We start from the raw sequence: 461,373 nt of genomic DNA on the forward strand, positions 1-461,373 counted from the left end.
AATTCTATTTGGGATAAAGGACTGTCCACATTTAGTATCGCGACGTCTTCCATACCTCCCTTTTGGCTTGGTATTTTGTTCATCTATATCTTTGCTGTGAGTCTAGGGATTCTTCCTTCTTCTGGTTCGGGCGATGTAGGTGGTAATGGCGGCATGGTAGATAAAATTCGTCATCTCATGATGCCCGCTAGCGTGATGATTGTAACGCATGTAGGGATTTATGCACGTTTTCTACAGGAAAGTATTAAGAGAGAAAATGGCCAGTACTATGTGAAGGTAGCACGCGCAAATGGTGTAATAAAGAGATCCATTCGAAACGGAATCGTGCGTAACGCTTCTATTCCTTACTTGAATTACATCGCTATGACTATTCCGTCGTTCTTTGGTGGTTCTATTATTGTGGAATCATTATTTGCGTGGTCTGGAATTGGGCAATTGACGGTCAAAGCAGTCGTGACAAAGGATTTCCCTTTATTAATGGGCAGCATTATGGTGACAGGTATCCTGGTCGTCATTACGCTATTTATTGTCGATCTCATTATGTACGCTATCGATCCGAAGCTACGTAAAGGAGGCATCCGGTAAATGAAGTTACGGAAAGCACTTTTGTTTTGGTATAGCCTTCTTGGATTGATTGTATTTTTGACAGTGTTTTCAACTATATTCGCCCCCTACAGTCCGAATGAAATGAACATGGATGAAATATATAGTGCCCCGAGTAATGATCATTGGTTAGGAACAGACCATTTAGGCCGGGACGTTTTTTCACGTTTACTGGAAGGTGGAAAAGTGACACTCGTTGTAGCAAGTGGTTCGGTTATTTTGTCGCTATTCATTGGAATTGTGTATGGTGGGATTAGTGGCTATTTTGGTGGCGTGATTGATACCGTCATGATGCGGCTATTGGAAGCACTGATTACGATTCCCGCACTAATTATTATTTTAGTGTTTCAGGTAATCGTTCAAGGCGGAATGTGGAGCATGGCACTGCTCATTGGATTGACAGGATGGCTTGTGACCGCAAGAATTGTGCGTTCAGAATTCATTCGTCTAAAAGAAGAAGAGTTTGTTAAAACTGCCAACATGTTAGGGACGCCTGTTTGGAACATACTATGGGGTCATTTGCTACGCAACAGCATACCCGCTATTTTTGTCGTGACGCTATTTAATTTTGCTGGCGCGATCTTTATGGAAGTGTCACTTAGTTTTCTCGGTATCGGTATCCCACCGACGATTCCTTCTTGGGGGAATATGTTATACTACGCGCAAAACGATATTTTAATTGGTGCTTGGTGGATTGGATTATTTCCAGGCATTATGATTTTCTTGACTATCCTCGCCATTAATTTTATCGGAGAGGCGTGGAAAAATCCGGAGCGGAGGCGGATCAATGATTGAAGTACGAGACCTATCTATTCATATAAAAGGTAAGCACATTACGCATCACATTGATTTCACAATACCGCGTGGAAACATCACATCGCTGATTGGAGAAAGTGGCAGTGGAAAGAGCATGACGGTATCCGCATTGCTTGGTATGTTGCCGGACGACGCGAAAGTCAGCGGATCTATCATGTACGAAGGTCGAAACTTATTGGATGCGTCCGATCAGGAGATGGAAGGCGTGAGGAAGCAGGATATTTTCACGATATTCCAAGACGCATTAAATAGTTTTAATCCGTCTGTGAAAATGGGGCGTCAACTCTATGCATTTTCAGGGGAACGAGTAGGAGACTCAGTACCTGTATTTAATGAAAAAATGCATGTGATTTTAGAAAAGTTGGGACTATCTTGGGAAGTGGTCGAGCAATTTCCTTTTCAATTATCAGGTGGGATGTTGCAAAGGTGTATGATTGCGTGCGCATTTTATGTGGAACCTGCTCTACTCATCGCAGACGAGCCTACATCCGCACTCGATATGGTGCTTCAAAAAGAATTCATCCAATTGCTAATTCGTCTGAATGAAGAACGAGGGACGACGATTTTTCTCATTACCCATGACCTGGATATCGTCGCTGAAGCCGCTCATGAAATGGTCGTTATGCAGCAAGGAAGCATTGTGGAAACGGGAAAGGTGGAAACGATTTTTTCGCATCCCCGACATGCCTATACGAAGCGATTGTTAGAGAGTAGATTTTAGGAGTGGGTGACAAATGTTAGCTGTATCAAATGTTTCAAAAAGTTACAACAACGGAAACCAGACGAAAAAAGCGTTGAATGGCATGGATCTGACTGTACATAAAGGGGAAGTTGTAGGTTTAGTAGGAGAAAGTGGTTGTGGAAAAAGTACGCTCGCACGTGTCGTAATGCAACTTGAATCAGCTGATAGTGGTCTAATTACATTCAACGGTAAACCAGTCACACGAAAAACCCGAAAATCATTTTATCAAGCGACCCAATTGATTTTTCAAAATGCATCAGCCGCGCTAAATCCTTCCTGGACGGTGCGTAAAATATTGCTCGAGCCTCTTCGCACGATGAAAGGAGATCGTGATGCACTTATTCGGCAAATGCTTGGAAGAGTAAAACTATCGGAATCGCATTTACATAAATATCCTTCAGAATTGAGTGGCGGGGAACGGCAACGTGTCAACTTGCTTCGCTCGCTTTTAGTTGAACCCGATTTGCTCATTTGTGATGAAATCATTTCCAATTTGGATCGATTAATTCAAAGGGAAATCATTGATTTGCTTCTAGAACTGAATCGGGAAATGGGTATGTCGATTTTATTCATTGCGCATGATCTGCAGGCCGTCATGTATGCATGTGATCGAATATATGTAATTAAGGATGGACGAGTGGTGGACGAAAGTGTGAAAACAAATGGAGTATTTCACTTTTCACAGTCGTATGCAAGACAACTATTTTACTCTGTACTAGGGAATCGAATGAGGGAGTAGAGAGATTTCGTCGTTTTTCTGCAGAAATGGATTATAAATGGTGTGCATGCTATTCTCTATGGCTTAGAAAATTTGAAAAGACTGTCCGAACCATAATTTGGTTGGACAGTCTTTATTTTTGTTTGATTATGAGAAGTCAAAGTTGTCAGGATCGGGTCCGATTCGATAATCTTGATTTAATTTATCGATTCGTTCCATATCTTCTGATGTTAGTTCGAAGTTAAATACATCCGCATTTTCAGCAATGCGGTGGGCTTTCGTTGATTTGGGTATGGTCACTACACCATTTTGCAAATCCCAACGCAAAATTACTTGGGCAACGGATTTCTTGTAGTGATCCGCAATTTCTTGTAATTCTTCATTGCCCAGTAGCTTACCTTGCATGAGAGGTGACCACGCTTCGAGTTGGATATCGTGTTTTCGGCAGAATGCTTGTACTTCTTTTTGTGATAAACGGGGATGGTACTCGACCTGATTTACCATCGGCTTGATTTTTGCATTTTTCATTAATTCTTCTAGATGATGCGGCTGAAAATTACTTACGCCGATCGCTTTAGCTTTTCCTTCTTCGTACAAGGTTTCCAGTGCGCGCCACGCCTCTACAAACTTTCCTTCTACAGGCCAGTGAATGAGGTATAGATCCAAGTAATCGAGACCAAGTTTCGTTATACTCTCGTCAAAAGCGGCAAGTGTTTTTTCATAACCAAGGTCGCTATTCCATACCTTCGATGTGATGAATAATTCTTTCCGATCCACTTGAGCTGCTTGTATACCTTTACCTACGCTACTTTCGTTGCGGTAAATCGCTGCTGTATCGATACTGCGGTAACCGTACTCAATTGCAGATTTTACAACGTTTACGAGCTCTGAACCTTCTTTTACTTTAAATACTCCGAGACCAAGCCAGGGCATTTCAACCCCGTTAGATAGTGTAGTTGTTGATTGCAAATTTTTCATATGATTTCTTCCTCCATTCATAGTAATTACTAAACGTGCAGTCTACTCGTTACATCACCTCCTTCAGTGCATGTATGGTTACGTGGTCTTTACGTTCCAATAAACGGGCAATGCCTGTTAAGATCGCTGCGACCATTACCATGCTTGCACCAATCCATGGTGTATGAATAATACCGATCGAATCCGTCACCACGCCACCAAGGTACGAACCAATGGCGATTCCGGCATTAAAAGCGGCAATATTTATAGCAGAGGCTACGTCGATCGCACGTGGAATGAATCGTTCCGCTAAGATTACGACATATACTTGTAGTCCTGGAACATTCATAAATGCAAATATACCCATCAATATAATGGTGATTAATCCAGCCACTTTAAATGGTGCAGTGAATGTCAATATGAATAAGATAACGGCTTGAACGATAAACATATAAAATAAAGCATGAATGGGATTTTTATTGGCCAGTTTTCCACCCATCATGTTTCCTATTGCGATGGCGATTCCATAGACGAGCAAGATCATGACAACTGTACTTTGCTTAAATCCTGTCACTTCCTGGAGTAAAGGAGACAAATAGGTGAACACAACAAACGTTCCGCCATAACCTAGTGCTGTAATAGTAAATACTAGTAGTAAACGGCCATTTGTCAAAAGTTTCGTTTGATCACTCAATGTAGTCGGTGCGCTCTGTCGTAAGTTTGAAGGAATTAAGAGACTGTTCGAAACAAGCCCAATTACACCTATAATTACAATTAAGACAAAAGCAGAACGCCATCCTACATGTTGACCGATGAATGTGCCAAAAGGAACTCCAGTAATCGTCGCAACTGTTAATCCGGTAAACATGATGGAAATAGCACTTGCTCTACGATTCTCTGGCACTAAATCTGCGGCGATTGTTGCACCGATAGACATGAACACGCCGTGTGAAAAGGCGGAAATAATTCGTGCAAACAGTAATACGCTCAGACTGGTTGCGGCTACAGCTATACTGTTTCCAATGATAAATATGACCATGATCCAGATTAAAACGGTCTTACGAGGTAATCTAGAAGTTAGACTGGTGAGAATTGGCGCTCCGATCATCACCCCTATAGCATATAAGGAAATAGTCAATCCGGCCAGTGAAACTGAAATATCTAAATCTTGAGCAATGAGTGGTAATAGTCCGACACTCACAAATTCGGTAGTACCTATCGCAAATGCACTGATAGCTAATGCAAGCAATGCAAATGTACTGCGTTTTTTATCTATTGACATTTTCTAACGTCCCTCCTAACAATAAGTTGCATGCAAATTTCATGGCATCAATACCTATGATGTAGTGAAATCCACTTGCAAATGTTAGTATGAAGTATAGAAAACTAAAAGAGAAGTACGCACTTTAAAGTAATGTAGGCACCTTTTAGTACCTATCCAAAGCGGAGGCGAATGAAATGAGCAAGAAATATAATATTAGTGTGGAAGCAACATTGGAAGTAATAGGTGGTAAGTGGAAGTGTGTCATACTATGTCATTTGACTCATGGTAGAAAGCGGACAAGTGAATTAAAAAGATTAATGCCAAACATTACGCAAAAGATGTTAACTCAACAATTACGTGAATTGGAAGCGGACGGAGTTATAAATAGAATTGTCTATAATCAAGTGCCGCCTAAAGTTGAATATGAATTGAGTGAATATGGCCAAAGTTTAGAAGCTATTTTAAGCGCGCTTTGTGCTTGGGGAGATGTACATATTACAAAAGTTTACGGGGATAAATCCAAAGTACTTGCGGAAAGTGTGTTAAATGAATAATATTGCATTCAACTTACTATAGAGAGGAGGAGTTATTTAATGAAATTGATTAACCAATATATAGACCAAACATTTGTATCAACTGATCAAGTTCTCGAGGATGTCCTGTTCTCAATCCAAGAAAATGATATGCGTTCGATCTCAGTTTCTCCTGCGTCGGGCAAAGCTTTGACGATGCTCGTTTCATTGACTGGCGCAAAAAATATTCTTGAAATTGGTGCGCTTGGCGGATATAGCGGTATATGTCTGGCGAGAGGATTTAGCAAGGAAGGGCATTTGACTTCACTGGAATTAGAGGAATCATTCGCAAAGTTAGCAAATGCTAATTTAACGAAGGCGGGCTTTGGCGACCAAGTGACGTATAAAACCGGACCTGCTTTAGACAGCTTGGAAACATTGAAAGCAGAAGGAAAAACGTTTGATTTCTTTTTCATTGATGCGGATAAAGAGAATTACCGAAACTATTTAGACAGCTGTTTAGAGCTAGCTGAGCCGAATGCGGTGATCGTAGCTGATAACGTGTTGGCGGGCGGTTCAGTAGCAGACTCGTCCATACAGGGGAAACAATATACAGAAAATATGCGGGAATTCAATGAATACACAGCACGGCATCCTCGTTTGATGTCAGTATTGTTGCCGGTTGGTGATGGATTAACGGTATCACAAGTTAAACCGCAGCGTGCATAAAATTCGTTGACAAATCGTCGTTCCGCTTGGAAGTGGTGTAACACCCGAAAATCTAAGTGAAACAAAGCCAAACTATACGTTTAGGGTTATAGAAAGGGTGTATGGAATGAATGATTATTTAGTAAAAGCAGTAGCTTATCAAAATCAAGTACGCGCGTACGCAGTGAATTCAACTACAACAGTGGCGGAAGCACAGCGGCGGCATGCGGCCAGGCCGACAGCTGTAGACGCCCTCGGACGTTCAATGACAGCTGGTGTAATTCTTGGCGCTATGTTAAAGGGCGAGGAAAAAGTATCGGTTAAAATTAATGGTGGCGGACCACTCGGTACCATTATTGTGGATTCCAACGCGAAAGGTGAAGTTCGTGGATATGTCTCGAATCCCCAAATCGACTTTGAAATGAACAAAGTGGGAAAAGCTGTCGGAATGAATGGCTTGCTAACAGTCTCAAAAGACGTGGGGCTGATGCATCCTTTCGTAGGGCAAATCCCTCTCATTTCCGGGGAAATCGGAGAAGACTATACATCGTATCTATCTAGATCTGAACAAACGGCATCTGCTGTCCGACTAGGTGTGTTAGTAAATTCTGATTATACCGTAAAGGCTGCGGGTGGTTTTATAATTCAACTCATGCCGGGCGCGGATGAGGACGTAATGAGTATGATTGAAGAACGAATAAAAGTAATTGCGCCATTGTCTTCCATGATCGCAGAAGGAAGTACACCCGAACAAATACTTGAGCACGTTTTAGGATCGGAAAATGTCACAGTGTTAGAAAGTATGCCCGTTCAATTTCAGTGTCAATGTTCTGTGGACCGGATCTCCAATGCAATTATCAGCTTAGGAAGCGAAGAGATTCAAGATATGATTGAGACCGATGGACATGCCGAAGCGAATTGCCATTTCTGCAATGAATCCTATTACTTCGATACTGAACATCTTGAAGCACTGAAAAAGATAGCTTTATAAATTGATGAATAATGAGTACCTGTGTAAGAAAAGGACATGTTTGCGTAGTCATTCATGAACATTCTTATACGGGTGCTTTTTAGATTGAGTTTGTTGAATAGGGTGCCAGGTCCCCACACCAATCTGAAGCAATTCTGAATGGGTTGCGGTTTGTTTGGGAAACTGGTATTTTATTCAACATGTATATTGACAATTCTGAAAGTTGGATATAATGTATAATAAAAGCTCTTGTATGGTACATGCAAGTGAAATAAAAGTTATGTTTATAAGAAAGGATGAAAGGCTAATGACAGAAAAAATACAAAATACACTTTCATAGGTACTTGTCGTCATTGGACTGGTATGGGATTAGTAACGAAATTAGTGCGAAGTTAGGAGGAGGTAATTGATTTTGCGTGGAAACATAGGAGCTTTAATCAGCTAAATAAGGTTAAATGAAAAAGAGTTGCAACAATGGATAGTTAATCGCCAAGCAGCTCTTTTTTGGATTTTAGAAATGGTTTATGGGGGGATACAGAGATGTTTCGTTTGAACTTAAGAAAAAAAATCATGTTAATTTCTTTTCTGTTTTTATGTATACCCGCACTTCTTGTTGGTATCGTCAGCTATCAATTGTCTATAGACAGTCTAAACGAATCTGGAAAATTGATGTTGAAAAATAGTGTTAAGCAAACAATAGAAGTAATAAAAGTGATAGACCAAGAGGTGCAAAAAGGAAATATTAGCCTTGAAGATGCACAAGAATATGTGAAAGTATCTGTTTTAGGGGAAAAGTCAGCAGACGGAACGCGTCCAATTAATAAAAATATAGACTTGGGGGAAAACGGCTACTTTTATATTATTGACGAACAAGGGAATCAAGTTGCAGATCCGTATTTGGAAGGAACAAACACTTGGGATTATCAAGACCACAATGGGGAATATTTCTTTCGAAAAATGATTAACAATGTGCAAGCCAAAGGATCAATTTATATGGACACGATGTGGGAGCTTCCTGACGAACCCGGACACATGGCACTAAACGTTAGTTATGCTGAGCTTGAACCGACTTGGGGATGGATTTTGAGTACAAATAGTTTTTATCAGGATTTTAATAAAAGAGCAAACGCAATTGTACACTCCCTTGCCATTACACTCACCTTATCACTAGTTCTTGGCGTAATCATTATTTATTTTTTCTCGCGAAGCATTTCCAATCCATTGATGGCACTTGCAAGCCAAGCCAAAGAAGTAGCGGACGGAAATCTTGCGGTGGATGTGCTGAAGGTAAGAAATAAGGATGAAATTGGTGCCCTCGTACAAGACTTTCAACAAATGATTCATAATGTCCGCCAGTTGATTACACAAATTACTGTTACATCGAACGAAGTAGCATCGTCTGCGGAACAACTAACGGCAAATACAGAACAAAATACAGAAGCGACTGAACATATTGTGACCGCAATCCAGGAAGTTGACCTTGGCTCGAATAAACAGACAGAGAGTGCGGATGAAGTTGTACAGATGATGATTAGGATGGATGTAGAACTACAAGGAATTGCGACCAATTGCTTGGACGTTTCGGAAGCGGCTCAAAACTCATCAATCGAGGCGGAGGAAGGGAATGCTTTATTGCAACACCTTATAGGTCAAATGAATGTGATTCGCAAGACAGTCAAGGAGTCTAATTCATCGATTGAAAAATTAAAAGTTCACTCCGAGAAAATAGGATCGATCGTGGAAGTAATGGGGAAAATCGCTAAGCAGACAAACCTGTTAGCTTTGAACGCCGCGATTGAAGCGGCGAGGGCTGGTGACCATGGGAAAGGGTTTGCCGTTGTCGCCAATGAAGTACGGATACTTGCGGACCAATCGACTCATTCAGCACAGCATATTACTAACTTAGTTTCGGAAATCCAAAACGAAACAGACAATTCTGTCGTAGGTATGAATGGAGTAAATGATGAAGTAGATAGTGGAATTCTGATTGTCAATGACACGGAACAAAAGTTTCAAACCATTTACCATTCATTAAACCAGGTTGCCAACCAAATTCAAGGAGTAGCAACCACAACACAACAAATGTCAGCAAGTAGCCAGATAGTCACGGTTTCAGTAAAAGATATGAGTCAAATCGCTAGGGATTCTGCTCACCATTCCCGTAGCGTGGCAGCGTCTAGTGAAGAACAGCTTGCTTCTATGGAGGAGATCGCTTCTTCAGCCTTTTCTTTGTCCCACGTAGCAGAAGAACTACAAAAATTAGTTTCGGAGTTTAACGTGAAATGAATAAAGTGTGATGAAACACTTTGCTAGAATGATTTTTCAGCAGTGATCTGATGCTTCATGAATGGTGAATAGGTTTCCATAAAATTCAAAGATATGGAACGGAGAGGGAAACAACGCGGACCATTAGGGGATTCGCGTTGTTTTTGTATCTATAATATGTCACATAATGAAGCGTCCGCCAAAAGACTAACAATAAATAGATGAAACTATCGCATTCAATTAATAATTATGAAACAAACAATTATATTATTATGCTGAACAAAAGAAAATTTTGACAGATCAAAAAAATATAAATATATATTGACAATTCCGAATTTAAAATATAATCTATATTACAAGCTCTTGTATGGTACATGCAACATGAATAACATCATATCTTCCATAAAGAAAGCGCTGCCAAATTTTAGTGAAAGGAAGTTTAGTTGTGACACAGTGATGAAGTGTTAGTAGAAATATTGTGAAATAGGAGGAGGATTATGACGAAAAGTTATTGGAAATTTATTCGCGAAAAGGTTGATTGGCCTGTTTTCTTATTTAGTGGAGGCGTACTGGTAGTATTCGTGTTATTTTCACTCTTTAAAGTGGACACTGTCAGTAGCTTTGTGAATAAAGGTTTTGATCTTTCCATTCGTTACTTCGGTGCGTATTGGCAATTTCTTATGATGGCTACTTTTGTTGTTGGGGCAGTGTTAGCTGTATCAAAGTACGGAAAAGTTCGTCTTGGTGATGCAAAGAAACCTGAAATGACGTATTTCAAATGGGTAGCCGTGATTCTGACGACAGGTCTTGGAGCCGGCGGAGTCTTTTGGGCAGCAGCAGAGCCTATGTACTATTTTCTAGATGTGCCTCCAATGCATAAAGGGATTGCAGCTAGCACAGAGGATGCGATAGGTCCAGCCTTAGCTCAAAGTTATATGTCATGGGGTTTTACTGCATGGTCCGTCTATGGCGCAATTAGTGCGATTATTTTAATTTACGCACATAAACATAAAGGCATGCCGTTGAAACCTAGAACTCTTCTATATCCAATATTGAAGGAAAGAGTGTTAACGAGTAAGTGGGGAACAGCTGCTGATGTATTTTGTATTATAGGCGCTGCGGCGGGTACGATTGGTCCGATTGGTTTTCTTGGATTACAAGTCAGCTATGGCGTCAGTGCAATCTTCGGTATACCGGATACGTTTTTAACGCAACTCTCTATTATTGTACTATTGACAGGCGTGGTGCTAGTATCGACGCTTACAGGTATCGAAAAAGGAATTCAATTTTTAAGTAAGTTGAACGTAAATTTGGTCGTAGTGATTGCCGCCTTTTTGTTATTGCTAGGTCCTGGTTTATTTATAATCAATTCATTCATGTCTTCCTACGGGACGTATATTAGTGAATTTATAAATATTAGTACGTTCCGAAGTGATGAAGCATGGCTTGGTGGTTGGTTACTCTTTTTCTTTGGCTGGTTTATAGGTTTTGGCCCACTGGTAGCATTATTCGTGGCGAGGATATCCAACGGCAGAAAAATCCGTGAAATATTTGTAGTGGTTGCTGTAATAGCACCAATAACTACGAATTTTTGGTTTACGGTTCTAGGTGGAACAGGCATTTTCTATGAGCTGAAAAATGTAGGATCCGTTAGTGGACCGTTGACGGAAGGTGGATTGCCTAGCGCGATCATCGCAATCGCGGGACAAATGCCGTTAGGAAGTATCATGCCTTCTGTTTTCTTAATTTTAACTACGTTATTCGTGGTGACGACCGTAGATTCAATGTCTTATTCAATCTCAATGGCCGTGACGGGAGACGGGAATCCACCAAAAGTCGTTCGTGTATTTTGGGCCGTGATTATGTCTACTATTGCAACGATTCTCATTAAAATCGGTGGTGGAGGAATTGGGGCATTGCAGTCATTTGTTGTAATAGCAGCAGTTCCAGTATCCATTCTTTTACTTCCAGTCGTGTGGTATGCACCGAAAGTAGCCAGAGAACTTGCGATTGAACAAGGAATTATCGAAGAGGAGCTAGATATGATCCCGGTGAAAGAAGTCGCGGCAGATAGAGAAATGTAATTTAAAAATAGACTAGTAAATTAAATTATCAAAATACTCGTTGACATTTGAATAATTAGATAATATACTCATCTCATAGCTTGTATGGTACATGGTAGATTGATATTTCGAAATAGGATGAACTACCAACGTACATGAATCATAGAGAGGTGATTACGATAATACAGAAAATACAAACTGTCAGTATTACCGCACAAGTAACGAATGCCATACGGGAGGCAGTCATTTCTGGGGAATATGAACCAGGAAAACAATTGTCGGAGGCTGCTTTATCACAAGACTACGAGGTTAGTAGAACGCCTATAAGAGAAGCACTGAAACAACTGGAAAGAGAAGGGCTTGTGGAGATCATTCCACGTGTAGGTACTTGTGTAAGAAAACCAACGGAACAAGAACTTGATGAGCTTTTCACTGTAAAAGAAGCGTTAGAAGGTTTTGCAGCGGGACTCTTAGCAGAGACTCAGAACCCGGTCGCGATCAAACAACTTGAAGTAGCCGTTGCATTAATGGAAGTAGCCGCTCAGAATAACGATACAAAATTATACGCGGAAGCAAATGAACAGTTCCATGCAGCGATATTGGCAGGTGCGGACAATTCTAAATTAAGCTATTTATTGAACTTGATGCTGAATCAAATACCCTACCAACGCTATGTCCAAATAAGTATCAATAATCCTGAACGTTTAAAAAAATCGCTGAAGGAACACCAAGGTATATTAGATGCAATTTTGACAGGAAGACGTGAAAAAGCTGAAAACACAATGAGACGTCACGTCGAAGCAAGTGCTAAAGGATTGAAAACGGGGATTGCCAAAAAAATGAGTGCGAGCTCAATTAACTAGGAGGAGAAACATTATGAAATTTGGAATATTTGCAAACCTATCAGGTCCAGGACGTCACGATGAGTATTACAAAGTATTGGACGAAGCGCGTGAGCAAGCGATTTATTGTGATGAAAACGGTTACGATTCTATTTGGTACACGGAACACCATTTTGGCCATGAGGGTAATGAGTTAATCTCAAACCCGCTTATGATGGGGGCAGATATTGCAGCTCGTACAAAAAATATTCGAATCGGCCAAGCCGCAAACGTTGCGACTTTCTGGCATCCACTACGTTTAGCAGAAGATATTGCGATGCTTGATCAGTTGAGTAAAGGTCGAGTAGAAGTAGGGTTGGCTCGTGGCTTGTACGGTCGAGAAGCAGCTAACTTAAACCCCCTAGCAGATCCGAAAAATAACGATCAAAACAGAGCATTATTTGAAGAGACACTGGAAGTTATGAAAAAAGCGTGGTCTAATCGTTTCTTCTCTCACAAAGGTGAATTCTTTAAATTCCCTGCAGATGGCTTGAAGTGGAAGCATCCGATGAGCCCAGCTACTCCAGAATTCATGGATATGGAAAAAGGCGAAATCAGCAAAATATCGCTAATGCCGAATACGTATGAAAACCGTATGCCGAATATTTGGCAAACAATTGATTCACCTCGTTCAATTGAAATTGCAGCTGAAACAGGAATTAACGGAATTTTCTGGATGCCAACTGTAAAAGAATTAAAGCAACGGTTTGAGTTATACCGTGGAAAAGCTTCTGAAGCGAGAGGCATCGATGTGCCACTTGGTGAAGGAATTGCACTTGTACGTGATGTCTATGTGGCGGAGACGATGGAAGAAGCTCGCGCGGATTTCAAAGAGGCTGTATTGAACACGTACCGCTGGATCTGTCACTGGAGAGGTCTCAGTAATTTGCTCGATCCAGGTGAAGAGCTGAAAGAAGGTCAAGAACTGGACTTTGATTTCCTGTTTTCTAGAAACATGTTGGTTGGAACGCCAGAATATGTTGCAGAAAAGATTCAGGAACTCCAAGAAGAACTGAATCTACAAAACTTGCTATTATGGACAAATCACAGCACATTGCCACATGAAAAAGTGATGAAAAGTTTAAAGTTATTTACAGAAGAAGTTATGCCAAAATTCGCAAAAACAAAATTGGAGGTAGTTTAATATGTTAGAAGTTCGCAAAGTATATACTGCAATAGAGGAAACACGCATGGAAGGTGGCAAACAATTAGATGCACCGATCAAAATGATCACCACGATGTTGGTTATGAAAAATCCCTGGGTTGAAAGAGGATTTGTAGAAGATCTCATGCCGGAAATTAATGAATATGCTCCTGAAATTGGAGAAATTTTAGTAGATGAATTATTTAAGCATATTGATTCCGCAGACGACGTGGAAGCATTCGGTAAGGCTGCGGTGGTGGGTGTTGACGGTGAAATGGAACATGCATCAGCATTCATCCATACATTGAAATTCGGTAATAAATTCCGCGATGCAGTAGGAGGCAAAAGTATCTTGCCATTTACGAACAAACGCGGAGGTGCAGGAACTCCCGTACTGATTCCAATGGTACATAAAAATGAAGACTCCAAGCGTTCTCATTTCTTGACATTCGAAGCGATGATTCCAGATGCTCCGCGTGCAAATGAAATCGTAGTTGCGATCAGTGTGTCGACAGCTGGCCGTCCATTCCCAAGAACAGGTGACCGTCATCAAGATATGGTTGAGATGGGTCTTGCCTAATGTCAAACATTACGTATGATCAAGAAACCACTTTATATGAAGAAAAAGGAGTGGGAGAACCGCTAATTTTCATTCACGGTGTCGGTCTAGATCATGCAATGTGGCAACAACAAGTGAATCGTTTGTCTGCTAATTATCGCGTAATTACGTATGACATGCTAGGACACGGGGGATCATCGCATCCACCCGGTCCCTATTCACTATCACAGTTTGTCGTGCAATTAGCCACACTTGTGAACGAGTTAAAACTGACAAACGTACATTTAGTTGGTTTCTCCATGGGAGCAATGGTTGCGCAGTCATTTGCCGCTAAGTTTCCGGATAAAATTAGAACCTTGACCATTATGAATTCGGTCGCCAACAGAACACCCGAGCAGAGAAAAGCGATTGCTGCGAGAGTTGAAAAAGTGAAAGAATTAGGACCACAAACTACTATCGAGCCTGCAATTCAGCGTTGGTTCAATCAAGAGTTTCAGGAAAAGAATCAACAGCTGATCAATGAAGTAAGACACCGCCTCGAAACAAATAATGCTGACGGGTACATGGCGTCCTATACGTTATTTGCAACGGCGGATGAAGAAGTTTGGCAGCAGCTGGAAGATATTACAGTTCCCTCGCTCGTCATTACAGGCGAATATGATGTGGGTTCAACACCGAAAATGTCGCGCCAAATACATGAAAAACTATTGAATTCTGAGTTGTTGATTGTTCCGGATACGAGACATATGTTACCCGTCGAAAAACCGGAGATCGTAAATCAGGCGATTCATTCATTTATCCAAAAGCATGTCTATTGAATGAAAGGAGTGTGCCAAGATGTCATTAAAAAGATATAAAATGTATATCAACGGTGAGTGGATCGAATCGGAAAGCGGTAAATATTTCCCTAGCTATAATCCCGCAACGGGTGAGGCTTGGTGTGAAGTAGCGGAAGGCACCGAAGAAGATGTGAATCGTGCAGTGCAAGCAGCACACGAAGCTTTTCAACATTCAGAATGGGCTGAGATGACCTACACAGAACGTGGTAAACTCGTTCATAAACTGGGTGAGTTGATTTCGCAAAATATTGAAGAACTGGCAGAATTCGAAACGAAGGATAATGGGAAGTTACTTCGGGAAATGCGTGGGCAACTCACTTATTTACCCGAATTTTTCTACTACTACGCGGGGTTGGCGGATAAGATCCACGGCCAAACCATGCCGATAGACAAAAAGGATATATTTGCCTTCACGACGAGGGAGCCTTTAGGCGTAGTGGCAGCGATCACACCATGGAATTCACCGTTATACTTAACTACGATCAAATTGGCTCCAGCTTTAGTGGCGGGGAATACTATTGTCATCAAGCCGTCTGAAATGACATCCGCGTCACTGCTGGAGCTGATGAAATATGTGGAAGAAGCAGGATTTCCAAAAGGCGTAGTCAATGTTGTCACCGGTTTTGGAATGCCAGTCGGCAATACGTTGACAGCTCATCCGCTCGTAAGAAGAGTAGCCTTTACAGGGGGCAGCGAATCAGCACGTCATGTCGTCAGGAATACAGCAGAAAACTTTGCGCAAGTATCTCTTGAACTTGGTGGAAAATCGCCTAACATCGTATTTGAAGATGCCGATCCTGAAAGCGCTGCAATGGGTATCATTGCTGGAATTTTCGGAGCATCCGGTCAAAGTTGTGTAGCGGGTTCCCGCGCATTGCTTCACGTAGACATTTACGATCAAGTGCTTGACAAACTGGTGGAGCGCGTCAAACGAATTAAAATAGGAGATCCGCTCCTTGACGAGACTGAAATGGGTCCGCTTGCTACGGAGGCACAACTTGAACGAGTGAAGGAATATGTGGGTATTGGTAAAGCGGAAGGCGGCAAGGTTGTCATCGGTGGGAAGACTCCAGAAAATACGGAAACAGGTTGGTATTTTGAACCGACAATTATAGAACTGACTGATCATAATGCCCGGATAGTTCAAGAAGAGATTTTCGGTCCCGTGCTCAGCATCATCCCATTTAAAGATGAGGAAGAAGCGATTGCTTTGGCCAATGATACGGAATATGCCCTGGCCACAGGAATTTGGACTCGAGATGTCGCAAGAGCCCACCGTGTAGCAAAAGCCGTTCACGCTGGTATCATATGGGTGAATACATACAGAAGTATTTCTCCACTTATGCCAATCGGAGGTTCCGGACTAAGCGGTCACGGAAGAGAAAGTGGTTTCGATGCGATTTATGAATATACACAAAGCAAAGCGGTTTGGATCAACACATCCAGCGAGCCTATGCCAGATCCATTCATCATGCGATAAGTCGAAGCGGGCCAGTAATATATATAGAGAGGAGCAACCATTATGCATGTTGAAACAGCGATTCATTTGACGGATATAGCATTCGTGCGTCTCTGCAGTGATCGATTTGGGGTGAATAAAGGTGTCTACAACACAATTGATACGTTTTTCTATGATCGAGGATTTGAAGATATAGTGGAAAGACGTAAAAATGTGTTGGTCTTTCTTGAATATATTAAGCGAACTGGCAATGGCGAGGAGCAGCGTGTTAAATTCGGAAGTGGCGGGTTAAGCCTTAAAATCGAAGAATATTTACAAGAAGAACACAAAATCATTCAAATCATGAAGTATCAATCCAATATAGCCACCACTAGCAGAAAGCAGGTAAACTAGATGATGATGAATAAATCGCTAGCATGCTTAAAAACGCAACACTTACTAATTAATGGTGAATGGGTGGAAACGAAAGAGTACACGGATTTGCATTCCCCGTATTCAGGTGAAGTGATTGCCCATATTGCTAAAGCGACAAAACATGAAACAGATCAAGCAATCGAAACAGCTCTGCAGACGCGTAGAGTGATGGCGAAAATGCCTGCTTATCAACGAGCAGAAATTTTGGAAAATTTAGTTTCCTTATTACATGAGCGTTCTGAAGAAGCCGCTGAAATTATTGCCATGGAAGCTGCAAAACCCATTGCAACAGCAAGAGGTGAAGTACTTCGTACAATCGAGACGTATAAATTTGCAGCGGAAGAAGCTAAGCGTATTTACGGAGAAACTCTCCCGCTCGATGCGGCGCGGGGCGGGGTGAATCGTCTGGCCTACACTGTACGAGAACCACTCGGTGTAATTGGCGCTATCACACCATTCAATTTTCCGATGAACTTAGTAGCGCATAAAATCGGTCCTGCAATTGCCACCGGAAATACGATTGTTTTGAAACCAGCTGCACAAACACCATTATCCTCCTATTTTATTGCGGAATTATTAATGGAAGCTGGATTACCGGCAGGGGCGCTTAACGTTATCACAGGCGATGGCCAGGAAATTGGAGATCAAATTGTTACGGATGATCGAGTGAAAATGATTACATTTACAGGCAGTCCAGCAGTCGGCATTGGAATCAAAAATAAAGCTGGATTAAAGCGGGTAACTCTTGAGCTAGGTTCGAATGCAGCAGTGATTATCGATCAAGGTGTGGATCTTGACCAAGTCGTTTCTCGCTGCGTGTCAGGTGCATTCTCCTTCCAGGGGCAGGTCTGTATTTCACTCCAACGCGTTTATATCCACGAGGAGCTATACGATGAATTCGTTTCGAAAATCGTAGAAGAAACGGAAAAGCTCGTAATGGGTGATCCGTTGTGCGAAGACACTGAAGTATCGGCTTTGATTTCTTCAAAAGACGTAGAGCGTACACTAAGTTGGATCGACGAAGCCAAAAACCAAGGTGCAAACGTAGTTACAGGTGGAGAAGTACAAGGGAATATACTCTACCCTACTATTTTGACGGAAGCAGGATCACATCTGAAAGTTTCTTGCAATGAAGTATTCGCACCCATCCTAGTCATAGATAAAGTGAAGTCAGTAGAGGAAGCGATCGAGCAAGTGAACGATTCGCGTTTTGGTCTTCAAGCAGGAATCTATACAAATGACATCAACACGGCACTATATGCAGCGGATGAATTGTATGTAGGAGGCGTCATGATCAACGACATTCCAACATTCCGAGTGGATAACATGCCGTATGGAGGCGTCAAGGAAAGCGGAAATGGAAGAGAAGGATTGAAATATGCGATCGAAGAAATGACAGAAATGAAACTAGTCGTTTGGAATCGCAACTAGGAGGCAAGGTTATGGCTTACTACACGGCATTTTTACACATGATTCAGCCTGAAAAAAATGCAGAAGTCCTGCCGCGACATATCGAGTACTTGGATAGGCTCGATGAACAGGGGAAAATCTTCGCCCGAGGTCCTTTTGCCGATCAATCAGGAGGATTAATTATTTATCGAGCGGATTCATTTGAAGAAGCACAACAATTGGCGGAGGCTGATCCCCATGTAATAGAAAAAGTTCGTCGACTTGAGCTTAAAAAGTGGAATCCCATTATTAGTGAATTATAAAAGTGGGCTGGCTTTGCAATATAAATAAAAGAAGTGAGATTTTTTCAATTAGCTTGTATGGTACATGGTAAATGACGAACGAAAGGAGTGCATCAATTGAATAGTCAGAATCAAGCATTACTCTTAATAGACCTACAGAATGAAGGTGGTACGTCCGCTGTTCCAGGAATGGATGAAATCATTAAAAAAACAGCCAATGTAATCAAAGTATGTAGGCAAAAAAACATACCCATCATTTATACGCGCCATATCAATAGAGGCGATGGAATTGGACTGGCAAACTTAGAACCTGTTGATCAGAATGGGAAGCCGCTTTACTACAATACGAATACCGATTCGATTGATATCATCGAAGAGTTAAAAAATCAACCTGGCGATATCATTGTGGATAAGTACCGATACAGTGGTTTTCATGAATCCAGTTTAGACTTGATGTTGAAAAGCTTAAATATAAAGAACTTAATTGTAGGTGGGGTTCTAACAGATGTCTGTGTCCTTTCGACTGTGATGGATGCTTACTATCGTGATTATCAGATCAATTTAGTGAAGGATATTTGCGGTACCACAACAGTTGGTGCACATATGGCAGCAGTCTGTATGATGGGTAATTGGGTTTACGATATAAGTATTTTTGATGCGGATCAAATTTGCAATAAATTATTGGGGGAACCTTATCACGCTTGGGAATCTAGTATGCCGGATGAATTACAATTTACCCCGGATAATTTAAGAGAAGTGTATAACAAGTTAACAGCTAACTGTACTGTATGAACAAATTATGCCTCACGTTATGGTGCCCGAATTTCACCGAGCCGTTTAAGCTCAGCCGGAAATGTAGAACTTTTAACATTCAGGTAAATCGTTAAAAAAGGGGGAAGATTATGAAGTCTATCGACACAGTAAAGGCCGAGGTAGGCGTAACGCTAGAGGCAGACGCTCTAACACAGCAAAACAACCAACTAGATGCTACTACGGAAGAACATTACGCGACTGTAGAAGTCCCTATGAGTCAAAGAAATATTGGTTTTTTTGACATGGTGGCGATTTGGGTTGGGGCCAACTCAAATAATGCCTCTTGGTATGTAGGAGGAACAGTAGCTGGAATGGCGTTTGCAGGGGCGATTGGTGTCACGTTGATTTCCAATCCTATCGCCTATCTAATATTAGCACTCGTTGGATATATGGGTTTTAAGGTAGGGACCTCTACCATGGCTTTGACCAGACCCGCTTTCGGTGTGAGAGGAAGTCTTCTCCCGACGGTACTAAACACCATTGTATTTCTTGGATGGGCAGTAGTTAACACATTTATCGCTGTGATCTCCATGAGTTTTATTTTAAAAGACTTATTTGGTTGGTCAGCGTACGGTGAGCCGGGAAGTGTAGGACCGATGATAGCTGGTATCGTTTTCATGAGTTTGTTGAACTTTGTGGCGGTATCGCTAGGGAGAAATTCCATTAAAATTGTTGAAAGAATTGGTATGGTATTGGTTCTCGTGTTAGGTATTTGGATTACTGTTGTCGTATTAAAAACGCATCCATTGTCCGCCATCATGAATTGGAGTGCGCCAGCAGATTCGGTTGTACCAGTTGGAAAAGCTGTAGATATTATGGCTGCGTTCAGTTTGGCATGGGTGTTGGGAATTGCTGAATTTACAAGGTATACACGATCAGCAAAAACAGCGACTGTCGCTCCGCTCGTAGGCGCATATCTTTCCTTATTATGGTTTGCATTTATCGGAATCATTGCCACAATCGGTGCAGCGCTAAGCACGGGAATTTATGATCCGGAAAATTCGGACCCTAGTTCTATTGTAACTAATCTTGGTCTCGGATCATTTGCATTAATTCTCATCGTAGTAGCGTGTGTGACAACCAATGTTGTAAACTTGATGGCGGCAGGGATTTCCATCACAAATGTGACGAAAAAGATCAAGCCTTTGCACTCCATTTGGATGGTAACGATCTTAGCAGGTTTTCTAATGCTAATACCATTATTCCTAGCTAGTTTCTTGGATACATTTATGGGCTTCTTAGAATATATCGGTATGGTTTTAAGTGCATTGCTTGGAATATTGGTAGCTGACTATTTCATTGTGAGGAAGCGCTCATATGATGTCAGGGAATTCGAGAAAACAGGAGGAGAATACTGGTATTACAAAGGCGTGAATCTAAAAGCCGTGGCTGTTTGGGCTTTTGGTGTAGTTTTCTTCCTAGTAGTCAGTAACACAGAATTTCTCAATAATTCAGTAGGCGCTGTGTATCCAACCATTCTTGTTACGGCAGTGCTTTATAGTCTCATATCTTTGACAGGTAAGAAACCACGTTTAACATAAGAAAAATTGATAAATAATTTAGATTGAAAAGGAGAGATATATTATGGGGAATATTGAAAAACAAGATCTTTTTAAGCAAATCATGGGGAATTATCCGACGGGGGTTACCATCCTGACTACAACGAAAGAAGATGGAACGCCTGTAGGGTTAACAGTTAACTCATTCGCTTCTGTTTCATTAGATCCACTCATGGTGCTATGGTCAATCGATCATAAAGTATCTTCATTGGAAGCGTTCACAAAAGGTGGGAAATTTGCAGTTCACGTATTGGCGGGCGAGCAACAAGAGCTATGCAAAACATTTGCAAGCAAAGTGGAAGACCGTTTCGCTAATTGCCAATGGGAGCTTTCTGAAAATGGGCTACCAATTATTGAAGGAGCCTTTGGAGTATTTGAATGTAAGACATTCCAAACTATTGAAGCGGGCGATCATACCATCTTAATTGGTGAAGTATTGGATTTACAGGCTGACACAACAAAAGAACCGATGTTGTATCACCGCAGATGCTTCGGCTCAGTTCCTCCTGTATTTTATGAGCCGGTTCACTCGCCTTCTTAATAAGGATGTAAATAAAAAACCAAGACTTTTTCCGAAAAGTTTCTTGGTTTTTTATTATGGTATCCGATTTTTCAGGTTCTATCGGAGCTTCGTACACAGTGATTATAGAGTCAAAAAAGTACCTGCGCTACAAATCCAACATGAATAAGAAATGATTCATGAATGTTTCGTACGCAGGTACTTTTGTTATTGAGCAATTTGCGTGTTCTTTTTCTGTGAAAACCCACCGAGGAATAATTTTCCGTGTGGCATACATTTTTGTATGATGATTGAAACGAAGATGGGAATAAACAAACCGAAGGCCGTGAAGCCGACAATCCCATACGTAAAGTAATCATTTAATAAAATATCCGTGAAGATGTGTAAATACATGATCGTTAAGGAATGCTTTTCGATTTTCTGTAGCCAATTTAACGATAACTTGGCTACTATGAGTTGGAACGCACCGACTAACACCAGTGTGAAAGAAAGCGGGATGATCAAGTCTAAAAAGAAATGGTCATAGCGTAAAAATTTCATGCTCAAGTGATAGTCAATGACGTGATAGTTGTCTAAAGATATGGCTGTGAGACTAATAAGCAACCCCGTAACTAACCACTTTTTCGGAATGTTCATCCAAAAATTCTTCAAATAATAGCCGAGTGAAAAATAGACGACTGCCATAAGCGCAACATCGATGTTCCAAATCATTGGGATCGTTTGCGCTGCAGTAGATGGAGCACCGCCAATGACACGCATCGCGAACAAGCTTTCAAGGTGGGCAACACTATAAAAAACAGCTAAAATTATGAGTTGTTTTGTACGGCTAAAGTATTTTGTCATCCATAAGAAGAACAAGTATGTAAAGAATAGAGTCGTAACAAACCAGAAAACACCATAGGCACCACGTACAAAACGTCCTCCAACAATAATGGTCCATATATCATGGACGTACCATGACCAATCGAAATTCCCCGAACCAATCTCTATCCCATAACGAATCAGTGTAATACTTACTAGGAAAAACAAATAGGGGACAATCAACTGCATAAATCGTTTTTGAATCGATTGTTTCATGAAGCCTTTCTCGATGACAGGCTTAAAAAACAAACCGCTTAAAATGAAGAAGGCTGGCATGTGAAACCAGTAGATATATTTAACGAGTGGGAAATCCAACTGCCCAGGATAATGTCCAATCACGACGAGAATCATCAAAAAACCTTTGGTGACATCTACCCAAGATAAACGTTTTTTATTCATAATTCGGCTCCTTCAGAAAACTATCGTATTTCCATTGTACAGCTTTTCGACATCGTAGAAGAGAATGTAACAAAAATGACTTGAGAATGTAAGCTAGATGGAAATACATAGGTGTATTTTAATGATTTATTACGATTGACTGAATAGTATGTATATACTGACGTACTGCTGAAGAAAGGGCCTGCGCTAGAAACCACGTGAAGTATACTTCTGACGTGAATTTCAAACGCAGATGCTCTTTCATCTCTCTTGTTCTTGTGCAAATTCCATAAACATCCGTAATTTCATTGCTGCTTTTCCATAGACGGTTTCTTTATCATAATCTCCTTGTTCATTTGGATGTCCTGCGGGTATACCCGTTAAAATTTCTATACCTTCTCCAATCGTTCGCACTTTATATATATGGAACTGTCCATCGCGAACGGATTCAATGACTTCATCATTCAACATCAAGTTTTTCACATTTTGATGGGGGATGAGTACGCCTTGTTTGCCTGTTAGTCCTTTATTTTTACATACATTATAAAAGCCTTCAATTTTCTCATTTACGCCGCCGATCGGCTGGATTTCGCCGTTTTGATTGACCGATCCAGTGACAGCTAATCCTTGATGGATGGGAATTTCCGCCAGACTTGAGAGAATGGCATACAATTCTGTGCTGGATGCGCTATCACCATCCACACCACCATAAGATTGTTCAAAAGCGATATGTGCAGTCAAGACCAACGGATACTTTTGGGCGAACTTTTGCCCTAAATATCCTCCCAATATATACACGCCTTTGTTATGTGTATTTCCGCTCATCTGGCTTTCTCTTTCAATATTAACAAAACCTTTCTTACCCATAAACGTGGTAGCCGTAATGCGTGATGGTTTGCCGAAATGATATTGCCCTAAATCATAGACGGCCAGGCCATTAACTTGTCCGATTTTCTCTCCTGTCGTATCAATCAGTATACTTCCTTCATCAATACTCGCTTGAATTTTCTCTTCATATAAATTCGATCGATATCTCTTTTCCTGAATGGCTTTTTCGATATGTTTGGCCGTAACTAGGTCGTCTCCCATGATGCCTGCCCATGCATCCGCTTCATAAAGTAATTCTACTTGTAAATTAAAACGAGTGGATAATTTGTGTTGATCGCCAGCGACACGCGAACTGTATTCAATAATTTTTGCGACAGCTGAAGAGTCAAAATGTCGAAGTCCATATTTTTTGCCATGTGTATGAATGAAACTAACCAACCCTGCAATATTCTCTTGGTTGTATTTCATTTCCACATCAAAGTCTACGCGAATTTTAAACAGTTTACGGAAATCTTCATCGTGATGATAAAGTGCTTGATAAATGTCCATGTTCCCAATAATAATCACTTTTACGTCAAGTTGAATCGGATCTGGATTTACTGAAGCGGTAGCAATGACGCTGGCATGTTCACCTATATTCTCAATTTGTAATTTATGAATTAATAATGCTCTCTTTAAACCTTCCCACGCTTGGCTTTTCGAAAAAATATCTTTCGCTTGGATCAGAAGATACCCTCCGTTTGCATTATGCAAATAGCCAGGTTTTATTTTAGTAAAATCCGTGCTCATGACACCCATTCGATTTTCATATTCCACCTTGCCCATTAGGTTATAAAAAGTCGGGTTATCTGCAGAAATAACGGGCATGCCTGTAGTTTCACTGTGATCGACGAGTACATTTATCGTATATTTTTTTAATGCTTGATTTTCGTCATTGAACAGATTGCCTAGTTGTTTGTCTTCTTTTGTAGTTGGAGTGGATAAAAAAATTTGGAAATTATTCTTGAGATCTTTTCGAACCGCTTTTATATAATGCATCACTTCAGGACAGTCTTTGTAGATCTTTTTTACTTCATCAATATGAAAATCGATTGTCGTAATGGCTGTTTGATGATCAAAGCCTGCCAATGATTTCTTCAAATCTTGTTCAAAACGGAGGATAGATTCTGTCGCTTCAAATATAATTTCTTGTAATTTGACAGAGTTACTTTCAATAGCTGCCCGTTGTTCTTCAGTTAATTTCTTATATGCTTCCTCGCTTATAGGATTTCCGTCTTCACCCATCGGTATTGTCGCGACCGTGGAATCAGACTGTTTTAGTAGAAAGCCGTTCTCAGCAGCTATTTCATTCGTACGTTTATACACTTGATCAACTTGGTCTTTATATTTCCGAATGATCGATGAACGGTTCTTGAGTCGGTTTTCTTCGTTAAAAGCTGTGGGAATATCAACTTGTAAATCTTTCAACAAGTCTTCCATGGACTTTTGAAGTTGTTTTCCCAATCCTACGGGGAGTTTTAGTACTTTTGGTTTGTACTCGTCCTCAAAGTTATTTACGTAACACCAGTCAAATAGGGTAGCTTCTTTCTCTGAAAAGTCATGAACGACTGTATTGACAAAAGATGTTTTCCCGACTCCCTCTATTCCCGCGACGTATAAATTATATCCGGGTTTATTTACGTGTAGGCCAAAGTTCATCACGGAGCGTGCACGTTGTTGTCCGACGATATTTGTAAGCTTTTCTACTTGTTCAGTTGAATCAAATGGAAATGTAGAGTAGTCTACGATCTTTTTTAATTGTTCAGGTCGCAACTCCGCTTTGGATTTATTAAATGAATCATGGTAATTTGCCAATTAAACTCACCTCACTCATTATTTTAACCTTACTCAGTACATACCCTTAATGAAGGCGGTACACGCAGTAATCAGATAAAAACTTTTGTGTAGAGAATAATAGGTGGAAAATGCGATTGAAAATCGCCTAGCCTGACAAAAACTTACGTTCATTGCGCTATATATGAAAAAGCTAAGTAGGGAAGTCAGACGGAACCGATCTTTCTAGAGACGTGTCCATACCGAAAAGCACCTTGACCTCTTAATGGGAGGAAGGTGCTTTCATTTTAGAACGCTTATTCATCAATCAATATACCGCTACCCAGCCCTCAGGTGTAACGAAAATCCGAAGAGCCACTACTTGGCGATCCTCTGCCAATGTGAAATAATGACGAATGTTTTCTGGTACAGAAATTAAATCACCTGGATCTAGATGTACTTCAAAAAAGCGCTGATCTCTTCCTTGAATAACGAATACACCATGACCACTGACGATAAAACGAACTTCGTCATCGGTATGATGATGCTCCCGTTCGAAGTTCTTCAACATTTCCTCGATATTCGGTGTGTCTTTAGATAACGAGATGACATCTGCCGCTTTGTAGCCACGTCGTTCCGAAATTGCATCAATATTTGATTTAAACGCGTGAAGAATTTCTTCTTTTTCAGAATCCGTCAGATTGAATTTTTCACGGAGATGTGTAGGTAATTGGTCAATCGGCCAGTGTTCATAAATCACTTCTTGTTGGGTGAGGAATTGGGCAACTTCCTGTTGTCCTTCAATCACTTCGTTCGACCCTTGAATCGTAATCGTTGCCATAGTAGTAGTCGCTCCTATCTATTTTAAATTATACATGTGCTTTCACGATGTCGATACAGTCGGTAAATACTTCAAAGCGCGAATACGGAATGTCCAGTTTGTCACAAGTTTCTGCTAGGAAGTCCCTTGCAATAACTACATCAGCCGATTTTGCGGCTTCAAAGTCTGTTACCGAATCACCGATGACAATGCGTGTCTGTTGCTGGTCTGATAGCTTACGCATGATAGACGGTTTACAGCAACCACAATCTTGCTTCGTGCAGTGCGCATCACAAGCATGCGGATAATGAATCCTAATTCGTTCTTCGTCAAATGTCGCTTCATTACAATAAATATGATCAAAAGGTCCAAAAGGCTCCAGCACAGGATGAACGAAGAAATCGATTCCGCCACTGACAATATAGAGTGGAATATTCTGTTCTCTCGTAAACTGTACAAACTCGCTGAATCCTTCTCTGATTTCCGCATCCCGTAAGACGAAAGAAATGATATCCTTTTGTAGCGAACTCGGAATGAACGAAAACAGTTGCCTGACCCCATCTTGGATCGAGATGTTTTGTTGTAAAATATCATCTGTTATCTCTTTCCAGCCAGGCACTGCGAATTCTTTCATAATGCTCATAATATTATCTTTTTTCGTAATCGTCCCATCAAAATCACAGAAAATTACTACGTTACTCATCGTTCACCCTCCACTTCACTTAACGTCAATCGTGCCCCATTGATCCAATGCGAGCCGCAATGGGCTGGATGTTTTTGCAGCTTCTTGTAATGGAATTTGATAAACACTTGCATCGATTGCTGCGCGGAAAGCTTGTGCACCAGGTGTTGGACCATCTGGGTGCCCAAAAATCCCGCCTCCCGCATTGATGACCAAGTTGTCACCGAAGTCTTCAAGCAACTGTGGGACCATTCCCGGATGAATTCCAGCGGAAGGCACTGCAAACGTTCGCTCAAATCCATTATCTTTTATTAACTCCTCATTAATCCCCAGTGCATCTTCGCGTGAAATCGCCACATTGCCATATGGACTCGGGAAGAGCGAAAGGTCACCACCAACGAGACGCGTCAACTTTCCAACAAGCAAAGGATAGGAAAATCCACTGCCAGCTTGACCTGCGAGCACACCGGATAATGCGGAGTGGGCGAGGATCGGTAATCCGATATTATCATTTTCCCGTAGTGATTGTAGCGTATCCAGACCATAGCTATGCACATTGAATAATAAAGCGCTTGCGCCTAGTTCAGTTGCGCGTTCTGCTTTTTCATGCAGTTCATGGGATCTCCCTGATAAATTGACGGCATATAAAGCGTGTGCGCCTGTTTTCTCGTAATGATGCGTGAGAATGTCTTTAGCAGTAGTTACCCGTTGATAAAACGGCGTTAATTCATTTTCGAACAGAATTTCATCGTCCTTGATCAAATCGATACCACCAGCTAATAACTCTTGGAGTTGAGTGGAGAAAAAGGATAAATCCCGTCCCATCACTCCTTTGAAGATCGCTTTCAATAGCGGGCGATCGTAGACACCGATCTTTTCTCGAATACCATTGACACCAAAGCGTGGGCCAGGGAATTGTGCGAGTAATGAATTGTCAAACTGCAAATCAATCAGTTCATACCCTTCGAAAAAGGATAATTTTCCGTAGACCGTAGTAAAGATTGCCGGTAGGTCCGCTGAAAAGTTAGCTGACGGATAAAAAATCGTCACTGTATCTTTCTGCTCGCCTTTGACAACAGATACCAATTCTCCTTTATGATGTTTCAATTGTTGCTGCTCAATATGGGGAATATCGGTCCATGAACCAATCGTTAATCCAAGAGCATGTTGTTCTGCAATTTTTTCCTGATTTGGATGAGTGGGGAATAAATAGGTTGCTGTAACGCCCATCAAACTGCCTCCTCTTACTATTTATCTAGTTGCTTGAAACCAATGACTCAATTGTTCTAGAGAATGAATATGTTTACGTTCCATAATCATATATTTACCTAGCGATAAGACTTCTTTTCTAGCCGCCATGCGCAAGTCTTCATCTTGTTCTGTATTCATGTCTGGAATTTGTGCAATACTGATTGCTCGTCGTACTAGTTCGCATCCCGCATAGCCAATGATATCAGTAAAGAGTTCTTCCATAATTATCGTGTAAAATCCATCGACTTTCGTATAACGTTCATGTGTACTGGTCTGCCATAGGTTAGAAAATGTTTCCGCAAATGCATACCAAGTTTCTTTCGCTTGCTCAAAACGCTTTTCTTTATAGTTGGGGAAGGCAATCCCGTTCAAAAATAGGTTCGCGATGAATTGTCCAAGGTCAAAGCCAAAAGGACCGAAAAGCGCAAACTCCGTATCGAAAATCACTGTTCGGTTATCTCCTGTGAAAATTGCGCCGCTATGCAAATCGCCGTGAATAAGGCCATCCGCTTTTGTCATGAATTTATGTTTCAGTTGAGCTACCTCAAGTAATAAGCGCTGGTCTTGACTAAGAAATTTTACTTCGTTGCGCATACCAGTCTCACACTCATTGGTCTCGTGGTCACTATAGGGCCAATCAAACACCAATTGCTCAGTCAACTGTCGCATTCCAGGGTTTGCCAATCGTGCTTGTAGCTCTTTTTTGATTGGTGAGGGCATATAGAAATCAGATGTTTTAAACAGCACCTCGGCAGTCATTTTGCCAATGTCTGTCGCAAAGCGAGCGGACTCACTTCCATTGATTAATGCAGTTCGACCCACTTCAAGTGGAAGCATGTCTTCCATCACAACGATCGCCATCACTTCATCCAAATGTAAGACGGCAGGCACGCTTTTCGGAAGGATTTCTTCGTATACCTTCATCACTTCCGCTTCAACACGTACGCGGTCAAGTGGTAAAGGCATCGATTCGCCAACAACGCGTGCGTATGGAACTGCTTGCTTAAAAATGATGGACCTATATTCATTTTGTAGTCTATATACGTGATTGATCTTGCCATCACTTACTTCGATAACATTTATGTCCCCAGGTTCAGGAAAAAGACCTAGATTTCTCACATACTGTTTGATCTCTTCGATTTCTAAAAAACGATATGTAGTATAGTTCTGTTCATTGACAAATACGTCCATCCATACGACCTCCTGTAATATAAAAAAAGACCAATCCATTAACGGACAGGTCTGTTACAAACAAATGTCTCTCTCATTATTTGGTAAATGTAGCCTGTATGCCGAGTTCTCTAGTTGTTTTATATACCATAAATCCTACTAAACATGTAGAAATTATCACACGAATCAAATAGTTTGTCAATTAACTTTAAAAGTATTCGGATTAGTTGTAGTATTATGCTATTGAAGATGTGAAGATAGGAGCTTGTTTACATATGATAAAACGACAGCCTCGCTTTCGACGAGAGGATATATTGGAAAATATACGAACAGAAGAATTCGATGTACTTGTAATTGGAGGCGGCGTGACGGGAGCGGGTATAGCGCTGGATGCAGCGAGCCGAGGACTACAAACAGTGTTAGTGGAAATGCAGGACTTTGCGGCAGGAACATCTAGTCGCTCGACGAAAATGATTCATGGGGGATTACGTTATTTAAAGAACTTGGAGTTCAAAATCGTTTCACAAACTGGACAAGAACGTGCGGTAGTGTATGAAAATGGACCACATGTGACGACTCCTACATGGTTGTTGTTGCCCATTTATAAAGGAGGGACGTTCGGTAAATTTAGCAGTTCAATTGGTTTACGGGTCTATGATACATTAGCCAAAGTAAAGAAATCAGAACGTAAAAGCATGTTATCAAAAAAGCAGACACTTCGTGATGAACCAAAGTTGAATCCAACAGGTCTCCTCGGTGCAGGGAAATTCGTAGAGTATCGATCAGACGATGCACGTTTAACGATTGAAGTGATTAAAGAAGCTGTTCAGTATGGGGCATCGGTTTTAAATTATACAAAAGTAACGAAATTCGTTTATCATGACGGCAAAGTGGCGGGTGTTGAAACAATTGATCAACTAACGGGAAAATCCCGAATGATTTTCGCAAAAAAAGTGATCAATGCAGCTGGTCCATGGGTTAATGAAGTCCGTCACAAAGACGCAGAGCCTGATCAAAAACAACTTCATTTAACTAAAGGCGTTCATTTGGTCTTTGATCAACGGGTCTTTCCTTTAGAACAAACGATTTATTTTGACACACCGGACGGGCGCATGGTGTTGGCGATTCCGCGCAACGGTAAAACATACATAGGAACAACCGATACAGATTATCAAGGAAGTTTGACGGAGCCGCAGATTACACAGGCAGATAAAGACTATTTGCTAAACGCCATTCATTTTGTTTTTCCAAAACTGGAGATTAGCGAAGAACAAATTGAATCGGGTTGGGCAGGTCTAAGACCACTTATACAAGAAGAAGGAAAGAGTGTTTCGGAGATATCCCGAAAAGATGAAATTTGGGTCTCGGATTCCGGTTTATTAACGATTGCTGGCGGAAAGTTAACAGGGTATCGCAAAATGGCGGAAATGATTGTCGATCGTATCGCTGCAGATCTAAAAACGTCATATGGCAAAAAAGTTCCGTCTTGCCGTACAAAAAAGCTACCTATTTCAGGCGGTCATGTAGGTGGTTCTAAAGGGTTTGAAGCCTTCGTTCAGAGAAAAGTGAAAGAAGGGATGAGCCTAGGATTATCCGAGCAAACAGCTTATGCACTCGTCACCCATTATGGATCAAACGTCGATGAGTTATTCGGCGTCATCCAAAACGGAAAGGCTGATGCACGAAAAGCCAATTTACCGATTGAAATTTACGCACAAGCGTGGTATTCCATTTCAAAAGAATTCGTTTGTACACCTGTAGATTTTTTCTGGAGACGAACAGGCGCATTACTCTTTGACATCGACTGGGTCAATCAATGGCAAGAGCCCATCATTGATTTCCTAGCTGTTCAACTTGGCTGGTCAAATGCCGTGAAGAAAAAAATGATCGAAGAGTTAGAGCGTAGTAAACAATTGTGTAAGGGAACACTAATCGAAGAAAAAATACAATCATAAGTCTGCAACCTCTGCCAGATTGGAACGGTAGAGGTTGTTTATTTTTTTGTTCGATTGCCTATTATATGAAGGAAATAAAAAATCATCATTTTTAAAAATTTACAGTATGTTTTTTAAAAATCTGCTCATTCTATTGTCAGAAGGAGGTGGACAACATGCCAAACAACAGTAACTCAAACCAACTATTAGTGCCAGGCGTACAACAGGCGATCAACCAGATGAAGGAAGAGATCGCAAACGAATTCGGTGTAAACCTTGGACCAGACTCCACATCGCGTGCCAACGGATCCGTCGGCGGAGAAATTACAAAGCGATTAGTGCGTCAGGCTCAATCTCAAATGAACGGTTATACGAAGTAATCGGTTCTATTACCCAGATTAGCATGTGAAAAATCAATGTCACTATACGCTTTGATTTCTCCAAAACGAAAAGACGACGATTCATTCGAATGTGAATGGATTGTCGTCTTTTTTGTGATGATAAAGACAATTTGACATTACAATAAATAGTCGGAAGAGATACGCTTGAACTTAAAAAAGAATAGAAAACATGCTACATTTCCATGAGAGCGATCATGAAACGTTACACAGTTGAAACTACATAAAATGATGAATAGGGTTGAATAATAATACTGGTATACCGTCATCTGTAAACAGGTTAACTATTCAGATAATGATGTACTAAATATAAAACTATTGAGGATGCCCAAATGAAACGCTGGATACGGTTTGTAGTCGTTGTCCCGTTTGTTCTTTCTTCCGATACTACACCGAAGGTCATGAACAGTATTCCAGGTATTGCAAAAAAACACATGGCTTACTAGCCACTGGAAAAATGAAAATCACAATGAGACCTGCTCACCAAGAGTAAGAGAATTTTCTATTTTTGCGTATTTTCTCTTCTTCATATAATCTTCAGAAACATCCGCTACCATTCAGAGGACTTCTCCTTCATAATGAATAGTATAGGCAGGTGTATAAATGAAGAAATTACTACTAGTATTACTCATCTGTGTGGGAATCTATGCAGTCGTTACTCAATGGAAAGATGTGCAACGGATAGATGACAATTGGAGTGCATCTTCTGAGGCTATGATTCTTTTGAATGCAGATACAGGTGAGGTGTTGTATGAGAAAAACAGCAAAAAGTCCTTACCGATTGCTAGCATGACCAAATTAATGACGCAATATATCGTGTTGAACACGATCAAAAATGGCACGATTTCCTGGGAAACTATCTATCAGCCAAGTCCCACCGTTCTAAATATGGCACAGTTTGCGAGTGCTGCGAAATTAGGCATGCAGGCCAATGAAAGCTACACAGTTCGGGAGTTATTCACTGCGATGACGATCATTTCAGCGAATGATGCGGCACTTGCTTTGGCTGAAATGGTCGGTGGAACGGAAGAGGAGTTCGTTGCCATGATGAATGAACAAGCGCGTGCGTTTAAACTAAAGAAAACGGTTTTCTTTAATCCACATGGCTTGGATGGCGATTATTTAGGTAGAGGTGAGGGGAAAAACAACTTGGCTTCCGCTAAAGACCTGGCAATCATTGCGGATCGACTCATTCAAACGCATCCTGAAGTACTGGAATTTACTAGTATGACGCACTTCATCTCTAAACAAGGAGTAAAGATGTGGAATACGAATCTTCTGTTGCCTGGTATGCGTATGCAAATGAATGGCGTGGATGGATTAAAGACTGGATATACGGATGCTGCTGGTTCTTGTTTTACAGGAAGTGGGGTGTTCAATGGAGAACGCGTAATTTCTGTATTAATTGGAGTGGAAGAAGTAGACGGCGATACAACAGAACCGCGTTTTACTGTGACACGGGAAATGGTGGAGCGCTATGCGAAGTGATGGTTCACTACGATCTGTTTATGGATGCAAAGATGGCCATGACTACCGATTGGATAATAGAATGAAGAACACCAAACGATAATTCGAGCAAGACTGCACTAGAAACAATCATGGTTTCTAGTGCAGTCTTGTTTTATAAATCTTGTAGTTATTGCTGGATACTACTCATGCCCACTAAATCTTCCGTCACCGCCTGTATTCCTGCCTTCATCAGTTTCACCATTTCCGTTAACTGTTCAGTTGAAGTAGCGAGAGGTGGCATCAGGACAATGACATCACCGAGCGGCCTAGTCAGTAAACCGAGCTCTCTCATTTTTAGCGTAGCGCGGTAAGCGACACGGCTTTCTAGTGGGAAGGATTCTTTAGTGTGCTTGTCTTTGACGATTTCAATTCCGCACATCAAGCCACATTGTCTAACATCTCCCACATGCGGAAGTTGCTGAATATCCACTAGTAATTCTTTAAGTAACGCAGCTTTTTCCTCTGCTTTCTTTACTAGTTGCTCTTTCTCAAAAATCTCCAAGTTCGCTAATGCCACTGCACATCCCAGCTGGTTCCCCGTGTAGGAATGTCCGTGGAAGAATGTTTTCATTTCCTCATATTCTCCGTAAAATGCATTGTAAATTTCTTCGGTCGCGAATGTAGCCGCAACTGGCAAATAGCCTCCTGTAAGTCCTTTAGCTATAGTCATTAGGTCGGGCTCTATTTCTTCATGCTCGACAGCGAACATTTTCCCAGTACGTCCGAAACCAGTGGCTACTTCGTCGACAATCAGTAATACGTTAAATTCCTTGCATAATTTTTCAACGCCCTTTAAATAACCTGCTGGCATCGTATTCATTCCGCCAGCTCCTTGAATCATCGGCTCAAGCACCATTCCGGCGATTTCTTCATGGCGTTCTTCAAATAGCAAGCGCAGTTGACGTAGGCTTTCATCTCGCACGGTATTCGCATCACCTGAAGGGTGGCGGTAAACTAACGGGAACGGAATGACGAGCGCATCAAATAAAAGGGAGGTATAGACTTTGTGATACAGTTCAATAGACCCGACACTCATCGTACCGACCGTATCGCCATGATACCCATTGCTGACGGTTACAAAACGTGTTTTTTTCTCGAAACCTTTATTCTGCCAATACTGATACGCCATCTTAACCGCTATTTCAACTGACGTCGCGCCGCTATCGGAGTAAAATACACGCGTCAATTTTTCGGGTGCTAATTGCACTAATTTCTCCGCCAATAGAATCGAAGGTATATTTGCAGCACCGAGTAACGTTGAATGCGCAATGGACTGTAGTTGTGTTTGAATCGCCTCGTCTAGCTCCTTTTTCCGGTGGCCGTGTACATTTAGCCACAAAGAGGAATAGCCGTCCAAATACGTTTTGCCATGTATATCCGTAACGGTCACACCTTCTCCACTGGCGATGATCAGCGGATCTTTCTCGTAATCCGACATCTGTGTAAACGGTAGCCACATATATTGCTTACTTTTCTCGAGCAACTGATTTGCTTCCACTTGGTAACGCCTCCTCTAAAATTGTATAATCCCACTCTTCGTAGCATGTCTTTTTCTTTTCCGAATCGATCAATGTTTCTTGAATGTCTGTTTGATAGGGAATGACCCCAATCACTGGAACACCGCTCATCCTATAGATCATTTCCACATTATCTTGGATGATGTTGGGGGAGTCTTGCGCCAAATCATTGAATAAAAGCCCTGCGATGCGAATGCCTCTTGCTTTCATTGCTTCAATTGAAAGGAGTGTATGGTTTATCGTCCCCACTCCTGCTCGTGCCACTACTACAACAGGAGCCTGCAGTTCCTCCATCCAGTCGATCATGCAATAGCCTTCAGAAGTGAACGGAACATAGAGCCCTCCAGCTCCTTCTATTACAATTCCGTCATTACTACTGCAAAGTTTCTTCACGGATTGAGTCAATTTGTCTGTATCAATTTGTACATTTTCCAACCTAGCTGCTAAATGAGGCGAGCAAGGCGTAGTGAATAAATAGTCGGGATGTAGTTGCTCTCTACCAGACGCTAGCCCATACGTCATACTATCTGGCGCCGCAATGCGTTCATTGTGTATAACTGCTCCCGTTTGGACTGGTTTAAATGGTATGAAATGCCGACCGTTTTTAGATAAAAAATCACTGAGTAACACAGTGGCTACGGTTTTTCCTACATCGGTATCTGTTCCGGTAATGAATAATATCGACACATTGTACGCTCCTTTTAAAAATATGTGTTAACTAAGTTCTGAATTATGTTAACATATATTTGTAAAGACAACAATAGAAAGTAGGAGGATCAGAAAATGAAACCAAAGGAAATTGTGTTATGCGCATTATTTGCAGCATTGATGGGGGTGGGAGCGAACATTGCACCACTGTTAACGATCGGAGGTGTGCCAGTCACACTTCAATTACTATTCGCTATATTGGCAGGGGGATTACTAGGCAGTCGATTGGGCGCCTGGTCTATGTTTGCTTATTTATTTATTGGGTTGGCAGGCGCGCCGATATTTGCCCAATTTAAGGGAGGCCTCGGCAGTTTCCTCAGCCCGACGTTCGGTTACATTATTTCTTTCATCTTTGTAGCGTATATCGTAGGCAAATTCTTCGAGCGTAAACCGTCGTGGATCAGTTACGCGGGGGCAGGTTTTCTTGCAATAGCGGGTAACTACATAATCGGCACAAATTATATGTATTTTGCCTATGCTTACTGGGTAGAAGCGCCTGCAGGCTTCAGTTACGTACTTGCATGGTCTTGGATGGTTGCTTATTTACCACTGGATATCGGGGTGACGATTCTGTCTATCGTATTGATTCCTAGACTTCAGAAAGCTACCAAATACCAGCCTCTAGGCAAGCGTTTAGCATAAAAAATATACCTGTGTAAGAACGATTGAACAGTTCTCACGCAGGTATATTTGTACATTACACTATCAAAAATCCACCACTCACACTAATGCACTCTCCATTCACAAAGCTCGAGTCATCTGAAGAAAAGAATGCTACAACCGAAGCTACTTCCGCGGGGTCACCCATACGACCAGCAGGCGTTAACATCGTCGCCATTTTCTTCACGTCTTGTGGCAAATCCTTCGTCATATCCGTATTAATCTGACCTGGCGCAACCGCATTGACCGTAATCTGCTTCCCACCGTTTTCTTTAGCTAATGTTCTCGTTAATCCAAGCACACCGGCTTTCGACGCGCTGTAATTTGCCTGTCCCATATTGCCCCAACTGGAAGATGAAGAGACATTGACAATTTTGCCGTACTGTTGCTTTCGCATCTGTGGAATGACTGCTTGGCACGTATAGAACATGCTGTTGAGATTGACGTCCATGACTGAATGCCACTGCTCGGGCGTCATTTTATGGAAAAATGAATCTCTCGTTATACCTGCGTTGTTAATCAATATATCAATCTTGCCGAACTTCCCGTAAATAGTAGAGAATGTTTTCGTCACATCTTCCGGATCGGCCACGTTGCACTTCATTGCGAAAACCTTTTCACCTGAAGCATCTAATGCAGAAGCTGTTGTTTTCAACTTTTCAAAGTTTACGTCTAAAATAATCACCGAAGCACCATCCCGATGTAAACGCTCCGCTATCTTTTCTCCGATTCCTTGTGCTGCGCCCGTTACGACTGCAATTTTATCCACTAATTTTCCCATCACTCACACTCCTAATTATTTTCATAGAATAGTAAGATAATTTTATCATAAATGAATGGCTATTCATATAGGGAAGTAGTAGCTTAGGATTATAGCAGTAAATAGACGATTTCGATATCCACCAATTCAATCACGTGAAATAATTTCTACTATCCTTTACTATTAAAAACAGTACGACATAAAACACGCAACTAAACGAAAGGCGGAGATAATCAAATGAACGCTTATGATGAGTACATGCGCGGGATCGTTACACCAATGCGCGAAGAACTAACAACTGTTGGGTTTACGGAACTCACAACGGCTGAAGAAGTCGATAATACGCTAAAAGACTTGGAAGGTTCAGCCGTTATTGTGATCAACTCTGTGTGTGGCTGTGCAGCAGGTTTGGCACGTCCCGCAGTACGCGAGGCAATAGAAGAAGTAAAACCGGATCACTTGTTTACAGTATTTGCTGGACAAGATAAGGAAGCGACAGAAACTTTCCGTTCGTACTTCCCGGAAATTCCACCAAGCTCGCCGTCCATTGCGATCTGGAATCAAGGTAAAGTTGTATACTTTATTCCACGTGAACAAATCGAGAATTTCCAAAAAGATCAAATTAAAGATCATCTAGTCGACGTCTTAACTCAAGTAGTCGCTCAGTGAACGTGATTATTACGACAGCAGGACGACCTGATGAACATTCCGCTACACTGGTGCAGCAAGCAGCGGACGCGTTACAGGCGCCTGTCGTCGAACGAAAAAAGCGGTCCATTCCTACACTGCAGAATATCTATCAAGCAGATGTTCTAGTGGCGGGGAAGGACCGCTATTCGTTTTACCCAAAAGGGAGCGACGAACCGTTTTTCTTTCATCCGAACTCTGCGACTTATCGCTTGAAACGCATACTAAAAGGCGAAATAGATCCACTTGTGGCGGTAGCCGATCTACAGCCTGGAGACTCATTCCTCGACTGCACACTGGGACTCGGGTCCGACGCGATCATCGCATCCAGCACTGTGGGAGAAAAAGGATTAGTTGAAGGAATCGAAGGGGACCCAATCGTCGCGTTTCTCACAAAGGTTGGTTTACACAACTTCCCCATCGACTTTCCATTACTACAGGATGCGATGAGTCGGATTCAAGTAATTCACTCGGAAGCTATAGATTTCCTGAAAACCTGTGATACGAACTCACGCGACGTCGTATTCCTTGACCCGATGTTCACGACACCGATCGAAGAGTCCTCAAACTTTGAAGTGCTACGTGCAATCGGTGTAACTGATACTGTCTCAAAACAATGGGTAGAAGAAGCTTTGCGCGTATGCAGACACCGAGTCGTTTTGAAAGACCATTACCAATCTCCGCTGTTTGAACGCTTTGGCTTTATTCAGCAAATTCGCCCGTATACGAAAGTCCATTATGGCGTGCTTGAGAAATGAATTGGGCTTTGGCGCGGTTAGGAGATGCAATGGCGCGGTATTCTGTTGGAATAGCGCGGTGTTAGGTCATCATAGCGCGGTTATCTGCTACTTTGGCGCGGTATTCATGACTTTTAGCGCGGTCCCACGACTGAATAGCGCGATACGCTCACTTTTTAGCGCGGTCACTTCATTTTCAGACATGGGCAACTTCCATAGAAAAAAGACTGTGTGGCATTTAAAAGCCATACAGTCTTTTTTTGTTTTTACATAACGCCAGCCGCATCGAGGCTAGACGGCGTTCTTCGCTTTTGGATTAGTGCGTGAAATTAAGGGAGCTCAAGTACAAAGTCAATACAAGCATACCAATACCTAATAGTAAGTTAACATCCATTGTTGCGACCTCCTTTATATGTAGCGCGTTGATTGACATCCGCTTAACTTGCAATCAAAGAACATTTTGTGAAAATGATGATTGAAGTTTGACTTTATTGTACAATGAAATAGTGAAAGATGAAACCTTTTGTGACGCTTTTCGTATGAGTTATGTAGATGTTTGACGGAATGTTGAAGGAGTGATGAAAATGAAGCAATGGTTACAGCGGCTGATGATCGCATCTGTCGCCGTGTTGACACTGGGCGTCATTACACCCAATCATGAAATTTGGACAAACTTTCAAGACAAGCATGAACCGAATGAATCCGGTACCCGCGCAGAAGGTATGGAGTATTCCCTTGAGCTAAATGAGACTAGAAATGACTTACTGACACTCGATAGTTACACTGAAGAACAGCAATTGGTCGCACACGCACTTCTATTAACGTATGAAAAGTTTGGACAGCGTATCGGCCCCGTTATCCAGAATGAATTCGATAACGAGATTTTCCCACGAATTGAAGCAGTAATCCAAACGACCGTACATAATGCAGCAGATCGTCGTCTTGCCATAACCGAGCAACCTTCAGGCGATTATGCGGAAAAGATTTTCCATGTCTACGACAAGACGGCGAATCAAGATCTTATCAAATTCCACGTGCGGACAGAAAAGCGACCGGGTGACGGCTACTTCTATAATTTCCATTACCATATAGCGGATGATGGCTTTGTCGCCCACCACACAGTCGGTGATATTTTCTGGTCTAAGAACACACCACCGAAATGGCTAACCTAAAATTTATTGAACACTCGTCATGATGACGGGTGTTTTTTTCCTCTACACGTTGATGTGACAGTGATGGTACACGCCGATGAGATAAACAAAAAATAACTGGTTGAATGGTTTTGCGGTCTCAACGTCTTAGCTTGATGATGAAACGTGAAAAAAGAGGTCTTTTTTTTGCCCCCCTTTAATCATCTTTCTATTCATTTTGAATTTTTCTCCATTTTTTTAATTTGTTTACTTAATTGATCAATTTGCTTTTGCATTTTCTCCATTTCTTCAGATCGCTGGTCTTCTGAATCTTGTTGGTTTGCTTTGTCCTGTTTTGCTTTTTCTAGTTCTTGAAGTGCGATACCTGCGGCGATGGTCGAAATAGCATCCCCCAATGTAGCAAGTGCGGTCCCGAACAATGCAAGCTTGGCAGCAAATACTTCAGGGGAGTCTGTATTTTGCCCAAACTGTTGGTTGTTTGAGTTGTACATGAACACGCCTCCTTTTTCAACACTAGCTATGATTTAAAAAATATAAGAACCAAACGGCATGGTTTTGTTCATCTGCTGATGCTTGAGTAAAAGAAGACCTAACGATCGGGATTTGCGTTTCACGTGCAGCGGTATGATAAAAGTCAACTGTCGTTTGCTCATCCATAAAAGATGATTTTACGCCACTCATATAATCTTTCCCACAGCCTTCTGTGATGTTAAGTGCGGGTTCCTTACCGGTCAATTGGAAATAGAGAGACCAAAAGGTTTGATAATGCCTAATTTCGTCATTTCTAATTTCTAGTATTTTATCTTTAATCTCTTGAGTTGGCGCTTGATTAGCTAAAATTTCATAGCAATATATAGCATGATATTCTCCATTAATAGCTTTTAATAAATTATTAATGGTTTGTGTATTGGTATTCCTGTATTCGTGACTAGTGCTTAGCAATGAACTCACTCCTTTCATAATAAACAGCATTCCTATATATTTTATGTTCGGTTTTCAAATGAGTGAATGAAAAAAGGTCACTGAAATAGTTCAGCGACCTCATACACTCACCATGTAGTGTACTGGCAGTGTAGGTAAGTAGTACGATCCATAAACGTAGTAAATTTTGGATGGAGAGTCAAATTAAAATGGATGTACTTCCCAAATAATAGTTCAGATGAACACTTTACCGTCCACTTTAATGCAGCATACTCTTCGTGTATACGCTATAAGTAAAGGCACCATTTGAACAGAATATATAGCTATACGACGAGGATTCTATATCGGTTACAAACACACGACCGAAATGGCTGTTTACTCAGCCCTTTCGTGGTATGTTTTGTTGTCTTAATGTTATAATGAAAATAATTTCAGATGAGGGAGCTTGAAGCATGAAGCAATATTTAGATCTATGTCAACATATTCTGGATACAGGAACGAAAAAGGGAGATCGTACGGGTACGGGGACATACAGTGTCTTCGGTTATCAGATGCGTTTTGATTTGGCGCAAGGATTTCCTTTGTTAACGACAAAAAAGACGGCGTTTCGTTTGATTGTCTCAGAATTACTGTGGTTTATTAAAGGAGATACCAATATTCGAACGTTGATACAGGAACGTAATGGAATTTGGGATGAATGGGCATTTGAACGGTATGTAAAAAGTGCGGCATATACAGGACCGGATATGACGGACTTTGGTCGCCGTGTACTACAAGATGAAGAATTCGCGGTTATCTACAAAGCCGAACTCGCTACATTTAAAGAGAAAATCTTGGCTGATGAAGAATTTGCGAAACAGCACGGTGATCTAGGCCCCGTATACGGCAAGCAATGGCGAGCATGGGACAGCGAGAACGGTGTCATCGATCAGCTCGCACAAGTAATCGACAGCATCAAACAGTATCCTGACTCGCGTCGCCACATCGTCACAGCGTGGAACCCGGCAGAAGTCGACGACATGGCTTTACCACCATGCCACTTACTGTTTCAGTTTTACGTAGCGGATGGCAAGTTATCATGCCAGCTCTACCAACGCAGTGCGGACGTCTTTCTAGGCGTACCGTTCAATATCGCGTCCTATGCATTACTCATTCATTTAATTGCACATGAATGTGGTTTAGAAGTAGGCGAATTCGTCCATACATTAGGAGATGCACACTTGTATCAGAACCATATCGATCAAGTACACGAGCAATTGGCGAGAGAGCCGAAAGAATTACCGACAGTACATGTGAATTACGCAGGTCGCTCAATCTTTGATTTGACGGTAGAGGATATTTCCATTGAAGGTTACGATCCACATCCGAGAATTAAAGCACCGATTGCAGTATAAGGAGGAAACTGTATGATTTCATTAGTAGTGGCACATGATCTTGGCCGAGTCATCGGTAAGGACAATGAGATGCCATGGTATATTCCGGAAGAACTACAATATTTCAAGGAAAAAACGATGGGCAAGGCGATGGTTATGGGACGCAAAACGTTCGAATCCATAGGCCGTCCATTAAAAGGTAGATTGAATATCGTCGTCACGCGCAATACAAATTACAAATCGGACGGGGTAACGGTCGTTCACGATATGGACAGCGCCGTGAAACTTGGCAGGGATTATGCGGACGAAGTGATGGTCATTGGGGGTGCGGAAATTTTCAAGATGTCGATGGAAGATGGTGCGGACAGATTGTATGTTACCGTCATCGAGAAACATTACCCAGGTGACACGTTCTTCCCCGCATACGAGGAAGATTACGTAATGACTAGCAAGTCTGAGCCGCATTATGCAGAAGACGGCACCGCTTATACGTACCAAATTTGGGATAAAAAATAACGTTCCTCTCTATACATAGAGAAGAACGCTAAAGAACATCGATGCGCTGCCTGCCATAACGAATAAGTGCCAAATTGCGTGATTGTACGGTACACGGCGTGCCATGAAGAAGTACGCACCTGCTGTATAGAACAATCCACCGATTACGAGCAACCATATGCCCTGTGGCGGCAGCGCGTTATATAGTGGTTTAATCGCTAACACGATCAGCCACCCCATCATAAGATAGAGGGCAAGGGATAGTTTGGCGAAGCGGTGAATATAAAAGATCTTGAATAAGATGCCGAACAAGGACAATCCCCAGATGACGCCGAATAATGTCCAGCCGAGTGCACCTTGTAAGGTAATGAGCAAAAACGGCGTATACGTTCCGGCAATCAATACATAGATGGCGGAATGATCAAGAATCGCGAAAAACGATTTCAATTTGACTGGCATACTATGTAGTAGCGTACTCGCGAGAAATAGTAACAACATAGACACGCCAAAGATCGTGAAGCTCACTATGGCAATTCCAGTGCCTTGTTTCACACCTTTTAAGATCAGCAAGACTAGTGCAGGGATACAGAGTAAGAACCCGATGGCATGTGTGATCGCGTTCCAACGTTCTTCCTGCATATTCTTGTAATCGAATGACTCTTCCATTGTTATCGCACCTCCCGCAACACACTATACCAAATACAACGAAAAAATCGCAATAGCTACACCCGAAGGAGATAGAAATCATGAAAAAAATTCATATCGTCACGGATTCCACTGCAGCACTAACGGATGAACTGATTGCTCAATACAATATCCATGTCGTACCTTTAACGCTGACCATCAATGATACGTCGTATATTGACGGCGTAGAAATCCAACCGGAAGAATTTCTCGACATGATGCGCGACGCAAAAGAATTGCCAAAAAGCTCACAGCCGGCTGTTGGCGTATTCCAGAACCTTTATGACGAACTGGGAGCGGATGGCTCACAAATTATCTCCATCCATATGACGGGTGGAATGAGTGGGACAGTGAAATCCGCGGAGACGGCAGCTCATGCGTCAAGTGCAGATGTTACCGTCATCGACTCCATGTATATATCACACGCACTTTCTTTCCAAGTGATCGAGGCATGCCGACTGGCCGAAGAAGGCAAGACGGTAGCAGAGATTGTGGAGGAACTTGATAGTGTACGTAAACGTTCCTCTTTATATGTCGTCGTGGATGTACTTGATAATATGGTGAAAGGCGGACGTATCGGTAAAGGGAAAGCGATGTTCGGCTCTCTCATGAATATCAAGCCTATCGCATCACTGAAGGATGGGGTGTATACGCCAGTCGCGAAGGTACGTAGCCATAAACAAGTAGTCTCTTATTTGTTTGATGAGTTTAAGAAAGAAACAGCAGGGAAAGTAATTCGTAGTGTCGGGATTGCGCATGCAAACGGCCTTGCGATGGCGGAACCACTAAAAAATAAGATTGAAGAGATGGGCATTCACGTGATGCTGTCATTTACGACACCAATCGTCAGTACCCATACCGGAGAAGGCGCGATCGGATTCATGTATTACACGGAGTGATATTAACTACAAAGGATATGACATTATGAGAAGAATGCTAGTGCTAAGTCTCGTCTTCTCCTTGTTCTTAGCAGGATGCCAGGTCCCATTCAGCAAAAAAGAGACGACGCTTGCGGAACGTGAAACCGTTGCGTTCGAACCGTTCATTGTGCCGGAAACATTTATCCCTAAACGCGTAAACGTATTAGGGCTAGGTGACTCATTAACACAAGGAGTCGGAGATGAACGGAAAGAAGGCGGATATTTCGGCCGTTTGACGTCGGACATGGAACAATGGAAAGGCATTATGGAAGTGGACGCTGTGAATTTAGCGAAACGCGGACGGCGTAGCGACCAGTTTTTAAAGCAATTGCAAGATGAAGACGTGCAAGAAGCGGTCATTCAGGCAGATTATATCGTCTTTACGATCGGTGGCAATGACATCATGAAAGTGGTCAGAGGGAATCTCATGCAAATGAAAATGTCTGATTTCTATAAGGCGCTTGGTAAATTCGAAACGAGAATTGAAGAATTGTTCGAAATTCTGCGCCTCTATAACCCGGATGCCCCAATCATCGTCGCAGGCCTCTACAATCCGTTCTCCGTCGTAACAGACGAAGTACAGGAGTTTGAAGACATTATCGCAGACTGGAACCGCTCGATTGAAGAACAAGTGGAACAAGATGGTATGGCCTGCTTTGTTCCGGTAAAAGATTTATTTGATTCGAATGAAAACCTGGTTTATCACACAGACTTCTTCCATCCGAACAGTAAGGGGTATGATTTGATGGAAGAGCGTTTTGTAAGTGAAATTAAAGGCTGTTCAGCGGTTGACCTGGAAGTGGAGTGAAGTACAGAATGAATATTTGGAAAGTAGCATTTTTCAGCCTGGCGGGAATCGTGGTGGCGGCGCTTGTAGGACTCATAATCCTCATCAGTGGTGCCACCGCTTCACCGCCTCTTCCGAAAGATCAAGCGGTCAAAGAGGAAGGCTATACGATGGCACTGAAAACAACTAAAGTGAATTTTGAAGGAATTGCGAATACGTACATCCGAAAAGCCGTAAAAGGTACGTTGCCAGTAGAAATAAAAATGCGCGACGATGTATTGTTGACGTCCGAACTCACGGTATTCTCGCATACCTTACCGCTCGCGATGCATTTTGACCCAGTCGTACGAAAAGATGGAAACTTAATTCTTAAACAATCGTCTATGGAATTAGGACAGTTGAATATACCCCCTTCTACGGTACTGAAATTACTGAAGAGTTCCGTAGAGCTTCCATCCTGGATGGTCGTGCGACCGAAAGAAGAGGAAATATTCATTGATTTAAAGGATTTGCCACTCTCGGGTGACGTCCAAGTGAAGGCAAAAGAAGTGAATTTAGCGCAAGATGAGATTATATTGGAAGTATTGATACCAAAAAACTAAGGGGGCAACGACTATGGCAATACAATACGCAACTTTCGCAGGCGGGTGCTTCTGGTGTATGGTAAAGCCATTCGACCAGTACGATGGAGTACATTCGGTTACGAGTGGCTATACTGGCGGACATACTGTCAATCCAACTTACAAAGAAGTTTGTACCAATACAACCGGTCACCGGGAAGCTGTAGAGATTGAATTCGACGATCGTGTCATTCGTTACGAAGAATTATTGAATATTTTCTGGCAAGTGATAGACCCTACCGACGCGGGGGGTCAGTTCCATGACCGTGGTGAATCGTATAAGTCAGCAATCTACACACACTCGGACGAGCAACGGCAAGCGGCAGAACGTTCGAAGCAAGCTTTGCAAGATAGCGGCAAGTTTAGCGCACCCATCGTGACGGATATCTTCCCAGCGGACGTGTTCTATCCCGCTGAAGAATATCACCAGCGGTATTACGAGAAGAACCCAGACCATTATGCACGTTACACTGTCGGATCAGGACGCGCAGGATTTATCGAAAAGAATTGGGGGAATCGTTCATGAAAAAAGACTTACGTACTGAATTGACAGAGATGCAGTATCATGTGACGCAAGAAAATGGTACAGAACCACCATTTCGTAATGAATATGACGCACACTTTGAAGACGGAATCTATGTAGACATCGTGTCAGGTAAGCCGTTATTTAGTTCAAATGATAAATACGATGCAGGTTGTGGATGGCCAAGCTTTACGAAACCAATCGAAGCTGTGGAAGTTACTGAGCATTTTGATACAACTCACGGCATGCGCCGCACAGAAGTACGCAGTAAGACAGCGGATTCTCACTTAGGACATGTCTTCCCAGACGGACCAGCAGAGCAAGGCGGCTTGCGTTATTGCATCAACTCCGCTGCATTACGTTTCGTTCCGGTGCGTGATCTAGAAAAGGAAGGCTATGAAGAATACAAGGGGTTATTTGAGTGAAGGAAGGTGACGACGATGGATCGATCCTTTTACCATTTCGCGCTACGTTACCGTGGCGGTGATCAAGACGATGAAAAGGCGTTGTTTGCAGATAGGATGTTTCGCGACGCCGGTTTCCCGAAAGATGAAGAGGATTTCGATTCATTGTCTCGTTACGTAGAGGACATGGCGGATGATCATTTACGTTCTACTACGTTTGATGAAATATACGCTATCTATCAAGAACTTTGCAGCAGGTAAATGGCGAGGGTTTCATTGCATCTCGCCATTATTCACTGTATGATAAAAACAAATTAGTGAAATGAGGCTGAAAAAAGATGAGTATACATATTGATGCAAAACCAGGCGATATCGCAGAAACGGTTCTACTTCCAGGAGATCCATTGCGTGCGAAATATATCGCGGAAACATTTTTAGAAGACGTCGTACAGTACAACGAAGTGCGAAACATGTTTGGCTTTACAGGAACATACAAAGGCAAACGTATTTCCGTACAAGGTACAGGCATGGGTGTACCGTCTATTTCTATCTATGTAACAGAGTTAATGCAAGAATTTGGCGTTCAGAAATTGATCCGTGTTGGAACATGTGGCGCGATTCAAAAAGACGTGAAAGTGCGTGACGTCATCCTGGCACAAGGTGCAACGACCAACTCCTCATTAAACGATGTAACATTCGGTCCGATTCGCTTTGCACCGATTGCGAACTTTGATTTATTGACGAAAGCGTACAATGCCGGAAAAGAAAAAGGCTTGCATTTACAAGTCGGAAACGTCTACACAGAAGACTTCTTCTATAATGAAGACGCACAGCATGAAAAATTAGCGCGTCATGGTGTTTTGGCCGTGGAAATGGAAGCAGCGGCACTCTATACGCTAGCCGCTCGTTATGGCCGACAAGCACTCGCTGTTCTGACAGTAAGTGACCACATCCTAACAGGCGAAATTACTACTCCTGAAGAGCGTCAAACGACATTTAATGAAATGATCGAAGTCGCGCTAGACGCAGCAATTGCCGAATAATAGAATAGATAGAAACCTACAAAAGACCGCTCTTGGCAGCGGTCTTTTGCAGGGATATGGAAGGTAGGGAAGACAATGAACGAAAACGATTCGCATGAGAACGGGAAATCCGAAACGGAAGCGCCGAAACCTACTCGCTATATTCGGCTCAAACCGTTTTCTCTGATCATGCTCATTTTTTTCCTTGTGCTGGCGACAGCCGCCGTTACCGTCGTTGCACTGACAGTCGGAGACGAAAAAGTAGTAGAAGTCGTCAAACCGAATCAAGTAGGTATGGAACGAAAAGAGTTCAAGAAACTGTATGAGGCATATGATCAACTGAAAGAAAGTTATTATGACGACGTAGACGATCAAGTCGTCATTGACGGCGCGATCAACGGAATGGTTGATTCATTAGGCGATCCGTACTCTGATTATCTAAATGAAAAAGAAGCCAAGCAATTGAATGAAAGCATATCTTCAAGTTTTGAAGGAATTGGTGCAGAAATTCAAGAGTCAAACGGCTATATTAGTATTGTTTCACCGATCAAAAACTCTCCTGCTGAAAAAGCTGGCTTGTTACCGAATGATACCGTACTGTCGGTAGACGGGGAAAGTATACAAGGTTTGTCTTCATCAGAAGCGGTATTGCTGATCCGTGGAGAAAAAGGGTCGACGGTAACATTATCTGTACGACGTGGTAAGAACTCTGATCCGTTTGACGTGAAGATCGTTCGTGACGTGATTCCGATCAATACAGTCTATGCAGAAATGCTCGACGACAACATCGCACATATTAACATCACATCGTTCTCGGAACATACGTATGAAGAATTACTCGAAGCGCTAAATGAAATGACCGATAAAGGGATGGAAGGCGTATTGATTGACGTGCGTCAAAATCCAGGTGGCATCTTAAGCGGGGCAATCGATATTTCCGACTTGTTCGTCCCGAACGGCAAGGTGTTATTCCAAACTGAAGAAAAAGGCAAGGCACCGGAAGCGTATCCTTCGTCTAACGGACAAAAAGTAACGGTTCCAGTCGCATTGATCGTAGATGAAGGCAGTGCGTCTGCTTCTGAGATCTTAGCGGGTGCGTTAAAAGAATCTGCAGGCATTCCGATCGTCGGTGTCAAGACATTCGGTAAAGGGACGGTTCAAACACCTACTCAATTACCGGACGGCTCCAACTTGAAATTGACGACAGCGAAATGGTTAACACCGGACGGCAATTGGATCCATAAAAAAGGGATTGAACCCGATATTGTAGTACCATACCCTTCCTATGCATCACTGCCTTTCCTCGATTCATCTGAAAAGATGGACGTAGGTCTCGTTTCTCCTTCTGTACAAGCTGCGGAAGAGATGTTAGAAGCAGTAGGCTATGATCCAGGAGAAACAGATGGTCTCTATGACGAGGATACAGCAGAAGCTGTTAAAACGTTGCAGAAAGATCTATCGCTGGAGCAGACAGGCATCTTGACTGGTGATACAACGGTTGGCTTAATGCAGAAATTACGGGACAAGATGAAAGAAGATGACCCGCAATTACTGAAAGCGAAAGAAGTCGTGTTAAAAGAAATCAATTCATAATCAAAGATCCACGCGTCCAGCAATCGTTGGGCGCGTGTTCTCTATGGAAAAGGATGATAGTCAAATGATAGATGTATATTTACTCAGCGGCTTTCTCGGAAGCGGTAAGACATCGTTACTCGTAAATTTGGTCGACCACGTAAAGGAATCTGGTAGACAACCCGCTGTATTAATGAATGAATTTGGGGAACTGAATATCGACAGTCAAATCGTTGAGGAGGCGGGAGAAGTTCCGTTAAAAGAATTACTAAATGGCTGTATATGTTGTACAGGTGCGGAATCTACGGAAGCCCAATTACAAGGTTTGCTAGCGGATTATCCGGAAATTGACGTGTTGTTCATTGAAACAACGGGTGCGGCTCACCCCGTAGAAGCGTTAGACGCTGTCTACTCACCGTTGTTCGCGGAGATGCTAGACGTCAAGGGAATCGTTACTGTAGTCGATGCGAAGCGCTGGATCGACCGTGACAAGCTGTCGCCGCGGATTCAGTCTTTATTCCTCGAACAAGTCCGCCACGCACACTTCATGGTACTCAATAAAACGGATTTGCTGACAGATACTCAATTGGCCTTCGTGACGATGCAAGTGACACAATTTAATAGTTACGCACCGCTCGTGCAGACAGTGAACGCGAAAGTCGACTTCCACTATGTCGAGAAAATGGTCAAAGCGGCGGTACCGAAACAGCCGGTCTCTACAGGGGGTGGTTTGCCACTTGAATCGAAAGTGTTGTCGTTTGATACACCGATCAACCAAGAACATTTTGAAGACTGGGTGCGGACATTACCGGATAGCGTCTATCGCATGAAAGGCTATATCCAATTAGAAGGTTCCCGGTACGCCCATTTATTCCAATATGCGTATGGTATGGTCAACTGGATACCGGAATATATGCAATTGCCTTCCAAGTTGGTGATCATCGGGGAGCAACTTACTGACATCGAATACTCGCCCAAAAACTAGTTGTCAATAGCGATCTATTGTTAATAGTGTTCTCCATTGGATAAGGTTGCCAATTAAATCACTCTTAAACTCTCATTCCATAGCTTTGTAGAGTTCATTGGACAAATTGGTAGGAATGACCAGAATCTCTCCTATTCTTTTACGTTATGCTAGGTCACGTAGAAAAGGAGGGACCAAGATGAAAAAACCTTTATCACTCATCTTATTAAGCTCAGCTATTTTATTGCCGACTCATGCAGCAGAGGCAAGCACGACAAATCAGGTGCAAACAAAGACGTATAATTGTGCCGTCGCAAATCAGCAGGTGTACCCGTATTACTGGAGTAACTATCAGAAGCCACAACAACCGAGCAAACCGGTAGCACAACCAACACCACAACAACCAACTCAACCAAACGAAGCAGTGAAAAAGCCACAAACAGACAAGCCGACACAGCAACAAACAGCGAATGTGTCCGCTACAGAGCAAGCCGTACTCGATTTGACGAATGCGGAACGTACGAAGGCAGGACTCAAGCCGTTGCAGATCGATGCAGCCTTGCAGAAATCCGCAAAGCAGAAATCAGCGGATATGGCAACAAACAACTATTTCTCTCATACGAGTCCGACATACGGTTCACCGTTTGATCAAATGAAGCAAAACGGCGTTACATACCGTTCGGCAGCCGAGAATATCGCGATGGGGCAGCGTAGCGCGCAAGATGTCGTAACAGCTTGGATGAATTCAGCTGGACACCGTCAGAATATCTTGACGCCTAGCTTCACGCATATCGGTATTGGGTATGATGCGAACGGCCACTATTGGACGCAGCAGTTTATACAGAAATAAAAATTTGAAGGTCAATGGAGTTATTTCCATTGATCTTTTTTTAATGTAGGGAGTGTGAGAATTTGTTTTTTTCGTAGTGTGAGTTCGAGATATGGATCAAGATTACTAGAGAAGCTTTGGGAATAGAGCGGTTACGGAGTAGTATAGAGCGCTTGACGTAAAGTATGAGCGCTTTTGGATCCTGATAGAGCGGATACGCATGAACCATGAGCGCCTGGACGAATGAATGAGCGAAACTCGCACGGTTCTCACTAGTTCTCCGTAATTACAATGTATACTACAACGAAAAAGACCAATGGAATAAAAACTCCATCGGTCTCTTATTATTTAGTCATGATTCAACTTCACGATACTTATTCTGTATATAACGTAATCTAAACGAAAGAATCACTGCACCCACTGCCAAACCGACAATGAGGCCAACCCAGTAGCCATATGCGCCGAGTTCGCTATAGCGTGCAAGTACGAATCCAGTAGGCAACCCAATGAGCCAGAACGACACGACGCCGACTAGGAACGTCATCGTTACGTCTTTATAACCACGCAATGCACCTTGGATCGGCGCTTGCACAGCATCCGATAACTGGAATAGTGCAGCGTAGAGGAAGAAATGCACGGCCAGTGTAATAATTGCTGTGTCCGTCGTATACATAGAAGCAATCGACTCACGAAACATCAGTAAAATGAATATGGATAAGAAACTAAATGCAACCGCGAACGCTATGCCGAGATATGTATATTCCCGTGCATCTTTAGCTTTTTTCGCACCAATCGACTGCCCGACTAATATTGTTGTACCCATTGAGACGCTCAACGGCACCATATACAGGAGAGACGTGAAATTAAGCGCAATCTGGTGAGCCGAGATAACTTGTGCGGTATAGCTGCTCATCAATAATGTCACAACGGAGAAGATACTCGTCTCGACAAAAATGGATAGACCGATCGGCACACCGATAAGTAAAATTTCTTTCCATTTGCGCAAAGAGATTCTTTGCCAACTACTAAACAGCGTATATTCCTTAAAGTGGCGAGATGACCAGGCGATGAGCACCGCGATGATGAACACGAGCCAGTACGTAAAGCCGGATGCATATCCTGCACCCGCACCACCCAGTTCGGGAAAACCGAAATTACCGAAAATCAATAGATAGTTCAATACAATATTGATCGGTGCGGATAACAGAATGATGAACATGGAAACACGGGTTGCGCCAAGTGCGTCAAAGAATGAGCGTAATACAGTATAGGCCATGAGTGGAACTAATCCGATGCTCATACCGGTCAAGTAGGCGGATGCTACTTCAATAACCGGCAAATCTAGCGGCATTCTCGTAATGGCGGGTAACACGACCCAATGGATCAATACGAAAATGATTGCCGAAAGAGCGAGAGATACGTATAATGCTTGCTGGACAGTAGGACGGACATCCTTTTTATTCTTCGCACCGATTTGCTGTGCGATAATAGGGGTAAGGCCCATCAGAATTCCAGAAAGGCCGGTATAGACCGGTATCCAGAAGGAACTGCCGATGGTCACGCCCGCTAAGTGAAACGTATCATAGCGTCCCGTCATGAGGATATCGAAAAACGACATCAAATAAAGTGCGACTTGCGTGATGACAATGGGAATCATAATCTTAATGAAAATAGATGTTTTTTGTTGCAAAGGTTTCGTTGCAGTAGTCATAGTTTTGATTTCCTCTACTAATTTTTTTCACTTTGACTATTGTAGCATGAAATATAGTAGACAACGCATAAGGAAGGATGGAATGAATGAAGCAACCGGTAGTCGTATTAACAGGTGGCGGTACAGCAGGACACGTATCCGTCAATCAGGCGTTAATTCCCGTTTTTTTGGGTAAAGGGTATAGTGTGCATTATATTGGCTCGCACGAAGGAATCGAAAAGGAACTGATCGCGGATGGCCATCCCGAAGTGGTATATCATGCAATTCAAAGTGGAAAGTTACGGCGCTATTTCTCGCTAAAGAATTTTACGGATCCATTCCGTGTGGGGGCCGGGACACTACAGGCGCTCTCTATACTTCGCAAAGTGAAACCGGAAATTATTTTCTCTAAAGGTGGGTTCGTTTCAGTGCCCGTCGTAATGGCAGCTAAGCTTGCGAACGTGCCGGTCGTCGTACATGAGTCGGACGTCACGCCAGGTCTTGCAAATAAATTGGCATTGCCGTTTGCTTCGCAAATATTTACGGTCTTCGAACAGACATTGCAGTACGTGCCTGAAGCGAAATCGATGTGTACGGGTCCGATCATTCGTCCCAAGCTATTTATGGGCAGTCGGCAAGAAGGCTTGCGCAAGACGGGACTGAATTCCGAAAAACCGGTATTCATTATTATGGGAGGCAGTCAAGGCTCCACCGTGTTGAATGAAGCGGTGCGCAAGGAATTACCCGCGTTACTTGAGAAATATCAGCTCATTCATTTATGTGGTAAAGGGAATGTGGTGGAAGGACTTTCAGTGGCGGGGTACGTACAGTATGAATATGTGACCGATGCATTGCCTGATCTGCTTGCAGCTGCTGATTATGCAGTCTCGCGTGCGGGTTCAAATGCAATATTCGAATTATTGGCGATCCATAAACCGATGTTGCTCGTTCCGCTTGCAGCGTCAAAAAGCCGTGGTGATCAAATATTGAACGCGGAGTACTTCGCTTCTAAAGGGCTGGCATTGCAAATAGAAGAAGAACAATTCGAAGTGCAGTCCGTTATAGACCAATTTGATGAACTTGTGAAGGAAAAAGCTCGATTGTTGTCGAATATTGAAAAGTCGACAGAACCGAAGACACCTGAAAAGATGGCGGAATTGATTTTGTCGTTCCAAAAATGAGAATGTACGCGGAGTACTTGACTGACGTCGTTTTCTGCAATTTTCAATGGATTTCCAAGTACTTTGCAGAAAACTACGCATATTAGGATTAATCCCTTTCAGTTCTAATGTTTGCGTGCTATTATTGTATAGAAGTAGTGAAAATAAACACAACAAGCCAATAGGCAAATGTGGAGGTTATATTACATGTCGAACAATGTGGATTCCCATCGTTCCCCGTATTCTAATTTTTCGGGTCCAAACCTTGGGTATGTAATGGAAATGTACGATCTGTTTAAAACAGATCAAGACGCAGTAGATCCTGATTTAGCAGAGCTATTCAGGAATTTTGGTGCGCCTCAGATGGATGAGTCAGGTCAAGAGGCAGTCGTAGCGCAAGGTTCTCAAACGGATTTGCGTAAAGTTCTTGCCGTTTATTCTTTACTTGAAGCTATTCGTTCTTATGGGCATCTTGCAGCAGACATTTACCCATTAAACGATCGACCTAAAGATACGTCCCGTCTTGAACTGTCATATCATGGATTGACAGAAAGCGATCTGGTCGGATTGCCAGCAACTTTGTTCTTGAAAAATGTTCCAGCGACAGTTGAAAACGGATTAGATGCAATGAATTACTTGAAGTCTCTTTATACGGGCTCCATTGCATATGAATTTTCTCATTTGATCGATGAAACAGAGCGTAACTGGATTCAATCAAAAATTGAAAACGGTGACGTACAGTCAAAAATGCAAGGAGACGAGAAAAAACAACTTCTTAAGCGTTTGACGGAAATTGAAGGTTTCGAAAAATTCATTCACCGTACATTTGTTGGAGCAAAACGTTTCTCTATCGAAGGAGTGGATACATTAGTTGTCTTAATCGATGAATTAATGCGTCGTTCCGAAGAAGCGAAAATGGAAAAAGTGCTAATCGGCATGGCTCACCGTGGACGTCTGAATGTATTAACGCACAACTTAAATAAACCATACGAAATGATGTTTGCAGAATTCGCTGGCGTACCGGCTTCACCGTTCTTGCCAAAAGACGGATCTCTTGAAGTAACTCGCGGTTGGTTCGGCGACGTGAAATACCATATGGGCGCACTTCATAAAGGGAAATCTGGGATGAATCGCTTCCTTGCGTACAACCCGTCTCACTTAGAAGTGGTAAACCCAGTGATTACTGGTCAGACTCGTGCTGCACAAGAAAACACGGATAACCCAGGTATTCCACAACAAGATACAAATAAAGCGTACGCGATTTTAGTACACGGCGATGCTGCTTTCCCAGGACAAGGTATCGTTCCGGAATCATTCAACTACTCTCGCGTTCGCGGTTTCAGAACAGGCGGATCGGTTCACGTCATCGCCAATAACACGATTGGCTTCACGACGGAATATTATGATTCCCGTTCTACACACTATGCATCTGATCCAGCAAAAGGCTTTGAAGTGCCTGTATTCCACGTGAATGCAGATCACCCAGAAGAAGTACTAGCTGTTGCACAATTGGCATTCGAATATCGCCAAGCGTTCGGTAAAGACGTTCTAATCGACTTGATTGGTTACCGTCGTTATGGGCACAATGAAATGGATGAGCCACTAGTGACGAATCCAGTGATGTACCACGAAATCCATAAACACCCAACAGTTCGTGAAATTTACGGACAGCGTCTAGTAGAGCAAAATCTCTTGACAGACGAAGAAGTGAAGGAAATGGATAAGTCGGTTATTGCCACTATGCAAGAAGCGTACGATCACGTAAAAGAACAATCAGCAGACGCACCTGAAGTTTCCAATGAAACTCCAGAAGTAGTACTAGCCGGACTTCCACGTGACCTCGAAACAGGGGTAGCGGAAGAACGACTTCGCCAAATGAACGATGAGCTATTGACGTATCCAGCTGAATTTACGGTCTTCAACAAATTGGATAAAATCTTGAAGCGTCGCCTGGAGCCGTTTAAAGGTAAAGGGAAAATCGACTGGGCACATGCTGAGCAATTGGCATTCGGTTCAATCATTCAAGACGGTAAGCCAATCCGTATGTCTGGACAAGATATCCAACGCGGTACATTTGCACAGCGTCACTTAGTCTTACATGATGAAAAAACAGGTGAAGAACTTGTTCCATTGCATCATATCAGTGGATCTAATGCATCATTCGTGGCGTATAACAGCCCATTGTCTGAAGCAGGAATCGTAGGATATGAATTCGGTTATAACTTGGAAGAAGACAAAACGATGTCGATCTGGGAAGCGCAATACGGAGACTTCTCCAACATGGCACAAGTCATGTTCGACCAGTTCGTATCTTCAAGTTATTCGAAGTGGGGTCAGCAATCCGGCCTAGTGCTATTGTTGCCACACGCATTCGAAGGACAAGGTCCAGAACACTCCAGTTCACGTATTGAGCGTTACCTACAGCTGTGTGGGGAAAACAACTGGACGGTTGCGAATATCTCCAGTGCAGCAAACTACTTCCACGTATTGCGTCGTCAGTCGAAGATTCTCGGCAGCGAAGCAGAACGTCCGTTAGTGATTGCTACACCTAAGTCATTACTTCGTCACCCACTCGTTGGAGCAGACGTTGAAGACTTGACGGAAGGTCACTTCAAGACTGTTCTTGAACAACCTGGCACAGGAACAAAACCTGGAAAAGTGAAAAAGATCTTGTTTGCAAGCGGGAAGATGGCAATTGACCTAGCTGAGAAGATCAAAGACGGCAAAGGATTTGACTACTTGCACGTTGTACGTGTAGAGCAGCTATATCCATTCCCATCCGACAAAATTAAAGAAATCGTTGCACGATACCCGAAAGCGAAAGATTTAGTATGGGTACAAGAAGAGCCGAAGAACATGGGTACATGGTCGTTCGCTTATCCATACCTAGAAAAATTAGCTGACGGTAAGGACATTTCTTATGTAGGACGTATTAAGCGTTCAAGTCCTTCTGAAGGTGACGGTGCTTCTCATAAAAAAGAACAAAATCGTATCATTGAAGAAGCCTTGAAAAAGTGATATAACGAGTACGTAAGCTTTACCATTACATGTAAAACTACTTATACAAAGTAGCTTAGCCGTTAGAAAAACGGTATACCTACGAGGAGGAATTTATTGTGGCAGAGATCAGAGTACCTGAACTAGCAGAATCAATTACAGAAGGTACAATTGCAAAATGGTTAAAACAACCCGGTGAAAACGTAGATAAAGGTGAATTCATCGTTGAATTGGAAACAGATAAAGTGAACGTCGAAGTCATTTCGGAAGAAGCAGGCGTGTTATCCGAACTATTGGCTGCAGAAGGCGACACAGTTGAAGTTGGCCAAGTAATCGCGATTGTAGGTGAAGGTTCAGGTGCACCGGCACAACAAGCTCCACAAGCAACACCAGCACCAGCACAAAAAGAAGAAACTCCAGCTCCAGCAGCGGCTGCAACGGAAGAAACTTCTTCTTCAGACCGCACTATTGCAAGCCCAGCAGCACGCAAGCTTGCTCGTGAAAAAGGTATCAATCTTGCAGACGTATCACCTGTTGATCCAATGGGTCGCGTCCGCGCGCAAGATGTATCTGCTCACAACAACGCTCCAGCACCTAAAGCTCCTGCGGCACCAGCTGCTAAAGCAGAAGCAAAGGATGACGGCCGTATTACGCGTCAGAAAATGACTCGTCGTCGTCAAACGATCGCTAAGCGTTTGCTTGAAGTAAGACAATCCACAGCAATGTTGACGACTTTCAATGAAATCGATATGTCGAAAATGATGGAACTTCGTTCACGCAAAAAAGATCAGTTCTTCGAGCAAAACGATGTACGTCTAGGCTTCATGTCATTCTTCACGAAAGCAGTCGTAGCAGCATTGAAGAAATATCCATATGTTAACTCTGAAATCGATGGCGATGAAATTCTGTTGAAGAACTACTTCGATATCGGTATCGCGGTATCTACTGACGGTGGACTAGTTGTACCAAACGTAGTCGATGCAGACCGTAAGAGCTTTGCTGAAATCGAAGCGTCTATCGGAGAACTTGCGAAAAAAGCCCGCGACAATAAGTTGACAATGGCTGATATGACAGGCGGTTCATTCACAATTACAAACGGTGGAGTATTTGGTTCACTATTGTCTACTCCAATCCTAAACGGTACACAAGTAGGAATCTTGGGTATGCATACAATTCAGAAGCGTCCAGTAGCTATTGGGGACAATATTGAAATTCGCCCAATGATGTATGTTGCACTTTCTTACGATCACCGTGTAATTGATGGTAAAGATTCAGTAGGATTCTTGAAGATGGTTAAAGAGTTGCTTGAAAACCCTGAAGACCTTCTACTAGGTTCTTAATTAACACACACCAAGTGACCCGCTAATCAGCGGGTCGCTTTTATTTAGGGAAGGAGAGATTTTATGTCATATTTACAATGGTTGGATGAACCTACGTTGAAGACGGTGACGTGTACCCATACCGATGCAGCGAAGTATTTGGTAAGTAATATGCTGACAGTGGGGAAGACCTATGAAGTGAAGAATGAAACGGAAGAGTTTATCTTTGTGGTAGACAATTCAGGCAAGGTCGGCGGATATTATAAGACGTATTTTGAGTGATTGGTGAATAAAATAGTAGGGTATTACAAGACGATTCTTCATTGAATCGTCTTTTTTTATGTGGGAGAGTGATAGGGGTGAGCAGGATGGAATCATTGAACAACTGTTTGTTGTGGTTTGAAGATTTTTCGTGGATAACTAGTGTGAACAATGCGGGTTTCGCTCATTCATTCGTCTAAGCTCTCTATTACGGCTTGTATTCGCTCAATCGTCTTAGCTAACCGCTCAATCAGGTTCCGGGGACGCTCATAGCCTGCAGCGTTGCCATCGGTCTTGACCTTATATAACGAAAAGGGAAGTGGAACAGTCTATCACTCGAATAGTGTCCCAATCTCTAACGGTCCCATTTAGGAAGAAGAATCCCTATCGTGTCTCCAACATTTCCACCAACAAAAAACCGTCTCTCTTATGAGGGACGGTTTTGTGACTCTTCATATACAGCGAGTAAACGGGTCTTAAGTTCTTGTTCCATTCTAGCGATCTCGGTCTCAGCAGCTTTGCGTTTTGCGCGTCCATCTGCTTGGATCAGCAAGGTTTCTTCAATCGTCTGAATCAAGTTCTCCTGTGTCGTTTTCAATGTATCAATTTCAATAATACCTTTTTCATTCTCTTTGGCTGTTTCGATACTATTTACTTTCAACATCTCGGAGTTACGAAGCAACAAATCATTCGTTGTCTTCGTGACAAGCTTTTGTGACTCCACAGCCTTTTGCTGACGGTTTAGTGTTAGAGCAATCGCAATCTGGTTCTTCCACAGGGGAATCGCTGTCATGATAGATGCCTGGATTTTCTCAGCTAACGTTTGGTTCGTTTGTTGGATCATACGAATCTGTGGCGCACTCTGAATGGTAATTTGACGGGATAGTTGCAAGTCGTACAAGCGTTTTTCTAAACGGTCCACAAATTGTGCCATATCGTTAACTTCTTGAACCATCATTTGATCATCTGATTGCTGTGCTTTTTTATGCAGTTCTGGAATGATTGTACTATTGATTTCATCAATCTTTAATTCCGCAGCGGCAATATAGACATTCAATGCTTGAAAGTAGGTTTTGTTTTGTTCATACAAATTGTCTAACATGCGAACGTCTTCCATTAAACCACGTTTGGAATGCTCCAGTTGAACGCTTATTTTATCGACTTGTGTGCCAAGTTTTTCGTATTTCGTCATGATTTCTTTGATCGGGCGAGTAGCCTTGTTGAATAAACGGCTAAGACCTGATTTCTTTTTATCTGATAGATCATTTGTATCGATTTCAGATAGTTTGGCCATTAATTCATTCAATACATCACCGACAGGTCCGATATCTTTGCCTTGGACGTGATCGAGCATTTTGTGAGAGAAGTTGGATAGTTCATTTTGTGCATTGGCACCGTAGGAAATGACGGCCTCGTAATTACCGACAGGAATCTGTGAAGCCAATTGACGTGCTTTATCTTGCTCCTCGGGTGTTAATCGGTCAATCAATTTAGCGGGTGCCGCTGTGTCGGACAGCGAATTCTCCATTTCTTTTGGAAGCAGGCTAGCATCCATATCGAATGGATTACCAAGCAAGTCGTCCACCGATTTTTCTTGTAGTACGTTTTTATCTGTCATTAGAATGTTCCCCTTTCGATTGAAGCAACGGTTTGTCTCTTTTGAGTGTAATATCGACGTAATCAATTTCCATTCGAAGCTGTTCTAAATCAGTTGATACGGCGTTACGTAGATCTCGTTCCATTTCGAGACTCAAATCAGATAATGTTTCGCGGGTATGTTGTAATGCGACTTTGATATCTTGGTCTTTTAATGGTTGATTAACGAGTAGGCTGTACTTCGATGTTAATTCTACGACGGAATCAAGATGAGCGTAGAAAAAGCTTTCGACTTGATAAAATTTTCTCGGGTTGGACTGGACAATCTTAATGATTCGTCGAGCCATTGAAGACATATCGTATACTTGTCTGAATGCTTGGATTGAACGGACTTGTCCGTACATATTTCCGAGCTGTTTTAGCTTTCGTTTAGATTCATTCAGTTGTTGTTCAATATGTTTATATTCAGAGCGTGCCATCCCGAATTTTTTTAATGTAGAGCGTAACTGCAGTTCTTTAATCGCTACGTTGCCTCCTGCATACAGTGCGATCCCGATTGCGGAGCCTATGAAAAAGTTCATGCTTGTACCGCCAATTAGGATTACCCATGTTAGGAAGCTAGTCGGAGCCATTAGTGCATGTCGTGTGAAGAAGTTTTTTATATTATTCATGATGTTTTAGGCCGCCTTCCATTCTGACTCTATATAATACTTACGGATTAACGACGAAAAGGTTTCATTTATCGTGCAGACAGTAAGGTTACTGGAGCCTACCTCAATTATAGCCGAAAATGGTCGAAAACTCATATATTACGCAACAAGAATCAATTTACTTTGATTAGCGAGTTGAATTTGCTAGAATGAATATCATTCCTGCATTGCGCAAGGTAAAGGAGTGCTTACTGAATGTATGAAGTGGTATACATGAAGGCGGACTTTGAGCCGTGGTGGATGTTTGAAGAGTGGAGAGACTACTGTGTCTCATCCAAAACATTTACGAATAAAATTGATACAGAAGCATATGTTAAAGAACTGATCGCGAAGATGGAACCGTGTTTTGAACATTATGAAATACGCAAAGGCTGCTTCCATGCATTTTGGTCCACATCTGAAAAATACTATTGCAATGGTTGTGAAGGAGATTTGCAGTTGTATCACGGAATCATCGTGTTGTTAGACGGGGAACCAAACATATCGTGAGAACATTCAGTAAATGCGCTTTTTATTAATTGACAAAGAAGCCCAATATGTTATACTAAACGTAAGTAAATTAATTGAACGACCGTATGCTAAGTGATTCACCTATTACAAAAGGGATCGGCGACGTCGGCAACTTTTGTAATACGTGAATTTTTTTGTATGCTAAGGTTCGTGTATTAAAGTATTTATATTTTTTTGGAGGTAATCGAATGAAACAAGGTACAGTGAAATGGTTTAACTCAGAAAAGGGCTTCGGTTTTATCGAAGTTGACGGAGAAGAAGACATCTTTGTACACTTCTCAGCAATCCAAGGCGACGGATTCAAATCTCTTGACGAAGGTCAACAGGTTGAATTTGAAGTTGTCGAAGGAAACCGTGGTCTACAAGCAGCTAACGTTGTTAAAATCTAAACCACTAGAAAAGGCGCCCATTGCGGCGCCTTTTCGTTTGCAGTAAATTACGGTTGTGTCACCGTTTCTAGACTCGATGTAACGACAAATTCATCTTCGCCTTCCATCGACATCATCGATTCACGTTTAACTTCCCCAAAATCCTTCACGAGATAGATCCTGTTCACAAAGTCTTTTCCTACTTGCTCGATCACGACCGCATCTTCAAATTGCTGATAGGGGGTTTCCACTGAAGCATTCATCTCCACAATCTTCCAGTCATCAAAAGTTGTACCTACTTCAATAGGGCCTTTCAAATAGGTTCGGATCGGCTTCATGGACTCTAGCTCTTCCGTCGGTGGAACTGCAGCGTCCAATTCAATATGTTCTTCCTGCAATACTTGGATTTCATCTCCATTGAGTTTATACACTTTTTGAACGAATGCACCACCGTTGTTTTCATGAATTACGACATAGTCTTGCGCAGGTCTTGCAACGGTGATGTCTAGCTCAGCAAATTCATTGCCGACACCTTTATAATGCGCGCTTGAACCGTCCGGGAGAAAGTAATCAAGTAAGGCTACATTGGTCAGATTCGCATCCTTGTTGTCATGTTGTTCTGACGCATCACCGTTCTTTCCTTCTTGATTTGTCTTAGAAGCGTCAGTCTACCGTCAATGGACGTAGCAGGCTTGTTTGAGCATCCGACGAGCACGAGAAGCAATGCAATCGTTAGAAACCATAGATTGCGTTTCATAATGAAAAACCTCCTTTTACTTTGTGTTATTCCCTTACTGGTGGAAGCTATTCATGTGGAATAAAAAAAGTAGGGGAAACGATACGTAAATTACTCCGATGCGTGTAGCTGGCTACTCAAACATCTTGTCCAATTAATTCACTATCTAACCAGTAAATTATTTTAGTAGGGAAGTCTATTTTTCTTCTAACCACATTTTAAGATTAGAAAAATCAAAACTCGAAATATACGATTTTTTTAAGAATAACCAAACAACTCCATCTATAAACATATTGAATAGTTCTAGTAAAACCTGGTTCCAAATAATCCTTCTTGCTACAATAATCCTCGCATCTCATTTTTTGGTATACTATAGATAGCACACGTACAGTAATTAAGGAGGGGAAGAGCAATGAAGAGTACATTTGTAATTCGTCAGAGAGCCTTTTTAAAGCTCTACATGCTCAATAAGGCGGAAGAAGGGAACTTGTATGGCTTACAAATATTAGATGACCTTTTAGATCATTTCAGAGATCTTGGTTATCGACCGACTAAGTCTGAAGTATACAAGTCTCTACATGATCTACTTAACGATGGTCTTATCGTTAGACATCCGGTCCATAAGCAGGGGACGGAGATGCAGACACTTTATATCTACCGCATAGGTGACCAGGAAAAAGTAAAAGCCTACAAAGATACAATAAAGTTTGAGATTGACCGATCGATCTCTTTACTTAATAGAGCACTGCAAGACAATTATTCGCAAAAGAGAAAGTGAAAAGGCATTGGCGTTGACCGTTGTTTTTACGATTCAATAGTGTACATTACATACATGTATGACTTGTTAACGTCAAACGCAAAAAACTCCCCTAGAAGCAATACTTCCAGGGGAGTTTTTATATCAACTAAACATTAAGCTTTTTGACCTTTCCATTCCAAATACTCGTCATATGTCATCATCTTATCAAAGATTGTTCCATCATCATTGATTTCGATTACACGATTAGCAATTGTTTGGATGAACTGATGGTCATGAGACGTGAAGATCATCGCGCCTTTAAACGCGATCAAACCATTGTTCAATGCTTGGATAGATTCCAAGTCCAAGTGGTTTGTTGGCTCATCAAGAAGAAGAACGTTTGCGCTTGTCAGCATCATTTTTGATAACATACAGCGAACTTTTTCTCCACCTGATAAGACATTCGGCTTTTTCTTCACTTCTTCACCTGAGAACAACATACGTCCAAGGAATCCGCGCAAGAATGTTTCCGTTTCATCTTCAGGAGAGTATTGACGTAGCCAATCAACTAATGTCGGCTCGGATCCTTCGAAATATTTCGAGTTATCCATAGGGAAGTAGGCACGAGTTGTCGTCACACCCCATTTGATAGCTCCTGTATCGGGCTCTGTTTCCTCAGCTAGCATATCGAGCAAAGCAGATTTTGCAAGTGGGTTACCGATCAACACCACTTTATCCTCTTTATTAAGTGTAAAGGTGGCATCTTTGATAAACGTTTTACCATCCACCGTTTTTGTGACATCTTTAATCGTCAACACATCGTTACCGATTTCACGGCCTATTGTAAAGTTCACGAAAGGATAACGGCGTGAAGATGGTTTGATATCATCTAGTTCGATTTTTTCCAATGTCTTTTTACGGGATGTGGCTTGTTTAGATTTCGATGCGTTGGCACTGAAACGTGCGATAAACGCTTGCAATTCTTTTACTTTTTCCTCTTTTTTCTTGTTTGATTCTTGAGATAGTTTCAAAGCCAATTGACTTGACTCATACCAGAAGTCATAGTTACCCGCGTAGATCTGAATTTTACTGAAGTCGAGATCAGCGATGTGTGTACATACTTTATTCAAGAAATGACGGTCGTGGGATACAACTACGACAGTGTTCTCAAAGTTAATCAAGAATTCTTCAAGCCATTGAATAGCTTTTAGATCCAAGTTGTTTGTCGGCTCATCAAGCAGTAATACGTCAGGTTTGCCGAATAAAGCTTGTGCAAGCAATACTTTTACTTTGCTTGATCCGTCAAGCTCTGCCATCGTAACGTGATGCATACTTTCCGGAACACCAAGACCTTGAAGGAGTACAGAAGCTTCAGATTCCGCTTCCCATCCGTTCATCTCAGCGAATTCACCTTCAAGTTCAGCTGCACGCATGCCGTCTTCGTCGGAGAAGTCTTCCTTCATATAAATCGCGTCTTTTTCTTTCATGACTTCATATAGCTCTTTATGACCCATGATGACTAGATCCATCACGACGAACTCTTCATACTCGAAGTGGTTCTGTTTCAGGACAGCCAAACGTTCATCTTTTCCAAGAATAACATTACCTGTTTGAGGTTCAAGTTCACCTGATATAATTTTAAGAAATGTTGATTTACCAGCGCCATTCGCTCCAATTAATCCATAGCAATTGCCTGGATTGAACTGTATATTGACATCTTCGAATAGCTTGCGGTCGCCAAAGCGAAGACTTAAATTACTAACTGCTAACATAAATAATATCCTCCTAATTTCACAATGTTCCTAGTATACATTAAAATTACGTGAAATGGAATGTTTGAACTAGTACTGTTTACAATTTCATTTTACGATATAATGACGATAGGTATTAGTTACGTATCACATGCAAAAGGAGTCTTTGTCTTGCGCTCTAAAACTACCCAAGGTCTATTATTATTAGCGATCTTTATAGTCGCGCTCAACTTACGGCCAGCGATTACGTCAATTGGACCGATGCTAGATATCATCCGTGATGATTTGTTGTTGTCGAACACCGAAGTGAGTCTCCTGACTGTTATTCCGGTTATCTGTATGGGCGTCTTCGCCATGCTGGCGCCCATACTGAATCAGGCAATTGGCTTGAACAAAACGATGTACTTGATGTTGTTGTTACTTGCTGTAGCAACTGCCATGCGTTTTTTTGTCACTTCGTTCAGTGTATTATTACTGACCGCTTTCATTGCAGGTGTGGCGATTGCTGTCATTGGACCGTTATTGTCGGCATTGATCAAGCAATACTTCCCGATGCATGTTGCTGTAGTCGTTGGAATTTATTCATTCGGTATGGGAATGGGGGCAACGCTGAGCACAGGATTGACAGGTGTTTTTTACGAAAAAGCTCATTCCTATGGATTCGCACTTGCAGTTTGGGCTATAATTGCGATTTTTGGCATCATTGCGTGGGCTGTCACCGCGGCGTATCCAATCGAAGTGAAGCAAGTGACAAAGCAACACGTGCAAAAAGGGAAGAATCCTTGGCGCAATAAACAGGCATGGAGCTTCCTAATTTTCTTTGGTTTACAAGCAGCATTATTCTTTTCCGTTTTGGCGTATCTCGTTCCTATTGCGGTGTCGAACGGCATGACGCTTCTACAAGCGGGCGCATTGCTCAGTGGGATGACGATCGTGCAAATTTTTATGAATATCGGTTTTACTCTAATTTTACAGAAGTTGACAAGCAGAACACCGGCACTTATCGGCATTCTGTTGCTTGGTATTTTCTCGATCGGGTTGATGTGGACAGCAGAGCCATTGTGGTTTGCGATCGGCGTTGTCATCATGGGAATTCCGCTTGGTGGATTATTCCCAATCTGTTTGCTACTGCCGATGGACGCGACCGATACGGCAGAAGAAACCAATTCATGGACTGCGATGATGCAAACAGGTGGGTTCATCATCGGTGGAATCTTACCATTACTAATCGCTTTGTTATATGACTACACCGAAAATCATTACGTGACATTGTTCGTATTTCTTGTTTTATTTGTGGCTATGCTAGTGCTAGCGTTGCAAATAGGTCGATCCGCCAAGCAAAGCTCGTGACTGGACGCAACCCGTTGTGAACAGAAACGTCCTCATAACAGGATACACACGGATAATGGAGGAATGAATGCCACATGGACGAACACTTCGACGAACAACAGCCACAACGTAGAAAAAAGAAGCGTAAATTACGCGTGGGCAGAGTTTTTATGACTCTACTATTGCTTTTCACCGTAACGATATCAGCGTATAGTTACTTTCAATATAAACAAGGGAAGGCCATGACGGCAGGGAGTAAGATGAATCCGGGGGAGTTTCAGGGCGATTTATTAAGTCCAGAAGATCCGACGACGGAAAATTATTTATTGCTCGGCGTCGACAATGATGGTTCCGGAAAATATCGTACCGACACGATGATGGTGTTGTCCTGGGATCAAACCGCTGGAACCGCGCATTTAATTTCATTCATGCGTGATATTTACGCACAAATTCCAGGGTACCAGTCGTACAAGCTTAATACGGCGTACTATTTAGGGGGAGTCCAAACTGCGAAAGAAACGATTTCAGGGATGTTTAATATTCCGATCCATCACTACGCAGTCGTCGATTTCGACAATTTCGAATCAATTATGGATATTGCATTTCCAAATGGCCTTGAAATGAATGTACAGAATGAAATGTCCGAGAAAATCGGTGTTACGTTAAAACCAGGCGTACAGCGGTTAAACGGTAAAGAGCTACTCGGGTATGCACGATTTCGCGCAGATGACGAGGGCGACTTTGGTCGAGTCAATCGCCAGCAAGAAGTAATTCAGGCCATGAAAGACGAGCTGTTTAGTGTGTCAACTGTTTTGCAAGCTCCAAAACTAGCCGGTGCACTCGATAACTTCATTGAAACAGATTTAACTTCGAAAGACGAGCTGACTAAAGTGCTGACAGTTATCGCAAAACGAAAACTAGATCTGCAAACATTACGTATTCCAGTAGAGGGCAGTTATTCCTTTACTTCATATAGTCATGCAGGTTCTGTCATTGAAATTAATCTAGATAAAAATAGAGAAGCGATCCGTTCGTTTTTAACTACACCTTGACGGATCGAATAAAAGGGGAGTGAGGCGTTGAGGCAGCCACCAAAAAAGTCTTCTTTACGAGATTTCTGGTCTATTCGTTCGACATCACCCATCGTCGGATTTCTCGGTGGTCAATCTACATTGTTTGTATTGCTTTGTCTATTGTTCATTGGATTAATCATCTTGGTCTTCACTCAAGTTTCATTTATTTTCTATCCGATTCAAGTATTTTTCTCAACTGTCGTTTTACCGGTCGTACTTGCGACGATTTTATACTACTTAATGCGCCCGATCCTTCGCTTTCTGGTGGAACGTTTGCGCATACCACGCGTCTATGGCATTTTAATCATCTTGCTGGCCGCCGCTGGTTTATTGACATTAGTGATTTTCTTAGTGTTACCGTTCCTTCGTTTGCAGACGATCAATTTATTCGAGGAATTTCCAACGTATTTCAAACAGTTGATCTTAGATACGGACCACTTTTTACGGAACTCTATTTTCGGCTCTGTCTATCAAGGGTTTAACTTTAATGTCAATACGTTCCTCGATTCCGGCTTTGAGAGCATCGGGAAGTTCTTCACAGAGACGATAGGCGGTATCGCATCCGGCGTGACATCATTCGTTTCCGCACTTACTGGAATCATCTTGAGTATCGTCACCGTGCCGCTCATTCTATTTTATCTACTGAAGGATGGCGAGAAGTTACCACAGATGATTTTACGCATGTTGCCTCCACGTCTGCGTGACGATGCATCGATCATCTTCCGTGATGCGGATAGACAAATCAGTGCGTATATTCAAGGGCAGATTTTAGTTGCGATTGCGATTGGGATCATGGTATCGATTGGCTTCCTGATCATTAAAATGAAGTATGCGTTGCTGCTTGGGGTACTTGCGATGTTCACGAGTATCGTGCCGTATCTTGGGCCGGTGATTGCGATCACGCCTGCCGCTATTATTGCGATGGTCACGTCGCCATTCATGCTTGTGAAGCTCGCGATTGTGTGGACGATTGTGCAAGTGATCGAAGGCAAATTTATTTCGCCTCAGATCATGGGGAAATCACTGCATATTCATCCGATCACGATTATCTTTGTCTTACTTACGGCAGGCTCGCTGTTCGGCGTTGCTGGAGTGATTCTCGGGATTCCGGCATATGCGCTGCTGAAAGTGGTAGCCACTCATGTGTTTTATTTGTTCACGTTGAGATATAACCGCTTTGAGACGCAAGAAGAAATGTATTATGAAACAGATTCGATTGAAGAGTATTATGAGAACGATAGAGTGTAACCCGCCTTAATGAAGGTGGGTTACTTTTTTTGAAAGGATAATGCGAGATTTCATTGGAATGATCATCTGATAGGGTACTATCCGTTGTTTTTTCGTTTAAATGTTCAGAGATTTAGAGGCTATTGAGCATTAGTGATGTCCGCACGGAAGTTGATGAACGGTCACTTTTGCTATACCGTTTCATACAAAATAGTCCCAGTCTTCGTCAAGTCATAACCACCAATCGCAGCCAGTTTTTCTTTGAACGAGGCTGAGTTTAGTGTTTCCACTATGAGCCCACGCAACTGTTCATTTTCAGGCGTTTTAATCAACACTAAGTCATACTGCTCTTGAATCAATGGAATGAAGTCCACGTTGATTAATTGGGCAGTTTTTTCGATTCCGACTCCTACATCTGCTTGACCAGATGAGATGCGTGCCGCTACGGCCATATGATTTAGTTCCTCGTCGTCATAACCGGTGATAGAACAAGTTGTGATTCCTGCTAGACGAAGCTGCTCATCCAGCAAAACTCGAGCCCCCGAGCCTTTCTCACGGTTTACAAGGCGGACACCTGACTGTCCAAGGTCTGACCAATTCTGTAGATTCTTCGGGTTATCTTTTTGTACATACAGCCCCGCCTTCCTGCCGAGCAAATTAATTACCATATAAGAGCGTCCAGTAAGTAGACGTTTAATATATGGCACATTATATTCATCTGTTTCTCCGTCAAATAAATGAGTACTGACAATGTCGGCTTGTCCTTGATACATCTTGATCAAACTATTCAAGCTGCCAGAGAAGGAGCGCAGTGGTCGAAAGAGTCCGGATTCTTCTATGTGACTGGCCAGGATGTCTAAGCTCAAATCCTGTCCACTGATGATGATTTGCTTGTCAGTTACAGATTCTGGCGCTGTGACTTGTGGAATCATCGAATTTGAAGACACTGGCGTTGATTCACCCCCGCTTTTCAGTCGTTCTTTATACGCTGTTAAATCTACAGCATCCACACGCATTTGACGTCCTACGCGATAGGCTCTAATTTCTCCTTTTTTAATAATGTCATACACTGTTAATTTCGAGACTTTCAATAATTGGGCGATTTCATCGGTGGTATAGGAAATATCATGTTCTAGATTTGTCATGTCTCAACCCTCCAACAATAGTACATCTATCTTCCAACATTTCATCACCAATTGCAAAATTGACAAGTTTTACAATGCATACTATGATAATTTTAAACATAACTAGTTATGTTTAGGTATATCTAGTTATACTTTATAAAGCGGCAGGGGGTAGTATATAATGAGACGATTCTTACTTTCTACATTGTCTATTCTACTGACGATATTTCTGATAGGATGTTCAAATGCGAATGAAACTGAAAAAACAGGCGCTGTAGATCAGGAAAAACCCGATGTTGAACTAGTAGTTTCTGCTGCGGCAAGCTTGACAGATGCCTTGGTAGAGTTAAAAAGGCCTTTTGAAGAAGCGCATAAAGGGATTACCGTAACATACAATTTTGGAAGCTCCGGGAAATTGGCAACGACTATTGAAAATGGTGCCCCGTCTGACGTATTCTTGTCTGCCAGTTCAAACGATATGAACGACATGGAAGATAAAGATTTAATCCTCAATGAGTCAAGAAAAAATTTCGCAAAAAATGCACTCGTATTAATTACACAAAAAGATTCCGATAGTGCGATTTCTTCATTTGAAGACTTGAATACAGCGACCCTGGATCATGTCGCAGTGGGCGAGCCGGGATCGGTTCCGGTTGGTCGCTATACGAAAGAAACATTCGACAGCTTGGATCTATGGGAACCTTTGCAGGACAAATTAGTTCTTGGCTCAGACGTACGGCAAGTGCTGACACATGTGGAAATGGGTAACGCAGATTATGGTGTCGTGTATTCAAGTGATGCATTCGTTTCAAATGATGTGAAAGTATTGGCAGAAGCTGAAGCCGACTGGCATGAGCCGATTGTATACCCTGGTGCTGTCGTTGCTGAATCTAAATATCAGGAAGCCGCGCAGCAATTCCTTGATTATTTGACAGGTGACGTAGGAAAAAAAACGTTGCAGAAGTTCGGATTTAAGTAAATGAAAGGAGGGGAGAGGTGTGCTAGATATGGATTACTCCCCTTTATTATTATCTTTGAAAGTAGCTGCTATCTCCACTTTCGTTGTGTTTGTAGCAGGTGTATTCATTGCGTATGTACTTGCGAAGCGTGATTTTTTTGGAAAAAGCATAGTGGAAGCCTTATTTTTATTGCCGCTCGTGTTACCACCGACCGTTGTCGGCTTTGGTTTACTTATTTTATTCGGCAAAAAGGGCTGGATCGGCAGTTGGTTGCTTGAATGGTTCGATTTTCAGATTGTTTTTACATGGATTGGCGCTGTTATCGCTTCGATTGTCGTGTCATTTCCGTTAATGTATCAAAGTGCAGCGGCCGCATTTGAAAGTCTTGATGAACGATTATCAAATGCTGCGCGTACAATGGGTGCTTCTGAATGGCGAGTATTTTGGTTCATTGTATTTCCACTTGCTTGGCCTGGATTACTGGCAGGATTGGTGCTTTCATTCGCAAGAGGTCTTGGTGAATTTGGTGCTACGTTAATGCTTGCGGGATACATACCGGGTAGAACGGACACGATTCCGATGGCGATTTATTTCGCGGTAGAGTCGGGACAAATGGAAAAAGCGACGTTTTGGGTCGTCATGATCAGTACATTCGGCTTTAGTTTGATTTTATGGGTAAATTGGTGGAGCAAGCGCAATATTAGACGGTTTACTAAATCTTGAGTCGAAGGGGGATTTGACATGCTACATGTAGAAATCACTAAACAACTCGCACATTTTGAGATGAACATTCATTTAGAAATGTGCAATGAAATCATGGTGTTAGTCGGTCCATCCGGCTCAGGTAAAACAACGATTCTGGACAATATTGCAGGGCTCGCACACCCAGACCACGGCTTAATTCTTTCGAATGAATGCACATTTTTTACAACCGGTGAAAAACCGGTGCCCGCTCGTGATCGAAAAGTCGGGTATTTATTCCAAGACTATGCGTTGTTTCCACATATGACAGTGGAGAAGAATATTTGGTTTGGCGTGAGAAACAGCGAACGAAAAGAAAGTCATGAAATGATTCGCCAATTGCTGGAAGTACTAGGGATTAAGCATTTGTTGCAAAAGTATCCCCACCAGATTTCAGGCGGAGAAAAACAACGTGTAGCATTGGCGAGAGCACTTGCCACACAACCTTCCGTGTTATTGCTGGATGAACCGTTATCGGCCCTCGATAAAGAAACACGGAAACAGTGTCAAGATGAACTTTTACGTTTACATGACATGTGGAAAATTCCGTTCATTATTGTGACGCATGATCACGCCGAGGCAGAACGCCTCGGCGATCGTATTATTTACCTTGAACAAGGACAAATAACGGATGAAAAGCGGAAAAGATCTGTAGTGTCAACGTATTAAAACGTAAAAAGCTTCGATTTCATAATCAGAGCTTTTTTATTTTTGTGTAATCAAAATAGAACAGCTATAATTCATAATAACCGACAGCGACAGAAATGGATGCATCAAGTAGATAGGAGCTAAAATCATGGGCAAGCAATTGAATGACCGGAAAGCACAACATATTCAAATCGTGCTGGATGAACATGTGACGGGAAATGCGATCACAACAGGTTTGGAGCAGTATGAATTTCTACATAATGCCTTACCTGAATTAGCATTTGACAAAATTAATATGGAGCAAAACTTTCTACATAAATCATGTAAAACACCTTTTTTAGTCAGTTCGATGACGGGTGGTGCGGATTTTGCGGAAACGATTAACCGGAATCTCGCACTTGCTGCGGAACAAAGAGGCTGGGCACTGGCGTTAGGTTCGACACGCGCTTTAATAGAAAGTAAAGCATTCCGTCCTTCATTTGCATTACGAAAATACGCTCCAACAGCCCCTATTATCGCGAATTTAGGTGCAGTGCAGTTAAATTATGGATTTTCTGCTGATGAATGTCGTCAAATCATCGAATATACGGATGCAGATGCGTTAGTTTTGCATGTAAATGTTTTACAAGAAGTCATCCAACCTGAAGGAAATACAAATTTTAGTAATTTAGTATCTAAAATCGAGAAATTATGCAATGAATTATCAGTTCCGGTCGGTATTAAAGAAGTTGGATGGGGAATTGATGGGCAAACTGCCAAGAAACTTCTAGATATCGGTGTGTCATTCATTGACGTAGCCGGGGCAGGAGGGACATCTTGGAGTCAAGTGGAGAAATACCGTACAACCACAATCAAACAGCAAGCAGCGGCAGCGTTTAGTGAATGGGGAATTCGTACAACAGATTCATTACAACTAGTCGAGCCTTATATGCATGATAAATTACTGATTGCAAGCGGTGGACTTCATACAGGCGTCGATGCTGCAAAATGTATTGCGCTCGGTGCAGATTTTGTCGGTTTTGGTCGCGCGATTTTAGAAGAAGCTACTCAATCTGCTGAGAGTGTTATCCAAACAATGGAAGTTCGCGAATTAGAATTACGTATGGCGATGTTTGCAACAGGTTCTGCAAATATCCAGGCGTTACAACAAACGGATCGATTACAAAAGATGAACTCGTGAATATATTATTTGCGAGTTTTCGTTAAATTAGGAGGAATAGCCAATGTGGAAATTAGTGGGCGGAAAAATGATTCAAACTACAGATGAAACGCGGATTAAATTCCGTACGAATATCAGTAAGGAAATTTTAAAGAAATTAGAAGAATTATCGGAAGAACTTGATACATATAGCAATTATTTATTGGAAAATGGTTTATGGAACGTGTTAGCTACAGGTGTGATTGAATACGATAAGAATCTACGACCGACAGATCGAATCCAATATAAAACGACGTACGATCAAGAGTTATTAGAATCCGTTAAGAAGTTCGCAAAAGATCATAAGCTATTTATTAATGATGTTATTGAGTACAGTGTGGAACATATCGACTTTGATAACATTAAGACTAAAGATCATAAAAATCGCTTAGAAAGCTAGGGCGAGAAGGATACTTGGTGAATAGAATATGTATAGATTGTAGAACGCCCCGAACATAATATAAATTATAGGAAGTAACGTATCAATGGAAAGTATACTTGTGATATTGAGATATGAACGATTTTTAAGACGAATTTTACACTCGACTTATTATAATTATTTAGCATGTTCACATTAAGCTTTACGATGTTTTGATGTTAGTTTTTCATCGACATATATTATTTTATATGGATTTCTTGCACAAAACTTTGCAAGCCGCTTTACAATGTTAACAATGCATTTTACTATCTTAACTCGACATGTCATGTATTCATTGATTGTATGCTCTATGCAACGCCTGGTCTGTTAACTTAATACTTTATATAACTTATGATAAGTTAATCCATCATCATATACTTTGCACGCTGATCATTCTACTATCAAAAATCTAGTGGCCCCTTCTCTTCCAATTAATTTCATGCATTCCAGGATTTCTACTTGATTACTTTACGTGCAGTAGTTGATGGTTGCTAGATAGTATGGTGCGAAGAATATTGAATGCATAGGGATTATTCGGAACCATGTTCAATAAGAACATATAACGCATATAGTTTTCCATAGCTTATAAATACGAGCCTCGCTTAGTATATCACTTTGTGGCGCTTGTATGTTCGTACTTTAGATTTAGTTGATTGCAGACATTTACTTAATTCAATATTTTGCTTGCACATTACGTAATTAACGCCACGGTTTGCACAATCATTGTGACGTAAACTTGCTACTTATCCAATCGATCATTGTGCATCGTTTTTCACGCTCTCGAATTCCCTTCCCTAATTGCTGCTCGTAGGTTTGTATAGCATGCCAAATGATACGGGGCGATGAATAGTATGTTAAGAAGGATTATTTGGAACCAGGTTTCTTAAGAATATAAAATGAGTTAGTTATTGCGATTGCACATATAAAAATGCAAAGCTCGACAAAAAATGAGCTTTGCTTAGTATAACACTATTTTAGCGTCTGTATGTTCGGTTTCAAATAATTAATTACGTATTTTAGTTCACCTGACACGTAGTATGTCATTCCGACTTACGTTATCCAATCTTTCATCTTTTTATAGATGTTTTGCGACGGTAACGCTCCACCTCGTTCAATATTGCTTATATAGGATGTCGAAATATTCAATTCATCGGATACTTGTTTCAGTGTTAAATCACGATTGATGCGGCATTTTTTAAAATCACTACCGATGTTCTTGCAAATTTCTTCTTTAGTTTGCGTTAAGGTAAAATTGTTTGGCGACTGTATTGATTTCTTTCTCTCGATCGGCTCGTAATAGCTAACAATCTCGTCAGGTGGCGCGATGATGATCGTAGCATTCAACCAGACACGTAACCAGCCTTTCTTCGACATGCTGTCTTCATTCCATTGATTGTATTGCCAAAATGTAATTACGCCTTCTTCCTCCAATAAGTCAAGGGCTTTCTCCAGGCGGTCCCGAATACGTGAAGGTGCTTGTGAATCTATTGGGATACCAATTTTCTCGAGTAATGTACTGATTTTATGCGGCTGCAAGTAGCTCGCTTTTCGTGCCTGTGTACGCCAACGCCAGCTTACATAACGGATGAGTTTTTTCTCCCATTTCCGTTGATATGGATTGAATTCAATCGCTTGATTCGGTAATAACTTTACTTGTCTGGCAGCGCCTTGCAAGAAAGGATCAAAAACTTCCCCAATTGTCACATATAGACGTTCGGGTAGTGACTTTTCATTTAATTCGCATGGACTGCCGTCTTCATTCGTAAAAATGAACGCACGTCCTTGCATCTTCTTGTTGACAGGTTTGCCTTGTTCATATACTAAAACCGACTCAAGTTCCATCCATAGTGACTGTATGATGGAAAGCGCTTTCAACACTTGGATACGTTGTTGTTTTTCATAGCCACCACGCCTCCCTGTTCCTCCGAGCTTTGGCTTCAGTCCACGGATTGTCAGTAGATCATCGAAGCGAATTTCTACGCGGTCACCTACTTGCGCCAAATACATATGACATAAAGAATCCAATACGTCCACATCAACTTCCGATAACGATTCGACATCGTTACGCAGTTGATTCATACGACTTGCTGTTCGCTCCTCTTCACGCGGAAGTAGCTGCAAAGAACCTGCTAATCTTGGGCCTTGTGTAGTTGCTCGTGGCCATTGATCGGGTTCGCAGACAAAGTGCTGGTTAGAAATCGCTTCCGTGATGAATTGATAGATGGCATTGCTCATGACGACAAGATTATTTGTTTTTGCTGTTGATTCGATAGGCTGATGTACAGAAATCTGCTCGCTGACTCCGAGTAATTGATTGATTTGCTCCATTGAATTTTTTTCTGATTCAAACACCGCAAGTATTTCGGAAACCATTTTTTCGATGTACACGTTGACGTCAGCGGTGAATGTATTCAGAAAACTATCGTTGGAAACAAAACTTACCCTCATTTCTTCGAGAAATAATACATTCAACGCTTCTCTATCAAGAGCATTTAAAGAATTATAGCCATGCCTTTTAAGCATCTCACTGACGGCATGGTTCATTAAATACGTCCTGTACCACGTGCTGAATACATTCCAAGAATTCTCATCATTTAGACGAGTATGTGCATGTACCATTTTATCGTATTTAGCATGTAATTTATTTATGATTTCCCATTTGAGTGTTGGCTTATTCATAAGCAACGGTGTCAGATGACCTTCATAGGTGCTAAAAAATTTAGCGATCATGAACTCTGTCGCTTTCGAGAGCACTTCGCGTCTTGCATCCACACGAATCTTGAAAAACAAATCAATATTGTCCTCGTAGTCTTGCTGACGGACAATGTATGTCTCGTTTTTCCCCCTCGGAAAAATACGGTTGGCATCCACTTTTTTTCGTACGTTTTCAGATGGGAAATTAATTAAGTAGTTATAGTCAAAGAAGTTGGGCTGGCGATCATGTATAATAATCACTTGGAATGGGTCAATTTTATTTGCAATGGCTTGATGATGGGTCAGTTCATAGTTCATGTCATTCAACAGTAAATCGTGATTAATCAAACAGAGTCCCCTCCGATAAACCGTAAGTTCAGAATAGTATAACATGGATTTCCAAGATTCACTATTTACTTTTGGTTCAGTAGAAGGGATAGGTATTAAAGATTAGAACGCAAAAACAGCTTACAAAGTCCGGTGATCGAACTTTTTAAGCTGTTTTATGAATGCCTACTAATTAAGATACTAATGCGCCTTGCAATTTAAGTTCTTCGATGAATAAAGGAAGTACTTCGAACAAGTCGCCGACGATGCCGTAATCTGCCATTTTAAAGATATTTGCTTCTTCATCACTGTTGATTGCGACAATTACTTTGGAGTTCGACATGCCTGCCATATGCTGGATCGCTCCTGAAATACCTACCGCGATATAGAGATCGGGCGTTACTACTTTTCCGGTTTGACCGATTTGTAGCGAGTAATCGCAATAATCGGCATCACAGGCTCCCCTAGAAGCCCCTACAGCGCCGCCTAACAAGTCTGCCAGCTCATACAATGCATTGAACCCTTCAGCGCTCTTAACACCCCGTCCGCCAGCGATAACGATTTTCGCTTCCGATAAATCTACGCCTTCCGTTTTCTTGCGGATCACTTCTTTGACGATCGTACGCAAGTCTTTGACATCCACTTCTTTTGCTGTGATGTCGCCTGTCCGGCTAGCGTCAGGCTCCAATGCGGAAATATTATTCGGACGGATCGTGGCGAATAGCAGTCCTTCGCCTTTCATTACTTTCTTTTCAAACGCTTTACCGGAGTAAATTGGTCTAGTGAAAATGACTTGATCATCTTCTTTTTCGATAGCCACCGCATCCGAGATCAATCCAAGTTCCAAGCGACTTGCGATTTTTGGCGTCACGTCTTTACCGACTGACGTATGGCCCATGATCATGCCGGATGGCTTTTCGTCTTGCATCACTTCCATGATCACCTGTCCGTAGCCTTCCGATGTATAATTGCTCAAGTTTGCATGAGAGACGGTAATGACACGGTTAGCACCATAGTGAATCATTTCTTCAGCCGGTTGCTGCAAGTCCCCATCACCTAGTACCAATGCCAGAATTTCTGCGTTAGCATTTAGTTGTTTTGCCGCTGCAATCGTTTCATAACTTACTTTACGAAGAACCCCTTGCTGCAATTCCCCGATTACTAGTATTTTTTCACTCATAATAAAACTCCTTTCGTCTTGTAGATTGCTTAGATTACTTTCGCTTCATTGGACAATAAGCCGACTAGTTCTTTGACTTGCTCTCCTGTTTCACCTACCAAAATGCGTCCTGCTTGCTTTTTAGGTGGTAAGAAAATAGAAATCGTTGCCGTTTTTGCTTCCACATCGTCTTCATCGAGATCTAGATCATCTAGTTCAAGTTGCTCCAGCGGCTTTTTCTTCGCCTTCATGATACCTGGAAGTGACGTGTATCTCGGCTCATTCAGTCCTTGCTGGCACGTTACGAGCACCGGCAAGGAGACTTCAATTTTCTCGAGATCCCCTTCGACGTCTTTATCAATTTTCGCTGTGCCGTCTTCCATATCCAGCTTGACGATCGTCGTAATGAATGGCATATTTAGACGCTCTGCAAGACGAGGTCCTACTTGTCCGCTTGCTTCGTCAATTGCCACATTCCCTGCGAGAATCAAATCCACTTCTTTTCCTTCAAAAAATGCTTCAAGAATTTTCGCGGTCGTGAATTGATCTCCTTCATTCAGGTCGTCACTCGTATTGATGAGTACCGCGTCATCTGCACCCATCGCAAGTGCAATACGCAATTGCTTCTCCGAGTCCTCATCACCAATCGTCACAACCGTTACCGTTCCGCCGTGCTTGTCGCGTTGCTGGATTGCTTCTTCGACTGCGTATTCGTCGTATGGATTAATAATGAACTCCGCACCGCTTTCGTCAATACGACCGCCTGACACGGAAATCGCTTCCTCCGTGTCAAATGTTTTTTTCAATAAGACATAAATATTCATATAAAAGACTCCTCTCTATACTTTGCATCACAATTCATTTGATTTCTTCAGTTTGTAACGCTTTCGGCACAACGTTCGTATCGATTAAATCGTCTTCACTCGTGTGGATTCCAGGAATCGCTCGAGGAATCAACGGTAAAAATAGCAATGCGATGACGATGAAGCCCATTATTACCCACGATGTATTCACTATTGCTCCTACATTATTACCGCTTGCAGAGAAGATCGAGAAAGCAACGAGAGCTAATGATGCGCCCATTCTCTGTGCAAGGTTTTCAATTACTGTATTCGTAAAAGTCACAACATTCATTCGTTCCGTTGAAGCTTTGGATACAACGAGACCTTTCACTACGGGTGTTTGGAAACCTACACCGATACCGACCAGACTCATAGCAATGAACAAATACGTAAATGATGTGGTAAGTGTCACGAAATTTAACATGATGATTCCTGAAGAAAAGATGAGAATTCCCGATCCTATAATCAATCGTGCTGACAGCTTTTTCATAATTCTTCCGCTTACATAGGCTGCGACGGAGGTGCCAAGGAATACGGCCATCTGCAGGAAACCTACCGTTGTAGCGGCTTTTCCTTGTACGCTTTGTACGAAGAATGTTAATAAGTACATCACACCCGAGTAACCAAGGAAGATGAACACCGCAATCGTCGTCGGTACCCAGAAGTTTCGATTCGCAACGTACTCTAAATCAAGCAACGGTGCTTTTTGTTTTTTCTCTACAAAGATCAAGATGATCAGCGCAGTAACGAAGACTAGCAATGATGGAATCCACATTCCAGATTCAATTCCGAAGCTGTTAATGAAGGTTGGAATCGTCAGCAAACCGAGCAATAAAGCGATGACAAAAATCAATCCGAGAACATCCAGCTTCTTACGTGCTTGTACTTTGACATGTGGAACAAAAGCAAAGAGTGTAATGCCTAAACCACCTAGAACAGCAGTGAATATAAAGCTCGCTTGCCAGTTCGCCGTGTCGACGATCATACCGCTAATAACCGGACCGAAGACTGCACCAATTGTGATGAACGCCGCAAACGTTCCAATCGCTTTCGCGCGTTGCGTCCCGACCATGAATTTACCCGCATAGGCAATTCCCGATGGTGCAATCGCCGCGCCCGAAATACCTTTAAAAAATAAACCGAGAACGAGCACCCAGAAAGAAAACGAGAAGGCTACGAGCAATGATCCGATAACCATGAACATACCGCCAATTAGGATGACGATCTTCAATCCGAACGAATCTCCAATCCATCCAAGTAATGGCTGGAATCCTGTCAAACCAACAGCCAGACCCAGTTGCATCCACACTGCGTATCCCGGCGTCAGATTAAATTCCGCCAGCATATGCGGGTATGCGGGAAGATGGGTTGCTAAACTTAACATAATAAAGAATGCTCCGAAACTTATGAATAAAAAACCCCTATTAATCGATTGATCTTTCAATGCCGCTTCATTCATGTAGTGGCCTCCCTTTATCGATAGTGTCATAGTTTTTACAAGCTTTATTCATTATGTCAAATCTAGTTGTGGTTTAATGTGAAGATCTGCAGAAGGAGGTTTCGATATGCTTGGCGCAAAACCGAAGCTCTCCTGCCACAGATCAGACGTTATGGACTGTTTACCGGATATTGATGACACAAGCTTTTTCTACTGTATAATCCAGAATCGAGTCTGTACCGTAACCGCTCTCTTTAACGCCGCTAAACGGAAGATCTGCACCTACTCTAGCGTACGTATTGACCCAGACATTACCTGCTTGAAGCTTATCAATCATACGATGTGCAAGACTGAGATTTTGTGTCCATACGCCCGCCGCCAGACCGAAGTTCGTGTCATTCGCGATTTGAACGGCTTCATCTTCCGTATCGAACGGAATAGCGACCGCCACAGGACCGAAAATTTCTTCACGAGCTAGCTTTGAACTGTTATCAGCTACTTTAACGAGCGTAGGCTGCACCCAGTACCCGTCCGCAAATTCTGGTTGCCCCGGTAGAACAGCTTCTCCACCGTATTTTCCTCCGAAGACAACTTCATACTCCTCTTTGGATGCCTCATCGATAAAACCGCATACCGACTGAAATTGCGCTTCATTCGCGATAGGCCCCATAGTGTTGCTAGTATCCAGAGTATCACCGTGTTTGACAAATTCATTGTCCGTCATCAACTCTTTTAAACGCCCAATCACTTCGTCGTAAATGGAGCGCTGGATTAACATACGTGAACCTGCCACACAAATCTGGCCGGAGTTCGGTGTGAAGATGCCGTTGATCAATCCGTGTACCGCTTGATCAATATCCGCATCTTCAAAGACGATATTCGGAGATTTTCCACCTAGTTCAAAGATCAACGACTTTGGTGAATGCGCAGTCGCTTTTGTGATACGCTCTGCTGTCGCTTTGGATCCTGTCAAACTCACTTTATTTACTTCTTTATGAGAGACGAGGTAATCCCCGATTTCACGACCCGCACCCGAAATGACATTCAGTACGCCAGGCGGTAAGATTTGTGAAATCAACTCGCCATATCGCAATGAACCGACCGCTGCACTCTCAGACGGTTTAATGATGACCGTATTCCCTGCCGCTAGCGCATAGGCAGCCTTAATTGTGAAAGTGAACAAAGGTGCGTTCCAAGGTAAGATTCCGACTACTACTCCGTATGGCTTACGTGAAGTGAAACCAAAATCCCCTGTGCCCATCTGCACCGTACGACCTTGTGCACCGACGAGAGATGCCGCTCCTGCTGCGTCATACCAGACCTGCTTTAATACTTCCGCCAAATACTGATACTCATCTAGTACCCAGCCGTTATTACGCGTTTCAAGTTCAAGCAACTCCGCAGCATACTCGGGAATCATATCCCCGATCTTGCGCATATAGTCGCCGCGTGTACGGGCTGGTAGATTCGCCCAGTCATCGAATGCTGCGCGTGCTGCCTGAATGATCCGTTCCGCGTCTTCTTTTTTACTGGAAGGAATAGTCGCCCATACTTCTGCTGTAGATGGATCGATACTATTTGATACAGCCCCGTCTTGCGCCTGTACGATCTTGCCGTTGATGATATTGCCGTAAGTCGTCAATTTGGATTTCTCGGATACGTTCGTCATATGTTTTCCTCCTTCAAATTACCAGCCTAGTGAAGCGACTACTTTTTCTTGATAGAAAGGGGTGGAACCTAAATACTGATCATAATAGCGAGCGCGTTTTACAAATAGATGACAATCGATTTCTTCCGTGATTCCGATGCCGCCGTGGATTTGGATATTATGTGCCGAGACTTCGATGAATTTCTCCGTCGCATATGTACGGGCGCTGTAAATGGCCGCTTGTCGATCGAACTCCTCCGTATCTACTACCCAGTTGGCATAATGGCTCAGTGAACGGGCAATCTCCAAATGTACTTTCATGTTGACGATACTGTGTTTGATCGCCTGGAAACGTCCGATCGCTTGGCCGAACTGCTCCCGAATCTTCGCATATTCCGTCGCCATATGGACAACACTTTCCATTGCGCCGACAATGTATGAACTAAGTGCGGCATTGAAGTACAACAGACCTTCTTGAAGTTGCGTCCATCCCTTGTCTACTTCACCTATAATTTGATCATCTTTGATGACTAGATGATTGAATTCAATCTTCGCTACATGTTTTGATTCGTCAAAGGAAGATTGTTTCTCGATGTTCATCCCTTCTGTCTTGTCAATCAACACAAGAGACAATCCGTCTTCTTGATCCTCTTGATTGGTGCGTACCAATAGGAGGAATGCATCTGCAAGTTCCGCTTCCGGTACAAGCGTCTTCGTGCCGTTTAGCACATACTGTCCGTCCTGTTGTACTAATGCACATTGGATACCTGCTGGGGAGAAGTCGTTGAAAGGCTCCAATGCTGCGAATGAAACCAGTTTTTCTCCTGAGGCAATCGCTGGCAGATATTGTTGCTTCTGCTCCTCTGTTGCGTATTTCTTGAGTGTCGGTACTACCAACGCGGAAGTTTCCATGAACAAGCCAGGTACTAGTGAACGTCCCATCTCTTCGAATGTCGGAACGAGATCGAGTGCATCCAAGTCCATGCCGTCGTATTCTTCAGGAATGTTGATGCCGCTGCATCCAAGTTCAGCTAATATCGTGTACACTTTCTTCAGGTTTTCCGGATTATTGTCAATCATTTCTCGAGCTAGTTGTGTACCGCCGAATGTATCCAACATTTTGCGGATATGTCCACGGAACATTTCTTGCTCTTCTGTTAATGAAAAGTCCATATTTCATCCCTCCAAATCTATTAACGTCCCATGTCTTTCGGCAATCCTAGTACGCGCTCACCAATCGTATTGCGCTGTACTTCACTCGTACCGCCACCAATTGTCTGTCCGAATGAGGCGAGGAATACATGTTGCCACTTCGGATCCGCTACGGCATCTTTATCAAATAGCACGCCTTGATGTCCTTGAATCTCCACGGCAAATGCAGAGAGTGCCTGGTTCAATTCGGTTACTACCAATTTATCGATGGATGTTTCCGCTCCTGGTTGACCGTTTTTGATTGTAGTGGTCAAGTTTTTATAGTAATTCAATAGCGATCCACGCACGCGGGCATAGAAATTCGCCAATTTTTGTCTGACTACAGGATTTTCAATCAATGGTTTACCATTTACTTTATATTGCTGTGCCAGTTCCACTGTATCGTTGAATTGCTTTTCAAGAGTGAAGAGTTCCGCACCGATCCCCGTACGCTCATGGAGCATCAAAGCAATCAATACATGCCAGCCTGCGTCTACTTGTCCGACGATATCTGCATCGGTCGCGACAGCGTCTGTCATATACACTTCGTTAAAGTCCTTATGTCCATCCATCTGGACGATCGGAAGCGTTTCGACTCCTGGTTGATGCATATCCATCATGAATACCGTAATTCCACGGTGCTTCTTTTCCGGGTGCGTACTCGTTCTCGTCAACAAGAAGCATTTATCCGCCACGTGGCCAAAACTTGTCCAGACTTTCTGTCCATTGATGAGCCAGCGATCGCCGTCTTTTACCGCACGTGTTTTAAGGCCCGTTAAATCCGACCCTGCGCCTGGTTCTGAATAACCTTGGCACCATATTTCTTCGCCTGTTAAGATTTTTTTCAAATATTTCTCTCTTTGTTCATCCGTTCCGATATCGATCAATGTAGGACCTACCATATGGATCCCGATATAGTTGATGAGTGGCGGCGCTTTAACACGTACCATTTCTTGGTGGTAGATAATTTCTTCCATCAAGCTGGCGTTGCGACCGCCATATTCTTTCGGCCAGGCGATGGCTGCCCATCCGGCTTCATACAATTTATTTTGCCATGCACGTAACACACGGGAGTATTCATCCAGGTCTTCCGGCAAGTCGCGCTTGCCTTCTAGCCAGCCTTCAGGAAGATTGGCTTCAAGCCATGTTCGAAGTTCAGTTCTAAATTTTTCTTCTTTTTTCGTGAAAGAGAAATCCATACTTGCTCATCCTTTCTATCTTGTCTATCGATCAGTTCGTAGCTGGAATCCACTGGGGCAATGCACGATCTTCCGTAATATCCACCCATGTCATTTGGATCGGCATACCGATTTCCAAATCTTTTTCTTCGCAATTCAAGATGTTGCCCATGATTTTCACTTCCGGCACTTTGTCAAGCTGTGCGAGTGCGATAATCGTCGGTAACTCATCCTGGAAACCTGGTAAGAATGGACGGTAGGAAACCACGTACGAATAGACTGTGGCTTTAATATAATCGCCGAACTGTTCCCAGCTGACGTTTTCACTTCCGCATTTTGCGCACGTAGGGCCCGGCGGTTGTGAGTACGCAGTACAGTCATCACATTTTTGCAGAGCTAGTTGGTGTTGGTCCGCTGCATCCCAGTACGGAGCATTATCTAGATCCTTTAATGGAATGGGTTTTTGGTAAGCAGTCTTTGCTTGTGTCATAGTGATTCCTCCTAGTTTCGTAAGATCATGGCGCCTGCGATATCCGGTCCAGCCCAGCCTGTACAAATACCGATCTTGCAATCTTCTACTTGGCGGTCGGTTCCTTCGTAGTCATGACGTAGCTGTCTGACAATTTCAATGGCATTGTTCATTCCGTGTGTGTAACCTTCGGATAGCATGCCGCCCGCTGTATTGGTTGGCAGTTTACCGCCGATCTTCAAGTTACCTTCTGCAACGAAATCTCCCACTTCTCCACGTTTCGCAAATCCGTATGCTTCAAGCTGACGCATAACAACCCAGCTAAAACAGTCATAGATGGAGGCAACATCGATATCGTCAGGTGTCACACCCGCGTTTTCATAAAGCTCCTCCGCTACGTAATCAGAAGCAACTTGGTCGATATCGTTCCAGTAATGCGCGTGCGGATGACATTGTCTTGCCGCCATCCCCATGATATAGACCGGTTTCGACGCACAGTCTTTCGCTTTTTCAGCAGACGTTACGATGATCGCATTTCCTTCATCGAGTTCCAGGCACGAATCATGAATATTGAATGGAGAACTGATATCCGGTGTAGCGAGATAGTTTTCCATCGTTAACGGTTTACCATGCAGGAATGCTTTTGGATTTCGTTGCGCATGTTCATAGAAGCTCAAGCACACATGTCCGAGATGTTCTTTCGTAATGCCCGTCTCATGCATATGACGTGTCGCATACATGCCGAACCATTGCGATGGGCTTGCCGATCCGTACGGAATCACGAAGCTTCCGCCTGCGAGCGCTCCTTGTAGCATATCGGGATCATATCCACGACCTACACGAGTTCCCGAGCTACCATTCATGGAACGATAGATCAATACTGTGTTCAGCTGGCCTGCTTCAATGAGCGCCACTGCATCCGCAATGAGCATTTCCGTACTCGCTCCGCCACCCTGAATATCCTTGACGTATTTTGGTCGTACACCAAGATAAGTTGCCAGTTGATGAGAAGTACAGGAGTCCCCTTCGTTATAGTTCATGAATCCGTCAATATCCGTCGGTTTCAAGCCTGCATCTTTGATTGCTGCTCTTGCAGCGTCGAGTGCCAAATGCAGAGGCGTTATTCCCGATTTTCTTGAGCGTTCGCTCTCTCCTACGCCTACAATGGCATAGCGGTCCTTAATAGTTCCCATAGATATATTCCCCCTATTTCACGTCTGTTTATGTCAGTTGTAAGATCGCGCTGCCTGATCCAACCACTTCGCCCGACACTTTCTCGGCCGTCAAATCTAGTGCGATCCATCGCTTGCCCTCTTCTTCATATGTTCGTTTGACTATACCCGTGCAGCGTATTTCATCGCCCGGTACCGTCACTTTGCCGAAACGCATCTTAAAATTTGCGACGCGTGCTTTCTTGCCAGCAATTTTCATCACATACTCCCCAAGGAAACCCATTACGAGCATACCGTGCGCTATAACACCATCCATTCCGATTTTCTTCGCAAACCCATCGTCCAGATGCAACGGATTAAAATCCCCGGAAGCACCTGCATATTGTGCTAGCTGCACTTTCGTAATTGGTGGCTTCACCATCGGTTCAAGTTTCTGATCCACGGTCCATTCTTCCAACACCCAATCTTTGATCATATGAAGTCCCTCCCATTAGTTTCTCGCTGCGCGATAGACGATATTCATTCGACTAATACAGACCAGTTCGCCTGCTTCGTCTTTCATTTCTGTATCGAGCTTCAGGAACTGCATCTTGCCGCTCTTTCCTTCTTTGTCATACAGATCGCTTACTTTGATCTGGCAACGTAGTTGATCTCCTATGCGGATCGGTTTGTAGTAGAGGAATTCTTGCTCACCATGCAACATCCGCCGGTAGTCAAGTTGTAAGGGCATTTCGACTTTGCCGTCGTTCATCGCAATCGGGAATGTCGGCGGGACAATTAGCCCCTCGTATGCCGACTCCTTCGCATACCTGTCATCTGTATAGAGTGGATTGTCGTCTCCGATGGCAGTGGCGAATTGGCCAACATGCCGACTTTCTACTTCAAACACGTATTCATCGCTCGTTAAGCCTACAACGCTTTTATCCAAGTCCATTTTCCATCCTCCTCTCATTTCGTGATGATCAATGCATCTGCCGCAACAATTCCGTCTTCGTAAACGATAAACGGGTTAATGTCTATTTCCTGAATGATATCCGAGTAGTCTTCAATTAATCTGGAAACTTTCAGTAACACGTCGATGATTGCTTCTTGATCGACGGGCTTTTTATTGCGTACGCCTTGTAGGATTTGATAGCCCTTCAAGCTTTCCATCATATCGATAGTATCTTGTCTTGTAATCGGTGCGACACGGAATGATACATCTTTGAAGACTTCTACAAAGACACCGCCGAGACCAAACATAATGACAGGACCGAATGTCGGATCACTCGTTACACCAACGATGACTTCCACGCCTTGCGGCAACATTTCCTGGATGGATATGCCGTGAAGGTCCGCTGTCGGGCAATGTTCTTTTGCACTGCCGTAGATTTCCTTGAAAGCATGGCGTACTTCCTGCCCGTTCTGGACATTCAGCCGAATACCGTTGACTTCCGTCTTATGCAGAATATCAGGCGAATCGATTTTCATGACAACCGGATACCCCATGTTATTCGCAGCTTGTACTGCAGCATCCTCCGTCTCCGCAGTGATTCGCTTCGCTGTGCGAATACCGTATGCGGAGAGGATTTCGCTCGACTGTGATTCGCTCAACGTTTGATTGGCGGGTAACAGGTGCCGGATGTTCGATACGTCCAGTTCTGCTCTTGCAGGCTCATCGCTGATTTTATGCGCCTTTCTATACGCCTCTGCATAATCCACTAATTTTGCCAACGAGCGGATAGGATTCATGTCACCGAGAATGAAAGGAATGCCATTGTCCTCGAGATACTGGACACCTTTTGGAATCGACATGCCTTTTAGCGGAAAGTTCGATATCATCACGAACTTATCTGAGTTCTTGCAGATCTCGACGAATTCCTGAAGGAGCGGTGTGTTTTCATCCCAGTGAATAGGGAACTCAGGAAATAAGATGATGTCCGTATCGGGATCATTGACGAGTACTTTTAATGGTGCGAGATACAATTCCGGATTGGTGATTGATGCGGCTGCCGTTAAATCAACCGGGTTGGAAGCGCTTGCAAAACTGGGAATGTTTTTCTCAATTTCTTTTCGCACTTTATCGCTTAGCGCATGGATGTTTAATCCGTACGACTCACAACGATCTGCTTCGTTGATTCCTCTGCCACCTGAACTCGTAACGATCACGGTATTTTTGCCTGTCGGGAGTTTATTGGCCAAGAATAATTTGGAGAATGAAAGAATATCATCGTAATCGTCTGCACGCACAATGCCGGCTTGCTTGAAAAATCCGTCATACACTTTATCAGCACCCGCCAATGAGCCGGTATGTGATGCCGCTGCACGACTGCCCGCGCTGCTTCGTCCGGACTTCATGATGACGATCGGTTTATTGATTTGAAGTGCGAATTTCGCTAGTTTCCGTAACTTCGCTGCGTTTTTCTCGCCTTCCAAATAGCCGCTTGCTACTTTTGTTTTTGGGTCCTGCAACATATATTCAATGACGTCAGAGAAACTTACATCGACTTCATTGCCGACACTGACGAAGTAATTAAACGTCAATCCATGTTGAGCTGCCGCAATATACGTCAACACGCCAAACGCGCCACTTTGCGTAACAAATCCCACTTCACGTTTCTTGCCAAGCGGCACATTCGTGAGTCCAGGAGAGAATGTCCCCATCAAGCCATTTGTTGTATTGAGAAGACCTACACAGTTTGGTCCGATCAATCGCATATCGTATTGATCAGCGATTTCTTTCAGGCGGTTTTGTGCAATCATTCCTTCTTCGCCGATCTCCGAGTAGCCGGATGCAAAGACAATCGCCGCCTTGACACCGCTTTCACCACAATCGATCAAACATTTCTCTACTTGATGAATGCCGACACAGAGAATAGCCAAATCGACTGGTTCCGGCGTATCGGCTACGCTTGCGTAACAAGGTAATTCCCCAATCTCTTTCGATGTAGGATGGATGGGGTAGATCTCGCCTTCAAAACCTGCGTCTAATAGCGCTTTCAATTGCAAGTAACCTATTTTATTCGTGTTTTCCGAAGCGCCTAGTACGGCTACTCTTTTCGGGTTGAATAAGGGATCGAGCTCAATAGTCGATGGTAATACTTCATTCATCATTTTCATCATCTCTTCACCTCTACGCTTTCTTATCATCTATTTCTACTTACTTGCTTGAGTAGAATCATAGCAAATGGGGCTTTCCTTTAACTTTTCTTTTTTGCGTTAAATAATTAATGTTATTAGGAATGGAATGAGTAAACGAACAGACGCTCATCGCTTGATGTGTAAGCGCTTTTTATATGTATCATTTTCTGACTAGTCGAGATAGACCCGACTTTTGTGCAAGATGGCCTCGACTTTAAAGAGAGATGAGCGCTTTTTCTGTGGAAGTCCGGGGTGATGGTGCATCGTTTGTGAAAGGTTTTTTGGGATCTGTAACGCAAAAAAGCGTCCCATGAAGTTATGTAACTTCATGGGACGCTTTCTAATTCGTTATTGACTATCCTTCTTCACTGTCACTACTTGCACGATCTGTCCGTCTTTCGCTTCGTCCACTACAGAACTTCCTGTGGACTGGCGATTAGTATTTTTTATCGACATCGGCTCAACCTCTATCTTTAGACCTTTAGATGTGTGAATCACGAACTCTTCATCGTCTTTCACAAGCTTCATATCTACCACTCGATATGGATTGGATTTGAGTTCTTTAATGATTGTGACACCTCGTAGTGCTCTAGAGCTTGTCTCGAATTCTGAAATGTTCATCCTTTTGACAGTTCCACGCTGTGTCGCTACAAATACATTACGTGCTTGCTCTGTAATCACTTCAAATGCCACCAACTCGTCCCCGGCTTTGAGATTAATTCCCTTGACGCCGCCTGTACGTATACCGGTAATCGCGAGCTCTGACAAGGCAAATCGAAGTGAATAGGCTTGTTTACTTACCAATAATACGTCTTCTTTACCCGTTATAACCCGTGCCCCCACCAATCGATCGTCTTTTTTGACGTTCATTGCTTTGAATGTACGGTTAAAACGTTGCACTTGGAAGTCGGTCAGTTTCGAAATTTTCACATTCCCATTAGATGAAGCAGTCAAAATACAGCTATTTTCATCAAATTTTTCAAGGGCGATTACGTCTACCAGCTCTTCACCTGGTTCTAGTCCGCAAATACTGGATAGATGCTGCCCTAAATCACGCCAGCGGATCTCTGGCAGCTCGTGGACCGGTTGGTAGATGTAATTACCGAATGATGTGAACAACAGCAAGTGATGCTGTGTATTCAGTGCAGATTCGATTAGATTATAATCGTGTTCCCTCATTTCTTGACCTTTGCCACCCGAAGCGGAATACGAACGCATGCTGGTGCGTTTGACATAGCCGCCTTTTGTGACGGATACCATGACTTCTTCGCTAGGAATCAGGATATCGAGATCCACTTTCAGTTCCTCAATTTTTTCTTCAATTACGGAACGGCGTGGTTCGGAAAATTGCTTGCGGATGGCTTTGATTTCTTTCACCAAAACAGATTTCAATTTAGCTTCGCTTGCAAGAACCGCTTCTAACTCTTCGATCAAGTCACGTAGTTCTTGTTCCTCACGTTTTAATTCTGTTATATCTGTATTCGTCAATCGGTATAGTTGCAATGAAACGATGGCTTCTGCTTGAACTTCAGTGAATTCATAGGCATTGACCAAGTTCAATTTCGCATCTTTCTTATCTTTTGACGCGCGAATGGTCTTAATGACTTCATCGAGGATCGATAAAGCTTTTATTAAGCCGTCTACGATATGTAATCGTTCCTTCGCTTTACGGATATCGAAGGTAGAACGTCGTGTAATGACCTCTTTTTGATGATCAATATACGCGTCCAGAAGCATCGGAAGAGACATTAACATCGGACGTCTGCCCGCAATCGCAATCATATTGAAGTTGTACGTGATCTGTAAATCTGTATGCTTCAATAAAAACTGCATGATGGCTGTGCCGTCGATTTCTTTCTTTAACTCCACGACGATGCGCATTCCTGTACGGTCGGATTCATCACGAATTTCCGCAATACCGTCTAAACGACGGTCATGGCGCAGTTCATCCATCTTCTTCACTAAATTGGCTTTATTGACGTCATAGGGGATTTCCGTAATGACAATTTGAGATTTACCTGCTTTTAACTGCTCAATTTCCCACAACGCGCGGATAATGAAACGCCCTTTACCTGTCTTATAGGCAGTACGGATACCGTCTGTTCCTTGAATAATCGCACCTGTCGGGAAATCGGGCCCAGGAATGACTGTCATTAGCTCATCCACGCTGACATTCGGCTTTTTCAAGCGCATCAACACGGCATCAATCACTTCATGCAGTGCGTGAGGCGGAATATCGGTCGCATACCCTGCAGAGATACCCGTAGAACCATTCACTAGCAAATTCGGGAAACGTCCAGGTAAAACGGTTGGTTCAAGTTCTGTATCGTCAAAGTTGAATGCAAAATCGACTGTTTCTTTGCGGATATCGCGCAACATCTCACTCGCGATAGCAGACAGTCGTGCTTCGGTGTAACGCATTGCGGCCGCGGAGTCTCCATCGACCGAACCATTATTTCCTTGCATATCTATCATTTCATGACGCAGTTTCCATGATTGGCTCATCCGGACCATCGCATCGTAGACGGACGTATCACCGTGCGGGTGATAGTTACCGATTACGTTACCGACAGTTTTTGCGGATTTACGGAACGCTTTTTCATGTGTATTGCCTTCATGGAACATCGCATACAAAATACGACGTTGTACAGGTTTTAATCCGTCCCGTGCATCTGGAATTGCACGGTCTTGGATAATATATTTACTATAACGCCCAAAACGGTCACCAATTACTTCTTCCAAGGGCAGATCTTGAAACGTTTCTGACTGTGTCATTCCGTATCCCCCTCAACATGTATATATGCATTATCTAAAATATTATGTTCTTCAATCAAGCCGAAATCGACATTCTCTTCAATCCATTTACGCCGTGGTTCGACTTTATCACCCATCAACGTGGTCACGCGACGCTCAGATTTCGCTCCATCTTCAATCGTCACACGAATCAACGTTCGTGTCGATGGATCCATCGTCGTTTCCCATAATTGATCCGCGTTCATCTCCCCAAGACCTTTGTAGCGTTGAAGCATATAGCCTTTTCCAACTTTTTCGATAGCTTCCTCTAGATCATCATCCGTCCACGCATAAGCCAGCTTCTCATTTTTACCGGCACCTTTAAATACTTTGAATAAAGGCGGCAGTGCGATATACACTTTACCTGCTTCAATTAACGGCTTCATATAGCGATAGAAGAATGTCAATAGCAGCACTTGAATGTGCGCACCATCGGTATCGGCATCGGTCATAATAATCACTTTGTCGTACGCAGCATCTTCAATTTGGAAATCAGCACCCACTCCACCACCGACTGCATGGATGATCGTGTTGATTTCTTCATTTTTCATAATGTCTTCGAGTTTCGCTTTTTCGGTATTGATGACTTTACCACGAAGCGGCAAAATCGCTTGGAACGTACGATCACGTCCCTGCTTTGCTGAACCGCCAGCGGAATCACCTTCAACTAGATACAACTCATTCTTCGCAGCATTACGTGATTGTGCAGGGGATAATTTACCGGATAACAATGTATCGGATTTCTTGCGTTTCTTGCCTGAACGCGCATCTTCACGCGCTTTTCGTGCGGCTTCACGTGCTTGTTGTGCACGGATTGCTTTACGGACAAGATTTGCGCTCAGTTCCGCATTTTCTTCAAGGAAATACAGCATTTTTTGCGAAATGACGGCATCTGTCACCGTTCGTGCTTCACTCGTGCCGAGTTTACCTTTCGTTTGGCCTTCAAACTGCAAGATTTCTTCCGGGATCCGTACGGAAACGATCGCCGCAATCCCTTCACGGATATCCGAGCCATCGAGATTTTTATCTTTTTCTTTCAATAAACCCGCTTTACGTGCATATTCATTCACCACACGTGTCATCGCAGCTTTCGCACCGGTTTCGTGCGTCCCTCCGTCTTTAGTTCGGACGTTGTTAACGAAGGAAAGAATCGTTTCAGCATAACCGTCGCTGAACTGGAACGCAAATTCGACTTCAATGCCGTCGACTTCACCTTCGAGATACGCTACGTCATGTAAAACTTCTTTTTCTTCATTCAAATAGGCGACAAACGCTTCAATACCTGATTCGTAATGAAAGATATCTTGCTTATCTGTAGTTTCTTCTTTTAGCGTAATCTTTAAACCTTTCAATAGAAAAGCGGACTCACGCAATCTTTCTGCCAGTGTGTCATATTGATATTTAATTGTTGAGAAGATCGTCGTATCTGGTTTGAAATGGATCATGGTTCCTGTCTCTCGAGTTTTACCGATTTCTTCAAGCGTTGTAGCCGGTTTACCGCCATGCTCAAAGCGTTGGTGAAATTTCTTGCCTTCTCGATGGATCGTCACTTCTAGCCACTCGGACAATGCATTGACAACGGATGCTCCTACACCGTGTAAGCCACCACTCGTTTTGTAACCGCCTTGCCCAAACTTTCCGCCCGCGTGCAAGACTGTCATAATTACTTCAGCAGTTGGTTTCCCTGACTCATGCTTCCCGGTCGGCATACCACGTCCGTAGTCTCGTACGCTGACACTGCCGTCTTTATGGATTGTGACGTCAATTTCATGACCGAAGCCAGCTAATGCTTCATCCACCGAGTTATCCACTATTTCGTAGACCAAGTGATGCAGACCTCTCGTGTCGGTCGAACCGATGTACATTCCCGGCCTCTTCCGTACCGCTTCCAAGCCCTCTAAAATTTGAATGGAACTATCATCATACGTATTTTGTATTTTCTGTTTCGTCAAAATGAAACCCCCGTCAAACAAATGTTCTGTTATTTTAATCATACATCTTCTGATAAACCTTGTCAAATCAACGTTTTGTTTCAGCTCAACCTATTGTATAGAAGAAATGTACGGAATGCAACGAGCAAACCATGACAACACACCGAACGATTTATGCGGAAATTCCTTTTTCCGGCTGTTCTACATCTTCCTCTAGAATTCTATTATTGTCCAGAACTTATGCATCTGCTACACTAATAATAAAATAGTTTATCATGCATAAAGGGGTTCACTATGGAAAATTACGTTATCATTCTGGCTGCTTATTTACTTGGCTCCATCCCTTCCGCTCTGTGGATCGGCAAGCTTTTTTATGGAATGGATGTTAGACAGCATGGCAGTGGAAACATGGGTGCGACGAATACATTTCGGGTACTCGGAAAAAAAGCTGGCATCGTCGTCACACTGCTAGACATCTTCAAAGGAACGGCGGCTGTCTTATTGCCGTTATTGCCAGTATTCCACGATACAGCGATTCATCCATTGATTCTTGGAGTCGTCGCCGTACTTGGACACATCTTCCCTATTTTTGCAGGTCTAAGAGGCGGAAAAGCCGTTGCGACTTCTGGTGGAGTATTACTCGGTTATAATTGGCCCATTTTCTTATTAGTCGTCATTACGTTTTTAATTGCGTTAAAATTGACAAAGATGGTATCGTTAACATCCATCATCGTGTCTGTCATGGGACCACTCTACTGTCTCATTTATTACTTTATGGGTGGCGATCTGTATTTATTTTTAGTCGTCGCACTGATGGGCCTTTTCATTTTTTATCGCCATCGTGACAATATTAGTCGGATTAAGAATGGATCTGAACCGAAAGTGAAATGGCTATAGATTTTTCCACGGGAAAGGATGTATGGAGCATGAATATTCACCTATCCGAACAAGCCATTCATTGGTTTGAAGAAGAAATGGAAGTCGCTACAGGCGATTATGTCAAGTTTTTTGCGCGTTATGGCGGATCCAGTCCATTACATGAAGGTTTTTCCATAGGTATTACAAAAGAAGAACCAGACGAGCTGGCAGTCGAAAACGTCGTGAACGGCGTGCATTATTACATAGAAGAACGAGATCTTTGGTTCTTCGATGGACATGACTTGCATATTGATGCCGATTCGGCAACGGAAGAATTATCTTTTGACTATGAAGTAGCGTAAATTACAAATAAAATGGTAAGCATCACTCCTATAAAGAGTGATGCTTACCATTTTTTAATCGGTGTAATTGATGTAATTGCCCTTCTTGCCTCAAAATTTCTACTTGATGTTCCCCAAGTAAATCGAAATGCGGATATTTTTCGCGTGCGTGGATCCATTCCGGCTGTAAACCGTATGTATTTCCCCACTTTATGAGCTTTTCGACATCACTGCATCCCGCTTTTGTGACAGTATTGACTGTCGGAAACCGGTCATCTAACCAATAATGTGTCAAAAACGCAATTTCCTCACGCTGTACTGCATTTTTCCACTCCTTTAATTGCTGTCGATCGATTCCAAATGCCATCAGCCTTCGCCTCGCTGAATTTTCGTATATGTTGCATCCCATTCCGGATGAATTTTGCGCAAGGATACTGGTCGGAAGTTCTCTTTTTTCACTACTACGTGCTCAGAAACACCGGTGGCGGCAATCGATCCGTCTGCATGCAGGATTTCATAGCCATAGACCGTACGTAGCTTGCCGTGCGACTCGACCCACGTTTTGACAGTAATGGTCTCACCGTATGTAATCGACGTCTTATACTTCACTGACAGCTCGGTTACAGGCGCCAAGTAGCCGTCGCGCTCAAGCTGTGCATATTCGTATCCGAGGTCTTTGATCAGCGTAGTGCGGCCGATTTCCATCCAAATTAAGTAGTTGGCATGGTAAACGACGCCCATCTGATCGGTTTCTGCGTATCGCACTTCGATTTCTTTTTCACTCGTAAACATGTGATCACCTCATGCTCTAGTATAGCGAACGGGAAAGTGAATTGCTTGTGATAGACATTATGGGAGTGGAAAATGTAGGTGGAGACGTGGAGACATGAGCGGATATAGCTTACGTATGAGCCGATACGGACCGTGCTAGAGCGGTGGTCTCGTATCATAGAGCGCTTGGCGGTATCCATAGAGCGGACACGCATGAACTATGAGCGCTTATTCGAATGAATGAGCGCCGACGCGATGGTTTTCACTATATCCCCGCTAGTCAAACTGTAAAACGCGAAAAAAGATGCCCGGCTTAGCCGAGCATCCTTCCTTATTTCTATATTACTTTGCTGCTAATTTATTACGTAGAACCATTTGAAGGATTCCGCCGTGACGGTAGTAGTCTACTTCAACTTCAGAGTCGAAACGAGCTAGTACTTCAAATTCAGTTTCCTTGCCGTCTGGAGCTTTCGCTGTAACTTTAAGGATTGAACGTGGTTTTACGCCTTCAGCGATATTCACACAGATTTCTTCTTCACCAGTTAAGCCTAGAGATTCAACGTTTTCACCATTGATGAATTGAAGTGGAAGTACACCCATCATCACTAGGTTAGAACGGTGAATACGCTCGAAGCTTTCTACGATAACTGTTTTGATGCCAAGCAAGTTTGTACCTTTTGCTGCCCAGTCACGTGAAGAACCCATTCCGTAGTCTTTACCACCAAGGATAGCTAGACCTGTACCGTCTTCTTGATACTTCATAGCTGCATCATAGATCGGCATAACTTCTTTGTTTGGCCAGTACGTAGTGAATCCACCTTCAGTGCCAGCTGCAATTTGGTTACGAATACGAATGTTCGCAAACGTTCCGCGCATCATGACTTCGTGGTTACCACGACGTGAACCGTAAGAGTTGAAGTTACGTGGCTCTACGCCATTTTCACGCAAGTAGAGACCAGCAGGTGTATTCAAACCGATAGCTCCTGCAGGTGAAATGTGGTCAGTCGTGATAGAATCACCGAACTTACCGATTACACGCAAGCCGTTAAGCGGTTCGATATCACCTGGTTCTTTCGAAAGGTTTTCGAAGAACGGTGGGTTTTGGATATACGTTGAAGACTCATCGAAATCGTATAGTGAATCGTCAGTCGTTTCAATTGCATTCCATGCTTCGTTTTCAGTGAATACGCGAGCATATTCTTTACGGAACAATTCAGGTGTAACTGTAGCGTTCAATACATCGTTAACTTCTTGTGTAGAAGGCCAGATGTCTTTGAAGAATACGTCGTTACCATCTTTATCCGTTCCGATTGCATCTTTTGCAAAGTCAATGTTCACTGTTCCAGCTAGTGCATATGCTACAACTAGTGGAGGTGAAGCCAAGTAGTTTGCTTTCACAAATGGGTGTACGCGGCCTTCAAAGTTACGGTTACCTGATAGGACAGATGTAACTAGAAGATCTTTGTCACCGATTGTTTTTTCGATTTCCGGAAGCAATGGACCAGAGTTACCGATACATGTAGTACATCCGTAACCTACAGTGTTGAATCCGATTTGATCCAAGTAATCAGTTAGACCTGATTCGTTCAAGTAGCCTGTTACGACTTTTGAACCTGGCGCCAATGAAGTTTTAACGTATGCAGGAGGTGTAAGTCCTTTTTCAACAGCCTTCTTCGCAACCAATCCAGCCGCTAACATAACGTAAGGGTTAGATGTGTTTGTACAAGAAGTGATAGCTGCGATCGCAACGTCACCCGTTTTCAGCTCAACTTTACGTCCGTCTTCGAACTTAATTGTGCCTTTTTTCTCAAGCTCTTTTGGTGTTAAACCAAAGCCTTGTGTTCCTTCTGGAGCTACAACTGCGTCTTTGAACGACTGTTGCATTTCAGTCAATGGAATCAAGTCTTGTGGACGTTTAGGACCTGAAAGGTTTGCAGCGATGTCGCTAAGGTTGATTTCTACAACTTTAGTGAATGTCGGCTCTTCCTTTTCAGGAGTGAAGAACATATCGTTTTCGATCAAGTATTGCTTAACTACTGCAATGTGCTCTTCGTCGCGGCCTGTTAAGCGCATATAGTTAAGTGACTCTTCGTCAACCGGGAAGAATCCACAAGTAGCACCATATTCAGGCGCCATGTTTGCGATTGTCGCACGGTCAGCAAGTGGCAATTTAGAAACGCCAGGGCCGAAGAACTCAACAAATTTACCTACAACGCCTTGTGCACGAAGGATTTGCGTTACTTTAAGCGCTAAGTCCGTTGCAGTTGTACCGTCTGGAAGATCGCCAACCAATTTTACACCGATAACTTCTGGAATCGGGAAATATGAAGGTTGTCCAAGCATTCCTGCTTCTGCTTCGATACCACCAACACCCCATCCAAGTACGCCGATACCGTTGATCATTGTTGTATGGGAGTCCGTTCCAACTAATGTATCTGGGTATGTTTCGAATGATCCATCTTCGTTTTCAACCGCGTGAACAACGTTTGCTAGATATTCAAGGTTTACTTGGTGAACGATACCCGTTGCAGGTGGTACTGCACGGTAGTTATCGTATGCTTTTTGTGCCCAGCTCAAGAACTGGTAACGCTCAGCATTACGTTCGAATTCAAGTTCCATGTTCAGTTGTAGAGCCTCTGGCGTACCATAGCTATCTACTTGTACAGAGTGGTCAATTACTAGATCCACTGGAATTTCAGGATTGATCTCGTTTGGATCTCCACCTAGTTCGTTCATTGCAGAACGCAATGAAGCCAAGTCTACTACGACAGGAACTCCTGTGAAGTCTTGTAGAATTACACGTGAAGGTTTGAATGGAACTTCAGCGTCTGCGTTTTGTACAGTGCCCCATTTAGCCAAATCTTCTACATGGTCGTCCTTGATCACGTATCCGTCGTGTTGACGAAGTACGGATTCTAGTAATACTCTTACAGAATAAGGAAGTTTTGATACTTTTGTTAGTCCTGCTTCTTCTAAAGCTTTCAAACGGTAGTAGTTATACGTCTTGTCGTTTACTTTGAAAGACTGACGGCTATTATGCAAGTTGCTTTTTGCCATTTTATGTTTCCTCCCTTTATGTACTGAAAGACGAAAAGTGCACATCTTTCCTCTACTCCATCTTAGTATAGCAAAGAACAATAGTAAAATACATATACATTATAGGTATACATAAGAAAAGCTTATGACTAATCGAAATATCATTAAGAATTCTCAATTAGTCGTTTCTATTCTCAAATAGCGTCACTTTCTCTCGTAAAAATGCCGTTTATGACATTTACTGTATATCCATTTCAAAAAGTGTTACATAATTATTTTAACTATTTCATGTTTTATCGTAAACCCTGTATGATAAGGAATCCAGCCGTGTCTTTACATATGTTTAGACACTGAGCCGCCACTATGAGAAAATAAAGAAAAGGAGAGGTTTTGTATGAAGAAAGCATTACTCGTTGTAGATTATACAGTAGATTTTGTAGCAAGGGACGGTGCATTGACTTGCGGTGATCCAGGTATCGCGCTTGAGCAGTATATTGTGGAGCAAACAACGGAGTATGTACAACACCAATTGCCAGTATTCGTCATTAATGACGTGCATGAAAAAAATGATCCGTACCATCCGGAAAGCAAACTATTCCCTCCTCACAACATTCGAGGCACAGAAGGCAGAAATCTTTATGGGAAACTGCATGATCTCTATACCGAACATAAACAAGAAATTATTTGGATGGATAAAACACGCTACAGTGCATTTGCCGGAACAGATCTCGCTATCCAATTGCGCGCACGCGGTATTACGGAAATCCATCTTATGGGTGTATGCACGGATATTTGCATCTTACATACTGCAGTCGATGCGTACAACCTTGGCTACACGATTGTTGTTCATGAAGGCGGCGTCGCAAGTTTCAACGCTGCAGGCCACGACTGGGCTCTCTCTCACTTCCAAAACACATTGGGCGCAACCGTGATAGCGAAATAAAGTCAGACAAAAGTTCAGCAGGCATTTGACCTGTCTGAACTTTTTTATCGAAAAATGTTTGAGGTATTAAAAAGATGGTAATACCAATACTAAGCAAGAGCTACATAACATAATGAAAAGGAGATGAGCAACATGAGCTTTTTATGGTTCTTAATTATCGGAGGTATCATTGGTTGGCTAGCTGGACTTATTGTAGGTAGAGATATTCCCGGCGGTATCATTGGTAACATCATTGCAGGTATTGTAGGTGCATGGATTGGTGGTGCACTATTAGGCGAATGGGGTCCACAGATCTCTAGTTTCTATTTCGTACCCGCGTTAATCGGTGCGATTGTACTTGTATTCATTGTTAGCTTGATTATGAAGAGTATGCGCAGAGCTTCATAATACTAAACATCAAAACGTGAAGTGGCCCATTCGAGGCGCTTCACGTTTTTTGTAGACGAAATTCTGCCCATTCTTTCGACTACGCGCTCATACTTTACGTCAACCGCTCTACCCGTCAGCTTCTTGAACTTCCTCCTCCCACTTTACATCAATCAAAAAAACGCGGAGCCACCAGATTCGGTGGACTCCACGTTTCATTTCTTCACTTGCTTCTCTGTTGCCTTGCGTTGCTCCTCAAACTCATTGTAATACCACAACATCTTCTACATATTGATCGCTATGATTATAAGTGAAAACAGCCTTCGGTATATCACCGTCTGCTGCACCGCTATCCGATAGATAGTGAGCGGCGCTGAAGATGGCATCTTCTATATCAAATGGGTCCGCTATTCCGTCACCGTTTGCATCGACACCGTAACCACCGTATTGCTTAATCACCGCTGGATCAATCTTATCGCGTTCAGGAATATCTCCTTTGCCCAATTCCTTGCAACCGGGATAATCCCAGCCTACGAACGTACATGGCATGAACTGCATCGGTCCTTCTGCTCCAACTGGTGAGACGTCAGCTTTCATTGTAGAGAACCTGGTCTCAATGCGGTGATGCGCTGCAAGCAATGTCCACGGAATATTGTATTCTTTTGCTGCCTCAATATAGATTGGAATAAATTCCTGTGGGACGGCTTCTCCAGTTTTTCGGTCTTGAATATGAAATAACGCCGTAGCCGTTTCTTTAATTGTGTCGTGTTTTCCGAAATTCACCCAAAGAATGGCGGAAATCGTAAAGAGCGTGACAGCAACAGGTACTAATAAAACCAAAAAAGCGACCATAACTCGTCCCGATCGACTGAGCCTCTTTTTCTTTAATTTCTTCATTGCCTCATCCCTTCAGTTGATTACTTGCCTTCTTTGATGAGTGCTTTCATGTCTTTTACGATTGTATCATATTGCACGTCTTCGTTCCCACCATATAATTTTACGACTTCATTGTTCTGATTCACCAAGCCGAATGAAACGCCATGGATGACTTGATCATCATTCGGGATTTGCTTCACTAACTGTTTAAACGATGAAGCAGCTAATTTTTCAATGGTCTTCATATCGTAACCTGTCAGCATCTGCCATTTACTTTCATCGGGCGCGCTAAACATGTCGAGATACTTCCCAAGTTCTTCTGGTGTATCCACATCCGGGTCTACACTGAATGACACGATATTGTAATCCTCGATGTTATTGTCAATCAATTTTTCCTGCAACGTGACCATATTGCTCATCATCGGCGGACAAACGGTTGTACATTTCGTGAATACAAACTGCGCTAGCCATACAGAGCCTTTCAAGTCTCCATCGGTTACGGTTTCATTGTGTTGGTTGGTGAATTCAAATGAATCCACTTTATATTTATGATCGGGCTTAAAACCGCCACCACACGCACTCAATATCAGCACGAAAATAAGTGTTAACGGTACCAAAAGCTTTTTATACATTTTCGATTCCTCCACCTTTTAATAGTCACTTTATCATAACGAAAGTTCACCAGTCATACAAGGTGAAGGCAGCCTCCATTTTGGCTAAATCTTGTCGGAATCATGAAGTTCCTATGAAGTCATCTGTTTTTGATGTCTGAGAGAACGCCATGAATCGCCTCTAGCTTCACTTCCAAACGATGCAGTAGATAAAACGATACGAAAATCGGAAATCCGACATCTTGTATGAGCTGTAGCCAGTGCTCCATTGTTCACTCCTCCTCTCTGTCATTCGATGAAAAAGCCGGCTTCCAGTACGTGACTGAAAACCGGCTGTAACTTATCGACTGACGATGTTTCGTGTATCACGTGCAACGATTCGTGCACCTTTGATCGTGGCGAGTGGAGATTCTTCGATGAGGAAAATATTGCTTTGGATCACTTGCTGCATGACCGCTTCGACTTGACCTTGCGTAATGTCTTCATCAGGTTCATCCACCGTTAATGTGACCGGCTTATTCGCCGCGGTTAAAAATGTTAATTCCAATACTTTTGCCATGTGCGCTCTCCTCCTGTACGATTTTAGTTATGAAGATCTTCTGTTACGACTTTCTCGAGCTGAATGAATGGGTAGCTTGATAATGAAGCAAGTTGTGTCAAAGCGGTGTACATATTTGCTGGTGTTGCGTCGTCATTGATGAATTTGTACGTTTTAATCTTGCGGATGAAGAGACCTTTCTCGTTAACACCTGCATTAAAGTGGATCTTCGCCGTAGCCTGATTGAATTCTAGTGTTGCTGCCATGTGTATCACCTCCTTTCATCCGCTATATAGACGAAAAAAGTGAAAAGGATACTTTGTTAGTGAAATATTTCTCAATTGCTTTTATAATGAAGGGTAGAATGGAAGAGGTGAAAAAACCGTGCCAGACCTATTTATGTGGTTTATTATATTTTGGGGTATTGTGATGATCGGCTTATTCGCTATCGGTGGATTCTTCATGTTCCGGAAGTTCCTGAAAGTATTGCCGAAAGAAGACGGAAAATCGACGCTAGATTGGGAAGAGCATTACGTCAATGAGTCGTTGCATTTATGGAATGACGAGGCGAAAAGCATGCTCAACGAACTCGTTACGCCTGTGCCGGAGTTGTTCCGCGACGTGGCGAAGCAGAAGATCGGTGCCAAAATCGGTGAGATTGCGTTAGAAGATCGTGCCAAAACTATTGAATTTGATCATATTATCAAGGGTTATATTCTTGCTACGCCAAAGCGCGACCATAACTTCTTGCGCAAGAAACTCAAGCAGATGGAAATTGATGTTCAGCCATATGAGCATTTGTTTACGTGAATAAAGAAACAGGATGTCCCTATTGATGGGGCATCCTGTTTTTGTGTGGTTTTAAGTTCATACGGTACGAGCAGTGAAAGGCAAGAGTGACATCACGGGATTTCCACTCCAGCTGGGGGACGCTTTCTGGAGGGCGCGGCCCGAGCCAAGTGAACAGCGAAGGGTTCGCTTTGCCGTATTTCTGTGTACTTTGCAGAAATTAAGGCATCTGTCCGGGGTCTCGAACTCGCGCTGATCCTCCCAGAATCGCCCCCAGCTTCCGTGGAAATCCTACGTAGAAAGTGAAATGAAATGGATCATTCACTAGCGATAGTATGTGAATGATTGTAATCTTTGAACGTAGTGAAGTTCAAGTTCAATTCTAGTTGTAACTACCAGATTGATTACAACAATAGCTTCAATGCACAACAAGAATGTCTCTCACTCACTTTGCAGGGATTGGAGCGAAAGCCGTAACGAAGAACGGCTTTTGCGAGTAAAAGCGAAGCGTTAGGAGCACATCTTTGCACTTGAAGGCGCCCCCTCCAGAACGCGTCCGCCTAGAGCGCAAATCCCCTCCCGTATCCCCTGCCAGCCCTTACTTTTCATTTCTAGACATAAAAATAGAAGCCGTCACAAGGACGACTCCTTCCCTACCCTACTCTTCTCAAGCATCTTATACTTCACTAACATTCCGACCCGCCACGGCAAGATCATCGAAAACGCGAGGATGAAAAACATGCCGCCAAGCTCACCGACGTCGATTGTGTTACTGAGCACGATCTTTCCGACCAGGCGAATCACCAATAACCCGAACAGGATCAGTAAAAACACCTTCGACTTCTTCAAATAAATCCCGTCATCTTTAATCTCAAACTTCGTCGTATAAATCAAAAACGTGGAAAATATCAAGCCGACCAAACCGGCTTCTACCACTTGCGTCCATGGCACCTGGAACTCGTCGAACAAGAACATCAACATCCCAGACGACATAAACAATGGCGGTAAGATAATCTTCTTCGCCTGAATCGGCTTATTCGACGCCTTCGCCCGCATCGTGTAAACGAATGTCGTCATCACGACGAAAACTACCGTCGAAGCGATGATTAAGTAAATGGAAGGAATACTTGTGAAGACGTAATCTATCAGTTCTTGTATCTTATGCATCTATGTTCCCCCACTGCACGAGCTCATCGAGGCGTTTTTTCAGATCATTCATTGGAACAATCCGCGCGAAACGCGTCAACTCTTTCTGTTCATTAAATAATAAGACGACTGGTGCAGTAAAGAGTGACAACTGTCCAGCTATTTCTGGAACTTCCGCTGCGTTCACACGGTAGAAGTCGAATGGATAATCGCTTTCGAGTGCCGCCACCTGCGGATACAATCCTTCGCAGACGGAGCAATTATTCGTTTTCACAAACAACAAGAACTGCGGTGTCTCATTCAATACATGCTGCCACTCGTCAAAAGAAGTAATTTCTTTCATCCTACACCTCTTTTCTGCTTACCCGCTTACATTAAAAGCCTTGGAAGTCGCCAAAGATTGGGCTAAGCCAACTTGTGAAATAGACCATTCCGTTAAAGAACAGTATGATACCGAATGCAATCATCAAGTAGCCGCCTACTTTCGTAATCGTCATACTGTGCTTGCGGATCCAACCAATTCGAGTGATGAAGAAAGACAAGAAGAAGAATGGAATCGCGAAACCAAGTACATAAAGCATCATATACAACATACTAGATGCCGGATTCGTCGCAGCAAGATAGATGATGGCACCAATGATCGGTCCCATACACGGCTGCCATCCAGCGGAAAACGCTAGACCGATCAGCGCCGTACCGAAGTAACCCGCGGGACGATTTTTAAATTGTAGCTTCTTCTCTTTCATTAGAAATTCTGGTTTAAATAATCCAATCGTCATCAGTCCGAAGATGATGATGAAAATCGCACCTAGCTGACGAATCAAATCTTGATATTGCAAGAAGATCGATCCAATTAAGGACGTACTGAATCCTAAAATAATAAATACGATCGAGAATCCGAGTAAGAAGAACAGCGTGTGCAACATGCCAGCACGGTTCATTCCTTTTTTCTTATCTCCGAGTTCATCCAGTGACATGCCGGTAATATACGATATAAAGGCCGGGTATAGTGGTAATACGCATGGAGAAATAAAACTCAGGAAACCTGCTCCAAACGCAAAGAAAATATTAACATCCGTCCCCAACAAAATTCCTCCTTTAACAGTAGGACAAGTAGAATGCCGGCAAGCGCCAACATTCCCACTCTATCGTACCAAACAAGAGGCTAGATTACGCTTCATTTGATTGTGAAATCTTTTTGACAATCACGCAATCTTACTCTTGTGTCCCGTTTTGCAATTCATACATCGTGTAGTACAAGCCTTTTTGCGCAAGCAACTCTGCGTGTGTCCCGCGTTCGACGATTTCGCCGTGGTGGAGTACGAGAATTAATTCGGCATCAGCGATCGTACTTAGACGGTGAGCAATTGCAATCGTTGTACGGCCTTCGCGCATCTTCTCTAGACTCTTCTGGATCGCCACTTCCGTTTCCGTGTCAATATTTGCAGTTGCTTCGTCGAGCACGAGCACTTTCGGATTCATCGCAATGGTCCGTGCGAAAGCGATCAACTGACGCTGTCCACTGGATAACGTCGAACCGCGTTCTGTCACTTTCTGTTCATAACCGTTTGGCAACTCTTCAATAAATTGATCGGCTTGAACGAACTCTGCAGCTTCCCGCACATCTTCATCCGTCAACTCTTCATTATGGAGACGGATGTTGCTCGCGATATCACCGTAAAACATGAACGGATCTTGCAAGACGAGTCCTACTTTTTTCCGCAATTCTTCTATTGGATACTCTTTTAGCGATACCCCATCAATGAAAATGTCGCCGCGCTCGTATTCATAAAAACGCATGAATAGATTGATAATTGAACTCTTTCCGCTTCCTGTATGACCGACCAGTGCGACCGTTTCACCTGCATTCGCAGTAAAGGAAATATTTTTGAGTACATCCTGTTTACCGTCATAACTGAACGTCACATTACGGAATTCAATCGTACCTTCTGTAATGTGCTGAGTAGATACTGCTGTTTGCTTTGGTTCAATTTCCGGATTATCGATTAACGCGAATACTCGAGACGCCGAGACGATCGCTTGCTGGAACATCGACAAACGTTGCATCACTTGGTTGATCGGCTGGAATAGACGTCTTAGCAACGTAGTGAACGCATAAATAATCCCGACATCCACGACCGACGTAAACGATGCCGTTCCGAAATAGCTAAGTACCGCAACGATGGATCCGGCATACAGCAAGTCGATAAATGGTCCAAGCATCAAGCTATCAAAACGAATATTTCGCAGGCCGACGCGGTAATGTCCTTCATTGACTTCAATAAACTCGTCAGACAAGCGCTTCTCTTGGCGGAACGCTTGAATCATATCCATACCAGATAATGACTCGGAGATTTTCGCGTTCAACTGACTGAGCCGTTCGCGGATATCTTGATAGAAGTCTGCACTGTAATAGCGATAGACCGATACGAGAATCAGGAATAGCGGCAACAGGATCAATGTATAAAGCGCAAGTTTCCCGTCAAGCGTAAAGAGCGCAATATAGACGCCGACAATTCCGAAGATCGCCTGCATGAACGTAACCGCCACACTGACGAACATCTCTTTGATGGATTCCGTATCATTCGTTACACGTGAAACGATTCCGCCAGCAGGTGTCTGATCGAAATACCGTAGTCCAAGCTTCTGGACTTTCGAGAACGCATCAATCCGAATTTGCTGGATGATCGCAAGTGCAAATTCCTGGAACCGCAATGTTTGGAAATACGACCCGACAATGTTGACGAGTTGTAGTCCGATGTAAATCAGTGCAATGGTCCATACTTCTTTCGCCGGGAAGTTTAGTGGTACGACATAGTCATCGAGGAATCGCTGGATTACTAGTGGCCCAAGAATCGTCGATGTCACCGTCAACAGCAATAATAAAATCGCAATCAATGCACTTTTTTTCATTGGTAAGACGTATTTCGCTAGCCGCATGAACGTTTTGAACTGATCTCTGGCGGACATCTTCTGTTTGTTATTCATCTGCGCCGCCTCCTTGCTCTACGATCGACTCTAGCTGTTGCAAATCGTACATTTCTTTATACATACCGTTTTGCGCCATTAAGCTATCGTGATCGCCAATTTCAACGACTTCGCCTTCATCAAGAACAATAATTTGATGCGCGTGCTGAATGGCACTTAAGCGGTGCGACGTAATAATGGTCGTCTTACCCGTTCTTTCTTCTTTCAATGAACGAAGAATCGCTTCTTCCGTCCGGGCATCTACTGCGGACAATGAATCATCCAGCAACAATAGCTCCGGATCCATTAGCAACGCACGTGCAATGGACACACGCTGACGCTGTCCACCGGATAACGATACGCCACGTTCTCCAACCAGCGTTTCATACCCTTTTTCAAACGTCAGAATATCATCGTGAATATGCGCGGACTTCGCAGCCGCCACAATTTTCACGGGATCAATCTTCGGGTTCGTAAAGGCAATATTTTCACCGAGCGTCGTCGAGAACAAGAAATGGTCTTGCGGCACATAACCGATTGCCTGGCGCAAACATTCCTTCTTATAGCGCGTAATCGGAATACCACCATACGTAATTGTTCCCGTATATCCTTCGAATTCTCGCATTAATAGCTTGAGAATTGCTGTTTTCCCTGCGCCCGTCTTGCCGATCACGCCAAGTGTTTCACCTTGCTTGACCGTAAAGTGTAAATTACGCAGTGATGCTCGTTTATCGTCTGGGAACTTGAACGTGTCGATATCAAAGACGATATCTCCGTGCGGTAATTGACTCACCGCATTCGGACGATCTTGAATTCCCGGTTCAACCGAAAGTAAATCCTGGATTCGGCTGTAGGATGCATTTCCCCGTTCGACAATGTTGAACAAGAAGCCAATAGCTAGCATCGGCCATGTTAACAGTCCTAAATAGGAAGTGAACGCCACCAAATCTCCAATTGACAACTCCCCTGATAAAATAAAGCGTGTACCGAAATAAAAGGATAGAATATAGGAGATCGCAAAAACTCCCGCAATCGTCGGATCAAACAACGCATCCACTTTCGCCACACGCATATTCTCCTTGACGACTTGTTCTGAACGTTTCGTGAACGACTCGACATCTTCTTTTTGCTGACCAAACGTCTTCAGCACTTTAATTCCTGAAATACTCTCCTGTGCTTTGTCGTTCAAATCGGAGAATGCTTCCTGCGCTACACGGAATCGATTACGTAATAATCGTCCGTAATAACTCGTCAGGAAAATCATCACCGGAATCGGCACAAGGGCGATCAGCGTTAACTTCCAACTAATCGAAAACGCCATCATCAAGATGACGAAACCACCTGTTGAAATCGAATCGAAGAGTGTCAGAATTCCTGATCCCGCCGTTTGTTGCACCGCATTGATGTCATTCGTTGCATGCGCCATTAAATCTCCGACACGTCGTCGCTGATAAAATGAAGGCGACATGCGCGTGAAGTGCGTAAACAGACGCTCTCTCATGACGCGTGCAAGGTATACCGATGAGCCAAAAATCATCACGCGCCAAATATAGCGCAAGACATACATCAATACGCCCGTCACCACGAGAATAATCATCCAGCGCATCAGCATCTCCGCAGTCAATTCATCTTTCGCCACCGCATCGACAATATAGCCGATAATTTTCGGCGGTGCCAGTTGCAGTAACGCGACAATCATCAGGGCCGTGATCCCTATGCTGTATTGTTTTTTTCTCTCAGAAAAAAACCAGCGTAAATCCAGTAATACTTTCACTGGCTTTCCTCCTTTGTTCTGCACCACTTCTCTTGCAGTATTTTTTATAGTGCTGGCTATTTGATTCTAGCAAAACTTCTAGGTTATCGAAAGTTACGGAACTGGGATATTTCAGTATTTGAAATACATCCTCTCTATACTAGCGGGATCGTCCGACTGGATTCGACTTGTTTTCATTTATAATGTCCACCGATTAATTGATTTCGTCTATACGCCGTACCACCTGGCGTAACGGACACTGCGCGAAGAATAGCAGCCGATCCATACTTCATGCGAATTTCATCCATCACATGACCGATTTGTTGTTGCTTCCAATTCATTGGTTCAAATAAACTGAGCTGGAAGCTACTATCATCTTCGAGATTCGACAAGTTGACGGAAATATGGCGTAACGGACGTCCGTCATGGAACGTTTCAAACAACTCTAAACAGACGCGATAAATCGCCATCGTTTCATTCGTCGCTTCCGGCAATGTTTTTTGACGATTGAACCCGCCACCGAGTACGTGCTTTGAATAACCAAACGACAATGTGATGGTGCGTCCTTTCTTTTTCGCAAGCCGCGCACGCATTGCGGTATCCTCACACATCTCAAGCATGACGGCCAATACTTCGTCAGTCTTCGTATAATCGCGCAACAACGTTTGGCCTTTGCCATAACTCACTTGCCCTTCGATTAACACGGAGCCAAGGTCGGAATAATCGATGCCATGCGCATGATAATAGAGTTGATTGCCCATCACACCGAACTTCTTCTCCAAACTCTCAAGCGGGGTGTGCGCGAGATCACCAACTGAATAAACGCCCATGTCTTCAAGCGTTCTCTCCACTCGCTTGCCAATTCCCCACATTTTACGAAGCGGGGCAACAGGCCATAATTTCTTCGGCACATCTTCATACGTCCAGTGCGCAATCCCTGTTTTTTTCGCCTCGAGATCTAGCGCGAGCTTCGACAACAACATATTCGGCCCGACTCCGCACGCTGAACGCAACTCGAATTGCCGGTACAACTCATCCTGAATGCGGAAAATCAACGTCTCAAGAGGACCCCATAGTCTTTCCGTGCCCGTAAAGTCGACAAAACTTTCATCAATACTGTATACATGGATCGCTTCTTTTGGTACATAGCGGTTCAACAATTTCGTCAATTCCATTGACACATCGATATAAAATTGCATTTTCGGTTCAATTAAACGAATGCTTGGGTCGTCCGGCACCTCATACAGACGCATGCCTGTCGTAACTCCAAAGCGTTTTTTCAGTGGCGGTGAGGCAGCCAGTACGACACCGCCTTTTCTCTCAATATTGCCGACAATCGCGATCGGCACTTCCATTACGTCGAGTCCTTCCATGGCTGCAGCACAGCTCGCGTAGAAGCTGCGCATATCAAGACACGCAATTTTTCTATTCGGTAATGGTTTCATATGGCATTCACCTCTCGAAAGAACAAGTGTTCCTATGAGTAGTATACCCCCATTTATCGTGTTCAAGCAATGGAAATTCGCGGGTACCATGGATAGTTGTGGTGAATATATCGACTAGACGAAAATATCCCGAAAATCAGAGTGTGACCTCTCACTTTCGGGATATACTATTTCGGTATATCATTATAATATAGTAATTATTTACAGGGAAATATCTTCAGGTGGTTGGCCTGATTTATTCATCAAGCGAATCGCTTCAGGTTCAATTTTCAAAATAACCAAATTCGGATCTTCAGGACCATCAAACCACGCTTTCATATGATCATTCCAAATTTTCTTTTTCAAGCTTTCGTCATCAGAAATCGTTACACGGCCGGAATACTCAACGTATGCGTCACCGAATCCTTCCCCGTCATACCCAAGAAGAATATGCGTGTACGGATTATCTTCAAGTTCATCTACCTTTTCCGTTTTTCTATTAGTAGGTGTATACAAAGTCAACCCATCACTCATAAATGTCATATACCGGCTATACGGTTTGTTGTTGTCCACCGTTGCCATCGTTCCTACCATACTTTCATCCAAAATTTTCTGTACTGTGTCTTTTGCAGTCATGTACTTCCGCTCCTTTCGCGATTACTCCTAGTCTTCCCACCGCCACCATTTCTAAACCTAAAACGATTCGAGCAAGCCACTCATTTCAGCCAATACTGACTACCATTACGGGTCTGACCGAAATAACCGTATTCAATTAAATAATTTCGAAGTGTAATGAAATCTTCATGAATTTCCGAAAGCCGATCATTCATCTCATGTTTACTGTACGAAATATCTCCGTCAAAGCGCTTACTAATTTCCTGGACAATAATTCGTCGCTGTTTTTCCGTCGCCGGCATCTCTTTTAACTGGCCATCGGTTCCGTCAGGGAAAAATGTTTGCAGTATTGCTTGCTGTTCTTCCTCCACCACTGAATACCCATCGTGAAATAATTGAGACGCTTTATGCGGCGGGATAAACGCCTGCGCGTACGACTCACGTTCTTTCAATAACTCCATCATCGCAAGAAACACTTTCGCCTGACGTTCTTTTTCTTTTAACGCAAAGCGATGATGCCGGACGGTCGTCGCACTGCCAATCTCCAGTTCTTCCTGTACATCCTTATCACTTTTCCCTTGATAGAATAAACGCAACAGATCACCTTGATGATCCGTAATCCCTGACCATTTCTTATCGAGTTCAAGCAAATACGCAAACACCGACTGATGCGAATGTTCGATATGCACATGCATAAATCGCTCCGCTTCATACAACGCATTTTCGTACGGATAAATCACACCTTTTTCGATTTGTTTACCGCATAGTAAACAATCATACGATGTGGAATCTTCTATATACCCTTGCTTTAATTCCGTTAGTGAAGCATCCCAGAACGTTTTCGTAAACTCCATATGTCCCACACTCCCGTTACTTATTTAAGCATGACAAACGAATTGATCTTTTGTTTGTTGACTACCTTCTATACTACCTTGTGTATTCACCGACTTCAATAGCATAACAAACAATACCTCATTTTGTTTGCTGATTCATTTGCAATACGTTTCATACAGTCGCCAAACAATATCGCACGTGATACACTCATTTCATACCTATACAAACGGGGTGACATAATGTGTTTACTGGCATTTCAATTGCAAAGCCATCCGAAGTATCAGCTCGTCATGATGGCGAACCGAGACGAAGCTTACGCACGCCCGACAGCACGAGCAAACTTTTGGAGCGATCATCCAGATATTTTAGCAGGACGTGATCTCGAACAAATGGGCACGTGGCTCGGCATCAATACACAAGGGAAAGTCGCTGCACTAACCAATTATCGTGACTTCACGCTACCGCAAACCGGCAAACTCTCACGCGGTCACATTGTATCTTCCTATCTACAATCCAGTCTGTCTGCACAAGATTTCATGGAGCAACTGCATACAAATCGAGAAGATTATGCAGGCTGTAATGTACTGGCTGGATCCGCCAAGGAAATGTTTTATTACTCAAACATCGAGCAATCCATCCAACATCTACCGAACAGCACACATGGACTGAGTAATGCCTTGCTCAATACACCGTGGCCGAAAGTGGATAAAACAAAAGCTTTGCTGGCAGATTACTTGCAACAAACGGAGACGATAGATCCGGATAGATTATTTGGCATGATGCAACGAGCGGAACCATTTCCGATTGAACAACTACCGGATACCGGCGTAGGTGAAGATCTCGAGCGCTTACTGTCTTCGATATTTATCGCATCAAAAGACTACGGCACACGTTGCACGACTGTACTGACCATAGACAGAGAAGATCGTGTAGAATTCGAAGAGCGCACATACAAAAAAGGCGTCTTTACCGCTACTCAAAAATTCTCTTTTCGCATCGAAAAACCGGCTCACTCCTAAAAGAGTACAGCCGGTTTTATTCTGTTTTTCATGCATTATTTTCATATAACTATTATAACATGTCCATATATTTTTTGAATTCAGCCAAAGCTTTTTCACGGTCTCCCGTACTGAATAAACGCTTTTGATTAGCACCGATAATACGATAATGTCCACCTGCGGTATGCTGTTGCAATTGATATTGCTGCCATTGCCCGATTTCCGTCCACCAATTAATTGACGCACTGGCGGCTGTTTGTCGTGAATGAATCTCTTCATGTACTGCTATTTCAGCTAACTCAATCGGGTCTTCTCCCATGACCGAGCGCAACAAAGCACTCTCGCGAAATAGCGCACAAACCACTACCGCTGTTGCCCAACCAATTTCTTGGCGGCCTTTCTCTAGCTGTACTAAAGTCTTCTTTGAAATGCCTATAATCTCCGCCATTTGATCTTGCGTATACTCCATTTCTGTTCGAATTAACTTCAAGCGAGGTGACACTAAGTCAATGACTGTCTGCTTATTCAACGTTTTATTCCACCTTTACATTTAAAGTGTATATTTACACATTTAATCACTTTGGTTACTTTACGTGTAATATAACTACCTTTTGTGTGTTTTGTCTTCATTCGTGTAAAACAGCTTTTTTCTCTATAAGCAGTGTATCACAACTAGTATCACTAGATAAATCCCCATAGAAAAAACCTGCAGAACCGAAGTTCAACAGGTTGTGTATAGCATATTAAATAGTTCTGGTAGAATCCCAATTCGTAATATCTTCTTCTAGCGGAATTTGTGCAGCTCGAGCTTTTACCGCAGCGTTGAAGAACAAGGCTACTAGGAAGATCGAGATGACAATTGCTCCGATTATGGATACATTCATCGGTAAGCCGAATCCAATGGCGGCATTCAGTATATACGTCGTCGTAGCCATCAGCATGAATGTTCCGGGTATGAGTGCGACCCAGTAGTTCTTACCGGCAATGAAGAGATACATTGCGCCTACAAATAATGCAATGACCGCTGTGGACTGATTCGCCCAAGAGAAGTAACGCCATAGAATGTTGAAGTCTACTTGAGTCAATGCAATCGAAATAGCGAACATCGGAATCGCGATCCATAGACGGCTCATGATTTTCGCTTGCGGATACTTGATATAGTCCGCAACAATCATGCGTGCACTACGGAATGCCGTGTCGCCTGATGTGATCGGTAAGATGATGACACCAATCACGGCAAGTGTTCCACCGATAGCACCTAGCATCGTGACAGATACTTCACTAACAATAACCGCCGGTCCACCAGCCGCAAGCAATTCACTCAATGTCACACCGTTAAACAACGCCATACCAGCCGCTGCCCAAATCATCGCGATAATTGCTTCTGCAATCATCATGCCGTAGAAAATTTTGCGACCTTGGTTTTCATTCTTCGTTGTCCGGGAAATAATTGGAGACTGTGTCGCATGGAAACCAGAAAGCGCTCCACATGATATCGTTAAGAATAATAACGGGAAGATCGGAATATTATCAGGATGTAAGTTCGCAAATGTCAATTCAGGAATCGGAACACCTTTGATGACCATCATGCCGCCGATACCGACTGCACTGATCACAAGTAGCGCACCGAAGATTGGATAGAAACGACCGATGATTTTATCGATCGGTAATAGTGTCGCCAAAATATAATAAAGGAAAATAAGAGCAACGATGACTCCCATTGCCATCCAACCATTCATGAGGTTGTACAGCAATCCTGCTGGTGCGGAAACGAATACCGTACCGACCAAGACGAGTAATAATAACGCAAACGCATTGACAATATGTTTCATCGCTTTGCCGAGGAATTTTCCTGCCAGTTCAGGCAAGTGTGCACCGCGGTTTCGGATCGAAATCATACCTGTCAGATAATCATGTACAGCGCCTGCGAAAATCGCACCGACGACAATCCAAACAAATGCGACTGGGCCATATAACGCGCCCATAATCGGTCCGAAAATCGGGCCAACTCCTGCGATATTTAGTAATTGAATCAATGAGTTCTTGTTTGTGCTCATCGGCACGTAATCGACTCCGTCCGCGCTCGTATACGCCGGCGTAGGACGCTCTTCTTTAACGCCAAACATTTTGACAATATACTTACCATACGTAAAGTAACCAACTATTAATAATACGATAGAAAGTAAAAATGTAATCATTGCTTTTTCCCTCCCTAGTGTTGATAACGCTTACATCAACTATAATAGAAAGATGTCCGAACTATGACAAAATCTCGTAACATGTCAAAATCGCGAGGTAAGATGCACTCCGAGAGATTAACATGTTACGAGATTTTTTTATCCTTCGAGGCGCTGCCGTAATTCTTTGACATAATTTCGGCTAACTGACAATTTCTCCGGACGCTGATCCACTTCTAACTGATACGCTCCATTGAACCAAGGCGTCAAGCTACTGACATGTACGAGGTTCACGAGAATACTTTTATGGATGCGGAAGAACGATGAATAGGTCAATTTGTTCTCGAGATCTTTCAATGTCATGCGCGTTTCATAATCACGCGTAGGCGTAACGATCTTCGTCCAGTTTTCTTCTCGGTGGACATAAAGAATATCGCTGACCGGGATATAGTGGATTTCGCCTTCCGTTTCGACGGGCAATCGATCCATTCGTTTCGGTGATGTGTCGAGTTGCGTCCGATGTAGCAACTCTTTTACACGTGCAATCGTCTGCCGCAATTGCTCTTCATCATACGGTTTCAGCAAATAATCCATCGCATGGACACGGAACGCTTCTGCCGCGAATTGCGGATAAGCAGTCGCAAAGACGATTAGCGGTACTTTTTTCAATGCGCCTAGCGTCTTGGCGACTTCCATTCCATCCACTTTCGGCATCTCGATATCAAGGAACACGACATCAGGCTGTAGCTGCATTGCCTTGATAATCGCGGACTCCCCTGAATCCGCTTCTCCGATTACCTTCACCCCTTCAAATCGTCCAAGCAAATACATCATTTCTTCGCGCGCGTACCTTTCATCATCTACGACTAATACGCGAATCGTTTCTGTCATATCCGTTCACCTCCGATTTCGGAATCTGGAATGAAATCTTCGTTCCTTCATTCGGTGTACTTTCTATTGTGAGTCTTGAATTTTTATCGAACGTCATCTGTAGGCGTCGGTTAACGTTATAGAGACCGAGCCCGGTACCTTTTTTAGATTGGATTTGCTCTCGTCCAAGTATAGCGAGCCGCTCCGGAACAATTCCCTCACCGTTGTCTTCTACCATAATATGAATGGCATCGCCTATTTCATGTATTGAAATGTGGACCATTGCATTTGCGTCCAAATCCTTAATACCGTGCGTCATCGCGTTTTCAACGATCGGTTGCAACGTCAATGGCGGAATCTTCTCCTGCAGAACGTTCGGATCCACGTCGATACAAATCTTCAACTTATCAATGAAACGTGCTTCTTCTATCATCAAATACGCTTTGACGTGCGCAAGTTCTTGCTGTAACGTCACCATCTTCACCGTCGTACCTTCAAGATTCTGACGCAAGAAGAATGACAGCGACGACAGCAGTTTACGCGCTTCATCCGGATTTGTTCGTATCAATGAAAGGATAATATTCATCGAGTTAAACAAGAAATGTGGACTGATTTGTGACTGTAACGCCTGGATTTCTGCTTCTTTCGCTAGTTGATAGGCATGATCCGCTTCGGCAATTTCAAGTTGATTGCTTAGTAATTCAGCGAGTCCCGCTATTAATTCAATCGTGACATCGGTAATCGCTGTACGTGAAGGATAAAATAGCTTCAATGTTCCAATGGTTTCACCGCGCGTTTTCAGTGGTGCAATGACGACGGCACCTGATGCAGATACCCCCGGATGATCAAGGGTGACAGAATCCGTGACAATGAGCCGACCTTCCCGGATCACTTGACGCGTAATATCGGTCTGGATCGGGCCTTGCATCATCGTACCCCCGGATCCGACATACGCGAGAATATCCGTTTTATCCGTCATCGCGACAGCACCTGGCTTCAACTCATCTAACAGAATACCGCACACCGCCTGAGCTGTTTCCTTTCGCATACCTGTCCGTAAATAGCCGAGCGTCTGATCCGCGATACGCAATGTTTTCTGCGCTTGCAACGCGGTCACTTTTTCCTGATCACTGATGACGTTATACGCAATGAGCATGAATAACGCAGCACCCATACCGTTTGCCAAAATCATCGGCACGCCAATCGTTTGAACCAATGCGAACGCTTTCTCAAACGGCTCTGCCAAGACAACTATGAGCACCATTTGCAACGCTTCCGCAGCTGCACCAATCGTGAATGCCAAAAGCGGACGAATAGGCTTGCCTTTCTTATAGAAGTAACCTGCAAGAACACCTGAAATTATAGTGGATATTCCGCACGAAATAGCCGTGAATCCACCTAAAGACATCCGGTGTATCCCAGCGATGAGCCCGGCACCAATCCCAAGTCGATATCCACCAAGCAATCCTGCGACGACTACCCCGATCACACGGGAATTCGCAATCGCCTCATCGGTAGTGAGTTGCCATGACATATTTTCAAAATGAAACGTCTGCATATCCAGTGCTACACCGAAATACGTTCCGAAAATCCCAAACAATGCAAAAAAGAGTATCGCCGTCAGCTCTTGCCGACGGTCCAATACATCTTGATGGATCATATGTTGGAAAAACCGAAAACGAGTCAGAAGGAAAGCGACCGCCACAATCATTCCGACCCGTTCAAACATAATGATCAGTAAATCGAGCATCGCCATCCTCCATTCATTTGATTAACAAAAACTACTTTTTAATCGCCTTGTTCACAACCGCTACGACTTCCATACGTGACATCTTTTCGCGTCCTTCTTTAAGCGCATCGAGTGTACTATGCGCAAGTGCCAACGGAATATTACAGAAGTTCAAAATGGTCTTCGTATGGATGTCTTCAATATACGCATCAGCGAGGGCCAAATTCTCTTCAGCATACGCAAACATTTCCGGCAACTTCCAGTCATTCGGGAAGAAGTTCACATCACGCACCGCGTCTTCCTTGTAGTTACGAAGAATGTTAACAGACTGCAAGCCACGGCCAAAGCCAATGGCTAAGTCACGATCCGTCTCCGTGCCATCATACCAGCGCCAAATATCTGCAAGCATAACGCCAACGAGTCCCGCAACATAGTACGTATAATCATCAAGATCCTCACGCGTCTCAATCACCCAGTCCTTGCCTGCCCACTTCGCCATGCCACGGCCCATGATCGCAGTCGATTCGAGTACTTTAGTACGTGCCGTGTCTGGACAGAACTCTACCCAGTCAGCTAAGCGCAACGTCACTTCAGGCAACTGATCCCGGTAGGGTGCGAATAACTCGTCCAGTGCAGACGCCATCGATTCACCTGTTGCAATCGTGCGGTCCAGTATATCACTTACTTTGTTTAGTAAGTCCATGACGATATGTACGTCCAGTTGTTCATGGTCTTCAATTTCGTCGATTGCGCGCATACACAAGTACGCAGACGCAACGGCTTCTCTAACGTTTGGTTCAAGTAATTTAATTGGTATGTAGAATGTACGGCTTGTCTCTTTTAGGACTTTCATTGCTTCTTTTTGTAGTTTCGCTTCAGTTTTCATGTAAGGTTCCCTCCATCAATCTTCGCACAGGTAATAATTATAAAGAATGTGTTTATTATAGCATTGATTGTATTGGGGGTGCGACTGGAAAGGTGTTGGAGGTGGTAAACTAGTTGCGAAATATATTTACCAAGTTCCGAAAATGATACACTTATATACAGATACTATATAACGTGTTGCGCCATAATGGAATTCGAATGGAATACTAAATGGGCGCCAGACTAAGACGATCCACTGAATTATCTTTCCCGTCAAGAAAAGGGACACCAATCCATATGCGAATTGGGTCCCCGGATATTGTGTATTTATTGTTTTCTCTTGTCTGTTCTATCTACTGAAATTAAATCAAGTTTTCCTTTTCAACAACTCTGCTGGACTCTTTCCTGCTACGGTCAATCGTAATTTCAACCGTCTGCTCTTTCGGCTTGTCAAATGGTGCACCATCATAAATATGGACACCATCTAATTCACCCTGACGTACCCATTTCATAAATGACATAATCATTAATAACATAATGAAAACGAGCGGTAATGCCGTGATAATGGAAAGTGTCTGTAAAGCCTCCAAGCCGTCACCATACATGAGAACGATTGAGATGCTTGTTAGAACGATTCCCCAGAATACACGATACCAACGTGCTGGCTCCTCGCCTTCTTTCAAATTAATAGACGCTACGTCTGATAACGTATAAGCAGCCGAGTTAACAGTTGTCGCCAAGAAAATGGCGGCAACCAGTAAATACAGCACCATGACGACTCCGCCTAGCGGAAGCTCATTCAAGATAGCTAATATAGCGGCAGGTGCACCTTCATTTTGTAAGATATCGAGTACGGGAACAATATTATTTAGTTGGAAGTACATACCCGTGTTTCCGAAGATCGCAAAGGCCAACCAACAGCCCAATGTTCCGCCTACTAACTGCCCTAGTATTAAACCTTTAATCGTACGACCTTTCGAAATACGAGCAGCGAACATACCTGTGAATGGAGCATACGAGAACCACCATCCCCAATAGAAAATTGTCCAAGCGTCACTGAATCCTGATTTCCCCACCGGATCTGTGTACAGGCTCATTCTAAAGAAGTTTTGGAATAGAACACCGACACTGTCCGTAAAGCTCGCAATAATAAACATGGTTGGACCAAAGATGAAGATGAAAATCGCAATCGCGATATATAAGTAAAGATTCCAGTCGCTTAAAAGCTTCAATCCTTTTTTCAGCCCGAAATAAAGACAGATACAGAAAAAGATCATCAATGTAACGACAATCACCAAATTAAGCGTAAGCGTTTTCTCTACACCAAAGAGTGAATGGACTCCTTCAGCGAGCAAGGGGGTACCAAGTGCTAAGGATGTTCCAATACCACCGATCAGACCGAACATGAAGCATACGTCAATTATTTTCCCAAGTAAACCATCCGCTTTGTCCCCGATGATTCCACGGCACGCTGTACTCAATCGATAGGATTTTTGGCCTTTGACATATACTGCATATGCGATTGGGATGGAAGGAACGCAATAGATAGCCCACGCAGAGAATCCCCAGTGAAACATTCCATATGTAGAGGCGAAACTTGCTGCTTCCACGGTTTCTGCCGCCATGCCGTATGGAGGACTGGAATAGTAGTAAGCCCATTCAATAATTCCCCAATACATGATACCCGAACCGATTCCAGCAGTGAAAATTAATGCCAGCCAGCTAAATGTTGAAAACTCTGGCTTCGTATTACCTAATCTAATTTTGCCCAACTTGCCAAAAGCCAACCAAAGCAAGAAGCCAAATATCCCTAAACAAACCCATAAGTACATGGGACCGAAGTTTGTTGTGATGGAATGAAGGACGGTATTTAAAAACGTAGTCCCTTTGACGGGATTTATTAAAATAGGAACAGTCAACGCCGCAATCAAGGATAAAGCAATCGCCAATATCTTTTTATCAATGGTCTCAAATCTCATGTATACACTCCCTTAGTCTTCTATGATTCATTCTCATTTTACTTCATATAGAGTCATTATTAAAGAAAACTATCGGTGTAGAAAATACACCGATAAGTTATCTTAAACGCGTGATCTACTAGATTTCTCAAATAAGGCAGTCAAGCGATCACCTACACCCGATGTTGAGGAGCTTCCTGCATATCGGGTGTGAGAACTTTATTCTATACGAGAAGTTGTTCAATAGCATCTATAACTTTTTTGCCGTATTGCTCATAACCGAAATGATCGAGCAGTTGACTGGCTGACCAGATCGTCGCCAACGGATTACCATTTCTTTTCCTGCAATATCCGGCGCCGATCCGTGGACCAGTTCGAACATTGTTCTATCAAGAAATTTATTTATTAAGCGCCTCTAGAACCATTTCATGGAATTGAACGATTGCTTGTTCAGATTGAGAGTAGCGGCCTTTTTCGAATGCACTTGATTTGAATCCTACTTGTTCCAATTCAACTAATTCGATGTCTTCAAAGCGAACTTGCTCCGCGAATGTCATCAAGTCTTTCTCTTCTTGAGACAATTTGTCTAGGCTGTCTTCTTTAAAATAGTACGTATAAACGATTTCAGTATTTTCATGATCGATTGGTACCAATTGAATCGTGGCCATATTAGCGGGTCCCGGATAAATGGTAAGCATCAAGTTCGGCCATAACCAGAAGAATGAGCCGCCTTGCATTTCCGCCACATCCAGATTCACTTCTCCGTATTGCTTATCAGGTTTTACCATTGTGCCTTGAAGTGAATAGTTCTCACATGTAATGATCTGATAATTATCCATATCCAATGTATCAATGAAGCTCGGGTGTGCCACGTGGCAATGATCACATTCCAAGTAGTTTTCAACAAAGGCTTTCCAATTCGCTTTGATATGACGAGATTTACGATGTGTGAATTGCAAACCACTCAGAAATTCGAACTTACTTAAACGGTCAAAGAAGTCTCCGTATGATTCTGCCAATGGTTTTGCGTTGTCATCCAGGTTAACGAAAATTAAAGATTCGATTACTTCCATTCTGACAGAACGCAGGCAAGCATCTTGTACACAAGCCGCATCTTCTTCACTTCGGAAGTTAGGTGCTTTATTTAATTTGCCGTCTGTTTTGAATGTCCAGCCATGGTACGAACATTGTAAAATTTTCTTCTTGCCTGATTCAGTTTTTTCAAGTTTTGTTGCTCTGTGTGGACAAACATTATAGAATGCACGAAGGACATCATCAGTTCCACGAATAATGATAATCGGATCGTCGCCAATTTCAGCAGTGAAAAATGCACCTTTCTTCTCTACTTGGCTCACATGACCGACCAATTGCCAGCTCTTTGCGAAAATCATTTCCTTTTCTTTCCCCAATACGCTTGGGTCTGTAAATAAATTATAAGGCATCGTTCTTTCGAATGTTCTTTCTGTAGCGTTCTGCACTTTGTTATATGCCATTTCTCATTCCCCCTTTAGGTTTCTTATATTTTAGCTAGCTTTAATTCTCTGACACGCGAATGGTGTTTCTGCCAATTTGATAGAGTGGCTCGGACATCATTTAAAAGCATCCTCCAAGTCTTCAATCAAATCTTCAAGTGCTTCAGTGACTTCTTCGTTGTCATCCAGCAAAGCAAATGCGAAGCTGTCAGCTGTATGATCCAATCCGTCCGGTGCGACTAGGTTACATGCTCCAAACGCGATGCAAATATTTCACTCCACCATGGTAAATGGCGCCATTCTCCTGCTCTTGCTCTGAAAATCAAAATAATCAGTTATCTCTGAACGTCACTTTTTTTGGAGTTTCTTCCTTATCTCCCATAAGGCTAGTGCTATGCATAGGTTGCATTTTCGCTGTTGGATCGATATACACCTTGGCACTGCTTACGGAAACGGGTGCTTCTCCAAAACCAGATGCAATCAGCTTTACTTTTGTAGTCAATTTGAAAACGCCTTCATTTTCTTTCTTGACTTGTTTCACCGTTTCACCCAAGTAGATGGTAGTTTTAAATTGATTCATCTGTTCAACCAGATGATCCACCAGCTCCTGAGCCCTCACCTTAGGGAAACCAGCAATATCTTACATATATTTTTCAGGATACAGTGCTGCAAGCTACGGCAGGCTCTCAATGACTTTTACGGACAGTTGCCGATGTCCTGTATAAAACGCTGTAAATAAACCGACCGGACCGCCTCCAATAATTGTAATGTCGCTAACCTCGGCTGTTCTACCCAGTTCATACCTCCTAATAACTACTTTATATACAGCGATTTGGTACGAAGCAATTAGGGAATTACCTCATTTATGCCTCATCACAAAATCTCCCCAAATATTAATGCAATTATTATGCCAACTATTAAAATATCAATAGGAATAAGGTCTCTGTCGTTTTATTTTCATAATGTTGTTACAATTCATTCAAATTCGAGTCGGAATTGACTCAAAAAATACGTGGTATTTTCAAAATTGACTCAGATCAAACAGCAGAAAGGTGATTAAAATGCCTGAAAACAAAGAGCATGAAAAATGGACTTATCCGTGGAATCTCTGCTTAAAATACTGGAATACTCGTCTGATGAAACCTATATGTTGAACGGTGAAACGAGGATTGTCTACGTCAACCGGAACTACGAATAGCATTACGGAGTAAAGAAAGATGATGTGATTGGCAGATACACTGATGATTTTTTAACGAGGGTTACTGGACGCCTTCTGATGTTCCGCTCGCCATAAAGGAGAAGATCCCCGTTTCGATGCGCCAGCAGACAAAGATCGGCGCTGACTTGTTGACTAGGGCTTTCCCTATACTGAATTCAAAAAACAAGATCGTATCATTAGTTAACCTATACTTCGCAGCAAATTCTTTAATCAGCATAGATCATTAAGGTGTACTTTGAGGTCAAGTAATTTGCTAATTCGAACGAATGACAAACTAAAAAAGACTGGATGCGTGAACATCCAGTCCATTATAACTGTCAACAGTTGGAAGAGCGTGTGGCCTATAGTAATTTTTTCAAAAGAGCAGTCACCTTAACCTCAATGGTGAACGGTTACTTTTTTTGATGAAAATTAGGATGAAAGCCAGGCATGCAATTATTCTCTTCTTAACTCAGTTTAACGTATTTTGAACTGCTTAATCAGTTCATTTAGACTCGCCGCACTTTCTTCCAGGGACCTTGCACTGCCGGATACTTCATTCATAGAACTGCTGGATTGTTGTGCAGTTGCCGATACCTGCTCAACACCTGCCACTGATTCTTCAGAAGCAGCCGCTATATTTTCAATCGAATCATTAATAGACCTTGTGTTGTCTAACACTTGATATAGAGTGGAGGACATGCCTTCAATTTGAGTACCCACCGCTCGAATAGTTTCTTGAAGAACTTTAAATGTATCCCCAGTAGTTTGGATTTGGCTCGATCCTTCATTCACTAGGCCATACCCTTCATCCAGTGATCTGGCGACATGATTGGATTCCGTTTGAATGTCCGTGACAATTGTGGTAATTTCGGAAATAGAATTACCGACCTGTTCTGCAAGTTTTCTAACTTCATTGGCTACAACTGCAAATCCTTTTCCTTGTTCCCCCGCACGTGCCGCCTCGATTGCTGCGTTCAATGCCAGTAAATTCGTTTGTTCCGCAATTTCTTCGATCACTTTAACCAGCTTAGTAATTTCGTTCGTCTTGTTAGTTAATCCTTTTACCGTAAAGAGTGAACGTTCCATCTTTTCATTGATCTGATTCATTTTCCGAATGGATTCTTCCATATTTTCATTTCCGTTATCCGTCATCTTGAGCATGACGTTCGATTGATTTTTTACATCTTCCCCTTTCTCCGCAACTTTTGTAATTTCTTTAGTAAACTGACTCATCTGTTCGTTCAGTGATGAAGATGAATCCGCCTGAACCTCTGCTCCGTTGGTCAACTCGATCATTGTGGTCGCGATTTGCTGACTGCCTGCTGTTACCTCATCCGCATATTGTGTAAGTTCTTCACTTTCGCCCGTCACATCATTTGATACAAGGATGACCTCTTCAACCAAATGCCTGAGTGAATTTTTCATATCATGAATACTTGTCGAAATCGTCCCAATCTCATCTTTTCTAGCCAAGTATTTCGCGTCAATTTCTTCAGTAAAGTCACCGTGCGCAATCGTTTGTAAACTTTGCGCCGACTTAATAATCGGTGTGGTAATGTACCTTGCACTAAGTGTATTCAATACTAGGATCAAAACGAGTACTATCAAGGAAATGAATATAATTGTTTTAATCATCTCTTTTGCTCCGGCTGTCAATTCTTCCTCTGACATAAATGAAGCTAAAATCCAATCTGTATTCGCTACTTTATACGGAGAAACCAAGTATTTCTTATCTTTAATAGTTGCATAGAAAGGTTCCAATTCTTTTGATGAAATCTCTATTAACCCTTCAATGTCCACTTCATCCATGCTTTTGAAGTTATTTTCAGGATTATTTCCATCCGCCATAATAATTCCTGTATCATGTACAATCATGGAAAACCCTGTATTACCTTGTTTCATTTCATTTAACATGTCACTTACAACGGACTGCTGAACATCAATTCCCAACGTCCCCAATACTGCGCCATTCTGATCCGTTAAAGTGCGCACATTACTAGTCACCATGGCATTTGCAATTGAGTCTAAATAGGGAGCAGTCCTGGCGATCTTTCCATTGCCTTCTTCAGCTGCTTGATACCATCCTCTATTTCTTGGATCATACTGTTCGTTTACCTTTGTTTCAGGCCACTGCAAATAGGCTCCATCTTTTGTTGCAAGATATACATACAGCGTCTCTGGATGGGTTTCTCCATACAACTTAAACACATCATAAATCTGTTGTTCTATTCCGCCATTTTTAGATGGCGTCATTTGTACCTCTTGAGGATTGTCTTTGTAGGTTGTAATTGAAGCATCTATTTGCTTTACTAATGGATTCTGTACCATCATTTGAATGTCTCGGTCTATTTGACTATAAAAAATGTCTATTGACTTCTCAACGACCTTCATTTGTTCCTTTGAATTATCCAGAAAATCTGTTTTTGCTTGCCTCGTAATTTGATAGCTGATGATCCCACCGACCAGCAATAAAGTAATTACAATTCCAATAGCTGAAGTAATGATAAACTGTGCTTGTATGCCTCTAAATTTTTTTAACAATTGCTATGCCTCCACTCCGCGTGTTCGTATTGTGAAAAAGAGATGTAAGTTTAATTTAACGGGAGTAAGGACTCGATTCTAAAGACCTAATACAGAGCGAATAAAAAAGTACGTGGAAAAATCAGAACAATTTTCCCACTACTACTAGTTACTCTTCTGACAATAGCCAAATTATGGTGACTTGAAGGAACATTAGACTTTCCTTTATATCTCGTAATAAACAAACTTTTCAATATCGAATTATACCAAATATACCCACAATTACAAGTACTTAAAAAAGTCACCCGTGTTGATACATTCTCGATTGGTTCTCCCGCAGGTACCTTATTCACCAACTCCCAACTACCTCCAAAACCGACACGCCGCTTTTGGGACGTTTGGCGTACAACTACGCTAGGAAGTATAGACGTCATTCTACAATACCAACGAATGAGTCAGAATTGTAATGGTAACCAAAGATGATTAAGTATTTTAAAAATGGGTAAGTTTTAAAAACGGAGAGGATTGCATATGATGAGAGCGGTTACGTATCAAGGCGCGAAAGACATTAAAGTGAAAAAGGTAGACGCCCCACGTATTGAAAAGCCGGATGATATCATCGTCAAAATTACTTCTACAGCCATTTGCGGGTCGGATTTGCACATTTATACGGGGGCATTGCCGGCTCATAAAGACTACGTAATCGGGCATGAGCCTATGGGTATTGTCGTAGAAACTGGAGCCGAAGTGACGAAAGTAAAGAAAGGCGACCGTGTCATCATCCCCTTTAATGTCTCATGCGGCGAATGTTTCTTTTGTCAGCATGAATTAGAGAGCCAGTGTGACAATTCGAACCCAAACCCTGAAGTGGACACGGGCGGTTATTTCGGTTTTACCGAGCGCTACGGGAATTACCCAGGCGGTCAGGCCGAGTATATACGCGTACCATACGGAAACTTCATTCCGTTCGTCATTCCTGAAAGCTGTGAACTGCCGGATGAATCCTTGTTATTTCTATCCGATATTCTTCCAACAGCTTACTGGAGCGTGGAGCATGCGGGTGTAAAAAAGGGAGACACCGTTATTGTCCTTGGCTCGGGACCTGTCGGATTATTGACGCAGAAGTTTGCCTGGATGAAAGGGGCGGAACGGGTCATCGCCATCGATCATGTACCCTACCGACTGCAGCACGCGAAGAATACGAATAACGTGGAAATATTTAATTTCGATGAAGTAGATGAAATTGGGCAACAAATGAAAGAGCTGACAAAAGGCGGTGCGGACGTTGTCATTGACTGCGTCGGAATGGACGGGAAGAAAAACATTCTCGAGAAAGTCGGACAGAAAATGAAAGTTCAGGGCGGTACACTGAGCGCCATCGAAATTGCTTATCAGTCTGTCCGGAAATTCGGCACGATTCAGCTGACGGGTGTATATGGATCGCTTTACAATATGTTCCCGCTTGGTTTCATATTTGAACGCAATGTCAATATGCGAATGGGTCAAGCACCGGTCGTGCATTATATGCCGATGCTGTTCGACAAAATCACGAATGGAGAAATCGATCCAACCGATATCATCACCCATATCTTGCCACTTGAAGACGCTTCTAAGGCATATGATACATTTTATCAACACGAAGATGAATGCATCAAGGTCATCTTGAAACCATAAGACCAGTAGAACCTGTTCACCGAATACTATCGGGGAACGGGTTTTTTAAAAAAGCAATACCCTACCCCTGCTTATCTGAATATAAGAATGATTATTTTAAAACATAGACACTTTCCACAAATGTTTGACGGGATGTGATCGACGATAGATCAACGTACACAAGCGATATGCGCATGTTCAGTTGATCACTTTCAAGCAAAATGATTCTAAATCATTTTCTATCATTCGAAAAAGCATATATTTTTTTTACAGTTTCATTCGGTATATAACCTGCTAAATCCAGCAGTTCATCTACATCTGTTTCTAGTTCTTCTGCCAATGTACAAACTACTTCTCGTGTAGGCATATATATGCCTTTTTCCAAAGAATCAATGAAGGAGTAGCTGAGGTTCACGCGCTCTGCTAAATAACGTAAAGACATCTGTGCTTGTTTGCGTAATAAGTGCAAGTGATTTCCAAAATCATTCAAATAAATCGCCACCTTATCTAATGATAAATTATGTAAAAAAACATCTGTAATTCTTATATATCCTTCATAATAATAAGTGAAATAATTTCCAATCTTACAGTGCAGTACAAAAGACTTTGATTACTAACATCTAACAAAAATACAATTAACATAATGTGAATAAGTGCATTTTATTGAGTACAAAGTAACAAGGATAAGTGATCAGACCTAAACATAATTAACTACATATTCAATATACACGATTTTTACTCAGAATACTATTAGCGATATCCCTAATTGTCATCTCCAATACTTATCCTATCCGTCTTAATTATTGGATGAATGAAAACAGTTCATATCGTGGAAGTTTCAGGACTTGTGTTATACAGCTTTTACCTATACATTGGAAAGGCGCCTACTCCCTATCCTGCGATGGGGTCAAGAGTAGACGTCTTTTCAATGTATAGGTTGGGAAGTATCATTCACTACACATCTGCTAAGTGATCTTTTTCTGATTGATTTTTTCCCTATCGATTGTCATCACGCCTTCATTCGTCAATTCCAAAAAGTTACACAACGTAAAGTAGTAAAACAATTAGTAGATCAAACAGAAATTAGCCGGCAACGGGACGGACAGAGTAGTTGGCGATTAGAAATAAACACTATACTCTGTTCAGCTCACGAAATGCCCTCGCTACAAACGATAAATCTTCCTCAAACATCGGCGCGAGATTTGGACGACGTCTTGCTGCAAGGGGATGATACGCAACTGCAGTTTTAAATCCCCTCACTTCATGCCATTCTCCACGCAAGCCTTTGACATCCACTTCAGGATTTTGAAAAAATGATTGAACTGCTACATTGCCTAAACAGACGACAAGGGAAGGTTGTTGTTGTTCTAATTGAACTTCTAGATGACGAATGCAAATTGATCGCACTTTTTCTTTTTCATATTTACGAAGGGGCCGTCGTTTCAGTATGTATGTCACGTACAGCAACTCTTCCTCTAAACCCACAGTCGATAGGGTCTGTCTTAAAGTTTGGCGCGTTCCGCAAACCATTCGATTCCCTTCACGATCTTCTAGTGCGCCCGGATTATCAAGAATGATCATGATCGACGCTTTCGGATTTCCTTCTCCCCAAACCATACGAGAACCTTGGTTATATAGCCCACACTCTTGGCAAGCTTGCTGACTTTTTGGCGTCGGATCTTCACGCCAACTTTCTGAACAACTAGAATTCATCTTATTCACGCTCCTGGGTTTTCAGCATTCCCTTTCTACATGCATACATACCTTGATTCATTGACATGTCCAGTCATTGGGAATGCACGTTGAATAGAACGCTGTCGTGCGGAGCGTTTGATGAAAATCTTACTATTGCAGGGATGACAGAGGAAGATGATTCATCCTACCTACACATTTTTCTGGAACAACCTCTATGAACTGTACTTCTGACAATGACTTAACATTTTTGTGTCCAGGATATTGACATAAATCCAATACCACGAATAGTTTCAAATTACTTGAAATCATTTATACAAACTAAAAAGACGTCTACACCCAACCTTTTAAAGGTCAAGAGTAGACGTCTTTTCAATTTACATCACATCATAACGCGTATTATTGTAGTTCTAATTCCGCTTTCATCTCTTGTACGCGCTCTAACGATAACCCCGTTGTTTCAACCTCGATTTCTACATCTAGTTTTTTCAGTAGAAGATTACGTGCTATATGTTCTTTTTCACCTATTTTTCCCTTCTCTATTCCCATTCCCTGCCTTCCTAGCCTTCTCTTCTCGCCACTTCGCTTCATTTACCGCTGCTTCCTGATCTAGAACTTGTTTTAAGCGAACTTCATAGGCAAATCGTCCGTCTGAATCCAAACTCATTTCATTCCAACTTGTAAATGCCTCTTGCAAATGTTTGTCTGTCATCGCAATCGCCTCCAGTTCTTTGTAAATATCTTCATAAATATGTTGTTTTCTTAGGTCTACGATACTTAACAAAAGCAATCAGCGAACCAATACATCATTCCACGGATCCAACTTTTCATCATACCAATGTGCAAGCAACTTAGGTATTTCAATGAATAAGAGGTACTGGGTCCTGTAACGATTTATCATCGTTTGGTGGACCTGGTACCTTATATTTATCATCGCGATGTTCCTAACATCTTCTGTAAAGCGTTTACACACAGTACAACGTAAAATCAAGACTTATTTGGGATAAATGAAAACTGTTGGCATCACACTTATGATGGTATACTATATGACATCTAGAAGTGTTAACTAAATGGGAGGTATGCATGATGAATTCACAGGAGAAATTAGAAGATATCCGTAAAACCGTTAGACTTACTGCACCGCTAGAAAAAGTATGGCAAGCTGTTTCTACGTCAGAAGGTATGGCGGCGTGGTGGATGCCAAATTCCCTTCAACCAATTGAAGGTCAAGAATTTGTACTTCATACAGGGCAATACGGGGACTCCCTTTGCAAAGTAACAGAACTTGATCCACCTACCCGTTTGGGCTTTGATTGGGGTAAAGATTGGCATGTTTTCATTGAATTAAAGAAGTTGAGCGATGAGGAAACGGAGCTTACATTAATACATGCTGGCTGGGACGCAAATAAAGTGACGGAATTTGAACAACCACACGCAGTTATTCGTGGATTTATGGACAGTGGTTGGGAACGGATTGTCAAAGAGAAACTTCCTACCGTACTACAGGGGTAAGTGTTGTGAATCCATCTAAGCAAGTTAGAAGGTCGGACGTGAAAACCGGTATATGCGAAGTCTGAACTATTGAGAGAAATCTACGATTCGCCATAAGTGGAACCGAGAGTATGAAATGTACATCTCTCGGTCTCTTTATTTTATAAGTATGCTTTCACAATATCTTCACATATATATGATAGGTCAAGAATCCCCAAGCTATAGCCAAATTACATACCGCGGTGACAATTTTATAGCTATTTAATCAATTGCCTTAACTCATCTGTCATTTGTTCAACTAACTCTGGTCTCCCATGAAATTGTGCGGGAGTATTTTGGAAGAGCTCAATTAGCCAATTGCCATCTTTGTTTACTGCAACTAGAATTTGGTGAGCGTTTACTGTGGGTTCAATATCTGTTTTTCCAGGAGGAATCATACCTGCAATGGCTTGCACGATTGCCGTATCAGCTCCTATTGCAAGAACATCTTTCACTTTGGTCACAAAAGGAGCAGTGGGATGGTTTTTAAAGATCGATGCGAGATGCGATAAGATCTCCTCCCGTCCGATCAGCTTACTGCCATCGAAACCAATTTGAATTCCGGATCCTGTGAATAGTTCGGCCATTCCTTTTGCATCACGTTTGTTCCACGCTTCTATCAGCCTCCGATAAAGACTAGTGACTTCATCTACTTTAAAGATATTCATGCAGTACGCTCCCCTCTGTATAGAAGATCTTCCCCTTGTTAATTGGCACGTGCTCTCCACTTAATTATACGTTCACTTATAAACCCCATTACCATACCGACAACAATAGGAAGCAGTGAAATTTCAGTATGTGACAGTGAAAGTTTAAATAGTAGAATTTCTATATTTGCTATAAAGCCTAGTAAATATAGGAATATCATCGTTCCAAATGAAACCAGTAACGGAATCCAAAAGGAATTATTCATATCGTCACCTCCCAAGCTTTTTAATGGGCTGTACGTGATGCTTCTATCTGATCATCGTATTTCAATCCGTTATGTTGAGAATTACATTCGCTTTGTTTTCTCATACTTCGTAGTATAAAGTATATCATTTTTCCGGCGAACTATCTAACTACTCTGTCATTAAGGTATTGGACACAGCAAAATTGAATGGTTCATAGCGATCGAACAAGTGGATAGGAGATGGACCATTCAAAGAAAACACCTATATACGGCAGAAACGCTTTTACATCCACTGTAGCGTTTGCTGCCTATATAGGTGCTCTTTTTTCTATATTTAGTGAATTAAGGGTTTACCCAGTTCATCAATAAGGCTCTGCTTCATGGCCTTTTTCCGCTGCATCTTTCACAGCCTGTTTAGAACTAGGCGTGCCTTGTCCAAATTTCGATTGACCGGCTTCACGACCTGGGAAGTTAGATTCTGCCGCCACTCCTTCTAATTCTTTCATTTTCTGTTCTATACCCTCTTCTACAAGACGCCCGTATTCAAAATTTGCTTGCGTGAAGTGGTCGATCATCGCTTTTTGTATGCGTACATCACACACGGCTAGCGCTTCTGAAAGGTTCTTGATTAATTCCTCTCGTTCCCATTTCTCAAACTGTCGGAACGTCTCGCCTGCCTGACCATAATTATTTGGTCGATCAATCGGTGCGCTCATCGCCGCTGCATTATACGTAGGTCGATGCGAGGCCGGCTTTCCCCTTTTGCTTCTTGAAATCCACCGAGCATAGATGGTTCATAATTGATATGTGGATTTTCTCCCGACTCGTAGGCGTCACGATTATCCATTTGACCACGTTGCTGGTTTGTCCGAACTTCTTTTTTTGGTGCATTTACAGGTAACTGGAGATAATTCGTACCAATACGATAACGTTGTGTATCGGAATACGAGAATGTGCGGCCTTGAAGCATTTTATCGTCTGAAAAATCCATTCCATCTACAAGCACTCCAGTACCAAAAGCCGCTTGCTCTATATCCATATGGAAATCATCGGGGTTCCGATCCAATACCATTTTCCCTACAGGCAACCAAGGAAACTGTTCTTCGGGCCAAAGCTTTGTATCATCAAGCGGATCAAAATCCAGTTCTGGGTGGTATCCATCTTCCATAATTTGCACGAAAAGCTCCCATTCGGGATACTCTTTACGTTCGATGGCTTCAGATAAATCTTGCGTCGCGTGGGCAACATTTTTTGCCTGAATGGCATCGGCATCTTCCTGCGTTAAATTACGGATGCCTTGCTTTGGCTCCCAATGATACTTTACTAGAACCGCTTCTCCTTTGTCATTAACCCACTTGTATGTATTCACACCAGAGCCTTGCATGTGACGATACGTTGCGGGAATTCCCCATGGCGAGAACAAAAACGTGATCATATGAATGGATTCTGGCGACCTAGAGACAAAGTCAAACATGCGTTGTGGATGCGGTATATTTGAAGCAGGGTCCGCTTTGAATGCGTGAATCATATCAGGAAACTTCATCGCATCCCGAATGAAAAATATTTTCAAGTTATTCCCTACTAAATCCCAGTTGCCATCTTCTGTATACATCTTAACCGCAAATCCTCGTGGATCTCGTGCAGTCTCAGGCGAATCCTTAGCTCCAGCTACAGTGGAAAAACGCGCGACAAGAGGCGTTCTTTTTCCAGCACCCGAAAACACTTTGGCACGTGTGTACTTTTCAACGGGTTCATTACCCACTTTCCCATATGTTTCAAAATAGCCAAACGCACCCGATCCTCTTGCATGGACCACTCGTTCAGGTATTTCCTCGCGATCAAAATGAGAGATTTTTTCAATGAAGTGATAATTCTCAAGCGTAGCAGGGCCACGGTCGCCAATTGTCCTGATATTTTGATTATCATGTACAGGATGACCTTGGCGCGTCGTTAGAATTTCCCGATCTTCCATTTGAGATTCGTTCTGTTTATGTTGTTTCTTTTCCACGATATTCCTCCTCGACAAAGTGCATTCCATTTCTACCGACAGTATGACCACAACAAAGAAAAGATAAACACGTATAGTGCGACGGGAAATCGGTTCAATTGCTATGATAGGAGTGAAGTATAGTGGGTTTCTTATGTATGTTGGAATTTCAATGTTTCCCGGGAAATTCCATATGTATGGAATGGATGGGAGCAGAAAAGCTAGTGGATCCAAAAACAGAGGCACCAGGGCACAGAACATTTTACAAATGTTCGGTGACCTAGTACCTCTTGTTCACTTTGAATGGAAATTTTTTATTGTTCTTATACGTCCACCATTTCCAGAAATTGTAGTGTACGTTCATTTGTCGAACGATTGAAAAACGTATCGGGATCAGAATCCTCAATAATGATTCCTTCGTCTAACATAATCACTCGGTCTGCCACGTTTTTTGCAAACTTCATTTCGTGTGTCACAACAATCATCGTCATTCCTTCCTCTGCTAAGTTTTGCATGACTTGCAACACTTCCCCAACCAGTTCAGGGTCTAAAGCGGAGGTCGGTTCGTCGAATAACAATACTTTTGGTTGCATGGCAAGCGCTCGAGCGATTGCCACGCGTTGTTTTTGACCACCAGATAATTTATTGGGATAGACTTCGGCTTTTTCGGATAATCCAACCTTTTGCAATATCTCGTGTGCCATCTTCTTCACTTGGACTTTATCCATTTTTTTCACCATCAAAGGCGCTTCCATTACATTCTCTAAAACCGTTTTGTGTGGGAATAAATTAAAGTGTTGAAATACCATTCCAACTTCTGCACGAATCTTGGCTAAGTTGTCTTTCTTTTGATTTACTTGCTTTCCATCAATCGTGATCACGCCTTCGTTCGTCAATTCCAAAAAATTTAAACACCGTAAAAAAGTACTTTTTCCCGATCCACTGACCCCTATGAGGACGACTACTTCTCCACGGTGTACTTCCATATTAATACCATTCAACACGTTCAAATCTCCAAATGATTTATGAATATTTTCTGCTTTAATCATCGTATCCGCCCCCATTATTTATCCACATCCAATTTGTTCTCATACCATTTTAATAGAGCACTGAAAATCAGAACGAGAATGAGATAATAAAGACCTACTACGAGAAACGTTTCAAATTGTTTGAAATTAGATGCGGCTACTCGATTGGCCAAACCAAATAATTCAGATACACCAATCACATAGACTAAAGATGAATCTTTCAACGTAATGATGAATTGGTTTCCGAGCGGTGGAATCGCACGTCGTAAAGCTTGCGGGAATACGATCCTTCTCATCGTCAATGAACTATTCATACCTAGTGCAAGACTGGCCTCTCGTTGACCTTTGTCAATTCCTTGTATAGATCCACGGAAAATTTCCGCAATATATGCACCGTTATGGACTCCTAAAGCAATCGCACCTGCCCAAAAGTTATCTAACACGATGATCGATGTGATACCGAAGTAGAGAAACATAATCTGAACGATTAACGGTGTCCCTCGAATTAGCGTGATGTATATATTCGCAATCGTCTGCAGTATTTTCGAATGGGAAATTTTCATAAGGGCGAAAATGATACCTAACACCGTTCCGATTACGATAGCAATTGCTGTAATTTCGATGGTTAGGAGACCAGCTTGTAAAAATCCTTTGTACGTATTTTTGAATACGTCATAAAATGTTAGGTAAAACTCAGGCACCGGCACACCAACTTTCTAAAAAATAGGTAGCGTTTATATTATTCCAACAACTCGACACCTTCTAAGTCAATATCAAGTAAATTGCGACCGAACCATTTATCTGAGATTTCCTCATACGTCCCATCATCAATCATTTCTTGTAATGCTTGATCAAGCGCTTTTGTTAATTCAGGATTTTCTTTATTTACGGCGATGGAAGGTTGTTCTACCCACATCGGCTTGTCGACCTCTTTGACTTCAAATCCATTATCGATCGCTTCATACCCAACGATGTCCGCTGTAATGACTGCATCTAAGCGACCTTTAACCGTTAAATCTTTTAATGCTACTACATCACTGCTGTAATACTGAATATTGTCCGATAATTCTTTTGCAGGCTCTTCATATGTGGACTGAGCTACTACGCCAATTTTCTTTCCGTCCAAATCTTCCGGAGATGTAATTTCGTCGTTATTCTTTGCTACGAAAATCATTCCTCCCGAATAATAGTAAGGCTCGGTGAAGTCCGCTTGCTTTGCCCGTTCTTTTGTATAAGCCATAGAACCAATAATTGCGTCAAACTTATTTCCCACTAGACCTTGTAAAATTGTTTCGAATGGATTTGTAACGGGGTTCGCTTCAAGTCCCATTTTCTCCGCAAGTGCATTTCCGATCTCTATATCAAAGCCCGTAAGTTTACCGTCATCTTCAAAACTAAACGGTTTATACACTCCACTTGCAGCGAAAGTGAATTTTCCTTCATTAACTAATTTATAGCTTTGATCTCCGGTGTTCTCTGATGTCTTATCGTCTTTGTTACCACAAGCAGCTAGTACGAACACCGATGCAGTTAGTAGTACGATCATCATGATAAATTTCCTCATTTTCCAACACTCCCTTTTAGTTAACCATATCCCTAACTTTCGCACTTCACTTTCCTCACACTTGAAACCGCTTACAACAAATGTCGTTTTGGTATGGTAGAATAATTCTTTTATTTTCCCTCTTCTTTTCATCGTGACTCATTACCTTCTAAACTCCAATAGAAATTACCGTATAACCGAAGTGAATTTCCAATCCTTCACACGCTTTCACCACTTTCTAACTAGTAAGTTATTTACTATTAAACCATGATACCATAGAAAAGAGTGAAAATTAATTTAATATTCTCTCTATATTTACTAATTTGAAATAATTTAACTAGATCCAATGTATAGGCGGTACACTAATAAAGCTACGAGAATAAACTTTCAAAAAGCACTTAATCGTTCATGTTGATCCTATCTTTTTTATTCTCTTTCTTCATGGCCTTAAATATGTTCTTTAACTTTCTTATTCTCGTTTTTCATCTGCTTCTTCTCTCTTCTATCTTGTAACTTCTTTTCCATTTCATCATCCAAGGACTCAGTATCTTTTACAGCATTTTCACCAAACCAGTCAATTACCTTAATTTTTGCTAGTTGTTTTGTATCTGCGTCAATATATGTAGCCACCACTAGCAAAGCCCCCACGACGATCGCCAAATCATCGGAATACCCCACGACAGGTGTGAAATCTGGTATAACGTCTAACGGTAGAATGAAGTAGCCTAAAGCGCCTAAAATAGTAGATTTTACTTTCTTCGGAACTGTTGGCTTTTTAAAAGTATAGAACAGTAATAGCGTTCCATACGCTAATTTAACACCCGCTTGTTTTCCGAAATTAAGAATTTTATCCCAAAACTTTTTTTCGGAGAAATGCTTGGAATAGTCTTCATTATGATGAACCAAGATATTACCCACCTTCTTTTGTATTTTGAGTTTGTATATCAAGTAATTTTCATTCTCTCGCAACCTCTGCAACTCAACACGTTGGGTTGGTCTTCGTCTTATGTATACCCCCCAGACTAGAAATTGTAACCCGAGATTTTCGATAAAAATTCTACTTGAAACATATGCTGAAAATCTCTCGTTTTCCTACATAATGATAGCTCACTAAATAATCCATACTAGTTCTTATACAACAATCTACTGCATTCTTTATGCTATGATACGTATAATACATAGCGATTTACGGAGGAATCCCCATGAAAAAAGTTGCAATTATTCAAGATTTGTCTTCATTCGGTAAATGCTCACTCACTGCCGCGATTCCTGTGCTTTCCGTGATGGGCGTGCAAGCATGCCCATTGCCTACTGCGGTTTTGTCTGCGCAAACGGGATATCCAAGCTATTACTGTCATGATCTAACGAACGCCATGCCGCTCTACACGGAGGAGTGGAAGAAGCTTCATGTCTCCTTTGACGGTATTCATACCGGATATATTACGGGCAAAGAACAAATTCGCCAGATCCTCACATTTCTAGAGAGTTTTTATACGGATCGAACGCTATTACTCGTTGATCCGGTACTGGGTGATAATGGAATAGCGTATGATAATTTTGACGAAGAACTTCTTGAACAAATGAAGGTTTTGGTCGCGCGTGCGGATATTATTACGCCGAACCTTACCGAATGCTGTTTGTTGACCGGTTATAGTTATGACACATTGCACCGCTGCATAGACGAACGAGATTACCTGAAGATCGTAGAGGATTTAGGTAAGCTTCTTCAACAAGCAACCGGCGCGGAAATTATCATTACAGGCATACAGCCACCAAGCCGGCAATTTACTATTGGCAATATGTATATTAACGACACGGACACACTTTTCACTACGGTGCCGTTCAATAATAAAAGCTATTCAGGCACTGGTGATTTATTTGCATCGGTACTGATGGGTAGCCGACTTCGTGGTGTGGGCATGGAACAGGCAATCGCGCTTGCCAAAGAATTCTTGCTCGCTGCCATAGAAGATACGGCTTTAGGCGATACACCATTAGAGGCGGGAGTGAATTTTGAAAAGTATTTGCGGATGTTGTTGTGAGGAGTACATACTAAAAAGCACGAGATCTACGAAACTACTTCGTGGATCTCGTGCTTTTTTGCAAATTTCGTTAGTTCAATTTCATTAGCACACAGAATCATTGGATTTTGGTACGGTTAATCCAAACAAAGGGCGGAGATACAATGCCAAGAACGTTCCGGCTAGTGCGAGAATCCCCCAAATATATCCGTGCAAGCTAAATGAGGCAATGCCGCCGAAGTAAGCACCGATATTACAGCCGAAAGCAAGGCGTGCGCCATAGCCCATCATCAGACCACCTATGACGGATGCTGCAAAATTGCCTACTGTCACGCGTGTGAATTTGAATAAACCGCCAGCTGCTGAAGCGATGAATGCACCGATAATCACTCCAAGATTCAACACAGTAGTAGAATCAGTGAAAATGGATGCTTCTAGCGCGGCTGCGTTGGCGCCTTGCCAATACCCCCAGCTCGCTACATCAAAGCCAAGTACAGAAGCAATTTTGGATCCCCATAACGCAAAAGCAGAAGTAATGCCCCAAGGCGTTCCACGCGTTAGTAACGTTAACGCGTTCAGCACCGCTAATACAATCGCAGCTGCAAACAATGGCCAAGATCCACGGAAAATCCGTTTCCATCCTCTTTCAGTAGGAAGAGCCGCCATTTTCGGCGCTTTTTTCTTTTTCTCGATAATCAACGTGATCCACGCAATGAATCCAAATAACGCAATCGATACAAGCCAAGCGCCACCATATCCTAAGCCAGTGGAAGTAGCCAATGAAACCGGAGCGAATGCAGGCATTTCTTCCGTCCAGAATGGTAAGTGGTATGCGCCAATTGTTGTACCGATGATGAAGAACGCTAGCGTTACAAACATCACAGTACGTCCGCCACCTATCGCATACAGCGTACCAGAAGCACACCCGCCGCCAAGCTGCATGCCAATTCCAAAGACAAAGGCGCCTACGATGAGGCTAACGCCTACAGGCGAAACATAGCCGGCGACCGGACCGCCAAAAAATGTCGTGCCATAAGCTAAGATCGGTGCAAATAATGTTACCGCTAGTGCCAGCATCAGCATATGCGATCGCATCGCTTGGCCATTTCCAACTGACGCCATGCGTCGAAATGCAGACGTAAAGCCAAAGCGTGCATGAAAGAGAGTAAAACCAAGCAATAACCCAATGCCGAGAAGCATCGATTGGGAAATATGCTGGGTGGCTAGCAAATAAGCAAATAATACGACCGCCACAAGTACTGCACCCGCAATCAGTAGTTTCTGCGGTGGATTTAATAGCAGCTCATCTCGTTCCACAGGACTTTTCACGTCGTGGATGGGCTGTACTTTTATAGTAGTCATTCCATAACACCCTTTTCCTATTAATTTAGTTGGTATATGAACTCATAGTAGTATTCTCGGATTTGAAAGTCAACCAGTTGAGCTTATTACCATACTTTTATAGGTTTGCAGACGTAAAAATCCTCAACCCTATGACAAGGATTGAGGATTTTCCAATGAATTACTTTCCTGTACATCTTCTTGCGGTGTAGCACGATACACGATAAACGACAGCACAACTGCCACAAGCGACATAGCGAATGCGATAAAGTACACAAGTTCCACACCGGCTACGAGAGCCAGATCAGCAGTTAATGCGTCTTCAGGCGTCGTGGATTTCTTTAGGAAGTGCAATTGTCTAGCATTCATAATACTAATAAATACCGACACACCAATGGCTCCAGCAACAGGTTGTAGCGTCGACATAACTGCCGTGCCGTGCGGATATAAACGTTTCGGCAACTGATTCAGTCCATTCGTCTCAGCTGGCATCATAATCGCAGATACACTGAGCATTAACAAGATATAACTCGTGACCACCACCCATATAGGTGTATCGAGTGTCAATCGGCTCATCATGAACATCGTCCCGCTGAGCACAATCGTAGCGGGTATCATCAGCACACGTGGTCCGAATTTATCAAATAATGACCCCATAAATGGAGACATAACCCCATTTAAAATACTGCCTGGCAGTAGGATCAAACCTGCTGTCGCTGCGCTAAGAGCGAGTGGTCCTTGCATATAGATGGGTAAAATAATTTCAGAAGCGAACATCGCCATAATAATAATCAGGAACAGAAAGACCGAGTGCGTGAACATCGGATAACGAAACACACGCATATCCATGACGGGCTCTTTTAACTTAAGTTGTCTTACAGCAAAAAGCGCGATTCCGATCACACCGACACCGATCAACGACAATACGCGAGGACTTGCAAATCCATCAGCGCTTTCACCGACCGAACTAAATCCATAGACGAGTGAACCGAAACCAATTGATGAATATACCAATGAAATATAATCGATTTTTGGTTTTGTGACTTCTGTAATATTGATCAAGTATTTATAACCGAATCCAATAGAAAATAAGGCGAATGGAATGACGAGGATGAATAAATAGCGCCATCCGAGATATTCCACGATCACTCCTGATAACGTGGGCCCAATCGCTGGTGCGAACATAATGACGAGTCCAATGATTCCCATAATCTTACCACGTCTATGCGGTGGATAAATGAGTAGGAAAACGTTGAAAATGATTGGCATCAATAATCCTGTTCCCACAGCCTGAATCAGTCGACCTGTTAATAGAATCGGAAATGTCGTAGCACTTGCTGCCACGATCGTTCCTATCGTGAAGACGGTCATCGTACCGAGAAATAATTGCCTCGTCGTGAACCATTGTATAAGTAAGGCCGAGATCGGGATGACGACTGCCATGACCAGCATGAAGCCTGTGGCCATCCATTGTACGGTCGGTAACGTAATGGAAAACTGATCCATCAGTGTAATGAGTGCGATGTTCAATAATGTTTCATTCAAAATGGCGAAAAATGCACCGATGATGAGAGCCAACATAATTGGCAGTACTTTGCTATTTGGGTTATCCGCCAAGTATTCGTATTTCTGTTCTTCCATCTCAAAACCTCTTTCGTTGATCACGTGAATTCGGCAGCATAGTTACCGTTCTTTTACTCTTATCATGCTTTTTTATGGACGGTGTGTCAAACATTCAGAATCCAAAATGATGATCTTTTTTAAAAAGAGTTATTTTTCCACTACGCTCGCTAGATTACCTAAATCTTCACCCTGACTAAAATCCAGTTCAGTAGAATGCAGCACGTAGTTTTGCGTAGTTTGTATAGGTTTCGCCGGTTGTTCATTCAAATAGTTTTCAAAGTTCGTCGGGTTGAATAACGTCGACGGACGCAAGTATGCACGGTATTCAGGATGATGATTCCACTGGGATACTTTACGATCAATCACTCGTATGAAATCCTCCCTTGTATAGCCCTCTTTCACTCTTGCATGAATAAATTTCTTAGTAGCTGCAGATGTAGCTTTAAATTGCTTACCGGTTTGTTCATTCAAATAAGCAATAACAACATGCGTATCGTCGAGAGGCTTCTCGACACAATCTTTATTCTTTAGTTCTTTAAGTTCTTTAAGTTCTTTGGTTATTGGCCGTCCCATATTGGTACAGTCCTTCGTTTCGCTTTGGTACGACACAGCGTTTCGAAATGAAACGTCCGTTGTATCAGATTGAAACATCGCATGATCTATTTCCAGTTCACTTTTTTCGGGGACAGCTTCTGCAACCGGTGTTTCATCTTGAATAGACAAGGCCGGTAGTTTGGTGTAGTCAATCCGATACCATTTCGTCTTATCTATTTTCATCTTGTTGTATTCAGAAGTCGAAATAAGGTATCCTTGTTTCTCCAAATTATAAATCGTGCGTTTGATCGTCATTCGTGATAAGAACGAAAATTCTTCCAACCATTGATCATACGTTTTACACACCCATAGATGGCCATCACGCATATTTTTTGAAATGAGTGAACGGAAATGCAATTGTTGCAAAAATAACGCCTCATTTAACCCGACTAAATGTACTAGAGACGGTAGTAATTGTAATGGCTGTTCATTGAGTAATAACTTCATACTGAATTCCTCCTCAATTGCGTGTAAGTGATAGCAATTCACCACTTCACTTACTATATAGAGGGCTTTTTGGATAAGGATACTCATTTTGAAAATAATTTCGATCTACAAAACTGCACGAAAAGAGCGGAAGCATAGAGCCTCCACTCACCTGTAATAGACATTAGTTCACGTTCAAAAGTTCTTCTCTCGCTGGTTGTAGCAGAAATATCGCATTTGACTCACAGACTTCGTAATCCACGAGATACATCTTTTCTCCGAAGTTCTGTCGCATAGAACGAATATAACCGGACTTCTCCAACTTTCGAATTGCTCGAATAATCGTAGCCATTGACCAGAAACTCATCACGTCATGCCACTCTTTATACGATCTCCTCACCCACTGCGTTCCTTCTACCGTATCATGAGGACCGAAAGACAGCTCATGGATTTGTTGCAGGAACATCGATTCATTAATTCCGATCTGTGCCGCCGTGTGTGGATGAAATTGCAGAAATGGTTCATGGATCATTTGCATGATGGTATCCCCCTACTAACTAGTTGTAAGTGGCAGCTATTTGCCTCTTCACTAGCTATATAGAGATCTTTTTGAATAAGGATACGCCTTTTTAAAAATAATTTACTTGATGAGACGCCTGAAACTCATTGTCGTGAGAAATGTCGGTCGTTTACAAGTTGATGGTCATCGTCTACGCGATGAGAAATCGCCATTCATTATTCGGGATTCACTTGAAGTTCTACTGTGATTGTAATATCATCGCCTACTAATACGCCACCTGTTTCTAGCGCTTGGTTCCAAGTTAAACCATATTCTTTTCTAGAAATTTTTATCCCCGCCTCAAAACCCACTACATCTACACCCCATGGGTTTTTTCCAGCTCCTGTACGCGTTACGTTAAACGTAGTTTTCTTCGTAATATCTTTAACTTTCAAGTCCCCTGTTACATCATATTCATCTTCTCCTGTTTTCACAATTTCAGTCGAATCAAATGTGATATGTGGATACTGTTCTACATTAAAAAAGTCAGCTGAACGAAGGTGGTTGTCACGATCTTCATTATGTGTATTGATAGTGTTCACATCAATCTCAAAGTGGATTTTCGCATTGGTTAAATTGTCAAGATCCCCAGTAACTGAACCTTCAATTCCAGTAAAACTACCTCTCACATTGGATACCATCATATGTCTCACTGAAAAACCTACATTTGAGTGCGCTGCATCTACATTCCATTTTGTCATGTTAAAACTCTCCTTTTTTATGTGTTAAAACCATCGTATAGTGCATTGATCTCGAATTACATACAATTAATTGGTTTGTATCCGAAATTATTACCATTTTGGTCATGCGTTTTATTAATATGGTCATTATAAAGATCTATATACCAGTACATTATTTGCGTATGGTATTTAATGCAATGGTCCAAGGGATTACTTGGTCTAACATTTGCTCTACTGAAGCAGCTTGCACTGCAGCTGGTTTGAAATCCGTGCCATTTTCGAAATCTGTAAATAAGGATAGTGCAGGATGAACACGAACGTGCGCTATGGATAATTCACTTAAAATACCACGTAAATGTTCTGCCGCACGAGCTCCGCCAACTGAACCATATGACACGATACCTGCTGCTTTGTTGTTCCACTCTACGCGAAGGTAGTCTAATGCATTTTTAAGTGCAGCTGAAATGGAATGATTGTACTCTTGAACGATGAATACAAATCCATCCTGTTTCGCGATAATTTCTGACCAAGCTGCTGCGCCTGATGCATCTCCACCTGATTCACCTAAAAGGGGTAATGCATAATCTGCGATATCGATAACCGTGTAATTAGCATCCCCGCGTTGATCTGCTAATTCCTTTACCCATGCTCCGACTTGTGGACTTACGCGTCCCTCGCGTGTTGATCCTAAAATAATACCTATGTTTGATTTTGTCATAGTTATTTCCTCCTCTTGTTTTGTTTTAAAAAACGTACTAAAAAAACCCATTTTACTTCCTACTCCTCACAAATACTTTTTATTGATTGTAGGTACGCTTCCTACTGTATCGAATGGTTTCATTGATGATTCCATTTTTATAGGTATTCCATCCAAGAGAGATTTTAACCAAAAATCTCTGCAAGCCCATTTTTCAACCACAACATTTCACATAGGAAAACACACTTTTTTCCGCCTTGTTTGTTACAGCTGTAACATGATCGTGTATGATAAGGTTCAAAATACCTCCTATTATTGAACTGAATTAATTTAATACTAATTCGAGACATTATCATAAAAAAATGAAATTGTATGAATCTAAACTTCAACCAAAGTTATAACTAATTAACTTATCTCGAATTCGTAGTAAATATATCACGAGTCTATTTCAGTTGTCAACACTTTAATTTTTTTACTGTACGACGGCCGTTAGCTCTTTACTCCACTAATCGTTCCGTCCATAGACATCGGTGCATTCATCTCAACAAAAAACAACACGAGGGTCGAGTCTAAATTCGCGGTGATAGATGGAAGATCATGGAGCAAATTCGTTACGGCTTCTTGTTTGCCTATCGTAAGATGTTGCATCGTAATCTCTCCATTCATTACATATAGAAAAGGCGTTAGCCCGGTATATGTTGGAATATCTAGCACTTCACCCGCTTTCGGATGCGCGTCTAATATATAGACTTGTTGCCTGACGTACAGTGGCGACTTGCTTCCTTCAGGTCCCACTAAGACATACCAATCTTTTTGATTTATCGATTTTTCATGAAATTGAATAGCCGGTGGAAGGTCCGTTTCATTCGGTCGAACGAAGATTTGAAGCATTTCTACTTCATCTTCTTTCACTTTTTCTTCATGCCAAAAGCCTGCTCCTGCATTCATCATCATGAGTGTCCCCCGTGCAATAGCTGTTTCAAAACCCGCAGAATCTTTGTGATGCATGACGCCTGAGCTAATGTAACTTAAAATTTCATCATTTACGTGTTGATGCATTCTAATCGTAAGACCTTTTTTCATGACGGCATGATCAATGATAGCTAATGGTCCAAACGCCGTGTCCTTCTTTTCATCCTGAAGAATGTTGCCTGGTTGAACCCGTGTAATGGTAAATGGTCCAGTAAACGGCTTTGAATGACTACTTGCTGCAAGTTTTTGTAACAAAAAAACGCCTCCTTTCTATACCCATACTTCCAGTGATTTATTTTACGGGACCTTTGTTAATCGCGGTAAGTGTAGAATTGACTGCAAATATTTTGGCATTAACGTCTGTAATCCCAAAGCTAGCCAATCTTTTCGTGTGCATTTCCACATACTTTTCAGCAGATTCCTTTGTTTCGAAATTGTAAATTCCACCTGCTTCATTCGTTTCAGGATTTTCCGTCCAAATTTTCCAAATGAATCCTTCTTCCTCATTAATACTCGTTGCTAAATCGGCAAATGCTTCTGCCATTTCATCCCCGAATGGTCCATTCATTGTAAAATCGACTTGTACTACGTATGTCATGTTCATTCTCCTTTTGATTCAGTAGTTGTAAAATAGATTTCTCCTAGAATTTCTATTGCTTGATAACGTTTTGATGAAAGTTCTTTTTCTACATATGAAGCAATATCTGATTGTTCAACATCATACATGACTTCAATTTCTTTTGAAAAAAGCAGTCTTTCTTTTTCAAGTACGCTAGAAAGTGCTGGTTGTTGCTTTGGTTGTAATACTTCTACATCTAACACTTTTTTTAATCCGTCAACGTACGTTTCAAGTGGACGTCCGCCTACAATTTTCACGCCTTTATTGTCCGCATTGATCATAATGATGCTTGGGAAACCAGTAGCGCCTAAACTTCTAGCTAGCGCAAAATCTCCATTTAATAGTTGTTGTCCGATTGGTTGTTCGGCTTCATCGATGATAGCTTCCCCATCAAGGCCAAGTGTATTGACGATTTCAATCATTACAGAACGTTCCGAAATATTTTGATTGAATACAAAAAGTTCTTCTCTTGTACGTCGTAAATAATCAGATGCCATAGCATCATTATAATTTTTTTGAATGATTTTAAAAACTCGGGATGGTGGATAAGATGATTGAACTGGATCATCGATCATGACACTGCCATCAATCGGCATTCTTGCATGTTCTCCAACTTCTCTCCAGTGACCCGCGACGTCAGCAGGCTTATAAATGCCGTTTGCGGGATCGATTGGCCCGTCATGCCATTTTTCTAATAAACCGCCCATGACGGTGTGCATGTTGAAGTAACTACCGTACTGTTCTACAAAACGTCTTAGAACAGGTTCAATCGCCCAACAATGTGAACATATAGGATCCGTCACATAGTACAGATTAATCTTTTTTGCCGACTGGTTAAAGTCGATTATCTCCATCTCTTCATTTCCGGCATCTCCACATACACCTGTTTCCATGTCACATATCATTTTATTATTGTTTTTCAATGTCTGATTCCCCTTTTCAACTGTCTCATCCGCTTGATACTTGCGATTCACTCCCACTACTACAGAGCATTCACATTACAGTGAGTTCCTATTGCTTCACGTGTTAATCATTTGCTTACCACTAAATTCTATACCATAATGAAATGAATCAACACCAATGGAACCTTGAATATGTCGCTTATACAACACATCGAAGATATTGTATAAAAAGTAGGAGGGAAATCTATATGAATCAGCTAAAGACAGATCCACGAATTCAACGCACTCGTAAATTAATTATGGATTCTTTTATGGAACTTTCGCGTAAAAAAGAGTTTAAAGAGATTACCATTACAGATATTGCGGCTGAAGCGATGATTAATCGTGCCACGTTCTATTATCACTTTGAAGACATCTACGATTTATTGGAAAAAGTATTATCTGAAGTATTACTAGTTAATTTGGATTGTAGCAATTATCAACATAATGAATTAACTGAAGAAGCCATAACTAGTATTTTTGTAGCCATTACGAACTTCCAAAAATCCTTATCGAATCGTTGTCATAGAGGATATGAAGATACCATTGCCCGGATTATTAGAGAACAGCTTGAAATCATTTTTTATCAATTACTTTCACCACAACAGCATTCCGAAAAAGATGAAGGGTTGAGAATTATAGCTATCATATTGAGCTCTGGCATGTACGGAGCTTCTGTAGACTGGATGAGAAATAGTCACAAGATCACGCCAGAAGAATTTATTCAATTAGCTATACCTCATTTACTCCCTGCTCATCATATTGGGTCTCCAGACAACTAAATATACCTGTCGATGGTCTGAATAGGTATAGATAATAGGTTGTACACCTACATTCGATAGATGCTCCGGAACGAAAGACACTCACTAGGCCACATACCAATAAAACACTGCCTTTCCTCTTCTTGGATCAAGGAATTCTCTTTAAAAAAATAACGTGCTATGGTAATATTCGGAATATAGTAAAAGGTATTGACCTTTCTAATAGTTGTCTGTTAAATTGTATTGTAGTATATAATATTCAGTGACGAGAAAGAGTACGGTATGAAGTTCGTTCCCCAGAGAGTCGACATGTGGTGAGAGTCGATGAACAGAGCATATCCGAAAATCATCTCTAAGATGCAAAGTTGAAAATAGTAAATTTTGCCGGATTTCCAACGTTACATGGAAAACATATAATCGTAAGATGAATTAGAATGAAACGTTTTTATCGTTTACGAAGCTTTTGGAACATGGGTGGTACCGCGAGTAAAAACTCGTCCCTATTTAGGGGGCGAGTTTTTTCTGCGCAAAAATAAAGGAGAGAAAATGGTATATGAACAGAGCACCGGATTGATCAAAACTATCGTATGTAATGAAAAGTGTTAGATGAATTCAACCACGTTGGGTACATAATCGACACAATTCACATTATATTTTGCGAAGTCTTACTATTCTAAATGCAATTACACATATATTATGTACTTTCATTTTACTCTACACACAAAAACATCAGGAGGTATTATAGTGAGTAAAAAAAACATACTATTCACGGGATTCATGCTCTTCTCTTTATTCTTTGGAGCTGGAAATCTGATTTTCCCACCATTTCTTGGCTTGGAATCAGGGACTAACTTTGCACCCGCCATTGTAGGCTTCCTCATCACGGGCGTTCTACTACCGTTCATGGCTATTCTTGCGATTGCCTTGTCTGATAACGGGCTATTGTCTATGGGTAGCCGCGTACATAAAGTGTTCGGAATGATTTTTGCGATCATCATCTATATGTCGATTGGAGCATTTTATGGTATTCCAAGAGCATCCAATGTTGCGTATGAGTTAGGATTTAAACAGATAGTGGAAGTGAATGGCAACTTACCGTTGCTTATATTCTCTCTAGTATTTTTCGGTATAACCTACTACATCAGCTTAAATCCTAAAAAAATCGTCGATCGCATCGGCCAGTTTTTAACACCTATTCTACTGTTGGTTTTAGGCGTGCTCGTTGTCCAAGCGTTTATCAAATTTGATAACATATCTGCAGCTCCAGCAGAAGATTATGCATCAACTCCATTTGTTAATGGATTCTTAGAAGGTTACTTCACGATGGATGCCGTTGCAGCGCTAGCGTTTGGGATTGTCGTGATCAATGCGCTCAAAGATAAAGGTTCGAGGTCGAAGTCGGAACTTGTTAAAGGAACGTTGGGTGCCGGCTTCATCGCTAGTATCGGATTGGCCGTCGTGTATTTCTCACTCGGATGGATTGGTAAAGTCATTCCAAAAGAACAAACATTTGGAAATGGTGCGGAAGTATTAACTGCAGCCGCAAGCATGTTATTCCCAAGTGGCGGAGGACTTCTCTTTGGTATCATCGTCATACTAGCCTGTTTAACGACATGTGTCGGTCTAATTAATGCTTGTTCAAGGTTCTTTAATGAAATATATCCGAAGTTCAGTTACCAAGCCTATGTCGCGATTTTTGTATTATTCGCCTTGGTAGTATCTAATTTAGGATTGAATGCTATATTAGCTTTGGCCATACCTTTATTAGTATTTATTTATCCGATCTCGATTGTACTAGTCATTCTTTCCTTATCCCAACATGTTGTGGGTGGCGGGAAGATGATGTATCGGCTTTCTATATTTATCACATTCGTTTTTGCGTTATACGAAGTATTCGCTAGCACGGGGTACAGTTCTGATCGCGTTACCGAGTGGCTGAACGTTATTCCGTTTTTCGAACATGGACTCGGCTGGGCAGTACCAGCGTTGGTCGCAGCAGTGGCTGGTTATATACTAGATAAGTTCGGCAAACAAGGAAATAAGTAAAACAACTAGAAAATCCCGCTTCTTTTATAAAAGGAGCGGGATTTTTTTCTTCGGGGTTACTTCCGTACTATATTTGTCAATTCAACAAACTCTTCCACGTCTTTAGCCACTAGCGTAATGCCAGCTGCCCAGAAATCTTCTTTCGTCACATCTACATCCAGGTGTTTTTTCGCGAGGTCTTCTACTGTCATAGATCCAGTATCACGTAATAAGGCAATATACTTTTCTTCAAACCCTTCAGGTTGTTTCAAGTATTCTGCGTAGATCCCTAAGCTGAACAAGTAGCCAAATGTGTACGGGAAGTTATAAAACGGCACGCTATCGATAAAGAAGTGCAACTTAGCTGCCCAGAAATGCGGATGATAAGAAGATAAACTAGCACCAAATGCTTCTTTTTGTGCGTCTACCATCAATTCATTCAAGCGATTTTCTGATACTATGCCTTTCGCGCGTTCCGTGTAAAACTGATCTTCAAATAGGAAGCGAGCACGAATATTTAAAAACATTGCGGTGGCACCTTCTAATTTATTCGCTAACAGAGAGATTTTCTCTTCATCGGATACAGCATTTTTCACCGTAGCATCGGCAATAATCGTTTCCGCGAACGTACTCGCTGTTTCTGCGACATTCATCGCATAATTACGGTTCAATGTCGGTAAATCTTTCATTACGTGACTATGAAAAGCATGCCCTAATTCATGTGCCAATGTACTTGTATCACTTGGTGAACCTGTGAATGTCATGAAAATACGTGACTCTTCAAATTCAGGCAAGCTGGTGCAATAACCACCTGGTCGTTTGTTTGCGCGATCTTCCGCTTCCACCCAACGGTTTTCCAATGCATGTTTCGTAAAGTCGGTTAATTTCGGACCAAATGAAGCGAAATGTTTAATAATAAAATCACAGGCGTCGTCATATGTGAAGCGTGTCGGCTTTGTTTCACCGACTGCAACTGGAGCCGCCACGTCTTGCCAACCAAGCTGATCCATTCCCAATAAATCCGCTTTTTGTCCCAAATAATCAATGAATGTTTGTTTCTGCGCATCCACTGCTGACCACATCGCAGTTAGCGTTTCTTTAGACATCCGGTTATATTCAAGCGGCTCTTCTAAATGGCCTTCTCTCCCGTGAGCATCTTGTAACGTTAAGCGATAGCCCGCTAAATGATTCAAAATGTCTGCAAAGATCGGTCCATTCGCAGACCAAGTCTTTTCCCAATTCTCAAAAAGCGCTGCACGCACTTCTGCATCAGGATCGGCGTACATTTTGTTCATCGCTTGCCCGATCGATAAGTCTGTGGTTTTCCCGTCCTTATCTGTAAACGGAACGGTCATCGTGGAGCCCACTGTATTGTATAGATCACTCCACGCGGCGAGACCGTCTTTATTTAGTTTAGCAATCAGTTTTTCTTCCGCTTCAGATAATAACCGTTTACCTTCATCACGTATTTCATTTAATGAGAAACGGATGACCTGTAAAGTATCGTCTTCAAGAAGTTTATTCCAGTTTTCATCCGAAAGAGCTACCAATTTTTTCGTAAAGATTGTGGAGAGTTGCTGGATTTCACTGCTTAGTTCCATCACTTGGCCTATGACAACGCTTGCATATGGATCATCCATGAAGGCGTCACGCCACATATTGATAAATGTACCCACTTGGCCTAAGCCTTTACCAATTACTTCTTGCTTGTTTAATAATCCCTGCAAAGTAGAAGCATCATTAGCCGGATCACTGTTCCAAGCGTTTAACTGATCTACATAAAGAGCAATATCTTCTTTGACAGCCGAAAGTTTAGTTTGTACTTCCTCAGAATGCGTTCCACCTGCAAAAATACTCTCTAGATCCCACGTGTTGTTATATTTCAATGTATGTCACTCCCCTTATCTATCACTACTGTACACTTGTTTCTAAAATAAGACCGTTTTATAAGCTGAGTCCATTATATACCAATTCATCAGACGATGTTGTCATTTTTCTTGATTTCAACTGCGCATTCTTCATGAACCATATTTAGTTAATAAGTCAGCTGGTATATGACAATAATCCGTTGGGCATTTAGCTAATCTGTCTTGATGTTCATCTGCACTCTTCACATAGTTTGTAAGGGGCAATACTTCCACAACTATACGGTCCACATCACTTCTCTTCGTAATAAACGCTCTCGCTTCTTCCAAGTGTTCAAGGTTTTCACTGTAGACGCCCGTTCTGTATTTCTCACCAACGTCTGCTCCTTGTTTATTCACACTATACGGATCAATGATTTCGAATAAATAGTCCATTAAGTCCGAAATAGTTACGACGGCAGGATCAAATCCTGTTTTTACACATTCAGCATACCCATCATACTCACCTTCAAGTGAATGAAGTGTTCCATTCGCTCTCCCTGCCTCCGTAAACGTTACGCCAGGTAAGGTTTTGATAAACGCTTGTACACCCCACAAACAGCCACCGGCAATGTATACCACGTCCATATGGACACTCCTCTCATATATAACTAGTGATCCGTTATATTCGTGTTTTTGAAATCCTTCCGTGCGTCGCTTGATACCTTTTCAATTCCCTGACACTCGGCATCAACAGACGCGTGTTCAAAAATATGCTTTTAAGTAGAGTAACCGTGTTATAACAATCACCTACGTGAAGCGACTCTGAATTCGTATGTTCATTCCGATATCCTACCGATAGATTGACACTCTGTATACCCGCGGCCGCCCAGATCCGCGTATCGCTACTGCCGCCTGGCGTACATTTCCATTCCCCCGCGTCACTGATTACTGCAATTTCTTCAATAGCAATTCCGAAAGATTTTGTACAAAAATATTCCATTCCTGCGCATGACGTTACGATATCTCCACTGCCTCTTCGATCCAACACAAAAGCCGCATCGACATTTTCAAGAAATGCGGAATCGACTTCAGACGCTCCAATAAGTCCAGTCTCCTCTTCTACAGTCAAGATATATTTTACCGTACCTGTAAAGCGACTTGTATGAAGATATTTGGAAATTTGAAGCAATATCGCAATTCCGGCACGATCATCTGCCCCTAAAATCCCTTCACTGCTGCTCCACACCCCATCCGTTTTTAAGATTTGACGTCCCGGAATGAGTTCACGGACAATATCCAGATGTGCATTTACTAAAATAACTCGACCTTTTCCTGATCCATACGTTTTTTCCGCAAGCAGATTTCCAAATGAATCCGTACGCATTGTATCTACGAATGGTCTAAGTTTCGTTGCGACATGTTGACGAATCTCCCCTTCATTCCCACTCTTACCCGGCACATTCAGCAATTGCTCTAGCTCAATTTGAAATAAGCGTTCTTCGATTGAGTCACCGCTTGTGAGCCACGCTTTATCTATCGTAGACAATTGTTCCGCTAGATCTAGCAAATTCTCTTTAGGAGTTAAAATCTGTAACGTATCCCGCTGAGTATTCTCACGGCACATTCTACACGCAATTCCTAATGCTCGTAACCACTCCATGAGAAGTGTTGCACCTTCGCCTTTTTGTACGTCAAGCGAAGGGTTTCGTTTACTATGACCATCACATGAGTATTCTGTTTGAATGCCCAATCGATTGACTTGGCGAATGAATCCGCTCATAAACGTATCCAACTGGTATATATTCAGTTGACGATTTTCAGTATACATTCCACACATTTCTGTCCTGCCTCTATACTTCGCATTTACTACGGGCAACCATTGCTCTTCTTCGAGGGGAGCACTTTCTACTGTCAGAAGTCTACGTTCTTCATCATAGTCGAATAATACATTCGCTTTAGCAAGACATGAAGTTAAAAACTTCATGTTCTCATCTGTTTCTTTGTGTGCACGAAAATGTTTATCCTCACTCCAACCTTTACCGATTAAAGGCTCCAAGTCCCAACCATGACGTACCCACAAGCGATTCCAAGTCATTTTCATTTTCATATACAACAGCTCCTCTTTAAGTGATAACTAAAGTATATGAAATACCTGGTGACAGGCCTGTCATTGACCGCCTTCTGCATATTCTATAAGCATGAAAAGGATTTCTGTAGATCGATAGTAGTAGGAAGTATCTTGTCCATTTAATGGCTTGGCAACCATCCCTATAACGTCTAGCGGAAGTTTCAAATTCCTCAGTTTCTCACGAAGTCGGGAAATGCTTTTCACATATCTCTCAATCTTGATATCACCTGATTGCACACTGAATAAATCCGAGAGGTCCGTTTTGGCCAAAGGCACAGTTTCACTTGAATTCAACATCAGCTTACGAAGAAGTTCAGCATTCAAGATAGTTAGTTTAACTGCTGATCCGCCATATCGGACCCAGATCTCTCTACCTGTCATATCAAGAATGAGCGCATCCTTAGTTGCGTCATCAATCAATTCCTCATACTCTTCCCACGATGCTCCACGCTGTCCCTCGCTATCGGTAATCTGAAATGCGTGTTGTGCCAGGTAACTCGAATTTGCATCTATCAGCTTATATAACGGAGAGAGTGTTAATTGATCGATTTTCGTCTGTTCTACATCATTATGTATTGAAATTTTTTGACTTTGTTGTTGTGCTTCGGCTGCAAGATATAACGCACTATTACTCAAATACAGCAACGCATGATAACTTTGCTGATTCGACAAACTCATTTTATGTTGAGGTTTCAACCGTTGATATTCCACTGCATGTTGAAAGTGGAAAAGTGCGCTTTTATACGCTTGCTGTTTATATGCTATAAAGCCAAGACGATAATGAGCTAGCGGAATCGTTTGATCGTATCGAAGCGCTTGTTTCAGTGTGCTCTTTGCTGATATCTCGTCTTTACGATACTCTGTTTTTAAATACGTTCCATACTTTACAAGATGCTCCTTGAGATCGCTTTCAATTTTGACGATACTCAGTGCATAATCGCTCTCTGGATCGGACTTAATTACGCGAAGCAATGCAGTTTCAATTGAAATAATGGAATGCAGTAAAAAATCCTTTCCATCATCGCGCTGATCTACAAGCACCTCTAACTGATCGAGTAATTCTTCAACCGGTAATGATTCTAGTTTTTTCATATACAAAGTCTCCTTCTTAAAACGACTGTCAATACTCTTTTATCCACATAATGAACAACTTCCCTCTAATTGGTTCTTTTATATACTATAGATAAATTTTAGCAAATAAAAAAAGACCCTACAAGTAGGGTCTTTTCCAAGCTGTTATTAAGCTTTTTGAACGTTTGTAGCTTGTAGGCCACGTTGTCCTTGTTCGATTTCAAATGTTACACTTTGACCTTCGTCTAAAGATTTGAAACCGTCGCCTTGGATTGCTGAGAAGTGTACGAATACGTCTTCTCCTGCTTCGCGCTCGATGAAACCGAAACCTTTTTCTGCGTTAAACCATTTCACTGTACCTTGTTCCATAATTAATTGCCTCCTAGTGTGGATCTCCACACAATGATGTTACTATACTTGCTCAAAACTTTAGACGAAAAACAAAATATATTTCCATGAAATATATTCTCGATCTGAAAAAGAACAAAGATAATACTCTTTAAATATAACAGACAGTAAATAAAAAAGCAACCCTAATGTTTAGTACTTAAAATAAACCTTTGTAGTTCTTCTTTTTTATATCTAAAAGCACGCTTAGTTTCACTATTTAGCAGACTTTTAAAATGACTATAACCATTTGGTTGCTCATGTACGATCTTTTGCAGATATGGTTACGTCCTAGCTACTAGGAAAATTAATTCCAATACGCTTTTCCATACGAATATCAGTCCGCATTTCCCCATCATAATACGTGAAGTTTTCTATACGTCCAATTTCTTGATACCCTAACTTCTCATAAAGCTTCAAAGCAGGTATATTAAATTCAAACACGCCTAGCTCGATTCGTTGAAGACCATGCTTTCTAACTTGCTCTTCTAAGTACGCTAAAGCGATAAAACCAATTCCTTTCCCACGGCATTCAGCCTCGCCAATGGAAATACTGATCCATGCCGTCCCTGTTTCTTTTCTAAATAAATGCTCAGGGTCCACCGTATAGCTCATTTCCCCGATCAGCTTATTTTCCAAATAGATCAGGAATATATGTTGGTATTTTAAACGACGGCGCACATCTTCAATAGTCAAAACCTTTTCTCGTTCCAATTCTTCTTTACTTGGATTAGGTTGAGACAATGACTTTAAATTCACATCGTTCCCCCATCGATTGAGCGTATTCACAAGAATGGATGTTGGTTCGGTTAATGGCATGAATGCAATATTCATTGACAACCCCTCCTAATTTCTACGTTTTGTCATTTGATGAACATGTTTAACAAGTAAGCTTCGAGCACTACCAGTATAATATAACAATATGAAGGCATTCCACGAAATAGCAAACCTGTTATAATAGAAGAAACACGTAGATAGACGAGGAGCGGACACGTTGAGGTTGAATCAATATATTAGTTCTTCGGGATTCTGTTCCAGAAGACAAGCAGAGCGCTATATTACGGCTGAAAAAGTTCTAGTTAATGGCAACATCGCATCGCATGTGTATTTTGTTGAAGATCATGATCAGGTTGAAGTGGACGGGCACCCCATCACGCACATCGCACCAGACATATATATGATACTTAATAAACCAAGCGGGATTACTTGTACAGCTTCGCCTACTATTGCCGGTAATATTATCGACTTCGTATCCTACCCTGAACGTATATTTCCTGTTGGACGTTTGGATAAAGAAACAGAAGGTCTACTTTTATTAACCAATGATGGAAGTATTGTAAATGAGTTAATGAAAGACGAAAACCATCAGGAAAAAGAGTATGTGGTGACGGTCGATAAAAAAATAACGAATACCTTTATAGAAGACTTATCCAACGGGGTAGATATTTATAATCCGAGAACGAAAAGCTATACGACGACTAACTCTTGCACCGTAACTCCGCTCGACGACTTCACGTTTCGTATTACGTTAACTCAAGGATTGAATCGACAAATCCGCAGAATGTGCAGACGGTTTCAATATACTGTGACGCACTTGCAAAGAGTTCGAATTAAGCATATTAAGCTTGGATCATTGGAACGGGGTCAGTGGCGTTATTTGACTGAAGAAGAGATAGCGGGGTTGAAACGATGACTCTTATAGAGTGTTGAAATTCATCTGTTTCATTAATGTAAAATTTTTTTATCAATGACTAACAGTAATAATAAGCTTGAAATGGAACTCTTAAAAAAATAGCCTGACCACGCGAATGCGCTGTCAGGCTATTTCATCATTATTTATTTCACACTGTTATTAACCAATTCCTTCACAGGTAGAAATAACTCACCCGTTTCCAAATACGTCACCGTTAGCTGATCGCCTTCTTCTACATAAATCGAAAGAGGTTCAACTTCCGATGAAACAAGGAAGTTTCGACCGTCTTTTGCGAGAATTGAAACGAGTGTAAAATCACCGACGCGTTCTTTAAACACGCGCATGGCTGTAATCGTTGCTTTTGCTTCTTCTGCATTGGAACTTCCATCTACTGTACTGCCGCCACGTTGAAGTGCCGTTTTATACAATTTCAACGCTTCATTTGGTGAATTCGCAAATACCGAGATTTCGGGATTCGCAGCGGAAACAATGAAGTAATTTTGCAAGAATCCATTTGAATCAAGTACCGGCGTCAACCAGCTGGCTTCACCGTAGAAGTTATACAAGACAGGCATTTCCCCGTTCCATTTCTTTTCGATAAACTTCTTTTCAATGATCTGGAGCGCACCTTGTGAATCCATGTAGGACTCTTCCAAATCCCCCGTGTAATACGTCGCTTTCCCTGTTCGACCATCTGTTAATGCATAGCCAAGCATCGAGTCTACTCCTTCTTTTGGACTGGTGAAATCTGTGAAGTAATACATATGTCCATTCGCATCAAAGATCGGGCTAACATTGGCTTCTGTCCCTTCGTCCGAAGGGATCTTAACATCTTTTTTGCCAACTAGTGAATTCCAAAAACCATGGATATACTTACCGAAATAACTATTTTGAAGACTTACCGCTTCAGGTGAAACGGCTCCGTTAATAAATTCAGGAACATCTTGTAACGCATATTTCTTCGTAGCGCCCGTTTCAGGATTCAACATAACAATTCCTTTGGCGTTAAACCCGTTACGTGCTGAAATGAATTCTCCATACGTGCGAATATAATGCGGCTTCCCTTCATCATCAATTTCTAGTTGAACATCTCCGTAAAAGATTAAATCTGGCATTTCCATACGCATTTTACGATACACTTTTTTATGGAAGTACGAAGACGTCGTATACGCCATTTCTGTTTTAATGAATTTCGGGTTATCTGATGAATCCGTTGCACTCATCGTGAAATAACCAGGTGTCGTTTTACCGTTAAACCATTTGAAAAATCCTGAAAACTCAACAGGCGCAATATAGACAAATTGGTCATTCACTTTTTGAATTTGTAAATGTCCCAGTTCATAATAGCTCGTATCCGGTACTTGACCAAACGCTTTTTTCATTTTATTACGTGCAAACTTGGGTGGTACACTGGCTGGCGTTTTCGATTCATCAAACGCTGTAATTTCAACTTTCTGCGTCATCGCAACGGTTTCATACTTTTTATTCGCGTTGAAAAGAGGTGCACTTAACACATACACGCCAATGAGTAACGCTGCCAATGATACAACCATTTTGATTTTACGCTCTATACCTTGAGAAACCACTGCTCCTAAAATAGCAACAACTAGTAGCAATGCCCAAAGCGAGGTCCAATTACGGTCTAAATTTGTCACGTAATAAAATAGGAATACGCCAATCATACTGATCACCGTAAGTGTCCCGAAAGCGACCCACCGGTTAAACGATAACGGTTCTTTTCTGTTATTTACAGAGAGGAACGGAACGATAATAGCACTCGCAACAACCCCTACAAGTAATGAAAATAGTAATAAACTCAACATACCCAACACTCTTTTCCAGTTACAAGATTTTGTTTCATACTACATATACGGATAAGGTAGGAAATCGTTTCATATTTAATTCAACTAAAAACAGGATATGTAGTGTGTAATGATCAAACAGCCCGATTAAAGCGTAGTACTGTCAAGTTAATCCGGCAGTAACGTGGTACAAAAGTGAAGTGTAAACAAATCATCTAGAAGTTTTTGGTACAATGACATGAAGTTATTAAAAAGATGATCGTTGTTCGACAGGTGGGCCAGATTCAAAAAGGAGATGTTCAAATGTTAAAACGAACTTTATATTGCGCTACTTGCGATCGAGAAATTCTAGATGGTGAAGAAATCTATGCAAAGATGAAAGCTCCAAAGAATAGCATGATGGTCGAAATTAAAGCGTATTTGAAAAAAAGAAAGTACTATTTTTTGTTCGAATTGCATGGATAAAGATAGTGCAAATAAACACTCTTTATAAATACCCGATTTTTTGGAGGACGAACTAGATGATAACCAAAGCGGAAATAATAGACCAACCCTATTCAGGCCAATACCAAGAGAAAATTTATGATGTTGCCAGTCCATGGAATTCAAAAAGTTGGACATGGGTAAAATTTGAGAATGAGGATTTTAATGAATGGTGTGGTGAATTAAGAGGCGCGCCGCGTGCTGTTGCATTATCGAAGAAATATAACACGGTTCTAGTTCTCACTTCAGATTATCTATTTCAACTGGATCGTCTTAGTGGAGAAGTAATCGAATATGAGTCCCAACATCGATATCAAAGTTTAACTGTAACTCCATCCGGGGAATTCATAATAGCTGGTGATTATACTATTGAAAAGATAGAAGCTAATTTAAGGGATAAAATACTTTTGGAAAGTCCAATAGAAATGATCGATATGATTACATTTACTGGTTGGGTCAATAATACGTTATCCATCACATGTAAAGAGGTAATGAATTGGGACAATACTTTTTTGTTAGAACTTGATGGGGACACACTAGAATTAACTATAAAAGACTTTATATAATACCCTGTTTGCGTTTGTACTTTTTTTACTCAAGTAAGGGGGTGCCTTTCCAAAGAATGGCCCCCCCTTACTTGAGTAAAAGCATACTATAAACTGACCTTTTTTTATAATTTCCATTTCATCCTTGCATATATAACAAGCATCAAAAAGTTTGCGGCCGCACTAATTGTCGTACCATAAGCAATTGCGGAAGCACCTAATGAGTTCATCATCAGATAGATAACTCCTACATTGATGCCAAGGACACTAATTACACTAAATAATACCGGCGCTATTGAGTTGGCTTTTGCATAGTAGAATCGAGTGATAAAAGTATTCGCAGCGAGAAAAAACATCGACAGCGAAAATGCACGGAATATCGGTACCGTAAGCAAGACCGATTCTCTTGTAAATTCTTTACGCTCAAAGACAAGACTGATAAGCGGTTCAGCAAAGAAATAAGCGATAGCTGTTGCTGGTACGAGTAGGGCGAATAAATAAAGTAATCCTTTTTTATAAAGAGTTCGGATTATCTCAATGTTACCCTCCCCTTCTTTTTTACTAAGGAGAGGATAAATTACGGTCGTTACTGCAGTCATCAAGATGGCCTGAGGAAGCCCAGTCGACTTCGAAGCAATGTTAACCGCGGTAGTCACACCTTCACCAAACCAGTTAGACACAATCCTATGAATAAGAATATAGAATTGTAACGAAGCTCCACCGAATAATATCGGCAAAGCGATCACCCATAACTTCTTAACATCTTCAGACATCCCGAAAGATAGTTTTAATGAATACAGTTTTGATTTTCGAAGTCCTACATAAAGAAATGCACCCATTAACAGAGCGCTGCATAATGCACCTATTCCATATGATTCGGGACCGAAATAACCTGTTAGCAAGACAGCAATCCCGACGAAAGCTACATTATATAAAAGAACTGCAAAACTGGATAGGTTGTATTTACCGTTTACATTTAGCACACCGCTCATCCACGTCGATAAGACAAGGATAATTGCAGATGGCATCATCCAAAGGTATAGGTTGCGTAATAATGCATATTCTTCTGCATTCCGATTTTTGAAAAAGAGTTTCAAAGTGGGATCTACAAAGATGATTAATGTAACGGTGACGAAAACTGAAGTCATAAGAACAGTCGTAAGTGACTTCCGAACATACATCTTTTTATCTGATCTCGTTGAATGATACACGGATATAAACGCAGTCGTTAATCCACCGCCAACAACAAGATAAATAAAGTTTGGAATTGAATATGCGGTTGCAATAGCATCAGCTGTATTCGACGCACCATACTCATTCGTTATAGCTATCTCTCTAATAAAACCAAATAACCTGGCCAGTATATTGATAATCGCAACGGCCCCAATAATTTTCATCATTTTACTCATTGATATAATCTGACCCTTCTACACAGACCGAAATACAAAAGTAATTCCGAGTGTTTTATCAAATGAAGACTATGCAACATTTTTTCGAACAACTATTTAATAAATTATATCAGAATTATCTTACATGAGATGCTTTACCCTTCAAAATGGTAAAAGGATATTGGACAGACGATGGTATCACTCTGTATTCTACAGATAATTAAATGAAAATAGATAAGATATTAACGAATATAATAATGAACTTTATGGAGCTAGTATAGATGTATGGACAAAAGTTAGTTAAGTCTCTATCTTAATAAATAGAGAGGACGTGTCCGGAATGAAAGAAAAACGTTATAACCAGGAATTCAAACAAACAATCGTCGAACTCTACAGGTCTGGAACATCCGTGAGTGATCCCAGCCACGAATATGGTGTATCTGAAGTAACAATCTATAAATGGATCAAAGCTCATTCCCCAATTGCAATGGAGGCGGTTTAACTCCTGCTGAAATTGCAGAGATTCAAAAGGAAAACCTTCGCCTTCAACAGGATGTCGAAATCCTAAAAAAGGCTATGACCATATTCGCGAAAAAGTGACCGACCAAGAGATTATCGACCATATCGAACAGGAAAAGGAGAACCATCCGGTTCAAGTTTTATGTGACGTGCTAGACATGCCAAGAAGTACATATTATCAATCCTTCCATAAATTGCAATCAACGCACGCAATGGAGAACGAGGCAATTTTAGCGCGCATAAAAATCATTCAAGCGGAGAGTAAAGGCCGCTTCGGTGCGCCTAAAATCCATCAGTTTCTCAAAAAGGAATGCTTCAATGTCAGTTTGAAACGTGTTCAGCGCATCATGAAAGCAGAGGGAATCCGATCTATCATCACGAAGAAATATCGTCCAGCTTCATCGGTAAGCCAAATAGAAGAGCGTGACAACCTATTGGAACAGGATTTTGAAACCACTACAATCAATAAGAAATGGGTTGCGGATATCACATATATCCACACGCTGAAAAATGGTTGGTGCTACCCAGCTTCTGTCCTTGACTTACACACGAAGAAAATTGTCGGTTATTCTTTTTCCAAGTCCATGACAACCGAACTTGTCTTACAAGCATTAACGAAAGCAATTGAGGTCCAACAGCCTGAAGAGGGCCTGATTCTTCACACCGATTTAGGTAGCCAATATACAAGCGAAGACTTTGAAAAAGCAGTAGAAGCAGCGAAAACCGAACACTCCTTCAGTCGAAAAGGCTGCCCTTATGACAACGCCTGCATCGAGTCATTTCATGCCACATTAAAAAAGGAAGAAGTCTATCAAACGACCTATATAGACTTTGAAGCAGCACAAATTGCCCTCTTTCAGTACATTGAATCCTGGTACAATAGAAAACGGATTCATGGGGCGATTGATTACTTAACACCGCAACAAATAGAGGATCTGTGCAGACAGGTAGCTGCATGATCGGAGGATGATATTAGGACTTCGATTCACCCTACCTACACATTTTTCGGGAACGACATCCATGGACTGTTGTACTTCCTGTATCCGTTAATGGATGACGTTTCTGACAACGACTTAACATTTTTGTGTCCAGGATATTGACATAGATCCACCCCTATAATTTAGGCATCCTATTTACTCCTCAAAGTGGTAATATTGGTTAATGAAGATGTGCTATTTTATTCTATATAACATACGCTTCAGCTTTCATAAATATATTTTGTATTGCATAGATATTATTTAAAAACGATATAACCAGATAATGTTAAAGTGAGGTATTTGCTTTGTTAAAAAAATATTAAAGAACATTTTCAAATCTAGTATGCCAACAAATCTTGAACCTATAGGAGACACTACGTTTCAGAACGACAAAGAGTTCCACATACGGAAAAGTGGTGAATATTATCAGAAGGCAAGAGACTACTTTGAAAATGACGATATTGTAACTTCCATTAAATGGATAACAAAAAGTAATGAACACTTAGTAAAAAGTTTTGCGAAGGATAAAAAAGAAATTGAAGTTGCCTCTAACTTTTTTGGTTTGAATTATGATGGATATAAGGCTGCAAAAGAAATTATTATCCCATTAGATAAAATTGATAAAGAGGATGTAGATTTGATCCATAGAGAAGTTTGTTGGTATACATTAAATGGTATAAATGCAAATTATGTTTTAATGGCTTTTTTGATGTTTAAAGATTATGGATGGAATGAATTTGACGATGAAATGATACGTGTTAAAGCGTCTAATAATCCCGAACAATACGAACTTCATTATTTTATAAAAATTGAATTTAATAAACGAATAAACCATGAAGAATATAAAGAAAAGTTTTATTCACTATCACTTGATGCTAGAGTACTTCTAACTTCCTATAACGCAATAGGTAGAAAAAGGAACTTAAAAAAAGGGAAAGATATAGAATCTTTTTATTATAATAGGGGTGCTATAGAACTTGAACGCGCTGGATATATTCATTCTACGGAAACTGGACTTACTATCGAATTTCCTGTAAAAGAAAAGAAACAAGTAATGTTCGAGAAAAAGAAATTAGAAATTTTGATGCGACACCTGAGTACTACAGCATACTGGAATAGAGAATATAAAAAAGGGAAATCTGATTTTAAGAACAGAGAGTTTTCTAGTTCTGTATTTTTAGTTAACGGTACAGGTGGATCAACTCTTTGTAAAATTGAAGCTATCAGAGTAAAGAATGCAAAAAGAGGGGATATATTAAGGCACAGTATTGGATGTAAGTGTACAGTTATGACTTATCGTAATCCAGATCGTTTATCCGAAAGTCAGAAAGTTAAATACGGATTATAATTATCCTTTATAAAACAAGTAGTTCATTGGTTTTTTCTGCCAAATAAACCATTTTATTTTAGTGTGCATGTAGTAAGTATCTCTCATTTTTCGTTCGTCTTTTTCGATTTATCGTAAAGTACCCCACAACCTAATCACTTTCTGTGGCGGTACTTATACGTTGCTGCATTTAACTGGTAACTTACAATCCGCCACGTATATAAGCTATTCCTACTTTTGACTAAGCAGAACTTTAGTTTACATTTGATTACTTGCTATCAATTAAAATTCCAAACCTCCAAATCAACAGTGAATTTAGAACTTATATTAGCAGAGTTACAACAGTTATTGAATACGCGTTAATTCATCAGCAAATAAGCCATCTAATACTTTTGTTTTTCAGCCTCAAAGGTTACTACAGAGTTACATAACAAAGAGTCCCTATTCTAAAAAAAGGGACTCTTTGTTGTGTAATTGCGTTTTTTACAAGTGAACTGAACAGGGTACTTCTATATGGAGGGATTTTAACTTATTGTACTTAGATATAAGTCGAGAGAGTCTTCTACTTCATGTTCTACCAATGCTATGAAATCTTTATAATCTTCTGTTGTATGCGCTTTATCAAGTGCATCATAATAAGCCAATCGATTTTCCACCTTAATAACGACTGGAGGAAACCCCTCTTTCATGAGTTCTAAATTAAGCAACAGTCTTGAGGTACGCCCATTTCCATCAATAAAGGGATGGATGCCAACAAAAATAGCATGCAACATAGCCCCACGCTCTACAGGATGAAGATCGACGCCTTCGTTACGATACCAATTCATCATTTGATCCATTTTTTCTTGAATCAGATAATGTGCAGGCGGTCTATGTGTAGCTCCAGCAATAAAGACTTGTTCTTGACGGTATACACCTGCATACTCATCATGAATTCCTTTCAGAACTAGACGATGTAAATTTTTTATTTGCCATTCTGAAAGTGTTTCTTTCATTTGGACAATTTCTTCGACATACGTAATAGCGTCACGATGATTGATTACCTCTAAATGTTCTCTTAGTGTTTTACCACCAATCGTAATCCCTTCAAGAACCACTTTCGTTTCGTTCATAGTTAATGTATTTCCTTCAATGGCATTCGAATTGTATGTCCACTCTAGAAATAACTTTTCTCGTAAACTTTTTAACGTATATTTAGGCAAGGGACGAGCAGCATCTAATTGTGACTTTTTTTCATTTACGACTTTAAACACATCAGTAACCTCCTAATTACACATATAGAGCATTTCTATTATTGTACTGTATATCGGAAAAATTCTACACTGAAATCAACCCTTCATAAAAAGTATGGTTAACTAAGACTATTTCAAGATAAGTAAAATTTTATTTTTCAAAAGGCGCTGACATTCCATTACCGGAACGTCAGCGCCTATATTTCTTCTAGTATATGTTTACATATCTCATGTGCAGTAAGAAGCATATGGATGAAGTCTAATTTCGGTTGACCATACGACAACTTCCACAAGATTCACAATTCCTCAGCAGAAGCCTCTTCCAGACATAGACTTTTTAAAACAGGCTTCGCTTCCAATGCCGTCACATCTACATCTACCGCATGTGAATTCATTCGAATCGATAGTAAGAACGCCAAAGCGAGTAGTACACTGCACATAATTAGCGCGAGTGGGATCTGCTGGAAACGGTCGATGATCCAGCCACCGATGCCCGGCCCGAGCAACTGTCCTACTGCAAAGAAGAACGTTACATAGCCTAGTGCAACAGGTGCGTACGTCGGATGAACTTGTTCTGTAGATAACGCTTGGCAGAGCGACAGCATTCCGACAATTGTCGCCCCCCAGAGGAATTGACTGACGATGAGTCCAATATATACTGGGAAAATAACAGGAATGAGAAGTGAAACTGCACCAATTCCAAGTGTCGCAAGCAATGCAGATTTTCGTCCGATACGATCAGAAACTCCACCCCATAAAGGTCCACTGAAAATTGTCATGATTCCACTGATCGCCATAATCTGTCCTGCCTGGAACTTCGTCAGTCCTACTTCGAGAATATAGCTGAACAAGAAGCTTTGCGGTACTAAATATGCGAATCCGACAAGTCCATAGATGAATGCGACACGAAGTACACGTTTATTGAAGTACACTTTCATCCAGAATGAACGTTTCTGCGTTTCCTTAGGGAGTAACGGAATCGGTGGATCACGCAAAATAATCATCGCAATCACAATAGATACGATCGACACAGCGCCATAGAAGAACCATAGATAGCGCCAGCCCAAATCACCGAACCATGTGGTGAAAAATGGAATTAATGCGCCTGAAATTAGCGTTCCTAATCCCATGCCACTGACAAGAAATCCGATAAGCATGCCGCGCTTTCTCGGAAACCAGCCGACGAGTATCGTAATGAGCGGTGTATAAGTGAAGGCGGTCCCAATTCCGAGCAATAGCATAGCGAAAAGTGTCCAGCCATAGCCTGCGATGAACGATAACATAAATAGTCCGAATGAAACGAGTCCCGTTCCAAAAATCACGAGCTTTTTTGCCCCGTATTTAGTCACCAGCAATCCTACAAAGATCACCATCATCAAATAGCCAATCGATACCGTCGTTGCGAGCAGTCCAGCTTGTTTATAAGACATTACGAGGTTCTCTTTCATGAAAGGCATAATAATTCCATACGACATCCGTCCAAAGCCAAGAGAACTGACCGTGACGGCGACGCTGGCAAATGCGTATTTCCAAATGTTTTGTTCGTGTTCTTTAGCTAACATACGAATCTCACCCTTTCCTCCGTTCATAATGAAATTCACTGTGAAAGAATCCACTCAGAATGGCGTCAGGGTGTCTTATCTTAGTAGTCTTGGCAACATGTCTGAGATATGTAATTTATGTCTAATATGTGAACCCTATCATGTCCACTATAGCATTCATGATAGAATATTCCAACTTCTTTATTTGAAATTTATTCTAGTTTACATAATAATATTACTTTTAACTCGAGGTGAAAAAGTGTGGGATGGAACTGTTGATCGACGTTCCAGGTGGACGCTTTCCTATTGGCCAGCGACGTATGGAGTCCAGTAACACCACATATTTTTTCTCTCCCATTTCAAAAAGCGCCGTCGCCACAAGTCGTATTGTTACGACCTCTAGCAACAGCGCTCTACACGTCTTCTTACTTCTTATAGAAAAATGACTTCCCGATAGTTTCTACTACGCTAGGTGCTAACGCATACAGCCTGCTTGTCAGACCTGTAATTTTTGGTAAATTCACTTCGCGTCTAGGTCGTTCGATGGTTTCCATAACAGCACGCACCACCGTATCCACCGTCAACAACTGGCTACCCATAGCTTGTTTGTAGCCGCCTGTGACATCCGCGAGTTCGATAAACGGTGTATCAATCGGCCCTGGATGGATAACGGATACATCGACGTCATAGGGCGCGACTTCCATACGTACGGCATTCGTGTAGCCAATTAGCGCGTGTTTCGTTGCGGCATAGACCGATGTTTTTGGCGTTGCTACTTTCCCTGCCTGTGAACCGATATAGACGAGATGTCCATGCTTGCGTTTGATCATTGCAGGTACTACACGCGCGGTTAGTTGCATCGGCACGAGTACATTTGTCTCGAGCATGGCGGACATGTCTTCATCGGTCGTCTCATGGGCCAGGTGGAACTTCCCTACTCCAGCAGAAAATACGATGAGGTCAGGTGTTCCAATGCTAGAAACTAGCCAATCGAGCTGCTTGGTGTCTCGAAGATCTGCACAGTATCCTTCAACCCCAAATACGCGTAACTCTTCTAACACCTTCGCATTGCGACCTGTCGCAATCACACGATAATCGTTTAACTTCGCCAAACGTTTTGCTAGTTCAAACCCAATTCCACTCGTCGCTCCTGTGATCAGCACGCATTTAGAGTCGGACATAATGATGAACTCCTGCTGAATCAGCCATTTCAGAAATTAATTCTGCCGCCACTAGATAATCTAGCTGCCCAATCGTTTCAGACAGCGTCAGTCCCAACTCTTTTTCATAAACAGCTGGGAATAATAGTTTCGTTACGTCAAAGACCGTTTTCGATTCATCTAACATAGCGAGTACTTTCATGGCGCGGTCGTGCTGCTTCGCCAAGCGTTCAGTTATTAGTTCATGAGCATTGGTAATCTCTCCGCCATGACCTCCGTACACGAGTGATACCGGTAAATCCAACAAACGTTTTAGTGATGCATTGTATTGAAGCAATGACTTCGGACGTCCGTGCTCTTTCTTAAACGGTGGCTCTATTAATGGATTGGATGACACTTTCTCGAGCAACAAATCGCCACCGATCAGAATGCCTTCCCTTTCATTGAATAACGATAAATGACTTTGCGCGTGACCTAAAGACTCTTGGATTTTCCAGCCTGGATGTCCCGGAAGATCGTCACCTTCATACATCATGCGATCGACGGGACGCCCTCCCATTAAATCGACTGATCGACGGAAGCGCTTCACCCATTTCATATATTGCTCCGGCACGCCTTCTTCTATTAATGATTGTTCATAGAAACGATCATGACGATCCATAAACTCTGCATCGCGTGTTAGCCAGTAGTTTAAATACGGATGACCAAGAATTTCCGCGCGATCAAACATCTCAACCAATCCGCAGTGATCGGGATGGTGATGCGTGACGAAAACTTGCTCTATATCATGGAATGTATAGCCCATTTCTTTTAATTTCATCTGCAACACTTCACGCGCTTCTGGCGTTTTTGTTGCCGCGTCTACCAACGTTAGCGTGTCGCCTTTAAGTAAAAAGCAATTCACGTCACCTACCGCAAATGGCGTAGGCGTACTCATTTTTGTGATCATCTTCTGTTCCCCCTATTAAATGAATGACTGTTCAGTCTATTGTACTCCTTATTTCCATGTGCGTCACGTCTTGATTGTTCATTTACCGAAAGATATTTCGCACAAAATGAAACCATTTTGTCTATTCTTCGTATGGTATACTACAAGAAATTACATGATGTACATAATGATGTCGAGTTGGAGGGATGACAATGGGATTTTTTAATATGTTCAAGAACCAATTTATCGAAGTAATCGAATGGCAAGCACAGGATGCCAACACGTTAGTTTATCAATTTCCCGTGCATAATAATGAAATTAAAATGGGTGCAGAGCTGACGGTCAGGGAGTCGCAAGTCGCGGTCTTCGTCAATGAAGGAGAAATTGCGGATGTGTTTGGACCAGGACGTCATATTTTGTATACGCAGAATATGCCCATCCTGACGAAGTTGAAGTCATGGAAATACGGCTTTGATTCACCATTTAAAGCGGAAGTATATTTCATTAATACGAAGCAATTCATCAATCAAAAATGGGGCACATCGAACCCCATTATGATGCGTGACCCAGATTTCGGTATGATCCGCCTTCGTGGTTACGGAATTTATTCGTATCGCGTGTCGGATCCTACAGTATTTTTGCGGGAACTATTTGGAACGAACAGTTCATATGACACGAATTCCGTTGAAGGTCATCTAAAGAAAATGATCATTTCTGGATTATCCGATTTATTCGCAGAATCTCAAATACCTGCGCTTGATCTGTCGATGCATTACGACGAATTAAGCGAAAAAGGCAAAGAGAAGATGATGTCTCGTTTTGCTGCATTTGGTTTCGAGATCACATCACTCTATATCGAGAATTTGTCACTACCAAAAGAAGTAGAAGAAGCGATGGACAAACGTACCTCTATGGGCGTGCTCGGCAATATGCAACAATATCAGCAATATCAGGTGGCTGAAGCGATGCGCGATGCAGCACAGAACGAAGGTGGCATGGCGGGCGCAGGTGTCGGGATGGGGGCTGGTATGGGTATGGGTCAAGTCATGGCAAATGCGATGAATCAGAACCAACAGCAGCAACCCCAACCACAAGTTGCAACAAAATCCTGTCCACATTGTCAGGCCACGATCAACGCCGATGCCAAGTTCTGCGGTCAATGCGGAAAATCAGTTGAAACGGATAAAGTACCATGCGTTAAATGTGAAACTATGATTCCAAAAGACGCGAAGTTCTGCAGTCACTGCGGTACATCTCAAGTCACCGAGAAAAAATGTCCTGCTTGCTCACATGCCAATCTGCCGGGTGCGAAATTCTGCGCAGAATGTGGTGAGATGTTAGACGAAAAGTGAGGGATGGACGTTGACTTCATTTGATGAACAACACACAGTTGTAGAAGATACTGAAAATATCAAATGCCCTTCTTGTGGCGCCAACACAGAATATCATCCGGAAACACGCGGCTTAAAATGTCCTTTTTGTAGTCACGAAATGCCGATCGAAGCAACGTTCGACCATCATGTGGAACTGAATTTCAAGGAAGCGGGAAATAATCTTCAACATCTATGGAATGAAGAGAAACGTGTTTTTTCCTGCAGCAGTTGTGGAGCTGAATCCGTACTAGACGCACATATCGTCGCGGATTTCTGTTCGTTTTGCGGATCTTCTCACATATCGGTTACGAATCACGATGCCGGTATACAACCGGGGTTATTGATTCCGTTTCAAGTTTCCGAGGAACAGGCGCAAACGAAGTTCAAGGACTGGATCAAAGGGCACTTCTTCGCACCGAACGCATTGAAGAAAAATTATCGAATGAATAAAATATCCGGCGCCTATTTGCCTTACTGGACGTATGATAGTCAGACACAGTCACACTATGTCGTACGTGTCGGGAATTACTATTATGTCACCGAAACACGGACGGTCTATGAGGATGGTAAGGCGAGACAAGTGACCGAGCAAGTGCAAAAAATCCGTTGGCATCAGGAAAGCGGTAATTATCGTGAATTTTTTGATGATATTCTTATCAAAGCGTCCAGCACAGTCGATCCAAAATTGTTGCAGAAAGTACAGCCTTTCCAATTAACGAGTCTTACCGATTATAAAGTGGAATATATGTCTGGCTTCCTTGCTGAGCGCTATTCTGTTTCATTACAACAAGGATTTGAGCAGGCAAAAGACGTGATGACTAGAGGAATCGTCAACGGGATCGAAGGCAGCGTAGCCGGAGATATCGTACAAGTAGTCAATGTTTCGACAGATTATACCGAAATTACATACAAACATATTTTATTGCCGATTTGGATTTCCTCTTTTTATTTCAAGGAAAAAGTTTATCAATTCATCGTCAATGGACAAACGGGAAAAGTGTCCGGGAATTATCCGGTGAGCGCGATGAAGATCGTTTCGTTGGTCATTTCGATTCTGATCGTTTTATTCATCATCTATTTATTCGTCGGCAGCTAGCGGTAGTTTGACATTTCATTTAGTACGTGACATAATCATGGAAATAGTATGAAACGGGCATTGAGGAAGATCAGTAGACGGGTGACGGATAGCAGAGAGCATGGCCGAGGCTGCAAGTCATGTATCCCACTCCCCTTCGAACCTCCTTCCGAGCTGTCGTGGAAACACGACCGTACCTTCTGCGATAAAGAAGACTTGAAGTTGTGCTGTCGTAAACAGCAAATTTAGGTGGCACCGCGGAAACCGAGCGTTTTCGTCCTGAAACATAGGACGGGAGCGTTTTTTTATTTGGGGAGGATGTTAGACATGGAAAAGATTTTATTTGTAGGCGCCGGTCAAATGGCAGAAGCAATTATTGCAGGGATTATTAAAAAACGAGTCATATATGAAGACAATGTCTATGTCATGAATCGTTCAGATGCTGAACGTTTAGATGAACTAGAGTCGCGTTACGGTATTACGAAAGTATGTGAAGACCGAGATTTCATTAAAAAAGTCGACTTAGTAGTGCTCGCAACAAAGCCGAAAGATGTAGAGAACGTGATGGATGATATTGCACCTTACCTTGGGGAAAATACGACGGTTCTCTCCGTCATCGCAGGGATTTCCATCGATACATTTGAGAGTGGCCTCGGCAAACGTCCGATTGCACGCTCGATGCCGAATACATCTGCGACAATTGGAAAATCAGCTAGTGGGATTGCGTTTAATGATGCGGTTTCAGAAAGAATGCAACAATCCATTTTGAGCTTACTGAGTGCAATCGGTATTGTTAAAGTCGTCGAAGAAGATGATTTGCATGCGGTCACAGCCCTTTCAGGTAGCGGCCCTGCGTATATCTACTATTTAGTGGAGGCAATGGAAGAAGCTGCGGTAGCGCGAGGCCTAGATGCAGCGGCTGCACGTGAATTGATCGTTCAAACAATCTACGGTGCTGCATCGATGTTGAAGAAAACGGGCGAAGAGCCTAGTATATTACGGGAAAATGTAACGAGCCCTGGCGGCACGACAGCAGCCGGTTTGCGATCGCTAGAAGACCACAACTTCAAGACCATTATTTCGGACTGCTTGATCAGTGCGGAAAACCGTTCACGTCAATTGGGCACTGTGAAATAATATAAGAATTCGACGCTCGGGGAAAATGATTTCCCCGAGCGTCTTTTTTAATGAGCGGAACACGGATCGTTATGAGCGAATACGCGGCAACATAGAGCCCCTCGTTCCATTTAACACATTTACATTAATCAAAAAAAGGCCTATCACAAAAAGTCACTGGCATGGCGACTTCTTGGATAGCCTTTTAATTGTTCGCAAGCTTTATTAATTCTCCGTGTTTCCACTGATAACGCGTAAAATCATCTGCAATCGAAATCGCCTCAAATACTTCGGTACCTTCAGCTAAGAATGCCAGCATTTCACTTGGCATGAAACGCGCGCTTATATGGTTGGCTATAAGGTTTTTCGCATTCGCTTCTTTCGCAATAGTTGCTGCTTCGACAATTGTTGAATGACCGAATTCTTTTGCGCCTGCTGCATACTCATCCGTAAACGTCGCTTCATGGATCAAAATATCAGCGTCTTGTGCCAGTTCAACCGAAGCTTGGCAGTACGATGTATCTCCAATGACCGTAATGACGAAGCCTTTTTTCTTATCTGTCGTAACATCTTGACTGTAGACTGTCTGCCCATTCTCGAGCTCTACGTCAAAACCGTCTTTCAAGCGCTGCAACAGCGGGCCTTTCGGAACGCCTTGTTCCATCGCTTTGTCGATCAATAATGTACCTGGTAACTCTTTCTGTTCAATACGGAAGCCAAAACTTTGAATGACGTGTTGGACTTCTTTGGCATAGACTTTGAATTCATCTGTCTCGAGAATCATACCATCGTGGATTTCATGCACATTCAACTTGTAAGGCAAGTACGTTCCCGTCAATTTATAGGTGTGCTGTAGCCACTCTTTCAATCCCGCGGGACCGTAAATATCAACTGGATCATCCCCACCTAAAAATGCTCGTGAGCTGAGAAATCCCGGTAATCCGAAAATATGGTCGCCATGCAAATGTGTAATGAAGATTTTCGTAATCTTCTTCGGCTTGATCGAGCTGTGTAGCAATTGATGCTGTGTCGCTTCGCCACAATCAAATAGCCAGTTTTCCTTATTTTCATCTGTCAAATCCAGAACGAGTGCGGATGTATTGCGCTGTTTTGACGGCATCCCTGCACCTGTCCCAAGAAATTCTATATCCACATCCATTGCCTCCTGCCTATTTCTTCGTACATCCTTTTTTAATAATACCATCTCCGAAACGCTGCGTCAGACTCGACATCAATTGATCCATTTCGTATTCCTTTTGTTGCTGCTCAAAATTATCGAATGTCAGTTGCTTAACCATTTCAGATCGTTCTATGACATTCGCCGCTGTAATGCCTAGCAAGCGAATGGGCTCGTAGTCCCAATGTTGCTGGAATAATTGAATGGCTACTTCTGTAATATCTTCCTCAAGATAGATGGCTTGTTGGAGCGTTCTACTTCTTGTGGTATTTTGCCAGTCGGCATAGCGCATTTGAATACTGATAGTCATTCCGGCTAACCGTTTCGTTTCCAGTCGTCCCGCTACTCGTTTCGCAAGCCGTTCAAAAATCGGAATACAATCTTCTAGTTCTGTTAGATCAACAGGCAACGTAGTAGAACTACCGATGCTTTTACGTTCTTCCGCACTTTCGGGATCAACGGGTCGTGTATCGATCCCGTTTGCCCGTTGTTTAAGGCGTAAACCATTTTTACCAAGTAGCGCTTCCAACGTGATTTTTTCGGCAGTAGCCAAGTCACCTATCGTTTTAATAGCTTTACTATGCAATTTCTCTTCCGTCCGTTTGCCGATGCCATGCATTTCAATGACTGGTAATGGCCACAACATGTTCGGCACTTCTCGTTTACGTAAAATGGTAATGCCCATTGGTTTTTTAAAATCAGATGCTGTTTTCGCAAGGAACTTATTCGGTGCAATTCCAATCGAACAAGGTAGATCCAGTTCTGCTAAAATTCGCATTTGAATTTCTTGTGCCAAGTCATACGCACGTGTCAATCCACCAATATCGGTCGTATCGATATACGCTTCATCAATGGAAACAGGTTCGACCCATTCGGTATAGCTTCGCAAAATATCAAAAACCGAATTTGACATTTGTCTGTATAAGTCATGCCTTGGCGGAACGATCGTTAAATCCGGACAAAGTCGTTTAGCTTCTCCTACCGTCATCGTCGTGTAAACGCCAAATGCCCTTGCCTCATATGAACAGGTTACGAGAATTCCTCTGCGTTCTTTCGGGTTGCCCGCGACCGCCAGAGGGATTCCTTTTAATGAAGGATTCGCAGCTTGTTCAACTGAGGCAAAGAAGCTGTTCATATCAAGATGCATAATGACTCGTGGATTAGAGATGATCGGACCCGTCATATCAACACCTATCTTTCCCAGGAAATAATTATGTAATAGGAAAAAGCGGCAAACCGACTTCTGTCTGCCACTCTTTCCATTTTATCAAATATATGTTCTGTTTGCCTACTAATTTGATTGCTGTTGTTCTTTCATATAACTAGAGATTTCATCCATGCCGTGGAGTGAATCCGTCATGATATTGGGATCGATGACAGTCACTACACGGTCCTCTAGATTGGCTACTGTTACAAAATAAGGCGTTTTGGAATACGCTTTTAATGCAGTAGATGTTAACCGATCTTCTGGCAATTCAAGGATCTCTTTTGCATCTAGCACGAGTAAACCAACTTCCAACTGATCCGTTTTCACGACCACTACATGGGATTCAACATCGCGTGGTGTCGCCTGATGATAAAGAATCTGACTTAAATCCAGAATAGGCACTAGTTCGCCACGGGATTTCATCAGCCCAAGTAAATACGTTGGAAGGTGAGGTATCGGTGTGACATAGTCCAGTTTCTCAATGGATATCACCGATTCTACTGGAAGTGCATATTCTTCATTGCCTGTCCGCACAATCACAGTTTGCATAGTTATACCTTCTTTCAAGGCTCTTTGTTGAGACTGTTACACTGTGTGGATTGCCTGACCGACAATCTCAAGTACTAATTCCGTCAGTTTTTCCAGCTCTTTTACCGGCATGCGTTCGTTTTTCGTATGAATCTCTTCATATCCAACAGACAATGTCACAGTAGGAACGCCCATACCGTTGAAGACGTTGCCGTCACTTCCGCCGCCGCTTGTCATGATCTTCGGCTCACGTCCTACGTTGCGGATGGACTTCATCGCGACTTGCACGACTTCTTCGTCATCTCCAATTGAGAAACCAGGATACATGAGTTCTGTTGTCGTCTCAGCTTTGCCACCTAAAGATTTAGATGTCGTGGCAAATTTCTCGACCATTAAATCGATTTGTTTCTTCATTTTATCTGGATTGATCGAACGAACTTCCGATAAAATGAAAGCCTCTTCACAAACGATATTCGTTGCTTTTCCACCTTCAAAACGGCCGATATTTGCAGTCGTCTCTTCATCTATTCGGCCAAGTTTCATGCCCGCAATAGATTTAGCAGCGAGTGAGATCGCAGAAATTCCTGTTTCAGGAGCAACACCAGCGTGAGCTGTTTTTCCATAGATTGTCGTCCATAATTTCGACTGATAAGGAGCAGCTGTAACAATACCGCCTACTTCTCCGTCACTATCGATCGCGAAGCCATACTTCGCTTGTAGGTAGTCAGGATTCATCGCTTTCGCGCCTACTAATCCGCTTTCTTCACCAGCTGTAATAATAAACTGGATCGGACCATGCGGCTTGTCTGACTCTTGGATCACTTTCGCCATCTCGAGTAAAGCGGCAATTCCTGCTTTATCGTCTGCACCTAAAATCGTCGTACCGTCACTGTAGATATATCCATCTTCTTTGACGATTGGCTGAATGGATCGTCCTGGAACTACCGTATCCATATGACATGTGAAGAAGATCGGATCCGCGTCAGCCACTGTACTTGGCAAGTTGGCAATTAAATTGCCCGCTCCATGTCCTGTCTTTTCCGCTGTATCATCTTCCGTTACGTCAAAACCCAGTTCCTGCAATTTTTTCGTAAGAATATCTGCAATATTTCGTTCGTTTTTAGTTTCAGAATCAATTTTTACTAACTCCAAAAATTCTTGAAGTAATCGTTGTGTATTCAAGATGAAAGACTCCTTTGATTATAGAGGTATGTTGCCGTGCTTTTTCTTCGGACGATCTTCGTGCTTATTGCGCATCATTTCAAGTCCTTGAAGCAATTTAATACGCGTTTCGCGTGGGTCAATGACATCGTCGATCATGCCGTGTGAAGCGGCAACGTATGGATTCGCAAACTTTTCACGGTATTCTTCGATTTTTGCTGTACGAGTTGCTTCCGGATTTTCACTGCTTGCGATATCGCGCGCGAAGATGATGTTCGCCGCACCTTCAGCACCCATTACGGCTACTTCTGCGTTTGGCCAAGCGAAGACTAAGTCTGCACCGATTGATTTAGAGTTCAGGGCTACGTATGCGCCACCGAAAGCTTTACGCAAGATCAAAGTGATTTTTGGCACAGTTGCTTCCGAGTATGCATACAAAATCTTCGCTCCGTGTCGAATGATTCCGCCATGCTCTTGTTTGATTCCTGGGAAGAATCCTGTAACATCTTCAAATGTGATCAATGGAATATTGAATGAGTCACATGTACGTATGAAACGTGCAATTTTATCAGAAGAGTTAATGTCTAGTCCACCCGCCATTACTTTTGGCTGGTTACAAACAAATCCAACTGTCTCACCTTTCATGCGTGCATAGCCAACTACCGCGTTCTTTGCGAATTCAGGCTGAATTTCGAAGAATGATCCTTCATCCACTACTTGCTCCAATACTTTTCGTACGTCATAAGGACGAATTGTTTCGTAAGGTACTGTATCCGCCAAATCTGGACGATAATCATCTTGTTCTTCAAATGGCTGAACAGGTGTCTTTTCTGTGTTATTCTGTGGCAAATATGTCAATAATTCGCGTGTTTTTTCTAATACTTCTTCTTCACTTGCCCCACGGAGATGCGCGTTACCACTAATCGTGTTGTGAACTTTCGCGCCACCCAAATCTTCGGAAGTAATTTTCTCTCCTGTAACCGTTTCAATCACTTTTGGTCCTGTGATGAACATCTGACTCGTTTTATCCGTCATAATGACGAAATCTGTGATCGCTGGCGAATACACCGCGCCACCTGCACAAGGCCCGAGGATAACAGAAATTTGTGGAATAACTCCGGAATAGATCGCGTTACGGTAGAAAATTTCACCGTATCCGTCGAGAGATAATACACCTTCCTGGATACGTGCGCCACCCGAATCGTTAAGACCGATGAATGGTGCACCGTTTTTCGCAGCCAAATCCATTACATTGGCAATTTTCATTGCGTGCATTTCACCTAGTGCTCCACCAAATACCGTGAAGTCTTGGGAGAATAGATAGATAGGGCGTCCGTGGATTTTACCGTAACCTGTTACGACACCGTCGCCAGGTCCTTCTAGCTTGTCCATGCCGAAATCACGTGTACGATGAACAACGAATGGATTCAACTCTACGAAAGTACCTTCATCAAGTAGTATGTCAATACGTTCACGTGCTGTAAGTTTACCTTTTTCGTGTTGCTTCATGATTCGCTCATCGCCGCCACCCAACTCGATTTCGCGTTTCTTATCATAAAGTTCATTAATTTTATCGTAAATGTTCATCTAGTATTCCCCCTTAGTCTTTTCACATAATTCATAGAGCACGCCGTATGATGATTTTGGATGCAGAAATGCCACTTCTGCTCCGCCAGCACCTGGTTTAGGTTGATCTGAAAGTAGTTGAACGCCCTTCTCTTCCAATTCCTTCATTCTTGAACGAATATCCGTTACACCAAAAGCGATATGGTGAACCCCTTCACCGCGTTTTTCAATAAACTTCGCAATGGGACTTGTCTCCGTCATCGGTTCAAGTAACTCGATCTTGACGTTATGTGCATCAATGAACGCCACTTTAACCCCTTGGCTAGCAACTTCTTCAATAGCAATGACTGTCAATCCGAGTGTATCTATGTAATAATTAACTGATTCATCTATACTTTTTACAGCAATCCCTATATGATCTACCTTATTCATAGCACATTCCCCTTTTACTACGATTCTACTATAAGAACACATACCAGCCATTCCAGTTGTGAAAATCCTTATTTCTGTTAAAATAGAATCAAACCAATTCCAACGCGTAAGGAGCTTTGCTGCATGAGTAATAAAAAAATTCAAAAAACAGTTGTCTACTTGATGATCGTCGCCATGATCGCATCTACTATGGTCATGGGTCTCAGCATGTTCTTATAATGTAAATGACAGTTCGCATAGGAAAATATGCGAACTGTTTTTTATTGCCTTCGAGCTACATGCGCCAGTCTCTCGGATCGCTTCAGTCCTGATTCAAAAGGCAAGTTCGGCCTTTTGCTTCAGGACCTCCAGCGTCTGTCGAGACTAGACGGCGCATTCCGCTTTAGTTTATTACAGTTCTTCGCAGTGCTCTTCAAATTGTTCCTGAAGATTCACGACAACTGACATCGGGTCATGTCCTTCGATTTCAAAACGTCCTACTTCACCGATCAGTTTGCCGTCTTTTAGCAAAGCGAATGATGGAGAAGATGGAATGTGATCTTCACCGAAGTGCATACGTGCTTGTGCAGTTGCTTCTTTGTCTTGTCCAGCAAATACCGTTACCAAGTGGTCCGGACGCTTGTCATAATGTACTGCGTGTGCAGCTGCTGGACGAGCGATTCCGCCAGCGCATCCACAAACGGAGTTAACCATGACTAATGTCGTACCAGGTTGCTTGAATGCTTCCTCTACGTCCTCAGGTGTTTTCAACTGCTTGTAGCCGCTCGCTTCCATTTCGGATCTCGCTTGGTTCGTCATATCGTTCATGTAAAAATCAAAGTTCATAGTCATTTTACAATATCTCCTCTCTCATACTCTATAATTGTGATGGCCTCTTCAGTTTCGCTTTAACACTTCCCTGATACTAATTAGACTATCCTCTTCAATCATAGCATATCCCTACAGGAATTAAGAAGAAAACAATCGGTCAATTGCTCCAGTTACAGTTAAATGACCGTCGAGCAATTCTTCCTCAAGTGCCTTCACTTGCGTTTTTCGTCCTTGCTCCGAGAAAAATGAATCAATCAAGTGATCACGGATCATCGCATGGAACCAATCGCGTGTCTGATGCTGACGTCTTGTGTCCCAATGATTCTTATCTTTCATTTCTTTCTCAAACTCCAAAACCGTTTCCCATACCGCTTCCAAGCCGGTCTTTTCTATAGAAGAAACCGGTTGTACTCTGGACGTCCATTCAGGCGAAGCAGGTTGCAGCATATGCATAATTCGTGTATATTCACGCACCGTTTTCTTGACTAGCGGTTTATTAGCACCGTCATTCTTATGCACGACAATACCATCCGTCAGTTCCATGATGCCCTTTTTCATTCCTTGTAGTTCGTCACCAGCACCAGTCAGCACTAGCAATAAGAAATAATCGACCATTCCACGTACAATCGTTTCGCCTTGGCCAACCCCTACGGTTTCAATCAAAATGACATCGTATCCCGCCGCTTCACAAAGCAGCATCGTTTCGCGAGATTTCTTATGCACACCACCGAGTGTACCGGCTGACGGAGAAGGGCGGATAAAAGCATTCTTATGCCGTGCCAACTCCTCCATACGCGTCTTGTCACCTAAAATACTCCCGCCAGTCAGCGTTGAACTCGGGTCAATTGCGAGTACCGCCACTTTATGACCCATATCCGCTAGCATTAGACCGAACGCCTCGATGAATGTACTTTTTCCAGCACCCGGAACGCCTGTAATACCTATTCGGATACAGTTCCCCGTTTTCGGCAGAAGGCTAGTCAACACTTCCTGACCGACCTTCTTATCGCTAGGCTTTGTACTTTCAAGCAACGTTATACCACGTGCTAAATACAAGCGAGAACCATTTTCTATTTCCTGTTGCAATACATCCAAGTATTTATGAGATGGATCTTTTTTAACAAAGCGTTTACGTGAAGAGGCAACAAATCCATCATGTGTGGATTCTATTCCGCGCATCACATGCATGGCTGATTCATCTCGTCCGTTTTGTTTTTCTGTCAATCCGTCACTTCCTCATAGCCGAGCTGTCGGTAAATTTCCTCAATGACTTTTTGTGCCGCCACTGGAATGACTGTACCCGGGCCAAAGATTGCAGCTGCACCATTCTTGCGCAAGAAATCATAATCCTGTGCAGGAATCACGCCACCTACAACGACTAAAATATCTTCACGATTGATTTTCTTTAGTTCTTCACGCAATGTGGGTACCAATGTTTTATGACCTGCCGCCAGTGAACTTACCCCAATGACGTGCACATCATTTTCCGCCGCCTGCAAAGCTGTCTCTTCAGGTGTCTGGAATAAAGGACCGATATCCACGTCGAAGCCCAAGTCAGCGAATGAAGATGCGATAACTTTCGCTCCACGGTCATGTCCGTCCTGACCCATCTTCGCAACTAAAATACGTGGACGACGCCCTTCATTTTCCAAGAACTCATCTGTCATATCTTTCACTTCTTGGATCTCTTCTTCATTTGAGAAGTTTGAGCTATATACACCACTCACTGAACGGATCACCGCCTTATGTCTACCAGATACTGATTCAATCGCATCCGAAATCTCACCGATTGTTGCGCGCGCTCTTGCGGCGTCAACTGCTAATGCAAGAAGATTTCCTTCACCACTCTTAGCCGCTTCCGTGATCGCTATCAGCGTCGCCTGAACTTTATTCTCATCACGCTTGTCCTTCATATCGTTGATGCGGTCAATTTGCTTCTGACGTACCAACGTGTTGTCGATATCCAGAATATCAATCGCATCTTCGGTATCCAAACGATACTTATTGACGCCGACAATCGTTTCCGCTTTCGAATCGATTTTCGCCTGGCGCTTAGCCGCAGCCTCTTCAATTTTCATTTTCGGTAAGCCTGTTTCAATCGCTTCTGCCATGCCACCAAGTGACTCAATTTCACCGATTAATTCCCATGCTTTCTCCATTAACTCTTCTGTTAATTTTTCCACATAGTATGAACCGCCCCAAGGGTCAATTACTTTTGTCATCATCGTCTCTTCTTGTAAGAACAATTGTGTATTCCGTGCAATACGAGCCGAGAAATCGGTCGGTAACGCGATGGCTTCATCCAATGCGTTGGTGTGTAGTGATTGCGTGTGACCCATGGATGATGCATTTGCTTCAACTAATGTGCGGGTTACGTTGTTAAATGGATCTTGCTCCGTCAAACTCCAGCCTGACGTTTGGGAGTGCGTACGTAATGCGAGTGTCTTTGGGTTCTTCGGTTCAAACGATTGCATCATCTGCGCCCAGATCTTCCGTGCCGCCCTCATTTTCGCTATTTCCATATAGTAGTTCATACCGATCGCCCAGAAGAAGGACAACCGAGGTGCGAATGAATCGATATCGATACCCGCCTTCAAACCTGTACGAACATATTCCAAGCCGTCTGCAAGTGTATACGCAAGCTCGATATCCGCAGTGGCTCCCGCCTCTTGCATATGGTAACCTGAGATCGAAATCGAGTTGAATTTCGGCATATTCTCGGACGTATACGAGAAAATATCCGCAATGATTCGCATGGACATCGCCGGTGGGAAGATATACGTGTTCCGAACCATATACTCTTTCAAAATATCATTCTGTATCGTACCAGAAAGTTTCTCAGGATGTACACCAGACTCTTCAGCCGCTACGATATAAAATGCCATGATTGGCAATACCGCGCCGTTCATTGTCATCGATACCGACATTTGATCGAGAGGAATACCCGCGAATAAAATCTTCATATCTTCAATGGAGTCGATCGCAACCCCCGCTTTACCTACGTCACCTGTTACACGAGGATGATCAGAGTCATAACCGCGGTGAGTCGCAAGGTCGAACGCTACTGAAAGTCCTTTTTGTCCCATCGCCAAATTCCGTCGGTAAAATGCGTTACTCTCTTCTGCTGTAGAAAATCCAGCATACTGACGAACTGTCCAAGGACGCGCTACGTACATCGTCGGATACGGTCCACGCGTGTTCGGCGCGATGCCTGGGAAGTCTTTCAAATGCTCCGTGTTTTCAATATCTTTTGCTGTATAGATGGGCGCTACATCGATTCCTTCATTCGTTAAAAAATTCACTTTTGACGATGTTTGCTGTGAGAGTTCATTGAGTGATTGCTCTATATTCACTTTACGGAAATCAGGTTTACTCAACGGAACGGCCTCCTTTAGTCTGCATAATAATAGTATTCAGCTTGTCAATCTTATCCTGTCCTGCGAAAATGAAACCATTCAATCCATTGGCAAGCCACTGATCTGCTGTTTCTGATGGATATTTACCCGCTGTATCGATTGGACAATTCCCTTTATAGGAAGCCAAGAAGTTTGTAACGACTTCTTCAGTATCCGCAGCCGATGCACAAATTACTGCATAATCAGGCTGTTGTTCCTCGATCCAACTGAGCGCTTGATCGTTTGACTCGAAAGAAGGACTCCATATCGCTTCGATACCGCCAACTGCCAAGAATCCACTGACGAAATCCGCACGAGGTTTATAGTCTTTCAATGCACCAAAGTTAAGCAAAACCGTTTTCGGCAACTCTTCTTGTTGTTTGGAACGAATATTTTCAAAAGGCTCCGACAAGCGTTTGGATACAGTCACGGTTGATTCATTCGCATAATTCACTTCTGTCAATTCCGCATAGACATTCGTGCCGATCAACGTCTTCTTACCCGTTGCCATTTCTTTCTGACGCTGCGCATACAGTTTGCTTAATTCGCCAGATTGCAAAAATGCTTGATAACCGCCATTCTCATCAATCTCTAAGAACTTCTCCCATGATTTACGAATTAAATCTGCCGTCAATGATTCGATGAAGTATGAACCGCCTGCGGGATCTAGAACTTGATCGATATGCGTTTCTTCCTTTAAAATCAATTGAATATTTCGCGCGTAACGATTCGAGCTTGGAGACGTTCCAGTCAATACATCATGCGGTAGTACAGTCAGCCAATCCGCTCCGCCTAAAATAGCTGAGAATGCCGCGTTGCCGCCACGTAGTAAGTTTACATACGGATCAAGTTTTGAGTATGAACGCAGTGAAGTAATCCCTACCAAAGGCACTTGCTTCGCGTTTTCCACGCCATATGCTTCATTGAATAATTTCCATAATACACGAAACGCACGGAACTTCGCGATTTCCATGAAGAAGTGTGTATCAGCAGCAAATCGTGCATAAAAGTTGTTTGTAAATTCTTCAAACGAAGTGGCTTCTTCCGCCAGTTCGGCCGCGATCGAAAGTGATAGCGCGAGTTCAGTTACCGCGTCCGCCCCTTCATGATGCGCTGTCCATAAATCGGCACCCTTTGTACGAACTCCTGGAAATCCTTCAAGTACTAATGGAACCGCACTGATACAAATTCCTGTAACGTCTTTGCGTTTTGTTTCTTCTATATACGTAAAGGCTTGTAAAATCGGATCATCGCTTTGCACTTCTGTGAATAAAATTGGATAGCGCGTAATCAGTTCAGCTACTTGCTTAATGTCCTCTTCAGCCCAGACTAAAGGCTTCAATCCGTTATAAGCAATCGCTTCATTCCCCCGTGCCAAAGATTCTTTCATCTGCTCTACGAACTGTTCCCCATTTGTTGCACTAACAGGTTGTGCGACAGTCCAGCCGAATGCAGGCTTTGTGACGCGTGAAATTTCCAATTGGTCCAGATCCTCTTTGGTGTAAAGAGGTTTGAGTTCAATACCCTCAATTGTTTTTGTGTACAACGAGTCAAAAGGTTTTCCTTTTAGAGATAAAACAGCCGCTTCTTTCCATTCAGTAAAGTTTGGGGCTGTAAATGTAAATGTTTTCATGTTATGTATAGGCATAATGGTGCTCCTTCCCCTTTTTAAAACCATTAATAATTCTAGTGTACCGTAGAGTACGTTATGAAGGAAGAGGAAAATCAGAAGTTTCCGTCTAGTTTCATTATAAGAATACGAATTTATGACGTTTATACGTGAGTGTAGATTTTAGCTTAGTGAGCTGGTAATGAGGAAAGGGCAATCAATATCCGATTGCCCTTTCGTTTGTGCTCATTAATCCGTGTACGTGATCATACCTCTTCTGTAACCGCTCTTCACTTCCCACACGCGCTCATACCTCACATTTATCCGCTCTATACTCAACTATTTTCGCTCATAATGTTTATCTAACCGCTCATAAAGCGAAATTTCCTCACTAGATAGTACAATTGGACTGGTAACAAGCAAGCCAGCCTGAACGCATCCCGAGCCGGTGCTTCAATCCCAAACTATAAACCACTGCACGTACTTATTGCCCGTCAAAACCAAAAAACAACCTCCAAAACCAAGTTTGGAGGTTGCCGGTTCTTAATATAACGAAGTCTTATCTTTAGCCATGCCTTCCAACAACTCTTTCACACGTGCGAGGAAACGTCCACAAACGAGTCCGTCCAGCACGCGGTGATCAAGCGATAGACAGAGGTTGACCATGTCGCGTGCGGCCATCATGCCATTGTCCATAATTACTGGACGCTTGACGATCGACTCCACTTGCAAAATAGCGGCTTGCGGATAATTGATAATCCCCATCGACTGAACCGAACCAAATGAGCCAGTATTGTTCACCGTGAACGTACCACCTTGCATCTCTGTCGATTTCAGCTTACCATTGCGCACTTTTCCGGCCAACTCATGAATTTCGCGACCAATGCCTTTGATCGTTTTTTCATCTGTTCCTTTGATGACAGGGACATATAACGCATCATCCGTTGCTACCGCAATCGAGATGTTGATGTCTTTTTTCATGACAATCGTATCGCCTGCCCACATCGAGTTCATTTCTGGATATTCCTTCAAAGCTTGTGAAATGGCTTTAATAAAGAAGGCGAAATACGTCAAATTGAATCCTTCTTTTTCTTTGAATTCTTTTTTGACGCTATCACGCAACAGAACGAGTTCCGTTACGTCCACTTCAATCATCATCCAAGCGTGTGGCGCTTCAGTTACAGAACGTACCATGTTGTTCGCGATCGCTCGACGTACACTCGTTACCGGAATTTCGATATCACCGTTTTCGCGTTTCACATGTGACGAGACAGCTTGTTCAGGTGCCGCCTGTTCCGAAGGTGCCACTTGTGGTTGCGATTGTTCTTCAACCACAACGTCCTGTGATCCCTTTTGCGACTGGGCTCCGCCACTTTCAATGAATGCTTGAATGTCTTTTCGCGTAATACGTCCTTCGCGTCCCGTGCCACTTACTTGAGACAAGTCAATGCCATGTTCCTGAGACATCTTCAGCACAGCAGGAGAAAATCGGCCCGCTGCCTTACCGCCCGTTGCAGGTCGCGTCTTTGCTTTTGGTGCTTCCACTTGCTTGTCAACAGGCTTTGCAGCTGGTGTTTCTACCGTAGGTGCTGAAACGTGTACGGGTTCTTCCGCGTCGCCTTCAATTTCAATTAAACAAACCGTTTCGCCCACTTCAATCGTATCGCCTTCTTTTGCGATGATTTCTTTAATTATTCCAGAGAATGAAGACGGAACTTCCGCTGTGACTTTATCGGTTGTCACTTCCGCAAGTGAATCATATTTAGCTACCGTATCCCCGGGAGCGACGAGCCATTTTTCGATAGTTCCTTCGGTTACACTCTCACCCAGTTTCGGCATAGTAATTTTTTCAATGCCCATTTCCTTACGCCTCCTTAGTTAAAATTCCGCTAAATCCCTTGCTGCCTTTTCGATCTTTTCAGGATTCATCATAAAGAACTTTTCCATAGAAGGAGCATAAGGCATGGCAGGTACGTCGGGTCCTGCTAATCGTTTGATTGGTGCATCCAATTCAAATAAACAATTTTCTGCAATGATAGCAGAAACTTCACTCATGATGCTGCCTTCTAGGTTATCTTCTGTCACCAATAAAACTTTTCCTGTTTTCGAAGCAGCTTCAATGATCGCCTCTTTATCTAAAGGATAGACCGTACGTAGATCCAAAACATGGACAGAAATATCATCTTCAGCTAATCGTTCCGCAGCTTGCAGTGCGAAATGTACACACAAACCATACGTGATAATCGTGATATCTTCCCCATCACGCTTCACATCCGCTTTACCAATTGGCAACACGTAGTCATCGTCAGGAACTTCCCCTTTAATCAACCGATATGCGCGCTTGTGCTCAAAGAATAACACGGGATCTTCATCACGCACTGCCGCTTTTAGCAATCCTTTCGCATCGTAAGGAGTGGATGGGATGACAATTTTCAAGCCGGGAGTCGAAGCAAACATCGATTCAACTGACTGTGAATGATATAAAGCGCCGTGAACGCCACCACCAAAAGGAGCGCGAATGACGACAGGACATGAAAAATCATTATTTGAACGGTAACGGATTTTCGCCGCTTCCGATACGATTTGATTGACCGCCGGCATAATAAAATCGGCAAACTGCATTTCAGCAATCGGACGCATACCATACATCGCCGCACCAATTGCAACGCCCGCAATAGCGGACTCAGCGAGAGGCGTATCAAGCGAACGATATTCACCGAACTGATCGTATAGACCAGTTGTTGCTTTAAACACGCCACCTTTACGGCCGACATCTTCTCCAAGTACGAATACTTGGTCGTCGCGTTCCATTTCTTCTTTCATTGCCAGGTTGATAGCATCTATAAATGAACGAACGGCCATTATGCTTCGCCCCCCTTTTCTTCATAGACATAGCGCAATGCGTGCTCAGGCTTCGCGTATTCCGCCTGTTCCGCATACTCTGTTGCTTCATCGACCTGCAGTTTTACACGTTCTTCTATTTCATCGTACTTTTCATCCGTCAAGACTTTTACTTCTTTTAGATACTGAATAAATGACAATAACGGATCTTGTTTTCTTTCGTCTTCAAGCTCTTCTGCATCACGGTATTGGCGTTGATCATCATCTGAAGAGTGTGCAGTCAGTCGATAACATACCGCTTCAACTAATGTCGGACCTTCGCCGTTTCTAGCTCGGTCTGCCGCTTTTTTCACCACTTCATACACTGTCAGCGGATCTCTTCCGTCTACAGTGTAACCTGGCATACCGTAACCGATTGCACGATCAGAGACATTCTCACAGGCCATTTGTTTATCAAGAGGTACGGAGATTGCATATTTATTATTTTCCACCATAATCACTGTCGGTAATTTATGCACACCCGCAAAATTCATACCTTCATGGAAGTCTCCTTGATTGGAAGAACCTTCTCCAAGAGTTACGAACGTGATAAAATCCTCTTTATTCATTTTTGCGGCTAATGCTACGCCGACAGCATGTGGTAATTGTGTCGTAACAGGTGAAGATCCTGTCAAAATACGATTCTTGCGTTGGCCAAAGTGACCTGGCATCTGCCGACCACCGGAGTTCGGGTCATCCGCCTTGGCGAAAGCCGATAACATCAAATCTTTCGGCGTCATACCAAAATGTAAGACCACTCCCATATCACGGTAGTACGGTGCGATCCAGTCCTTTTCGTTATTCAGAGCGAATGAAGCCCCTACCTGTGCCGCCTCCTGCCCTTGACAAGAGATAACGAACGGAATCTTCCCCGCGCGGTTTAGTAACCACATTCTCTCATCTAAACGACGTGCCATCAGCATCGTCTCGTACATTTGCAACACATCTTCATCTGTCAAACCCAATTCAATATGCCGATTACTCATTCCACTTCCTCCTTTACATGTGAATGGCTAGCCCTTCAACCGCTAATGCCGCTTCACTGAACGCTTCAGATAATGTCGGGTGAGGATGAATTGCCGAGGATATTTCCCAAGGAATTGCATTCATTACCATCGCCAAGCCCGCCTCAGAAATCAGATCCGTAACGTGCGAACCCATCATATGGACACCGATAATATCATCCGTTTGCTGATCCACAATGACTTTCACGAAGCCATCTGCATGACCGTTAACTAAAGCTTTACCGTTTGCCTTGAATGGGAATTTGCCGATCTTTACGTCAAACCCTCGATCTTTTGCTTGTTGCTCGGTCACGCCAACTGCCGCAGTTTCTGGGTAAGAGTACACACAACGTGGTACTAGATCGTAATCAATGGGATCCAGCCGTTTTCCTGCTATATGTTCAATTGCATGCAATCCTTCATGTTCCGCCACATGCGCCAATTGAAGTCCGCCAATCACATCACCGATTGCATAAATATGCTGGTCTTTTGTTTGATAATGTTGATTCGTTTGAATGGAGCCCTTTTCGACTTGAATATCCGTATTTTGTAAACCGATATCATCGATAACTGGTGCGCGTCCAACAGACACCAACATCTTCTCGCTCGTGATGGACTGTTCATCATCACCCAGTCTATAAGAAATCGTGACCTCACTGTCGTTCTTTTGTAATGACTCTGTCAACACTTCCGCACCTAATATAAACTTCACACCGCGTTTTTCGAGCGCTTTATGCATAGCCATAGCTACTTCATGATCTTCAGTTGCCAATATCTGCTCCAAACGATCCAAGACTGTCACATTCACGCCGAAATCTACTAGCATAGAAGCCCACTCAATACCGATCACACCGCCGCCAATAATCGTAATCGAAGATGGAAGCGCATTCATTAATAAAGCTCCGTCAGAAGTCAGTACAGACTGTTCATCTACTTCAATTCCAGGTAATGATCTAGGTTTTGACCCAGTAGCAATTACGAGATTTTTTAGAATCAATATTTCATTCTCGTTCCCATTATCCATTTCCACGGAAATAGTTCCAGGCATTGGAGAAAAAATAGAAGCTCCTAGTATTCTACCCGTCCCACGATAGACATCAATTTTACCTTTTTTCATCAAACCTTCAATGCCTGCATGCAATTGATCCACGATTTTACCTTTACGTTTTTGTACTTGCGAGAAATCCAATGAGACGTCACCTGTATTCACGCCGAATTCATTCGCTTCTTGACGTGTTACGCGGTAGACTTCTGCACTTTTTAGCATCGCTTTACTCGGGATACACCCACTATGCAAACACGTACCGCCAAGTTTGGATTTCTCTACAATTGCTGTCGTCAAACCTAATTGAGCCGCGCGAATGGCTGCTACATATCCACCAGTTCCGCCACCTAATATCACTACGTCATATTCTTTACTCAACGTAAAGGACTCCCTTCGCTTACAGTATTGAAATAAATTTAGACAGACGAGTGTAGCGGTGGACAGCTCCCCTGCCTACCGCTATGACTCATCTGCTAGATTATTTATTTGATATAATACTTTTTTCGTTGCGCAAGAATGTACTTCTCAATGCGCCAACTCTTGCAATGCGTTCTTCTGCCAAACGGTCTGCAGCCTGGTAGGATGGAATGCCGTCTCGTTTTGAGATAGCGAAAATCTTTAGGATTGTATCGTAAATCCCTTCGACTCGCTTTAATGCACGTTCTTTATTGTAACCGATCAATTCATCCGCTACATTGATGACGCCACCCGAGTTGATCACGTAATCTGGAGCGTAGACGATGCCCATTTCATGTAAGCGATCGCCATGTTCCGGATCTTTCAATTGGTTATTAGCAGAACCCGCAATGACTTTTACTTTCAATTGTGGAATCGTTTCATCGTTGATCACCGCACCAAGAGCACATGGAGCAAAGATGTCCGCTTCTTGTGAGTAAATTGCATCCGTCGCAACAGCTGTTGCCCCGAACGCCTCCACTGCACGCTGGACTGCCGCTTCATTGATATCCGTAACAATCAATTTTGCGCCTTCTTCATGCAAGTATTCACAAAGTGTATAGGCAACATTTCCAACACCTTGAACCGCAATGGTTTTACCTGCCAATGAATCATCGCCGAATGCTTCTTTCGCAGCGGCTTTCATTCCTTTATAGATACCGAGCGCAGTAACGGGGGAAGGGTTTCCTGACGTGCCTTCTCCTGAAGAGATACCTGTAACAAAATTTGTTTCTAAATGGATTAAGTCCATATCGTATTCAGTAGTCCCCACGTCTTCCGCTGTAATATAGCGTCCGTTTAGCCCCTCTATGTAACGACCCAATGCACGGAAAAGCTCATCGTTCTTATCCGTTTTCGGATCTCCTATTATAACCGTCTTTCCGCCACCAAGATTCAGTCCTGCTGCAGCGTTCTTGTACGTCATTCCTTTAGCCAGTCTCAATGCATCTTCAATCGCATGTTCTTCGCTAGCATACGTCCACATGCGTGCGCCACCAAGTGCCGGTCCAAGTGTCGTATCATGAATTGCGATAACCGCTTTCAATCCCGATGTCTTGTCATAACAAAGCACCAGTTGCTCATAGTCGTGATCTTCCATGTACGTAAACAATTCCATAAGTATCCCTCCAGGCTAGTAAAAAATATAAAGATTCGTGCGTCTAGTTCTGATTCTAAATTTCCCACGGCAAAAATGCAAATTTGACACATTTTGGATATTACTCCGCAGCAGGTTTTGTAAACAATCTACCTATATCGTACATGATGGCAGAGTCCTTGACAATCCATGACCACACGGTAAAATTAAATTGGTAAGGGGTTGAAGGATATGATACGTCTTGCTGCGTTTATTGTACTGTTGATTCCAGGGATTGCAGCGGCCCTAGGAATAAAATTAATGCGTGATTCATTGTTCGGGCATCTTTTTTCGCCATTCCCATTCATTTGGATGCAATTTTTAGGCGGTTTCATACTATTTGCCGCAGGTCTTGGTTTCTTTGCAGGCTTTTTGTTACGCCGAGACCGCAGATCTGGACGGGCAGCTGACAGATTTAAAAAAGACTTGAAATAAAAGGGCCAAGGTACACTACCTTGATCCTTTTATTTTTTTGCGCACACGCTTCGGATAATCCGTAATCCAACCTGTCACTTCGGGGGTATTAGATAAAAAGGATTCTGCACCCGTTACGCCGTACATTCGTAATATCTTCCCACTTTCGAGCAGCTGACTCTTAAACGGATCTTTCCACAATCGCTTATGGAAATGAAAGGCATCGACTTCATATAAATCTAGATTTTGCCAATCGACCGATTTTTTTCTAAGCAATAAAGCGGTTTCCATGTTGGAGTCTAGCTCCTTTACTATACGCATCGTTTCATAATCAAATGAAGAGAGATGGACGGTAGACAACGGTTCCACATAATGCAAAATTTGCTCGAGTGCAACAACTTGCCCATATACCGTTTCCTTTATTTCGACATTCAGCGCCAAATTATGTTCAGAACAGAAAGAAACTACATCAAATAAGATAGGTATGGGGTGACCAAACATTCGTCTGTAACTGCCCTTACCTATTTTAATGTGCTGCAGTTCCTGCGATGTCAATTGATCAATGCGCTGATCAATTCCGGCGAGACGTACTAATTCATTGTCGTGAATCACAACTAATTGACCGTCGCTCGTTTGCTGCACATCCAATTCGATTCCATCTGCACCTTTTTGTACAGCCCCTAAAAAAGCGCGCATCGTATTTTCAAAATAATGTCCAGACGCGCCACGGTGAGCAAATATTTTACTATCAGACATTTAATACTCCTTCGCTCGTTAGTTCGAAAACACCTTTCGTCACGCGACTCAACATACTCGTTTTATCGCCTATTACAATATGGACGCCAGGATGTGCTTCACGCGTGATTTCAATTTTAGGCGCGCTAGCCACTTGCACAAGTTGCAATTTATTTTTGATTGTCTGATCAAGTGATACAATGTCTTGCCGTTTAACCTGCAATGTCTTTTCTAGCATATCTAACTGTCCATCCGGGAGACTCGCTTTGACGCTCGTCATCTTATCCAGCGTCTGCTCAATTTTCTTCAGTTCCGCATGCTCCGCTTTGAGCTTTTCCGCCAATCGCTGAATTTCTTCCAGCTCCATTTCTTTATTGACACCTTTGACGATCAGTTTCGTTAATCGTTCATGGCTATTGCCAACCGTTGCACATTCAATAGAAAACATCGCTTCTGCAACACCACCAATAACACGACCTTTATGTTTATCAATACAAATATGATCACCGTATAATTCAGATCCAAGTGAATAGAGGCCGATGTTGACTCGTTCCCCATAAATTTTGCAGTTATTCGCATGTTTTACAAAAACATTTTTCTTCGCCTTAATAACGGTTTCTCCTCCACCAAACACGCCGCCTTTAATATAGACATCGCCTTCTTCAGAGTAGATTTCCTTAGCGTTTGTTACACCTTCTTTTCCTTCGATAGAGATATCCCCAGTAGCATTGACCGAGAAGCCCGCCAAAACCGTTCCCATTACACGCACTGAACCATCAAACGTAATCGATCCCGTTTTCGTACCCACGTCATCCGGAATGATCAATTGCTTACCGACACTAATTGCTCCGTTCAGTTCTTCGAGTGCTCCGCCATGCAAAGCACGTAAGACGATTTTGCCATCTTCCTCAAACTCCCCGACGGATTTTCGATCATAGACCAGTTTCATATCCTCGCCCTTTTTAGCTGCTATCGGTTCACCAAAGACGTTATAGCCTTCAAACCCTTCTTTAGCAGGCGTCTTTTCACCCAACCATTCATCTTTCACAATCGGTGTCACGAAATTTAACTCATAGTGATCGACAGAGCCATCATCGCGAAGAATAGGTTTACGATCTGGCATCGCAATATACTCGACCTGTGCATCTTCCCCTTTAATAGGTTCTTTACCTACCGCAATAATTATTGGATTGCTCGGAAGATACGCCAGGCTGAATAGACTTTCTTTATCATAGCGTACTTCTCTCTGATCGAGTATTTCTTCCGCCTGCTTCAGAAACTGCTCTTTATTTGCAAGAAATTCTTCATTCGTTGCATGAATATACAATTCTACTTTCATTTTACTAGGTGATATATATACTTCGCAAGGTGCGGAATACGACCCAATTTCATGCTGACCTTCCGTTTGAAGTGCTTTCATCAGCTCTTTGAATGAATTCAGTTTCAATCTAGGAATTTTAGAAGCCAGTGCGTCAAATGATTTAAGTGGATATCCAGCTTTCTTCGTATTCATGATTACTTTATTATTTTCTTCCAGAAGTTCAAAATGTTCATTTTCAACTAACAACGAAATCCCTCCCTCTTTATTTAGTAGTATAGAAGATTGCAACACACTACAGGTAGCTCTTTTTGCGAGTACCCCACGTAAATAAGCATTTTCTCACAGCATCATTCGGTTTTTTTACCCTAGGAATCAAATATAGACTTTATACCCACGATACGATGGTTGCAGAGCTCATGCATACACCACTTCTTGAATTATGACAGTTTGGAATTAAAGCCCATTTTAGTTCGATTGCAGAATAGTGAAGTATTGAGCGGCTAAACAAACTTTATGAGCGCTTTGAGCTGAATATAGAGCGGATGCGAATGAGGTGTGAGCGCTTACAGGAAGTGAAGAGCGGTTGCAAAGAAAGTATGAGCACGTACACGAATGAATGAGACAAAACGAATTCGCGCTAAAATTATTCACCTTCCCATCTAACACTACACAACCACAACGTATCTTCCCTTACCCAAGTACAAACGAAAACCAACTAATACATCCGATTAGTTGGTTTGCATACACTCTCTATCCTTCTATTACTTCAATCAGCTCACCATATGCTCCAAACGGATCTTATCCGCAATCATCGCAATAAATTCGCTATTCGTCGGTTTGCTTTTTAAATGATGTACTGTATAGCCGAACGTCTTCGAAATCAAATCGTAATTTCCACGGTTCCACGCCACCTCAATTGCATGGCGAATTGCTCGTTCCACACGGGATGGAGTCGTATTATACTTTTTCGCAATGTCTGGGTAGAGAATCTTCGTGACCGATCCGAGCAACTCCACATCACTATAAACCATCTGAATTCCCTCGCGTAAAAACGCATAACCTTTAATATGAGCAGGTACGCCGATTTCTTTGATCATCGACGTAATCGCCGTATCGAGTACCTTCTGAGTTACAACACCTGTCTGTTGTACGGAGGATTCCTGCACGACAAATGAAGGCGTCGTATTTTTCGGTTTCCCAGCAGCTTTAAAGATTTGCCCGATTAAGCGGTCAAATTCAAACGGCTTCAACATGAAGTACGAAGCACCAAGGTTTGCGGCTTGCGACATAACGTTTTCCTGTCCGAAAGCCGTCAGCATCATGATTTGCATATCTCCCATTTTATTCGTTTCATTCAGTGTCTCTAATACTCCAATACCGTCGAGATGCGGCATAATAATATCCAACAATAAAATATCGGGACGCTCTTCTTCTAACAATGTCAAGCATACTTGCCCATTATTCGCTGTCCAAATCACTTCTATTTCATCGTGCTTCTCAAAATATGACATCATCGTTTTCACAAGTTCTTTATTATCGTCAGCAATTGCTACTTTTATATTTTCCATTACCCATTCCCCCTGATTTAAAATCGGACATCCATTTCTTTCTCCCGCTGTTTCTCTCCTATTATCGTAAGTCATATATTTGACGATTTCTACATTTACTTAATTTTTCACTCAAAATGATACTTCTGAACGATGCTTTCTACCTATTTCGACTTTATTCCCTTTTCTTTGTATCGAACACCTATACGAAAAAACAGCCTGTGCATTTTTTTAGGCACAGGCTGCTTTTTCACTTCTCATTCGTTCTCATCGTCTTTAGAAAAAGCGCGGCCCCTTTTTCTGGCTCGTCCACGAACATATGCGTAATCGCACCGACAAACTTACCGTTCTGGATTACAGGACTACCACTCATACCTTGCAGGATTCCGCCCGTCTTACTCAGCAGTTTCTGGTCAGTCAATAGGATATGGAATTGTTCTTCTTCTATCTTCGTAATTTGGATGGAGAATTTTTCTACAGTAGAACCTTCCACTGTGGTGTAAATTTCTGCGGGCCCGATCATCAATTCAAACGGCTGCATAATTTCAAGCGGTTCAGACAACACTTTATTATGAGCATTTTTCCAATGACCAAAAATTCCATACACGCTATTGATTTGAATATTTCCGAGGAATTTATTCTGATCAATAATCGAGGAGATTTTATACCCTGGAATCCCTGGAGAACTTTTCTTGATTTGACTGATTTCAGATAAATAAATCGCGCCTTTTTCAAAAGACGGAGCAGACTGCAACGTACTATCAATAATCTGGTGCCCCAGCGCACCATACGTGCCGCTTTCCGGGTCGACGTATGTCAACGTTCCTGTACCTTCCGTTCGATCCTTCAGAAAAGGCGTGACGCGCTTAATGAGCGACTTATCTGCTTCAATGGTTTCATTCTTCCCATTACGCAAAATGTCGAGTACCATCGTAGCACGATCTTTTTGTAACGCCCGTTCGAAATGAACGAGTTGCTTCGTATCCGTACCGTTCAACTGGCGAATGATATCCCCTTTTTTCAACCATTCCTGCTGACTCACCTTGACGTCACTTGTTACATAAATACCACTTAAATCCATTTGAATACCAATGGAATCACCCATCGGAATGAGCGTTTCTTCATTTGCTAATGAAATTCCAGGCACTAGGCAGAGCATCAGGACGAGTGCTAAAAGCGTTTTGAAAGATTTATTCCATCCCATGTTTCACCTCCTCAACGAAAGATACCTTTGGTATGTCCTTTCGAAGAGAAAGTATGAAAGGGTAAAATAAACAGTGTCATTTTCCATGGAAAACGTTGTGAATTCATACTTTATTTGCGGAATTCCTTTTTGCGTTGATCGGCTAAAATTAAAAGTTCTTCAGCATGTTGAAGCGTCAATGTCGTAATTTCCGCGCCCGACAGCATGCGTGATAATTCTTCCGTACGTTCTGTTTTCATCACGTCATGAATCGCCGTTGTGGTACGACCATCATGCACTTCTTTTTTGATGAGATAATGATGATCTGCCATCGCGGCCACTTGCGGTAAATGCGAAATACATAACACTTGTGAATGGCTGGAGATCATAGAAATTTTTTCTGCGATGGATTGCGCTACGCGTCCACTGACTCCGGTATCCACTTCATCGAAAATAATCGATGTAACACCTTGATGTTGAGAGAAAATCGTTTTCAACGCCAGCATCATTCGGGATAATTCGCCACCAGACGCCACTCGTACCAAAGGTTTGAGCGGTTCTCCTAAGTTTGTGGAAATCATAAATACGACTTCATCAAATCCATTGGCATCGAATTGATAAGGTTGTTTTTGGTGAATCTGTACTTTGAATGTAGCTTTTTCCATATACAACTGCTTCAACTGCTCTTCAATTCCTTTTTCAAGAGACAGTGCTGCTTTTTTTCGAATAATCGATAATTCATTCGCTTCAATTTCAAGATCTTTTACGTATTGTGCCAATAATTCTTGATTTTGATGCAATCTTTCGTCACGATTGACCAGTTGATCGAGTGCATCCGCAATTTTATCGCGATAAATCAAAATATCTTCAAGTGATTTCCCATATTTTCGTTTCAATGTCAAAAACAACGCTAATCGATCTTCGACAAATTCTAAACGCTCTGGCTGGAATTCCATGCCATCGATCATCCTTTTTAAATCATGTGAAACGTCTTGAAGCGCGTAAAATGAAGAATTAACTGTTTCAGACATCGTTTTGAGATCTTCATCAATCGAAGCTGCTTCTTCGAGATCACTCATCGAATTACCAACCCAATCAAGACCATGCGACTCTAAAGACAATGCTTCATATGAAGTATTCAAGCGATCAAATAACCGATTAAAATGTTGAAGCTTTACAAGTTCAGACTCCAATTCTTCTTCTTCACCGATCATTAAATTCGCTGCATCAATTTCTTCTAATTGGAATTTGTATAAATCGATTTTCTGCGCGATTTGTTGTTCATCTTGTGTTTTCGCCGCAATAAGTTGCTGAAGTTTTTTATATTTCTCATATAATTCGGTATATGTAGACATGGAACGTTCAATAGGTGCCCCAATAAAGAAATCTAGCAAATGAATATGTCGCTTTTCATTCATTAATTCTTGGTTTTCATGTTGTCCATGGATGTCGATCAGCAATGCGCCAATCTCACGCAATATAGCAATGGTCACGAGTTTACCATTAACGCGACAAACAGATTTCCCGCTGGCACTTATATCCCGGCGTAAAATCACGATACCTTCTTCCGTATCAATACCAAATTCAGTCAATTTCTCTGTTACATTTTCAATATTTTTATCGATGGTGAAAAGTCCTTGAAGCTCAGCTTTTTTCGCACCGTGGCGAATGAATTCCTGTGAACCACGGCCGCCAGCGAGCAGCTGAACAGCATCAATGATAATGGACTTCCCAGCACCCGTTTCGCCAGTCAGCACCGTTAGTCCATCGTCAAATGCGATTTCAAGTTGTTCAATAATAGCAAAATTTTTAATCGAAAGTTCGCTTAACAAAGAAACCTCACCTCGCTTATAGCATTGATAATAATTTATCTTTTACGTATTCTGTTTGAGATTCTTCACGACAAATGATCAAACAAGTATCGTCACCGCAAATGGTTCCAAGCATTTCATCCCAGTCCAAGTTGTCGACAAGTGATCCAACCGCTTGTGCATTACCGGGAAGCGTTTTCAACATGATAAAATGACTTGCACTGTCGATGCCAACGAACGCATCCTCAAGCATACGCTTTAATTTTTCTTCCGTATTATAGCGATGGATAGGAGGGAGACTGTATTTATAATTACCTGAAGGTGAAGGTACTTTAATCAAGTGCATTTCTTTAATATCACGCGAAACCGTCGCTTGCGTGACATCGGCTCCAGCGGCTTTTAAGCTCTCGACTAGCTGATCCTGTGTTTCTATTTCATTGTTCGTAATAATCTCTCTAATACGTAGATGTCGTTGTCCTTTATTCAATTGAATTCACTCCGATTCTGTTGAGTCCATAAACAAAATTATACTAATCATCTAAAAAACGCGCAACTCATTGCGCGTTATGTTAAATCATTATGTGCCTGTTTGACCAATTGCTTGAAATCTTCCGTAGTAAAATCAGTCATTGCTCCGTCTTCGGCTACTAAATAATACAAGAACTCAATATTGCCTTCTCCACCCGTAACAGGCGAATATGTAGCACCTTTAACGGAAAATCCTTCCGTCGCTGCCATCGCCGCGATTTTCTCCAATACTTCTAGATGTATTGCTGGATCACGGACAATACCTTTTTTACCGACTTTGTCTTTCCCAGCTTCAAATTGAGGCTTCACTAGCGCCACCACTTGTCCGCCCGGCACAATAATATTTTTAAGTGCTGGTAAAATCAAGGATAACGAAATGAATGAAACATCGATCGTCGCGACTTCCGGTAATCCTTCCGTAAATAAATCAACCGTCGCATGACGGAAATTCTGCCGCTCCATCACTGTCACTTGTTCATGCTGACGAATTTTCCAAGCAAGTTGATTATAGCCAACATCCAGTGCATAACAATGTTTGGCACCGTTTTGCAGTGCACAATCCGTGAAGCCGCCTGTGGAAGCTCCAATATCCAGGACAATCTTTTCTTTCACAGAAATAGGAAAAGACACCAACGCCTTTTCCAGTTTCAAGCCACCACGACTTACATATTTAATCGCGGGTCCTTTTACAGTCAATGGAGCATCCACTGCAATTTTTTCTCCCGCTTTTTCAATTCTTGTAGTATCGGAGTAAACAAGCCCCGCCATGATGGATCGTTTTGCTTGTTCACGGGATTCAGTCAATCCACGCTCTACCAGCAACAAATCCACTCTCTCTTTTTTCACTGATGTACTCATACTTTCGCTCTTTCTGCTGCTTGCTGAATAGCCGCTGCTGTCACTTCTGCTACGTGATCAGGTGTCATATGGACTTCGATAAGTAATTTATCGACACTACCGTGTTCAATGAATTCATCCGGAATACCGATTCTTTCAAAGATTGTGCCTGTATGACCCACTTGCTCTGCATACTCCAACACCCCACTGCCGAATCCACCAGCAAGAACAGCTTCTTCGATTGTAATGATGGGTTTGCCTTTAGCAAATAGTTCATCCAGTAAATTCGTATCCATCGGTTTAATGAAACGCGCATTCACAATCGCGACATTTTTGCCTTGTAATTTTAATTGTTCAGCAGCCGAGAAAGCCATGGGGATCGTTGTACCGAACGTCAAAATCGTTGCATCTTCACCTTCTTGCAACACTTCCCATGTGCCGATTGGAATCGTATGAAGTTCTTCATCCATCGGAACACCATATCCATTACCGCGTGGGAAACGAAGTGCAATTGGACCTTCATCGTAATCGATAGCTGTCTTCACCATGTGTTGGCCTTCATTTTCATCTTTCGGCATCATAATGACTAAGTTCGGCAAATGACGCAAGAATGCGATATCAAATACACCATGATGCGTTTCACCATCAGCCCCAACCAGTCCTGAACGATCAATACCAACAAAGACATTGAGCTTCTGGCGCGTAATATCATGCAACATTTGATCGTATGCACGTTGCAGGAATGTCGAATATATCGCGAGGAAGGGTTTCATTCCAGTTGCTGCAAGTCCCGCAGCCATAGTCGTTGCATGTTGTTCCGCAATCCCTACATCGAAGAAACGATCTGGGAATTCTGCTGCGAAAGATTCAAGTTTCGATCCTACAGGCATAGCCGGAGTGATCGCGACAATACGTCGATCAGCTCTCGCAAGCTTGCGTACCGTTTCAGAAACCAACCCACTCCAAGCAGGGCCATTAACAGGGGATTTTACAAAATCTCCCGTTTCAATCTTATAAGGTCCCGTACCGTGCCATGTACCGATTTTATCTAACTCGGCTGGGCTATAGCCTTTACCTTTTTTCGTAATCACATGAAGTAATACCGGTCCTTCCATTTTCTTTGCATATTGAAGAGAACGCTCCAATTCTACAAAATCATGGCCGTCAATCGGTCCCAAATACGTGAATCCGAGCTCCTCAAAGAAAATCCCGCTCACTACTAAATACTTCAAACTGTCTTTCACACGTTCCGCAGCCGTTGCGACTCTACCGCCTACTGCCGGGATTTTACGCAAGAGGAATTCGAGTTCGTCTTTTACATTATTATACTTGCCAGCTGTGCGTAATTTTCCGAGAATCGAGTGCAGTGCGCCAACATTTGGTGCGATAGACATTTCATTGTCATTTAGAATGACCGTGAGATTCGTTTTCTCGTGTCCAATATGGTTCAATGCTTCAAGTGCCATACCGCCCGTTAAAGCGCCATCACCAATGATCGGGATGACATAACTTTTTTCTTTTTTAATATCTCGTGCCACAGCCATTCCCATAGCCGCTGACAAAGACGTTGAACTATGGCCAGTTTCCCATACATCATGTATGCTCTCCGCCATCTTCGGGAATCCGCTCAATCCTTTATATTTTCTAAGAGTGTCAAACTCGCCAGCACGGCCTGTAAGAATTTTATGGACATATGACTGATGCCCTACATCCCATATAAACTTGTCGGTTGGGCTGTCGAAAATTTTATGCAATGCAATCGTTAATTCGACAACCCCCAGATTCGGTCCGATATGCCCGCCAGTAACCGATAAATTTTCAATTAGAAAATGACGAATATCCGCCGCCAATGATTCTAACTGCTCTTTATCGAGCTCTTTTATAAAAGATGGATTGGTAATCTTTGTTAGATCCATCATGATCACACACCTTCATCAAGTAAGTAGGTCTTTCTATTTGCTCATTCGCACTATTTCCTGTTCATTCGACCAAGTAGTTGCTGTTTGTTTTCTACATTATAACAGTAACAACGTGCGACACAAATATAACGGTTCCAAATTACATTTTTCGCTCAATAATGTAATCTGCTAACAATTGCAACATAGACTCCCCTAAGCCAATGGACTGCAACGCATGTAACGCTTCTTCATGACGTGCTTTTAATTGTTCGCGAGCCCCATCTAACCCTAGCAATGAAGGATATGTTGACTTTTCGCTTGAAGTATCACTGTTAGCTGGTTTGCCGAGCTGCTCGGTAGTTGCTGTCACGTCTAAAATATCATCTTGAATTTGGAAAGCCAATCCAATGTTGTGGGCGTATCGGCGAAGTTGCTCGCGCTGTTCATCAGTAGCCTGTGCTAGCACAGCACCCGCTTCAATACAGTATGAGAGTAATGCGCCCGTTTTATGAATATGGACTTCTTCCAATTCTGCTAAAGGCAATGATTGCTGTTCGCCTTTCATATCGAGGACTTGTCCTTTAACCATTCCTTGTGCGCCCGAAGCTTTCGCCAGTAATCCAACGAGCTCAATTGCTGCTGCGGGTGGTGTTTCCTGAAGATCTGCAAGCGCTTGGAATGCCATTGCCTGCATCGCATCGCCCGAGAGCGTCGCTACATCCTCACCGTACACTTTATGATTCGTTGGTTTTCCTCTTCTAAAATCATCATCATCCATGCATGGTAAATCATCGTGGATCAATGAATATGTATGTATCAATTCGACAGAAGACGCCACTTTTACTGCATCCACCGAATCCTTTTTCATATCAAATAAAACAGCCATAACCAATAACGGCCGTATTCGTTTGCCACCCGCGTCTACTGAATACATCATGGATTCGTGCAAAACGTTAGGAATATCGGACTTCGCCAGTTGGTTTGTCAATTCACGTTCAATTTCAGGAATCATTTCATCGACAAATGCTTGTAATTTATCATTCATTCGGCTCACCTGCTGTTGGGTCAAATGAGGATTCATTACCCTCTTGATCAATCATGCGAATCAATTGTTTTTCTGCATTTTGCAATTTCTTCTGGCAATAAGCTGAGAGCTCCATCCCTTGTTTATACAACGTAATCGTGTCATCCAAAGGTGCTTCACCAGCCTCCAACTTCTGTACAATTTCTTCTAACTGGTGCATTGCTTGCTCGAATTGCATATTTTTCTCTTCTGCCATCCTTACTCGACCTCCTTTGGAATGATTTCTTCCACTTTAGTGGAAATAGATCCGTCCGCTAATTGAAGCGTCACTAGATCTCCGCTTGCTACATCATGAATCGATTTAATCACTTCCTGATTTTTATAACCGATTGAAAAACCTCTCTCCATTACTTGTAACGGGTTCAAGGCTTGCATCATGCGCATCAGGGCTACGAAGTGTTGCTGGCGCTGTTTAATGGTGTGTTCTGCAGCACGGTTCAAACGCATTTCCAGCTGTTTCGTCTGTTGTTGTTCTAGCTGGATGCGTCGAATCGGTGTATAGTACTGAAACCCCGCATATAAACGATCGAATTTCATCTGTTTCCCCTGAACGATTGCCTCACTGCCGCGTTGCAAGCGATCTTCCAAGTTGTCGAGCTTCTCAATGAATGGTCGATATAAACGTTCCGGATATTGGAGCGGATAAGACGCTTGTGCCGTTTCTAATCGCTTATTCAACTGATTTATTAAGGTCTGGACCGCCAGATAGATCGAACGTTGCTGATTTTTCAAGTGTTGGAATAATTGAAGCTGATCCGGCACGGCCATTTCAGCTGCCGCAGTCGGTGTCGGTGCACGTAAATCCGACACAAAATCTGCAATCGTCGTATCGGTTTCATGTCCGACTGCACTAATGATCGGGATCCGACTGGAGAAAATAGCACGTGCTACGTCTTCTTCATTGAATGCCCAGAGATCTTCAATGGAGCCCCCGCCACGGCCAACAATCAATACATCGACATTCGCCATGTGATTCGCTTGTTCAATCGCTTTCACAATAGATGGAACGGCTGTGCGACCTTGTACGAGAGCTGGAAACAGATACATCTCCGCCATTGGAAATCGTCGGTTGATTGTCGAATACATGTCACGTAGCGCAGCACCTGATTCAGCTGTAATGAGGCCAATTCGTTGTGGTACTTGGGGAATAGGTTGCTTGAATCTTTCTTCAAACAATCCTTCTTGCTGAAGCTTCTTTTTCAACTGTTCAAAAGCTAGATACAGCGCTCCAATACCGTCTGGCTCCATTGTGTGTACATAGAGCTGGTATGATCCCGCTGTTTCAAACACGGTCACATCACCTGTAATCAGAACATTCATTCCGTTTTCAGGCTTAAATTGAAGTGTGTTGGAACGGGAACGGAACATAGCTGCCTGAATTCTTGTTTTATCGTCTTTTAATGTGAAATAAATATGTCCGGACGGATGAAGCTTAACGTTCGACAATTCACCTTTTACATATACGTTACGTAAATGTGGATCAGCGTCAAATTTACGTTTAACATATTTCGTTAGCGCTTGAACGGTTAAAAAAGTTTGATTGGACATGTTTCCGTCACCTGCCCTTTTATGTATAGAGAGGCGCTCCAAAAGAGCGTCTCTCGTTCAGAATTACTTATTTTCCGTACGTACCTTTAATCTTTTTTCCGCACTTTCGACAGTGTTTTTCAATAACATCGTAATCGTCATGGGACCTACTCCGCCTGGTACGGGCGTGATAGCACTTGCCTGTTTTTCTGCTGATTCATAATCAACATCTCCACATAGCTTACCGTTTTCATCACGGTTCATACCGACATCAATTACCACTGCGCCTTCTTTGATGTAATCCCCTGTAATGAATTTAGCTATACCAATTGCGACGATTAAAATATCCGCTTGTTGCGTGAATTTCTTCAAATCTTCCGTACGGGAGTGACAGTACGTCACCGTTGCATCTTTTTGCAATAGAAGTTGCCCCATCGGTTTTCCTACAATATTACTTCTACCAATAATTACGGCGTGCTTGCCTGCTATATCTACGTTGGAACGCTCAAGCAATTGCATAATACCATAGGGTGTACATGGTAAAAATGTTTCTTGACCGATCAACATTTTTCCGACATTCATCGGATGGAATCCATCGACATCTTTTTCGGGGCTAATCGCGCGGATGACTTTGTTTTCATCAATATGTTTGGGTAACGGCAATTGCACCAAAATACCATCAATCGTCTCATCCTGGTTGAGCTTCTCTACTTCATCTAGTAGATCTTCTTCCGACACAGTTTCAGGCAATTTAGTAAGCACGGATTTCATACCGGCTTCTTTGCTCGATTTCTCTTTGTTTTTTACGTACGTCTCAGATGCTGAATTTTCTCCCACTAAAATAACAGCCAGTCCAGGTTGCACTCCTTGTGTGATTAAAGAAGCGACTTCTTCTTTTAATTCATTCCGGATTTCCTGTCCTATCGCTTTACCATCAATCTTTTTACTAGACATGATTTTCCCACCAAACTTTTTTTATTTGTAATGAAAGTTTATCGAGCTCAAACTTGCTACTAGTAGAGACGTTTTCGGTTATTGGAATTTAGAAAGTACCCCATTAACAAAACGGCCTGACTTTTCGTCACCAAATGTCTTACATAACTCAATCGCTTCGTTCATAATGACCCGATTCGGGACTTCTTCGTTATGAAGGAGTTCATAGACAGCCAATCGTAATACTGTTCTTTCAATCTTTGGCAATCTGTCGATGGTCCAGTTTTCCAATTTATTTGTGATTTCACTGTCGATTTCTGTCAAGTGTTGCGCTGTGCCTCGAACTAGTTGTTCATAAAATGAATCCAGTGGTGCTTCCACAATATAACCGATCGCTTCGTCCACGTTCATCTCACTATTATCTAGCTGAAACAGTGTTTGGATTGCTTTTTCACGTGCTTCTCTTCGTTTCATAATTGTTATCTCCTCTACCGCTCATCTTCAAAACCTAATGATAGCACAAAATGCAGGAAAAGAACTAGTGCAATCAAGCGATTTTATGTCACCTGTTTACATTTCCGGTCAATAAGTTCATAAATATTTGAGCCCGCAATAATTGGTAAAGAGGAAAGCACCATGATCAGCGAGTCAGACGAACACTTTCTCATGGAGCTATGCACTGTCAATCAACCTTTCATAGTAGTTTGACATGTAATTGTAGCTAACGCATGAGGGTATGTGAGTTTCGCCCATCAATCCGTCTACGCGCTCATAGTCCATGCATATCCGCTCATTGCCCACCGAATCGCAATTCATCTAACCCTATATCTAAAACAAAAAACCGAAGACAAACCCTACTGTCTTGATTAGGGGTGTCTTCGGTTATCCGCTCATTCAATTAGACGCACTCAGTCTTCGAAATGAATGCCTGTTATGTGGACATTCACTTCATGTGTTTGAAGTGAAGTCATATTCAAAATCGCTTGGCGAATTTCGTTTTGAATCTTCGTCGCAATCGTAGGGATGGAATGGCCATACTCAATAATGCAATACACATCGATTTTTAATCCTTCGTCTACCCATTCGGTTTTCACACCTTTTCCGTACATCACTTTTCCCAACTTCTCCGCAACACCTGACGCGAAATTCCCTTGGGTAGCAATCACTCCGCTTACTTCTGACGTGGCGATACCAATGATGACTTCGAGTACTTCTGGTGCGAGTTGGACTCGTCCAAGTGCGGCATCTCCAGATGGTGTCATTCCGACAAACGATGCATTTGTTTTATCAGCCATTACACTTCTCCTCCAATTATTTCATGACGTCGTACTTTTCTAGGAACTTTGTATCAAAATCACCGGACTGGAAAATTTCGTCATCCATTAAGTTCGCGTGGAAAGGAATCGTTGTATGAACGCCTTCGACTACGAACTCGTCTAGTGCACGTTTCATCCGAGCGACCGCTTGCTCACGCGTATCCGCATGAACGATCAGCTTTGCGACCATCGAGTCGTAAAACGGCGGAATCGTATAGCCTGGGTACACTGCTGAGTCAACACGTACACCAAAGCCGCCAGGAGGTAGATACATTGTTACTTTACCAGGTGAAGGCATGAAGTTCTTTTCAGGATTTTCTGCGTTGATCCGACATTCAATAGACCAACCATTGAATTGAATATCTTCTTGTTTAAATGCTAATTCTTCTCCTGAAGCTACTTTTAGCTGTTGTTGAATCAAGTCTATTCCTGTGATCATTTCTGTTACAGGGTGTTCCACTTGAATTCGTGTATTCATCTCCATGAAATAGAACTTTTGATTGATATGATCAAAAATAAATTCTACAGTACCTGCACCGCGATAGTTACAAGCTTGAGCTGCTTTAACAGCGGCTTCACCCATTTCTGCCCGCAGTTCAGGAGTCAATGCAGGAGATGGAGCTTCCTCGACTAGTTTTTGCATACGGCGTTGAATAGAACAATCACGCTCACCTAAGTGAACCGTGTTACCGTGTTTATCCGCTAGCACTTGAACTTCTACGTGACGGAATACTTCAATATATTTCTCAATATACACACCCGGGTTACCGAATGCCGCAGCCGCTTCTTTTTGTGTGATTTTAACGCCATTTACTAGCTCATCTTCATCACGTGCTACACGAATTCCTTTACCGCCCCCACCAGCTGTTGCTTTGATGATCACGGGGAATCCAAGTTCTTTTGCAATTTCGAGTGCATGATCCGCGTCATCCACGATACCATCAGAACCGGGAACGATTGGAACTCCTGCAGACGCCATTGTATTACGCGCAACATCTTTTGTACCCATTTTAGAAATAGCCGCCGCTGTGGGTCCGATGAATTCGATATTTACTTCTTCACAAAGTTCTGCGAAGCTCGCGTTCTCCGCAAGGAAACCATAACCAGGATGGATCCCGTCACAGTCAGTTGCTTTCGCAGCACTGATGACGTTTGAGAAGTTCAGATAACTGTCAGTCGATAGACGTGGTCCGATGCAAACTGATTCGTCTGCTAGTTGCACATGTAGCGCCTCAGCATCTGCTTCAGAATAGACCGCTACTGTTTTAATACCCATTTCCTTACATGCACGAATGATTCGTACAGCAATTTCTCCACGGTTTGCAATTAATACTTTTTTCATTAGTTACTCCCCCTTAGTTTTCTCTAACAAGGAATAAAGGCTGTCCGTATTCCACAAGTTGACCGTCTTGCACTAAGATTTCAACGATTTCACCATGTACTTCTGATTCGATTTCGTTGAATAATTTCATTGCTTCTACGATACAAACGATGGATTCAGCTGTTACTTTATCACCAATTTTAACGTATGCTTCTGCGTCTGGTGATGAAGCCTGATAGTATGTTCCAACCATAGGGGAAGTGATTTTGTGTAGTGTTTCGTCAGTTGCAACCTCAGCTGCTGGAGCTGCCGGCGCTTCTGGTGCTGGTGTTGGAGCTACCGCTGCTACAGTTTCCACTGGTGCTTGAACTGGAGCCGGTGCAGCTTGTGGTGTTTGTGGCGCTTCTGTAACCGTTGTGACGGCTTGTCCACCATTCTTCTCTAGTTTAATCTTCCCTCCATCTGATTCTAATGAAAACTTCTGGATAGATGATTGATCGATAAGCTTAATAATTTCTCGGATTTCTTGAATTTTCAACATATCTGATTCTCCTAACTAAATTTTCTTGCTATCGTATACTATGATAGTCGTTTTACAGTAAATATGGAATAGCAAAGACACAAATCATCCTATTATTCTTGAAAAATACCGGTTAGTTGCAAATCTTGTGACAATTTATTCGAAAAAACGATGATGTGTTATCTAGGACCTTTAATGGGTTTACCTATAAGCGTATATTTCTAATTATATGTTGCACCTATTTCAAAAGCCTAATTTTCACTATGTAAAAAAGGAAGCCACATGGACTTCCTTTTGTCGTTATTCTTTTGTTTGTGCAAAATCCACTTTGACGGTTTGCGCGCCATCCCAACTCGACATGACATACTGTGTAATTTCATCCGCCATTTTCGGTGAATGGCTTTCATTCGATAACACCGTCACATTCACTCGATCACCATCTCCACGTACAAACACTTCCGGGTAACCAAGTGCAGCGATTTGCATCTCCATCAACGCTTCTGTCGAACTTACTTTTCGTAACGCAGCAATCTCATTAAAAATTTCATTTTTCTGTTCGGCCGTAAAGTCAGAAGACGTCATCTTCTCTGTCAACTGTTGCACTGTCTCGCTACGTTCGTTACGTACTTCCATACGCATATCTTGGAAAATATACGATTCAGCAAAGACCGGTTTCACTTCTTCCGACTTGCCTTCCTTTTCGAGTAAATTCGTTGCGTCCTTTGTTTCTTTCGTGAAGATTGCAATCCCATCAAACGGCATCGGCGCTTCCTTCTTCACGTAGTAGATTGAAATCACTGCGACTAGACTGAGTAGTGTTAAAAACCAAACTGTTCGTTTATTGGCTTTCATGTTGATTCCCCCTTTTCTTCATTTCCACGATGACGATACGATGTTCAGGCAATTGTAGGACGTTGGCTAAGAGTTGTGAAAGTCCGTTTCGTACAGCCGGATCGTCTGCCCCTTCCGCTACAACGAGCAACCCTCGCAAAGGTGATTGAGCTTTCCCATTGGATGTAGCGGAAAAATAATTGGCTAACGGGCTCTCTTCTTCTTTTTCATCGTAATGAAAATAAACTTTCACATTCCCTAGCCCTTCCATTTGTTCAAGTGTTTCTTCAAGTGTTGACAGCATGCGCTTCTCTTCTTTTTTCTGTTTCTCCCCTCCTACATTCGCCGTACTGGTGATGTATAAAACGCTACACACCATAACCATCAAACCGATCATGATCAATCGGGGTTTCCCTGTGGGCTTTTCCAAGTTCCATCACCAACTCAACGTGAATTAACTAAAATGCATTCTACATTTGCATAATATGTAGCGTCACAGTAACTTATGACTTGCGAATTGTAGAATATATTGCAAAATCCAAATACCGATGGCCACTTTACACAATGGAATAATCATTCTTTCCATTTCACGGCTCGCCAGTAACTGAATAATTAGCGCAATGACTACCAAGTTGGCCAATCCTATTAAAAATACTTCCATACATCCGCCTCATTTCCCGAACGTCATCAGTTTAATGAACGTCACAATGAAAATCGTTGTATAGATGAAAGCGAATGTCAGCAAAAATGAAATGGCGCATAAAACAAACAACGTACGACCAATATCGTCTAGTAAACCGCACACTTCCTTTTGCGAAAATGGTTCAATGATTGCCGCTGTCCATCTAAACATAAAGGCAATACATAGAATTCTAACTGCTGGCAATAGCGCGATTGTCCAGATCGATACGAGCAGCCAAATACTCATATAAGCCGTGGCGCCGGAAGAATAACGTCCGATTGATCCGAGTGTATCTGTCAACAATGAACCGATGACAGGAATGTTATTCTTGATCAGCTCTTTCAACGGCTCATTCATAGCTCCATTCATCGTCCAAGACAGCGCGCCACCCGCTGTAATAAAAATGGAATACGCTGCCACCATGGCGGAAACAAACGCAAGCAATGACGTACGCAATAAATCCGCCATTCGCGTGAAGGCAATTTCTGGTACCAATCGCGTGAAGATATCGAACAACAGCGCCGTTAATAACACCGGCAATAGGAACTTGTCTGCAAAAACGACAGCCCCTTGCGCAAATAACAACATAGCGGGTTGGAAATTCAAGACGCCAAACGTTGCACCAGAAGCCAAAATCATCGCAGCAATTAATGGATACATCCCAAGGAATAATGAAGCAATCGTATGCGTAATGACTTGGATCTGCTCAAAACTTTCCTTGGCTGGCTCAATCAGCAATACTAAAATGAGGATGAGCAACAGAAACCTCGTCCACTTTTGAAACGCCGGAAGAAAGAAATCCACAAGAGAAGCAATGAGCAACATGATGAGCAACAAGAAAAATGGTCCGATGATACCCGCGATACTTTCCTGCAGAATATTCAACATAGTTGTCTCGTCCATTCATTATTGTTAGGATTCGTTCACCAGGGAATGAACGCGTGAATTGTCTCGATCAATTGCGTGATATACGGCAGCCACAATGTCATAATGACTACTTTCATGCTGGTCTGAAACAACTGCCCGAATGCTCCGTACCCCTCATCTTTCATCTGAAGCGACAGAACTTCCGCCACATAATACAGACCTGCACTCACCACTAGTAGCGTCGCATAAGGCGACGGTAACTTTTCCGTCAACGCTAACAATGTCGATCCAAAAGGTACAAGGACCGTGAATAATACATACACTGTAACCAGTAAGAATAGCGTGGTATAAAGAATGGGATGCAAGGCAGGTGCGGCAAATGAAAGCAGAAGCAGCAAGAGATACACGACAAATAATTGAAAGAGAATTGCCATTTACATCGCCATGGATAGCCAGCTAAAGAATTCCGTAATCTCCGTAAAGAATATTCTAAGGAACATCAGCAACTCGATCGAGATGTACAGATACGCTAAAAAAAATAGGAAAAATGAGAACTCTTTCTTGCCTGTTTGCTCGAAGAACACGTGAAGTACCCCAATCACCAACCCGACGCCGGCGATGCGCAATAAGTCATTCAGTTCCATCCCGCTACGCCTCCTCCATAGTCCACTCTATGAAGTAGGCTTCTTAGATATGCAAAAGTATAAATGTATAAAGGACATTGCGGATTGAAAGAGATTAGGCGGAGTTTTTATTGGGGTGGGGATTTGCGCTCTAGGCCGACGCTTTTTTCCCATGGGCCCGCGGTGAGCCAACTAGGTCGCTAGTGCAGAGATGTGCTCCTAACGCATCGCTTATACTCGCAAAAGCCGTTCTTCGTTACCGCTCTTGCTCCCTTTAGTTGTCTCACCTGTCGGGCTGATCCATCGGGAGTCGCCGCCTGAAATGCAAAGAAATGCTCCCAACGCTTCGCTTATGCTCGCAAAAGCCGTACTTCGCTACGGCTCTCGCTTCAATCCCTAATTTTTAAGTGGAAGTCACTTATTGTTTCACATTGAAGGTTAGTTTGTATTCGAACTCATTTCCACGACAAAAAAAGATGCCCCATTACTGGGACATCCTGAATAAGTATTTACTTATGCGCGGGAAACGTATTCCGCTTCTTCTGTGTTGATGACTAACATATCACCTTGGTTAACGAAGAATGGCACTTGTACAACGACGCCAGTTTCCATCTTAGCTGGCTTCGAACCGCCACTCGCTGTGTCGCCTTTAATTCCAGGCTCTGTTTCAGCTACTTCAAGCGTAACGGTCACTGGCAAATCAACACCAAGTACTTCATCTTTATATGTGATGACGTGAACTTCCATATTCTCTTTCAAGAACTTCAGTTCATATTCAAGTTGCTTTTCAGATAGTTCGATCTGCTCGTAAGATTCGTTATCCATGAATACGTGCATATCACCGTCAGCATATAAATACTGCATTTTACGATTATCGATCTGTGCTTTTTCTACCTTTTCTCCCGCACGGAATGTCTTTTCATTCACGTTCCCTGAGCGAAGATTACGCAGTTTCGAACGAACGAACGCTGCACCTTTACCTGGTTTTACGTGTTGGAAATCCATTACGCGCCAAATGTCACCATCAACTTCAATTGTTAATCCTGTACGAAATTCGTTTACTGAAATCATTCGTATTCCTCCATTTTAACCGATTATAAAATAAGCAGTTCTTTAGTAGACTTTGTCAAACGTTCATTACCTGTTTCTGTAATTAGTATATCATCTTCAATCCGCACGCCACCTATACCAGGAAGATAGATTCCTGGTTCAACGGTTACCGCCATATTCGGTACAAGCACCGTTTTAGAACGGAATGATAAGGCTGGAGCTTCGTGAACTTCCATGCCGATCCCATGACCGGTTGAATGACCAAATGCCTCTCCATACCCTTTGGACTTGATATAGTCGCGTGTAATTGCGTCGGCTTCGATACCAGTCATGCCGGGCTTAATTTGTTCCACACCCAGTTCTTGGGCACGTAACGTAACTTCATAGATTTCACGAAGTTTAGCAGAAGGCTCACCGATCGCAACGGTTCTCGTAATATCCGAGATATACCCATTATAGAGGGCACCGTAATCCATTGTAACTAAATCACCTGTCTCAATCACTTTATCAGATGCGACCCCATGTGGTAAAGCCCCTCTTTCACCAGAAGCGACAATTATGTCAAATGAGGAGGATGTCGCACCTTGTTTCCGCATGAAAAACTCCAATTCATTGGCGATTTCTAGCTCCGTTTTACCTGCTTGGATGACCGAACATATATAAACGAATGCCGCGTCCGCGATGGCTGCTGCTTGCTTCAACACTTCGATTTCTTCCGGTGTCTTAATTAAACGTAATTTCTCTATTAAACCTGCGACAGGCACTAGTTTCGCTTTTATCTGTTCGTTATACATCTCAAACTGACTATAACTGAGATCCTCTTTTTCGAAGCCTAGTGTATCAATCTTCATTTCTTTTACTTGATTCGCAACTTCTTGGAGCATCGTGCCCGTATGCTGGACAATGCGATAGCCTTTTAGTTGGTCATTGGCTTGCTCCATATAACGGAAGTCTGTAATGAATACTGCATCATCTTGTGAAACAATTGCAGTCCCAGCAGATCCCGTGAAGTTTGTCATATAGCGACGGTTATACGGATTTGTGATGACTAATGCATCAAGTTGCTGTTCTTTTAGTAATTTTCTTAATTGCTCTATTTTCAAGATGTTCTCTCCTCTCGTTTTAACAAAAACGCTTGGAAGGCAAGATCGTAGCCCGCTGTTCCAAAACCGCACAATTGCCCTGCTGCAACAGGCGCAATGACAGACGTGTGGCGGAACTCTTCACGAGTATGTATATTTGAGATATGGACTTCAATTACCGGAACGGAAATAGAGGCGATTGCGTCACGAAGCGCAATGCTATAGTGTGTAAATGCGCCCGGATTGAAGATGATGCCATCAATTTCTCGATCCCCGGCATCATGAATCTTATTAATGAGCTCACCTTCTATATTGGATTGAAAACACGCGAGCGTGATGTCTGATTCATCCGCTAGACGCTGAATTCGACTTTCAATATCTGCAAGTGTCTCCGCCCCGTAAATATCCGGTTCTCTTTTGCCCAATCGGTTCAAGTTTGGACCATTTAAGAGTAACAGTTCCATTAAATCCCCTCCCACTCATTTTTCTTTCCTATTTTAGCACAATGCGGTAGCGGGACATACTAATACTGTTCTAGCCTATCGTTTTTTTCATGTAGACAGATGTTCCGATGACGAAACGGAAGATCATCGCAAACAAACAAGCAAACGGTATCGATATTTTTTTAATGAACTGTGTCATTGTCAAATCCACTTTGACGTGGATCATCCATTCAATGAAGAGTATTACAATTATTGTGACGATCAATGAAGATACAGTGGGTGGAATCTTAATCGTCAGACGTGCAATAAAGTACAGGATAAAAAACAGCAAGAAGCAGATGACTCCCAATATCACCCACTTAAACCAGCCAGGAAAAGTCGTAAGCATATGAAGTTTTTTTGTCCAGCCTATTGGTGACCATTTTATAAATTTGAAAACTTTTAGGAATTTCAGTGAAATGATAGATAGTACCGCAGCCACAACAGCTGTCCACACATGTGTTGATGTAATTTTCATGACAATACCTCCCATTCCAGTGTCGGGCAATTTATAACTTTTTAAACATCTCAATGGTGCAATTTCACTTTTTTTAGTACAATGGGAATATCGTTTCTTACGACAGAAAGTGTGGGTATGTTATGAGCCAACAGAAAACTCCTCCAGCATACGGAGGTCAAGCACTTATAGAAGGTGTAATGTTCGGTGGAAAGAAGGATACGGTGACAGCCATTCGCCGTAAAGATGATACGATCGAGTACTACCATGTACCGAGAGAATCGCATCCTATACGCACCAAATTAAAAAAAATCCCTTTAATTCGCGGTATTGTCGCGCTAATCGAATCGGCTGGTAATGGTTCTAAGCATTTGACGTTTGCAAGTGATCGCTACGATGTGATGCCTGGCGAAGAAGAGGAACATGCTAAAGAAGAAGAGACGTCGAAACTAGTCATGATGCTTGGAGTGGCGGCAGTCGGAGTGTTGTCGTTTATTTTTGGTAAGTTCGTCTTTACACTTGTACCCGTTTTCTTAGCGGAGTTATTTCAATCCGTGGCACCTAGCAAAACGGCACAAATTATGATCGAAAGCTTCTTTAAACTATTCTTGTTACTTACGTATATCGGATTGATTTCTATGACACCGCTGATCAAGCGAGTTTTCCAATATCACGGCGCAGAACATAAAGTCATCAATAACTACGAAAGTAATATGGAAATGACAGTAGAAAATGTACAGTCGCAATCCCGATTGCATTATCGATGTGGTAGTAGTTTCATTTTGTTCACGGTCATCGTCGGAATGTTCATCTACTTCTTAGTTCCAACCGACCCACTTTGGTTGCGCGTCCTCAATCGGATTTTGTTAATTCCGGTAGTGCTCGGCATATCATTTGAAGTATTACAGTTGACGAATGCGGTGCGCAACGTACCGGTACTTCGTTATCTAGGATACCCTGGGCTTTGGTTGCAATTATTAACAACAAAAGAGCCAGACGACAAGCAAGTAGAAGTTGCCATTGCTTCTTTCGAAAAATTATTGGAAGTGGAAGAACACGGAGTAGGTGTGTTGAATCCCCAACTAGCAGCAGAAACCGAAGAAGAGAATGAGCCAAAACCTCTTCTTTCATAAGAGTAAACAAAGAGCCTCGAATGTATTTTTTACATGTTCGAGGCTCTTATTTTTACAATAATTTTCATGAAAGTAAAAAGGGCCCTTAGCACATTCGCTAAAGGCCCTTTTTTTCTATTGTTCACTCACAATAACTGGAACTTGTTTCGATTGAATGACTTTCAGTATGTAAAACACACCAATCGCACCTGAAACTGCAATTCCTGTACCTACAGATACAGCGTAGTCAAGATGTAGACCTTCAGGAGCATACATCCAGTACGTCACGACGACAGCAGTCATGAACAGTGCAGGAATTCCTGCAATCCAATGAGTTCGCTTTTCTCTGATTAAATAAGAGGTTGCGGTCCAAAGCATGATGGCTGCTACCAGTTGATTCGTGCCGCCAACATACCGCCACAAGAACGAATAGTCGATTGTGGATAGATAGAACATCGGTACACCTAATAGCAATGTACTAGCCAAGACCACCCACTTTTTATTGGGATTCAACCACTTGGATGTCGCTTCCGTGAAAATCATACGCGCTGAACGAAGAGCTGTATCACCCGTTGTAATCGGCAAAATAATCACACCTAAAATAGCCAACATCCCACCGAACGAACCTAGTAATGTGCTCGAAATTTCGTTTACTGCACCTGCAGGGCCACCCGCAGCCAGGGCTCCTTGCAATCCTGCCGTACCACCAAAGAATGTCATACCTGCCGCAGCCCACACCATTGCGATGATACCTTCCGCAATCATTGCGCCATAAAACACTTTCCGGCCCTCCGACTCCTTTTTCATCGTTCTGGAAACAATTGGACTTTGCGTACAGTGAAAACCAGAGATAGCTCCACAAGAAATCGTTACCATCAGCAACGGCCAAATTGGCAACTCTCCAGGATGTAAGTTCTGTAAAGTTAAATTCGGGATTTTTTCAGGACCAAATAATAATGCGCCACCGATTCCAACTGCCATCACGATCAACACTACCCCAAACACTGGGTATAAACGGCCTATAATTTTATTGATCGGCAATATAGCCGCCAATACGAAGTAACCAAATATAATAATAAGTGACACGATAAATGACAGCGGTGTAATGGATGAAATAAGTTGCGCTGGACCCGCAGTAAAGGCGGCCGCCACAAGAACCATTAAAACGATTGAAATCACATTGATGAAACGTCTGGCGAAATCTCCTAAGTACTCTCCTACAATTTTAGGGAATTGAGCACCGCCGTGTTTTAGAGATAACATGCCAGAAAAGTAATCATGAACAGCTCCTGCAAAAATACTACCAAACACAATCCAAAGGAATGCGACGGGTCCATATAACGCGCCCGCAATTGCCCCGAATATTGGGCCTAAGCCTGCGATGTTCAGTAATTGGATCAACCAGCCTTTCCACCAACTCATCGGCACGTAATCCATCCCATCAGCCTGTGTATAGGCAGGCGTTTTCCTAGCATCATCAATCACAAATACCTTTTCGACCACTTTCGAATATGTTAGGTAACCAATGATTAATAAGACGATGGATGATAAAAATGTCAGCATGAAACCCCTTCTTTCTCGTCTTTTTATGTATTTGTCTGATAGGTAGTTAGAATATCAAACAATTTTCAACTTAGTATATAATAGTTTGAAAATTATATCAACATAGATTTTTGAAATAATTTAATTTTTATTATGAATATGATATTTACTTCCAAGAGAAGGCTGTTATCCCTTACCTATGAAAGCACAAAACCCCGAATGCATAAGAGCATTCGGGGTTTTGTCTAGCATTGAATTATAAACCGCACTTTAACTGTGCTTGGCAATTGGTACACGTGTTACATCCACCAATTTCTTCTACTGTACCTTGTCGGCAAACCGGGCATGTGTCGCCCACTTCTGAACCGATTGTGACGTTTGTAGAACGTAATGCTTGGATCGTATTAACGAGCACGACTTTCGGCTGTTCTGTCACTTCGACTACTTCTTCTGTATCCGGAATATTATCTTCCGCTTTCAGAGTTAGTACTTGTGCATCACGGCTACCGTCGACGTATACTGTACCGCCCTTTGCCCCGCCTTTATACAATCTCTCGTACACACTCTCGACTTGCTCCACTGTATAGCCGCGTGGTGCGTTAACAGTTTTAGAGATCGAGCTGTCGATCCAGCGCTGAATGATACACTGCACATCTGCATGCGCTTCTGGTGATAATTCCATTGAAGAAATAAACCAGTCTGGCAAGTTATTCGGATCTGCATCAGGATTAGCCTGTAAATACTCTTCTACAATCGCTGCTTTTACTTCGATGAATTTCCCTAAGCGTCCGCTGCGGTAGTATGTGAATGAGAAATAAGGTTCTAACCCAGTTGAAACTCCTACCATGGTTCCAGTGGATCCAGTTGGTGCAACTGTCAATAAATGGGAGTTTCTAATTCCATATTCCAAAATCGCTTCGCGAATATCTTCCGGCATACGCTTCATAAAGCCAGAATTAATGAAAGCATGACGTAATGCTTTCGTTTCTTCATCCGTTTTACCAATTAGGAACGGGAAACTTCCTTTTTCTTTCGCCAATTCAATCGATTCGCGGTAAGCAGTTGTCGCAATTGCTTCAAATACTTCATCCACTAATTGATTTCCTTCAGGCGAGCCGTATTCTTTTTCACAGTAGATGTGAAGATCAGCAAGCCCCATCACACCTAGACCTACACGGCGTTCGCCAAGAGCTTGTACTTTATTTTCTTCAAGGAAGTACGGTGTAGCATCGATGACGTTATCTTGCATACGCACACCAGTACGTACCGTCTCTCTCAACTTTTCAAAGTTAACCGTCTTCGTATTTTTGTCTGCCATCTCAGCAAGATTGACAGCAGCTAAATTACAGACAGAATAAGGTGCAAGTGGTTGTTCACCACACGGATTCGTTGCTACAACTTGCTGTCCGTACGCTTTCGCATTCGTGTCGTCATTTGCATTATCAATGAAGAAAATGCCTGGTTCCGCTGAATACGTGGCGCAAATATTAATTAAATCCCATAGTGCGCGGGCTTTAATCGTACGGTACACACGAACTTCGTGACCTAGACGTTCCCATTCGCGTACATCGCCAACTTCATGCCATTGTTCATTATAATACTTCATCTGTTCAGGAGAATAATTTTCGACTGCCGGGAAACGTAAGTCGTAATCCGCGTCTTCTTCTACCGCTTTCATGAAGTCATCCGTTAATGTTACGGAAATATTCGCTCCTGTCAGGAATTCTGGATTATGAACGGTGTACGTTCCGCCATCCTGAAGCTTCAGCTCAGCGTCACGGATAATCGCTGCGTTAAAACCACCTTGACCTGGGATTTGTTTATAGTTTGTGATGCCTTGATACATCGCTTCTTCTTGTGCTGTCAAAGGTTTGAAATTTAGTTTCTCATCTGCCAACTTCTTGATCATTTCGTCTTCTGTGTTTTCGATCAAATAGCGCAAAATTCGCGGATTTTGCATTTTGGAAATGATAAATTCATAAATGTCCGGGTGCCAGTTTGATAACATGATCATTTGAGCCCCACGTCTTGATCCGCCTTGCTCAACCAAATGAGTCAACTTCGCAATATCATCCAGCCATGAAACTGATCCAGATGACTTACCGTTGACACCGCGTGCCAATGTGTTGCGTGGACGCAATGTCGAACCGTTCGTTCCTACACCGCCACCACGGCTCATAATCTCCATCACTTGCTTGCGGTGATCGGAAATTCCTTCACGGGAGTCGGGTACAAAGGGCATCACATAACAGTTAAAGAACGTGACATCCGTATCCGATCCTGCGCCATACAGCACGCGACCAGCTGGAATGAAGTTCAATGCTTTCAACTGATCATAGAACATGTTATACGACTGCGTTCTTCTATCTTCCGTCTTTTCAACAGTTGCAAGCCCAGTCGCATTACGTTTCGCAATCTGCTCGTAGAACACTTCCAGCGGCTTCTCAATCACTTCAAGAGGACGTGTAATTATTCCTTTTTGTTGCTCGTCCAAATCATCGATCGATGAACGATATTCTGGCTCGATCCAGATCTCCGCTTTTCCGTTCGCTTTATCAAGTTTTGTAATATAACCTAACCCACGAGCGGGGAACTTTGGATCTTCTCTCACTGTAAGAACGACAAAATCGCCTTCTTTTAATGACTTCTTTTCCATATCTTTAAATGAATACCGATCGATCATTACTAGACGTGATACTCCGCTGTGAGTCAGCTTCATATCCTCGGTAACCGGGTGAACTTGAGGGAAATTCGCAATATCCTCATTCAGCTGTTGCTTATCGAGCATTGGTTCGCCTTGTTTTGACATCGTAACCATATAACATCCTCCTCATAACGCTCCAAACACTATATATAGTGTTTAGCTTATTAAATAATCTACTACATATTGAATAGTATATCAATCGACATGTATTTTTCAAAAACGTAAAATCGTTGATATTACGACATTTCAACAAAAAAATAAAACCAAAGTACTAATTTCATTTTTTGAAATTCCAGTCATCATTGGCATATTTCTCTTTTTCAATTTGATGGACCAAAGCAAGCTGTTCCGGTGTTAATTCAAGTGGTTCCAATGAAATGTCGAGCGACGCTTCAAATCCCTTAGAAAAGGCCTGTTTACATTCCTCTATTGAAATCTCTCGGTCCGTCAATCGGTCAATCGCAATTGCGCGATCCGGCAACGTTCTACGTACGCGTTCTTTCAAAGCGGGCGATGAATAGGTAAAAATAGATGTCAATTTATCGACATCTAAGCTCATCAAAATTGCCCCATGTTGCAAAATCACGCCTTTTTGACGTGTTTGGGCACTGCCGGCAACCTTTTTACCTTCGACGACAAGTTCATACCAGCTTGGTGCATCAAAACAAACACCGCTCTTCGGACTTCGTAATTGCGCTGTGATCTCTTGATCCGGAATCGAGAATTCTGCCTGAAGCCCTAGATTACGAAATCCTTGCAGCAATCCGCCAGAAATCACACGGTATGCTTCTGTCACCATTTCCGGCATATTTGGGTATTTCTCACTAACAATTACACTGTATGTAAGCTCATGTTCATGCAGGACACCACGTCCCCCTGTTGGTCTTCGGACAAATCCAAGCCCAAGTTCTTTCACTTTTTCCATATCGATATCTTTTTCAATACGCTGGAAGTACCCAATCGATAATGTAGCGGGTTCCCACTCATAAAAACGCAGAACCGGTCCGATTTCACCTCGGCTATGTAAGTCAAGCAGCGCTTCGTCCAGCGCCATATTGAAGGAAGGACTACATTTCCCAGAGTCTACATAATGCCACACGGCTTTTGTCATAATCTATTCTCCTTCGTGTTTATACTCCACCTATAGTATAGGAAATCGTCAATGAAAAAAACAATAACGCATTTCATTTTATCATTAGGATTGAACTGATGCCAGATAATCTTTATAATAGAGATATTGATGAAGGGGGAAGTTTTTTTGAGTTATTATATTTTGGGAGCAGCCGTGCTCGCGGTCATTTTGTATTTCGTTATAACATACATACGGGTCGGGAAGGCATTGACCAGTCTGACACAAGAAGAGTTTATTAAAGGGTATCGCAAAGCACAATTGATCGATGTGCGTGAACCAAAAGATTTCGAAGCTGGACATATTTTAGGTGCGCGTAATATTCCATTTACACAGTTCTCACAGCGCTATAAGGAAATCCGCCCCGATAAACCCATTTATCTTTATGACCAAAACACTAGCCGGACAGGCCGTGCAGCGCTGTTCTTGAAGAAAAAAGGTTGTACAGAAATCTATCAGCTACGCGGTGGATTTAAACAGTGGTCAGGTAAAATTAAAACAAAATAACATTGTAGATCCTCCTTAAAAAGGAGGATCTACTTATTTATAGGGAGAGTGTTTTAGTAATGAAACCATCTTTTTTAATTCCACTTCATTCGGCACAATACGAAAAATTGACACATTATCACAATTACGGTGTTGTAATTGAAGCGATTCTTGACACACTTCAACAACGTTCACCCGCCGATTGGCAAATCATCCAAGTCGATGAATTCGCTTCTTACACAGAAACGATGCTTCCCGAATTGATTCATCGCAAACAACTGCCTTACGAATCACTTAGTCATATCTACGCCACATTGCCGACACAAAAGATTCAGCAAGACGTATCAACTGATGCATTTTCATTACAAGGCGCTGAAACCATTGACAATCAGTTGCTATTCTTCCCAGAACATCAAATCGCCATCGCCAATATTAGCTATTATGTCGCAACAGGCTCCACTTGGTCAGAGCATACAGTATTTGCGCCATCTGCCAGTCACGTCAAAGATTTCATCGAAGTGCTGAATCAACTACAACGAGAAGCGATGAAAACGAATATTACGTATTTAGTGGATACGGAAGAAGGTATGGAAAAAAAGACGTATGGCGCTGGCACACAAATCGAGCGCAGTGACGTCCTGCTCGATGAACATTTGAAAAATGATCTATTTCGTTCTATCGATGAATTCTTCCGAGACGGTGGGGCTTTCTTTAAAGAATACGGGCTGCCATATAAAAGAGGGATCTTGCTCTACGGATCTCCGGGTAACGGCAAAACGACGCTTGTGCGTTCCATCACCGGAACAACTGACGCACCTGTCGTCTACTGGCAAATCACGGAATTCACAGGAAGTCATTCCGTACAAGAAGTGTTCACTACAGTCGAACGCCTAGCACCCGCCATCCTTGTCATTGAAGATATGGACTCCATGCCTGAACATATGAGAAGCACATTCCTGAACATTCTAGATGGCGTACATGTCCGTGACGGCCTATTCATCATTGGTACGACCAATTATCCTGAACGCATTGACCCTGCCCTCATCAACCGTGCAGGCCGATTTGACAGCACATATGAAATCAAATCCCCGACACGAGAAGTTCGTAAACTATACATGGAAAAACTGGATCGCAAAAAGATACTTTCGGAAGAACAAATTGAAATAATAGCGAAGCAGACAAAAAGCCTTTCGGTATCACAGTTGAATGAATTATATATGTCGATTGCGCTTACTTACCATTATGAGAAGAACATTCAATATGTAGAACGAATCCGCCAGTTACAGAAGCAGCACCGACAAGCTACTCGTGACGAATGGGAAACCGATTCAACAATAGGTTATTAAAACGAAAAAGAGGTTGCCTTGAATTGTTCAAGACAACCTCTTTTCCTTGGTTATGAATAATTTTACGCGGTGTCACTCAGTCTAGTTATAGATTCTGATCTCCATACAAAAAAGCGCATTACTTTCAAAGACCGCAATGGCTTGTATATGTAGTAATTATATATGATGACATGTATATAGTAGTAAGCGTCTATTATTTACAGTGATTTATACATAAAACAACAGTAGTGTCGATTCAAAGGTTTTTTATTCCCCTCATAATGCTTGAATTATCAATCATTATACACATTTCCGTCATAATCTCAAAACAATATAGTAGTCAGTCAAAATGCGACATACTTTTCATTTCGCTTTATATATGATAAGAAAGTTGCTTCTATGACGAACGAGATAACCGCCACATGACTTGAAGCGTAATATATATTACGGAGGAAGAAAATGAATAAATCTATTGAAAAAAAACTACTCATGTTAAGAATTGAAGTAAAAAGAATTATCATGTATAAGAAAGCCGAGTTCTTGGGAATCACACATCCAAGCGTGGTGAGAAGTAGCCAGCGACTGGATAGCCTATTGAACAGAGTGCAAGGAATTTATTCATAACTATTGAAGTCCCATACATAGTATCCATAATAGTTCCAAGCAAAAAAAGACAGTTCCCATTTTGGAACTGTCTTTTTGTATTGCCTACACTTTATCATTCAAGACTTCAATTAAATTCGACATTCAATATTACTTGATTTTATGGAAATCGCTAGGCTACCAATTGCGTGAAGGAAAATAATCCAATAAACATTAGTCATATTCGCTTCACTACCTTTCTATAATCCATATGTAGTGCGATGCTTAATAGTAATAATACGCCAACCATAGAGAGGGGTATCACCCATAGATTGTCTGCCGTTGTATAAAGGCCTAAAAACATTATGCCGATCGCAATAATTGGAGCCGATATATAATAAGGTTTGGCATTATAAAACCACCCATATGTGAAAAAGTGCGCCCCCGTAATAATGGCAAATATCATTATTGCTTCCTGTGGGCTTTTTAACATACTCCAAAAAAGTATCGGAAAATAGAGAATCTGTGCTAGATTCAAATATAACCCTAAACTACCTAAGGCATTATTTTTAAATTTCCAATCGGCCTTTAGTACATATGAAATACCAACTGAAAGCGGGAACATTAAACCTGTTGAAAAAAGCATCCACATATTTTTCTGAGTTATTTCTATTGACTGCATAAATATAATGGTAATAATCAACCAAATTACACTAGCAGATAGGATAAATGAGATCCCATTTCTCCCTTTAATCGATAAATCATTTTTCATCTCATATATCGTCAAAGAAATCTTCCACCTTTCCTCTTCCCTTGTAAAACAGCATCGCTAAATAATGCAATGGATATCTATAGCACATATTCCACTCTATAGTTTTTCTGTGTTTGGATAGATTTCTTTAATAAAGGCCGCAGATTGTTTTATTAATTTCCTTAATATCTCTATTTCAATATCCGCAATTTTGTTGACGTATATACAGGATTTACCTGTTGTATATTTCCCGAAATCCTTCAGTAGTTTCTCTCGCTCTTCATTTTCAAGTGTTATATATAAACTGATTTTGGCTTTTCGTGGTGAAAAACCTACGATTGGCGCATCCCCTTCATGACCAGAACTATATTTGTAATGATATTTGCCAAACCCTATAATACTAGGTCCCCACATTTTCGCTTTATACCCCGTCGTTTCGGTGAAGATATCTACTAATTTAAAAGCATCTTCACGCTTTTTAGGTTGACCAATTTCCTCAATAAATTCAATGACACTACGATCGGTTTCTTTAGTTTTTAATTCGTACATTGAATACACTCCATTCTACTATTTCGTTGAATTATGCTTAACCTATAATGATTTCTAGATCACTACTTGTCTGATCCTCCCAACTTAACTGGAATACACAATTTTTAATTCTTTTACTACTATTCTGTAAATACAACTAATCGAAAATTAGAAAAGATTATTGATTACAGCACCGGTATCGCATATTGATTTTATTAAAGGGAAATCGCACCGTCGTTCTTATGACGTTAGTATCACACATATGCCTTTGTATTATTTAAATGACCGAAAAATCAATCTCTTTTGTTGTCGCTCCCCGAATTGTTGCATCTATAAAAATATTATCTAACATGGATATAACTTCAGCTTTCATCATGTTTTATTAAAGATACCAGTTACTGTTAGCATTCTCAATCTACTTGTGAAAAGTATAAGTAACGTGTATATTTAACTATTGATAATCATAGGTGTCTTAGCTATATGTAGGTAAGTGACTTCGATTATTGCAGAGGGTTCGTAACCATCCCCTCTAAAAACAAAACTATGGAGGAATGTAGAGTGAATAAAGCAGTTGTAGTATTTAGTGGCGGACAAGATTCTACCACTTGCCTATTATGGGCAATGGAAGAATTTGATGAAGTAGAAACCGTCACGTTTTTGTATGGGCAAAGACATAAGTCGGAAGTTGATTGCGCTACAAAGATCGCGAAAGACTTAGGGGTTAAACAAAAAATCATCCAAATGGACGTTCTCAATCAGTTAACCTCGAACGCCTTGACCAGAAGCGACATGCAAATTGAAGCAGAAGAAGGAAGTGTCCCCAATACATTTGTCGAGGGACGGAATCATATATTTCTTTCATTTGCAGCAATCTATGCTAAATCAATTGGCGCGAATGCGATTATAACCGGTGTAAGCGAGACGGATTTCAGTGGATATCCGGATTGTCGTGATGCGTTTATTCGTTCTTTAAATACGACGTTGAATTTAGCAATGGACTATACATTTGATTTAATCACTCCTTTAATGTGGAAAGACAAAGCAGAAGTTTGGAAATTAGCGGATCAAATGGGTCGGCTGGAGTACGTAAGAGACAACACATTAACTTGCTATAACGGTGTGATCGCCAATGGCTGCCTAGAATGCCCCGCTTGCAAGCTGAGAAATGACGGACTAGCGAAATACTTACAAGGACAACATGCCTCATGATCCGAATTACGATTTATTTATTATCCATCATTCTTGCCAATGTAATTACAGCACGATTTGCACCACTTGAACTGGGTCCACTCATTATTCCATACGGTACTTTATTCATTGGATTAACACTTGTCATGAGAGATATGGTCCAAAATAGATTCGGTAGACATCAAACATACATATTGATTGGAGTCGCACTTTTATTATCTGCTCTTACAAGTCATTTATTAGGGGATCAACTTTGGATCGTCTTTGCAAGTACACTTAGTTTTATTGTTTCGGAAACAGCAGATACTGAAATTTACACCCGCTTTAAATTACCTTTTGTAAAAAGAGTACTATTTTCCGGTGTTGTGGCCGGCTTTTTAGACTCTAGTTTATTTGTAATTATTGGTATCGGTCCACTAGGGCTTCACTTCGTACCGTGGGAATTGGTTCCATTTGCTATACTCGGACAATGGATAGCGAAAGTGTTAATGCAGTTAATTGTTGCGGGTGGAATTAGACAAGTTGTGATGAAGCTAAATATATATGAACCAAATGTTTCAGAAGTACATTAAAAGGGGTTTGAAAAATGCTAGAAAACAGTAAAAACAACCTTACATTACTCGGCAATCAAGAGACAAAATATAACTATGAATATGATCCAGACATTTTAGAAACGTTTGAAAATCAACATCAAGACAATGATTACTTTGTTAAATTTAATATTCCTGAATTCACTAGCCTGTGTCCAATTACTGGCCAACCTGACTTTGCTACCATATATATATCCTATATTCCTGATGTGAAAATGGTAGAAAGTAAATCGTTAAAGCTTTATATGTTCAGTTTCCGAAATCATCCAGGTTTTCATGAAGATTGTGCAAATCTAATTATGAAAGATTTGATTCATTTAATGGATCCACGCTATATTGAAGTATGGGCCAAGTTCACCCCGCGTGGTGGTATCTCAATTGATCCGTATTGCAATTACGGAAAACCTGGAACGTATTTTGAACAAATGGCTAAAGAAAGACTTTTTCAACATGATTTATATCCCGAAAAGATAGATAATAGATAATTTTCCTTGCCAGGCACAGACAATCCTAAAATGTCTCCGTGCCTGGCATTTTACTATTTGTCTTAAAATAGAGCGGAACACATATAAAAACTGCCAGACAATGCAAAACATATGATATACATAGCTATACTTTACATCCTTTCCTGGCCCTTCCATTAAAATGTATGTAGTTTAATTTCGTCACATAAACTACCGGAATTTTTATCTTCGCTTACACATACGGTATAAATGGGACGTGAAGTATTCATCATCATATACCAGTAAATGGAGGGAATTTCGTGAAAGATGAATCGGCAAACGAAAATATGAATAGAAAACAGAATCGAAAAAGTCAGCAGTTGGATCAATTTAAAGTGGACAATAAAGGGAAAAAGCTTACGACCAATCAAGGAGTGAAAGTATCCAATGATGAAGAGTCATTAAAAGCAGGAGTACGTGGACCTACTTTAATGGAAGGAATCCATTTAAAAGAAAAACTCATGCACTTTGACCGTGAACGGATTCCTGAACGAGTTGTTCATGCAAGGGGATATGCAGCACATGGTGAGTTCGAGTTATACGAATCATTGAAAGACTATACAACAGCTGATTTTCTCCAGAAAGCAGGACAGAAGACACCCGTTTTCACTCGTTTTTCTAACGTAGCTGGAAATCTAGGATCGGTTGATACGGCAAGAGATGTCCGGGGTTTTGCGGTGAAGTTTTATACAGAAGAAGGTAACTACGATTTGGTCGGAAATAATTTACCTGTGTTTTTCATCCAAGACAGCATGAAATTTCCCGATCTTGTTCATGCAGTCAAACCTGAACCGGACACAGATATGCCCCAAGCAGCCTCTGCCCATGATACCTTCTGGGATTTCATAGCAAACAATCAAGAATCCGCCCATATGGTAATGTGGCAAATGTCAGACCGCACCATTCCTAGAAGTTGGCGAATGATGGAAGGCTTTGGTGTCCATACATTTCGGTTTGTTAATAGCGAAGGTAAAGCTACTTTCGTAAAATTTCATTGGAAACCGATACTGGGCGTACATTCATTAGTATGGGATGAGGCACAAAAAATCGCAGGAAAAAATGCGGACTTCCAACGTAGAGATCTATGGGACTGTATTGATAAAGGCTATTTTGCTGAATATGAATTTGGCGTCCAATTGATTGCAGAAGAAGACGAATTCATGTTCGATTTTGACATTCTCGATGCAACAAAATTGTGGCCAGAAGAGATAGTGCCTGTTAAAATCATCGGCAAAATGACGTTAAATCAAAACGTCACCAATGTCTTTGCTGAAACTGAACAAGCCGCCTTCCATCCCGGCAACGTAGTGCCAGGTATAGATTTCACTAATGATCCACTTTTACAGGGAAGACTCTTATCTTATCTCGATACTCAACTATACCGCCTCGGCGGGCCAAACTTTACAGAAATTCCGATTAATCGTGCAGTATGTCCATTCCATAACAATCAGAGAAATGGATTCAATCGTCAGCGGATTGATGTCGGCAAAGTAAGTTATCATAAAAATTCCTTGGCTGGTAATACACCCTCCACTTCCACAGCAAAAGAAGGCGGATTTGTTCACTATGCTGAAAAAGTGGAAGGTCGAATTATTCAAGCGCGAAGCGAATCATTCAAAGATCACTTTTCTCAAGCTCGACTCTTCTGGAATAGTATGTCACCACCGGAAAAACAACATATTATTAACGCGTTTAGCTTTGAGATCGGAAAAGTGAGTAGTATAAGTGTGAGACAACAAGTAGTGGATATGTTCGCAAACGTCGATCAGGAAATGGCTACACTAATCGCAAACAATGTAGGAGTGAATAAGCCAACTGGTGAACAAGTCAATGTTACAGAGTCATCCCCTGCGCTGAGCCAAGAAAATACTCCCCGCTATCCATACAGTTTGAAGGTTGGTATTCTCATTGGTAACGGATTCTCTGACGAAGAAGTGAAGTCGACAATTGAACATCTGGCAAAGTATGGAGTTTGGGCATATACGATCGGTGAGAAGCTTGGTACGGTAACAGGTAAAAACGGATTGGAGATTTATGTCAATGAAACGTTTATGACTACAGCACCCGTTTTATTCGACTCTCTCTATATAGTAGGCGGAAACGCAGCTAATCAAGCGAAGTTCAATGCCGATAGTGTCTATTTCATCAATGAGGCATTCAGACATTATAAACCGATTGGTGTTGCCAAAACCGGAAACACTGTTTTCACAGCATCTGACGCAAAAAAGGGACCGGGTATCGTACTTGGAGAAAATAACGCTACTTTTAATGATGATTTTATACTCGCTATTACACAGCAACGTTTTTGGGAACGAGATATTTACTAATATGTAAAGCAAGAAGCGTCACTCTTCATTTAGAGTGACGCTTCTTTGTATTCAAATCCATGAATATAACTTTCGAAAACACATCATGACAAAGTCACTATATTATTTCTGAAACATATGAACTCTCACTTCTTTTGCGCTAACATATACCACGCTTTTCATCGTAATGATTGTCATCGCTTTTCATTACCTGGGAAATTAAAAGACAAGACGATCCACATATTTACCTCTTTGAGTCTCCATTTTATAGGCTGATTGATAACAGAATGACCGCTAATGATGCGCCAAGTATTGGCACGATGATGATCCACAATGAATCCCCTCGATAACCACTTTTTATTCTGTACGCTATATCAATAGAACAATTTTAAAAAGTGAAAAGCTACCAGGTACCGGCTCGTCATCACGTGCCCGTATCTGGTAGCTTTATGTGTAATGTAATAAAGTATTCCATCCAAAGTCATTTTACACGTTAACGTAAAACTCCTTCAGCTTCCGGAATATTATTTATGTCAATGGCATTTAATTTGCAGAAATAGTTCAGAAATTCTTGTGCTTCTTTGATTTGCTCTTCATCCGTCTTTAACGCGATAATATCTTTTAAAATTTGAGCAGTCCAAATATTATCAAAGTAACGGAATGTACCTGAATTCCATGATGTACGTTCAGGATAGTTCTTATTTTTATAGTAATTCCAGAAAAGCATTTTCTCGGCTTCTTCTTCTGTAAGTTGAATTCTATATTCAGGGTGTGTAGGCACCAAACCGTCCTCGCCGATACTTCCAGTAAACGTATCATCAACCATGAAAAGACCCGTAATGGTTCTTTCCGTTTCCGCTTGATCTGAAGTTCTCACCGTCAGAACACCTGCACTGTTCGGACGCAAACGAGTTACTGGGTTGGGTAATCCTTTATTCTTCCCACTTTGTATGCTTCCAGTAGATATTTCCCAATCACTAAATACTTCAAACTGTCTTTCTTTATCTAACCAGAAAACAATTTGTGAGCTTTCATGAATTTTATGGTTCTTTAATATTTCCCTACGTTGCTGTTCAAGCGCCCGGATAGCCTTCTCTTCTTTACGCTTCTTTTCCAATATTTTTTCTTCTGCTCTTCGTTCCACGAAGACCTTCTCTAAAGACTCTGCCATACTTCGATTGTTTAAAGTAATAAAATTCTCGAATGCATCGGGATAGACAAATCTTTTACGGTCTTTATTGAAGTCAACGGTGATGAATGACTCCTCGTGTTCCACGATATTTCCTTCACCAAACACGTTATGAGTAATTTCTTCATTAATTAAATTCACTAGACAATCTCCTCCTATAAATTCTTTGATAACTACTTTACAGTTAATCTAATTAACGTAATCCGTGTTTTCACATATTATTTCATTGAAATACAACCACCCATTTTTCAAATTCAAAAAAATGCGCCCTTCATTCCTAACTGGAATAAGTTGCGCAGGAGTATTACATACCGTCCTGTTTACTTGTACATATACAGTATAACACATAATTCGAATTTTCTCAAATTTACGGTTGACATTGGTCATTTGTTTATCGTATAATATACAATTTTGATTTTACGAGACTATGTTTAGAACTAGTTTTATTCTTACTGGTATCCATATGTAGTCCACACGTGCCGCGAGATATCTTCATGAACCATGGGGTTTACAGCGTATAAAAATCGAATCATTATTTCTCTTCCGATGATCTATTGGTTCTTAATATTGTATTCTTCAAACACCCTGTGTATAACGGAAGAGTGACCAGAGTGCTATAGTATTTTCAATTCAAAAAGCACCGCTAACTTTCAGCGGCGCTCCATTCAATGTATTTTATTATTGTACTGTTTCTTCTACTGGTGACTGTTCTTTTATATAACGCAACACAGGCTTACGCGCTGCCTTCGTTTCATCAAGGCGTCCAATGACGGTTGTGTGTGGTGCTTCTTGAACGATTTCCGGATTCTCTTCTACTTCTTTAGCGATTTGAATCATCGCTTCGATGAAGTTATCCAATGTTTCTTTGGATTCCGTTTCTGTCGGCTCGATCATTATAGCCTCTTCTACGTTCAACGGGAAATAGATGGTTGGCGGATGATAACCAAAGTCTAGCAAACGCTTCGCCATATCGAGTGTACGTGCACCAAGTTTCTTCTGACGACGACCAGACAAAACAAATTCGTGTTTACAGTGTTGTGTATACGGAAGGTCGAAGTATGGCTCTAGACGACGCATCATATAGTTCGCATTGAGTACTGCGTATTCCGTTACAGCCTTTAAGCCGTCAGGACCCATTGAACGAATATACGTATACGCACGTAGGTAAATACCGAAGTTTCCGTAGTACGGCTTCACACGACCAATAGATTGTGGCACGTCGTAATTCAACACGAAGCGATCATCTACTTTTTGAACAACGGGTTTTGGCATGAAAGCAGCCAATTCATCTGTTACACCAACCGGACCTGAACCTGGTCCCCCACCGCCGTGAGGACCTGTGAACGTCTTGTGCAAGTTCAAGTGAACTGCATCAAAGCCCATGTCGCCGGGGCGTGCTTTGGACATAACCGCATTCAAGTTCGCACCGTCGTAATAGAGTTTTCCACCGACTTCGTGAACCACTGCCGCCATTTCTAAGATGTCTTCTTCGAAAAGACCTAGCGTATTCGGATTCGTTAACATCAACGCCGCTGTATCAGGACCTACTTTTGACTTCAAATCTTCAAGATCTACTAAGCCTTTTTCATTTGACTTCACTGTTACGGTGTCAAAGCCAGCAACCGTTGCAGAAGCTGGGTTTGTTCCGTGAGCGGAGTCTGGAACAAGTACTTTCGTGCGCTGCGTATCACCGTTCGCCTCATGGAAAGCACGGATCATCATCAATGCTGTCCACTCGCCATGCGCGCCAGCTGCAGGTTGCAATGTAACTTGTGGCATACCTGTGATTTCAGCTAAATGCTGTTGCAGATCGTATACTACTTCGAGTGCACCTTGTACAGTGGATTCGTCTTGTAGCGGGTGAACGCGTGCGAATCCTGGGAAACGAGCAACTGCTTCGTTGATTTTCGGATTGTATTTCATCGTACAAGAACCTAATGGATAGAATCCTGTATCGACGCCATGATTACGGTTAGACAACGCAGTATAGTGACGCATGATGTCCAACTCAGATACTTCAGGCAGTTCTGCGTCTTCCGTACGAATTACGCCTTGAGACAAAATGGACGAAACGTCTACTTCAGGAACATCTAATTCAGGTAAGCTATAACCGATTCGTCCGGGTTTGGATAGTTCAAAAATGAGTGATTGATTGTCCTTATGCATGGATAGCCTCCAGTTCTTGCACGTATGCATCGATTTCTTCTTTCGTACGTTGTTCTGTTACAGCGATCAGTGCGTGATTCGCCAGACTCTCATCTACGAGACTTAAATCATATCCACCAATAATTCCTTGTTCAAGTAAGCGTTTATTGACATCTTTAATAGGTGATTTACAATCCACAACGAGTTCATTGAAATGCGCAGGACCGAATTTCACTTCAAAGCCAGCTTTTTCAAATGCTTGTTTCGCATAAGCCGTTTTCGCGATATTCTGATAAGCGATTTCTTTAATTCCTTCTTTACCAAGAGCCGTCATCGCAACGGATGCCGCAAGAGCGTTCAGCGCTTGGTTCGAACAAATATTGGATGTTGCTTTGTCACGACGAATATGTTGCTCACGCGCTTGCAATGTCAGTACATATCCTCTACGTCCTTGATCATCATTCGTCTCACCAACTAAACGACCAGGAACTTTGCGCATCAACTTTTTCGTTACTGCGAAATATCCGCAATGTGGTCCACCGAATGATTCCGCGATTCCGAATGGTTGTGCATCTCCAACCGTAATATCCGCTCCAAGCGCTCCAGGTGGTGTCAATAGTCCAAGTGCAAGTGGATTTGCTGAGACGATCGATAGTGCACCATTTTCATGTGCAATATCGCTAATCGCCTTAAGGTCCTCTACCTGTCCGTAAAAGTTCGGATATTGAACAAGTACTGCTGCAGTCTCATCATCAATCATTTCTTTAAGTTTAACGATATCCGTTACACCGTTTGTATGTGGAATCGTTACCACGTCAATGTATTGCCCGTCTGCGTATGACTTCACAACTGCGCGTGATTCGTTGTGAACCGTAGCAGATACAAGTAACTTCTTACGGCGTGTATGACCTGCAGCAAGTGTCCCCGCTTCAGCAAGTGACGTGCCTCCGTCATACATGGAAGAGTTCGCTAGCTCCATGCCTGTCAATTCGCAAATCATCGTCTGAAATTCGAAAATCGCCTGTAACTCACCTTGTGAAATTTCGGGCTGGTACGGTGTATATGCCGTATAAAATTCAGAACGTGAAATGACATGATCTACAATAATTGGACGATAGTGGTCATAGACTCCTGCTCCTAGGAACGAAGCATACTCTTGAGCATTTATATTTTTCGCAGCCAAACGTCCAAGTTCTTTTAAAAGAGATGTTTCGGATTTAGCCGGTTTAATTTGATACTCCCCTTTAAATCGTACTTTCTCCGGAATATCCGAAAACAGTTCGTCAATAGAGGAAACTCCAATTGTTTCTAACATATCTTTCTGATCTTGCTCCGTCATAGGTAGATAACGATGCTTCATAATTTTTTACCCCATTTCACTTATGATCTTTTATAGAAAGGTGTTGCAATGACTTTTGCTTTCAGACGTTTCGCGCGGATTTCCACTTCCACTTCCGTGCCAAGCTCCGTGAACTCTGTAGATAGAAGCGCAAAACCGATGTTCTTTTTTAATGTAGGAGACTGCGTACCCGTTGTGACTTCGCCGATCTCCCGGTCACCCACAAACACTTTATAACCAGTACGTGGAATTCCTTTATCGATCATTTCCAGTCCCACTAGCTTACGTTCCACACCTTGTTCCTTTTGTTTTACAAGAATATCTTTACCAATGAAATTTTCTTCTTTATTCACTTTTACGACGAAACCAAGTCCTGCTTCTAATGGAGAAATATCCTCTCTCAATTCTTGACCGTAAAGAGGTAGACCTGCTTCAAAGCGCAATGTGTCTCGTGCACCAAGACCTGCAGGTACGACACCGTCTTCTTTGCCTTCCAGCAAAATCTTTGTCCACAAGTTTTGGATTGCTTCGGGTGTACCATAGATCTCAAATCCATTTTCTCCCGTATAACCAGTACGTGAAACGAGTACATTTTCTCCGCCCACTTGAACATGTTCTTTAAAACGGAAAAACTTGATTTCTTCAAGTGGCTCATCCGTCAGTTTCTGTAATACCGACTCAGCCATCGGTCCCTGCAATGCAAGTAACGCGTAATTGGAAGACTGGTTGTCAATGACGACATTGTCAATCCGTTGCTTTTCCATCCAAGCTACATCTTTTTCGATATTCGATGCATTGACTACCAATAAATAACGCGCTTCCTCTAATTTATAAATTAAAAAGTCATCGATCGTTCCACCTTGCTCATTACACATCACTGTATACTGTGCTTGGCCTATTTTCAGTTTGGAAACATCATTCGTCACAAGCTTCTGCAAATAGTCGAGTGCTCCGCCACCACTGACAAACACTTCTCCCATATGCGAGACATCAAACAAACCCGCTTTTGTCCGAACAGCTTCGTGTTCCGCTTTAATACTAGAGAACTGAACAGGTAACTCCCAGCCGCCAAAGTCGATGGTCTTACCCCCGTACTCTTTATAACTTTCAAATAACGGTGTACGTAATAATTGATTTGTCAAACTGTTTCCTCCTTTTTGTTCTGATCAAGGAACGATCAGTATGTACTTCATCAAAAAAAGGACAGGGGTCTCCTATAAAAGAGAACCCCTGTCCTTTTGCCTGAAAGCTTTACAGTTTCCATACTTTCTTCGGCCGCTGATTACTCAGCACTCTCCAGAGATGCGTCATGTATGCGTTTTGTTACCTGAGAGATTCATAACATTCGTTATTTGCTCCTTCGGCGGCGCCTAATGCGCGCTCTCCCCATACAATCATTCGCATTATTGAGTTAATTTTTTCTTCACTGATATCTTAACATTTTATATAAGTAAGCGCAATCTATTTATTAATAGCGCATAAAAGCGAATAATAGCTCAACTACAAACTAAATCATTCGCTTTTTAAATGAGTTATTGATATCTTTCAATTTGAAAGATAATATATTCTGCAATGTCCGTTAAAGATTTACCCGTTGTTTCCACAGTGAAATGGGCAGACTGTAAATACTTCGATTTGCGTTTTTTATAAAGGGCTTCTAATTCTGCCCGCGAAGATTGTTGTACAATCGGACGATTAACATCAGTCGAGATTCTTCGCCAAATATCACGGAATGATGCGTTGAGGAAAAACACGATACCCGTTTCACGCATCAGTTGAATATTCTTTTCTTTTACCGCAACACCCCCACCGGTCGCCACAATACAATACTCTTCAGGGAATTTTTCGAGAAATTCTGTTTCCAACTGTCGGAAATACAGTTCGCCGTACTGATCAAATATCTCAGGAATCGTCATTTGCATTTGTTCTGTAATTTCATGATCCATATCATAGAACGGAATACCTGTTAACGTATGTAGCCGTTTACCGATTGCGCTTTTTCCACATCCCATGAATCCTACTAAATATATCCTTTTCATTTTCATCCATCCCGTTTCATTAATTCAACTGCTTTACGCTCATAATAGGTTTCGAGCCAGTCGTATATTCTGTAGATACTATCATGCCATGAAACGAGGGAGAAAAGAAAGAGACTTACACAAATTAATAGGACAATCGCGAAAATAAATGATCCTCCCTTCTCATTCTTGATATAATCCAATGGCAAACGTCCTTTCTTTACGCACACCATCCTTCATTTCGACTGCAATTTTCAATTCGCTATCTTTCACGGTAAATTTACTGGATTTCACATTCATCAACAAGGGAACATGACCTGTTCCATCCACAACTTTGCGAAGCATTGTATCGTATTGTTGTATAGTAATCCTTCTTTTTGGGGCATGGAACGTAATGGTCGTTAGTTTTACTTCCTCCACTCTAGTTACTTCTTCCAACAATTCCTGTACTTCCAATGAAAACAACTCCCACTCTCCAAGTAGATCTCCTTGATAAGCTTTCTTCATGGGTACTTGCCAATAGAAAAATAGAATAGTAAATTGAATTAACATAGTAAAAATAAGTAAGTGAATGATACTTTCAACTAATGAATATCCTTTTTCATCCAATTGTTTCATAAACTCACACATTTTTGATTTTCGATTTGTTGTATTTCATATGTAACACAAATCTGTCTATTATTAACCGTCCAATTATAGTGAAGTTCCTCATGTGATCTGTGTCCTGTCGTTTGTCCCAACGATTTATATAAAATAGCCGCTTGATAGATGGTTTGGGCTGCAATCATTGCTTGTTTTTTCCCTGTGACAGACGAAGTGATACTGGTGGCCAATGGTAAAAGAGATGAGAAGATCACCATAATAATGACTAGTGACAACATCGCTTCAGGCCAGGACTGACCTTTCTCATTCATTGACTATCATCCTCCCTCTTTCAAACTGGAACGAGATGAATATTAGTCCTCTGCTTTGTGTAGAAAAATACATTTTTCCTGTTTTTACCATGTATCCTGTTTCAGCAAAGTCCAATCTTTTAAGCGGAGATTGTTTTGTCATACGCATGCCATCAGGAAATATCCCACTTCTTAAAGTTACCGTCCTATCCATTCTTTCCACCTTATACGTTGCTCCACTATCGCTGAATGTCAAAGCAACACTTCCTTTATGTGTCATCGCATATAACTGTGCCTCGTAAACAGCGGCAATGAATTGCTTCAGCGCATCCTCTTCGGATTCTTTTTTCAGATGTTTTTCGCTAAAAGGGAGAATGACGGCTGTCAATATCATCATAATCGATAGGACCAGCATGAGTTCCAAAAAGGTGAATCCATACTGGTTATTGAAAATACGTTTAGTTTCCGGCATTCGCAGCTTTTACTTTTCCTTCCGCATCGATCGAGATTGCATTGCCATTCGGACACGCAGGTTCAGCCGGTAAGTACCCCTCTGTAGTTAGCGATGAAATTGTAGGAATCGTTTTTTTATCCATCTTATACGCTTGTACTTGGCCTTCAACCATTTTCACATATGCTTCACAGCCCTTTTCATCTATCGATTTGGAATGCTTCGTAACATTCGGGATAGCAATTAAGATTAATACAGTAATGATTAGCAACACGATCATCATTTAAAACAGCTTTTCCTGTAGTTTTCAGTCTTCCCAAAAGCTTGATTTAAAGAGGTGTAAATCACTTTCTTTATCTATTTTCTTTGCTGTGTCTATCTGTCCGAGTATATTTCTGTGGTTTTTATGTGAGTGGACCACCGGAAAAGACCACATTCCGCAGTATTAAAATGTGGTCCCCTAAAAAAAGACCACATTTGATCAAGAACCTTCTATATAATGTACCGTTTTTCTGTTGCGTCCAAAAATTAAAACAGCCACCTTCTCAATAGAGTAGGTGGCTGTTTTAGCATCATTTTTTATTCCTCAGTTTTTCTAATAGATTTTTCACTTTTTCATGAGTGATCTGTGTTTCATCAATTAACAGTTCAATTCTGTATTGCTGTTCTTCTGAGCTGATAGAGACTATATCGCCCTCATGAAAGATTTCATCTACTTGATCGACCTGTATCAAGAGTTGATTCTCCTCTTCAGGATATTCTAAAAATACGTATATTTCTTCTTCAATTCTGTCCAGTGTGTACTTTTTACTCATCGCTCACACGCCCAGTTGTCTTTATCTCGGTCCATCTTGGATTGATATGCTGGGTGTCCTTTTGCAACTCCGTTAGGATAAACTTTACGTAACTCGGTGCAGTTTTTGAAATTGGTTTGTGTAACAGGTTTCGTGACCGGTTTAGACGGTACTGGCTTAGGTTTGACTGGTGTCGGCTTTGCTACAGGTTTAGTTGGTTTAGGCTTCGCCACTGGCTTAGATGGGTTTGCAACAGGAGTAGATCCCTTCCCACAACTATTTGCTACCGAATGTTTCACCCCATTAGTCGTCACCGTGATATTGCAGTGAATAGGTGTTTTGTAAGTCTTCGCTCCAACATTTTTCAAACGCGATTCGATAGCGGCATGTGGATGTCCGTAGCTATTGTTTTTGCCATAAGACAAGATGCCTACGCTTGGTTTCACATTGCTGATAAACGCCGCTGAACTGCTCGTGTTAGATCCGTGATGACCGTTTTTAAGGACCGTTGCTTTTACATCATATTTCTTGCGAATGTAGTCTTCAATCGTTGTGTCCGCGTCACCCATTAATAAAAAGGACACTTTGTTGTACGTCACTTTTAACACGATAGTCGCTGCATTACTATCTTTCGCTTCTTCGTCCGCATACAATACCCGCGTAATCAACTGTGGATCAAGTGCCAACTTGTCCAATTCTTTGGCAACTGTAAATTTGATATTCTTCTTGTCGATCAACGTCAGTATATTATAGTACGTTTGTGAAGTATGTACATAACCAGAGTCGATAAAGTTTGTAACCGGAAATGCATTTAATACAGCTTCTAGTCCACCAATATGGTCTGCATCTGGATGTGTCGCTACCACGTAATCCAAACGTTTAACGCCTTTTTCTTTTAAAAATGAAACAACTTTACTTCCAGCGGCCTTGGGACCGCCATCCACTAACATGTTTTTACCGTTTGGAGACTGGATTAATACTGCATCTCCCTGCCCCACATCAATAAAGTGGACCTTTAATTCTTTTGCGGCCGCATCTGTAGAGATGGGCAGTAGACTGATGGCTAGCACCATAGTCATGATAATCATTGTTAATTTCTTCATTTTAACACTCCTTTTGACATACTGATATAATCATAGTGCGCCAAAAGTATAATGTCTAGATGATTTTTCCAATTCAGACAAATAAAAAACCACTCCGTCCGGTTATGGATAGAGTCGCTTATTTTTCCTTCATTTTAGCTTTTGAAAAGTAAATATTCATTAACTCTTCAGTATGATTTCGCAACCGCACGTTGGCATAGTTTCTTCTGTCTTCATATCCGTTGTGTATAAAGACGTATTCTGTGAATATACCTTCTCTTTTACCTTGCACCAGTTTCATCTGATTTTGCCGTAAGTAATCATGCGTCTGCTTCAAGTCCAATTGGACCGTTAACATAACATCATCAATAAAATCAATATAAGGTCCAGTAAACTTTAAAGGAAGTTTTTCGATCCGCTGGCGATCACTCGACAAGATTGTCATGATCATTGGTAAGTAAATCATGTTTTCGAAATGTGGAATAGATTCAGTTGGAACCAATGCCAATTAAATCACCACTCTTTCCAATGTTTTAGCACATGCGTTCCTGTCCTTGGATTAATTATAAGGAATGTACGTTCGTTTGTAAAGAAAATAAAAAAGCAACTCTATCCATTATGAACTGGACTGAGTCGCTTTATAACTTTACTTATTACTTTTCTAAATCCGATACAACTTTCATCATTACGGACGCAAACTGCTCGCGCGTCAATCCTTCTTTCGGACGTTCTCCGTTCATATAACCTTTTTTCTCCGCCCATTCCCATCCTGTTTTATGGGATGGACTAGGTATGTTTGTTTGTTTATTCGGCACTGCTGCCACATCCTTTCCTTTTTTTAGTTTTAGTCCAAAGTGAGAAGCTAACCCGTCGGCTATAGCTTCTCCTTGAGCCTTCATTTTATCGTTATCTCGCAAAGCTATAATGTCAGTGGTGCTATCCATAAAACCGCCCTCTGTTAAAATAGCAGGCATATTTGAATCTCGTAACATTGCCAGGTTGGCTGTTTTCACTCCACGGTCACGCAATCCCATAGCTTGTACGATGCGTGGATTGATGTTTGTGGCAAGTTGTCGGGATGCCGTACTAGCTCTAGGGTACACAAATGTTTCTACTCCACCCCAGTTACCCCACTTAGCGGTGTTAGCGTTATGGTGAATGGATACCAATACGTCAGCTCTTGAACTGTTGGCTGTCCTTGTTCGAGTGCTTAGTGGTACATCTGTTTTACCTGTCGGATCGTCAAGTCTTACAACCTGTACATCCTCATAGTCTTTCAATCTTTCTTGACAAGCAAGCAATACTTTATTGTTAAACGTCCACTCTCTCTCATCTGCCGGGGATCGTTTACCTGGTGTGTATAAGCCATGACCTGCATCTAGCGCAATCTTTACCATGTCAATTCACCCTTTTATCTGTAGTATTATCCGCAATCTCAAACAAACCAGTAGCGGCAAGACCGGCAATACCGCCCGCCCATAATCTCATAGTCCAATCCAAATCAGTGAAAGGTGTAGCTGCAAAGCCTACTATCACCCCTACTACCAATGCGAACAATGGCAACAAGTGATTCAACTCATGATTTTCTGTTACCGTCTTCTTAATCAATTGCACTAGCGCCAATACGATCGGTGCTAAAATAGACGCAAACAACAATAATTCTTCCATGTCAATTCCCTCCCGCTTTTTCTATCAACCAATAAATAAAACCGCCCGATGCGGTCAAACTTAAAATAAGTTTAGTAGCAGCATCTACAACGGTTTTCCACTTCATCACTTTGTAATCATGTTTCCTTTTCTCGGCATTTGCTTCGCGTTCTTCTGCGTTTTCTTTAAAACTGACTGATGAGCGGACAATTTCATACATCTTTTCTGTGTGATCTTTAAACATGACTTGTGTATCGCGATTTTCTGTCATGATTGTGTTTTGTATTTGTGTATACTGTGAAGATAATTGCCGAAGTTGTTCACCGTGTTGAAGATCTGACTCCTTTAAAGCGGCAACCGATAACTCCACGTTGTCTAGTCGTTCTGTATGGATTCCGAAACCCAACGACAAGTCGCCAATCTGTTCGCTATGTTTTTTTACAGTCTCGTACATGCCATCACCCACCTCTGTCATTTCTCACCCCACCACACTTTTCTCTTTATAGGAAAATAAAAAGAACGCCCCGAAGGACGTCCTCACTTGAATCTTGTTTTAATGTCTATCACCTTGTCATAATCCTCAAAATTCAGATCCATGTAATTAGCAGGGTGATTGATTTCCATATTGACCACTTGGAGATCCAAACCGTTGACTTCCCATCTTGCACCCTTTTTTACGGAGTGATTTTGAGAAGCGATATGATCAAACGTTGTTTCTTTGATGATTTCGTCTTTGTATATAATGTTAACTTTCACAGACTTACCTCCTTTATGTCTGATTAATTCGACATAAATAGAGTTTGTCCTTTTTTACTCAAAATAAAAAGAACGCCCGATGTGAACGCCCTCCAATTAATTATTGAACTAAAACTTTTTGTGTTGCTCTCTCTTTACCGCACCCAACAAATGAATTCCGTTCTATCACATGTCATACAGCCATATGAATAGCTGTATAAATAAATTTAGGAGGTAATCCAATCACTAGATTAGCTGACAAGTTTAGTATTCAAGAAATAAAAGACATCCATACTAGGCTTAGCAAAATGCAAGGTTCTATTACTTTCCACGGAAACCATACTGATGATGAAGTTAAATTACTTCACACCGTTGACGGCTTATGCAGAGTTGCGGGAATCTTATGCAGTATCATTGAGCAAGACCTAAAAGGTCATATCGAAACCGCAGAGCCGCTTGATTACATTTATGCGAAGCTATCTAACCCAGAAGCATATTTAAAATCTGTTTTAAAAAGATAACAGTTTATTTGGTAAAAAAGAGGCTCTTAAATAGAGCTTTTTTTATTACGCATTATGTTCCGAATGTGAATAGATTAGATTTTTTTATGAAGACTCCTCACTTTTCATTTGACTTAAACATTTTTCAAGAAAGTGCATTGCTTCATCAGTTATTTGGATAACCGGTTTCCCCTGTAAGTACTTTGCATAAGCCTCAGCTAATCTTTTCCGATCTTTGTGATGTTTTATTTTATCGTAAGAAATCCAGGTGATTTGTTCAATAACAAAGTTGGCATCTTCTAATTGCAGGAAATTGATATAATTTCTATCTTCGACACTTAAAATATCCATGTTATGTTTAAACGAATTATACGCTTGACGTATACCAGCAATCAGTTCTCTCGATTTTTTATCTTTGTTACGAATGCGATTGTATTTATTGTAATTTCTATAGAACCAATCGTTACTATTCGTAATCCATCCAATCAATTCCATTGTAATCCGATAAACTTCGTTCGGATCCATTCCCTTTTCCCAGTTTTTCAATTCATCACTTTTCGTTCTAATAATTTTCAGGTTACGCTCTATTCTTAAATATGCATTACTCATAACATCTCCCCCTTTCGCCTATACTTCGACAAAAGGGGAATGAATTCCTCTTTACTCAGCCAGTTCTCCATACCCAAGAAGCTCCAACTGACGCTTAACTTCCGGCTGTACATGCTTTGGAACCTGAACATACGTCTTATCTCCACTCATGATAAGAGCTACATAAATCACTGCGATTGGCATATTGTCACCACCCTTCGACACTACTAAAAGTAGCCATAATAAAAACGCTTGAATGAGCTTACGCATTAGCCTCACCAGCGTTTTTCAGATAAGTCTGTACGTCCTTGCGAAGATGTGCAGGCACTTGTTTAATTGTCTTATCTCCACTCTTAACGAGTTCTGCGTAGATTGGGATGATCGGATTCATTCAGTAACACCTTCTTCCGAGTAAACCTTTTCATATAGATCTGTAATGACCAACATGACGTTTCTATTCATCTCTTGTAGGTCCATGTTTCCCTCGTACATATCTGTGACTGTTAGCATGAGGGCTTTGTTCATGTCCTCTAGCGCCTTTACTTTTTCTTCTGGCGTCATGCCTTTGAATACTTTTTCATAGTCACCGAACGTACCATCAGCTCTCCGTACTCTGCGCTGTAATGCTATTGTCATGCAAACACCCCCGTTATAAGCGTAATACCTTTCTCGCTCGCTGTGCTTGTGCGTGTCTGTGTGATTTTGAGAATAATATTCGATTTGTCTTCTGGAACGTCAAAAGTGAATTCGTCTTCTTCTATGCCATCCGATACAAATGCCGTTGCCGATTTAGTCATCGATTGGAAGTTTTCAGGCTCGCCCGCTGCTGTCATACTGATTTCAGCATCCACTACCAAGTCGCCTGTTTCACGTTCAATCCACAAGAGTACGCCTTTAGATGTACCATTCGGGGGTGTCAGCTTATACCGCGTGACTGCTGTTTTAAGAGGGATTACATTGCCCGTCTTGGTAATCGTGATAGTTTTAGTGTCAACCGCGCCAAAGTGATCGGTCGCCCGAACTGTTAACGAGTTTGCACCGATTATCAATTGTGACAGGTTAACACGGAATGAGTATTCTCCGCCCGCTCCGCCGGAAATGTACACTTCGTTAAACGCACTATTACCGATTTTATAATGGACTTTTACACCGTTTGCATCTGGATTGTTGACTGTACCCTTGATTTCGAACGAATCTGAATCAATCATGTCTGTTTTTGGCGTGATTGGGTCAACGGTTAATTTGGGTGGACGGTTTGGCACAACGTAGAATGTGCGCGTTTGCTCCGCTGATTTACCGCCCTGATCGTCCTCTACCCATACGGATAATACGTGCTGCGTACCTTCCGCGAGATTGCCCGTGACCGCCGTTGCGCCATCGTAGAGCATACCACCTTTAAAGATAAGAACCCGATTAAACGGAACCGCCGCACCTGTTGAAATTTGCGTAGAGATTGTACGTGTAGTGCCACCATTAATGCGATACTTAATCATGACGACATTACCGGAATCGGTGTCTGTTGCGGAACCGCTGACAGCGTAGGTGTCGTTTTCGTAGAGAGTGCGGTTTTCGGTTGTCAAAAGTGTTAACGTTGGATCTTCGTTTGCGACCTCCAAGACCGGATACCATCCCATAGGCGCATTGTTAGCGTTAGATCCTTCAAATCCTGCATATTCAACACCTTCGTATCCACGGGAAACCCTATAAGCGGGATGGGGGTCTACCGTTTCCTGACAAATTTGCCGACTTCCGTTACCCGCTGTGTATATAGTCTGTAAATCTTTATCAGAAAACATACCCTGTTTTCCTGTTCCAAGAGTATGTCTCCAAACAGGTAATGAACTATCCACATATTGAGGATATTTCCAACTGCCATCTAATGCTCTTTCGTGGATAGGGAGCATTAGTTTATTCCATTCCGAACCTATTGTTCCCCTATCACCAACACTTGGCGATGGGTTAGCTGTTGAGCCTTTCATAAGACGAACTTTATATTCTATTCCATCCTTAATTGCTGTTGCATCACCAAGATTTCCATATACGCATTTTTTGCCAACTAAATAATCCCAACTCAATCCAGTCCTAACAGGCAACATAGATTTATAAATAATCTTGCCGTTCAATGCGAATTTTAGCCATTTAGGATTAGGGTAGTTAACCGCGCCAGCCGTTACACCAACAGCACCTGATATTTGTGAAGAAGTAAAAAAGTCATTTCCATCGACTACGCCAAAAAAACCTCGTTCCATCGTTCCTGCTATCAAATTTTCCGCCGCCATCAAACCACCTCCGCTACATTAATTGAATAACTGCCCCAGTTACCAGCAGACAGTTTTGTGTTGCTTAAAATAGAATTACTCCGTGCAACTCCTGCGCCTTTTTTATACAGATTGACTAAAGTGGCAACTGTAATGCCAGTTTCTGAAATGCTCGCCACAATCACATCTTCTTGCTTTTCATCATCAAAAATCGTCAGGACTTCTCCAACATTGAACGGTACTTTATCGAGCTTAATAGTTGTTTCTCCTGCGCTTAAAGCAAGCTGAACTATTGCTGATTCAGTCAATCTCGTTAGTGCTTTCGCCGACTCTCCGTCCAACGGGTCGAAGAATGTTCCGTTGTTATCCTTAACTCTGCCAAGCATTTCAATCTCGATTTTCAAGCGGTCGATCTCTGATTTCGAACGGTCAATGCCGTTGTGCGCTCCAAGAATTCCATCCTCAATATTATTCATACGTTGCGCCGCAAACCGCGTGCCTTCTTGGATTACTTTTGGTTTCGGCTTGCCTGTGTATTCGTCTATGATGATGTTGCCGTCTTTGTCCTTTTCGGATTGCGTAGGATCGACGATATGGTCGCGCCACTTTGTTGGTACATATGCCATGCTCTCACTCCTTAAATTATGAAATATCAAACCGAATCAACGTGTCGAACGTCAACTTTCCGTCTTTTATTATCCCGGTACTAGACAGCATAGACATGCCGTATTGCGTTGCCATATTATCTGTAAAGTTGATGGGTCTGTAAAAATCTTTTAAGCCGTTGGGTGTCATCACCTTACCGATGACTTTCCGATACCGTAATCCATCCCATACCTCAATATCTTCTAGCATTAAATCACCTTCAGAACTATATCATTTGGTTGCAAAGGTGGAATATCACTGTCAGAGTAGGAGACATGAATCCTTCCAGCGTTAGACTTTACATATTCGCTGTCATTTGACAACTGGCTTGTCTTAGATGGAATTGTCGGTCTGTTTGTCAAGTCTTCGTAGTCGTGTGTGTGATTTTCCTGCTCTTCAATCTTAACTAAATCAATACCTGGCTTGGAACCCGAGTACGTCAGTTTATCCAGTGCGTCTTTATTTTCGTGTGTATGCAGTTGACTGCTTGAGTTTTCCAACTCGGCAAGACGCCTCTCTTGATTAGTGATATCAGAAAATTCACTGTGCGTATGATTAGCAGGCGCTTTACTTCGCATCATAGTATCTATTTCCGCAGTGCTATACTTGTCTAAATCGGTGATATCAGACTCCGTATGCTTGTGATCTGCGTCGCTTTTCAGACGCAACTTGGCATTGACTTCCTCTTGTGTATATTTGTCCAAGTCTGTAATGTCGGATTCGGTGTGAGCATGAGCCGATGGTGTATAGGTCGTCGGCTTTTCCGTAATATTGCCCCACGACAGGACGATATTTAGATTTTCAGAGTCCGCAGTCTTGATGTACTCCGCGCCGTTCCACACGTATTCTTTCCAACTCTCTCCGAGCATCACCATGACGCGTAAGCCCTCAAATGTTTCTAAGGCATCGCGCTCCTCCATCTTGTTGACAAGGCGGATCTCTTTTAGATTGGACGGCAACTGCGAAGAAGGGATAATCCCCTCTGCATTAAGCGTTGCAATGCCGTTTGGTTGGGTTTTGCTTGTTTCTATTGCTTCTACTCGCTCTCCGACCTGTTGGATGCTTTCCGCTTGCGCAGTTAAATGCTCGCCGTGAGTAGCGACTGTTGCTGGTAAATCGTCCAGCGCAACCAATTGATTCTCGATCTTATTCATGTTCTCTGCAGTGTACGGCGTACCACGCTGAATGACATTGCCTTCCGCATCTTTTAACGTGTTAACCCATTCGGTCGGTTTATAAGGCATCAGAAGCACCTCGCTCTCGTACTTGGATATCGAATTCAAACGCGATGATCAGACCATCATCTTTCTTCTCGATTGAAAACGGTTTGACCGCCCATACTTCACCTGAAGACGTTAACAGTTGCGCTTCTTCCACATATCCTTCTTCAGTTTCGAGATAGACATAGATGCGCAATGTATTATCATCTCGTTCTTTTTTGTATATCTCGTAGTTGACATATTGCCCATTAAGTTTGACTTTACTTCTGTGCGCCTTGTCTTCAAGTAACGCACTAATCCAGTCGATGACAACCGGCTTTATCACTTGTTTATCTGCCATTAAATCTCACCTTCCCCCGCGTAAATAGTGCCTGCTCGTTTATATAGGATGTCATTTGTTCGGTATTCTGCTGCCAATATGACGTTGATGTGCTCGTTTTGCGAGATGACAGAAGATGTCACGAATGTTCCGCAAATTGGATAGTTGGCGTCGAATGCGTATGATTGTGCGCGAACGCTTGTGGCGACGTCTGCTAAGATACCTGGTATATCAGCCGTGTGGAATGTATTGCATATTGGATAAACAACAGGGAAATCATAAGCATGACCTGTCACTGTGATGGTATTTCTAATCGTGCCAATAACACCAAATACCAAATGCGCCGGCTTCACTTCCTCGATTGCAGCATAAATATCGCTTGTGTCAATTTCGTTCATGCCGTCAATTGGAATAACAGCATCAAACGCGTAGTCTCTTGCTCGTTCTTCGATATGAGCATCACCATTCTGCACAAATGAATTCACTAGATTCGTTAAGTATTTAATTGTTGCCGGTGCTGCCCCTCGCAACTTCGCAATGATTCGTTCTCTGCGTTTTCTCGTCGACATACGTGGAGCAGGCGGCAGATCAAACACCCGATCCCAGTAATCCAACCCCCAAGTAGCAGTCGAAACAAACATCTGATCAAGCAAGTCCTGCGCTTCCGACCGCTTGCGTTCGATTTCCGAGGCATTACCTCGAATGATCGCATTAGCTTCTGGCGACTCCTGATAATACGGCGGGAGACTGTCGAGCATTTCTTGTTTGCGGCGCTCGATATCACTCTCTTTTGCTGTAATCATGTCAGCGACACCTCGCCCACGACCGCCACATCATCCGCTGATATGGTGATATTGTAATTACTCAATTCTGCTTCTGTACCAATTAAAATACTTCTATAATCTTTTACGCCTTCAGTTCGTAAAACAGCTCTGGCGATTTGCGAATGACGGATTTCCGTGTGCACTTCAGCCAAATACTCCACAATATTTTGTTTAACTTCTTCCTTCACATCGCCAGGTATCAGTCCTTCAGCTAATTCCAACTCGACATATACGTTGATTGGTACTTCTTTAATAGCGACAACCGTCACATCCGCTCCGATAGGTTTTTCCTTTTTGATATGCTCCGCCACCGCCAAAACTTGCTCTTCTGTAGGCGCTCGACCTTCTGAGTTGATGACCGTAACCTTGACTGTGCCAGGTCCATCCCATAACGGCGTGACGCGCGCTTGACTGATGCCAGCTATTTGCCGTGCCCATAACTCGTAATGGTAGATGTTGCCCGATGTGATAGGTTTGCGGACTTTGAGCAACACTCTCGATTTCAGTTCTTCATCGGATTCGCGATCTACACCACCCAAAAACTCAATTGGATTGGTGATGATGGCCTCTGGCAAGTCAACGCATGTCATATCGCTGTAAGCGGGGATGTTGCCATTGCCACCTGGTTCAACCGCTACTGCTTGTACAGTGACTTCGCCGCTTTCAGGCACCACGTTATACTCGACAATTTGCAAGGCAATTGGCTCACCGTCATGTTCGGTCATCACAACGGTGTCAATATTGATTTCACGCCCTGCTTTATCTGCGATGAGTAACCAACCTTTAGCTTGTTCAGCAGGTTTGCGATATTCACCGTACTCCATTGCTCGCAAGTCAACGTATTCCATCTGGGCGGTATCAATAAAGCCGTTTTCCGACACCGCTTTTAGGACGTGTTGCAGTAGCTCGAATTCTTCCGCGGGAACAGCCAACAAATCGAAAACTATCGCGCCTTCCCGCTTGTCCACATCGTCTCGAGACACTTCCAACATGTCGGACAGTATCTGGTCTTTGTCTCTATCCGTGTACATCAGATCACCACCTCTTGCGTGACATTGCCGTAAATCGTCGCAACATCAGCGTAAATAAAAACAGCGTCACCATCACGGCGCGCTGTTACGTTATTGACCGATGTGATTCGGTCGTCATATTCGATTGCTTCACGGACCATCCGTGGTATCTCTGAATGCATAAATCCTTCTGTCACATCTTGCCCGAGCAGACTGGGGAGTTCACAGCCGTAATCATCTGTATAGATGCGCCACTTACTACGCTCCGTGATGATGGCTTTTCGGATAAATTGCTTTACTGCTTCCATTTCATCAATAAAGCCTCGGATCCGACCGGTTTCAAAATCGATTTTATACGTTTTTGAAGGTTGTTCCGCATTGTCGCCGGACACCCTTTCAAGATAATCGTCTAATAGCTCGGATTCGTTGTTGGGTAGTAAGCTCATTTATAACTCACCACTCTGTCCAGTATGGTAAATTTCGCGCGTTCATTGTCGCATTCCACAATGACACGATCACCTTCTTTGAGTTCATCCGAATAGGATATTTCCGCATCCGTCAAGCTAATACTCGTCAATTGGTGTGTGTGCGGTCCCATTCCGTTTGCGGTCATTGGAGAGTTAACGACTAGCCCTGTGATATCCGCCTTGCGTTTATGAGCAGTTAGGCGCTCCAAAACATAAATATCATTCTTGTCATAGGTATTTTCATCATGATCAATATGCAACTCAATGTCGGGAGGTGCGCTAATGATCGTTCCAAACTCCATAGTAGACGATTCGTTGCGCCCAAAACCCCGAGTTGCCTGTACCCACTTGGAGTACGGATCACCTTCGTGTTTTATGCGTTTATCCGTTTGCATCACAGCACCCTCCTTATCGACATGTAGTGTTTTCCCCAATAACCTGTGGTGTACGTGTGCTCTGTACAGCCACTGTTGTGCATGCTAATGCAATAGCCTTTTCGCGTGATGACCCCGACGTGTGACACACCTTTACGATAGGTGTTCTGGAAGAATACCAAGTCGCCTGGCTTTGCTTCTGTTTTATTGACCGACTTTCCAAGTCTGACTTGCGCAGACGTTCCATGCGGCATTTTAATACCGTGTTTACCAAATACATAGCTAATAAATCCGGAACAGTCCGCCGTGCCGTTCGCCAAGTTTTTGTTGTTGAACACATAACGCAATTTACCTTTGTAGGAGTGCGCGGTTTTAAGGATTTCCGCCGCTTTGCCTTTCGCCGCCTTGTCGACACCTTTTTGTTCTTTCTTCGTATTCCATTTTTTCTTGATAGAATCCCACGTCTTGGCTTTTGCTCGTGCGTCAGGAGCACCTTTCCCTTTTTCAAGAATGGCGACTTCTACGTCACGACGGCCAAATGCAGCAGTTGCCGATTTACCTTGTATCAAGATATCAATCCGCTTGCCTTTAATTGCGCCACCTGTATCCTCCGCAAGATACATGCCGTTGTATTTCGGCATGGACGGTACTTTAATAGCAACTACACTCCCATACGGGATAACCTTCGGATCAACGGCAATCGTGCGGTTGTATGCCCATCGTGTGCTTGTTGCGGTTGTACGCGGATCACCGCTCGTATTAATACCACCCAACATCGGATCATACGCTGTCGCTACCCAACCAGTAGAATACGAAAAATCATACTCTGCGGACTTACCACTATCCGGATCGTCACCCGATTCATCCGGTGGCTCGTACTCCAGTACAGGTAAATCAAGCGTCTTGGATAGCGTTAGATCCATCACATGGACGCCACCTGCACTGTATTCATGGCTGTCAGCTAACACGAAGTACGTGCCACGAATACCCGTCAAGTTGTCTTGTACCACCACCGCCATGCCAGCCACCATATTACGGATACCAAGCACCTTGATATTCATTTCTGTTTGCGGTTTAGATAGCTCTGCAAGCAATGCGTTCGCAAGACCTGGCAATGCCGATTGGTTAGCGTCGGAATTATGCTCAACGTGCTGCATGATGCCGTATTTGTCGGTATTCTTTTTGACCACGACTTTGTACGATGATTTCTCATCACCGCCCGTGTGCAGTATTTGCGTTCTGGTATCTTCGATGGATTCCGAATAAGATGCAGAAATCAGGTTCTTTCCTTGTTCGTAGCGTAGCCACTCCTGTGCCGGTTGAACTAAATCAAGTGTTAGCTTACCTTTCACGTTATGAAGCATGTAGCGCTTGCCAGTGACCTTCTGCGTCATGGTCAGTGCTGTTATAAACACATCATAGATTGTTTTACCTCGCATGATATAACGAGGAATCTTATGCTTGGTGTCTGCTAGTTTGCCAACCGCAATACCGTAATTACCGCAAAGCATTTTGATGATCTGTGTTGCGGTCTTTTCAATAAACTTGACGTTGACCGTATTTTTGACTAGGTACTCATTGCCGTCTTTTGCAATCAAGCTGTCTCGACCGTCAGAATGGCGCTCGAAACTCCGCACTGTGCCGCGAAACACTTCCATTTCTCCGGACATGATACGAACTTCTTGACCATTGACGATGTCAAAAATACGCTGAATGCCTTTTGTTGTATTCGCGAAGTTGATGGAACACTCTCTAGCCGCTTGCGCTACATCTCCCTTGGTAGATACAGATTCAACGACTTCGGTCATTCGGTGCAAGATGCCTTTGTTAAAGTACATTACTTGGAGGTCGGGCCGATTCGAATCATAAGCTAATTTCATTTCGGCAACACCAACTTCATGCCTGTCTTAATGTTGTCAGGATTATTACCAATCACCTTTTTATTGGCATTGTGTATGTCTTTCCAACGGCTCGCATCCTTATAAACATTAAACGCGATTTTAGTAAGACTATCTCCCGATTTAACAATGTACGTACCGCTCGGTTTTGCTGTATTGCCTTTGTTAACTACTGGTGGTCTATTCGTCGGTTTCGTTGGTTTACTAGGTTTTTTCACATCTACTTTTTTACTGAGTGTGAGAAATTCATACTCTTTTAGCACGATACTGAAATAAATGTCACCTGGTTCACCCGCTTTTTCCAAGTCGTAATTGAAATCACGGACCGTGACCGCATGATTGATATTCGTACCCGTCACGATAAAACGTAGGGGACGCTTACTGTTACGCCAGCGCTCGATCCAATGGATAAATACATATGGGTCCGGTATTTTGACATAATCGCAATAGGTGGAGTTATAATGACGCGGCATAAAGGACTGAAAGGAAAACTCCTTTAGTCCTCTGTCTCCAATGATAGTAAATTCCTTGCCGTTCACAATGTCGATATCCGTATTACCAAATGGCGAAGATACATTGACAACAGGAGGGGGCACTGGGAAGCGTAGTTTCTCCGCTCCGTTGTTGTAGCTTAACCAATATTCCGGTATGGCCATTATGCGCCCCCCTCTCCTGCCGCAATAAACTTACGGACCATCTTCTCGGCTAGTCGATCCACGTCTGCTTCTTCGCGAATGACTGTACCGTTCATGTTGATCACGAAGGAACGACCATTCCCGCCGCCTTTGTTGTACGCTTTGTTTTCCTTTGCCGTAAGCACTCGTTCGCCGCGGTGTGCTCGGATTTGGTAGCCGTCTCTCGGAACATACTTGATGCCGTTATAACGCCCTTCTCCTGGATCTTGTACGCCAGGACCACTGCCAAACGCAATATTACCCGCCCAATTTGCTGCACTTTTTAATTTTCCGCCAATGTTCTTAACCCAGTCTGGAATCTTGATATTGCTTAATATGTTTGCGAAATCTTTAGCCAAGTCAGTAGCTTTGGAAATCCAAACGCCCACTCCGTCGAATCCGTCACCGAGCTTTTTCAACCACTTGCCAGATTCTTCAAGCATACTGGCAAAGTGTTTCGACATGTATTCAACGAAAGGCTTGAGTATGTTATCCCACATAACCTTTATCATCGTAAACGCTACTTTGATGAGTTCAGCAAGTAGTTTAAGAATAGGGCCTACAAGTTTCCACATCACACTGAATGCTATACCTAACCATTTGACTGCCGGGATTATAACGTTGTTAAACGCCACTATCGCGATATCACCAATCACTCCTATTGCAATACCTAGAGCTGTGAATATTGGGCTTAAAAACGACCACAACGAATCAAATACTGCAATTAAGGTATCTTTGACGAGACTAAAGGTTTTGGTTAGTGTTCCAAACTTAGGAGATATCTGTTCAACAACTTCGAAGAACTTGTCTTTCAACTGGTTAAAGGTATCTTTTATGTTTGAAAATACACCTTTGACATTCTCGGCGAACGTCGTGATCTTAGCGATCTGTTCATCCGACATGCCCATTTTCTTAGCTAGATCGATACCACCTTGATCATCACCCATAGACATTTTGAAAACCGATTGAACTAGTGTCATGGCATTCGCTATTTTGCCGCCCATCATTTCAAGGTTCTCGACCGCTACATCATATATTCCTTTCAGATTGCCGAAGGCAGTCCGCGCTTCATTCGCAAACTCATAAACCTTTTTGATTTGCTTTAAATCCAAACCTGACTCAAGCATCTTCTTGAAGCCTTCTGCCGTATCGCCATTTTGAAATGTGTCGAAAAATCCAGATATTAACCCTTGTGCGTCTTTTAGTTTTTCTCCCGCTTCACGTATGACATCAGCGAATTTTTTTATTTCGAAATACACTTCTTTGCTGATCCCCATAGACATCAACAAGGAAGCACCTTTGCCTTCGTTGCCTTGCACTAAAGAGTAAAAACCTTCGATTCCATCCTTTATTTTGTTTACGGCTTTTCTAAAAGGTTCTATCTTTTTGTAAGCTATAATAAAACCAGTCGCTAACGCACCGATGCCCACTATAATCAAACTCATTGGAGTAGCTAACAGTGTGAATAAAGCAGATAAACTTATCAATACACCAGCGCCCACAGCTAACCCACTTAGAACACCTCCGAATATCAACACTGCTTTTTCGATATTTTTGAGTAATGGTTGTATAGGCTTGGTTGCGTTGTAAGCTTTTTTCATACTTTTAGCAAATGAACCCAGATACTTATTAGCGCTCTTAAACGTTTCGCCAATTACGGGTTTTATTTGTTTGATTAAATCTTCAATCTCACCTGTACCACCCAGCGCCTTGTCTATCGCTGTAATAGAACCTGCAACGCCATTAGTGACTGCTGTTTTAATATTTTTCCAAGCGGTAGCAATACCACCCGAACCATCTAAAGCCATTTCAGCGAATCCACCAGTTTTTTTACTAAGTTCCACTAACTTTTTATTGAACTGATCGAAGGTTATATCACCATCTTTTAACGCTTTGTATAAGTCGTTTTGTGCGGACTTTCCTGCGTAACCAAACGCTTCAGCTAAATCATTTAATGCAAGCCCCATAGTTTCTTGCAAACTTGTCCAAGAATCCATGCCAACCTTTCCTGTGGCGATCATCTTTATATATTGCTCAGTACCACGGCTTGCTTTTTCAGCATCGGCTCCTGACGCAAGAAACGCATTATTTAAAGCGAGTGTAGTCTCCGTCGCTCCGTCTAAATCTTTTGTCATAACCGCAATTCGTTGCGTTGTATCGGCTACCTCCCCTAATGTAGTAGGCAAACCGTCTATTCCTTCTACTAGTCTTTTAATAGACTTTGAAGACTTCTCTGTGCTGAATCCGATCTTCTCCATGACTTTCGGAAATGCGTTGAGTGTATCGTAACGCGCTACCGCTCCATCAATGGATGATTTAAGCATATTAAAACCCTTATTGACAAGCGCTATCGCTCCTACTGCTGAACCGATTCCCACGATTGCGTTTTTCGCGTTGTTTGCCGAACTACTTATGTTACCTAAGCTACTTTTAGCTTTATTCCCTGCACTTTGCATCCTTCCAGACATTTTATCAGCGCTACTACTGACCTTATTCACGCCGGTTACCGCGACTGTGCTTGCCGTCGAAAACTTTCTCCCCATATCGCCAGAAGCTTTAGCCGCTTTGTTCGTCTGTTCCTTCACCTTGCCCAAATTCTTGCCGATTCTCTTAATCTTGTCAGAAAAATCATCTTGGAGTTTCAACCTAGCGACTAAATCAAACGCCATTGGTTACCCCCCTTTCTCTTTGCGACGTTTTTCTTCCGCTTGCTCCTCTTCGAATGCAAGCTCTTCAGACGCGTAGATCAGCATCTTGTCATCGCGTGACATTGCATGTATTTCGTGAGGAGGGATGCTATGACGTTGCCATATGCGATGCAGCATCGTCAGTTCGCCGCCCTCCCTTATCCGTTTTTTATTTCTTCGGTTGGTTCGTCTTCAAAGCCGGATAAGTCAAAGATTTCTATTGTCAACTTCATGACTTCGCCTGCGAGTAACGCTTTTTGTGTACAATCTCCCGGCGATTCTGCTCCGTAATGCGCCATCAATTCAGGGTTCGAAAAGTCTGGTTCGATACACGCTTTCGCGACTACAAGTTCACCGACTTCTTGGTCGTTTACGTGATCTTCCATTTTGCCGCCCTTGCCCGGTCGCGAATGCGTACACTCTTCTCGAATTTCCTGTATTTCTTCAGCCGTTATCGCTTTGATAACAAAGTCCACATCTTTAAATCGTTCCAATGAAATCGTCTTCTGGATATCAGTAGTCGTCCCGAGCAATGCCTCAAGAGCGGATTTCTTCTTCTTTGGCTCTTCTTGTACTTCTACTTCTTTATATTCTTCAAATTTAGCGACGTTTTCTGTCATGGTCATTCTCCTTTTTAAGTGAAATTAAAAACGCCCCGTGAAGGGCGCTTGGTTACATAGGTTTGCTATCTGTGAATACAAATGGGATTTCGTCTGTGACGTTTTCTCCTACGCTGTAACCGAGTCCTGGCGCACGTTGAAATTGCACGCCGATGATGCGTGTCATTTCTGACATTTCAGGATTATCCGGATCGGTAATTTCCGTTTGGATTTCGACAACCAACGACGGGCTGTCATCATTCATTGAATTACGGATCAACCTTTCTAGTTTGCGAGAAACGCGGTATTGCGTAAGCGTACCGTTTCGCGTGACTTTGTTCCGTTTCTGCCCAGGTGTCAATCTACCAGGCAGAGGGACCTCTTCGTATTCGGTCTCCTCGTTGATTTCAAGCGAAGTTACGTTAAACAGCCATTCCCCGTCAAAGTACGCTTTACCGTACGTTCCATTTAGAATCTTCGTGCCGTCTGCTAATGGATTCATTTAATTCCCTCCCTTATACTCCGAATGTTAAGAAGATGCGCTCCATGCTATCGACCTCTTTGCCGTCAATAACCAAGAAAACACAATCGCCTTTAGATTCGCGTTCTGGATCCATCCCCGCGTACACACCTTCATGCAATACATTGTTTAGCACCAATGTTTCGAGATACTGCATGATTGCCGCGATAAGCAGTTGCTGACCCGTTCTGTTGTTGTTGACCTTCCCGATATAGTGGTCTTTTGCCACTGCCGGAATGTCTGTCGCAATCGCTTGGCGTGCACGCATGGCGCGAATCTTGCCGGCTTGCGATGCTGTTGACTTCGTGGTGATACCTTGCTCAATTTTGACGTTGCGTCCGTCATTTGTGAGTACCAAAGAACCTGAGTTGAGCGCTTCAATCGTCTGTGCATTTGTCAGGCGCTTATTCGTGTCCGCGATTGGCATGTTTTGGTACGTGATCGACTGGTTAATTGGCGTTCCCGCAATTAGTCCTGCGATGTCCACCGCATACTCTTCAGACGGCAATTCGTTGCCCGAGCTGTCAATCGCTCCATTAATCAGATTGATGACATACTCGTCAGCTAACAGGATGGACCGAGCGTTTCCGATGTCAGGATCTTGGTCATCCTCAGCGCTACCGCCTGTAACATAAGTAAAGTGTTTTCCGTCCTTGCGATTTCTAGCGGTCCAATCCCTTGTCGATTCTTGTTCCGTGGACGTTACCGCACCCGGATACACGAATACGTTAAACGGTCGTGCTTCAAACGCTTCACGAATACCTGCGTAGTCGTAATCACTCTCTGGTATTTGTGGAGCGGGTACTGCGTACAGCAATACCTCCGCCGCTCCTCGAGCCAATGCCCGAATTGCAGGACTCGCATTTTCTTTGACTACTGCAAGGATAGCAGCCTTTTCTCCTTCGACTGTCATAAACTCGCCCGACTCGATTTCTCCGCCTGTATACTCGAAAATCGGCATACCCACAACTCCACGCGGACCTCCCACGATTTGGGCCAGTGCACGTTCAACAAAGTTGATATACAAGCCTGGTCGTTTTGGTAGGGAAATTGGATCCCATTGACCTCCATTTGCCATGTTTACATCTCTCCTTTTCTGCAATCTTTTCCGATAACGATATCGTCTCCAAAACCCGGATTAATGATAATGCCGCCGTCCGGCCCAAGCCCGGGTCCTCCTGGACGTATAATTACGCCACCAATCGGTGAGTGTACTTCCTGTACCGCCATCTGCCGCACTTGTGCATGCAACTTACCGATGGACGCATAGACCGTCTTGTCCTCAGTTAAAAAAGGACGGGACGACAAAAAGGACCCGATTCGCATATAGCGACTGGACCCTTTGATTTGCAATGAATGTATGTTTGTAAAATGCTTTTGTAATGTATCGATTTGTTGCAGTGATTCAAACTCGTTTTTCGCAAATAACAGGATGTTGAATACTCGGTCATACCGATCCACTGCACCTGTCTCGCTCTCTACATTGTCATTACCTTCCCATTGCACCACGCACAGACCAGGCTTATATACTTTCGGCAAGCTTTGACCTTTCACTTCTTCGAAAAAAGGACTCACATACTCCGCAATCGTCTGCACTTCAAGCGGGATACTCGCTGTAATGTTCGGTAGTTTTGTCATTCCGTCCACTCTCCCAGCGCCTTCTTCAATTCGTCTTCCATGATGCCTTGCCATTTATCCATATTGTCTTCAGCGGGCTTGTCCAGGAACTTCTTGATAGCGTTCGGGTTCTTATCAAGATTCAGCGATTTACCGCCCGCGTTTTCTTCGTGGATGTAATACGCATAGTTAAAGCTATCTCCACCCTTGGATGCGTGAGCGTTACCCGCAATCTCGATAAAACCATTTGCGCCTTGCCCTCGCACTTCGCCCGTGATTAGATCCTGTAGGTTACCTGTATCTTTAGGAGCGACGCGTTGCGCTTCTTCGACCCAGTCATCTTTGATACGACTCAAGCCGTTTTGCGCACCTTCGCCCATCTGTTTAGATAGTTGCTTCAATGCTGTTTCAAACGCGGATATATCCAGTTCAAACTCTTTCGCCATTTGACCACCTCACAAGTACACCGATGTGTATAGTGCTTTGCCGTTCAGTTTTCGAGCGGGCGCTATCAACTCGGGTTCGCGTTTTAGGCTACTACCGCGTTCGTTGATAAACTCAATCTTGTCGTCATAGTCGATGTTAGGCAGTCCGCGAAACATGATTTCCGCACCCACTGCCACCTCATCACCCATGCGGTTCTTGACCACTTGCGTCTTTTCGTCGACACGGCACTTGATAACCACAATGACTTCATCTCCTGCATTGCCCCAGAAATCCTCTTCGCCTGGTTTATAGACGGTCACCGTATGCGGTGTAGGAAACATTAGATCAGCCTCCCGATCGCCGCACGTGGTGTACCGACAAGGATCCCGATGACATCTGGTGAAATACCGGAACCGTCAAACGTGACAGAAATACCTTTCACCGAGTAGGACTTGACGCCTTGACGTTTGAGCATGGCGAATTCTTCACCTTCGCCCTCGAGCATGTACAGGACTTGCAAGGCTACAACGCGGTCTGTCAGCTTCTCGACAGGAAAGTTGTCTTTGAGCAATTCAAACGCGCTGAAAATCACCTTGTCTTGCTCCAATGAATCCAATGCAAAAAAGCCGTCCGTGTTGGACAGCTTCATCATGTACAGCTTTACAGTTAGATCAGTGACCATGTAGATCACCCTTTCTTATTCTTGGGTTTTTCTTCTTTAGGTTTTTCTTCAGCTTTTGCTTTCACTTCCTGTACTGCAGTCAACTTCGACCCCAGTCGCTTGGCTTGTTCATCTGTCAGTTCTACTTCTGTACCTGGAAGCACCACTTCTCCGCCGTGTAGCAGATAACTGGATGATGTATATTTAGCCATTTCCTATCCCTCCTATTAATGTAAAAAGCGCCTATATTAGACGCTTACGATCACAATGGATTGTGGACGTTGCAATGCCGGGAATACCGCTTCACCAACGTATACAGATTGCTCTGGTGGGTTTGTTTTCACAGTAGGGATTGCAAACTTACCAGGAGCGTAGTTGTTCTCAACTGTTGGCCCGATGATAGTTTTTCCAAGATCCGCGCCAATCAATACCACTTTGTTATCTGCAAGCAATTGCACTTCTTCGTCACCAATAACAATCACATCGTCATTGATTTGATAAGGCGGTAAACCAAGCGCGCTGAATGCATTTTGAATATCCGCCGTTGTCATGAGACGTTGTCCGTTGCCAGTGCCGTAAACCTGAGTGCGGATCTGTTCACTGTTTAATAGATTGGCTTCAGTAGCAGATGTCATATGCATCATAATAGGCTTGCGTCGTTGATTTTTCTTTTGATATTGCTTTACAGCCGCTTGCAAGTCCGTCAAAGGCTTTGCATCTGGTCCCGACCAAGCGGTCGTAGCATCTAACTTGTTTTCAACAGGGATACCAAAGTCTACGTTGATATGAATGTCGTTCTCTTCATCGTCATACTTCAGTTGACCTGTATAAATAGCCTGCGCGCGCATGTACTCTTCGATATCGTCTACCCCTTGGGATAGTTCGTCAGTTGAAACATACACGGTATTCACGACGGCATCAGCTTCAGCGGGCACGCGTGGACGATTGTATTGGATCAGTTGGGTTTCATCCAAACGGAATCCATGTTGAACCTTCGCAACTTGACCAAACGCACGTTCAAAGTCCTTCACGTCACGTAATGGAGCAGATGCATTCCATCCTGTAATCGATGCCGCTTTTGCATATTGTCCGTTTACGACGTTGTAAGCAAAATTAATATCAAAGCTGTTTTCTTTTGGCATAACTGATGCAAGCAAATAGTCACGCGCTGGTGGTACGTTCTGCACATACCCCGTAATCACTGGTTGCTGAAATTCTTCTAAACGTAATGGCATATTCTTCTTCCTCCCTTTTCTTAAATGTCAAAGACGATGCGGCCTTTAGTAGCCTCTTTAAACGCGTCTGTGACTCCTGTACATTTATTTTCTAACGGATGACCTGCGGCAAGTACACCGACAATTGGGTTTTGACCAGTAGTGATTGTGACATCATGTGACGTCAATCCAGCGCCCAGCTCTGTCGCTTCTGTTAGTTCTCCCCATGGCTTATATAGCCCGCTAGCTCCGTCACGGTATACCGCTGTACCCGCTTTAACGAAACCCGCTTCGAGTGCATCTGTAAATGCAGAAGCATCTAGCGTCGCTCCGCCTGTCTTGTATTCTGTGCCGACTGCATTCCGCAAGAATTCGGCTTGTCCTACAACTTTCTGTGTATATGGTTGTAAATTCATTGTGTTTCCTCCTTTTTGTGTCGCTCTAATGCTTTCAATCGACCCGCTTCATACGGATCAACATTCGGTGGCGTGTTGTGTTTGCTATTCGTCCCTGGTACATATCCAACAGGTGGTGGGGTCTGTTGCGTATCATCCGCAAACAAATACGGATCGGACACCTTGAGTCCTTCCAATTGTTCGGATAGACCAACAACCTTTCCTTCTTCACCCAACTTAATGACTTCACTGTCCAGTAATGCACGTACTGCACGAAGATTGCGCGCCTTATTCAATAGCAAAGCTTGATCCAGTTCGTAGTTCAGCTTGGTATTCGACAGCTCCGCATGATGTGCGTTTTTCGCATCCTCATTCGCTTGTTTTAAAGCGTCAATAGTCGATTGCAAATCTGCATGACCTTCTGCTTTGCCGCGTAAATCCTCAAGCTGTGTATCACGGTCGGTTAGTTGCGTCTTGTACGAATCGCGTTCCGACACTGCAGTTGCCAGTTCATCCTTCGTAGCGTTGACGACCGTTCCGTGTGACTTCATTACAGCTTCTATTTGTTCATCAGTAAGTCCAAGTGCCTTGAGTTCTTCTCTTGTCATTTTGCATATCTCCCTTTACGTTGTTTTACGAGTTTACGAACTCGATAAGGTTGCACGGTAACGCTGTGCGGGCGAATTTAATGCATAATAAAAAGCCCTGTTTATAACGTCTATTGGCTAAAGACAAATTTATTTATATTCGAAGTCGGCTGACTCTACGTTTGCAAAGTTGATGTTTCGACCGCTGACTTTTCTCCATCCGCGTTCGCCAACTTTTTCGACAATCTCTCTTACCCTGCTAGCTTCGGAACCGCGAATTTCCGTGATCGCACCACTCGTAAATCGCAAAGTTGCTAAAAGTTCTTTGAGATTGCCTTCTTCCTTTTTTCGAGCAGTTTCCATCATTCGGATATAGCGATCACCCGCAATTAGGAAGTCGCCATAACTACGTGTTTCCACCTTGCAATAAGGGTGATCTCCACCGGAATATGCTTGCGTTATACCTGACAATTCTTCTTGTTTAACGCCAATTTCATCAGCTACGGCTTGAAAAATATCTTCCACTTTACTCATTCATCTTCCCCCTCTATTGTCATGAATGTATATATTCACTTTTGGTTTTGCTTGAACAATATTGACGGCGTGAATCGTGGTGCTGAAAATCAAGGTCAAGATTAACAAGTAATACGACCACTTGGATACGGTGACTGTCTCCTTCATTTTTCAACCTCCTTCACTCGCATCATCTTCTGTAATTCTTGATACCGCTTAGACTTCGATCGCTTCATACGTTTAAAAGCCCCTAAAGTAGCAGGAGCATCATCACCCAACTTCGCCACCATGCGAGCATAGGCTTTCTTTTCGTAGTTATTCTTACGATTACTTGCTTGTTTCTTGTCATAAGCTTTCTTGATATTGTCAGGTCGTCTGTCCACATCAGGATTAAACGCTTCAGCACGTTCGATATCCGCTTGAACATACCGGTCATCCAGCGAATCCTCTTTGTACTCTTCCACATAGCACATGCAGTTCGGATGATAAGGAGGAGTGCGTTCTTCGGTTAACGGTTGGAATCTTTTATCCTTACCAGAAATAGAAAAAACCACGCCCCTGTGAGCGTAGCAGTGTCTGCATGTAGGCGTGACGCCATTGATAATGACTAAATCCTTGCCGTTATCTTCAAACCAGTCCACCCTGCCACGATTCTCCGCGTTTTGCATGTTGGTTCTGGTGACGACTTCGCTGTAGAAATCCAAGGGCAATTTCTTCCCGTCAACAGTCGTAAAGGACGTCATGCCATACTTATCAAATGTCTCCACTACCTTCGCTGTAACCTTGCGCTTTTTGGACGCACTCGCTACACCTGCCTGAAGTTCACTCTGAACCTCTGACAATGCCGTCATGATAGATTGATTTGTATTCAACTTCGCTGTACGAATAGCCGCCTTTAAATCAAGCATGATGTTGTCTGATAGCTCCGTAACCGCGTAAAGACTAGAACCTAATACCGCGCCACCTGTACCTGCTAGATACGATTGCATGACGATGGGCGGAATGACGTCTTCAATGACGATGCCGAGCTTGTCAAATAACGCGTTGATCTTGTCCATTGCCGCCTGTGCGTGTGTTTCGTCTGTCATGTTGTATGACGTGAGGATGAACAGGATTTCGTCTTTCAGCTGTCGGATGACTTTTAGGAGTTCTTCGTTCATGAGCTATCACCTTCTCGCGCTATTACTAATACTGTCCCTGATGGAGCCAGCAATGCTATTGGCTATGGCGCTTGCATCAGACTTCGGTTCATTACCTCGCGCCAACTTTTCCAAGGATCTCGCAATGCTCTTCAACGACCGGTCAATGCTTCTCGCTGTTTGGTTGTCCATTTCAATCCCTCCAAATTTCAGATTTGTCTTCTCGCACAATTTCATACCTGAAAGACTCCTGGACATCTTCTTGGTTATAATAATCATGCATGTGCTTCGTAACGCAAACCATACTGCACAAGTCGTGCTCCCTTATGCTTTCCATACTGTCGTTCCCCCAGCAGTTATGCGATGTTTGGACTTCGTAGAAATGTTCGTGCGGCGTCTGCTCAATATCTGTTTCGCACTGGTCGCAATAAACTCCTGTCTGCACTTGCTCAAACTTTTTGACTTCGCGCTTATCGTACTTACGCATTGCAATCCCTCCAAGTAGCATTTTCTTTAATTGTAAAGTATCAGAGGATTGTTTTCCTTATTCATCAATCGGCTCCATATTCTCATCCCGATTCCCATAGAAGTTCTTCAACGTCTGTTGTCCTCTCACTAAAGAGAAGCTGTCATCTGTTGAATGCTCCGCCTCTACTCTGGCAAGCTCCTCCAAAACCCAGTCATCGCTTGCCGTCGGGTTATTCCTACGAATCGTTGTCTCAAGCGATTGCGTACCATCTGTATACGCCTTGTTGTTTTCATCCACCAATTCCTTACGACTAATCGGAATCATCGACTTGATCATGACTTCTGGTTCTTCGATCTGAATGGCTGGATCTTGTTCATGCTGAATCCATAGTGCCGCTTCGAATAGCTGTTGCAAGAAGTAGATATATTCTTGTTGAATCTGCTCCGCTTTGAGCAATGAAACGAACAAGTCGTAAAACTTTGCGACGCCAGATTGTGCAGCTCCTTGTGATCCGGCAATATCCGAATAGAAATCAATCATCTTTTCAGACGTTTGCGTTTCCATGAGCATGAGCTTGACCAAGTCCTTGACCCAGCCAATGTCTCCGATTTTGGTTACATCAATCTGGATGACTTGGAGCGCGTTGCCCTTCTCGTCCATCGTTGTAACTTCTAAATCACGGCTGTCAATACGACTGTCATCGCCATATCGCTGCATAGCCTTATCCTGTAACGCCTGCATGATTTCAGCTGTCACCGCAATACGTGGCTTGCCATTACGCTCAAATGTAATAGAGTTACGCGTCAACGTCCAGTTAACCTCATCCTGCTTGCCCTCTTGATTGCGTAAGCACGATGCACCTAGCGGATTGATAAACGTCTTTTGATTCGGCCAGTAGATGATAAACGGACGACCACGCCCTTTGTACACCTTTTCCAATTCGTTCATGCCGAGAATTGCTTTCGTCTCTTCGTCAGGCAGTTGTTTCGTTTCATTACTTGCGTTTAATTCGAACAGCATGTGATTAGTGCGTAAATCCATATCGCCACTTGCATTGCGCTCCACACGTTCCCTGTACACTTGCAAGTAGTCCTTCTCGTCCTTTTCAATGCGATACACCAAGTCCACGCCCATGCCATCCTCGTGAGGGTAATAGACGTCACGCGCTTTAAACTCAATGCGTAATCCTGCATCATCGAGCCACGGCACACCCACTAGACCGCCATCGACTTGTTGCTGTACGATGTTGCCCCAGTGTTCAAATGCAAGCTTCGAGTTGTTTTCGATCTGTCGAATGACTTCCTGTTGAGCGTGAATGATGCGACTGGACTCTGAACCATCGCCAGGCCCTTCAATAAAGTCGTCCGTTTCGGCATTGACTTCTTCATTCGCAAAATCATCAGGTGAGAACGACGTTTGAATACTGCCAAGTGAACGACTCACAAGCATGGCTGGAACTTCGGGAATGAGCTTACAGATATTCGCGACAATATACGGTGTCTTGACGTTTGCCGTCTTGGGTACGCCATTAATGATGTTGTCGACGATCTCGCCATTCTCTATCAGTTCTTTTGCACGCTCGAATATCTCCGAGTGCCGGCCTTCGTATAATTTACGGTAGTAGTACACATTGCCGTGCAATTCCGTCACGGTCTTTTCATCAAACTTTTTCCATTCTAGCGGCATGTTGCCCCTCCTTTACCATGCGGATGCACTGCTGATACTTGCTTTTCGTTGTTTCATATCGTTTTCAAACGCATAGCGTGTTGCGTCGATTGTATGATTGTCCTTGTCTTCCAGTCTTGCTTTCGGGTTGCCATCCTTGTCCGTCTGATAGTCGATGTTTTCAAACTCTCGTGCAATGTTTGGCGTGCGTAGGGGATCAATGATAATAAACTCCAAATCATCCAGCCATACCTCTCCATACTCCACCGAGTCAGGGCCTTTCTTGGCTCCTGTAATACGACGGATGCCGTGTTCAAACTTCATTTCATCAATTGACTTCGGCTCCGCGCTGTCCGCTATGATATCGTGTCGGTCATAACCTTTTGATTTAATCCATGCAGCAGATTCACGGTTACTAATCTTCTGCCCATACTTTTCATCCATCGCATAGATACCATTACGTTTCTTGTCGTAATGCCAACGGACGAACGAGAAGGGGTCTGGGCCATAACCGTAGTCCATGCCCTGCCGAATGTTATCAAACGTTTTCACCATTTCATCAGTGATAGCGCCCGCTTCGACTTTTAGATTATCAAACGGCACAACACCGGAACCGACCGCTTTACCCCCATACTCCCATTCATAGCGTTGCAAACTACGTTCTTTTGCCGCTTCTGCCTCTTCAATGAATTGCTTTGAGATGAACGGGTTATCTTTATATGTTGAATGGTGAACAAGCGTGTTATCTGGTTGGAAAGAGGATTCATACTTTTTATTCACCCATGATTGTTTCCTCTTCGGTGGGTTGTACGAATAAAAGAACTTATAAAAAAGACCATCACCGAGTTCCCCACGTAATAGTGAGTTGGTAATGGTCGTTACTTCATCTTCAGTTTTAAATTCAGCCAATTCCTCTATCCATGCAAAGCCAAACGGAAAGTTAGCGGCTTTTAATGATTTGATTCGTTCCGGCTCCTGCGCTCCACGGAATACCATGTAATTGCCGCGTGGCATGTACGTGATCCGCATAGGCGATTTGTTGACCTTGAATAGATGACCGACGCCTTGCTCTGCTATCGCCCATTTGATTTGTTCGAATATGGATAGCTCTATTGTATTGTCCACTTTACGGATGCCGACCGCGTTGAGTGGGTAGCGCATGAGCAACTGGACCATAATCTGCGCAATGTCGGAAGACTTACCAGAACCTCGTCCACCTTTGCAAACAATGTTGAGGATATCTTCTGCAATAGCCGCACGCCAAACCGGATGAAAAGCTGTCGGAATGAGTTCGGAAATCTTACGCGCCATCGCTATCACCTATATCATCAATGAACGTAACAGCTCCCGTGACATCCAGTTGTTGTTTCTCCGTCCACATGGCGTAACGTTTACCTAGCATTTCTGCTGCTTTGATTCTATCTTTTGCGCTAACATCTATATCATCAATTGTCTGGGCTCCTTCGCCAATGCCACGTAATGTTTCTTCTGTTTGTTCTCCACGTAGGATAGATGTCAGGTATTCTAAAATCTCTTGTTGATCAGCCACGCGTTCAGACTTCAGTTCTTCCATGCGCTTTTTTATATATGAACTTATGCCGACATTTGCCAACAACGCATAAGATTTTCCTCTAGCATACGCTTTGCTATATCCAGCTTTCAATGCAGCTTCTTCAGCGTTGCCTAACTCAATGTAATAATCAGCAAACGCTTGCTGTTTAGGATTTAACTTCTTCACATTCAATGGCCCCACCTCATTATGTTAGTCACTTCGTTTATTTTTAGACATAGAAAAAGCACCTCCGCAGAGATGCTTTAAGTCAAAATTCCTTCAGCGCTTCTTCAACAGCCTTCTTTATTTCTGAATAATATCCTCTGTTATTTTCACTTAAACGTTGTCGTTCTTTTTCTTTTTCGATCTCTGATTCCAATTCATTAACCATAGATTCTATAATAGTTTGCGCCATACCTGAATCGGTTTTGCTTTTCGCGCTCTCTAGTACGTTCCTACGCTCGCGCAGTTCCATTTGCTTAGAAACAGCATCTTCGGCCTCTTGAGCAAAGTGTGCATGCGAATCAGTTAACTCTTGAACCAACGCAATAGTATGCTCGCGTGGTAATTGCTTCATTTCTGACATTCAACTCACCTCCCACTGACAATATTCGCCAAAGAAGGTGAATATCCTCTATTTTAATACTCGTTATGTATGGGGCTGTTGGGATGCAATTCATCGTACGAAAGCACCCCTCCTTTAATGGTTCCCCTCATATATGGCATGTTCGTATATCATGGCGTATATCATGAATCTTTTTGAATGCGGTCTGAAATCTTCTTTTTAGCACGACGTATGGACTGTTGCACCATGCTTTTACTGACTCCTAAACCTTCCGCAATATCACTCATGCTTTTCTTTTGCCCTTTATGCAATAAATAGCACTGACGCTCCCGTAGAGAGAAAGAGGAAAGGATGTCGGCAAGGATTATCTTCTCTTCTCTGGTCATAAATAAATGCTTTTTGTTTATATCGTTTTCTTCACGTAACTGCGCTTCCAAATCAGGTAACCAATCCATATTTTCATAGGATCTTTTTTGATAGACATTACTCTCTTCCGCTCCACGATAAGTCCCTGGTTGGCGTCCTGTCTCCATCCATTCTAAAGAGTATGACATGGATTCAATCATAGAATTGAATTGCTTCAAATCTTGCATATCTAGCGGATTCTTTCTGTCTAGTTGATCCGCTTTTTTTCGTAATTGTTGTCTGCCATCTGTGTACTCTTGTATCAACTGATCCGCCCAATCCAGCATGTGAAATCCTCCTCTTATCGTTGTCTGTATGCTCCGCCTCGCGCTCGTCCGTATGTCGGCATGTTTTCGCCCATCAATTCCCGCAAATCCCGCTCACTCAATCGCTCATACCGCTTCTTGCTTGTCCTAGTATCCTTTTTCTCTATCTCTCGTTTAACAGGCTGTACGAGTCCTTTTTCAATAAGCTGCTCTTGTATGCTTTTCATCCCTTCACCCCTCAACGCAGTATTTTCCGAACCGCAAAGACCGGCTTGTGATTCATCCATTGATTGCCTTTTCGTGTATTCCAATCCACTCTCCACGTGGATCTCGTATATTGATTGTGTTTGTGTCTTGCTACGTTCTTTTCGTAGTCTTTGATAAATCGCGTGCTAGCATCTACTTTTAATCTCACCAGGCACTTGAAACGACGCCATACCTCATTCGCCCACTGGACAAATGCATTGACGGCTTGCCTAACAAATTTCCCAAAGCGTTCACTTAAATCCGAAAATCTGGATGTGTTATTCGTCAAATCAACCACTCCTTTTCTGAAATAAAAAAAGAGGACAACAAATGACGCAGCGCAATGCTGCAATCAAATGTTGTCCTCTGGTTGGCCAGGGGGACTAACTTATGAATTTACCTATCAAAACTCTCTGGTATTTCCTTTACCAATTATTAGTGTTACTTTGTTCTTGTTCATATTTTTTGTTTTTCCTCATCCTCTATTTCCTGAATGCATAAATCAATCAGGTCTACTAAAATGCCATTTCTTTTTTTGTGTAAACTTAACTTCATGCTAATAAATGCTAAAAGCAAAATAGTAATGGTTGCAAATGTTAATACTTCCAAAGAGTTTATTTCAAAGAATTTCTGACCAAACAACGCTATTACTGCTGGTATAATTATTATCATAATAGTTCTTAGATACAATTCTTCTCCTGATTCTTTTAATTTTTGACTGTAAAATATTCTATACATTTTTAAGGTTGATTTATCGTTTAGAGTTTGCTTAACTAACATTCCTTTCACGTTGTCAAGGTTTTTCAAAGTACCATAACTTGTAGGCTGTCTTTTCAATGAATAAACTAGTAGTTCATCAAAGTCACTTAAATCATCCAACCAACTATATAAAGATAATTTTTTATTATATTTTGTTTTTTTACTCAACAGTTGATAAACCATTTTTAAAAGATAGGTAAAAGTAGAAATAATTAAAACATAAGCAAATAGCTCAGAAACCCACTTTGGTCCGCCTAAAAATCTTCCTATTAGCAAAAATACTATAAACAAGATAAATAAGGCCGACAAATATAGTATTACTTCCTTTATCAGTTTGCCAATCAAAACTCTTCTCCCTCTTCCCTCCGCATCCGTCTGACTTTACCTTGATGCGTAACAATCTTATACTCACCATGCTCTGGTAATTCTCGTAACTTAGCAACACCCTCCGAAATCACCACAACACAGTTCATTGGTAATGCCATTATATCAATTTCTAACCTACCTTGCCCATCAATCGACAAATTTTCCATATTCACCAGGACCCCTCCATGTGATACAATAATGTCAGCCATGACGGGAGAGATCCTGTCTTTTTTTATTTCTTATTAATTTTATAATCCAGTCCGAACTGCGTATTGATTTCATGCAAGTAAACTTCTAGTTCCAAAAGACCTCGATTGTATTCTTCTTGCCCTTGGATATAATCAAAATTAACCTTTGTTCCCTTTGTATTTGGTTTCAGCTACTTTGTTGGCCGTTCACCGTCGTTTAGCATAAACATCCAGAACTACGCTTTGGTTTTTGCGTGATCTTCTTCACTCATTTTGCTGGTCATGTTATTGAAAACCTTTTGACCGCTCACTAACTTTTTTTTTTGTTTTTCCATTACTCTTCCTCCTCAATTCCCATACAACCCAAATTTCCGCTGCTCAATCTCATCCTTCATCTCCTGATCCATAACGAGCAATGCAACGCTTCGCTTATTCGTTTTCAGCTCCCTAGCCAAGTCATTAATCGGCACACCATCACTCCACATTTCCCGAAAATGAAGTAACTCACTTTCTTTCCATGTCCACTTGATTTCAATGTCATCCAGAATTAAGATTGTCGGTTCATTTCTTGCGCTGATCATTTGACTCCCTCCTTCGCTACCCTCTGCGCATACCGCAACTGCTGAAACATGTACGGATCATCATAGTTACCGCCAGATGACAGCCAGTCCGCTATGCGTTGGTGTAAGTCTTGCACTACTGGCAGCGGTAGTTGATCTGCCAGTCTGTTGATTTCGTAGATTGGATTGATAGTCGATTCCATGTTGTACTCCTTGGTGTATATTTTCTTCGGAATGTGCATTAATCTACTTCTGCAATTTCTACTTCAACAAAGTCGAAATTCTTGTTGATGTTTGTCCATCCAAAATTACAAATAGGGTTTTCACCATATTTATCACGCATAAATTCTTCGTGCCTCTTAAACAAATCAATTTGCGTTTGCTTATCCTTATATCTCGTCGCTCTTTGTAAGTCATCAGTCAGATGATCTACTGGTTCACGATGACTTAAATACATAACTTCGCCTTCGTATTCCTCTATCGCCATTTCTGGCTTTAGTTGCAGCACCCACGCTTCTTTCATAACTCATCGCTCCTTTCTCTATACAAAATCACGATTACTTGTTAAACTATATATCCGCGTATTACTCAGGAAGTGATACGTTTATGTTGATTATCATTGAACATCTAGACTTTTACGTTTTTTTTATTGGTTTTAAATTTAATTACATCAAATTCATAGCTAAATATTTGCTCGAGAAACTTAAACGTACTGTTAAGAAAATGGTCGAAGATTTCAAAAATGAATAACTAAAAAATACATACGCGGCTACCACTCTCCTTTATCTAAAGTTGTAGCGGTAGCCAAGTAAAAGAAAATATTTTAATGTTCAATTTTCCACCGAATTGATGAAAAACAACCCACAACTCCTTGATCATGCAAGCAAAACCATACATAGCTGCAGTAAACCAACCCGCAATAGAGACTCCAATCATATAAACCGGACGTATATCCGTAATAAACATCTTCTTTAGCTTGTTTTTCACTCAATTCCCTCCAATTAAATAAAGTTAAATAATATTTAAAGAGGAGCCTAATGAAGCTGCTCTTTTTATTTCTCTCTTAAGATTCTAGAAATCATTTATTGACCTCCTGATACATATTTTGCGTCTACTGCTTCCCTCTGATAAATCCAAATACATACGCGGTAATAAAGATCAAACCGCCTGCTAGATACACTTCTGTCATTCCTTTTTCCTCGCTTGCTCTTCTATTTTTCTTTTACAGTTTTCTATCACTTTGTAAGTAGCATTTTTCGTGTCTTCGTGACCCTTGTCCCATCCCCTTACAAATCCCATACGATGCGCAAAGATTACGCTAAACGTCCAAGCCAACCCGATGATCAGCCCTGCAATCGTCATCCCCTCATTCCAACACCTTCAAATAATGCAGTGGGTAGCCCTCTTCGGCTCGTAACGGTTCACATTGACTAGCAATCACATCGTAAGGAATGGACTTCCTGCCGCCTCGCTGTGCGCCCTGCCAATACGTGCTAAGTGTCGGCATCTCCAACATGTAGTGTTCACCTCGTTCAGAAAAATACAGGAGGATGAACGTGTGAGCGCCTTGCTTCCACCAGGACATCAATGTTTCATACTGGTGAGCTGCTATGTTGGACAGGGAAAAGCTAGTTCGTGTCGATGTTTGTTTGGCATCAAAAATGACTGCTCTACCTCGGCATACACCAACAAAATCGACTAGATCACCTTTAACTACCATGCCGTTAATACGACCACCATTATTGCTAGTTATCCTTACGGGCGTAGGTACTTTCTTTACATCAGCAAAGCCTGTTGTTCGGTAGATTTTATTCGTTGCATCAATTAACTTTTCCAGTTGCATGCCGCGATTTGCATGAGTTCTACTTTTCGCCATCATCTCGCCACCTTCAACTGATACTCGATTTCCTCGTCCAACGTAATCTGCCGTTTCAAGAACTCCGCTTCCGCCTCGTCGTGTTTCCTTTTGCAGACCGGACCGAACCCGACTTGGATGCTTTCCGACGTTTTGAGCGGCTTGTTGCATCGTTTACACTTTGACATGATGTATCTCCTTCCCGTGTTATGCCGTTTTTGTTTACCGCCTTGCTAGGTGTGGAGGGCTTGGCTTTAACATCAACGCGCCAACCCTCTCTTTTCAGCTCTCTGATCTCGCGAGCATTTAAGTCACCGTGGATGTACAGCTTTTTCTTGTGATCGACCTTGAACATTGTCATTACCATTCCGACCACTCCCTCTTTCCTCCATAACTTGCTCTGCAATAGCAGAAGCAACTGCAGCCACATGGATCAATTCCGTGTACAAGTCATCCGCATCCGTCTCTTTGCTTGCGACACTACCTTGCTGAATTGCCTGGCATACCTCTCCAAACTCTTCGCCTAGAATCGCCAGCCAGTAGCCATATTCATGGCGCTGAATTCCCCACTTCCCGTTTTGTCTATGACGTTCGTTTTTTACATCCTGATTGACTACTTCCATGAGTATTTCTTCTGATTTCAATTTACTTTTCCCCCTCTTTTAGCCATCCGTTAAATTCTCGATTCGCACACTTTATGCATAAACGACTGGTACTGCAATAACTGTGTTTTTGTACCGTTTCCTTGCAACCGCAGATCCGGCATTCAATTTCATTTGATACGTAACGCGCTGCTTCTGTTGTCATGACTATCACCCTTTCAAAGTTTCATAGTCTCAAAACGGCAAATCGTCATCTGAGCCGTAAGACGGCACATCATACTCCTGTGCTTGTCCACCGTAACTACCTTGCCCTGTCTGATAGTTCAATTGAGTTATTTGTATGTCCTTGTCGATTTGACTGTTGTGGAGCATTCTGTGAGGTATTCGGTTGTTCCGAACGGTTCGATTTCGGTTCCAGGAATTGTGTACTGTCTGCTGTAACTTCGACTGTGAATACACGCTTGCCATCTTGTTCCTCGAAACTACCAGTGGTGATACGGCCGTCTACTCCTGCGAGACTACCTTTCTTCAAGTAGTTCGCTACGTTCTCCGCCTGTTTTCTCCATGCCACGCATTGGATAAAGTCCGCCTGTTGCTCTCCACCTTCAGATTTGAAGGGGCGATTGACTGCGAGAGTGAAACGGCAAACGTGTATACCAGATTGCAAAACTTTGAGTTCAGGATCTTTTGTGAGACGTCCAACTAAAACGACGCGATTTATCATTCACTTTCACCTTCTTCTGTCATTTGCACCTTGTCCCATTGGAATTCACTTAAAATATTCCACAACCTTTCAACCTTAGGCGCTCTCCACGCAGTCATTGCATAGACGTGAGCTTTAGAAGAGTAATGGTAATGATTGAGTTCAAGGTGTTTTTTCGCTTCTGCAATAGTCAAAAACATAGTATTTGGTACAATGAACTCTTCTTCCGTCATGAACACTTTGTTGAAGTGTCCATTTTCATTCAGGTTATCTTGAACGTATTCCCATAGTTCGTACAAATTATCATTTTGATCGTCATGGCTATTCAAAATCTCTTGGAGTTCAATGTCCTCTTCTACGACTTCTTCGTAATATTCTTCTAAAAACTCTTTCAAGTCTTTGAAAGTATTGAATTCTGTATAGTCGCCATCGTTATGGAAATACTGATCTTCGCCATCGTTATAATCTTCATGGCCTGGAACCCTTCTGTAATTCATGATTACCCAGTAGCGTGGTGAAGCTTGGCAGACTGTATCTTGCGTGTTCAATTCCTCCTGCAACTCTTTCAGGAATTGGATGTCATCCTTTTTCATGCCGTCATCCCCTTCCTCATAGCCATAGTCGCCTCTGCCTGTTGCAACTTGATTTCCAAAGCATCCATTTCGCACTTGATCTTCTGCCAGTCCACTTTATCTGGAAGCGGAACCGTGTAGATCCCGCTGTTGTTTGTCCATTTCATTTTGCATCCTCCTAGTAAAATAGTTCATCTCGATAGTCATGATCTGGTGTGAAGATTTCTATCACTTCTGCGTTTTCACTCATCCGAGAAACAGATCGGGCGCCAATTACTTTTTTTAATGATTCTTTGTCGAAGTTGGTTGTGTACACCGTCGACTTACCTTTTCGTAAATCAATCAGGCTGACCCATTCACCACTCGACCAAGATAATTCATCAGCCTTTCTTGTTTCGACTCCCACATCATCAATAATCACTACGTCGAATTCCGAAAACTGCTTTTCAAAACGTTCTTGTGCTACCTGATTGCCAAACATGCTCTTTAGCTTGTTGAACAACTTCTTGGATTCGATAAAGGCCACTTTCTGACCTTGATGCTTGAGCGTTCGCGCAATCGCTTTAGAAAGATGGGTCTTACCTGTTCCCGGAGTTCCAGACAAGCGTAGGTTCTTCGTCTGCCCCTCTAAAAGTTCCTTTACATAGGCTGTTGCCTTTTCCTTAGCTGCCGTCGCTTCTGGTGTCACGCCTTCAAAGTTCTTGAATCCTGCCTTGTCATCTGCATCGATGTAGTACCAATCACCATCCACTACGTCTTGGCGCTTCTGAATCAACTGAGCTCCTACGTCTTTTGCGTGAGCTAGTTTTTCGCAGTCATGGCAAATTGGCCAGACATTCTCTTGCAACCAATCTCCGTTATAGCAATACACCCACGCTTGCTTTGTGTTGCGCTCACATCTAGGGCATTTAACATTCTCCATCCGGACTTCTGATACACCTTGCACATAGTCAGGGTGTATCTTGAAAAATAGATCTTCCACCTTCCGAACTCCCAGCCGCTCGAATACCGTTTCAAATGCACTAACCAATTTAACCCCTCCTAGTAAGGTAGATCCGTGTAGTCAATTTCCTTTTTGTTCTTTTGGTGCTCTTCCACCATTCTTCTTTGTCGTTCCAATGTTTCTGGTGAAGCATCAAAGAGTGAGTGAACATTTCCTCTGGATGGATTACTATTCGCTTTACGCTTTTCATCATTCTCTACATCTTCAATAGTCTTGAAGTTTTGAGATTTCCAACTGTCGACGATTGCTCTTGCATATTTGAATTTATTATTTGCGTTAGCTTCTACTGATTTTTTAAGAGCTAGCAGAACTAACTCTGAATTGCTCTCGTCAACCAGATATCCGATTTGCTGACTAACATACGGTGAAATCAATCCAATATTTTGTTCGTAAAATTTGATGACTTCACCGAAATATTCGTCAACCATCGGCAACCCCTTGTTGTTGTCTTTAATACTTTCTTTATAGTTATCTTTAACCTTTCTTTCTTGGGTATCGTCTTGCACACTAGTACTAGTATCGTTCTGTACACTAGTGCTAGTATCATCTTGTACACTAGTATCAGTATCGACTCGCACACTAGTATCGTTCTGCACACTAGTATCATCTTGCACACTATTAAATATTGTGTATTTCTCTATTTTCCATGAGTTATAATTCTTGTTGAACATGTAAGAATTAGTTGCATTCGCTCCACCTTGTTCTATTTTTACTATCACGTTAGATTCGACTAACTTCTTCAGGGAATCATTTATTCTTGTTCTTCCTAACCCTGTATGATTCATAAGAAAAGTCAGTGATAATTGATGGGATTTCCTCTGAAATCCGTAAGTGTACCGCCAAACACACATGACTATTTTCATTTCATTTAAAGTGAATTTGTATCTTTGCACCGACTCTAAAATCTCGTTAGCTATCCTCGTAAATCCATTTTCAGTTTGTGGACTGCTCAACCACCTCACATCCTTTTTTCGTTATTTCTAAGCTACATACACTAACTTCCCAGTAGCAGCCTGTACCGCTTGTTTAAATTCGATTTCATTACTGTTTGAATCCGATAAGTGAAGTAAATGAATCTCCTGAACCTTCGATAGATCGTTAGCTTTCAAAAAGACCAATAGATTTTCCAGACTGAAATGCGACTGCATAACTCGTTCCATTAGAAATTCAGGAATAAGTCCGCTCTCTACGTTTTCTTGTAGTATCTTTTGCGAGTAATTACACTCGATCAGTAAATGTGTAAGACCCGAAAACTTGTACTTGATATAGTAGGTATCTGTTGCGAATAACAGCTTGTCACTGTCTTGATTCGCTAACAGGAAACCGAATGGCTCTGCTGCATCGTGCTGGACGTCAAACGGTAATACAGTCCACGTACCGACCCTGAATATCTCTTTGCATGTAACAGGCCGTATACGGTGATGTTGAATGCCGATAGCGTTCGCTGTGCCTTGAGACATGTAAATGTCTAATCCGCGGTCTGCAACGTCCTGTACTGCCTTGCAATGGTCTTTGTGTTCGTGTGATACCAATACGCCTGCTATATTGCTAGTTTTAAAGTTCAGCGCCTTCTGAATCGACCTGAATTTAATGCCACACTCCAGAAGGAGCGAGGAATGGCCGTCTGTAATGTGATAGCAATTCCCCGTACTACCTGTTGCGAGTGTTGTAATCTCAATCATTAGAAGCCCGGCCCATCTGACGTGACTGTTACTGGTTCAGGTTCTTTTGGTGTCGACTTCTGTGTAGTCGCCTCTTTTACAGGTTGGATGATTTCACCAGTTGTCGGTTCAACAAAATCCAATACTTCTTTGTTCGCATTTTGGTCAATTTCATGTTGTGGATTGATTTCTCGTAAAGGTTTATCATCTTCAAATTCGTTTTCTGTCGTGCGATTAATTGCTCCAATGAATAGATCACTATCATCTGAAGTGTTAATAAAGGCTTTAGATGCTCGGTTGATCACTGTTCGTTTTGCCATCTCTTGTGGGTACTTATTTTGTACTGTCTGCATAGATGATTGGGACCATGATGTTTGAATTTCCGCCATCGTCATAACCGTAAGGAACTGCACGCCATCATCACGCTCAATGATGCAATATGCACCTTGAATATCTTCTTTCTTTCCGGTAGCCGCTTGCCAATCTACTGTGTGAGACTTGAAAGCCAATTGCCCCCTGTCGTTGTACTCCACATCGAATGTCTCACCTTTCCAGATGACGTTAGCCCATACATCCTTTACACCGTTCAAGCGCTTTAGGACCGCCTGTGTGCCGTGGTATGAACGAACAAACTGCATTTTGTCACCATATACGATGAAGTAGCCTTGATTCTTCGCCACACTCAATGCCTGGATCGCCATATCTTGAAGGGAGAATGCGACACTTTCGGGTGTTGCGCTGTCCATCAAGGATGTTTTCTTCTTGAAATCTACTTCTGTAAGCTTGAAATAAGCCGCTTGTACCGCATTCACAATGGAGTAGTTTTCAGGGATGTTGATTTGATTGTTTTCAACCATTGCTTTCACTTTGTTGGCGACCTTCGTCACCAGTTCGTTTTTCTTTTCTGCTGGTTGCATTTGTTGAGTTTCTTGTAGTTGGTTTGTCATTTATTTTTCCTCCTTTATATTTGTGAATTGAACTGTGTTAAAAGCGATACCTGGCACTTCTATTAATTCGACAGCAGATGAACTGCCGCCGACGGAGATTTTTTTAACTGTATATATCTCGTCCACCTTCAAGTGTTTAGACGCACGGTCCGAATCGCTCTGTCTTCCGTTTTCAGGATATTTAAAAATAACTTTACTTCCGTCCTTCGTCTCTAATTTCATAGTCGGAAAACGCGCCTGATTCTCATCAATCATGCGACCTATTGATTCCCAGTCCATTTATGCCACCACGCTTTCTTCATTTGATTGCGTTTCAATCCGCAATCGCTTGTCAGGTTCAGATACAACTAAACTAATAAGCTGTGAGTCAGTATCTGCAATCCGCGTGACTGCTTCGGCATTGTCGACGAAAATTGGGACTCTGAAACCGTAATGATTTGATAGAGTTCGGATAATATCCAAGCCGACATTGATCTTCGCCGCATTGTTAAGTCCGGAACCATAAGGAACACCTTTATACGTCGTTTCACACACGTCAACCAGCGTTCCGTCAACTTGTTTGTGAGTTAATTTAAAGCGTGCAATCTTGAATTTACTGTTGATTTTTTCATCCAACATTTCTACTTTGATTCGAGTAAATTCTTCTATCAGGAATAATTCCTTTTCGACTTTTTCAAATTCCTTAGCGAGTTGTTCTTGCTGTTGTTCGAGTTCAGAAATACGTTTCTTGGACGCTTCCGCCTGCTCGTGTTTTGCGATCTGTCCGTTTAATTCGGAGCGTTTTGCCTTTAATGAAACTACTTCTTTCTCAATTTCTACAACAGCTTCAGTTGCATTCGCCTCGAGGGATTTGATTCCTTCCTGGACAGCAGACATCTCTGCGACCTTGTCAGTGTACTTAGGATTCGTCCGAGCGTTCTTTACTTCGTCACGTAATTCGTTCAGCTGGATTGTCAGCTTGTTGATTCCTTCTTCCTTCTTTGCAATGTCGTTTGTTAGTTGAGAAACAACTTTTTCAGTATCAGTGATTCGATTCAGCGTTTCTTCTTTGTCTGCCGCAATCGCTTTGCCTGTCGTTTGAATGCGCTCTAACTTGCCGGACTTTATGGTGTTAAACTCCGCTACCGCCTTATCTCTAGCGGCTGCCAGTTGCTCTTCTGGCAAGGCTTGTCCGCATGTTGGACACTCACACGCTTCTTTATGTTCAAACTGTTTAGCGTTCTCTGTTGCGAAGTCCTCTCGCAATGCAACTAGCTTCTTGTCAAACTCGAATATATCTGCTTGTCCTACTTTGATTTGATGGTTAGCATCATCTAACTTGCGCTGCATAATCGCTTGATTGGATTTCTCTTCTTGGATCTTAGCGGTCACCTGGTATCCTTTGTCAGTCGCTTCTGATTCCAGTTCACGTTTGACGGACTCAAGATCCATTTCAATCTGTCGTAAATCGTTCTTTTTATTCGTAACAACCGAACCGTTTTTGATGTTGTTGATTTGAGTAGATGCCGCGTCAATCTCTTTTTCTACTTTTGCGATTTCTACTTCTATAGAAGAGACATCAATACTCCCTTCCGAAAGCATGTTATTAATCTCGCTGATTCTTGTCGGAATGCTTTTAATTTCATCATTGATTTTCTTCTTTTTAGCAGCAATCACTTTTTTGTGGTCCTCGATTTTTCGACCATTCAGAATGCCGGTCAATTCTTGCAACTTTTTGTTAGCAGAAATAACTTCTTCATCAGTTAAATATCCGGTAATGTCCAAAAGCACTTCGCGTCGTTTCTCCCACTTGAATTGTTCATTGAAGTAAGTGGGTGAAGTCAAAAGCTTAAATACCTCTTCGTCAATCAATTCTTTAATTGCCTCGTTGTACTTCTTTTCTGGTGTCGGAACCTCATCGATGAAGTATTTGTTTTTGTTTCCTTTAAACGTTGCTTCAAGTGCGTTTCTCTTTTGAGTCCAATCCTCGTAATGCACTTTTTTCAATACCAACGGGTGACCATCTACCAGGAAAGTCGCTTCAACTTCGTGTTCCAAGTTGTTCATTTCTTGACCGTCAGGCGTCAGTGTTTTAAGAGAGAACTTCGTTTGGTTTTGGCTGTTTTTATTGAACAAAAGCCACAAAAATGCATCGTACAAAGACGTTTTACCTGTTTCGTTATCCCCGAAGATTGTTGCATCGTTACCGTTTACGTTGAGTTCAAATTCCTTGATCCCCTTGAAGTTCTTCAATGTGAGATTCATCAATTTAATTTCTTTCATCATTCTTCCTCCTGCCCTATATTCCATCTATCACGTAAGTAAAGTAGATGATCAATGTATTCTTCTGCATTTTGACAATCGACTATATCCAACAAAGCCGAGGGCGAACCGCTGAACAAAATACTTCTATTTTGAAAAAACTTTTCGTTTTCAATTTTTATTTTGGATTTGTTTTCGGTTGTAATAATGCTTAGCTTCCCTTCGTTCAAACATAATGAGAAGCGTTGTCTGGATGGGAACTTCACGCCTATTTGATTCACTCTATTTACAAGAAAATCTCTATCAGTTTTCGTCTCCAATACGTTCTCCTCCTTGTGATTTTCGGGATTCCGCGCTATAATAGCGCCAAGTAGTTTTATATGGAATCCCGAACTCGCTGCTCTAACAGCGGGTTTTATTTTTGTTCTTCTTCGACTTCTGCAACGGACAACTCGTGATAACAGTCGTTGCACGTTTGCGGATAGCCGACTTCACTGCCTATAAACTCACCGCAGTACTGGCAAAGCACGCCACCTATCATCATGTCTGCAAATTCACCCATTCAAATCGCCTCCTCAAAACGAATGATTTCCGCGTCTTTACGAATCGCATAGACCTTCATGTGATCGCCGTAGTTGTCATAATACGTTTGAGCCGCGGCTAACACGCTGTCCTCAAATGTCATCACGTAGACCGAATCGATTTCTTGCATAAAGACGATTTCCCACTGGTACGTTTTCATCTTCTTCGCGCTCCTTTCTAAGTTGGTGACCTGCGTCCGCCCATAGTGTGCCGATCATGAATGCAACGACTGGAAGCAAGCACGCGATCAATAACAAATGTCCGTAATCCGTCATGTCATCAACTCCCTTCTATATGATGGATGTGAATCCCATCAAGAAGACCAGGTCTACGAGTTTCCAATTCGCAGTGGAAATGATCCAATGGCTAACCAACCAACCCGAGCTTCTTGATAGGAGCCAAAGCTCCCATTCTGTGATATACTGAAAGTACATAAATTCTAGTTTTGCCGATTTGACGTTGGATCCGTCAGTCGGCTTTTTTGTGCGTAAATTGTATAGCTTGTGCATTGATTCCTTGCGCGATTAGCTTCTCTGCCAATGCGTGCGTGCTACCGTCCATGCGTTTCATGTGTTGCATAACTCTCACTTGCTTAAACATCTCTAGCAACGTCTCCGCACGAAATACCGCTTCTTCCATGTCGTCCGTCCAATTACATAACTCCAATGCTTCGATTTGGTGCATGGCCATCTTCTTTAAATCTGCCGCTCTTTCAATGTCCGCTCTACGATAATTTGTTAGTTTCATAGTGTCCTCCTAAAAAATAAGTGTGATAAATCCTGCTACCATCGTGCTGACGGTATTGATAATATCCGGCAATGTATGCAATACTTCCGTTCCGTATAGGAAGGCAATGCCCATGTCGACTGTCTGCGTCTGTACTGTCCAATCTCGGAAGATATCTAGCGCTGGGTACTTCTCGCCCCGCTCGATTTTCGATACATCTGACTGGTTGATGTTCAGCGCGAATGCCAGCTCCTCTTGTTTCAAGCCTTGACTCTTACGGCATTGCCTTAAAAATTTCCCGATTTCCATTGGCTCACCCCCTCTCAATATTCCTGATTGGAATATATGCCGTTGAAGCATATAAGCCAGTGTGGAATTTAATACTCTTGCAAGGTGTTGTATTCTAGTAATAGACCTACTCATAACCCTCGTTTTACGCTTCGTACGCAACCTCTTAATCTAGTGGAGCAAACCCCTCCGCTTCGCTAGATCACTTCATATCAATCCACCAGTCGCAATTGTTGCTGATTGTTCAGTTTCTTAATTTCTAAACGTAATGCCGTGTCTGGTGACCACTCCTGAATAAATTGCAGCGCATCCTCAAATTGCGCTTTCGGCAGTTCGCCGTACCTCGGAACCTCGAAGTAGTTTTTGAACTCTCTCCAAAACTGCGAAAATGCTTTTCTGCTAATTTCCTTATAGGCGGTAGATTTCATACCACCTAACGATTCCACAATCTTGCCACGAGCATTTTTTCCGATTCTTTGCTCTTGCGGTCCGTTGATCCGCATGTTGTCCTCTAAATAAGTGATTCGCTTATCCTGAGATGTAAGTTCACCAACTGCCATTTGCATGATTTCTAGTTGTGACATTGGTTTATAGATACCTTCCAACTCTTCGATGCGTTTGATAACTTTGAATCTAGTCATAGCATCATATTTTAAAGCTAGTTGCATAGCGCCATCTTTACCGAATGAGTAAATCGGCTGTTTCCTATTGTAGGAATCGATTCTTTCAGTCGGTCCAAATATGGACTGACCTATTTCTTCGCCTAATTCATCGATTTCTCTCCGGATGTCACGCATTACGTGCTTGTGTTCTTTCCCTACAATTTCCGCAATGTCCAAACTCGTCATTTCAATACCACTTGTCATTAATTGATTCATCCTATTTCCTCCTTTTAGTAGGCATATTGTTCCTCCATGTCGAATAGTGACAGTGGAGGAGGTGATTTACATGGACTTCGAAAAAATCAAAAGTGAAGCATTACGCGAGTTTACCGGTAATAAAGTTATTGATTTTTTAAAAGAGACAGATAATAGCAATCCGTTCAACTTGCCGCCCGACGAAGCGGAAGGTGTGGAAAACAATAAACTTATGATCCGTCTCGCTTTTGAAGCTAGTTCTATAGCAATTGAGAAGTATCACGAACAACTCTCTTTGCTGCTAAAGGAAAAAGGAATTAATCTTGACGATCTTGATTAGACTCTTTTGCAATCTCATCGCAAGCCAAGATAAACGCTAGTTCGCTTTTGCTCTTGGATTTCACTATTTCATTAGCTTCCTCGGCACTCCTGCCCGCCTCTACCAATCTCCGTACGACTTCTTCAGCTACTAAAGTGATGTCGGTCGTCGTACCAGCCGCGACCTTCACTAAATTTGAGTAGCTGTTTACCAAATCCGCTAATCCCTTCATATCGTTTGCCTTTATACTCGCCTCGCGAATGATCGCTTCTTCAACTGCTTTAATTACTTCGTGCATATTTCATCCTCCTATCCGAATCTTCTTTTTAGAAAAGCACCATGTCTTGCCCAGTAAACTAATTTGAAACCAAGCTTCTGCATATCTGATTCCCGACTCTTCATATTTAGTGATGTAATGTTTCAACACACTTCTCACCTCCTCTATAGAAGATTCCAAAAACCTAACTGCCGAAGTTATAAACCAAATCGTAATTACTCCGGTTCTTAATCCATTGCAACAACTGATCCGTTACAATCTTGGCGTGACCGAAATCATGAGTAACTGGAAAGCCTTGAATTTTTGCTGCACGGTGCACTGTTGTGTAACTCACACCCAGCAAGTCTGCAGCCTCTTGCAATGATAGTAAGATTGGTAGTTGACGTTCGCGTATAGCTTCGCCAACCGCCCGATTTACTGCTGCATTGATAAGCTCGTTTAATTCTGTTGCGTTTGTTACAATCACCTCTGACATCTTTCTCCCTCCTATCCGACTTCTTTTTGTTTCGTTTCGTTACGTTCCGTATCAAAAAAAATAGTCCAATCAAAACCCATAACTAGCGCAATAGATTTCGCGACATGCACACTAGGGTTTCTATCGCCGGCCTCAATCATAGTATAGTAGGCGCGTTCGATGTTAGAACGTTCCGCGACACTCTTCTGGGTCAAACCTTTCTCAACGCGCAACTCTTTCAACCACTTTCTCAACTTACTCACCTCCATTTGTTGCGATTCGTTACTTTTATTATAGTATCGTTATGTTACATTGTCAACTTAAATATTAAATTATGTTTCATTTCGTTACACTCTATTGTAGTAACACTATGTTACTGGCATATTAAAGGGAGTAGGAGGTTTAAATATGCTAAGTGTTAGGCTTATTTCATTAAGAAAATCCCATAAAAAAACTCAGCAAGACGTGGCTGACTATTTAGGCTTAACTCGTCCCGCTTATACAGCGTATGAACGGGGAAATAGACAACCCGATTATACAATTCTTCAAAAATTAGCAGATTACTATGATGTTTCAACTGACTACCTATTAGGGCGTTCTGATAATCCCGGAGCGAATCCAGTAGTAGTAGCCGGCGAAGAAATCAATTTAACCGCTGAAGAACTCCAACTCTTTAACGAACTAAAAAAACACCCTGTCATGTTTCACGACCTAGCGTCTGATCCGGAGAAGAAAGTGAAAGAGCTCCTGAAGATGTATAAGATGAAAAAGATGTTTTTGGAGGACGAAGAAGAACAGGGCGATGGATTTGGTGATTTGGAGGATTGAAGGCAGGTAATACCACGGTTTAACCAACCGTGTTTATTTTTACGTATACTATAGGAGTATCTCACTAAGTAGTGTGTGTGAGACAAACTAATTAGGGGGGGTTCTATGAGGGCGTTTATAGAGTTTGTGGGTGGGCTTATAGCAACAGTTGGTACGTTCGCTTTTTTTATAGGTCTCATTATGTTATGGATTGCATTTAAAAAGAATATGCCGAAAAAGAACTTAGGTATTGTAACCGGAATTGGATTTGTGTTGATGCTTATCGGAGGTTCCATACTTCCTCCTATTGAAGAGGAACAAGCCAAAGTGCCGGTGGTGACTAAAGAAGAGAATGTAGAGAAGCAAAAGATAGTCGATGCAGAAAAGGAAGAACAGCAAGCTGCAGATAAAGCGCAATTGGATAAAATGATGAAAGAGTATGAGGAAGAAGAGAAGAAAATAGCTAAAAAGAAGCGAGTGGAAAAAGAAGCTGAAAAAAATCTTCCTATAGATAAAAAATTAGTTAAAAACAACGATCATGTTGATGAAGCGGCAATTGATGATAAAGGATTTTTAACCATATCACATAACGCTACCGCTGCATGGAGCGAGAACTCCATCGTCACTACACATACCTACTGGATGTTTGAAGCTATGAACGAAGGTTTTAAAGATCCGTCTGTCAACGAAGTGGAAGCCTCCATAAAGACGAACGTTATCGACAATAAAGGTAATTCATCCCTAAAGGAAGTGGCAAGCTTTCTTTATGCAAGAGAGACATTCGAAGAGTTGAATTATGAAGGATTCTTGACTCTTGCAAGCGGTCAAGAGTGGCGAATCTATAATGAGTCAGATGTATATCAACTATATCCGGTAATCTTTAACAATATTAAAGAGGACTACAAAAATAATTTAGTAAGCGGAATATCGAAGTATCCGCTCGTTACAGACTGACAACTCATATATGGGGATTTTCTTTTCAATGTAAAAATACTTCACACAGTAAAACTTAGTTAATCAGTCTATAAAGGTCGTGAAATCTATGCAGCTAAGACACCACACCGACTACTGGGAGGAACGGGCCGACAAGGTCCTCTCCCATTTTTCATATACATATCCAGATGAAATCGATTTGTATGACATCTGTTGGCGCTACGGTATACGAGTATTGCCCTTGGACTCCCCTTCTATAGAAGGAATAGCAATTAATAAACATCTCAAGGCTTTCTCCATACCGAAGGATCATGCACGACGCGGGACCATCTTCATTAAAGAAGGATTGGACGCTATTGAAACGAAACTGCTACTTGCGGAAGAGTTTTGTCACTTGTATGCCCATCATCAAACACAATTAAGTGTAGACCAATACACCATCGGTAAGTGCGAGAACCAGGCGAAGCGTATGGCTGCTTATCTACTGATGCCAGGGCAATTCATTGATGATGTATATGCGGACGCGTATGAAGCGCCTGTGGTGATCTCCGACATTGCGGATTATTTTCTGGTGACGGATGAAGTGGCTGCTTATCGGATGGAGTTGGAGTTTCAGCATAAGGTGGATGGGTTTGTTGTGTCACGTGGGAAGTTGGGGACGTTGGAGTGGATTGGGCAGTGAAACTTAGTCATCTAGTGCCTCAAATTATAAAGAGGAATTGGAGGGTTGTGATATATGGAGGAATTGGAATACGTTAAAGAACGCTTGGACAATCAAATAAAATGGTATGACGATAAAAGTATTTCTCATCAAAAAATCTATAAACGTTGGAAAATAGCACAAATAATTATATCTGCTTCGATACCTTTTGTAGTTGGATATGTCGATATAGTTAAATTCTTAGCGATTATAGTAGGCTTGATGGGTGTTGTAATCACTTGTATAGAAGGAATATTAACTTTAGGTAAATATCATGAAAATTGGATTGAATATCGTAGTATATGCGAAACCCTAAGACACGAGAAGTATATGTATTTAACAAAGACTGGTGTTTATAGTAACGAACCTTCTTTTATAAACTTGGTAGAAAGAGTAGAGAGTGTAATATCACAAGAGAACGTGAATTGGGCAGCATTAAACTATGAAAATAACAAAACAAACGGAGGTAATTAGAGTGGCTAAAAAAGTTTTTATTAGTTATCACAGTGACACGGAGGGTACTAGACACAAAAACTTGTTAGTGGCATGGTCCAAAAACGATAATGGACACTTTGATATAAAGTTTGACGATACATCTGTCGGTGTATCAATAAAATCTGAGGATGCAAATTATATAAAGAGTGTTATTAAAAGAAAAATTACCGAAAGTAATATATTCTTGATTCTAATTGGTAAGAATACTCATTTAAGCGACTGGTGTAATTGGGAAATTGAAAAAGCTGTTGAATTAAAAAAGCGCATAGTTGCAGTCAAAATACAAAGTACGTACACAACTCCCGCTGGACTTTACGGTATAGGTACTAAATGGGCCTATTCTTTCACTTATGATTCAATAAAAAAAGCAATTGAAAGTTAATCAATTGCTTCATAAGTTTCTAAAAATATTTCAGGTTTTACAGGGTATTGCTCTCCCCTCACACCAGTAACAATCCAATCACCCTTTTCAGCTTTCATTGTACCTTCTAATGTTTCAATGAAAATTTGCTCTTCTGTACGAAAAGCGGAAACAATCACAGGTTTTTTTCTAAAGACTTTGTTATTCACGAAACATCTCTCCTTCTTATCCATGTACACTCTTAATACCCAATGTAACATAAAAGCAAAACATACAATTGATTAACTAGCCTTTTCGAAGGCTTTTCTTTAAACTAAAAAAAGAACATACATTCCCAAATGAGAGGAGTAATGAATATGTATTGTCGTAAATTAAACAACGGAAAATGGTCGTGTACCACTGACGCCACCCCTAACCCCCTTACCGGTCAGCGTAGACAAGTAACACGCCGTGGCGACACAAAGAAAGAAGCATTACAAAGAGCCCAGGTAGCTGCAGAGGAGTTATCTAAACAAAGACAACCGCAAAAAAGAATCGTTCAGGAAGTTTATGACGACTGGTTAAATATATACAGAGAAACGGTTAAAGCTTCGTCAGTAAAAGCTAGAATGGTGGCAATGCGTCCTTTTATCGAGAAGCATGGCAACCACTTGATCAGCAAGTTACAAATAAACGACATACAGAAATTCTTAGTTGAAAGGCGCGATACAGATATTTCGAAACATCATATCGCTTCGACTCGAACCGCATTGAACTTAATGTTTGAATTTGCTTGTAAAAATGATTATGTCGAAAAGAACATAGTGAAAGACACTGTAATACCCAAAGCCAATAAGAAATCACAACAACTCGTCAACTCAAAGAAAAAGTATCTCGAAAAGGATGAAATCCAACGCTTCTTATCCGGTGTAAAATCTTCTGGTAGAAGAAATGCTTATCCCTTGGCGCTTACCATGCTTTCTACTGGCTTACGTGTCGGGGAGGCATTATCACTTACCTGGGACGATATCGACTTGGAAAAGCATAGGCTGGTGGTCAACAAAACGTTGTTTGAAAAGGATTCTGATGAAGGTGGATTTGAATTAGTACCTCCGAAAACAGAAGACTCCAATCGTACTGTATCCTTTAACAAGGATCTCGCCGAAGAACTGAAGAAGATGAAGGTCCAATATAATAAAGAAAAGTTGATAGGTTTACGAGATCCTAAATCCGTGTGGTGCAATCTAGTATTTACAGGAAGAAGACAGCAACCTGTCCGAGCTGTCACGATTGGTAACGTGTTTAACAAGATATACAAAGCCTACGGTATTAATGATGTGAGTGGCACTCATATTTTACGACACACGCATATCACCATGCTTGTAGAAGCTGGTGTAGATCTTCCTGTTATTATGGAACGCGTCGGTCACTCAAATATAAATATCACCCTCGACATTTACACGCATGTCACGAAAAAAATGCAGAAACAAAGTGACGACAAAATTAATGAGTATTTCCGCCAATTTATCTAAAATCAAAATAAATGTGGTTTTTCTGTGGTTTTTTGACTTGCCAGGTCACCTATAAACCCTTGTGAGCGCCGTAGTTGCGCTCTTCCCACTCTCCAATGTTTAAGATGATCATCATTTCAATTAACGTAAAACCTTTTTCATTCTTCCGCAACATTTTTCCTCCTTTTAGATACTGTCGATCATCTTATAAACAGGTAATAAAATAGATAAATAGGATAATAAAATACAAACCGCCAGAACACCAAATAAGGCAGGCTGTAAAATCGTTATCCACTGAGTAATCTCCTCCTCCAACTGTTCACTCGTATGTTCGCTATACAGCATAAGTTCTTTCGATAAGTATCCGCTATCGGCTCCGTGTTTCGCAAAATCTGCTAGACGTGGTGAGAGTCCATTTGTTAAACGAATGGCTTCATGTAAGGATTCCCCATAAATAACGTGTTTACTTAGTTCACTCGTGATAACGGATAATATAGGATCCTCCGTCTGCTCCACTAGAACAGCTAATGCGTTTTGCATGGAAAGACCAGATTGTAATAAGCTTCCAAGCTCACTAGCGAAATCCCTAGTTTTCATTTCACAGTAGAATGTTCTGATTCGTGGGATTTTCAATATATAGTGCAAAACTTCAGAAGGAGATAATCTTCTTAACCACAAGCGAACTACAAGAAAACCGACAGCAAATAGAATAGCCATAACTAGCAAGAGGTCTGGTATCGATGAAACGAGTTTCGGTAGTAATTGGACGATTCCCCCATTATCATTCGCCCGCATTACAGTCAATGCTTCAAAATTCGGTAAGAAAAATTGCCGAAACGCGACCAATAAAATTAATAAGAAAGAAAACAATACACTTGGATATGCCAACAGTTTACGAACTTGTTTCTGCTTCTCCGTCTTTCTGTTGACACGATCCGCCACTTCTTTCAACGCGCGGATCAAGTTGCCGTCTACTTCCGCAATAACGATCGGCAACATTATACTTTTACCGAAACCTAAACTCTTCAGAATATGCGAAACACCATATCCCATCTTCAACTCTTCTTCTACTTGCAGAAGTTTTTCCTCATACTCTTTCGTGTGATAAGGCAATATCAGAATGAGTCCTTCATGAAAGGTATATCCTTCTTGTAATAACACTGACAGTCGTACTAGAAACTCCGCCGGCTTTGTTAATTTTTTATTGGAAGATGGACTAAATAATCTAATCCGTTCCATACAGCACCTTTTCATACAAAGCTTGTTGTACTTCAATTTTCTTATTAACAGGAGTCGTAAACCGTAGACCATTCACCATTGATTCCGTAGCCAATTGTAGATCTGACTCTTGCAATATTTCAAAAACTGCCGCCGCTTCTCCAGACTGTTGTATAACCAGTCGCTGAGCGGATATTGGAATTATGGTCTGTCTGAGCTCTTCCACTTGGATTCCAAGGTCTAGTAAGCGATACAAGCAACCTACCGGATCTTTCGCATGAATTGTGCTAAGAACTAAGTGTCCTGTCAACGCCGCTTCAACTGCGATTTTAGCTGTCTCGGCATCACGTATTTCACCAATCATGATGACATCGGGTGAATGACGCAAAATTGCTTTTAACCCAGCAGAATAGGAAATACCGGAACGTTCATTCACTTGAATTTGTAGCAGATGACTATGATTATTCTCTACTGGATCTTCGAGTGAAATGACATGACGCTTAAGTTCGGATACACAATGGGAAGTTAAGGAATATAATGTAGTCGTTTTACCAGAACCAGTTGGTCCGGTGACAAGAAACAGTCCTTGTTTATAAGCGGCAGCTTCAGCCAATTGTTGTGTCCATTCAGAATCGAGACATAGCTGGTTGAGCGGAACGATTTTATCGTGTTTCTGAATACGGATCGCGACACTTTCCCTCAATTGAATAGATGGAATTGTCGAGACGCGAAAAGAGAAGTTGCAGTCTAAGATAGACCGGTGGAAGGAACCACTTTGCGGACGACGTTGTTCGCTGATATCTAAAGAAGATAAGAATTTATAGAATGAAATTAACCGTCCGCCTAATGTATGAGGATACTGCCCGATTTTCGAAAAATACGAATGCTTGCGAATTGTCACGTCATATCCTTCTATCGTTGGCACAAAATGAATATCTGTCGCTTCAGAATTAATTGCTTTCTCAAGCAATTCTAAACACGTTTTTTCTATAATGTTCTTTTCAGTTTCCATAGTTCTCTCCTTTCTCCATTCGACAAAAGACCACTTTTTATCTTAGAAAGAAGTATATATGGAAATTAAATTGTTTGAAAATGCATGACATTTATGTTAATTCATTTTTCATAGTCCATATGGGGTCATAATCCATTTCTTTACGTCAATTCGATATCAAAAATCAATTTTCACATTATTTTCATAGTAGGTTCTGTTATACTGTAAGCAGCTACTATCTTAATCCATTCGGACAAGTACACTCTTTTGACACAATGTGAAATCGATTGGAGTTTACTTTTAGGCCGACGTTCTATTATAATGGATAAGAGCTTATTGTAATGTTGTGAAGGAGGGATTCTTAGATGGATAATATGTTTAAACTTTTAGGATTCTGGTCAGGTATTTTTGCGGTAATGTTCTTTGTAGGAAATATGATTCCAGCTGCTTTACTTATGGTAGCAGGCACAATCTTCTTTGTTCTACTAGGATACTTGAAGCTTTCAGAGCGTATGTATGTTTACCTATTCGGAGCATACCTGATGATCTTCATGGTTGGTTTTAGTTACTATTCTATTTTCATTCACGTACCTGGCGGAGGACACTAATCCGTACATACAAAAAACAGCTTTCTCAATGGAAAGCTGTTTTTTGTTTGCTTTATTTTGTTTAAAACCCGTGTAAGTATGGGTTTTGGTCTTTTTCTATTCCGATTGTTGTCGCAGGTCCATGTCCTGGATAGACCAACATCTCGTCGTCCAGTGACAATAATTTTTCGTGAATCGCTTCTAGCAATGTTTCCGTATCGCCACCTGGCAAGTCGGTACGGCCTACGCTTCCTTGGAACAATGTATCTCCTACGATTGCGAACCCTTCATCTTCAAAGATATAACAAACGCTTCCAGGCGAGTGTCCAGGCACATGACGTAGCTCCATCTTAAACGGACCCACTTCCAAATACTTTTCATCATGAAGTAGTACGTCAGCAGGATGACAAATCACGTCAGGTAATACGGGGTATTTAGCTGAACCGTTTAACTCGGGACTTCCAAGCCATTTCTTTTCCGCCACATGCAAATACACAGGAATATCAAAAGCAGTTCGAATCTTTTCCACCGCTCCGATATGGTCAAAGTGTGCATGCGTCAGCAAGATGGCAACTGGCTTCAAAGATAACTTTCTTAATTCCGATAGTAATACCTCTCCATCTTCACCTGGATCGAAAACTAAACAATTCTTCTCTTCGTCTTCCAATATGTAGCAATTCGTCTGAATTGGACCTAATGGACGTATATGTATCCTCATTTAACTCACCTCTAAGTCTAATATTAATGAATATGGACACAAACTTCAAATAATCGTCATTATTTAATCTCGACAAAACGATTCATTAACAGTACAATAGAGGAGGAATATCGCTTTATGGCATTCATTTTTTCAATGTTGAAAGGAGTGTCTACTCAATGAATTTATTAGTCATCATTTTTGGATTGATTGCAATTTTAGCAGTCTTTGGAACGGTCCAAGCTTTTAAAGAGCGGAATCTGTTAAGTATAGTATTCAATGTGGTAACGGTTGTAGTTATCGGAGGATTTACGATCGCTACTGTTATATATTCTGGATACCCGCCACAACTCCACAAATAAGTTCCAAAAAATAAGGACACCCTTTCATTGGGGATGTCCTTATTTTTTTGATTCGATAGTAGATAGTATTGGCGCTTCGGAGGAACGCATTCTAGCTTGCCTTTCATTCTCCACGTAAAAATAGTAACTCCCCAAATTTATTCTTGCGGCTCGATCTCCAACCACTTTACCGTCTCACCGGTCTCTATATCCATCCAAGTATCCAAACTATATCCAATGAGACACTTGTCGCCTTTGCAATCTAAGGAACCGCCTCCCTCTAGCTCTTGGCGCTTTACTTCCTTACCGTCCTGTATCTTCACTAGAAAACTAGTTGGTCTCATCTCGGTTTGATTGGTAACAGTCATCATCAATGTAGTATCATCTGAAAATACAGCGTGATCCATCACGAATGAATCATCTTCGGAAAACCAGGAATGTTTTTCTTTCCCGTTTGCATCCATTACAGTGTATCGTATCTGCTCGCCTTCAAATGATTCAATCAATACTTGATCTGAAGAGGTATGGAATTGGTTGGCGTTATTCGCGAGTATAGTCTCTTCTCCCGTAGACAGCGCTTGTTTTATTACCACTACGTCTTCCATGTACACCAACTCTTCCGCACCTAGCCAACGGGGAAACGGATCAGGTAGTTCTACCGCTACCAATGTATCGTCATTCGCGTCATAGCGCATGATTTCGTAACTCCAATCATCAGAGAAAGCGGTGATCAGTAATTGTGAAGCATCGAATTCGTTCCATTGAATTTCAAGTTCCGAGGATTCTACCGACACTTCATTTAATGGAGTACCCGCATGATCGAGTATATGTATGACAGCTTCTGTTGAGTCGTCTGCTGTTTTGACTAGCAGTTGCGAGGCAGTAGGATGAACTTGCACTTCAGAGATCGTTGCAGTGGCCGTAAATAAGGTATGTATATCACCCGTATTCAAATCAAACGACAGCAGACGGTCTTTAGCGTCTTTTTGATTGACGAATAAAATCGCCATTTCGTTCAACCAGCCTGCAACAAAACGAATATCATCTTGTGAAGCTGTAAGTTTTTCTACTGGCTCGGCTACTTTTTCTACTAGTTGTTCTTCGGTTTCAACATCTTCAGATTGCGTACATGACATTAAAAACAATGCACACACTATTGAGATAAGAATTCTTTTCACTTTTTCACTTCCTCTTCAGTTGGTTAAAAAAGAGCTGCGCGGCATAGGCAGCCGCGCAGCTCATCAATTTATTTACTTTCTTTCATTTCAGGACTGCCATCTGGTCTTTCTTTAAAGCGAAGCAAGTCACCGTTGATGATAGCATCTGAATAATTCAATTCAGTATTCGCACGCTCAATATACGGCTCACATTGCGCTTCATCTATTGCTGGTTCTCCTGTTTCGATGTCATAGCAAACTTCCTGAGCGTAAATATTTTTGTCTGTGACAAGACGGCCGTCACGGAAAATCACAAATGGTTCATGATCTGGTGAAAATAAATCGGAACCGAATTGCATATCTGCTTTCGTATCAATTCCCAGTAGGTGAAGAATAGTAGGTCGGATATCTACCTGTCCGCCAAGCTCATGCATCTTCTTACCTTCACCAGAACCTGGTATATGAATGAATAATGGAACCTTTTGAAGCTCTGCATTATCGAATGGTGTAATTTCTTTATCCATATACATACCCATTGCTTTATTGTGGTTTTCGGAAATACCATAGTGATCTCCGTACATGACGATGATCGAGTTTTCATACAAACCACTTTCCTTCAAGTCATCAAAGAACTCCTTAACCGCTTCGTCCATGTATCGAACTGTTTGGAAATACTTATTCAACGTGTTGGAGTTTGATGTGTATTCAGGAATTAATTTATCCTGCTCATCCAAATCAAATGGATGATGGTTTGTTAGTGTAATCATTCGTGTAGCAAATGGTTGCTTGATATCTTTCATCAAGTCAACTGACTGGTGGAAAAACGGAATATCTTTCATTCCCCAGTTGACTGCTTCATCTTCACCAATTGTGTAGCTATCCACATCGTAGAACTTCTGTACGTTAAGTGCTTTATACATAATATCACGGTTCCAGAAACTCTTACTGTTTGCGTGCATGACACTTGTAGCATAACCATTCTCGCCTAGACGTTCAGATAGCGAGTTATATGTGTTACCACTATGCGTGAAGAATACTGCACTACCATTACGTCCATATAATGAGTTTTCTACGATAAACTCAGAATCGGATGTCTTCCCTAACCCAGTTTGTTGATAAAAGTTGTCAAAGTAGAATGTATCTTTATCGTTTGTTAATCCATTTAAGAATGGAGTAATTTCATGTCCATCCATATCATTGTTAATAACAAAGTTTTGTAAGGATTCAAGTGAAACGATAATTACGTTCTTGCCTTTTGCAGTACCAAACATTTTCGGATCTGGTTGCGCATGGTTGGCTTTGACGTAGTTCTCAATTTCCGTCAACTCGGTACCATCAGCAAATGTACGCTGTGCATGGGATTTGGATTGAACGAATAAATCATATAGATGGTAGTTGTACGTACCAAGGTTTTTAACGAGTAATTCGCGATCAAAGCTTCTTGTCAATAACTGTGGTCGCTGTGTTTCTGCAAGCGCCAAATTGAACATCATCAATGTAGCAGCGGCGGCAAAGTACACTTTACGTCCCATTTTACTGCTTGATTCTTGAACTGGTTCTGGACCTTGCTTGAAGAACCGAATAACTACTAAAATAATCAAAACATCCGAGAAAAAGAATAGATCAAGGAAACGCAAGTTCTCGGTAATTGAAGAACTTAAATCTGCAAAGTTACTTGTCTGGAACAATAGAGGCAGTGTAATAAAGTCTGTAAAGAAACGATAGAACACAGCATTGGCAAACATGATAAAAGAAGTAATGAAACTGACCGCTAATATATATCGGTTACGTGTTTTTGTCTTTTTAATAAATAAAGCCACCCCATAAATAAACAATAGAAATGCTAGGGGATTAATTAGTAAGATAAATTGTTGCATAGCATTATCGATCTTCATATTGAAACTGGTGAAATACCCGATGTAGGTAGTCAACCAAGTTGCGATTACAGCGATAATGAGTACGGAATGCTTAGGCCATGAAAATTTTCTCATTCCATCTCTTCCTTTCGTTTCGTTTAGATACTGTTTTTTTATTGTCAGCGTATATATATACGTTTGACTGAGTGAAAAGTTTCACATAATACGAGGAATGAGTAGTTTGTATGATATCAGCTAGTTGTTAGCTGGTTTGTTCTCTTCGCAAAACAAGCAATGCTTGAATATATGTTTGTTGATCAATAAATTGATGATCATACAGTTCTTTGACTTCGGACTCCATTACTATACTGTCCTGTCTTTTATTTCCTGTATAAATGATTACACCAAACCGTTTAAGCAATTTCATCACATCATAAAATTCATTCATTCGCGTCACGAGCTTTCTGACAATCTATAATATGTTTGTCTGTGTAAATATAGGACACCGGAACGTCATGCGGCTCCTTAACTATATTATGGCGGATTTGACAGTCAAATGCCAGCGATATCGTTTCAAATGGAAAATTTATCAAATAGCGATCGTAGTAACCCCCACCGAATCCAATCCGGTAACCAGTCTCTGAATACACGACGCCGGGCACGATTTGTAAGTCAATTTCTTCTGGTTTTACAGACTCTGTTATATCTATTTTCGGTTCTCTCAAGTCCATATAGACTACTTCTGTTTGATCAAATGAATCAATCAAACGAAAATCCATTTCCCTCGTAGAGGAGATACATCGAGGAATCGCAACTCGCTTCCCGGCTTGCCAAGCGATTTCTATCAAACGACGCGTGTCCACTTCCGGAAATCTAGATAATGTGATTCCGATTGTTTCTGCATACTTAAATTCATCCGAAGCAAGAACTTTTTCTATTATACTAGCTGATTTTTGTTCGTGATCAGATGGAGTTAATTGATGTAATTGCTGTATAACCTGTTTTCGAAGATGCTGCTTTTCCACTGTACTACCTCCCGTAAGAAAAAACCAAAACCGAAGCAGGTTTTGGTTTTAATGATTATTTCGTTTCACGGTGCAAAGTTTGCTTTTTTTCACGTGAGCAATATTTCATCATTTCAATACGTTCTGGATTGTTACGCTTGTTTTTCTTAGTAATATAATTACGCTCTGCACATTCTGTACAAGCGAGTGTTACGTTTACGCGCATTACTGTCCCTCCCACTCAATAGCTATAGATATAAGTAAAACATGAGCATGATTTATACGACTAATATATTATACCATAGATTCAATCATTGTACAGCAAAAAAAATCAAATATCATTCATCATATGCTTATGGTATTATGAAGGAAATTCTAGTTATGCGGGAGGGAAACACTATGGATATCCCCTTAATATTACTCAGTATTGGTGTATTGGCTGTTATACTATCGTTTTTTATTGGAAATAAGACTCGTGCGATGGATGATGAATTGGAAGCTGTTTCGATTAGCCTTCATCAGGAAATGAGTAATCTAAAAAAAAGAGTGCGGTTGCTTGAAGAGGAATTGATGGTTGCATCCCCGACTTCCGAGCTCATTGCACCAGCACCTCAAAAAACGATACACGCAATTATAGTCAATCAAATTATCTCTCTTCACAAACAAGGCTACACGGTCCCCGAGATTGCAAAACGCGCTTCACTTAGTGAAAAGGAAGTAACGGACGTGCTATATTCCAAAGGAGTGCGGTTGTCATGATCAAGGAAATATTGCGCGCTGTAGGTATTGGTTGTTTGATAGCTGGTGGCATTCTGTATTTCGTACAACAACAAACATCCGAAGGTTCGTTGCAAAAGCAATTAGCAGATTCAAAAGAAGAAATAGCCATTCTAAAAAAAGAACTGGCGATTGCACAGACATTGTCGCGGAAAGATGCTATCCGTCAACCAGAATCTGAACAAGATACGATTCCAGAGAAAAGTGAAGCGGAGGAAATTGTCACGAAGAGCTTCACGGTTAAAGCAGGCATTACACCTGCCGAGTTATCACGTGAATTAGAAAAAGAAAAATTAATAAAAAACGCAGAAGAATTCGAATTATATATAATTGAAAATGATTACACACGAAAAATCAAAACCGGTACATACGAATTACGCTCCGATATGCGTTTTCCCGAGATTGCTAAAATCTTTTTACACTTATAATAAAAAAGACGAAAACCATTTGGTTTTCGTCTTTTTTGTATTGATCAATCCTTGTTATTTCTGTATCTTCACATCCGGAGACGCGTTGTCAGCCTGTAAACTTCTCTGTCTTTTTTGTTCAAAGAATACATCGAGTGCTTCTTTGGCTATTTCACTTGCCGTAGCGGATGGATAGCGTTTCGTATTCGTTGAAATATAGGGAATGATTACTGAATACGCAACTTCAGGTCGATCAGCAGGGGCATATCCTACATGAGACAAGTTAATTGTTGGAATAACAGGATTGGATTTATTACCCGTGTAATAGAATGATTCGGCGGTACCCGTCTTTCCGGCTCCTGTATAGGGTGCGCCCGCTAGTAAACCGGATGCAGTACCATTCGCGCCATAGTATACATAATGCATACCTTTCTTCACTTGATCGATTTCCGCTTGTGAGTTTTTCAGGTGATTTAACACTTTTATGGGTGTTTCTTCAACCAATTCTCCGAGTACTTCCCCATCTGGAGAAGGTTCACGAATTTCTTTCAAAATTTTCGGTGCTATTCGATTTCCATCAGCGGCAATGGTTGCCACATATTGCGCCATTTGCAGCGGAGTATACGTATCAAACTGGCCAATTGAGAAGTCGAGGAGCTTTCCGGGAATCGTTTCCGTACCCGTAACGCCTGTATATTCGCCAGGTAAATCAATGCCTGTTTTTACACCTAAACCAAATGCCGCAAAGTTCTCACGGAATGTATCAAATGCTTTCTTGTCGATTGGTAATCCTTGACCCGGTCGGTATGTTGCGTTTCCTAACCCCATCGCAATACGGAACATATACACGTTGGAAGAACGACCGATAGCGGAAATATCGTTTAATGCAACCCGACCATTCGGATTAAATAAGGATCGTTTGTACCTGCCGCCAATATTGATCGGTTGGTCAATTTTCACTTCACCGATTTTAACGGCTCCTTCATTATATCCTGTAAGCATGGTTGCCAATTTCACTGTAGATCCCACTTCATACGCAGAAGTAAATGTACCAAATGTGTAATCTTGTATTGCCCATCTGCCTGTCGATTCGTCTTTTACTACTTTCTTTCCGACAAGAGATAGAATTTCTCCATTGTTTGGGTCCAACATGACAAGGAATGCTGATTCCAACGCACTTGTATTCGGACCTTGTTTTAAACGCAATAATTTATTGGATACGACATCTTCAAGCGCCTTCTGCAAATTGGTGTCTGTAGTCAAGATCAGATCTTTACCAGGCTTTCCTTCTTTCACCGTTTTCGTTTCAACAACTTTTCCTGTGCGGTCTTTGACATTCTTCACAATCGTCTTTTGACCTTTCAGTAAGTCTTCGTAATACAATTCCAAATAACTTCGTCCGACGCGATCATTTCGCGAATAATCTCGCGCTAGGAAATAGTTTAAGTGAGAACGAGGAATGCCTTCTATCGGACTCGTCGTAGATCCTAGAATTGCACTATCTGATTTCTTAACTCGATCCCAGTCCGTAGTCGTATTGACGCCCGGCAGTTGATCCAATCTTTCAGACACCACAGCAAGCTCTTTATCGGTAACGCCATCGCTTTTGATGATTTGTGGGGAGTAGGCGTAACCTGCCATCATTTCTCGATAAATTGCGAGTACTTCTAAATCTTCCGCTGTTAATGTAGCTAGTTCTTCGTCCGTGATCCGGTCGCGTGTAAGCTGGTTAATCTCTCGTTGAATATCTTTCTGAGATTTATTGTCGTCTTTACTGAGCTTATTTTGTTCTTTTTTAGGTACTTTATCAGCTGCTTTTACAGGATTCAATAAAATCCAGAAATCTCGTTTATCACCTATTGTCACGCGCTTTGTATCTTGATCAATCAACTTCGCAATTTTTCTAGCAAGCGCAAGCATTTCTTTTGTTGTCGTGGAGGATGTTTTCGTATACGTGATAGCATTTTTCGCTTCATTGTCGACGAGTACTTTCCCGGTACGGTCGAAAATTCTTCCACGCGGTGTGCTCGTGTTGACCGCAATTTCCTCCGTTCGTTCAAGACTGCGTGCATAATCCTCCCCTTTGACGATTTGCATATAACCTAAACGGAATATGAGTAAGGAAAAAAGGACAAAAATCGCTACAAATAAAAAATTCATTCTAAATGCAATATGTTGACGTTGACTCGTTTTTGGCGGCTCCGTCTTTTTTTGGTTTCTCTTCAACAGGAATCTCCTTTCTCAGGAAGTTTATGTATAAGAATTATAGCATGAAAACAATAAAGAACACACATCTAGACGAACTAGATGTGTGTCAGGTTTCAATTACTTATTGTCTTGGTAACGCTTTTCAACTTCATCCCAGTTGACTACGTTCCAGAATGCAGAAATGTAGTCAGGACGGCGGTTTTGGTAGTTTAAGTAGTACGCATGCTCCCAAACGTCCAACCCTAGCAATGGTGTTTTACCATCCATATAAGGTGAGTCTTGGTTAGGAGTTGATGTGACTTCAATTTCACCGTTGTTTACAACAAGCCAAGCCCAACCTGAACCGAAGCGAGTTGTTGCAGCTTTAGCGAACTCTTCTTTGAAAGCATCAAAGCTACCGAACTTTTTGTCGATTGCTTCTGCAACTTCCCCAGTTGGGTTGCCGCCACCGTTTGGTGAAAGGATTGTCCAGAACAATGAGTGGTTAGAGTGCCCGCCACCGTTATTGCGGACTGCTGTACGCTTGTCCTCTGGAACTTTGTCCAAGTTTGCAACTAATTCGTCAACAGGCATGTTAAGAAGTTCTTCATGACCTTCTAGTGCGTTGTTCACGTTCGTTACATACGTGTTGTGGTGTTTCGTGTGATGGATGTTCATCGTTTCTTTGTCGATGTGTGGCTCCAACGCATCATATGCGTATGGTAGTTCTGGTAATGTATAAGCCATTTTCCATTCCTCCTCTAAATTATCTCTGTTTTGCCCTACCACTTCACATTATCAAAATATGAGCCAGCATTCAAAGAAAATGGACTGTTAACGGAGAAAAAATAGGAATATGACAATCATAACTACCATAATGGTACCTTTTACAGCAACGGAAGTCAGAAAACCAACAACAGAGCCGACTCCCGTGCGGAAAGCTTGTTTGATCCCGGAACGTGTAAAAACTAGTTCTGCAAGGATTGCGCCAAGAAAAGGTCCAGCTAAAATACCCACAACCGGTATGACGAATGGACCAATAAGCAGCCCAATCGTACTTCCCCACATTCCTGCCTTGCTACCACCAAAACGTTTAACACCGACGAGATTTGCGATCGTATCCGCGCCAAATAATAGCAAAACGAATAATACTTGGATTACCCAAAACAACCACGTTAACTCTTCAAATGAAACGATTGCGCCATAAAGCAGGAAGCCTACCAATAAAAACACAACAGATGGAATGACAGGATAGATCAATCCGACAAACGCGATCGCAAACATGAGAATTGCCAATGTCCAACCAATCCATAACATAGTCGTCACTCCTTTAATTCATTATGCGTGTTTGCCTAAAATGGCTTCTGCAATATTCACTGCATGGTCACCAATTCGCTCAAGGTTCGACACGATATCGACGAATACCATACCCGCTTGCGCACTACAATGTCCTTCATTCAAACGTACAATATGGTTTTTACGGAATCGACGTTCCATATTATCAATTAAATCTTCTTTCTCTGAAACAACACGCGCTAGATCTGTATCGTTTTGATCCAATGATTCAATTGCTTTTTGTACAGTTTCGATTGTCAATGTGAACATTTCTGTTAAATCTTCCAACGCATCGTCTGTCAGCTTCAGTTTATTGGTCTCACGTAAATCTATCAGCTCTATAATGTTTTCGAAATGGTCACCAATACGCTCAATATCTCGAACAGAATCCATCAATAACACATGGCGGCCGGATTCAGCCGGTGAAACGATTGCTACAGACACTTCAACTAAATAGTCTGTAATTTTGCGGTCGAGATTGTTGATGGCATCTTCAATTTGATACGCTGTTTCTGCGTGTTTTTTCTGGCCTGTCTTCAAATACTCGAATGATTCCTGAAGACCACGGACACTGAAGTCACCCATGCGAACAATTTCTTCTTTAGCTTGTCCTATTGCCACAGCTGGTGATTGTGCGATAAAACGACGATCAAGATGTTTCGGTTTATATTCGATCGTCACATCCTCACCCGGTATCATCTTAGTGACGAGATAAGCCCAAGCAGCAATGAACGGAAATTGAATGATAGTATTGGCGACGTTGAACGAACCGTGCGCAAATGCAATTTGCATTTTGCTTTCGAGGTTCAAAACACCAGCAATCCATTCGACGTACGCCGTAAATGGTATGAGCAGGATCATAAAGATGATGGTACCGACGATATTAAATAGTACATGTACAGCTGCTGCGCGTCTTGCTGCAACAGATGCACCAAGTGCCGCAAGTACCGCAGTAATTGTCGTCCCGATGTTATCACCGAAAAGAATCGGCAATGCTGCTTTCATTGTTACTAGATCTTCAGCATAGAGTCCTTGCAGGATCCCAACAGTTGCACTAGAACTTTGCACGATAAGTGTAAAGATTGTTCCCGCAACGACACCTAACAATGAATGTTCACTCATTGCGAGAGTGAAATCAGCAAATGCTTCTAATGAACGTAAAGGTTTCATTCCGTCGCTCATTAATTCAAGCCCTAAGAACAATCCTCCGAAGCCGAAGATGACTTCACCCAAGTTTTTGATTTTAGCTTTACGGACGAAGAAAATCAGGAAGGCCCCAAATGCCATGATCGGTAACGCATACGCGCCGACGTCTAGACCGATAATAAATGCAGTCACAGTTGTACCGATATTGGCGCCCATGATAACACCGATCGCCTGACGAAGTGTCATGAACCCAGCACTTACTAGACCGACTGTAATAACAGTTGTTCCAGAACTAGATTGGATTAACACGGTTACGATAATACCAACTAGAACACCCATAAATGGATTGGTTGTGAAACGGTCTAAGATTTCACGAAGTCTGTCCCCTGCAGCCTTTTGCAATCCATCCCCCATGTACTTAATTGCAAATAGGAAAATTCCTAATCCACCAAGAAATTGGAACACCACTTCCTGCCAGTTCACTTCCATTGAATTGTCAACCTCCATTAAACGTTTTATGTATGATTTCTAACTGCCCTTCACTACGTAAATGCGTCGTGAAGTTTCAACTTATTATGCAAGTTGTATACATCAATTGTAAAGTATCCGACGGCAATCTTTACATCACCTTAACAATGCAGCAATAAAATGTCATAAGAATGTCGAAATTTCTGCAAAGCAGTATGTTTTAAATAAATGGTAGACTGTATGTAGAAAGGGAGGCCGGCTCAGTGAAATTTCATCAACTCTTTAAAGCTTCATTACACGAACCGAAAAAACTTGCAGCGTTTCGCATGTTATCAATCGGTAAAGTCATTCAATACATATTTGTGTTTATTTTTCTTTACACCGGTGTATCGTTTTTACAATTTGTACTAGGTGATCATACACTGTTCCAGTCATCTCCTGAATTAGCGGAAATCGGCGAAACAATCGGCTTTTTGATCTATCCAATCGCATTTGTGCTGCAATTGGTCATTATTACGTCGTATTTATTTATTCGCATCAGTATTTTTGCTATCATAGGGGTATTGCTATTGAAACTATTGCGTCGCCGTGGTGAATTCCGTTTTATGTGGCGAACAGCAGCGATTGCCGCAACATTACCCATCTTGCTGACGATGGCATTTGAATTTGTTCCAGCCATGCAATCGTATAGCTTGTGGCTTGCATCTTTAGTCCATCTACTCTTTGTGTGGAGAGCAGCAGTCTATTATCCAAAACTCCCACGATGAATAGACTTCCTCTTGTCTGCATAGTGTAGTGCAGGAGGGATGCATGATGAGAATTTTACTGATCGCACTTGCTGTATTCTGCACAGTTCATTTTGTTCGAATGGATTTAACGGAAGGGACAATCCCTCTTGCAGCCTTTTTTGATGATGAATCGTCCTGTATAGAGGAAACTTCAAATCATTCAATTGTCATTCGAGTGGTTGAAGGTGATACAATAGAATCGTTATTTGCATTATATCCAGATTCAACACAAAACTTTCTTGAGAGGTTGGAGCAATTTTATTCCATGAACCCTCATCTCAAACGCCAACAATTTCTAGCTGGCGAACAAATTAAGTTGCCTATCGGTGAACAAGTGGAATCGGCTTGCGAAGAAGGCGAATAAGGATAATTTTATATTCCATCGAATTTCGATGGTATTTACTCATTTGAAGGAGAGAGACATAATGACTGAAATGATTCATCGTTCCAATACCCGTCCCGTAAAAGTCGGTAATTTGACTATAGGGGGAAGCAATGAGCTGTTTATGCAAAGCATGACGACGACAAAAACACATGATGTCGAAGCAACAGTTGCAGAAATTAAACGTTTGGAGGATGCAGGCTGCCAAATCGTACGTGTAGCATGTCCCGATGAGCGTGCAGCGTATTCGATTGGTGAAATCAAAAAGCAGATCAATATTCCGTTAGTAGTGGATATTCACTTTGACTATAAATTAGCATTGATTGCAATTGAACAAGGTGCAGATAAAATTCGTATCAATCCAGGCAATATCGGCCGTAAAGAAAAAGTAGAAGCTGTTGTCAACGCGGCAAAGGCGAAAGGTATACCGATTCGTATCGGTGTCAACGCAGGTTCACTCGAGAAAAAAATTCTTGAAAAGTACGGCTACCCTACAGCACAAGGTATGGTAGAAAGTGCATTGCATCATATCAAAATTCTCGAAGATTTGGATTTCCACGATATTATCGTGTCACTTAAAGCTTCTGACGTTAACTTGGCGATCGAAGCGTACAAGCTAGCGGCAGCGGCATTCGATTATCCGTTACACTTAGGTATTACAGAATCGGGTACGTTATTCGCGGGTTCGATTAAGAGTGCAGCAGGACTTGGTTCTCTTCTATCTTCAGGTATCGGTAACACGATGCGCGTATCGTTAAGTGCGGATCCGGTTCAGGAAATCAAAGTAGCGAAAGAGTTGCTGAAAGTATTCGGTTTATCGTCTAACTCTGCAACATTAATTTCTTGTCCTACATGTGGCCGTATCGAAATTGATTTAATTTCCATTGCTGATGAAGTAGAAGAATATATCTCGAACATCAAAGCGCCGTTGAAAGTAGCAGTTCTTGGCTGCGCAGTAAACGGCCCAGGTGAAGCACGTGAAGCGGATATTGGTATCGCAGGTGCTCGTGGTGAGGGATTACTCTTCATGCATGGTAAAACCGTACGTAAAGTTCCTGAAGAGACAATGGTCGAGGAATTGAAAAAAGAAATCGACATTTTGGCTGAGGAGTATTTTGAGAAGAAGAGACAAGAAGAAGCACTTGCGGCACAAGGTAGCGTTTCTGAATGAGGGATATTCGTTTCGGGATCGATATTGACGGAACGGTAACTACTCCGACAGCCCTTCTCCCCCATATCAACAAACATTTCGGTTCCAATCTGACACTCGATGATATTAAAGAGTATGATTTGACGAAGGCGTTTGATGTGGATCCTATACAGTTTGGGCAATGGTACAAGGAAACGGAAGAATTGATCTATCAGACTTCCCCTGCTCAAGAATTTGCAAAAGAAGTCTTAACGAATTGGCAGAAACAGTTCGAGTTGTTTTATATTTCGGCACGTGGTCGAAATGTACTCGAGTCTACAACGAACTGGTTTCATGAGCAACAAATACCTTATGACCACGTAGAGTTGATTGGCACCCATCATAAAATTGAGACGGCTAGGCAATTCAACGTAGATGTATTCTTCGAGGACAAGCATGACAATGCAGTTGGGATTCATGAAGAATTGGATATTCCCGTGTTCTTGTTTGATACACCTTATAACCAGGATCCAATTCCAAAAGGTGTCATACGTGTAGCGAATTGGAAACAAGCTGATCAGTACGTTAAGCAGATGTTTCACGCGACGGAAATGATAAAGAGTAAGTGATCGGAAGAGCATCGCACATTGCGGTGCTCTTTTTTCGTAGTATACTTCTATTTCTGCATCTTACCTTGATTCTCACATGTATAATAGTGTGTAGTATAAATGTAAAATAAATTGGATTGGTCTTATTATTTACTTCCATCTGAATACTATTAAATAATAAAAGGCAGTACATCATGAACATAAAATGATGTACTGCCTTTTTTTAACCTATCTAGCTATACAATTTGGACATCTACCATAAATCTCGAACTTATGCCCCTCTATTTCATAATCAGACAAATTGACTGTCACACTATCCATCGGGCAAATCGGAATTGATTTCGTCCCACCACACGTTGTACAAATGAAATGATGGTGATGATGATCCGTAGCGCATTGCATGCGAAATAGTCGCTCGCCGTTCAATTCAGTCTCATCTAAAATTCCAAGCTTTGAGAACATGGCAAGATTCCGATAAATCGTATCAAAACTAATGCCTGGATTATCCTGCTCCACAGCTACTCGGACTTCCATAGCCGTCACATACCGATCCGCTTGATCAAAAAACTGCAATAATATCTCGCGATTTCTTGTTCGTTTATAATCATATTTCAATAGAATATCCCATGCTTCATCTATTGACATAGCCTAACGCCACCTTTCCTGCTTCTCATGACCGTACTTTTTTCCAGAAAAGTACTAACAGTAAAATGAACACCGATGTAACTACAATGGTCCCACCAGGCGCGATATCTAAGTAATACGCAGAAATCAGTCCGATGACCACCGCAATTTCCCCGAATAGTATGGAATACACCAGTGCACCTTTATAACTTTTGGCTACTTGGATAGCTGCCGCCACAGGCAATGTCATCAACGAAGATACAAGCAAAATTCCAACGATTCGCATCGATGCACCAATAACTAGCGCTGTGATAATCATAAATGCTGCCTGAATGACGCGTTCATTAATTCCGGAAACTCGTGCATATTCGGGATCAAATGCCAATGAAAATAGCTCTTTATATAAGAAATAGATAAATGCGATCACCATAACAGCTATTAACATAACAATATATAAATCTTGCCGACTCACGGCGGATACTGATCCAAATAAATAACCGACTAAATCTGTGCCGAATCCTTTGGCAAGAGAAATGAATATGGCCCCAAAACCAATTCCGGCAGATAAAATAATCGGAATCGCCAGTTCCTCAAAGCTTTTATACACTCTGCGCAATCGCTCGATCAATAAAGATCCGACTACCGCAGCGCCCATTCCTAAATATACTGGATTAAGCGCTGCAAAGAACAATACTTGCTGACTTAAATAGAGACTGCCTGCAATCCCTGCAAGTGCTACGTGACTAAGCGCATCTGAAATCATCGACATCCGACGCACTACGATAAATAAGCCGAGCATGGGAGCGATTAGACCGATAATCAGCCCGGATAAAATAGCATTTTGTAAAAACTCATAAGTAAAAATAGCTTCAATCATTTTACCGGCTCCGTTTCTTTTTGATGGAGCCGACGAATAGGATGACCGTACCAACCAGACAATTCCGCCTCACTCATTTTTTCATAATCAGCATGAACGCCATGGAAATGGATAGAACGATTCAAGCATGCAATATGCGTTGCGAGCTTCGTTACGACATCGATTTCATGTGTCACGAGTAAAATCGCTATTCCGTACTCACGATTTAATTCGCTTAGCATAGAATAGAAGGATTCAACGTTCTGCCTGTCGATTCCGACTGTTGGCTCATCCATGATCAGCAAATCGGGGTGACTCACGAGGGCTCTAGCAATAAAGACACGCTGTTGCTGACCACCTGACAGATCACCTATACTTTCATCTTTACGGTCTGCCATTTTCACTATATGTAACGCATCAATGGCTTGCTGTTCATCCTCTTTATCGAATCGCTTAAACAGTCCCTTTTTGGCAGTCAAACCACTTTTTACGACTTCCAATACAGTAGCAGGGAACTTCGTCGTAAATGCGTTAGACTTTTGAGAGACGTAGCCGATTCTTTGTTGTTGGTTAAACGAATCAATCGGCCCGCCAAACAGTTCAATGGTTCCTTGTGACGGTTTTAGCAACCCTAGTATGATCTTTAACAATGTGGATTTACCCGAACCATTTGGTCCAATTAATGCCCAAAACTCCCCTTGTTTCACTTCTAGACTGACATCAGAAAGCGCAATGGAATGGTTAAATTTATGCGTTATATGCTCTAAGTTAATAATGGAATTTGTCATATACATATCCCTTCCTTTAATTCGGAATCATTCCGATTACTTTATGAATTATATAGTAAGATGCGGAGGGATACAACCAATTGAAAGGAATTGATGAAGATGGATTTACTTCAGTTAATTCAAGAAATTAAACAATTGCCCGATCAGGAAGCTGTAGATTACGCGGCAAGTTATGGTGTAGAGTTGTCTACTAAAGAAGTGCGGCAGTTACGTCCTTTGCTGGATGAAGTTTCATTCACTTGGCTATTTACAGGCATTCCATCCGCATTTATCGAAAAAGTCACTTCGGTCATTGGATATGAGAAGACGATGCTGTATTTAGAATACTATAAACTTCAATAGAAAAAGCGTTGCGGTTACGCAACGCTTAAAGCTTTTAGTTATGCAATTCTTCCAATCGAGCAGGAGTGAATTGATGTTTTTTTAACATGTCAATCTCCACAGCATACGGTGCTTTTTTACTCGCTTTATCTATTCCAATGAATGGTGTTTCCAAAATTTTCGGAACGTCTTTAAACGCTGGATGATGTACGATATAAGCTAACGGTTCGAAGCCTATATGTCCCATACCGATATTTTCGTGGCGGTCTTTTCCAGCACCACAAATGTTTTTACTGTCGTTCACATGAATGACGGAAATTCGGTCTAATCCGATAATGTCGTTAAATTGATCCAGGACACCCGTGAAGTCATTAACAATGTCATAGCCCGCATCATGGACGTGACATGTATCAAAACAAACGGATAGCCGTTCATTATACTTCACGCCGTCGATGATCTTCGCAATTTCGTCAAAACTTCTCCCACATTCTGTTCCTTTACCAGCCATCGTTTCAAGTGCAATGCGAACATTTGCGTCTTCAGATAATACTTCATTTAAGCCTTCAATAATCTTTTCGATACCTATTTCTGTTCCGGCGCCCACATGAGCTCCTGGATGAAGAACGATTTGATTGGCACCAAGTGCTTCAGTGCGCTGAATTTCCTGTTGCAAAAAGTCTACGCCTAGGCGGAATGTTTCAGGCTTCGTGGTATTCGCAAGATTGATAATATATGGTGCATGGATGACGAGATTTGATTGACCATTTGCCTCCATGCTCTGTGTACCACTTTCAATATTCAATTCTTCAATTGGTTTACGTCTCGTGTTCTGAGGTGCTCCCGTATAGATCATGAATGTATTGGCTCCATAACTTAGAGCTTCTTCACTTGAACCAAGCAACATCTTTTTACCACTCATGGATACGTGAGAACCTAGAAGGACATCATTTTGTGTCATGATTTCTTCTTTATTCTCCTTTGTCTTCTTTTAAAGTTTTCTTTTTGTTCAGCCATCTTCTTTTTGTAGCCTGGCTTTACTTTATCTGGTTTTCGAATATAGGAATCCGCTTTTTTATCAATTTCATCCACTTCACGCACGCGCTTCTTACGTGCTTGACGTTCTTTTACTTCAATCCATTCGCCATTTTTCACATCTTCATGAATGAAAGGAATTCCAAGCTTTTCAATTTGATTAATTGCATCTTCATCAGACGGTTCGTATAACGTAATTGCATGACCTTGCATGCCCGCACGTGCAGTACGTCCTACGCGGTGAACGAAGAATTCCAGATCATCTGGCAATTCAAAGTTAATGACGTGACTGACACCTGGAATATCGATTCCTCTTGCTGCTAAATCAGTTGCCACAATGTATTGATACTCTAGATCGCGTACTTTCTTCATAACACGTGTACGTTCACGAGGTGTTAAATCACCATGGATTTTCCCAGGCTTATGACCATGCTCTGCTAAATAGGTAGCTAGTTGATCGGCATTTTGCTTAGTGTTCATGAAGATAATCGCAAGATATGGCTGAAGGGCATCCATTACGTGAAGTAATTTCTTGTTTTTATCCATACTTCTAACAGGAACTAATGAATAATGCATATTCTCCGTCAACGGTTTTTTATCATCCATCCGCACATGAACAGGTGAGTTCATATACTTCGATAAGAAGGGCTTCAATTTTTCAGGAATCGTTGCAGAGAATACATACATGCTGATCTTCTCCGGCATTCTGGAAGCAAACTTATCAATGTCTTCAATGAAGCCCATGTCGAAGGCTAGGTCCGCTTCATCAATTACGAGCTGCGTGGCAGTGTGGATCGGTAATGCGCCGGTTTCCGACATATCTTGGATACGTCCTGGTGTACCGACGATGATGTGCGGTGTGCTCTTCAATCGTTCAGCAGAGCGTTTTTTATCTGTACCGCCAATCAGGATCGCACTTTTAATATCCGTTCCTTCGATTAGCTTTTTTAATTCATCATGAAGCTGAACAGCTAATTCACGTGTCGGTGCTGTAATGACCGTCTGCAGTTCATCCTGCTCCGGCTTAAGCTTTTCAACAAGTGGAATGAGAAAACTATGGGATTTCCCTGTTCCTGTATGAGCTTGCCCAATTGCACTTGTATTTTTCATGATCAACGGAATCATTTCTTTTTGAATGGGTGTTGGTTCTTCAAACCCTAATTTTTGAATGGCTTCCCTCAAAAATGGTTTGAATTGATAATCAGTAAATTTAGACATATCGTTCCTCCTCTAGATAAATCTTATTGTACCATGATTCGGTGCCATCAGTGGTTTTTTTCGCATAGGATATAGGGGAAACAACTAAAAAATTAGAAAGGAGTTCGTGATGAGATATCAATCATTTTATCCGTTCAGCAATCAGCCACCTCAGTCTAGGATGACACCTAACACTCCGCCTATTCAACAAAGGGCGCCCATGCCTTTCCCCCAAGGCATGCAAGGGAATCCCAGGGGTCCGCGGGAAATGCGTGGCAGTGCTCCGCAACAGCAAGCAGGCATGCAAGAAAACGGTCCTTCACGGGCTGAACAATATATGCAAACCGCCAATCGGTTTTTCAATACCGCCCAACAATTTGCACCATTAGTTCAGCAGTTTGCACCACTTGTCCAGAATTTACCGGCTATGTGGCGATTATATAAAGGGGTACAATCTATGCCGGACGCACCGACAGCCTCTTCCGCTCCACGTCCAAGTGGTCCGCGAACGTCTAGTCCTGTACCTCCTCAAGCCACTAATCAGCCATCTTTACCGCGAATTTTTCAACCTCCCTTCTGAACTCTTTGAATCGTTCACGAATCTCCGCTATAATGAAAGAGAAGTTAGTAGAGGAGTGGAGTGGAATAAATGAAAGTACTCAAGATATCACCAAGAGGTTATTGTTACGGTGTAGTTGATGCGATGGTCATTGCGAGGAATGCTGCGCTAGATCCTACCCTGCCGAGACCCATTTATATATTAGGCATGATCGTCCACAACAAACACGTTACAGATGCATTCGAAGAAGACGGAATTATAACGTTGGACGGCGAAAACCGCCTGGAAATTTTACGCAAAGTAGATAAGGGAACTGTAATCTACACAGCACACGGTGTTTCACCTGAAGTTCGCCAATTAGCGAAAGAAAAAGGATTGGTCGCAATCGATGCAACATGTCCTGACGTTTCCGTTACACACGACTTAATTGAAGAAAAAGTAGCTGAAGGCTATGACATTCTTTATATCGGCAAAAAGCACCATCCGGAACCCGAAGGCGCGATTGGCGTTGCCCCCGATTCTGTTCACTTAATTGAGCGTCTTGAAGATATTGATAACTTAGAGATTACCAATGACAAACTACTGGTTACAAATCAAACAACCATGAGTCAATGGGATGTTGCACATCTTATGGAAGAGTTGCAACGTAAATTCCCTCACATCGAAGTTCATCAAGAAATTTGTCTAGCTACACAAGTTCGTCAAGAAGCTGTAGCAGAACAAGCCGGCGAGGCAGAGTTGCTGATCGTTGTCGGAGATCCGAAAAGTAATAACTCCAACCGTTTAACGCAAGTATCGGTAGAAATTGCAAACACACCTTCATACCGCGTCTCAGACGTCTCAGAAATTGATCCTGCATGGTTAATGGACATTGAGACAGTAGCGGTCACGGCAGGCGCTTCTACACCTACAATAATCGTTAGAGAAGTTATAGCGTTCCTAAACGAATTTGACCAAGAAGATCCTACAACACATCATCCGGAGAGAAAGTTTAAGCTTGAAAAAATCTTGCCGAAAGTCAAGAACCCGACTCCTGTTATCCGGATCGAGCCATAAGCAACGAAAAAACCGTCGAGTTTGTGCTCGACGGTTTTATTTACGATAGGAATTGAAAAGGCTCAGTAATGACTTTCGATTCAATAAATTCAACAGGTAATTTATTTTCTTTACACAGTTCTGTCATTTTATTCGCAACGCCAGCAATCATAATTTTTTCGATATTATGACCTGGGTCTACAATGGCAAGATCGAGTGCTTGCGCGTCTTGCGCGACGTGATAATACATATCCCCTGTCACGAATACATCGGCTCCTTTTCTCTTCGCAGCCGTAATGTACTTATTTCCATCACCACCAAGAACCGCCACTTTACGAATTTTCCTCTCCGGATCACCTACGAAACGTAATGCGGGAACTTCGAATACATCTTTTACATGTTGTGCGAATTCCTTTAACGTCATCTCATTAGCGATTTGTCCGATACGCCCGATCCCTTGCTCATTCGTTTTTCGCTGCATTTTTACCAAATCAAATGCCGGTTCTTCATAAGGATGCGCGGCAAACATTGCTTTGATGACTTTAACTTGCTGACTTTCCGCAAAAACGACTTCAATTCGCTCTTCATCTACCAGCGTCGGCTCGCCTACTTCTCCGATTGCCGGATTTGCTCCCGCAACCGGTGTAAATCGTCCAATACCCTGTGTGCTAAAACTGCATGCCTGGTAATCGCCAATCGCACCCGCTCCCGCAGATGCCAATTTCTGACGCAATGCATCAGCATTTTCTAACGGGCAAAATACCGCGAGTTTCATCAAATGTTCAGAATTCGTCATATCGATCGGCTCCGTCTGCTGTATGCCAAGACGTTCCGCTAGCATATCATTGACACCACCTGCTGCAATATCCAGATTGGTATGAGCAGCGTAGACCGCAATATTATGCTTGATACATTTCTCAATCATTTTCCCTTGTGGTGTATCGGTCAAAATAGATTTAACGGGACGGAACAATGGAGGGTGGTGGGCAATCACGAGAGTTGCCCCATTTTCAATTGCCTCATCAATCACTTGTTCGTTGACGTCTAGCGTAACTAGAACTTTATCTACGGGACGATTCAATTGGCCGATGTGCAATCCAATTGGATCTCCTTCAAATGCAAGTCGCTTCGGTGACCACTTTTCAAATAGTTCAATGATCTGATATCCATTACTTTTCTTCATGTGCTAACACCTTCCTGACTAATTCTATATTTTCTTGTATATTTGCTTTTTTTTGCTTAATTTCTTCTGTTTGTTCTGCGTTATCAAGGGCTTTTATGACCCGCCGCCATTCCAGCAATTCCCGTTCCCATTTCACGCGGAACACGGTAGATAGTTTACGTCGTAAAACCGGCCCGACGAGCAAATCCGTTCTCGTGTAATCAGCCGTTCCTCTTTCTAACACTAGGACTTCATAAATTTTATTGTCTTCTTGTAGAATCTCTTCGTCTACAATAATAAATCCATTTGCTACAGCCCATTCCCGAATCGCGATCGCATGCAGATTAGGTTGTGCGATGATCCGCTGTACATGCTTCAGACGATCCTTACCCGCTTCTAGGATGGAAGTAATCAATGTTCCACCCATACCGGCAATCGTTACGGTCTCGACATGATCAGCATCTTCTATCGCTTGTAAACCATTTGCTAGACGCACTTCAATACGGTCCGCAAAACCATGAAGATCTACATTGCGCGTCGCCGCTTCAAAGGGACCTGTCACTACTTCTCCTGCGATAGCCTTACGTATCTTGCCTTTGTTCATTAAATAGCACGGAAGATAGGCATGATCACTACCAATATCCGCAAGCACAGTATGATTCGGTACAAAACTGGCCACCATCGCCAGACGTTCCGATAATTGATTGGTATTCATGGTTCCCCGCCTTTCATTCTTATCTATTGTATAATCGCTACTCATTTCGTGCAATGCAAAAGAGCCAGTAAACCAAGAGTTACTCCGGTTTACTGGCTCTTTAAATTAAGTAGACAATCAGTCTAATGATAAAATGTAATCAACCATTTCATCTATGTTCTCATCAGGAACTAGTCCAGCTGGCATTGCAGTTCCAGCAACACCGTTTTTGATTGCATCATGTGCTTGTTTTGCGTCAAGTGAGCTATTTAAAGCCGGCCCCATTCCGCCAGCCAAGCCATCGCCGTGACAACTAATACACTTCTGCTGAGCAACTGCTTCTGCATCGAATTCGCCAGTGTTTGCACTTTCTTCAGTTGTTTGCTCAGTGCCTTCTTCGTTAGCTCCAGCAATTTCCTTTTTTTGATCTAGGCCATAAAGTGACATGAAGAAAACCAGTCCAATTCCGAGCGCGAAAATTAGGAAAAATGGTACAACAGGATTTTTATTCATTGGATTACCCTCCTTCACCAGAATCTATTCTGTAAAAGATACAGTATACAATTAACATTGTACTGTATCTATAAGAAAACTGAAAGTGTTATTGGACGACTTTTCGTCTTTTGTGACAGAATCGCCATAATTCGCAATTCAGCAACCTAGTTGTCTAGCGATGACCATCCGCTGTACTTCTGAAGTACCTTCTCCAATTTCAAGAAGCTTGGCATCACGTAAATAACGTTCGACTTCGTACTCACGCATATAGCCATAGCCACCGTGTATTTGGATCGCTTCATCGGCAACTTCCATAGCAATTTCGGAAGCATATAATTTACACATCGAGGCTTCTTTTGTAAACATTCTACCTTGGTCTTTCAGCCAGGCCGCTTTATACACCATAGTCCGTGCAAGTTCGATCTTCATCGCCATATCAGCCAGTTTGAATTGTGTAATTTGGAAAGAGGATAACGTCTTTCCGAATTGCTTACGTTCTTTTGAATACTTCAAAGCCCTCTCATAAGCTGCCTGTGCAATACCTACTGCCATAGCACCGATCCCGATACGACCACCGTCAAGCGTTACAAGGAATTGCTGAAGCCCTTTTCCACTCTCGCCAAGTAGATTCTCTTCTGGAACTACTACATCTTCAAGCAATAATTCTGTTGTATTGGAAGCATGCAAGCCCATCTTTTCATAGTTATCAATAATTTTAAAGCCTTTTAAATCTGTCGGTACGATAATTGCGCTAATCTCTTTCTTGCCGTCTTCACGACCCGTCACAGCAGTCAATGCTAGGTGTTTAGCGTAGCTTGCATTGGTAATATAGACCTTTGAGCCGTTGATCGTATACTGCCCGTTAGAAAGCACAGCAGACGTCTCTGTTCCTCCAGCATCAGATCCAGCATTAGGCTCTGTCAAACCGAAAGCCCCAAAGGATTCGCCAGTACAGATCGGCGTTAGATACTTCTGCTTTTGCTCTTTTGTTCCAAATAAGTTGAGAGGTGCACCACCTAGTGAAATATGAGCGGAATACGTAATACCCGTCGATGCACATGCACGGCTCAATTCTTCCGTAACGATAGCAAAACTGATCGTGTCTGCCCCACCACCCCCGTATTTCTCGGGAAATGGTAAGCCCATCATGCCCATTTCTGAAAGCTTTTGAAAAATTTCCACCGGGAACTTTCCCGAGCGATCACGATCTACTGCACCTGGCGCTACTTCCTCATTTGAAAAATCTCTCATCAGTTTTTTCACCATTTGCTGTTCTTGAGTTAAATCAAAGTTCATCATGATCATCCTCTCTCCACTTATACCATTCTATTACACTTGTAAGCCCTTACATTCTAGTATATAGAAAAAGAACGGAATATAACAATACCTCATTACATTCCGTCCGTTTATATAGATAATAGTAAAAATGCGACTACTGTCAATAGACCTAGTGAGCCTGAAATAGTGAAGTATAGTAACTTTAATATTCTTCCAGTAAATAACCATAAACCGCAATTCAACACGAGGAGTCCGATCAATAATGTCGTGTCCCCATCAAAAAATGCAGTCCAAATCTTCAATGACATCATCAATAAAAGAAAAGCCATCGATATGTAGAGAAATGGTGCAAAACCTTTCTTACTGAATGTTTTTCCCGATACGAACGTTAGGAAAGTCATAGCCAATACAGCTGCAACAGTCAATGTGGCGACTGGATATTCCGTCAGTACAAACATAGCAACTGATGCTACACCTGCAAGCAATAGGCTAATAAGCAAAATCATAAATTGTTTGGTTCGCAACTTTCTGCGTTCCATTTGCAGTGTGGAAGATTCTTTCTCTGCCACTTCGTCGGGATCTTCTCCTTGTGCATACAAGGTTATGAGGAAATCACAATAATGCTCAGGCAGGAGTTTATTGGCTTTCCAATACCGGATTTCAGAAATGATGATCTGTTTCTTATCTATAGCCATCCTTTCTCCTCCAATAGTATCAATCTTCTTTTTTAAAATAAAGAATAAAAAGCATCGGCTATTTCCAGCCGATGCACCTATTATTCTAAGAAGTCTTTAAGTCGTTTGCTGCGTGATGGGTGGCGTAACTTTCTAAGTGCTTTTGCTTCGATCTGACGAATACGCTCACGCGTAACACCAAATACTTTGCCCACTTCTTCAAGCGTACGTGTGCGTCCATCGTCTAGACCAAAACGTAAACGTAATACATTTTCTTCACGATCTGTTAACGTATCTAAAACATCTTCAAGTTGTTCCTTTAACAATTCATACGCTGCATGGTCTGAAGGAGACTGCGCTTCTGAGTCTTCGATAAAATCACCAAGATGAGAGTCGTCTTCTTCACCAATTGGCGTTTCCAATGAAACGGGCTCTTGAGCAATCTTCAATATTTCACGAACTTTTTCTGGAGTCAAGTCCATTTCTTCTCCGATTTCTTCCGGGGACGGCTCTCGTCCTAAATCTTGGAGCAATTGACGTTGAACACGAATCAATTTATTGATCGTTTCCACCATATGCACAGGAATACGAATGGTACGTGCCTGATCCGCAATTGCGCGTGTGATTGCCTGACGGATCCACCAAGTTGCATACGTACTGAATTTAAAGCCTTTCGTATGGTCAAATTTCTCAACGGCTTTAATAAGACCCATATTCCCTTCTTGAATCAAATCTAGGAATAGCATACCGCGACCGACATAGCGTTTTGCAATACTGACAACTAAACGTAAGTTCGCTTCAGCCAATTTCTTTTTGGCATTCTCACCACGAATAATAGTAGCATCTAATGCAGGTGTCATTTCCCCTGTTTCCTCAAGCTCTGTTTCAGCAGCTAAACCATCGATAATCCGAATCGCTAATTCTACTTCTTCTTTACCTGTCAATAAATCTACTCGTCCTATTTCTTTTAAATACATACGGACTGGATCGTTGATTCTTACGCCAGGTGGTACACTTAAATCATTTAAATCAAATTGCTCTTCTTTTTCAGCCTTGGGATCAGCTTCTTCTTTTCTATCCATTTCGATTTCTTGCGCTTCAATCTGATCTAAAAACTCTTCAAATTGGTCTGGCTCCATTTCGAAGGATGCCAGTTTTTCTGTTACATCCTCTAATGTTAGTTCACCTGTTTTTTTACCTGCTTCAATAATTGCTGCTTTTGCTTCTTCAAGAGTCAATTCTACTTCTCCCGTTTGTTCTTCTTTTGTCATAGTGACTATACCTCCTTACAGAACCTTTAACGATCTCACAAGCTGGATTACTTCCGAGGCCAACTCCATTGCTTTCAGTAGGTCGTTCCTTTTTTCTGCTTCTTTAGATTCGTGCCGCTTTTGATCAATTAGACGTTTCATTTGATTTCTTTTTAAATGACGGATACAGTCATTTACTTCTTGTGTGGTATGCTCCTTTGAACGTTCAGTTAAGATGGCTTCCATGACGACTTTCTTCAGTTGCCGGTCTTCCAACATTTCTGCAAATCGCTGATAGTTTGGCAAATCATATTGTTCATAAAACGCTGCCAACTTAAAGAATATTTTGATGACATCATCTCTTACAAATAAATCTTGAAGTTCCAGTCGTTTTTCCTCGAATAGATCTGCGTCCATCAGCAGATGTGCAAGAAGTAATTGTTCCGCGCGATCTGTTTCTGCACGATTCGCCGGGACTCTCGTAACTTGTACAGTTCTGTTTTCATCAGGACTTGAATCATGCGATTGTTTCGATTGTTTCGCCTTTTTTGCAATCGACTTAGTAAATTCTTGTTCAAGTGACTCTTTTGAAGCATGTGTTTCATTGTGGAGTTGCTGGATCAATAAATCTTTCTCAATAGGAGAACAACGGTGAGCCAGTTCGTCAAATACTTCATGTACGTATTGCTTGATATCATGATCGACAGATAGATTCTTATCTCTTCTATAGTAGGCCGCTACGAAAGAAATATAGGACAACGCTTGATCAAGCACCTTTTCCGAAAATACTTCTGAACCATGCTGACTGATATAATCATCAGGATCCATTTTGTCTGGCAAAGTGGCAACGAGTACATCCATTGCGCTATCCATTAATTGGTCAGCAAATCGTTTGGCAGCCCCCCAGCCAGCTGAGTCACCATCACAGCAAATGACTATTTTTTTTGCCATTCGCTTTAATTTCACGATATGATGCGCGGATAATGCAGTACCCATAACAGCCACCGTATTTCCTATTCCGCCACGATCTGCTGCAATCGTATCCATGAAACCTTCGAATAGTACTACTTTACCCGTTTTTCGAACATTAAGACGTGCACGGTGAAAATTAAACAAAACCTTACTCTTTTCAAAGACGGGAGTTTCTGGACTATTGATATATTTAGCTTCAGAAGAAGAATCCTCCAACCTTCTGCCGGAGAATGCGATTGTTGCACCATTATCATCCTGAATCGGAAACATGATCCTTCCCCTGAAACGGTCAAAATAACCTGAGCCATCTTCTTTATGGAAACAAAGTCCTGCCGTTTCCATTTCTTGCATATCAAAACCTTGTCTCTTCAGCAGTGCCGATAAGGCATCTGACTGAACGGGAGACCATCCTATTTCATACTGTTCTATCTCATCACGCGTAAATCCTCTTTTTTCTAGATATTCTAATGCTTTTTCGCCTTCTATGGTGTTTAAGAGCAGATGGCTATAAAAATTAGCAGCCAGTGTGTAGGCTTTCAGCATTTTTTGATTAGACGAGGATTTTGACGCTTGGTTGTCTGTTTGGGAACTTTCCAACTCTAATCCCATTCGACTGCCTAGTTTGACGATGGAGTCAATGAATGATCGATTTTCCATATCCATCATGAACGTGATGGCATTACCGCTTGCGCCGCAACCAAAACAATGAAATAACTGCTTGTCTTCGGAAACAGAGAAAGACGGGCTACCTTCTTCATGGAATGGGCAAAGTCCAAACCAGTTTTTACCTCTTTTTGCTAATTGGACATATTCGCTGATCAAATCGACAATGTCAGTTCCTGAACGGATTTCCTCAATTGTTTCGTCAGATATTCTTGTCATTCTATCACCATTTCCACTCTATATACATAAATTCTAGACGTTTTCCAAAAATCCTTCTTTATCGACATTTTTTGCTATAACTATTTTCAGTATCTGCAATTATGTCACATTTATGACATGTTAGCCGAGTAGACACACACACACACAGAAAAAAGAAGACCCAACTAGTTCGTTCAGTTGGCCTTCCTTGCTGAAAATGCTTTAAGAATCGTATTGGCTGTCTCTTCTACCGCGCGATTCGTCACATCGATGACTTCACAACCGACACGTGTAGTAATTTCATTGAAATAGTCCATCTCTTGTTGAATACGTGCTATTTTCGCATAGTTTGCATCATCTTTCAAGCCTAATGCCTCCAAGCGAGATTTCCGAATCGAATTTAATTGCTCAACGGAAATACATAGGCCAAAGCACTTTGTAGGGTCAATGGAGAAAAGTTCTGATGGTGGGTCTACTTCTGGCATAAGGGGCACGTTGGCCACTTTAAAACCTTTATTCGCAAGATATTGAGATAAAGGAGTTTTGGATGTTCGCGACACACCGATTAGAACCATGTCTGCTTCCAATATACCACGCGTGTCTCTTCCGTCATCATAGCGAACTGCAAACTCGATGGCTTCGATTTTTTTGAAATAGTCATCATCTAACTTCCTGACAAGACCCGGCTCTTCAAATGGTTCTTGTTTCAATTGGTCCCCCATCTTCTCAATCAATGGACCGAGTAAGTCTACGAAAGGGACTTCCAATTCTTCACAAAGTACATATAGCTGTTCCCTCATCTGGCTTTTGACCAAAGTAAAGACAATCAACGCTTGCTGTTGCTTTGCCAAGAAAACAATTTCTTCTAATTGTGAATTCTCTTCTATATACGAAAACCTTTTTATTGAAACCGTCTCTAAATCATGACGAAACTGACTCGCAGCCGCTTTCGTCACAAGACCTGCAGTTTCCCCGACAGAATCGGAGACAATGAATAATGTGAATTTTGTCATGTAGTCACTCCTCACACATCTTGATCTTCCACTAATGAAAGAAAAGCGGCAGTAATATTTGTTTTTGTCACTCGTCCCATTACCTCAAGTCCGTTTTTACGCTCTTGAACTATAGGTAATGAATCGATTTGGCTGTCCATCATTTTTTTGGCAACGGAAATGAGTGTATCTTCTTTTTTGCAATATGTGACATTCGGCATTCTTGTCATAATGACATGCACGGGTATCTTTTCTAGTTCTGTTCTTCCGATGCTCGTTCTCAACAGATCCTTACGTGATACAACGCCTGTCAATAACGACTGCTGGTCCACTACGAATAGTGTTCCAACATCCTCTAAAAACAGTTGGCAAATCGCGTCATATACTGATAGATTTTCAGTGATGACGACTGGCCTCGATTGATAATTAGCTACAATCATATCCACCATGCCATCCGCAACGGATTTAATAGGTTTCTTACCTGAATAGAAATAACCTACACGCGGTCGTGCATCCAAAAATCCAGCCATCGTCAAGATTGCTAAATCTGGCCGGATCGTAGCGCGTGCTAAATGTAAACGTTCAGCAATTTGCTCTCCTGTAATCGGACCGTTTCCTTTGACGATGTCGAGGATTTCATTCTGACGTGTATTTAATTCCAAACATGTCACCGCCTTCAGACTTCAAAGTTGTATTTACTGTCTAATTATATATCAACACGCTCGCTATTGCGAAGAAAGGAGAAGCATGCTAAACTAATTTTGAATCAAGTAAACGAAGAACGGTCAATAAGTAGTGTATATTTTGAGCGAGCAGGGATAGTGAAAGCCTGTACCTACACGAAACGGCAGCCGGGAGTTGAAACATTCATTGTGAAAGTGGGTTGAAAAACCAATCGGGGTGGAACCGCGGGTTATCATGCACTCGTCCCCGGACATGATCTATGTCCGGAGACGTGTGCTTATTTTAATTGGAGGCGTTTAGAATGTTATCTATGGAACAAGTAGTCAATCTTTCAAAACAACGGGGATTCGTATTCCCAGGGTCTGATATTTATGGCGGTTTAGCGAACACTTGGGATTACGGTCCACTAGGTGTCGAACTGAAAAACAATATCAAGCGTGCCTGGTGGCAGAAATTCATCCAGGAATCACCTTATAACGTAGGTCTTGATTCCGCAATCCTGATGAACCCAAGAGTTTGGGAAGCATCCGGTCATATTGGAAACTTTAACGACCCGATGATTGACTGTAAAAAATGTAATACCCGTCACCGTGCAGATAAATTAATTGAGGAAGCATTGGACGCAAAGGGAATTGAAATGGTCGTTGATGGTCTACCGTTTGATAAAATGTTCGATTTGATTCAAGAACACGAAATCAAATGTCCTACATGTGGTGCGTTGGATTATACAGAAATTCGTCAATTCAACTTAATGTTCAAAACGAGCCAAGGTGTAACAGATTCCTCTGCTAACGAAATCTTCCTACGTCCTGAAACAGCACAAGGTATCTTCGTGAACTTCAAAAATGTTCAACGCTCTATGAGAAAGAAAGTACCTTTTGGTATTGCACAAGTAGGAAAAAGTTTCCGTAACGAAATCACACCGGGGAACTTCACATTCCGTACTCGTGAATTCGAACAAATGGAACTTGAATTCTTCTGTAAGCCAGGCGACGATGAGCAGTGGTATAAGTACTGGATTGACCAGTCTGAAGGATTATTATTGAAACTGGGTTTGAAGAAAGATAATATTCGTCTTCGCGAACACAATGAAGATGAGCTATCCCACTATTCTAAAGGAACTGTGGACATCGAATACAAATTCCCATTTGGCTGGGGAGAGCTATGGGGAATCGCTAACCGTACAGACTTCGACTTGAAGCGTCATATGGAATATTCAGGCGAGGACTTCCATTACCAAGATCCAATTACGAATGAAAAATACGTACCGTACTGTATCGAGCCTTCCGTTGGTGCGGACCGCGTAACGTTGGCTTTCCTATGTGACGCATTCGATACGGAGGAACTTGAAGACGGCGATACACGTACAGTTCTTCGTTTCCACCCAGCATTAGCACCAATCAAAGCAGCAGTCCTTCCATTGTCCAAAAAACTTGCGGATGATGCAGAAAAAGTATATGCAGAGCTTTCAAAGCATTTCCCAGTACAATATGATGATTCCCAATCCATCGGACGTCGTTACCGTCGTCAAGATGAAATCGGAACTCCATTCTGTATTACATTTGACTTTGATTCACTAGAAGACCAACAAGTGACTGTTCGTCACCGTGATTCTATGGAACAAGAACGCATGCCTATTGCAGACGTTACAGCATATATTCAAAAACACCTACAATTCTAATCATAGGAAAGCCCAGGAGAAGTTGGCATCAGCCTTCCTCTTCTGGGCTTTCTTTAGTTCGTTCTTTTGGTTTTTGCAATTCAGGTGTACGTTCCAATTGCTCAATGAACTTTCTGGATTTTAGATAGATTCCGGTTTGCTCCTGATAAATCGTTGATACAAGCTTCGCCATAAATGTCTTTGTCGGTTTCTTCAATGTCAGCTTACCAATCTGATCGAGCGGAACAGTATAAAACATTCGGATCAATTTAATTTGTGTAGGTGACAGCCGAATAATATAAGGATCGACGTGAAAGCATCGATGACAGAGAAAACCTATCTGCTGGAAAGAAAATGCGAATTCGCCTTCTGTAGCGCCACAACTTGCACACTCGTGAAGTATAGGGTGTATTCCAGCAACCGGCAGCATCTTCCACTGAACGAACAGTGTGATGGCTTCTGCGTCATAGCCTTCTTCCATAGCGTTAAATGACTCGTCAAGCAAACGAAATATGCTAGCATTCGGCTGTTCAGATTCCGTTAGGCGATCAAGCAACTCTACAATCAAGCCCGCATATGCAGTCGTCTCTAAATCAGAGCGAATGTGACGGACGCTGCTGATAAGCTCGCCTTGCTCAAGCGATCCCATGCCCCTGCTTGCACGAACAAGAAAATAGCCGTGCGTAAAGGTTTGAGTAATAGCCGCTAAGCGACTCGCGGGCTTTTTCGCACCTCTTGCCATCGTCGTGATCTTTCCTGCTTCTTTCGTATAGATCGTCACGATTTTATTGGATTCTCCGTAAGGGATACTTTTGATAATATAGCCTTCCAACTTATTCAGCAATACGCTCTCTCCTTTAGCAGGACAGACAGCTTAGTAGTCTTCCTCGTTAAATCCGAATTCTTTCAAACGACTTGGACGGTTACGCCAGTCTTTTTGGACTTTCACCCATAGCTCCAAATATACTTTATGTCCAAGCAACATTTCGATATCTTTTCTTGCCTTCACACCGATTTCTTTTAAGAGCTTACCACCTTTACCGATGACAATCCCTTTTTGTGAATCACGTTCCACAATGATGGTCGCGCGGATATGCGTTTTGTCAGTTACGGGGTCTTGCTCGATGCTTTCAATCGCTACCGCAATCGAGTGCGGAATTTCTTCGCGTGTAGTGTGCAACACTTTTTCACGAATCATTTCGGAAATGATGAAACGTTCTGGGTGATCCGTCACTTGCTCTGCATCATAAAATTGTGGGCCTTCTTCTAGATAACTTTCTAGCGTTTCCACCAATCGTTCAATATTATTGCCGTTTAGCGCAGAGATTGGAACTACTTCCGCAAATTTCATTTCATTTGTATACGATGTAATGATCTCGAATAATTGATCAGGATGCACAAGGTCGATTTTATTGATGACCAAAAATACAGGAGTCTTGGATTTCTCGAGCCATTCCATAATAAATCTATCACCTGTACCGATTTTTTCATCCGCATTGACCATAAACATGATGACGTCGACTTCGCTTAGCGTACTGCGTGTCACTTTCAACATGAAGTCGCCTAGGCGGTGTTTCGGTTTGTGAACACCTGGTGTATCGATGAAAATCATCTGAGATGTATCGGTTGTTACAATTCCCTGTACTTTGTTTCGTGTAGTTTGCGGCTTGTCGCTCATAATCGCAATTTTTTGACCGACCATGCGGTTGATAAATGTAGATTTCCCTACATTGGGACGTCCGATGATGGAAATAAAGCCTGACTTAAAGTTGTTCTTCTGCATAATCTAAATCCTCCTTGGAAAAAGCACCCGGCAATAGCTGGTCTACTGTTGTTTCGTGTATATCACCTTTCAAATTCGTCAAGTATACGGGCATGTTCGGTGCGCAAAATTCCGCAATGACTTGACGGCAAGAACCGCACGGCGCGATTGGACCTTCCGTATCGCCAATTACTGTGATTGACTTGAACGATGTAACACCTTCAGATACCGCTTTAAAAATAGCTGTTCTCTCTGCACAATTGGATAAACCATACGCAGAGTTTTCAATATTGCATCCACGATATATGGTACCGTCACTAGCCTCTAATGCAGCACCTACTGGAAATTTTGAATAGGGCACATAGGCCGTTTTCATCGCTTGCTTTGCTTCATTCATTAATTGTTCTACTTGCATCTACATACCATCCCTTCATTCGATCAATTTATCCAAACCATTTCGGAAAGAAAATTATACAGCCGACAATCGCGCTGGCTATGGCAAACACGAAAACTGATCCAGCTGCAATATCTTTTGCTTTTTTCGCTAGTGGATGGAATTCCGTTGTGACAAGATCCACTACATATTCCACTGCTGTATTCATCAATTCAAGCGCCATCACCCCTGCAATGACGATAAAAATGATCATCCATTCTATTTGTGACAGACCGGTGAACCAACCCGCAATCAACACGATCATTGCGGATAACCCATGAGATTTCATATTCCGACCTTGCCTAAAGCCGTCTTTAATGCCTTGCCACGCATAGAGGAATGATTTCAAGAATTTCTGCATAGACTCACTGCCGATCCAAACCGAATTCAGTTAAAATCTCTGTCTGTCTGCCGAACATCTCACGTTCTTCCTCTTCATCGAGATGATCATATCCGAGTAAATGCAAGAATCCGTGTAATGCAAGAAACCCGAGTTCCCGCTCGAACGAGTGATTATATTCAATAGCCTGACGTTTTGCTGTATCGATGGAAATCACGATATCCCCCAATACAACAGGCATATCGCTTTCTTGAACAATTGCCACTTCTCCTTCCGACAACTCTTCTAGCGCAAATGAAATAACGTCGGTTGGACGGTCTTTGCCTCTGTACTCAGCATTCACAGCTTGAATGGATTCATCATCCATAAACGTAATAGACAACTCATACAGACCTTCCATTTTCTCCATTCTTGATGCGTGAGTCAACAAATCCTTGATCAAAGCTTCCGAACTCGGTTCCACGATTTCTGTTTCATCTTCGAAATAAAAATCTATCATAGTTGCTCTGCTCCTTTACTTATCGGGATATTCAATCCGATTATGGAAGATCCCATTTAACGTTTCATTAATGGCTTGTTTCACTAGTTTAATTTCTTTTAACGACAAATCACATTCATCAAATTGATCATCTTCTAATTTCCCCCGCACAATCGCGTTGACGAGCGTGGCAATTTTTTCAGGTGTCGGTTCTTTCATAGAACGTACCGCAGCTTCCACACTGTCTGCAATCATGATCACTGCATTTTCTTTCGTTTGCGGTTTTGGACCAGGATAACGGAACTCGTCTTCATTCACATCGGGATTGGTTTCTTTCGCTTTCTGATAAAAGAATCTGACGCTACTCGTTCCATGATGCTGTCTTGCAATCGCTATAAGCTCTTTTGGCATACGATGCTTCTCCAAAATTTCCGCTCCATCCTCCGCGTGGGCTATAATCATATCACGACTTTTCTCGGGTGTCAGTGCATCATGTAGATTACGGCCATTATGTTGATTTTCAATGAAGAATCCAGGATGTATAGTCTTCCCGATATCGTGATAATAGCTGCCAACACGCGCGAGCAACCCATTGGCTCCAATTGCCTCACACGCCGCATCCGCTATATTCGCAACCATAATGCTGTGATGATATGTCCCCGGTGTCTCCACTAAGATTTTCTTTAGTAGCGGATGATTAGGATTCGAAAGCTCAACTAAACGCATATTAGAAAGCAAGTGAAAACTCGACTCGAAAAATGGTAATAACCCCATCGTCAAAGCCCCAGACAACAAACCTGATGAGATGGCTGCCACCGCATAGAAAATCAGCTCGGGTGTTGTATAACTAGTCTGTGTCATCAATAAATAAAATATGATGAACATCATGTTTGATCCCGCCACACCGAGACTTGTCTGTAAAATCGTTGAGCGTCTACCATGTTCACTTAGTAAATAAATACTCACAATCCCACCGAATAGAATATACAGCGCTACTTCCATTTGCATAATTGCGGCCAAGCCTTCTTGCATCATGATACCGGCTGTCGCAGACGTAATTATCGTCGCTAGTACTGCTGAACGCTCGTTAATTAATAGCTTGATCAGCATCGGCACGAGAGCCGTCGGAAATAAAAACGCAATGAGGACATCAAACTCACGATCGATGTAGCCGACGATTTTCATTAAAACGACGGATAGCAGGAAAATACTATAGAAAATACCTAGTGCTTTCTTTTTGAATGCCTCATCTCTTTTGGACTTGCCGAAGTGTATGGCAATCAAACCCGATACGAACAAAATAAACAAAACAATGCCGAACATCGGTTTAAGAGAAGACTGATTAGTTAGGACTCCTGAAAGCTTGAGCTGGTGATACACATCACGATCGATCAACTGTCCTTCACGTACGATGACTTGTCCTTGTAAAATACGAATGGCTTCAACTGAAGCCCGCGCATCCGTCTGATTCTTAACAGTCGATTCTTCATCGACTACCTCTGTTTCCACTACTGCCATTCGCCCGAGGGATAGCGCTACATCAAGCAAATCTCTCGGTAGTGTAGTAGTTTCACGAATTCTGCGCTCCACTTCATAGCGATGAATCGGCACTTGTTCAGCTTTAAACGGCTTCGATAACTCTCTTCCCACTACAAGTGTCAGTAATTCATGCAAATTATTTAGATCATTTTGTTCAGCCGTAAGTAGCTGCTTAAGTTGGTCATGTGTAACAGGTAAAAAAGTTTGTTCTTTTTCCAGTCCTTCCAACTTCTCTTGAAGTAACTTCATTTTAGAACTTGACGTCATGCTGGGATCTTCTGTCGCTTCGACTTTGACATCACTGACTGCAGTAAAGATGGAACCGAGGATAGCTTGGCGGTTTTTCATAACATCCTCTGAGAAACGATAGGAATTAGGTACCGCCTGTTCTGCCCGTACACGTTCAAGTTCGGTTTTTTCGATATCTTCTATTGTTTTAGGTGAACGTATAGTTTTCGGTGAAATTTCAAAAGCCGAAATTTCGTACGTTTCGTTTTGTGTACTGCCATACATTAGAATAAACAATAAGATACTGGAAAGAGAGACGACAAGAAGCAAAAGAAAGGTAAATTTCACTTTTCTTAGTTGTGAAAATAGTTCCTTTAAAGCTGTCATGCAGTTGCCTCCTTTTCGGCAAATATTCCGCACATGATTGTGTAATTATGTATATTCATCATTCAAAAAAAGCAGTCAATTAATTAGTTGACTGCTCTTTCTCATATGCATCAATGATCTTCGCTACAATCGGATGTCGGACTACGTCACCTTGTTCCAAATACATGAATTGGATATCTTGTACGTTCTTCAAAATATGTTCTGCAACATTTAGACCAGAATCTACACCACGAGGTAAATCAATTTGCGTTTTATCACCTGTGATGACCATTTTCGATCCAAAACCGAGACGTGTCAAAAACATTTTCATCTGGGCTTTCGTAGTGTTTTGCGCTTCGTCCAAAATAACGAATGCATCGTCAAGCGTTCTTCCACGCATGTACGCAAGTGGTGCAATTTCAATGACGCCACGTTCCATAAGACGTTCTGTATGTTCGGCTCCTAGCACATCGTGTAACGCGTCGTAAAGAGGGCGAAGGTACGGGTCAACTTTTTCTTTCAAATCGCCTGGAAGGAATCCTAAGCTCTCTCCTGCTTCAACAGCAGGTCGGGTCAACACAATTCGCTTTACTGAACCCGTTTTCATTGCCTGCACCGCCATCACGACAGCGAGATACGTCTTTCCTGTTCCAGCAGGTCCGATACAAAATACGAGATCTCTTGAACGAATTGCCTGGACATATTCTCTTTGTCCAATGGTCTTTGCACGAATGACTTTTCCCTTTGTATTGCGTGCAATTTCTTCATCGTATAAAGAAGAGAAATATTCAATCGTGCCGTTTTTTGCCATCTCTATTGCTGTTGCCACATCGCGTAAATTAATATTAATACCTTTACGGATCACTTTCAATAACTGCTCGAGCAATGTTTTCGCAGCTACCGCTTGTTCTTCTGCTCCACTAATCGAGATATTTTCACCTCTAGTGTGGATTGAAACTTTCAATTCCTCTTCAATTAAGTTCATGTTCTGATCGGAAATGCCAAGAAGCATAATCGCTTCGTTCGGTTCTTCAATATGAAGTTGAAGTAAATGTTCGCTCAATATTTTCAGTCTCCTTGAGTTATAGGTCGTTTTTCAGCAATGTTTTCATTAAGTAAAAATAGTATAGTCCCACTCACTTTATCATTAGTAAAGGATACATGTAAAATGTTTTCTTCTTTAATTATGCGCTCATTTGTTTTCTTTGACAATAAATCATACTTGATCAACGGCAATATGATGGTCTCTTCCATTCCTTTTTTCAAAAACACTTCCTGAATATGCGTTTCTTTCAGCTTATCCATCACAATAGGGTTTCTAAAACGTATATCTTTTATCTGCTTACCTGTCCATGGCTTTTGCCAACTGATATCCAAATTCTCTTCTCCTTGAATCGAATAACTAATCGTACGGGGTAATTCAAAATGACATTCTAACCAGTAGTCAGCAAATACTTCCCCATCTGCGCCTACTACTGCCGTTTTCTCACCTTGTTCTAAAATACCTGTTGCTAGCATATCACCTTTTTTTACGGTTTGATGAATAATACTCGCTCTTTCTCCCCTCGTTAATGCAAAGCGTGTAATGACTCCTCCTGTTTTTGCTACTAAATGGGATGGCTTTTCTTTCACTTCTTCTTTCACTTCAGTGGAAAGTGGAGCAAGCATCGGTGAAACAGTTAACGAAGTACCTGTCTTTGAGAACCGGATCCACGATAGAGAGGGTTCATCTTGCATCAGCAGTCGACGAATTTCATCTTCTTCCGGTAATTTGGATAATAAAGTAGGCGCAGTAATTCGCGCTTTCTGCATCTTAGTTTCCATTCGTTGCGCAATTTCCGGTACATCACTTTCCACTGTGATATTCCACAGAAACAACGATGCAACTAGCGGGATGACACAGACGATTAAGAACAATAAAGATGCAAATAGTCGATGCTGAACTGTATCCTGACCTCTACGCCTGATTTGTACTTTCACACGGTATTTTCTTCTATAACGACGGATAATATGAATTCCTTTTGAATCCGTCTCAAAAAACATTGCACTTCCAGAGACATACAAGCTGCTGATCTTGACATGCTCTCTTTGTAACCTACTTAGAAAAACAGAACCGTTACGAACATCTTTCACCTGAACTTCAAATCGTTTAGGACTCATGGCTGTTTCCTTCTTCAGGCGTAAAACGCACCGTCACTTCCTGCAGTTCGTCGATCGATATATGGGCGTGTTGTTCAGTCAGCATTAGAACCGTTACATCTTCTCCTTTGACAGTCATGACATAGTCATTCGTTTGAAAGGATACGGATTGTTCGCTTAATGCAAGCAAGCGATAGTTGCCAGTAATCCGCAATGAGTTGAATTCATCTAAAATAATGGATGGATGAAGTGCGAATAATTTTTTCATGAAAAAACCCCCTGTCTCATCCTATGAAAAGACAGGGGGCGGCATGATTACCGTTTTGATTTTGGTGGACCTAAAATTTCTGCATAGACAATCCCTTGCATGATCTGCTGCGGAGTTTTCGGAACCAAGTCTTCCTGCAAAATCGGTTCATCTTCTAACATGATCTTCCCTCCATGTAGTCTACCTCTGCCCGTTTGACGTTCCGGACGTGACGCAGAAGCAGACTTAGCTGGCTTTTTAGGTTCTGCATAGAAGATTTCTGACTGAGGCGCCTGCGTCTTTACAGACTGTTCAGGTTCTTTCGTTTCTTGTTGAAGATCTTGGAATTCCTTTTGAATATCTTCGAATAGGTTCCTAGATAATTCCTTCAACGAACGCGGCTTCTCCTCAGGAGTTGCATGGGTCCGCTGAGTTTCTCTCTGATTCATTTGACGTTGAGTTGGTTGTGCTGGCCATTGCTGACTTGGCGGTCGTTTCGGTTTTTGACCTGGTTTTTCTTGGTCTTTCTTTTTACCGAATAAAGATCCGAGAGCCAGCATAATGACTAAAATTATCAGTTGTTCCATTATGCATCCCCTTCCCGGGAATTCATCTCGTTATAATTAATCTTTCTTTGGTTGTTGATCCGAACCTGTTTTGCTGATAGAATCCCGCATGCTTGTATCTGCTTGGATATTTTTATAATTCATATAATCCATGATTCCGATATTTCCTGAACGCAAAGCTTCTGCCATAGCTAAAGGTACTTCGGCTTCCGCACCCACAACTTTCGAGCGCATCTCTTGAGTCTTCGCCTTCATCTCTTGTTCACTTGCAACAGCCATCGCACGACGTTCTTCCGCTTTTGCTTGGGCAATATTTTTATCTGCCATCGCTTGTTCAGTCTGAAGTTCCGCTCCGATGTTTTTACCGATATCCACGTCGGCAATATCAATCGATAGAATTTCAAACGCTGTACCTGAATCCAAACCTTTTTTCAGAACAGTTTGGGAAATCATATCCGGATTTTCCAGTACTTTTGCGTGGCTAATAGAAGAACCGATTGTCGATACGATACCTTCACCAACACGCGCAACGACAGTTTCTTCACCTGCACCACCGACTAGACGGTCGATGTTTGCACGAACTGTAATTCGAGCTTTCGCTTTCACTTCGATACCGTTCATCGCAACACCTGCGATAAATGGTGTTTCGATTACTTTCGGGTTAACGGACATTTGAACTGCTTCCAAAACGTCACGTCCTGCCAAGTCAATTGCTTGTGCTCTTTCGAAAGTCAAGTCGATGTTCGCACGTTGCGCAGCAATCAATGCATTTACAACGCGGTCTACGTTACCACCTGCCAAGTAATGGCTTTCCAACTGGTTGATTGATACTGTTAGACCCGCTTTATGTGCTTTGATTAACGGGTTAACTACCCGGCTCGGGATAACCCGACGTAAACGCATACCGACTAACGTGAAGATACTTACCCGTACGCCTGCCGCCATTGCGGAAATCCATAGCGTGACTGGCACAAATGTAAAGAATACCGCCAGTACGATGATGATAATGAAGACTGCAGCTACCAGTCCGATTGTTCCTAGTCCCATCATAAGCCTTGTTCCTCCTCTTTCTTCTCTCTTACTACAATTCTGAAACCTTCTACTGCTACGACAACTACTTGTTTACCACTCTCGATATAACGACCTTCTGATACTACATCGATTCGTTCACCGTCCAACTCGGCGACACCTGATGGATAAAGTGGTGTAATGGTTGTGGCAACTTTCTGCAACAATTCATTACGATTTTTGTTGGAGACGTAACCGCTTTCCGTATCCATCGTATCCATTAAAATGATTTTGTTCAACAGATGAAGTTTTTTACCGAAGAATTTCATAATAACCACTACTCCTATACATGCTACGGCTATCGCAATTAGCACCGAGATTGCCATGAATGCCAAGTTTGTGCCTGCCAATAAAATACTTCCTATGATAGCTAAGATTCCGAAGATCCCCGCTATCCCCCCTGCAACAAAGAATTCGGCAATTATAAGGGCGACGCCGAGCAGGAATAATAACAATGTTTCATAACCCGCAAGACCCGCTACTGTGTGTCCGTAGAAGAATAAAAACAGAGCGGTTAACCCCATGCTTCCCGGCACACCAAAGCCTGGTGAATATAATTCAACAATCAGTCCGAGACTTGCAACGGAAAGTAAAATCGGGACTACGACCGGATGGGTGATGAATCGCGCCATTTTCTCTGCAAACGTTTCCGTTGTAGAAATAACTTGCGCGCCTTCCAAATCTAGCTTCTTAAGTAACTCATCAAATGTAGCCACTGTACCTTCACTGTACTTCACTTGTTCAGCTTCGTCAGCAGTGAGAGTCAGAAGTTCTCCTTTTTGTGCACGTAAGTCTGGCAGATCGATATCGGGATTTGCCATGGCTAGTGCATATTGTGGATCACGGCCTGAGTGCTTTGCGGCATTTTTCATTTGCGCCAACCAATAACTATTGGCTTTCGTTTCCGCTGCATTTCCCGATCCATCGATGACTTGTGCAGCACCGATCGAACCGTTTGGTGTCATGTAGATTTCATCTGCATAGAGCGCAAGGAAAGCTCCCGCGGATAGCGCTCGATCGTTGATGAAAGCGATGATTTTTACATCATCAGTCGTTTTCATCAGCTTGGCAATTTGGTCAGCGGCGTCTACAAACCCTCCAGGAGTGTCTATATCCAACACAATCGTCTCTGCACCTTCAGCTTTGGCTTCTTTGAATGAACGCTGTAGGAATGCATGCAGCCCCTTTTCTACTTCTTGGTGAAGGGGTACGCGATATACTTTTGTTTCAGCTGCGTCTGAGTGTATAAAAGGCAACGCGATTGTACCGATGAATAAAATGAGCAGAAAAACTGACCTAATCATTTTAGACATTATTTTCTCACCTCTCTCTACTGCCTATTATACTTACTATTTACGTTTGAAGAAGCATTTGGTTTCATTTAATCGCAATTAAATAAAAGTATTTCTTTCTGTGTGTCATTGCTTGTTAGTATATGGATTATATATGGATAATAATGAGCAAATAGTTGAAGCCTTGTTTAAAGCTGTAGAGGATGAGGGTTGAATTAGAAGACTGAATTAGTGTCTATGAAGGGATGGAAGCTCCAGATGGCGGACGCTTTCCCATGGGCCTTCGGTGAGCCAACTGTTCGCAAGTGCAAAGATATGCTCCTAACGCTTCGCTTTTACTCGCAAAAGCCGTTCTTCGTGACGGCTCTCGCTCTCTTAGTTGCCTCACCTGATCAGGCTGATCCATCGGGAGTCACCGCCAGCTTCCGCTTTCATCCCACTCATTGAGTGGAGATACTTGGAACATTCATCGGAGCTAGTGAGTGAATTATTTTTGTGCTTAAACTTAATTAAGTTCAAGTTCAAGTTCAAGTTCAAGTTCAAAATAGATTATAAACATAACTTCAATGCACAGCAAAAAGTATCATCCATTTACATTGCAAGGGATTGGCGCGTAGGAGGGGCGACTCCCAGAGGATCAGTTCGACAGGCGAGACAACTCAGGGAGCTTGCGACTGGTTGGCTCACCGCGAACCCTCAAAAGCGTCCCCTCCGAAGTGCCAATCCCCACCCCTAGACCTTCGCCAACTACTCCTATAAATGGCTCAGTAAATTCCAGACAATAAAATAAACCGAAAATCCATGGAAGGATTTTCGGTTTATAAGAAATTACATTAGTAGGTAATATCAAAATTCAATGTAGGCAGAAATTAGAACTTGCGCTTACGTGCAGCTTCAGATTTCTTTTTACGTTTTACACTTGGCTTATCATAGAATTCACGCTTTCTACTCTCTTGTATTGTACCACTCTTGGATACAGTACGTTTGAAGCGGCGAAGAGCGTCTTCAAGTGATTCATTTTTGCGAACGACTGTCTTAGTCATATCTCTTGTCCCTCCCTCCAAACACACACTTCGAAACATAGCACTTTGCTATGTACTATAAAATTATATCGTATATTTTCTGTTTGGTCAATAAAAACTATTAGAATATCATGAGAAGTTTTATGAATTACTCTTATACCGTAATCAATAATCGGCTGATGATGATAGGCCTTGCATGATGGAAACACCTGAACTCGCACCAATGCGTGTTGCACCCGACTCCATCATACGATCTACGTCTTCCGCACTGCGCACACCGCCACTTGCCTTGACTCCAATTGCCGGTCCTACTACAGCACGCATCAGCTTCACGTCTTCTGGAGTTGCACCGCCAGTAGAGAATCCGGTCGATGTTTTGACGAAGTCCGCTCCTGCGAGCACTGCTAGTTCACATGCTGTACGTTTTTGGATATCGTCCAGCAAGGATGTTTCAATTATCACTTTTACTAAAGCCTTACCTTTTGCGGCTTCTACAACGGCTGCAATGTCATTTTGTACTTGTTCAAGCAATCCACTTTGTAATGCACCAATATTAATGACCATATCTACTTCCGTGGCCCCGTTAGCAATCGCGTCTTTTGTCTCAAACGCTTTAACTTCAGACGTGCTTGCACCTAAAGGGAAGCCAATCACAGTGCATACTTTTACTTCCGTGCTTTGAAGAGCTTCTGCAGCTGTTTTGACCCAAGTCGGATTAATACATACTGAAGCGAAAGAATATTTCTTAGCCTCTTCACATAATTCCAGTACTTGCTGTTTTGTTGCCTCTGCCTTTAACAGCGTATGATCGATATAAGCGGCATAGTTTGTAGTCAATGAAAGCGCTCCTTTTTTACGTACCGTTTTTTTCAGTATAACAAAGCTTACATTTCGTTGCACGAAAAAGACCACCCATTACAGGTGGTCCATATTAAATCGTTATTTTTTCTTCTGTAAGTACACGGACAGGTTGACCTTCACTGTAAGGATAGCCCGCTTTCGTAATTTTCACTTTTATAATTTGTCCGATCATCGTTTCGTCTGCAGGCAAGACTACTTTCAAATAATTATCTGTATAGCCTACATAGAGATCCTGATTAGTGTCGTCTTTAAAGCTTTCTTCTGGAATAACTTCGAGTACTTCGCCTTCAAAACGAGAAGCGTAATTTTTTGCTAATTGATCGTTCAATGTTAATAAACGGTGGACGCGTTCGTTTTTCACACTTTCGTCGACTTGATCTTCCATGCGAGCAGCAGGTGTGCCAGTTCTCTTCGAATAAGGGAACACATGGAGTTCCGAAAACTTATGGTCACGGATAAAGTTATAGGTTTCCATAAATTCCTCTTCCGTTTCACCCGGGAAACCTACGATGACGTCAGATGTAATAGCGAGATCCGGCAACGCTTCGTTCAGGCGCTGTAGACGATCAGAGAAAAATTCCATTGTATATTTACGGCGCATCCGTTTAAGTACAGTATCTGAACCTGACTGAATGGGGATATGCAAGTGGCGTACAATAATAGTAGAATCACGTAAAACGTCGATTACTTCATCTGTTAATTGGCTCGCTTCGATTGAACTAATACGTAGACGCTTCAATCCTTTTACCTGCTGTTCTAGGTCACGTAACAGACGAGCTAAGTTATAGCCTTTTAGATCTTCACCGTAACCACCTGTATGAATACCTGTTAAGACAATTTCAAGATAGCCTGCATCGACAAGTTGCTGTGCTTGATGAATCACTTCTTCAGGATCACGTGAGCGCATTAATCCTCTAGCCCACGGAATGATACAGAATGTACAGAAGTTATTACAACCTTCTTGTATTTTTAACGAAGCACGTGTGCGATCAGTGAATGACGGTACGTCGAGTTCTTCGTAGACACGGTTTTTCATAATGTTGCGCACCGCATTAATCGGTTGGCGCTCTTCACGGAATTGGTCGATCAGCCCAAGTAGTTTTGAACGATCTTGTGTACCTACTACAATATCCACACCTGGAATCGCCATAATTTCTGCTGGTGATGTTTGCGCATAACAACCCGTTACACAGATGACTGCGTCTGGATTTTTACGAATGGCACGACGGATCACTTGTCGGCTCTTTTTATCACCGGTATTCGTTACTGTACATGTATTAATAACATAGACATTAGAATTCTGATCAAACTCTACTCTTTCATAGTTTGCTTCTTGGAACAGTTGCCAAATAGCTTCTGTTTCATAATGATTCACTTTACAACCTAGCGTATGAAAAGCTACGGTTTTCGTAAGCTCATTGTTACTCATATTTATTTTTCATCCTTTCATTACAATCAATAAAAAACACGACTTAAACTATAATATCACAATCGTGCATAATGGGCATAACGCAACCTTACTAGAAAGAAAAAACGGTCTGCAAACTTCAAAAAAGTCCTGTTTGTTAGTCGATACGATTAGAAATTGGCGAACGTACGAACACGGCTTTCCTCGAGAGTAAAGTTAAAACTTATTAAAAAGCTACCTGAGGGTAGTCGTAAAGAATCCAATTATCAGGAATGGGAAATTGGTTAAATCCGATCCCGGTGTGGTATGAATCATGTGCAAAAACATGATTATCTCTAAGTGTGAAAAACGGGACGGTGTACTTGTCCGAGTATGGTAAAATACACAACATTAGATTGTTCTTCCTCTGGTGAGTACTTTAACCGGAATATATTATAAAGAAGAATGTATCCAAGCAAAATTAGGCTACCTGACACCCATAAAATATGGTGTCAGGTAGCCTAATCATGTGTTTTATATGTGTCTCATATCGCTATGTCAGTCTAATTTATTATACGTGTTTTATTTCTTTAATGAACTAAATAAAGAATCGTAAGCTATAACGACTTCCTGGTAATAACCGACTAACTTGTCCCAAACCGTTGATTGAATTGCTTCATCATTCTCAGCAGGAACTTCTATAGTATCATCTCTATTAGTCGCATCTTCAGCTACTTCTTCGTCCCCAGCAGGAACTTCTAAAGCGTTATCGCTAGTAGTCGCGTCTTCAGCTACTTCTTCATCCCCAACAGGAACTTCTGGTGTGTCATCGCTAGTAGTCGCATCTTCAGCTACTTCTTCATCCCCAGCAGGAACTTCTGGAGTGTCATCGCTAGTAGTCGCGTCTTCAGCTACTTCTTCATCCCCAACAGGAACTTCTGGTGTGTCATCGCTAGTAGTCGCGTCTTCAGCTACTTCTTCATCCCCAACAGGAACTTCTGGTGTGTCATTACCCTCGTCTGTTGTTTCATCCTCTACATCTTCACCTTCAATGGGAAGTGCCACAAGGTCGTCGCCTTCAGTAGGTGCTTCGATTACAATATCATCTTCAAGAGGCAAGATCCCACCAAGACGATCTTGGATGAGGTAATCATAATATTCAATTAAACTATTATAGTTCTGTATGACAGACCTATATTCATTCGCTAGATTTTCTGTTATAATCGTATCATCAGTAATTTGGTCAGTTGACGGCGTATCCCCAATGATATTCTCGTCAGCTGGCTCTTCTATTTCCTCTAATGAATCTTCTACGATTTCCGTTTCGTCTTCATCGGTTGCATCTTCATCTGCTTCCTCTTCGTCAACTGGAAGGTCAGCGTTTTCATCTTCATCAATCGAATCCTCATCTACTTCCTCTTCGTCAATTGGAAGTTCAGCGTTTTCGTCTTCATCGATCGCATCCACATCTACTTCCTCTTCGTCAACTGGAAGGTCAGCGTTTTCGTTTTCATCGATCGCATCCTCATCTGCTTCCTCTTCGTCAACTGGAAGGTCAGCGTTTTCGTCTTCATCGACCGGATCTTCATCTACTTCCTCTTCGTCAACTGGAAGGTCAGCGTTTTCGTCTTCATCGACCGGATCTTCATCTACTTCCTCTTCGTCAACTGGAAGGTCAGCGTTTTCGTCTTCATCGATCGCATCCTCATCTGTTTCCTCTTCGTCAATTGGAAGTTCAGCGTTTTCGTTTTCATCGATCGCATCCTCATCTGCTTTCTCTTCGTCAACTGGAGGTTCAGCGTTTTCGTCTTCATCGATCGCATCCTCATCTGCTTCCTCTTCGTCAATTGGAAGTTCAGCGTTTTCGTCTTCATCGACCGGATCTTCAGTTGGTACTTCACCATCTACAGGAATGTCATCTGATTCATCCTCCTCTAAAGGATCATCCGTTTCATCTTCGTCTTTTGCTTTTTCTTGCCACTTTTTACTTGCAATGGTGCGCATTATTTTTCCTTTTTCGGGTGAACCCTGAATGCTCGTTGCATAAGATGAAACTTCTTCACCATGATTTTTAAATTGTGTAACCTCACTCTTTTCATCGGCTGACGCGGCTCCTGCTCCGAATAATGCAGCAGTTACCATTGAAGTTGACATTACAAACGGCAACAATTTCTTGTTCGTGTTTTTTTCGTTTTGATTTTTTATTTCCTTAACCAATACCATCAAACTCCCTTCGATTTTTAAAAATTAAAATTTCAATTACTCTAACCGTACATTCACCATGCATTCTATTAAGTTGCTATGTACATCTACCTCCTTGAAGGCAAGACAGGTTCGTCCGAAATGATGCTCTCCGACGAATCATTTATCAATGTCCCGTCTGCATCTACAACAATAACAAAGTAAAAAAATAAGCGGATAACAATCATGTGACAAATTCCAATGGAAAAACTATCCTTTGTCATAATTGAAAAGTGTTCCCGGAGTCCTAGTTTTTCAAAGGGAAAAGATGAAAACAAGGGACCTTACTAGCAGAAGCGCTGAGGAGTCTCGTTTTACATTTCGTAAAAAAGTCGACAAAGCCTTCCATTTGTGCCGTGCGTTACTTTTTTAGTATATTTCTAGCGAGACCTTAAGGCCTAGCCAACTCTGTTACATTCAGGAATAAATGAATAAATTTTGTGACAAATCTGAAGTTTCGTGTAATATTGTACTCCAAAAGAAATCTTTCTGTAATAAAAGTAGAAAGCAAAGTAACTTCCGAGGTCAGAGAATTGAAAATATAACTTTTCACTTTTTCATAGCTAATGAGTCGCGCTTATTTCCTATTGACTTTAAGGGTATTCTTTCTTCCTAACCAAATTTTGCGTTAAGTAGACTAACTATCATTCTTTAACGTCAAACATATCAGCCAGCTTTACACGTGCTTAATCGAAAACAATTTGGCATCATGTTGTGATGAAGCGCTGTTTATAAATCTTCGAACTGGGAAGTGAGGAAACGCGTTAGTCCAGTATTTGTTGATAATGCTCAACATTTTTTAATCACCAAAGAGATGCAGCAAGCTAGCCACGTTGATCATCAAGCCTTATCGGTTATAGTCGGCCGCGAGTCATTATCTAATTTTGTTCACACGATAATTGATAATATCATTGTTTTATATAAGCGTGCGCAATCCATTACTTTTATAAAATGTATCACGCACACATTTGCGTTTAGGTCTCTTTTTCAAAGTCAATTTGCACTGACACGCTATCATTACAATGAAAAAACCACTTAAAATGGTGATTTTAAGTGGTTTTTGCCAAGCACCTTACCCTACGTTGCCACAGGGTAAGGACGCAATCATATTTAAATGTACAACCCACAGCCTAGTGTATGAATAGCAACTGAAGACATAAGTTGTTCAGTTCTTTCATTCAAATTCATAAGACATAGCGGACAATACATATAAAGGTGCTGTTTCCGTGCGTAGGATTCTAGGCCCCAACGACACGGGGAGGAAACCTGCATCTTGAAGTAAAGCGGCTTCTTCCCGCGCTAATCCGCCTTCCGGTCCAAAAACAACTACTATCGATTGTCCATGATAAACGTTTTTCAGACGGTCCGCAATCTTATGCGGCATATCACTTTTCGCATCTTCTTCATCCGCAAACAATTTGACATCAAAGGAATCTGTATACGTAATCAGTTGCTTGACGCTTTGGACGGATAAAATCTCGGGTATCTGGTTACGATGACTTTGTTCAGCGGCTTCCTTAGCAATTTTTTGCAAACGTTCGATACGTTTATCGCCTTTTTTAGCATCCCATTTGACGATGGATCGACTGGCAGCAAAAGGAATCAATCGACTCATACCGAGTTCGGTACTTTTTTGCGTTATCAAATCCAGTTTATCGCCTTTAGGCAATCCGCAGGCAATCGTTACAGCTATCGGTAACTCGTTATTTTTGTCCAGTTGTCTCTGCTGAGAAACGGTAACGATGTCTTCAGAAATACTGTCGATCATCGCTACCGAAGCTACGCCATCATAGACAGTCAGTATTTCCTGACCTGGCGTCATGCGCATTACTTTGACGATATGCTTATAATCATCCCCACCGATTGCTACTTGACGCTGCTCATTAAATGGTTGATTTAGAAAATAGCGTTGCATGATTATTCACTACCCTTACGCGCAATGATCGCTACCCAATCTTCCATGAGAACCGTTTCCAAAATCTCAAAACCTTGCGCCATCAAGTCGTTGCGCACTTCGTCCCGTTTCGCACCGATGATACCGGATGTAATAAATAATCCACCTGGTTTAACGAGTTGATATGCATCTTGGGAAAACGACATGATCACTTCCGCCAATATATTCGCAATAATCATGTCGGGCGGTTCTTCTATCGAATCGAGAAGATTACCTTTCAAGACGGTAATGCGATCATCTGCATCGTTATACGTCACATTTTCCTGTGCAGCGCGTACAGCGACTTCATCCAAGTCAAGCGCGGTAATATGTTTTGCCCCAAGTAAAGCAGCGCCGATTGCTAGGACTCCAGAACCTGTTCCTACATCCACAATCATTTGATCAGGTTGAAGGTATTTTTCCAACGCTTGTAAACAGAGGACTGTCGTAGGATGTGTACCCGTACCGAATGCCATCCCTGGATCCAATTCGATGATCAATTCATCAGATTCCACTGGTGTATACTCTTCCCATGTAGGAACAATGGTGAAACGCTTTGAGATCTTTACCGGATGGAAGTATTGTTTCCACGAGTTAGCCCAATCTTCTTCATCCACTTCTGTAATGCCTATAGTAAAGCGTCCAGGATTTAATGAAAACTGACGAAGGCTTTCAATTTCTAATTCAAGATTTTCAACTGTTTCATTGATGAAACTAGTGACAGGCAAATAAGCTTTTATAATGACACCCTCGATTGGGAAGTCATCTCTATCTAAAGCATATATTTCACCGTATTGGTCTACTCGTTCTTTTCCAGGTTCTTCGGAATCTTCAATTACGACTCCGCTCGCGCCAGCTTCATGCAAGATGTTCGCTACTGCCTCAGTTGCTTCATGTGTCGTGTGCACGGAAACTTCAGACCATTTCACAGTTAGTCAATCCTTTCATTCACCTTTAAAAGTGCGTTTGATTTTATCGAAGAATGAGCTGGAATACTCATCAGGTGATTCCCCTTCAATTGATGCAAACTCACGCAATAATTCTTTTTGTCGCTCCGTCATTTTTTTCGGAGTCGTCACTTTGACGATCACATGTTGGTCGCCTGTTCCATGACCATGTACGTTTGGAACCCCTTTGCCACGAAGGCGGAAAGTTGTACCGTTTTGTGTACCGGCTGGAATCTTCAACTTCACTTTGCCATGCACCGTTTGCACTTCGAGTTCGTCTCCTAATGATGCTTGCGGGAACGTCAAGTTCAATTCCAGTATAATATCATCCTCTTCACGAATGAAACGTTTATGTGGACGGACATTAAAGACGATGTACAAGTCTCCAGGAGGTCCTCCATTAATTCCTGCTTCACCTTGTCCACCTACCCGTAGACGTTGTCCTTGGTCTACTCCAGCCGGAATCGTTATTTTGATGACTTTGTTTTTCGTTACGCGACCTTTACCACGACATGCTTCACATTTTTCAGGAATAATTTTTCCTGTACCCTGACATGTAGGGCATGTTCTGCGGTTCACAACTTGACCAAATGGTGTGTTTTGAGCGAATGAAACCTCACCTGAACCATTACATTCCGTACATGTTTTAACGCTTGTGCCTTTTTTCGCACCCGTGCCATCACATGTATCACATTCTTCCTCGCGAGGAATATCAATTTCTGTTTCTTTACCGAAAATGGCATCCATAAAGTCGACTGTCATTGTATATTGCAAGTCATTACCTTTTTGTGGAGCATTTGGATCTCTTCTCCTTGCACTTCCACCGAAGAACGTGCTGAAAATATCCTCAAAGCCAAAGCCATCTGCACCTCCGCCGCCAAATCCACCGAAGCCTGCACCTGGCCCATTGTGACCGTATTGATCATATTCGGCCCTTTTGTTCTCATCGCTCAACACTTCAAATGCTTCTGTTACTTCTTTAAATTTTACTTCCGCATCCGCTTCTTTGTTCAAGTCTGGATGGTACTTTTTAGAAAGTGTACGGTATGCTTTGCGGATCTCTTCCTTCGTAGCGGATTTAGAAACGCCCAGCACCTCATAGTAATCTCGTTTACTCATCATTGCACCCCTCATCGCATTTTACCTGTTGTTCATTGTAACACGTTAATATCGAATTTTGTTAAGTTAACAAACGAAAAAGTCAAAGCCGGAATTTCGGACTTTGACTTTTCCGTCAATAGCTATTTTAATTTACTTATTTATTATCTTTGTCATCTTCTACTTCTTCGAAATCTGCGTCCACTACACTGTCGTCTTCTTGACCAGGTTGTGCATCGCCTTGAGCCGCTTGCGCTTCTGCAGCAGCTTGCTCATATAGTTTTACAGATAGAGCTTGTACCAATTCGTCAAGTTTTTCTTTCTTCGAACGAATTTCCTCGAGGTCTCCAGATTCATTAGCAGCTTTCAATTCTTCCAACGCCGCTTCTGCTTCTTTAACTTCCGCTTCGTCCACTTTGCCTTCTATATCTTTAAGTGTCTTTTCAGCCATAAATACTAACTGATCCGCTTCGTTGCGAAGTTCTGCTTCTTCTTTACGCTTTTTATCTTCTTCAGCGTGTGCTTCCGCATCTTTCACCATTTGATCAATTTCTTCATCGGAAAGACCTGAACTAGATTGGATCGTGATGTTCTGTTCTTTTTGTGTACCCATATCTTTCGCTTTAACATTGACGATACCGTTTTTGTCGATGTCGAATGTTACTTCGATTTGAGGAACGCCACGTGGTGCTGGTGGAATGTCCGTCAATTGGAAACGGCCTAATGTTTTATTGTCAGTTGCCATCGGACGCTCACCTTGCAATACATGGATGTCTACTGCCGGCTGGTTGTCAGCTGCTGTAGAGAACACTTGTGACTTGCTCGTAGGGATTGTCGTGTTGCGGTCAATTAGTTTTGTGAAAACAGAGCCCATTGTTTCAATACCTAATGATAGAGGTGTTACGTCAAGAAGTACAACGTCTTTTACGTCTCCAGTTAAGATTGAACCTTGAACTGCCGCACCCATCGCTACTACTTCGTCTGGGTTTACGCCTTTGAACGGCTCTTTGCCCGTTACATTTTTGATTGCTTCTTGTACTGCTGGAATACGTGTAGAACCACCAACTAAGATGACACGGTCGATGTCAGAAGCTGTTAGATCTGCGTCTTTTAGTGCTTGACGAGTTGGAATCATGGAACGTTCTACAAGGCTTGCTGTTAACTCATCGAATTTAGCGCGAGTCAATGTGATTTCCAAGTGTAGTGGTCCTGCTTCTCCAGCCGTGATGAACGGAAGAGAGATGGAAGTGGATGTTACACCAGACAAATCTTTCTTCGCTTTTTCAGCTGCATCTTTTAGACGTTGCATAGCCATTTTATCTTTCGAAAGATCAATGGAGTTTTCTTTACGGAATTCTTGTACCAAGTAATCAATGATAATGTCGTCAAAGTCATCTCCACCAAGTTTATTGTCACCTGCTGTTGAACGTACTTGGAATACTCCGTCGCCAAGTTCTAGAATGGATACGTCAAATGTACCGCCACCTAGGTCATATACTAAAATGGTTTGATCTTCATCCGTTTTATCCATACCATAAGCTAGTGCTGCTGCTGTTGGCTCGTTGATGATACGCTCTACTTCAAGACCAGCGATTGTACCAGCATCTTTTGTTGCTTGACGCTGTGCATCGTTAAAGTACGCAGGAACTGTAACAACAGCCTTCGTTACTTTTTCGCCCAAGTATTCTTCAGCATAACCCTTCATGTATTGAAGAATCATAGCAGAAACTTCTTGTGGAGAATATTCTTGGCCATCCACTTCTACTTTGTAGTCCGTACCCATATGTCTTTTAACAGACATGATCGTGTTAGGGTTTGTGATGGATTGACGTTTTGCTACTTCCCCTACTTGACGTTCGCCGTTTTTGAATGCAACTACGGACGGTGATGTTCTGTTGCCTTCAGGATTCGGAATTACTTTCGCTTCTCCGCCTTCGTATACTGCTACTACTGAGTTTGTTGTACCTAAATCAATACCGATAATTTTGCTCATGTGTAATTTTCCTCCTATAATGTGAATACTGTAATTTTTTACTCGTTTACTTTAACCATGGATGGTCGTAGTACACGTTCTTTCAGTTTATATCCTTTTTGCAGTTCTTCCAAAACAATTCCAGAATCTTTTCCTTCTTCATTGCCTGTCATTACTGCTTGATGGAAGTTTGGATCAAACTCTTGATCAAGCGCTTCGATTTCTTCCAGGCCGTCAGACTTTAAAGCTTCTAGTAATGAACGATAAACCATTTCCATCCCTGTTAAGAGGGCCTTCGTCTCTTCCTCTTTTGCTTCAACAGAAAGTGCACGTTGGAAGTTATCAAGTACGGGCAGAACATTAACCATTACATTTTGTGAACGGTATGTTTGCAACGTTTGATAGTCGAGTGAAGACCGTCTCTTAACGTTTTCCAAATCTGCCATTACGCGTAATTTCTTACCTTCTTCTTCTTCAAGAGCTTTTGTTAACTCATCGATCTTTTTCTCAAGCTCTTGTTCTAAAGTGAGCTCTTCGACGATTTCTTCAACATCTTGCTGTTCTTTCGCGTTAGTTTGCTCTTGCTCATCTTCGGAAAGATTTTCATCTAGTTGCTCTTCAAACTCTTGATTTTCTTTCACGTGTCTTGCCTCCCGTTTCCGTCTTTTCCGATTGTTAGCTGATGAAGCGCGGAAGATAAATCACTGCTTAGTATATCGAGCAATGTAATAACTCTTCCGTAATCCATCCGCTTCGGACCGATAATTGCGATGGAACCTTCCATATTCTCTCCTGCCGAGTACGTGGAAGTAATCACGCTGTAGTCTTCCATTTCAATCACATTGTTTTCAGAACCAATACGAACTTGGATCCCTTGTTCGTTTTTTTGGAAAAGCCCCATGGCAGGATTACCTTTCTCTATTAGTTCGAAAAATGATTGCATCTTCTGGAAGTCGTGAAATTCCGGTTGTTTCCACATATTCAATTTTCCGCCAAAATACAATCGTTCTTCCGGCTCCACTGCCATTGCTTGCTGCAATGAGCTGAATAGTTGTTCAGCTTGGTGAATATGTTGTTCAAATACATGCTTCGCTTCGAGTTGCAATTTTTGCTGCAACTGCACTAGCGATGTGCCGATTAGGCGTTCATTTAAAATATTTACCGTCTTCTCAATTTCCGAGGCAGTAAGACCAGGTGGCACATCAAAGATCCGATTTTCCACATGTCCGTTATCCGTTACGATAATCGCCACTGCCCGTTGTTGATCTAGTGGAACAATAGAGAATTTCTTGACGGCATGCGTAGAGGTATCAGGTCCAAGGAGGATGGACGTATAATTCGTTAAGTCAGATAGAATGGTTGCGGATTTTCGAATTAATTCTTCTGATTCTCCCACTTTCTCCTGAAACATCGTACGTAACTGCAAGCTGTCTTCCAGGCCTAAAGCTTGTGGTTGCAATAAGTGGTCCACAAAGAACCGATAGCCTTTTTCGGAAGGCACTCTTCCAGATGATGTGTGAGTCTTCTCTAAATAACCCATATCCTCCAGATCCGCCATGTCATTCCGAATCGTTGCCGAACTAAATGGCGCTTCCGGCTTTTTCGACAGTTGTCTCGATCCAACTGGTTGAGCAGACTCGATGAAATCTTTCACTGTCAATTGTAGTATGAGCAATTGTCTGTTTGTCAACATGATCATCACTCCTGTTAGCACTCATTAACCTCGAGTGCTAATACTACTCATAATTTATCAAATTCTATTTTATATGTCAACGAATCAAACTCAATCTCCCAATAAAAATTCCTGAAATACCGAATTCCCTTGAAAAACACCTTTTCTAGTTAAACGGAGATGGTCTCCATCGATTTCTAAAAGTCCTTGTTGTTGCATTTTTTCTATCGGTTTACCGAATACTTGATGAATCGGGCGTTGGAATTTCTGCTCGAATTCTTGAATCGATATTCCTTCAATGATTCGTAGACCAAGAAACATTTCTTCCTCCATCAATTCGGCGGGAGTTACTACATGCACATCCTTACGAGGTAGCTTTCCTTCCTCCAATAGATTAATGTAATGTGTCAACGGTCCGACATTCGCATAACGCTCGTTGCCAATATAACCATGGGCGCCTGCACCAATACCTGCATAGTTGGAGTTTTCCCAATAAATCAGGTTATGAAACGAAGGATGTTCAGGTTTAGCAAAATTACTGATTTCATATTGATCGCGACCTGCTGCACTCATGCGATCCATCACCATGGAGAACATCTCTGCTTCCATGTCTTCTCCTGGCAAGGGCAACTTCCCTTTGACCATTCGATTATAAAAGACGGTTTTCGGTTCTACGATCAATGAATAGGCGGAGTAATGAGGCAGATCTAGCGCCAATGCACGATCAAGTGTCTCTTCCCATTCTTTCAATGTTTGTGTCGGTAGGCTGTACATTAAATCAATGCTAATGTTTTCGAAACCGACTTTACGCGCGGCCTGAATAACGTTCTCCACGTCCTCATTAGAATGTGTTCGCCCAATTTGTTTCAGTAATCGTTCATTAAAAGTTTGCACGCCGATCGACAAGCGATTTACGCCACTTTCCTTCAGTATAGAAAGTTGTCCTTCCGATAAATCATCAGGGTTTGCTTCTGTTGTGAATTCTTTCAATGCCGTGACGTCGATATACTGTGAAACAATTGTCAGTAACCGATCGAGCTGAGGAACGTTGAGTGCCGTCGGTGTGCCACCGCCTAAAAAGACAGTTTCTACTTCTTGAAATGAAAAGCCGGCTTCTTTCATATAATAAAATTCTTTGCCAATCGATTCGATGTATTGATCGACGGGTTGATTTTTTAGAAATACTTTATTGAAATCGCAATAATGACAAATTTGCTGGCAAAACGGTATATGGATATACACTCCCCGCATGCTGTCACATCCTTTGTTTGAGTATGTAAACAGCAAAAAGAGGGCGCTTTGCCCCCTTTTCGCTGAATTTAATTATTCTTCATCCATCTTAAGAACAGCCATGAACGCTTCTTGTGGAACTTCCACAGAGCCAACTTGCTTCATCTTTTTCTTACCTTCTTTTTGTTTCTCAAGCAATTTACGTTTACGAGAAATATCTCCACCGTAACATTTTGCTAAGACGTTTTTACCCATAGATTTAATGGTTGAACGTGCAACGATTTTCTGCCCGATTGCCGCTTGGACAGGCACTTCGAACTGTTGCCTTGGAATTAACGACTTCAGTTTCTCAACAATCGCCTTCCCACGTTCGTAGCTAAAGTCACTGTGCACGATAAAGCTTAACGCATCAACAGTTTCACCATTTAACAAAATATCCATTTTAACGAGTTTCGATCGTTTATAGCCAATCAATTCGTAATCCAGTGATGCGTACCCTTTTGTACTAGACTTTAATTGGTCAAAGAAGTCATAAACGATCTCAGCTAATGGCAGTTCATAGATAATATTGACACGGGATGCGTCCATATAATCCATCGTCAAGAAATCTCCACGTTTACGCTGACAGAGCTCCATAACAGACCCTACGTAATCATTCGGTACCATAATCGAAGCTTTAACATATGGTTCTTCGACAAAGTCTACTTTTTGTGCACTAGGCATCATCGATGGGTTATCGACGTTCATCGTCGAGCCGTCCGTTAAGTTTACTTTATAAATAACGCTAGGTGCTGTCGTGATCAAATCGATCTTGAATTCACGTTCGATTCGCTCCTGAATGATCTCCATGTGTAACAGTCCTAGGAAACCACAACGATAGCCGAAGCCTAGCGCTTGTGATGTCTCTGGCTCATATTCAAGTGCAGAGTCATTTAGTTCGAGCTTTTCAAGCGCTTCACGCAAATCGTTGTATTTGGATGTATCGATTGGATACAGTCCGCAGAACACCATCGGATTCATACGACGGTAACCTGGCAATGCTTCCTCGGCAGGATCATTGACAAGTGTAATCGTATCCCCTACTTGTGTATCGCCTACTGTTTTAATGGAGGCAGATAAGAATCCTACATCTCCTACAGTCAATTCATCACGTGGAGAAATACCTGGAGTGAAGACACCTAGTTCCAGCACTTCAAATTCTTTACCCGTTGCCATCATGCGAATCATATCGCCAGGCTTTACTTTTCCTTCTACGATACGAATATTGACGATAACACCTTTATATTGATCATAGTGAGAGTCAAAGATCAACGCTTTTAGTGGCGCATCCGGATCTCCTTGTGGTGCTGGAACTTTTTCTACGATCTGTTCCAGGATTTCATCAATCCCAATTCCGGCTTTCGCGGAAGCTAATACTGCTTCGGATGCGTCTAATCCAATCACATCTTCAATTTCTTTTTTCACACGGTCTGGATCAGCCGCCGGTAGGTCGATTTTATTAATAACAGGTAATATTTCCAAATCATTGTCTAGCGCTAGATAAACGTTCGCCAATGTTTGCGCTTCGATGCCTTGCGCAGAATCTACTACAAGAATAGCGCCTTCACAAGCAGCTAAACTTCTTGAAACTTCATATGTGAAGTCGACGTGTCCTGGTGTATCGATCAAGTGGAACGTATAGTCTTCACCATTCTTTGCTGTATAGACTAACTGAACGGCATTCAATTTAATGGTGATACCGCGCTCACGTTCTAGATCCATCGAATCCAATGATTGGGCCTTCATGTTACGTGTTTTCACTATTTCTGTTTTTTCTAGTATCCGATCCGCCAGCGTTGATTTCCCGTGGTCGATATGGGCAATGATAGAAAAATTTCGAATGTTTTTTTGACGTATTGCTCTCTGCTCTTGATTCATCACTGTTCACTCCTACATGTACGTACCTATTTAAGCTACTTGAATTATAGCAGTGAACGGTTCAGACTTCAATATTTGAAAGATTATTGCACAATCATCATAGCGGAAATAGATTCACCAACGACAGAGATCGTTTGATTGAGCTCCATTTCCGTATTACCCACACCGCCCATTTCGATTAATATAATGCTGGTATTTAGATCTTGATTGTATTTACCATCTACTCCACGGCCACCTTTAATAATGATTTCCCGCGTAATGCCAGGCACTAATTTTTCCATCTCATTTTTCAATTGCTTCGCTTTGGCCAAGTTCCGTTCGTAATACGGATGGTCTCTTCCAATGACAAATGCCACTTTTGCATAGCGTTGACCGGCATGTGTGATCGTCGTTTTTGAAGGGCCGAGCGAATCTCTGTGCATATCGATGACTAAATCATAAGATTGCTCGTTAACCTTCTTTTCCACATAGGGTCTAATCGCAGCATACGAACGGTGATACGGTATCTTCTTTTGTTGCATGATTTTCACAATATCGATATCGAGCTGTTCTGCTGCTAGGCCATGTGAAATTAAATTTTCTTTTAGCCGCTCGCCCACTTTTAAAATATTCTCTGAATGATGGGATACCGCCACTTTTCCGTTCGCGGCTTGCGTAATAGGTTCATACGCTTCATGTGAGTGGGTCGAATAAATCAACACATTCCCTTCTATCTTCGGTCGAATATCTTCCTCCAATACATTGGATGCATAGACAATTGTGCTCGGTTCCTTTAACGAGAGGGCAGTGGAAATGGTTGGCTGTTTGGGAATGTACTGCAAGACGACAGGAAAGATGAACAATACAAAAATAACGCTCATCCAGATTTGCAAAGTTTTTTTCATAGTAATCCCTCCATCTTCCACACTATGCGGAAGAAAAAAGGTCAATGACTAGTTCATTCATTTACTTTGTGAATCCAGGTAATTAATGAAGAAGATAATGCAATGGCGTAATTTGCGACCCATGAATCAATTTCTTTTGGAGAAATAAATGTCGCCAATTCCTGATTTGTCAGCACTTCTTCAAATAATTGGATTCGTTCTTCATGCGTCCACGATGACCAATCACCAAATATGGGGCCAAGCGCTGTGCGATCCGCATCTTTTGTTGAACGATGGGGGAACCGACCTGTTGAAAGTTTTGACGAAGGCATGCCATCTTCTTCTATTTTCGCTGCGATATAGCCGAACATCGTGTCAATAGCATCCGCCACTAGTACAGGTCCATCCACCACTGTCGGTACACCTATGGCAATCACAGGGATGCCGAGACTTTTTTCCGATAACTCTTTGCGGCTATTTCCCACACCTGAGCCCGGATGAATACCGGTATCCGTCAGCTGAACCGTGCGGCAAAGCCTTGCGCTACTCCTTGCAGCAAGCGCATCAACGACAAGCAATAGATCCGGCTTACTTTGATCTACAATCGCTTTAACAAAAGAAGCAGTTTCCAAACCAGTCTGAATGGTTACACCCGGCGCATACACCATGACACCACTCTCATCTGCTTCGTAATAATCTGGAATAACTTCCTTCACATAATCCATAACAGCGGGTCCCACAGCGTCTGGCGTAATTTCTCGGTTGCCCAGGCCAACACACAACACTTTTTTTACGCCGCCCGGTAACTTTTCTTTAATCAATGTGTCCATTTTTTCTACCACAAGTTTACATAATACTTGAAGCTCCTCGATTTCGTGAACAGCAAGTGTTGGAATCGTCAGCGTAATATATGTACCTTTCGCTTTCCCGATTTCTTCTTCCCCTTCCGCTGTCACTTTTACAGTAGTCGCCTTAATTCGACCGATTGTTTGTTCTTCGACATGTATTCCGGACATTTCCTTTAATTTCTTTTCCTCTTGCTCGGTCTGATGTCTGACAAACTCATCACTTTCATCAATTAAATCCGTACGGTAGTAATTGATTTCGCTCATTTTCTTCACCTCTACTAACAAGTTTGTGCAATTTACCGGCGTTTATTCTCGAATAGATTACTGTAAAGTTGAATCGCTTTACTTTTTTTCTTGCAATCTGTCGGTAGCTTTGATAAAATTATGCTTGTTGTAAAGAGATATCCGGATGATTGTGGAAACACTCTTGCCTTACCTGAAAGCTGGAGGTGAATGAAATGCCAAACATTAAAGGTGCTATTAAACGCGTGAAGCAAAGTGCTGCTGCTAACGAGCAAAACTCTCACGTAAAAGCTTCTATGCGTACTGCAATCCGTAAAGCGGATGCGGCTCTTACTAATAAAGAAGAGAACGCTGAAGAACTTTTGAGAGATGCTGTGAAACAATTGGATACTGCTGCCCGTAAAGGTCTTATCCCAAGAAACACTGCTGCTCGTCAAAAATCACGTCTAACTAAAAAAGCTCAATAATGATATGTTAAAAGACTGCCTCATCGTGACGGCAGTCTTTTTTTGCGTTCTTATAGTCCATTCATTAAAAATAATTCCAATTTACGCTGACGATTACCACCCGTCGTTTTAAGTTGCAGATCAATAGTCGCCAAATTATCCAATGCTTTAAGCAACACTTCCAAAGAGGGTAGCTTTCGTTGCATCATCAATTTAACACGATATGGATGGATCCGAAGCGTTGTAGCGATTTGTTGTTGTTGATAACCTTTTTTCCGTAAATTTGACACATGAATCATTAAACGCACTTGACTCGCAACGAGTGACGCCAGCATGATCGGCTCTTCCCCATTACGTATTAAGTCATGATAGACAGCGATGGATTCTGCCCGTTTATTATTGACAAATAAATCCGTTAGGCGAAATACGTCCATCTCAGGTGTCCTAGTTACTAGTTGCTCAATTGTATTGATATCCACGGTGCCCTTAAACGCTAAGTAGCCAGCTAGCTTATCGATTTCAGTTGACAATGTCAGTAAGTCGGTTCCAGACATCTCCATAAGAAATTCAGCTGTTCTTTTATCGAATTCAATACCTTTATCTTTCCCTTGCTGCATAATCCACGTAGATACATCTTGCCCTTGTAACGCAACCGCTTCTACGACAACAGCATGTTTCTTTATTTTTTTCGTGATTTTCTTTCGTGCATCAAGCTTTTCATAAGGTGCGACAAACACTACTGTAGCCGTAGGAGATGGATTTTCTAGCCACTTTTCCAACAGTTCAAGTTGATGATTTTGCTTTTCCTTCGAATGATCCGTCGCTTTTAAGAATGAACAGTTTTTTGCGACGATCAATTTATGGTCGACTAAAAACGGAAATTCATCCGCCACTTCGAGTACAGCCTGGACTGGAATCTCCTCTAAATCAAAACGATTCACGTCAGATGATGTCATACCAGGCACTGCTTTAATTAATCTCTTAATTGTTTCGTCCAGTAAGTGTTGCTCGGTGCCTGTCAGAAGATAAACTGGCTGCACATCGCCTTTTTCAATTTGACTCCAAATTTTTGTAACCACTTTCTTCACCTCAATTACCGATTGCTTGCTATTAAAAACCTGTGATAACTATACATGAAAATCAATCATTTCTCCATACTAGCATGTAAAGGAGGTTTTTTGATGAAAAAGTCTGGCCGTCCACAAGTAAATTCCCGAAAACATTCGAAGCCTGTAGTAAAAGAAGAAATATCCCTAGAGTTAACAGAGCTCGAACATTTAGCGCCGAAACAGGAACCGATGACTCCGAACCATCGGGAGACAGCAGAAAAGGATAAATATTATTGATTCCAAAAAGACAGAGCGGAATTTGCTATAAGCAACTCCGCTCTTGTAACGAATAATCTACTTACTCTATGAACAATTTGTGTCAACGTACGTTGCAACTCCTAAAAGCTGCAATTTTAATGGATTTTTCTTTCACTTTCATCTATACTTAGTATGGAATTAGGAGGTGTAGCAATGAATGAATTTGAACATGATGTCCAATCCAAACGTAATGATGCGATTGACAGCGGCATCGGCTTTATAGTAGCGTTTATCGGTTTTTCTGCAATTTTTGTTGTTGCTACGATCATCGATATCGTCGCACTCTAATCAACTGTTGTATAAAATAGACACATCCACCAACTTGGGGGATGTGTCTATTTGTTTTTCTAACGACTCGAAGTGGCGGAATACACTCCGTCTTTCACGCGCACTTCAATAGTTCCCTGCTCAGCTGTTGACCAAAAAGGAATACCATGTTCACGGAAGCGGTCGATTACTTCTTCATGTGGATGTCCATAGCGACTATTTCTCCCTGCCGATACAATAATAAACTCAGGTTGAAGAAAGTTGATAAATGACTCTGTGCTCGACGTCTTGCTTCCATAATGGCCGGCTTTCAATACGACACGTTGAAAATCAGCAAAACTATATCGTTGCAAAAACCGTTGCTCCCCCTCTTTTTCGAGATCTCCTGGAAAGATGAAGTGAAGATCATTTTGCTTCATTACAAGTACTAGTGAACTATCATTACCGTCATATATTCGCTCTTCAGGTGCTACATATTGGAATTGATAGCCTTCCTCTTTCCAATTAACCCCATCCCTAACTAATTGCACTGGAATGTTCTGTTTTTTTGACAATCTCAACACTTCATCCATCACATTCTCCTGTTCACTCCCAGGCGGCAAATGAATTACCTTTACTTTTAACTCTTCCAATACTTCATCGGCACCTTCCATATGATCTAGATCAGCATGGGATATGATCAGCCGGTCGATTTTCGTGATCCCTTTCGCTTTTAAGTACGGCACAACGATATTTCGTCCAATTTCAAAAGGCTGCTCGGGTGTCTTCCAATCCGTTTCGCCAAAACGAACCACCCCACCTGTATCTATCATATACACTGCTTTCCGATAGGGCATTTCGATTATCGTACTGTCCCCTTGCCCGACGTCAACATAGGAAATGACCGCATCACGGTGAAGTATCGGCTTAATTTCCAAGTAGAGCGCTGGGAGTAATAAGCAAATAACGCCGACCATGACGAACTTCTTTCTTTCCAGACAGACTAGGAAAATGAGAATACCCAGAACGGCAAGCGCTGAGCCCACGCCATCCGGTTGTCCGGGCGTCCACATTTGGTAGGGGAAGGAAGCAAACCAAGTCGTCATACTACCAATGCACTGCCTCACAGGCTCATAGATTATAAAAAGGAGTGTTGCCAGCGGTGGTGCGACAAACGTGCAGATCAGCAATAGTAAATTAGCTGGCAAAATACATATAGAATACAACGGAACATAGAACAAATTCGCAATAAAAGAAGAAATTGATAACTCGTAGAAGTGATACAGCAAAATAGGATAAAGCGCGACTTGCGTAATGACCGTAACAAAAAACGAAACGACCATTCCATTTTTCGCTTGGCTAAGAATAGCTGACGAATACAATAAAGAACACGCAGCTAAATACGAGAGCTGAAATCCCGGTTGAAAGACGATATAAGGTTGCATGACGATAAAAAGTAACGCGCTCAAAGCAAGAGCATCGTCCAGGCGTAATTTAAAATTGCCTGAAACAGCAAGCAATACAATCATTGTCACCGTTGATGCACGCCAGACAGACGGCGCTCCGCCCGCAATACATGCGTAGAGTGGTAAGAACATGAGTAATCCGTAAGTCACCCACTCTTTGCGAAAACCGATACGCAACAAAATCGCGCGAATGAAAAACGTCAATAGACCGACATGCAAACCCGATATCGCAAAGAGATGCGTAATACCAAGCGTCTGATACTCAATTTGCAAGATACGATCCATTCCCGAACGGTCACCAATCAATAATGCTTCAGCTTCTGTAACAAGTGAAGGTGGAAATTGATCATGAATATGTTGTTTGATCGCAGAACGATAGCGAGAGAGTCGCGAACGCAGTGTTGTGAGGGGTACGCTCGACGTGATCCGGGTGGCTTCTAGAATTCCGGCCGCGCCATTCATTCGTAAATAGCGTGCCATATCGAATGAATAGTCATGGGCCGCTGGTTCCAGTTCTTTCGGCTCCACTTCAGCCGTGAACTGATATGTTGCTAATCGCGCAGACTGAAATTGACTTTTTTGTAGTTCGGAGGCGAATGAATACATCATATAGACGACCGTGCCATCAGTCAGAGTAGCGAAACCTTTCACTTTAGCGCCATCGATTTTCACTTGATCTTTCCAATGAAAGGTCACGACTGAGTCCTCAGGAAGTGATGTAAATTGACTTGAGAAATAGAAAAAGGAGAGACTTGCAATAAGTGAGCAAAGAAGAAGGTGTAGATAATCTTTGCGTAAAAAGTAGAACGGTATGAGGAATACTACATTCAAAAATAAAAGCGATCCTGAAAGCTCAGCTGCAAACGCAGATATCGCAACAGGAATCGCTATATACATCCATCGTATCGATCGGATTAATTGCCAAATAAATGATTCACCCTTTGCAAAAGGGTATCCAGTTCTTCAGGTTCAGCGCCAAGTTCCTGCATTTTCGTCAACATTTCGTTGAATAATGAAAATTTCTCTTCACTGGCGAAGTCAATAGAACGCTCGTCAAACGGCACTTTTTCAATCTCCACACCCGCTTGCGCAAATAGCTCAAGTGCATACTCACTGTTTCGATAATCTGCGGCATATTTAACGCGTTCAATACCCGCTTGAATCAATGCTTTACTACACTGTAAACACGGGAAGTGAGTGACATAAATGGTCGCCTTTGCAACCGGTATACCATATTTAGCACATTGTAGTAATGCATTCATTTCCGAGTGTATCGTTCGAACACAATGATTATCTACGACATAACAGCCGTGTTCAATACAGTGATCTCCACCCGATATCGAGCCATTGTAGCCGCCAGCAATAATGCGTTGATCGCGTACTAAAATGGATCCTACCGAGAGTCGCGTGCACGTGCTGCGCATCGCCAGCAAATGACTTTGCGCCATGAAGAACTGATCCCAAGTAATTCGCTCCATACGGTTGCCTCCATCAATTAAGAATAATAAGTGGTTCTAATTTTTCAAATGTCTTGTCACCAATACCTGAAACGCTTTTTATTCCGTCCAATTGCGAAAAAGGTCCATGTTCTTCCCGGTATTGGACAATCGCCATAGCTTTGGCTGGGCCGATGCCAGGAAGCGTCTGAAAATCGCTTTCATTTGCGGTATTGATATTTACTTTTGCTGTGGAACTGTCCGTTGAGGAAGATGACGCCGGTTGCTCGTATACAGGTGGCTCTTCTCCCGCGATTGGCACATAGATGACAGATTCATCTTGCAATCTTTGGGCGTGATTCAACAACCTAGTGTCAGCGGCCTCTGTGTAGCCTCCTGCTTTATCGACCGCATCAAGTAATCGGTCACCGTCTTGCATCGAATAAAGTCCGGGATGTTTTACAGCACCTTTAACATCTACCAGAATCGCAACAGAGACAGCTTCCGCGACTAATTCAATAGGCGCTTCCAGTTCTTTATTTTGCACAGTAGTTTCCATAGATTCGATTGGTTCAAATAGGGGTTGTCCATGTTCTTCGGAAAGTTGATCCGGCTGTTCTCGGGGAAAGAACAAAACAGTGGAAAGTACAGCGAATGCTGCAATAGGAATGATCAATGTACGCCATTTTTCGGTAAGGAATGAACGGATAAGCAACCATCCTTTCTTTCAGCACCGTATGGAGTCTTATTAACTATACCTGATTCCGAAATACTATGGTAGTCCTATTTTCGAACTTGGAAGAATATTCTTTCGCTCTCCTCTTCAGGTGCTTCATCTTCCCAATCCGCAAAAACCCGTTCAATACGAAATCCAACTTCTTCAAGCATTCGAACGTATTCCGGCACTGCGAACGTTCGTTGCATATGTACTTCGTCAAAACGCTGATAGGAATCATCTTCTTGTTTTACGAAAAACGCCAGTTCAGAATAAATCGAGTGATTCTCTTCTCCCGGGGTAGTTTGCCAAATATATGCAATACGTTGATTATCATAAACAAACGGTCCTTCAAGGAAAATCTCATCCATTTTATATAATGAATGCACATCAAACAGCAACACTCCACCTGTAGCAAGCGCACCATAAATTCGGCGAAACGTTTCCACGACATCTTGCTGCTGGATGATGTAATTCAAGGAATCGATCGAGATGATGGCAGCATCAAATGTATCTTCCACCTCTAGTCGCTGCATAGGTTGTTCGATAAACTGAATATCTAGTGAAAGTGACTGCGCACGTTGTGAAGCGACCCCGAGCATATCAGCGGAGAGATCAATACCTGTTACGTATGCCCCTTTTTTTGCAAGTTTCGCAGAAAGTACACCCGTACCGCACCCTATATCCAATACTTTTTTCCCGAAAACGCCAGCAGACGCCAAATCGAGTAACTCGACATAGGCGTCATACGGGATATCATTCATTAGTTCGTCATAAATTGATGCGAACGCTGAATAGGAAGAACTCATACTTCATCCTCAACGTTTAGTAGCTGTGCGTCTCCCCATAGCTTTTCCAAGTTATAGAATCCGCGTTCATCTCTATGGAATACATGCACGACTACATCGAGAAGATCGACTAGAATCCAACGACCCGCATCGAATCCTTCCAAACGTTTCACTGTGTAACCTTCTTTTGAAGCCGCATCCGCTACTTCGCGCGCGATGGCTTGTACTTGTCTTTCAGAGTTAGCATGACAAATGATGAATTGATCAGCAATTAGTGAAATGCCCTCCATGTTTAATACTACGATGTCTTCTGCTTTCTTACTATCTACTGCTTCATAAGCTAATTCCAATAATGTTGGCATATTTCACTGTTCCTTTCTTCTACGTACCTGTTCATTATAGCAATCAAATGAATGTGGAAAAATGACTGCGTATCGCTGAACTAAAAATTTAAATGTATGCTGGATGCATTCTGTCATTTGATCTTCCAGCGGTTCTCCGTCTATACGTTGGCGTAGCTCTTCGATACCCGGAAACTTTCTTCCTGGTTCGATTAAATCAGCGATATAGATCACTTTCTCTAGCTCACTCATTTCTGCACGTCCCGTCGTATGAAAACGAATAGCCTGCAAGATATCTTGGTCTTTTACACCATAACGCTCTTTCGCAAGCATAGCTCCAACCGGCGCATGCCATAATTCGGAGTGATATTGTGCATAGAGTTCATACTCTTCATCTCGTTTCAGTAATTCGAGTAATTCATCTTTATCCATAAATTTGGCATAATCATGAAATAGGCCAGCAATTTCAGCCTTTTCTACTGATACACCCACTTCTTCAGCTAATTTCATTGCGGTTTCCGTGACTCGCAGTACGTGTTCATACCGCGCTTTAGGTAAGCGTTGTTCTAAGTCATTTCGAACTTGTTGAAGATCCATATAATCTCTCCTCTCGAATGTAAGCTTCGACAGCCGGGGGAATCAAAAGTTGCACGGTTCCACCTTCTACAAAACGTTGGCGGATCAATGTGGATGACAAATCAAGTTGTGGTGTTTCTACTAATTGTACCGGGATTGCAGAAGTATTATCAGTACCTGGACGTTTTACACCGATAAACGTAACCATTTCGAGTAAATCCTCAATTCGGTACCATGTCGGTAACTGATCAATCATATCTCCGCCAATAATGAAATGAAAATGAACATTTGTTTCATCTTGTAGTAACTGCGACATCGTATCATACGTAAAAGATACTCCACCGCGCTCAATTTCAAATGATGACGCACGCAAGCCTTCCACTTCATCTACCGCCAGTTTCACCATTTGCAAGCGCTGTTCAGCTGACGCATCGCCTGTCGCAATCTTATGAGGCGGGACTGCAGTAGGCATCAACCATACTTCATCTAACTGTAGTGCATAGCGCACTTCATTGGCAATTAATAAATGTCCAGTATGTGGCGGATTGAAAGTTCCGCCCAAAATGCCGATTTGTTTCATCTGATTCTCCTTACGGTAATTGTATGCGCTTCTTCTCTGTCGATTCTCTGTATAAAACAATGGTGTTACCGATGATTTGGACTACGTGGATACCTTTGTACGCGCCAATCTTTTCGGCAATTTCCTTTTTATCTTCCTCGCAATTTTGAAGGACACTCACTTTTAGTAATTCACGTGCTTCGAGTGCTTCGTCGATTTGCAAGAGGATTGCGTCAGTCAAACCACTTTTCCCAATTTGGAATAATGCGTCCAAATGATGTGCTTCGCTACGTAAAAATCTTTTTTGTTTACCTGTTAACATGTTTACCCGCCAACTTTCATTGTAATCATATCGTTCATCTTTTTCGTGTCAGGATAGACGCCTGTCCACTTTTCAAAAGCAAGAGCGCCTTGATGAACGAACATTCCTATACCGTTCATCGTCTTCGCACCTGCTTGTTTTGCTTGTCGTAAAAATTCTGTTTCAAGCGGATTGTAAATGATGTCCGCTACTATTGCACCGTTTGCAACATTCTTCGGATCGAGCGGTAGTCCTTCTTGTGCAAAGTTCATACCGACGGATGTCGTTTGCACTACAAGTCCAAACTCGCCGAGACGATCTCTGGCGTCTTCTATGGAAAGCGCATGACCATCCTTCATATCTGCCGCTAGTTCCGCAGCTCGTAAAGCGGTACGATTCGTGAAATAAAGAGGTCCGTAGCCAGCTGATTGCAACGCAAAGGCGATACCTCTAGCCGCACCGCCAGCTCCAATAAGTAATGCCGGGCCTTTTACCGAATCCGAAAACTCTTCTAGCGACTTCACGAACCCCGCTCCGTCCGTATTGGCACCGATTAGTTTACCATCATCTGTTTGATATACTGTGTTGACCGCATTCATGACCATTGCCGATTCGTCCACTTCGTCAAGGAAAGGGAGAATCGCCTGCTTATGGGGTACTGTCACATTGAAGCCACTGCATCCAAGTGAACGCAAGCCGTTTATCGTTTGCTCTAGGCTTCCCGCTGTTGCATGAATCGGTATATACGTTGCGTCCAAGGCGTTTTCTTTAAACCACTGATCATGCATGACCGGTGACATCGATTGCGCGATTGGATCGCCTATAACCGCATACCATTTTTTCATCTGGTCTTCCTCCTGTCCCTCTTAAATCAATGAAGGTCTGATTTCAACATTCACACCTTTTGGTGCGTGTACAGCCACTTTTACATCAGCGTGCTGAATCGTAATCCAGCCAAGGCCTGAAATCACTAGGTCCGTCTTCGCTTCCTTAATCGAAAATTCATGACGTACAAGTGACGGCAACTTCTCAAGTGATGCAGGTCCTGGTGGAGATAGCATGTCACCGAGATGGTTTTTGTACAATTCATCAGCATTTTCCAACTTCGTCCGGTGAATTGGCAAACTGTTTGCTGCATAAATGTTGAAAGAAGATCGACCACCTTGAATGAAGTCAAAACGTGCAAGTCCGCCAATGAATAATGTTTGTTCAGCATTCAGCTGATAGACTTTCGGTTTGAGTTCTTTCTTCGGTGTAATCAACTTCAAATCATGAGGATCCAAGTGATGGGCCATTTGATGATCATTGATAATACCCGGTGTATCCATCAGCATTTTTCCGTCATCCAAGGGAATTTCCACTACATCCAGAGTGGTTCCTGGGAAATAAGACGTCGTAATTACATCGTCCATGCCTGTCGCATCTTTGATGATCCGGTTAATAAAAGTAGATTTGCCTACATTCGTACAGCCAACTACATAAACGTCCTTACCCTTACGATAGTTCTCAATCGCGTCAAGTGCTTCACTCATGCCGTTGCCTTTTACAGCGGACACAAGCAATACGTCAATTGGTCTGAGACCTAACTTTGCAGCTTCTGTCTTCATCCAATTTTTCACTCGTTGCGGATTAATCGCTTTCGGTAGGATATCTGCCTTGTTGCCAATTAATAAAATATCCTTCTTACCTACAAAGCGATGTAATCCATTGATCCAACTACCGTTGAAATCAAAAATATCCACCACTTTCACGATCAAGCCTTGTTTTTCACCGATTCCGTTTAAAATCGCTAAAAAGTCGTCTCCTGATAAGGATACTGGCTGTAATTCGTTATAGTTTCGTAATTTAAAACAACGTTGGCATATGACATCTTCTTTTTCCAATGAAGCCGGTGGCGCATAGCCTTCCATTGTTTTATCCGTCGTTTGGATCGTAATACCGCATCCAATACACTTGATCAATTCCAAATTTAGTCCTCCCACGTAAGTAATCCTTTTCTTTTAAACCTTGCCATAATCCGTCGTTCAATCGCACGGTTGAACTTCGTAATCGTCGCATCGGAACTTGCGACAGGGACAACTAATATCGACTGCAGTCCCACTCGATTTGCACCCAAGATATCCGTTAACAATTGATCGCCAATCATGACGACTTCTTTTTTGGGCAAGCCCAATGTAGCAAGTGCCTGATGAAATGATTTTTTCATCGGCTTACGCGCTTCGCAAATATACGGAATGCCTAAGGGATCACAAAAGTGACTGACGCGTTCAATATGGTTATTGGAAACAACTGTAATTTGCAAGCCGGCATCGCGCATGGACTTGAACCACGCCATAATATCTTGCGTAGCATCCGCACGATCCCATTCAACGAGTGTGTTATCTAAATCTGTAATGATCCCTTTAAAACCTTTTTCAAGAAGGTCTTCCGGTTTAATCAACAAAACGGATTTTACATAAGCACTCGGTAAAAAATGATTTAACACATTATCCTCTCCGCCCTACAACAAATTCTTGTCTGATTATAACATAGTTGTGCGGCATGCACGCACAACTATGTCTGATTTTATCGCATTTCTTGTCAGTGATAGACCTTCCGTCGTTTGCATAGAGTAAACTACTAATAATCGGAGGTGGTCACATGAGCGGGTTTTTCCTGGCCGTCATGCAATTATGGTTAGAGATCCCCGCGCTAATCGGTTATATCAGAGGGCAAGCTTTCCTTCGTCCATTGTCCAAGAAAGAAGAAGCAGAGTGCCTGAGACGATTAGCTGAAGGTGATGAAAGTGCACGTAATGAACTTATTGAACACAATATGCGTTTGGTCGCCCATATCGTCAAGAAGTTCCAGCCGAAGCATGAACTTCTTGATGATTATATTTCCATAGGAGCGATCGGTCTGATGAAAGCTGTCAACAGCTTTACACCAGATCGAAAAACCAAGCTCGCAACGTACGCTGCTCGCTGTATAGAAAATGAAATTCTTATGTATTTACGAACACAGAAAAAGGTGCAAAAAGATGTTTCCCTCTACGAACCAATCGGCATGGATAAAGATGGCCAATCCCTGGAAATTGCGGACCTCCTTCAAACAAACGACATACCTCCACAAACAACCGTAGAACAAAACGAACAAAAAGAGCGACTCTACCGTCATTTGGATAAACTAGACTCACGCGAGTTGGAAATCATTCAAAGACGCTATGGCTTGCTGGATGATCAGCCGATGACACAAAAAGAAATTGCCGAGCAACTGAATATTTCCAGGAGCTATGTTTCACGTATCGAGAAACGGGCAATCGTCAAATTATATCAATCATTCAAACATGAGTATCAATAATACAAAAAGCGTTTCCGATTGTGCAACAGAGGCCCACAGCCCCCGCACAACGGAAACGCTTTGTTTCTTTTCTCAGTCAGCTTTAACCTCGCGTAAAATAACTGCTGCTAATAATGCTGTGACAATAAACACTCCACCCATTAAGAATCCCATTGAATATCCCTCCTATCAACCAAATGAACTGCTAGTCTGTTTACTTAGACATTTTATCATAGAACGATCAAAGTTTCGAGATGACTCGCAAAACAATCTGTGACGAGTGTTTGGCAGCTAGCGGTAAAAATTCATCGAAACTAACTGTTGATTCTTTTCCGGCAATATCAGAAAGTGCGCGGATGACAACACATGGCGTGTTAAACTGATAACACACTTGCGCAACAGCAGCTGCTTCCATCTCTACAGCAATTACGCGTGGAAATCTATTTTTAACTTGTAGAACTTTTTCAGCGTCGGCCATGAAAGTATCAGCTGAAGCGATGGTTCCCACGGCATGTTCATATGTATCTAACTCAATAACAGCTTCTCTAGCAAATTCGATTAGTTTAGGATCTGAAGGAAAGCTTGCAGGAAGTTGAGGTACTTGGCCAAGCTCATAGCCGAATGCAGTTACATCGACATCATGATGTAGGACATAATCAGATATTACAATCGTTCCTACTTCAAGTTCAGGATTAGTTCCACCCGCAGAACCTGTATTCAACACTATGTCAGGTTTAAAGTTTTGCAAGAGGATTGCGGTTGCCATGGCAGCGTTTACTTTTCCGATACCACTCTTCGTCACAATCACTTGATGCTTGCCTACTTTCCCTTCAATAAACTCACAGTTTCCAATAGCCGTGATTTTTCCAAGTCCAATTTCTCTGCGTAGGATTTTAACTTCTTCCTCCATCGCACCAACGATTGCTATTTTCATTTATGTCCTCTCCTCTTTTCTACTTACTAGAATGTGCTGCACGGAAGGCAGCACATTGATAGTTCGATAAACTTACTTCAATACTTCCATTCTCACAGGTTTCCAACCTTGCCCATCAACCCATTCAAGATATACTTTGTATTTTTTGGAATTGTCCTTGCTTCTTACAATACCTTCTGATTTTTGGGGACTACCACCATTTTGAATACGCTCAAAATACATTTGATCTTCAGACATGCCGGTTGCATAGGCTATGGCTTTCTTTTTCTCAAACCAGTCATCGGACTGACCATCGTATTTCGAGACATGCTCGCCTGTTTGTTTTGTTCCAATAGGTTTCCAGTCAGGATTCACAACAACTTTCTTGCCCGAATCCGATGAAGTTTCTCTCTTCGGTTTTTCCTTTTTAGGTTCTACCTTTTTCGGTTCTTCTACTTTAGGCGCTTCAACTACTGGCGCTTCCGGTTCTTCAACCACTTCATTTATCACTTCGTTTTCTTCTTGGGTCTGAGCTTCTGGTTCCTCTGCCTCATTCGGCTCTTTTGCTTCAGGCTTGTCCAACTCGTCCTCATCGTCTAAAACGATAGGTTCAATTGGAGCTGTTTCGGACTGTGTGGATTGCTTGGGCTCATCAATCGCCATTTCTTGTTGATCGTCATTACCGTTGATGAAAATTATGGCAACGACCGCAATGAGGAAAACTACTACACCAATTGAAATATTCAATGCTTTATTCACTTTGCTCGCTTTATTGCCTTGTTTTCTTGACATTCTCGAATATTTTGGATCTTGATCTGCCATTTCAGACATCTCCTTCACTATGAAATGAAAAACGTATACCGCGATGGGAATAAAAATTAGCAATACCGTCTTCTGTTAGCCAGAAGACGGTACGTGTATCATTTTATCTCAAGTATTTCTACTGACATTTCACCGCCGGGAGTCTGGATCTTTACTTTGTCATCTTTTTTTCGACCAATTAACGCTTTCGCAATTGGCGAGTCGTTTGAGATCAAACCTTCTAGTGGATTAGCTTCAGCTGAACCAACAATCGTATAGGTCTCTTTTTCACCATCAGGAATTTCTTTAAATGTAACTGTCTTACCTAATTGGACTTCATCGGTATTCAATTCATCTTCAGTAATAATGACCGCATTACGAATCATTCCTTCAATAGAAGAAATTTTCCCTTCGACAAATGCTTGATCTTCTTTCGCTGAGTCGTACTCGGAGTTTTCCGATAAATCACCGTAGCTACGGGCAATTTTGATGCGTTCTACTACTTCCACACGTTTAACCGTTTTCAAATGCTCTAGTTCTTCTTCTAACTTCGCTTTACCTGCGGCCGTCATTGGAAATTTCTTTTCTGAAACCATGTAATAACATTCCTTAAATGTCTGTTCATAAAAATACTATGTCACACTAACTTCAATTATGTGACATAGCGGAACTATTTTAGTTTTGACTATACTTTTTTTCTGTTTCGTATTCTGATCTAGATGAAACAAACTCTTGCTAGCCTTGCATGCATCCTAGTTTTTCTATAGAAACTCTCGCGGATGCTGAATTAATTTAAAATTATGTCATCATCATATTATACTTCGTCAACAGAAGCAAGAATTGTTTTTATCTTCGTTACCATCAAATCAATTGCGACCGCGTTTTCGCCGCCTTCCGGAATGATTATATCAGCATACTTTTTTGTCGGTTCAATAAACTGATTATGCATCGGACGCACAACGTTTACGTATTGCTCGACGACTGAATCTACCGTACGTCCACGGTCGTGAATATCACGTAAAATACGACGAATAATGCGAATATCAGAATCCGTATCAACAAACAGCTTGATATCCATGAGATCTCGCAATCGTTCATCTTCCAACACTAAGATTCCTTCAAGAATGATGACGTCTTGTGAATCCACAGTCACTTTTTCAGTAGAACGTGTATGCAATGTGTAATCATACGTGGGCTTTTCGATTGCCTGTCTGTTAATCAGCTGATGAATATGTTGGATCAGAAGGTCGGTATCGAATGCTAATGGATGATCATAATTCGTTGTTAATCTTTCTTCAAATACTAGATGTGATTGGTCTTTATAATAATCGTCTTGTTCAATGACGACGACTGAATGACCTTGGAATACTTCATGTATCTTCTTTGTGACACTTGTCTTACCGGAGCCAGAGCCACCGGTAATACCAATCACGACAGGTTTTTTCTTCACAGTGATTCCCCTTTTGTGGCCTACTGTTTACTACTTTTTCACAGCGATTAAAATGCCATCTCCTATTGGAACTAGAGACGTGTCATAGTGATCGTTCTGCATCGCCCAGCTCGTGAATTGTTGCAAATTTCGTATCATTGTGCGGTTGCGTTTTGGTATGTCTGCATCTTCCAACAGCACCATACCATGCATGAACATATTATCACAATAGATTACACCTGCAGGACCGACGAGCGGGCTATATTTGTCGAAAAACTTTCGATATTGCCCTTTTGCTGCGTCGATGAACAGTGCATCAAATGGTTCCTGCGGTAACTTGGTTTCATCTAACTCGAGCGCATCATCATGAATAATGATAATACGCTCCTGTAGTCCACTGCGCTCAATATACTCGACCGCTTTCTCATATCGCTCTGTATCGCGCTCGACTGTATAAATGACAGCGTCAGGAAAAGCTTTCGCCAATCGAATAGCCGAATAGCCGATTGCGCTTCCAATTTCTAGAATACGTTTCGGCTGCTGTATTTGTAGCAGTCCGATTAACGTATACAAGCCTGTATCATCCATGATTGGCACACGGTGCTCTGCAGCGTAGCGCTCCATCTCTAGGATGAGCGGCTCTTTTACTTCTACAAAGCGGCTAATGTACGTGTTGTAGTCCGTCATATCTACTTCCCCTTTACGACGTGTTATTTATGTTGGCTGTCGATATACTTTGCTTTGTTTTTCAAATGGGCTTCATATGTTTTAGCAAAATGATTCACGCCATCTTTATCTGCCAAGAAGAACAAGTAGCCTGTCTTGGAAGGTTCTACAGTTGCTTGGAGAGAAGCAGTTCCGGCATTCGAGATAGGCCCTGGCGGTAACCCTTTATTTTTGTACGTATTATAGACATTATCTACTTTCAAATCTTCATTCATGACGCGGGCTTTATGTTCTCCTAATGCATATAAAACCGTCGGATCTGTTTGCAGCGGCATACCCTGTTCAATACGATTATTGAAGACACTCGCAATGGTTTCACGATCTGCTTGTCCCGTTGCTTCTTTTTCTAGCAAAGAGGCAAATGTTAGCATTTTATGAACAGAACGATTTTTGCCTTCCTCCGCCCAATACGCTTTATACGGTATGACGTTTTGCACAGTGGCATCCACCATAGTATCAACCACTTCTTTGACAGTAGGCTTTTCCTCGTAGAACGGATACGTAGCTGGGAATAAATAACCTTCCAGTGCATAGCGTATATTCTCATTGAGAACTTCCTTTGTTATAACATCTGGATACTTGGCCATATATTCTTGAATGACTTGTTCATTCGTCACATACTCCATAAACTGCTCTTTGGTAATCGTTGTTTTTTTGCTTGTTCTATCTGCAATTTGATCAATCGTTAATCCCTCTGGAATCGTTAATGTAAATACTGGTGTGCGATAGACTACACCTGTTTTCAGACTCTTAATCAATTCATCTGGCGTCATGGACTGTGTTAATCCATACGTGCCAGCCTGGAAATCTGCTTCATTGTTTACTTTTGCATAGTATTTGAATACCCGCGCATTTTTAATGATACCCGACTCTTCCAGTTTTTCTGAAATTACATCCAAACCTGAACCGATCGGAATTTCTACTTCTACGATCTTTTCCGAATCCGGATCAACAGGCTCCAAGGCACTTTTTATGTATGTATAGACTGAAAATCCTCCAACTATCCCTACAACCAATACGACTGCCACAATCCAAAGCACTATTTTTCTGACGGTTCTCACTTCTTCCTTCTGTTCTAACATACGTTCAAACATGACTTCCTTTTTTCTTTGGGGCTCTTTTCCCACAAGCCTCACCTCTTCTTTCGCAATAGATAATTCCATTAAAAAGACGGAACGGTCAGCACCATTCCGCCCGTCACATGAGATTATCGCTTACTCTTCTTCTTCATCAAGGAATGTGTTCAATACTTCTTCGATCATATCCCATTCTTCATCGGATTCGATTTCAAGTAGTGCTCCGCCATCTTCTCCCTCTTCAGTCGGGATAAATGCGGATGCATGAATTTCCACTTCCTCGTCATCATCTGTCTCTTCGCCATCCAAAATGTGGTAAAGTACATACGATCTTTCATATTCTTTTGAATCAAATGTTAAAATTACTTCACATACGTGCTCTTCGCCGTTCTCATCTACGATTGTCATTGTTTCTTGTCCGTGTTCCATTGTTTAATCACCTCTAGTTTTTTTGTGAATCCAAATAACCTTGTAAAATCATGACAGCTGCCATTTTATCAATGACCGATTTACGCTTTTTACGGCTGACATCCGCTTCAATCAAAACGCGTTCAGCAGCCATGGTAGTTAATCGTTCATCCCACAAAATGACAGGCAAACCGAACTTCTCGCGTAACTTCTCAGCGTACTGTTCAGATGCTTCTCCACGGGGCCCTATTGTATTATTCATATTCTTAGGATACCCGACGACAAACTCCGTCACTTCGTATTCTTCTGTCAATTGTTTGACTCGTTTCATCCCGAGGGAACCTACCGCTTCATCAATTTTGATGGTTTCGATTCCTTGGGCTGTCCAACCGAGACTATCGCTTATCGCAATGCCAACGGTTTTTGTGCCAACGTCCAATCCCATAGTTCTCATTCTGCTTTACCTCTGTTTTCTCGGATATAGAACTTAACCAATTCCTCTAGAATTTCGTCTCGTTCCAGTTTCCTTATCAAACTACGAGCGTCTTCGTGGCGCGGAATATAGGCTGGATCTCCAGATAGTAAATAGCCAACCATCTGGTTAATTGGATTATAACCTTTTTCTTCTAATGATTTGTAAACGTGGAGCATGACTGTTTTGACTTCTTCCTCCATCGATTCTTCAGGAAAGTTAAACTTCATCGTTTCATCGGACGAATTCATACTCGACACCCCGCTTTCCGATTTCCATTTATGTGTATAACGATCTACCGTCATAATATATATAGTAAATAGATATGTGGATTAACCACCGTTCGTATTCATTCCAGTTCAATCATCGGGGTAGACACTTTAGCCACCCCAATGAAATGTAACTAGTAACATGTATCTATATTTTATGATGAATCGCTCTTCAAAATGGTTAAACAGATTTTACATAATCATACACGGATTGAAGCGCATCATCAAGTTTTGACGCATCTTTCGCCCCTGCCATTGCCATATCCGGACGCCCGCCACCTTTTCCGCCACAAAGTGACGCAACATGGTTGACGATTTTACCCGCGTGGTAGTTTCCGCCTTTTAGATCATCAGTAACGCCAGCCGCTAGCATAACTTTCCCGTCCGTAACTGTACCCAGTACAATGACGCCTTTGGAAGTTTTTTGTTTCATTTCATCGATCAATTGACGTAAACCGTTATTGTCTTTTACTTCTACATTTGCAGAAATAACTGTGACGTCTTCGATCTGCTGAGCTGTTTCCATAATACTAGCTAATTGACTGTTGCCCATTTTCGCTTGCAATGATTCATTTTCCCGTTGAAGTTCTTTAAAGTCAGCGAGAATCGATTCGACTTTTGTGACAACTGTTTTCGGGGTAGCTTTTGCCGTTGATGCTACTTGATCGATGACAGCTTGATCTTCTTTAAATGAACGGAATGCTTGTCCACCAGTGAAGGCTTCAATACGGCGTGTTCCCGCTCCAATGCCGCTTTCAGAAACGATTTTGAATACGTTGATGTCAGATGTGTTGACAACGTGACATCCTCCACACAGCTCGACAGAGTAATCACCGACTTTGACCACGCGAACGATATCGCCGTATTTTTCACCGAACAATGCCATCGCACCCATTTCTTTTGCTTCTGCAATTGGTGAAATGATGGTATTGACGGGAATACCTGCCCAAACTTGTTCATTGACCTGGAATTCAATGCGCTCAAGTTCTTCTTTCGTGACTTGTCCAAAATGAGAGAAGTCAAAGCGAAGACGATCTGGACCAACATATGAACCTGCTTGATTGACATGTTCACCTAAAACATCTTTCAATGCGCGGTGCAATAAGTGTGTAGCCGTGTGATTTTTGACCGTCAGATTGCGTGAGAACTCGTCCACTTTTGTATGAACTGATACACCTTCATTCAATTCGCCTGAACTGATGAAGACTGTGTGCAAGTTCTGTCCATTAGGCGCTTTTTTTACGTCACGAACTTCCGCTGTGAATGATTCATTTGAGATCGTTCCTTTATCAGCTACTTGACCGCCACTTTCTGCATAGAACGGAGTCCGATCCAAAATGATTTGTACCGTTTCTCCTTCAGATGCATGTGTGATGCGTTGACCATCTTGAACCAGAACACTGACGATCGCAGTGGTTTCTAGTTGACCATAGCCAATGAATTCACTTGCTTCATGCACTTCACCGAGAACACCCGATTGAATATGCATGGAGTCTGATGTAGCACGCGCAGCACGTGCACGGTTTCGTTGTGCAGCCATTTCTTCGTCAAATCCGATACGGTCAACTGCTACATCTTCCTCAAGGGCAAATTCCTCCGTTAATTCAAACGGGAAACCATATGTGTCATAAAGCTTGAACGCATCACTGCCTGAGACGATTGGCAAGCCTGAAGCTTTGGCCTTCTCAATGATCGTCGATAGGATCGCCATACCGTCATGCAATGTTTCGTGGAAACGGTCTTCTTCGTTTTTCACGACTTTCATAATGAACGCTTGTTTATCGTGGACTTCAGGATAGAAGTCTTTCATGATATCCCCAACAATAGGCACCAGCATGTACATAAATGGCTTATCAATACCTAATTGTTTTGCAAAACGAACGGCTCTTCTTAATAGACGACGCAGAACATAGCCACGGCCTTCATTGGAAGGAAGTGCTCCGTCCCCAATAGCGAATGCTACAGTGCGGATATGATCTGAAATCACCTTAAACGCCGTGTCTGCTTGCGTAGTTTGGCCGTATTTTCTGCCTGATACATTTTCTACAGCTTCAATGATCGGTAAGAACAAGTCCGTATCGAAGTTGGTAGGTACGTCCTGAATCACAGATGCCATGCGCTCAAGGCCCATTCCTGTATCGATGTTTTTCTTTGGAAGCGGTGTGTATGTGTTATCAGGATTATGATTGAACTCAGAGAATACTAAGTTCCAAATTTCCAAATAACGTTCGTTTTCTCCACCTGGATACAATTCAGGATCGGAGAAGTCGTCACCGTAACTTGGTCCGCGATCGTAGAAGATTTCGGAGTTTGGACCACTTGGGCCTTCACCGATATCCCAGAAGTTTCCTTCAAGTCGAATGATACGCTCTACTGGAATACCAATCTGATCTTTCCAAATGGTGTACGCTTCTTCATCTTCCGGATGAATAGTAATGGATAGGCGTTCTGGATCAAAGCCGATCCATTGTTCATTTGTCAGAAAGTCCCACGCACGAATAATTGCTTCTTCTTTGAAATAATCACCAATAGAAAAGTTGCCAAGCATTTCAAAGAACGTATGATGACGCGCTGTATAGCCGACATTTTCAATATCGTTTGTGCGGATTGATTTTTGTGCATTCGCAATCCGCGGGTTTTCAGGAATCACTCGTCCATCAAAATATTTTTTCAATGTAGCGACTCCACTGTTGATCCATAATAGTGATGCATCATCAACTGGCACTAATGCAGCTGATGGTTCTACAGTATGCCCATGCTCTTTAAAATAGTCTAAAAACATTTGGCGAATTTCAGATGCCGTAAGTTTTCTCATCGTTTTGCTCCTCCTAAAATTAAAAAAACTCCACCCCTTGTATAAAGGGGCGAAGGTTTCATTGATCGCGGTACCACCCTAATTACCGCATGACGCGGTATCTCGAGTTGCCTTAACGCGGCAAGACGGCAGGGATTAGCCTGCAACTTCGGAATAGCGTTCGCTGTAGATCTGAGAGAGCTTTTTCAGCCAAGAAGCTCTTTTCTATGACACAGAATAAACAGGTACTTGTTCCTTCAACGTTTTTGATTATTTCTAAACGAATTATAGGAAAGTTCTCCCGCTTTGTCAATCAGTCACTTCAAGAAAGTCAAATGGCGACATATTGTTCATGCCAATGAGCGGGTCGATGCCAGTAAAATTGTCCATTGTTAGCTTCGCTTGCGATGAATCTTGAGGTTCAACTGTCACTTTTGCAGGTGTTGCGTCGAGTGCAATGGTTTCCTCGCGTGGTGTTGTCTGATTTTCTTGTGTTTCACCCGAAATACGTTCTTTTAGCGTCGTCTGCCGTTCCGTTTCGTCAGTACGTGCAATACCCGCTTTAAATTCTTCCGCTTCACCGCACAGTATTAAGAAGTTCTTTGCGCGCGTAATCCCTGTGTAAAGTAAATTACGTCGCAACATTTTCCGCTGACTTCTCACGATAGGCATGACAACAATCGGAAATTCACTTCCTTGAGATTTATGGATAGAACAACAATACGCAAGTGTCAGCTGATTCAAATCACTTCGCTCGTACTGCACTTCATTGCCGTCATAGGAGACCACCATGATCGCTTTCTTGTCAGTAGTTTCTTTCGCTAACATGATCGCAACGACTTCGCCCATATCTCCGTTAAAGACATTACTTTCCGGTTGGTTGACAAGTTGCAGCACTTTATCTCCGACGCGATAGGTCGTTTCACCGAAAACCATTTCTTTTCTTCCTTCTGCAGGCGGATTCGTGACTTCTTGAATCATTTTATTCAAACCGTCTATGCCTGCTGGACCTTTATACATCGGTGCCAATACTTGAATGTCTTTAATAGAATGTCCTTTTGATGTTGCATTTTGGACAATTTGTTTGACTGCGGGCAAAATTTGATCACTCGAAGCTTTGATAAATGAACGGTCCGATGTCTTCTTTGTGACGTCCATCGTCCATTCCTTTTGCTTGATCATATGCGCCATTTCAATAATGGTCGAGCCTTCACTTTGTCGAAAAATATCCGTCAGTTCAACAACTGGAATTTTTCCTGACTGCATGAAATCACGCAACACTTGTCCAGGTCCAACGGAAGGTAGTTGATCCTGGTCTCCAACGAATAATAACTGTGCATCGTTGCGGACAGCTTTTAACAGCTGATGCATGAGCCAAGTATCTACCATGGATGTTTCATCAATGATGATGAGATTGCCATCCACTTCGCGTTCTGTCTCCTCTTCAGCGTCTTGACCCGTAAATCCGAGTAGACGATGGATCGTCATAGCAGGTAATCCCGTCGATTCGGACATGCGTTTCGCAGCGCGTCCAGTAGGTGCTGCCAAAATGATCGGGAACGGTTCTTTTTTTCGTGCATACTCGTCGAGGTCGAGTGAGATGCCATGCAGTTCTGCATACGCCTCAACCAATCCTCTAATTACCGTTGTCTTCCCTGTCCCTGGTCCCCCCGTTAACACGAGCAGTGAAGAATGAAGGGCGCGCTCGATCGCTTCGACTTGCGTTTCGGCATATTGCACTTCCAAGCGTTCTTCAATTTCACCTATAGCTTTTCTAATTTCTGAAGCAGGAAATTGTTCAGCGACTTCATTTTCAAGAATTTTATTTACTTTAGCAGCAATACCGATTTCTGAAAAATAAAGAGATGGTAAGTAGAGACGTTGCATTTCAGCAGACAATGCGCCTTCTTCAACGAGTTCAATCACTGCTTGGGTAATCGATTCGTAGGAAATTATATGCGCCTGACTCGATTCAAGCAACTGCTTCGCTTGTGGTAAGATCACCTCAGACTCTACGTAGACATGTCCTGCTGACTGTACTTCACTATGTACGCTGTAATAAACTGCTGCCTTAATACGCGCAGGATGATCCCCGACGAGCCCCAGTTGTTTCGCTAGATCGTCTGCACGTTGGAAACCGATTCCTTCGATTTCCTGAATTAAACGGTATGGATTTTCTGTCAGAATCGTGATGGCATCATCTTGATACGCTTGATAGATCCGCATGGCCACTTGTGGACCGAAGCCCCATTCATTCAGTTGCACCATCGTCCGTTCAAGACCTAGATTCTCCTGCAACACGGAAACGAGCGTATCTTTCCGCTCGTCACTTAAACGCGGGATTTGGTCAAGTACGCTGCGGTCTTCAAGAACTTTCTGAATGACGTTATTGCCAAGTGTCTTGACAATATCACTAGCTGTTTTCTTCCCAATTCCAGGAAATAAATCGCCCGAAAGATAATGGATCAAACCCGCCTCTGTTGCGGGTAACTCTTTCGAGAACGTATGCACATCGAACTGCTGTCCATGTACCGGATGGGTAACAAGTCGACCCGTAAATTTATACTCTTCTTCCGCAACTAAAGGAGGGAATGACCCTTTGATCACTATTTCACTGTCGCGGTAATCGGTATTGGTGGATGTGACTTTCAACTTGACGATGGAAAATAGATTCGTCGTATTATGGAAAATTGTCACGACCGGCCTACCGATTAAATATTGGCCATTTTCACTCATCGCTAGGTCTCCCTCCTTATCACCTATTGTATTACTCGCCCTGTTCCCCAAGCTTGATCATATCGAATAAATAACGCGCCTGGGTATGGTCAGGTTCCGCAGTGAAGGCTTGCTCTAAGTGTGATAGTGCACTTGTTTTGTCTTCTGTTGAAACGGCATATAAAACGCCCAAATTATAATGGCTATCCGCATGATTAGGAGCCACTGCCAAAATGGATTCGAATACGGGCTTAGCTTCTTTAAATAGTTCGAGCTTAGCTAGTAAAATCCCATACGACAATGCCACTTCCTGATCGTCAGGATTTAATTCAACGGCACGCTGCAAATAAGGCAATGCTAATCGGTCATTACCTGTTTGTTCTATACTTTTACCGAGCATAAAATAGGCATCCGCAGAATCCAATCCTGTATTGATGGCTTTTTCATATAATTTTGCTGCTTCTTCAAAGCGCTCTTGATTGTAATACAGATTCGCCAGTCCATAAAAAGCGGTTCCTGCATTTTCATCAAGCGTCAACGCTTTTTGGAAAAATGGTTCCGCCTGCTCGGCGTCTCCAAGCGATGCAAAAATGTTTCCAATATTGATATAGCCTGTAGGCTCTTCCGGATTTTCTTCTACTGCTTTCATGAAAAGCTCAATCGCTTTCTCATAATTGCCTTCTTGCATTTCTTTAATCGCATCTTGATGTATCGACATGCTGTTGCCTCCTTATCCGACGTACGTCAGTTTCTTGCCATCTTTATATACTTCATTGATTGTCCCGCCACCTAGGCACTCATCACCGTCATACAACACGACAGCTTGTCCTGGCGTGACTGCGCGAACTGGTTCATCGAACGTGACGATCGCTTCATCACCAACTAACTGCACAGTAACTTTCGTATCCGGCTGACGATAACGGAATTTAGCTGTACACGTGAATGTCTCTGGTAATTCTTTCGGTGTACAAATATTCATATCCGTTGCTTGTAAACTAGTTGAGAATAATGTGTCGTGATAGAAGCCTTGTTCAACTAGCAACACATTGCGTTCCAAGTCTTTACCAACCGCAAACCAAGGTTCTCCAGCTCCACCAATGCCTAGACCGTGACGCTGTCCAATTGTGTGATACATGAGTCCGTCATGCGTGCCCATCTTCACTCCGGCCATTGTCTGCATCTCGCCTGGACGTGCAGGTAAGTACTCCCCAAGGAATTCCTTAAAATTGCGCTCGCCGATGAAACAGATACCCGTTGAATCTTTTTTCTTCGCAGTTGCGAGACCTGCTTGTTCTGCGATTTCACGGACTTCACTTTTCTCCATATGACCTAGAGGAAATAGTACTTGCTGAAGTTGTTCTTGTGTTAATTGATTTAAGAAGTAGGTTTGATCTTTATTATTGTCTACACCACGGAGCATCGCTACACCGTTTTCGCGTTCTACGACTTGTGCATAATGTCCAGTCGCCAAATAATCGGCACCTAGACTTTTTGCGTGTTCGAGGAATGCTTTGAATTTAATTTCTTTATTACACATTACATCAGGATTTGGTGTGCGACCTTTTTTATATTCATCAAGAAAATACGTGAATACTTTATCCCAATATTGTTTTTCAAAATTAACAGAGTAATACGGAATGCCAATCTGATCACAGACACTGCGTACATCTTCGAAATCTTCTGTCGCGGTACAATGTCCCGATTCGTCCGTGTCATCCCAGTTTTTCATGAAGATTCCAATCACTTCATAACCTTGTTGTTTTAAGAGTAATGCCGCAACCGAAGAGTCCACTCCGCCTGACATTCCAATGACTACACGTGTATCGGCAGGTGCTTTTTTCGTTGTCATATTGTTCATCCTTTACTTAATTCATTTCACTAGTCGTTTGATTACACTTGCGATTCGATTTGCTGCTTCTTCTATAATGGCCTCATCCAAGTCATAGCCGAAACTAATGCGGATTGAGTTCCTAGCTTTATCTGATTCTGTACCAAACATAGCTGTTACGACATGTGACGGTTCAAATGACCCTGCAGTACAAGCGGAACCGCTTGATACAGCTATGCCTTCTAAATCCAAGCTCATCAAAAATGTCTCCACATCGGTGCCTGGAAACGATACATGATAAATATGCGGTAAAGATGCTACTGCGTGGGGAATGGTCGGTCGGAAATCGATTTGGTGTTTCTCAAAGACTTCCGCCATTTTTTGTTTAAACGTAGAATAGTTTTCTTGTTTAACTAGTTTTGATTGCTCGGCAATGGATACCGCCTCTGCAAATGCAACTGCGGCTGGTACATTTTCTGTACCTGCGCGGCGTTTCTTCTCTTGTGAACCTCCGAGTACTTGACTCGACAGCACCTTGCCGTTTCGCTGATAAAGAAAGCCTATGCCTTTGGGTCCGTTCAGTTTATGTGCTGAAACTGACAATAAATCGACTTGCAACTCTTCAACATCGAGTTGGCACGTACCGTAAGCTTGCACCGCATCTGTGTGGAATACGGACTGATGTGTCGAGAGTAGCTGACCGATCTCCGCAATTGGCTGGATTGTTCCCACTTCATTGTTTCCGTACATAATAGAGACTAAAATGGTTTCTTCTGTTAACGCGTGCTGAACTTGCTCTGCCTTAATGACCCCATTGCGGTCAGGTGATAGATAAGTCACGTTATAGCCTTGTGACTCCAGTTGTTTACACGGGTTTAACACCGCATGATGTTCGATTTCCGTTGTGATAATATGTTTGCCTTCTGTTTTCACCGACTGTACGTACCCAAAAATCGCTAAGTTATCCGCTTCTGTTCCTCCAGAAGTAAGAATGATTTCATTGGGTGACGCATTGATCGAGGATGCTAACGTTTTGCGAGCATCTTCCAGCACTTTCTTCGCGTGACGACCCAATTGATGCGTACTTGAAGGATTACCATACGTATCTTGCAACGCAGTCGTGAATCGCTCCAATACGACTGGATGCATCGGTGTCGTTGCAGCATAATCTAAATATATAGCTGGTTTCATAGCTAAACTCCTTTAAATATAGAACATGTATTCGTCGATAGTGGACGTATCTTCAAATTCAATTAAATCCTTGATCGTCGTATGATCTAATACCCCTCGGATTGCATCTCCGATTCGTTTCCATAGTTCGCGTTGCGGAATATCATCGTCATCCAATCCTTCGACTAATTGGATCGGTCCTTCAAGCAAACGGATGATGTCACCTGCCATAATTTCAGAAGGATCTTTGGCGAGTTTATAGCCACCGTATGCCCCGCGGACACTCTTCACCATTCCGCTGTTGCGCAAAGGCGGGATGAGTTGTTCCAAATATGCTTCGGAGAGATTTTGCTCTTCTGCGATTTTACGCAAAGGCACAGGACCTTCTCCATATTTTCGTCCTAATTCTACTATTACTGTAAGTCCGTATCGGCCTTTAGTGGATATTTTCATTGGGCATCGTCCTTTACTAAAATTGCTGAAATCAGTATAGCATAATTGTATCATTGGTTCTTGCAAATGACTTCACTAATGTTTTACAGTATAATGAAAGAACAAACGTACGCTAGGAGGATATACATGCATAATGAACCTTTGGCTTTTCGTATGCGGCCCGAGACGATTGATGAAGTGATCGGACAAGACCACGTCATCGGCAACCATACTCCCTTATATCGGATGATCAAGAACGGGCATGTCCCGTCTCTTTTATTATATGGTGAACCAGGCATTGGAAAAACGTCTCTAGCCTATGCGATCGCGGGTACGTCGAAACTACCTTTTATTGCGTTAAATGCCACAGTAGCAGGCAAAAAAGATGTAGAAGATGTAGTGAAGGAAGCGCGAATGACAGGTAAAGTATTGCTATTCTTAGATGAAATCCATCGTTTTAATAAACTGCAACAAGATACACTGCTTCCTCACGTAGAAAGCGGTTCGATTGTCTTGATCGGCGCGACAACGGAAAATCCATTCCATGACGTCAATCCCGCTATTCGTTCACGTTGTGGTGAAATCGTTCAATTAAAACGATTACAACCAACAGACCTACTCAAATTACTCGAGCGGACGTTAACAGACGAGAAAAAAGGACTTGGTAAGCAAACGATTGACATCACTACAGAACAACTAGAGAAAATCTCAGAAGGCGTGAATGGTGATGCGCGAAAAGCGTTAACGTTCCTTGAATCATTACTGGCTGCAAGTGATGAAGAGGATGGCAAAATTATTATTGAAGATACATTACTTAATCAACTATTAACTAGGATTAGTTTACTAGGTGACAAAAAGGGCTCGCATCATTTTAATTTATTATCCGCTTTGCAAAAAAGTGTACGCGGCAGCGATGTCGATGCGGCGCTTTATTATTTGGCTCAATTACTTGAAATTGGGGATCTAACTGCCGTTACAAGACGCATGCTTGTCATGAGTTATGAAGATATCGGATTGGCAGCGCCGGATGTAGGTAGCCGAGTTCTTGCGGCTACAGATGCCGCACAGCGTCTCGGCATGCCAGAAGCCCGTATTCCACTTGCCGCGGCAATTATAGAAATGTGTTTAGCATCTAAATCAAACTCCGCTTATAAAGCGATCGATGCGGCTACAAAAACCTTACATGAAAAACCAACAGGTGAAATCCCCATGCATTTACGTGACACACACTACAGCGGATCAGCTGCACTCGGTCATGGAGGCTACGTCTATCCACATGCAACGCCAGTAGGGACATTTGGCGGTTGGACAGACCAACAATACATGCCTGACAACTTAGTAAACTCCAAGTTCTACACCCCTGTAGAAGCAGGTGAAGAAACTAGAATGGCCGCCATTCACAAACGGCTTCAGTCATTTAAAGGTAAAAAGAATCCACGTTAAAGATTTAGCTAGATATAGCAAAAAATCCACACCAACCTTCAGTAGGTCAGTGTGGATTTTTTCTATTACTTGAACATCTCCGCATCTTTCGGTGTGGAAATCGCATCGATATCATTGAAATAACTATACTTTGCATCGAGTTTCTGCTTATATCGAATATAATCCCGGCCGAAATAACTCGTGACATTCGCTGACATCTTCATTCCCGTCACAAACATCGTTTTTTCATTTACGGTTAGCTCTACATCCAGTTTCTCCACTACAGGGAATCCGCCATGCGTATGGACAAACTTTTCTGGTTGCGGACTATTCACTGATACCACTTCCATCAACTGTCGATAATCAGCTGGGGATAGTGAAAACTGCAATGCATAGCCATAATCAATCTTTTCTATTTCTGCATCATGCAAGAAAGGTTTTAACAGCGAAAAGTCCATTACAGGCGAAACAAACGGCACCCACACACCAAGCAATTCCGTGCGTTGCTTTTCTGTTAGCTCTTGCCATTCACTTTTTTCTGCTTCAACTGTCTCTTGCATAGCTAATTCATCACCTAGGCGAAATAGTTGAATATTTTTCGCGCCTTGTTTTGGTATTTTCCAGACGACTTCCTCTGAAATTTTCAATGGATTCTGTTCAATATCCGCCTGAACTTGTACATTTTTGCTTGTACGTTTTGCAGGATCGGATGTGACGCTACTTTCGTCGTACGCGATATTGGCATGGACAGATTCCAATTCATTCATCGCTTGTTCCGCTTTCTTCAATAAATCTTCCGCGCTCGACGGAGCGGAAGACGTTTTTCCGCATCCTGTCACTGTAAATAGCATCACTGCCAGGAATAGAACGATCAAACTTTTGTTCATCAGGAAACTCCCCTTCAATCAAAACTATTAACAGTGTACTTCACAGCACCGCAGTTGTCACGGAACATTCCACCTTATTTGTGAAGGAAATTAGTCTACCGGCACAACCCAGTTAAATGGATCTTCTACTTTTCCTGTCTGGATGCCTGTAATTGTCTCATAAAGTTTTAATGAAAGCTCACCGATTTCATTCTGATTGATCTCGCATTTTTCGCCTTCAAAGAACAGTTCGCCTATCGGGGAAATGACAGCGGCCGTTCCTGTACCAAATGCCTCTTCCAACGTGCCTGCCCGATTGGCTTCCATAATTTCCTCGATGGACACTTTACGTTCTGTTACGGGAATATCCCAAGCTATCAATAACTCAATAACGGACTTGCGCGTGATGCCTTCTAAAATACTACCATTGAGGCTTGGCGTGATAATCTCTCCATTAATTTTGAAGAATACATTCATCGCGCCTACTTCTTCAATATAGCGATGTTCTTTTGCATCAAGCCATAGAACTTGCGAATACCCTTCTGCTTCCGCAACTTCTTGAGCTTTCATCGCCCCAGCATAGTTACCGGCTGTTTTCGCGGAGCCTGTACCACCTACTGCGGCACGGACATACTGGGATTCAACCGCAATCTTGACAGGATTCACTCCTTCTTTATAATACGGACCTACCGGCGATAAAATAATCATTAGGCGGTACGTTTTAGAAGGGGCTACACCTAAATAAGGTTGTGTAGCGAAAATGAAAGGACGCACATAAAGTGATGTCCCTGCTCTATCGGGAATCCAATCTTTTTCAAGAGAAATCAATTCCTTTAGTGCACTTAAAACGAATTTCTCATCGAACATTGGCATGCATAATCTATCACTAGAACGGTTCAGCCGTTTCATATTTTCCTCTGGACGGAATAAAACTACTTCTTTGTCTTCATTTAAATAAGCTTTCAAACCTTCGAAAACAGTTTGTCCATAATGCAACACGATAGCGGCTGGATCCAACAGAAACGGCTTATACGGCTCAATACGCGGATCATGCCATCCCGTTCCATCCGTATAGTCCATCACAAACATGTGATCAGTGAAAATTGTTCCGAAAGCAAGTGGATCATCCGCTGCCGGCTTGTCTTTTGGTGCGGAAGTTTCAAAATGTAAAATATGTTTTTCATTTGCCATACATAAACCCTCCTACATATTATCTGATTTGACCGGTTCCTCGAATAACAAATTTTGAAGAAGTCAATGCCTCTAATCCCATTGGACCTCTTGCGTGAAGCTTTTGTGTACTGATACCTATTTCTGCACCATATCCGAATTCAAAGCCATCCGTAAAGCGAGTGGAAGCATTAACGTAAACAGCTGCCGCATCGACGCTATTCAAAAATTGCTCAGCATGTGCATCCGTCTGTGTAATAATACTTTCCGAATGCTTCGTGCTATATGTTGCAATATGATCGAGTGCTTGCTGTATATTTTCCACGCTTTTTACGCGTAATGTCAAGTCCAGGTATTCACTTGACCAATCATTTTCTTCAACCGCAGCGATATTCGAATCAAACGCCTGAAGTTTCTCGTCACCTTGCAGTTGAACATCATGGTCTTGTAATGCGTTGATCAATTTTTTTCCGTACTGCGACAACCAGTTGGAATCGATCAGAACGGTTTCGATCGCGTTACAAACCGACGGACGCTGTGTTTTGGCATTGACTACTATATCAATCGCCATTTTCTCATCTGCGGATTCATCAATAAATACATGACAGTTCCCCGCCCCTGTTTCAATCACCGGTACCGTAGATTCACGGATAACAGTCTGGATTAACTTCGCACCGCCACGTGGAATCAAAACATCTAAATAGTCGTTGAGTGTGAACAATTCTTTTGCTGTTTCTCGACTCGTGTCTTCGATTAATTGAACAGAATCGACTGGTAATGAACTTTTTTCGAGTCCGCGTTGAATAACACGCCATAGGGCCAAATTGGAATATTTTGCGGACGAGCTACCACGCAACACGACCGCATTCCCTGTTTTCAATGCCAACGATGCAGCATCTATCGTAACATTCGGACGCGCTTCATAAATCATGGCGATGACACCAATGGGCACGCGCTTCTTGACAATATGTAATCCGTTCTCCTTATGGATTTCCTCTAGCGTTTCTCCAATTGGATCTTGTAAATCAATTAGTAGACGAACACCTTCCGCCATAGCTTCAATGCGTTCAGGCGTCAATAAAATACGATCGAGAACAGCTGCGTCAATTCCTTTTTCGCGACCTTCTTTAATATCTTTTTTATTCTCAGCGAGCAATTGATCCTGTTCTTTCATTAATTGATCAGCAATTAACTGCAATGCATCGTTTTTCTCTGCTGTCGTTGCTACGTTCAGCACAATACTCGCTTCTTTTGCCGCCTTGCCTTTATCTCTAATCTCACTCATAATAAATTCTCTCCTTTGATTATACTTGCACCCAGCGGTCACGGTGGATGACTTCTAGCATCGGTTTGGATTCTTCCAGTTTATCCTTATCGGATATCGTTTGTTTTAATTGCTCAGACGAATAGGTGACTTCACCTTTACCGATCAAACCATCTAAACCAAACACTTCCACCACTTCTCCAATACCAAAATCACCCTGTACTTTAAAGACACCTGCAGGTAATAAACTGCGTCCGTTATGCACAATGGCTTCTTCAGCCCCTTTATCCACGTACAGACGTCCAGTCGATTCGGAATGAAGGGCAATCCATTGGCGGTTCGTATTGATCGTATGGGCAACAGGACTGGAAATGTATGTGCCGTCTCCATGACCTTTTAAAATATCAAGCAATTTTGATGGACCGCGTCCTGTTCCGATGAAGACCGGAACTGCCAACGTGTGTGCGGTTTTTGCAGCTAGTATCTTCGAACGCATGCCCCCTGTACCAACTTTCGAGCCGACATCGTCAGCGCCACCCAATAATTCATCCGTGATTTCATCCAATTTAGTCAATCGTACAGCGTCTGGATCTGTTCGTGGATTACTTGTGTAGATCCCGTTGACATCGGTTAAGATAATCAACTGATCCGCATGTAGAAAACCACTGACCAATGCGGATAGCATATCATTATCACCAAACGTTAACTCGTCAATGGATACTGTATCATTTTCGTTAATGATCGGCATAATGCCACGATCAAGTAATTCAGACATCGCTGCAAATGCGTTGCGGTATCGATCGCGATCGGCAAAGTCATGACGCGTCAATAAGATCTGAGCTGGAATGACTTTATGTGCGCTAAACCTCTCAATATAGGACTGTATCAATAAGCTCTGCCCTACTGCTGCTGCGGCTTGTTTACCTTTTATGGTCTGTGGACGGGTAGGATAACCGAGACGGGCAAAGCCTGCCGCCACCGCTCCTGAAGAGACAACAATGACTTCATGTCCAACGTTTTTAAGCATCGCCAAGGCATCGACATGATCATTGAATTTTACCTGATCGATTTCTCCATTATCATTCGTTAACGAGCTGCTACCGATTTTCACAACTATTCGTTGTCTTTTCATATGAATTCGCCTTCCATTTCTCCATATCATCTATATTTATAAAATAAAAAAGCCCAATCGTCCCGATATAATCAGGACGAAAGGACGTAACTTCCGCGGTGCCACCATCATTGGACTCGTCTTCACGAATCCCACTTTCCTTTTAACGCCAAGGTCCGCGCCTGTTTTTTACAGGACTCAAAAGGCAGGTTCGACAAGGCATTGCGACGGAAACTTCCAGCCGATGGATTCCGCTCTCTAACACATGCTATTTATCTACTGGTCCTTCTTCAACATTCACTATCATTTTCCCAATCATACAATATTCAGAGTAATTGTCAAGCGCTGCTACGTTAGTTTCGTTGCAACATACGGTTAAGCGCATCAATCGCTTCAGCGGAAGTCACTGCATCCACTTTGATGATATTTTGCTCTGCGCCTTCCATGATACTTTCCAAACTCCATAGTAAATGGGGTAAATCGATACGGTTCATTGTCAAACAAGGACACATTAAAGGGTTTAAGGAAATGATATCTTGCTCAGGATGATTTTCCGTCAGGCGGTTGACCAAATTCATTTCCGTGCCAATCGCCCATTTCGTACCAGGAGCCGCGGCTTCAATTTGATCAATAATATACTTCGTAGAACCAGCGTCATCAGACTTCATCACGACTTCATGTGAACATTCCGGGTGGACGATAATACGCCGATCAGAATCATTTTCACGTAACTGACGAATGTTTTCTACCGTGAAGTTCTCGTGAACCGAGCAATGCCCTTTCCATAATATCACTTGACACTCTTCGTTTTGTCCATCGTATTCGAGAGTATCCGTTATGGGATTCCATACGGCCATATGATCAAGAGGCACACCGAGCCCATACGCTGTATTGCGTCCTAAATGCTGATCAGGTAAGAATAAAATTCGTTTTTTCTGAGTGAATGCCCATTGAACGATTTCTTTCGCATTTGACGAAGTCACTGTCGCGCCACCATTACGGCCGACGAACGCTTTAATTGCTGCCGTTGAATTGACATACGTCAATGGCAGAATCGTATCACCAAAACGCGCTTGCAAGTCCTTCCATGCGCGTTCCGTTTGGAAAATGTCCGCCATATCAGCCATCGAACAACCGGCACGCATATCAGGCAAATAGACTTTTTGATTTTCCGTTGTTAGAATGTCCGCCGTTTCCGCCATGAAGTGCACACCGCAAAACACAATATGTTCCGCTTTTTCGTTTGCTGCGCAAATTTGTGCTAATTGCAAAGAATCTCCCGTAGCATCCGCAAATTGAATGACTTCATTTTTCTGGTAGTGGTGGCCAGGAATAAATAATTTGTTTCCCAATGTTTGTTTAATGGCCCGAATTTTTTCTTCCATTTCACTCACCGTATACTGTTTATATTGTTCAGGCAACATAGCGTTTGCCTGTTCTTTTAGAAGTTCCATCATCGACATATTTTTCCATCCTCCTGCGTAGTAAGTTGTATAGTTGCACTAATGTCAGCTGCAATTACGGAATGTGTCAGTGCGCCAACCGATATGTAATCTATTCCCGTCTCACCATACGAAGCGATGGTGTCTTCTGTAATCATGCCGGAAGCTTCGGTTATGATATCCGGGGGGACTAATGGCAACCAGTCCGTAATTTGTTGTGGCGTTCGGTTATCAAACATAATAATATCCACGTTTGCCTCTATAGCTTCTTGGAGTTGCGCTAGTGATTCAATTTCTACTTCTATTTTCACCGTATGACCTAATCGTGTTCTCAGTAGTTGCACGGCATTCATAATAGAACCTGCATATGCCAAGTGATTATCTTTTAGCATCACCGCGTCATATAAACCGTTGCGGTGATTAAATCCACCGCCTGTACGAACTGCATATTTATCTAGCATGCGGAGTCCGGGTGCTGTCTTGCGTGTATCACAAACTCTTGTATTCGTTCCCGACAATAAAGCGGTTAGGTCAGCAGTTTTCGTTGCAATCGCAGTCATTCGCTGGATACAATTCAGTATCACTCGTTCCGCGGTCAATAGACTTCTAACAGGCCCTTTTACAGTCGCAAGTATTTGCTTGTCCGTTATTCTTTCACCGTCTTCTACGAGACACGTGACTTCTATAGAAGGATTCATTACTTGAAAACCTGTCGTGATGACATCTACTCCGCAAAATACTCCCGAAGTTTTAGTGATGATTTGCATTTCACCTATCGCGTCTGCAGGAAATAATGAATTAGCCGACAAATCACCATCTCCCACGTCTTCTATGAAAAACTGTTCAAGCATTGAGACCAATTTGATTCTATTCATCTGTATTCCTACGACCCTTCTTTTGACATAGTGTCTTTACATCTATCTTTACATATATACAGTTGTATGACAAGATGAATATATTAATTTTTGCAGGAGGTCATTCATTTGCATTACTTTGATTACGCTGCCACGACGCCTCTTCGTGAAGAAGCTGCCTCGGTCTATGTGTCCGTCTCGCAACAACAGTTTGGCAACACGACAAGCCTACACGATGCGGGAGGAGCTGCACAAAACATCTTGACCCATAGCAGACAACACCTATCTGCACTTCTTGGTGTACGTCCTGAAGGGATATACTTCACTTCAGGCGGTACGGAAAGTAACACGCTCGCACTACTATCTTTAGCTGAGTCTGCAAAGAAAAAAGGACAGCATATTATTCTTTCTGCCGCGGAACACCCTTCTTTGCATTCAGCTGCTGCGTACCTTGAAGGACAAGGCTTCCATATCACCATGATCCCTTTTACAACGAAAGGTATCATCGATTTACAAGCACTTGAAAATGCCATTACTGAACAAACGACTGTTGTATCTGTGCAACACTGCAATCCTGAAATCGGTACCATTCAACCGATCCAATCCATATCTGAATTAGTAAAACCTAAAGGGATTTATTTGCATAGTGACTGTGTACAATCATTCGGTAAATTATCTGTTCGTGATATCTCTCCATATGTAGACAGCTTGTCCATATCAAGCCATAAAGTGCACGGTCCAAAAGGGGTTGGCGCAGTCTATATTAATCCACACATTCGTGCAGTTCCGCTATTTCCAGGGGCCACACAAGAGAAAGGATTTAGGGGTGGAACGGTGAATGTACCAGGAATTGCTGCATTCGTTACGGCAGCTGAGCTGGCAAATCCCAATGAAGTAAAGTACGCTACATTACGCACTCTCTTTATGGATATACTTTCCACCCGGCAAGATTTATTCACTTTCTATGGCAGTCTAAAGACATTTGAACAACTTCCGCAAATTATGGGTCTATGCGCCAACCATTCAGAAGGACAGCTCATTATGTTAGAATTAAATAGAAGAGGATTTGCGGTGTCAACAGGCAGTGCGTGCCAAGTCGGTCAGCAACAGTCATCTATGACGATGAGCGCGATGAATATACCCGCCCACTTGGCGAAAGGATTCATTCGGATTTCATTTGGCGAGACATCAACGCGAGCAAATGTCACTCAACTGGCAATCGCGTTACTTGAAGTCGCGGTATTACCACATACAGCACAAACCCCGATAGATATTTTATAGATAGAAGGTGAGAAATTTGCGACCAAAAGCAAAAGTGGCAGGAGAACAGCGTCGAAATTTGATTCTCCAAACGTTAAAACAAGCTAATCATCCCGTTACGGGTGCAGAACTAGGTGATTTGACAAAAGTCAGCAGACAAGTAATCGTCAGTGATATTAATTTATTGAAAGCAAAAGACGAACCCATCATGGCGACGAATCAAGGATATTTATACACACATTCAACTAAAAGAGTAAAAGACATGGAAAAAATTATCGTCTGTAAACATTCTCCTGAACAAACTGAAGAAGAGTTGCATATTTTAGTCGACCATGGCGTAACCGTAAGAGATGTGCGAGTTGAACATCCTGTGTATGGCGATGTACGCGCATCGATCATGGTATCGAACCGGCAAGAAGTCAAGACGTTCATCGAACAGATCCAGCAAGCACAAGCGCCTTATCTATTGAATTTGGATGATAGCGGGATTCATTTACACGCTATTTCCGCTCCACGAATAGAACAGCTACGCGATGCAGAAGAAGCATTAAAAAAAGCGGGATTCCTAATTGAATAGGAATTCCGCTTTTCTATGGAAATAACCAAATACCGAATAGAGGGCCTGCAAGCGCACCGATAATTGCTGACAACGTCATGGCAACTGAACTCATGGAAGACGTTTGTTCACCGTACTCAAGTGATTTAGATGTTCCAATTGCGTGTGCTCCCACTCCAAGACCGATGCCCTGACCAATCGCTGTGTCAATCTTGAACCAGCGATTGATCCAAGGACCCATAAGGATTCCAGCGAGACCGGCGATAATAACGAATACCGTCGCCAGTGAAGGAATACCACCGAGTTCTTCTGCTATTTGCATGGCAATTGGGGATGTAATGGATTTCGGTAAAATACTCGCTAGAAGTTCAGTCGAAAATCCGACCCACCTTGCTGCTAGGACACCTGTCAACATTCCGACAATACCTCCAACAACGACTCCACCAAAGATAGGCAATACATTCTTTTTGATGACATCCCGTTGTTTATAGAGTGGAATACAAAGAGAGACAATGGCAGGGCCAAGCAACGCGTCAATCCATTTACCACCTACCATATACGTTTCATAAGACGCGTCGAATAACGATAACAATACAATGACTGCGATAGTCGTTGTCAGGATGGGTACTAAAAACGGCGAACGTAACCTTACGTAGACGGCATTCATCACAAAATAAAGAATAACCGTGAATAAGATCATCGTGAAGGCAAGTACAACTGTATTCATGAAAGAGTCCCCTCCTCTTTCACATTGCGCTTGGCCATAAATTGGCTGACTAAACTGGCTACGACCATCGTGATAAATGTACTACCGATTGTAATCAAGATCAGTAGACTTCCTTTCCCTGCGAACACATGACCATAATCCATCACGCCAACCGTTGCGGGAATCAGATACAGTGGCAAAGTCGATAGAAATACATATGCACCTTTTTCCACCCAGCGAAGTGGGATGATTTTGATCGATAACAGTCCCCATAACACTAGCAAACCGATAATACTACCTGGCAACGGAATGGAGAGTTTCGCGTGTAAAAATTTTCCTGTTAGAAAGAGTATGTATAAAAATCCTACTTGCAAAAGCGTGATGACAATTTTCACTCCAACACTTCCTTACCTAATCCACAAGTATAGTAAAAATGAATCTTTCTTCATTATAGATACTATTCAGACAAAAACCAATACTTTCCTTGCTATTTTTAAATAGTAATCAGAGTATTCCGTCTAACATTGACACGCTTGGTCCACTCATGTATAGTGTAAGAAGCCGTATTGTGTAAGTTGTCCGTAGTAGGCTTGCACGTTACGTGTGGAGATGGATTTCTAATTGCCGAGGAGGAATTATTATGCACCAAGGTAAAGTGAAGTGGTTCAGCAGTGACAAAGGGTATGGGTTTATCGAAGCAGATGATGGTGAAGATGTATTTGTGCATTTCACAGGAATTGCTACAGATGGATTTAAAACACTGGCTGAAGGTCAAACAGTTTCTTTTGAAGTAATTGAAGGAAATCGTGGTCCACAGGCGGCTAACGTATCGACTCTTGAGGATGAAATGTAACCTCATCTCGACATAGACAGCTGAATTTATAACATAAACAAAGCATCCACGCAGTTGCGGGATGCTTTTTCATTATTTATTTGGAGGCAGTACTGATCTTGTTAATTTCTCTCCCAAGGAATTGTAGCTGATCTCCTACTGTACAGTCAGAAATACAAAATTGGTGAGCGCCTGTTTTGCCGCGTTCGTTTGTAAGTTGTTTTTTAACGTAACAACCTTCACAATATATATCAAGCAATTGATTAATTTCTTTCATGACAACGACTTTATTCATTAGAAAAGAACTCCCACCTTTCTTTTATCTATTTTAAGTCGGCTGACGGGATGTTGCAAGTGTTTCCACGTTTTTTACAATTCATTACCAGATTGGAGCGAAAAATATTATGTTGGAAGTGTACATAGATGGTGCAAGCGCAGGTAATCCGGGGTTGAGCGGAATTGGTGTGTATATTAAAGGAGAAGGTCAGGACGTGCGGATTAGTGAGCCGATTGAGCCGACGAATAATCATCACGCGGAGTTTCAAGCGCTTGTGAGAGGTCTTGAGGAGGCGTCAAAGCTGACAACAGGCATGGTGTCGATGCGCTCGGATTCGACGGTGGTCGTGCAGTCGATGGAGAAGGAATTTGTAAAGAACGCGCAGTATGCACCTTATTTGCAAGAGGCATTGAGACTAGCAGCGACGTTTGAATTGTTCTTTATTAAGTGGATTGCCGACAGTACAAACAAGACGGCAGATATGCTTGCGCGACAAGCGATTTTGATGCAGAAAAAGCAAAAAGGATGAGCTGGGCGAGATGTTTTGTCATCTTGTGAGAACCGTCACTAAGAGAGTGTACTGCTAGTGCTTTATTTTTATTCGTAAAGGTCGTGCTTCATGACGACCTTTCTTGCAGGGGATTAAGTGGTTGCGACCGTAGATCTGTGCTGCAGCCGGACGTGTATCTTACGAGCGGAGAACAAAAAGTAGATGACTAAAATTAGTGGGTAAACATAAAGTGATACTCTCCCGAATTTGTCTTTTTACGCTGAACAAGGATAAAGTGGCATTGGTATGAATAATCTACCTGAAAAAATAAAAAGGCAAAGAAAAGCCATTCTTATAAGTAGACTAACAAAAGAAATCATTCCTACTCTCCGGGTACTTTGCAAGAGTATGACCTCCTAATTCTCGACAAGATGATAGTCCGTTACATGTTTTTTATTCCGCATATCAACCTCATTAAACGCGGTATTCCGTGAACCTATATAACATAGCCCCCCGCTGTTTTAGCACTATACATATTCCATTGCAATGATTGAATTAGGTTCACGAATCGGTCTTCATACTTTCTATATCCAGTACCTTCCACTCTAGTCGTTTGATTCATTCCCCGAAAGCTTCGGCTTCTCGCCATTTTCCATATCGGTAATACATAAACGCGACGATACTACTAATAACAAAACTGACGCCCATCCCGAGTGCAATTCCTTTCTCACCCATGATGCCTGACAATATGTACGTAATGGGAAAACGAAGAATCCAAAAAGAAATGATGTTTAGCACAAGCACTTGGAACATTGCGCCCGCCGCACGGACAGCCCCATTTAAAACAAAATTAATGCCTAGGAACGGATAAAATAATGCAATTACCTTTAAATAGTTTTTACCAAAATCAGCGGCTTCCGGTTCCGTTATGAATAGCTTAATCCCATAATCTGCAAATAGGATGATAAGAATTGCGATTGCAAACATGATAATCAAATTATATATAAACCCGTACAACGTAATTCTATGAACCCGGTCCCATCTGCCCGCCCCGATATTTTGACCCGCCATACTATTGACCGCAGTTCCGAGTGCTTGGGCCGGCAGCATAATCAAACTATCCAATCTTTGTGCCGCCCCGTATCCCGCGACAACTGCCGGGCCGAATGATGCGACTACACTCATGATTGCCATCACACCAGCCGAAATGACGCTCATCTGTAAACCCGCAGGAATTCCCAACTTCAATATATCGAGTACTTCCCGGCGCGCTGGAATATGCGGTTTTGAGAATGGAACCAGGCTTTTCCGCACTGAATAAATAGCACCAGCGGCAAATGCGATTCCCTGTGAGAATATCGTTGCATAAGCAGCGCCTTGAACTCCCCATCCAAAGACGTAAATAAATAAAGGATCAAGTACTGTGTTCAAAATAACTGCGGCTAACACAAAATAAAGCGGTGTCTTCGAATCGCCTACCGATCTGAATACGGTACCAATAAAATTATAGCCGAATAAGAAAAGGATCCCGATGAAATTAATTCGTAAATACGAAACGCCCATCGCCAACATCGCCTCGGGAGTTCCAAGTAAAAGCAAGAGTGGTTCCGCTAATATAAATCCTGCAACACCTAGCATGATGGACATGCCGAAAAGCAGAACGACAAATGCATTCAAATAACGCCGAAGGCCCGACTCGCTACCTCTGCCTTTTTGCTGGGATAAAATTGTCAGTGCGGCATTGTTCAAGCCGATGACGAATGACAAAACCGTAAAGACGACTGTCCCAGAAATAGCCACAGCACCAAGTGCATCCGCACCAATCAAATTCCCAACCCACAAGCTATCGATAAATTGATAGGATGCTTGTAGTAAATTTGTTATCATAATGGGTCCTGAAAAAAGCATGAGTTGTTTTATTATATTTCCTTCTGTAAAATCCTGCTGCCTTACCATCCTTTTCCTCCCTGCATTTAATAAAAACTCACCACTTGATCTTTTTTAATTTTTAGCGACCTATTACGGAAAAGCTGTTGCTATTTTCAAGAGGAAAAGCATCAACACATGTCTTTTTTGAAACTACTCCCCAATCGACTGATACTCTGCTGCAAGACCTTTTTGAACGCCTGGTCGTTTCGCAATGCGATGAGACCATTCCAAGAGATGGGTATATTCATCCATGTTTAAAAATTCATAAGAGCCTTCATACAATTTTCCTAAAGCTAAACGTCCGTACCAAGACCATATCGCAATATCTGCAATCGTATAGGTATCACCAGCGATATAAGAACGCTGAGCTAATATTTTATCTAGTACGTCTAATTGACGTTTCGTTTCCATAGTAAAACGATCAATTGGATATTTCATAGGCTCTGGCGCGTAAGCAAAAAAGTGACCAAACCCTCCACCAACATATGGACCCGACCCAATTTGCCAGAATAGCCAATTAAGGGTTTCTGTCCGTCCATGAATATCTGTGGGGATCAGCTTATTAAATTTCTTAGCCAAGTAAAGCAAAATCGACCCTGATTCAAAAACTTCCACACGTGGACTTTGACTTTGATCGACTAGGGCGGGGATCTTAGAATTAGGATTGATCTCGACAAAATCTGAACCAAATTGTTCATCGGCACCAATATTAATTTTATACAAATTATAGTCTGCACCGTCGACATCCAACTCTTTTAATTCTTCCAGCATAATCGTCACTTTAATACCGTTCGGCGTTCCCAGTGAATAGAGTTGGAACGGTGCCTCTCCGACTGGTAGTTTTTGTTCAAAACGTTCACCGGCTGTCGGACGATTACCGCCACTATTCGAATTCTCTACTTCCCACTTCCACACGTTTGATAATTCATATTTTGTCATTTCAACACGCCTCCTACTATCTATTTAGTAACTCCATCATACTAACAGTATAAAGCTATTTCCAATATTTAGTTTCTTCATCTACGTAACAAAGAGGTTCTAGCTTTTCGTCTTCCTTTGTATAAGGTTTCCGAGTATCTTCGATGATGATATAAGCCAATACTACATTATCTATTAAAAAGCGGAAAATCTCCAAATCCCTTCACCTAAATTTTCTATCAATTGAAATCATTTTTCAACTTCCACAACTGCAACTATATGCATGTGCTTTATTCATTCCTCATGGTCGCATCATCCTTTTCTATTTCAAAAATAAAAAAGCACCGCAAAATGCGATGCTTCCCATGTTATTTTACTATTCACCACTCAACTAAACGAGCTAGACATGAATCCCTCAGCCTTTTGACGCTTTCATAAATCTAACATTTTGTTTTTCAGAATCATATAATACCCATTCTCTAAAGCCTACTACAGCACCTACGTTAACGATATTTCGAGATCCCACAACCGGCAGCTCGTCGTTCCAGCTAATCGGCACAGATTGTCCATCACTCGTGAAGCTTGATCGGTGGGTATGTCCGTGAAATACCAGGTGCACCTCTGGTAGATACTCAGCAAGCCACGCCTCTGCTTCGTTATGCGGCCATTGGTGACCATGGATGACAACTGCCGTTTCTATCTTTAGAGCTTCAGGTAAGTCGTTCAAAAAGTCCCGTATAGGCTCACTCTGCTTTGTCAACAACAGAATACGTTCTTCTTGATTGCCATAAATGGATGGAAAGGTTAACAGCTCATCGATGCCTTCCGGATATTTGATCACTTCTTCGACAGTAGGATAAGTCTGCCCATGAAGATCTTTTTTGCTGACCGTGCATTCGTACAAATCACCTGTCCCGATGATAGTTGCGTCAGGTGCTTCATCGGAAATTTGTGCCAGTACTGCCTGCAAATCTTCTTTTGATGAATGAATATCGCCCAGCAATGCAAATAGCATCGTGTATCAACCCCTTATTGCGGTTTCAATTGGTGCATCATCTTGGGAAATCCAGTCGCTGAAACTGCCGACGTATAGTTTTACGTTTGGATAGTCTAGTTCTGTAAGTGCCGCGAATAAAGGGGAAGCCGTTACACCGCTGCCACAGTAGACGATGACATCATCTTCAGGCGTGACAATCTGTTGTAATTGCTCTTTTGCGTGCTGCACATCAAACTGTCCTTCTCGCTTCAATTGTTCCCAATCGAAGTTTTGCGCTGTCGGTATATGGCCTGCTTTATGATAGAGCGGCTCTTTTTCCCCGCGGTATCGAACTTCAGAACGAGCGTCGACAAGTTGAGACGGTCGATTGCCCGCCACAACTTCTTCGACTTCACTTCTGCTAGCGTATAAGTGCTTTTGCCAATCTGGTTCCACCATCGAGCGTACAGGCGTAGCAGGATCAGATGTTACGTCTACTATTTTGCGTAATGCCGTATAACTTTCTGTTACGACATGTACATTCGTGAAACCTCCATACTGCAACATCCACCAAGCTCGTGTTGCGAATGGACCGCCACCCTCATCATAGATCAAAATCGTATCTGTACGTTCCAGTCCACTTTTACGGAATAGTTCAGTCAGTTGTTCAGCAGAAGGCAATGGATGACGTCCACCTTCTACAGAAGTCCCGGATAAGTCTTCTTCTAAATCCCAATGAATCGCGCCTTTTACGTGTTCTTTTTGATAATCAAGTTTTCCCCGCTTTTCATCTTGCAATGAAAAGCGTGCATCGATCCATTTTGCGTGACTTGTCTCCATATCGTGAATAGATACAAATACTTGTGTCATTGAACCAACTCCTCTTGACGGATTTGTTCATAGATTTTCTGCCATTGTTCCAGCTGCTCCAAACCATCGAGCAATGTACGCTCTGATTCAATTTGTACAAGACTTTCCTGCAATAAATGAACGCGTAATGCTTCTGCTTCGTCTTCAATCCATAAGTCTGCCCACTTTTCAATACGTTCTTTCTGATCGCCAAGATAGCTGGATGCATCTTTTTTCAATATTTCCTCCAGCTTCACTTTCAAGATATCCCGATCGCCACGTTCAAAGAACGACTTTTGATTTTTGAACGATTTATTCACTGCGCTGTACACCATAGGATCTTCATATGGTGTTTCAAATGACAACATCTCTTTATCATTCGGCTCGTATGGCGAAGGCACGATTGACTGGTCCATATCGGCTAGTGAACGGACTTCCATACGCTGACGTTCTAGCAATTGCTTCTTCATGTATTGAAGAATACGCAAATTCGTTACTTTCAATTCCTGTGTCAAGTCAAAGCCTACCATATTGACTGTTTCCGCCAATGCGATTTTCAATGCTTTATCCGATGAGTTTTTCGCGAAAGTGGACGGACTATACCCCTCTTTGAAGAAATCACCGAAACGTAAGAATACACGTTGTAAAATATAGTAGACGAGTTCACTCAATTCATCTTGAGTGGATTTCACTAAGATCTTCCTGGCACTCTTTTCAAAACGTTCTTTTATTGCCAATTCAGCAGTCGCAAGCTCTTCCAGTCTTTCCGCTTTACGTGAACGGTTTTGGATCGTTCTGTCGATCAATGAAGCTAGACGACCGATTGTTTTCGTTGTTTCTTCTTCCAGTGCTTGCACGACTTGCGCACGTAAATCATGCTCAAGGAATGAATAAAATTTCTCTTCAAAATCGACCATTAATGCATTCGGTTGTTGTGTTAATTTGCCTTCCAGTGCCTCAAGGCTTGAAATACCATGTACCCGCGGATTGCGGATTCCAAATTTCTGCAATTCATTGGCAACGAAGCCTTTTACTTCTTCGCCTTCTTCTTCATTTGAAGCAAGATCGATCGCATTGACGATAAAGAACATTTTATCGAGTTCGAATGCGTCTTTCACACGGCCTAGCTGGATAAGGAATTCACGATCAGCACGTGCGAATGCGTGGTTATAGTATGTTACGAAAAGAATCGCATCGGCATTACGAATATATTCAAACGCTACGTCGGTGTGACGCGCGTTGATGGAATCTGCTCCTGGGGTATCCACCAATGTGATACCGTGGCGAGTCAATGGACAGTCATAGAAGAAATCGATAGAGTCGACGAAACAGCTACGTTCTTCTTGTGCAACGAATTTCGTAAATTCCTCACGCTCTACTGTCAACGTCGTCCCTAATGCAGGCGTATAAAGAGGGTATCCTCTTTGGAATGCGCTGATGAACGACTTATGGATGTGCAAGTTCTCATCTTCAAGTGGTTGCTTCATAGCAACATCTGTTTTATTAAAGGCATCTTCCAGTGAAGAAATCGTGATACCGAGGGCACCGAATGACAACGCTACGTCTTCAGTCATCGTGGCTTCATCTTTCAAGTGAATATCCGCAGTATTATGCAAGTGGGTTTCACTTACTGGACGGATTCGGTTAATCGCAGCCGTTGTAGGGTTCGGTGATACGGGTAACACTTTTTCGCCAATCAAAGCGTTAGAGAATGAAGATTTCCCCGCACTGAATGCGCCAAACAATGCAACTGTGAATTCCTGTCCTTTTAGGCGGTCTGCTTTCGTCATCAAATACGATGCCGTTTCTGCAAATCCAGGAATCGCCTCGACCGATTCGGCGATGTGCTGTGCATGTATGATGGCTTTTTCTGAATCGACCAATTGATGTTCTTCTTCCACTACTTCTTCTACTTCTTCAACAATCGTTTCTTGCTCTTCTACTTTTGCTACATAATCAATTGTTTCGATTTTTTTAGGCTGTTCCCACTCCGTAACCAGTTGATCGCGGCCCATACGTGTCGGCGCAGACGGATTGGCGATTTCTTTATCGACCCACTCCATACGCTCTTGCCACTTATTCATTTCTTTTAGTGCATCTACTTTCTCTTGCAGCACGGCAATCGTTTCGACGAGAGGTCCTGACTGCTCACCACCCGATTCTTTCGCGATGACGGACATCTCTTGTTTCCATTTATCCGTTTTACGTTTATATACTAAATGAATGGCACGCTTCATTTGCTCTGCATAATTCAAAATAGTTTCGCCAGTGATCACTTCTTGTACATGCAGTTGCTCATCCACTTTGTCAAACGGTAGTGTTAGATCCATATTATCAATCGCCAGTGAACGCTCATCGGTTAAGATTCCGGCTTGCTTTAATGAACTTTTCATCAACGCTTTCATATAAATTTCGATTTGTGTATGCGCCAGACCTGAAATGTTATCATCTAGCTTTTGACGACGTCTTTCGCGCTCTTCCGCTGTCTTCTTCGCACCAAATAGTAAACCTACTTTGAATTTTGGTGACTTGGCTTCCAAATGGTCTTTCAGTAATTCTCTCGTTTCAAATGGCGCCAGTCCCGCGTTCGACAATAATTCATTGCGTTCTTTCTCGAAATTCACATAGAATTCGTCACCCGAAACTAATTCCAGTCGTTTTTTCGCATCCTTCAAATCTTGATTTAACTCTTCAAACTGCCCCCACTCGGATTCGCTGAGGATTTCCGAATGATTCTCCTTCAAGTCATCCACTTGCTGTTGAAGATATTTCATATGCTCATCTTTTAATTTCAATAAAGATTGCTCGATATTTTGTTCAAAATTCTCTTCTCGGTGTTCAATCGAACCGTCAACGATTGCTTTGACTTTTTCAAAATCATTATGTGGGTGATCCAGTTGTTTCAGTGACGTGTAGAAAATCCCTTTTGGTTCTACCCCCCATAACTTGAACGAATCTTCGACGGACTTTTTGAACTCATCGAATGATAATTCACTGTCGCGGTGCTTATCGATCTGATTAATAATTAAATAAACGTTACTATTATAGCGCATTAATTCTTTTGTAAATCGGAAGTTCATTTCTGATTGTACATGGTTGTAATCCATCGTATAGAATACAAGATCCGCCAAGTGCAATGAAGACTCCGTCGATAGTCTATGTGCATCATCTGTCGAGTCTACGCCTGGTGTATCCATTACCGTAATTCCTTCCGGTAATTTGGATTCTGTATGGCCGATTTCAACCAATGAAACTTCCGCCCCGTCCTTACTGTACGCTTTCACGCCTTCAGAGAACCCATGGCCGCTGAATTTCACAGCACTTCCATCAACACGATGGATAATAGCATAATCTTCATCCGCCTTATGTACCTTCACAATATTCGCACTTGTCGGAATAGGGCTTGACGGTAAGAGATCGTCACCTGTTAATGCATTAATTGTCGAAGACTTTCCCGCTGAAAAGTGTCCAGCAAAAGCAATCGTATATTCTTTATGGATTATTTTATTAGCAAGTAATGTCGTCTTTGCTTTGCGTTCATCATCTTCATTGTTGGAAAAAATTTGTCCATATGTAGCAGATTGCTGTAAAAATTCATTGTTTGTAGACATAATCGTCGTCCTTTCAATTTTAACTCATCCCATCATACCATTAATGCGTGAAAAAATAGATAGTTACTTTATAAGTATTACTTTTTAAATAGAAGAACCAGTATACAGCTAATCTTGAAGAAATCGAATAAATAGTGAGGAACTGGCTACTTTCATAAAATTTGTCTAGTCTTTTAGATACTCCTAGTGATATGATTGCACTACCAAACTATTCGTGAAAGGATGTTTCTTTAGATGGATACAGCAACAAATGTACAAAAAGTTTTAAATGCAACGATTGCTTCTCTCACTACTGTAGTTCCATTAAAATTCCAGGTACTATCCCCTGCCCTTATACAACAGCCGTACGAACAACGCGAAATCAGTGTTTTGATCGGTCTAATTGGAGATATTAAAGGTCGTTTAATTGTAGAGCCTACGCATTCCATTATCAGTGAAATTGGCCTCGCCATGTTCGGTATGCAGATCGAAGGGGAAATGGCTGAGTCATTCACTGGAGAACTCGGGAATATGATTGCCGGAAATCTATGTACAGTATTGGAAAAAGCGGATCTGACGCTAGATATTTCACCACCTACTGTCATGGCGGGGCAAACAAAGTTTTATGGCTTCAAGCAAGCATTTAAAATCCCCGTAAAATTTGAAGATGGCCAAATGTTAAATTTATTGCTCACCATTGACGAAGAACGATAACTGGAAAAAGGCGTGCAGATGTCGAAACTCCGACGTCAGCACGCTTTCTTCTTTACTGTTTACGAAAATGGTACAGGCAACACACGTTCAATAACCGGCAGTAATTCTAAATTCTCTGGCTTTACAAATAAATGAATCGAACCATAATCATCGCTCGTTCGAATCAATCGGCCAATTCCCTGTCGTAAACGCAATAACATAAATGGTAGATCTACTTCGTCAAACGGATCTTCCGCAAATTCCCTTCTAGCTTGGAATAGCGGATCATGCGGCGGGAACGGCAAGTCAAAAATGATGACGCGAGTCAACGCTTCATTCGGTAAATCCAGACCTTCCCACAAATGATAGGAGAAGAATACATTTACTTTACGTTGCTGGAAATCTTTCACCAATGATGACAATGAACGCTCCCCTTCATACGTCACCATAACGCTTTGTTCAAGTGGTAATTGATCGTAGGCTTCCATCATGGATTGCTTGGAACCGAACAATACCAATGTCTGTTCCTCTTCCTCAAGTAATTCTGAGAGACGTGTGATTTTCTCATTTGTATTCCCTTGTTCCAAATGAATTTTCATGACATTTTCATAGTCGAATGGTGATGCGATAGAAAATGATTGATAATCTACAATTCCTAAACTGTACGCTAAGTAATCAAATGATTTCTCAACTGATAAAGTAGCCGAAGAGAAGATAATCGGCATCGTTCCCGTAAATAATTTCTCTTTCAAGATGGACGTTACAAGTCTTGGCATAATTAGCAGTGTGCTTTCTTCACGACGATTTTCAAGCCAATCGACTGCGTCGTTGTCACCGGCAAATAGCTCCATTGAATAAATGTACTGCTCCAAATACTCTTCGACGATTTTTAAGTCGTATTCAGGGATCACATATAACTCGCCTTCAAAAACAAATTCTTCCAGAAGTTCATGAGATAATGCAACCGCTGTTTTCGCATACTTCATCATTTCGTCGTTCTTATCAATTGTCAGGCGCTCATTGTCATTTTGAATGGCATTACTTTTTAGCTGGTTGAAAAATAGTTCATGCGTCTCGAGCAATTGCTCCATCAACTGCAATGTTTTCTCTCGGATGCCGTCCACCATAATCCGTTCAAGCAAGTTGATAATCGTCTGCTCTTGCACTTCATATGTCAATGCACGCTGAGCGGAATATTCCAGTAAATGTCCTTCATCAAAGACGACCATCGAGACTTCCGGTAATAAAGGCAGTTGCCCTTGTCTAGCACGTGATTCTTTCGTCCACAAATGCTCCATATAGAAGTCATGTGAGCAAATGATCAAGTCTGCAGCTTCTCGATAATGATTACGATGAATCGTTTGCCCACAACGATTGCGAATATCACAAGCCGCACATTGCATAATCGGGTGGTAATTGATCATTTCCCACTCTTCATCAGCCAAATATGGATAATCTGAACGTTCGCCATACGGATACACCGACTGTAATGAACGCTCTGCATGCACGAATTCCGGCAACTGATCTTCCACTAAATCGACAAAATCTTCGTTCGTCTTCATGCTAGTATCTTCCAGACGTTTCAGACAAATATACTGATTACGCGCTTTCGCCAAACGAACGTCTACTGTCATATTGAGTGCGGTACTCAACTTCTGAATATCGCCTTCTTCTTTGATCAATTGATCGATCAATGTTTCATCTGCGCAGGAAATCACCGCTGGTTTTCCTGTATAACGCGCATACGCAATAGCCGGTAATAAGTACGCAATCGTTTTCCCCGTACCCACTCCCGCTTCCGCAAGCAAGACGTTTTTTTCTTTCAGTGCTTTTTCTATTTGAAATGCCATATAAATTTGCTCATCACGACATTCGAAACCTTTTTCCGTTAAATCATCATATAACGTATCTCCGAGCCAATCGTTGAGAGATTCATAAAACGTTTGCCCTTTATCCAACTCAAATGGAATTTTTGTATTCATACTGACTCCTCCTGAATGCAAGCGAAAGGAAGAGGGATCTACTCCTCTTCCTGCCCGTCTAATTATGAACGCTGTCCCCAGAACTGATATAAATCAGTCCGGATGAAGCCGTTAAATAGTTTACGTTTTTTTGTTGCACGTTTGCCATACATCGTTTCATAGTTTTCAAGTGAAGATAAAATATATACTGACCATGACGGATACTGTTTCATAATCTCACCAAGTACTTGCGCAATATCTTCTGCTTCTTCCACTTCACCAAGTCGTTCACCATATGGCGGATTGGCGATCAAGACGCCATTTTCTCCTTCGAGCCTCAAATCACGCACATCTCGCTGTTCGAATGAAATCAAATCTGTAAATCCTGCTTCCATAGCATTACGCTGTGCTATAGAAATAATATTGTGATCAACATCAAACCCACGAATATCGAGCTCTAAATCATACTTCGCCACGTCTTCTACTTCTTCGCGAACACGATCCCACACATCCGCTTTCATCCAAGGCCATTCTTCACTTAAGAACGAACGGTTATAACCCGGCGCCAAATTTTGTCCAATCATGGCCGCTTCGATAGCAATCGTACCAGAACCACAGAATGGATCTACGAATGGACGATTCGGGCTCCACTTAGAAAGTTTAACGAGTGCAGCTGCCATCGTTTCCTTTAGTGGTGCGTCCCCTTGAGCCATACGATAGCCGCGTTTATGCAAGCCTTGGCCACTTGAGTCTATTGTCAAAGTTACGTGGTCTTTCAATATAGAAACTTCTAATTTAAAAAGCGGTCCTGATTCACTTAAAAATCCACTTCGTTTATACGCACTATTCAATCGTTCGACAATCGCTTTTTTCACAATCGCCTGACAGTCAGGGACACTGAATAATTTTGACTTGACCGATTTACCTGAAACAGGGAACGCCGCATCTATCGGCAAGAACTCTTCCCACGGCAAAGCTTTCGTCCGTTCGAATAACTCATCAAATGTAAAGGCTTTGAATTCGCCCACAATAATTCGTACACGATCGCCTACACGTAACCACATATTCGTTCTCGCAATCGCTTCTTCGTCACCCGTAAAATAGACTTTTCCGTTCTCTGTTTGGCATGCATAGCCAAGATCTTTTATTTCAGACGCGACGATGGATTCAAGTCCCATCGCAGCAGTTGCTACTAATTTGTATTCACTCATGTTTCAACACTCCATTCTTTGCTTCTGGTCAATATGTCCTTTCAGTCTTTTGAAAGGTATATGTATTCGTTCATTTCTATAAAAAGAAAAACTCTCCCAAAACTGTAGGAGAGCTAATTGTAAGGTAAATGCCATAGAGTATTCTGTAAGCCATGTTTTGTTCTTCGGTACTCAAACGGCTCGCGCCTCGTACTTGAAGTGGTAATCATCTATCTACAGACAAGTGCCTGTTCCTTCCTCCATTGAATTCTTTTGGAAGAACGCCCCTACCATAATTTGGGTTTCTCACTCGTGGGGTTTACCCGTTCCACTCGACATGTTTCCATGCCGACTACGTCACTGTGGCACTTTCAGAGAATCTAGTCCATATCCGAAGACTTAGGAGTTATTCCCGCCATCAATGCAGATGCATTGCCCCGGTTTATTTTTTCACCGAGCACGAACACTACGGTCATCTCAGATCCGTGTGAGCATGGACTTTCCTCTACAACCGAAGTTGCAGCGATTACCTGAATACTCTCTATGGCACTCCTGAGTATACACCAAATCCGTTCGTTATACAATGAATTCGTTTGGAATGAGGTAGATTAAATAGTTTGCGTGATGTGGAGAATGTATTAGTGTAGATCTATTGCGTATCGAGCGGTTGGATACAGACAATGAGCGGAAGCGAAAGTATGATCGCTCCAACGAATTAATGAGCGCAGACGAGTTCGCATACAGTAATTATTTATTTTTTCCAACTACCAACGACACAAAAAATGATTGTATGGTGTAACTTCCTTAAAACAGGGAAATCATCTAGCAAGACTAGTACGTAAGGTTTGAAGGAGGACTATGATGATGAAGGATGTCAGAGATGAAATAGTTTTACGGGGACTTCGAGAAAATAATTTAAAAAATATAGATGTAAACTTGCCAAAAGAAAAAATCACGGTATTTACCGGCTTATCAGGATCTGGAAAGAGTTCCGTTGTATTTGACACAATAGCCGCGGAAAGTAGACGGCAGATGACGTTGAATTATCCGCTGTACGTCCGAAACCAAATGCCTCGTTATGAAAGGCCGCGTGCAGATTTAATGCATCATTTAAGCCCGGTTATTGTGGTGGAGCAAAAGCCTATTGGAGGAAATACACGCTCCACTGTCGGGACGTACATGGATATTCATCCATTAATCCGTCTACTGTTCTCCCGCATCGGTTCACCCGCGATCGGTTCTGCTACCGATTTCTCGAGTCAAAGTTCATTTGGCAAATGTCCAGAGTGTAATGGATTCGGTGAAGTCGTGTACCCTGATTTACATAAACTGATCGATCTGGACCAGTCTCTGCGGGAATATGCAGTAAAGTTTAAGCCACTGTCCCCCTCTGGTTGGCAAGGGAGATGGATGATGACAGGCGGATTATTCGATCCTGATCTGCCAATTAAAGATTACCCGAAAGATCAGTATAATTTATTGATCTATGGACCTCCTGAAGGTGAAAGAGTGTTTGCGCCATTCCATACGAAAGATGGTCCACATGATCATGAGTGGGACGGTCTATTACCTAGATTTGTACGTCTATATATTAATCGAGATATAACGAAACTTAAACAAACTTCGCAAGAGGATGTACTGGCAGTATCTACCCATACATTATGCCCTAATTGTGATGGCTCAGGATTAAATCCAGAAGTATTGAAGTGTAAAATTAACGGTTGTAATATAGCGGAATACGATAAATTGGAACTGACAGAGCTCGTGTCAGAACTAAAAAGCATACGCGACCCCTTAGGTGAGTCCATTGCGCAACAGGCGATCCCGAATGTACAGCAATTGATAGACTTGGGACTCGGCTATTTAAGTCTATCAAGAAAAATGGGAACACTTTCTGGCGGTGAAGCGCAACGAGTGAAAATTGCTCGGCATTTGGGAAGTAGCTTAAACAATATAACGTATATATTCGATGAGCCAAGTGCGGGTCTTCATCCCGAAGAAGTAGATATGCTCATTCAAATGCTAAAAAGTCTGAAAGCTAACCATAATACTGTCATCGTCATTGAACACGATCTATCCGTTATAAGAGTAGCGGATGAAATTGTGGAAATGGGACCGGGTGCGGGTGCTGCAGGTGGAGAAATTATCTATCAGGGAGAGCCTGACGGATTAAAAGGCACCTCTGCATTAACCAAACTCGATCACAAATTGGAAATCAATCAACAACCACGTCAGTCAAGCGATTATTTTTCCGTTACTAGGGCGAATACTAACAATCTACAAGATGTGTCGATTGATATCCCTAAAAACGTTCTCGTTTCCGTCTGCGGCGTTTCAGGTTCCGGTAAGAGTTCCCTACTATTTGAAGCGTTCTCGGCAAAATATCCCGATATCATTAAAGTGAGCCAAGGCCGTATCGGAATTTCTAGCCGTTCCACATTAGCTACCTATATGGGAATTATGGATGACATTCGGCAGATCCTTGCGAATGAAACAGGTCAGCCAGCCGGTTTATTCAGCTTTAATTCGTTGGGGGCTTGCCCAGTATGTGATGGGAAAGGAGTCACTACTCCAGATGTGGCTTTTGCAGATCCCGTAACTGTTGTATGCGAATCGTGTGGTGGATTACGTTATTCAGATGAGGCTCTCTCTTTTGTATACCGCGGGAAAAACATCGCAGAAATCCTGGCATTGACAGTAGACGAAAGCATGGAATATTTTGTTATGCCGAAAATCATAAAAAGAATGGATATGCTGGATGAAGTCGGTTTACGTTATCTCACGTTAGGCCAAACGACGAGTTCATTAAGCGGTGGGGAAATTCAGCGACTCAAACTGGCGAGTCACTTACAAAACGAAGGGAAAATCTATTTGTTAGACGAACCTTCATTAGGACTGCATATGAGCGATAACGATAAGCTACTTGAATTGTTCCAAAAACTCGTACACAAAGGAAACTCGGTGATGATCATCGAACATAATCTAGACTTTATTGCAGCGAGTGATTGGATAATCGAGCTAGGTCCAGGCGGCGGCAAACGTGGCGGTACTATACTTTTTGAAGGAACACCGCAAGAAATGTTGTCTGCGGACACACTGACAGCGAAATGGCTCAGGGAAAGTGTCTGAATCTTTACCTTCTAACTTTAAAATAAGAGGTGAGTGACTTGGAAACACTTCATATTCGTACACAAGATATAGCAGTTCAATCACTTTGCGCTAAAGATTCTACACTTAAACAGTTGATTACACTCATTGGGGACATCGAAGTTCCGTTACGATCCGATTATTTGTCGTCCATTGTACGTTCCATCATCGGTCAGCAGATCTCAGTCAATGCTGCAAGTGCCATCTACGCACGTTTGCTCGATTTGCTTGGAGGTCATATAACGGTTGACGGGTTGCTTGTTACTTCTACAGAAGATTTACGGGAAGTGGGCTTGACTAGGAGAAAAGCGGAATATGTAAAAGATCTTGTGGACAAAATAGTGAATCATGAACTGGACCTTAAGAATATTGGAACATATGATGATGACGCGATTCTCAAGCAATTAACCCATGTGAAAGGCATCGGTAAATGGACAGCCGAAATGTTTTTAATTTTATCACTCGGCCGACAAGACGTACTCGCAATCGATGATGTAGGAATCCAGCGGTCTGCGCAGTGGCTGTATGGCATTGAAAAATCGGAGCGGCGTCAACTACTTATAGAGAAATCGCTACTTTTTGCACCTGAACGTTCGATTGCGTCTCATTATCTTTGGGAAGCCATTCATCTCGGCTTTGTTCAGGATTTTGATTCAATAGAAGAATTAATCAACACGAGAAATGGACTTCACTAAACCAAAAAGAACCGCCACATTTTACCGTGGCGGTTCTTCTATTTCATGTGGTGAGTTTTACTCTTCAGGCTGAACCAGTTTATCGCCAAATACTTCTCTTTCAAGATTCGCGATCCGCTGAATGATATCAATATTCGTCGTTTGAGGAGCCGGTGTGGCTGAGCGCCTTTGAGAAGAGTTGACTTCCGACTTCAATCTAGTGTTTTCTTCTTGTAGACGTGCAATTTCTTTTTTGAAAGTTTCATAGTCTTGAATGACATCATCCAAAAACCAGTCTACTTCTTCTTGTTTATAGCCTCGAATGGCCTGCTTAAATTCTTTTTCCAAAATCGTTTTCGTATCTAGCTTTAATTCCATGACAAAACGTCCTTCCGTCTGTGATTCCATAAGGTCATTATAGCATATGTTGTCATTCTTTGTCTTACTGAAAAAGACTATTGTTCTTCATGCGTCGCTTCTTGCGCTTGCCCAGGAAATAATTTTCTCTTTACTCGCATTTCCCGTTTTGCTAATGATTTCTTCATCCGATTGCTAAAACGTGATGTAAATTCATTGGATTGCTGCAATAGATTATCCGCACTTAGTATGTGCTCATAGGCAAGCGAATAATCCTTTACTTGGTGCTCATATAATTTTGCCAGTTCCTCATAAGCAAGTACCTGTTCTCTGCCAGTTCCGTGCGTTGCGACGATTTCGAATGACTGAATCGCTCGATCGAATTCTTTATGGCGCTTGAGTAAAAAGCCTAGATGATAATGCGTCATAGGATAACTCGTCCCGTGCACTTCCGCAATTCGCTGAAGTTCTGTAAAACTATGATCTTTCAAACCAAGATCTTGGAACCATTTGGCGATATTCGTTGCGATTTGCGCATTTTGCTGACTATCTTCTTCCATGACGATATCGGTAGAAAGACTAAAGAGTGTCACAAGCGATAGGATATCCCATTCATTATGCCACATGACTTTCATTAAAATTTCTGCACGACCGTTTTTCACTGCATCTTGATAAATTATAGGCGCCATATGGCCTGGTATATCGTCTTTGCGATGAAAGCCTAGCTGTGTTCGCTCCACTTCGGTCAACTTGAATGACTCCATCTGCCCTTTCCAAATTCGGCGTGATCCATGTAACAAATCGATTTGATGTGGGACAGGCAGTGGCGGCAACAATTTTCGATGCAATGACCAACGCGTTTGTAGTTGAGGGAAATCAAAGCTTTTGCCGTTATATGTGACGAGTGTAAGACCTTCTCTCCATAATTCCGATGCATAAAGAAATGCTGCCTCATGATCTGGGTTCGGCAACACGTACTGTGTCATGACAAATTCATCAGATTTTAATTCTAGTAGTCCAATTAAAAAAATGACAGCTCCAGCGCCTTTTAACCCTGTTGTCTCTGTATCAAAAAATAGGAGCTTACCGGCATTCGGAGATAATGGGTGCATATATTCAGCTTCAGACCATTTCACCAATTTTTGCTTCACATCACCTAAACGAAAATCTCCGTGCATCGTATCGAGTGGATAATGAATAACACGTGTATAGACGACACCAAATTCATTTTCGATTTTCTCCATACCCATCGTCAACCAGCGTTTTTCATAGCTTGGTGCTGGTGGCGCCTTGAATGTCTCTTCTATTTCCTGAACGACAGCCGTCTTCTTTAAGAGTGATTTCATCGCCATCAGTTTTTGCTCATATGACATGACGTTTCAACTCATCTATCTGTTCCTCTATTTGTTGGCTATCCATTATATGTTGAACTCCTTGTCTATAGTACCGAGTAAATTTCACTTTAGTTACATACTGGTCTATCATAACTTCACCTCAGAAATGATCGTAATGCTCTAAATTATACATGATATGTGTAGGTTTATATGTAATTTGATTTTCTGACGGTCCATAACATTGTATTCCCGTGAACGAAAAAAGCGATATATCCTAGAAAATCGGATAGATCACTTGAGTTCCTTCTATATTGAAGTCGATTAAATTGTAACCTTTTCTCTCACTCTTACGGGAGCGACTGCCAATACATGATCGATCAGGAAAGTTCGTTTGGAGTTCCGCAAAAAACAGTAGGCAGTAAACGTTTTACCGTGTATATTCAGTACACGTATTTTTCGTTTGCTAATGGAACCATCTTTAGCTTCATACATCACTTCGAGCATATCACCGTATCGTAAGGCCTTTTCTAATGAATTCCGCACGTCTGTTCCCTCCCTTTTGTTTTAGTATAAGGAATGTACGTTCTGTTGTAAAGTATTTTACATTAATAATTCGCACGTTTTCTACCATTCTTTCAGGGGTACAGTAAGGGAAAAAGGATGCGAGTATATGCCATTTGATTATGATTTAGATTACAGTTCGTTAGATTTACGCAAACAGCCTGAATTATATAGAGTAGGACGTGGTGAACAAGGCGTGTTATTAGTTGAGCCTTATAAAAGTGAAATTTTACCTCATTGGCGCTTTAAAACACCTGAAATTGCCAAAGAGTCCGCCGATAAAATTTATGAGCTTTTTGAAGAGTATCGAAGGCAAGATGACTTTGTCGGAATGGATATGGCGCGTAAATTCATTCAAATGGGATATACACGTTCACGTCGTTATGCAAATCATAAAAGTGGACGGAAGTATCAAGAGGATGGAACGGTAAGAGAACGCGATATAGATCCGATCAAAGCAAAGTCTGCACAAATTTTCAAAGAACGATGGGACGTTATTCGGGAAGATGAAGATTATATTAAGCGAAAAAAAGCACATCAGAAAGCATATGGGTAACCTACATGATAGGAATGCATAGTATTCCTTAAGAATAAGTGAAAGATCAATTGATGTATGGATAATCGCAGTTCAAGTGTGCATAATTTTGAACTGCGTTTTTTTGTATTCAACTATTCCATTTGCTGATGATCCAAGATTTCTTTTAATACTACAGCTTGATTATTCTTTTCATCCTTCGCTACAAACACTAACGTTATATTCTTTTTATGTTCTTTCGTCCAGTTTTTCAGCTTCTCTAACTCTTCCTGCTGCGCTTCATTATTCTTCAATTCTTCTTTATACTTCTTCTTGAAATCATCAAACTTACCGGGATCATGGTCAAGCCATTGGCGAAGTTCTGTGCTCGGCCCTACTTCTTTCAACCATTCATCCACTTGTGCATCTTGCTTGCTCACTCCACGTGGCCACACTCGATTAACTAGCACACGCAATCCATCTGCTTTCTCCGCATCATCATAAACTCGTTTTATCTGTATTACTATGTTGATCTCCTCCTAATCCGTTTTCTTAATTCTTCTACCCACTCCCGTGATTGAACATGCATTTAGAAGTATACAAAAAATGCAACGTCGAGATTCATCTCGACAATATCTTTATTCTTAAGTTATTTAAAGTACATTGGTTATTGGTTTGCCCAGTTCAAACCACTCCATTTGACCATTTCGAGCAAATCCGTCGTTTCCATTTGTGTCATACTCGTTTCAACTTGTAACGTTGAACAACCCATTTTGGGTTTGGAAGATCGTTTTTGAATAATCGACACGATACCATTTCGTTCGGTCAATTTTCATTTTATTGTACGAGGAATTGGAGATCAAATAGCCTTGTGATTCTAAACTGTAAATAGTACGCCGGATTTTATTGAGTGACCAAAATGGAATTTCTTCCTTCCAGTCATCATACGTTTTGTACACCCATTTATATCCGTCCCGTTCATTTTTTGATATGAGCGAACGATAATGTAGATGCTGCAGTAAAAAGGCTTCATTAAGCCCAATTTCCATAACTAAAGTAGTTTGTAATCTAAACGAAGGTTCATCTAATAATAAATACATAGTATTTCCTCCTAATGAAATCGATTGTAGGAGAAATTCTTTCATCTCCTCACATACTATATAGAAGCATATTGCAAAAAAGGATACATCTATTCAAAAAAAGAGTCGAAGCTTTTAAGCTCCAACTCTTTTACATTTGTCTAGATTACGTATTTAAATCAATAATTCGACCTTCAATTTCAGGTTTAACTGTTCCAAGCTTGATCATGTGATCTCGCAAGTTCACCCAGTCATCCAAACCTAGATCAGTCACACGTCCATTTTCATATGCATCACCAAGCACTTTAAAGCCGTCTCCGCCTCTTGCTGTAAAGGCATTTGTCGTGATCACATACTCTTTATCCATCTCTAGATCCACGTACTTGCCATTCATTTGTACTTGCATGGTCTGAATACGATTGCCAGCTTCTTTACTGCTATCAAATGTCATTTTCATGCCTGACATATGCAAGAAACCGCCCTCTTCGTTAGGCGCATTTCGCACACTATGCTCAAGCGTTTGTTTAATTTCTTCACCCGTTAGCGTTACAAGGGATAAAGTATTACCGAATGGTAGAACTTCAATTACGGCTCCGACTGTGACTTGCCCTTTATTCAAATGGTTGCGAATTCCTCCACCATTTTGTAGAGCTATGACCGTTTTCGGATTATATTCTTTTGCTTTTTCCAGCATTCCGTCGGTAATTAAGTTACCAAGTGCTGTTTCATTCGCACGGACACTTTCTGTCGAATTCTCTCCTTCACGACTTCTTGGGTTCGGCAAATCCACTTCTAATGTCGCGCCGATTTCTTTACCAAACGTTTCATCGATTGTACCTGAATACTTGAGAAGTGCTGTTGCTGCTTCCGCATCATTCGCTTTGTCTTTTAAGCTGATTAATTTGCCAGCATGTCCTGTAATGACCCCTTTTTCATCAAATTCTACATCCAATGTTCCTAGATGCGTCAAGTATTGATCCGCTTGAACTATGACTGTAGGATCTTTGCGTTCTCCATTGGCTTTTTTATCGACAATTACTGGTTCCGACAATTTTGTATGTGAATGTCCGCCAACAATAATATCGATGCCTTCAACTGCTTGCGCTATAAGCAAATCATTACCGACAGATGGATCACTATCGAACCCAAGATGATTTAGCGAAATAATTTTATTGACTCCTTGGCTCTCAAAGTAGGCTACGGCTTTTTCAGCTGACTCTTTATAATCCAAAAACTCTACTGCCCCTGGACTCGCGACAAACGCTGTACTTTCTGTAGTCAAACCGAAGATTCCAACCTTTTCTCCATTCACTTCTTTGATCAAGCCTTTATGAATTTCTCCCAATGCCGGCGTGCTGGTAAATTCTGTTTTGCTTACTAGATTTTTCAAGTCGGGGTCTTTGGAGAAATCTATGTTTGCACCAATTACAGGGAAATTAGCACCTTTCACAAAATTCGCCAGTGACGTGTGGCCATTCTTACTGTCGCCCAAATCAAATTCATGATTACCAAATACCATTGCATCCAGACCCATTAAATTCATCAGTTCTAGATCGGCTTGTCCTTCAAACTCTGAGAAATATAATGTGCCAGAGAAAACATCTCCTCCGTGGAGGAGCAAAGCATCCGGTTTTTCATTTCGTACTTCTTTAATAGCGGTAATGGCTTTTGGCATTTCTGCAACACGCGCGTGCGTGTCATTCATATGCATCAATGATAAGGTGAAATCGCTTGGTCGTAGCTGATTGGCACGATGGATGAATGAAGAGAACGCGCCCCGTGTGACGGGCTCATTCGGTCTGAAATCACTCAGTTGATCCGTTAAACCAAGATTCGCAAGGATTTGCACACCTCTTCTGTGTGACTCTCCTACATTTGATAAGTTGATTTGCACTTTCTTACCTGTATCGTACTTCTCAAGATCCAATGCATTCACTAGTACATTCGCCATCTGTTGACGTGTTAGGTCAGCTGTCGGTTTGAAATACCCATTTGAGTCCCCTTTAAATACGTTTGCATTCGCTAGAGTTGCCATTTCTTTAGCGTAGAAACTGTCCTCTGAAATATCCTTAAACTTTTTTAATACATCTGCGACATTAGTCGGTTCTTCAAAGTCCCCGAGCTTTGACAAAATTAACGCCGCGTGACGACGCTCAATGGAATTGCCAGGCTTAAACTGATTTTCGGAATAGCCACGAATGATCTGTTGGTCCGTCAAAGCTTTAATCGCTTCGTAATGGGTGTTGTCTTTTGATACGTCGCTATACCACGGCTCTGCGGCACTGACAGATCCTCCCGCCAATACAATAGCGCTAGCAACAGCAAATGTAGCACCAAACCTATGAACTTTTCTTTTATTCATCTGTTTCCCCTCCTCGTTTTAGTAGTCTGACAGTTATACATATCCATATTATCAGAATACACTGCCATTTAGATAGAGGGTCGATATTTTTTATGATTTTCAAATGGTTCTACCTTGCTTTTTTTGTCTATAGAAAAAGAGTCAAAGCTATTCGCTTCAACTCTCTTTCTACTCACTTCGCCAACTCTGCTAGCAGGCTATGTGCTCGATGTTTGTTATTCTTTTGTCCTGCTTCTTGCGCTCCAATACAAACGGGACAGCCGTATTCACAACGGCATTCCGCCACATGATCCGCTGCAAGCATCAACAATTCTTTCCAACGACTATAAATATTTTCACTTAAGCCAATTCCACCTGGATAACTGTCGTAAATAAAGAAGGTTGGTTGCTCCATGTGAATCGACTTCACTTGTGGTACGACATGAATATCATTTCGATCACATTTGATGAATAGCGGTACCAACGATTGAATCACATACGCTGCAGCTGTCATCGCGTCGGTCAATTCGGATTTCTCCCAGTCTTCGGGAACATCAAACGTTAACCACGTACCTGACGTATGCATTTCTTCCGCAGGCAACGAGATCGGACCTGAACCAATATTGTCATGTGTATCGAATTTAATCTTCTTAAAGATTGTTGGAATGGCGAGTACTGCTAAGTCTCCATACGCTAGTATACGCCCCCCGTCGATCATCCGCTTGTCTTCACTGATGACTTTTAATTCCACCGCGAGATTTGCATCGGTGAAATAATCGACATCGACGACTGTAACGTAGGCTTTCTTTTCTTCCCAATCCAGTTTTTCTACTTGATACTGCGTTCCTTGATGTAAATAAATCGCTTCTTCATGCAACAACGTCATGGCACTGAACCGATCCATTTCTCCAATGACGCGAGTTTCTTTTGGAAACGACTGGTCAATGATGATAACGTTTTCTTGTGATGCGGAACGTAAACTGATTTCTCCAGCAGGAAAACGATCGGTCATCCAATGCCATTTATCCGATGTTTGTAACAAGACGCCTTCGCTTTGTAAAAACGCCAGTAATTCCTGTACTTCAAATTCACCATACGTCTCAGTAGAGCTAAATGGCAGTTCGAATGAAGCACATTTCAAATGATCCATCAGTATTAGCATATTGTCCGGATGAATATGGATTTCCTCCGGTTGCCGTCCAAGTAAGTATTGCGGATGTTGAATAATATATTGATCGAGCGGCATCGATTGCGCTACATAAATAATTAGCGCATCTTCTTGGCGTCTCCCCGCACGACCCGCTTGTTGCAACGCACTGGCAATATTTCCCGGGTAACCTGTCATAATACACGCTTGCAATTGGCCGATATCAATACCGAGTTCCAAGGCATTTGTACTGACTACGGTGCGAATATCACCATTTTTCAAACCACTTTCGATAGTTCTACGTTCTGATGGCAAATAACCGCCCCGATAACCCATTACCGTCTTATCAAATAACTTTTTCTTTGTTAGTTCTTTCATATAGGTCACGAGCATTTCTACGCGTACTCGACTTCGCGCAAAAATGATTGTCTGAATATGTTTTTGATAGAGAAATGCGCCGAGATCACGGACTTCAAGCACTGCACTTCTGCGTATGCCGAACACATCGTGGACAATTGGCGGGTTATAAAAAACGAAATGTTTTTTGCCGCGTGGTGCCCCGTTTTGATCAATCAGCACCATATCTTTATTCGTCAGATTATCTGCCAATTCTTTGGCATTTGAAATCGTTGCGGACGTACAAATAAAAATCGGATCACTGCCATAAAATCGGCAAATGCGCTGTAATCTTCTTAATACATGCGCCACGTGGCTACCGAATACACCTTTATACGTATGAAGTTCATCTACCACGATATATTTCAAGTTTTCGAACAATGAAATCCATTTTGTATGGTGAGGCAATATGGCTGAGTGAAGCATGTCTGGGTTCGTCAAAATAATATGTCCCGATTTTCTAACTTTGGTTCGCAAGCCAGGTGCTGTATCTCCGTCATACGTGTGACTTAAAATCGTTTCGCCACTCGCTTCAATCAACTCATGCAAATCTGCTAGCTGATCTTGAGCCAATGCTTTAGTTGGGAATAAATACAGTGCCCGTGAAGATGGATCATCCAAAATCGACTGCAATACCGGCAAATGATAGCATAGTGATTTCCCGGAGGCAGTCGGAGTTATGGCGGTAATCGAGTGTCCTTCACGCACTTTGTCAAATGCTTGTCGCTGGTGACTGTATAACTGTGTGATCCCTTTCGTTGCTAACGCTTTACGAATCGACGAGTGTAACATAGGAGGAAACTCCGCTAAGATGGCCTCTTGCTCTTTAAGCGTTTCGATGTATGCAATATTCGGTCCGAAGCGTGAGTCAGCGAATAGCTCCTTAATTGTTTCCGGTATACTTTGTTTATTCATTCATCTAGTCCTCTCCTCGCTCCGCGTTCATTGCGTCCAAAACGGTTTGCAATGTATAGCGTGCTGCACGGATAGAAAGAATAAAACGCTTTTTTCCAGTCGCTTTATAGAAAGACTGTACGACGAATTGAGTCATCGAATCTTTCAACGAATCCACTTGCACTTCATGCACATACCGCGGCTTTTCTTTCTGTATCCACACCTTCATCTCTTCGGCCCACCGTGCAATGGCCTGGTGGCTACTATCAGCATACGGCTTCACTTCTTCAAAAAAATCCGGTTCATGATCCGTTTCTCTCATATGATAAAATCGCTGTTCGCATTCGTCACAAATAGTCAGCAATAACTTCGTGTCTTCCATCTTGCTCATTTATATAAAACTCCTTTAGAATTCATTATAAAACATACTTTTTTTCATTTTATCAGATATTCCGCCACAGCTCCACTTTCTACGAACAAACATTCCAAGCTGTCACCAATTCGACTACTTTCAATTCGATGGAAACTTTCTTTTTGGTAACTCGTCTAATAGTCGGTATGATATGATGTAGAGTACGAGGTGGTCACATTGGCGATACGTTATCCAAACGGAAAAAAGTTCAATCCTTCTGTGTCTTCTGCGAAAAAGAAAACCTATGACTACTCCTTCAGTAATCGGGGTAAATCATTAGAAGACGAACTGAACGACACAAATGAATACTATCTGGCGCATGGTCTAGCCGTCATCCATAAAAAGCCGGTCCCCATACAAATCGTCAATGTCCGTTATCCTGCAAGAAGCGCTGCAGTGATCACAGAAGCGTATTTCCGTACACCTTCGACAACTGACTATAATGGTGTTTGGAATGGATTGTATGTGGATTTTGAAGCAAAGGAAACGAAAAATAAAACTTCATTGCCACTGCAAAACATTCATTTGCATCAAGTGCAGCATATGAAGCAAGTAATCGACCAATCCGGACTTGCTTTTTTTATTGTCAATTTTACATTGTTGGATCGATATTTCTTATTGCCATTCGAGGAATTTTATCCTTTGTGGCAACGCATGGAGGATGGTGGAAGAAAATCTATTACATTATCTGAAATAGAGGAACGATCTATCGAAATCAACACCGGTTTTCATCCGCGGCTCGATTACATACAAGCCGTGGCGGATTGGATCAAGCGCAAGAAAGATTAATGAAAGCGAAAGGCAGGAAATATTATGAGTGATAATATAAACTCGAGAACGGCAAGAAGACAGAAACAAGTGACGGAGCAACCAAAGCGGCCGCAGAAAAAGCTTCCAGATCAATTATGGAAGAAAGTCCTCCTAGGTATTGCAGCACTTTTCCTTCTAGTACTAGTTGGTGGAGCTTCATTATTTGCTTATTATGCAAGTACAGCTCCGGAATTAGATGAAGAACTGTTGAAAGACCCCCTCACCTCTAACTTCTTGACAAAAGACGGCGATGTGTTCATGAAGTTCGGTGCAGAGAAACGGGAATTCGTACCGTACGATGAAATCCCTGAAAAACTGAAAGATGCCATTCTAGCTACGGAAGACATTCGTTTCTTCAAGCATGGTGGGATCGATTTTTATCGTCTTGGAGGAGCTGTAGTCGCGAACTTCCGTAGTGGATTTGGATCACAAGGTGCTTCGACATTGACACAGCAAGTCATCAAAAACTCGTTTCTAAAGAACGAAAAAACATTGAAGCGTAAAGCACAGGAAGCTTGGCTTGCCCACAAACTAGAAAAAGAATATACAAAAGAAGAAATCTTCGAGATGTACTTCAATAAAGTTCTCATGTCTGGTACACGCTACGGCATCGGTACAGGCGCAAATTACTTCTACGGAAAAAAAGTAGGCGAACTGGATTTACCTGAAATGGCCATGTTAGCCGGGATGCCACAATCTCCAAACGGCTATAATCCATTTAAACATCCGGAACGTGCAGAAAAGCGCCGAAATATAGTCCTAACACTTATGGAGCGTCACGGCAAAATTACGACGGCTGAAATGAATGAAGCGAAAAAAGTACCAGTCACTTCCACTCTATTGGCAGAAGAAGATCGTGAAGTGTTCGGTAAATACCCAGCTTATGTAGATGTGGTACTGGATGAAATCGAGGCAGCTGGACTTACTGATCTTTTATCCGAAGGTATCACCGTACAAACTGCTTTAGATCCAAAAGTACAAGAAACAGTAGAAGCTGCTATCAATAATTCAAGCTATTATGAATCAGATGAAATGCAAGCCGGCATGACCGTGCTGGATACGAAAACAAGTGCCATTGTAGCTATTGGCGGCGGACGGAATTATTCGGGGCGCAACTTGAATTTTGCTGAAGTCAAACGTGCACCAGGTTCTAGTATTAAGCCGATTTTATCGTATGGTCCAGCAATTGAAGAACTCGATTGGTCTACAGGTCAAAAGGTAGTGGATGAACCTTACAGCTATAAAGGTTCAGGCGTAGCTATCGGTAACGCTGATGGTAAATTCCTTGGTACATTGACTATGCGGCAGGCATTATACTGGTCGAGAAACATACCCGCTGTCCAGACATTTGAAAAAGTAGGACCAAAGAAAGCAGAAGCTTTTGCTAATAAACTTGGGTTTACGTATAAAAGTATAGATTCCTCCAATGCACTTGGTGGCGGAGATGAATTCTCTACAGTTCAAATGGCAGGCGCATATGCCGCTTTCGGTAATGGCGGGATTTACACCAAACCCCATACTGTAAATAAGCTTATATTGCGTGACGGTAAGACAGAAAAGAATTTACGACCTGACCCCGTAACCGCAATGAAAGATTCTACTGCTTATATGATTACGGATGTATTGCGTGATGTCTTAACCGAATATGGAGCAACTGGAACTCGAGCAAACATCGGTAATATGGATATTGCCGGAAAAACAGGTACAACAAATTATTCTGCTGAAAAAATGAAAAAAGATAATATGGAAAGTCACTATGTACCCGACACGTGGTTCACGGGCTATACAACGGAGTACACCATTTCTACATGGGGCGGTTATGGCGATTTCTCACCGATTAAAACCTATGATCACGGACGTTACGTACCGCAGAATTTATTTAGAGATGTCATGAGCAGTATCGCAAAAGACCCGGGTACGTTCGTTCAACCGGACTCAGTCGAAGAAGCCGCAATCGTCAAAGGTAGCGACCCTATTATGCTTGCTAGTTCATTCATCTCTCGAAATCTCATCAGTAATGAATTATTTGTTAGAGGAACATTACCAAAAAAAGCATCGCTTCCTGAAAAGATTTCCATTCCAAGTCCCGATGGATTAACGGCGCAATTCGATGCGAATTCCAATACGATTCAATTACAATGGAATTATGATGTGCCAAATAAATACAGCAGTCTCGGAAGTCCTACATTCAATATCAGTGTGTCTATTGATGGTGGTGGAGCACAAAGTATCACGACGACTTCCGATAAACAAACCACTTACTCTGGTGTGGAATACGGTAAAAACTACACATTCCATGTCAGTGCCAGTATGGGCGGTTATACAAGCGGTTCGGCTACAGCTTCCCTTTTAATAAAAGGCGCTGATGAACCGGTCATTGAAGATGAACCTATCGTTGAGCCTGATGAAAATAATGACGATCAAAACAATACTGAAGGTAATCCATCAGACAACGGCACAGGTAACGACAATGATTCCAATAATGAAAATCCGAATCAATCGGATCCAGATGGCTCGAACAATCAAGGTGGCAATAACTCTCCTAACGACCAGAATAACCAAGACCAAAATACAGATCAAAATCAGGATCAAAATCAGGATCAAAATCAAGGTCAAGGTCAGTCCAACCAAGGACAAGGAAACCAAGGCAATCAGGGCAATCCAGGACAAGGGCAAGGGCAAAAACCTAACGATGCGGGCGAAACGTCATCCGACTCCTCTACCAATTAAAAAAAGAGCGATTCCACACTTCGCATGTGGAATCGCTCTTTTTATTTATTGTTGAACGCGTAATCGCGCTGCTTTCTTTTTCATCTCATCGTATAGCATAGTCAATTGAATTAATGCATAATGGCTGCTTTTTTGAAGTTTGATGAACTCGATTCGTTCCTCATAATTATTTGGCGCAAGTGCGTGATGCATTTTACCTGTATGTGGATTCTCCAATTGTTCACTTTGCCCAATTAACCATTCCAGCTGCTCGATTGCCGGCTGAATTAACTCCAATTTACGTCTATCATTTACGGCATATGTCTTTTCTAATTCAGGCTTTTGCTGTTGCCATGTATTGAGTACTTGTTGCACGTTTTCCTTTAATTGTTCGTATGTCATTTCGCTTTCATCCTTTTTCGTCCTTCGCGGCATAAATCCAATAATGGACATTCTGGACAGTTGGGATTTTGCGCTTTGCAATGATAGCGACCAAAGAAAATCACTTGATGATGTGTCTGTGTCCACAGTTCCATCGGTGTCCAACGCATGATTTTTTCTTCTACATCAATCGGACGATCTTTCCAGCGATTCATACCTAGCCTTTTCGCTACACGTTCAACATGTGTATCGACAGCTAATGCCGGCACACCGAACGCATTCGACACGACGACATTGGCTGTTTTCCTACCTACGCCTGGTAACGTCATCATGATATCTCGGTTAGGAGGTACTTCCCCACCGAACTCTTCTATTAACCGAAGGCTAAGCGCTTGGATATTCTTTGATTTATTACGGAATAAACCAATCGAACGTATATCTTGCTGTAATTCCTCAATCGGTACAGCAAGATAATCTTCCGGTGTCTTATATTTTTTAAATAATTCTGCAGTCACTCGATTGACTAATACGTCCGTACATTGTGCAGATAAAAGTGTCGCAATCAACAATTCAAAAGCGTTCTTATGAACGAGTTCACAATGCGCTTCAGGAAACATCTCTTCAAACGTTCGCAGGCATGTATGCCACTCTGTTTTTGTCAGCACCGTTATCACCTACTCCCGTTCTTCGAGCCAATTGTAAAAAGGCACATCTTTAATCGCTGTTTGCACTTGCGGTGTTGTGGCTACTGTTGTTGGACGAAATGCTTTAGTCTGCTTTTCTACATCGCGCATCGTTTTCACATTTTTCTTTTTCCATTCAAATAAAATTCGGTCAATATAGCGTAAACTCATTTTTTGTGCGAGGACCGCTTCCCTTAATGCCGCGCGAATGATTTCCGTTGAATGACCATCTTTGTCAATCCACATACCGATTGTTTCAAATTCCATAGGGGATAGGAAGCGACCGAATTCCTGCTCGAAAAGTGAGAAGATTTCTCCCTCTTCCTGCTTGATCACTTCTTCTTCTGTTTTCATCGATTGTTTTTCGACTTCTTCTATCAATCGCTTCCATAGAGGATAAAATGAAAATTGTTCATGCAATACTTTATTTTCATCCGTACTTTGCTCAATAGAAAACAATCCTTTTTGCATCATACGCTGCAGACAATTCGTTACTTCTTTTTCTTCCAGTTGCATACGATTCGCAATATCGGTAGGAGTTGGAAAATAGTTCCCCACTCCTTGAAATGCAATCAAATGCAGTAATACCATGGCATCACTATCCGAAATCAACAATTGTTTATAATGTTGAAAAAAGAGCTGGGAAATAGAAACATTTCCCTGCTCCATCCAAATTTTCAGCCGTTCATCTTGTTGCATAGTTGAAACTTCCTCTCATCAGCAACTTGTCAGTCGCTTCTGTTTTACTCTTTCCAATGATCTCGTACAAACTGATCGATACGTGCAATTCCTTCTTCCAATAGATCGATTGACGTGGCATAAGAAAGACGGATCGTCGTGTCAGAACCGAATCCTGTGCCCGGAATGACAGCTACTTTAGCTTCCGTCAATAATGCATGGGCGAAATCATCTACGTTTGCATAGCCCGTCTTCTGTACTGCTTCCTGTACATCCGGCAATAAATAGAATGCGCCTTGTGGCTTCAATACATGGAAACCTGGAATAGCAGCAAGTTTAGGGTACGCTTGATTCAAGCGGGATTCAAAATCTTTTCGCATAACTTCTACAGTGTCTTGCGGTCCGTTATATGCTTCGATTGCTGCGTATTGCGAAGTCGTCGTCGGATTGGATGTAGAATGGCTAGCGAGATTCGTCATCGCACTTACTACTTCCTCATCCCCCGCGATATATCCTATTCTCCAGCCAGTCATTGAATGGGATTTCGATACACCATTAATAATGAATGTACGATCTTTCGCGTCTTCTGAAAGCTGTGCGATCGAAACATGCTCTTTATCATCATAAACAAGCTTCTCATAAATTTCATCTGAAATGATCCACACATCTTTTTCACGGCAAACTTCCGCAATCGCTGTGAGTTCTTCTTTTGAGTAAATCATACCTGTCGGATTACCCGGTGAGTTAATGATGATCGCTTTTGTCTGATCCGTGATGGCATCACGGATTTGCTGGGCTGATACTTTGAACTGCTCAGCTGCCGTTCCTTCAACGAACACAGGAGTGCCTTCCGCAAGCTTCACTTGTTCAGGATAACTCACCCAGAATGGCGAAGGTATAATGACCTCGTCGCCTTTATTAAGCAACACTTGGAAAAGTGTATAAAGCACATGCTTCGCTCCAATACCGACTAATACTTCATTGCGCGTATAAGTCAATCCTTGGTCTCTTTTCAATTTGTCAATTATGGCATCCTTTAATTGTGGAAGACCACCCGCCGGAGTATATTTCGTCTTGCCATCCTTCATAGATTGATATGCTGCATCCAAAATGTTCTTAGGTGTATTATAATCCGGTTCGCCAGCCCCGAGTCCAATCACATCGATGCCTGATGCCTTCATTTCTTTTGCCTTCGCTGTAATCGCTAATGTTGTAGATGGTGATAAAGTATTTACTCTGGACGCTAATTGCTTTCTCAAATTGACCGCTCTCCTTTTGTCCTAATTCCATTTTTCTCTATAATTTTGAAATTCGCTTTAACCATTTTCCATCTGCAAAATTCAGATACGCATAGTTTAAGAAATCCTCATCATCCAGATAACTAACTTCCCAAAACGGGGTATCATTTTCTAAGCCCAATGAGGCGTTGAGGACTTTTTTGACGTTCTTCTCTTTTTTTATGATGTCCGTGGCTATTCGCTTTGTAATACCATCTTTAATTGATACAGCTTTCAAAATCTTTGTCGTCTCTTCTTCCACGAAGATGATTTTTTCATGATGGTTTTTATCCGTACCATAGACGGTAATCCATGACGTTTTACCATGATAGTGATCCATCTTATCTACTTTTTCAAGAACGTTATTTGCCAATATGGCTTCTTTTACTTTGTTTTCCGATACAGCAAACGGTTTCTCTGCTTGATAGAAAACGATAATAGTAATCGTGAACCCGAGCGCGAGTAAAAATAGGAATAGAAACTTAATCCAGTTGAGCATGAGTGTCACTTCCTATTGAATGAACCGCAGTTTTTTTTCGATTCATTTTCCAACCTGCTTTCTATTTGTACATCAATCATTATAACAATTTTCGATCTCGTTAACTAGACCTTCCAAAGATACTTTTTTCACAAATGACTTAGGTAAAGCTTGTAAAAAGGACTTGCCGTAGGATTTAGTGTCAATGCGTCGATCCAATATGATGAAGAATCCCTGTTCATCGGTTGAACGGATTAATCTGCCGAACCCCTGTCTGAAACGCAGTATGGCTTCAGGCAAACCAAGATGGGTGAATGCATTTTTATGGTCCGCTACTAAAGCTTCTGTCCGCGCTTTAAATAGTGGCTCTTCAGGTGAAGTAAACGGTAAACGAACGATGACCACTGCAGATAATTGCTCACCTGGCACATCTACACCTTCCCAGAAGCTTGTCGTGCCGAATAACACTGCTTTCTTTTGCTGTTTAAACGTCTTCAGCAATTTATGACGGCTTCCGGAGCTGACTCCTTGTGCGATTAGCATGTACTCTTCTTGTAATGACTCGCTGTCCATCACTGCTTGATGTGTCTTCTTCAACATATCATGGGACAAGAACAATGCAAAGACACGTCCTTCAATCGCAACGGCTGTTTGGATCAATGCATCTGCTACTGCTTCGATGTACTCTTCATTTGAAACTTGCTGAATATCCGGCATATCTTCCACAATCAATGTATGCGCTCCTTCATAGAAGTTCGCTGGGGCATCAAATGTGTATAGCGGCACGCTAGAAGGCAATCCTGCTTGGTCCAGCACGAAACGGTCCTGTTGTCCCGCTGTTAATGTTCCGGATGTCCAGACGATGCCCGCCTCCCCTTCAAACGTACCTATAAAGTCACGGATCACTTCTGAACCATTTACCGGACTTTTCTTAATTTGCAAACTGCCAGGTAAACTTCGACTGTCTTTCTCCATCCAAATGGTCGTGCTTGTGTTTGGCTTTTCCAAAAACAATTCAATCCATTCGCCAGCTTTAATTTTCATTTCATTGATCCAATAATACCATTCACTTAGCGCTGCTTGCTCATGTAACGTCAATTCATTCGACAAATTTTGGATTGGCATTGCATAGTTCTCGGTCACACTAATATACTCATTCATCTTTCGCAAAACTTTGTCGAAAATTTCATTCGTCCGCAAACGTTTGGATAATGGTTTCACTGTTCTCGTTGTCGACTTATTGTCGTTAGTTGAATTGGAGTTCACCAGTACAAGCATCGATTCATCGAATGCGAACATGAATTCATTGAATGAATATTGAAGCCGTTCAGTAGACATTTTATGATTGAAATGAAATCGCCTTAAGATATCCTGAATATCAAACAATAGTTGGCAGCTACTTAAACCATTCAACTGACTCATTACATACTTCCATTTCGTATAAGAAAACACTTGTTGATGCGTTCGAATTGCCGCTTGGTTCATTTGATGGGCTTCATCAATCACTAATCCGCTGATGGAATGGAACAAAGGATCATAACGTTGCTGATCGTTCACCAACATGGAATGATTTGTTAATATTACCATCGACTCCTGACAGTTTTTTACTGTATGTGTATAAAAATCTGCCACCCGTTCATCTTTCTTTACTCGCATGGAACGCTTACGAATACGGTCGATAAACAGCTGACCGCCACCTGATACATTGACTTCATCCAAATCACCAGTTGTGGTTTCCGTTAACCAGACTAATAATTGCATGATCGTGATGGAATCATCGTAAACCTCATCGTTAAAATGTAAAAGTTCTTCAAATTTCCCCATAGAAATATAATTCGCCATGCCTTTAACCACAGTTGTTGGAATCGTCATTTGCAAAGCTTTTTCAAGCTTCTGTACTTCTTCAGCTAGCGTGTCGACCAAGTGATTCGTATACGTACTAATAACAACAGGCTGTTTCATTTCATATGCGCGAATCAAAGCAGGCACTAAGTAGCCAATCGTCTTACCAACACCCGTTGGAATCTCCACTGCGATTTGCTTCTTTTCGACAAAGGCTTGCCATGTTAAATCCATCAAATGTGCCTGACTTTCCCTCACATGATAAGATGGATGAATTTTCTGCATGACTCGCTCTTTCGCCATATTGTCGATAGGAAATTCTATTGGCTGTGGCCACGATGCAGGGGTTGGTGTTGATTTCAAATAGGGAATACCACGAAATAGTGCATAGTCGCTCGACGTTTCCTTTCCACGTGCCTGCTTAAGCGCTTCATAAAACAATGTCGATACATCCGATTTCATTGCAAATGAACGCTCATGCATACGATTCAGCGTCTCTTTAGGCAAAGTGTTAATTTTCTCAATGGCCTTCAACAAAAACAACGCTGTCGCTTCTGCATCATCATCTGCCCGATGTGCTTGCTTTAATGAAATATTTAATGATTCGGCAATATCCTGCAAACGATAGCCAGGTAAAGTGGGATACATAATCTTCGCTAGTTCCACAGTATCGATCGTCTTGCCATGCCATTTTGACATGCCACAGCGAACCAATTCTTTTTGTAGAAATGATACATCGAAGTCTGTGTTGTGCGCGACAAAAATACATCCCGTAAGTAAATCAGCCACTTCTTGAGCAATCTTTTCAAAAGGGGCAGCGTCTTTTACCTCTTCATCGCCAATGGATGTCAGTTGGTGAATGAAAGGTGGAATCGTGCGCTTTGGATGTACGTAACGCATATATGTATCTATTATTTTATTGTTCTCAATAAACACAATCGCAATTTGAATGATCCGATCACCATTTAAAGGCGAATGACCGGTCGTTTCCAAATCCACAACTGCATATTTGCTAGTAGACATACCATCATCAACTTCCTATTTGGTTTCTAATGCAAATTGTATCACATTTACCATGACGACTCACGTCTTGCATCGGCCAAAAAGAAACTCCATAGATTGAACAAATATAAAGGAATATTTAGATAGCGGTTCGGGATTGGAACGTAGGAGGGTCGACTTTGGAAGGATCAAGCCCAGGTAAGACAACTAAAGTGAAGTGACCCCTAAAAAGCGCAAATCCCACGTCCTAGCCTCCTGCATGCCAAACTGTTTTGGTTTCAACGTATTACAAATGAACCCCCCATTCAATTACTTCTCAAATGGGGGGTTCAATACTTTTTAGAATATAGCGACACCTGGTTTTTCCGTGATGACTTCCTTCACACGATTCTGTTCATCCATAATCAACACAGTCGGCTGATGAGTACGCGCCTCTTCGTCCGAAACATACGCATAGGATAGAATGATCACGATGTCGCCCGGCTGCACAAGACGAGCTGCAGCTCCATTGACACAAATGACTCCGCTGCCTGGCTCTCCTTCGATAATATACGTCTCAAAGCGCGCACCGTTATTATTGTTGACGATCTGCACTTTCTCATTCGGTAACATACCCGCAGCCTCTAAAAGCGCACCATCGATCGTAATGCTCCCTACGTAATTTAAATTGGCTTCCGTAACAGTCGCGCGATGTAACTTTCCATTCATCATCATTCTAAACATTTTTCTCATCCTTTATAGTTGACATAATAATATTATCTATCAGTCTCGCGGAAGTAAATTGTACCGCAGCGGCTAAGATGACTTCTTCGGTATCAGTGAGGTTCTCTTCCAACGAAGGATACGCAAGCACTTCGACGTAATCAATCGTGCCAGATGTTTCTTCTTCAATCAATTTGCGCACGATCTTCGCTACTTCTTGCAGTGGAACACCTTCGTAATAGCTACGTTTCCCTTGGCATAGCGCACGGTAGATTGCACTCGCTTCATTTCGTTCATGTTCAAGCAAACGAACATTACGCGAACTTTTCGCCAGTCCGTCTTCTTCACGCACAGTAGGTACACGTGAGATCGATGTGCGAAGATTGAAATCACGAACAAACGTTTCAATAATCGCTAATTGCTGCGCATCTTTCATTCCAAAATACGATTCATCTGGATCGACGATGCTGAATAATTTTAAGAGCACTTTCAACACTCCGTCGAAATGACCTGGTCTTGAAGCTCCACAAAGACGTGATGCTTGTTCTCCGGGCAAAATTCTGATGCCGCTCTTGCGCGGATACATATCCTCTACAGAAGGAATAAATAAATAGTCGACTCCTGCTGTTGAAGCGAGTTCTGCATCATGTTGCTCATCGCGTGGATATGCCTCGTAATCCTCTCCTGGTCCGAACTGCGCTGGATTAACGAAAATACTCATGACGACCATATCGTGGTCTCTTTTGGCTTCTTTTACCAACTCCAAATGACCTTCATGAAGAAAGCCCATGGTCGGTACGAAACCTACTGTGCGTCCTTCACGTTTTCTTGGATTTAGGATATTTTCCAATTCCGCAATCGACCGAACAATTTGCATGGTGGCACTAGTACTCATAGTGTTTTGCCTCCGTATAATGCTTCAAGTTCTTCTTCCCTCATCGTAAAGCGATGGCTTTCAGAAGGGAATGTTCCGTTCTTCACTGCCAAATTATATAACCTCATGGCACCTTCGATATCTTTACCGACTTCTGCGTAACTTTCGACGAATTTCGGTAGTTTATGATTACCGTAGCGCACCATGTCATGGAATACGAGTACTTGCCCATCTGCTTCAGCACCCGCACCTATTCCAATAACAGGAACAGAAACTGCTTGCGCAACTTCTTTCGCTAATTGGAAAGGAATACATTCCACTACAATCATAAACGCACCCGCTGCTTCACACGCTTTGGCATCTTCAATTAACTGTTTAGCTGCAGCTGCCGTTTTCCCTTGTACTTTGTATCCACCACTGACACCGGCAGACTGCGGCAACAATCCTAAGTGCGCACATACTGGTATGCCAGCTGTCGTCAACAATTGGATTTTTCCGATGACCGCACCACCGCCTTCTACTTTCAAAGCATTCGCAGACGTTTCCTGGAATAAACGTAAAGCATTTTGTAATGTCATGTCAGCGGAACCATGATACGTACCAAATGGCATATCTACAATCACGAATGTATCTTTCGCACCCCGTCGAACTGCTTTGCCATGATGACTCATTTCATCAAGCGTTACATGTGCTGTCGAATCATAGCCGAGCACAACCATGCCAAGAGAATCTCCGACAAGTAGTACATCAATCTCTGCTTGTTCTGCAATTTGTGCTGTCGGATAATCGTATGCTGTCAACATACTGATTTTTTCACCATTTGCTTTCATTTTCGAAAAATCTGTTGTGGATTTCACTGTTAATCTTCTCCTTTACGTCTGATTTCAGCAGGCGTTTGGTAGGCAAAAAAACCAAAATTAAAACCCTACTGATCCAAATATGGACAGAAGGGTTGCGTAAGCGTTTGATCATGCTTCCTCCGTCCCTGTCTAAATAGATCAAGGCAGATCTCTTATATAATTCATTTGCCAAACAGGTGCAGCTCCAAAATCGATACCGCCCTATGCGTACACTATATCAAAACAGTAAGATTCTGTATAGTTTTAATTCTTAACTTCGATGTCTGCAGAATAAATTCCACGCACAGTGCCGTCTGCCAATCGAAGTTCTAGCATACCATCATGGGAAATACCAAGTGCAATACCTTCAACCGTTTCATGAACCATACTTGCTTTGATTTTCTTACCCGTTATCGCAGCATAACTCTCCCATAAAATTTTAATCGGCGCAAATCCTTTTTCTACGTATAGGTCTGTATATTGCTCCAGGTACTTTAGAATGGTTGCCACTAATTGTGCGCGATCAATCATTTCCCCTTTTTCAATGCGTAATGAAGTCGCAATCATTTGCAGTTCTTCCGGAAAATCAGATAGCTGCTGATTGGCGTTGATTCCCATCCCTAAAATAATGGCTTTGACACGGTCAGGATCAGCCTGAAGCTCTGTCAGGATACCTGTGACTTTTTTACCATTGATTAATATATCATTTGGCCACTTAATAACCGGTTGAATATCCGTCACTTCTTCAATTGCACGAACGATTGCCACCGCTGCAACGAGTGTTAGTTGCGGCGCATTTTGAGGTGGCAAATCAGGACGAATAATCAAACTCATCCAAATACCCCGATTGGCTTTTGATGTCCAAGGCCTTGCCAAACGCCCTTTACCCGCCGTCTGCTCTTCCGAAATAATTAATGTGCCGTCTTCTGCTCCATTTTGCGCATCTTCATGTGCTATTGTCTGTGTAGTGGGCACTGTTGTGAAATATTTAATGTTTCGACCGTAGCGTTCTGTCGTTAAATATTCAGTGATATTTCCTTGGTTAACCAAATCAGGTGCTTCGATTAAATAATACCCTTTTTTACGTTGTGACCCGATCTCATAGCCCTCTTCCTCAAGTTCTTTAATATATTTCCAGATTGCCGTGCGCGAAAGACCGAACTCATCGGCAATATCTTGACCTGATATAGGCTCACCTTGTGCAGCAAATAATCGTTTCAATAATTCACTTTTCACGGGAGATTTCATTTATAAACCATTCCTTTATCGCCTGTGCGTCATTTTCAATTTGTCCGTAGACAACTGCTCGTTCAATTTTCATAATCCAATCACTTGTCCATTTACCACCACTTTTTCCAGACCATTGTACTAAATCTTTCCCAGTGAAAGATAGGTCCGTGCGTTGCAGAATCGGTAGTTGTTTTTTATACTGTACAATTAGCTGTTTGCTTACTATACAATCCTCATGATTTACGTTAAAGACCTTCCCCACTACTTCTAGTGTGTCGGTTGAAAAGCTATAGAAATCCCATAGATCAAATGCTCGTTGTGTGCGTATCGCATAGGCCTCTTCAAATTGTTTCAAGAAGCGTTTTTCCTTATTGGATAATTTGAAGAGCCGAGCTAGGTCTGTTGCGTTCATTTCCGTTATGGCAAGCACCGCAGCAAAGCCATGACGCGCGTCAAGAAATGGTGTATAGCAATCCAGCGATTTAAACGCTACAAATAACTCGGGAAAAAGTTCCGGCAATCCAATTTCACACCCGTAATGAAAAGCTCGTGAAGGGTTCTGACCTTGAAACAGTTTATCCATTTCTGTTTTGATCCGTTCAATCGCAACACCGTGCAATGAAGGAGCCAGTGTTCTCATCGCCTGCAAAGTTTGCTCTTCTATATCAAAATCCAAGACGGAGGAAAAACGCAAGGCTCGGAAAATCCGCAATGGATCTTCTTGAAAGCGTTCTTCAGGCTTTCCAACAGCACGAATGATTTTTCGCTTCATATCTTCGAGTCCATCAAAGAAATCGATGAGTTCTCCGTCTACTGTCATAGCGAGCGCATTAATTGTAAAATCACGGTGTTGCAAGTCTTCCCGCAACGATGTTACATAGACGGGATCGCTAGTTGTAGTTTCTGAGCGGTATGTCGTCACTTCAATAGGCTCTCCATGCATCAGCACAAGAATCGTACCGTGTTCAATGCCCACATCAATTGTATGTCTAAACACTTCTTTGACTTGAGACGGCGTAGCAGAAGTTGTAATGTCAATATCTAGTGGTTTTTTACCAAGCTCCGCATCACGAACCGCACCGCCGACAAAGACGGCTTCATAACCTGCCGCATGCAATTCTCTAATTACTTGCCGACTTGCTACTGAACCGAAAGAAATGGTCATTTCATCGCCGCCACTTCATAATATAATTCCTCATATTGCGCTACAATTGATTCGGAACTGAATTCTTCCTGCACTGTACGCATAGCATTACTTTTCATTTGTTGATGCAAATTGGAATCACTTAGCAACTGTGTCAGACGATTAGCAACGGCTTGTACATCTCCTAGTTCTACTAAGAATCCGTTGACACCTTCTTGAACCACTTCCGGAATTCCACCGATCGCATTTGCTACAGCGGGCACACCACAAGCAAAAGCTTCAAGCAGCACGAGACCGAATGCTTCTTTCTCTGAAAGCAACAACATCGCATCACTAATAGACAATAATTCGGGCAGATCGTTACGCTTACCTAAGAAGAAAATATCGTCTTGCAATTCATGGGTCTTAACGAATTCTTCCAAATAAAATTTCTCCGGCCCTTCACCCACTAACAGCAATTTCGCTTTATGTTGCTTATCAATCAAACGGAAGCTTTCAATAATATCGGGAATGCGCTTCACTTTTCGAAAATTAGATATGTGGATGAGAACTTTTTCATCGGACTCAATACCAAGTTCTTCCCGAAGATGTTCCACTTCACGTGGATAATACTTTTCTTCATCAATGAAGTTATAAATCGTTTGTATTTCTGTCGTTGGCTGTAGCAACTCGATCGTTTCATTGCGCAATGAACGAGATACAGCGGTCACACGGTCGGACTTATTAATACCATATGACAATGTGTTTTTTAACGCAGGGTCGTGACCGAGAATCGTCACATCGGTGCCATGTAGGGTCGTGATGATGCCAATAGTTGATTGCGCCATATCTTTCGCCAAAATAGCAGAAATCGCGTGTGGTACAGCGTAGTGAACATGAAGCAAATCCAGCTGTTCCGATTCTATGACTTGCGCGATGCGATTGGCAAGGGCAATGTCGTACGGAGGATACTTAAAAACTGCATACCCTTCAATCGTCACTTCATGAAAATGGATATTCGGATGGATATCTAAAAATCGAAACGGTCTGCTCGATGTAATATAATGCATCTCATGCCCTTTAGCAGCCATTTTGAGTCCTAACTCCGTCGCCACTACACCTGAACCACCGAGCGATGGATAACAAATGACACCTACTTTTAATTTTCTTCGTTGCATACGTTAACCGCCTCACTGCAAAAATTTAATCTATAATTTTTTCAAGCCCATAAATGAATCGTGGAGTAGAAACAGCTTCACGAATCGAAAGTAAAATACCCGGCATAAAGGACTTCCGGTCGAAAGAGTCGTGACGGATCTTGAGCAATTCCCCTTCACCGCCAAGTAATACTTCTTGATGTGCGAGTAATCCCGGTAAACGAATACTGTGAATTTTCATTCCTTCGATATCGGCACCACGTGCACCTTTAAGTTTCTCTTGTTCTTCTGGATGGCCTTGGATATGAGCGGCACGTACTTCACGGATCATCTCTGCCGTTTTCACAGCTGTTCCGGACGGTGCATCCAATTTCCGATCATGGTGCATTTCAAGTATTTCAACATCTCCTAAGTAACGAGCAGCTTGTTGAGCAAATTTCATCATGAGAACAGCGCCAATCGAGAAGTTCGGTGCGATAATACAGCTTTTTTGCTGTTCATTGGACAGACTCTCTAAGTCTTTGAGCATTTCAGCCGTCAATCCAGATGTTCCGATTACTACATCCATGCCTAATGACAATGCTTTACTTGCGTTAGCAAATACCGCATCGGGATCTGTGACATCAAGTAATACATCAGGATGGTGCGCAGCATGCAACGCTTCAAGCGATGTGAAAATCGGTATTCCACCTTCGGCATCCGATACTGTTCCATTATGTAAATATTCCCCGTCATGTTTATAATCGAGTACCGCTACAATCTCTATATCTGCCGCTTCCGTTCCTGCGACTATAGCAGTCCCACCCATTCTTCCACGTGCACCTGCTATTGCTAATTTAATCATCATTCTTTTCCTCCTTTTTGGTCCAGCGATCTTTATCTCTTGTGTTGAATTTTGTCAATACGGTATCTAGCGCTTCGGATAAATCGATTTGTTGTGAGTTAGCAAAACAAATTAAGACGAATAATAGATCGCCCGTTTCTTCCTCCAACGTTCGGATGGCTTCAGAAGATTTTTTCTTCTTCATCCCGTAGCGATCCTGTACTTCACGGGATAATTCCCCCAACTCCTCCGTCAGCCGTGCGATGAGTTCCATTGGAGGAAAGTATCCTTCTTTAAAACCAGTTATGTATGTATCAACATCTCGTTGCAATTGTTCCATCGTTTTAGTCATCGCTATCAACTCCCCTTCCTATCGTATGCATTCTTCTGGCTATTGTCAAAATATAATATTTAGCACATACTATGTATAGTGCACGTATCACTGAATGATTATAAGTGCGTACGTAGGACAAGCTACATAGAACAAGAAGTTCAATTACATCCAGAATCAATTAACAGGAGGAGTGGTGTGTTTGTTCGCTGGAATTCGTGTACGGAATATTTTATTGATTATGTTAGGCGCAGCGCTATTTAGTTTTGGACTCGTGAACTTTACGATTCAGCATGAACTAGCAGAAGGTGGATTTACCGGAATTACATTAATTCTACTGTTTGCTTTCAATTGGGATCCAGCCTTACTGAACTTATTGCTGAATATCCCCATGTTTTTAATAGGTTGGAAAATGCTTGGCAGACGTTCCTTCATCTATACTGTCATCGGTACGGTGGCAGTGTCGATTTTCATTAAAGTGTTCATGCAGTATCAAGTGAATATCCATATGGAAGGTGACCTGTTCCTAGTCGCGCTATTTGCTGGCGTATTCATCGGTGTAGGACTAGGTATTATATTTAGAAGCGGTGGGACGACAGGTGGCTCCGATATCATAGCGAGACTCGTACATAAGAAATATGGAATTACGATGGGTAAAACGATGTTTGTGTTCGATGCCGCTATCATTTTATTGTCATGGGCTGTCTATTTAGATTACCGCTCGATGATGTATACATTGGTTGCACTCTTCGTTGGAGCTCGCGTCATTGATTTCGTACAAGAAGGAGCATACTCTGCGAGAGGTGCATTCATTGTAACGAACTTTCCGGATGAAATCGCTACTAACATATCAAATTCTATGGAGCGAGGCGTGACGGTGTTCAAAGGTTACGGTCATTTTTCAAAAGAAAACCGTGAAATACTCTACTGCGTGGTCGGAAAAAATGAAATGATTCGATTGAAAAACCTCATCACCGCTGTAGATCCCGAAGCATTCGTCTCCATGATGGAAGTACATGATGTAATGGGCGAAGGATTTACATTGGATGAACAAAAAAGGCCAATCAGTGATTAAAAAAAATCCTTCTGCTATAGCAGAAGGATTTTGTATTTATTAGTCACGGCTTGTAAAGATTAAAATCAAACGAACTAGCTCCAGTACAGCTACTGCAGTTGCAGCAACATATGTCATCGCGGCTGCACTCAATACTTTTTTCGCTTGTGGTTCTTCATCATTACGAATGATGCCAAGTTGAATGATTTGATCCATCGCACGTGATGATGCATTAAACTCTACTGGCAATGTAACAATTTGGAATAGTACCCCAACGGCCATCAACAGAATTCCGATACCTAGCAAAGAGTTCATGCTAGAGAAGATAATCCCAATCATGATGAATACCCAGGATGCGTTTGAAGTCAAACTAGCGACTGGCGCCAGTCTGTGGCGGAAACGCAAGAATGAGTAAGCCTCTTTATCTTGAATAGCGTGACCGACTTCGTGCGCCGCTACTGCAGTACCTGCTACAGATGATTCATGATAGTTACTTGTCGATAGTGCCACGATCTTTGTCAATGGATTATAATGATCCGTTAAAAACCCTTGGCTTTCCACTACCTTTACATCATGTAAACCATTTTGATCCAAAATAAGCCTTGCTACTTGAGCACCTGTCATCCCAGAAGTAGAACGAATCTTTGAATACTTTTTATATGTGCTTTTCACTTTAAATTGCGCATAGATAGGAAGCAATAAAATGATACCAAAGTAAATCCAGAACACGTATATCTCTCCCCTTTCTCTCTGCCTTTAATTTTATAATGTTTACTTGCTTCCTGCAACTATTAACTACGCTTTCAACACGCGCATGTCCAGTCTCGACTTATAATTCCACATAGCCGTAGCAATACAAGCTATGGATAACCAAAATGTGAAATAGCCGATTTGTGGACTAAATTGCGAAAGGTCGTGGTAAATTGGCATTTGTCCGAAGACATAGTCGATTACATCATTATGAAGTGTCCAAATAGCCGCAATTGCAATATGCCAAGCTGTGAATTTATATTTTGGCAAGTATAAGGTTCCTTGCAATGCCATTGCGAAATGGGAGCCTATCAACATCCAGCCTATCCAACCAATCGAACCGGTTACAATGAGCGTCAACAAATTCATAGCGACCGCCCATAAGCCATACTTTACTAAAGTGATGAGTGCGAGTGCTTCCATCAATTTGAAGTTTCGATTAAGTAGCCAGCCTATTATAGCTATACAAAAGAACAAAGTAGCCGTAGGACTATCCGGTACGAAAATCCAGTATTTCGGTTCTGTGATTTCCAGTTGCCACATATACCAATCATATCCGTAGACCGAACCTACTATATTGATAAAAAGAAGAATCCATAAGAATGATTTATGTGAAAGGATCATCCAGATTTGAGCCCATAACATTCGCAAAAACATCACCACTTCCATTGGAATATACTATTTTTATGTAAAGTTTAATTAAAGATCAATATATAGAAAAAAAGAGTCAGTTTCCTGACTCTTTTTCTTACTTCGTTTCTAGCTCAGATATAAATTCAGCAAGTACTTGAAGATCTTCATCTGAACCTTCCCACGTACCAGCAGGCATTGTACCACGGCCATCATGAGCGATTTCGATAATTTCTTCAGGTGTCAAACCTGTGTTAGTTAACGGTAAGCCCAGTCCACCTTGGAAGGAGTCACCGTGACAGCCAATACAGGAAGAGCCTTGATAAATCTCATACCCTTCAGCCGTTTCATCATATTCCACTTCGTCCACAATAGCACCTTGAACTTTTGCTGCTTCCCAGTCGTGGTTTTCGACTGATTCCCAAGTCAAGTAGAAGATAGCTAAGAACGAAAGAATCATGAAACCTGTTGGCAATGGACGCTTAAACGGACGTCTCTCTTTCGTTGTATCCATGAATGGAACTAGCATTAATGCCATAACTGCCAATCCAGGAATTACGATCGCACCGATCACGTTATAAGGACCGGAAGCGAATTCATATTTCAGTAGCTGATACATGAATAGGAAATACCAGTCTGGTATCGGTATATACATTGTATCCGTCGGGTCCGCTTGACGCTCAAGCGGTGACGGGTGTGCAAGAGTAACGATCAGATAACCGATTAAGAAAATCGATCCGACCATCCACTCTTTCAATAGAAAGTTTGGCCAGAATGCCTCGGTTTTACCCGGATATTCTGAGTAATCTTTTGGTGTATTCGACATCTTGCCTGAGGCCTTGATGCGCGAATCCCCAACAAATTTCATCCCTTTTCCGCGGTGCATGTTATTCCCTCCTTCTTAAATTTCAGATGACCCTAACCAAAAAATTGGTTCTTATAGTGGTCCGGAAATACCTTGTCTTCTGATCATGATAAAGTGCGCTGCAAGCAACCCAAGCAAAGCAGCCGGTAGGAAAAATACATGAATCGCGAAGAATCTTGTTAACGTCTGTGCACCTAAAATCGTGGAATCACCCGCGAGAAGGATTTTAATCTGTTCTCCGATGAAAGGTACTGACGCGGCAATCTCAATCCCAACTTTTGTTGCAAATAGAGCTTTCATATCCCAAGGCAATAGATATCCTGTGAATCCAAGACCTAGCATTACGACGAAGATCAATACTCCGACGATCCAGTTCAATTCACGAGGCTTCTTATAAGACCCTGTAAAGAATACACGCAAAGTATGTAGGAACATCATTACGATAACTAACGAAGCCCCCCAGTGGTGCATCCCACGCACAAGTTCACCGAATGCAACATCGTTCTGAAGGTAGAAAACTGATTTCCATGCGTTTTCAATATCCGGTGTGTAATACATTGTCAGGAACATACCAGACAAGATTTGGATAACCGTTACGAAAAACGTCAAACCTCCGAAACAATAGATGAATGCAGAAAAATGATGTGCAGGGTTTACGTGCTCAGGTACTTCGTGGTCAGCGATATCTCGCCAAATTGGTGTGATATCTAACCGTTCATCCACCCAATCATAAATTTTATTTAACACTGCGGTCGTACCCCCTTACCCTTTAGACTAATGTGTTCGGTATTACTCCACCAAGATAGACAAATCCGTCGATGACTTCTACTTCAAACTCATCAAGCGGTCCAAGCGGCGGTGTTCCTGGAATGTTTGCACCATTTTTCTTATAACGTCCAGCGTGACATGGGCAGAAAAATTCGTTTTTATGCTCGTCGCCTTCCCAGTTTACTGTACACCCTAAGTGTTTACAGACCGGAGAAAGTGCTATGACTTTGTCGCCTTCTTTGTAGACCCAAGCCGTATTAGATTCGTCAGAAGTATACCATCCATCTTGTCGATCTTTGATTGTATAGTCGACACGAACTGGTACTTCCGAGAGATCAGCTTCTTTTTGCGGTGTTGGAATCATGTCGGAACCGCCGGCACTAGCCAGAACGGGATCAATTGCGAAACGAATCATCGGCATCAGCATTGCAGAGGCCATGAACCCACCAGTTCCCATTAATGTATAACTTAGGAACGTGCGTCTTGACACTTTATTGCTCATCAGTAATTTCCCTCCTCTTACTCCAAAGTCAGTCCCACGGACATTCTTTTGCTAATTGTAATACTAGGACATATCTATGATATATCAATATGAAACTAAATTCAATAATGCTTTTAGTAGGTACTTAAGTTTGTGGACAAATATTAAGATTTGGTGACAAACGGCAATCAACCTTTAAATACGTCCCGATTAGTGCTTGTACCCTTTTGAGGACGGTGTTTAGGTGTGCCTGTACTGATAATGACATTAAAATTGATTTAGTTCAAGTTCTAAATCAAAAGATCGTGTCAATCCTGAACTCTGTCTTCAATATTTATCACCCTACTGCACATTCCAACTCTCCATAAAGTGTGTCAGTACTTGACGTAGCTGATCTTCCATGATGGTCTGGCGAAGATGGTTGTCCATCGTCTCGAGCGGAATGGACGGAAGCCAGACGACCTTACCTTCTACCGTCACGCTCGTCCACTTAGAATCCGTCGTAAGATAGAAGACATGCGTAAAGGAAGACTTCTTCAAATCTTGTGATAACGTGTCCGCCATTTGTTGCAAGTCTGTTGACTGCGTGTATGAAACAGGCGGTAAGAACATCATACGTCCTTTAAATTGCTTCTCTATGAACATCGATAGATTCATCAAAAACTCAGAAGAGGATGCACTGTTTTTCATCATTTCAGGTCGTGTGTCTATCGTTATTAAAGGTACTACGACGGTATCAATATATTCCTTTTGAGTTATATACGTATCCACATCTTTTGGAACCCAGTTCATTGTCATTCCTCCTTACATTACTCAGTAAAGTTTAGCTCATATTTTTCCACAACGCAAACCAATGATTCCACCGCGGAGGGCGAAATCATTGGCTGATGTCTTTATCTTTTTTCATCTCGTTCAACATAGCTGTCAAGCTAATGAACAGCTCACGGTCACCGTTGTCCAGTGCTTCATCGATTCTCTTCAGTAACATGTCATTGGTCGTTAATGTGAAGCTTTCTTCCAACAGCTTTTCAGCTATTTGTTGGTCTTTCTTTTTCTTCAGCAGATCTTCCGGCAAGTACGGATTCTCTTCCGCCACACTCGCGTACTCAGGACATTTGTTGCTGTGTTTGAAATTCAGTTGGATGAACATATCCTCGTCTGGATGCAGTCTAAGGTCGTGAAATGACTTTTCCGCATCAGCCGTCATCAAATTTCCCTTGTAGAAGCGAAACGGAATACTATCCACCTCTGTTGTGGAAATGATCATGGCGCGTGGACAGTGATGTGCCTCATTTGTAAAATGAACATTCATTAATAAATGTTCGTTGCTGAGAAGATAATTTAAAATCCATACACATTCCCGGCGCTTTAATCGATAGCGCTTTAAAAACCACCTTAAAAATTCTTTTTTAGCAGCTACAGGAACCACGGCCTTCATCCTACCCCTCCTCTTCAGATTGCGCGATGTATGCGATCCATTCCTCATCATGCGGAGCGATTCTTACTAGCTGCTGAATTACTGGTAACGCTTCATCGCGCTTACCTTCTTCCAGCAAGAATCGTGCATATTGATCTAAGAAAGCAGCATCTTCGTTCATCCCATCATATGCTTTGAAATACATTTCATACGCTTTTTCGTAATCTTCTGTACGTTCATAGGCATATGCAAGGAAAGCATGAAGTAAAGGGATTTCTAATTGATCGACTTCAGAGTACGTCAGCAGATCAAGTAACGCTTCGTCATCTTCCTGATTTTCATAAACCGAAGCAAGCGTGACAATTGCATCAATATACTCCGGATCTAAAACGAGAGCTTCTTTTAAATGCTCTTCTGCCTGTTTTGGCATTTGCAGTTTCAATGCAGATTTCCCTGCGGCCAGCTGCAATTCTTTATCGAACTCATCGCGTTCAATACCTTTTTTAAAAAACTCCAACGCTTTGTCGTCTTCATTTTGTTGCGCGTAGCTTTGACCTGCAAGCATATAAGCGGAGAAATAATCTGGATCCATTTCTAGCAACTGCTCAAGACGTGTGACCGCTTCCGAGTAGCGAGCAGTTTGATAGTAAGCCAACCCTAATCCAAACAACTCTTCAGGATGTACTTCCTTGTTCAGTAATGCCTCGTAGAACGGAATGGCTTCCTCGTACGCAGCACCTGCACTGTACGCTTCTGCAAGTCGCGAAGATAGACGAACACCTGCGATCTCTTCGGTTGTCTCGTGAAGCTTCCCGTAAATTCTCACAGCCTCACTGTATCTACCTGACTCCAATAGAAGTTCTGCTTGCGCAAGTTGGATTACCGGTTCGTGCGGGGCCAATGTTGCGGCTTCACGCACTTTAGATAATGCCGTTTCGGCAAGTCCGAGCATTTGATAATAATCCGCTTGTGCAAGCAATGCTTGCACATACTCTTCTTCGTCTGGTGAGACGTCCGTCAATAAGAGTAAGGCTTCATCCTCTTCACCAAGTTCAAGTAAAGCGGCAGCGCGATCTATTTTCAACTGAGCTTCGTCAGGGAATACGAGCAACAACTGAGAAAATATATCGTCAGCTTGTCTGACGAATCCATATTCGATCAATAGATTTGCGACATTGTATAATGTGTCATACTCATTGGTAGCTTGCAGTTTCTGTATTTCATCATGAAGTACATCTAAATCTCCATTGAGTACTGCTTGCTCCAATTCCTGCAATATCTTCATTTTTTCACCTGAGCTTTCTACTCTACTTTATTGATTAACTAGCTCCGAAAGATCTTCGAAAAAGCGCGGATAGGAAATCGCGATACAAGATGGATTATCAATCTGAACAGGACTTGACGTAATCAATCCCGCTACCGCTGCCATCATGCCTAGACGATGATCACCGTAGGATTGAAGTGTGGCACCCGCAAGTGGTGTCGGACCATGAATAATCATACCGTCCGACGTGGTCTCAATATCCGCTCCGAGCTTCCGTAATTCCGTAGCAACTGCCTCAATACGGTCCGTCTCTTTGACACGAAGTTCTTCAGCATTTTTTATAATAGTTTTTCCATCTGCTTGTGTTGCTAATAAAGCAAGTACAGGAAGTTCATCGATTAATCTTGGAATCAAATCACCACCGATTTCAGTTCCTCGCAGGCGCGAATGCTTTATTCGTACAGTGCCATAACGCTCACCCGAAAAACCTTGTTCATCTGATAGTTCGATTTCCACGCCCATCGCTTCTAGTACATCTAGTATACCTGTTCGAGTAGGGTTCAATCCAACTTTTAGGAACGACACATCACTGTCTTCAACTAATGCCGTGGCTACCATGAAAAAAGCCGCAGAGGAGATGTCTCCTGGTACGACGACATCTGTTCCTGTTAGTTGTTGCCCACCTTCGATCCGGATTACTTTGTCTTGTTGTTCCAGCTTCGCACCAAATTGCACTAACATACGTTCCGTGTGATCCCGCGATACAGTAATTTCTGTAACAGACGTAGTCCCCTTGGCTTGAAGACCTGCAAGTAATACAGCGGACTTTACTTGCGCGCTAGCAACTGGCATCAAATAATCGATTGCTTGCAATGTGTTCCCAGTGATTATAAGTGGTAAGTAATCCGCCGATCCTTTGCTTTTGATATCCGCACCCATTTGCTCCAAAGGATTCGTCACACGCTTCATCGGACGCTTAGATAAATATTGATCTCCACACATTTCGGACGTTACGGAAGAACCGGATAAAATACCTAGCATTAAGCGCGCAGTCGTTCCCGAGTTACCCGCGTCAAGTGCTCCAGCTGGCGTCTGCCACTCCGCGATGCCAGGACTTTCAATCGTCACAGTAGTTCCGTTCCGCGTAATCTTTACACCGAGCTGTTTAAACATTTCAATGGTACTCAGACAATCTTCACCATCCAAAAACCCACTGATCGTGGTTTTGCCCTTTGCAATTGAACCCAACATAACCGCGCGGTGGGAAATTGATTTATCTCCAGGTACTTGTAAAGCACCGCGAAGAACTGGCTTTTCGAATGAAACCGTTTGTTGTTCTGACATTACGCTCTCCTCCTCTTAAAGTACATGCATAGAATAGTCCGTTTTTGCTGTCAATACTTGACGAGCTTTCTTACGTTCAGCAGCTGATTGGAAGCTGACAACTAAAATGCCGTACACATCGGTACGTGTTTCCACGATACGTATATTGGTCAAACTAATATTGGCATCTGCTAGAATTTTCGTGATCTCGGAAATGATACCCGGATGATCTGGTATGTCGATGTGTAGATCAAATGTCATGTAGAGCGCACCTTGAACCGCGCCTTCGTTTGTAGAAGGAAGTTGATCGCGGTAAGTTTTCGCCTGCGCAAAGAAATCGAAAATACGCTCAGGATTATTGTCTTCTAGCATAGCGCGAATTGCATTCATTTCGTCGAGCCAACCGTCTACCTGTGACAACAACTCTTCCCGATTTTGGATTGTAATATCACGCCACATGACAGGATCTGCCGAAGCGATACGTGTTAAATCACGGAAACCACCTGCAGCTAATTTTTTCACGAATGGTTGTTGTTCTTCCTGCGCGGCTAAGCGGCCGACTAATGAAGAGGCTACAATATGCGGGAAATGACTGATGATAGCTGTCATACGATCGTGTTCTTCCGCTTGTAGGACAATCAATTTCGCTTTGGTGGAGGAAAGCAATTTCTCTATATCATCGATTTGTTTTTCAGTCGTTGTGTCATTCGGTGTCAGAATGTAATAGGCGTTCTCAAAGAGATGTTCCATCGCAGCGGATACACCACTTTTATGGGATCCCGCCATTGGATGGCCACCTATAAAGGTGATTCCTTTTTCTTGTAAGATCTTCGCAGCATCCATAATCGGTTTTTTCGTACTCCCTGTATCAGAGACGATTACATGTTCTTTGAAGTCCCAGTCTTGCGCTTCTTTAAAGAGAGCAACCGTTGTATTGACGGGCGTCGCAAAAACAACAAAGTCAGCCTGTTCACAGGCTGATTTTGCAGAAGGTGCGACCGTGTCAATGATTCCTCTTCGAAATGCTTCATCAGCAGTTGCATAGGAGCGGTCAAAACCTACAATATGAATTTCTGGATTTCGTTTTAATGCTAGACCTAGTGATCCACCGATCAATCCGAGTCCAATTATAGCTACTGTTGTTTTCATTGTCATCTATCCTTATTGGTTAGTTAATAGTTGATCGAATGCTTTAAAGAAGCCTGTATTTTGTTCATGCGTTCCAATCGTTACGCGAACGAATCCTGGTGTACCTAGCAGATTTCCGCTACGGACAATATATCCATTTTGCATGAAAATCTCGCATGCAGCATCCGCGTCTAGAGGGACAGCGATTAATACAAAATTAGTTTCTGACGGATAGATGGCCAATGCATGCTGTTGCGCATAGTCTACATATCGTTTTCGTTCTTCGTCATTTTTCGTAACACAATCTTGAAGGAATCGCTGATCCGCAAGGGCAACTTCCGCTACTGCTAATGCAAGCGAGCTGTTGTTGAATGGGTTCCGCACTTTATTAAGCTCAGATACTATATTCGCGTTAGCGACGCCATAACCTATGCGGAAACTTGCCAGTCCGTATGCTTTAGAAAACGTACGAAGTACAATCAAGTTGTCATAGTCATGAATCCACGTCATAGCGTCTTGCTGTGTCGGATCTGTAACAAATTCAAAGTATGCTTCATCGAGAACAACAAGTGCCGTTTTAGGTACCCGATCCAAGAATTTTTTAATTGAGTCACTTGACAAAAGATTACCTGTTGGATTATTCGGATTACACACCCAAATGACAGCCGTTTCTTCATCAGTGGCTTTTAAAAAGCCTTCTAAATCATGATCACCATTTTCAAGCATAGCCACTTCACGAATTTCGGCACCCTCTATTTTTGCATTATGTGCGTACTGTGGGAATGTCGTAGAAGCCATTACCGTATTAGTTCCTGTTTGCAGTAAGGCGCGGGAAATGATGGAAACAATTTCATCTGAACCATTCCCGAAAATAATTTCATTCGGATCGATTTGATGGAATTCTGCCAGCTTCCCCCGTAATCCTGCGGTGTAAGAATCTGGATACATTTCAAATTGAGCTGCCTTTGAACGTAAATATTCTGCGACTTCAGGTGATGAACCATAAGGGTTTTCATTTGAAGCGAGCTTATGTACTTCTTGCAGGCCGTATGTACGTTTTACTTCCGCTAATGAACGACCGGGTGTATAAGCTTTCATCGTGCGTAATATTGGTTTCCACTTCATTAGATCGCTCCCCTTCACGTTGTATTATTTTTGTAAATCAGGTCGTAATTGAACTGCATTATTTTGATAAATATGTTGGATTTCCTCTTGTTTTTTGGAAGTATTGACGTTCATCATGACACGTATACACTTACGCATAGAGCCAGGCACATCGATTTCATGTGTACACATGACCGGTACATAAGTCCACCCTTTAATGGAACGGATCGCTTTTGCGGGGAATGCCGCTTTGACATCCACTGTAGTTGAAACAATTACAGAACCGATATCTTCCGGTTTGAATTGATTCGCCTCCGCCATTTCGAGTACAAGAGACTCTGTCGCTTGTAACACTTCAAATGCGTCATCATTTTCAACTGTTGTCGCACCCCTAATTCCCCTAACACTCATACAATTCCCTCGCTTTTCAATTTTACTTTAAATTCCTCAAATGCAGTCTGACACTCTTCTGAACTAATTTCTTTCACAAAAGGTTCACCGATTTTTTGTAATAAAACGAAATTCATTTTACCGAATGAAGCTTTCTTATCCTTTTGCATATAGGATAATAACTCTTCGAAACTATAAGAGAATACTGGCTTAAATGTATAGCCATTGTTGTTAGCAAAATGAAGATAGCGATTCGTGAATCCTTCAGGGATATTACCGTATTTCTCACTTAGCAAGAAGGCATACCCCATACCAATCATGACACACTCCCCATGGCTGAGGCTGCCGAATCCGGAAGCCGCTTCCACTGCATGTCCAAATGTATGACCGAAGTTTAAAAACTTACGCGTCGAATTCTCAAACTCATCTTCTCCAACGATATCTGCTTTTACCTTGATACCACGAAGTAATTCCTTTTCAAGCCACTCTATAGAGGGTGTAGAAAACTGTTCTTGTTCTAGTAATTGCTCCGTCCATAATGGATCCGAAATAAAAGCATGCTTGACCAATTCCGCCAAACCTGAACGCATTTCGGACGCAGGTAACGTGTTAAATACATCAGTTTCAAACAATACGGCTGAAGGTTGATGAAATGATCCCACCATATTTTTTCCTTCCGGCATATTGATGGCTGTTTTCCCACCGACTGCACTGTCATGCGCAAGTACAGTGGTTGGGCATTGGATGAAGCGAATACCACGCATAAATGTAGCGGCTACAAAACCTGTTAAATCCCCACACGCCCCTCCGCCAAATGCGATAAGGAGGGAATTTCGCGTAAATCCTTCAGTCAATAAGAAAGACTGACAATCCACGTAAACTTCTGGCATTTTACACTTCTCGCCGCCAGGTACGATTTTCACCGATACCTCGCGACCAGAACGTAATAAAGCTTCTTGCAATAAAGGGAGATGTAATTCCGCCACACGTGCATCGGCAATAATTCCAATTTTATCTGTCGTACTTAGCAAATCTGCATAGTCAGTCGAAAATAATTCATAGGTGTTTGAACCTACATAGACATCGTATTGGTGATCTCGGACGGAAACAGTTAACTTATCCATCTTAAAACTCCTTTACATATTGTCTGTATTGTTCAATATCCTTCTGTAAGGCGTCCATTGTATCCGAACGGAATTCTTCCATAATCGCTTTAGCCATCTCTGTTGCGATGACATGTTCAGCTACAACAGATGCAGCAGGAACGGCACAAGGATCGGAACGTTCAATCGTTGCAACGAAAGATTCCTTTGTATCAATATCCACGCTTTCTAGCGGCTTGTAAAGTGTTGGAATTGGTTTCATTACACCACGCACTACGATCGGCATACCTGTCGTCATTCCACCTTCAAGTCCACCTAAACGATTGGACTTTCGGTAATATCCTTGCTCTTTATTCCAGCTAATTTCATCATGCACTTCACTGCCTGGCATTTTTGCCATATCGAACCCTAAACCGACTTCAACACCCTTGAAAGCATTAATGCTCATCATAGCACCTGCAAGCTTACCATCCATTTTGCGATCGAATTGTACATAACTACCAATCCCAGGAGGACATCCTTCAATGATGACTTCCACTACGCCCCCTAGTGTATCACCGCGCTTTTTAATATCGTCTATGGCTTCGGTCATTTTGACAGACGCTTCTTTATCAGCACAATATACTGCATCTTCTTCTACGATCGCGCGTAGTTCTTCAATGGAAAGATCAGCATAGGCAGCAGAATCTGTTTCGATGCCGCCAATTTCCGTAACATGCGCTACAGTTTCAATCCCAAGCTGACGCAAAAATTGTTTTGCTACCGCCCCGATTGCAACACGCATCGTCGTTTCACGTGCCGATGAACGTTCCAACACATTTCGCAAGTCACGATGGCCATATTTCATGCCGCCGACTAGATCCGCGTGTCCGGGACGCGGGCGTGTAATTTGACGCTTTACATCTTCTGGATTCACGTCTTCCGGAAGTGGTTCTACGCCCATGATGCCTGTCCAGTGTTTCCAATCATCGTTCACAACCGTTAGCGTAACCGGTGAGCCAATTGTTTTACCATGGCGTACACCGGATGAGATTTCTACCCGATCCTTCTCTATTTGCATTCTACGGCCTCTACCGTGTCCACCTTGTCTTCTCTTCAATTCTTTATTGATCATCTCAGCAGTTAGCTCCATCTGTGCAGGTAATCCTTCAATGATGGCAGTAAGCTGTGGACCATGGGATTCACCAGCTGTAATAAAGCGCATATTCCATTCCTCCGTAACGTGGTTTATTGTTTTTTTCTATAAAAGAATGTATCTACTGATTCAAAGTTATATTTTTCAGGATTGAATATTTGTTCTGTGCTTCCAACGAACAACACACCACCTGGTTTAAGTGCTTTGGAGAAGTTGGTATAAATCTGATCTTTCGCTTCTTCCGTAAAATAAATCATCACATTACGGCAGACGATCAAGTCGTAGTTCGTATCATAGCGATCTTCCAGCAAGTTTTGCTGTTTGAATGTAACGGTCTTCTTGATATCTTCTACTACTTGATAAGAAGCACCTTCTTTTATGAAGAATTTATCGATGATCGGTTTGGGCACTTCTTTTAATGCACGATCATTGTATAAACCAACTTTGGCACGATTCAATACACCCACATCTAAGTCCGTTGCATAAATAGAAATATCACGCAAAGGAAGATAGGATGATAGAACCATTGCTAGCGAATAAGGCTCTTCCCCGGTAGAACAAGCCGCGCTCCAAATTTTCAATCGTTTATTTTTCTCCAATAATTGAGGGAAAATTTTCTTCTCTAAGACTTCCCAACGCAAGGCGTTGCGGTAAAATTCTGACACATTAATCGTCATGCGGTCCAGGAATTCGTCCAATAAGTCTTGATCCGTTTGAATAGCTAGAGAGTAATCTTTAAAATTACGAAAGCCTTTCTTTTCGTATAGTGAAGTGAGTCTCCTCTTCATCTGGGCTTCTTTATACAAAGACAAATCGATCCCAGTTTTCTTCTTGACCCCTTGAATTAACATCGAATAATCAGACATTTAACAACCCCCTGTTGCCTCTTCTCTCTTATGTACGTTCTCATTATAACGGAAAAAGTAGGTCGTATGTATAAGAAAAACAGCCATGCGAAATTCGCTCGGCTGTTTTTGGCGATTAATTAATCCAGTTGTTCACTGTTTTGTCATAAGTCACAAGCTCTTCTTCTTTAAAGAATAAGTTGATCTCGCGGCTTGCTGACTCAGATGAGTCTGAACCATGAATAATATTCTTGCCTACTGTTACAGCAAAGTCTCCACGAATAGTTCCAGGAGCTGATTCTTTTGGATTCGTTGCACCCATCATTAAGCGAGCAGTAGAGATGACGTTCTCGCCTTCCCATACCATTGCGAAAACCGGTCCAGAAGTAATGAATTCTACAAGTTCTCCGAAGAATGGACGTTCTTTATGCTCTCCGTAATGTTGTTCAGCAAGTTCTTGAGAAATGTTCATTAATTTCCCACCAACTAATTGATATCCTTTGTCTTCGAAACGACCAACGATTTCACCTACAAGGTTACGTTGTACGCCGTCAGGCTTTACCATTAAAAATGTTCTTTCCATCTCTAAAACACTCCTTCGATCTTCTATAGGGATGATCCCTTTTAAATCGTACCATTGACGCCTTTTTCTTTCAACTATTAACAAACTCCGTCAATATTTTCGTTGGCCGATAAAATCAGCAATTTGAGTCAGTGCTTTCTTTGACTTACCATTCGGCAAATCTTCCAATTCCTTAAGTGCCTTGGTTAAGTACAGATCACTTACATGCTGTGCTTTTTCAATCGCACCACTTTGTCGAATATAGCGAAGCATCGATTGTCTATCCGGCTCTTCCATCTCTCCGGTAAACGCACGTTCCATGTAGGGCTTAAATTGTTCATCATTTTTTATGTATAAAACAGGCAATGTAATATGACCATTTAACAAGTCACTTCCTGCAGGCTTTCCGAGTTCTGCATCTGTTGACGTAATATCCAAAATATCGTCGATGATTTGAAATGCCATTCCAGTGAAATACCCATATCTCTTTAGTTTCCGTACAGTTTGAGCATCTGCATCTGCACTAAGTGCGCCAAGTTCACAACTAGAGGATAGCAGTAAAGCAGTCTTTCGCTTAATACGTTTCAAATAGTCGCGCAAACCTTGATCTGTTTGTTGTTGGAAATCAAACTGGATAATTTCCCCTTTGCATATCTCCAGCATGGTTTCGGCGAGAATCTGATGGATAGGTGCTTTCTCGATAGTACCGATAGATGTTAGCGCCCGCGAAAAGATGAAGTCCCCCGCATACATTGCCACTCGGTTGTTCCACTTTGCTTTAACGGTTTGTAAACCGCGGCGCATATCAGAATCATCAATTACGTCATCGTGGACGAGTGATGCCATGTGGATTAATTCAAGGGATACTGCAATTTTCGCAGCGCTTTCTAGCGAATACGTTCCGAATTGAGCAGCCATTATCACGAAAATCGGCCGAATCCTTTTTCCACCGGCTTTCAATAAATGCAAGGAAGCTTGACGAACAATGGGAGAAGAGGATTGCACGGATCGCTCAAGCTCTTTTTCAATATAGGACATATCTTTGCGGAAATCCGTATAAAGCGACATCAACTTAATTTTTTCCAACCCCATTACCTTCTCCCGTGTATTCATTATTTGTAAGCGATATGACCTGCCGCCGCACCGCCACTGTAAGACTTATATGATACTTCTTGATATCCCGCATCAACAAAAAGCTGTGCTAGCTCTTTCATGTCTGGGAAATCATTTGCTGATTCCTGAAGCCAAGAATACTCTTTATAGCTCTTTGCGAAAAGTTTACCAAATAGCGGCATAATAAATTTGAAATAGAAGCGAAACCCTTGACGATAGACAGGTATTTTAGGTTGAGATGTTTCCAAACACACTGCCATTCCACCCGGCTTCAACACGCGTCGCATTTCTTTTAATACAGTCAAGTAATCGGGAACATTGCGTAGACCAAACCCGATCGTCACATAATCAAATGAATTGTCTGGAAAAGGAAGTGACATTGCGTTACCTTGAACTAACGTAAGGTTCGGGTAAGGGGCTACTTTGTCTCTGCCCGAATCCAGCATGTTGGCACTGAAGTCCAAACCGATAACTTCACCAGTAGGACCTGCAGCTTGAGCCAATGCAATTGTCCAGTCTGCAGTACCACAGCAAACATCAAGTGCTGTAGCGCCCGGCTGTACATTCATGCGTGCCATGATATCACTCCGCCATTTAATATGTTGATTGAAACTGATCACGGAATTCATTTTATCATAATCTGTCGAAATTTTTTCAAAGACGTTATGAACTCTTTCTTCTTTTGAGACCGCCACAGTTCGTCCCTTCTTTCTTCACTTCAGTTTACTTTCTCATGGTTTCGTCATTTTCTGCAACTCTGCTAGTACTTCAGTATGTAAATAAGAGCTGTTCTTTAATCTGTTGTTCAGCTGTAGTTGTAATTGATCGATCCAATCTTCTGTATCATTCGTACTCGGCACTAGATGCGGAAATTTCATCCGATTCAAGTCACGCTGTGTGCTGTCGAGCAGCCAAACGAGTGGAAAGACTGTTTCTACGATATGTGTGTAGTGACTAAAGCCGAATGCCTCGAAGAATTTCACAATACATGCACTTTCCACTTCAGAAATTAACTGCAACCGATCTTCAAGAGTGGAGGGCGGTGCTTGAAACAATGTCGTTTTGCATTCATTAATCCTGCCGACTGCCAATGACAAAGAACGAATGAGATGGAAGTTTGGAATTGACGCCAATAGCTTATAGTGGATACCGCTGAAGTGATCGCCCGCCAGAACCATCAATTGCTGTTCTTTGGATGAAGCATCTACGACATCGATTTGATCATGGACATCAAAAGCCGTGTGGATGGCACCAATCGCTAGCGCCACGGTTTGCATCTCATCTGTCCACTGCTCTCCGTTGAGTAAAGGCAATAGGAGCAACGAAGCTTTGCGCCTGTCAATCGGAGCATGCCCTGCATCTCGCTCGACCACCGGCTGATAAATAGCGCGTCGCAAATGGTGTATGTAATTGTCGACTTGGTCAGTGAATCCTTTTGTTTCCATCAGTAAGCTCCATTCCCGTAAGGATACGGTCATTCTTTTTCTTCACTCGCAATTACGCCGTGGGCTGTATGAATTTCAGCTTCCCCCCGAATCTTAATAGCGGAGGTATGCTCGGTAAACTGCGCGATCATGACTTCTCCTCTATCCAGCTTTTCGGTATGGTGAAACTTGGTGTCATTGCCTCTCGTGAGCCCAATGACATTCACTCCATCTTTTTTCGCTTTGATAATTAGATAATCTGGTTGTGTCATTTTCGCATCTCCAGTCTATATATAATCCTAATGATAGCATATACAGCAAGCGCTCGGCAAAGACCTTAGTTCGTTCGAATAAGAGATAAAATTTCCGCACGCTTCACGTCATCATGTTCATAGACTCCTCTAGCGACAGTCGTGATGGTTTTAGCCCCTGGCTTCTTAATTCCTCTCATCGTCATACACATGTGTTCCGCTTCGATAATGATATAAACACCATGGGGATTCAACTTTTCCATCATGGCATCTGCCACACTGGATGTAATGCGTTCTTGCAGTTGCGGACGACGTGCTGCTGTTTCGACAGCTCTTGCCAACTTGCTCAAACCTGCAACTACTCCATTACGCGGAATATATGCTACATGGGCTACACCAAAAAACGGAACTAAGTGATGCTCGCACATAGAATAAAAAGGAATATCCTTCACCAATACGACTTCATCATGATTCTCATGGAATACCGTATCGAAATACTCTTTTGGATCTTTATTTAACCCTTCAAATACCTCTTGATACATTTTAGCAACACGTTTCGGTGTCTCCAGTAATCCTTCACGAGTCGGATCTTCACCGATTGCTTCTAGGATCATCGTAACTGCCTGTTCTAATTTATTTATATCTTGCTCTTTCATAACAGCATGTCCTCCTTGTAGGAACTAAACCTATTTCCCCAAAATATTAGCACATTCCATTCATTCCGTATAGTTACTTGTACTTCCCTATGTATACCAATTAAAAAAACGGAAAGGAGTCCATCCATGGCCATCTGACGAACAGATTTGCTGGACGGACTCCTATGTAAAATCTCAAATTATTTTACTGCGTCTTTAAGTGCTTTACCTGCTTTGAAAGCTGGAACTTTACTTGCAGCGATTTCGATTTCTTCGCCTGATTGTGGGTTACGTCCTTTACGAGCAGCACGTTCGCGTACTTCGAAGTTTCCGAAACCAATCAATTGAACTTTATCACCGTTAGCAAGAGTCGATTGAATTGTATCGAATACAGCTTCAACAGCTTTAGTTGCGTCTTTTTTTGTTAGACCTGCCGCTTCTGCCACAGAGTTAATTAATTCTGTTTTATTCACACCGTTCACCTCCTCTCAAAGGGGATGCTATTGCTGTTAACACTGTAAAAAAGTAACATAAGAAAAACTACGGTGCAACAATATTATCGCGCTTTTCCTTTATTCACGGCATTTCAAGCGATTTTGATAGAAAAGCATAGAAAAAAGACCCGTTTTTGACGGATCTCTCTTCATTTCAAACTATATTTGTTACGTGATTTCCTTATTTTTTCACCTTACACAATGAAGGTAATCATACCTTTATTCCCGTCATTCACCATTTGTTCAATGGTTTCACGCAAGCGTTTTCTAGCTCGATCTGGAACTGCCGCGGTCTTATATCGGATACTTTCTTTCATGACTTCATGTAATGGTGTGCCAAATAATTGTGTTTCCCATAATGCTTCACGATCATGTAAATACGCATTTTTCAATTCTTTCAACAAGTGATGACTATGGAATTCAGAGCCGATTAACGGAGCGAATTCCGCCTCCATATCGATTCGAATAATGTGAAGTGAAGGTGCTTTCGCTTTCATTTTCACACCATAAAACGTGTCTTGTTTAATTAATTCAGGAGCAGTTGGCTGAAAATCTTCAATCGATGGCAACGCTACGCCATAACCTGATTTTTTCGCCGTATCAATTGCTTCCGCATACATATCATACGATTTTTTCGCTTTAACCGCTTCTTGAATGAAGATTAACCAATCCTTTTTGGAACGCATTTCTGTTCCCATGAACTCTTCACACACATTAACAAAAGCTTGCTCATCCATATCAATCTTCACGATGGCGCGGCCTTTACCTGCATCGACTTCCACTACTTCTGCTTGTCTAATAAACTCTTCTTCTTGCAATAACTCCGCAATCTCCTGAACTTTACGAATTTTCGAGACGCCTAGGAATCCATCTGTGATTAGCTGATCGATACGTGCATTCAGCTTATGGCTATCCCCAAGCTCCTCCATCCAGTCGGGACGTTGCAGTTCGATATCCGTGATAGGGAATTCATACAATGCCTCTTTGAGAATAAGCTGGATCTCTGCTGCATTGAGCTGATCCGCACTGATAGCAATGACGGGAACACCATACTTTTCATGTAATTGCTGTTTTAGTTCCAACGCTTTTTCATGAGCAGGCATTTTAGAATTTAATACAATGACGAATGGTTTACCGATTTCTTGCAATTTCGAAACGATTTCTTTTTCAGCAACTTCAGCGGCCGCGCGTGAAATATTGTTCACCGTACCGTCTGTCGTCAGCAAAATTCCAATAGTCGAGTGATCACGAATCACTTTGTCCGTTCCGATACGTGCCGCTTCTTGGAACGGAATCGGTTCATTGTGCCATGGTGTATGGACGTATTTCGGCCCATCCTCGTCCTCATATCCTTTAACACCATCAATTACGTAGCCTACACAATCTGCTAGGCGAATTTGGAATTCCAGTTCACCGTCCCCTATTGAAACGCTTGTGCCTTGGGCAGGTACGAATTTAGGTTCTGCAGTCATGATTACGGGACCTGGTGAACTTTGGGGAAGTTCGTCTTGTGCACGTATTCGATCATTGGCATCCGTCATGTTGGGAATTACAACTTCCTCCATGACTCGTTTGACAAAAGTGGATTTCCCTACTCGAACAGGGCCTACCACACCTATATAAATATCGCCGTCTGTTCTTCTAGCTAAGTTTTCGTATAGTTCTTCTTTCATCATTAGCCCTCCTTTTTCTCCGCATTGTAGCTTATGAAATAGAAAAACGTTTCATGCATAGATGCACGAAACGTTTTTAGGTAATGGTACTAATTTAGTTAATAAACTTTGTTACGGTTCGGGATTGGTACTCCAGATGGGAACGCTTTCTGAAGGGCCCGCGGTGAGCCCGCTAGTCACTGCGTTCCTTTAGCGGTCTCACTTGTCGGGCTGATCCTCCCAGAGTCGTCCCATCTTCCGTACCAATCCTAGTTATATTATGGTGACAATTTGTATTACTCTTTGAAATATGTAAAGTTCAAGTGCTAATACATGAGGCACCTACAAATTAGAGAACGTTATTTCTTCATAAACACAGGTTCGTTGTTTTCATCCACTGTGTATGGCAAGGAATATGCCGGAAGGACTAAGGAGTCTTCGTATAGTAGATAACGAATATCTGTGCCTGCTTTTATTTCTGGCTTTTGTTCCATTAAGATCTTGTTGAGGTCGATGGAATAGTCTACGTAAAAGTTTCCGTCGCCGCCTACTACGATAGGTAAATGAGCGTCAGAGTATGGGCTTTGGACGGTTAGTGGTTCTTTAAAGCCCATTTTCTTGAAGTCCACTTTATAGACGTTGTCGCCAACTGGATCTAAGAATGGTAATTCTCCGTTGATAAATTTGCGCAAGTTTAAGTCGCGTAGTTTTTCGGTTATACGCAAGTCGACTAGCTTAACTGTAGGATTTTCTTCTACATCTACGAGAACATACTGGAAGATGCCGCCGTTTTCGAATGCGTTGGACGGGATCTTTTCAGTGAAATCCGGAACGATTTTTGAGAACTCGATTGGATATTTGATGAATTGATCGGTTTCTTGATCGCGTGTTTTAATTGGTAATAGACCGCCCGACTGTTCTTGATAGCGCTCTACAGCTTTTTGGATAGTTTCTTGAAGTTCAGGATAAGGTGTTTCACTTGCTTGTTTTTCTTCAGGTGGACGGCCGCCGCAAGCAGACAATAAAAGTCCACAGATTATAACTAAAAAAAGTAGCATTCGTTTGTTCATAATTTACGCCCCTCCAGTCGGTCCGTTGAATACCAAATAGACCATTGCGAAGAACGATGTAATTAATAGTGTATAGGCAATAATCGCAAATAGAATTTGTACGACACGGTTTTTTATTTTATATCGGCTCAAATAAATCAAGCCCATTGAAATAACCATGAATCCCATCGCGTAAAAAGATAGCCACATTTTATCTAACGAGGACAAAATTGTCACCCTCCTACTGTTTAAATACCGAAAAATGTATCGATTTCCTGTTTCTTACCGCGAGTCATTAATTGATCCACTGCTTGCTTGGGCGGAATTTTCTCGAAGAGGATGGAATACAGTGCTTCTGTCAACGGCATGTTGACATGAAACTGCTGCGCCAACTGAAACGAGGCCTTCGTAGTACGTACCCCTTCTATGACCATGCCCATTTCTTCAGTCACTCTTTCCAAGGACTGTCCTTTTCCAAGTAAGTTTCCTGCTCGCCAGTTTCTAGAGTGAACACTTGTACATGTAACGACCAAATCGCCGAGTCCCGTTAATCCGGAAAAAGTTTGTTGGTCCGCACCCATTTCAACACCGAGACGTGTAATTTCCGCTAGACCTCTCGTAATGAGAGCAGCCTTTGCATTATCACCGTAACCTAGTCCATCAGAAATTCCAGCAGCTAAAGCAATGACATTTTTCAATGCCCCGCCAAGCTCCACACCGATTACATCTTTATTTGTATAGACACGGAAATAATTGCTCATGAATAAATCTTGTATCCGTTCTGCCGCTTTCATGTTGCTTGAAGCGACCGCTACTGTTGTCGGATGTCTATGTACGACTTCCTCCGCATGACTCGGTCCAGAAAGCACCACAATGGCTTCGCGCAGTGTTTCATCGATTTCATCTGCAATGATTTCAGAAATCCGTTCCAGTGAGTCTGGATCAATTCCTTTGGAGACATGGACAAATATAGCAGGATCAGTTAGTAATTCCTGAATATGGCGACACGTTTCACGCATCGCAGCAGTCGGCACGGCAAGTATAATCGTTTGCGCATGTTGGACTGCCACTTGTAGTTCACTAGTAGAGTTAAGGTTATCGGGCAGTTTCACATCTGGTAAATACCGGTTGTTCGTGTGCTGATTGTGGATTTCATCTGCTTGTTCTGCACGTCTCGTCCAAATTAAGCTATCATGTCCATTTTCAGCTAGCACAACAGCGAGTGCGGTTCCCCAACTGCCTGCCCCGATTATAGAGACTTTTTCCATTACCTCCACCCTTTCTATTTGCGTAGTTAGGTTCTTGCTCTTGTAATTAAACGGATTGGTGTTCCTTCAAATCCAAAGGCTTCACGTAATCTGTTCTGTAAAAAACGTTCATAAGAAAAGTGCATAAGTTCGGGTTCGTTGACAAAGACCACGAATGTCGGTGGCTTCACAGCAACTTGTGTTGCATAATAAATCCGCAAACGACGTCCTTTGTCTGCAGGTGCAGGATTTCGCGCCACTGCATCTTCCACTACCTCATTTAAGACACTCGACTGAATACGCATCGCATGATTTTCACTGATCAATTGGATATTGGAGAATAATGTATGCACACGTTGCTTTGTTTTAGCTGAAACAAAGAAAATAGGGGCATAGTCGAGAAATCTAAACTGATCGCGAATATCATCGATGAAATTATTCATCGTCTTATCGTCTTTTTCAAGCGTATCCCACTTATTGACAACAAACATGACACCTTTTCCTGCTTCTTCGGCAAAGCCGGCTACACGTTTGTCCTGTTCACGAATACCTTCTTCTGCGTTCATGACAATCAATACGACATCGGAGCGGTCAATCGCTTTTAAGGCACGTAAAACACTATATTTCTCTGTGTTTTCGTATACCTTCCCTTTTTTACGCATTCCCGCAGTGTCGATAATTTTAAATTCTTGTCCATCAACTACTTTTGTAGAGTCAATCGCATCAGTTGTCGTTCCGGCGATATCACTTACGATGACACGCTCTTCACCCAGTAAAGCGTTAACAAGTGACGATTTCCCGACATTCGGACGTCCAATTAAACAGAACTTGATGGAATCATCTTCCTCTTCCTCTAAGTTCATATCTTTAAAGCTTTCTGCGACTGCATCCAATAAATCACCAAGTCCTAGACCGTGTGATCCTGAGAGTGGATACGGTTCGCCAAATCCAAGTGAGTAAAAATCATAGACCATATCTCTCATCTCTGGATTATCTACTTTATTCACTGCCAATACGACTGGCTTGTTCGTTTTATACAGCATACGTGCTACTTGTTCATCTGAATCTGTCACACCATCTCTGCCATTCGTCAAAAAGATGATGACATCTGCTTCCTCAATGGCGATTTCAGCCTGCATGCGAATTTGGTCAAGTAATGGTTCATTACTCAGTTCAATACCGCCTGTATCGATTAAGTTAAATTCATAATTCAACCATTCGGCTGCGCTGTATATACGATCCCGCGTTACACCGGCAACGTCTTCTACGATAGAAATTCGTTCGCCTACGATCCGGTTAAAGATTGTCGACTTACCGACGTTTGGTCTTCCTACGATTGCTACTGTTGGTTTTTTCATTTTCTTTCATAACACCCTTCCGACCTATCTTTGAATATTATACACAAAAAGAATGATGATGCATATGAAAGCATCATCATTCCAGTTAAGCTTATTTATCATTTGTGGCTAGCTTATCACAATCTGACGTTTATTTTTGGAATTTCTTCAGTTGATCACCGATGACATCTCCTAAAGAGAAGCCAGTTGTTTCTTCAGGCATTTCATAACTAAAGTTTTCTTCACGTGCTTCTTGCGGTTTTTCAATAAGATCTTTAATGCTCAATGAAATACGTTTTTCCTGTGGATTCACGTCTAATACTTTTACTTGTATAGTCTGGCCTTCTTCAAGTACTTCTTGTGGTGTTCCGATATGCTCATGTGCAATACGTGAGATGTGAACGAGTCCTTCCACGCCTGGCAAAATCTCGACGAATGCACCATAGGCTACAAGACGTTTTACTGTGCCATCCAGTACAGAGCCGACTTCTGCTTTTTCTTCAATATTTTCCCATGGTCCAGGCAATGTATCTTTAATGGATAAAGATACGCGTTCCGCGTCACGGTCAACAGACAACACTTTGACTTGGATCTCATCGCCTTCTTTCAACACATCTGACACGCTTTCAATATGTCCGTGTGAAATTTGTGAAATGTGTACCAAACCATCTACGCCACCGATATCAACGAAAGCACCAAATGAAGCGATACGTTGTACTGTACCGTCAAGAATGTCACCTTCTTGAATTTCAGAAAGTGCGGCTTCCTTTTTCTGCTCATTTTGTGCTTGAACAACCGCACGGTGAGACAAGATTAAGCGGTTCTTTTCTTTATCCATTTCAACAATTTTAAAGGTCATCGTGCGTCCTTTATAATCATCAAACGATTCAACGAAGTGATCTTCGACTAAAGAAGCTGGAATAAAACCGCGAACGCCAAGGTCGACAACCAGTCCGCCCTTTACTACGTCCTTTACTTCTGTCTCGATGATTTCGCCACTTTCAAATTTCTCTTCTAGTGAATCCCATGCATTTTCTGCATCTACTTGACGCTTGGACAAGACATACATCTCATCCTCTACCTTAGTAATCGCCAATTGTAATTCGTCACCGATCGAGACTGCATCCGCTGCTTTTTCAATATGCAAGCTGGAAAGTTCACTGATCGGAATCACACCATCAAACGGAGCGCCAGCGATTTCAACAGTCACTGATTTCTCTTCAACCTTTGTCACTACACCCGTTACGTGTGCACCTTCACCGTATTCTTTAACTTCATCCATATTCATCTCTTCAGTCATATGTAGTCCTCCTCCATAATGATCCTATCTCTATATTATGCGAATTGAGACTTAAAAACAAAAAATTGCACTTATTCTTTTATTTATACTGTTCAATCAACTTGGATATCTCTGCCATAATTGCTTCCGTTACCTCTTCGGCAGATGCTTTTCTTTCACGATAAGGTGTCATATCCATAGCTTCCCCGTACACGACTTTCAGTTGCGAAAAGGCTTTATACGGACCGATGATTGCGCAAGGGACGACTTTAGCATCTCCACCTTTTAACGCAAAGAACCCTGCACCTGCCAAACCTTTTCCAATCTCCCCCGTTTTGCTTCTAGTTCCTTCAGGGAATAAGCCTACTACTTTGTCTTCACGTAATAGTTTAATGGTTTTACGGAATGCTTCTCGGTCACTCATACCGCGCTTTACAGGATATGCCTGTACTTTTGGTAACACTGTTTTAAGAATCGGCATATCAAACAGCTCTTCTTTGGCCATAAAATGAACCGTTCTTGGACTTGTAATTCCGACTATAGGGGGATCTAGATTATCGATATGATTCGTGCATAAAAGCACTCCGCCCTCTTTAGGAAAGTTTTCTTTTCCGATTACTTTGATTCGATAAAGTGGAAAGCAAACAGTACTAATCAAAAATTTGCCAAGTGGATATAAATTCATTGAGCTAACCTCTTTTCGGCATATTCGACAATACTATTTGTCACTTCTTCTATTGTCTTCCCTGTTGTATCAATTGTAATCGCATCTTCTGCTTTTTTTAATGGAGAAATTTCACGTTCGCTATCCGCTTGATCTCTCTCGCTAATTTCTTTTTTCAACGTTTCATAATCCGATTTCATTCCACGCTTTTGTTCTTCTAGTAAACGACGCTGTGCACGCTCTTCTACAGAAGCTGTCATGAAGATTTTTAGTTCAGCTTCAGGCAAAACGGCAGTACCAATATCTCTACCATCCATTACAACGGAGGATTCTGCTGCAAGACTCTGTTGTTTAGCTACCAAGAGTTCACGGACAGTTGTCAACGCCGCTATCGCTGAAACATTTGTCGTCACTTCGTGTGAACGGATCGCATCGGTTACTTCAATACCATCGAGCAACACTTTTTGCACGTGTTCGTCCGGTTGTAATTCGATTTCCGTTTGGGCGATCAACTTTGAAATATCTTCCTCATTATGTGGATCTATGTTGTTTTGAAGTACTTTGTAAGTAATGGCACGATACATGGCTCCGGTATCGATATACGTATATCCTAATTTTTTGGCTACTAATTTAGCAATTGTACTTTTACCTGCCGCTGCAGGACCATCAATTGCAATTCTCATTCCAGCTGTCATGATGAAAACCCCTCCATTTACGCCTTTATTGTACCATAAGCAAAAAGGAAAAGTCTGCTCTCGGCAGACTTTTCCTTCAGCTATTTCGTAATTCTAATTGTCGTTCAAAGCAATAACGGATAATGTGTTGTCGATCTTTATCGTCTATTTCATCAAACGTGAAAGAACTCAATCTCCGCTTCTCACTTTCCCAGTTTCGCACTACTCTTGCTTTACATGACACATATTTGATTTCTGTTTTGGAAAAAAACAAAACGATCAATAATTTTACTTCAGTATTTCGCGGGAAATAATCATGATTTTTCATATTGACTGCCAATCCGCCAGCACTAATATCTAATGACACCAATTGCAACGTTGAGGAGTCCGCCTGTAATGCCACGTCTAATGACGTGTCAACACGAACAAATTCTCTTCTTTGGATTTTAATCAATTGCTTATCACCGGGATATTTCAGTTTAAGCATAGGTATCGTTTGATTGACCCGGCTATGCACTTCCGTACGAAAGGCATAAGACATCTTATACTCATCTACAAATGTCACAAGAAGCTGCGTACCATCTATGAAGAACGCTGTTTTACCCGTTATTATATTGATAGGGTAATCCATCATGAAGTGCTCGTCATCTTCAATATCCACTACACGACATTTGAATTTTTCCGATTCCTCCGTATAATCTTTCTCTAACGTTAATACTGTCCCGATACTTAGTCTCATTTCTCCACCTGCCATTCGTCCTATTCTTTCATTATGTCATGTGGAGTAAATTTTTCCAATCTTTTTTATTGTTTTTCCGTCGTAATCACTTCTAATGTCTCCGTGTCAACGAGAATCTTATATGTCTCCAGGTTCTCTTTTCCTGAAACGACTGTTAAATAATGCGCAAGGCGTTGCTCCATTTGACTATTTTCTACGTAGGCAAGCTCCTGAGCCATTACGGTAACATCTGGTCTAAAGAACGTGTGCCACTCCGCTGTACGAATAGGCTGTGGTTTCGGTTGCTCTTTACGAATGTATTCGGATGCATCCAAACCGATCACTTCGCCATTGTCTTTCGCTAATTTGATATGAATTGGATCAGAGAATACTTTGGCTTCATTTTCAGGATGTACCCGAACGAAAACAAAATGCCACGCGTTATCATTCTCTCTAGCCTCTTCCAAAACCAAATCCGTATAATCAGCCTTCTTTAAAAACTCATTAGCCAACTTCTCTAACTCTTCATACGATACTGTAGGCTTACCCATGCGCCGCTCCATGAGATATGACAGAACATGCCCACCTTTTTCAGTGATATCTATATAACCGATTGATGAATTTTCTGCATAACGGATATGATAAAATGGATAGGGGGCACCTTTTCTACTTCTTTCCGCCGCAATGATATCATTGGAAACAGTCGGCAGAAGCTTTTTGAATTTCTGAATTGCCTCGTCCTCGCTAATTTTCTTTTCTTTAATATCACGCAACTCTTTTTTCTTCTGGGCATCAGACTCACTAGCCGTTAAAGGAAATACCGCTTCTGTATACCCCATGACAGATTCTCCCATTTTCGACCAATTCGCCTTACCATCAGGTGAGTCACGCAACTTTTTTTCCCAGTTACTGATTGACATTTTACTTGAAAACATATCCTTCGTCGCCAACTGCCATTCACTCGTTAGTTCATCCAGATTTTCTGAAGCGCGTTGCATCACGCCGTAGTATTTGTCAGGGTCGCCATTCTCTGTAGATTCCTTTGCGAAATTTCCTAACCTTCCTAAATAATTCATCCAGGAAGTAGAGAAACTTTCATCTACAGGTAGTGCGGAAATGGATGACTTGATATCTGAAGATAAACGCCAAATATCTTCTCTTTCCTTTGCTGAACTTTTTTGATCCTCAAAAAGCAATGACTTGTTTACCGCTTCTTCCAATTCACCAAGCTTTTGTGAAGCATCTGTCATACTTTTGGAATACTGGCCATTCAACGCGATTGATAATTCTTCATTTTCACGTACCGTTCCAAACGTATATATTCCCAATACAATAAATGAATAGGTCAGAATGAAAATCATTCGTTTCATAATAAGCTAGGTCTCCTTTCTATTAGTCACAAAATATGTGTAAACCGATTTTCTTAATTTGTGGCCTTGACCAAATCCATTTACTAGTAGCTGTGATTGGATTGAAATAGTAAATTGCATTTTCAGAAGGATCCCAACCGTTGATTGCATCTATAACCGCTTCTTTCGCACGCTGATTCGGTGTCAACCAAATCTGTCCATCCGCAACTGCAGTAAACGCTCCTGGTTGAAAGATGACACCACCAATTGAATCGGGAAAATCTGGATGTTCGACACGGTTTAAAATAACTGCCGCTACCGCTACTTGTCCTTCGTATGGTTCGCCACGAGCTTCACCATACACTGCATTGGCTAATAAATTAATATCTTGATCAGTATATTTAGGCGGTGCTTGCATTTGGGTTTGCGACTTCTTGTGTGGGGCACTTCCCTTTTTCACTTGGGATTCTAGTGACTGACCACCGTAATAGGTAAATTGGTGTCCTTTCGCAATCTGTCCTTTTACATACTTTTCATCGTAATCTGTAATTCCTCGCAATTTTTTCTGGGTACCTTTACCGGCAATCCCGTCTAGTGGTAAACCGTATTGCTCTTGGAAATTACGTAATGCCCAGTAAGTCCCAAAACCGAAATTACCATCAATCTCCCCATGATAGAAACCGATATATTGAAGTCTTGCTTGCAATTCAATGACGTCATCTCCTTTTGCGCCTTTTGCCAAATCACGTCCACTGAACGCTTCACTATGACTCGCAAAGAAGGAAAACATCATGATGCCTGCCAGTAATAAAAATAGGAAGCGTTTTGTAATTCGCTTCATAGACATCCACCTCCATAAAATTGTGCTTCCTCGTAGTTTGTCCAATTTCGAGTATTTTATAAGGCAAAAAATCCATCTGAAGAACTCAGATGGATTTTTTATAAGTTTGATTGATTTCGTTTTCTGAATTGTTGCATCGCAAAAGTATGCGCGTACTTCACTCGTGTCAGCCCAAACCACCATAGGAATAGCATAAATGGGATCATTAAATACAGCCAATAATCATTCGTGAATAAAATGGAATTGTACAGTACATGAAGCAGCAATGGCGCCAAACATGCAATAGCTATCCATTTTGCTTTTTCTGACATAGCAGAAAACTTAGCTTTACCAAAATAATAGCCCATGACGACTCCAAATAATGCGTGACTTGAAACAGGCAGTAATGCACGCAGAAACGCTGTATCCAAACCGAAAGATAGTAAATATAAAATATTTTCTACTGTAGCGAATCCAAGTGAGACACTCGCTCCATATAAAATTCCATCATAGGCATCTTCAAACTCAATGGTTTTATATACGAGAATAAAAATAATAATCCATTTAAAAAATTCCTCTAAACTGCTCGTAAATATGACATTGCGGAAAAATTCATTAGTAAATACATGCTCTTCTTCAAATACATGCTGGATAAACAAAATAGGAAATGTCATGATTGCACCGTAAATGAATGCATGGAATAGCGTCTTGGATGGCTCTTTAGCAATTTGCTTACGTAAATACAAATAACTAAAAAGTGCCAGCGCCGGCGCTATTGCGACTGTCAGTAAAATAAACATAGGCGCCTCCTCATGTCGCTAGTATATCACATCATATATGAGAAAAGCCGCCTGACCTGTAAGGTAAGCGACTTATCCATTCACATATTTTGTGCAATATACTGTGCAATCATTCCACCATGGAATCGTCCATTTTCGATAAAAATTTCATTGGCATTATTCCCCGCTGCAATAACACCCGCAATGAATAAATTATCAATATTTGTTTCCATCGACTCTTCATTGAAAACAGGCCGTCCAGATTGTTCATTTACTTCAATTCCTATTTTACGTAAAAATGCATGATCAGGATGATAGCCGATCATCGCAAAGACATAGTCACTTTCGAGATTAAATAGGGTACCTTGTTTATGAACAGTGACATGTTTTTCAGTGATTTTCGTTACATATGCGTTAAAATGCATATCGATTTGACCATTACGGACCAAACTATCAAAACCAGGGAGTATCCATGGTTTTACACTTTTCGAATACGTTTCGTTTCGATAAACGACAGTTACATGAGCACCTGCACGTTGTAATTCCAGTGCTGCGTCAACAGCAGAGTTTTTCCCACCAATGACCGTTACTTTTTTATTGAAGTACGGATGCGCTTCTTTAAAGTAGTGATAGACAGTAGGCAAATTCTCTCCTTCGACATGTAAACGATTAGGTTGATCATAATAACCTGTTGCCACCACGACATATTGCGCATCATAGACCGCTTTATTCGTCGTCACGATAAATTTATTATGCTGCTTATTTATATCTTCCACTCGCTCATGACTGTTGATCCGCAAGTTTTCGATTTGTGCGACGGTTCTATAATACACGAGTGCATCATTACGCTTTGGTTTATCTACAGCTGTAATGAATGGCGTCTTGCCTATCGATAATTTCATGCTGGAACTAAAAAAAGTTTGGTGGGTCGGATAATTATAAATCGAATGCACGATATTTCCTTTTTCGATCACTACTACCGACAAACCGATATTTTGCAATTCAATTGCCGCTGACAAGCCACATGGACCACCCCCGACAATTACTGCATCTACAGAATTCATGACATCTACTCTCCTAATTTCTTGCGTTCTAGTAATGAACTTCCACAACATGACATTCAGGTTTCGCACCGAAACGCAACGGCACCATTGTCGTTCCATAGCCGTTACTAATTAATTTCGCGCGGTTTCCCACCGTCTCGAAGCAACCAAGGTCTTGCATCCCAAAAGGTCCAAGTCTAATCTGACCTCCATGTGTATGGCCGGCAACAGATAAATCCGGTTGTCGATTCTCTTCAAACTTTCGGACAAAAGATGGATTATGTACAGCTAGGATCAGGTGATCATAACCGCTTGCAGAATCCACCGCCTTATCGATCTCTACTTTTCCGTTATTCGGATCTTGCAATCCACATATGCCGAAAGCTGGATGGTTCGGGATCGATGTAGTACTGTTGACCAACACTTTGCCACCAACTTGTTTCATCACACGTAGTATATTTTCTGTGCCTACTTCTTGGTCATTATTTCCAAAAACATAAAAAATCGGTCCTATTGAAGCGAGTAATCGCATATTGCGTTCAATTCGCTCAATCGGCACGCCTCCTTCCGCCACATCCCCACCTACGATAACTGCGTCAATAGAACGCGTACGCAAATCATCTATCAGTCGCTTTGGAATACTACGTTTATGGATATCTGAAATAAAGAACACGTTCAATTTATTAGTTGGGGTCGATGTACTATATAATGTATGGGTTAGCACACGATTCCGATGGGCTAAGGCGTACATATAAGTCAGCATAGTCACCGCTGATAATAAAACTGATAATCCTGCTATTCGAACCTTTTTCATTAGTCAACTCCCATAGAAAAAAGCAAAGCGTCTACTTTGCTTTTGTGTAGTAATTTTATTAGTAGTATAGCAAGATTTCAAGAAAATCCCCACTATTGTACTGCGCTTAGGAAACGGCATGTATGAAATGTGTTGCAGACGGATAAAACCCAACCGACAACTCGACTTTTTCAACAGGTACTTGATCTGGAACATCAGGG

492 protein-coding genes, 1 other RNA gene, 4 pseudogenes, 1 riboswitch and 2 other annotated features (2 of these 500 only partly in view) are annotated in these 461,373 nt (G+C 42.1%); of the genes and pseudogenes, 118 read left to right on the forward strand and 379 right to left on the reverse strand.

Annotated features, from left to right (window positions below):
- The 4 genes in view from CSV75_RS03165 to CSV75_RS03180 are tightly spaced (at most 13 nt apart) and all read left to right on the forward strand, a layout consistent with a single transcriptional unit that may run on beyond the window.
- A protein-coding gene (locus CSV75_RS03165) for an ABC transporter permease (protein ID WP_099674707.1) crosses the window boundary here: on the forward strand, positions 1 to 585 show its 3' portion. The gene continues 384 nt to the left of window position 1, outside the view; 585 of the gene's 969 nt are visible here — the last part of the coding sequence; the start codon falls outside the window, past its left edge; the stop codon is at positions 583 to 585.
- On the forward strand, positions 586 to 1,398 hold the full coding sequence (locus tag CSV75_RS03170) for an ABC transporter permease (RefSeq protein WP_099674708.1): 813 nt from the start codon (positions 586 to 588) through the stop codon (positions 1,396 to 1,398).
- Positions 1,391 to 2,140: an ATP-binding cassette domain-containing protein gene (locus CSV75_RS03175; RefSeq protein ID WP_099674709.1), complete on the forward strand. Its 750-nt coding sequence runs from the start codon at positions 1,391 to 1,393 to the stop codon at positions 2,138 to 2,140. Before CSV75_RS03170 ends, CSV75_RS03175 begins: the two co-directional genes overlap by 8 nt.
- Positions 2,141 to 2,153: 13 nt before the next feature.
- A complete protein-coding gene (locus tag CSV75_RS03180; RefSeq protein ID WP_099674710.1) occupies positions 2,154 to 2,900 on the forward strand; it encodes an ABC transporter ATP-binding protein in 747 nt (248 codons plus the stop codon).
- 126 nt (positions 2,901 to 3,026) lie between these two features.
- On the opposite strand, the gene CSV75_RS03185 is transcribed toward CSV75_RS03180, so the two are convergent.
- The gene (locus CSV75_RS03185) at positions 3,027 to 3,857 is read right to left on the reverse strand and encodes an aldo/keto reductase (protein ID WP_099674711.1); all 831 of its coding nucleotides are present in this window, start codon (positions 3,855 to 3,857) and stop codon (positions 3,027 to 3,029) included.
- Between the two features lie 49 nt (positions 3,858 to 3,906).
- Positions 3,907 to 5,118 carry an MFS transporter gene (locus CSV75_RS03190; protein ID WP_099674712.1) on the reverse strand — a complete coding sequence of 404 codons (1,212 nt, stop codon included), beginning with the start codon at positions 5,116 to 5,118 and terminating at the stop codon, positions 3,907 to 3,909.
- Between the two features lie 176 nt (positions 5,119 to 5,294).
- On the opposite strand from CSV75_RS03190, the gene CSV75_RS03195 reads away from it, so the two are divergent.
- From CSV75_RS03195 to CSV75_RS03270, 16 genes are all read left to right on the forward strand, one after another.
- Positions 5,295 to 5,654 carry a winged helix-turn-helix transcriptional regulator gene (locus CSV75_RS03195; protein ID WP_099674713.1) on the forward strand — a complete coding sequence of 120 codons (360 nt, stop codon included), beginning with the start codon at positions 5,295 to 5,297 and terminating at the stop codon, positions 5,652 to 5,654.
- A 39-nt stretch (positions 5,655 to 5,693) separates the two neighbouring features.
- Complete coding sequence (locus CSV75_RS03200; protein ID WP_099674714.1) at positions 5,694 to 6,341, forward strand: O-methyltransferase; 648 nt, start codon at positions 5,694 to 5,696, stop codon at positions 6,339 to 6,341.
- Between the two features lie 106 nt (positions 6,342 to 6,447).
- Positions 6,448 to 7,311: an Hsp33 family molecular chaperone HslO gene (hslO, locus tag CSV75_RS03205; protein ID WP_099674715.1), complete on the forward strand. Its 864-nt coding sequence runs from the start codon at positions 6,448 to 6,450 to the stop codon at positions 7,309 to 7,311.
- Between the two features lie 519 nt (positions 7,312 to 7,830).
- Complete coding sequence (locus tag CSV75_RS03210) at positions 7,831 to 9,576, forward strand: methyl-accepting chemotaxis protein (protein WP_099674716.1); 1,746 nt, start codon at positions 7,831 to 7,833, stop codon at positions 9,574 to 9,576.
- A gap of 476 nt (positions 9,577 to 10,052) precedes the next feature.
- Positions 10,053 to 11,639: a BCCT family transporter gene (locus CSV75_RS03215; RefSeq protein WP_099674717.1), complete on the forward strand. Its 1,587-nt coding sequence runs from the start codon at positions 10,053 to 10,055 to the stop codon at positions 11,637 to 11,639.
- A gap of 134 nt (positions 11,640 to 11,773) precedes the next feature.
- Positions 11,774 to 12,481 carry a GntR family transcriptional regulator gene (locus CSV75_RS03220; protein ID WP_233191580.1) on the forward strand — a complete coding sequence of 236 codons (708 nt, stop codon included), beginning with the start codon at positions 11,774 to 11,776 and terminating at the stop codon, positions 12,479 to 12,481.
- A gap of 13 nt (positions 12,482 to 12,494) precedes the next feature.
- Positions 12,495 to 13,643 (forward strand): LLM class flavin-dependent oxidoreductase, encoded by a 1,149-nt coding sequence (locus CSV75_RS03225; RefSeq protein WP_099674718.1) that lies wholly within the window; start codon positions 12,495 to 12,497, stop codon positions 13,641 to 13,643.
- A 1-nt stretch (position 13,644) separates the two neighbouring features.
- Positions 13,645 to 14,223, forward strand: coding sequence for an amino acid synthesis family protein (locus CSV75_RS03230; RefSeq protein ID WP_099629955.1), 579 nt, complete (start codon positions 13,645 to 13,647; stop codon positions 14,221 to 14,223).
- On the forward strand, positions 14,223 to 15,020 hold the full coding sequence (locus CSV75_RS03235) for an alpha/beta fold hydrolase (protein ID WP_099674719.1): 798 nt from the start codon (positions 14,223 to 14,225) through the stop codon (positions 15,018 to 15,020). The genes CSV75_RS03230 and CSV75_RS03235 overlap by 1 nt, the downstream gene beginning before the upstream one ends.
- A 19-nt stretch (positions 15,021 to 15,039) precedes the next feature.
- The gene (locus CSV75_RS03240) at positions 15,040 to 16,521 is read left to right on the forward strand and encodes an aldehyde dehydrogenase (RefSeq protein WP_099674720.1); all 1,482 of its coding nucleotides are present in this window, start codon (positions 15,040 to 15,042) and stop codon (positions 16,519 to 16,521) included.
- A 42-nt stretch (positions 16,522 to 16,563) separates the two neighbouring features.
- Complete coding sequence (locus CSV75_RS03245; RefSeq protein WP_199171289.1) at positions 16,564 to 16,893, forward strand: hypothetical protein; 330 nt, start codon at positions 16,564 to 16,566, stop codon at positions 16,891 to 16,893.
- Between the two features lie 3 nt (positions 16,894 to 16,896).
- A complete protein-coding gene (locus tag CSV75_RS03250) occupies positions 16,897 to 18,345 on the forward strand; it encodes an aldehyde dehydrogenase family protein (protein WP_099675326.1) in 1,449 nt (482 codons plus the stop codon).
- Between the two features lie 11 nt (positions 18,346 to 18,356).
- The gene (locus CSV75_RS03255; RefSeq protein WP_099629958.1) at positions 18,357 to 18,626 is read left to right on the forward strand and encodes a YciI family protein; all 270 of its coding nucleotides are present in this window, start codon (positions 18,357 to 18,359) and stop codon (positions 18,624 to 18,626) included.
- Positions 18,627 to 18,713: 87 nt separating this feature from the next.
- Positions 18,714 to 19,397, forward strand: a complete 684-nt coding sequence (locus CSV75_RS03260; RefSeq protein ID WP_233191581.1) for a cysteine hydrolase family protein — start codon at positions 18,714 to 18,716, stop codon at positions 19,395 to 19,397.
- A 110-nt stretch (positions 19,398 to 19,507) separates the two neighbouring features.
- The gene (locus CSV75_RS03265; protein WP_099674722.1) at positions 19,508 to 20,959 is read left to right on the forward strand and encodes a cytosine permease; all 1,452 of its coding nucleotides are present in this window, start codon (positions 19,508 to 19,510) and stop codon (positions 20,957 to 20,959) included.
- A gap of 43 nt (positions 20,960 to 21,002) precedes the next feature.
- Positions 21,003 to 21,518, forward strand: a complete 516-nt coding sequence (locus CSV75_RS03270; protein ID WP_199171290.1) for a flavin reductase family protein — start codon at positions 21,003 to 21,005, stop codon at positions 21,516 to 21,518.
- 186 nt (positions 21,519 to 21,704) lie between these two features.
- Here CSV75_RS03270 and CSV75_RS03275 read toward each other — a convergent pair whose 3' ends face one another.
- The 6 genes from CSV75_RS03275 to mtnK all read right to left on the reverse strand — a co-directional run bounded on the left by CSV75_RS03275 (position 21,705) and on the right by mtnK (position 29,320).
- Complete coding sequence (locus CSV75_RS03275) at positions 21,705 to 22,757, reverse strand: acyltransferase family protein (protein WP_099674724.1); 1,053 nt, start codon at positions 22,755 to 22,757, stop codon at positions 21,705 to 21,707.
- Between the two features lie 240 nt (positions 22,758 to 22,997).
- A complete protein-coding gene (locus tag CSV75_RS03280) occupies positions 22,998 to 25,418 on the reverse strand; it encodes a Lon protease family protein (protein ID WP_099674725.1) in 2,421 nt (806 codons plus the stop codon).
- Positions 25,419 to 25,704: 286 nt separating this feature from the next.
- On the reverse strand, positions 25,705 to 26,217 hold the full coding sequence (locus tag CSV75_RS03285) for a 1,2-dihydroxy-3-keto-5-methylthiopentene dioxygenase (RefSeq protein WP_099674726.1): 513 nt from the start codon (positions 26,215 to 26,217) through the stop codon (positions 25,705 to 25,707).
- Between the two features lie 28 nt (positions 26,218 to 26,245).
- Entirely contained in the window at positions 26,246 to 26,899 is a 654-nt protein-coding gene (locus tag CSV75_RS03290) for a 2-hydroxy-3-keto-5-methylthiopentenyl-1-phosphate phosphatase (RefSeq protein ID WP_099674727.1), read from the reverse strand.
- A 15-nt stretch (positions 26,900 to 26,914) separates the two neighbouring features.
- Positions 26,915 to 28,111: a 2,3-diketo-5-methylthiopentyl-1-phosphate enolase gene (locus CSV75_RS03295; protein ID WP_369825340.1), complete on the reverse strand. Its 1,197-nt coding sequence runs from the start codon at positions 28,109 to 28,111 to the stop codon at positions 26,915 to 26,917.
- A gap of 18 nt (positions 28,112 to 28,129) precedes the next feature.
- Entirely contained in the window at positions 28,130 to 29,320 is a 1,191-nt protein-coding gene (mtnK, locus tag CSV75_RS03300; protein ID WP_158231579.1) for an S-methyl-5-thioribose kinase, read from the reverse strand.
- Between the two features lie 254 nt (positions 29,321 to 29,574).
- On the opposite strand from mtnK, the gene CSV75_RS03305 reads away from it, so the two are divergent.
- From CSV75_RS03305 to CSV75_RS03315, 3 genes are all read left to right on the forward strand, one after another.
- A complete protein-coding gene (locus CSV75_RS03305; RefSeq protein ID WP_099674730.1) occupies positions 29,575 to 31,254 on the forward strand; it encodes a glycerol-3-phosphate dehydrogenase/oxidase in 1,680 nt (559 codons plus the stop codon).
- Positions 31,255 to 31,409: 155 nt separating this feature from the next.
- Positions 31,410 to 31,613: an alpha/beta-type small acid-soluble spore protein gene (locus tag CSV75_RS03310; RefSeq protein WP_099629969.1), complete on the forward strand. Its 204-nt coding sequence runs from the start codon at positions 31,410 to 31,412 to the stop codon at positions 31,611 to 31,613.
- A gap of 621 nt (positions 31,614 to 32,234) precedes the next feature.
- Complete coding sequence (locus CSV75_RS03315) at positions 32,235 to 33,119, forward strand: D-alanyl-D-alanine carboxypeptidase family protein (RefSeq protein ID WP_099674731.1); 885 nt, start codon at positions 32,235 to 32,237, stop codon at positions 33,117 to 33,119.
- Positions 33,120 to 33,267: 148 nt separating this feature from the next.
- On the opposite strand, the gene bioA is transcribed toward CSV75_RS03315, so the two are convergent.
- Positions 33,268 to 34,599: an adenosylmethionine--8-amino-7-oxononanoate transaminase gene (gene bioA / locus CSV75_RS03320; RefSeq protein ID WP_233191613.1), complete on the reverse strand. Its 1,332-nt coding sequence runs from the start codon at positions 34,597 to 34,599 to the stop codon at positions 33,268 to 33,270.
- Positions 34,600 to 34,606: 7 nt separating this feature from the next.
- Positions 34,607 to 35,344 (reverse strand): dethiobiotin synthase, encoded by a 738-nt coding sequence (gene bioD / locus CSV75_RS03325; RefSeq protein ID WP_158231580.1) that lies wholly within the window; start codon positions 35,342 to 35,344, stop codon positions 34,607 to 34,609.
- 96 nt (positions 35,345 to 35,440) lie between these two features.
- Here bioD and CSV75_RS03330 point away from each other — a divergent pair, with 96 nt between their 5' ends.
- Complete coding sequence (locus CSV75_RS03330; protein ID WP_099674734.1) at positions 35,441 to 36,007, forward strand: biotin transporter BioY; 567 nt, start codon at positions 35,441 to 35,443, stop codon at positions 36,005 to 36,007.
- A gap of 55 nt (positions 36,008 to 36,062) precedes the next feature.
- Here the strand turns inward: CSV75_RS03330 and fabG are convergent, their stop codons facing one another.
- Positions 36,063 to 36,806, reverse strand: a complete 744-nt coding sequence (fabG, locus tag CSV75_RS03335; RefSeq protein ID WP_099674735.1) for a 3-oxoacyl-ACP reductase FabG — start codon at positions 36,804 to 36,806, stop codon at positions 36,063 to 36,065.
- A 216-nt stretch (positions 36,807 to 37,022) separates the two neighbouring features.
- Between fabG and CSV75_RS03340 the strand changes: the two genes are divergently transcribed.
- The 3 genes from CSV75_RS03340 (at position 37,023) to CSV75_RS03350 (ending at position 39,381) form a co-directional block, all read left to right on the forward strand.
- Positions 37,023 to 37,454 carry a BrxA/BrxB family bacilliredoxin gene (locus CSV75_RS03340; RefSeq protein WP_099673534.1) on the forward strand — a complete coding sequence of 144 codons (432 nt, stop codon included), beginning with the start codon at positions 37,023 to 37,025 and terminating at the stop codon, positions 37,452 to 37,454.
- Positions 37,451 to 38,230, forward strand: coding sequence for a class I SAM-dependent methyltransferase (locus tag CSV75_RS03345; protein WP_099674736.1), 780 nt, complete (start codon positions 37,451 to 37,453; stop codon positions 38,228 to 38,230). The genes CSV75_RS03340 and CSV75_RS03345 overlap by 4 nt, the downstream gene beginning before the upstream one ends.
- 563 nt (positions 38,231 to 38,793) lie before the next feature.
- Positions 38,794 to 39,381 (forward strand): YpjP family protein, encoded by a 588-nt coding sequence (locus tag CSV75_RS03350; protein ID WP_099674737.1) that lies wholly within the window; start codon positions 38,794 to 38,796, stop codon positions 39,379 to 39,381.
- Between the two features lie 191 nt (positions 39,382 to 39,572).
- Here the strand turns inward: CSV75_RS03350 and CSV75_RS03355 are convergent, their stop codons facing one another.
- Together CSV75_RS03355 and CSV75_RS03360 are read right to left on the reverse strand one after the other, a co-directional pair.
- Positions 39,573 to 39,851 (reverse strand): translation initiation factor 2, encoded by a 279-nt coding sequence (locus tag CSV75_RS03355; protein WP_099674738.1) that lies wholly within the window; start codon positions 39,849 to 39,851, stop codon positions 39,573 to 39,575.
- Between the two features lie 22 nt (positions 39,852 to 39,873).
- A complete protein-coding gene (locus tag CSV75_RS03360; protein ID WP_233191582.1) occupies positions 39,874 to 40,302 on the reverse strand; it encodes a ferritin-like domain-containing protein in 429 nt (142 codons plus the stop codon).
- A gap of 431 nt (positions 40,303 to 40,733) precedes the next feature.
- Here CSV75_RS03360 and CSV75_RS03365 point away from each other — a divergent pair, with 431 nt between their 5' ends.
- Positions 40,734 to 41,675 carry a thymidylate synthase gene (locus CSV75_RS03365; protein WP_099674739.1) on the forward strand — a complete coding sequence of 314 codons (942 nt, stop codon included), beginning with the start codon at positions 40,734 to 40,736 and terminating at the stop codon, positions 41,673 to 41,675.
- Positions 41,676 to 41,687: 12 nt separating this feature from the next.
- Positions 41,688 to 42,170: a dihydrofolate reductase gene (locus CSV75_RS03370; protein WP_099674740.1), complete on the forward strand. Its 483-nt coding sequence runs from the start codon at positions 41,688 to 41,690 to the stop codon at positions 42,168 to 42,170.
- A 9-nt stretch (positions 42,171 to 42,179) separates the two neighbouring features.
- On the opposite strand, the gene trhA is transcribed toward CSV75_RS03370, so the two are convergent.
- Positions 42,180 to 42,815 carry a PAQR family membrane homeostasis protein TrhA gene (gene trhA, locus CSV75_RS03375; RefSeq protein ID WP_099674741.1) on the reverse strand — a complete coding sequence of 212 codons (636 nt, stop codon included), beginning with the start codon at positions 42,813 to 42,815 and terminating at the stop codon, positions 42,180 to 42,182.
- 80 nt (positions 42,816 to 42,895) lie between these two features.
- Between trhA and CSV75_RS03380 the strand changes: the two genes are divergently transcribed.
- The 10 genes from CSV75_RS03380 (at position 42,896) to CSV75_RS03425 (ending at position 50,495) form a co-directional block, all read left to right on the forward strand.
- Positions 42,896 to 43,732 (forward strand): DegV family protein, encoded by an 837-nt coding sequence (locus tag CSV75_RS03380; protein WP_099674742.1) that lies wholly within the window; start codon positions 42,896 to 42,898, stop codon positions 43,730 to 43,732.
- A gap of 25 nt (positions 43,733 to 43,757) precedes the next feature.
- Positions 43,758 to 44,561: a GDSL-type esterase/lipase family protein gene (locus tag CSV75_RS03385; protein WP_099629985.1), complete on the forward strand. Its 804-nt coding sequence runs from the start codon at positions 43,758 to 43,760 to the stop codon at positions 44,559 to 44,561.
- Positions 44,562 to 44,569: 8 nt separating this feature from the next.
- On the forward strand, positions 44,570 to 45,142 hold the full coding sequence (locus CSV75_RS03390; protein ID WP_099674743.1) for a YpmS family protein: 573 nt from the start codon (positions 44,570 to 44,572) through the stop codon (positions 45,140 to 45,142).
- Positions 45,143 to 45,155: 13 nt separating this feature from the next.
- Positions 45,156 to 45,686, forward strand: coding sequence for a peptide-methionine (S)-S-oxide reductase MsrA (gene msrA / locus CSV75_RS03395; RefSeq protein WP_099674744.1), 531 nt, complete (start codon positions 45,156 to 45,158; stop codon positions 45,684 to 45,686).
- Positions 45,683 to 46,108 (forward strand): peptide-methionine (R)-S-oxide reductase MsrB, encoded by a 426-nt coding sequence (gene msrB / locus CSV75_RS03400; RefSeq protein WP_099674745.1) that lies wholly within the window; start codon positions 45,683 to 45,685, stop codon positions 46,106 to 46,108. Before msrA ends, msrB begins: the two co-directional genes overlap by 4 nt.
- A 15-nt stretch (positions 46,109 to 46,123) precedes the next feature.
- Entirely contained in the window at positions 46,124 to 46,348 is a 225-nt protein-coding gene (locus tag CSV75_RS03405; RefSeq protein WP_099636297.1) for a YozE family protein, read from the forward strand.
- A 77-nt stretch (positions 46,349 to 46,425) separates the two neighbouring features.
- A complete protein-coding gene (deoD, locus tag CSV75_RS03410) occupies positions 46,426 to 47,130 on the forward strand; it encodes a purine-nucleoside phosphorylase (protein ID WP_099629990.1) in 705 nt (234 codons plus the stop codon).
- 75 nt (positions 47,131 to 47,205) lie between these two features.
- Positions 47,206 to 48,702, forward strand: coding sequence for a lmo1851 family serine protease (locus CSV75_RS03415; protein WP_099674746.1), 1,497 nt, complete (start codon positions 47,206 to 47,208; stop codon positions 48,700 to 48,702).
- Positions 48,703 to 48,766: 64 nt separating this feature from the next.
- Positions 48,767 to 49,666 (forward strand): CobW family GTP-binding protein, encoded by a 900-nt coding sequence (locus CSV75_RS03420; protein ID WP_099674747.1) that lies wholly within the window; start codon positions 48,767 to 48,769, stop codon positions 49,664 to 49,666.
- Positions 49,667 to 49,844: 178 nt separating this feature from the next.
- The gene (locus tag CSV75_RS03425; protein ID WP_099674748.1) at positions 49,845 to 50,495 is read left to right on the forward strand and encodes a CAP domain-containing protein; all 651 of its coding nucleotides are present in this window, start codon (positions 49,845 to 49,847) and stop codon (positions 50,493 to 50,495) included.
- A 331-nt stretch (positions 50,496 to 50,826) separates the two neighbouring features.
- Here CSV75_RS03425 and CSV75_RS03430 read toward each other — a convergent pair whose 3' ends face one another.
- On the reverse strand, positions 50,827 to 52,185 hold the full coding sequence (locus CSV75_RS03430; RefSeq protein WP_099674749.1) for an MATE family efflux transporter: 1,359 nt from the start codon (positions 52,183 to 52,185) through the stop codon (positions 50,827 to 50,829).
- Between the two features lie 86 nt (positions 52,186 to 52,271).
- Between CSV75_RS03430 and CSV75_RS03435 the strand changes: the two genes are divergently transcribed.
- The 4 genes from CSV75_RS03435 to CSV75_RS03450 all read left to right on the forward strand — a co-directional run bounded on the left by CSV75_RS03435 (position 52,272) and on the right by CSV75_RS03450 (position 57,922).
- Positions 52,272 to 53,345 (forward strand): undecaprenyldiphospho-muramoylpentapeptide beta-N-acetylglucosaminyltransferase, encoded by a 1,074-nt coding sequence (locus tag CSV75_RS03435; RefSeq protein WP_099674750.1) that lies wholly within the window; start codon positions 52,272 to 52,274, stop codon positions 53,343 to 53,345.
- Between the two features lie 186 nt (positions 53,346 to 53,531).
- Positions 53,532 to 56,342, forward strand: a complete 2,811-nt coding sequence (locus tag CSV75_RS03440) for a 2-oxoglutarate dehydrogenase E1 component (protein ID WP_099674751.1) — start codon at positions 53,532 to 53,534, stop codon at positions 56,340 to 56,342.
- Positions 56,343 to 56,440: 98 nt separating this feature from the next.
- Positions 56,441 to 57,661, forward strand: coding sequence for a 2-oxoglutarate dehydrogenase complex dihydrolipoyllysine-residue succinyltransferase (gene odhB / locus CSV75_RS03445; protein WP_099674752.1), 1,221 nt, complete (start codon positions 56,441 to 56,443; stop codon positions 57,659 to 57,661).
- Positions 57,662 to 57,724: 63 nt separating this feature from the next.
- Positions 57,725 to 57,922 (forward strand): DUF6501 family protein, encoded by a 198-nt coding sequence (locus CSV75_RS03450; protein WP_099632336.1) that lies wholly within the window; start codon positions 57,725 to 57,727, stop codon positions 57,920 to 57,922.
- A gap of 406 nt (positions 57,923 to 58,328) precedes the next feature.
- On the opposite strand, the gene CSV75_RS03455 is transcribed toward CSV75_RS03450, so the two are convergent.
- Both CSV75_RS03455 and CSV75_RS03460 read right to left on the reverse strand, forming a co-directional pair.
- Positions 58,329 to 59,582: a toxic anion resistance protein gene (locus CSV75_RS03455; RefSeq protein ID WP_369825351.1), complete on the reverse strand. Its 1,254-nt coding sequence runs from the start codon at positions 59,580 to 59,582 to the stop codon at positions 58,329 to 58,331.
- Positions 59,509 to 60,168 (reverse strand): 5-bromo-4-chloroindolyl phosphate hydrolysis family protein, encoded by a 660-nt coding sequence (locus CSV75_RS03460; protein WP_099674754.1) that lies wholly within the window; start codon positions 60,166 to 60,168, stop codon positions 59,509 to 59,511. Before CSV75_RS03460 ends, CSV75_RS03455 begins: the two co-directional genes overlap by 74 nt.
- 234 nt (positions 60,169 to 60,402) lie before the next feature.
- Between CSV75_RS03460 and CSV75_RS03465 the strand changes: the two genes are divergently transcribed.
- Complete coding sequence (locus CSV75_RS03465) at positions 60,403 to 60,696, forward strand: DUF1033 family protein (protein WP_099674755.1); 294 nt, start codon at positions 60,403 to 60,405, stop codon at positions 60,694 to 60,696.
- Positions 60,697 to 60,905: 209 nt separating this feature from the next.
- Complete coding sequence (locus CSV75_RS03470; protein ID WP_085130730.1) at positions 60,906 to 61,106, forward strand: cold-shock protein; 201 nt, start codon at positions 60,906 to 60,908, stop codon at positions 61,104 to 61,106.
- A 47-nt stretch (positions 61,107 to 61,153) separates the two neighbouring features.
- On the opposite strand, the gene CSV75_RS03475 is transcribed toward CSV75_RS03470, so the two are convergent.
- Together CSV75_RS03475 and CSV75_RS16210 are read right to left on the reverse strand one after the other, a co-directional pair.
- The gene (locus tag CSV75_RS03475; RefSeq protein ID WP_099674756.1) at positions 61,154 to 61,516 is read right to left on the reverse strand and encodes a hypothetical protein; all 363 of its coding nucleotides are present in this window, start codon (positions 61,514 to 61,516) and stop codon (positions 61,154 to 61,156) included.
- Positions 61,517 to 61,674: 158 nt separating this feature from the next.
- Positions 61,675 to 61,842, reverse strand: coding sequence for a hypothetical protein (locus CSV75_RS16210; RefSeq protein WP_158231581.1), 168 nt, complete (start codon positions 61,840 to 61,842; stop codon positions 61,675 to 61,677).
- A 391-nt stretch (positions 61,843 to 62,233) separates the two neighbouring features.
- Here CSV75_RS16210 and CSV75_RS03480 point away from each other — a divergent pair, with 391 nt between their 5' ends.
- Complete coding sequence (locus tag CSV75_RS03480) at positions 62,234 to 62,599, forward strand: helix-turn-helix domain-containing protein (RefSeq protein WP_099632331.1); 366 nt, start codon at positions 62,234 to 62,236, stop codon at positions 62,597 to 62,599.
- Positions 62,600 to 62,733: 134 nt separating this feature from the next.
- On the opposite strand, the gene CSV75_RS03485 is transcribed toward CSV75_RS03480, so the two are convergent.
- On the reverse strand, positions 62,734 to 64,332 hold the full coding sequence (locus CSV75_RS03485) for an ABC-F family ATP-binding cassette domain-containing protein (protein ID WP_099632330.1): 1,599 nt from the start codon (positions 64,330 to 64,332) through the stop codon (positions 62,734 to 62,736).
- 150 nt (positions 64,333 to 64,482) lie between these two features.
- On the opposite strand from CSV75_RS03485, the gene CSV75_RS03490 reads away from it, so the two are divergent.
- The 3 genes from CSV75_RS03490 (at position 64,483) to CSV75_RS03500 (ending at position 67,961) form a co-directional block, all read left to right on the forward strand.
- Entirely contained in the window at positions 64,483 to 65,661 is a 1,179-nt protein-coding gene (locus CSV75_RS03490) for an MFS transporter (RefSeq protein ID WP_158231582.1), read from the forward strand.
- 74 nt (positions 65,662 to 65,735) lie between these two features.
- The gene (locus tag CSV75_RS03495; protein ID WP_099674758.1) at positions 65,736 to 66,692 is read left to right on the forward strand and encodes an LCP family protein; all 957 of its coding nucleotides are present in this window, start codon (positions 65,736 to 65,738) and stop codon (positions 66,690 to 66,692) included.
- A 27-nt stretch (positions 66,693 to 66,719) separates the two neighbouring features.
- Positions 66,720 to 67,961: an AI-2E family transporter gene (locus tag CSV75_RS03500; protein ID WP_099674759.1), complete on the forward strand. Its 1,242-nt coding sequence runs from the start codon at positions 66,720 to 66,722 to the stop codon at positions 67,959 to 67,961.
- Positions 67,962 to 68,131: 170 nt separating this feature from the next.
- Here CSV75_RS03500 and CSV75_RS03505 read toward each other — a convergent pair whose 3' ends face one another.
- A complete protein-coding gene (locus CSV75_RS03505) occupies positions 68,132 to 69,085 on the reverse strand; it encodes a substrate-binding domain-containing protein (RefSeq protein ID WP_099674760.1) in 954 nt (317 codons plus the stop codon).
- A 160-nt stretch (positions 69,086 to 69,245) separates the two neighbouring features.
- Here CSV75_RS03505 and modA point away from each other — a divergent pair, with 160 nt between their 5' ends.
- From modA to CSV75_RS03530, 5 genes are all read left to right on the forward strand, one after another.
- A complete protein-coding gene (gene modA, locus CSV75_RS03510; protein WP_099674761.1) occupies positions 69,246 to 70,043 on the forward strand; it encodes a molybdate ABC transporter substrate-binding protein in 798 nt (265 codons plus the stop codon).
- Between the two features lie 28 nt (positions 70,044 to 70,071).
- Entirely contained in the window at positions 70,072 to 70,746 is a 675-nt protein-coding gene (modB, locus tag CSV75_RS03515) for a molybdate ABC transporter permease subunit (RefSeq protein WP_199171311.1), read from the forward strand.
- Positions 70,747 to 70,764: 18 nt separating this feature from the next.
- Positions 70,765 to 71,433, forward strand: coding sequence for a sulfate/molybdate ABC transporter ATP-binding protein (locus tag CSV75_RS03520; protein ID WP_099674762.1), 669 nt, complete (start codon positions 70,765 to 70,767; stop codon positions 71,431 to 71,433).
- Positions 71,434 to 71,560: 127 nt separating this feature from the next.
- Positions 71,561 to 72,592 carry a type 2 isopentenyl-diphosphate Delta-isomerase gene (gene fni, locus CSV75_RS03525; protein ID WP_099674763.1) on the forward strand — a complete coding sequence of 344 codons (1,032 nt, stop codon included), beginning with the start codon at positions 71,561 to 71,563 and terminating at the stop codon, positions 72,590 to 72,592.
- Between the two features lie 43 nt (positions 72,593 to 72,635).
- Positions 72,636 to 73,010, forward strand: a complete 375-nt coding sequence (locus tag CSV75_RS03530; protein WP_099674764.1) for an rRNA methyltransferase — start codon at positions 72,636 to 72,638, stop codon at positions 73,008 to 73,010.
- Between the two features lie 1,068 nt (positions 73,011 to 74,078).
- Here CSV75_RS03530 and CSV75_RS03535 read toward each other — a convergent pair.
- From CSV75_RS03535 to parE, 14 genes are all read right to left on the reverse strand, one after another.
- Positions 74,079 to 76,070 carry a helix-turn-helix domain-containing protein gene (locus CSV75_RS03535; protein ID WP_158231583.1) on the reverse strand — a complete coding sequence of 664 codons (1,992 nt, stop codon included), beginning with the start codon at positions 76,068 to 76,070 and terminating at the stop codon, positions 74,079 to 74,081.
- A gap of 172 nt (positions 76,071 to 76,242) precedes the next feature.
- A complete protein-coding gene (locus CSV75_RS03540; protein WP_099674766.1) occupies positions 76,243 to 77,229 on the reverse strand; it encodes an electron transfer flavoprotein subunit alpha/FixB family protein in 987 nt (328 codons plus the stop codon).
- A gap of 29 nt (positions 77,230 to 77,258) precedes the next feature.
- Positions 77,259 to 78,032 (reverse strand): electron transfer flavoprotein subunit beta/FixA family protein, encoded by a 774-nt coding sequence (locus tag CSV75_RS03545; RefSeq protein ID WP_099674767.1) that lies wholly within the window; start codon positions 78,030 to 78,032, stop codon positions 77,259 to 77,261.
- 34 nt (positions 78,033 to 78,066) lie between these two features.
- Complete coding sequence (locus tag CSV75_RS03550) at positions 78,067 to 79,509, reverse strand: MFS transporter (RefSeq protein WP_099674768.1); 1,443 nt, start codon at positions 79,507 to 79,509, stop codon at positions 78,067 to 78,069.
- A 160-nt stretch (positions 79,510 to 79,669) separates the two neighbouring features.
- Positions 79,670 to 81,157, reverse strand: coding sequence for an aldehyde dehydrogenase family protein (locus CSV75_RS03555; protein ID WP_099674769.1), 1,488 nt, complete (start codon positions 81,155 to 81,157; stop codon positions 79,670 to 79,672).
- Positions 81,158 to 81,175: 18 nt separating this feature from the next.
- Positions 81,176 to 82,309: an acyl-CoA dehydrogenase family protein gene (locus tag CSV75_RS03560; protein WP_099674770.1), complete on the reverse strand. Its 1,134-nt coding sequence runs from the start codon at positions 82,307 to 82,309 to the stop codon at positions 81,176 to 81,178.
- Between the two features lie 20 nt (positions 82,310 to 82,329).
- On the reverse strand, positions 82,330 to 83,526 hold the full coding sequence (locus CSV75_RS03565; RefSeq protein WP_099674771.1) for an acyl-CoA dehydrogenase family protein: 1,197 nt from the start codon (positions 83,524 to 83,526) through the stop codon (positions 82,330 to 82,332).
- 31 nt (positions 83,527 to 83,557) lie between these two features.
- The gene (locus CSV75_RS03570; RefSeq protein WP_099674772.1) at positions 83,558 to 83,995 is read right to left on the reverse strand and encodes a Zn-ribbon domain-containing OB-fold protein; all 438 of its coding nucleotides are present in this window, start codon (positions 83,993 to 83,995) and stop codon (positions 83,558 to 83,560) included.
- Between the two features lie 11 nt (positions 83,996 to 84,006).
- Entirely contained in the window at positions 84,007 to 85,167 is a 1,161-nt protein-coding gene (locus CSV75_RS03575) for a thiolase C-terminal domain-containing protein (RefSeq protein ID WP_099674773.1), read from the reverse strand.
- Between the two features lie 28 nt (positions 85,168 to 85,195).
- Positions 85,196 to 85,621, reverse strand: coding sequence for a MaoC/PaaZ C-terminal domain-containing protein (locus CSV75_RS03580; RefSeq protein WP_099674774.1), 426 nt, complete (start codon positions 85,619 to 85,621; stop codon positions 85,196 to 85,198).
- 15 nt (positions 85,622 to 85,636) lie between these two features.
- Complete coding sequence (locus CSV75_RS03585; RefSeq protein WP_099674775.1) at positions 85,637 to 86,080, reverse strand: FAS1-like dehydratase domain-containing protein; 444 nt, start codon at positions 86,078 to 86,080, stop codon at positions 85,637 to 85,639.
- A gap of 14 nt (positions 86,081 to 86,094) precedes the next feature.
- Complete coding sequence (locus CSV75_RS03590; protein WP_233191583.1) at positions 86,095 to 88,248, reverse strand: acetate--CoA ligase family protein; 2,154 nt, start codon at positions 88,246 to 88,248, stop codon at positions 86,095 to 86,097.
- Between the two features lie 366 nt (positions 88,249 to 88,614).
- Positions 88,615 to 91,041: a DNA topoisomerase IV subunit A gene (gene parC, locus CSV75_RS03595; RefSeq protein ID WP_099674776.1), complete on the reverse strand. Its 2,427-nt coding sequence runs from the start codon at positions 91,039 to 91,041 to the stop codon at positions 88,615 to 88,617.
- Positions 91,038 to 93,053, reverse strand: a complete 2,016-nt coding sequence (gene parE, locus CSV75_RS03600) for a DNA topoisomerase IV subunit B (RefSeq protein WP_233191584.1) — start codon at positions 93,051 to 93,053, stop codon at positions 91,038 to 91,040. The genes parC and parE overlap by 4 nt, the downstream gene beginning before the upstream one ends.
- 231 nt (positions 93,054 to 93,284) lie before the next feature.
- Between parE and plsY the strand changes: the two genes are divergently transcribed.
- A complete protein-coding gene (gene plsY, locus CSV75_RS03605) occupies positions 93,285 to 93,887 on the forward strand; it encodes a glycerol-3-phosphate 1-O-acyltransferase PlsY (protein ID WP_099674778.1) in 603 nt (200 codons plus the stop codon).
- 29 nt (positions 93,888 to 93,916) lie between these two features.
- Complete coding sequence (locus CSV75_RS03610; RefSeq protein WP_099673866.1) at positions 93,917 to 94,210, forward strand: HesB/YadR/YfhF family protein; 294 nt, start codon at positions 93,917 to 93,919, stop codon at positions 94,208 to 94,210.
- 28 nt (positions 94,211 to 94,238) lie between these two features.
- Here CSV75_RS03610 and CSV75_RS03615 read toward each other — a convergent pair whose 3' ends face one another.
- From CSV75_RS03615 to acnA, 3 genes are all read right to left on the reverse strand, one after another.
- Complete coding sequence (locus CSV75_RS03615) at positions 94,239 to 94,556, reverse strand: hypothetical protein (protein ID WP_099674779.1); 318 nt, start codon at positions 94,554 to 94,556, stop codon at positions 94,239 to 94,241.
- A complete protein-coding gene (locus tag CSV75_RS03620) occupies positions 94,556 to 94,981 on the reverse strand; it encodes an acyl-CoA thioesterase (protein ID WP_099674780.1) in 426 nt (141 codons plus the stop codon). Before CSV75_RS03620 ends, CSV75_RS03615 begins: the two co-directional genes overlap by 1 nt.
- Before the next feature lie 321 nt (positions 94,982 to 95,302).
- A complete protein-coding gene (acnA, locus tag CSV75_RS03625) occupies positions 95,303 to 98,017 on the reverse strand; it encodes an aconitate hydratase AcnA (RefSeq protein ID WP_099674781.1) in 2,715 nt (904 codons plus the stop codon).
- A 373-nt stretch (positions 98,018 to 98,390) separates the two neighbouring features.
- Here acnA and CSV75_RS03630 point away from each other — a divergent pair, with 373 nt between their 5' ends.
- A complete protein-coding gene (locus CSV75_RS03630) occupies positions 98,391 to 98,939 on the forward strand; it encodes a cysteine hydrolase family protein (protein ID WP_099674782.1) in 549 nt (182 codons plus the stop codon).
- 132 nt (positions 98,940 to 99,071) lie between these two features.
- Positions 99,072 to 99,326 carry a GlsB/YeaQ/YmgE family stress response membrane protein gene (locus CSV75_RS03635; protein ID WP_099674783.1) on the forward strand — a complete coding sequence of 85 codons (255 nt, stop codon included), beginning with the start codon at positions 99,072 to 99,074 and terminating at the stop codon, positions 99,324 to 99,326.
- A gap of 240 nt (positions 99,327 to 99,566) precedes the next feature.
- On the opposite strand, the gene CSV75_RS03640 is transcribed toward CSV75_RS03635, so the two are convergent.
- The 5 genes from CSV75_RS03640 to CSV75_RS03660 form a co-directional block, all read right to left on the reverse strand.
- Positions 99,567 to 100,202: a lytic transglycosylase domain-containing protein gene (locus CSV75_RS03640; protein ID WP_233191585.1), complete on the reverse strand. Its 636-nt coding sequence runs from the start codon at positions 100,200 to 100,202 to the stop codon at positions 99,567 to 99,569.
- 20 nt (positions 100,203 to 100,222) lie between these two features.
- The gene (locus CSV75_RS03645) at positions 100,223 to 100,813 is read right to left on the reverse strand and encodes an SCO family protein (RefSeq protein ID WP_099674784.1); all 591 of its coding nucleotides are present in this window, start codon (positions 100,811 to 100,813) and stop codon (positions 100,223 to 100,225) included.
- A gap of 119 nt (positions 100,814 to 100,932) precedes the next feature.
- Positions 100,933 to 101,061, reverse strand: a complete 129-nt coding sequence (locus CSV75_RS03650) for a YvrJ family protein (protein WP_081241957.1) — start codon at positions 101,059 to 101,061, stop codon at positions 100,933 to 100,935.
- A 71-nt stretch (positions 101,062 to 101,132) separates the two neighbouring features.
- On the reverse strand, positions 101,133 to 101,351 hold the full coding sequence (locus CSV75_RS03655; protein WP_099632293.1) for a DUF2922 domain-containing protein: 219 nt from the start codon (positions 101,349 to 101,351) through the stop codon (positions 101,133 to 101,135).
- Positions 101,352 to 101,374: 23 nt separating this feature from the next.
- Positions 101,375 to 101,596 (reverse strand): DUF1659 domain-containing protein, encoded by a 222-nt coding sequence (locus CSV75_RS03660; protein WP_099674785.1) that lies wholly within the window; start codon positions 101,594 to 101,596, stop codon positions 101,375 to 101,377.
- 133 nt (positions 101,597 to 101,729) lie between these two features.
- Between CSV75_RS03660 and CSV75_RS03665 the strand changes: the two genes are divergently transcribed.
- Positions 101,730 to 102,140: a DUF2621 domain-containing protein gene (locus tag CSV75_RS03665; protein ID WP_099632342.1), complete on the forward strand. Its 411-nt coding sequence runs from the start codon at positions 101,730 to 101,732 to the stop codon at positions 102,138 to 102,140.
- 612 nt (positions 102,141 to 102,752) lie between these two features.
- Here the strand turns inward: CSV75_RS03665 and CSV75_RS03670 are convergent.
- The 8 genes from CSV75_RS03670 to CSV75_RS03705 form a co-directional block, all read right to left on the reverse strand.
- Positions 102,753 to 103,286, reverse strand: a complete 534-nt coding sequence (locus CSV75_RS03670) for a CcdC family protein (RefSeq protein WP_099674786.1) — start codon at positions 103,284 to 103,286, stop codon at positions 102,753 to 102,755.
- Positions 103,279 to 103,608: a thioredoxin family protein gene (locus tag CSV75_RS03675; protein ID WP_099632290.1), complete on the reverse strand. Its 330-nt coding sequence runs from the start codon at positions 103,606 to 103,608 to the stop codon at positions 103,279 to 103,281. The genes CSV75_RS03670 and CSV75_RS03675 overlap by 8 nt, the downstream gene beginning before the upstream one ends.
- A 31-nt stretch (positions 103,609 to 103,639) precedes the next feature.
- Entirely contained in the window at positions 103,640 to 104,350 is a 711-nt protein-coding gene (locus tag CSV75_RS03680) for a cytochrome c biogenesis CcdA family protein (RefSeq protein ID WP_099673860.1), read from the reverse strand.
- 130 nt (positions 104,351 to 104,480) lie between these two features.
- The gene (locus CSV75_RS03685; protein WP_099674787.1) at positions 104,481 to 106,253 is read right to left on the reverse strand and encodes an ABC transporter ATP-binding protein; all 1,773 of its coding nucleotides are present in this window, start codon (positions 106,251 to 106,253) and stop codon (positions 104,481 to 104,483) included.
- On the reverse strand, positions 106,246 to 108,006 hold the full coding sequence (locus CSV75_RS03690) for an ABC transporter ATP-binding protein (RefSeq protein ID WP_099674788.1): 1,761 nt from the start codon (positions 108,004 to 108,006) through the stop codon (positions 106,246 to 106,248). Before CSV75_RS03690 ends, CSV75_RS03685 begins: the two co-directional genes overlap by 8 nt.
- Positions 108,007 to 108,179: 173 nt before the next feature.
- The gene (locus tag CSV75_RS03695; protein WP_099674789.1) at positions 108,180 to 109,430 is read right to left on the reverse strand and encodes a Y-family DNA polymerase; all 1,251 of its coding nucleotides are present in this window, start codon (positions 109,428 to 109,430) and stop codon (positions 108,180 to 108,182) included.
- 201 nt (positions 109,431 to 109,631) lie between these two features.
- Complete coding sequence (locus tag CSV75_RS03700; protein ID WP_099674790.1) at positions 109,632 to 110,045, reverse strand: pyridoxamine 5'-phosphate oxidase family protein; 414 nt, start codon at positions 110,043 to 110,045, stop codon at positions 109,632 to 109,634.
- An 80-nt stretch (positions 110,046 to 110,125) separates the two neighbouring features.
- Positions 110,126 to 110,878 (reverse strand): DUF2087 domain-containing protein, encoded by a 753-nt coding sequence (locus CSV75_RS03705; RefSeq protein ID WP_099674791.1) that lies wholly within the window; start codon positions 110,876 to 110,878, stop codon positions 110,126 to 110,128.
- A gap of 219 nt (positions 110,879 to 111,097) precedes the next feature.
- Here CSV75_RS03705 and CSV75_RS03710 point away from each other — a divergent pair, with 219 nt between their 5' ends.
- Entirely contained in the window at positions 111,098 to 111,877 is a 780-nt protein-coding gene (locus CSV75_RS03710; protein ID WP_099674792.1) for an NRDE family protein, read from the forward strand.
- 52 nt (positions 111,878 to 111,929) lie between these two features.
- Here the strand turns inward: CSV75_RS03710 and CSV75_RS03715 are convergent, their stop codons facing one another.
- The 9 genes and pseudogenes from CSV75_RS03715 to CSV75_RS03765 all read right to left on the reverse strand — a co-directional run bounded on the left by CSV75_RS03715 (position 111,930) and on the right by CSV75_RS03765 (position 124,668).
- Positions 111,930 to 112,385, reverse strand: coding sequence for a helix-turn-helix transcriptional regulator (locus CSV75_RS03715; protein WP_099674793.1), 456 nt, complete (start codon positions 112,383 to 112,385; stop codon positions 111,930 to 111,932).
- Positions 112,386 to 112,599: 214 nt separating this feature from the next.
- Positions 112,600 to 114,054, reverse strand: a complete 1,455-nt coding sequence (locus CSV75_RS03720; RefSeq protein ID WP_099674794.1) for a carbon starvation CstA family protein — start codon at positions 114,052 to 114,054, stop codon at positions 112,600 to 112,602.
- Positions 114,055 to 114,192: 138 nt separating this feature from the next.
- Positions 114,193 to 114,924 (reverse strand): LytR/AlgR family response regulator transcription factor, encoded by a 732-nt coding sequence (locus CSV75_RS03725; RefSeq protein ID WP_099674795.1) that lies wholly within the window; start codon positions 114,922 to 114,924, stop codon positions 114,193 to 114,195.
- On the reverse strand, positions 114,890 to 116,653 hold the full coding sequence (locus tag CSV75_RS03730; RefSeq protein ID WP_099674796.1) for a sensor histidine kinase: 1,764 nt from the start codon (positions 116,651 to 116,653) through the stop codon (positions 114,890 to 114,892). Before CSV75_RS03730 ends, CSV75_RS03725 begins: the two co-directional genes overlap by 35 nt.
- A gap of 31 nt (positions 116,654 to 116,684) precedes the next feature.
- The gene (locus CSV75_RS03735) at positions 116,685 to 117,518 is read right to left on the reverse strand and encodes a squalene/phytoene synthase family protein (RefSeq protein ID WP_099636252.1); all 834 of its coding nucleotides are present in this window, start codon (positions 117,516 to 117,518) and stop codon (positions 116,685 to 116,687) included.
- Positions 117,519 to 117,858: 340 nt separating this feature from the next.
- On the reverse strand, positions 117,859 to 119,475 hold the full coding sequence (locus CSV75_RS03740) for a BCCT family transporter (protein ID WP_099674797.1): 1,617 nt from the start codon (positions 119,473 to 119,475) through the stop codon (positions 117,859 to 117,861).
- A 377-nt stretch (positions 119,476 to 119,852) separates the two neighbouring features.
- On the reverse strand, positions 119,853 to 120,947 hold the full coding sequence (locus CSV75_RS03750) for an aromatic ring-hydroxylating oxygenase subunit alpha (RefSeq protein ID WP_099674798.1): 1,095 nt from the start codon (positions 120,945 to 120,947) through the stop codon (positions 119,853 to 119,855).
- Positions 120,948 to 121,407: 460 nt separating this feature from the next.
- Positions 121,408 to 121,722: pseudogene (locus tag CSV75_RS03760) on the reverse strand (NAD(P)/FAD-dependent oxidoreductase); the annotation flags it as partial.
- Positions 121,723 to 122,601: 879 nt separating this feature from the next.
- On the reverse strand, positions 122,602 to 124,668 hold the full coding sequence (locus CSV75_RS03765; protein ID WP_099674799.1) for a methyl-accepting chemotaxis protein: 2,067 nt from the start codon (positions 124,666 to 124,668) through the stop codon (positions 122,602 to 122,604).
- Positions 124,669 to 125,181: 513 nt separating this feature from the next.
- Between CSV75_RS03765 and CSV75_RS03770 the strand changes: the two genes are divergently transcribed.
- Positions 125,182 to 126,321, forward strand: a complete 1,140-nt coding sequence (locus CSV75_RS03770) for a zinc-dependent alcohol dehydrogenase (protein WP_099675329.1) — start codon at positions 125,182 to 125,184, stop codon at positions 126,319 to 126,321.
- Between the two features lie 211 nt (positions 126,322 to 126,532).
- Here the strand turns inward: CSV75_RS03770 and CSV75_RS03775 are convergent, their stop codons facing one another.
- The 4 genes from CSV75_RS03775 to CSV75_RS16400 all read right to left on the reverse strand — a co-directional run bounded on the left by CSV75_RS03775 (position 126,533) and on the right by CSV75_RS16400 (position 128,704).
- Positions 126,533 to 126,790: a helix-turn-helix domain-containing protein gene (locus CSV75_RS03775; RefSeq protein ID WP_099674800.1), complete on the reverse strand. Its 258-nt coding sequence runs from the start codon at positions 126,788 to 126,790 to the stop codon at positions 126,533 to 126,535.
- Positions 126,791 to 127,431: 641 nt separating this feature from the next.
- Positions 127,432 to 128,013 (reverse strand): uracil-DNA glycosylase, encoded by a 582-nt coding sequence (locus tag CSV75_RS03780; RefSeq protein ID WP_099674801.1) that lies wholly within the window; start codon positions 128,011 to 128,013, stop codon positions 127,432 to 127,434.
- 378 nt (positions 128,014 to 128,391) lie between these two features.
- Complete coding sequence (locus tag CSV75_RS03785) at positions 128,392 to 128,541, reverse strand: hypothetical protein (RefSeq protein WP_199171291.1); 150 nt, start codon at positions 128,539 to 128,541, stop codon at positions 128,392 to 128,394.
- Positions 128,513 to 128,704 carry a hypothetical protein gene (locus CSV75_RS16400; RefSeq protein ID WP_199171292.1) on the reverse strand — a complete coding sequence of 64 codons (192 nt, stop codon included), beginning with the start codon at positions 128,702 to 128,704 and terminating at the stop codon, positions 128,513 to 128,515. Before CSV75_RS16400 ends, CSV75_RS03785 begins: the two co-directional genes overlap by 29 nt.
- 374 nt (positions 128,705 to 129,078) lie before the next feature.
- Between CSV75_RS16400 and CSV75_RS03790 the strand changes: the two genes are divergently transcribed.
- The gene (locus CSV75_RS03790; RefSeq protein WP_099632268.1) at positions 129,079 to 129,504 is read left to right on the forward strand and encodes an SRPBCC family protein; all 426 of its coding nucleotides are present in this window, start codon (positions 129,079 to 129,081) and stop codon (positions 129,502 to 129,504) included.
- A gap of 236 nt (positions 129,505 to 129,740) precedes the next feature.
- On the opposite strand, the gene CSV75_RS03795 is transcribed toward CSV75_RS03790, so the two are convergent.
- From CSV75_RS03795 to CSV75_RS03825, 7 genes and pseudogenes are all read right to left on the reverse strand, one after another.
- Positions 129,741 to 130,190: an SgcJ/EcaC family oxidoreductase gene (locus CSV75_RS03795; RefSeq protein ID WP_099674803.1), complete on the reverse strand. Its 450-nt coding sequence runs from the start codon at positions 130,188 to 130,190 to the stop codon at positions 129,741 to 129,743.
- 38 nt (positions 130,191 to 130,228) lie between these two features.
- On the reverse strand, positions 130,229 to 130,435 hold the full coding sequence (locus CSV75_RS03800) for an ATPase (protein ID WP_099674804.1): 207 nt from the start codon (positions 130,433 to 130,435) through the stop codon (positions 130,229 to 130,231).
- A gap of 341 nt (positions 130,436 to 130,776) precedes the next feature.
- A pseudogene (locus tag CSV75_RS03805) lies at positions 130,777 to 132,386 on the reverse strand (catalase).
- Positions 132,387 to 132,724: 338 nt separating this feature from the next.
- On the reverse strand, positions 132,725 to 133,450 hold the full coding sequence (locus tag CSV75_RS03810) for an amino acid ABC transporter ATP-binding protein (RefSeq protein WP_099675330.1): 726 nt from the start codon (positions 133,448 to 133,450) through the stop codon (positions 132,725 to 132,727).
- 14 nt (positions 133,451 to 133,464) lie between these two features.
- A complete protein-coding gene (locus CSV75_RS03815) occupies positions 133,465 to 134,130 on the reverse strand; it encodes an amino acid ABC transporter permease (RefSeq protein WP_099674805.1) in 666 nt (221 codons plus the stop codon).
- 38 nt (positions 134,131 to 134,168) lie between these two features.
- Positions 134,169 to 134,993 (reverse strand): transporter substrate-binding domain-containing protein, encoded by an 825-nt coding sequence (locus CSV75_RS03820; RefSeq protein WP_099674806.1) that lies wholly within the window; start codon positions 134,991 to 134,993, stop codon positions 134,169 to 134,171.
- Between the two features lie 426 nt (positions 134,994 to 135,419).
- A complete protein-coding gene (locus CSV75_RS03825; protein ID WP_369825341.1) occupies positions 135,420 to 135,878 on the reverse strand; it encodes a YkvA family protein in 459 nt (152 codons plus the stop codon).
- A gap of 296 nt (positions 135,879 to 136,174) precedes the next feature.
- Between CSV75_RS03825 and CSV75_RS03830 the strand changes: the two genes are divergently transcribed.
- Positions 136,175 to 137,014, forward strand: a complete 840-nt coding sequence (locus CSV75_RS03830) for a pyridoxamine kinase (protein WP_099674808.1) — start codon at positions 136,175 to 136,177, stop codon at positions 137,012 to 137,014.
- A gap of 84 nt (positions 137,015 to 137,098) precedes the next feature.
- Here the strand turns inward: CSV75_RS03830 and CSV75_RS03835 are convergent, their stop codons facing one another.
- The 9 genes from CSV75_RS03835 to CSV75_RS03875 form a co-directional block, all read right to left on the reverse strand.
- Positions 137,099 to 138,355 carry a YeeE/YedE family protein gene (locus CSV75_RS03835; protein ID WP_099674809.1) on the reverse strand — a complete coding sequence of 419 codons (1,257 nt, stop codon included), beginning with the start codon at positions 138,353 to 138,355 and terminating at the stop codon, positions 137,099 to 137,101.
- Between the two features lie 129 nt (positions 138,356 to 138,484).
- A complete protein-coding gene (locus tag CSV75_RS03840; protein WP_099674810.1) occupies positions 138,485 to 139,975 on the reverse strand; it encodes an MDR family MFS transporter in 1,491 nt (496 codons plus the stop codon).
- A 129-nt stretch (positions 139,976 to 140,104) separates the two neighbouring features.
- The gene (locus tag CSV75_RS03845) at positions 140,105 to 140,998 is read right to left on the reverse strand and encodes a conserved phage C-terminal domain-containing protein (protein WP_158231584.1); all 894 of its coding nucleotides are present in this window, start codon (positions 140,996 to 140,998) and stop codon (positions 140,105 to 140,107) included.
- A 163-nt stretch (positions 140,999 to 141,161) separates the two neighbouring features.
- Positions 141,162 to 141,515, reverse strand: coding sequence for a hypothetical protein (locus tag CSV75_RS03850; RefSeq protein ID WP_099674812.1), 354 nt, complete (start codon positions 141,513 to 141,515; stop codon positions 141,162 to 141,164).
- A gap of 197 nt (positions 141,516 to 141,712) precedes the next feature.
- Entirely contained in the window at positions 141,713 to 142,237 is a 525-nt protein-coding gene (locus CSV75_RS03855) for a YceI family protein (protein ID WP_099674813.1), read from the reverse strand.
- A gap of 151 nt (positions 142,238 to 142,388) precedes the next feature.
- A complete protein-coding gene (locus CSV75_RS03860; protein WP_099674814.1) occupies positions 142,389 to 142,934 on the reverse strand; it encodes an NADPH-dependent FMN reductase in 546 nt (181 codons plus the stop codon).
- A 468-nt stretch (positions 142,935 to 143,402) separates the two neighbouring features.
- The gene (locus tag CSV75_RS03865; RefSeq protein ID WP_099674815.1) at positions 143,403 to 144,140 is read right to left on the reverse strand and encodes a pirin family protein; all 738 of its coding nucleotides are present in this window, start codon (positions 144,138 to 144,140) and stop codon (positions 143,403 to 143,405) included.
- A 37-nt stretch (positions 144,141 to 144,177) separates the two neighbouring features.
- Complete coding sequence (locus tag CSV75_RS03870) at positions 144,178 to 144,483, reverse strand: monooxygenase (RefSeq protein WP_099674816.1); 306 nt, start codon at positions 144,481 to 144,483, stop codon at positions 144,178 to 144,180.
- A 2-nt stretch (positions 144,484 to 144,485) separates the two neighbouring features.
- Entirely contained in the window at positions 144,486 to 145,409 is a 924-nt protein-coding gene (locus tag CSV75_RS03875) for a DsbA family protein (RefSeq protein WP_199171313.1), read from the reverse strand.
- A gap of 245 nt (positions 145,410 to 145,654) precedes the next feature.
- Here CSV75_RS03875 and CSV75_RS03880 point away from each other — a divergent pair, with 245 nt between their 5' ends.
- Both CSV75_RS03880 and brnQ read left to right on the forward strand, forming a co-directional pair.
- Positions 145,655 to 146,227, forward strand: coding sequence for a TetR/AcrR family transcriptional regulator (locus CSV75_RS03880; protein WP_099674818.1), 573 nt, complete (start codon positions 145,655 to 145,657; stop codon positions 146,225 to 146,227).
- Positions 146,228 to 146,459: 232 nt separating this feature from the next.
- Positions 146,460 to 146,711 (forward strand) — a binding site (T-box leader).
- 239 nt (positions 146,712 to 146,950) lie between these two features.
- A complete protein-coding gene (gene brnQ / locus CSV75_RS03885; protein ID WP_099674819.1) occupies positions 146,951 to 148,252 on the forward strand; it encodes a branched-chain amino acid transport system II carrier protein in 1,302 nt (433 codons plus the stop codon).
- Between the two features lie 56 nt (positions 148,253 to 148,308).
- Here the strand turns inward: brnQ and CSV75_RS03890 are convergent, their stop codons facing one another.
- The 6 genes from CSV75_RS03890 to CSV75_RS03915 all read right to left on the reverse strand — a co-directional run bounded on the left by CSV75_RS03890 (position 148,309) and on the right by CSV75_RS03915 (position 154,498).
- Positions 148,309 to 150,117, reverse strand: coding sequence for a M3 family oligoendopeptidase (locus CSV75_RS03890; protein ID WP_099674820.1), 1,809 nt, complete (start codon positions 150,115 to 150,117; stop codon positions 148,309 to 148,311).
- A gap of 132 nt (positions 150,118 to 150,249) precedes the next feature.
- Positions 150,250 to 150,723, reverse strand: a complete 474-nt coding sequence (locus tag CSV75_RS03895) for a peptide-methionine (S)-S-oxide reductase (protein WP_099674821.1) — start codon at positions 150,721 to 150,723, stop codon at positions 150,250 to 150,252.
- 34 nt (positions 150,724 to 150,757) lie between these two features.
- Positions 150,758 to 152,185 carry a M28 family peptidase gene (locus CSV75_RS03900; protein WP_099674822.1) on the reverse strand — a complete coding sequence of 476 codons (1,428 nt, stop codon included), beginning with the start codon at positions 152,183 to 152,185 and terminating at the stop codon, positions 150,758 to 150,760.
- A gap of 60 nt (positions 152,186 to 152,245) precedes the next feature.
- The gene (locus tag CSV75_RS03905; protein ID WP_099674823.1) at positions 152,246 to 153,298 is read right to left on the reverse strand and encodes a tetratricopeptide repeat protein; all 1,053 of its coding nucleotides are present in this window, start codon (positions 153,296 to 153,298) and stop codon (positions 152,246 to 152,248) included.
- Positions 153,299 to 153,445: 147 nt separating this feature from the next.
- Positions 153,446 to 153,646, reverse strand: a complete 201-nt coding sequence (locus CSV75_RS03910) for a cold-shock protein (protein ID WP_085130578.1) — start codon at positions 153,644 to 153,646, stop codon at positions 153,446 to 153,448.
- 309 nt (positions 153,647 to 153,955) lie between these two features.
- Positions 153,956 to 154,498, reverse strand: a complete 543-nt coding sequence (locus CSV75_RS03915; protein WP_099674824.1) for a GNAT family N-acetyltransferase — start codon at positions 154,496 to 154,498, stop codon at positions 153,956 to 153,958.
- 160 nt (positions 154,499 to 154,658) lie between these two features.
- On the opposite strand from CSV75_RS03915, the gene CSV75_RS03920 reads away from it, so the two are divergent.
- Positions 154,659 to 155,357 (forward strand): pseudouridine synthase, encoded by a 699-nt coding sequence (locus CSV75_RS03920; protein ID WP_099674825.1) that lies wholly within the window; start codon positions 154,659 to 154,661, stop codon positions 155,355 to 155,357.
- 143 nt (positions 155,358 to 155,500) lie between these two features.
- Here CSV75_RS03920 and CSV75_RS03925 read toward each other — a convergent pair whose 3' ends face one another.
- A complete protein-coding gene (locus tag CSV75_RS03925; RefSeq protein ID WP_099674826.1) occupies positions 155,501 to 157,180 on the reverse strand; it encodes a hypothetical protein in 1,680 nt (559 codons plus the stop codon).
- A 282-nt stretch (positions 157,181 to 157,462) separates the two neighbouring features.
- On the opposite strand from CSV75_RS03925, the gene CSV75_RS16405 reads away from it, so the two are divergent.
- Both CSV75_RS16405 and CSV75_RS03930 read left to right on the forward strand, forming a co-directional pair.
- Entirely contained in the window at positions 157,463 to 157,624 is a 162-nt protein-coding gene (locus CSV75_RS16405) for a hypothetical protein (protein WP_199171294.1), read from the forward strand.
- A gap of 56 nt (positions 157,625 to 157,680) precedes the next feature.
- Entirely contained in the window at positions 157,681 to 158,208 is a 528-nt protein-coding gene (locus CSV75_RS03930; protein ID WP_099674827.1) for a hypothetical protein, read from the forward strand.
- Positions 158,209 to 158,312: 104 nt separating this feature from the next.
- On the opposite strand, the gene murJ is transcribed toward CSV75_RS03930, so the two are convergent.
- Positions 158,313 to 159,596 carry a murein biosynthesis integral membrane protein MurJ gene (murJ, locus tag CSV75_RS03935; RefSeq protein ID WP_099674828.1) on the reverse strand — a complete coding sequence of 428 codons (1,284 nt, stop codon included), beginning with the start codon at positions 159,594 to 159,596 and terminating at the stop codon, positions 158,313 to 158,315.
- Between the two features lie 319 nt (positions 159,597 to 159,915).
- On the opposite strand from murJ, the pseudogene CSV75_RS03940 reads away from it, so the two are divergent.
- A pseudogene (locus CSV75_RS03940) lies at positions 159,916 to 161,053 on the forward strand (IS3 family transposase).
- A gap of 361 nt (positions 161,054 to 161,414) precedes the next feature.
- Entirely contained in the window at positions 161,415 to 162,419 is a 1,005-nt protein-coding gene (locus tag CSV75_RS03945) for a hypothetical protein (RefSeq protein ID WP_099674829.1), read from the forward strand.
- Between the two features lie 503 nt (positions 162,420 to 162,922).
- Here CSV75_RS03945 and CSV75_RS03950 read toward each other — a convergent pair.
- From CSV75_RS03950 to CSV75_RS03965, 4 genes are all read right to left on the reverse strand, one after another.
- Positions 162,923 to 163,651, reverse strand: coding sequence for a Fic family protein (locus CSV75_RS03950; RefSeq protein WP_099674830.1), 729 nt, complete (start codon positions 163,649 to 163,651; stop codon positions 162,923 to 162,925).
- A 275-nt stretch (positions 163,652 to 163,926) separates the two neighbouring features.
- On the reverse strand, positions 163,927 to 165,192 hold the full coding sequence (locus CSV75_RS03955; RefSeq protein ID WP_158231585.1) for a YbfB/YjiJ family MFS transporter: 1,266 nt from the start codon (positions 165,190 to 165,192) through the stop codon (positions 163,927 to 163,929).
- A gap of 404 nt (positions 165,193 to 165,596) precedes the next feature.
- Complete coding sequence (locus tag CSV75_RS03960) at positions 165,597 to 166,352, reverse strand: SDR family NAD(P)-dependent oxidoreductase (RefSeq protein ID WP_099674832.1); 756 nt, start codon at positions 166,350 to 166,352, stop codon at positions 165,597 to 165,599.
- On the reverse strand, positions 166,339 to 167,280 hold the full coding sequence (locus tag CSV75_RS03965) for an MBL fold metallo-hydrolase (RefSeq protein ID WP_099674833.1): 942 nt from the start codon (positions 167,278 to 167,280) through the stop codon (positions 166,339 to 166,341). The genes CSV75_RS03960 and CSV75_RS03965 overlap by 14 nt, the downstream gene beginning before the upstream one ends.
- A 191-nt stretch (positions 167,281 to 167,471) precedes the next feature.
- Here CSV75_RS03965 and CSV75_RS03970 point away from each other — a divergent pair, with 191 nt between their 5' ends.
- The 3 genes from CSV75_RS03970 (at position 167,472) to proC (ending at position 170,844) form a co-directional block, all read left to right on the forward strand.
- A complete protein-coding gene (locus tag CSV75_RS03970; RefSeq protein WP_099674834.1) occupies positions 167,472 to 168,611 on the forward strand; it encodes an SPFH domain-containing protein in 1,140 nt (379 codons plus the stop codon).
- A gap of 10 nt (positions 168,612 to 168,621) precedes the next feature.
- Positions 168,622 to 169,728, forward strand: coding sequence for a TFIIB-type zinc ribbon-containing protein (locus CSV75_RS03975; RefSeq protein ID WP_099674835.1), 1,107 nt, complete (start codon positions 168,622 to 168,624; stop codon positions 169,726 to 169,728).
- Between the two features lie 306 nt (positions 169,729 to 170,034).
- Positions 170,035 to 170,844: a pyrroline-5-carboxylate reductase gene (gene proC / locus CSV75_RS03980; protein ID WP_099674836.1), complete on the forward strand. Its 810-nt coding sequence runs from the start codon at positions 170,035 to 170,037 to the stop codon at positions 170,842 to 170,844.
- A 184-nt stretch (positions 170,845 to 171,028) separates the two neighbouring features.
- On the opposite strand, the gene rnz is transcribed toward proC, so the two are convergent.
- The 6 genes from rnz to mce form a co-directional block, all read right to left on the reverse strand.
- Positions 171,029 to 171,976, reverse strand: coding sequence for a ribonuclease Z (rnz, locus tag CSV75_RS03985; RefSeq protein WP_099674837.1), 948 nt, complete (start codon positions 171,974 to 171,976; stop codon positions 171,029 to 171,031).
- A 16-nt stretch (positions 171,977 to 171,992) separates the two neighbouring features.
- Positions 171,993 to 173,183, reverse strand: coding sequence for a DNA polymerase IV (locus CSV75_RS03990; RefSeq protein ID WP_099674838.1), 1,191 nt, complete (start codon positions 173,181 to 173,183; stop codon positions 171,993 to 171,995).
- Positions 173,184 to 173,291: 108 nt separating this feature from the next.
- A complete protein-coding gene (locus CSV75_RS03995; RefSeq protein WP_199171295.1) occupies positions 173,292 to 173,756 on the reverse strand; it encodes a chemotaxis protein CheW in 465 nt (154 codons plus the stop codon).
- Between the two features lie 36 nt (positions 173,757 to 173,792).
- Entirely contained in the window at positions 173,793 to 174,917 is a 1,125-nt protein-coding gene (locus CSV75_RS04000) for a M20/M25/M40 family metallo-hydrolase (protein ID WP_099674839.1), read from the reverse strand.
- 18 nt (positions 174,918 to 174,935) lie between these two features.
- Positions 174,936 to 176,483, reverse strand: coding sequence for an acyl-CoA carboxylase subunit beta (locus CSV75_RS04005; RefSeq protein WP_099674840.1), 1,548 nt, complete (start codon positions 176,481 to 176,483; stop codon positions 174,936 to 174,938).
- The gene (gene mce, locus CSV75_RS04010) at positions 176,484 to 176,894 is read right to left on the reverse strand and encodes a methylmalonyl-CoA epimerase (protein WP_099674841.1); all 411 of its coding nucleotides are present in this window, start codon (positions 176,892 to 176,894) and stop codon (positions 176,484 to 176,486) included.
- Between the two features lie 123 nt (positions 176,895 to 177,017).
- Between mce and prli42 the strand changes: the two genes are divergently transcribed.
- Positions 177,018 to 177,113: a stressosome-associated protein Prli42 gene (gene prli42, locus CSV75_RS16215; RefSeq protein WP_155979530.1), complete on the forward strand. Its 96-nt coding sequence runs from the start codon at positions 177,018 to 177,020 to the stop codon at positions 177,111 to 177,113.
- Positions 177,114 to 177,284: 171 nt separating this feature from the next.
- On the opposite strand, the gene CSV75_RS04015 is transcribed toward prli42, so the two are convergent.
- The 9 genes from CSV75_RS04015 to CSV75_RS04055 all read right to left on the reverse strand — a co-directional run bounded on the left by CSV75_RS04015 (position 177,285) and on the right by CSV75_RS04055 (position 189,210).
- Entirely contained in the window at positions 177,285 to 177,725 is a 441-nt protein-coding gene (locus CSV75_RS04015; protein ID WP_099628904.1) for a BrxA/BrxB family bacilliredoxin, read from the reverse strand.
- A gap of 117 nt (positions 177,726 to 177,842) precedes the next feature.
- Positions 177,843 to 178,892 carry a methylmalonyl Co-A mutase-associated GTPase MeaB gene (meaB, locus tag CSV75_RS04020; RefSeq protein ID WP_099675332.1) on the reverse strand — a complete coding sequence of 350 codons (1,050 nt, stop codon included), beginning with the start codon at positions 178,890 to 178,892 and terminating at the stop codon, positions 177,843 to 177,845.
- A 32-nt stretch (positions 178,893 to 178,924) separates the two neighbouring features.
- On the reverse strand, positions 178,925 to 181,081 hold the full coding sequence (gene scpA, locus CSV75_RS04025) for a methylmalonyl-CoA mutase (protein WP_099674842.1): 2,157 nt from the start codon (positions 181,079 to 181,081) through the stop codon (positions 178,925 to 178,927).
- The gene (locus CSV75_RS04030; RefSeq protein WP_233191586.1) at positions 181,074 to 182,747 is read right to left on the reverse strand and encodes a methylmalonyl-CoA mutase family protein; all 1,674 of its coding nucleotides are present in this window, start codon (positions 182,745 to 182,747) and stop codon (positions 181,074 to 181,076) included. Before CSV75_RS04030 ends, scpA begins: the two co-directional genes overlap by 8 nt.
- Before the next feature lie 504 nt (positions 182,748 to 183,251).
- Positions 183,252 to 184,568 (reverse strand): dihydrolipoamide acetyltransferase family protein, encoded by a 1,317-nt coding sequence (locus CSV75_RS04035; protein WP_099674844.1) that lies wholly within the window; start codon positions 184,566 to 184,568, stop codon positions 183,252 to 183,254.
- A gap of 18 nt (positions 184,569 to 184,586) precedes the next feature.
- On the reverse strand, positions 184,587 to 185,570 hold the full coding sequence (locus CSV75_RS04040; protein ID WP_099672203.1) for an alpha-ketoacid dehydrogenase subunit beta: 984 nt from the start codon (positions 185,568 to 185,570) through the stop codon (positions 184,587 to 184,589).
- Positions 185,570 to 186,574: a thiamine pyrophosphate-dependent dehydrogenase E1 component subunit alpha gene (locus CSV75_RS04045; RefSeq protein ID WP_099674845.1), complete on the reverse strand. Its 1,005-nt coding sequence runs from the start codon at positions 186,572 to 186,574 to the stop codon at positions 185,570 to 185,572. Before CSV75_RS04045 ends, CSV75_RS04040 begins: the two co-directional genes overlap by 1 nt.
- Positions 186,575 to 186,587: 13 nt before the next feature.
- Positions 186,588 to 188,015: a dihydrolipoyl dehydrogenase gene (gene lpdA / locus CSV75_RS04050; RefSeq protein WP_099674846.1), complete on the reverse strand. Its 1,428-nt coding sequence runs from the start codon at positions 188,013 to 188,015 to the stop codon at positions 186,588 to 186,590.
- A gap of 100 nt (positions 188,016 to 188,115) precedes the next feature.
- Positions 188,116 to 189,210, reverse strand: coding sequence for a Leu/Phe/Val dehydrogenase (locus CSV75_RS04055; protein ID WP_099637475.1), 1,095 nt, complete (start codon positions 189,208 to 189,210; stop codon positions 188,116 to 188,118).
- A 210-nt stretch (positions 189,211 to 189,420) separates the two neighbouring features.
- On the opposite strand from CSV75_RS04055, the gene CSV75_RS04060 reads away from it, so the two are divergent.
- Positions 189,421 to 189,663: a DUF2627 domain-containing protein gene (locus tag CSV75_RS04060; protein ID WP_099674847.1), complete on the forward strand. Its 243-nt coding sequence runs from the start codon at positions 189,421 to 189,423 to the stop codon at positions 189,661 to 189,663.
- Between the two features lie 15 nt (positions 189,664 to 189,678).
- On the opposite strand, the gene CSV75_RS04065 is transcribed toward CSV75_RS04060, so the two are convergent.
- The 26 genes from CSV75_RS04065 to CSV75_RS04185 all read right to left on the reverse strand — a co-directional run bounded on the left by CSV75_RS04065 (position 189,679) and on the right by CSV75_RS04185 (position 212,298).
- Positions 189,679 to 190,398: a glycerophosphodiester phosphodiesterase gene (locus tag CSV75_RS04065; protein WP_099674848.1), complete on the reverse strand. Its 720-nt coding sequence runs from the start codon at positions 190,396 to 190,398 to the stop codon at positions 189,679 to 189,681.
- Positions 190,391 to 191,944, reverse strand: a complete 1,554-nt coding sequence (locus tag CSV75_RS04070) for a flagellar assembly protein A (RefSeq protein ID WP_099674849.1) — start codon at positions 191,942 to 191,944, stop codon at positions 190,391 to 190,393. Before CSV75_RS04070 ends, CSV75_RS04065 begins: the two co-directional genes overlap by 8 nt.
- A gap of 524 nt (positions 191,945 to 192,468) precedes the next feature.
- Positions 192,469 to 193,266, reverse strand: coding sequence for a sporulation transcription factor Spo0A (gene spo0A / locus CSV75_RS04075; protein WP_099674850.1), 798 nt, complete (start codon positions 193,264 to 193,266; stop codon positions 192,469 to 192,471).
- Positions 193,267 to 193,495: 229 nt separating this feature from the next.
- Positions 193,496 to 194,449, reverse strand: coding sequence for a SpoIVB peptidase S55 domain-containing protein (locus tag CSV75_RS04080; protein ID WP_099674851.1), 954 nt, complete (start codon positions 194,447 to 194,449; stop codon positions 193,496 to 193,498).
- 110 nt (positions 194,450 to 194,559) lie between these two features.
- Positions 194,560 to 196,260, reverse strand: coding sequence for a DNA repair protein RecN (gene recN, locus CSV75_RS04085; RefSeq protein WP_099637501.1), 1,701 nt, complete (start codon positions 196,258 to 196,260; stop codon positions 194,560 to 194,562).
- Between the two features lie 16 nt (positions 196,261 to 196,276).
- The gene (gene ahrC, locus CSV75_RS04090) at positions 196,277 to 196,726 is read right to left on the reverse strand and encodes a transcriptional regulator AhrC/ArgR (RefSeq protein ID WP_099630063.1); all 450 of its coding nucleotides are present in this window, start codon (positions 196,724 to 196,726) and stop codon (positions 196,277 to 196,279) included.
- 77 nt (positions 196,727 to 196,803) lie between these two features.
- The gene (locus tag CSV75_RS04095) at positions 196,804 to 197,625 is read right to left on the reverse strand and encodes a TlyA family RNA methyltransferase (RefSeq protein WP_099672194.1); all 822 of its coding nucleotides are present in this window, start codon (positions 197,623 to 197,625) and stop codon (positions 196,804 to 196,806) included.
- A complete protein-coding gene (gene dxs / locus CSV75_RS04100; RefSeq protein WP_099675333.1) occupies positions 197,622 to 199,520 on the reverse strand; it encodes a 1-deoxy-D-xylulose-5-phosphate synthase in 1,899 nt (632 codons plus the stop codon). The genes CSV75_RS04095 and dxs overlap by 4 nt, the downstream gene beginning before the upstream one ends.
- A gap of 142 nt (positions 199,521 to 199,662) precedes the next feature.
- Positions 199,663 to 200,547 carry a polyprenyl synthetase family protein gene (locus CSV75_RS04105; RefSeq protein ID WP_099674852.1) on the reverse strand — a complete coding sequence of 295 codons (885 nt, stop codon included), beginning with the start codon at positions 200,545 to 200,547 and terminating at the stop codon, positions 199,663 to 199,665.
- Positions 200,540 to 200,782 (reverse strand): exodeoxyribonuclease VII small subunit, encoded by a 243-nt coding sequence (locus tag CSV75_RS04110; protein ID WP_099630066.1) that lies wholly within the window; start codon positions 200,780 to 200,782, stop codon positions 200,540 to 200,542. The genes CSV75_RS04105 and CSV75_RS04110 overlap by 8 nt, the downstream gene beginning before the upstream one ends.
- Positions 200,783 to 200,784: 2 nt before the next feature.
- Positions 200,785 to 202,134 (reverse strand): exodeoxyribonuclease VII large subunit, encoded by a 1,350-nt coding sequence (gene xseA, locus CSV75_RS04115; RefSeq protein WP_099674853.1) that lies wholly within the window; start codon positions 202,132 to 202,134, stop codon positions 200,785 to 200,787.
- A gap of 63 nt (positions 202,135 to 202,197) precedes the next feature.
- Positions 202,198 to 203,067 carry a bifunctional methylenetetrahydrofolate dehydrogenase/methenyltetrahydrofolate cyclohydrolase FolD gene (gene folD / locus CSV75_RS04120; RefSeq protein WP_099672191.1) on the reverse strand — a complete coding sequence of 290 codons (870 nt, stop codon included), beginning with the start codon at positions 203,065 to 203,067 and terminating at the stop codon, positions 202,198 to 202,200.
- A 78-nt stretch (positions 203,068 to 203,145) separates the two neighbouring features.
- Positions 203,146 to 203,520: a transcription antitermination factor NusB gene (nusB, locus tag CSV75_RS04125; RefSeq protein ID WP_099630069.1), complete on the reverse strand. Its 375-nt coding sequence runs from the start codon at positions 203,518 to 203,520 to the stop codon at positions 203,146 to 203,148.
- Between the two features lie 434 nt (positions 203,521 to 203,954).
- A complete protein-coding gene (locus CSV75_RS04130) occupies positions 203,955 to 204,341 on the reverse strand; it encodes an Asp23/Gls24 family envelope stress response protein (protein ID WP_099637498.1) in 387 nt (128 codons plus the stop codon).
- A 16-nt stretch (positions 204,342 to 204,357) separates the two neighbouring features.
- Positions 204,358 to 205,704: an acetyl-CoA carboxylase biotin carboxylase subunit gene (gene accC / locus CSV75_RS04135; RefSeq protein WP_099674854.1), complete on the reverse strand. Its 1,347-nt coding sequence runs from the start codon at positions 205,702 to 205,704 to the stop codon at positions 204,358 to 204,360.
- A 13-nt stretch (positions 205,705 to 205,717) separates the two neighbouring features.
- Positions 205,718 to 206,224 carry an acetyl-CoA carboxylase biotin carboxyl carrier protein gene (accB, locus tag CSV75_RS04140; protein WP_099674855.1) on the reverse strand — a complete coding sequence of 169 codons (507 nt, stop codon included), beginning with the start codon at positions 206,222 to 206,224 and terminating at the stop codon, positions 205,718 to 205,720.
- A 279-nt stretch (positions 206,225 to 206,503) separates the two neighbouring features.
- On the reverse strand, positions 206,504 to 207,055 hold the full coding sequence (locus CSV75_RS04145; RefSeq protein ID WP_099674856.1) for a SpoIIIAH-like family protein: 552 nt from the start codon (positions 207,053 to 207,055) through the stop codon (positions 206,504 to 206,506).
- Positions 207,042 to 207,464, reverse strand: a complete 423-nt coding sequence (locus CSV75_RS04150; RefSeq protein WP_144034763.1) for a hypothetical protein — start codon at positions 207,462 to 207,464, stop codon at positions 207,042 to 207,044. The genes CSV75_RS04145 and CSV75_RS04150 overlap by 14 nt, the downstream gene beginning before the upstream one ends.
- A gap of 63 nt (positions 207,465 to 207,527) precedes the next feature.
- The gene (locus tag CSV75_RS16220; RefSeq protein WP_158231587.1) at positions 207,528 to 207,695 is read right to left on the reverse strand and encodes a hypothetical protein; all 168 of its coding nucleotides are present in this window, start codon (positions 207,693 to 207,695) and stop codon (positions 207,528 to 207,530) included.
- Positions 207,696 to 207,704: 9 nt separating this feature from the next.
- The gene (locus tag CSV75_RS04155; protein ID WP_158232006.1) at positions 207,705 to 208,604 is read right to left on the reverse strand and encodes a stage III sporulation protein AE; all 900 of its coding nucleotides are present in this window, start codon (positions 208,602 to 208,604) and stop codon (positions 207,705 to 207,707) included.
- A 35-nt stretch (positions 208,605 to 208,639) separates the two neighbouring features.
- Complete coding sequence (locus CSV75_RS04160) at positions 208,640 to 209,017, reverse strand: stage III sporulation AC/AD family protein (protein ID WP_099630076.1); 378 nt, start codon at positions 209,015 to 209,017, stop codon at positions 208,640 to 208,642.
- Positions 209,018 to 209,227: a hypothetical protein gene (locus tag CSV75_RS04165; protein WP_029054553.1), complete on the reverse strand. Its 210-nt coding sequence runs from the start codon at positions 209,225 to 209,227 to the stop codon at positions 209,018 to 209,020.
- Positions 209,228 to 209,719: 492 nt separating this feature from the next.
- Positions 209,720 to 210,277 carry an elongation factor P gene (efp, locus tag CSV75_RS04170; protein WP_099674858.1) on the reverse strand — a complete coding sequence of 186 codons (558 nt, stop codon included), beginning with the start codon at positions 210,275 to 210,277 and terminating at the stop codon, positions 209,720 to 209,722.
- Between the two features lie 23 nt (positions 210,278 to 210,300).
- Complete coding sequence (locus CSV75_RS04175) at positions 210,301 to 211,362, reverse strand: M24 family metallopeptidase (RefSeq protein WP_199171315.1); 1,062 nt, start codon at positions 211,360 to 211,362, stop codon at positions 210,301 to 210,303.
- Positions 211,356 to 211,802, reverse strand: coding sequence for a type II 3-dehydroquinate dehydratase (aroQ, locus tag CSV75_RS04180; protein WP_099674860.1), 447 nt, complete (start codon positions 211,800 to 211,802; stop codon positions 211,356 to 211,358). Before aroQ ends, CSV75_RS04175 begins: the two co-directional genes overlap by 7 nt.
- Before the next feature lie 70 nt (positions 211,803 to 211,872).
- Complete coding sequence (locus CSV75_RS04185; protein WP_099674861.1) at positions 211,873 to 212,298, reverse strand: hypothetical protein; 426 nt, start codon at positions 212,296 to 212,298, stop codon at positions 211,873 to 211,875.
- A gap of 122 nt (positions 212,299 to 212,420) precedes the next feature.
- Here CSV75_RS04185 and CSV75_RS04190 point away from each other — a divergent pair, with 122 nt between their 5' ends.
- Positions 212,421 to 213,410, forward strand: coding sequence for a DUF1385 domain-containing protein (locus CSV75_RS04190; protein WP_099674862.1), 990 nt, complete (start codon positions 212,421 to 212,423; stop codon positions 213,408 to 213,410).
- Between the two features lie 114 nt (positions 213,411 to 213,524).
- Here the strand turns inward: CSV75_RS04190 and CSV75_RS04195 are convergent, their stop codons facing one another.
- The 3 genes from CSV75_RS04195 to CSV75_RS04205 all read right to left on the reverse strand — a co-directional run bounded on the left by CSV75_RS04195 (position 213,525) and on the right by CSV75_RS04205 (position 218,746).
- Complete coding sequence (locus tag CSV75_RS04195; protein WP_099674863.1) at positions 213,525 to 214,952, reverse strand: carbon starvation CstA family protein; 1,428 nt, start codon at positions 214,950 to 214,952, stop codon at positions 213,525 to 213,527.
- 235 nt (positions 214,953 to 215,187) lie between these two features.
- Positions 215,188 to 217,749: a vitamin B12-dependent ribonucleotide reductase gene (locus tag CSV75_RS04200; RefSeq protein ID WP_099674864.1), complete on the reverse strand. Its 2,562-nt coding sequence runs from the start codon at positions 217,747 to 217,749 to the stop codon at positions 215,188 to 215,190.
- 163 nt (positions 217,750 to 217,912) lie between these two features.
- Positions 217,913 to 218,746 carry a lipoate--protein ligase family protein gene (locus CSV75_RS04205; RefSeq protein WP_099674865.1) on the reverse strand — a complete coding sequence of 278 codons (834 nt, stop codon included), beginning with the start codon at positions 218,744 to 218,746 and terminating at the stop codon, positions 217,913 to 217,915.
- A 129-nt stretch (positions 218,747 to 218,875) separates the two neighbouring features.
- On the opposite strand from CSV75_RS04205, the gene CSV75_RS04210 reads away from it, so the two are divergent.
- The 3 genes from CSV75_RS04210 (at position 218,876) to CSV75_RS04220 (ending at position 221,199) form a co-directional block, all read left to right on the forward strand.
- A complete protein-coding gene (locus CSV75_RS04210; RefSeq protein WP_099674866.1) occupies positions 218,876 to 219,271 on the forward strand; it encodes a rhodanese-like domain-containing protein in 396 nt (131 codons plus the stop codon).
- A gap of 59 nt (positions 219,272 to 219,330) precedes the next feature.
- Positions 219,331 to 220,596: an ATP-binding protein gene (locus CSV75_RS04215; RefSeq protein ID WP_099674867.1), complete on the forward strand. Its 1,266-nt coding sequence runs from the start codon at positions 219,331 to 219,333 to the stop codon at positions 220,594 to 220,596.
- A 438-nt stretch (positions 220,597 to 221,034) separates the two neighbouring features.
- Positions 221,035 to 221,199 carry an aspartyl-phosphate phosphatase Spo0E family protein gene (locus CSV75_RS04220; protein ID WP_099630090.1) on the forward strand — a complete coding sequence of 55 codons (165 nt, stop codon included), beginning with the start codon at positions 221,035 to 221,037 and terminating at the stop codon, positions 221,197 to 221,199.
- Positions 221,200 to 221,395: 196 nt separating this feature from the next.
- Here the strand turns inward: CSV75_RS04220 and CSV75_RS04225 are convergent, their stop codons facing one another.
- The gene (locus CSV75_RS04225) at positions 221,396 to 221,944 is read right to left on the reverse strand and encodes a DUF7010 family protein (RefSeq protein WP_099637487.1); all 549 of its coding nucleotides are present in this window, start codon (positions 221,942 to 221,944) and stop codon (positions 221,396 to 221,398) included.
- Between the two features lie 81 nt (positions 221,945 to 222,025).
- Positions 222,026 to 222,457, reverse strand: coding sequence for a DUF1801 domain-containing protein (locus CSV75_RS04230; protein ID WP_099637486.1), 432 nt, complete (start codon positions 222,455 to 222,457; stop codon positions 222,026 to 222,028).
- A gap of 522 nt (positions 222,458 to 222,979) precedes the next feature.
- Between CSV75_RS04230 and queC the strand changes: the two genes are divergently transcribed.
- The 4 genes from queC (at position 222,980) to CSV75_RS04250 (ending at position 227,044) form a co-directional block, all read left to right on the forward strand.
- Entirely contained in the window at positions 222,980 to 223,645 is a 666-nt protein-coding gene (queC, locus tag CSV75_RS04235) for a 7-cyano-7-deazaguanine synthase QueC (protein ID WP_099674868.1), read from the forward strand.
- A complete protein-coding gene (locus tag CSV75_RS04240; protein WP_099630337.1) occupies positions 223,645 to 224,196 on the forward strand; it encodes a VUT family protein in 552 nt (183 codons plus the stop codon). The genes queC and CSV75_RS04240 overlap by 1 nt, the downstream gene beginning before the upstream one ends.
- 14 nt (positions 224,197 to 224,210) lie before the next feature.
- Complete coding sequence (queF, locus tag CSV75_RS04245) at positions 224,211 to 224,699, forward strand: preQ(1) synthase (RefSeq protein WP_099630094.1); 489 nt, start codon at positions 224,211 to 224,213, stop codon at positions 224,697 to 224,699.
- Positions 224,700 to 225,004: 305 nt separating this feature from the next.
- Positions 225,005 to 227,044 (forward strand): catalase, encoded by a 2,040-nt coding sequence (locus CSV75_RS04250; RefSeq protein WP_199171316.1) that lies wholly within the window; start codon positions 225,005 to 225,007, stop codon positions 227,042 to 227,044.
- Positions 227,045 to 227,516: 472 nt separating this feature from the next.
- Here CSV75_RS04250 and CSV75_RS04255 read toward each other — a convergent pair whose 3' ends face one another.
- From CSV75_RS04255 to CSV75_RS04625, 81 genes and pseudogenes are all read right to left on the reverse strand, one after another.
- Positions 227,517 to 228,353, reverse strand: coding sequence for a malate synthase (locus CSV75_RS04255; RefSeq protein WP_099637483.1), 837 nt, complete (start codon positions 228,351 to 228,353; stop codon positions 227,517 to 227,519).
- A gap of 537 nt (positions 228,354 to 228,890) precedes the next feature.
- Positions 228,891 to 230,378: an aminomethyl-transferring glycine dehydrogenase subunit GcvPB gene (gcvPB, locus tag CSV75_RS04260; protein ID WP_099674870.1), complete on the reverse strand. Its 1,488-nt coding sequence runs from the start codon at positions 230,376 to 230,378 to the stop codon at positions 228,891 to 228,893.
- A complete protein-coding gene (gene gcvPA / locus CSV75_RS04265; protein WP_099674871.1) occupies positions 230,371 to 231,717 on the reverse strand; it encodes an aminomethyl-transferring glycine dehydrogenase subunit GcvPA in 1,347 nt (448 codons plus the stop codon). The genes gcvPB and gcvPA overlap by 8 nt, the downstream gene beginning before the upstream one ends.
- A 20-nt stretch (positions 231,718 to 231,737) precedes the next feature.
- Positions 231,738 to 232,838 (reverse strand): glycine cleavage system aminomethyltransferase GcvT, encoded by a 1,101-nt coding sequence (gcvT, locus tag CSV75_RS04270; protein ID WP_099674872.1) that lies wholly within the window; start codon positions 232,836 to 232,838, stop codon positions 231,738 to 231,740.
- A gap of 163 nt (positions 232,839 to 233,001) precedes the next feature.
- Positions 233,002 to 233,094, reverse strand: a riboswitch (glycine riboswitch).
- Between the two features lie 134 nt (positions 233,095 to 233,228).
- Positions 233,229 to 233,735, reverse strand: a complete 507-nt coding sequence (locus tag CSV75_RS04275) for a shikimate kinase (protein WP_099674873.1) — start codon at positions 233,733 to 233,735, stop codon at positions 233,229 to 233,231.
- Positions 233,736 to 233,897: 162 nt separating this feature from the next.
- A complete protein-coding gene (comGF, locus tag CSV75_RS04285) occupies positions 233,898 to 234,332 on the reverse strand; it encodes a competence type IV pilus minor pilin ComGF (RefSeq protein WP_158231589.1) in 435 nt (144 codons plus the stop codon).
- Complete coding sequence (locus tag CSV75_RS04290; RefSeq protein WP_099630103.1) at positions 234,329 to 234,628, reverse strand: type II secretion system protein; 300 nt, start codon at positions 234,626 to 234,628, stop codon at positions 234,329 to 234,331. The genes comGF and CSV75_RS04290 overlap by 4 nt, the downstream gene beginning before the upstream one ends.
- On the reverse strand, positions 234,621 to 235,079 hold the full coding sequence (locus CSV75_RS04295; RefSeq protein ID WP_099674876.1) for a type II secretion system protein: 459 nt from the start codon (positions 235,077 to 235,079) through the stop codon (positions 234,621 to 234,623). The genes CSV75_RS04290 and CSV75_RS04295 overlap by 8 nt, the downstream gene beginning before the upstream one ends.
- The gene (gene comGC / locus CSV75_RS04300; protein WP_099674877.1) at positions 235,066 to 235,341 is read right to left on the reverse strand and encodes a competence type IV pilus major pilin ComGC; all 276 of its coding nucleotides are present in this window, start codon (positions 235,339 to 235,341) and stop codon (positions 235,066 to 235,068) included. The genes CSV75_RS04295 and comGC overlap by 14 nt, the downstream gene beginning before the upstream one ends.
- 289 nt (positions 235,342 to 235,630) lie before the next feature.
- Entirely contained in the window at positions 235,631 to 235,873 is a 243-nt protein-coding gene (locus tag CSV75_RS04305; protein ID WP_099674878.1) for a DUF3006 family protein, read from the reverse strand.
- Positions 235,870 to 236,955 (reverse strand): MBL fold metallo-hydrolase, encoded by a 1,086-nt coding sequence (locus CSV75_RS04310; protein ID WP_099675334.1) that lies wholly within the window; start codon positions 236,953 to 236,955, stop codon positions 235,870 to 235,872. Before CSV75_RS04310 ends, CSV75_RS04305 begins: the two co-directional genes overlap by 4 nt.
- Before the next feature lie 118 nt (positions 236,956 to 237,073).
- A complete protein-coding gene (locus tag CSV75_RS04315; RefSeq protein WP_099674879.1) occupies positions 237,074 to 237,442 on the reverse strand; it encodes a YhjD family protein in 369 nt (122 codons plus the stop codon).
- 145 nt (positions 237,443 to 237,587) lie between these two features.
- Complete coding sequence (locus tag CSV75_RS04320; RefSeq protein ID WP_099674880.1) at positions 237,588 to 238,331, reverse strand: N-acetylmuramoyl-L-alanine amidase family protein; 744 nt, start codon at positions 238,329 to 238,331, stop codon at positions 237,588 to 237,590.
- Position 238,332: 1 nt separating this feature from the next.
- A complete protein-coding gene (locus CSV75_RS04325) occupies positions 238,333 to 238,602 on the reverse strand; it encodes a holin (protein ID WP_099674881.1) in 270 nt (89 codons plus the stop codon).
- 1 nt (position 238,603) lies between these two features.
- Positions 238,604 to 239,056 carry a hypothetical protein gene (locus CSV75_RS04330; protein ID WP_099674882.1) on the reverse strand — a complete coding sequence of 151 codons (453 nt, stop codon included), beginning with the start codon at positions 239,054 to 239,056 and terminating at the stop codon, positions 238,604 to 238,606.
- 62 nt (positions 239,057 to 239,118) lie between these two features.
- Positions 239,119 to 239,337 (reverse strand): hypothetical protein, encoded by a 219-nt coding sequence (locus CSV75_RS04335; RefSeq protein ID WP_099674883.1) that lies wholly within the window; start codon positions 239,335 to 239,337, stop codon positions 239,119 to 239,121.
- Between the two features lie 584 nt (positions 239,338 to 239,921).
- A complete protein-coding gene (locus CSV75_RS04340; protein ID WP_099674884.1) occupies positions 239,922 to 240,425 on the reverse strand; it encodes a hypothetical protein in 504 nt (167 codons plus the stop codon).
- A gap of 51 nt (positions 240,426 to 240,476) precedes the next feature.
- Positions 240,477 to 240,674: a hypothetical protein gene (locus CSV75_RS04345; RefSeq protein WP_099674885.1), complete on the reverse strand. Its 198-nt coding sequence runs from the start codon at positions 240,672 to 240,674 to the stop codon at positions 240,477 to 240,479.
- On the reverse strand, positions 240,667 to 240,795 hold the full coding sequence (locus CSV75_RS16410) for a CD1375 family protein (RefSeq protein WP_199171296.1): 129 nt from the start codon (positions 240,793 to 240,795) through the stop codon (positions 240,667 to 240,669). Before CSV75_RS16410 ends, CSV75_RS04345 begins: the two co-directional genes overlap by 8 nt.
- Positions 240,792 to 241,040 carry a hypothetical protein gene (locus CSV75_RS04350; RefSeq protein WP_099674886.1) on the reverse strand — a complete coding sequence of 83 codons (249 nt, stop codon included), beginning with the start codon at positions 241,038 to 241,040 and terminating at the stop codon, positions 240,792 to 240,794. Before CSV75_RS04350 ends, CSV75_RS16410 begins: the two co-directional genes overlap by 4 nt.
- A complete protein-coding gene (locus tag CSV75_RS04355; protein WP_099674887.1) occupies positions 241,037 to 242,683 on the reverse strand; it encodes a hypothetical protein in 1,647 nt (548 codons plus the stop codon). The genes CSV75_RS04350 and CSV75_RS04355 overlap by 4 nt, the downstream gene beginning before the upstream one ends.
- Positions 242,683 to 243,288 (reverse strand): hypothetical protein, encoded by a 606-nt coding sequence (locus CSV75_RS04360; protein WP_099674888.1) that lies wholly within the window; start codon positions 243,286 to 243,288, stop codon positions 242,683 to 242,685. The genes CSV75_RS04355 and CSV75_RS04360 overlap by 1 nt, the downstream gene beginning before the upstream one ends.
- A 16-nt stretch (positions 243,289 to 243,304) precedes the next feature.
- A complete protein-coding gene (locus tag CSV75_RS04365) occupies positions 243,305 to 243,517 on the reverse strand; it encodes a hypothetical protein (protein ID WP_099674889.1) in 213 nt (70 codons plus the stop codon).
- Positions 243,517 to 244,551, reverse strand: coding sequence for a phage tail fiber repeat family protein (locus CSV75_RS04370; protein ID WP_099674890.1), 1,035 nt, complete (start codon positions 244,549 to 244,551; stop codon positions 243,517 to 243,519). The genes CSV75_RS04365 and CSV75_RS04370 overlap by 1 nt, the downstream gene beginning before the upstream one ends.
- Positions 244,541 to 244,867 (reverse strand): hypothetical protein, encoded by a 327-nt coding sequence (locus tag CSV75_RS04375; protein WP_099674891.1) that lies wholly within the window; start codon positions 244,865 to 244,867, stop codon positions 244,541 to 244,543. The genes CSV75_RS04370 and CSV75_RS04375 overlap by 11 nt, the downstream gene beginning before the upstream one ends.
- Positions 244,867 to 245,649 (reverse strand): putative phage tail protein, encoded by a 783-nt coding sequence (locus CSV75_RS04380; RefSeq protein ID WP_099674892.1) that lies wholly within the window; start codon positions 245,647 to 245,649, stop codon positions 244,867 to 244,869. The genes CSV75_RS04375 and CSV75_RS04380 overlap by 1 nt, the downstream gene beginning before the upstream one ends.
- Positions 245,646 to 246,701: a baseplate J/gp47 family protein gene (locus CSV75_RS04385; protein ID WP_099674893.1), complete on the reverse strand. Its 1,056-nt coding sequence runs from the start codon at positions 246,699 to 246,701 to the stop codon at positions 245,646 to 245,648. The genes CSV75_RS04380 and CSV75_RS04385 overlap by 4 nt, the downstream gene beginning before the upstream one ends.
- Entirely contained in the window at positions 246,701 to 247,126 is a 426-nt protein-coding gene (locus tag CSV75_RS04390) for a DUF2634 domain-containing protein (RefSeq protein WP_099674894.1), read from the reverse strand. The genes CSV75_RS04385 and CSV75_RS04390 overlap by 1 nt, the downstream gene beginning before the upstream one ends.
- The gene (locus CSV75_RS04395; RefSeq protein ID WP_099674895.1) at positions 247,123 to 247,542 is read right to left on the reverse strand and encodes a DUF2577 family protein; all 420 of its coding nucleotides are present in this window, start codon (positions 247,540 to 247,542) and stop codon (positions 247,123 to 247,125) included. Before CSV75_RS04395 ends, CSV75_RS04390 begins: the two co-directional genes overlap by 4 nt.
- A complete protein-coding gene (locus CSV75_RS16710) occupies positions 247,542 to 249,401 on the reverse strand; it encodes an XkdQ/YqbQ family protein (protein ID WP_099674896.1) in 1,860 nt (619 codons plus the stop codon). Before CSV75_RS16710 ends, CSV75_RS04395 begins: the two co-directional genes overlap by 1 nt.
- Positions 249,398 to 250,075 carry a LysM peptidoglycan-binding domain-containing protein gene (locus CSV75_RS04405; protein WP_099674897.1) on the reverse strand — a complete coding sequence of 226 codons (678 nt, stop codon included), beginning with the start codon at positions 250,073 to 250,075 and terminating at the stop codon, positions 249,398 to 249,400. The genes CSV75_RS16710 and CSV75_RS04405 overlap by 4 nt, the downstream gene beginning before the upstream one ends.
- Entirely contained in the window at positions 250,075 to 252,762 is a 2,688-nt protein-coding gene (locus CSV75_RS04410) for a tape measure protein (protein ID WP_099674898.1), read from the reverse strand. The genes CSV75_RS04405 and CSV75_RS04410 overlap by 1 nt, the downstream gene beginning before the upstream one ends.
- A gap of 3 nt (positions 252,763 to 252,765) precedes the next feature.
- Positions 252,766 to 252,918, reverse strand: a complete 153-nt coding sequence (locus CSV75_RS16225) for a hypothetical protein (RefSeq protein ID WP_158231590.1) — start codon at positions 252,916 to 252,918, stop codon at positions 252,766 to 252,768.
- A 20-nt stretch (positions 252,919 to 252,938) separates the two neighbouring features.
- A complete protein-coding gene (locus CSV75_RS04415) occupies positions 252,939 to 253,400 on the reverse strand; it encodes a phage tail assembly chaperone (protein WP_158231591.1) in 462 nt (153 codons plus the stop codon).
- A 52-nt stretch (positions 253,401 to 253,452) separates the two neighbouring features.
- Positions 253,453 to 253,881 carry a phage tail tube protein gene (locus CSV75_RS04420; RefSeq protein ID WP_099674900.1) on the reverse strand — a complete coding sequence of 143 codons (429 nt, stop codon included), beginning with the start codon at positions 253,879 to 253,881 and terminating at the stop codon, positions 253,453 to 253,455.
- A gap of 13 nt (positions 253,882 to 253,894) precedes the next feature.
- Positions 253,895 to 254,977 carry a phage tail sheath subtilisin-like domain-containing protein gene (locus CSV75_RS04425; protein ID WP_099674901.1) on the reverse strand — a complete coding sequence of 361 codons (1,083 nt, stop codon included), beginning with the start codon at positions 254,975 to 254,977 and terminating at the stop codon, positions 253,895 to 253,897.
- A 2-nt stretch (positions 254,978 to 254,979) separates the two neighbouring features.
- Positions 254,980 to 255,537 carry a hypothetical protein gene (locus tag CSV75_RS04430; protein WP_099674902.1) on the reverse strand — a complete coding sequence of 186 codons (558 nt, stop codon included), beginning with the start codon at positions 255,535 to 255,537 and terminating at the stop codon, positions 254,980 to 254,982.
- The gene (locus CSV75_RS04435) at positions 255,534 to 255,962 is read right to left on the reverse strand and encodes an HK97 gp10 family phage protein (RefSeq protein ID WP_099674903.1); all 429 of its coding nucleotides are present in this window, start codon (positions 255,960 to 255,962) and stop codon (positions 255,534 to 255,536) included. The genes CSV75_RS04430 and CSV75_RS04435 overlap by 4 nt, the downstream gene beginning before the upstream one ends.
- Positions 255,963 to 255,971: 9 nt before the next feature.
- Positions 255,972 to 256,283: a hypothetical protein gene (locus CSV75_RS04440; protein ID WP_099674904.1), complete on the reverse strand. Its 312-nt coding sequence runs from the start codon at positions 256,281 to 256,283 to the stop codon at positions 255,972 to 255,974.
- Positions 256,283 to 256,624 carry a hypothetical protein gene (locus CSV75_RS04445; RefSeq protein WP_099674905.1) on the reverse strand — a complete coding sequence of 114 codons (342 nt, stop codon included), beginning with the start codon at positions 256,622 to 256,624 and terminating at the stop codon, positions 256,283 to 256,285. The genes CSV75_RS04440 and CSV75_RS04445 overlap by 1 nt, the downstream gene beginning before the upstream one ends.
- A gap of 5 nt (positions 256,625 to 256,629) precedes the next feature.
- Entirely contained in the window at positions 256,630 to 256,815 is a 186-nt protein-coding gene (locus CSV75_RS04450) for a hypothetical protein (RefSeq protein ID WP_099674906.1), read from the reverse strand.
- A gap of 36 nt (positions 256,816 to 256,851) precedes the next feature.
- Positions 256,852 to 257,838: a major capsid protein gene (locus CSV75_RS04455; protein WP_099674907.1), complete on the reverse strand. Its 987-nt coding sequence runs from the start codon at positions 257,836 to 257,838 to the stop codon at positions 256,852 to 256,854.
- A gap of 20 nt (positions 257,839 to 257,858) precedes the next feature.
- Positions 257,859 to 258,233: a hypothetical protein gene (locus CSV75_RS04460; RefSeq protein WP_099674908.1), complete on the reverse strand. Its 375-nt coding sequence runs from the start codon at positions 258,231 to 258,233 to the stop codon at positions 257,859 to 257,861.
- Positions 258,230 to 258,820 (reverse strand): phage scaffolding protein, encoded by a 591-nt coding sequence (locus CSV75_RS04465; protein ID WP_099674909.1) that lies wholly within the window; start codon positions 258,818 to 258,820, stop codon positions 258,230 to 258,232. Before CSV75_RS04465 ends, CSV75_RS04460 begins: the two co-directional genes overlap by 4 nt.
- Positions 258,821 to 258,949: 129 nt before the next feature.
- Entirely contained in the window at positions 258,950 to 259,333 is a 384-nt protein-coding gene (locus CSV75_RS04470; protein WP_099674910.1) for a hypothetical protein, read from the reverse strand.
- Complete coding sequence (locus CSV75_RS16230; protein WP_158231592.1) at positions 259,334 to 259,480, reverse strand: hypothetical protein; 147 nt, start codon at positions 259,478 to 259,480, stop codon at positions 259,334 to 259,336.
- A complete protein-coding gene (locus CSV75_RS04475; protein ID WP_099674911.1) occupies positions 259,477 to 260,472 on the reverse strand; it encodes a phage minor capsid protein in 996 nt (331 codons plus the stop codon). The genes CSV75_RS16230 and CSV75_RS04475 overlap by 4 nt, the downstream gene beginning before the upstream one ends.
- Before the next feature lie 6 nt (positions 260,473 to 260,478).
- Positions 260,479 to 260,643, reverse strand: a complete 165-nt coding sequence (locus tag CSV75_RS16235; RefSeq protein ID WP_158231593.1) for a hypothetical protein — start codon at positions 260,641 to 260,643, stop codon at positions 260,479 to 260,481.
- 1 nt (position 260,644) lies between these two features.
- Positions 260,645 to 260,938 (reverse strand): hypothetical protein, encoded by a 294-nt coding sequence (locus CSV75_RS04480; RefSeq protein ID WP_099674912.1) that lies wholly within the window; start codon positions 260,936 to 260,938, stop codon positions 260,645 to 260,647.
- Between the two features lie 57 nt (positions 260,939 to 260,995).
- Positions 260,996 to 262,606, reverse strand: a complete 1,611-nt coding sequence (locus tag CSV75_RS04485; protein WP_099674913.1) for a hypothetical protein — start codon at positions 262,604 to 262,606, stop codon at positions 260,996 to 260,998.
- Positions 262,607 to 262,618: 12 nt separating this feature from the next.
- Positions 262,619 to 263,896: a PBSX family phage terminase large subunit gene (locus CSV75_RS04490; protein ID WP_099674914.1), complete on the reverse strand. Its 1,278-nt coding sequence runs from the start codon at positions 263,894 to 263,896 to the stop codon at positions 262,619 to 262,621.
- The gene (locus tag CSV75_RS04495; RefSeq protein WP_099675335.1) at positions 263,886 to 264,323 is read right to left on the reverse strand and encodes a terminase small subunit; all 438 of its coding nucleotides are present in this window, start codon (positions 264,321 to 264,323) and stop codon (positions 263,886 to 263,888) included. The genes CSV75_RS04490 and CSV75_RS04495 overlap by 11 nt, the downstream gene beginning before the upstream one ends.
- An 82-nt stretch (positions 264,324 to 264,405) precedes the next feature.
- Positions 264,406 to 264,723, reverse strand: a complete 318-nt coding sequence (locus CSV75_RS04500; protein ID WP_099674915.1) for a hypothetical protein — start codon at positions 264,721 to 264,723, stop codon at positions 264,406 to 264,408.
- 161 nt (positions 264,724 to 264,884) lie between these two features.
- Complete coding sequence (locus tag CSV75_RS04505; protein ID WP_099674916.1) at positions 264,885 to 265,394, reverse strand: sigma factor-like helix-turn-helix DNA-binding protein; 510 nt, start codon at positions 265,392 to 265,394, stop codon at positions 264,885 to 264,887.
- A gap of 14 nt (positions 265,395 to 265,408) precedes the next feature.
- Complete coding sequence (locus CSV75_RS04510) at positions 265,409 to 265,600, reverse strand: hypothetical protein (protein ID WP_099674917.1); 192 nt, start codon at positions 265,598 to 265,600, stop codon at positions 265,409 to 265,411.
- An 11-nt stretch (positions 265,601 to 265,611) separates the two neighbouring features.
- Entirely contained in the window at positions 265,612 to 265,908 is a 297-nt protein-coding gene (locus tag CSV75_RS04515; protein ID WP_099674918.1) for a hypothetical protein, read from the reverse strand.
- 167 nt (positions 265,909 to 266,075) lie between these two features.
- The gene (locus tag CSV75_RS04520; protein WP_099674919.1) at positions 266,076 to 266,723 is read right to left on the reverse strand and encodes a hypothetical protein; all 648 of its coding nucleotides are present in this window, start codon (positions 266,721 to 266,723) and stop codon (positions 266,076 to 266,078) included.
- The gene (locus CSV75_RS04525; RefSeq protein ID WP_369825352.1) at positions 266,720 to 266,911 is read right to left on the reverse strand and encodes an XtrA/YqaO family protein; all 192 of its coding nucleotides are present in this window, start codon (positions 266,909 to 266,911) and stop codon (positions 266,720 to 266,722) included. The genes CSV75_RS04520 and CSV75_RS04525 overlap by 4 nt, the downstream gene beginning before the upstream one ends.
- A gap of 368 nt (positions 266,912 to 267,279) precedes the next feature.
- Positions 267,280 to 267,513, reverse strand: coding sequence for a hypothetical protein (locus CSV75_RS04530; RefSeq protein WP_099674921.1), 234 nt, complete (start codon positions 267,511 to 267,513; stop codon positions 267,280 to 267,282).
- The gene (locus CSV75_RS04535; protein WP_099675336.1) at positions 267,510 to 267,695 is read right to left on the reverse strand and encodes a DUF6877 family protein; all 186 of its coding nucleotides are present in this window, start codon (positions 267,693 to 267,695) and stop codon (positions 267,510 to 267,512) included. Before CSV75_RS04535 ends, CSV75_RS04530 begins: the two co-directional genes overlap by 4 nt.
- A 38-nt stretch (positions 267,696 to 267,733) precedes the next feature.
- Positions 267,734 to 268,015 carry a hypothetical protein gene (locus tag CSV75_RS04540; RefSeq protein WP_099674922.1) on the reverse strand — a complete coding sequence of 94 codons (282 nt, stop codon included), beginning with the start codon at positions 268,013 to 268,015 and terminating at the stop codon, positions 267,734 to 267,736.
- A gap of 263 nt (positions 268,016 to 268,278) precedes the next feature.
- On the reverse strand, positions 268,279 to 268,479 hold the full coding sequence (locus CSV75_RS04545; protein WP_099674923.1) for a hypothetical protein: 201 nt from the start codon (positions 268,477 to 268,479) through the stop codon (positions 268,279 to 268,281).
- A 198-nt stretch (positions 268,480 to 268,677) separates the two neighbouring features.
- The gene (locus CSV75_RS16240) at positions 268,678 to 268,854 is read right to left on the reverse strand and encodes a hypothetical protein (RefSeq protein WP_158231594.1); all 177 of its coding nucleotides are present in this window, start codon (positions 268,852 to 268,854) and stop codon (positions 268,678 to 268,680) included.
- A gap of 4 nt (positions 268,855 to 268,858) precedes the next feature.
- Positions 268,859 to 269,368, reverse strand: a complete 510-nt coding sequence (locus tag CSV75_RS04550) for a Holliday junction resolvase RecU (protein WP_233191588.1) — start codon at positions 269,366 to 269,368, stop codon at positions 268,859 to 268,861.
- Entirely contained in the window at positions 269,368 to 269,535 is a 168-nt protein-coding gene (locus CSV75_RS16550) for a DUF6011 domain-containing protein (protein ID WP_199083904.1), read from the reverse strand. The genes CSV75_RS04550 and CSV75_RS16550 overlap by 1 nt, the downstream gene beginning before the upstream one ends.
- Before the next feature lie 123 nt (positions 269,536 to 269,658).
- Positions 269,659 to 269,991: a MazG-like family protein gene (locus CSV75_RS04555; RefSeq protein WP_199171326.1), complete on the reverse strand. Its 333-nt coding sequence runs from the start codon at positions 269,989 to 269,991 to the stop codon at positions 269,659 to 269,661.
- A 192-nt stretch (positions 269,992 to 270,183) separates the two neighbouring features.
- Positions 270,184 to 270,673, reverse strand: a pseudogene (gene ssb / locus CSV75_RS04560) (single-stranded DNA-binding protein).
- Positions 270,670 to 271,245, reverse strand: a complete 576-nt coding sequence (locus CSV75_RS04565; protein WP_099674926.1) for a hypothetical protein — start codon at positions 271,243 to 271,245, stop codon at positions 270,670 to 270,672. Before CSV75_RS04565 ends, ssb begins: the two are co-directional and overlap by 4 nt.
- Positions 271,242 to 271,391, reverse strand: coding sequence for a pilus assembly protein PilO (locus tag CSV75_RS04570; RefSeq protein WP_099674927.1), 150 nt, complete (start codon positions 271,389 to 271,391; stop codon positions 271,242 to 271,244). Before CSV75_RS04570 ends, CSV75_RS04565 begins: the two co-directional genes overlap by 4 nt.
- 11 nt (positions 271,392 to 271,402) lie before the next feature.
- Positions 271,403 to 272,254 carry an ATP-binding protein gene (locus CSV75_RS04575; protein ID WP_099674928.1) on the reverse strand — a complete coding sequence of 284 codons (852 nt, stop codon included), beginning with the start codon at positions 272,252 to 272,254 and terminating at the stop codon, positions 271,403 to 271,405.
- Positions 272,255 to 272,265: 11 nt separating this feature from the next.
- Complete coding sequence (locus tag CSV75_RS04580; RefSeq protein ID WP_158231596.1) at positions 272,266 to 273,180, reverse strand: replication protein; 915 nt, start codon at positions 273,178 to 273,180, stop codon at positions 272,266 to 272,268.
- A gap of 27 nt (positions 273,181 to 273,207) precedes the next feature.
- A complete protein-coding gene (locus tag CSV75_RS04585; protein ID WP_099674930.1) occupies positions 273,208 to 273,909 on the reverse strand; it encodes an MBL fold metallo-hydrolase in 702 nt (233 codons plus the stop codon).
- Positions 273,909 to 274,835 carry a RecT family recombinase gene (locus CSV75_RS04590; protein WP_099674931.1) on the reverse strand — a complete coding sequence of 309 codons (927 nt, stop codon included), beginning with the start codon at positions 274,833 to 274,835 and terminating at the stop codon, positions 273,909 to 273,911. Before CSV75_RS04590 ends, CSV75_RS04585 begins: the two co-directional genes overlap by 1 nt.
- Positions 274,836 to 275,114 carry a hypothetical protein gene (locus CSV75_RS04595; protein WP_099674932.1) on the reverse strand — a complete coding sequence of 93 codons (279 nt, stop codon included), beginning with the start codon at positions 275,112 to 275,114 and terminating at the stop codon, positions 274,836 to 274,838. It abuts the gene before it with no gap.
- Entirely contained in the window at positions 275,115 to 277,097 is a 1,983-nt protein-coding gene (locus tag CSV75_RS04600) for an AAA family ATPase (protein ID WP_099674933.1), read from the reverse strand. It abuts the gene before it with no gap.
- Complete coding sequence (locus tag CSV75_RS04605; RefSeq protein WP_099674934.1) at positions 277,097 to 277,396, reverse strand: hypothetical protein; 300 nt, start codon at positions 277,394 to 277,396, stop codon at positions 277,097 to 277,099. The genes CSV75_RS04600 and CSV75_RS04605 overlap by 1 nt, the downstream gene beginning before the upstream one ends.
- Positions 277,397 to 277,491: 95 nt before the next feature.
- The gene (locus CSV75_RS16420; protein WP_199171297.1) at positions 277,492 to 277,638 is read right to left on the reverse strand and encodes a hypothetical protein; all 147 of its coding nucleotides are present in this window, start codon (positions 277,636 to 277,638) and stop codon (positions 277,492 to 277,494) included.
- Positions 277,639 to 277,818: a hypothetical protein gene (locus CSV75_RS04610; protein WP_099674935.1), complete on the reverse strand. Its 180-nt coding sequence runs from the start codon at positions 277,816 to 277,818 to the stop codon at positions 277,639 to 277,641.
- Positions 277,819 to 278,126: 308 nt separating this feature from the next.
- Entirely contained in the window at positions 278,127 to 278,405 is a 279-nt protein-coding gene (locus tag CSV75_RS04615; protein ID WP_099674936.1) for a hypothetical protein, read from the reverse strand.
- Between the two features lie 9 nt (positions 278,406 to 278,414).
- Positions 278,415 to 278,693, reverse strand: a complete 279-nt coding sequence (locus CSV75_RS04620) for a helix-turn-helix domain-containing protein (RefSeq protein ID WP_158231598.1) — start codon at positions 278,691 to 278,693, stop codon at positions 278,415 to 278,417.
- Between the two features lie 191 nt (positions 278,694 to 278,884).
- Positions 278,885 to 279,550: a Rha family transcriptional regulator gene (locus CSV75_RS04625; protein ID WP_099674938.1), complete on the reverse strand. Its 666-nt coding sequence runs from the start codon at positions 279,548 to 279,550 to the stop codon at positions 278,885 to 278,887.
- Between the two features lie 70 nt (positions 279,551 to 279,620).
- Here CSV75_RS04625 and CSV75_RS04630 point away from each other — a divergent pair, with 70 nt between their 5' ends.
- Positions 279,621 to 279,869 (forward strand): hypothetical protein, encoded by a 249-nt coding sequence (locus CSV75_RS04630; protein WP_099674939.1) that lies wholly within the window; start codon positions 279,621 to 279,623, stop codon positions 279,867 to 279,869.
- On the opposite strand, the gene CSV75_RS04635 is transcribed toward CSV75_RS04630, so the two are convergent.
- From CSV75_RS04635 to CSV75_RS04645, 3 genes are all read right to left on the reverse strand, one after another.
- Entirely contained in the window at positions 279,847 to 280,146 is a 300-nt protein-coding gene (locus tag CSV75_RS04635; RefSeq protein WP_099674940.1) for a hypothetical protein, read from the reverse strand. The genes CSV75_RS04630 and CSV75_RS04635 overlap by 23 nt on opposite strands.
- 163 nt (positions 280,147 to 280,309) lie before the next feature.
- Entirely contained in the window at positions 280,310 to 280,600 is a 291-nt protein-coding gene (locus CSV75_RS04640; protein WP_099674941.1) for a helix-turn-helix domain-containing protein, read from the reverse strand.
- Between the two features lie 11 nt (positions 280,601 to 280,611).
- Positions 280,612 to 280,833 carry a helix-turn-helix transcriptional regulator gene (locus CSV75_RS04645; RefSeq protein ID WP_099674942.1) on the reverse strand — a complete coding sequence of 74 codons (222 nt, stop codon included), beginning with the start codon at positions 280,831 to 280,833 and terminating at the stop codon, positions 280,612 to 280,614.
- Between the two features lie 154 nt (positions 280,834 to 280,987).
- Here CSV75_RS04645 and CSV75_RS16625 point away from each other — a divergent pair, with 154 nt between their 5' ends.
- From CSV75_RS16625 to CSV75_RS04670, 5 genes are all read left to right on the forward strand, one after another.
- Positions 280,988 to 281,407, forward strand: coding sequence for a helix-turn-helix domain-containing protein (locus CSV75_RS16625; RefSeq protein WP_099674943.1), 420 nt, complete (start codon positions 280,988 to 280,990; stop codon positions 281,405 to 281,407).
- Positions 281,408 to 281,512: 105 nt separating this feature from the next.
- Complete coding sequence (locus CSV75_RS04655; protein WP_099674944.1) at positions 281,513 to 282,340, forward strand: hypothetical protein; 828 nt, start codon at positions 281,513 to 281,515, stop codon at positions 282,338 to 282,340.
- 88 nt (positions 282,341 to 282,428) lie between these two features.
- Positions 282,429 to 283,001 (forward strand): ImmA/IrrE family metallo-endopeptidase, encoded by a 573-nt coding sequence (locus CSV75_RS04660; RefSeq protein ID WP_099674945.1) that lies wholly within the window; start codon positions 282,429 to 282,431, stop codon positions 282,999 to 283,001.
- A gap of 54 nt (positions 283,002 to 283,055) precedes the next feature.
- Positions 283,056 to 283,493 (forward strand): DUF4231 domain-containing protein, encoded by a 438-nt coding sequence (locus CSV75_RS04665; protein ID WP_099674946.1) that lies wholly within the window; start codon positions 283,056 to 283,058, stop codon positions 283,491 to 283,493.
- Between the two features lies 1 nt (position 283,494).
- On the forward strand, positions 283,495 to 283,896 hold the full coding sequence (locus CSV75_RS04670; RefSeq protein WP_099674947.1) for a TIR domain-containing protein: 402 nt from the start codon (positions 283,495 to 283,497) through the stop codon (positions 283,894 to 283,896).
- Here the strand turns inward: CSV75_RS04670 and CSV75_RS04675 are convergent.
- On the reverse strand, positions 283,893 to 284,084 hold the full coding sequence (locus CSV75_RS04675; RefSeq protein WP_199171298.1) for a hypothetical protein: 192 nt from the start codon (positions 284,082 to 284,084) through the stop codon (positions 283,893 to 283,895). The genes CSV75_RS04670 and CSV75_RS04675 overlap by 4 nt on opposite strands.
- Positions 284,085 to 284,231: 147 nt before the next feature.
- Here CSV75_RS04675 and CSV75_RS04680 point away from each other — a divergent pair, with 147 nt between their 5' ends.
- Positions 284,232 to 285,386 carry a tyrosine-type recombinase/integrase gene (locus CSV75_RS04680; protein WP_158231599.1) on the forward strand — a complete coding sequence of 385 codons (1,155 nt, stop codon included), beginning with the start codon at positions 284,232 to 284,234 and terminating at the stop codon, positions 285,384 to 285,386.
- A 49-nt stretch (positions 285,387 to 285,435) separates the two neighbouring features.
- On the opposite strand, the gene CSV75_RS04685 is transcribed toward CSV75_RS04680, so the two are convergent.
- Genes CSV75_RS04685 through comGA form a run of 3 tightly spaced genes read right to left on the reverse strand, consistent with a single transcriptional unit; the run spans position 285,436 to position 287,595 of the window.
- A complete protein-coding gene (locus CSV75_RS04685) occupies positions 285,436 to 285,537 on the reverse strand; it encodes a prepilin-type N-terminal cleavage/methylation domain-containing protein (RefSeq protein WP_158231600.1) in 102 nt (33 codons plus the stop codon).
- A 14-nt stretch (positions 285,538 to 285,551) separates the two neighbouring features.
- Positions 285,552 to 286,604 carry a competence type IV pilus assembly protein ComGB gene (comGB, locus tag CSV75_RS04690; protein WP_158231601.1) on the reverse strand — a complete coding sequence of 351 codons (1,053 nt, stop codon included), beginning with the start codon at positions 286,602 to 286,604 and terminating at the stop codon, positions 285,552 to 285,554.
- Complete coding sequence (gene comGA / locus CSV75_RS04695; protein WP_099674952.1) at positions 286,591 to 287,595, reverse strand: competence type IV pilus ATPase ComGA; 1,005 nt, start codon at positions 287,593 to 287,595, stop codon at positions 286,591 to 286,593. The genes comGB and comGA overlap by 14 nt, the downstream gene beginning before the upstream one ends.
- 344 nt (positions 287,596 to 287,939) lie before the next feature.
- Here comGA and CSV75_RS04700 point away from each other — a divergent pair, with 344 nt between their 5' ends.
- Positions 287,940 to 288,182 carry a DUF2626 domain-containing protein gene (locus tag CSV75_RS04700; RefSeq protein ID WP_099637273.1) on the forward strand — a complete coding sequence of 81 codons (243 nt, stop codon included), beginning with the start codon at positions 287,940 to 287,942 and terminating at the stop codon, positions 288,180 to 288,182.
- A gap of 61 nt (positions 288,183 to 288,243) precedes the next feature.
- Here the strand turns inward: CSV75_RS04700 and CSV75_RS04705 are convergent, their stop codons facing one another.
- A complete protein-coding gene (locus CSV75_RS04705) occupies positions 288,244 to 288,879 on the reverse strand; it encodes an MBL fold metallo-hydrolase (RefSeq protein WP_099674953.1) in 636 nt (211 codons plus the stop codon).
- A gap of 158 nt (positions 288,880 to 289,037) precedes the next feature.
- Between CSV75_RS04705 and CSV75_RS04710 the strand changes: the two genes are divergently transcribed.
- Positions 289,038 to 289,220: a DUF2759 family protein gene (locus tag CSV75_RS04710; RefSeq protein ID WP_029054522.1), complete on the forward strand. Its 183-nt coding sequence runs from the start codon at positions 289,038 to 289,040 to the stop codon at positions 289,218 to 289,220.
- Between the two features lie 137 nt (positions 289,221 to 289,357).
- On the opposite strand, the gene CSV75_RS04715 is transcribed toward CSV75_RS04710, so the two are convergent.
- The 5 genes from CSV75_RS04715 to rpmG form a co-directional block, all read right to left on the reverse strand.
- Positions 289,358 to 290,377, reverse strand: coding sequence for a YqgU-like beta propeller domain-containing protein (locus CSV75_RS04715; RefSeq protein ID WP_099674954.1), 1,020 nt, complete (start codon positions 290,375 to 290,377; stop codon positions 289,358 to 289,360).
- Positions 290,378 to 290,445: 68 nt separating this feature from the next.
- Positions 290,446 to 292,347, reverse strand: a complete 1,902-nt coding sequence (locus CSV75_RS04720; RefSeq protein WP_099674955.1) for an LTA synthase family protein — start codon at positions 292,345 to 292,347, stop codon at positions 290,446 to 290,448.
- 127 nt (positions 292,348 to 292,474) lie between these two features.
- Positions 292,475 to 292,660: a YqgQ family protein gene (locus CSV75_RS04725; protein WP_099630186.1), complete on the reverse strand. Its 186-nt coding sequence runs from the start codon at positions 292,658 to 292,660 to the stop codon at positions 292,475 to 292,477.
- Positions 292,653 to 293,237 carry a 5-formyltetrahydrofolate cyclo-ligase gene (locus CSV75_RS04730; RefSeq protein ID WP_099674956.1) on the reverse strand — a complete coding sequence of 195 codons (585 nt, stop codon included), beginning with the start codon at positions 293,235 to 293,237 and terminating at the stop codon, positions 292,653 to 292,655. Before CSV75_RS04730 ends, CSV75_RS04725 begins: the two co-directional genes overlap by 8 nt.
- Positions 293,238 to 293,292: 55 nt before the next feature.
- A complete protein-coding gene (gene rpmG / locus CSV75_RS04735) occupies positions 293,293 to 293,442 on the reverse strand; it encodes a 50S ribosomal protein L33 (RefSeq protein ID WP_029054517.1) in 150 nt (49 codons plus the stop codon).
- A 173-nt stretch (positions 293,443 to 293,615) separates the two neighbouring features.
- Between rpmG and CSV75_RS04740 the strand changes: the two genes are divergently transcribed.
- Both CSV75_RS04740 and CSV75_RS04745 read left to right on the forward strand, forming a co-directional pair.
- The gene (locus CSV75_RS04740; RefSeq protein ID WP_099674957.1) at positions 293,616 to 293,975 is read left to right on the forward strand and encodes a hypothetical protein; all 360 of its coding nucleotides are present in this window, start codon (positions 293,616 to 293,618) and stop codon (positions 293,973 to 293,975) included.
- Positions 293,972 to 294,421, forward strand: coding sequence for a hypothetical protein (locus tag CSV75_RS04745; RefSeq protein ID WP_099630189.1), 450 nt, complete (start codon positions 293,972 to 293,974; stop codon positions 294,419 to 294,421). The genes CSV75_RS04740 and CSV75_RS04745 overlap by 4 nt, the downstream gene beginning before the upstream one ends.
- A 54-nt stretch (positions 294,422 to 294,475) precedes the next feature.
- Here the strand turns inward: CSV75_RS04745 and CSV75_RS04750 are convergent, their stop codons facing one another.
- The 4 genes from CSV75_RS04750 to CSV75_RS04765 form a co-directional block, all read right to left on the reverse strand.
- Positions 294,476 to 296,626, reverse strand: a complete 2,151-nt coding sequence (locus tag CSV75_RS04750; RefSeq protein WP_233191590.1) for a peptidoglycan D,D-transpeptidase FtsI family protein — start codon at positions 296,624 to 296,626, stop codon at positions 294,476 to 294,478.
- A gap of 99 nt (positions 296,627 to 296,725) precedes the next feature.
- The gene (locus CSV75_RS04755) at positions 296,726 to 297,334 is read right to left on the reverse strand and encodes a superoxide dismutase (RefSeq protein ID WP_029054514.1); all 609 of its coding nucleotides are present in this window, start codon (positions 297,332 to 297,334) and stop codon (positions 296,726 to 296,728) included.
- A gap of 87 nt (positions 297,335 to 297,421) precedes the next feature.
- The gene (locus CSV75_RS04760) at positions 297,422 to 297,904 is read right to left on the reverse strand and encodes a DUF456 domain-containing protein (protein WP_099630190.1); all 483 of its coding nucleotides are present in this window, start codon (positions 297,902 to 297,904) and stop codon (positions 297,422 to 297,424) included.
- Between the two features lie 21 nt (positions 297,905 to 297,925).
- Entirely contained in the window at positions 297,926 to 299,557 is a 1,632-nt protein-coding gene (locus tag CSV75_RS04765; RefSeq protein ID WP_099674958.1) for a Na/Pi cotransporter family protein, read from the reverse strand.
- A gap of 242 nt (positions 299,558 to 299,799) precedes the next feature.
- On the opposite strand from CSV75_RS04765, the gene CSV75_RS04770 reads away from it, so the two are divergent.
- From CSV75_RS04770 to CSV75_RS04785, 4 genes are all read left to right on the forward strand, one after another.
- On the forward strand, positions 299,800 to 300,303 hold the full coding sequence (locus tag CSV75_RS04770; protein WP_099674959.1) for a DUF1189 family protein: 504 nt from the start codon (positions 299,800 to 299,802) through the stop codon (positions 300,301 to 300,303).
- A gap of 43 nt (positions 300,304 to 300,346) precedes the next feature.
- Positions 300,347 to 300,688, forward strand: a complete 342-nt coding sequence (locus tag CSV75_RS04775) for a hypothetical protein (RefSeq protein ID WP_143560673.1) — start codon at positions 300,347 to 300,349, stop codon at positions 300,686 to 300,688.
- A 61-nt stretch (positions 300,689 to 300,749) separates the two neighbouring features.
- Entirely contained in the window at positions 300,750 to 301,877 is a 1,128-nt protein-coding gene (gene ispG / locus CSV75_RS04780) for a flavodoxin-dependent (E)-4-hydroxy-3-methylbut-2-enyl-diphosphate synthase (protein ID WP_099637285.1), read from the forward strand.
- The gene (locus CSV75_RS04785) at positions 301,874 to 302,464 is read left to right on the forward strand and encodes a hypothetical protein (protein WP_099674960.1); all 591 of its coding nucleotides are present in this window, start codon (positions 301,874 to 301,876) and stop codon (positions 302,462 to 302,464) included. Before ispG ends, CSV75_RS04785 begins: the two co-directional genes overlap by 4 nt.
- A 207-nt stretch (positions 302,465 to 302,671) precedes the next feature.
- On the opposite strand, the gene CSV75_RS04790 is transcribed toward CSV75_RS04785, so the two are convergent.
- From CSV75_RS04790 to CSV75_RS04800, 3 genes are read right to left on the reverse strand one after another with little or no spacing between them, the layout of a single operon-like run.
- Positions 302,672 to 303,088, reverse strand: a complete 417-nt coding sequence (locus tag CSV75_RS04790) for a Fur family transcriptional regulator (protein ID WP_099674961.1) — start codon at positions 303,086 to 303,088, stop codon at positions 302,672 to 302,674.
- A gap of 25 nt (positions 303,089 to 303,113) precedes the next feature.
- Positions 303,114 to 303,944 carry a metal ABC transporter permease gene (locus CSV75_RS04795; protein WP_099630197.1) on the reverse strand — a complete coding sequence of 277 codons (831 nt, stop codon included), beginning with the start codon at positions 303,942 to 303,944 and terminating at the stop codon, positions 303,114 to 303,116.
- Positions 303,941 to 304,711: a metal ABC transporter ATP-binding protein gene (locus CSV75_RS04800; protein ID WP_099630198.1), complete on the reverse strand. Its 771-nt coding sequence runs from the start codon at positions 304,709 to 304,711 to the stop codon at positions 303,941 to 303,943. The genes CSV75_RS04795 and CSV75_RS04800 overlap by 4 nt, the downstream gene beginning before the upstream one ends.
- A gap of 99 nt (positions 304,712 to 304,810) precedes the next feature.
- Here CSV75_RS04800 and CSV75_RS04805 point away from each other — a divergent pair, with 99 nt between their 5' ends.
- Complete coding sequence (locus tag CSV75_RS04805) at positions 304,811 to 305,053, forward strand: hypothetical protein (protein WP_099672153.1); 243 nt, start codon at positions 304,811 to 304,813, stop codon at positions 305,051 to 305,053.
- 34 nt (positions 305,054 to 305,087) lie between these two features.
- On the opposite strand, the gene CSV75_RS04810 is transcribed toward CSV75_RS04805, so the two are convergent.
- Positions 305,088 to 305,990: a deoxyribonuclease IV gene (locus tag CSV75_RS04810; protein ID WP_099674962.1), complete on the reverse strand. Its 903-nt coding sequence runs from the start codon at positions 305,988 to 305,990 to the stop codon at positions 305,088 to 305,090.
- On the reverse strand, positions 305,987 to 307,282 hold the full coding sequence (locus CSV75_RS04815; RefSeq protein WP_099674963.1) for a DEAD/DEAH box helicase: 1,296 nt from the start codon (positions 307,280 to 307,282) through the stop codon (positions 305,987 to 305,989). Before CSV75_RS04815 ends, CSV75_RS04810 begins: the two co-directional genes overlap by 4 nt.
- Positions 307,283 to 307,391: 109 nt before the next feature.
- On the opposite strand from CSV75_RS04815, the gene vrrA reads away from it, so the two are divergent.
- Positions 307,392 to 307,841, forward strand: a complete 450-nt coding sequence (gene vrrA / locus CSV75_RS04820) for a VrrA/YqfQ family protein (protein WP_099637293.1) — start codon at positions 307,392 to 307,394, stop codon at positions 307,839 to 307,841.
- Positions 307,842 to 307,910: 69 nt separating this feature from the next.
- Positions 307,911 to 308,876: a 4-hydroxy-3-methylbut-2-enyl diphosphate reductase gene (locus CSV75_RS04825; protein WP_099637294.1), complete on the forward strand. Its 966-nt coding sequence runs from the start codon at positions 307,911 to 307,913 to the stop codon at positions 308,874 to 308,876.
- A gap of 40 nt (positions 308,877 to 308,916) precedes the next feature.
- Here CSV75_RS04825 and CSV75_RS04830 read toward each other — a convergent pair whose 3' ends face one another.
- From CSV75_RS04830 to ccpN, 9 genes are all read right to left on the reverse strand, one after another.
- A complete protein-coding gene (locus CSV75_RS04830; RefSeq protein ID WP_099674964.1) occupies positions 308,917 to 310,038 on the reverse strand; it encodes a Nif3-like dinuclear metal center hexameric protein in 1,122 nt (373 codons plus the stop codon).
- Positions 310,025 to 310,732: a tRNA (adenine(22)-N(1))-methyltransferase gene (locus CSV75_RS04835; RefSeq protein WP_099674965.1), complete on the reverse strand. Its 708-nt coding sequence runs from the start codon at positions 310,730 to 310,732 to the stop codon at positions 310,025 to 310,027. Before CSV75_RS04835 ends, CSV75_RS04830 begins: the two co-directional genes overlap by 14 nt.
- Before the next feature lie 117 nt (positions 310,733 to 310,849).
- Positions 310,850 to 311,224 (reverse strand): c-type cytochrome, encoded by a 375-nt coding sequence (locus tag CSV75_RS04840; RefSeq protein WP_199171299.1) that lies wholly within the window; start codon positions 311,222 to 311,224, stop codon positions 310,850 to 310,852.
- A 138-nt stretch (positions 311,225 to 311,362) separates the two neighbouring features.
- Positions 311,363 to 312,502 carry an acyl-CoA dehydrogenase family protein gene (locus CSV75_RS04845; RefSeq protein ID WP_099675337.1) on the reverse strand — a complete coding sequence of 380 codons (1,140 nt, stop codon included), beginning with the start codon at positions 312,500 to 312,502 and terminating at the stop codon, positions 311,363 to 311,365.
- 110 nt (positions 312,503 to 312,612) lie between these two features.
- Complete coding sequence (locus tag CSV75_RS04850; protein ID WP_099674967.1) at positions 312,613 to 313,179, reverse strand: hypothetical protein; 567 nt, start codon at positions 313,177 to 313,179, stop codon at positions 312,613 to 312,615.
- 80 nt (positions 313,180 to 313,259) lie between these two features.
- Entirely contained in the window at positions 313,260 to 314,429 is a 1,170-nt protein-coding gene (gene rpoD / locus CSV75_RS04855; protein ID WP_099674968.1) for an RNA polymerase sigma factor RpoD, read from the reverse strand.
- A gap of 15 nt (positions 314,430 to 314,444) precedes the next feature.
- The gene (dnaG, locus tag CSV75_RS04860) at positions 314,445 to 316,262 is read right to left on the reverse strand and encodes a DNA primase (protein ID WP_099674969.1); all 1,818 of its coding nucleotides are present in this window, start codon (positions 316,260 to 316,262) and stop codon (positions 314,445 to 314,447) included.
- Between the two features lie 173 nt (positions 316,263 to 316,435).
- On the reverse strand, positions 316,436 to 317,254 hold the full coding sequence (locus CSV75_RS04865) for a pyruvate, water dikinase regulatory protein (RefSeq protein ID WP_099630210.1): 819 nt from the start codon (positions 317,252 to 317,254) through the stop codon (positions 316,436 to 316,438).
- Between the two features lie 11 nt (positions 317,255 to 317,265).
- Positions 317,266 to 317,904, reverse strand: a complete 639-nt coding sequence (gene ccpN, locus CSV75_RS04870) for a transcriptional regulator CcpN (protein ID WP_099630211.1) — start codon at positions 317,902 to 317,904, stop codon at positions 317,266 to 317,268.
- A 314-nt stretch (positions 317,905 to 318,218) separates the two neighbouring features.
- On the opposite strand from ccpN, the gene CSV75_RS04875 reads away from it, so the two are divergent.
- The gene (locus tag CSV75_RS04875) at positions 318,219 to 319,598 is read left to right on the forward strand and encodes a glycine--tRNA ligase (protein WP_099674970.1); all 1,380 of its coding nucleotides are present in this window, start codon (positions 318,219 to 318,221) and stop codon (positions 319,596 to 319,598) included.
- A 28-nt stretch (positions 319,599 to 319,626) separates the two neighbouring features.
- On the opposite strand, the gene recO is transcribed toward CSV75_RS04875, so the two are convergent.
- From recO to gpr, 26 genes are all read right to left on the reverse strand, one after another.
- A complete protein-coding gene (gene recO, locus CSV75_RS04880; RefSeq protein WP_099637301.1) occupies positions 319,627 to 320,421 on the reverse strand; it encodes a DNA repair protein RecO in 795 nt (264 codons plus the stop codon).
- Positions 320,422 to 320,451: 30 nt separating this feature from the next.
- Positions 320,452 to 321,360, reverse strand: coding sequence for a GTPase Era (era, locus tag CSV75_RS04885; RefSeq protein ID WP_099630214.1), 909 nt, complete (start codon positions 321,358 to 321,360; stop codon positions 320,452 to 320,454).
- On the reverse strand, positions 321,341 to 321,754 hold the full coding sequence (locus CSV75_RS04890) for a cytidine deaminase (protein ID WP_099674971.1): 414 nt from the start codon (positions 321,752 to 321,754) through the stop codon (positions 321,341 to 321,343). The genes era and CSV75_RS04890 overlap by 20 nt, the downstream gene beginning before the upstream one ends.
- A gap of 28 nt (positions 321,755 to 321,782) precedes the next feature.
- Positions 321,783 to 322,133, reverse strand: a complete 351-nt coding sequence (locus tag CSV75_RS04895) for a diacylglycerol kinase family protein (protein WP_099674972.1) — start codon at positions 322,131 to 322,133, stop codon at positions 321,783 to 321,785.
- A gap of 4 nt (positions 322,134 to 322,137) precedes the next feature.
- Positions 322,138 to 322,611 carry an rRNA maturation RNase YbeY gene (ybeY, locus tag CSV75_RS04900; RefSeq protein WP_099674973.1) on the reverse strand — a complete coding sequence of 158 codons (474 nt, stop codon included), beginning with the start codon at positions 322,609 to 322,611 and terminating at the stop codon, positions 322,138 to 322,140.
- A 15-nt stretch (positions 322,612 to 322,626) separates the two neighbouring features.
- Entirely contained in the window at positions 322,627 to 324,744 is a 2,118-nt protein-coding gene (locus tag CSV75_RS04905; protein ID WP_099674974.1) for an HD family phosphohydrolase, read from the reverse strand.
- A gap of 79 nt (positions 324,745 to 324,823) precedes the next feature.
- On the reverse strand, positions 324,824 to 325,786 hold the full coding sequence (locus CSV75_RS04910) for a PhoH family protein (RefSeq protein WP_199171300.1): 963 nt from the start codon (positions 325,784 to 325,786) through the stop codon (positions 324,824 to 324,826).
- 5 nt (positions 325,787 to 325,791) lie between these two features.
- Positions 325,792 to 326,883, reverse strand: coding sequence for a sporulation protein YqfD (locus tag CSV75_RS04915; RefSeq protein WP_099674975.1), 1,092 nt, complete (start codon positions 326,881 to 326,883; stop codon positions 325,792 to 325,794).
- Positions 326,873 to 327,130, reverse strand: coding sequence for a YabP/YqfC family sporulation protein (locus CSV75_RS04920; RefSeq protein WP_085133497.1), 258 nt, complete (start codon positions 327,128 to 327,130; stop codon positions 326,873 to 326,875). The genes CSV75_RS04915 and CSV75_RS04920 overlap by 11 nt, the downstream gene beginning before the upstream one ends.
- 47 nt (positions 327,131 to 327,177) lie before the next feature.
- Positions 327,178 to 327,696, reverse strand: coding sequence for a hypothetical protein (locus CSV75_RS04925; RefSeq protein ID WP_099674976.1), 519 nt, complete (start codon positions 327,694 to 327,696; stop codon positions 327,178 to 327,180).
- 36 nt (positions 327,697 to 327,732) lie between these two features.
- A complete protein-coding gene (gene floA, locus CSV75_RS04930; RefSeq protein WP_099630343.1) occupies positions 327,733 to 328,722 on the reverse strand; it encodes a flotillin-like protein FloA in 990 nt (329 codons plus the stop codon).
- Entirely contained in the window at positions 328,722 to 330,056 is a 1,335-nt protein-coding gene (locus tag CSV75_RS04935; RefSeq protein WP_099674977.1) for an NfeD family protein, read from the reverse strand. Before CSV75_RS04935 ends, floA begins: the two co-directional genes overlap by 1 nt.
- Before the next feature lie 848 nt (positions 330,057 to 330,904).
- The gene (rpsU, locus tag CSV75_RS04950) at positions 330,905 to 331,078 is read right to left on the reverse strand and encodes a 30S ribosomal protein S21 (RefSeq protein ID WP_029054680.1); all 174 of its coding nucleotides are present in this window, start codon (positions 331,076 to 331,078) and stop codon (positions 330,905 to 330,907) included.
- A gap of 144 nt (positions 331,079 to 331,222) precedes the next feature.
- On the reverse strand, positions 331,223 to 331,894 hold the full coding sequence (gene deoC, locus CSV75_RS04955) for a deoxyribose-phosphate aldolase (RefSeq protein ID WP_099675338.1): 672 nt from the start codon (positions 331,892 to 331,894) through the stop codon (positions 331,223 to 331,225).
- A 94-nt stretch (positions 331,895 to 331,988) separates the two neighbouring features.
- Entirely contained in the window at positions 331,989 to 333,347 is a 1,359-nt protein-coding gene (gene mtaB / locus CSV75_RS04960; protein WP_099674980.1) for a tRNA (N(6)-L-threonylcarbamoyladenosine(37)-C(2))-methylthiotransferase MtaB, read from the reverse strand.
- Between the two features lie 540 nt (positions 333,348 to 333,887).
- Positions 333,888 to 335,522, reverse strand: coding sequence for a hypothetical protein (locus tag CSV75_RS04965; RefSeq protein WP_144034765.1), 1,635 nt, complete (start codon positions 335,520 to 335,522; stop codon positions 333,888 to 333,890).
- Positions 335,523 to 336,720: 1,198 nt separating this feature from the next.
- Positions 336,721 to 337,461 (reverse strand): 16S rRNA (uracil(1498)-N(3))-methyltransferase, encoded by a 741-nt coding sequence (locus tag CSV75_RS04970; protein ID WP_099637315.1) that lies wholly within the window; start codon positions 337,459 to 337,461, stop codon positions 336,721 to 336,723.
- Positions 337,462 to 337,463: 2 nt separating this feature from the next.
- Positions 337,464 to 338,408 carry a 50S ribosomal protein L11 methyltransferase gene (gene prmA, locus CSV75_RS04975; RefSeq protein ID WP_099631653.1) on the reverse strand — a complete coding sequence of 315 codons (945 nt, stop codon included), beginning with the start codon at positions 338,406 to 338,408 and terminating at the stop codon, positions 337,464 to 337,466.
- 15 nt (positions 338,409 to 338,423) lie between these two features.
- Positions 338,424 to 339,545 (reverse strand): molecular chaperone DnaJ, encoded by a 1,122-nt coding sequence (gene dnaJ / locus CSV75_RS04980; protein WP_099631652.1) that lies wholly within the window; start codon positions 339,543 to 339,545, stop codon positions 338,424 to 338,426.
- A 136-nt stretch (positions 339,546 to 339,681) separates the two neighbouring features.
- Entirely contained in the window at positions 339,682 to 341,517 is a 1,836-nt protein-coding gene (gene dnaK, locus CSV75_RS04985; RefSeq protein ID WP_099631651.1) for a molecular chaperone DnaK, read from the reverse strand.
- A gap of 38 nt (positions 341,518 to 341,555) precedes the next feature.
- Positions 341,556 to 342,137 (reverse strand): nucleotide exchange factor GrpE, encoded by a 582-nt coding sequence (gene grpE, locus CSV75_RS04990; RefSeq protein WP_099674982.1) that lies wholly within the window; start codon positions 342,135 to 342,137, stop codon positions 341,556 to 341,558.
- Positions 342,134 to 343,189, reverse strand: a complete 1,056-nt coding sequence (hrcA, locus tag CSV75_RS04995; protein ID WP_099637319.1) for a heat-inducible transcriptional repressor HrcA — start codon at positions 343,187 to 343,189, stop codon at positions 342,134 to 342,136. The genes grpE and hrcA overlap by 4 nt, the downstream gene beginning before the upstream one ends.
- Positions 343,190 to 343,279: 90 nt before the next feature.
- A complete protein-coding gene (hemW, locus tag CSV75_RS05000; RefSeq protein WP_099674983.1) occupies positions 343,280 to 344,419 on the reverse strand; it encodes a radical SAM family heme chaperone HemW in 1,140 nt (379 codons plus the stop codon).
- Positions 344,420 to 344,491: 72 nt separating this feature from the next.
- The gene (lepA, locus tag CSV75_RS05005) at positions 344,492 to 346,315 is read right to left on the reverse strand and encodes a translation elongation factor 4 (RefSeq protein ID WP_099674984.1); all 1,824 of its coding nucleotides are present in this window, start codon (positions 346,313 to 346,315) and stop codon (positions 344,492 to 344,494) included.
- A gap of 83 nt (positions 346,316 to 346,398) precedes the next feature.
- Positions 346,399 to 347,199 carry a stage II sporulation protein P gene (gene spoIIP, locus CSV75_RS05010; RefSeq protein WP_233189626.1) on the reverse strand — a complete coding sequence of 267 codons (801 nt, stop codon included), beginning with the start codon at positions 347,197 to 347,199 and terminating at the stop codon, positions 346,399 to 346,401.
- 53 nt (positions 347,200 to 347,252) lie between these two features.
- Positions 347,253 to 348,290 (reverse strand): GPR endopeptidase, encoded by a 1,038-nt coding sequence (gene gpr / locus CSV75_RS05015; RefSeq protein WP_099674985.1) that lies wholly within the window; start codon positions 348,288 to 348,290, stop codon positions 347,253 to 347,255.
- 194 nt (positions 348,291 to 348,484) lie between these two features.
- Here gpr and rpsT point away from each other — a divergent pair, with 194 nt between their 5' ends.
- Positions 348,485 to 348,736 carry a 30S ribosomal protein S20 gene (rpsT, locus tag CSV75_RS05020; RefSeq protein WP_099631645.1) on the forward strand — a complete coding sequence of 84 codons (252 nt, stop codon included), beginning with the start codon at positions 348,485 to 348,487 and terminating at the stop codon, positions 348,734 to 348,736.
- A gap of 50 nt (positions 348,737 to 348,786) precedes the next feature.
- Here the strand turns inward: rpsT and holA are convergent, their stop codons facing one another.
- Positions 348,787 to 349,794, reverse strand: coding sequence for a DNA polymerase III subunit delta (gene holA / locus CSV75_RS05025; RefSeq protein ID WP_099674986.1), 1,008 nt, complete (start codon positions 349,792 to 349,794; stop codon positions 348,787 to 348,789).
- Between the two features lie 102 nt (positions 349,795 to 349,896).
- Here holA and CSV75_RS16245 point away from each other — a divergent pair, with 102 nt between their 5' ends.
- Together CSV75_RS16245 and CSV75_RS05030 are read left to right on the forward strand one after the other, a co-directional pair.
- Positions 349,897 to 350,061, forward strand: coding sequence for a hypothetical protein (locus CSV75_RS16245; protein WP_158231602.1), 165 nt, complete (start codon positions 349,897 to 349,899; stop codon positions 350,059 to 350,061).
- 174 nt (positions 350,062 to 350,235) lie between these two features.
- Positions 350,236 to 350,370 carry a YqzM family protein gene (locus CSV75_RS05030; RefSeq protein WP_029054667.1) on the forward strand — a complete coding sequence of 45 codons (135 nt, stop codon included), beginning with the start codon at positions 350,236 to 350,238 and terminating at the stop codon, positions 350,368 to 350,370.
- 59 nt (positions 350,371 to 350,429) lie between these two features.
- On the opposite strand, the gene CSV75_RS05035 is transcribed toward CSV75_RS05030, so the two are convergent.
- The 11 genes from CSV75_RS05035 to CSV75_RS05085 all read right to left on the reverse strand — a co-directional run bounded on the left by CSV75_RS05035 (position 350,430) and on the right by CSV75_RS05085 (position 358,995).
- Complete coding sequence (locus CSV75_RS05035) at positions 350,430 to 352,490, reverse strand: DNA internalization-related competence protein ComEC/Rec2 (protein ID WP_158231603.1); 2,061 nt, start codon at positions 352,488 to 352,490, stop codon at positions 350,430 to 350,432.
- A 218-nt stretch (positions 352,491 to 352,708) separates the two neighbouring features.
- Entirely contained in the window at positions 352,709 to 353,272 is a 564-nt protein-coding gene (locus CSV75_RS05040) for a ComE operon protein 2 (RefSeq protein WP_099637325.1), read from the reverse strand.
- Positions 353,273 to 353,285: 13 nt separating this feature from the next.
- Positions 353,286 to 353,945, reverse strand: coding sequence for a helix-hairpin-helix domain-containing protein (locus tag CSV75_RS05045; RefSeq protein WP_233189627.1), 660 nt, complete (start codon positions 353,943 to 353,945; stop codon positions 353,286 to 353,288).
- A gap of 68 nt (positions 353,946 to 354,013) precedes the next feature.
- Positions 354,014 to 354,754: a class I SAM-dependent DNA methyltransferase gene (locus CSV75_RS05050; RefSeq protein WP_099674988.1), complete on the reverse strand. Its 741-nt coding sequence runs from the start codon at positions 354,752 to 354,754 to the stop codon at positions 354,014 to 354,016.
- Positions 354,751 to 355,095: a ribosome silencing factor gene (rsfS, locus tag CSV75_RS05055; RefSeq protein WP_099631640.1), complete on the reverse strand. Its 345-nt coding sequence runs from the start codon at positions 355,093 to 355,095 to the stop codon at positions 354,751 to 354,753. The genes CSV75_RS05050 and rsfS overlap by 4 nt, the downstream gene beginning before the upstream one ends.
- Positions 355,096 to 355,098: 3 nt before the next feature.
- A complete protein-coding gene (gene yqeK, locus CSV75_RS05060; protein WP_099674989.1) occupies positions 355,099 to 355,671 on the reverse strand; it encodes a bis(5'-nucleosyl)-tetraphosphatase (symmetrical) YqeK in 573 nt (190 codons plus the stop codon).
- Complete coding sequence (locus tag CSV75_RS05065) at positions 355,646 to 356,230, reverse strand: nicotinate-nucleotide adenylyltransferase (RefSeq protein ID WP_099674990.1); 585 nt, start codon at positions 356,228 to 356,230, stop codon at positions 355,646 to 355,648. The genes yqeK and CSV75_RS05065 overlap by 26 nt, the downstream gene beginning before the upstream one ends.
- 10 nt (positions 356,231 to 356,240) lie before the next feature.
- Positions 356,241 to 356,531 (reverse strand): ribosome assembly RNA-binding protein YhbY, encoded by a 291-nt coding sequence (gene yhbY / locus CSV75_RS05070; RefSeq protein ID WP_099631637.1) that lies wholly within the window; start codon positions 356,529 to 356,531, stop codon positions 356,241 to 356,243.
- Positions 356,532 to 356,533: 2 nt separating this feature from the next.
- Positions 356,534 to 357,355 (reverse strand): shikimate dehydrogenase, encoded by an 822-nt coding sequence (gene aroE, locus CSV75_RS05075; protein WP_099674991.1) that lies wholly within the window; start codon positions 357,353 to 357,355, stop codon positions 356,534 to 356,536.
- Positions 357,356 to 357,376: 21 nt separating this feature from the next.
- Complete coding sequence (gene yqeH / locus CSV75_RS05080) at positions 357,377 to 358,477, reverse strand: ribosome biogenesis GTPase YqeH (RefSeq protein ID WP_199171301.1); 1,101 nt, start codon at positions 358,475 to 358,477, stop codon at positions 357,377 to 357,379.
- 2 nt (positions 358,478 to 358,479) lie between these two features.
- Positions 358,480 to 358,995 carry a YqeG family HAD IIIA-type phosphatase gene (locus CSV75_RS05085; RefSeq protein WP_099637331.1) on the reverse strand — a complete coding sequence of 172 codons (516 nt, stop codon included), beginning with the start codon at positions 358,993 to 358,995 and terminating at the stop codon, positions 358,480 to 358,482.
- Between the two features lie 155 nt (positions 358,996 to 359,150).
- On the opposite strand from CSV75_RS05085, the gene sigK reads away from it, so the two are divergent.
- The gene (sigK, locus tag CSV75_RS05090; protein ID WP_085133471.1) at positions 359,151 to 359,849 is read left to right on the forward strand and encodes an RNA polymerase sporulation sigma factor SigK; all 699 of its coding nucleotides are present in this window, start codon (positions 359,151 to 359,153) and stop codon (positions 359,847 to 359,849) included.
- Between the two features lie 220 nt (positions 359,850 to 360,069).
- Here the strand turns inward: sigK and mtnN are convergent, their stop codons facing one another.
- From mtnN to cymR, 15 genes are all read right to left on the reverse strand, one after another.
- Positions 360,070 to 360,762 (reverse strand): 5'-methylthioadenosine/S-adenosylhomocysteine nucleosidase, encoded by a 693-nt coding sequence (gene mtnN, locus CSV75_RS05095; protein ID WP_099637332.1) that lies wholly within the window; start codon positions 360,760 to 360,762, stop codon positions 360,070 to 360,072.
- A 72-nt stretch (positions 360,763 to 360,834) separates the two neighbouring features.
- The gene (locus CSV75_RS05100) at positions 360,835 to 361,563 is read right to left on the reverse strand and encodes a DUF1510 family protein (RefSeq protein WP_158231604.1); all 729 of its coding nucleotides are present in this window, start codon (positions 361,561 to 361,563) and stop codon (positions 360,835 to 360,837) included.
- 98 nt (positions 361,564 to 361,661) lie between these two features.
- Complete coding sequence (greA, locus tag CSV75_RS05105; protein ID WP_099631631.1) at positions 361,662 to 362,138, reverse strand: transcription elongation factor GreA; 477 nt, start codon at positions 362,136 to 362,138, stop codon at positions 361,662 to 361,664.
- Positions 362,139 to 362,356: 218 nt separating this feature from the next.
- Positions 362,357 to 362,992 carry a uridine kinase gene (udk, locus tag CSV75_RS05110; protein WP_099631630.1) on the reverse strand — a complete coding sequence of 212 codons (636 nt, stop codon included), beginning with the start codon at positions 362,990 to 362,992 and terminating at the stop codon, positions 362,357 to 362,359.
- Between the two features lie 30 nt (positions 362,993 to 363,022).
- Positions 363,023 to 363,658: an O-methyltransferase gene (locus CSV75_RS05115; RefSeq protein WP_099674993.1), complete on the reverse strand. Its 636-nt coding sequence runs from the start codon at positions 363,656 to 363,658 to the stop codon at positions 363,023 to 363,025.
- Between the two features lie 23 nt (positions 363,659 to 363,681).
- On the reverse strand, positions 363,682 to 364,791 hold the full coding sequence (gene mltG, locus CSV75_RS05120; RefSeq protein ID WP_233191616.1) for an endolytic transglycosylase MltG: 1,110 nt from the start codon (positions 364,789 to 364,791) through the stop codon (positions 363,682 to 363,684).
- Between the two features lie 120 nt (positions 364,792 to 364,911).
- On the reverse strand, positions 364,912 to 365,202 hold the full coding sequence (locus CSV75_RS05125; RefSeq protein ID WP_099631627.1) for a DUF1292 domain-containing protein: 291 nt from the start codon (positions 365,200 to 365,202) through the stop codon (positions 364,912 to 364,914).
- Between the two features lie 13 nt (positions 365,203 to 365,215).
- On the reverse strand, positions 365,216 to 365,635 hold the full coding sequence (gene ruvX / locus CSV75_RS05130) for a Holliday junction resolvase RuvX (protein WP_099631626.1): 420 nt from the start codon (positions 365,633 to 365,635) through the stop codon (positions 365,216 to 365,218).
- Positions 365,632 to 365,904: an IreB family regulatory phosphoprotein gene (locus CSV75_RS05135; protein WP_099631625.1), complete on the reverse strand. Its 273-nt coding sequence runs from the start codon at positions 365,902 to 365,904 to the stop codon at positions 365,632 to 365,634. Before CSV75_RS05135 ends, ruvX begins: the two co-directional genes overlap by 4 nt.
- Before the next feature lie 199 nt (positions 365,905 to 366,103).
- Positions 366,104 to 368,737 carry an alanine--tRNA ligase gene (alaS, locus tag CSV75_RS05140; RefSeq protein WP_099631624.1) on the reverse strand — a complete coding sequence of 878 codons (2,634 nt, stop codon included), beginning with the start codon at positions 368,735 to 368,737 and terminating at the stop codon, positions 366,104 to 366,106.
- 42 nt (positions 368,738 to 368,779) lie between these two features.
- Positions 368,780 to 368,986 (reverse strand) — a binding site (T-box leader).
- Between the two features lie 39 nt (positions 368,987 to 369,025).
- Positions 369,026 to 371,452: an SF1B family DNA helicase RecD2 gene (recD2, locus tag CSV75_RS05145; RefSeq protein ID WP_099674994.1), complete on the reverse strand. Its 2,427-nt coding sequence runs from the start codon at positions 371,450 to 371,452 to the stop codon at positions 369,026 to 369,028.
- 31 nt (positions 371,453 to 371,483) lie between these two features.
- Positions 371,484 to 372,149: a tetratricopeptide repeat protein gene (locus CSV75_RS05150; protein WP_099674995.1), complete on the reverse strand. Its 666-nt coding sequence runs from the start codon at positions 372,147 to 372,149 to the stop codon at positions 371,484 to 371,486.
- A 12-nt stretch (positions 372,150 to 372,161) separates the two neighbouring features.
- On the reverse strand, positions 372,162 to 373,280 hold the full coding sequence (mnmA, locus tag CSV75_RS05155) for a tRNA 2-thiouridine(34) synthase MnmA (protein ID WP_099631621.1): 1,119 nt from the start codon (positions 373,278 to 373,280) through the stop codon (positions 372,162 to 372,164).
- Positions 373,281 to 373,301: 21 nt separating this feature from the next.
- Entirely contained in the window at positions 373,302 to 374,450 is a 1,149-nt protein-coding gene (locus CSV75_RS05160; RefSeq protein WP_099674996.1) for a cysteine desulfurase family protein, read from the reverse strand.
- A 12-nt stretch (positions 374,451 to 374,462) separates the two neighbouring features.
- Positions 374,463 to 374,882: a cysteine metabolism transcriptional regulator CymR gene (gene cymR, locus CSV75_RS05165; protein ID WP_099636064.1), complete on the reverse strand. Its 420-nt coding sequence runs from the start codon at positions 374,880 to 374,882 to the stop codon at positions 374,463 to 374,465.
- A 126-nt stretch (positions 374,883 to 375,008) separates the two neighbouring features.
- Between cymR and CSV75_RS05170 the strand changes: the two genes are divergently transcribed.
- A complete protein-coding gene (locus CSV75_RS05170; protein WP_099674997.1) occupies positions 375,009 to 376,304 on the forward strand; it encodes a replication-associated recombination protein A in 1,296 nt (431 codons plus the stop codon).
- Between the two features lie 65 nt (positions 376,305 to 376,369).
- Here CSV75_RS05170 and CSV75_RS05175 read toward each other — a convergent pair whose 3' ends face one another.
- The 6 genes from CSV75_RS05175 to nadC form a co-directional block, all read right to left on the reverse strand.
- Positions 376,370 to 377,170, reverse strand: coding sequence for a DUF6612 family protein (locus CSV75_RS05175; RefSeq protein WP_099674998.1), 801 nt, complete (start codon positions 377,168 to 377,170; stop codon positions 376,370 to 376,372).
- Positions 377,171 to 377,260: 90 nt separating this feature from the next.
- Positions 377,261 to 378,340 (reverse strand): branched-chain amino acid aminotransferase, encoded by a 1,080-nt coding sequence (locus CSV75_RS05180; protein WP_099674999.1) that lies wholly within the window; start codon positions 378,338 to 378,340, stop codon positions 377,261 to 377,263.
- Positions 378,341 to 378,359: 19 nt separating this feature from the next.
- Positions 378,360 to 379,604 (reverse strand): glutamate-5-semialdehyde dehydrogenase, encoded by a 1,245-nt coding sequence (locus CSV75_RS05185; RefSeq protein WP_099675000.1) that lies wholly within the window; start codon positions 379,602 to 379,604, stop codon positions 378,360 to 378,362.
- 19 nt (positions 379,605 to 379,623) lie between these two features.
- A complete protein-coding gene (proB, locus tag CSV75_RS05190; protein ID WP_099636059.1) occupies positions 379,624 to 380,715 on the reverse strand; it encodes a glutamate 5-kinase in 1,092 nt (363 codons plus the stop codon).
- A 332-nt stretch (positions 380,716 to 381,047) separates the two neighbouring features.
- Entirely contained in the window at positions 381,048 to 382,157 is a 1,110-nt protein-coding gene (gene nadA, locus CSV75_RS05195) for a quinolinate synthase NadA (protein ID WP_099636058.1), read from the reverse strand.
- A complete protein-coding gene (gene nadC, locus CSV75_RS05200) occupies positions 382,148 to 383,011 on the reverse strand; it encodes a carboxylating nicotinate-nucleotide diphosphorylase (protein ID WP_099675001.1) in 864 nt (287 codons plus the stop codon). The genes nadA and nadC overlap by 10 nt, the downstream gene beginning before the upstream one ends.
- Positions 383,012 to 383,119: 108 nt before the next feature.
- Here nadC and CSV75_RS05205 point away from each other — a divergent pair, with 108 nt between their 5' ends.
- Entirely contained in the window at positions 383,120 to 384,271 is a 1,152-nt protein-coding gene (locus tag CSV75_RS05205; RefSeq protein WP_099675002.1) for an IscS subfamily cysteine desulfurase, read from the forward strand.
- 16 nt (positions 384,272 to 384,287) lie between these two features.
- The gene (locus tag CSV75_RS05210) at positions 384,288 to 384,827 is read left to right on the forward strand and encodes a transcription repressor NadR (protein WP_099675003.1); all 540 of its coding nucleotides are present in this window, start codon (positions 384,288 to 384,290) and stop codon (positions 384,825 to 384,827) included.
- 13 nt (positions 384,828 to 384,840) lie between these two features.
- Here the strand turns inward: CSV75_RS05210 and CSV75_RS05215 are convergent, their stop codons facing one another.
- Both CSV75_RS05215 and CSV75_RS05220 read right to left on the reverse strand, forming a co-directional pair.
- A complete protein-coding gene (locus CSV75_RS05215; protein ID WP_099636054.1) occupies positions 384,841 to 385,533 on the reverse strand; it encodes an LrgB family protein in 693 nt (230 codons plus the stop codon).
- Positions 385,530 to 385,907: a CidA/LrgA family holin-like protein gene (locus CSV75_RS05220; RefSeq protein ID WP_099636053.1), complete on the reverse strand. Its 378-nt coding sequence runs from the start codon at positions 385,905 to 385,907 to the stop codon at positions 385,530 to 385,532. The genes CSV75_RS05215 and CSV75_RS05220 overlap by 4 nt, the downstream gene beginning before the upstream one ends.
- 245 nt (positions 385,908 to 386,152) lie before the next feature.
- Between CSV75_RS05220 and CSV75_RS05225 the strand changes: the two genes are divergently transcribed.
- On the forward strand, positions 386,153 to 386,365 hold the full coding sequence (locus CSV75_RS05225) for a cold-shock protein (RefSeq protein WP_099675004.1): 213 nt from the start codon (positions 386,153 to 386,155) through the stop codon (positions 386,363 to 386,365).
- A gap of 76 nt (positions 386,366 to 386,441) precedes the next feature.
- On the opposite strand, the gene CSV75_RS05230 is transcribed toward CSV75_RS05225, so the two are convergent.
- Complete coding sequence (locus tag CSV75_RS05230) at positions 386,442 to 386,639, reverse strand: zinc-finger domain-containing protein (RefSeq protein ID WP_085133446.1); 198 nt, start codon at positions 386,637 to 386,639, stop codon at positions 386,442 to 386,444.
- 109 nt (positions 386,640 to 386,748) lie between these two features.
- Between CSV75_RS05230 and CSV75_RS05235 the strand changes: the two genes are divergently transcribed.
- Positions 386,749 to 387,150, forward strand: a complete 402-nt coding sequence (locus CSV75_RS05235) for a reverse transcriptase-like protein (RefSeq protein ID WP_099636052.1) — start codon at positions 386,749 to 386,751, stop codon at positions 387,148 to 387,150.
- A gap of 579 nt (positions 387,151 to 387,729) precedes the next feature.
- On the opposite strand, the gene CSV75_RS05240 is transcribed toward CSV75_RS05235, so the two are convergent.
- The 5 genes from CSV75_RS05240 to CSV75_RS05260 form a co-directional block, all read right to left on the reverse strand.
- A complete protein-coding gene (locus tag CSV75_RS05240) occupies positions 387,730 to 389,067 on the reverse strand; it encodes an MATE family efflux transporter (RefSeq protein ID WP_099675005.1) in 1,338 nt (445 codons plus the stop codon).
- A gap of 123 nt (positions 389,068 to 389,190) precedes the next feature.
- On the reverse strand, positions 389,191 to 389,979 hold the full coding sequence (gene yghU, locus CSV75_RS05245) for a glutathione-dependent disulfide-bond oxidoreductase (RefSeq protein WP_099675006.1): 789 nt from the start codon (positions 389,977 to 389,979) through the stop codon (positions 389,191 to 389,193).
- A 394-nt stretch (positions 389,980 to 390,373) separates the two neighbouring features.
- Positions 390,374 to 390,973, reverse strand: a complete 600-nt coding sequence (locus CSV75_RS05250) for a metallophosphoesterase family protein (RefSeq protein ID WP_099675007.1) — start codon at positions 390,971 to 390,973, stop codon at positions 390,374 to 390,376.
- A gap of 6 nt (positions 390,974 to 390,979) precedes the next feature.
- A complete protein-coding gene (locus CSV75_RS05255; RefSeq protein ID WP_099675008.1) occupies positions 390,980 to 391,804 on the reverse strand; it encodes a sulfurtransferase in 825 nt (274 codons plus the stop codon).
- On the reverse strand, positions 391,801 to 395,394 hold the full coding sequence (locus CSV75_RS05260; RefSeq protein WP_099675009.1) for a dynamin family protein: 3,594 nt from the start codon (positions 395,392 to 395,394) through the stop codon (positions 391,801 to 391,803). Before CSV75_RS05260 ends, CSV75_RS05255 begins: the two co-directional genes overlap by 4 nt.
- A 234-nt stretch (positions 395,395 to 395,628) precedes the next feature.
- Between CSV75_RS05260 and CSV75_RS05265 the strand changes: the two genes are divergently transcribed.
- The gene (locus tag CSV75_RS05265; RefSeq protein WP_099675010.1) at positions 395,629 to 396,087 is read left to right on the forward strand and encodes a chemotaxis protein CheX; all 459 of its coding nucleotides are present in this window, start codon (positions 395,629 to 395,631) and stop codon (positions 396,085 to 396,087) included.
- A 59-nt stretch (positions 396,088 to 396,146) separates the two neighbouring features.
- Here the strand turns inward: CSV75_RS05265 and CSV75_RS05270 are convergent, their stop codons facing one another.
- The 3 genes from CSV75_RS05270 to rnpB form a co-directional block, all read right to left on the reverse strand.
- Positions 396,147 to 398,048, reverse strand: coding sequence for an ATP-dependent DNA helicase (locus tag CSV75_RS05270; protein ID WP_099675011.1), 1,902 nt, complete (start codon positions 398,046 to 398,048; stop codon positions 396,147 to 396,149).
- Between the two features lie 62 nt (positions 398,049 to 398,110).
- Positions 398,111 to 399,238 (reverse strand): THUMP domain-containing class I SAM-dependent RNA methyltransferase, encoded by a 1,128-nt coding sequence (locus CSV75_RS05275; RefSeq protein ID WP_099675012.1) that lies wholly within the window; start codon positions 399,236 to 399,238, stop codon positions 398,111 to 398,113.
- A 141-nt stretch (positions 399,239 to 399,379) separates the two neighbouring features.
- Positions 399,380 to 399,755: RNase P RNA component class B (gene rnpB, locus CSV75_RS05280), an RNA gene on the reverse strand.
- A 326-nt stretch (positions 399,756 to 400,081) separates the two neighbouring features.
- Here rnpB and CSV75_RS05285 point away from each other — a divergent pair.
- The gene (locus tag CSV75_RS05285) at positions 400,082 to 402,346 is read left to right on the forward strand and encodes an ATP-binding cassette domain-containing protein (RefSeq protein WP_099675339.1); all 2,265 of its coding nucleotides are present in this window, start codon (positions 400,082 to 400,084) and stop codon (positions 402,344 to 402,346) included.
- A 38-nt stretch (positions 402,347 to 402,384) separates the two neighbouring features.
- The gene (locus CSV75_RS05290; RefSeq protein ID WP_158231605.1) at positions 402,385 to 403,059 is read left to right on the forward strand and encodes a DNA-3-methyladenine glycosylase family protein; all 675 of its coding nucleotides are present in this window, start codon (positions 402,385 to 402,387) and stop codon (positions 403,057 to 403,059) included.
- A 57-nt stretch (positions 403,060 to 403,116) separates the two neighbouring features.
- Here the strand turns inward: CSV75_RS05290 and gpsB are convergent, their stop codons facing one another.
- From gpsB to CSV75_RS05305, 3 genes are all read right to left on the reverse strand, one after another.
- Positions 403,117 to 403,416 carry a cell division regulator GpsB gene (gene gpsB / locus CSV75_RS05295; RefSeq protein WP_099631597.1) on the reverse strand — a complete coding sequence of 100 codons (300 nt, stop codon included), beginning with the start codon at positions 403,414 to 403,416 and terminating at the stop codon, positions 403,117 to 403,119.
- Between the two features lie 77 nt (positions 403,417 to 403,493).
- On the reverse strand, positions 403,494 to 404,768 hold the full coding sequence (locus tag CSV75_RS05300; RefSeq protein ID WP_099675014.1) for a ribonuclease H-like domain-containing protein: 1,275 nt from the start codon (positions 404,766 to 404,768) through the stop codon (positions 403,494 to 403,496).
- Positions 404,769 to 405,050: 282 nt separating this feature from the next.
- Positions 405,051 to 405,272 carry a transcriptional regulator gene (locus CSV75_RS05305; protein ID WP_099636039.1) on the reverse strand — a complete coding sequence of 74 codons (222 nt, stop codon included), beginning with the start codon at positions 405,270 to 405,272 and terminating at the stop codon, positions 405,051 to 405,053.
- A gap of 127 nt (positions 405,273 to 405,399) precedes the next feature.
- On the opposite strand from CSV75_RS05305, the gene CSV75_RS05310 reads away from it, so the two are divergent.
- Positions 405,400 to 405,846 (forward strand): DUF4385 domain-containing protein, encoded by a 447-nt coding sequence (locus CSV75_RS05310; protein ID WP_099675015.1) that lies wholly within the window; start codon positions 405,400 to 405,402, stop codon positions 405,844 to 405,846.
- 113 nt (positions 405,847 to 405,959) lie between these two features.
- Here CSV75_RS05310 and CSV75_RS05315 read toward each other — a convergent pair whose 3' ends face one another.
- The 5 genes from CSV75_RS05315 to CSV75_RS05335 form a co-directional block, all read right to left on the reverse strand.
- Positions 405,960 to 406,331 carry a DUF488 domain-containing protein gene (locus tag CSV75_RS05315; protein WP_099675016.1) on the reverse strand — a complete coding sequence of 124 codons (372 nt, stop codon included), beginning with the start codon at positions 406,329 to 406,331 and terminating at the stop codon, positions 405,960 to 405,962.
- A gap of 219 nt (positions 406,332 to 406,550) precedes the next feature.
- Entirely contained in the window at positions 406,551 to 406,904 is a 354-nt protein-coding gene (locus CSV75_RS05320; RefSeq protein WP_099675017.1) for a hypothetical protein, read from the reverse strand.
- Between the two features lie 145 nt (positions 406,905 to 407,049).
- Positions 407,050 to 409,245, reverse strand: coding sequence for a 5'-nucleotidase C-terminal domain-containing protein (locus tag CSV75_RS05325; protein ID WP_099675018.1), 2,196 nt, complete (start codon positions 409,243 to 409,245; stop codon positions 407,050 to 407,052).
- 172 nt (positions 409,246 to 409,417) lie between these two features.
- The gene (locus tag CSV75_RS05330; RefSeq protein ID WP_099675019.1) at positions 409,418 to 411,682 is read right to left on the reverse strand and encodes a DEAD/DEAH box helicase; all 2,265 of its coding nucleotides are present in this window, start codon (positions 411,680 to 411,682) and stop codon (positions 409,418 to 409,420) included.
- A gap of 4 nt (positions 411,683 to 411,686) precedes the next feature.
- Positions 411,687 to 412,052: a YppE family protein gene (locus CSV75_RS05335; protein WP_099675020.1), complete on the reverse strand. Its 366-nt coding sequence runs from the start codon at positions 412,050 to 412,052 to the stop codon at positions 411,687 to 411,689.
- 198 nt (positions 412,053 to 412,250) lie between these two features.
- On the opposite strand from CSV75_RS05335, the gene recU reads away from it, so the two are divergent.
- On the forward strand, positions 412,251 to 412,862 hold the full coding sequence (gene recU, locus CSV75_RS05340; protein WP_099631589.1) for a Holliday junction resolvase RecU: 612 nt from the start codon (positions 412,251 to 412,253) through the stop codon (positions 412,860 to 412,862).
- Between the two features lie 24 nt (positions 412,863 to 412,886).
- Complete coding sequence (locus CSV75_RS05345) at positions 412,887 to 415,613, forward strand: transglycosylase domain-containing protein (protein WP_099675021.1); 2,727 nt, start codon at positions 412,887 to 412,889, stop codon at positions 415,611 to 415,613.
- Between the two features lie 45 nt (positions 415,614 to 415,658).
- On the opposite strand, the gene CSV75_RS05350 is transcribed toward CSV75_RS05345, so the two are convergent.
- The 14 genes from CSV75_RS05350 to CSV75_RS05415 form a co-directional block, all read right to left on the reverse strand.
- Positions 415,659 to 415,994: a YpoC family protein gene (locus tag CSV75_RS05350; protein WP_099675022.1), complete on the reverse strand. Its 336-nt coding sequence runs from the start codon at positions 415,992 to 415,994 to the stop codon at positions 415,659 to 415,661.
- Positions 415,991 to 416,638, reverse strand: coding sequence for an endonuclease III (gene nth / locus CSV75_RS05355; RefSeq protein WP_099636030.1), 648 nt, complete (start codon positions 416,636 to 416,638; stop codon positions 415,991 to 415,993). Before nth ends, CSV75_RS05350 begins: the two co-directional genes overlap by 4 nt.
- Before the next feature lie 9 nt (positions 416,639 to 416,647).
- The gene (locus CSV75_RS05360; RefSeq protein ID WP_099675023.1) at positions 416,648 to 417,355 is read right to left on the reverse strand and encodes a DnaD domain-containing protein; all 708 of its coding nucleotides are present in this window, start codon (positions 417,353 to 417,355) and stop codon (positions 416,648 to 416,650) included.
- A gap of 44 nt (positions 417,356 to 417,399) precedes the next feature.
- Complete coding sequence (locus CSV75_RS05365; protein WP_099675024.1) at positions 417,400 to 418,593, reverse strand: pyridoxal phosphate-dependent aminotransferase; 1,194 nt, start codon at positions 418,591 to 418,593, stop codon at positions 417,400 to 417,402.
- 37 nt (positions 418,594 to 418,630) lie between these two features.
- Complete coding sequence (locus CSV75_RS05370; RefSeq protein WP_099636027.1) at positions 418,631 to 419,110, reverse strand: cell wall elongation regulator TseB-like domain-containing protein; 480 nt, start codon at positions 419,108 to 419,110, stop codon at positions 418,631 to 418,633.
- Between the two features lie 72 nt (positions 419,111 to 419,182).
- A complete protein-coding gene (gene dinG, locus CSV75_RS05375; RefSeq protein ID WP_099675025.1) occupies positions 419,183 to 421,954 on the reverse strand; it encodes an ATP-dependent DNA helicase DinG in 2,772 nt (923 codons plus the stop codon).
- Positions 421,955 to 422,272: 318 nt separating this feature from the next.
- The gene (panD, locus tag CSV75_RS05380) at positions 422,273 to 422,656 is read right to left on the reverse strand and encodes an aspartate 1-decarboxylase (protein WP_083035608.1); all 384 of its coding nucleotides are present in this window, start codon (positions 422,654 to 422,656) and stop codon (positions 422,273 to 422,275) included.
- Positions 422,649 to 423,530, reverse strand: coding sequence for a pantoate--beta-alanine ligase (gene panC / locus CSV75_RS05385; protein WP_369823575.1), 882 nt, complete (start codon positions 423,528 to 423,530; stop codon positions 422,649 to 422,651). The genes panD and panC overlap by 8 nt, the downstream gene beginning before the upstream one ends.
- Positions 423,527 to 424,366, reverse strand: coding sequence for a 3-methyl-2-oxobutanoate hydroxymethyltransferase (gene panB, locus CSV75_RS05390; RefSeq protein WP_099675026.1), 840 nt, complete (start codon positions 424,364 to 424,366; stop codon positions 423,527 to 423,529). The genes panC and panB overlap by 4 nt, the downstream gene beginning before the upstream one ends.
- Before the next feature lie 246 nt (positions 424,367 to 424,612).
- The gene (locus tag CSV75_RS05395) at positions 424,613 to 425,596 is read right to left on the reverse strand and encodes a biotin--[acetyl-CoA-carboxylase] ligase (protein WP_099675027.1); all 984 of its coding nucleotides are present in this window, start codon (positions 425,594 to 425,596) and stop codon (positions 424,613 to 424,615) included.
- Positions 425,574 to 426,743, reverse strand: coding sequence for a CCA tRNA nucleotidyltransferase (locus CSV75_RS05400; RefSeq protein WP_099675028.1), 1,170 nt, complete (start codon positions 426,741 to 426,743; stop codon positions 425,574 to 425,576). The genes CSV75_RS05395 and CSV75_RS05400 overlap by 23 nt, the downstream gene beginning before the upstream one ends.
- A complete protein-coding gene (gene bshA / locus CSV75_RS05405; protein ID WP_099675029.1) occupies positions 426,740 to 427,879 on the reverse strand; it encodes an N-acetyl-alpha-D-glucosaminyl L-malate synthase BshA in 1,140 nt (379 codons plus the stop codon). Before bshA ends, CSV75_RS05400 begins: the two co-directional genes overlap by 4 nt.
- A 25-nt stretch (positions 427,880 to 427,904) precedes the next feature.
- The gene (dapB, locus tag CSV75_RS05410; RefSeq protein ID WP_099631577.1) at positions 427,905 to 428,705 is read right to left on the reverse strand and encodes a 4-hydroxy-tetrahydrodipicolinate reductase; all 801 of its coding nucleotides are present in this window, start codon (positions 428,703 to 428,705) and stop codon (positions 427,905 to 427,907) included.
- Positions 428,695 to 429,033, reverse strand: coding sequence for a nucleotide pyrophosphohydrolase (locus tag CSV75_RS05415; protein WP_099631576.1), 339 nt, complete (start codon positions 429,031 to 429,033; stop codon positions 428,695 to 428,697). Before CSV75_RS05415 ends, dapB begins: the two co-directional genes overlap by 11 nt.
- Positions 429,034 to 429,214: 181 nt before the next feature.
- Between CSV75_RS05415 and CSV75_RS05420 the strand changes: the two genes are divergently transcribed.
- Positions 429,215 to 430,087, forward strand: a complete 873-nt coding sequence (locus CSV75_RS05420; RefSeq protein ID WP_099631575.1) for a YitT family protein — start codon at positions 429,215 to 429,217, stop codon at positions 430,085 to 430,087.
- Between the two features lie 39 nt (positions 430,088 to 430,126).
- Here the strand turns inward: CSV75_RS05420 and CSV75_RS05425 are convergent, their stop codons facing one another.
- The 37 genes from CSV75_RS05425 to CSV75_RS05605 form a co-directional block, all read right to left on the reverse strand.
- The gene (locus CSV75_RS05425) at positions 430,127 to 430,795 is read right to left on the reverse strand and encodes a zinc metallopeptidase (RefSeq protein WP_199171302.1); all 669 of its coding nucleotides are present in this window, start codon (positions 430,793 to 430,795) and stop codon (positions 430,127 to 430,129) included.
- A gap of 66 nt (positions 430,796 to 430,861) precedes the next feature.
- Positions 430,862 to 431,467, reverse strand: coding sequence for a lipoprotein heptaprenylglyceryl N-acetyltransferase LhaT (lhaT, locus tag CSV75_RS05430; RefSeq protein WP_099675340.1), 606 nt, complete (start codon positions 431,465 to 431,467; stop codon positions 430,862 to 430,864).
- Between the two features lie 97 nt (positions 431,468 to 431,564).
- Positions 431,565 to 432,332, reverse strand: a complete 768-nt coding sequence (locus CSV75_RS05435; protein WP_099672064.1) for a menaquinol-cytochrome c reductase cytochrome b/c subunit — start codon at positions 432,330 to 432,332, stop codon at positions 431,565 to 431,567.
- Positions 432,333 to 432,383: 51 nt separating this feature from the next.
- On the reverse strand, positions 432,384 to 433,058 hold the full coding sequence (qcrB, locus tag CSV75_RS05440) for a menaquinol-cytochrome c reductase cytochrome b subunit (RefSeq protein WP_081244540.1): 675 nt from the start codon (positions 433,056 to 433,058) through the stop codon (positions 432,384 to 432,386).
- 22 nt (positions 433,059 to 433,080) lie between these two features.
- The gene (locus CSV75_RS05445; RefSeq protein ID WP_099631572.1) at positions 433,081 to 433,584 is read right to left on the reverse strand and encodes a QcrA and Rieske domain-containing protein; all 504 of its coding nucleotides are present in this window, start codon (positions 433,582 to 433,584) and stop codon (positions 433,081 to 433,083) included.
- Positions 433,585 to 433,902: 318 nt separating this feature from the next.
- The gene (locus CSV75_RS05450; protein ID WP_158231606.1) at positions 433,903 to 434,352 is read right to left on the reverse strand and encodes a DUF2487 family protein; all 450 of its coding nucleotides are present in this window, start codon (positions 434,350 to 434,352) and stop codon (positions 433,903 to 433,905) included.
- Positions 434,353 to 434,437: 85 nt separating this feature from the next.
- Entirely contained in the window at positions 434,438 to 434,998 is a 561-nt protein-coding gene (locus CSV75_RS05455; protein ID WP_099631570.1) for a ReoY family proteolytic degradation factor, read from the reverse strand.
- A gap of 1 nt (position 434,999) precedes the next feature.
- Positions 435,000 to 436,262, reverse strand: a complete 1,263-nt coding sequence (locus tag CSV75_RS05460) for a tetratricopeptide repeat protein (protein WP_099675030.1) — start codon at positions 436,260 to 436,262, stop codon at positions 435,000 to 435,002.
- A 27-nt stretch (positions 436,263 to 436,289) separates the two neighbouring features.
- The gene (gene aroA / locus CSV75_RS05465; RefSeq protein ID WP_099675031.1) at positions 436,290 to 437,585 is read right to left on the reverse strand and encodes a 3-phosphoshikimate 1-carboxyvinyltransferase; all 1,296 of its coding nucleotides are present in this window, start codon (positions 437,583 to 437,585) and stop codon (positions 436,290 to 436,292) included.
- A 15-nt stretch (positions 437,586 to 437,600) separates the two neighbouring features.
- On the reverse strand, positions 437,601 to 438,713 hold the full coding sequence (locus CSV75_RS05470) for a prephenate dehydrogenase (RefSeq protein ID WP_099675032.1): 1,113 nt from the start codon (positions 438,711 to 438,713) through the stop codon (positions 437,601 to 437,603).
- 12 nt (positions 438,714 to 438,725) lie between these two features.
- On the reverse strand, positions 438,726 to 439,817 hold the full coding sequence (hisC, locus tag CSV75_RS05475; protein WP_099675033.1) for a histidinol-phosphate transaminase: 1,092 nt from the start codon (positions 439,815 to 439,817) through the stop codon (positions 438,726 to 438,728).
- Positions 439,818 to 439,841: 24 nt separating this feature from the next.
- Positions 439,842 to 440,207 (reverse strand): chorismate mutase, encoded by a 366-nt coding sequence (gene aroH / locus CSV75_RS05480; RefSeq protein ID WP_099675034.1) that lies wholly within the window; start codon positions 440,205 to 440,207, stop codon positions 439,842 to 439,844.
- Positions 440,204 to 441,310, reverse strand: coding sequence for a 3-dehydroquinate synthase (gene aroB / locus CSV75_RS05485; protein ID WP_099675035.1), 1,107 nt, complete (start codon positions 441,308 to 441,310; stop codon positions 440,204 to 440,206). Before aroB ends, aroH begins: the two co-directional genes overlap by 4 nt.
- Before the next feature lies 1 nt (position 441,311).
- Positions 441,312 to 442,493, reverse strand: coding sequence for a chorismate synthase (gene aroC, locus CSV75_RS05490; protein WP_099675036.1), 1,182 nt, complete (start codon positions 442,491 to 442,493; stop codon positions 441,312 to 441,314).
- 23 nt (positions 442,494 to 442,516) lie between these two features.
- On the reverse strand, positions 442,517 to 443,290 hold the full coding sequence (locus tag CSV75_RS05495; RefSeq protein ID WP_099675037.1) for a CheR family methyltransferase: 774 nt from the start codon (positions 443,288 to 443,290) through the stop codon (positions 442,517 to 442,519).
- Between the two features lie 115 nt (positions 443,291 to 443,405).
- Positions 443,406 to 443,852 (reverse strand): nucleoside-diphosphate kinase, encoded by a 447-nt coding sequence (gene ndk / locus CSV75_RS05500; RefSeq protein WP_099631561.1) that lies wholly within the window; start codon positions 443,850 to 443,852, stop codon positions 443,406 to 443,408.
- Positions 443,853 to 443,942: 90 nt separating this feature from the next.
- The gene (locus CSV75_RS05505) at positions 443,943 to 444,917 is read right to left on the reverse strand and encodes a polyprenyl synthetase family protein (RefSeq protein ID WP_099675341.1); all 975 of its coding nucleotides are present in this window, start codon (positions 444,915 to 444,917) and stop codon (positions 443,943 to 443,945) included.
- A 26-nt stretch (positions 444,918 to 444,943) separates the two neighbouring features.
- Positions 444,944 to 445,639 carry a demethylmenaquinone methyltransferase gene (locus CSV75_RS05510; protein ID WP_099675038.1) on the reverse strand — a complete coding sequence of 232 codons (696 nt, stop codon included), beginning with the start codon at positions 445,637 to 445,639 and terminating at the stop codon, positions 444,944 to 444,946.
- 36 nt (positions 445,640 to 445,675) lie between these two features.
- Positions 445,676 to 446,389 (reverse strand): heptaprenyl diphosphate synthase component 1, encoded by a 714-nt coding sequence (locus CSV75_RS05515; protein WP_233191591.1) that lies wholly within the window; start codon positions 446,387 to 446,389, stop codon positions 445,676 to 445,678.
- A 29-nt stretch (positions 446,390 to 446,418) separates the two neighbouring features.
- Positions 446,419 to 446,640 carry a trp RNA-binding attenuation protein MtrB gene (gene mtrB, locus CSV75_RS05520; RefSeq protein ID WP_029053045.1) on the reverse strand — a complete coding sequence of 74 codons (222 nt, stop codon included), beginning with the start codon at positions 446,638 to 446,640 and terminating at the stop codon, positions 446,419 to 446,421.
- Between the two features lie 65 nt (positions 446,641 to 446,705).
- Complete coding sequence (gene folE / locus CSV75_RS05525) at positions 446,706 to 447,275, reverse strand: GTP cyclohydrolase I FolE (protein ID WP_099675039.1); 570 nt, start codon at positions 447,273 to 447,275, stop codon at positions 446,706 to 446,708.
- A 179-nt stretch (positions 447,276 to 447,454) separates the two neighbouring features.
- Positions 447,455 to 447,727, reverse strand: a complete 273-nt coding sequence (locus tag CSV75_RS05530; protein ID WP_037561579.1) for an HU family DNA-binding protein — start codon at positions 447,725 to 447,727, stop codon at positions 447,455 to 447,457.
- Positions 447,728 to 447,942: 215 nt separating this feature from the next.
- Positions 447,943 to 449,421: a stage IV sporulation protein A gene (gene spoIVA, locus CSV75_RS05535; protein ID WP_085133386.1), complete on the reverse strand. Its 1,479-nt coding sequence runs from the start codon at positions 449,419 to 449,421 to the stop codon at positions 447,943 to 447,945.
- A gap of 338 nt (positions 449,422 to 449,759) precedes the next feature.
- A complete protein-coding gene (locus CSV75_RS05540; protein ID WP_099631557.1) occupies positions 449,760 to 450,470 on the reverse strand; it encodes an LptM family lipoprotein in 711 nt (236 codons plus the stop codon).
- A 3-nt stretch (positions 450,471 to 450,473) separates the two neighbouring features.
- Complete coding sequence (locus tag CSV75_RS05545; RefSeq protein ID WP_099675040.1) at positions 450,474 to 450,677, reverse strand: DUF2768 domain-containing protein; 204 nt, start codon at positions 450,675 to 450,677, stop codon at positions 450,474 to 450,476.
- Between the two features lie 20 nt (positions 450,678 to 450,697).
- Positions 450,698 to 451,717, reverse strand: coding sequence for an NAD(P)H-dependent glycerol-3-phosphate dehydrogenase (locus CSV75_RS05550; protein WP_099675041.1), 1,020 nt, complete (start codon positions 451,715 to 451,717; stop codon positions 450,698 to 450,700).
- 26 nt (positions 451,718 to 451,743) lie between these two features.
- Complete coding sequence (der, locus tag CSV75_RS05555; RefSeq protein WP_099631554.1) at positions 451,744 to 453,054, reverse strand: ribosome biogenesis GTPase Der; 1,311 nt, start codon at positions 453,052 to 453,054, stop codon at positions 451,744 to 451,746.
- A gap of 130 nt (positions 453,055 to 453,184) precedes the next feature.
- On the reverse strand, positions 453,185 to 454,333 hold the full coding sequence (rpsA, locus tag CSV75_RS05560; protein WP_099636013.1) for a 30S ribosomal protein S1: 1,149 nt from the start codon (positions 454,331 to 454,333) through the stop codon (positions 453,185 to 453,187).
- Positions 454,334 to 454,412: 79 nt separating this feature from the next.
- Positions 454,413 to 454,997: a lysophospholipid acyltransferase family protein gene (locus CSV75_RS05565; protein WP_099636012.1), complete on the reverse strand. Its 585-nt coding sequence runs from the start codon at positions 454,995 to 454,997 to the stop codon at positions 454,413 to 454,415.
- Entirely contained in the window at positions 454,994 to 455,671 is a 678-nt protein-coding gene (cmk, locus tag CSV75_RS05570; protein ID WP_099675042.1) for a (d)CMP kinase, read from the reverse strand. Before cmk ends, CSV75_RS05565 begins: the two co-directional genes overlap by 4 nt.
- 76 nt (positions 455,672 to 455,747) lie before the next feature.
- Positions 455,748 to 456,389: a flagellar brake protein gene (locus CSV75_RS05575; protein ID WP_158231607.1), complete on the reverse strand. Its 642-nt coding sequence runs from the start codon at positions 456,387 to 456,389 to the stop codon at positions 455,748 to 455,750.
- 65 nt (positions 456,390 to 456,454) lie between these two features.
- Positions 456,455 to 457,738: a PepSY1/2 domain-containing protein gene (locus CSV75_RS05580; RefSeq protein ID WP_099631550.1), complete on the reverse strand. Its 1,284-nt coding sequence runs from the start codon at positions 457,736 to 457,738 to the stop codon at positions 456,455 to 456,457.
- A gap of 22 nt (positions 457,739 to 457,760) precedes the next feature.
- Positions 457,761 to 458,558: a spore cortex-lytic enzyme gene (gene sleB, locus CSV75_RS05585; RefSeq protein ID WP_099675044.1), complete on the reverse strand. Its 798-nt coding sequence runs from the start codon at positions 458,556 to 458,558 to the stop codon at positions 457,761 to 457,763.
- A 98-nt stretch (positions 458,559 to 458,656) separates the two neighbouring features.
- Entirely contained in the window at positions 458,657 to 459,337 is a 681-nt protein-coding gene (gene prsW / locus CSV75_RS05590) for a glutamic-type intramembrane protease PrsW (RefSeq protein WP_099675045.1), read from the reverse strand.
- A gap of 80 nt (positions 459,338 to 459,417) precedes the next feature.
- The gene (locus CSV75_RS05595; RefSeq protein WP_099675046.1) at positions 459,418 to 460,380 is read right to left on the reverse strand and encodes a YpdA family putative bacillithiol disulfide reductase; all 963 of its coding nucleotides are present in this window, start codon (positions 460,378 to 460,380) and stop codon (positions 459,418 to 459,420) included.
- 28 nt (positions 460,381 to 460,408) lie between these two features.
- Entirely contained in the window at positions 460,409 to 461,173 is a 765-nt protein-coding gene (locus CSV75_RS05600) for a metallophosphoesterase (protein ID WP_099675047.1), read from the reverse strand.
- 106 nt (positions 461,174 to 461,279) lie between these two features.
- Positions 461,280 to 461,373: the end of a hypothetical protein gene (locus tag CSV75_RS05605; RefSeq protein WP_099631545.1), read on the reverse strand. 212 nt of this gene lie beyond the right edge of the window; the window shows 94 of its 306 coding nt (coding positions 213-306); its start codon lies beyond the right edge, outside the window; it ends in the stop codon at positions 461,280 to 461,282.

Source organism: Sporosarcina sp. P18a, assembly GCF_002743135.1.
In the GTDB taxonomy this organism is placed as follows: domain Bacteria; phylum Bacillota; class Bacilli; order Bacillales_A; family Planococcaceae; genus Sporosarcina.

Coding starts and splice junctions, on each gene's coding strand:
- CSV75_RS03965 (WP_099674833.1), bottom strand. CDS start 167,280: ATGATCACAAAAATGAGTACGCCTACGCCATTTGCGGTAGGTGACGTG.
- CSV75_RS04370 (WP_099674890.1), bottom strand. CDS start 244,551: ATGCCTTATAAACCGACCGAATGGGTTAACACGTTAAAAGATGCGGAA.
- CSV75_RS03245 (WP_199171289.1), top strand. CDS start 16,564: ATGCATGTTGAAACAGCGATTCATTTGACGGATATAGCATTCGTGCGT.
- CSV75_RS03995 (WP_199171295.1), bottom strand. CDS start 173,756: ATGCAAACTGTGATTGTGCGGACAGGCAATGAAGAATATGCACTTCCA.
- CSV75_RS04550 (WP_233191588.1), bottom strand. CDS start 269,368: ATGGCGAAAAGTAGAACTCATGCAAATCGCGGCATGCAACTGGAAAAG.
- CSV75_RS05170 (WP_099674997.1), top strand. CDS start 375,009: ATGCATAATGAACCTTTGGCTTTTCGTATGCGGCCCGAGACGATTGAT.
- CSV75_RS04130 (WP_099637498.1), bottom strand. CDS start 204,341: ATGGCTGATAAAACAAATGCATCGTTTGTCGGAATGACACCATCTGGA.
- CSV75_RS03270 (WP_199171290.1), top strand. CDS start 21,003: ATGGGGAATATTGAAAAACAAGATCTTTTTAAGCAAATCATGGGGAAT.
- CSV75_RS04920 (WP_085133497.1), bottom strand. CDS start 327,130: ATGAAAAAATTATTCGCACTTCATCCATCCATTATTTTAGATGAATTC.
- CSV75_RS04215 (WP_099674867.1), top strand. CDS start 219,331: ATGAAACCATCTTTTTTAATTCCACTTCATTCGGCACAATACGAAAAA.
- CSV75_RS05180 (WP_099674999.1), bottom strand. CDS start 378,340: ATGGCAAATGAAAAACATATTTTACATTTTGAAACTTCCGCACCAAAA.
- CSV75_RS03565 (WP_099674771.1), bottom strand. CDS start 83,526: ATGGATTTCTCTTTCACGAAAAAAGAAGAAAAATTTAGAACTGAACTT.
- queF (WP_099630094.1), top strand. CDS start 224,211: ATGCTAGAAAACAGTAAAAACAACCTTACATTACTCGGCAATCAAGAG.
- CSV75_RS04455 (WP_099674907.1), bottom strand. CDS start 257,838: ATGCCATTACGTTTAGAAGAATTTCAGCAACCAGTGATTACGGGGTAT.
- rpsA (WP_099636013.1), bottom strand. CDS start 454,333: ATGACTGAAGAGATGAATATGGATGAAGTTAAAGAATACGGTGAAGGT.
- CSV75_RS04275 (WP_099674873.1), bottom strand. CDS start 233,735: ATGAAAAGGATATATTTAGTAGGATTCATGGGATGTGGAAAAAGCGCA.
- hrcA (WP_099637319.1), bottom strand. CDS start 343,189: ATGTTGACAAACAGACAATTGCTCATACTACAATTGACAGTGAAAGAT.
- CSV75_RS05300 (WP_099675014.1), bottom strand. CDS start 404,768: ATGTCATATGAGCAAAAACTGATGGCGATGAAATCACTCTTAAAGAAG.
- CSV75_RS04775 (WP_143560673.1), top strand. CDS start 300,347: ATGATGAGAATTTTACTGATCGCACTTGCTGTATTCTGCACAGTTCAT.
- CSV75_RS04420 (WP_099674900.1), bottom strand. CDS start 253,881: ATGAATCCATTAGCAGACGGCACGAAGATTCTAAATGGAACGTACGGT.
- CSV75_RS05030 (WP_029054667.1), top strand. CDS start 350,236: ATGAATGAATTTGAACATGATGTCCAATCCAAACGTAATGATGCGATT.
- CSV75_RS03465 (WP_099674755.1), top strand. CDS start 60,403: ATGTATGAAGTGGTATACATGAAGGCGGACTTTGAGCCGTGGTGGATG.
- CSV75_RS04210 (WP_099674866.1), top strand. CDS start 218,876: ATGAAGGGGGAAGTTTTTTTGAGTTATTATATTTTGGGAGCAGCCGTG.
- CSV75_RS04160 (WP_099630076.1), bottom strand. CDS start 209,017: ATGGCAATTCTCTTTCAATTATTTGTCGTGTATCTCTTGCTGCTTCTG.
- ndk (WP_099631561.1), bottom strand. CDS start 443,852: ATGGAAAGAACATTTTTAATGGTAAAGCCTGACGGCGTACAACGTAAC.
- CSV75_RS04905 (WP_099674974.1), bottom strand. CDS start 324,744: ATGACAGCTTTAAAGGAACTATTTTCACAACTAAGAAAAGTGAAATTT.
- CSV75_RS05050 (WP_099674988.1), bottom strand. CDS start 354,754: ATGAGTTCTTCCTATTCAGCGTTCGCATCAATTTATGACGAACTAATG.
- CSV75_RS04105 (WP_099674852.1), bottom strand. CDS start 200,547: ATGAATGATAAATTACAAGCATTTGTCGATGAAATGATTCCTGAAATT.
- CSV75_RS04790 (WP_099674961.1), bottom strand. CDS start 303,088: ATGTCAATAGATGAAGCATGGGATATTCTATTGAAATATGATTATAAA.
- msrB (WP_099674745.1), top strand. CDS start 45,683: ATGAAAAAAGACTTACGTACTGAATTGACAGAGATGCAGTATCATGTG.
- CSV75_RS16625 (WP_099674943.1), top strand. CDS start 280,988: ATGCTAAGTGTTAGGCTTATTTCATTAAGAAAATCCCATAAAAAAACT.
- CSV75_RS05330 (WP_099675019.1), bottom strand. CDS start 411,682: ATGAATAAACAAAGTATACCGGAAACAATTAAGGAGCTATTCGCTGAC.
- CSV75_RS05125 (WP_099631627.1), bottom strand. CDS start 365,202: ATGGAACACGGACAAGAAACAATGACAATCGTAGATGAGAACGGCGAA.
- CSV75_RS05240 (WP_099675005.1), bottom strand. CDS start 389,067: ATGGTAAGGCAGCAGGATTTTACAGAAGGAAATATAATAAAACAACTC.
- dnaJ (WP_099631652.1), bottom strand. CDS start 339,545: ATGAGTAAACGAGATTACTATGAGGTGCTGGGCGTTTCTAAATCCGCT.
- CSV75_RS04490 (WP_099674914.1), bottom strand. CDS start 263,896: ATGGCGCGTAAGATTTCCGAACTCATTCCGACAGCTTTTCATCCGGTT.
- folD (WP_099672191.1), bottom strand. CDS start 203,067: ATGTCTAGTAAAAAGATTGATGGTAAAGCGATAGGACAGGAAATCCGG.
- CSV75_RS03480 (WP_099632331.1), top strand. CDS start 62,234: ATGAAGAGTACATTTGTAATTCGTCAGAGAGCCTTTTTAAAGCTCTAC.
- CSV75_RS16230 (WP_158231592.1), bottom strand. CDS start 259,480: ATGAAGGAGACAGTCACCGTATCCAAGTGGTCGTATTACTTGTTAATC.
- CSV75_RS04250 (WP_199171316.1), top strand. CDS start 225,005: ATGAATAGAAAACAGAATCGAAAAAGTCAGCAGTTGGATCAATTTAAA.
- bshA (WP_099675029.1), bottom strand. CDS start 427,879: ATGCAACGAAGAAAATTAAAAGTAGGTGTCATTTGTTATCCATCGCTC.
- fni (WP_099674763.1), top strand. CDS start 71,561: ATGGGCAAGCAATTGAATGACCGGAAAGCACAACATATTCAAATCGTG.
- mtnN (WP_099637332.1), bottom strand. CDS start 360,762: ATGAAAATAGCAATCGTTGGTGCGATGGAGGAAGAAGTTAAAATCCTA.
- CSV75_RS03405 (WP_099636297.1), top strand. CDS start 46,124: ATGGATCGATCCTTTTACCATTTCGCGCTACGTTACCGTGGCGGTGAT.
- CSV75_RS03740 (WP_099674797.1), bottom strand. CDS start 119,475: ATGAGATTTGAGACCATTGATAAAAAGATATTGGCGATTGCTTTATCC.
- CSV75_RS03570 (WP_099674772.1), bottom strand. CDS start 83,995: ATGACACAAGCAAAGACTGCTTACCAAAAACCCATTCCATTAAAGGAT.
- panC (WP_369823575.1), bottom strand. CDS start 423,530: ATGAGTACTAGTGCCACCATGCAAATTGTTCGGTCGATTGCGGAATTG.
- CSV75_RS04035 (WP_099674844.1), bottom strand. CDS start 184,568: ATGGGCATTGAAAAAATTACTATGCCGAAACTGGGTGAGAGTGTAACC.
- CSV75_RS04540 (WP_099674922.1), bottom strand. CDS start 268,015: ATGAAAGAAGCGTGGGTGCTGCAACTAAAGCCAGAAATGGCGATAGAG.
- CSV75_RS04745 (WP_099630189.1), top strand. CDS start 293,972: ATGATCAAGGAAATATTGCGCGCTGTAGGTATTGGTTGTTTGATAGCT.
- CSV75_RS03275 (WP_099674724.1), bottom strand. CDS start 22,757: ATGAATAAAAAACGTTTATCTTGGGTAGATGTCACCAAAGGTTTTTTG.
- mtnK (WP_158231579.1), bottom strand. CDS start 29,320: ATGGACGTATTTGTCAATGAACAGAACTATACTACATATCGTTTTTTA.
- CSV75_RS03900 (WP_099674822.1), bottom strand. CDS start 152,185: ATGAAAATGAAAATGACTTGGAATCGCTTGTGGGTACGTCATGGTTGG.
- CSV75_RS04015 (WP_099628904.1), bottom strand. CDS start 177,725: ATGACTATGAACTTTGATTTTTACATGAACGATATGACGAACCAAGCG.
- CSV75_RS03930 (WP_099674827.1), top strand. CDS start 157,681: ATGATAACCAAAGCGGAAATAATAGACCAACCCTATTCAGGCCAATAC.
- proB (WP_099636059.1), bottom strand. CDS start 380,715: ATGAAAAGACAACGAATAGTTGTGAAAATCGGTAGCAGCTCGTTAACG.
- aroH (WP_099675034.1), bottom strand. CDS start 440,207: ATGAGTGTTAGGGGAATTAGGGGTGCGACAACAGTTGAAAATGATGAC.
- CSV75_RS03415 (WP_099674746.1), top strand. CDS start 47,206: ATGAACGAAAACGATTCGCATGAGAACGGGAAATCCGAAACGGAAGCG.
- msrA (WP_099674744.1), top strand. CDS start 45,156: ATGGCAATACAATACGCAACTTTCGCAGGCGGGTGCTTCTGGTGTATG.
- CSV75_RS05360 (WP_099675023.1), bottom strand. CDS start 417,355: ATGCAACAAGATGAACGGCTGAAAATTTGGATGGAGCAGGGAAATGTT.
- yghU (WP_099675006.1), bottom strand. CDS start 389,979: ATGACAAAATATGAATTATCAAACGTGTGGAAGTGGGAAGTAGAGAAT.
- CSV75_RS03185 (WP_099674711.1), bottom strand. CDS start 3,857: ATGAAAAATTTGCAATCAACAACTACACTATCTAACGGGGTTGAAATG.
- CSV75_RS04935 (WP_099674977.1), bottom strand. CDS start 330,056: ATGTCTAAAATGATTAGGTCAGTTTTTCTGCTCATTTTATTCATCGGT.
- mltG (WP_233191616.1), bottom strand. CDS start 364,791: ATGTTTGAACGTATGTTAGAACAGAAGGAAGAAGTGAGAACCGTCAGA.
- CSV75_RS03170 (WP_099674708.1), top strand. CDS start 586: ATGAAGTTACGGAAAGCACTTTTGTTTTGGTATAGCCTTCTTGGATTG.
- CSV75_RS04305 (WP_099674878.1), bottom strand. CDS start 235,873: ATGAGTAAAAAGTACACACTGGACAGAATTGAAGAAGAAATATACGTA.
- CSV75_RS04740 (WP_099674957.1), top strand. CDS start 293,616: ATGGATATCCCCTTAATATTACTCAGTATTGGTGTATTGGCTGTTATA.
- CSV75_RS03440 (WP_099674751.1), top strand. CDS start 53,532: ATGTCGAACAATGTGGATTCCCATCGTTCCCCGTATTCTAATTTTTCG.
- CSV75_RS04755 (WP_029054514.1), bottom strand. CDS start 297,334: ATGGCTTATACATTACCAGAACTACCATACGCATATGATGCGTTGGAG.
- CSV75_RS04825 (WP_099637294.1), top strand. CDS start 307,911: ATGAAAGTACTCAAGATATCACCAAGAGGTTATTGTTACGGTGTAGTT.
- CSV75_RS04535 (WP_099675336.1), bottom strand. CDS start 267,695: ATGGAATCGACTATCAATCCAATCTACGAAATCAACAGACTGGCAGAT.
- CSV75_RS03180 (WP_099674710.1), top strand. CDS start 2,154: ATGTTAGCTGTATCAAATGTTTCAAAAAGTTACAACAACGGAAACCAG.
- xseA (WP_099674853.1), bottom strand. CDS start 202,134: ATGTCCAATCAAACTTTTTTAACCGTTCAAGCGCTAACGAAATATGTT.
- CSV75_RS03850 (WP_099674812.1), bottom strand. CDS start 141,515: ATGCAAATGATCCATGAACCATTTCTGCAATTTCATCCACACACGGCG.
- dxs (WP_099675333.1), bottom strand. CDS start 199,520: ATGGATCTAACAAAGATTACCAATCCATCTTTTATAAAAGAGCTCGAT.
- CSV75_RS03925 (WP_099674826.1), bottom strand. CDS start 157,180: ATGTTGAGTTTATTACTATTTTCATTACTTGTAGGGGTTGTTGCGAGT.
- CSV75_RS04600 (WP_099674933.1), bottom strand. CDS start 277,097: ATGAAAGAAATTAAATTGATGAATCTCACATTGAAGAACTTCAAGGGG.
- CSV75_RS04720 (WP_099674955.1), bottom strand. CDS start 292,347: ATGAGAAAATTTTCATGGCCTAAGCATTCCGTACTCATTATCGCTGTA.
- queC (WP_099674868.1), top strand. CDS start 222,980: ATGGAGGAATGTAGAGTGAATAAAGCAGTTGTAGTATTTAGTGGCGGA.
- CSV75_RS03495 (WP_099674758.1), top strand. CDS start 65,736: ATGGACGAACACTTCGACGAACAACAGCCACAACGTAGAAAAAAGAAG.
- CSV75_RS05400 (WP_099675028.1), bottom strand. CDS start 426,743: ATGACCATTTCTTTCGGTTCAGTAGCAAGTCGGCAAGTAATTAGAGAA.
- ybeY (WP_099674973.1), bottom strand. CDS start 322,611: ATGATAGATTTTTATTTCGAAGATGAAACAGAAATCGTGGAACCGAGT.
- CSV75_RS04875 (WP_099674970.1), top strand. CDS start 318,219: ATGTTATCTATGGAACAAGTAGTCAATCTTTCAAAACAACGGGGATTC.
- CSV75_RS16410 (WP_199171296.1), bottom strand. CDS start 240,795: ATGAATCCGATCATCCCAATCTACGCAGAACTCGTTAAGAGTGGAGAT.
- CSV75_RS04725 (WP_099630186.1), bottom strand. CDS start 292,660: ATGAATGAATTTTATGATGTGATGAAATTGCTTAAACGGTTTGGTGTA.
- nadC (WP_099675001.1), bottom strand. CDS start 383,011: ATGAATAGAATCAAATTGGTCTCAATGCTTGAACAGTTTTTCATAGAA.
- gcvPB (WP_099674870.1), bottom strand. CDS start 230,378: ATGCATAAGGACAATCAATCACTCATTTTTGAACTATCCAAACCCGGA.
- CSV75_RS03660 (WP_099674785.1), bottom strand. CDS start 101,596: ATGGCAGCAACACTAGAATTCAATCAGGCTACGGCGAAGATCCACTTT.
- CSV75_RS03230 (WP_099629955.1), top strand. CDS start 13,645: ATGTTAGAAGTTCGCAAAGTATATACTGCAATAGAGGAAACACGCATG.
- CSV75_RS03895 (WP_099674821.1), bottom strand. CDS start 150,723: ATGGACGTGGTATACATTGCCGGTGGCTGTTTGTGGGGTGTACAAGCG.
- murJ (WP_099674828.1), bottom strand. CDS start 159,596: ATGAGTAAAATGATGAAAATTATTGGGGCCGTTGCGATTATCAATATA.
- CSV75_RS04865 (WP_099630210.1), bottom strand. CDS start 317,254: ATGACAAAATTCACATTATTCATTGTCTCCGATTCTGTCGGGGAAACT.
- CSV75_RS04390 (WP_099674894.1), bottom strand. CDS start 247,126: ATGAGCTTACTACCCAACAACGAATCCGAGCTATTAGACGATTATCTT.
- CSV75_RS04095 (WP_099672194.1), bottom strand. CDS start 197,625: ATGAGTACATCAGTGAAAAAAGAGAGAGTGGATTTGTTGCTGGTAGAG.
- CSV75_RS03550 (WP_099674768.1), bottom strand. CDS start 79,509: ATGAATGAAGCGGCATTGAAAGATCAATCGATTAATAGGGGTTTTTTA.
- mtrB (WP_029053045.1), bottom strand. CDS start 446,640: ATGACACAACCAGATTATCTAATTATCAAAGCGAAAAAAGATGGAGTG.
- CSV75_RS04915 (WP_099674975.1), bottom strand. CDS start 326,883: ATGAGTCCTAAACGATTTGAAGTTCAGGTGAAAGATGTTCGTAACGGT.
- CSV75_RS04185 (WP_099674861.1), bottom strand. CDS start 212,298: ATGAAAATTACATCAACACATGTGTGGACAGCTGTTGTGGCTGCGGTA.
- CSV75_RS04800 (WP_099630198.1), bottom strand. CDS start 304,711: ATGACAAATTCCATTATTAACTTAGAGCATATAACGCATAAATTTAAC.
- CSV75_RS05345 (WP_099675021.1), top strand. CDS start 412,887: ATGAGTGATAATATAAACTCGAGAACGGCAAGAAGACAGAAACAAGTG.
- prsW (WP_099675045.1), bottom strand. CDS start 459,337: ATGTTTATTTTACTGACAGTCGCAATAGCGCCGGCGCTGGCACTTTTT.
- CSV75_RS04970 (WP_099637315.1), bottom strand. CDS start 337,461: ATGCAACGCTATTTTCTAAATCAACCATTTAATGAGCAGCGTCAAGTA.
- CSV75_RS04360 (WP_099674888.1), bottom strand. CDS start 243,288: ATGGCATATGTACCAACAAAGTGGCGCGACCATATCGTCGATCCTACG.
- recD2 (WP_099674994.1), bottom strand. CDS start 371,452: ATGAGTGAAAATGGCCAATATTTAATCGGTAGGCCGGTCGTGACAATT.
- CSV75_RS04205 (WP_099674865.1), bottom strand. CDS start 218,746: ATGACAAAAGCCGTGTGGCATTATGTAGACTCTGGGAAATGTAGTCCT.
- CSV75_RS04320 (WP_099674880.1), bottom strand. CDS start 238,331: ATGGTAAAGATTGCGCTAGATGCAGGTCATGGCTTATACACACCAGGT.
- CSV75_RS05350 (WP_099675022.1), bottom strand. CDS start 415,994: ATGACATACGAACAATTAAAGGAAAACGTGCAACAAGTACTCAATACA.
- CSV75_RS03685 (WP_099674787.1), bottom strand. CDS start 106,253: ATGAATAACAAACAGAAGATGTCCGCCAGAGATCAGTTCAAAACGTTC.
- CSV75_RS03845 (WP_158231584.1), bottom strand. CDS start 140,998: ATGAAGTTATTACTCAATGAACAGCCATTACAATTACTACCGTCTCTA.
- CSV75_RS03915 (WP_099674824.1), bottom strand. CDS start 154,498: ATGAATATTGCATTCATGCCATTAACCGAACCAACATCCATTCTTGTG.
- CSV75_RS04710 (WP_029054522.1), top strand. CDS start 289,038: ATGAATTTATTAGTCATCATTTTTGGATTGATTGCAATTTTAGCAGTC.
- CSV75_RS04610 (WP_099674935.1), bottom strand. CDS start 277,818: ATGAAAACGTACCAGTGGGAAATCGTCTTTATGCAAGAAATCGATTCG.
- CSV75_RS05065 (WP_099674990.1), bottom strand. CDS start 356,230: ATGAAACAAATCGGCATTTTGGGCGGAACTTTCAATCCGCCACATACT.
- CSV75_RS04450 (WP_099674906.1), bottom strand. CDS start 256,815: ATGGCTAAATATACATCATCCAGTTATCTGCTACACGGCGGAGAAGTG.
- dinG (WP_099675025.1), bottom strand. CDS start 421,954: ATGTCTACTAGCAAATATGCAGTTGTGGATTTGGAAACGACCGGTCAT.
- CSV75_RS03530 (WP_099674764.1), top strand. CDS start 72,636: ATGTGGAAATTAGTGGGCGGAAAAATGATTCAAACTACAGATGAAACG.
- CSV75_RS03630 (WP_099674782.1), top strand. CDS start 98,391: ATGAAGAAAGCATTACTCGTTGTAGATTATACAGTAGATTTTGTAGCA.
- CSV75_RS04840 (WP_199171299.1), bottom strand. CDS start 311,224: ATGAATAAAAATCCTGTTGTACCATTTTTCCTAATTTTCGCGCTCGGA.
- CSV75_RS04460 (WP_099674908.1), bottom strand. CDS start 258,233: ATGAATTTACAACCATATACACAGAAAGTTGTAGGACAAGCCGAATTC.
- CSV75_RS04440 (WP_099674904.1), bottom strand. CDS start 256,283: ATGTTTCCTACACCGCATACGGTGACCGTCTATAAACCAGGCGAAGAG.
- cymR (WP_099636064.1), bottom strand. CDS start 374,882: ATGAAAATATCCACTAAAGGCCGATACGGACTTACAGTAATAGTAGAA.
- deoD (WP_099629990.1), top strand. CDS start 46,426: ATGAGTATACATATTGATGCAAAACCAGGCGATATCGCAGAAACGGTT.
- CSV75_RS05260 (WP_099675009.1), bottom strand. CDS start 395,394: ATGTCTACAAACAATGAATTTTTACAGCAATCTGCTACATATGGACAA.
- rpoD (WP_099674968.1), bottom strand. CDS start 314,429: ATGACAAAAGAAGAACAAACGGGAGAAGTAGAATTGACTCTTGAAGAA.
- gcvPA (WP_099674871.1), bottom strand. CDS start 231,717: ATGAAGCATCGTTATCTACCTATGACGGAGCAAGATCAGAAAGATATG.
- CSV75_RS03730 (WP_099674796.1), bottom strand. CDS start 116,653: ATGCTCGATTTACTGATCATTATGTTTGAACGGGTCGGAATGATTGTG.
- yqeK (WP_099674989.1), bottom strand. CDS start 355,671: ATGGATCTTCAACAAGTTCGAAATGACTTAGAACAACGCTTACCTAAA.
- CSV75_RS16235 (WP_158231593.1), bottom strand. CDS start 260,643: ATGGACAACCAAACAGCGAGAAGCATTGACCGGTCGTTGAAGAGCATT.
- CSV75_RS05270 (WP_099675011.1), bottom strand. CDS start 398,048: ATGAATACAAAAATTCCATTTGAGTTGGATAAAGGGCAAACGTTTTAT.
- CSV75_RS03200 (WP_099674714.1), top strand. CDS start 5,694: ATGAAATTGATTAACCAATATATAGACCAAACATTTGTATCAACTGAT.
- CSV75_RS03990 (WP_099674838.1), bottom strand. CDS start 173,183: ATGACGGGTCCGATCATCTCTAATCCACGAGTCATTATGCATCTTGAT.
- rsfS (WP_099631640.1), bottom strand. CDS start 355,095: ATGCCAACATTATTGGAATTAGCTTATGAAGCAGTAGATAGTAAGAAA.
- CSV75_RS03970 (WP_099674834.1), top strand. CDS start 167,472: ATGGGATTTTTTAATATGTTCAAGAACCAATTTATCGAAGTAATCGAA.
- CSV75_RS03615 (WP_099674779.1), bottom strand. CDS start 94,556: ATGGCATTTGGAATCGATCGACAGCAATTAAAGGAGTGGAAAAATGCA.
- CSV75_RS05215 (WP_099636054.1), bottom strand. CDS start 385,533: ATGAATACAGTTGTACTTGCCTTCACGATGATCTTATTCACGGTTATT.
- CSV75_RS04705 (WP_099674953.1), bottom strand. CDS start 288,879: ATGAGGATACATATACGTCCATTAGGTCCAATTCAGACGAATTGCTAC.
- CSV75_RS05250 (WP_099675007.1), bottom strand. CDS start 390,973: ATGCTATTTGCATTGCTGGGCGATATTCATTCATCAAAAGAAGATTTG.
- proC (WP_099674836.1), top strand. CDS start 170,035: ATGGAAAAGATTTTATTTGTAGGCGCCGGTCAAATGGCAGAAGCAATT.
- CSV75_RS03810 (WP_099675330.1), bottom strand. CDS start 133,450: ATGATTAAAGCAGAAAATATTCATAAATCATTTGGAGATTTGAACGTG.
- CSV75_RS03880 (WP_099674818.1), top strand. CDS start 145,655: ATGAATCAGCTAAAGACAGATCCACGAATTCAACGCACTCGTAAATTA.
- CSV75_RS03710 (WP_099674792.1), top strand. CDS start 111,098: ATGTGTTTACTGGCATTTCAATTGCAAAGCCATCCGAAGTATCAGCTC.
- CSV75_RS03265 (WP_099674722.1), top strand. CDS start 19,508: ATGAAGTCTATCGACACAGTAAAGGCCGAGGTAGGCGTAACGCTAGAG.
- CSV75_RS04640 (WP_099674941.1), bottom strand. CDS start 280,600: ATGTCAGAGGTGATTGTAACAAACGCAACAGAATTAAACGAGCTTATC.
- CSV75_RS04345 (WP_099674885.1), bottom strand. CDS start 240,674: ATGCGTAAGCTCATTCAAGCGTTTTTATTATGGCTACTTTTAGTAGTG.
- CSV75_RS03330 (WP_099674734.1), top strand. CDS start 35,441: ATGAAACCAAAGGAAATTGTGTTATGCGCATTATTTGCAGCATTGATG.
- CSV75_RS03220 (WP_233191580.1), top strand. CDS start 11,774: ATGAATCATAGAGAGGTGATTACGATAATACAGAAAATACAAACTGTC.
- parC (WP_099674776.1), bottom strand. CDS start 91,041: ATGACACAGTCAGAAACGTTTCAAGATCTGCCCTTGGAAGAAGTAATT.
- floA (WP_099630343.1), bottom strand. CDS start 328,722: ATGGGACTAGGAACAATCGGACTGGTAGCTGCAGTCTTCATTATCATC.
- CSV75_RS03505 (WP_099674760.1), bottom strand. CDS start 69,085: ATGACAAATCTAGAACATGATATTTCCTATACCACCGATGAAATCGCC.
- CSV75_RS05600 (WP_099675047.1), bottom strand. CDS start 461,173: ATGAAAAAGGTTCGAATAGCAGGATTATCAGTTTTATTATCAGCGGTG.
- CSV75_RS05595 (WP_099675046.1), bottom strand. CDS start 460,380: ATGAATTCTGTAGATGCAGTAATTGTCGGGGGTGGTCCATGTGGCTTG.
- CSV75_RS04290 (WP_099630103.1), bottom strand. CDS start 234,628: ATGAATGAGAAAGGTCAGTCCTGGCCTGAAGCGATGTTGTCACTAGTC.
- trhA (WP_099674741.1), bottom strand. CDS start 42,815: ATGGAAGAGTCATTCGATTACAAGAATATGCAGGAAGAACGTTGGAAC.
- CSV75_RS03365 (WP_099674739.1), top strand. CDS start 40,734: ATGAAGCAATATTTAGATCTATGTCAACATATTCTGGATACAGGAACG.
- CSV75_RS04925 (WP_099674976.1), bottom strand. CDS start 327,696: ATGGAACAACTGATAATTTTAGTCATTATGCTGGCTCTCGGATCTTTA.
- CSV75_RS04055 (WP_099637475.1), bottom strand. CDS start 189,210: ATGGAATTGTTTACGTACATGGAAGATCACGACTATGAGCAACTGGTG.
- CSV75_RS03430 (WP_099674749.1), bottom strand. CDS start 52,185: ATGACTACTGCAACGAAACCTTTGCAACAAAAAACATCTATTTTCATT.
- CSV75_RS04195 (WP_099674863.1), bottom strand. CDS start 214,952: ATGCTGACATTTTTATCATCCATCGTCTTATTAATCATTGGTTACCTA.
- hisC (WP_099675033.1), bottom strand. CDS start 439,817: ATGAAGTGGAAACCAATATTACGCACGATGAAAGCTTATACACCCGGT.
- CSV75_RS04680 (WP_158231599.1), top strand. CDS start 284,232: ATGTATTGTCGTAAATTAAACAACGGAAAATGGTCGTGTACCACTGAC.
- CSV75_RS03460 (WP_099674754.1), bottom strand. CDS start 60,168: ATGAATAATATAAAAAACTTCTTCACACGACATGCACTAATGGCTCCG.
- CSV75_RS16710 (WP_099674896.1), bottom strand. CDS start 249,401: ATGAAATTAGCTTATGATTCGAATCGGCCCGACCTCCAAGTAATGTAC.
- CSV75_RS05455 (WP_099631570.1), bottom strand. CDS start 434,998: ATGAAGGCCGTGGTTCCTGTAGCTGCTAAAAAAGAATTTTTAAGGTGG.
- CSV75_RS03700 (WP_099674790.1), bottom strand. CDS start 110,045: ATGACTGCAAAAGACACAGTACAGAAAATTTTGGATGAAAGTATGGTA.
- sleB (WP_099675044.1), bottom strand. CDS start 458,558: ATGAAGCGAATTACAAAACGCTTCCTATTTTTATTACTGGCAGGCATC.
- CSV75_RS04475 (WP_099674911.1), bottom strand. CDS start 260,472: ATGAACGAAGAACTCCTAAAAGTCATCCGACAGCTGAAAGACGAAATC.
- CSV75_RS04200 (WP_099674864.1), bottom strand. CDS start 217,749: ATGGTTACGATGTCAAAACAAGGCGAACCAATGCTCGATAAGCAACAG.
- CSV75_RS04355 (WP_099674887.1), bottom strand. CDS start 242,683: ATGGCGGCGGAAAATTTGATAGCAGGAACGATGGAACGAGGTTTTTTT.
- CSV75_RS03665 (WP_099632342.1), top strand. CDS start 101,730: ATGTGGTTTATTATATTTTGGGGTATTGTGATGATCGGCTTATTCGCT.
- CSV75_RS03735 (WP_099636252.1), bottom strand. CDS start 117,518: ATGAAAACTGAAGCGAAACTACAAAAAGAAGCAATGAAAGTCCTAAAA.
- CSV75_RS03190 (WP_099674712.1), bottom strand. CDS start 5,118: ATGTCAATAGATAAAAAACGCAGTACATTTGCATTGCTTGCATTAGCT.
- CSV75_RS04155 (WP_158232006.1), bottom strand. CDS start 208,604: ATGTTGAATATTCTGCAGGAAAGTATCGCGGGTATCATCGGACCATTT.
- CSV75_RS05320 (WP_099675017.1), bottom strand. CDS start 406,904: ATGTATTTATTATTAGATGAACCTTCGTTTAGATTACAAACTACTTTA.
- CSV75_RS03470 (WP_085130730.1), top strand. CDS start 60,906: ATGAAACAAGGTACAGTGAAATGGTTTAACTCAGAAAAGGGCTTCGGT.
- CSV75_RS16245 (WP_158231602.1), top strand. CDS start 349,897: ATGAAAAAGTCTGGCCGTCCACAAGTAAATTCCCGAAAACATTCGAAG.
- CSV75_RS04785 (WP_099674960.1), top strand. CDS start 301,874: ATGAGGGATATTCGTTTCGGGATCGATATTGACGGAACGGTAACTACT.
- CSV75_RS05235 (WP_099636052.1), top strand. CDS start 386,749: ATGTTGGAAGTGTACATAGATGGTGCAAGCGCAGGTAATCCGGGGTTG.
- CSV75_RS04325 (WP_099674881.1), bottom strand. CDS start 238,602: ATGGAAGAATTATTGTTGTTTGCGTCTATTTTAGCACCGATCGTATTG.
- panD (WP_083035608.1), bottom strand. CDS start 422,656: ATGTTTAGAATGATGATGAATGGAAAGTTACATCGCGCGACTGTTACG.
- CSV75_RS03540 (WP_099674766.1), bottom strand. CDS start 77,229: ATGAGTGAAAAAATACTAGTAATCGGGGAATTGCAGCAAGGGGTTCTT.
- CSV75_RS03420 (WP_099674747.1), top strand. CDS start 48,767: ATGATAGATGTATATTTACTCAGCGGCTTTCTCGGAAGCGGTAAGACA.
- CSV75_RS03425 (WP_099674748.1), top strand. CDS start 49,845: ATGAAAAAACCTTTATCACTCATCTTATTAAGCTCAGCTATTTTATTG.
- CSV75_RS04045 (WP_099674845.1), bottom strand. CDS start 186,574: ATGAGTAATCGGCATATTGAATTGGGTTTGACAGATGAAGATGTGTTG.
- CSV75_RS05040 (WP_099637325.1), bottom strand. CDS start 353,272: ATGGAGCGAATTACTTGGGATCAGTTCTTCATGGCGCAAAGTCATTTG.
- CSV75_RS04810 (WP_099674962.1), bottom strand. CDS start 305,990: ATGACACAAAATGATGTCCTTCTAGGTTCTCACGTATCCATGAGTGGT.
- CSV75_RS04470 (WP_099674910.1), bottom strand. CDS start 259,333: ATGAGTAAAGTGGAAGATATTTTTCAAGCCGTAGCTGATGAAATTGGC.
- CSV75_RS05370 (WP_099636027.1), bottom strand. CDS start 419,110: ATGCTCAACTGGATTAAGTTTCTATTCCTATTTTTACTCGCGCTCGGG.
- bioA (WP_233191613.1), bottom strand. CDS start 34,599: ATGTGGCTACCGTTTACACAGATGTCGGATTACGAGAAAGATCCGCTG.
- der (WP_099631554.1), bottom strand. CDS start 453,054: ATGAAAAAACCAACAGTAGCAATCGTAGGAAGACCAAACGTCGGTAAG.
- CSV75_RS03235 (WP_099674719.1), top strand. CDS start 14,223: ATGTCAAACATTACGTATGATCAAGAAACCACTTTATATGAAGAAAAA.
- CSV75_RS04365 (WP_099674889.1), bottom strand. CDS start 243,517: ATGCTAGAAGATATTGAGGTATGGGATGGATTACGGTATCGGAAAGTC.
- CSV75_RS03620 (WP_099674780.1), bottom strand. CDS start 94,981: ATGTTTACGAGTGAAAAAGAAATCGAAGTGCGATACGCAGAAACCGAT.
- CSV75_RS04620 (WP_158231598.1), bottom strand. CDS start 278,693: ATGGAAATCGGGAAATTTTTAAGGCAATGCCGTAAGAGTCAAGGCTTG.
- CSV75_RS03670 (WP_099674786.1), bottom strand. CDS start 103,286: ATGCATAAGATACAAGAACTGATAGATTACGTCTTCACAAGTATTCCT.
- accB (WP_099674855.1), bottom strand. CDS start 206,224: ATGTTGAAAATTCAAGAAATCCGAGAAATTATTAAGCTTATCGATCAA.
- CSV75_RS05115 (WP_099674993.1), bottom strand. CDS start 363,658: ATGACGGACTACAACACGTACATTAGCCGCTTTGTAGAAGTAAAAGAG.
- comGA (WP_099674952.1), bottom strand. CDS start 287,595: ATGGAAACTGAAAAGAACATTATAGAAAAAACGTGTTTAGAATTGCTT.
- CSV75_RS04805 (WP_099672153.1), top strand. CDS start 304,811: ATGGATTTACTTCAGTTAATTCAAGAAATTAAACAATTGCCCGATCAG.
- CSV75_RS04700 (WP_099637273.1), top strand. CDS start 287,940: ATGGATAATATGTTTAAACTTTTAGGATTCTGGTCAGGTATTTTTGCG.
- CSV75_RS04760 (WP_099630190.1), bottom strand. CDS start 297,904: ATGTTATGGATTGGTTGGACATTGGCAATTCTCATGTTTGCGATCGCG.
- CSV75_RS03640 (WP_233191585.1), bottom strand. CDS start 100,202: ATGAAGAAATTAAAGAAAAAGAGGCTCAGTCGATCGGGACGAGTTATG.
- CSV75_RS04145 (WP_099674856.1), bottom strand. CDS start 207,055: ATGAAAGCCAATAAACGAACAGTTTGGTTTTTAACACTACTCAGTCTA.
- CSV75_RS03520 (WP_099674762.1), top strand. CDS start 70,765: ATGCTACATGTAGAAATCACTAAACAACTCGCACATTTTGAGATGAAC.
- CSV75_RS04405 (WP_099674897.1), bottom strand. CDS start 250,075: ATGGCCATACCGGAATATTGGTTAAGCTACAACAACGGAGCGGAGAAA.
- CSV75_RS04895 (WP_099674972.1), bottom strand. CDS start 322,133: ATGCAGAAATTCTTGAAATCATTCCTCTATGCGTGGCAAGGCATTAAA.
- CSV75_RS05450 (WP_158231606.1), bottom strand. CDS start 434,352: ATGAACTGGGTTCCAAAAGATGTGGATACGTATATAACTCAAAAGGAA.
- CSV75_RS05285 (WP_099675339.1), top strand. CDS start 400,082: ATGAAGGATGTCAGAGATGAAATAGTTTTACGGGGACTTCGAGAAAAT.
- CSV75_RS04655 (WP_099674944.1), top strand. CDS start 281,513: ATGAGGGCGTTTATAGAGTTTGTGGGTGGGCTTATAGCAACAGTTGGT.
- CSV75_RS03255 (WP_099629958.1), top strand. CDS start 18,357: ATGGCTTACTACACGGCATTTTTACACATGATTCAGCCTGAAAAAAAT.
- CSV75_RS03820 (WP_099674806.1), bottom strand. CDS start 134,993: ATGAGGAAATTTATCATGATGATCGTACTACTAACTGCATCGGTGTTC.
- CSV75_RS04505 (WP_099674916.1), bottom strand. CDS start 265,394: ATGCTGGATTGGGCGGATCAGTTGATACAAGAGTACACAGATGGCAGA.
- dapB (WP_099631577.1), bottom strand. CDS start 428,705: ATGATGATTAAATTAGCAATAGCAGGTGCACGTGGAAGAATGGGTGGG.
- CSV75_RS05135 (WP_099631625.1), bottom strand. CDS start 365,904: ATGAATTCGTCCGATGAAACGATGAAGTTTAACTTTCCTGAAGAATCG.
- CSV75_RS03695 (WP_099674789.1), bottom strand. CDS start 109,430: ATGAAACCATTACCGAATAGAAAAATTGCGTGTCTTGATATGCGCAGC.
- CSV75_RS03720 (WP_099674794.1), bottom strand. CDS start 114,054: ATGATTACATTTTTACTTTCTATCGTATTATTAATAGTTGGTTACTTT.
- CSV75_RS03655 (WP_099632293.1), bottom strand. CDS start 101,351: ATGGCAAAAGTATTGGAATTAACATTTTTAACCGCGGCGAATAAGCCG.
- CSV75_RS03435 (WP_099674750.1), top strand. CDS start 52,272: ATGAAGCAACCGGTAGTCGTATTAACAGGTGGCGGTACAGCAGGACAC.
- CSV75_RS04835 (WP_099674965.1), bottom strand. CDS start 310,732: ATGAATACCAATCAATTATCGGAACGTCTGGCGATGGTGGCCAGTTTT.
- CSV75_RS04565 (WP_099674926.1), bottom strand. CDS start 271,245: ATGAAAAAGGATGACATCCAATTCCTGAAAGAGTTGCAGGAGGAATTG.
- dnaK (WP_099631651.1), bottom strand. CDS start 341,517: ATGAGCAAAATTATCGGTATTGATTTAGGTACAACAAACTCAGTAGTA.
- CSV75_RS04435 (WP_099674903.1), bottom strand. CDS start 255,962: ATGGCGAAAGAGTTTGAACTGGATATATCCGCGTTTGAAACAGCATTG.
- CSV75_RS04480 (WP_099674912.1), bottom strand. CDS start 260,938: ATGCGTAAGTACGATAAGCGCGAAGTCAAAAAGTTTGAGCAAGTGCAG.
- CSV75_RS05435 (WP_099672064.1), bottom strand. CDS start 432,332: ATGCACCGCGGAAAAGGGATGAAATTTGTTGGGGATTCGCGCATCAAG.
- CSV75_RS03840 (WP_099674810.1), bottom strand. CDS start 139,975: ATGGAAGAACAGAAATACGAATACTTGGCGGATAACCCAAATAGCAAA.
- hslO (WP_099674715.1), top strand. CDS start 6,448: ATGAATGATTATTTAGTAAAAGCAGTAGCTTATCAAAATCAAGTACGC.
- comGC (WP_099674877.1), bottom strand. CDS start 235,341: ATGATGATCGTGTTGCTAATCATTACTGTATTAATCTTAATTGCTATC.
- CSV75_RS03340 (WP_099673534.1), top strand. CDS start 37,023: ATGAACGCTTATGATGAGTACATGCGCGGGATCGTTACACCAATGCGC.
- sigK (WP_085133471.1), top strand. CDS start 359,151: ATGAGCGGGTTTTTCCTGGCCGTCATGCAATTATGGTTAGAGATCCCC.
- CSV75_RS05275 (WP_099675012.1), bottom strand. CDS start 399,238: ATGAGTGAATACAAATTAGTAGCAACTGCTGCGATGGGACTTGAATCC.
- CSV75_RS04295 (WP_099674876.1), bottom strand. CDS start 235,079: ATGCCGGAAACTAAACGTATTTTCAATAACCAGTATGGATTCACCTTT.
- CSV75_RS03875 (WP_199171313.1), bottom strand. CDS start 145,409: ATGATATGTGACATGGAAACAGGTGTATGTGGAGATGCCGGAAATGAA.
- CSV75_RS05395 (WP_099675027.1), bottom strand. CDS start 425,596: ATGAAATCTCCCGTGAAAAGTGAATTATTGAAACGATTATTTGCTGCA.
- spo0A (WP_099674850.1), bottom strand. CDS start 193,266: ATGGAAAATATAAAAGTAGCAATTGCTGACGATAATAAAGAACTTGTG.
- CSV75_RS03175 (WP_099674709.1), top strand. CDS start 1,391: ATGATTGAAGTACGAGACCTATCTATTCATATAAAAGGTAAGCACATT.
- spoIIP (WP_233189626.1), bottom strand. CDS start 347,199: ATGAAAAAAACTTTGCAAATCTGGATGAGCGTTATTTTTGTATTGTTC.
- CSV75_RS04425 (WP_099674901.1), bottom strand. CDS start 254,977: ATGGCAAATGGAGGTCAATGGGATCCAATTTCCCTACCAAAACGACCA.
- CSV75_RS05100 (WP_158231604.1), bottom strand. CDS start 361,563: ATGGCAGATCAAGATCCAAAATATTCGAGAATGTCAAGAAAACAAGGC.
- CSV75_RS03390 (WP_099674743.1), top strand. CDS start 44,570: ATGAATATTTGGAAAGTAGCATTTTTCAGCCTGGCGGGAATCGTGGTG.
- mce (WP_099674841.1), bottom strand. CDS start 176,894: ATGAATAAGGTAGATCATATAGGGATTGCTGTAAAAAGTATAGATGAA.
- CSV75_RS05225 (WP_099675004.1), top strand. CDS start 386,153: ATGCACCAAGGTAAAGTGAAGTGGTTCAGCAGTGACAAAGGGTATGGG.
- CSV75_RS04375 (WP_099674891.1), bottom strand. CDS start 244,867: ATGGCAGATAAACAAGTGATAAAGCCGGTTGTCATCGACTGGATTAGT.
- greA (WP_099631631.1), bottom strand. CDS start 362,138: ATGGTTTCAGAAAAGAAATTTCCAATGACGGCCGCAGGTAAAGCGAAG.
- acnA (WP_099674781.1), bottom strand. CDS start 98,017: ATGGCAAAAAGCAACTTGCATAATAGCCGTCAGTCTTTCAAAGTAAAC.
- CSV75_RS05565 (WP_099636012.1), bottom strand. CDS start 454,997: ATGAATTTATATCCACTTGGCAAATTTTTGATTAGTACTGTTTGCTTT.
- CSV75_RS04795 (WP_099630197.1), bottom strand. CDS start 303,944: ATGATTGAAGCTATTTTTACTTATGAGTTTTTACAAAATGCTATTTTA.
- CSV75_RS04395 (WP_099674895.1), bottom strand. CDS start 247,542: ATGCAAACGGATAAACGCATAAAACACGAAGGTGATCCGTACTCCAAG.
- CSV75_RS03355 (WP_099674738.1), bottom strand. CDS start 39,851: ATGTACAACTCAAACAACCAACAGTTTGGGCAAAATACAGACTCCCCT.
- CSV75_RS04080 (WP_099674851.1), bottom strand. CDS start 194,449: ATGGGATGGAATAAATCTTTCAAAACGCTTTTAGCACTCGTCCTGATG.
- gpr (WP_099674985.1), bottom strand. CDS start 348,290: ATGAGCGAAATCAATTACTACCGTACGGATTTAATTGATGAAAGTGAT.
- CSV75_RS03645 (WP_099674784.1), bottom strand. CDS start 100,813: ATGTATAAAAAGCTTTTGGTACCGTTAACACTTATTTTCGTGCTGATA.
- CSV75_RS05230 (WP_085133446.1), bottom strand. CDS start 386,639: ATGAATAAAGTCGTTGTCATGAAAGAAATTAATCAATTGCTTGATATA.
- CSV75_RS04525 (WP_369825352.1), bottom strand. CDS start 266,911: ATGGAAAATTTGTCGATTGATGGGCAAGGTAGGTTAGAAATTGATATA.
- CSV75_RS05575 (WP_158231607.1), bottom strand. CDS start 456,389: ATGAGACTAAGTATCGGGACAGTATTAACGTTAGAGAAAGATTATACG.
- CSV75_RS05580 (WP_099631550.1), bottom strand. CDS start 457,738: ATGAAACGAATGATTTTCATTCTGACCTATTCATTTATTGTATTGGGA.
- CSV75_RS04190 (WP_099674862.1), top strand. CDS start 212,421: ATGAGCCAACAGAAAACTCCTCCAGCATACGGAGGTCAAGCACTTATA.
- modA (WP_099674761.1), top strand. CDS start 69,246: ATGAGACGATTCTTACTTTCTACATTGTCTATTCTACTGACGATATTT.
- yhbY (WP_099631637.1), bottom strand. CDS start 356,531: ATGTTAACAGGTAAACAAAAAAGATTTTTACGTAGCGAAGCACATCAT.
- CSV75_RS04615 (WP_099674936.1), bottom strand. CDS start 278,405: ATGAAACTAACAAATTATCGTAGAGCGGACATTGAAAGAGCGGCAGAT.
- CSV75_RS03575 (WP_099674773.1), bottom strand. CDS start 85,167: ATGGGAACTATTAAGGACCGCTATGCCATTGTAGGCGTAGGAGAGAGC.
- CSV75_RS05335 (WP_099675020.1), bottom strand. CDS start 412,052: ATGAGCAAGATGGAAGACACGAAGTTATTGCTGACTATTTGTGACGAA.
- CSV75_RS05550 (WP_099675041.1), bottom strand. CDS start 451,717: ATGGAAAAAGTCTCTATAATCGGGGCAGGCAGTTGGGGAACCGCACTC.
- CSV75_RS04850 (WP_099674967.1), bottom strand. CDS start 313,179: ATGGCTATAGATAAGAAACAGATCATCATTTCTGAAATCCGGTATTGG.
- CSV75_RS04005 (WP_099674840.1), bottom strand. CDS start 176,483: ATGAACATTTACGATAAAATTAATGAACTTTATGATAAGAAACGCGAA.
- CSV75_RS03380 (WP_099674742.1), top strand. CDS start 42,896: ATGAAAAAAATTCATATCGTCACGGATTCCACTGCAGCACTAACGGAT.
- CSV75_RS04430 (WP_099674902.1), bottom strand. CDS start 255,537: ATGACAAAACTACCGAACATTACAGCGAGTATCCCGCTTGAAGTGCAG.
- CSV75_RS04585 (WP_099674930.1), bottom strand. CDS start 273,909: ATGATTGAGATTACAACACTCGCAACAGGTAGTACGGGGAATTGCTAT.
- CSV75_RS03725 (WP_099674795.1), bottom strand. CDS start 114,924: ATGACAGAAACGATTCGCGTATTAGTCGTAGATGATGAAAGGTACGCG.
- CSV75_RS16550 (WP_199083904.1), bottom strand. CDS start 269,535: ATGTCAAAGTGTAAACGATGCAACAAGCCGCTCAAAACGTCGGAAAGC.
- CSV75_RS05470 (WP_099675032.1), bottom strand. CDS start 438,713: ATGAAAACAACAGTAGCTATAATTGGACTCGGATTGATCGGTGGATCA.
- efp (WP_099674858.1), bottom strand. CDS start 210,277: ATGATTTCAGTAAACGAATTTCGTACAGGATTAACAATTGAAGTTGAT.
- aroB (WP_099675035.1), bottom strand. CDS start 441,310: ATGGATAAGTTAACTGTTTCCGTCCGAGATCACCAATACGATGTCTAT.
- CSV75_RS03590 (WP_233191583.1), bottom strand. CDS start 88,248: ATGATGAAAATGATGAATGAAGTATTACCATCGACTATTGAGCTCGAT.
- CSV75_RS04060 (WP_099674847.1), top strand. CDS start 189,421: ATGATACGTCTTGCTGCGTTTATTGTACTGTTGATTCCAGGGATTGCA.
- CSV75_RS03285 (WP_099674726.1), bottom strand. CDS start 26,217: ATGGCAACGATTACGATTCAAGGGTCGAACGAAGTGATTGAAGGACAA.
- comGB (WP_158231601.1), bottom strand. CDS start 286,604: ATGGAACGGATTAGATTATTTAGTCCATCTTCCAATAAAAAATTAACA.
- plsY (WP_099674778.1), top strand. CDS start 93,285: ATGGAAAATTACGTTATCATTCTGGCTGCTTATTTACTTGGCTCCATC.
- aroE (WP_099674991.1), bottom strand. CDS start 357,355: ATGAAAAAATGGTATGCGGTTATAGGCGATCCAATCGCGCAATCGATG.
- CSV75_RS03370 (WP_099674740.1), top strand. CDS start 41,688: ATGATTTCATTAGTAGTGGCACATGATCTTGGCCGAGTCATCGGTAAG.
- CSV75_RS04165 (WP_029054553.1), bottom strand. CDS start 209,227: ATGGAACTGAATGACTTATTGCGCATCGCCGGCGTCGGGTTGGTGATT.
- CSV75_RS05460 (WP_099675030.1), bottom strand. CDS start 436,262: ATGAAGATATTGCAGGAATTGGAGCAAGCAGTACTCAATGGAGATTTA.
- CSV75_RS03650 (WP_081241957.1), bottom strand. CDS start 101,061: ATGGAGCACTGGCTACAGCTCATACAAGATGTCGGATTTCCGATTTTC.
- CSV75_RS04065 (WP_099674848.1), bottom strand. CDS start 190,398: ATGTCTGATAGTAAAATATTTGCTCACCGTGGCGCGTCTGGACATTAT.
- CSV75_RS16400 (WP_199171292.1), bottom strand. CDS start 128,704: ATGACAGACAAACATTTGCAAGAGGCATTTACAAGTTGGAATGAAATG.
- parE (WP_233191584.1), bottom strand. CDS start 93,053: ATGATTAAAATAACAGAACATTTGTTTGACGGGGGTTTCATTTTGACG.
- CSV75_RS05495 (WP_099675037.1), bottom strand. CDS start 443,290: ATGTCTGATTATTCGATGTTAATTCAAGGGGTCAAGAAGAAAACTGGG.
- CSV75_RS04595 (WP_099674932.1), bottom strand. CDS start 275,114: ATGGACTGGGAATCAATAGGTCGCATGATTGATGAGAATCAGGCGCGT.
- CSV75_RS04570 (WP_099674927.1), bottom strand. CDS start 271,391: ATGAAATGGACAAACAACAGCGGGATCTACACGGTTCCGCTTCCAGAT.
- CSV75_RS03835 (WP_099674809.1), bottom strand. CDS start 138,355: ATGACTACTATAAAAGTACAGCCCATCCACGACGTGAAAAGTCCTGTG.
- CSV75_RS03315 (WP_099674731.1), top strand. CDS start 32,235: ATGAAGAAATTACTACTAGTATTACTCATCTGTGTGGGAATCTATGCA.
- ispG (WP_099637285.1), top strand. CDS start 300,750: ATGACTGAAATGATTCATCGTTCCAATACCCGTCCCGTAAAAGTCGGT.
- CSV75_RS04230 (WP_099637486.1), bottom strand. CDS start 222,457: ATGTACGAATTAAAAACTAAAGAAACCGATCGTAGTGTCATTGAATTT.
- CSV75_RS03585 (WP_099674775.1), bottom strand. CDS start 86,080: ATGGACTTGGATAAAAGCGTTGTAGGCTTAACGAGCGATGAATACGTG.
- modB (WP_199171311.1), top strand. CDS start 70,072: ATGGATTACTCCCCTTTATTATTATCTTTGAAAGTAGCTGCTATCTCC.
- rpmG (WP_029054517.1), bottom strand. CDS start 293,442: ATGCGCGTAAACGTAACACTCGCTTGTACAGAATGTGCAGAGCGTAAT.
- CSV75_RS03485 (WP_099632330.1), bottom strand. CDS start 64,332: ATGTTAGCAGTTAGTAATTTAAGTCTTCGCTTTGGCGACCGCAAGCTA.
- CSV75_RS03305 (WP_099674730.1), top strand. CDS start 29,575: ATGATAAAACGACAGCCTCGCTTTCGACGAGAGGATATATTGGAAAAT.
- CSV75_RS03945 (WP_099674829.1), top strand. CDS start 161,415: ATGCCAACAAATCTTGAACCTATAGGAGACACTACGTTTCAGAACGAC.
- lepA (WP_099674984.1), bottom strand. CDS start 346,315: ATGAATCAAGAGCAGAGAGCAATACGTCAAAAAAACATTCGAAATTTT.
- CSV75_RS03705 (WP_099674791.1), bottom strand. CDS start 110,878: ATGGAGTTTACGAAAACGTTCTGGGATGCTTCACTAACGGAATTAAAG.
- CSV75_RS03960 (WP_099674832.1), bottom strand. CDS start 166,352: ATGTCCGACTCTAAATGCGTGCTGATCACAGGAGCGACGAGTGGAATT.
- CSV75_RS04665 (WP_099674946.1), top strand. CDS start 283,056: ATGGAGGAATTGGAATACGTTAAAGAACGCTTGGACAATCAAATAAAA.
- CSV75_RS04530 (WP_099674921.1), bottom strand. CDS start 267,513: ATGATCAGCGCAAGAAATGAACCGACAATCTTAATTCTGGATGACATT.
- CSV75_RS03910 (WP_085130578.1), bottom strand. CDS start 153,646: ATGGAACAAGGTACAGTGAAATGGTTTAACGCAGAAAAAGGTTTCGGT.
- CSV75_RS03905 (WP_099674823.1), bottom strand. CDS start 153,298: ATGAAAAAACTAGAATCATTACCGGTTGAAGAATTACTCGATCAGTTA.
- CSV75_RS04330 (WP_099674882.1), bottom strand. CDS start 239,056: ATGACAGAGGTGGGTGATGGCATGTACGAGACTGTAAAAAAACATAGC.
- CSV75_RS03195 (WP_099674713.1), top strand. CDS start 5,295: ATGAGCAAGAAATATAATATTAGTGTGGAAGCAACATTGGAAGTAATA.
- CSV75_RS04410 (WP_099674898.1), bottom strand. CDS start 252,762: ATGGCGTTTGATTTAGTCGCTAGGTTGAAACTCCAAGATGATTTTTCT.
- CSV75_RS05310 (WP_099675015.1), top strand. CDS start 405,400: ATGCCATTTGATTATGATTTAGATTACAGTTCGTTAGATTTACGCAAA.
- CSV75_RS05515 (WP_233191591.1), bottom strand. CDS start 446,389: ATGGAAACAAAAGGATTCACTGACCAAGTCGACAATTACATACACCAT.
- rpsU (WP_029054680.1), bottom strand. CDS start 331,078: ATGACTAAGACAGTCGTTCGCAAAAATGAATCACTTGAAGACGCTCTT.
- CSV75_RS03955 (WP_158231585.1), bottom strand. CDS start 165,192: ATGTTAGCTAAAGAACACGAACAAAACATTTGGAAATACGCATTTGCC.
- nadA (WP_099636058.1), bottom strand. CDS start 382,157: ATGTCGATGATGGAACTTCTAAAAGAACAGGCAAACGCTATGTTGCCT.
- CSV75_RS04765 (WP_099674958.1), bottom strand. CDS start 299,557: ATGGAAGTGAACTGGCAGGAAGTGGTGTTCCAATTTCTTGGTGGATTA.
- CSV75_RS16225 (WP_158231590.1), bottom strand. CDS start 252,918: ATGCTGCATCGCATATGGCAACGTCATAGCATCCCTCCTCACGAAATA.
- CSV75_RS04380 (WP_099674892.1), bottom strand. CDS start 245,649: ATGATTACAGCAAAAGAGAGTGATATCGAGCGCCGCAAACAAGAAATG.
- CSV75_RS03770 (WP_099675329.1), top strand. CDS start 125,182: ATGAGAGCGGTTACGTATCAAGGCGCGAAAGACATTAAAGTGAAAAAG.
- CSV75_RS03795 (WP_099674803.1), bottom strand. CDS start 130,190: ATGAATATCTTTAAAGTAGATGAAGTCACTAGTCTTTATCGGAGGCTG.
- CSV75_RS16420 (WP_199171297.1), bottom strand. CDS start 277,638: ATGGGTGAATTTGCAGACATGATGATAGGTGGCGTGCTTTGCCAGTAC.
- aroA (WP_099675031.1), bottom strand. CDS start 437,585: ATGTCAGAACAACAAACGGTTTCATTCGAAAAGCCAGTTCTTCGCGGT.
- prli42 (WP_155979530.1), top strand. CDS start 177,018: ATGAGTAATAAAAAAATTCAAAAAACAGTTGTCTACTTGATGATCGTC.
- CSV75_RS03545 (WP_099674767.1), bottom strand. CDS start 78,032: ATGAATATTTATGTCTTATTGAAAAAAACATTTGACACGGAGGAAGCG.
- era (WP_099630214.1), bottom strand. CDS start 321,360: ATGCAGAAGAACAACTTTAAGTCAGGCTTTATTTCCATCATCGGACGT.
- CSV75_RS03240 (WP_099674720.1), top strand. CDS start 15,040: ATGTCATTAAAAAGATATAAAATGTATATCAACGGTGAGTGGATCGAA.
- CSV75_RS04625 (WP_099674938.1), bottom strand. CDS start 279,550: ATGAATCAATTAATGACAAGTGGTATTGAAATGACGAGTTTGGACATT.
- CSV75_RS16240 (WP_158231594.1), bottom strand. CDS start 268,854: ATGACGATTGCAGGGCTGATCATCGGGTTGGCTTGGACGTTTAGCGTA.
- cmk (WP_099675042.1), bottom strand. CDS start 455,671: ATGACAGCTGGAATGAGAATTGCAATTGATGGTCCTGCAGCGGCAGGT.
- fabG (WP_099674735.1), bottom strand. CDS start 36,806: ATGGGAAAATTAGTGGATAAAATTGCAGTCGTAACGGGCGCAGCACAA.
- hemW (WP_099674983.1), bottom strand. CDS start 344,419: ATGCGGGGAGTGTATATCCATATACCGTTTTGCCAGCAAATTTGTCAT.
- CSV75_RS03250 (WP_099675326.1), top strand. CDS start 16,897: ATGATGAATAAATCGCTAGCATGCTTAAAAACGCAACACTTACTAATT.
- CSV75_RS04445 (WP_099674905.1), bottom strand. CDS start 256,624: ATGGTCACTGATCTAACTGTAAAGCTGTACATGATGAAGCTGTCCAAC.
- CSV75_RS04815 (WP_099674963.1), bottom strand. CDS start 307,282: ATGTCTAAATTTACTGATTATCAATTCAAACCATTTTTGAGGGAAGCC.
- CSV75_RS03610 (WP_099673866.1), top strand. CDS start 93,917: ATGAATATTCACCTATCCGAACAAGCCATTCATTGGTTTGAAGAAGAA.
- CSV75_RS03830 (WP_099674808.1), top strand. CDS start 136,175: ATGAAAAAAGTTGCAATTATTCAAGATTTGTCTTCATTCGGTAAATGC.
- CSV75_RS04415 (WP_158231591.1), bottom strand. CDS start 253,400: ATGACAGAAAACGTCGCTAAATTTGAAGAATATAAAGAAGTAGAAGTA.
- CSV75_RS04040 (WP_099672203.1), bottom strand. CDS start 185,570: ATGGCCGTTCGTTCATTTATAGATGCTATCAACCTGGCAATGAAAGAA.
- CSV75_RS16210 (WP_158231581.1), bottom strand. CDS start 61,842: ATGAAACGCAATCTATGGTTTCTAACGATTGCATTGCTTCTCGTGCTC.
- nusB (WP_099630069.1), bottom strand. CDS start 203,520: ATGAAACGAAGAGAAGCACGTGAAAAAGCAATCCAAACACTGTTTCAG.
- CSV75_RS03560 (WP_099674770.1), bottom strand. CDS start 82,309: ATGGACTTTTCATTAACAGAAGAGCAAGAAATGTTCCGTGGACATATC.
- meaB (WP_099675332.1), bottom strand. CDS start 178,892: ATGCATGTGATGCGCGGAATAGAATCCACACATGATGGATTTGTTGCC.
- CSV75_RS04465 (WP_099674909.1), bottom strand. CDS start 258,820: ATGACAAGAGAAGAACTCAAGGCACTTGGACTTACTGATGAACAAATA.
- CSV75_RS04500 (WP_099674915.1), bottom strand. CDS start 264,723: ATGTCAGAAATGAAGCAATTACCACGCGAGCATACTATTGCGTTGGTT.
- CSV75_RS04510 (WP_099674917.1), bottom strand. CDS start 265,600: ATGAAAAGCATACAAGAGCAGCTTATTGAAAAAGGACTCGTACAGCCT.
- CSV75_RS03580 (WP_099674774.1), bottom strand. CDS start 85,621: ATGATCAAAGATTGGGTGTTGGAAGAATGGACCGTGGATCAGAAACTT.
- CSV75_RS05325 (WP_099675018.1), bottom strand. CDS start 409,245: ATGAATAAAAGAAAAGTTCATAGGTTTGGTGCTACATTTGCTGTTGCT.
- rpsT (WP_099631645.1), top strand. CDS start 348,485: ATGCCAAACATTAAAGGTGCTATTAAACGCGTGAAGCAAAGTGCTGCT.
- CSV75_RS04890 (WP_099674971.1), bottom strand. CDS start 321,754: ATGCAAGTAGAACAATTAATGAATGAAGCAAAGCAAGCGATGAAAACG.
- CSV75_RS03350 (WP_099674737.1), top strand. CDS start 38,794: ATGAAGCAATGGTTACAGCGGCTGATGATCGCATCTGTCGCCGTGTTG.
- comGF (WP_158231589.1), bottom strand. CDS start 234,332: ATGAAACAATTGGATGAAAAAGGATATTCATTAGTTGAAAGTATCATT.
- CSV75_RS05255 (WP_099675008.1), bottom strand. CDS start 391,804: ATGACACAAGTATTTGTATCTATTCACGATATGGAGACAAGTCACGCA.
- CSV75_RS04030 (WP_233191586.1), bottom strand. CDS start 182,747: ATGCCTATACATAACATGAAAACATTTACATTTACAGCCCCAAACTTT.
- folE (WP_099675039.1), bottom strand. CDS start 447,275: ATGAAAGAGCAAGATATAAATAAATTAGAACAGGCAGTTACGATGATC.
- CSV75_RS03225 (WP_099674718.1), top strand. CDS start 12,495: ATGAAATTTGGAATATTTGCAAACCTATCAGGTCCAGGACGTCACGAT.
- CSV75_RS04635 (WP_099674940.1), bottom strand. CDS start 280,146: ATGCACGAAGTAATTAAAGCAGTTGAAGAAGCGATCATTCGCGAGGCG.
- vrrA (WP_099637293.1), top strand. CDS start 307,392: ATGAGATATCAATCATTTTATCCGTTCAGCAATCAGCCACCTCAGTCT.
- CSV75_RS05175 (WP_099674998.1), bottom strand. CDS start 377,170: ATGAACAAAAGTTTGATCGTTCTATTCCTGGCAGTGATGCTATTTACA.
- CSV75_RS04485 (WP_099674913.1), bottom strand. CDS start 262,606: ATGCCGCTAGAATGGAAAAAGTTTGATGAAAAGACCGTGACGGAATTG.
- mtaB (WP_099674980.1), bottom strand. CDS start 333,347: ATGAGTAACAATGAGCTTACGAAAACCGTAGCTTTTCATACGCTAGGT.
- CSV75_RS05265 (WP_099675010.1), top strand. CDS start 395,629: ATGGATACAGCAACAAATGTACAAAAAGTTTTAAATGCAACGATTGCT.
- aroC (WP_099675036.1), bottom strand. CDS start 442,493: ATGCGCTTTATTACAGCTGGTGAATCCCATGGTCCACAGCTTACTGCC.
- CSV75_RS04350 (WP_099674886.1), bottom strand. CDS start 241,040: ATGACAATAGCATTACAGCGCAGAGTACGGAGAGCTGATGGTACGTTC.
- CSV75_RS04220 (WP_099630090.1), top strand. CDS start 221,035: ATGAATAAATCTATTGAAAAAAAACTACTCATGTTAAGAATTGAAGTA.
- mnmA (WP_099631621.1), bottom strand. CDS start 373,280: ATGACAACGAAAAAAGCACCTGCCGATACACGTGTAGTCATTGGAATG.
- CSV75_RS05415 (WP_099631576.1), bottom strand. CDS start 429,033: ATGACTAAAACGATGGAACAATTGCAACGAGATGTTGATACATACATA.
- CSV75_RS16220 (WP_158231587.1), bottom strand. CDS start 207,695: ATGGAAGTATTTTTAATAGGATTGGCCAACTTGGTAGTCATTGCGCTA.
- CSV75_RS03385 (WP_099629985.1), top strand. CDS start 43,758: ATGAGAAGAATGCTAGTGCTAAGTCTCGTCTTCTCCTTGTTCTTAGCA.
- CSV75_RS04845 (WP_099675337.1), bottom strand. CDS start 312,502: ATGAACTTTGATTTAACTCAAGAACAGCAAATGGTGAAAAAACTGATG.
- CSV75_RS03780 (WP_099674801.1), bottom strand. CDS start 128,013: ATGAATTCTAGTTGTTCAGAAAGTTGGCGTGAAGATCCGACGCCAAAA.
- ruvX (WP_099631626.1), bottom strand. CDS start 365,635: ATGAGAACTATGGGATTGGACGTTGGCACAAAAACCGTTGGCATTGCG.
- CSV75_RS03210 (WP_099674716.1), top strand. CDS start 7,831: ATGTTTCGTTTGAACTTAAGAAAAAAAATCATGTTAATTTCTTTTCTG.
- CSV75_RS05185 (WP_099675000.1), bottom strand. CDS start 379,604: ATGAGTGAGATTAGAGATAAAGGCAAGGCGGCAAAAGAAGCGAGTATT.
- CSV75_RS03860 (WP_099674814.1), bottom strand. CDS start 142,934: ATGACAAAATCAAACATAGGTATTATTTTAGGATCAACACGCGAGGGA.
- CSV75_RS03635 (WP_099674783.1), top strand. CDS start 99,072: ATGAGCTTTTTATGGTTCTTAATTATCGGAGGTATCATTGGTTGGCTA.
- CSV75_RS03290 (WP_099674727.1), bottom strand. CDS start 26,899: ATGAGTAACGTAGTAATTTTCTGTGATTTTGATGGGACGATTACGAAA.
- CSV75_RS04340 (WP_099674884.1), bottom strand. CDS start 240,425: ATGAGTAATGCATATTTAAGAATAGAGCGTAACCTGAAAATTATTAGA.
- gpsB (WP_099631597.1), bottom strand. CDS start 403,416: ATGGAATTAAAGCTAGATACGAAAACGATTTTGGAAAAAGAATTTAAG.
- CSV75_RS16405 (WP_199171294.1), top strand. CDS start 157,463: ATGTTAAAACGAACTTTATATTGCGCTACTTGCGATCGAGAAATTCTA.
- CSV75_RS03555 (WP_099674769.1), bottom strand. CDS start 81,157: ATGACGAACGTATCCGAGAAATCCAAATTGACGACTTACGGCAATATC.
- CSV75_RS04385 (WP_099674893.1), bottom strand. CDS start 246,701: ATGTACACGGATAGAGACAAAGACCAGATACTGTCCGACATGTTGGAA.
- CSV75_RS03800 (WP_099674804.1), bottom strand. CDS start 130,435: ATGAATAATTCCTTTTGGATTCCGTTACTGGTTTCATTTGGAACGATG.
- dnaG (WP_099674969.1), bottom strand. CDS start 316,262: ATGACAAGAATATCTGACGAAACAATTGAGGAAATCCGTTCAGGAACT.
- CSV75_RS03450 (WP_099632336.1), top strand. CDS start 57,725: ATGTCATATTTACAATGGTTGGATGAACCTACGTTGAAGACGGTGACG.
- CSV75_RS04310 (WP_099675334.1), bottom strand. CDS start 236,955: ATGAAGAAATTAACAATGATTATCATGACTATGGTGCTAGCCATCAGT.
- accC (WP_099674854.1), bottom strand. CDS start 205,704: ATGAAAAAAGTATTAATTGCAAACCGTGGAGAAATTGCTGTACGAATC.
- CSV75_RS04630 (WP_099674939.1), top strand. CDS start 279,621: ATGGACTTCGAAAAAATCAAAAGTGAAGCATTACGCGAGTTTACCGGT.
- CSV75_RS05150 (WP_099674995.1), bottom strand. CDS start 372,149: ATGTCGATACATCAAGATGCGATTAAAGAAATGCAAGAAGGCAATTAT.
- aroQ (WP_099674860.1), bottom strand. CDS start 211,802: ATGGAACTGTTACTCTTAAATGGTCCAAACTTGAACCGATTGGGCAAA.
- CSV75_RS03310 (WP_099629969.1), top strand. CDS start 31,410: ATGCCAAACAACAGTAACTCAAACCAACTATTAGTGCCAGGCGTACAA.
- alaS (WP_099631624.1), bottom strand. CDS start 368,737: ATGAGAAAACTTACGGCATCTGAAATTCGCCAAATGTTTTTAGACTAT.
- CSV75_RS04660 (WP_099674945.1), top strand. CDS start 282,429: ATGCAGCTAAGACACCACACCGACTACTGGGAGGAACGGGCCGACAAG.
- CSV75_RS03785 (WP_199171291.1), bottom strand. CDS start 128,541: ATGGGAATAGAGAAGGGAAAAATAGGTGAAAAAGAACATATAGCACGT.
- spoIVA (WP_085133386.1), bottom strand. CDS start 449,421: ATGAAAGAAGAACTATACGAAAACTTAGCTAGAAGAACAGACGGCGAT.
- CSV75_RS04590 (WP_099674931.1), bottom strand. CDS start 274,835: ATGACAAACCAACTACAAGAAACTCAACAAATGCAACCAGCAGAAAAG.
- CSV75_RS04110 (WP_099630066.1), bottom strand. CDS start 200,782: ATGGCAGAAGAGAAAAATATGCAATTCGAGCAAGCAATGCACCAGTTA.
- CSV75_RS04830 (WP_099674964.1), bottom strand. CDS start 310,038: ATGAAGAAAAGTAATGGATATCAGATCATTGAACTATTTGAAAAGTGG.
- CSV75_RS05160 (WP_099674996.1), bottom strand. CDS start 374,450: ATGAAACCAGCTATATATTTAGATTATGCTGCAACGACACCGATGCAT.
- CSV75_RS03790 (WP_099632268.1), top strand. CDS start 129,079: ATGAATTCACAGGAGAAATTAGAAGATATCCGTAAAACCGTTAGACTT.
- CSV75_RS03675 (WP_099632290.1), bottom strand. CDS start 103,608: ATGAAAGAAATTACTTCTTTTGACGAGTGGCAGCATGTATTGAATGAG.
- CSV75_RS03870 (WP_099674816.1), bottom strand. CDS start 144,483: ATGACATACGTAGTACAAGTCGATTTTACAATGAATGGACCATTCGGG.
- CSV75_RS05540 (WP_099631557.1), bottom strand. CDS start 450,470: ATGAACAAACGAATGCTACTTTTTTTAGTTATAATCTGTGGACTTTTA.
- CSV75_RS03215 (WP_099674717.1), top strand. CDS start 10,053: ATGACGAAAAGTTATTGGAAATTTATTCGCGAAAAGGTTGATTGGCCT.
- CSV75_RS03750 (WP_099674798.1), bottom strand. CDS start 120,947: ATGGCATATAACAAAGTGCAGAACGCTACAGAAAGAACATTCGAAAGA.
- CSV75_RS03855 (WP_099674813.1), bottom strand. CDS start 142,237: ATGACAAAATGGAATGTAGATGCAGCGCACTCAAATGTAGGTTTTTCA.